Source organism: Stenotrophomonas sp. ZAC14D1_NAIMI4_1 (genome assembly GCF_003086775.1).
In the GTDB taxonomy this organism is placed as follows: domain Bacteria; phylum Pseudomonadota; class Gammaproteobacteria; order Xanthomonadales; family Xanthomonadaceae; genus Stenotrophomonas.
Genome location: NZ_CP026001.1, coordinates 3,892,220 through 4,353,592, shown reverse-complemented (window position 1 = coordinate 4,353,592; position 461,373 = coordinate 3,892,220). Strand labels below are relative to the sequence as shown.

Annotated in this window: 388 protein-coding genes, 3 tRNA genes, 1 pseudogene and 2 riboswitches (2 of these 394 only partly in view); of the genes and pseudogenes, 234 read left to right on the top strand and 158 right to left on the bottom strand. The window is 67.5% G+C overall.

Translation table 11 applies throughout. The features are described 5' to 3' along the window. From C1927_RS19780 to C1927_RS19770, 4 genes are all read left to right on the top strand, one after another. Nucleotides 1-2,823, top strand: the 3' portion of a protein-coding gene (locus C1927_RS19780) for a sensor histidine kinase (protein WP_159095391.1). It extends 198 nt beyond the left edge of the window; the window shows 2,823 of its 3,021 coding nt (coding positions 199-3,021); its start codon lies off the left edge, out of view; the stop codon is at nt 2,821-2,823. 10 nt (nt 2,824-2,833) lie between these two features. Next, nucleotides 2,834-3,487, top strand: coding sequence for a response regulator transcription factor (locus C1927_RS19775; protein WP_108747566.1), 654 nt, complete (start codon nt 2,834-2,836; stop codon nt 3,485-3,487). Nucleotides 3,488-3,903: 416 nt separating this feature from the next. Next, nucleotides 3,904-4,278 carry a hypothetical protein gene (locus C1927_RS21505; protein WP_159095390.1) on the top strand — a complete coding sequence of 125 codons (375 nt, stop codon included), beginning with the start codon at nt 3,904-3,906 and terminating at the stop codon, nt 4,276-4,278. Between the two features lie 7 nt (nt 4,279-4,285). Beyond that, nucleotides 4,286-4,888 carry a hypothetical protein gene (locus tag C1927_RS19770; RefSeq protein WP_159095389.1) on the top strand — a complete coding sequence of 201 codons (603 nt, stop codon included), beginning with the start codon at nt 4,286-4,288 and terminating at the stop codon, nt 4,886-4,888. Nucleotides 4,889-5,301: 413 nt separating this feature from the next. Here C1927_RS19770 and C1927_RS19765 read toward each other — a convergent pair whose 3' ends face one another. After that, nucleotides 5,302-6,807: a YifB family Mg chelatase-like AAA ATPase gene (locus tag C1927_RS19765; RefSeq protein ID WP_108747564.1), complete on the bottom strand. Its 1,506-nt coding sequence runs from the start codon at nt 6,805-6,807 to the stop codon at nt 5,302-5,304. Between the two features lie 195 nt (nt 6,808-7,002). On the opposite strand from C1927_RS19765, the gene C1927_RS19760 reads away from it, so the two are divergent. Further along, on the top strand, nt 7,003-7,845 hold the full coding sequence (locus C1927_RS19760; RefSeq protein ID WP_108747563.1) for a hypothetical protein: 843 nt from the start codon (nt 7,003-7,005) through the stop codon (nt 7,843-7,845). A gap of 113 nt (nt 7,846-7,958) precedes the next feature. After that, a complete protein-coding gene (locus tag C1927_RS21500; RefSeq protein WP_159095388.1) occupies nt 7,959-8,375 on the top strand; it encodes a hypothetical protein in 417 nt (138 codons plus the stop codon). Between the two features lie 26 nt (nt 8,376-8,401). On the opposite strand, the gene C1927_RS19750 is transcribed toward C1927_RS21500, so the two are convergent. Beyond that, on the bottom strand, nt 8,402-9,298 hold the full coding sequence (locus tag C1927_RS19750) for a hypothetical protein (protein WP_159095387.1): 897 nt from the start codon (nt 9,296-9,298) through the stop codon (nt 8,402-8,404). Between the two features lie 299 nt (nt 9,299-9,597). On the opposite strand from C1927_RS19750, the gene C1927_RS21495 reads away from it, so the two are divergent. The 3 genes from C1927_RS21495 to C1927_RS19740 all read left to right on the top strand — a co-directional run bounded on the left by C1927_RS21495 (nt 9,598) and on the right by C1927_RS19740 (nt 12,374). Continuing rightward, a complete protein-coding gene (locus C1927_RS21495; RefSeq protein ID WP_152027136.1) occupies nt 9,598-9,783 on the top strand; it encodes a hypothetical protein in 186 nt (61 codons plus the stop codon). 66 nt (nt 9,784-9,849) lie between these two features. After that, entirely contained in the window at nt 9,850-11,142 is a 1,293-nt protein-coding gene (locus tag C1927_RS19745; protein WP_159095386.1) for an ABC transporter permease, read from the top strand. Continuing rightward, nucleotides 11,139-12,374 carry an FtsX-like permease family protein gene (locus tag C1927_RS19740; protein WP_108747559.1) on the top strand — a complete coding sequence of 412 codons (1,236 nt, stop codon included), beginning with the start codon at nt 11,139-11,141 and terminating at the stop codon, nt 12,372-12,374. Before C1927_RS19745 ends, C1927_RS19740 begins: the two co-directional genes overlap by 4 nt. 123 nt (nt 12,375-12,497) lie before the next feature. On the opposite strand, the gene C1927_RS19735 is transcribed toward C1927_RS19740, so the two are convergent. Continuing rightward, nucleotides 12,498-12,752 (bottom strand): accessory factor UbiK family protein, encoded by a 255-nt coding sequence (locus tag C1927_RS19735; protein WP_108747558.1) that lies wholly within the window; start codon nt 12,750-12,752, stop codon nt 12,498-12,500. Between the two features lie 130 nt (nt 12,753-12,882). Here C1927_RS19735 and C1927_RS19730 point away from each other — a divergent pair, with 130 nt between their 5' ends. Next, nucleotides 12,883-13,221 (top strand): P-II family nitrogen regulator, encoded by a 339-nt coding sequence (locus C1927_RS19730; RefSeq protein ID WP_079223976.1) that lies wholly within the window; start codon nt 12,883-12,885, stop codon nt 13,219-13,221. A 113-nt stretch (nt 13,222-13,334) separates the two neighbouring features. Here the strand turns inward: C1927_RS19730 and C1927_RS19725 are convergent, their stop codons facing one another. Continuing rightward, the gene (locus C1927_RS19725; protein WP_108747557.1) at nt 13,335-13,991 is read right to left on the bottom strand and encodes an RIO1 family regulatory kinase/ATPase; all 657 of its coding nucleotides are present in this window, start codon (nt 13,989-13,991) and stop codon (nt 13,335-13,337) included. Between the two features lie 190 nt (nt 13,992-14,181). After that, complete coding sequence (locus C1927_RS19720; RefSeq protein ID WP_108747556.1) at nt 14,182-15,153, bottom strand: alpha/beta hydrolase; 972 nt, start codon at nt 15,151-15,153, stop codon at nt 14,182-14,184. Between the two features lie 224 nt (nt 15,154-15,377). On the opposite strand from C1927_RS19720, the gene C1927_RS19715 reads away from it, so the two are divergent. Next, entirely contained in the window at nt 15,378-16,283 is a 906-nt protein-coding gene (locus tag C1927_RS19715) for an aspartyl/asparaginyl beta-hydroxylase domain-containing protein (protein WP_174208738.1), read from the top strand. A 141-nt stretch (nt 16,284-16,424) separates the two neighbouring features. On the opposite strand, the gene speE is transcribed toward C1927_RS19715, so the two are convergent. Further along, complete coding sequence (speE, locus tag C1927_RS19710) at nt 16,425-17,279, bottom strand: polyamine aminopropyltransferase (RefSeq protein ID WP_079223969.1); 855 nt, start codon at nt 17,277-17,279, stop codon at nt 16,425-16,427. Between the two features lie 191 nt (nt 17,280-17,470). On the opposite strand from speE, the gene speA reads away from it, so the two are divergent. Together speA and C1927_RS19700 are read left to right on the top strand one after the other, a co-directional pair. After that, nucleotides 17,471-19,360 (top strand): arginine decarboxylase, encoded by a 1,890-nt coding sequence (gene speA / locus C1927_RS19705; RefSeq protein WP_079223967.1) that lies wholly within the window; start codon nt 17,471-17,473, stop codon nt 19,358-19,360. A gap of 43 nt (nt 19,361-19,403) precedes the next feature. After that, nucleotides 19,404-19,724 (top strand): DUF6122 family protein, encoded by a 321-nt coding sequence (locus C1927_RS19700; protein ID WP_079223965.1) that lies wholly within the window; start codon nt 19,404-19,406, stop codon nt 19,722-19,724. A gap of 71 nt (nt 19,725-19,795) precedes the next feature. Here the strand turns inward: C1927_RS19700 and C1927_RS19695 are convergent, their stop codons facing one another. The 3 genes from C1927_RS19695 to C1927_RS19685 are packed head-to-tail and all read right to left on the bottom strand — an operon-like array spanning nt 19,796 to nt 22,070. After that, the gene (locus tag C1927_RS19695) at nt 19,796-21,121 is read right to left on the bottom strand and encodes an ATP-binding protein (RefSeq protein WP_079223963.1); all 1,326 of its coding nucleotides are present in this window, start codon (nt 21,119-21,121) and stop codon (nt 19,796-19,798) included. Next, a complete protein-coding gene (locus tag C1927_RS19690) occupies nt 21,118-21,777 on the bottom strand; it encodes a response regulator transcription factor (RefSeq protein ID WP_079223961.1) in 660 nt (219 codons plus the stop codon). Before C1927_RS19690 ends, C1927_RS19695 begins: the two co-directional genes overlap by 4 nt. Beyond that, nucleotides 21,777-22,070, bottom strand: coding sequence for a PepSY domain-containing protein (locus C1927_RS19685; RefSeq protein ID WP_079225415.1), 294 nt, complete (start codon nt 22,068-22,070; stop codon nt 21,777-21,779). The genes C1927_RS19690 and C1927_RS19685 overlap by 1 nt, the downstream gene beginning before the upstream one ends. A gap of 148 nt (nt 22,071-22,218) precedes the next feature. On the opposite strand from C1927_RS19685, the gene C1927_RS19680 reads away from it, so the two are divergent. Beyond that, on the top strand, nt 22,219-22,653 hold the full coding sequence (locus C1927_RS19680) for a PepSY domain-containing protein (protein ID WP_108747555.1): 435 nt from the start codon (nt 22,219-22,221) through the stop codon (nt 22,651-22,653). Nucleotides 22,654-22,737: 84 nt separating this feature from the next. On the opposite strand, the gene C1927_RS19675 is transcribed toward C1927_RS19680, so the two are convergent. The 3 genes from C1927_RS19675 to C1927_RS19665 form a co-directional block, all read right to left on the bottom strand. Further along, nucleotides 22,738-23,226 carry a hypothetical protein gene (locus C1927_RS19675; protein WP_079223958.1) on the bottom strand — a complete coding sequence of 163 codons (489 nt, stop codon included), beginning with the start codon at nt 23,224-23,226 and terminating at the stop codon, nt 22,738-22,740. A 124-nt stretch (nt 23,227-23,350) separates the two neighbouring features. Further along, nucleotides 23,351-24,559: an FAD-dependent oxidoreductase gene (locus tag C1927_RS19670; protein ID WP_108747554.1), complete on the bottom strand. Its 1,209-nt coding sequence runs from the start codon at nt 24,557-24,559 to the stop codon at nt 23,351-23,353. Nucleotides 24,560-24,568: 9 nt separating this feature from the next. Further along, entirely contained in the window at nt 24,569-25,063 is a 495-nt protein-coding gene (locus C1927_RS19665; RefSeq protein WP_108747553.1) for a lipocalin family protein, read from the bottom strand. 193 nt (nt 25,064-25,256) lie between these two features. Between C1927_RS19665 and C1927_RS19660 the strand changes: the two genes are divergently transcribed. Next, on the top strand, nt 25,257-25,505 hold the full coding sequence (locus tag C1927_RS19660) for a hypothetical protein (protein WP_079223952.1): 249 nt from the start codon (nt 25,257-25,259) through the stop codon (nt 25,503-25,505). A 187-nt stretch (nt 25,506-25,692) separates the two neighbouring features. Continuing rightward, on the top strand, nt 25,693-28,125 hold the full coding sequence (locus C1927_RS19655; protein WP_174208705.1) for a DUF3772 domain-containing protein: 2,433 nt from the start codon (nt 25,693-25,695) through the stop codon (nt 28,123-28,125). Nucleotides 28,126-29,216: 1,091 nt separating this feature from the next. Here C1927_RS19655 and C1927_RS19645 read toward each other — a convergent pair. Further along, nucleotides 29,217-31,322: a phosphoglycerol transferase I gene (locus C1927_RS19645; RefSeq protein ID WP_108747552.1), complete on the bottom strand. Its 2,106-nt coding sequence runs from the start codon at nt 31,320-31,322 to the stop codon at nt 29,217-29,219. Nucleotides 31,323-31,554: 232 nt separating this feature from the next. Further along, complete coding sequence (locus C1927_RS19640; protein ID WP_254051598.1) at nt 31,555-33,198, bottom strand: AarF/UbiB family protein; 1,644 nt, start codon at nt 33,196-33,198, stop codon at nt 31,555-31,557. Between the two features lie 245 nt (nt 33,199-33,443). Between C1927_RS19640 and C1927_RS19635 the strand changes: the two genes are divergently transcribed. Continuing rightward, on the top strand, nt 33,444-34,370 hold the full coding sequence (locus C1927_RS19635; RefSeq protein WP_108747550.1) for a DUF808 domain-containing protein: 927 nt from the start codon (nt 33,444-33,446) through the stop codon (nt 34,368-34,370). Nucleotides 34,371-34,426: 56 nt separating this feature from the next. Here C1927_RS19635 and C1927_RS19630 read toward each other — a convergent pair whose 3' ends face one another. Continuing rightward, on the bottom strand, nt 34,427-35,965 hold the full coding sequence (locus tag C1927_RS19630; protein ID WP_079223943.1) for a GGDEF domain-containing protein: 1,539 nt from the start codon (nt 35,963-35,965) through the stop codon (nt 34,427-34,429). Between the two features lie 107 nt (nt 35,966-36,072). Here C1927_RS19630 and C1927_RS19625 point away from each other — a divergent pair, with 107 nt between their 5' ends. The 3 genes from C1927_RS19625 (at nt 36,073) to C1927_RS19615 (ending at nt 38,009) form a co-directional block, all read left to right on the top strand. After that, complete coding sequence (locus C1927_RS19625) at nt 36,073-36,708, top strand: NAD-dependent dehydratase (RefSeq protein WP_079223941.1); 636 nt, start codon at nt 36,073-36,075, stop codon at nt 36,706-36,708. Further along, a complete protein-coding gene (locus C1927_RS19620; RefSeq protein WP_108747549.1) occupies nt 36,708-37,415 on the top strand; it encodes a YafY family protein in 708 nt (235 codons plus the stop codon). Before C1927_RS19625 ends, C1927_RS19620 begins: the two co-directional genes overlap by 1 nt. 207 nt (nt 37,416-37,622) lie before the next feature. Then, the gene (locus tag C1927_RS19615; RefSeq protein ID WP_079223937.1) at nt 37,623-38,009 is read left to right on the top strand and encodes a VOC family protein; all 387 of its coding nucleotides are present in this window, start codon (nt 37,623-37,625) and stop codon (nt 38,007-38,009) included. A gap of 86 nt (nt 38,010-38,095) precedes the next feature. Here C1927_RS19615 and C1927_RS19610 read toward each other — a convergent pair whose 3' ends face one another. The 4 genes from C1927_RS19610 to pdhA are packed head-to-tail and all read right to left on the bottom strand — an operon-like array spanning nt 38,096 to nt 41,969. Continuing rightward, entirely contained in the window at nt 38,096-39,475 is a 1,380-nt protein-coding gene (locus tag C1927_RS19610; RefSeq protein ID WP_079223935.1) for a dihydrolipoamide acetyltransferase family protein, read from the bottom strand. After that, complete coding sequence (locus C1927_RS19605) at nt 39,472-39,825, bottom strand: SH3 domain-containing protein (protein ID WP_079223933.1); 354 nt, start codon at nt 39,823-39,825, stop codon at nt 39,472-39,474. The genes C1927_RS19610 and C1927_RS19605 overlap by 4 nt, the downstream gene beginning before the upstream one ends. Before the next feature lies 1 nt (nt 39,826). Further along, nucleotides 39,827-40,894 (bottom strand): alpha-ketoacid dehydrogenase subunit beta, encoded by a 1,068-nt coding sequence (locus C1927_RS19600; protein WP_079223931.1) that lies wholly within the window; start codon nt 40,892-40,894, stop codon nt 39,827-39,829. Further along, nucleotides 40,887-41,969, bottom strand: coding sequence for a pyruvate dehydrogenase (acetyl-transferring) E1 component subunit alpha (gene pdhA, locus C1927_RS19595; RefSeq protein ID WP_079223930.1), 1,083 nt, complete (start codon nt 41,967-41,969; stop codon nt 40,887-40,889). Before pdhA ends, C1927_RS19600 begins: the two co-directional genes overlap by 8 nt. A gap of 338 nt (nt 41,970-42,307) precedes the next feature. On the opposite strand from pdhA, the gene C1927_RS19590 reads away from it, so the two are divergent. From C1927_RS19590 to C1927_RS19575, 4 genes are all read left to right on the top strand, one after another. Then, complete coding sequence (locus tag C1927_RS19590; protein WP_079223929.1) at nt 42,308-43,183, top strand: tryptophan 2,3-dioxygenase family protein; 876 nt, start codon at nt 42,308-42,310, stop codon at nt 43,181-43,183. 180 nt (nt 43,184-43,363) lie between these two features. Continuing rightward, nucleotides 43,364-44,863 carry an oligopeptide:H+ symporter gene (locus C1927_RS19585; protein WP_079223928.1) on the top strand — a complete coding sequence of 500 codons (1,500 nt, stop codon included), beginning with the start codon at nt 43,364-43,366 and terminating at the stop codon, nt 44,861-44,863. A gap of 16 nt (nt 44,864-44,879) precedes the next feature. Continuing rightward, the gene (locus C1927_RS19580) at nt 44,880-45,491 is read left to right on the top strand and encodes a thioredoxin family protein (protein WP_079223927.1); all 612 of its coding nucleotides are present in this window, start codon (nt 44,880-44,882) and stop codon (nt 45,489-45,491) included. Between the two features lie 127 nt (nt 45,492-45,618). Next, the gene (locus C1927_RS19575) at nt 45,619-46,746 is read left to right on the top strand and encodes a hypothetical protein (RefSeq protein WP_079223926.1); all 1,128 of its coding nucleotides are present in this window, start codon (nt 45,619-45,621) and stop codon (nt 46,744-46,746) included. A gap of 72 nt (nt 46,747-46,818) precedes the next feature. On the opposite strand, the gene C1927_RS19570 is transcribed toward C1927_RS19575, so the two are convergent. Both C1927_RS19570 and C1927_RS19565 read right to left on the bottom strand, forming a co-directional pair. Then, complete coding sequence (locus tag C1927_RS19570) at nt 46,819-47,058, bottom strand: hypothetical protein (protein WP_079223925.1); 240 nt, start codon at nt 47,056-47,058, stop codon at nt 46,819-46,821. A gap of 752 nt (nt 47,059-47,810) precedes the next feature. Beyond that, entirely contained in the window at nt 47,811-48,305 is a 495-nt protein-coding gene (locus C1927_RS19565) for a MarR family winged helix-turn-helix transcriptional regulator (protein WP_079223924.1), read from the bottom strand. Nucleotides 48,306-48,434: 129 nt separating this feature from the next. Between C1927_RS19565 and hppD the strand changes: the two genes are divergently transcribed. Further along, entirely contained in the window at nt 48,435-49,547 is a 1,113-nt protein-coding gene (hppD, locus tag C1927_RS19560) for a 4-hydroxyphenylpyruvate dioxygenase (protein WP_174208704.1), read from the top strand. Nucleotides 49,548-49,632: 85 nt separating this feature from the next. Beyond that, on the top strand, nt 49,633-50,931 hold the full coding sequence (hmgA, locus tag C1927_RS19555; RefSeq protein ID WP_108747548.1) for a homogentisate 1,2-dioxygenase: 1,299 nt from the start codon (nt 49,633-49,635) through the stop codon (nt 50,929-50,931). 127 nt (nt 50,932-51,058) lie between these two features. On the opposite strand, the gene C1927_RS19550 is transcribed toward hmgA, so the two are convergent. Then, nucleotides 51,059-51,628, bottom strand: a complete 570-nt coding sequence (locus C1927_RS19550; RefSeq protein WP_108747547.1) for a hypothetical protein — start codon at nt 51,626-51,628, stop codon at nt 51,059-51,061. Nucleotides 51,629-51,752: 124 nt separating this feature from the next. Here C1927_RS19550 and C1927_RS19545 point away from each other — a divergent pair, with 124 nt between their 5' ends. Next, complete coding sequence (locus tag C1927_RS19545) at nt 51,753-52,391, top strand: hypothetical protein (RefSeq protein WP_108747546.1); 639 nt, start codon at nt 51,753-51,755, stop codon at nt 52,389-52,391. 74 nt (nt 52,392-52,465) lie between these two features. Beyond that, on the top strand, nt 52,466-53,419 hold the full coding sequence (locus C1927_RS19540) for a sodium:calcium antiporter (protein ID WP_108747545.1): 954 nt from the start codon (nt 52,466-52,468) through the stop codon (nt 53,417-53,419). A 108-nt stretch (nt 53,420-53,527) separates the two neighbouring features. On the opposite strand, the gene C1927_RS19535 is transcribed toward C1927_RS19540, so the two are convergent. The 8 genes from C1927_RS19535 to C1927_RS19500 all read right to left on the bottom strand — a co-directional run bounded on the left by C1927_RS19535 (nt 53,528) and on the right by C1927_RS19500 (nt 61,485). After that, nucleotides 53,528-53,917, bottom strand: a complete 390-nt coding sequence (locus tag C1927_RS19535; RefSeq protein WP_108747544.1) for a Na+/H+ antiporter subunit G — start codon at nt 53,915-53,917, stop codon at nt 53,528-53,530. After that, on the bottom strand, nt 53,914-54,198 hold the full coding sequence (locus tag C1927_RS19530; protein WP_079223917.1) for a K+/H+ antiporter subunit F: 285 nt from the start codon (nt 54,196-54,198) through the stop codon (nt 53,914-53,916). The genes C1927_RS19535 and C1927_RS19530 overlap by 4 nt, the downstream gene beginning before the upstream one ends. Further along, nucleotides 54,195-54,701, bottom strand: coding sequence for a Na+/H+ antiporter subunit E (locus C1927_RS19525; protein ID WP_108747543.1), 507 nt, complete (start codon nt 54,699-54,701; stop codon nt 54,195-54,197). The genes C1927_RS19530 and C1927_RS19525 overlap by 4 nt, the downstream gene beginning before the upstream one ends. Continuing rightward, entirely contained in the window at nt 54,698-56,233 is a 1,536-nt protein-coding gene (locus tag C1927_RS19520) for a monovalent cation/H+ antiporter subunit D (protein ID WP_108747542.1), read from the bottom strand. The genes C1927_RS19525 and C1927_RS19520 overlap by 4 nt, the downstream gene beginning before the upstream one ends. After that, nucleotides 56,230-56,607 carry a Na+/H+ antiporter subunit C gene (locus C1927_RS19515; RefSeq protein ID WP_079223912.1) on the bottom strand — a complete coding sequence of 126 codons (378 nt, stop codon included), beginning with the start codon at nt 56,605-56,607 and terminating at the stop codon, nt 56,230-56,232. The genes C1927_RS19520 and C1927_RS19515 overlap by 4 nt, the downstream gene beginning before the upstream one ends. Further along, complete coding sequence (locus C1927_RS19510) at nt 56,607-59,435, bottom strand: monovalent cation/H+ antiporter subunit A (RefSeq protein ID WP_108747541.1); 2,829 nt, start codon at nt 59,433-59,435, stop codon at nt 56,607-56,609. Before C1927_RS19510 ends, C1927_RS19515 begins: the two co-directional genes overlap by 1 nt. 354 nt (nt 59,436-59,789) lie before the next feature. Continuing rightward, entirely contained in the window at nt 59,790-60,275 is a 486-nt protein-coding gene (locus C1927_RS19505) for an Mpo1-like protein (protein ID WP_079225412.1), read from the bottom strand. Nucleotides 60,276-60,558: 283 nt separating this feature from the next. Further along, nucleotides 60,559-61,485: a phosphoribosylaminoimidazolesuccinocarboxamide synthase gene (locus tag C1927_RS19500; RefSeq protein ID WP_079223909.1), complete on the bottom strand. Its 927-nt coding sequence runs from the start codon at nt 61,483-61,485 to the stop codon at nt 60,559-60,561. A 141-nt stretch (nt 61,486-61,626) separates the two neighbouring features. Here C1927_RS19500 and C1927_RS19495 point away from each other — a divergent pair, with 141 nt between their 5' ends. From C1927_RS19495 to C1927_RS19450, 10 genes are all read left to right on the top strand, one after another. After that, nucleotides 61,627-61,956: a DnaJ domain-containing protein gene (locus C1927_RS19495; RefSeq protein ID WP_079223907.1), complete on the top strand. Its 330-nt coding sequence runs from the start codon at nt 61,627-61,629 to the stop codon at nt 61,954-61,956. Nucleotides 61,957-61,986: 30 nt separating this feature from the next. Then, nucleotides 61,987-62,664: a ribulose-phosphate 3-epimerase gene (gene rpe / locus C1927_RS19490; RefSeq protein ID WP_079223905.1), complete on the top strand. Its 678-nt coding sequence runs from the start codon at nt 61,987-61,989 to the stop codon at nt 62,662-62,664. A gap of 12 nt (nt 62,665-62,676) precedes the next feature. Further along, a complete protein-coding gene (locus tag C1927_RS19485; RefSeq protein ID WP_108747539.1) occupies nt 62,677-63,159 on the top strand; it encodes a GNAT family N-acetyltransferase in 483 nt (160 codons plus the stop codon). Nucleotides 63,160-63,352: 193 nt separating this feature from the next. Next, nucleotides 63,353-64,288 carry a lipid kinase YegS gene (yegS, locus tag C1927_RS19480; RefSeq protein WP_108747538.1) on the top strand — a complete coding sequence of 312 codons (936 nt, stop codon included), beginning with the start codon at nt 63,353-63,355 and terminating at the stop codon, nt 64,286-64,288. A 319-nt stretch (nt 64,289-64,607) separates the two neighbouring features. Further along, complete coding sequence (trpE, locus tag C1927_RS19475) at nt 64,608-66,083, top strand: anthranilate synthase component I (protein ID WP_079223899.1); 1,476 nt, start codon at nt 64,608-64,610, stop codon at nt 66,081-66,083. 67 nt (nt 66,084-66,150) lie between these two features. Next, nucleotides 66,151-66,921, top strand: coding sequence for an SIMPL domain-containing protein (locus C1927_RS19470; RefSeq protein ID WP_108747537.1), 771 nt, complete (start codon nt 66,151-66,153; stop codon nt 66,919-66,921). 2 nt (nt 66,922-66,923) lie between these two features. Further along, nucleotides 66,924-67,511: an aminodeoxychorismate/anthranilate synthase component II gene (locus C1927_RS19465; protein WP_046983686.1), complete on the top strand. Its 588-nt coding sequence runs from the start codon at nt 66,924-66,926 to the stop codon at nt 67,509-67,511. A 16-nt stretch (nt 67,512-67,527) separates the two neighbouring features. Beyond that, nucleotides 67,528-68,559 (top strand): anthranilate phosphoribosyltransferase, encoded by a 1,032-nt coding sequence (gene trpD, locus C1927_RS19460; RefSeq protein WP_108747536.1) that lies wholly within the window; start codon nt 67,528-67,530, stop codon nt 68,557-68,559. A gap of 74 nt (nt 68,560-68,633) precedes the next feature. Further along, a complete protein-coding gene (gene trpC, locus C1927_RS19455) occupies nt 68,634-69,428 on the top strand; it encodes an indole-3-glycerol phosphate synthase TrpC (RefSeq protein ID WP_108747535.1) in 795 nt (264 codons plus the stop codon). Then, nucleotides 69,425-70,141 (top strand): haloacid dehalogenase-like hydrolase, encoded by a 717-nt coding sequence (locus tag C1927_RS19450; protein WP_079223887.1) that lies wholly within the window; start codon nt 69,425-69,427, stop codon nt 70,139-70,141. The genes trpC and C1927_RS19450 overlap by 4 nt, the downstream gene beginning before the upstream one ends. Before the next feature lie 96 nt (nt 70,142-70,237). Here C1927_RS19450 and C1927_RS19445 read toward each other — a convergent pair whose 3' ends face one another. Both C1927_RS19445 and crp read right to left on the bottom strand, forming a co-directional pair. After that, complete coding sequence (locus C1927_RS19445) at nt 70,238-70,999, bottom strand: sulfite exporter TauE/SafE family protein (protein WP_108747534.1); 762 nt, start codon at nt 70,997-70,999, stop codon at nt 70,238-70,240. A gap of 139 nt (nt 71,000-71,138) precedes the next feature. Next, nucleotides 71,139-71,828 carry a cAMP-activated global transcriptional regulator CRP gene (gene crp, locus C1927_RS19440; RefSeq protein ID WP_079225401.1) on the bottom strand — a complete coding sequence of 230 codons (690 nt, stop codon included), beginning with the start codon at nt 71,826-71,828 and terminating at the stop codon, nt 71,139-71,141. Nucleotides 71,829-71,977: 149 nt separating this feature from the next. On the opposite strand from crp, the gene speD reads away from it, so the two are divergent. Together speD and sugE are read left to right on the top strand one after the other, a co-directional pair. Then, the gene (speD, locus tag C1927_RS19435) at nt 71,978-72,772 is read left to right on the top strand and encodes an adenosylmethionine decarboxylase (protein ID WP_006473908.1); all 795 of its coding nucleotides are present in this window, start codon (nt 71,978-71,980) and stop codon (nt 72,770-72,772) included. Between the two features lie 166 nt (nt 72,773-72,938). Then, a complete protein-coding gene (gene sugE / locus C1927_RS19430; protein WP_108747533.1) occupies nt 72,939-73,259 on the top strand; it encodes a quaternary ammonium compound efflux SMR transporter SugE in 321 nt (106 codons plus the stop codon). Between the two features lie 68 nt (nt 73,260-73,327). On the opposite strand, the gene coq7 is transcribed toward sugE, so the two are convergent. Further along, nucleotides 73,328-73,972, bottom strand: a complete 645-nt coding sequence (coq7, locus tag C1927_RS19425; RefSeq protein WP_108747532.1) for a 2-polyprenyl-3-methyl-6-methoxy-1,4-benzoquinone monooxygenase — start codon at nt 73,970-73,972, stop codon at nt 73,328-73,330. A gap of 196 nt (nt 73,973-74,168) precedes the next feature. Here coq7 and rplM point away from each other — a divergent pair, with 196 nt between their 5' ends. Both rplM and rpsI read left to right on the top strand, forming a co-directional pair. Next, a complete protein-coding gene (rplM, locus tag C1927_RS19420; protein ID WP_079223878.1) occupies nt 74,169-74,597 on the top strand; it encodes a 50S ribosomal protein L13 in 429 nt (142 codons plus the stop codon). Between the two features lie 2 nt (nt 74,598-74,599). Further along, on the top strand, nt 74,600-74,992 hold the full coding sequence (rpsI, locus tag C1927_RS19415; RefSeq protein ID WP_079223875.1) for a 30S ribosomal protein S9: 393 nt from the start codon (nt 74,600-74,602) through the stop codon (nt 74,990-74,992). 284 nt (nt 74,993-75,276) lie between these two features. Here the strand turns inward: rpsI and C1927_RS19410 are convergent. Then, nucleotides 75,277-75,350: transfer RNA gene (locus C1927_RS19410), tRNA-Gln, on the bottom strand. Between the two features lie 58 nt (nt 75,351-75,408). Next, nucleotides 75,409-75,485, bottom strand: a tRNA-Met gene (locus C1927_RS19405). Nucleotides 75,486-75,606: 121 nt separating this feature from the next. Here C1927_RS19405 and C1927_RS19400 point away from each other — a divergent pair. Together C1927_RS19400 and C1927_RS19395 are read left to right on the top strand one after the other, a co-directional pair. Continuing rightward, nucleotides 75,607-76,227, top strand: a complete 621-nt coding sequence (locus C1927_RS19400; RefSeq protein WP_108747531.1) for an RNA pyrophosphohydrolase — start codon at nt 75,607-75,609, stop codon at nt 76,225-76,227. A gap of 108 nt (nt 76,228-76,335) precedes the next feature. Then, a complete protein-coding gene (locus tag C1927_RS19395) occupies nt 76,336-76,542 on the top strand; it encodes a bacterioferritin-associated ferredoxin (protein WP_079223871.1) in 207 nt (68 codons plus the stop codon). 7 nt (nt 76,543-76,549) lie between these two features. Here C1927_RS19395 and C1927_RS19390 read toward each other — a convergent pair whose 3' ends face one another. Continuing rightward, entirely contained in the window at nt 76,550-77,164 is a 615-nt protein-coding gene (locus C1927_RS19390) for a hypothetical protein (RefSeq protein WP_159095385.1), read from the bottom strand. 140 nt (nt 77,165-77,304) lie between these two features. Here C1927_RS19390 and bfr point away from each other — a divergent pair, with 140 nt between their 5' ends. Beyond that, nucleotides 77,305-77,775, top strand: a complete 471-nt coding sequence (gene bfr / locus C1927_RS19385; RefSeq protein WP_079223868.1) for a bacterioferritin — start codon at nt 77,305-77,307, stop codon at nt 77,773-77,775. A 94-nt stretch (nt 77,776-77,869) separates the two neighbouring features. On the opposite strand, the gene C1927_RS19380 is transcribed toward bfr, so the two are convergent. Genes C1927_RS19380 through C1927_RS19370 form a run of 3 tightly spaced genes read right to left on the bottom strand, consistent with a single transcriptional unit; the run spans nt 77,870 to nt 82,572 of the window. Continuing rightward, nucleotides 77,870-80,038: an ATP-binding protein gene (locus C1927_RS19380; RefSeq protein ID WP_108747529.1), complete on the bottom strand. Its 2,169-nt coding sequence runs from the start codon at nt 80,036-80,038 to the stop codon at nt 77,870-77,872. Next, nucleotides 80,039-81,910 (bottom strand): EAL domain-containing protein, encoded by a 1,872-nt coding sequence (locus C1927_RS19375; RefSeq protein ID WP_108747528.1) that lies wholly within the window; start codon nt 81,908-81,910, stop codon nt 80,039-80,041. Nucleotides 81,911-81,954: 44 nt separating this feature from the next. After that, complete coding sequence (locus C1927_RS19370; RefSeq protein WP_079223863.1) at nt 81,955-82,572, bottom strand: DUF4126 domain-containing protein; 618 nt, start codon at nt 82,570-82,572, stop codon at nt 81,955-81,957. A gap of 179 nt (nt 82,573-82,751) precedes the next feature. Between C1927_RS19370 and C1927_RS19365 the strand changes: the two genes are divergently transcribed. The 5 genes from C1927_RS19365 (at nt 82,752) to ampE (ending at nt 86,435) form a co-directional block, all read left to right on the top strand. Next, complete coding sequence (locus tag C1927_RS19365) at nt 82,752-83,495, top strand: DUF6776 family protein (RefSeq protein WP_108747527.1); 744 nt, start codon at nt 82,752-82,754, stop codon at nt 83,493-83,495. A 4-nt stretch (nt 83,496-83,499) separates the two neighbouring features. Then, the gene (locus C1927_RS19360; RefSeq protein WP_108747526.1) at nt 83,500-83,967 is read left to right on the top strand and encodes a polymer-forming cytoskeletal protein; all 468 of its coding nucleotides are present in this window, start codon (nt 83,500-83,502) and stop codon (nt 83,965-83,967) included. Between the two features lie 31 nt (nt 83,968-83,998). Continuing rightward, nucleotides 83,999-84,391: an iron-sulfur cluster insertion protein ErpA gene (gene erpA, locus C1927_RS19355; protein WP_108747525.1), complete on the top strand. Its 393-nt coding sequence runs from the start codon at nt 83,999-84,001 to the stop codon at nt 84,389-84,391. A gap of 106 nt (nt 84,392-84,497) precedes the next feature. Continuing rightward, nucleotides 84,498-85,403: an NAD(+) diphosphatase gene (gene nudC / locus C1927_RS19350; RefSeq protein ID WP_079223857.1), complete on the top strand. Its 906-nt coding sequence runs from the start codon at nt 84,498-84,500 to the stop codon at nt 85,401-85,403. A gap of 144 nt (nt 85,404-85,547) precedes the next feature. After that, on the top strand, nt 85,548-86,435 hold the full coding sequence (ampE, locus tag C1927_RS19345; protein WP_079223855.1) for a regulatory signaling modulator protein AmpE: 888 nt from the start codon (nt 85,548-85,550) through the stop codon (nt 86,433-86,435). 38 nt (nt 86,436-86,473) lie between these two features. Here the strand turns inward: ampE and C1927_RS19340 are convergent, their stop codons facing one another. The 10 genes from C1927_RS19340 to C1927_RS19295 all read right to left on the bottom strand — a co-directional run bounded on the left by C1927_RS19340 (nt 86,474) and on the right by C1927_RS19295 (nt 102,701). Beyond that, nucleotides 86,474-86,914 carry a hypothetical protein gene (locus C1927_RS19340; RefSeq protein ID WP_159095384.1) on the bottom strand — a complete coding sequence of 147 codons (441 nt, stop codon included), beginning with the start codon at nt 86,912-86,914 and terminating at the stop codon, nt 86,474-86,476. A gap of 136 nt (nt 86,915-87,050) precedes the next feature. After that, nucleotides 87,051-87,476, bottom strand: coding sequence for a DUF2752 domain-containing protein (locus C1927_RS19335; RefSeq protein ID WP_079223852.1), 426 nt, complete (start codon nt 87,474-87,476; stop codon nt 87,051-87,053). Nucleotides 87,477-87,523: 47 nt separating this feature from the next. Beyond that, nucleotides 87,524-87,805, bottom strand: coding sequence for a CD225/dispanin family protein (locus tag C1927_RS19330; RefSeq protein WP_079223850.1), 282 nt, complete (start codon nt 87,803-87,805; stop codon nt 87,524-87,526). Nucleotides 87,806-87,838: 33 nt separating this feature from the next. Then, the gene (locus tag C1927_RS19325; RefSeq protein ID WP_108747523.1) at nt 87,839-88,126 is read right to left on the bottom strand and encodes a CD225/dispanin family protein; all 288 of its coding nucleotides are present in this window, start codon (nt 88,124-88,126) and stop codon (nt 87,839-87,841) included. Nucleotides 88,127-88,308: 182 nt separating this feature from the next. Beyond that, nucleotides 88,309-90,198, bottom strand: a complete 1,890-nt coding sequence (locus C1927_RS19320; RefSeq protein ID WP_108747522.1) for an MFS transporter — start codon at nt 90,196-90,198, stop codon at nt 88,309-88,311. Nucleotides 90,199-90,361: 163 nt separating this feature from the next. Then, a complete protein-coding gene (gene yccS / locus C1927_RS19315; RefSeq protein WP_079223835.1) occupies nt 90,362-92,542 on the bottom strand; it encodes a YccS family putative transporter in 2,181 nt (726 codons plus the stop codon). 144 nt (nt 92,543-92,686) lie between these two features. Then, nucleotides 92,687-94,744, bottom strand: a complete 2,058-nt coding sequence (locus C1927_RS19310) for a TonB-dependent receptor (protein ID WP_108747521.1) — start codon at nt 94,742-94,744, stop codon at nt 92,687-92,689. Between the two features lie 253 nt (nt 94,745-94,997). Beyond that, nucleotides 94,998-98,120, bottom strand: a complete 3,123-nt coding sequence (locus tag C1927_RS19305) for an efflux RND transporter permease subunit (RefSeq protein WP_079223831.1) — start codon at nt 98,118-98,120, stop codon at nt 94,998-95,000. Between the two features lie 31 nt (nt 98,121-98,151). Further along, nucleotides 98,152-101,385 carry an efflux RND transporter permease subunit gene (locus tag C1927_RS19300; RefSeq protein ID WP_079223830.1) on the bottom strand — a complete coding sequence of 1,078 codons (3,234 nt, stop codon included), beginning with the start codon at nt 101,383-101,385 and terminating at the stop codon, nt 98,152-98,154. Between the two features lie 74 nt (nt 101,386-101,459). Next, nucleotides 101,460-102,701: an efflux RND transporter periplasmic adaptor subunit gene (locus tag C1927_RS19295; RefSeq protein WP_079223828.1), complete on the bottom strand. Its 1,242-nt coding sequence runs from the start codon at nt 102,699-102,701 to the stop codon at nt 101,460-101,462. A gap of 185 nt (nt 102,702-102,886) precedes the next feature. On the opposite strand from C1927_RS19295, the gene C1927_RS19290 reads away from it, so the two are divergent. The 12 genes from C1927_RS19290 (at nt 102,887) to C1927_RS19235 (ending at nt 115,845) form a co-directional block, all read left to right on the top strand. Further along, entirely contained in the window at nt 102,887-104,206 is a 1,320-nt protein-coding gene (locus C1927_RS19290; RefSeq protein ID WP_079225399.1) for a M20 family metallopeptidase, read from the top strand. 803 nt (nt 104,207-105,009) lie between these two features. Beyond that, entirely contained in the window at nt 105,010-105,828 is an 819-nt protein-coding gene (queF, locus tag C1927_RS19285) for an NADPH-dependent 7-cyano-7-deazaguanine reductase QueF (RefSeq protein WP_108747520.1), read from the top strand. A 239-nt stretch (nt 105,829-106,067) separates the two neighbouring features. Then, nucleotides 106,068-106,361, top strand: a complete 294-nt coding sequence (locus C1927_RS19280; protein ID WP_079223824.1) for a LysM peptidoglycan-binding domain-containing protein — start codon at nt 106,068-106,070, stop codon at nt 106,359-106,361. Between the two features lie 59 nt (nt 106,362-106,420). Further along, nucleotides 106,421-106,930 (top strand): hypothetical protein, encoded by a 510-nt coding sequence (locus C1927_RS19275; protein WP_079223823.1) that lies wholly within the window; start codon nt 106,421-106,423, stop codon nt 106,928-106,930. A gap of 348 nt (nt 106,931-107,278) precedes the next feature. Beyond that, the gene (locus C1927_RS19270) at nt 107,279-109,501 is read left to right on the top strand and encodes an NADP-dependent isocitrate dehydrogenase (RefSeq protein ID WP_108747519.1); all 2,223 of its coding nucleotides are present in this window, start codon (nt 107,279-107,281) and stop codon (nt 109,499-109,501) included. A gap of 251 nt (nt 109,502-109,752) precedes the next feature. Then, on the top strand, nt 109,753-110,697 hold the full coding sequence (locus tag C1927_RS19265) for a hypothetical protein (protein WP_108747518.1): 945 nt from the start codon (nt 109,753-109,755) through the stop codon (nt 110,695-110,697). Continuing rightward, entirely contained in the window at nt 110,690-111,238 is a 549-nt protein-coding gene (locus C1927_RS19260) for an ATP/GTP-binding protein (protein ID WP_108747517.1), read from the top strand. The genes C1927_RS19265 and C1927_RS19260 overlap by 8 nt, the downstream gene beginning before the upstream one ends. After that, nucleotides 111,231-111,647 (top strand): roadblock/LC7 domain-containing protein, encoded by a 417-nt coding sequence (locus tag C1927_RS19255; protein ID WP_079223819.1) that lies wholly within the window; start codon nt 111,231-111,233, stop codon nt 111,645-111,647. Before C1927_RS19260 ends, C1927_RS19255 begins: the two co-directional genes overlap by 8 nt. Nucleotides 111,648-111,701: 54 nt before the next feature. Beyond that, complete coding sequence (locus C1927_RS19250; protein ID WP_079223818.1) at nt 111,702-112,061, top strand: hypothetical protein; 360 nt, start codon at nt 111,702-111,704, stop codon at nt 112,059-112,061. Nucleotides 112,062-112,193: 132 nt separating this feature from the next. Next, nucleotides 112,194-113,924 (top strand): bifunctional isocitrate dehydrogenase kinase/phosphatase, encoded by a 1,731-nt coding sequence (gene aceK / locus C1927_RS19245; RefSeq protein ID WP_108747516.1) that lies wholly within the window; start codon nt 112,194-112,196, stop codon nt 113,922-113,924. Between the two features lie 165 nt (nt 113,925-114,089). Next, complete coding sequence (locus tag C1927_RS19240) at nt 114,090-114,881, top strand: energy transducer TonB (RefSeq protein WP_343125695.1); 792 nt, start codon at nt 114,090-114,092, stop codon at nt 114,879-114,881. Nucleotides 114,882-114,972: 91 nt separating this feature from the next. Continuing rightward, complete coding sequence (locus tag C1927_RS19235; RefSeq protein ID WP_343125694.1) at nt 114,973-115,845, top strand: energy transducer TonB; 873 nt, start codon at nt 114,973-114,975, stop codon at nt 115,843-115,845. Between the two features lie 51 nt (nt 115,846-115,896). On the opposite strand, the gene C1927_RS19230 is transcribed toward C1927_RS19235, so the two are convergent. From C1927_RS19230 to C1927_RS19215, 4 genes are all read right to left on the bottom strand, one after another. Next, nucleotides 115,897-117,471 (bottom strand): sensor domain-containing diguanylate cyclase, encoded by a 1,575-nt coding sequence (locus C1927_RS19230; RefSeq protein WP_108747513.1) that lies wholly within the window; start codon nt 117,469-117,471, stop codon nt 115,897-115,899. A 109-nt stretch (nt 117,472-117,580) separates the two neighbouring features. Beyond that, nucleotides 117,581-118,597, bottom strand: coding sequence for a cupin-like domain-containing protein (locus C1927_RS19225; RefSeq protein ID WP_108747512.1), 1,017 nt, complete (start codon nt 118,595-118,597; stop codon nt 117,581-117,583). 62 nt (nt 118,598-118,659) lie between these two features. Next, entirely contained in the window at nt 118,660-121,647 is a 2,988-nt protein-coding gene (locus C1927_RS19220) for a TonB-dependent receptor (RefSeq protein ID WP_108747511.1), read from the bottom strand. Between the two features lie 489 nt (nt 121,648-122,136). Beyond that, complete coding sequence (locus tag C1927_RS19215; RefSeq protein WP_079223810.1) at nt 122,137-123,144, bottom strand: LacI family DNA-binding transcriptional regulator; 1,008 nt, start codon at nt 123,142-123,144, stop codon at nt 122,137-122,139. 341 nt (nt 123,145-123,485) lie between these two features. Between C1927_RS19215 and C1927_RS19210 the strand changes: the two genes are divergently transcribed. Together C1927_RS19210 and C1927_RS19205 are read left to right on the top strand one after the other, a co-directional pair. After that, complete coding sequence (locus C1927_RS19210) at nt 123,486-126,017, top strand: glycoside hydrolase family 3 protein (protein ID WP_108747510.1); 2,532 nt, start codon at nt 123,486-123,488, stop codon at nt 126,015-126,017. A gap of 139 nt (nt 126,018-126,156) precedes the next feature. Then, the gene (locus C1927_RS19205; protein ID WP_159095383.1) at nt 126,157-127,224 is read left to right on the top strand and encodes a hypothetical protein; all 1,068 of its coding nucleotides are present in this window, start codon (nt 126,157-126,159) and stop codon (nt 127,222-127,224) included. 107 nt (nt 127,225-127,331) lie between these two features. Here C1927_RS19205 and rho read toward each other — a convergent pair whose 3' ends face one another. Together rho and trxA are read right to left on the bottom strand one after the other, a co-directional pair. Next, on the bottom strand, nt 127,332-129,092 hold the full coding sequence (gene rho / locus C1927_RS19200) for a transcription termination factor Rho (RefSeq protein ID WP_108747508.1): 1,761 nt from the start codon (nt 129,090-129,092) through the stop codon (nt 127,332-127,334). Nucleotides 129,093-129,319: 227 nt separating this feature from the next. After that, nucleotides 129,320-129,649, bottom strand: coding sequence for a thioredoxin (gene trxA / locus C1927_RS19195; RefSeq protein WP_093818163.1), 330 nt, complete (start codon nt 129,647-129,649; stop codon nt 129,320-129,322). Between the two features lie 495 nt (nt 129,650-130,144). Here trxA and rhlB point away from each other — a divergent pair, with 495 nt between their 5' ends. The 5 genes from rhlB to ung all read left to right on the top strand — a co-directional run bounded on the left by rhlB (nt 130,145) and on the right by ung (nt 135,275). Further along, nucleotides 130,145-131,869, top strand: coding sequence for an ATP-dependent RNA helicase RhlB (gene rhlB / locus C1927_RS19185; RefSeq protein ID WP_108747507.1), 1,725 nt, complete (start codon nt 130,145-130,147; stop codon nt 131,867-131,869). 194 nt (nt 131,870-132,063) lie between these two features. Next, nucleotides 132,064-132,750 carry a cell division ATP-binding protein FtsE gene (gene ftsE / locus C1927_RS19180; protein ID WP_079223801.1) on the top strand — a complete coding sequence of 229 codons (687 nt, stop codon included), beginning with the start codon at nt 132,064-132,066 and terminating at the stop codon, nt 132,748-132,750. Between the two features lie 3 nt (nt 132,751-132,753). Next, entirely contained in the window at nt 132,754-133,701 is a 948-nt protein-coding gene (gene ftsX, locus C1927_RS19175) for a permease-like cell division protein FtsX (RefSeq protein WP_079223799.1), read from the top strand. Nucleotides 133,702-133,708: 7 nt separating this feature from the next. Next, nucleotides 133,709-134,551: a response regulator gene (locus C1927_RS19170; protein ID WP_108747506.1), complete on the top strand. Its 843-nt coding sequence runs from the start codon at nt 133,709-133,711 to the stop codon at nt 134,549-134,551. A 10-nt stretch (nt 134,552-134,561) separates the two neighbouring features. After that, a complete protein-coding gene (gene ung, locus C1927_RS19165) occupies nt 134,562-135,275 on the top strand; it encodes a uracil-DNA glycosylase (RefSeq protein WP_079223795.1) in 714 nt (237 codons plus the stop codon). 18 nt (nt 135,276-135,293) lie between these two features. On the opposite strand, the gene C1927_RS21855 is transcribed toward ung, so the two are convergent. After that, nucleotides 135,294-135,647 carry a helix-turn-helix transcriptional regulator gene (locus C1927_RS21855; protein ID WP_301553991.1) on the bottom strand — a complete coding sequence of 118 codons (354 nt, stop codon included), beginning with the start codon at nt 135,645-135,647 and terminating at the stop codon, nt 135,294-135,296. A gap of 323 nt (nt 135,648-135,970) precedes the next feature. On the opposite strand from C1927_RS21855, the gene C1927_RS19155 reads away from it, so the two are divergent. From C1927_RS19155 to rpoH, 4 genes are all read left to right on the top strand, one after another. Then, nucleotides 135,971-138,127 (top strand): DUF11 domain-containing protein, encoded by a 2,157-nt coding sequence (locus tag C1927_RS19155; RefSeq protein ID WP_159096653.1) that lies wholly within the window; start codon nt 135,971-135,973, stop codon nt 138,125-138,127. A gap of 109 nt (nt 138,128-138,236) precedes the next feature. Further along, on the top strand, nt 138,237-153,284 hold the full coding sequence (locus C1927_RS19150; protein ID WP_159095381.1) for an Ig-like domain-containing protein: 15,048 nt from the start codon (nt 138,237-138,239) through the stop codon (nt 153,282-153,284). A 34-nt stretch (nt 153,285-153,318) separates the two neighbouring features. Then, complete coding sequence (locus C1927_RS19145) at nt 153,319-156,984, top strand: TonB-dependent receptor (protein ID WP_254051506.1); 3,666 nt, start codon at nt 153,319-153,321, stop codon at nt 156,982-156,984. Between the two features lie 299 nt (nt 156,985-157,283). Continuing rightward, nucleotides 157,284-158,159 carry an RNA polymerase sigma factor RpoH gene (gene rpoH / locus C1927_RS19140; protein WP_079223786.1) on the top strand — a complete coding sequence of 292 codons (876 nt, stop codon included), beginning with the start codon at nt 157,284-157,286 and terminating at the stop codon, nt 158,157-158,159. A 103-nt stretch (nt 158,160-158,262) separates the two neighbouring features. Here rpoH and purD read toward each other — a convergent pair whose 3' ends face one another. From purD to purH, 3 genes are read right to left on the bottom strand one after another with little or no spacing between them, the layout of a single operon-like run. Next, on the bottom strand, nt 158,263-159,546 hold the full coding sequence (gene purD, locus C1927_RS19135) for a phosphoribosylamine--glycine ligase (protein WP_108747502.1): 1,284 nt from the start codon (nt 159,544-159,546) through the stop codon (nt 158,263-158,265). 58 nt (nt 159,547-159,604) lie between these two features. Further along, nucleotides 159,605-160,471: a hypothetical protein gene (locus C1927_RS19130; protein WP_079223783.1), complete on the bottom strand. Its 867-nt coding sequence runs from the start codon at nt 160,469-160,471 to the stop codon at nt 159,605-159,607. A 16-nt stretch (nt 160,472-160,487) separates the two neighbouring features. Beyond that, the gene (gene purH / locus C1927_RS19125; protein ID WP_108747501.1) at nt 160,488-162,071 is read right to left on the bottom strand and encodes a bifunctional phosphoribosylaminoimidazolecarboxamide formyltransferase/IMP cyclohydrolase; all 1,584 of its coding nucleotides are present in this window, start codon (nt 162,069-162,071) and stop codon (nt 160,488-160,490) included. A 181-nt stretch (nt 162,072-162,252) separates the two neighbouring features. Here purH and C1927_RS19120 point away from each other — a divergent pair, with 181 nt between their 5' ends. The 6 genes from C1927_RS19120 to C1927_RS19095 are packed head-to-tail and all read left to right on the top strand — an operon-like array spanning nt 162,253 to nt 168,058. Then, a complete protein-coding gene (locus C1927_RS19120) occupies nt 162,253-162,870 on the top strand; it encodes a CDP-alcohol phosphatidyltransferase family protein (RefSeq protein ID WP_108747500.1) in 618 nt (205 codons plus the stop codon). 34 nt (nt 162,871-162,904) lie between these two features. Then, complete coding sequence (locus C1927_RS19115) at nt 162,905-164,656, top strand: bifunctional alpha/beta hydrolase/class I SAM-dependent methyltransferase (protein WP_079223780.1); 1,752 nt, start codon at nt 162,905-162,907, stop codon at nt 164,654-164,656. Next, nucleotides 164,656-165,990 carry a phosphatase PAP2/dual specificity phosphatase family protein gene (locus tag C1927_RS19110; protein WP_108747499.1) on the top strand — a complete coding sequence of 445 codons (1,335 nt, stop codon included), beginning with the start codon at nt 164,656-164,658 and terminating at the stop codon, nt 165,988-165,990. Before C1927_RS19115 ends, C1927_RS19110 begins: the two co-directional genes overlap by 1 nt. Beyond that, nucleotides 165,987-166,424 carry a hypothetical protein gene (locus tag C1927_RS19105; RefSeq protein ID WP_108747498.1) on the top strand — a complete coding sequence of 146 codons (438 nt, stop codon included), beginning with the start codon at nt 165,987-165,989 and terminating at the stop codon, nt 166,422-166,424. Before C1927_RS19110 ends, C1927_RS19105 begins: the two co-directional genes overlap by 4 nt. 12 nt (nt 166,425-166,436) lie before the next feature. Then, nucleotides 166,437-167,066 carry a lysophospholipid acyltransferase family protein gene (locus C1927_RS19100; RefSeq protein WP_079223777.1) on the top strand — a complete coding sequence of 210 codons (630 nt, stop codon included), beginning with the start codon at nt 166,437-166,439 and terminating at the stop codon, nt 167,064-167,066. Further along, a complete protein-coding gene (locus C1927_RS19095) occupies nt 167,063-168,058 on the top strand; it encodes a phosphatidate cytidylyltransferase (RefSeq protein ID WP_108747497.1) in 996 nt (331 codons plus the stop codon). Before C1927_RS19100 ends, C1927_RS19095 begins: the two co-directional genes overlap by 4 nt. 80 nt (nt 168,059-168,138) lie before the next feature. Here the strand turns inward: C1927_RS19095 and fis are convergent, their stop codons facing one another. From fis to prmA, 3 genes are all read right to left on the bottom strand, one after another. Then, nucleotides 168,139-168,414 carry a DNA-binding transcriptional regulator Fis gene (gene fis, locus C1927_RS19090; protein WP_006397198.1) on the bottom strand — a complete coding sequence of 92 codons (276 nt, stop codon included), beginning with the start codon at nt 168,412-168,414 and terminating at the stop codon, nt 168,139-168,141. 114 nt (nt 168,415-168,528) lie between these two features. Beyond that, entirely contained in the window at nt 168,529-169,308 is a 780-nt protein-coding gene (locus C1927_RS19085) for a DUF3426 domain-containing protein (protein ID WP_108747496.1), read from the bottom strand. Between the two features lie 42 nt (nt 169,309-169,350). After that, entirely contained in the window at nt 169,351-170,271 is a 921-nt protein-coding gene (gene prmA, locus C1927_RS19080; protein WP_108747495.1) for a 50S ribosomal protein L11 methyltransferase, read from the bottom strand. Nucleotides 170,272-170,434: 163 nt separating this feature from the next. On the opposite strand from prmA, the gene C1927_RS19075 reads away from it, so the two are divergent. Beyond that, nucleotides 170,435-171,400 (top strand): hypothetical protein, encoded by a 966-nt coding sequence (locus C1927_RS19075; RefSeq protein ID WP_108747494.1) that lies wholly within the window; start codon nt 170,435-170,437, stop codon nt 171,398-171,400. Further along, nucleotides 171,397-171,771, top strand: coding sequence for a hypothetical protein (locus C1927_RS19070; RefSeq protein WP_079223772.1), 375 nt, complete (start codon nt 171,397-171,399; stop codon nt 171,769-171,771). The genes C1927_RS19075 and C1927_RS19070 overlap by 4 nt, the downstream gene beginning before the upstream one ends. Nucleotides 171,772-171,882: 111 nt before the next feature. On the opposite strand, the gene accC is transcribed toward C1927_RS19070, so the two are convergent. From accC to C1927_RS19050, 4 genes are all read right to left on the bottom strand, one after another. Further along, a complete protein-coding gene (gene accC / locus C1927_RS19065; RefSeq protein WP_079223761.1) occupies nt 171,883-173,250 on the bottom strand; it encodes an acetyl-CoA carboxylase biotin carboxylase subunit in 1,368 nt (455 codons plus the stop codon). 10 nt (nt 173,251-173,260) lie between these two features. Then, nucleotides 173,261-173,740, bottom strand: a complete 480-nt coding sequence (gene accB / locus C1927_RS19060) for an acetyl-CoA carboxylase biotin carboxyl carrier protein (protein ID WP_079223759.1) — start codon at nt 173,738-173,740, stop codon at nt 173,261-173,263. A 61-nt stretch (nt 173,741-173,801) separates the two neighbouring features. After that, complete coding sequence (aroQ, locus tag C1927_RS19055) at nt 173,802-174,245, bottom strand: type II 3-dehydroquinate dehydratase (RefSeq protein ID WP_079223757.1); 444 nt, start codon at nt 174,243-174,245, stop codon at nt 173,802-173,804. 229 nt (nt 174,246-174,474) lie between these two features. After that, the gene (locus C1927_RS19050) at nt 174,475-175,185 is read right to left on the bottom strand and encodes a DOPA 4,5-dioxygenase family protein (protein WP_079225398.1); all 711 of its coding nucleotides are present in this window, start codon (nt 175,183-175,185) and stop codon (nt 174,475-174,477) included. Between the two features lie 156 nt (nt 175,186-175,341). Between C1927_RS19050 and C1927_RS19045 the strand changes: the two genes are divergently transcribed. Together C1927_RS19045 and C1927_RS19040 are read left to right on the top strand one after the other, a co-directional pair. Beyond that, nucleotides 175,342-176,169, top strand: a complete 828-nt coding sequence (locus C1927_RS19045) for an isocitrate lyase/phosphoenolpyruvate mutase family protein (protein WP_108747493.1) — start codon at nt 175,342-175,344, stop codon at nt 176,167-176,169. Nucleotides 176,170-176,173: 4 nt separating this feature from the next. Next, nucleotides 176,174-176,446: a hypothetical protein gene (locus C1927_RS19040; RefSeq protein WP_079223754.1), complete on the top strand. Its 273-nt coding sequence runs from the start codon at nt 176,174-176,176 to the stop codon at nt 176,444-176,446. A gap of 67 nt (nt 176,447-176,513) precedes the next feature. On the opposite strand, the gene C1927_RS19035 is transcribed toward C1927_RS19040, so the two are convergent. Continuing rightward, entirely contained in the window at nt 176,514-178,565 is a 2,052-nt protein-coding gene (locus C1927_RS19035; RefSeq protein ID WP_174208703.1) for a TonB-dependent receptor, read from the bottom strand. Between the two features lie 242 nt (nt 178,566-178,807). Between C1927_RS19035 and C1927_RS19030 the strand changes: the two genes are divergently transcribed. Both C1927_RS19030 and C1927_RS19025 read left to right on the top strand, forming a co-directional pair. Beyond that, complete coding sequence (locus tag C1927_RS19030; RefSeq protein ID WP_108747492.1) at nt 178,808-179,404, top strand: NAD(P)H-dependent oxidoreductase; 597 nt, start codon at nt 178,808-178,810, stop codon at nt 179,402-179,404. A 47-nt stretch (nt 179,405-179,451) separates the two neighbouring features. After that, complete coding sequence (locus tag C1927_RS19025) at nt 179,452-180,015, top strand: TetR/AcrR family transcriptional regulator (protein WP_108747889.1); 564 nt, start codon at nt 179,452-179,454, stop codon at nt 180,013-180,015. On the opposite strand, the gene C1927_RS19020 is transcribed toward C1927_RS19025, so the two are convergent. Beyond that, nucleotides 179,999-180,796: a serine hydrolase gene (locus C1927_RS19020; protein ID WP_079223747.1), complete on the bottom strand. Its 798-nt coding sequence runs from the start codon at nt 180,794-180,796 to the stop codon at nt 179,999-180,001. The two genes, C1927_RS19025 and C1927_RS19020, sit on opposite strands and share 17 nt — an antisense overlap. Nucleotides 180,797-180,912: 116 nt before the next feature. Here C1927_RS19020 and C1927_RS19015 point away from each other — a divergent pair, with 116 nt between their 5' ends. Further along, on the top strand, nt 180,913-182,472 hold the full coding sequence (locus C1927_RS19015; protein ID WP_108747491.1) for an alkaline phosphatase: 1,560 nt from the start codon (nt 180,913-180,915) through the stop codon (nt 182,470-182,472). Between the two features lie 75 nt (nt 182,473-182,547). Here the strand turns inward: C1927_RS19015 and C1927_RS19010 are convergent, their stop codons facing one another. Beyond that, a complete protein-coding gene (locus C1927_RS19010) occupies nt 182,548-183,423 on the bottom strand; it encodes a LysR substrate-binding domain-containing protein (protein WP_079223734.1) in 876 nt (291 codons plus the stop codon). Nucleotides 183,424-183,516: 93 nt separating this feature from the next. Here C1927_RS19010 and C1927_RS19005 point away from each other — a divergent pair, with 93 nt between their 5' ends. Then, nucleotides 183,517-184,455, top strand: coding sequence for an AEC family transporter (locus tag C1927_RS19005; protein WP_108747490.1), 939 nt, complete (start codon nt 183,517-183,519; stop codon nt 184,453-184,455). A 107-nt stretch (nt 184,456-184,562) separates the two neighbouring features. Here C1927_RS19005 and C1927_RS19000 read toward each other — a convergent pair whose 3' ends face one another. From C1927_RS19000 to C1927_RS18990, 3 genes are all read right to left on the bottom strand, one after another. Further along, on the bottom strand, nt 184,563-185,279 hold the full coding sequence (locus C1927_RS19000; RefSeq protein ID WP_108747888.1) for a transporter substrate-binding domain-containing protein: 717 nt from the start codon (nt 185,277-185,279) through the stop codon (nt 184,563-184,565). Nucleotides 185,280-185,350: 71 nt separating this feature from the next. Next, on the bottom strand, nt 185,351-186,874 hold the full coding sequence (locus C1927_RS18995; protein ID WP_108747489.1) for a carotenoid oxygenase family protein: 1,524 nt from the start codon (nt 186,872-186,874) through the stop codon (nt 185,351-185,353). Between the two features lie 25 nt (nt 186,875-186,899). Then, the gene (locus C1927_RS18990) at nt 186,900-187,322 is read right to left on the bottom strand and encodes a DUF2141 domain-containing protein (protein ID WP_108747488.1); all 423 of its coding nucleotides are present in this window, start codon (nt 187,320-187,322) and stop codon (nt 186,900-186,902) included. 149 nt (nt 187,323-187,471) lie between these two features. Between C1927_RS18990 and C1927_RS18985 the strand changes: the two genes are divergently transcribed. Genes C1927_RS18985 through C1927_RS18975 form a run of 3 tightly spaced genes read left to right on the top strand, consistent with a single transcriptional unit; the run spans nt 187,472 to nt 189,596 of the window. Further along, nucleotides 187,472-188,572, top strand: coding sequence for a histidine kinase (locus C1927_RS18985; RefSeq protein ID WP_108747487.1), 1,101 nt, complete (start codon nt 187,472-187,474; stop codon nt 188,570-188,572). After that, the gene (locus tag C1927_RS18980; RefSeq protein WP_079223725.1) at nt 188,569-189,207 is read left to right on the top strand and encodes a response regulator transcription factor; all 639 of its coding nucleotides are present in this window, start codon (nt 188,569-188,571) and stop codon (nt 189,205-189,207) included. The genes C1927_RS18985 and C1927_RS18980 overlap by 4 nt, the downstream gene beginning before the upstream one ends. 17 nt (nt 189,208-189,224) lie before the next feature. Further along, nucleotides 189,225-189,596 (top strand): VOC family protein, encoded by a 372-nt coding sequence (locus C1927_RS18975; protein WP_108747486.1) that lies wholly within the window; start codon nt 189,225-189,227, stop codon nt 189,594-189,596. A 97-nt stretch (nt 189,597-189,693) separates the two neighbouring features. Here the strand turns inward: C1927_RS18975 and C1927_RS18970 are convergent, their stop codons facing one another. Beyond that, nucleotides 189,694-190,530: an arylamine N-acetyltransferase gene (locus C1927_RS18970; RefSeq protein ID WP_108747485.1), complete on the bottom strand. Its 837-nt coding sequence runs from the start codon at nt 190,528-190,530 to the stop codon at nt 189,694-189,696. A 203-nt stretch (nt 190,531-190,733) separates the two neighbouring features. On the opposite strand from C1927_RS18970, the gene C1927_RS18965 reads away from it, so the two are divergent. After that, nucleotides 190,734-193,271 (top strand): methyl-accepting chemotaxis protein, encoded by a 2,538-nt coding sequence (locus tag C1927_RS18965; RefSeq protein WP_108747484.1) that lies wholly within the window; start codon nt 190,734-190,736, stop codon nt 193,269-193,271. A 78-nt stretch (nt 193,272-193,349) separates the two neighbouring features. On the opposite strand, the gene C1927_RS18960 is transcribed toward C1927_RS18965, so the two are convergent. The 5 genes from C1927_RS18960 to C1927_RS18935 form a co-directional block, all read right to left on the bottom strand. After that, nucleotides 193,350-195,878 (bottom strand): sulfite reductase flavoprotein subunit alpha, encoded by a 2,529-nt coding sequence (locus tag C1927_RS18960; protein ID WP_108747483.1) that lies wholly within the window; start codon nt 195,876-195,878, stop codon nt 193,350-193,352. 612 nt (nt 195,879-196,490) lie between these two features. Beyond that, nucleotides 196,491-197,048, bottom strand: coding sequence for a TlpA disulfide reductase family protein (locus C1927_RS18950; protein WP_079223708.1), 558 nt, complete (start codon nt 197,046-197,048; stop codon nt 196,491-196,493). Continuing rightward, nucleotides 197,045-199,399 carry a protein-disulfide reductase DsbD domain-containing protein gene (locus tag C1927_RS18945; RefSeq protein ID WP_108747482.1) on the bottom strand — a complete coding sequence of 785 codons (2,355 nt, stop codon included), beginning with the start codon at nt 199,397-199,399 and terminating at the stop codon, nt 197,045-197,047. The genes C1927_RS18950 and C1927_RS18945 overlap by 4 nt, the downstream gene beginning before the upstream one ends. Next, complete coding sequence (cutA, locus tag C1927_RS18940; RefSeq protein ID WP_108747481.1) at nt 199,396-199,734, bottom strand: divalent-cation tolerance protein CutA; 339 nt, start codon at nt 199,732-199,734, stop codon at nt 199,396-199,398. Before cutA ends, C1927_RS18945 begins: the two co-directional genes overlap by 4 nt. A 67-nt stretch (nt 199,735-199,801) precedes the next feature. Continuing rightward, on the bottom strand, nt 199,802-201,622 hold the full coding sequence (locus C1927_RS18935) for an endonuclease (protein ID WP_108747480.1): 1,821 nt from the start codon (nt 201,620-201,622) through the stop codon (nt 199,802-199,804). Between the two features lie 322 nt (nt 201,623-201,944). Between C1927_RS18935 and C1927_RS18930 the strand changes: the two genes are divergently transcribed. The 5 genes from C1927_RS18930 (at nt 201,945) to C1927_RS18910 (ending at nt 205,790) form a co-directional block, all read left to right on the top strand. Then, nucleotides 201,945-202,232, top strand: coding sequence for a co-chaperone GroES (locus tag C1927_RS18930; protein ID WP_079223700.1), 288 nt, complete (start codon nt 201,945-201,947; stop codon nt 202,230-202,232). Nucleotides 202,233-202,313: 81 nt separating this feature from the next. Further along, entirely contained in the window at nt 202,314-203,963 is a 1,650-nt protein-coding gene (groL, locus tag C1927_RS18925; RefSeq protein ID WP_006473018.1) for a chaperonin GroEL, read from the top strand. Between the two features lie 196 nt (nt 203,964-204,159). After that, nucleotides 204,160-204,660 carry a MarR family transcriptional regulator gene (locus C1927_RS18920; protein ID WP_079223698.1) on the top strand — a complete coding sequence of 167 codons (501 nt, stop codon included), beginning with the start codon at nt 204,160-204,162 and terminating at the stop codon, nt 204,658-204,660. Next, complete coding sequence (locus C1927_RS18915) at nt 204,657-205,394, top strand: DNA alkylation repair protein (RefSeq protein ID WP_108747479.1); 738 nt, start codon at nt 204,657-204,659, stop codon at nt 205,392-205,394. Before C1927_RS18920 ends, C1927_RS18915 begins: the two co-directional genes overlap by 4 nt. Before the next feature lie 54 nt (nt 205,395-205,448). Beyond that, nucleotides 205,449-205,790: a DUF6616 family protein gene (locus tag C1927_RS18910; RefSeq protein ID WP_079223685.1), complete on the top strand. Its 342-nt coding sequence runs from the start codon at nt 205,449-205,451 to the stop codon at nt 205,788-205,790. Between the two features lie 89 nt (nt 205,791-205,879). Here the strand turns inward: C1927_RS18910 and C1927_RS18905 are convergent, their stop codons facing one another. After that, nucleotides 205,880-206,245 (bottom strand): hypothetical protein, encoded by a 366-nt coding sequence (locus C1927_RS18905; protein WP_079223684.1) that lies wholly within the window; start codon nt 206,243-206,245, stop codon nt 205,880-205,882. 539 nt (nt 206,246-206,784) lie between these two features. Here C1927_RS18905 and C1927_RS18900 point away from each other — a divergent pair. The 7 genes from C1927_RS18900 to C1927_RS18870 all read left to right on the top strand — a co-directional run bounded on the left by C1927_RS18900 (nt 206,785) and on the right by C1927_RS18870 (nt 215,848). After that, complete coding sequence (locus tag C1927_RS18900) at nt 206,785-207,042, top strand: hypothetical protein (RefSeq protein ID WP_108747478.1); 258 nt, start codon at nt 206,785-206,787, stop codon at nt 207,040-207,042. Between the two features lie 262 nt (nt 207,043-207,304). Beyond that, nucleotides 207,305-209,998, top strand: a complete 2,694-nt coding sequence (gene tssI / locus C1927_RS18895; RefSeq protein ID WP_108747477.1) for a type VI secretion system Vgr family protein — start codon at nt 207,305-207,307, stop codon at nt 209,996-209,998. Further along, nucleotides 209,991-211,976, top strand: a complete 1,986-nt coding sequence (locus tag C1927_RS18890; protein ID WP_108747476.1) for a DUF3274 domain-containing protein — start codon at nt 209,991-209,993, stop codon at nt 211,974-211,976. Before tssI ends, C1927_RS18890 begins: the two co-directional genes overlap by 8 nt. A gap of 2 nt (nt 211,977-211,978) precedes the next feature. Beyond that, on the top strand, nt 211,979-213,664 hold the full coding sequence (locus C1927_RS18885; protein WP_108747475.1) for a DUF2875 family protein: 1,686 nt from the start codon (nt 211,979-211,981) through the stop codon (nt 213,662-213,664). A 186-nt stretch (nt 213,665-213,850) separates the two neighbouring features. Continuing rightward, nucleotides 213,851-214,186: a hypothetical protein gene (locus C1927_RS18880; protein ID WP_108747474.1), complete on the top strand. Its 336-nt coding sequence runs from the start codon at nt 213,851-213,853 to the stop codon at nt 214,184-214,186. Nucleotides 214,187-214,253: 67 nt separating this feature from the next. Next, nucleotides 214,254-214,523 (top strand): PAAR domain-containing protein, encoded by a 270-nt coding sequence (locus tag C1927_RS21850; protein WP_108747473.1) that lies wholly within the window; start codon nt 214,254-214,256, stop codon nt 214,521-214,523. A gap of 251 nt (nt 214,524-214,774) precedes the next feature. Next, a complete protein-coding gene (locus tag C1927_RS18870; RefSeq protein ID WP_108747472.1) occupies nt 214,775-215,848 on the top strand; it encodes a 3-deoxy-7-phosphoheptulonate synthase in 1,074 nt (357 codons plus the stop codon). Nucleotides 215,849-216,042: 194 nt separating this feature from the next. Here C1927_RS18870 and C1927_RS18865 read toward each other — a convergent pair whose 3' ends face one another. The 4 genes from C1927_RS18865 to C1927_RS18850 form a co-directional block, all read right to left on the bottom strand. Further along, complete coding sequence (locus C1927_RS18865; RefSeq protein WP_108747471.1) at nt 216,043-219,102, bottom strand: efflux RND transporter permease subunit; 3,060 nt, start codon at nt 219,100-219,102, stop codon at nt 216,043-216,045. Beyond that, nucleotides 219,099-222,176 (bottom strand): multidrug efflux RND transporter permease subunit, encoded by a 3,078-nt coding sequence (locus C1927_RS18860; protein WP_108747470.1) that lies wholly within the window; start codon nt 222,174-222,176, stop codon nt 219,099-219,101. Before C1927_RS18860 ends, C1927_RS18865 begins: the two co-directional genes overlap by 4 nt. After that, complete coding sequence (locus C1927_RS18855) at nt 222,173-223,357, bottom strand: MdtA/MuxA family multidrug efflux RND transporter periplasmic adaptor subunit (protein ID WP_108747469.1); 1,185 nt, start codon at nt 223,355-223,357, stop codon at nt 222,173-222,175. The genes C1927_RS18860 and C1927_RS18855 overlap by 4 nt, the downstream gene beginning before the upstream one ends. Nucleotides 223,358-223,665: 308 nt before the next feature. After that, entirely contained in the window at nt 223,666-224,283 is a 618-nt protein-coding gene (locus tag C1927_RS18850; protein WP_079223669.1) for a trimeric intracellular cation channel family protein, read from the bottom strand. Between the two features lie 84 nt (nt 224,284-224,367). Further along, nucleotides 224,368-224,471, bottom strand: a riboswitch (glycine riboswitch). 13 nt (nt 224,472-224,484) lie between these two features. Continuing rightward, nucleotides 224,485-224,574: riboswitch (glycine riboswitch) on the bottom strand. Nucleotides 224,575-224,614: 40 nt separating this feature from the next. On the opposite strand from C1927_RS18850, the gene C1927_RS18845 reads away from it, so the two are divergent. The 3 genes from C1927_RS18845 to C1927_RS18835 all read left to right on the top strand — a co-directional run bounded on the left by C1927_RS18845 (nt 224,615) and on the right by C1927_RS18835 (nt 225,880). After that, nucleotides 224,615-224,890 (top strand): GIY-YIG nuclease family protein, encoded by a 276-nt coding sequence (locus C1927_RS18845; RefSeq protein ID WP_079223667.1) that lies wholly within the window; start codon nt 224,615-224,617, stop codon nt 224,888-224,890. A gap of 75 nt (nt 224,891-224,965) precedes the next feature. Then, the gene (locus tag C1927_RS18840; protein WP_108747468.1) at nt 224,966-225,376 is read left to right on the top strand and encodes a hypothetical protein; all 411 of its coding nucleotides are present in this window, start codon (nt 224,966-224,968) and stop codon (nt 225,374-225,376) included. Nucleotides 225,377-225,448: 72 nt separating this feature from the next. Then, nucleotides 225,449-225,880, top strand: coding sequence for a nuclear transport factor 2 family protein (locus C1927_RS18835; RefSeq protein WP_079225394.1), 432 nt, complete (start codon nt 225,449-225,451; stop codon nt 225,878-225,880). Between the two features lie 32 nt (nt 225,881-225,912). Here the strand turns inward: C1927_RS18835 and C1927_RS18830 are convergent, their stop codons facing one another. Further along, nucleotides 225,913-226,233, bottom strand: a complete 321-nt coding sequence (locus tag C1927_RS18830; protein WP_079223664.1) for a DUF2004 domain-containing protein — start codon at nt 226,231-226,233, stop codon at nt 225,913-225,915. 67 nt (nt 226,234-226,300) lie between these two features. Then, entirely contained in the window at nt 226,301-227,578 is a 1,278-nt protein-coding gene (locus C1927_RS18825; protein ID WP_079223663.1) for an NAD(P)/FAD-dependent oxidoreductase, read from the bottom strand. A gap of 108 nt (nt 227,579-227,686) precedes the next feature. Here C1927_RS18825 and C1927_RS18820 point away from each other — a divergent pair, with 108 nt between their 5' ends. Continuing rightward, nucleotides 227,687-228,463, top strand: coding sequence for an NYN domain-containing protein (locus C1927_RS18820; protein ID WP_108747887.1), 777 nt, complete (start codon nt 227,687-227,689; stop codon nt 228,461-228,463). Between the two features lie 82 nt (nt 228,464-228,545). Beyond that, nucleotides 228,546-229,166, top strand: coding sequence for a glutathione S-transferase (locus C1927_RS18815; protein WP_079223662.1), 621 nt, complete (start codon nt 228,546-228,548; stop codon nt 229,164-229,166). A gap of 40 nt (nt 229,167-229,206) precedes the next feature. On the opposite strand, the gene C1927_RS18810 is transcribed toward C1927_RS18815, so the two are convergent. After that, the gene (locus tag C1927_RS18810; RefSeq protein WP_108747467.1) at nt 229,207-231,384 is read right to left on the bottom strand and encodes a primosomal protein N'; all 2,178 of its coding nucleotides are present in this window, start codon (nt 231,382-231,384) and stop codon (nt 229,207-229,209) included. A 414-nt stretch (nt 231,385-231,798) separates the two neighbouring features. Here C1927_RS18810 and C1927_RS18805 point away from each other — a divergent pair, with 414 nt between their 5' ends. From C1927_RS18805 to sppA, 4 genes are all read left to right on the top strand, one after another. Then, complete coding sequence (locus tag C1927_RS18805; protein WP_108747466.1) at nt 231,799-232,797, top strand: hypothetical protein; 999 nt, start codon at nt 231,799-231,801, stop codon at nt 232,795-232,797. Further along, nucleotides 232,790-233,365, top strand: a complete 576-nt coding sequence (locus C1927_RS18800; RefSeq protein ID WP_108747465.1) for a DUF3106 domain-containing protein — start codon at nt 232,790-232,792, stop codon at nt 233,363-233,365. Before C1927_RS18805 ends, C1927_RS18800 begins: the two co-directional genes overlap by 8 nt. A 177-nt stretch (nt 233,366-233,542) precedes the next feature. Then, the gene (locus tag C1927_RS18795) at nt 233,543-234,907 is read left to right on the top strand and encodes an MATE family efflux transporter (protein WP_108747464.1); all 1,365 of its coding nucleotides are present in this window, start codon (nt 233,543-233,545) and stop codon (nt 234,905-234,907) included. Between the two features lie 115 nt (nt 234,908-235,022). Continuing rightward, the gene (gene sppA, locus C1927_RS18790) at nt 235,023-236,945 is read left to right on the top strand and encodes a signal peptide peptidase SppA (RefSeq protein ID WP_108747463.1); all 1,923 of its coding nucleotides are present in this window, start codon (nt 235,023-235,025) and stop codon (nt 236,943-236,945) included. A gap of 101 nt (nt 236,946-237,046) precedes the next feature. Here the strand turns inward: sppA and C1927_RS18785 are convergent, their stop codons facing one another. Beyond that, a complete protein-coding gene (locus C1927_RS18785; protein ID WP_108747462.1) occupies nt 237,047-237,253 on the bottom strand; it encodes a hypothetical protein in 207 nt (68 codons plus the stop codon). Nucleotides 237,254-237,364: 111 nt separating this feature from the next. On the opposite strand from C1927_RS18785, the gene C1927_RS18780 reads away from it, so the two are divergent. Beyond that, nucleotides 237,365-238,141: an SDR family oxidoreductase gene (locus tag C1927_RS18780; protein ID WP_079223656.1), complete on the top strand. Its 777-nt coding sequence runs from the start codon at nt 237,365-237,367 to the stop codon at nt 238,139-238,141. A gap of 103 nt (nt 238,142-238,244) precedes the next feature. On the opposite strand, the gene C1927_RS18775 is transcribed toward C1927_RS18780, so the two are convergent. The 9 genes from C1927_RS18775 to C1927_RS18735 all read right to left on the bottom strand — a co-directional run bounded on the left by C1927_RS18775 (nt 238,245) and on the right by C1927_RS18735 (nt 247,970). After that, nucleotides 238,245-238,973 (bottom strand): hypothetical protein, encoded by a 729-nt coding sequence (locus tag C1927_RS18775; protein WP_108747461.1) that lies wholly within the window; start codon nt 238,971-238,973, stop codon nt 238,245-238,247. A gap of 41 nt (nt 238,974-239,014) precedes the next feature. Further along, nucleotides 239,015-239,722 carry a DUF4124 domain-containing protein gene (locus C1927_RS18770; RefSeq protein ID WP_108747460.1) on the bottom strand — a complete coding sequence of 236 codons (708 nt, stop codon included), beginning with the start codon at nt 239,720-239,722 and terminating at the stop codon, nt 239,015-239,017. Between the two features lie 43 nt (nt 239,723-239,765). Then, a complete protein-coding gene (locus C1927_RS18765) occupies nt 239,766-240,326 on the bottom strand; it encodes a Sua5/YciO/YrdC/YwlC family protein (RefSeq protein ID WP_079223653.1) in 561 nt (186 codons plus the stop codon). Nucleotides 240,327-240,449: 123 nt separating this feature from the next. Further along, nucleotides 240,450-242,915: a DNA topoisomerase I gene (locus C1927_RS18760; RefSeq protein ID WP_108747459.1), complete on the bottom strand. Its 2,466-nt coding sequence runs from the start codon at nt 242,913-242,915 to the stop codon at nt 240,450-240,452. A 250-nt stretch (nt 242,916-243,165) separates the two neighbouring features. Next, nucleotides 243,166-244,122, bottom strand: a complete 957-nt coding sequence (locus C1927_RS18755; RefSeq protein WP_079223650.1) for an RDD family protein — start codon at nt 244,120-244,122, stop codon at nt 243,166-243,168. Nucleotides 244,123-244,177: 55 nt separating this feature from the next. Then, nucleotides 244,178-244,915, bottom strand: coding sequence for a GYF domain-containing protein (locus C1927_RS18750; protein WP_108747458.1), 738 nt, complete (start codon nt 244,913-244,915; stop codon nt 244,178-244,180). Between the two features lie 39 nt (nt 244,916-244,954). Continuing rightward, the gene (locus C1927_RS18745) at nt 244,955-245,428 is read right to left on the bottom strand and encodes a DUF494 family protein (protein WP_079223647.1); all 474 of its coding nucleotides are present in this window, start codon (nt 245,426-245,428) and stop codon (nt 244,955-244,957) included. A 43-nt stretch (nt 245,429-245,471) separates the two neighbouring features. Beyond that, nucleotides 245,472-246,605: a DNA-processing protein DprA gene (gene dprA / locus C1927_RS18740; RefSeq protein WP_254051503.1), complete on the bottom strand. Its 1,134-nt coding sequence runs from the start codon at nt 246,603-246,605 to the stop codon at nt 245,472-245,474. Nucleotides 246,606-246,842: 237 nt separating this feature from the next. After that, the gene (locus tag C1927_RS18735) at nt 246,843-247,970 is read right to left on the bottom strand and encodes a LysM peptidoglycan-binding domain-containing protein (RefSeq protein WP_108747456.1); all 1,128 of its coding nucleotides are present in this window, start codon (nt 247,968-247,970) and stop codon (nt 246,843-246,845) included. A gap of 129 nt (nt 247,971-248,099) precedes the next feature. Here C1927_RS18735 and def point away from each other — a divergent pair, with 129 nt between their 5' ends. From def to C1927_RS18710, 5 genes are all read left to right on the top strand, one after another. Further along, entirely contained in the window at nt 248,100-248,612 is a 513-nt protein-coding gene (gene def, locus C1927_RS18730; protein WP_079223642.1) for a peptide deformylase, read from the top strand. 121 nt (nt 248,613-248,733) lie between these two features. Then, on the top strand, nt 248,734-249,657 hold the full coding sequence (gene fmt / locus C1927_RS18725; RefSeq protein ID WP_108747455.1) for a methionyl-tRNA formyltransferase: 924 nt from the start codon (nt 248,734-248,736) through the stop codon (nt 249,655-249,657). Nucleotides 249,658-249,661: 4 nt separating this feature from the next. Next, nucleotides 249,662-250,993 (top strand): 16S rRNA (cytosine(967)-C(5))-methyltransferase RsmB, encoded by a 1,332-nt coding sequence (rsmB, locus tag C1927_RS18720; protein WP_108747886.1) that lies wholly within the window; start codon nt 249,662-249,664, stop codon nt 250,991-250,993. Between the two features lie 22 nt (nt 250,994-251,015). Further along, nucleotides 251,016-252,731, top strand: a complete 1,716-nt coding sequence (locus C1927_RS18715) for a glycosyltransferase family 39 protein (protein WP_108747454.1) — start codon at nt 251,016-251,018, stop codon at nt 252,729-252,731. 95 nt (nt 252,732-252,826) lie between these two features. Continuing rightward, complete coding sequence (locus tag C1927_RS18710) at nt 252,827-254,131, top strand: O-antigen ligase (RefSeq protein WP_108747453.1); 1,305 nt, start codon at nt 252,827-252,829, stop codon at nt 254,129-254,131. A 51-nt stretch (nt 254,132-254,182) separates the two neighbouring features. Here the strand turns inward: C1927_RS18710 and C1927_RS18705 are convergent, their stop codons facing one another. Then, entirely contained in the window at nt 254,183-254,989 is an 807-nt protein-coding gene (locus tag C1927_RS18705) for a glycosyltransferase family 2 protein (RefSeq protein WP_079223633.1), read from the bottom strand. Between C1927_RS18705 and C1927_RS18700 the strand changes: the two genes are divergently transcribed. After that, nucleotides 254,988-256,046, top strand: a complete 1,059-nt coding sequence (locus tag C1927_RS18700; RefSeq protein WP_079223631.1) for a CDP-glycerol glycerophosphotransferase family protein — start codon at nt 254,988-254,990, stop codon at nt 256,044-256,046. The genes C1927_RS18705 and C1927_RS18700 overlap by 2 nt on opposite strands. A gap of 86 nt (nt 256,047-256,132) precedes the next feature. Here C1927_RS18700 and C1927_RS18695 read toward each other — a convergent pair whose 3' ends face one another. The 4 genes from C1927_RS18695 to C1927_RS18680 all read right to left on the bottom strand — a co-directional run bounded on the left by C1927_RS18695 (nt 256,133) and on the right by C1927_RS18680 (nt 260,399). Continuing rightward, nucleotides 256,133-257,665, bottom strand: coding sequence for a PH domain-containing protein (locus tag C1927_RS18695; protein WP_079225388.1), 1,533 nt, complete (start codon nt 257,663-257,665; stop codon nt 256,133-256,135). A 14-nt stretch (nt 257,666-257,679) separates the two neighbouring features. Further along, on the bottom strand, nt 257,680-258,159 hold the full coding sequence (locus C1927_RS18690) for a PH domain-containing protein (protein ID WP_108747885.1): 480 nt from the start codon (nt 258,157-258,159) through the stop codon (nt 257,680-257,682). Nucleotides 258,160-258,269: 110 nt separating this feature from the next. Further along, nucleotides 258,270-259,403 carry a GTP cyclohydrolase II RibA gene (ribA, locus tag C1927_RS18685; RefSeq protein WP_079223629.1) on the bottom strand — a complete coding sequence of 378 codons (1,134 nt, stop codon included), beginning with the start codon at nt 259,401-259,403 and terminating at the stop codon, nt 258,270-258,272. Between the two features lie 75 nt (nt 259,404-259,478). Next, nucleotides 259,479-260,399 carry a lauroyl acyltransferase gene (locus C1927_RS18680; protein WP_079223627.1) on the bottom strand — a complete coding sequence of 307 codons (921 nt, stop codon included), beginning with the start codon at nt 260,397-260,399 and terminating at the stop codon, nt 259,479-259,481. Between the two features lie 61 nt (nt 260,400-260,460). Between C1927_RS18680 and dtd the strand changes: the two genes are divergently transcribed. The 8 genes from dtd (at nt 260,461) to C1927_RS18640 (ending at nt 268,608) form a co-directional block, all read left to right on the top strand. Next, entirely contained in the window at nt 260,461-260,901 is a 441-nt protein-coding gene (dtd, locus tag C1927_RS18675; protein WP_079223626.1) for a D-aminoacyl-tRNA deacylase, read from the top strand. A gap of 90 nt (nt 260,902-260,991) precedes the next feature. After that, nucleotides 260,992-262,845 carry an RNA polymerase sigma factor RpoD gene (gene rpoD, locus C1927_RS18670; protein WP_108747452.1) on the top strand — a complete coding sequence of 618 codons (1,854 nt, stop codon included), beginning with the start codon at nt 260,992-260,994 and terminating at the stop codon, nt 262,843-262,845. Nucleotides 262,846-263,091: 246 nt separating this feature from the next. Beyond that, nucleotides 263,092-264,492, top strand: a complete 1,401-nt coding sequence (yjjJ, locus tag C1927_RS18665) for a type II toxin-antitoxin system HipA family toxin YjjJ (RefSeq protein ID WP_108747451.1) — start codon at nt 263,092-263,094, stop codon at nt 264,490-264,492. A 182-nt stretch (nt 264,493-264,674) separates the two neighbouring features. Continuing rightward, on the top strand, nt 264,675-264,986 hold the full coding sequence (locus C1927_RS18660; RefSeq protein ID WP_108747450.1) for a hypothetical protein: 312 nt from the start codon (nt 264,675-264,677) through the stop codon (nt 264,984-264,986). Between the two features lie 44 nt (nt 264,987-265,030). Beyond that, nucleotides 265,031-265,106: transfer RNA gene (locus C1927_RS18655), tRNA-Ile, on the top strand. Nucleotides 265,107-265,470: 364 nt separating this feature from the next. Further along, the gene (locus C1927_RS18650; protein ID WP_254051502.1) at nt 265,471-267,027 is read left to right on the top strand and encodes an ATP-binding protein; all 1,557 of its coding nucleotides are present in this window, start codon (nt 265,471-265,473) and stop codon (nt 267,025-267,027) included. A gap of 73 nt (nt 267,028-267,100) precedes the next feature. Then, nucleotides 267,101-267,520, top strand: coding sequence for an H-NS histone family protein (locus C1927_RS18645; RefSeq protein ID WP_108747448.1), 420 nt, complete (start codon nt 267,101-267,103; stop codon nt 267,518-267,520). Between the two features lie 101 nt (nt 267,521-267,621). After that, a complete protein-coding gene (locus tag C1927_RS18640; protein WP_108747447.1) occupies nt 267,622-268,608 on the top strand; it encodes a glycoside hydrolase family 43 protein in 987 nt (328 codons plus the stop codon). A gap of 56 nt (nt 268,609-268,664) precedes the next feature. Here C1927_RS18640 and C1927_RS18635 read toward each other — a convergent pair whose 3' ends face one another. After that, nucleotides 268,665-269,420, bottom strand: a complete 756-nt coding sequence (locus C1927_RS18635) for an SDR family NAD(P)-dependent oxidoreductase (RefSeq protein ID WP_079223610.1) — start codon at nt 269,418-269,420, stop codon at nt 268,665-268,667. 234 nt (nt 269,421-269,654) lie between these two features. Further along, complete coding sequence (locus C1927_RS18630) at nt 269,655-270,296, bottom strand: glutathione S-transferase family protein (protein WP_079223598.1); 642 nt, start codon at nt 270,294-270,296, stop codon at nt 269,655-269,657. A gap of 150 nt (nt 270,297-270,446) precedes the next feature. On the opposite strand from C1927_RS18630, the gene C1927_RS21490 reads away from it, so the two are divergent. Continuing rightward, on the top strand, nt 270,447-270,773 hold the full coding sequence (locus tag C1927_RS21490; protein ID WP_152027125.1) for a hypothetical protein: 327 nt from the start codon (nt 270,447-270,449) through the stop codon (nt 270,771-270,773). Nucleotides 270,774-270,964: 191 nt separating this feature from the next. Beyond that, nucleotides 270,965-271,417 (top strand): PA2169 family four-helix-bundle protein, encoded by a 453-nt coding sequence (locus C1927_RS18625; protein WP_079223597.1) that lies wholly within the window; start codon nt 270,965-270,967, stop codon nt 271,415-271,417. Between the two features lie 82 nt (nt 271,418-271,499). On the opposite strand, the gene C1927_RS18620 is transcribed toward C1927_RS18625, so the two are convergent. Beyond that, complete coding sequence (locus C1927_RS18620) at nt 271,500-271,817, bottom strand: KGG domain-containing protein (RefSeq protein ID WP_108747446.1); 318 nt, start codon at nt 271,815-271,817, stop codon at nt 271,500-271,502. 233 nt (nt 271,818-272,050) lie between these two features. Between C1927_RS18620 and C1927_RS18615 the strand changes: the two genes are divergently transcribed. Both C1927_RS18615 and C1927_RS21845 read left to right on the top strand, forming a co-directional pair. Further along, on the top strand, nt 272,051-272,944 hold the full coding sequence (locus tag C1927_RS18615) for an NAD(P)-dependent oxidoreductase (protein WP_108747445.1): 894 nt from the start codon (nt 272,051-272,053) through the stop codon (nt 272,942-272,944). Between the two features lie 206 nt (nt 272,945-273,150). Then, complete coding sequence (locus C1927_RS21845; protein WP_108747444.1) at nt 273,151-275,685, top strand: methyl-accepting chemotaxis protein; 2,535 nt, start codon at nt 273,151-273,153, stop codon at nt 275,683-275,685. 68 nt (nt 275,686-275,753) lie between these two features. Here C1927_RS21845 and C1927_RS18605 read toward each other — a convergent pair whose 3' ends face one another. Next, the gene (locus C1927_RS18605) at nt 275,754-276,140 is read right to left on the bottom strand and encodes a DUF2628 domain-containing protein (RefSeq protein WP_108747443.1); all 387 of its coding nucleotides are present in this window, start codon (nt 276,138-276,140) and stop codon (nt 275,754-275,756) included. Between the two features lie 211 nt (nt 276,141-276,351). Here C1927_RS18605 and C1927_RS21550 point away from each other — a divergent pair, with 211 nt between their 5' ends. The 6 genes from C1927_RS21550 (at nt 276,352) to hemC (ending at nt 282,837) form a co-directional block, all read left to right on the top strand. Beyond that, nucleotides 276,352-276,516, top strand: a complete 165-nt coding sequence (locus C1927_RS21550) for a hypothetical protein (protein ID WP_174208702.1) — start codon at nt 276,352-276,354, stop codon at nt 276,514-276,516. 436 nt (nt 276,517-276,952) lie between these two features. Then, on the top strand, nt 276,953-278,881 hold the full coding sequence (mdoH, locus tag C1927_RS18600) for a glucans biosynthesis glucosyltransferase MdoH (protein ID WP_108747442.1): 1,929 nt from the start codon (nt 276,953-276,955) through the stop codon (nt 278,879-278,881). Nucleotides 278,882-278,931: 50 nt separating this feature from the next. Continuing rightward, a complete protein-coding gene (locus C1927_RS18595; protein ID WP_108747441.1) occupies nt 278,932-279,591 on the top strand; it encodes an alpha/beta hydrolase in 660 nt (219 codons plus the stop codon). Nucleotides 279,592-279,594: 3 nt separating this feature from the next. After that, entirely contained in the window at nt 279,595-280,638 is a 1,044-nt protein-coding gene (locus C1927_RS18590) for a sensor histidine kinase (RefSeq protein ID WP_174208701.1), read from the top strand. Between the two features lie 4 nt (nt 280,639-280,642). Further along, on the top strand, nt 280,643-281,377 hold the full coding sequence (locus tag C1927_RS18585) for a LytTR family DNA-binding domain-containing protein (RefSeq protein WP_174208700.1): 735 nt from the start codon (nt 280,643-280,645) through the stop codon (nt 281,375-281,377). Between the two features lie 548 nt (nt 281,378-281,925). Next, nucleotides 281,926-282,837 carry a hydroxymethylbilane synthase gene (hemC, locus tag C1927_RS18580; protein WP_108747439.1) on the top strand — a complete coding sequence of 304 codons (912 nt, stop codon included), beginning with the start codon at nt 281,926-281,928 and terminating at the stop codon, nt 282,835-282,837. A 97-nt stretch (nt 282,838-282,934) separates the two neighbouring features. Here hemC and C1927_RS18575 read toward each other — a convergent pair whose 3' ends face one another. After that, nucleotides 282,935-283,711 (bottom strand): DUF481 domain-containing protein, encoded by a 777-nt coding sequence (locus tag C1927_RS18575; protein WP_079223582.1) that lies wholly within the window; start codon nt 283,709-283,711, stop codon nt 282,935-282,937. A 107-nt stretch (nt 283,712-283,818) separates the two neighbouring features. Continuing rightward, nucleotides 283,819-284,418: a hypothetical protein gene (locus C1927_RS18570; protein WP_108747438.1), complete on the bottom strand. Its 600-nt coding sequence runs from the start codon at nt 284,416-284,418 to the stop codon at nt 283,819-283,821. 81 nt (nt 284,419-284,499) lie between these two features. Here C1927_RS18570 and C1927_RS18565 point away from each other — a divergent pair, with 81 nt between their 5' ends. Together C1927_RS18565 and C1927_RS18560 are read left to right on the top strand one after the other, a co-directional pair. Then, complete coding sequence (locus C1927_RS18565) at nt 284,500-285,471, top strand: YafY family protein (RefSeq protein WP_108747437.1); 972 nt, start codon at nt 284,500-284,502, stop codon at nt 285,469-285,471. 28 nt (nt 285,472-285,499) lie between these two features. Beyond that, nucleotides 285,500-286,294, top strand: coding sequence for a MetQ/NlpA family ABC transporter substrate-binding protein (locus tag C1927_RS18560; RefSeq protein ID WP_079223577.1), 795 nt, complete (start codon nt 285,500-285,502; stop codon nt 286,292-286,294). Nucleotides 286,295-286,355: 61 nt separating this feature from the next. Here C1927_RS18560 and glpK read toward each other — a convergent pair whose 3' ends face one another. The 3 genes from glpK to C1927_RS18545 form a co-directional block, all read right to left on the bottom strand. Further along, nucleotides 286,356-287,855: a glycerol kinase GlpK gene (gene glpK, locus C1927_RS18555; RefSeq protein ID WP_079223575.1), complete on the bottom strand. Its 1,500-nt coding sequence runs from the start codon at nt 287,853-287,855 to the stop codon at nt 286,356-286,358. Nucleotides 287,856-287,923: 68 nt separating this feature from the next. Continuing rightward, entirely contained in the window at nt 287,924-289,405 is a 1,482-nt protein-coding gene (glpD, locus tag C1927_RS18550) for a glycerol-3-phosphate dehydrogenase (RefSeq protein ID WP_108747883.1), read from the bottom strand. A gap of 168 nt (nt 289,406-289,573) precedes the next feature. Continuing rightward, nucleotides 289,574-290,203, bottom strand: coding sequence for an OmpW family outer membrane protein (locus C1927_RS18545; protein ID WP_079223573.1), 630 nt, complete (start codon nt 290,201-290,203; stop codon nt 289,574-289,576). A 186-nt stretch (nt 290,204-290,389) separates the two neighbouring features. Between C1927_RS18545 and C1927_RS18540 the strand changes: the two genes are divergently transcribed. The 3 genes from C1927_RS18540 to lpdA all read left to right on the top strand — a co-directional run bounded on the left by C1927_RS18540 (nt 290,390) and on the right by lpdA (nt 294,701). Beyond that, on the top strand, nt 290,390-290,905 hold the full coding sequence (locus C1927_RS18540) for a DNA-deoxyinosine glycosylase (protein ID WP_108747436.1): 516 nt from the start codon (nt 290,390-290,392) through the stop codon (nt 290,903-290,905). Nucleotides 290,906-291,072: 167 nt separating this feature from the next. Next, nucleotides 291,073-292,785: a dihydrolipoyllysine-residue acetyltransferase gene (aceF, locus tag C1927_RS18535; RefSeq protein WP_079223569.1), complete on the top strand. Its 1,713-nt coding sequence runs from the start codon at nt 291,073-291,075 to the stop codon at nt 292,783-292,785. Nucleotides 292,786-292,892: 107 nt separating this feature from the next. After that, nucleotides 292,893-294,701 carry a dihydrolipoyl dehydrogenase gene (gene lpdA, locus C1927_RS18530; RefSeq protein ID WP_108747435.1) on the top strand — a complete coding sequence of 603 codons (1,809 nt, stop codon included), beginning with the start codon at nt 292,893-292,895 and terminating at the stop codon, nt 294,699-294,701. 127 nt (nt 294,702-294,828) lie between these two features. Here the strand turns inward: lpdA and C1927_RS18525 are convergent, their stop codons facing one another. Further along, nucleotides 294,829-295,647 (bottom strand): hypothetical protein, encoded by an 819-nt coding sequence (locus C1927_RS18525; protein WP_108747882.1) that lies wholly within the window; start codon nt 295,645-295,647, stop codon nt 294,829-294,831. 477 nt (nt 295,648-296,124) lie between these two features. Between C1927_RS18525 and C1927_RS18520 the strand changes: the two genes are divergently transcribed. From C1927_RS18520 to C1927_RS18480, 9 genes are all read left to right on the top strand, one after another. Further along, the gene (locus tag C1927_RS18520; protein WP_174208699.1) at nt 296,125-296,493 is read left to right on the top strand and encodes a hypothetical protein; all 369 of its coding nucleotides are present in this window, start codon (nt 296,125-296,127) and stop codon (nt 296,491-296,493) included. A 30-nt stretch (nt 296,494-296,523) separates the two neighbouring features. Then, nucleotides 296,524-297,324, top strand: a complete 801-nt coding sequence (atpB, locus tag C1927_RS18515) for a F0F1 ATP synthase subunit A (protein WP_079223562.1) — start codon at nt 296,524-296,526, stop codon at nt 297,322-297,324. A gap of 71 nt (nt 297,325-297,395) precedes the next feature. Then, the gene (gene atpE / locus C1927_RS18510) at nt 297,396-297,701 is read left to right on the top strand and encodes a F0F1 ATP synthase subunit C (protein WP_005411133.1); all 306 of its coding nucleotides are present in this window, start codon (nt 297,396-297,398) and stop codon (nt 297,699-297,701) included. Nucleotides 297,702-297,807: 106 nt separating this feature from the next. Further along, nucleotides 297,808-298,278, top strand: coding sequence for a F0F1 ATP synthase subunit B (locus tag C1927_RS18505; protein WP_005419512.1), 471 nt, complete (start codon nt 297,808-297,810; stop codon nt 298,276-298,278). Nucleotides 298,279-298,280: 2 nt separating this feature from the next. After that, nucleotides 298,281-298,808 (top strand): F0F1 ATP synthase subunit delta, encoded by a 528-nt coding sequence (locus C1927_RS18500; protein ID WP_108747434.1) that lies wholly within the window; start codon nt 298,281-298,283, stop codon nt 298,806-298,808. A 44-nt stretch (nt 298,809-298,852) separates the two neighbouring features. Next, nucleotides 298,853-300,400: a F0F1 ATP synthase subunit alpha gene (atpA, locus tag C1927_RS18495; RefSeq protein WP_108747433.1), complete on the top strand. Its 1,548-nt coding sequence runs from the start codon at nt 298,853-298,855 to the stop codon at nt 300,398-300,400. A gap of 78 nt (nt 300,401-300,478) precedes the next feature. After that, nucleotides 300,479-301,342: a F0F1 ATP synthase subunit gamma gene (atpG, locus tag C1927_RS18490; RefSeq protein WP_006471334.1), complete on the top strand. Its 864-nt coding sequence runs from the start codon at nt 300,479-300,481 to the stop codon at nt 301,340-301,342. 38 nt (nt 301,343-301,380) lie between these two features. Next, the gene (gene atpD / locus C1927_RS18485; protein WP_079223556.1) at nt 301,381-302,787 is read left to right on the top strand and encodes a F0F1 ATP synthase subunit beta; all 1,407 of its coding nucleotides are present in this window, start codon (nt 301,381-301,383) and stop codon (nt 302,785-302,787) included. 2 nt (nt 302,788-302,789) lie between these two features. Further along, nucleotides 302,790-303,212 carry a F0F1 ATP synthase subunit epsilon gene (locus C1927_RS18480; RefSeq protein ID WP_005411127.1) on the top strand — a complete coding sequence of 141 codons (423 nt, stop codon included), beginning with the start codon at nt 302,790-302,792 and terminating at the stop codon, nt 303,210-303,212. A gap of 194 nt (nt 303,213-303,406) precedes the next feature. Here C1927_RS18480 and C1927_RS18475 read toward each other — a convergent pair whose 3' ends face one another. Then, nucleotides 303,407-303,793: a GtrA family protein gene (locus tag C1927_RS18475; RefSeq protein ID WP_108747432.1), complete on the bottom strand. Its 387-nt coding sequence runs from the start codon at nt 303,791-303,793 to the stop codon at nt 303,407-303,409. Nucleotides 303,794-303,874: 81 nt separating this feature from the next. On the opposite strand from C1927_RS18475, the gene glmU reads away from it, so the two are divergent. Together glmU and C1927_RS18465 are read left to right on the top strand one after the other, a co-directional pair. Further along, complete coding sequence (gene glmU / locus C1927_RS18470) at nt 303,875-305,242, top strand: bifunctional UDP-N-acetylglucosamine diphosphorylase/glucosamine-1-phosphate N-acetyltransferase GlmU (RefSeq protein WP_108747431.1); 1,368 nt, start codon at nt 303,875-303,877, stop codon at nt 305,240-305,242. Then, entirely contained in the window at nt 305,211-305,744 is a 534-nt protein-coding gene (locus C1927_RS18465; RefSeq protein WP_108747430.1) for a GNAT family N-acetyltransferase, read from the top strand. Before glmU ends, C1927_RS18465 begins: the two co-directional genes overlap by 32 nt. A 115-nt stretch (nt 305,745-305,859) precedes the next feature. Here C1927_RS18465 and C1927_RS18460 read toward each other — a convergent pair whose 3' ends face one another. The 7 genes from C1927_RS18460 to C1927_RS18430 form a co-directional block, all read right to left on the bottom strand. Then, entirely contained in the window at nt 305,860-307,221 is a 1,362-nt protein-coding gene (locus C1927_RS18460; protein WP_108747429.1) for a HAMP domain-containing sensor histidine kinase, read from the bottom strand. Next, nucleotides 307,218-308,564 carry a sigma-54 dependent transcriptional regulator gene (locus C1927_RS18455; protein ID WP_108747428.1) on the bottom strand — a complete coding sequence of 449 codons (1,347 nt, stop codon included), beginning with the start codon at nt 308,562-308,564 and terminating at the stop codon, nt 307,218-307,220. Before C1927_RS18455 ends, C1927_RS18460 begins: the two co-directional genes overlap by 4 nt. 105 nt (nt 308,565-308,669) lie before the next feature. Then, nucleotides 308,670-309,074 (bottom strand): PDZ domain-containing protein, encoded by a 405-nt coding sequence (locus tag C1927_RS18450; protein WP_108747427.1) that lies wholly within the window; start codon nt 309,072-309,074, stop codon nt 308,670-308,672. A gap of 1 nt (nt 309,075) precedes the next feature. Continuing rightward, the gene (locus C1927_RS18445) at nt 309,076-310,293 is read right to left on the bottom strand and encodes an FtsX-like permease family protein (protein WP_079223542.1); all 1,218 of its coding nucleotides are present in this window, start codon (nt 310,291-310,293) and stop codon (nt 309,076-309,078) included. Between the two features lie 20 nt (nt 310,294-310,313). Beyond that, the gene (locus C1927_RS18440) at nt 310,314-311,615 is read right to left on the bottom strand and encodes an ABC transporter permease (RefSeq protein WP_108747426.1); all 1,302 of its coding nucleotides are present in this window, start codon (nt 311,613-311,615) and stop codon (nt 310,314-310,316) included. A 10-nt stretch (nt 311,616-311,625) separates the two neighbouring features. Continuing rightward, entirely contained in the window at nt 311,626-312,348 is a 723-nt protein-coding gene (locus C1927_RS18435; protein ID WP_079223539.1) for an ABC transporter ATP-binding protein, read from the bottom strand. A 24-nt stretch (nt 312,349-312,372) separates the two neighbouring features. Further along, complete coding sequence (locus C1927_RS18430) at nt 312,373-313,650, bottom strand: efflux RND transporter periplasmic adaptor subunit (protein ID WP_079223537.1); 1,278 nt, start codon at nt 313,648-313,650, stop codon at nt 312,373-312,375. Nucleotides 313,651-313,853: 203 nt separating this feature from the next. On the opposite strand from C1927_RS18430, the gene glmS reads away from it, so the two are divergent. The 3 genes from glmS (at nt 313,854) to C1927_RS18415 (ending at nt 316,935) form a co-directional block, all read left to right on the top strand. Continuing rightward, nucleotides 313,854-315,692, top strand: a complete 1,839-nt coding sequence (gene glmS / locus C1927_RS18425; RefSeq protein ID WP_108747425.1) for a glutamine--fructose-6-phosphate transaminase (isomerizing) — start codon at nt 313,854-313,856, stop codon at nt 315,690-315,692. Between the two features lie 134 nt (nt 315,693-315,826). Next, on the top strand, nt 315,827-316,396 hold the full coding sequence (locus C1927_RS18420) for a TetR family transcriptional regulator (protein WP_237772110.1): 570 nt from the start codon (nt 315,827-315,829) through the stop codon (nt 316,394-316,396). Nucleotides 316,397-316,458: 62 nt separating this feature from the next. Continuing rightward, on the top strand, nt 316,459-316,935 hold the full coding sequence (locus C1927_RS18415) for a nuclear transport factor 2 family protein (protein ID WP_079223531.1): 477 nt from the start codon (nt 316,459-316,461) through the stop codon (nt 316,933-316,935). Between the two features lie 75 nt (nt 316,936-317,010). On the opposite strand, the gene C1927_RS18410 is transcribed toward C1927_RS18415, so the two are convergent. From C1927_RS18410 to C1927_RS18370, 9 genes are all read right to left on the bottom strand, one after another. Next, a complete protein-coding gene (locus tag C1927_RS18410) occupies nt 317,011-320,280 on the bottom strand; it encodes an ESPR-type extended signal peptide-containing protein (RefSeq protein ID WP_108747424.1) in 3,270 nt (1,089 codons plus the stop codon). Nucleotides 320,281-320,347: 67 nt separating this feature from the next. After that, nucleotides 320,348-321,055 (bottom strand): pilus assembly protein, encoded by a 708-nt coding sequence (locus tag C1927_RS18405; RefSeq protein WP_079223528.1) that lies wholly within the window; start codon nt 321,053-321,055, stop codon nt 320,348-320,350. Between the two features lie 17 nt (nt 321,056-321,072). Further along, nucleotides 321,073-322,218 (bottom strand): CfaE/CblD family pilus tip adhesin, encoded by a 1,146-nt coding sequence (locus tag C1927_RS18400; RefSeq protein ID WP_174208698.1) that lies wholly within the window; start codon nt 322,216-322,218, stop codon nt 321,073-321,075. Beyond that, entirely contained in the window at nt 322,215-324,947 is a 2,733-nt protein-coding gene (locus C1927_RS18395; RefSeq protein ID WP_108747423.1) for a TcfC E-set like domain-containing protein, read from the bottom strand. Before C1927_RS18395 ends, C1927_RS18400 begins: the two co-directional genes overlap by 4 nt. A gap of 54 nt (nt 324,948-325,001) precedes the next feature. Beyond that, nucleotides 325,002-325,526 (bottom strand): CS1 type fimbrial major subunit, encoded by a 525-nt coding sequence (locus tag C1927_RS18390; RefSeq protein WP_079223524.1) that lies wholly within the window; start codon nt 325,524-325,526, stop codon nt 325,002-325,004. A gap of 675 nt (nt 325,527-326,201) precedes the next feature. Then, on the bottom strand, nt 326,202-327,365 hold the full coding sequence (locus tag C1927_RS18385; RefSeq protein WP_108747422.1) for a lytic polysaccharide monooxygenase: 1,164 nt from the start codon (nt 327,363-327,365) through the stop codon (nt 326,202-326,204). 192 nt (nt 327,366-327,557) lie between these two features. Further along, nucleotides 327,558-327,929, bottom strand: coding sequence for a DUF805 domain-containing protein (locus C1927_RS18380; protein ID WP_079223521.1), 372 nt, complete (start codon nt 327,927-327,929; stop codon nt 327,558-327,560). Between the two features lie 155 nt (nt 327,930-328,084). Beyond that, a complete protein-coding gene (locus C1927_RS18375; RefSeq protein ID WP_108747421.1) occupies nt 328,085-328,798 on the bottom strand; it encodes a fimbria/pilus periplasmic chaperone in 714 nt (237 codons plus the stop codon). 53 nt (nt 328,799-328,851) lie between these two features. After that, nucleotides 328,852-329,364 carry a fimbrial protein gene (locus C1927_RS18370; RefSeq protein WP_159095380.1) on the bottom strand — a complete coding sequence of 171 codons (513 nt, stop codon included), beginning with the start codon at nt 329,362-329,364 and terminating at the stop codon, nt 328,852-328,854. A gap of 418 nt (nt 329,365-329,782) precedes the next feature. Between C1927_RS18370 and C1927_RS18365 the strand changes: the two genes are divergently transcribed. The 6 genes from C1927_RS18365 to C1927_RS18340 all read left to right on the top strand — a co-directional run bounded on the left by C1927_RS18365 (nt 329,783) and on the right by C1927_RS18340 (nt 339,377). Then, the gene (locus tag C1927_RS18365) at nt 329,783-332,239 is read left to right on the top strand and encodes a fimbria/pilus outer membrane usher protein (RefSeq protein ID WP_254051501.1); all 2,457 of its coding nucleotides are present in this window, start codon (nt 329,783-329,785) and stop codon (nt 332,237-332,239) included. Next, nucleotides 332,236-332,748, top strand: coding sequence for a fimbrial protein (locus tag C1927_RS18360; protein ID WP_108747418.1), 513 nt, complete (start codon nt 332,236-332,238; stop codon nt 332,746-332,748). Before C1927_RS18365 ends, C1927_RS18360 begins: the two co-directional genes overlap by 4 nt. 23 nt (nt 332,749-332,771) lie before the next feature. Further along, nucleotides 332,772-333,785 (top strand): fimbrial protein, encoded by a 1,014-nt coding sequence (locus tag C1927_RS21485; protein WP_152027124.1) that lies wholly within the window; start codon nt 332,772-332,774, stop codon nt 333,783-333,785. 97 nt (nt 333,786-333,882) lie between these two features. After that, the gene (locus C1927_RS18350) at nt 333,883-334,923 is read left to right on the top strand and encodes a fimbrial protein (protein ID WP_108747417.1); all 1,041 of its coding nucleotides are present in this window, start codon (nt 333,883-333,885) and stop codon (nt 334,921-334,923) included. 87 nt (nt 334,924-335,010) lie between these two features. Beyond that, on the top strand, nt 335,011-336,264 hold the full coding sequence (locus tag C1927_RS18345) for an efflux RND transporter periplasmic adaptor subunit (protein ID WP_108747416.1): 1,254 nt from the start codon (nt 335,011-335,013) through the stop codon (nt 336,262-336,264). Next, the gene (locus C1927_RS18340) at nt 336,264-339,377 is read left to right on the top strand and encodes an efflux RND transporter permease subunit (protein ID WP_108747415.1); all 3,114 of its coding nucleotides are present in this window, start codon (nt 336,264-336,266) and stop codon (nt 339,375-339,377) included. Before C1927_RS18345 ends, C1927_RS18340 begins: the two co-directional genes overlap by 1 nt. Nucleotides 339,378-339,460: 83 nt before the next feature. Here C1927_RS18340 and C1927_RS18335 read toward each other — a convergent pair whose 3' ends face one another. The 5 genes from C1927_RS18335 to C1927_RS18315 form a co-directional block, all read right to left on the bottom strand. Further along, complete coding sequence (locus C1927_RS18335) at nt 339,461-339,862, bottom strand: hypothetical protein (protein WP_108747414.1); 402 nt, start codon at nt 339,860-339,862, stop codon at nt 339,461-339,463. 648 nt (nt 339,863-340,510) lie between these two features. Next, nucleotides 340,511-342,865 (bottom strand): autotransporter outer membrane beta-barrel domain-containing protein, encoded by a 2,355-nt coding sequence (locus tag C1927_RS18330; RefSeq protein WP_254051500.1) that lies wholly within the window; start codon nt 342,863-342,865, stop codon nt 340,511-340,513. A gap of 248 nt (nt 342,866-343,113) precedes the next feature. Next, a complete protein-coding gene (locus C1927_RS18325; protein WP_108747412.1) occupies nt 343,114-344,535 on the bottom strand; it encodes an ATP-binding cassette domain-containing protein in 1,422 nt (473 codons plus the stop codon). 216 nt (nt 344,536-344,751) lie between these two features. Further along, on the bottom strand, nt 344,752-345,147 hold the full coding sequence (locus tag C1927_RS18320; protein WP_079223500.1) for a hypothetical protein: 396 nt from the start codon (nt 345,145-345,147) through the stop codon (nt 344,752-344,754). A gap of 446 nt (nt 345,148-345,593) precedes the next feature. Continuing rightward, entirely contained in the window at nt 345,594-346,130 is a 537-nt protein-coding gene (locus tag C1927_RS18315; RefSeq protein WP_079223498.1) for a GNAT family N-acetyltransferase, read from the bottom strand. A 240-nt stretch (nt 346,131-346,370) separates the two neighbouring features. Between C1927_RS18315 and C1927_RS18310 the strand changes: the two genes are divergently transcribed. Together C1927_RS18310 and C1927_RS18305 are read left to right on the top strand one after the other, a co-directional pair. After that, nucleotides 346,371-347,027, top strand: coding sequence for a response regulator transcription factor (locus tag C1927_RS18310; RefSeq protein ID WP_322114422.1), 657 nt, complete (start codon nt 346,371-346,373; stop codon nt 347,025-347,027). A 54-nt stretch (nt 347,028-347,081) separates the two neighbouring features. Next, nucleotides 347,082-350,351: a transporter substrate-binding domain-containing protein gene (locus C1927_RS18305; protein WP_108747411.1), complete on the top strand. Its 3,270-nt coding sequence runs from the start codon at nt 347,082-347,084 to the stop codon at nt 350,349-350,351. 28 nt (nt 350,352-350,379) lie between these two features. On the opposite strand, the gene C1927_RS18300 is transcribed toward C1927_RS18305, so the two are convergent. Then, nucleotides 350,380-350,853: a hypothetical protein gene (locus C1927_RS18300; RefSeq protein ID WP_108747410.1), complete on the bottom strand. Its 474-nt coding sequence runs from the start codon at nt 350,851-350,853 to the stop codon at nt 350,380-350,382. Between the two features lie 300 nt (nt 350,854-351,153). Between C1927_RS18300 and yddG the strand changes: the two genes are divergently transcribed. Both yddG and C1927_RS18290 read left to right on the top strand, forming a co-directional pair. Next, nucleotides 351,154-352,104 carry an aromatic amino acid DMT transporter YddG gene (yddG, locus tag C1927_RS18295; RefSeq protein WP_108747409.1) on the top strand — a complete coding sequence of 317 codons (951 nt, stop codon included), beginning with the start codon at nt 351,154-351,156 and terminating at the stop codon, nt 352,102-352,104. 387 nt (nt 352,105-352,491) lie between these two features. Further along, the gene (locus C1927_RS18290; protein WP_079223479.1) at nt 352,492-352,923 is read left to right on the top strand and encodes a CBS domain-containing protein; all 432 of its coding nucleotides are present in this window, start codon (nt 352,492-352,494) and stop codon (nt 352,921-352,923) included. 90 nt (nt 352,924-353,013) lie between these two features. Here the strand turns inward: C1927_RS18290 and C1927_RS18285 are convergent, their stop codons facing one another. Both C1927_RS18285 and gloA read right to left on the bottom strand, forming a co-directional pair. Next, the gene (locus tag C1927_RS18285) at nt 353,014-353,442 is read right to left on the bottom strand and encodes a VOC family protein (RefSeq protein ID WP_108747408.1); all 429 of its coding nucleotides are present in this window, start codon (nt 353,440-353,442) and stop codon (nt 353,014-353,016) included. Between the two features lie 71 nt (nt 353,443-353,513). Next, a complete protein-coding gene (gene gloA / locus C1927_RS18280) occupies nt 353,514-354,032 on the bottom strand; it encodes a lactoylglutathione lyase (RefSeq protein WP_079223476.1) in 519 nt (172 codons plus the stop codon). Between the two features lie 125 nt (nt 354,033-354,157). Between gloA and C1927_RS18275 the strand changes: the two genes are divergently transcribed. After that, the gene (locus C1927_RS18275; protein ID WP_108747407.1) at nt 354,158-355,270 is read left to right on the top strand and encodes a PLP-dependent cysteine synthase family protein; all 1,113 of its coding nucleotides are present in this window, start codon (nt 354,158-354,160) and stop codon (nt 355,268-355,270) included. A 170-nt stretch (nt 355,271-355,440) separates the two neighbouring features. Here C1927_RS18275 and C1927_RS18270 read toward each other — a convergent pair whose 3' ends face one another. After that, nucleotides 355,441-355,845 (bottom strand): hypothetical protein, encoded by a 405-nt coding sequence (locus tag C1927_RS18270; protein ID WP_079223472.1) that lies wholly within the window; start codon nt 355,843-355,845, stop codon nt 355,441-355,443. A gap of 163 nt (nt 355,846-356,008) precedes the next feature. Here C1927_RS18270 and C1927_RS18265 point away from each other — a divergent pair, with 163 nt between their 5' ends. Continuing rightward, nucleotides 356,009-358,039 carry a M3 family metallopeptidase gene (locus tag C1927_RS18265; protein ID WP_108747406.1) on the top strand — a complete coding sequence of 677 codons (2,031 nt, stop codon included), beginning with the start codon at nt 356,009-356,011 and terminating at the stop codon, nt 358,037-358,039. A gap of 28 nt (nt 358,040-358,067) precedes the next feature. Here the strand turns inward: C1927_RS18265 and C1927_RS18260 are convergent, their stop codons facing one another. Continuing rightward, nucleotides 358,068-358,871 (bottom strand): SDR family oxidoreductase, encoded by an 804-nt coding sequence (locus C1927_RS18260; protein ID WP_079223468.1) that lies wholly within the window; start codon nt 358,869-358,871, stop codon nt 358,068-358,070. Further along, the gene (locus C1927_RS18255) at nt 358,868-359,434 is read right to left on the bottom strand and encodes a DUF1415 domain-containing protein (protein ID WP_079223466.1); all 567 of its coding nucleotides are present in this window, start codon (nt 359,432-359,434) and stop codon (nt 358,868-358,870) included. Before C1927_RS18255 ends, C1927_RS18260 begins: the two co-directional genes overlap by 4 nt. A 195-nt stretch (nt 359,435-359,629) precedes the next feature. On the opposite strand from C1927_RS18255, the gene C1927_RS18250 reads away from it, so the two are divergent. From C1927_RS18250 to C1927_RS18240, 3 genes are all read left to right on the top strand, one after another. After that, nucleotides 359,630-361,096, top strand: coding sequence for a benzaldehyde dehydrogenase (locus C1927_RS18250; RefSeq protein WP_108747405.1), 1,467 nt, complete (start codon nt 359,630-359,632; stop codon nt 361,094-361,096). 17 nt (nt 361,097-361,113) lie between these two features. Beyond that, a complete protein-coding gene (locus C1927_RS18245) occupies nt 361,114-362,241 on the top strand; it encodes an NAD(P)-dependent alcohol dehydrogenase (RefSeq protein WP_079223462.1) in 1,128 nt (375 codons plus the stop codon). A gap of 112 nt (nt 362,242-362,353) precedes the next feature. Continuing rightward, nucleotides 362,354-363,439, top strand: coding sequence for a helix-turn-helix domain-containing protein (locus C1927_RS18240; protein WP_254051499.1), 1,086 nt, complete (start codon nt 362,354-362,356; stop codon nt 363,437-363,439). 36 nt (nt 363,440-363,475) lie between these two features. Here the strand turns inward: C1927_RS18240 and C1927_RS18235 are convergent, their stop codons facing one another. Further along, a complete protein-coding gene (locus C1927_RS18235) occupies nt 363,476-363,958 on the bottom strand; it encodes a YajQ family cyclic di-GMP-binding protein (protein WP_108747403.1) in 483 nt (160 codons plus the stop codon). Nucleotides 363,959-364,049: 91 nt separating this feature from the next. Between C1927_RS18235 and C1927_RS18230 the strand changes: the two genes are divergently transcribed. The 3 genes from C1927_RS18230 (at nt 364,050) to C1927_RS18220 (ending at nt 366,841) form a co-directional block, all read left to right on the top strand. Next, complete coding sequence (locus C1927_RS18230; RefSeq protein ID WP_108747402.1) at nt 364,050-364,946, top strand: DMT family transporter; 897 nt, start codon at nt 364,050-364,052, stop codon at nt 364,944-364,946. Between the two features lie 201 nt (nt 364,947-365,147). Then, nucleotides 365,148-366,155: a methionine ABC transporter ATP-binding protein gene (locus C1927_RS18225; protein WP_079223455.1), complete on the top strand. Its 1,008-nt coding sequence runs from the start codon at nt 365,148-365,150 to the stop codon at nt 366,153-366,155. Next, nucleotides 366,152-366,841 carry a methionine ABC transporter permease gene (locus tag C1927_RS18220; protein WP_079223454.1) on the top strand — a complete coding sequence of 230 codons (690 nt, stop codon included), beginning with the start codon at nt 366,152-366,154 and terminating at the stop codon, nt 366,839-366,841. The genes C1927_RS18225 and C1927_RS18220 overlap by 4 nt, the downstream gene beginning before the upstream one ends. A gap of 136 nt (nt 366,842-366,977) precedes the next feature. On the opposite strand, the gene C1927_RS18215 is transcribed toward C1927_RS18220, so the two are convergent. Further along, on the bottom strand, nt 366,978-367,580 hold the full coding sequence (locus C1927_RS18215) for a lipocalin family protein (RefSeq protein WP_079223449.1): 603 nt from the start codon (nt 367,578-367,580) through the stop codon (nt 366,978-366,980). Nucleotides 367,581-367,705: 125 nt separating this feature from the next. On the opposite strand from C1927_RS18215, the gene C1927_RS18210 reads away from it, so the two are divergent. Together C1927_RS18210 and C1927_RS18205 are read left to right on the top strand one after the other, a co-directional pair. Then, on the top strand, nt 367,706-368,020 hold the full coding sequence (locus tag C1927_RS18210) for a hypothetical protein (RefSeq protein ID WP_108747401.1): 315 nt from the start codon (nt 367,706-367,708) through the stop codon (nt 368,018-368,020). A gap of 69 nt (nt 368,021-368,089) precedes the next feature. Then, nucleotides 368,090-370,186 carry a prolyl oligopeptidase family serine peptidase gene (locus C1927_RS18205; protein WP_079223446.1) on the top strand — a complete coding sequence of 699 codons (2,097 nt, stop codon included), beginning with the start codon at nt 368,090-368,092 and terminating at the stop codon, nt 370,184-370,186. A 68-nt stretch (nt 370,187-370,254) separates the two neighbouring features. On the opposite strand, the gene C1927_RS18200 is transcribed toward C1927_RS18205, so the two are convergent. Continuing rightward, nucleotides 370,255-371,439: a pyridoxal phosphate-dependent aminotransferase gene (locus C1927_RS18200; protein ID WP_079223444.1), complete on the bottom strand. Its 1,185-nt coding sequence runs from the start codon at nt 371,437-371,439 to the stop codon at nt 370,255-370,257. Nucleotides 371,440-371,610: 171 nt separating this feature from the next. On the opposite strand from C1927_RS18200, the gene C1927_RS18195 reads away from it, so the two are divergent. The 9 genes from C1927_RS18195 to hslU all read left to right on the top strand — a co-directional run bounded on the left by C1927_RS18195 (nt 371,611) and on the right by hslU (nt 379,356). Next, a complete protein-coding gene (locus C1927_RS18195) occupies nt 371,611-373,722 on the top strand; it encodes a S9 family peptidase (protein WP_108747400.1) in 2,112 nt (703 codons plus the stop codon). Between the two features lie 54 nt (nt 373,723-373,776). Continuing rightward, complete coding sequence (locus C1927_RS18190; RefSeq protein WP_079223441.1) at nt 373,777-374,199, top strand: YbaN family protein; 423 nt, start codon at nt 373,777-373,779, stop codon at nt 374,197-374,199. 118 nt (nt 374,200-374,317) lie between these two features. Further along, nucleotides 374,318-374,569, top strand: coding sequence for a lipoprotein (locus C1927_RS18185; RefSeq protein ID WP_079223439.1), 252 nt, complete (start codon nt 374,318-374,320; stop codon nt 374,567-374,569). Then, entirely contained in the window at nt 374,562-375,413 is an 852-nt protein-coding gene (gene dapF / locus C1927_RS18180) for a diaminopimelate epimerase (RefSeq protein ID WP_079223437.1), read from the top strand. Before C1927_RS18185 ends, dapF begins: the two co-directional genes overlap by 8 nt. Next, the gene (locus C1927_RS18175; RefSeq protein WP_079223435.1) at nt 375,410-376,084 is read left to right on the top strand and encodes a DUF484 family protein; all 675 of its coding nucleotides are present in this window, start codon (nt 375,410-375,412) and stop codon (nt 376,082-376,084) included. The genes dapF and C1927_RS18175 overlap by 4 nt, the downstream gene beginning before the upstream one ends. A gap of 16 nt (nt 376,085-376,100) precedes the next feature. Beyond that, the gene (xerC, locus tag C1927_RS18170) at nt 376,101-376,982 is read left to right on the top strand and encodes a tyrosine recombinase XerC (protein WP_079223433.1); all 882 of its coding nucleotides are present in this window, start codon (nt 376,101-376,103) and stop codon (nt 376,980-376,982) included. Between the two features lie 113 nt (nt 376,983-377,095). Next, nucleotides 377,096-377,296 carry a DUF3079 domain-containing protein gene (locus tag C1927_RS18165; RefSeq protein ID WP_049456730.1) on the top strand — a complete coding sequence of 67 codons (201 nt, stop codon included), beginning with the start codon at nt 377,096-377,098 and terminating at the stop codon, nt 377,294-377,296. Nucleotides 377,297-377,370: 74 nt separating this feature from the next. Then, nucleotides 377,371-377,922 carry an ATP-dependent protease subunit HslV gene (gene hslV / locus C1927_RS18160; protein WP_079223431.1) on the top strand — a complete coding sequence of 184 codons (552 nt, stop codon included), beginning with the start codon at nt 377,371-377,373 and terminating at the stop codon, nt 377,920-377,922. A gap of 60 nt (nt 377,923-377,982) precedes the next feature. Next, complete coding sequence (hslU, locus tag C1927_RS18155; protein ID WP_108747398.1) at nt 377,983-379,356, top strand: ATP-dependent protease ATPase subunit HslU; 1,374 nt, start codon at nt 377,983-377,985, stop codon at nt 379,354-379,356. 97 nt (nt 379,357-379,453) lie between these two features. Here hslU and C1927_RS18150 read toward each other — a convergent pair whose 3' ends face one another. Then, nucleotides 379,454-380,107: a TetR family transcriptional regulator gene (locus C1927_RS18150; protein WP_108747397.1), complete on the bottom strand. Its 654-nt coding sequence runs from the start codon at nt 380,105-380,107 to the stop codon at nt 379,454-379,456. Nucleotides 380,108-380,343: 236 nt separating this feature from the next. Here C1927_RS18150 and smeD point away from each other — a divergent pair, with 236 nt between their 5' ends. The 3 genes from smeD to smeF are packed head-to-tail and all read left to right on the top strand — an operon-like array spanning nt 380,344 to nt 386,101. Continuing rightward, nucleotides 380,344-381,531: a multidrug efflux RND transporter periplasmic adaptor subunit SmeD gene (gene smeD, locus C1927_RS18145; protein ID WP_108747396.1), complete on the top strand. Its 1,188-nt coding sequence runs from the start codon at nt 380,344-380,346 to the stop codon at nt 381,529-381,531. Nucleotides 381,532-381,543: 12 nt separating this feature from the next. Next, complete coding sequence (smeE, locus tag C1927_RS18140; RefSeq protein ID WP_079223415.1) at nt 381,544-384,723, top strand: multidrug efflux RND transporter permease subunit SmeE; 3,180 nt, start codon at nt 381,544-381,546, stop codon at nt 384,721-384,723. Beyond that, nucleotides 384,704-386,101 (top strand): multidrug efflux RND transporter outer membrane subunit SmeF, encoded by a 1,398-nt coding sequence (gene smeF / locus C1927_RS18135; RefSeq protein ID WP_152027122.1) that lies wholly within the window; start codon nt 384,704-384,706, stop codon nt 386,099-386,101. Before smeE ends, smeF begins: the two co-directional genes overlap by 20 nt. Nucleotides 386,102-386,178: 77 nt before the next feature. Here smeF and C1927_RS18130 read toward each other — a convergent pair whose 3' ends face one another. From C1927_RS18130 to C1927_RS18115, 4 genes are all read right to left on the bottom strand, one after another. Continuing rightward, nucleotides 386,179-386,601, bottom strand: a complete 423-nt coding sequence (locus C1927_RS18130) for a low affinity iron permease family protein (RefSeq protein ID WP_079223411.1) — start codon at nt 386,599-386,601, stop codon at nt 386,179-386,181. A 73-nt stretch (nt 386,602-386,674) separates the two neighbouring features. Next, nucleotides 386,675-387,001, bottom strand: a complete 327-nt coding sequence (locus tag C1927_RS18125; protein ID WP_079223409.1) for a hypothetical protein — start codon at nt 386,999-387,001, stop codon at nt 386,675-386,677. A gap of 75 nt (nt 387,002-387,076) precedes the next feature. Then, complete coding sequence (locus C1927_RS18120; protein WP_079223408.1) at nt 387,077-387,334, bottom strand: hypothetical protein; 258 nt, start codon at nt 387,332-387,334, stop codon at nt 387,077-387,079. Nucleotides 387,335-387,533: 199 nt separating this feature from the next. Continuing rightward, on the bottom strand, nt 387,534-387,986 hold the full coding sequence (locus C1927_RS18115) for a nucleoside deaminase (protein WP_079223407.1): 453 nt from the start codon (nt 387,984-387,986) through the stop codon (nt 387,534-387,536). An 80-nt stretch (nt 387,987-388,066) separates the two neighbouring features. Here C1927_RS18115 and ubiE point away from each other — a divergent pair, with 80 nt between their 5' ends. From ubiE to C1927_RS18095, 4 genes are all read left to right on the top strand, one after another. Next, complete coding sequence (ubiE, locus tag C1927_RS18110) at nt 388,067-388,828, top strand: bifunctional demethylmenaquinone methyltransferase/2-methoxy-6-polyprenyl-1,4-benzoquinol methylase UbiE (RefSeq protein ID WP_079223406.1); 762 nt, start codon at nt 388,067-388,069, stop codon at nt 388,826-388,828. Between the two features lie 207 nt (nt 388,829-389,035). Further along, a complete protein-coding gene (locus tag C1927_RS18105) occupies nt 389,036-390,964 on the top strand; it encodes a M1 family metallopeptidase (RefSeq protein WP_108747395.1) in 1,929 nt (642 codons plus the stop codon). Between the two features lie 126 nt (nt 390,965-391,090). After that, nucleotides 391,091-391,822, top strand: coding sequence for a hypothetical protein (locus C1927_RS18100; RefSeq protein ID WP_108747394.1), 732 nt, complete (start codon nt 391,091-391,093; stop codon nt 391,820-391,822). Continuing rightward, on the top strand, nt 391,810-392,442 hold the full coding sequence (locus C1927_RS18095; RefSeq protein WP_301553984.1) for an HAD family hydrolase: 633 nt from the start codon (nt 391,810-391,812) through the stop codon (nt 392,440-392,442). Before C1927_RS18100 ends, C1927_RS18095 begins: the two co-directional genes overlap by 13 nt. Before the next feature lie 438 nt (nt 392,443-392,880). Here the strand turns inward: C1927_RS18095 and C1927_RS18090 are convergent, their stop codons facing one another. Then, nucleotides 392,881-393,819: a carbohydrate kinase family protein gene (locus C1927_RS18090; protein WP_079223403.1), complete on the bottom strand. Its 939-nt coding sequence runs from the start codon at nt 393,817-393,819 to the stop codon at nt 392,881-392,883. A gap of 282 nt (nt 393,820-394,101) precedes the next feature. Here C1927_RS18090 and C1927_RS18085 point away from each other — a divergent pair, with 282 nt between their 5' ends. From C1927_RS18085 to C1927_RS18045, 9 genes are all read left to right on the top strand, one after another. After that, complete coding sequence (locus tag C1927_RS18085) at nt 394,102-395,148, top strand: rod shape-determining protein (protein ID WP_079223402.1); 1,047 nt, start codon at nt 394,102-394,104, stop codon at nt 395,146-395,148. A gap of 118 nt (nt 395,149-395,266) precedes the next feature. Then, nucleotides 395,267-396,328 carry a rod shape-determining protein MreC gene (gene mreC / locus C1927_RS18080; RefSeq protein ID WP_108747393.1) on the top strand — a complete coding sequence of 354 codons (1,062 nt, stop codon included), beginning with the start codon at nt 395,267-395,269 and terminating at the stop codon, nt 396,326-396,328. Beyond that, complete coding sequence (gene mreD / locus C1927_RS18075; RefSeq protein ID WP_079223400.1) at nt 396,325-396,810, top strand: rod shape-determining protein MreD; 486 nt, start codon at nt 396,325-396,327, stop codon at nt 396,808-396,810. The genes mreC and mreD overlap by 4 nt, the downstream gene beginning before the upstream one ends. Nucleotides 396,811-396,813: 3 nt before the next feature. Then, nucleotides 396,814-398,889 carry a penicillin-binding protein 2 gene (gene mrdA, locus C1927_RS18070; protein WP_108747392.1) on the top strand — a complete coding sequence of 692 codons (2,076 nt, stop codon included), beginning with the start codon at nt 396,814-396,816 and terminating at the stop codon, nt 398,887-398,889. Continuing rightward, nucleotides 398,886-399,998 (top strand): rod shape-determining protein RodA, encoded by a 1,113-nt coding sequence (gene rodA, locus C1927_RS18065; RefSeq protein WP_079223398.1) that lies wholly within the window; start codon nt 398,886-398,888, stop codon nt 399,996-399,998. Before mrdA ends, rodA (C1927_RS18065) begins: the two co-directional genes overlap by 4 nt. A 148-nt stretch (nt 399,999-400,146) precedes the next feature. Then, nucleotides 400,147-401,247: a rod shape-determining protein RodA gene (gene rodA / locus C1927_RS18060; RefSeq protein ID WP_108747391.1), complete on the top strand. Its 1,101-nt coding sequence runs from the start codon at nt 400,147-400,149 to the stop codon at nt 401,245-401,247. A gap of 550 nt (nt 401,248-401,797) precedes the next feature. Continuing rightward, nucleotides 401,798-402,946 (top strand): lytic murein transglycosylase B, encoded by a 1,149-nt coding sequence (mltB, locus tag C1927_RS18055; protein WP_108747390.1) that lies wholly within the window; start codon nt 401,798-401,800, stop codon nt 402,944-402,946. After that, on the top strand, nt 402,943-404,223 hold the full coding sequence (locus tag C1927_RS18050) for a septal ring lytic transglycosylase RlpA family protein (RefSeq protein WP_108747389.1): 1,281 nt from the start codon (nt 402,943-402,945) through the stop codon (nt 404,221-404,223). Before mltB ends, C1927_RS18050 begins: the two co-directional genes overlap by 4 nt. Before the next feature lie 98 nt (nt 404,224-404,321). Further along, entirely contained in the window at nt 404,322-405,539 is a 1,218-nt protein-coding gene (locus C1927_RS18045; protein WP_079223392.1) for a D-alanyl-D-alanine carboxypeptidase family protein, read from the top strand. Between the two features lie 163 nt (nt 405,540-405,702). Here the strand turns inward: C1927_RS18045 and C1927_RS18040 are convergent, their stop codons facing one another. Then, nucleotides 405,703-406,764: a lipid A deacylase LpxR family protein gene (locus C1927_RS18040; RefSeq protein WP_108747388.1), complete on the bottom strand. Its 1,062-nt coding sequence runs from the start codon at nt 406,762-406,764 to the stop codon at nt 405,703-405,705. Between the two features lie 259 nt (nt 406,765-407,023). On the opposite strand from C1927_RS18040, the gene C1927_RS18035 reads away from it, so the two are divergent. The 7 genes from C1927_RS18035 to gnd all read left to right on the top strand — a co-directional run bounded on the left by C1927_RS18035 (nt 407,024) and on the right by gnd (nt 414,480). Further along, on the top strand, nt 407,024-407,302 hold the full coding sequence (locus tag C1927_RS18035) for a YbeD family protein (protein ID WP_079223389.1): 279 nt from the start codon (nt 407,024-407,026) through the stop codon (nt 407,300-407,302). Continuing rightward, entirely contained in the window at nt 407,290-408,000 is a 711-nt protein-coding gene (lipB, locus tag C1927_RS18030; protein ID WP_079223387.1) for a lipoyl(octanoyl) transferase LipB, read from the top strand. Before C1927_RS18035 ends, lipB begins: the two co-directional genes overlap by 13 nt. An 18-nt stretch (nt 408,001-408,018) precedes the next feature. After that, on the top strand, nt 408,019-409,029 hold the full coding sequence (gene lipA / locus C1927_RS18025) for a lipoyl synthase (RefSeq protein ID WP_108747387.1): 1,011 nt from the start codon (nt 408,019-408,021) through the stop codon (nt 409,027-409,029). 225 nt (nt 409,030-409,254) lie between these two features. After that, the gene (locus C1927_RS18020) at nt 409,255-411,432 is read left to right on the top strand and encodes a carboxy terminal-processing peptidase (protein ID WP_108747386.1); all 2,178 of its coding nucleotides are present in this window, start codon (nt 409,255-409,257) and stop codon (nt 411,430-411,432) included. A gap of 180 nt (nt 411,433-411,612) precedes the next feature. Next, nucleotides 411,613-412,308: a DUF2242 domain-containing protein gene (locus C1927_RS18015; RefSeq protein ID WP_108747385.1), complete on the top strand. Its 696-nt coding sequence runs from the start codon at nt 411,613-411,615 to the stop codon at nt 412,306-412,308. 47 nt (nt 412,309-412,355) lie between these two features. Further along, nucleotides 412,356-413,564, top strand: coding sequence for a hypothetical protein (locus C1927_RS18010; RefSeq protein ID WP_254051597.1), 1,209 nt, complete (start codon nt 412,356-412,358; stop codon nt 413,562-413,564). A 10-nt stretch (nt 413,565-413,574) separates the two neighbouring features. Then, entirely contained in the window at nt 413,575-414,480 is a 906-nt protein-coding gene (gnd, locus tag C1927_RS18005) for a phosphogluconate dehydrogenase (NAD(+)-dependent, decarboxylating) (protein ID WP_108747384.1), read from the top strand. Between the two features lie 459 nt (nt 414,481-414,939). On the opposite strand, the pseudogene C1927_RS17995 reads toward gnd, so the two are convergent. Next, nucleotides 414,940-415,999: pseudogene (locus C1927_RS17995) on the bottom strand (oxidoreductase). Nucleotides 416,000-416,171: 172 nt separating this feature from the next. Between C1927_RS17995 and C1927_RS17990 the strand changes: the two are divergent. From C1927_RS17990 to C1927_RS17975, 4 genes are all read left to right on the top strand, one after another. After that, nucleotides 416,172-416,543, top strand: coding sequence for a BON domain-containing protein (locus C1927_RS17990; RefSeq protein WP_079223377.1), 372 nt, complete (start codon nt 416,172-416,174; stop codon nt 416,541-416,543). Nucleotides 416,544-416,669: 126 nt separating this feature from the next. Further along, complete coding sequence (locus C1927_RS17985; RefSeq protein WP_108747382.1) at nt 416,670-418,484, top strand: ATP-binding protein; 1,815 nt, start codon at nt 416,670-416,672, stop codon at nt 418,482-418,484. Continuing rightward, nucleotides 418,481-418,921: a response regulator gene (locus C1927_RS17980; protein WP_079223373.1), complete on the top strand. Its 441-nt coding sequence runs from the start codon at nt 418,481-418,483 to the stop codon at nt 418,919-418,921. Before C1927_RS17985 ends, C1927_RS17980 begins: the two co-directional genes overlap by 4 nt. Nucleotides 418,922-418,925: 4 nt before the next feature. Next, nucleotides 418,926-420,437 (top strand): ATP-binding protein, encoded by a 1,512-nt coding sequence (locus tag C1927_RS17975; protein WP_108747381.1) that lies wholly within the window; start codon nt 418,926-418,928, stop codon nt 420,435-420,437. 70 nt (nt 420,438-420,507) lie between these two features. Here C1927_RS17975 and C1927_RS17970 read toward each other — a convergent pair whose 3' ends face one another. Beyond that, on the bottom strand, nt 420,508-421,257 hold the full coding sequence (locus C1927_RS17970) for a 20S proteasome subunit A/B (RefSeq protein ID WP_108747380.1): 750 nt from the start codon (nt 421,255-421,257) through the stop codon (nt 420,508-420,510). Between the two features lie 93 nt (nt 421,258-421,350). On the opposite strand from C1927_RS17970, the gene folK reads away from it, so the two are divergent. Further along, nucleotides 421,351-421,836 carry a 2-amino-4-hydroxy-6-hydroxymethyldihydropteridine diphosphokinase gene (gene folK / locus C1927_RS17965; RefSeq protein ID WP_108747379.1) on the top strand — a complete coding sequence of 162 codons (486 nt, stop codon included), beginning with the start codon at nt 421,351-421,353 and terminating at the stop codon, nt 421,834-421,836. A 58-nt stretch (nt 421,837-421,894) separates the two neighbouring features. Here folK and C1927_RS17960 read toward each other — a convergent pair whose 3' ends face one another. Beyond that, a complete protein-coding gene (locus C1927_RS17960; protein ID WP_108747378.1) occupies nt 421,895-422,632 on the bottom strand; it encodes a pteridine reductase in 738 nt (245 codons plus the stop codon). Between the two features lie 58 nt (nt 422,633-422,690). Between C1927_RS17960 and C1927_RS17955 the strand changes: the two genes are divergently transcribed. Then, complete coding sequence (locus C1927_RS17955; RefSeq protein ID WP_108747377.1) at nt 422,691-423,875, top strand: SAM-dependent methyltransferase; 1,185 nt, start codon at nt 422,691-422,693, stop codon at nt 423,873-423,875. Further along, nucleotides 423,872-424,264, top strand: coding sequence for a hypothetical protein (locus tag C1927_RS17950; RefSeq protein WP_108747376.1), 393 nt, complete (start codon nt 423,872-423,874; stop codon nt 424,262-424,264). The genes C1927_RS17955 and C1927_RS17950 overlap by 4 nt, the downstream gene beginning before the upstream one ends. An 85-nt stretch (nt 424,265-424,349) precedes the next feature. Here the strand turns inward: C1927_RS17950 and C1927_RS17945 are convergent, their stop codons facing one another. The 3 genes from C1927_RS17945 to C1927_RS17935 all read right to left on the bottom strand — a co-directional run bounded on the left by C1927_RS17945 (nt 424,350) and on the right by C1927_RS17935 (nt 430,617). Further along, nucleotides 424,350-426,698, bottom strand: coding sequence for a family 20 glycosylhydrolase (locus C1927_RS17945; RefSeq protein WP_108747375.1), 2,349 nt, complete (start codon nt 426,696-426,698; stop codon nt 424,350-424,352). 127 nt (nt 426,699-426,825) lie between these two features. Further along, nucleotides 426,826-429,450 carry a TonB-dependent receptor gene (locus C1927_RS17940; protein ID WP_108747374.1) on the bottom strand — a complete coding sequence of 875 codons (2,625 nt, stop codon included), beginning with the start codon at nt 429,448-429,450 and terminating at the stop codon, nt 426,826-426,828. 150 nt (nt 429,451-429,600) lie between these two features. Beyond that, complete coding sequence (locus C1927_RS17935) at nt 429,601-430,617, bottom strand: glucokinase family protein (protein ID WP_079223355.1); 1,017 nt, start codon at nt 430,615-430,617, stop codon at nt 429,601-429,603. A gap of 375 nt (nt 430,618-430,992) precedes the next feature. On the opposite strand from C1927_RS17935, the gene C1927_RS17930 reads away from it, so the two are divergent. The 17 genes from C1927_RS17930 to C1927_RS21755 all read left to right on the top strand — a co-directional run bounded on the left by C1927_RS17930 (nt 430,993) and on the right by C1927_RS21755 (nt 453,085). Then, nucleotides 430,993-432,282, top strand: a complete 1,290-nt coding sequence (locus C1927_RS17930; RefSeq protein ID WP_079223353.1) for a sugar MFS transporter — start codon at nt 430,993-430,995, stop codon at nt 432,280-432,282. A gap of 39 nt (nt 432,283-432,321) precedes the next feature. Further along, a complete protein-coding gene (locus C1927_RS17925; RefSeq protein WP_079223351.1) occupies nt 432,322-433,389 on the top strand; it encodes a LacI family DNA-binding transcriptional regulator in 1,068 nt (355 codons plus the stop codon). 7 nt (nt 433,390-433,396) lie between these two features. Beyond that, entirely contained in the window at nt 433,397-434,425 is a 1,029-nt protein-coding gene (locus tag C1927_RS17920; protein WP_108747373.1) for an SIS domain-containing protein, read from the top strand. Further along, on the top strand, nt 434,425-435,573 hold the full coding sequence (gene nagA, locus C1927_RS17915) for an N-acetylglucosamine-6-phosphate deacetylase (RefSeq protein WP_108747372.1): 1,149 nt from the start codon (nt 434,425-434,427) through the stop codon (nt 435,571-435,573). Before C1927_RS17920 ends, nagA begins: the two co-directional genes overlap by 1 nt. After that, nucleotides 435,573-436,640 carry a heparan-alpha-glucosaminide N-acetyltransferase domain-containing protein gene (locus tag C1927_RS17910; RefSeq protein WP_108747371.1) on the top strand — a complete coding sequence of 356 codons (1,068 nt, stop codon included), beginning with the start codon at nt 435,573-435,575 and terminating at the stop codon, nt 436,638-436,640. Before nagA ends, C1927_RS17910 begins: the two co-directional genes overlap by 1 nt. A gap of 186 nt (nt 436,641-436,826) precedes the next feature. Beyond that, nucleotides 436,827-439,847, top strand: a complete 3,021-nt coding sequence (locus C1927_RS17905; protein ID WP_108747370.1) for an autotransporter domain-containing protein — start codon at nt 436,827-436,829, stop codon at nt 439,845-439,847. Nucleotides 439,848-439,938: 91 nt separating this feature from the next. Beyond that, entirely contained in the window at nt 439,939-440,970 is a 1,032-nt protein-coding gene (locus C1927_RS17900) for a S41 family peptidase (protein WP_079223346.1), read from the top strand. Nucleotides 440,971-440,983: 13 nt separating this feature from the next. Continuing rightward, nucleotides 440,984-442,027: a S41 family peptidase gene (locus C1927_RS17895; protein ID WP_079223345.1), complete on the top strand. Its 1,044-nt coding sequence runs from the start codon at nt 440,984-440,986 to the stop codon at nt 442,025-442,027. A 3-nt stretch (nt 442,028-442,030) separates the two neighbouring features. Beyond that, on the top strand, nt 442,031-442,366 hold the full coding sequence (locus tag C1927_RS17890; RefSeq protein ID WP_079223344.1) for a hypothetical protein: 336 nt from the start codon (nt 442,031-442,033) through the stop codon (nt 442,364-442,366). Between the two features lie 50 nt (nt 442,367-442,416). Then, nucleotides 442,417-442,851, top strand: a complete 435-nt coding sequence (locus C1927_RS17885; protein WP_079223343.1) for an SseB family protein — start codon at nt 442,417-442,419, stop codon at nt 442,849-442,851. Between the two features lie 222 nt (nt 442,852-443,073). Further along, the gene (locus C1927_RS17880) at nt 443,074-445,830 is read left to right on the top strand and encodes a type VI secretion system Vgr family protein (RefSeq protein ID WP_079223342.1); all 2,757 of its coding nucleotides are present in this window, start codon (nt 443,074-443,076) and stop codon (nt 445,828-445,830) included. Continuing rightward, a complete protein-coding gene (locus tag C1927_RS17875; RefSeq protein WP_108747369.1) occupies nt 445,820-446,749 on the top strand; it encodes a hypothetical protein in 930 nt (309 codons plus the stop codon). The genes C1927_RS17880 and C1927_RS17875 overlap by 11 nt, the downstream gene beginning before the upstream one ends. Next, nucleotides 446,746-449,670 (top strand): T6SS effector BTH_I2691 family protein, encoded by a 2,925-nt coding sequence (locus tag C1927_RS17870; RefSeq protein WP_108747368.1) that lies wholly within the window; start codon nt 446,746-446,748, stop codon nt 449,668-449,670. The genes C1927_RS17875 and C1927_RS17870 overlap by 4 nt, the downstream gene beginning before the upstream one ends. A gap of 14 nt (nt 449,671-449,684) precedes the next feature. Then, nucleotides 449,685-450,413: a putative type VI secretion system effector gene (locus C1927_RS21480; protein ID WP_152027121.1), complete on the top strand. Its 729-nt coding sequence runs from the start codon at nt 449,685-449,687 to the stop codon at nt 450,411-450,413. Nucleotides 450,414-450,486: 73 nt separating this feature from the next. Further along, nucleotides 450,487-451,200, top strand: coding sequence for a putative type VI secretion system effector (locus C1927_RS21765; protein WP_152027120.1), 714 nt, complete (start codon nt 450,487-450,489; stop codon nt 451,198-451,200). Nucleotides 451,201-451,516: 316 nt separating this feature from the next. Beyond that, nucleotides 451,517-452,269, top strand: a complete 753-nt coding sequence (locus tag C1927_RS21760; RefSeq protein ID WP_152027119.1) for a putative type VI secretion system effector — start codon at nt 451,517-451,519, stop codon at nt 452,267-452,269. Between the two features lie 69 nt (nt 452,270-452,338). Then, nucleotides 452,339-453,085 (top strand): putative type VI secretion system effector, encoded by a 747-nt coding sequence (locus tag C1927_RS21755; protein WP_159095378.1) that lies wholly within the window; start codon nt 452,339-452,341, stop codon nt 453,083-453,085. 44 nt (nt 453,086-453,129) lie between these two features. On the opposite strand, the gene C1927_RS17855 is transcribed toward C1927_RS21755, so the two are convergent. Both C1927_RS17855 and C1927_RS17850 read right to left on the bottom strand, forming a co-directional pair. Beyond that, nucleotides 453,130-454,350, bottom strand: coding sequence for a multifunctional CCA addition/repair protein (locus C1927_RS17855; protein WP_108747366.1), 1,221 nt, complete (start codon nt 454,348-454,350; stop codon nt 453,130-453,132). Between the two features lie 93 nt (nt 454,351-454,443). Next, the gene (locus C1927_RS17850) at nt 454,444-456,417 is read right to left on the bottom strand and encodes a transglycosylase SLT domain-containing protein (RefSeq protein WP_108747365.1); all 1,974 of its coding nucleotides are present in this window, start codon (nt 456,415-456,417) and stop codon (nt 454,444-454,446) included. 162 nt (nt 456,418-456,579) lie between these two features. Between C1927_RS17850 and C1927_RS17845 the strand changes: the two genes are divergently transcribed. Both C1927_RS17845 and C1927_RS17840 read left to right on the top strand, forming a co-directional pair. Further along, entirely contained in the window at nt 456,580-456,987 is a 408-nt protein-coding gene (locus C1927_RS17845; RefSeq protein ID WP_079223334.1) for a biopolymer transporter ExbD, read from the top strand. 360 nt (nt 456,988-457,347) lie between these two features. Beyond that, complete coding sequence (locus C1927_RS17840) at nt 457,348-460,134, top strand: TonB-dependent receptor (RefSeq protein ID WP_254051596.1); 2,787 nt, start codon at nt 457,348-457,350, stop codon at nt 460,132-460,134. A 178-nt stretch (nt 460,135-460,312) separates the two neighbouring features. Here the strand turns inward: C1927_RS17840 and fhuE are convergent, their stop codons facing one another. Continuing rightward, nucleotides 460,313-461,373, bottom strand: partial view of a ferric-rhodotorulic acid/ferric-coprogen receptor FhuE gene (gene fhuE, locus C1927_RS17835; protein WP_108747363.1) — the 3' end only. It continues 1,102 nt past the right edge of the window; 1,061 of the gene's 2,163 nt are visible here — the last part of the coding sequence; the start codon falls outside the window, past its right edge; its stop codon occupies nt 460,313-460,315.

Sequence of the window (461,373 nt, the reverse complement as noted above, 5' to 3'; positions counted from 1 at the left end):
GGTGCGACGTTCGAGCAGATCGACTGGCCCGAGGATTCGGGACGACGGCACGCATCGCCCTCGGCGCTGATGACCGACAGGAAAGGCGAACTGTGGGTGGGCCTGCGCGATACCGGTGGCGTGGCGGTCTATCGGCACGGTGCCCTGCAGGACATGCACATGCCGGATCCTCCGCGAGGACTGGCGGCCTTTGCGCAGACGCCGGACGGGGCGATCTGGGCCTCCTCGCTCGGCCTGGACAAGCGGCTGCAACGCCTCGGCGACGCCGGTTGGGAGCGCATGGATGAGAGGCTGGCGCTGCCTCCCGGCTACATCATGGATCTGGTCGTGGCCCGGGATGGTGGCCTATGGGTCGCGCTGAGCGCGGAGGACGGTGGGAGTGGCACGCTGGCCCTGCTGGCGCCCGGCGCCGACCGGTTCCAGATCATGGACGTGCGGTTGTCCGGGCGGCCCAAGATCGCTCTCGACCGCAAGGGGACCTTGTGGACCTCCGATGCGGCCGGCACCCGGATGCTGTTCGGTCCTGACGGTGCCCCTGCGAAGGGGGGCATCGTCTTTCCTGCCTTGCCGGGCACCTCGCGGGCCGCCTTCGCGTTCGACCACGATGGCGGGCTGTGGGGCACGACAGGCGCGGTGGGCGTATTCCACATCGCGGATCCTTTCACTCCGCGTGCCACGCCTGCTGGGAGCGTGAATCCGTTCCGGGAAATCAACGGCCTCACCTCCGACATCAGCTACGTGCCGTTTGTCGACCGGGAGGGAAACGTCTGGATCGCGACCGAGAGCGGGATCGATCAGTTCCGGCGTGCGAGTGCGATCCAGGAGGCCGCGATACCGGCGGATCCCGCCTTTGGATTGACGATGGCCAAGGCGCGCGATGGCAGCGTGTATGTCGCCACGCGGAGAACCCTGTTCCTTGCGCCGCCGGGAGCGGCCCCCACGCCGATCCGTACCCTCGACAGTGATGAGGTGTCGATGTGCCCGGCACGCGACGGTGGCGTGTGGCTGGTGCAGCGCAGCCAGACGCTGCTGCTCCACGGCCAGCAGGCGGTGATCGGGCCGGGCTACCCGGGCGAGGAGGGGAGGATTGCCTGCGCCGAAGACGCGGGCGGGCGCCTCTGGCTTGGCCTCGCAAGCGGCCAGCTGATGTGGCGCGACGGGGACGGCTGGCACCGCGCGTCGGGCGAGCTGGCCAAGCTCAACCTCTGGGACCTGACCACCACGCCCGCCGGCAACCTCGCGCTGATCGTGCCGCCGGACGTTGCGGTGCTGGAGGGGGACCGCCTGAAGACGATCCGGCTTGCCCCCACCGGCATCGGTACGCCGTGGGCGATCCTGCCCGGCAATCTTCCCGGCTCGCGGGACCTGTTCGTCAGCGGCAGCAGCGGCCTGGCGAGGATGCGAGGCGACCGGGTGCGCCAGCTGGACGAGCGCCGCCTCCCCTGGATTACCTGGGTGCGGACGCTGCAGCAGACGCCGGACGGTGAAACGTGGCTTTTCAGCCGCACGGGCGCGTACAAGGTGGCCACGGTCGATTTTGATCGCGCCTTCGACGATCCACGGGCGCCGCTGCCCCATACCAAGCTTGATGCGCTGGATGGCCTGGCAAGTACCGTCCAGAAAGGCGGTTTCGCCGGCACCCAGAGCGTCCTGGCGGGCGATGGCCGGATCTGGTTCCTCAACCGGCAAGGCGCTGCCTACATCGACCCGGCGCACCTGCCGTCGAACAAGATCGCACCGCCCGTCACCATCCGTGCGCTTTCTAGCGGGGGGCGCACCTGGCGCGACCCGACGAAGCTCACGCTGGCGGCCGGCACCCGCACCCTCGACATCACCTACGCCGGCCTGAGCTTCACCGTGCCGCAGCGCGTCCACTTCAAGTACAAGCTGGAGGGCGTGGATGAGCAATGGGTCGACGCGGGCACGCGGCGTACCGTTTCATACTCGAACCTCGGGCCGGGGCAGTATCGCTTCCTGGTGATGGCCACCAACAACGACGGCGTCTGGAGCCAGCAGAGCGCGCGGCTCGACATCGGGATCCGCCCGACGTTCGTGCAGAGCTGGCCCTTCCGGCTGCTGTGCGCCGTCGCACTGGTGGTGCTGCTGTGGATGGCCTACTCGCTGCGGCTGCGGGCCGTCGCGCGCAGCGTCAGGTTGAGGATGGCCGAGCGCGTCGAGGAGCGCGAACGCATCGCGCGCGAACTGCACGACACGCTGCTGCAGGCCATCCAGGCGCTGACCCTTCGCTTCCAGCTGGCGGCGGATGATCTGCCGCCCGACTATCCGGGACGCGCATCGCTGGTGTCCGCGATCGATACCGCCGACCGGGTGATCGCGGAGGGGCGCGACCGGGTGCGGGAGCTGCGGACGCAGCAGGAGGGCAACATCGAGCAGGTGATGTGCGACCTGATCGCGCAGACCGGATTCGATCCCGCTGTCCAGGTTGCAATGGCGGTCCATGGCTCGCCGCGCCGGCTGGATCCCCTGGCACTGGAGGAGGTCACTGCCATCGCGGGCGAGGCGCTGCACAACATGCGCCAGCACGCCGCAGCGGGACGGGTGACGGTGGAGATCCGCTTCGATTCGAGTTTCGGCCTGCGGCTGGCCGATGACGGGGTGGGGATCGCGCCGGGCGTCGCCGCCAGCGGTGGCAGGGACGGCCACTTCGGCCTGGTGGGCATGGCCGAACGTGCACGGAAGCTGCGTGCCCGCCTGTGCGTGGAGCCGCTCGCCGACGGGGGCACGGAAGTCGTACTCTCAGTGCCCGGCGCCATCGCCTACAAGCGCGACGAGCGGCGCCCCTTCGGACGCTTCGGACGGTAAGGAGCCACAGATGCAAGCCGCACCCCAAAGTCCTGCCCGCATACGCGTCCTCGTCGTTGACGACCATGCGATGGTGCGCGATGGCATCAGCATGCTGCTCAACCGGCAAGCGGACATGGAGGTGGTTGGCGAAGCGTCGGATGGGGCGGAAGCCATCGCGATGTACCGGCAACTGCTGCCCGACGTAACGCTGATGGACGTGCAGATGCCTGGCGTCGGCGGCGTGGAAGCCATTGCCGAGATCCGCCGGCTCTCACCCAAGGCGCGGATCCTTGTCCTGACGACCTACCCAGGCGATGCGAATGCCGCCCGCGCCATTCGGGCGGGTGCCATGGGGTACCTGCTGAAGAACGGCATCCGCTCGGAACTGGTCGATGCGGTTCGTGCGGTGCATGCGGGCCGTCGTGCAGTGTCTGCCGAGATTGCATGCGAGCTGGCGGCGCACGCACTGGATGATCCGCTGACCGAGAAGGAAATCGCCATTCTCCAGCTGGTGGCGGATGGGCTGGCGAACAAGCAGATTGCTTTGCAACTGCACCTGTCGGTGGAAACCATCAAGGCGCACCTGAAGACGATCTTCGGCAAGCTGGGCGTCCATGACCGGACGCATGCGGTGACACTGGCGGCGCGGCGCGGTTACATCAATCCGTTTGCATCGGGCTGAGCTGGGTTGGTGGGGCTCATCCCAGTGGCATTGGGAGGACCGGATATGGCTTCAGGAGCGGCTGGCAGAGCCCTTCGCCGGCACGACTGTCGTCGTCACGCACATGGCGCCTTCTCCGCGATCCATTCCAGAACGGTGCCGGGGGCAGCTTCTGTCAGCAGCCTTTGCCTCGGACCTGGATGCGTTGGTCTCCAGAGCTGACATTTAGTTGCATGGTCATGTCCACGACTCGATGGACTACCTGGTGGGCAAGTCCAGAGTGGTTTGCAACCCACTGGGATACCCCCTACGCAGTGCTGACGGACATTGGTTCCCGGAGAACGCCCGGTTCGATACCTGGTCGTTGAGGTGAACGTCCCGGATATCCGTATGCAACTCGTGCCGGTGAAGTTGCCAACAACAATGGCGCCACTCCCTTGAACGCGGAGTTGTCGCGCCTAACCAATAACTTCCTTGTTGGCTCCATCGCAAAGGGCATGGGAGCCGACATCGGAAAATTGACGACAAGCCAGAGGGTCGCCATCGAGTTCAAAATGGAACAAATCCGCGTTGGCTTGGCCCGAGCGCATGTGAAGGCACTCGATGACGCAAGAGCCAGCCCTGATAATCCAGTTAAACTCGAGCGAAGCGTCATCGGCGTGTTCCACGAAAAAGTGTTCATAAACGCCGGTGCCGATCCGAAGGTATTTGGAGGTTACAAGGTCGATGCGCTGGAAAACGTGCTCAATGTCTTCGGTGGCACATCACGGGATGTCTATGACTATTGCCCGACTCCAAGTTGCCAGAACTAGGCTGTCCTTGCTGCTCACGGTCTTTTTCCTTGCCGGATGCGGCGACTCGACGACGACGTACCGCATCGACGGTGCGCGGGGTGGATTCTGTGTGCCGCACTCTCTCGACATCACCCCGCCCAGGCCGGGTCAGCGCGATGTGGTTCACGGCAGCTTTGCACTCCGTGGCAGGTGCCGTGACGGCGGCGAGGGATGCAACGGTGCCCACGGGCTGGTCTCGTTTGCGGTCATGGACCAAAGCAATTTTGTGGGACGGCGGTTCGTGGACTTCCCGGCAGATGCATACATTCCCGAAATTGCCGAATCCCGAATAGAGCAGGCCCAGCGACTGGATGCAACGGTGCTGGCCATTCCCGACCCAGGCGAGAAGCGCGCGTGGTTCATCTGGCGCCAAGTTGGCTTGCCGCATCCAACCGTGGAAGGGGAAGACGAATTGATGGCGGCGTGCAGCTTCGCCGCATTGCACCAGAGCTACTCCTGCGATCGGAGGCTGCGAGGGCCAGACTACACTGTGGTCTATTCCTTCATGGAGGGGAAGCGTCTGCCAACGTCATTTGAATCCCAAGACAAGCACGTAGTGGATGAAATTGAGCGGCTGAGATGTGAATAGCCGCTCGTTCCGCGCAGGCGATTCCCGATGGGGCGTTCGGTCGGTTGCAGCCAAGTACTGTTCACGGCCAGATAGATAGCGGCTTGCCCTGTCGTCGCGGTAAGCCCGCCGAAGAGCGGGTGCTGGGACCGCGCGATGGTGGCTCAATGAACGATCCCGTGACTGGCGCCGGATCCGAGGTACACCACTCGTCAAGCCATGTGATCCTTGCAGGCCCCTGCGCCCTTCGCGATCACCAGCTTGGCTGGCCTATATCGCCCATGCGCCAATGCCGCAGAGCATCAATGATCAGCTGGGGCTGGGTCAGTTGGCCGCGGCTTGCGGAAGGAAACCTTGGACACGGGCGGCACGCTGTCCGGCCCGGCCCGGCCCCTTTTGGATCGAGTCTGAGTGACCCTCGGCGCCGGCGGGGATCAGGTTTTCAACGTTCCCCGATCCAACTGCCGATATCCAATCGCCTCCGCCAGGTGTGCCGTCCCGATTCCTGCACACCCGTCCAGATCCGCAATCGTCCTCGCCACCCGCAGAATCCGGTGCATCGCCCTCGCGGAGAGCTGCAAGCGTTCAATCGCCTGCTCCAGCAGATCCTGATCACCCTCGCTCAACCGCGTACACGCCCTCAGCGCCGCCGGTGGCAGATGCGCATTCAACCCACCCCGCGCGCGCTGCCTTGCATGCGCTGCTTCCACGCGTACGCGCACCACTGCACTCGGCTCGCCCAGCGGTGTGCTTTCCCTTAACTCCACCGCATCCATACGTGCCACGCTGATATGCAGGTCGATGCGGTCCAGCAGTGGCCCTGACACCCGCGCGCGGTAGCGGGTGATGCGCTCATCCGTACACAGGCAGCGATTGCTGCGGTCGCCCGCCCACCCGCACGGGCAGGGGTTCATCGCCGCGACCAACTGGAACCGCGCCGGGTACTGCACGCTGCGCGCCGCGCGCGCGATGCGGATGTGCCCGGACTCCAACGGCTCACGCAGCGTCTCCAGTGCGCTGCGGTTCCACTCCGGCAGCTCGTCCAGGAACAGCACCCCGTGGTGCGCCAGCGAAATCTCGCCGGGGCAGGGTGGATTGCCACCACCCACCAATGCCGCCGCACTGGCACTGTGGTGCGGTGCCCTGAAGGGACGCTGCCGCCAGCGACGCGGGTCCAGCCCTTCGCCACTCACCGAGGCAATCGCGGCCAGCTGCAGTGCTTCGTCCTCTTCGGTATCCGGCAGCAGGCTGGGCAGGCGCGAGGCCAGCAGGGTCTTGCCGCAGCCGGGGCTGCCGATCAGCAGCAGGTGGTGGCCCCCGGCGGCGGCAACTTCCAACGCGCGCCGCGCATGTGCCTGCCCGCGCACGTCGGCCAGATCGGGCAGGGGCAGCGGTGTGGTGTCCACGCGCTCCACCGGCGGCAGCAGGCGCGGATTGCCCAGCCCGGCGCAGCATTCCAGCAGGGTGCGGGCCACGCGCACATCCGCGTGCTCGGCCAGCGCGGCCTCGGCGGCATTGCCCGGCGGCACCACCAGGATGCGCCCGGCCTCGGCGGCGGCAATGGCGGCCGGAAGGGCGCCGCTGACGGGCCGCAGCTCGCCCGTCAGGCCCAGCTCCCCGAGGAATTCGTAGGGCAGCAGCGACTGCGGTTCGACCTGGCCGCTGGCAGCGAGGATGCCCAGCGCGATGGCCAGGTCGTAGCGCCCGCCTTCCTTGGGCAGGTCGGCCGGGGCCAGGTTCAAGGTGATGCGCCGCTGCGGAAAGTCGAAGCGAGCGCAGAGCAGGGCGGCACGCACGCGCTCGCGTGACTCGCGCACGCTGGCCTCGGCCAGGCCGACGATCTGGGTGACCGGCAGGCCGCCGGACAGATGCACTTCTACCCGCACCAGCGGGGCATCGACCCCGGCGCGGGCACGGCTGTAGACCAGCGCCAGGCTCATGTGTGGTTTCCTGCGAAGGGGCGCTTGATGGTGCCGCCCGTGGACGGCGCGATGCCATCGGGCTTTGCAGGCGCGCGGTCTAGGGTTTTTCCGGGCGGCGGTGGTCGGCTTCAGGGTAAAGTTTCAGCAGCTCGGGCTGGAAGCCATGCCGCTGCTGTTGCGGACGCGCCCGACCACGATTGGCAAGGAGCCGGAATGCGCGTCAAGACGATTGCGATGGGCTGGGTACTCATGGGCCTGTCCGGTGCGGGCAACCTCGCTGCTGCCACCACGACCATCAACGAACCCGCGCGCTACTCCACTGCTGAGCTGCTGCAGGGCATTCCACCGGCCGAGCAGGCCTCGTCCGCTTCCGCCTACCGCTATGTGCGCCACTGCCTTGCCAGGCGCCAGTTCGAATCGTTCCTGGGAAGCGATGGGATCGATCCCGATGCAGCGTCATCCCTGCAGGCGCGGGCGGCGGGGATGACGGAGCCGCTGCGCGCGCACTTTCTTGAGAACGTGCGCATGCTCGATGCGCGCCGTGCAGAATGCGCGCCTTGGGAGCAGAGCGTGGCGCCTGACAAGGCGGCACTGCAGGTGTACCTGCTGGCGTTGGACAATGCAGCGGCCGGTGACGCGCGTGCCGCTGCCTGCTTCGTCGCACTGCCTTGGGCGGAACCCGCGCAGGGAACGCCGGACCACGCGCGGTTTGCAGGCGCCTACACCGCGCAGGCCCGCATCCTGATCGACGCGGGCATTGCCAGCGGCAGTTGGTTGATGGTTCGCGCTGCTGCCGGCCGACTCAACGCACACCCGCATGCGACGATGATGCTGCCGCTCGAGCCTGCACTGGCCTACCGGATTTCCAGGCTCATGCAGATGGGAATCGAAGATCCCGCTCTTTCCGGTACATTTGCTGCGGATGCGCGTCGCCACGCCTCCAGATTATCGCCCGCGGTGCTGGAGGTTCTGGAAGAGGACGTGCAGTCCCAGTTCCAGTCGGTATTTGCCGGCCGGGGCGGCGATCTGGATTCGTTTACCCGGCTGTGCGACTGAGCACAGGACGGACGTCGCGCGCCGCTGGGGAAGGGAGGGATTTTTGTATGGCATGGCCACGAGGACGCATTTGCCTGGGTGTCACCGCAACCGCAACCGTAGCCCAGCGCTGCATGTTGCTGGGACTGGCGGCGTTGCTGGCGTCCTGCGCAACTCCCTTCCAGCGTCCGCCGGCGGAAAAATTCCGCCTGGATATAGTCGATAACGCTGACGCGCGCCGATTCGAGATCACGTTGACCTCCCTGGACACGCGCGCGATGTGCGTCTCTGCCGAGAACTGGCCAAATGACATCGGCGGTTTTGTTGTGTCGCAGGAATCGACCTACCTGCAGGTCGAAGCACAGGCGCTGCCGCCGAGCAGCAGCTTCTCCAGCGTGTATTGCCCCGGTGGCTGCGGTGAGCATCGCATCGCCCCCAACGCGACGCTGCGGCGCACGATCAACTATGCAACGTTCGGCGATGCCGCAACGATTGCTGCATCGCCGTCGAAGGTGCTGCATTTCGTGGCAACGCCGTACTACTGCCGTTGAGCGTGGCCCAGCTCAGGGGGAGCAGGTCAGCGCTTTACCGGCTGGTCCCAGTAACAGACCGCCATCGCCGGGCCATAGCGCGCGACCAGCGCATCCACTGCCTCCTGGCTGCGCGGGCCCTCGTTGCTCGCCACGGGTGCGCCGATGCTTGCCAGCACGGCATCTGAAAGCTGGATCAATGTGATCGTGCGGTCTGCGGGGCAGTGGTGCATGAGGTTGGCGTCGGGCTCGTTGAGCCGGTCCATCCACTCGAACGACGGCGGATACACCGCCGCGCGGCGCAGGAACCCGTCCTGGCGTTCGATGCTGGCCTGCAGGCGTTGCCGGCCTTCGGCGGTGAGGTCGGGCAGTTTCGTCATGCGTGGCACCACGCCGCCATGGAACAGCACGACGCTGTCGGGCATGACGTGGCGCGTGGGTGCGGCCAGGAACAGATAGTTGGCGCAGGACGACACGCACAACTGGTACGCGTGGACACTGGCCTTTCGGTCGAGGATGGCATCGCCCATGTCCATGCCCAGTTCCACGTCGCCGCCCATCGAGCGCACGATCACTTGTGGCGTGACGCCTGCAGGGATGGCCGACATCTGCGTGAGGAACGCATCGCGGCTTTCCTTGGTCAAGCTGCTGGTGAAGTCGGCACAGAGCGTATCCGGCGCGACGGTGCGGACCTCGGCCGGTGCGCTGGAAGGGCGTTCCTTCATCCAAGCAACGCAACGTTCGGCGGCTGCCGGGTCCAGGCCGTCGGCGGCCAGCATAGTGCCGGGCAGGGCCAGCGCGAACAGCAGAGCAGAATATCGAAGCATGATCGTGACTCCTGTCGGGATCGAGGGGCGTCCGGTACCCGGCGTGGGCACTCCGAAACTATCACGGAGAAAGGCGATGTGGGTCGTGCTGCTTGCTGTGGGGCACAGGTCGATCACGGGTCAGTCCGCTTCCTGCGTGACGTTATCGACATTGTGTGCGTCTCATGGGCACGCAAAAAAGCAGAGGCGGCCAGCTCACCACGCAGACGAGGAAACGTCGGCGCATCAACTGATTCCAGTGATTGCGACAGACGCGGGCGCCCTCGATAGCCAGAATCTATTGGCAGTGCACAGAGCGGAGTGGAAGAAACGAACTCGACCCGCATGAGGCCGCGGGCATCGAGTTTGCCGTACATCGGCAGATCCCCGCGAACCACTGGGCTCGTCGGGGTACATCGCAGCGCCAAGGAGAGGTTATGAAAGAGATCAGACAGACCGCTGAAACCAATCACCCGTTCGTCTATGACGAGAACGGCCTTTGCGAAGTGCGTGATCCGCGCGCTCTGGAAATGCTGGGCGCCGGGGGCGTCCAGGCTTCCGGCGCGGTCTGCAAGGTAAACAGCGGGAACTGTGTTTCCGGCTGTGCATGTAAGTCCTCCTGAGACTTGCACTTGATGTGCCGCCCTTGCGGCGGCGCATCTCTTTCAGCATACCAAGGAGAGGAACGCATGCGATACGCGTTGGAACTCGCACTGTCCGGCATCTATAGGTCGAAACTTCTCAGCGTCCTGATCGTGCTCGCCGTAGCGACAGGCATAAGCGCGTTTGCCACGATGCTGCTGATCCGGATCGGCCTCGGGGGCGATCCTGCACCCAGCATCAGCCAGTCTCTCTATCACGTGGAGCTTGATCTGCGGGATGATGCCGCCCGATCCAGCTCTGCCCGGCCGCTGTCTGTGCTGTCGCTGCACGATGTGCAGGAAATTACCCGCCGCACCGGCGTCCCGAGCGTAGCAACGTCGTCATCCTGGCTTCCCTACAGGCCCATGGGAACGGATCGGCCGCTCGGCATGATTGCCGTTCGAGGTTTTACGTCAGGTGCGCATTCCCTGCTCGACCTGAAACTGCTCTCCGGGGCCTTCTGGCGATCCGATGATGACCAGAATGGAGCGCGCGTTGCAGTGATCTCGCGATCACTCTCGAGGGAGCTTTTCGGATCGGAATCTGCGGTGGGAAGACAGATCGAGCTGGCCACGCGGAGCTTCGCCATCGTCGGCGTGGTGGAGGACTGGAATCCCATTCCACGATTCCACGATCTTCGAGGCGGTGCCTACGCGGAGAGCGAACGTCTCTACATCCCGCTGGCGGCATGGCGTGCGCTGCCAAAGGACTACGGCATGGGCGCGATGTCCTGTCGCGACGGCGTCCCTGAGGATCCGGAGAGCGCATCGTGCGCTTGGCTGCAGCTATGGGTCCAGCTGAACGACACGCACGCGCTCGGCGCATTCAGCAGTGCGCTGCACCGCTATGGGCTCGCGCAGGTCGATTCAGGCAGAGCCACTGACGTGTTCTCCCGCGTGGCACCGCTCAAGGAGTGGCTGGCGATCAATGACGTACTTCCCGATGAAGTCAGTACACAGCTGTGGTTCGCAGCCGGTGTCCTGGTCATCTGCCTCGTGAATGCCGCCGGGCTCTTCCTGGCTGGCTTCGTGGGCCGGTCCAGGGAGATCGCCATTCGCCGGTCGCTTGGCGCAACCCGTGGAGACATCGTCAGGCAGCTCGCCGTTCATTCAGCCGTGCTGGGGGCCGCCGGAGGACTCGTCTCCATTCCAATGGTCCTCCTCGGATTTCGGGTCGTACAGGGTCTCTCCAGTGCGTATGCATCGCACCTTTCCATTGCGTGGTGGTACGTTGCCCTGTGCCCCTTGATCGCGGCGATGTCTGCCCTTCTGTCGGCGTCGATTCCGCTGTGGAGAGCCAGCCAGCGGTTCGTATCGTTGCGCATGGGGGAAGTGCCATGACGGTGGTTCACGCGATGGTGACGACGCTTAAAACGGTGTCGAAGCACCTCACGGTCGTTGGCCTCATGGTGCTTCAGATCTCAGTTTCCATGGCGGTGCTTGCAAACATATCCACGATTGTTCTGGAAGCTTCGGAGCGCATCGATGCCGAGTCCGGCCTGAGCGAGGCCCGTATCGCCGTGGTGCAGAACATAGGCGTCATCGGCTTCGAAGATGCCGCAACCAGTTCGGGCGCTGGGCTGCGTGCACTGCGGGACGTACCAGGTATCAGCGCCGCAGCAATCGGCCCGGTCCCTTTCGCGGTGGAGCGTGGGGCGGTGCGGCTGGAGAAGTCCAACCGCGATGCGTCAGGGCACCCGTATATCTACTTTGGAAGCGAGCAGCTCGCGAGCGTACTGGGTACGTCAGTTGTCCAGGGTATTGCGCTGGATAGCTTGCAGGCACCCTCCGTCGAGGACGTACTTGAGCCCAACAGCACGTTGGCCGTACCTGCGGTCGTCACCCGGAGTCTCGCCAAGCGCCTTTTCCCTGCGGGCGACGCTTTGGGAAAGATGATCCATACCGAGGTTTGGGGCAGCTATCCGCTGACCCTGCGAGTCGTGGGTATCACGGCAGACTTCAGGAGCGCATCCACCGGTGATGCCAGCGACTACGAGGCCGTGATCTCGGAAGTGAAGATCGATGCCCAGAGTATCGGGGGGCTGTATGCCGTCCGTCGAAACGTGCCATTTGATCTGGAGGCGAAGCGGGTCGTGACTCGCGCCCTGTCCTCGTCCATGCCGGGCTTTGTACAGGAGCCCGTTCGCTCCGTGGCCGAGCTCAGGACAGCGCACTTCGCCAAGGACGCATCCAGGTCAAGTGTGTTGCTGGCAGTGGTTTTCGTCGTGACCGCTTCGTCAGCGCTCGGAGTGTTCGGAATGAGTCATTACTGGGTCTCTGCCAGACACCGGTCGATTGCCATCCGGCGCGCGCTTGGCGCATCCCGACGTGACGTGGTGGCCCTCTTCGCCGTGGAGAGTGCCGTTGTTGCCGGGCTTGGCGTGATCCTGGGTGCAGGGTTGGCCGTAGCGGCGAACCGTCTTCTTGCGCTCCAACTGGAGATGGCTGCAGTAAGCGCCGCTTCGGTGGCGCTGGGTGCGGGACTGACGTTGCTGAGTTGCCAGATCGCCGCTCTGATTCCCGCTTTGGGCGCGGCCAAGGTTGATCCCGCCCTGGCGTTTCGCCAGCGATGACCGCCTGTCCAGGAGAAGAGCATGGTGCTTGGGCTGTGGCTTGGGGGCACGGGCTCACTTCATGACACGACGGTCGCTCGGCTATGGGAGATTGCCGAGGACCATGCATCGCACCTTGGATCCTCAGCCCTGGGTTGAATCCCGCCCTTCAATCTCACGAACAGTTGCCTCCAGCGCGTCCAGCTTCTCGCGGGTCTTCAGCAACACCGCACGCTGCACTTCAAATTCCTCGCGCGTCACCAGGTCGAGCTTGGCCAGGCCGGCGTGCAGCGCGGTCTTGAAGGTGGCCTGCAGTTCCTCGCGGGATTCGCGCAGGCCCGGCGGGACCAGGTCGCTCAGGCGGCGGGCGAGGTCATCGAGGTGGTTCAGGTCGATCATGGGGGACTCCGTGGCCTGGCAGGCCGTTCGCGCATAAGGATACTGCCGGCCCGTGCGGCCGCACAGGCGGCGGTTTCGCGCCGGGTGCGTTCAGGCGCTATCCTCCACGCCGGAATACAGGAGATCGACGATGAAGATGGTCATGGCGGTGATCAAGCCGTTCAAGCTCGACGACGTGCGCGAAGCGCTGGCCGAGCGTGGGGTTACCGGTATCACGGTGACCGAGGTGAAGGGCTTCGGCCGGCAGAAGGGCCATACCGAGCTGTACCGTGGCGCCGAGTACGTGGTCGACTTCCTGCCGAAGGTGAAGCTGGAAGTGGCGGTGACCGATGACCAGGTGGAGCTGGTGGTCGAGGCGATCGTGAAGGCGGCGGGCACCGGCAAGATCGGCGATGGCAAGGTGTTCGTGTACGACCTGGGCAGCGTGGTGCGTATTCGTACCGGCGAGCTGGACGCGGACGCGCTGTAAGCGCGCCGCGTGGCGTCTGGACGCGGCTGGGTAGAGTCGACCGTTGGTCGACTACCGCGCGCAGCGCGGGCATTTCGGGTGCGGATGGAAGGGCAGTCGACCAACGGTCGACTCTACCGCTTCGCCCACTTGTAGAACCGCTTCCAGCCCTGGCGCACGGCGGCGACCCAACCCGGGTCGGCCACCATTGCAGCCTGCGCGGCGCTCGGCGCCTGGCCGGTCACGCGCTGGCGGATCTTCAGCAGGTTCTTCATGTCACTGCGGCGCATCTGCCGGCTGAGCGGGTTGCGGCGCAGCCAGCGCGGGGCGCGCCAGGCCGAGGTGAAATCCAACAGCACCGGCACGCCGCCGCTCACCACCACGTTGGTGCCATGCAGGTCGTTGTGGGTGATGCCGGCCGCGTGCAGGCGGCTGAGCGCGTGCTGCAGCTGGTCGAACACTTCATTGCCCACCGCCTGCGCGGTACTGAGCGTCTGGCCCGGAATGAATTCCATGCCCAGGGCGAGGCCGCCGAGGGTGCCAAGCAGGGCCGGGGCATGCTTCCAGCCACCCAGGCGCTGCAGGATGCGCGCTTCGCGGCGCACCATCAGGCGGGCAATCAGCGAAACCGGGGTGCCGCGGTAGCGCGAGTAGTCCTTCACCACCGCCGGACGGCCGTCCAGGCAGGTGCGGTAGACATCGGGGGCGAGGAAGCGATCACCGCGCTTAAGCAGCAGCGGGGCGACGGCGTCATCGCCGCAGGACGGGGAGGGGGAAACAGTGGAAGTCATGGCGGGGTCTCGGACGACGACCCGGTGGGTGGCGCTGCAGCGTCAAGCGAACCGGTACGACTGGGGGGAGGTAGCTAAACTTTCGTTAAGTGAATTTTAGTACCGCCGAGTTCGCTAATCCACGTTTTGTCGGAGAAATGTCGGGGCCGTAGCTGGAACAGTTCGTCGCGCCTGATCGGACAATTTCGTCTCACTTAGCGCTTCGGGCCTTTTCAATCAATGGCTTGCCAGAAAACTGCCCCGCAATGCGCTGCACGAACGGCAGCAGTGCATCGCGCAGCTGGTCCAGGCCGGGCTGCTCGATGGGGAAGTGGCCGCATTCGTCCAGCAGTACCCGCTGCTTGGGCGCGGCCAGGCGCTGGAAGAAGCGATCGCTGATCGCCACCGGGGTCCAGTCGTCGCAGGCCGGGTGCAGCATCAGCACCGGGCAGCGCTGGAACTGCTCGGGCTCCAGCGCCGGGGCGGTGTCGAACAGGGAGGCCAGCAGGCCCAGCGGCACGCGGTTGCCGCCGCCCAGCGGGTCGGCGCAGACCAGCGCGGTCAGGGCCGGGTCGCGCGACATGCGCTGCATGTGGGTGAACCAGCGCACCGGCACGCGCAGGCCGCGGGTGAGGCGGCTGGTAGGGCGCAGCGTGGGCAGCAGGGCGCGCATCCACGGCTGGCGCACCAGGGCGGCCTGCACGTCGGGGTCGCGTGGGTCAGCCAGGGTGGTGGCCACCAGACCCTGCACCCACGGCGATTCGGCCGCCACCAGATAGGCCAGGTAGCCGCCGATGCTGGCACCCAGCAGCACGATCGGGCGCGGCCGGCGCCGGTACTCGGCCTCGATGAGGGCCAGCAGGGCCTGCTTCCACGTGCCGTAATCGACGGCTTGCCAGGCCGCGGGGCTCAAGCCATAGCCGGGCAGGTCCGGCGCCACCACTTCATGCCCGGCTGCGGCCAGGTCGGCGGCCAGTGGGGCGAACATGCGGCCATATCCGCCGGCCCCATGCACCAGCACCACGGTCGCGCCGGCATCGGCCGGGCCGTGGCGGTCCAGGCGCAGAGTGCCCCCAGCCCAATGGAAGGCCTCGCTGCGTGGCGTGGCCGCTGGCTGGCCCGGGAAGAAGGCCGCATAGCGGGCGCTGAGGGCGGGGTAGGGGGCGTGGTCGCAGGCGGGCATCCGTACCAGTGTAGGTTGGTTGTTCAGCTACGTGATGCTGAACAGGGTGCTTGGGTAACTTGACCCGGGGGCATTGGCTGCCGACCATAAGCTGTTAACCCGCGACATCGGCGGCCGCCCCCACCCGGCACGTCACCGTCCCCTGCCGCGTCCCCACCCGGTGCAGGCCGCGCGGCCGCATCGTTCGTTTCCCTGTCCGGCGCCCGCTGGAGGAAAGTGCTTTGATCATCAAGATTGTCCTGGCAGCGCTGTTCGTGGCCTGCGTGCTGTACATCCATTACCGCGGCAAGGTCCGCGCGCGCTGGTCGCGCCAGTTGCTGGACCACTCCAGCTTCATGGCCCCGATCAACGTGATCATGTACCTGTTCTCGAAGGTGCCCACCACGCCGTTCCTGGACCCGGGCAAGGAGCTCCCGCAGCTGGAGCCGCTGCGGCAGAACTGGCAGGTGATCCGCGACGAGGCGCTGGCCCTGCGTGACGCGCAGAAGATCGCCGCCTCCAGCAGCTACAACGATGCCGGCTTCAATTCGTTCTTCCGCCGTGGCTGGAAGCGCTTCTACCTGAAGTGGTACGGCCCGTCGCATCCGTCGGCCAAGGCCATGTGCCCGAAGACCGTGGCGCTGATCGAATCGATTCCCGATGTGCGCGCGGCGATGTTCGCGCAGTTGCCGCCGGGCAGTGAACTGCGCCCGCACCGCGATCCGTTCGCCGGTTCGCTGCGCCTGCACCTGGGCCTGAGCACGCCCAACGACGATGGCTGCTACATCGTGGTGGACGGGGTGAAGAAGAGCTGGCGCGACGGCGAGTGGATGATGTTCGACGAGACCTACATCCACCACGCACACAACGAGACCGACCAGGATCGCGTGATCCTGTTCTGCGATATCGCCCGCCCGCTGCGCTTCGGCCTGCCGGGCCTGTTCAACCGCGCGGTGGCGTCCACGCTGCTGGCCGGCGGTGCCTCGCCGAACCTGCCGGGTGATCCGACCGGTGGCGTCAACAAGGCCTTCGGTGGCGTGTACAAGGTGCGCCTGAAGGCCAAAGCCCTGCGCGAGCGCAGCGTGGTGGCCTACCAGGTCATCAAGTGGGGCCTGGTGGTGGCGGTGATTGCCGGTATCTGGGCGATCTGACCGAACGGTCGTTCATGGGGTTGCCGGCCAGCGGCCGGCACTACCGCAAAGCAAAAAACCCGCGCTGTAGGTAGGTGCCGACCGTTGGTCGGCACGCATTAGCCCTGGTAGGTGCCGACCGTTGGTCGGCACACCTTGCCATCAGCCCTTGAGGGCCGATGCCACGAACGGCGGGGTTACCAGCACGCCGGTGTGCAGCGCGGCGGTGTAGTACAGGGTGTTGAAGGTCTTGGCAGCCGAGTCGGCCTGGCGGAAGTCGAAACCGCTCTCGCCCTTGCGCGCCATGGTCACGCTCCACCAGCCGGTGGGGTAGCACGGCTGCGGGAACGGCAGGGTCTTGAACGAGCCGAAGCCGGCCTTGCCCATCTCGGTGCGCATCTCGTTGATCAGCTCCAGCTGCATCAGCGGCGATTCGGACTGCTGCACCAGGATGCCGTCGTCCTTCAGGGCCTTGAAGCAGCTCTCGTAGAACGCCTTGTTGAACAGGCCTTCGCCCGGGCCGACCGGGTCGGTCGAATCGACGATCACCACGTCCACGCTGCCGGCCGGGCAGTTGGCCATGTAGGCCACGCCGTCGTCGAACAGCAGCTCGGCGCGGGCGTCATCGTTGGAATCGCACAGCTCCGGGAAGTGCTTGCGCGCCATCACGGTGACCTGCTCGTCGATATCGCACTGGGTCACGCTCTCCACGCCCTTGTGCTTGAGCACTTCGCGCAGAGTGCCGCAGTCGCCACCGCCGATGATGACCACGCGCTTGGGCGCGGCGTGGGTGAACAGCACCGGGTGGCTGATCATCTCGTGGTAGAAGAAGTTGTCCTTGCTGGTCAGCATGATGGCCCCGTCGATGGTCATCAGGTTGCCCCAGTCGGTGGTCTGGAAGATCTCGATCTTCTGGAACGGCGACTGCACCTCGTCCAGCTTGCCGGTGATGCGGAAGCCGATGGCCGAGCCAGTGCGTTCGAAGTGTTCGATGTACCAGTTGCTGCTGTCAGTCATTGGATTACGGTCCTGTTCGGAGGGTTGAAGCCGGGCTGGCGGGCGGGGCCGCGTGGCACAGATGCCACATCCGGACGGATCGGCCCGTTCAGGTTCAGACCTGCCACGGGCGCGGGCGCGCATGATAACGAACCTGTGGGCATATAGGCGTTATCATGCCCCCCCTTTTATTGCCAACAAGGCCGACTGCAATGACCGATTGGTCCCTCGACCAAGCCCGCAAGACCTACTCGATCCCGCATTGGGCGGATGGTTATTTCGATGTGGATCAGGCCGGGCACATGGTAGTGAGACCGACCGGGGCAGATGGCCCGGTGGTGTCGCTGCCCAAGGTGGTGGACGCTGCACGTGCCGGCGGCGCCAAGCTGCCGCTGCTGGTGCGCTTCCCGGACATCCTCGGCCAGCGCCTGGGCAAGCTGCAGGCGGCGTTCGCCCAGGCCCAGCAGGACTGGGAGTACCCGGGCGGCTACACCGCCGTGTACCCGATCAAGGTGAACCAGCACCGCGGCGTGGCCGGCACCCTGGCCAGCCACCACGGTGAAGGCTTCGGCCTGGAAGCAGGCAGCAAGCCCGAGCTGATGGCCGTGCTGGCACTGTCGCGCCCGGGTGGCCTGATCGTCTGCAACGGCTACAAGGACCGCGAGTACATCCGCCTGGCCCTGATCGGCCGCAAGCTGGGCCTGCAGACCTTCATCGTCATCGAGAAGCCGTCCGAGCTGAAGCTGGTGCTGGAGGAATCCAAGGCACTGGACGTGAAGCCGGGCCTGGGCGTGCGCATGCGCCTGGCCTCGCTGGGCGCCGGCAAGTGGCAGAACAGCGGTGGCGACAAGGCCAAGTTCGGCCTGTCCCCGCGCCAGCTGCTGGATCTGTGGAAGTCGCTGCGCGATACCGAATACGCCGACTGCCTGAACCTGCTGCACTTCCACATGGGGTCGCAGATCTCCAACGTGCGCGACATCGCCAACGGCATGCGCGAAGCCACCCGCTATTTCGTCGAGCTGTCACAGCTGGGCGCGAAGATCACCCACGTGGACGTGGGCGGCGGCCTGGGCGTGGATTACGAAGGCACCCGTTCGCGCAGCTTCTGCTCGATCAACTACGGGCTCAATTCGTACGCCAGCAACATCGTGCAGCCGCTGGCCAACGCCTGCGAAGAGCACGGCCTGACCCCGCCGCGCATCGTCACCGAGTGTGGCCGCGCGATGACCGCGCACCACGCGGTGCTGATCGCCAACGTCTCTGAAGTGGAACAGGCGCAGGAAGGCCGCGTGCCGGACCAGCACGACGACGAGCCGGCCTCGATCCGCCACCTGCGCGAGATCCACGAGGAACTGGACACGCGCCCGGCGGTGGAACTGTTCCAGGAAGCGCAGCACTTCCACGCCGAAGGCCTGGCCAGCTACGCGCTGGGCCAGATCGACCTGCCGCAGCGTGCGCGCATCGACGATCTGTTCTACGCCATCGCCCACGGCGTGCGTGCGCGCCTGAGCTACGACGAAAAGAGCCACCGCCCGGCGCTGGATGAACTGAACGAGCGACTGGTCGACAAGTACTTCGTCAACTTCAGCGTGTTCGAATCGATTCCCGATGCGTGGGCGATCGACCAGGTGTTCCCGATCGTGCCGATCGAACGCCTGAACGAGACCCCGGACCGCCGCGGCATCATCGCCGACATGACCTGCGATTCGGACGGCATGGTGAAGACCTATGTCGAGAACGAGAGCCTGGACACCTCGCTGCCGCTGCACGCGATGAAGCACGGCGAGAGCTACCGCATCGGTTTCTTCATGGTGGGCGCGTACCAGGAGATCCTGGGCGACATCCACAACCTGTTCGGCGATACCGACGCAGTGGAAGTGGTGGCCGATGCCGATGGCTACGCCATTACCCAGCAGCGCCGCGGTGACACCACCGACGTGATGCTGGATTACGTGGGCTACAAGCTGGACGACCTGCGTGCGGCCTATGCCCAGCGCGTGGCGGCGGCCGAGCTGTCGCCGGAACGTGCGCAGGAGCTGTCGCAGGCGCTGGAAGCCGGCCTGACCGGTTACACCTACCTGTCCGACGAACCGCTGGCGTGATGTCCATGGGAACGCCGGGCATGGCCCGGCGCTACCTGTGCCGATGAGCGCGCGCGCGATCTTCCATCTTTTCCTGCATGCCGCCGTGCCAGCCCTGCTGGCATGGCTGTTCTGGCGCAAGCGTTTCGCGTCCGCCTGGCTGCTGTTGCTGCTGGGCTGGATCATCGACCTCGACCACCTGCTGGCCGACCCGATCTACGCGCCCAACCGCTGCAGCATCGGCTTCCACCCGCTGCACACCGCACCGGCCATCGCCGTGTATGCGGGCCTGTGCGTGCCGAAGAAAACGCGGCTGGTGGGCATCGGGTTGATGATCCACATCGCGCTGGATGCCATCGACTGCTGGTGGATGCACCACCGCTGAGCGCTGTAGAGCCGAGCCCATGCTCGGCTGGCTCCGCTGCAGCCGAGCATGGGCTCGGCTCTACAGCAGCGTTACGGCGCCGCCAGCGGCAGCTCCAGCCGCGCACGCAATCCTGGGTTCTCGTTGGACAGGCGCAGCGAGCCACCGTGGCTGGCCGCGATCTCTGCGGCGATCGCCAGGCCCAGGCCGCTGCCTTCCACCCGCTCGTCAAGGCGCACGCCGCGCTGCAGGACGCTCTCAAGCTTGGCCTTGTCCAGGCCCGGGCCGTCGTCGCGCACTTCGATGTGCAGCCGGTCATTCTGCGCCAGCGCACGCAGGCGCACTTCGCCCTGGGCCCACTTGCCGGCGTTGTCCAGCAGGTTGCCCAGCATTTCTTCCAGGTCGGTGGCGGCGCCGGCAAAGGCGATACCGCGCGGCACATCCATCTGGAAGCGGATGCGGCGGCCGCCATGCACGCGGGTCATCAAGCGGCACAGGGCTTCGGCGGCCGGGGCCACCTCGCTGCTTTGCCGATGGTCGACGGCCAGGCCTGCGGCCAGGTAACGGTCGATGCTGGCGCGCATGCGCGCGCCCTGTTCGTGCAGGGTGCGGCGCCAGTCGCGGCCTTCGCCCTGTGCTTCGGCGGCCAGCACGCTCAGCGGCGTCTTCAGGGCATGGGCCAGGTCTTCGGCGCTGCTGCGTGCACGCGCCACCATGCGCTGGTGGTGGTCGAGCAGGGCATCGAGCTCATCGGCCAGCGGTGCGATCTCGCGGTCCAGCTGGCGGCGATCAATGCGCTCAGCCTCGCCACGGCGGATGCGTTCGATCTGCTGGCCCAGCCCACGCAGCGGGCGCAGGCCGAAATGGACCTGGCTGGCCAGCACCGCCAGCCACGCCGCCACCAGGATGCCAAGCGCCAGCGCACTGCGGTTGCGGAAGGCGGCGACATCGGCATCCAGCGCCTGCCGATCGTGCGCCACCAGGGCCACATACGCCTGCGTGGCACGCGGCAGGCGCACCTGCTGCACGCGCGCGCGCAGCGACTGCTGCATCGGCCCGGACAGATCACGCTCGGCCGGACCCGCAGCGGTGGCGGGCAGGGTCTGGTCCCACAGCGATCGCGACTGCAGGAGCACCTTGCCGTGGCTGTCGGCGATCTGCCAGTACGCACCGGAAAACACCCGCTGGAAGCGCGCGTCGTTCGGCTCCTGGCGCAAGCGCAGTTGCCCGTCCGGATCGATCTCGGCCTGTGCCAGCAGGGTCAGCATGTCCTGCTGCAGCTCGCCATCCAGGCGGTCGCGCGCGCTGCGCTTGAACAGCTCGCCCAGCAGGACGCCAGCCAGCACAGAGACCAGCACCAGGCCGATGCCGGCCACCAGCAGCAGCCGCCGGCGCAGCGAGGGTTGCCGCGCGCTCATGCTTCGGCCAGCCGCCAACCCTGGCCACGCACGGTATGGATGAGGTCCACGCCCAGCTTGCGGCGCACGCGCCCCAGCAGCACGTCCAGCGCGTTGGAATCGGGGTCGTAGCCGCTTTCGAAGATCTGCTCGCCCAGACGGTCGCGGCTGATCACGCTGCCGGCGTGGTGGATGAAATAGCTCAACACTCGGAACTCCTGCGGGCTCAGCGCCAATGCCTGCCCGTCCATTTCAAAGCGGCCGGCATTGACGTCCAGCTGCAGCGGGCCGCACTGCAGGCGGGGGCTGGCGTGGCCATGGCTGCGGCGGATCAGGGCGCGCAGGCGCAGCACCAGTTCATCGGCCTGGAACGGCTTGGTGAGGTAGTCGTCGGCGCCGGCATCGAAACCGGCCAATTTGTCGTGCCAGCGCCCGCGTGCAGTCAGCACCAGCACCGGGAAACTGCGGCCGTTGCCGCGCCAGCGTTCAATCACGCTCAGGCCATCCAGCCCGGGCAGGCCGAGGTCGATGATGGCGGCCTGCAGGTCCTCGATCTGGCCGATCTCTTCGGCCTGGCGGCCATCGGCCACGGCCTGCACCACGTAACCGGCCTGTTCCAGCAGCGGCTGCAGGCGTTGGGCCAGCGCCGCATCGTCTTCGGCCAGCAGGATGCGCATCAGTCGTCCAGTTCCGTCTTCAGCAGCCTGCCGTTACGCGCATCATAGTCCAGCTCCACCACCACGCCGTCGGCGCGCAGGATTTCCACCTCGTACACGCCATCGTCCAGTTCCACTTCCAGCAGCTGGCCGGGGTGGCGCGTGAGCGCATCGCGCACCACGCCTTCCAGCGCGACATAGCGGCCCTGCTGCACGGCCCGGCGCGCGACATCCTGCGCCGGGTCCTTGGCAGGCTGGGCGGCGGTCGTGGGGCTGGCCAGGGCCAGCAGCAGCGGCAGGGCGAAAGGAAGCAGCACGGTCGGTTGCGACAATACAGGGAGGAGGGCGCGAGTGTGCCGGTGTGTCCTAACCATTGGCTAACAGCGTTGGCTAAGGCGCTGTTAGCCAGGCCGGGCATCGTGGCGGTGCCGGGATGGTCCGGCATCGAACAGGAGAACCCCCATGTTGAAGTCGCTCACCCTCGCCACCGTCGTCGCCCTGGCCTTCGCCCCGGCCGTGCAGGCGGCACCGCTGGGCATGGCCCAGGTCGAACAGACCCTGCGCAAGGCCGGCTACACGCAGATCCATGAGATCGAGCGCGATGATGGCCTGTGGGAGGCGGATGTCAGCCGTGCCGATGGCCGCTTCAGCGAGGTCTATGTCGACCCGAAGACCGGCGAGATTTTCGACGAGCACGATGGCCGCACGCTGCTGGGCACCGAGCAGGTGCTGGCCAAGGCACAGGCCCATGGCCTGCGTGAGATCCATTCGCTGGAACGCGATGGCGCGACCTGGTCACTGGAAGCGCGCAACGCCCGCAACCAGCGCGTGGAAGTGCGCCTGAGCGGGCACGATGGGCGGATCCTGCACAGCGAGCGTGATGGCTGGCTGGATTGACGTCGGTCCCGGCGGGCGCACCGTGCAGCCGAGCGTGGGCTCCGGCGGTAGCGCCGGGCCATGCCCGGCGAGCGCTGCGGGTGCTTACCAGCCGTACGGCGGCGGGTAATCCCAGTAACCCGGTCCACCGCGGCCATAGAAGCCACCGCCGTACGGGCCGAAGCCCGGGCCGTTGCCTTCGCTGACATGGATGTTGAGGTTGACCCCGCGGGTCTTGCCCTCATCGGTGGTGTAGTTCTTGCTGAGGTTCAGCGTGGCAGCGTTGTAGTGCGAGTTGCCGTAGCCCTTGGAGTAGCCGATGCCGGTGGTGAAGCTGCCGGACACCTTCAGCTTGTCGTCGGTGACGTCGGCGATCCTGGCATCGTCGTGCACGCGCGGGCCGCTCTTGTCACCGTAATAGGTGCCGGGCGGGTCCTGCTGCACGGTCGGGTCGTTGAGGTAGCGCATCGGTGCCTGCGGCACGGACAGGTCCAGGCCGTTCGACTGCGGGGCCGTGGCGCCCGCGGCGGACTGGGCAAGGACGGTCCCGGGCAGGCTGGCCAGGCACAGCAGCAGGGTCAGGGGACGGATCATCACGATGCTCCAACGGGCAGGGACCGCGCCACGCGCGGCGGTACAGGCCGACGCTAACAGGCGCAGCTTGAATGATGCCTGTCGCCGCCGGCTTGTGGTAGATCCGGGCCAGGCCCGGATTCCCTTAGACCCGGTCGAACCCGAAAAGATCCTGCAGCGGGTGCCGGCGCCGCTCGATCCGCGCCCGCAGCAGCCCCGCACCGATCATCGAATAGGTGATGCCGTTGCCGCCGTAGGCCATGGCCAGGTGAACGCGCGGCCCCCACTGCGGATGCGGACCGAAGAACGGCAGGCCGTCGGCGGTCTCGGCGAAGGTGCCGGCCCAGGAAAACGCCGGGGTCGGCTCCAGCTGCGGGAACCAGTGCTGCAGCTGCTTCATCAGCTGCTTCGCCTTGCCCTGCACCCGCCGGTCGCGGCGCGCCGGGATGTCGATGGCATCGTCCAGCCCGCCCACCAGCAGCCGGCCCTCGCCGGTGGCGCGCAGGTACAGGTAGGGGCGCGCGCTTTCCCACACCATCGTGCGCTGCAGCGGGCCCAGCACCCCGGCATCGATGGGATCGGTGATGAAGGCATAGCTGCTGCGGTTGCGTGCCACCCGCTGGTCGATCCAGCGCTGGTTGGCGTAGCCCATCGCGAGCACGACATACCGGGCGCGGATCGTCGCCCCGGCTTCGGTGCGGGCGGTGACGCCGCGCGCGGTGGCGTCCAGGCGGTGCAGCACCGTGCGGTCATGCACATGGCCGCCGCGGCGGCGCACGCGCTTGAGCAGGCCATAGGTGAGGCAATAGGGATCGACCCGCGCGGCCTGGCGGGTCAGCAGCGCCCCGCCGGCGTCCACGCCGAAGCGCTGCTGCAGGTCGTCCGGTTCCAGCCAGCGCGCATCCAGCCCGGCCTGCCGGCGTGCGGCGCCCTCGGCCATCAGCACCGGCACGTCGCGGTGGCGGCTGGCCAGGTACAGGCTGTCCATGCGCTGGAAATCGACGTTCTTCAGCCCGCGCGCCACCTCGCCCAGGGCCGGGATGGCATCGGCGCAGGCGCGGTAGGCCAGCTCGGCGGCGTCGGCACCGTACTGGCCGGCCAGGTCCAGCAGGTGGGTGTCGATCTCGTACTGCAGCAGCGCGGTGCTGGCGGCGGTGCTGCCCCAGCCGATGTCGCGCTGCTCGATCAGCGCCACCCCGTGGCCGTGGCCGGACAATTCATCCGCGATCAGGGCGCCGGTGACACCGCCGCCCACCACCAGCACATCGCAGCGCAGGTCCTGCTGTAGCGGCGGGAAGGTCTGGATCAGCCCGTTGCTTACGGCCCACCACGGGTAACCGCTCTTCAGGTCCATGGGGCGGGCTCAGGCAGTGGGGTGGCCGGTATGCGGGGTGTGGATCAGTTCGGACAGATCGAAGCCCTGCTGCTGCGCGGTGGCCAGATAATGGTCGCGCACGGTGGCATCCAGCTGCGGTTCGCGGGCCAGCAGCCACAGGAATTTCCGGTCGGGGCTGCCGACCAGGGCGACGCTGTAGTCCGGGGCCACCTGCACCACCCAGTAGTCGCCCTTGGTGAAGGGCAGCCAGCGCAGGCCCTTGGGCAGGAAGCTCACGGCCAGGCGGGCGCTGTCATTGTCCACCGGGCAGGCTTCGCCGATGGCTTCCTCCACCTCGCCGTCCATGCGGCAGCGGTTGTGCACCTGCACGTTGCCGTTGTCGAGCAGCTGGTAGTGGGCGGACACATCGGTGCAGCCGTCCGGCTCGTGGCGCATGGGCAGGCGTGCGATCTCGTACCAGGTGCCCAGGTAGCGGGGCAGCTTGAGGTCGGCGACGGTCTTCAGCGGCGGGTGGTCGGTCATGGACAGGCGGGGCGGTACGCGTTGGGAACGGACCCCCACCATGCCGCCGGGCTCGCCATGGGCAGGTGAAACCGGGGCGAGCGCCACGTCCAGAACATTGCGTCGCCCGCGCGGCGTGCCAGTGCCCGCCGGTGCGGCGCTATGCTTGCGCCAGCGCCGCGTTTTTCCCCATACCCGCGAAGTGGAGGTGCCGATGTACCAGGTGATCCTGTTGAAGAGTGAAACCGCGTTTGCCCGCGAGCAGTGGCCGCAGGTGGATGATGTGGTCGATTACGAAGGCGTCAGCTACAGCCTGCGCGCCGGCCCGCGGCAGCCGCTGCCGACCGACCACGACTGGCATCCCATCGCGGTGTACGCGCCGGATGAGATCAGCGAAGAGGAATTCCAGGACTGGTACGCGCTGCAGCAGCCCCAGGTGGAAGAGCTGCGGTTGAAGTACTGAGGGCCGGGTAGAGTCGACCGTTGGTCGACTGCTTCTGGCGGGACGCCCTGGAAATCCCGCGCTGCGCGCGGCAGTCGACCAACGGTCGACTCTACCTCCGTCGCCGAGGTTCGCAGCGCCCTCCATCCAGCCTTTACCAGCCGTGCCGTATAGTCGCGCGCAGGCGCGGTGGTCCGCGCGAACCGGTGTGGCTGGCTTGCTTTCCTTCTTCCGAACGATCCTGGGGCGTGGCCCTTCGCTGGCGCTGCTGTTGTGTGGCGCGCTGTTGCTGGCCGCGCCGGTGCAGGCCCAGGATGATGACCCGACGCCGAAGCAGCAGCTGGCCCAGTTCGATGCCAGCCTGAAAGAGGTCGATCGCAAGCGCGATGCCGCCGAAGCCACTGAAACGCTGGCGATGCTGTCCGAGACCGCATCGCAGGTACGCCGCGATGCCGAGGCCCTGGAAAAGAGCCTGCAGCCGCAGCTGGACCAGTTGACCGAGCAGCTGGCCCAGCTGGGCACGGCACCGGAGGGCACCACCGAGCCGCCCGAGCTGGCAACGCAGCGGCGCAACCTGACCCGCCAGCGTGATGCGCTGGCGTCTTCAATCGCGCAGGCAAAAGCCAGCGCCGTGCGTGCCGGCCAGCTGGCCACCGACATCGAGAAGCAGCGCACCGCGCAGCGCACCGAGGAACTGGGCCAGAAGGTCGATTCGCCGCTGTCGCCGTCGCTGTGGCGCAAGGTCGCCAAGCAGCTGCCGGTGGATATCGCGCGGGTCACGCCGCTGGCCGCGCAGGGCCGTGATGCCCTGGTGGATGCGCTGAACAAGGAAGGCTGGTGGACGCCGCTGCTGGGCCTGCTGGCCGCGCTGGTGATGATGTTCCCGCTGCGCCTGTGGCTGCGCGCGCTGGGCCGGCGCTTCGCCGCCTCCGACCGTGCACCCGATGGGCGCCTGCGCCGCTCCGGCCTGGCGATGTGGCTGCTGCTGGTCGGCACCCTGCTGCCGGGCTATGCGGTGGTGGTGTTCATCGCTTCGCTCAACGCCATCGGCGGTATCGCCCCGCGCCTGCAGAACGTGGCCGACGGCGTGGTGCAGGCCACCTTCGTGGCGGCCTTCATAGCCGCGCTCAGCGCCTGCCTGCTGGTGCCGACGCGGCCCTCGTGGCGGCTGTTGAACCTGGATGACACCGCCGCGTTGAAGCTGCGCAAGTACGCCTGGGGTGCGGCCGCGCTGGCCTGGTTCAGCACGGTGCTGGTGGCCATCGACCGGGCCACGCGCACCAGCGACGTCACCACGGTGGCGCTGGACGGCGTGATCGCGCTGACCTACCTCGGCCTGATCATGGCCATGCTGGTCACCTTGTCGCGCCTGCACCGCCGCCAGAATGCCGAAGCCGAGGCCAAGCTGGAGGCGCAGGCCGATGGCGTGGGTGCGGCAGTGCCGGTACGTCGCAGCAGCTGGCTGGTGCTGGCGCGCGTCGCCGGCAACCTGGCCGTCACGGCCGCCATCATCGCCAGCCTGCTGGGCTACGTGAACTTCGCCAAGTTCGTCAACGAGCAGTTGATTGGCGGTGCCATCGTGGTGCTGGCGGCGATGCTGCTGTTCAAGTTCGTCGATGACTTCAGCACCTGGCTGCTCAACGCCGACAGCAAGGTCGGGCAGACCATCCTGCTCAGTACCGGCCTGAGTGTTTCGCGGCTGGAGCAGGCCGGCGTGCTGCTGTCGGCGATGCTGCGCGCGCTGGTGGTGCTGATCGCGCTGCTGGCGCTGGCCGCGCCGTTCGGCAACGTCGGCACGATCGTCGAGCGTATCGCAGCGCTGGCCAACGGCATCACGATCAACAAGGACCTGACGCTGCAGCCAGGCCGCATCGTGACCGGCGTGCTGGTGCTGCTGGTGGGGGTGGGCCTGACCCAGCTGATGCAGCGCTGGCTGACCGACACCTACCTGCCCAAGACCGAGCTGGACCTGGGCGCGCGCAACTCGATCAGCACCATTGCCGGTTACGTCGGCATCATCCTGGTGGGCCTGTGGGCGCTGACCGCGATGGGCCTGGACATGAAGAACCTGGCGCTGCTGGCCAGCGCGTTGTCGGTGGGCATTGGTTTCGGCCTGCAGGCGATCATCCAGAACTTCGTGTCGGGCCTGATCCTGCTGGCCGAGCGCCCGGTGAAGATCGGCGACTGGGTGAAGCTGGGTGACCAGGAAGGCGACATCCGCCGCATCAACGTGCGTTCGACCGAGATCCAGGTGGGCGACAAGTCGACGCTGATCGTGCCGAACTCGGAGCTGATCACCAAGACCATCCGCAACATGACGATGGGCAACAACCAGGGCCGCATCCAGATCCAGTTCGCGGTGCCGACCAGCACTGACGTGGCGGGCCTGAAGCAGGCGCTGCTGGATGCCTATGGCGCGCACCAGGCGGTGCTGGCGCAGCCGGCGCCGTCGGTGTTCATCGACAGCATTGCCGGCGGCCAGATCACGTTCAACAGCTTCGCTTACGTGGCCAGCCCGAGGCAGGTGTATGGCACGCGCAGCGATCTGTATTTCAGCCTGCTGCAGATACTGGCCGAGCGTGGGATCCCGCTGTCGACGCCGACTGACATCCACCTGGTACGCGATACCCCGCCGGAGTAAGAGGGGGGCTTTTTGAAGGGCTTGCAGCCCTGCACCTGCTGAAATCAACGTCAACGTCAACGTCAAAAGCGGGTTTCCTGTGGGATGGCGGGGTGGGTCCGGTTGCGGGGGACGCCGTAAACCCATCCATGGGGGCTTGGTCGCGGCATCCATGCCGCTCACACCCCCGCAACCGGACCCACCCCGCCTTCGACAGTTTCCCGCGATCTGCCGGAACGGCATCCTGCTTTGGTGGGTGCCGACCGTTGGTCGGCACGGGGTCGAGTATCAATATCTGACAGATTTCATCCACGCATGGCGTGGATCTACTGGGACGGCGTTCTGCTCTGGTGGGTGCCGACCGTTGGTCGGCACGGGGTCGAGTATCAATATCTGACAGATTTCATCCACGCATGGCGTGGATCTACTGGGACGACGTTCTGCTCTGGTGGGTGCCGACCGTTGGTCGGCACGGGGTCGAACATCAATATCTGACAGATTTCATCCATGCATGGCGTGGATCTACTGGGACGGCGTTCTGCTCTGGTGGGTGCCGACCGTTGGTCGGCACGGGGTCGAGTATCAATATCTGACAGATTTCATCCACGCATGGCGTGGATCTACTGGGACGGCGTTCTGCTCTGGTGGGTGCCGACCGTTGGTCGGCACGGGGTCGAACATCAATATCTGACAGATTTCATCCATGCATGGCGTGGATCTACTGGGACGGCGTTCTGCTCTGGTGGGTGCCGACCGTTGGTCGGCACGGGGTCGAGTATCAATATCTGACAGATTTCATCCACGCATGGCGTGGATCTACTGGGACGGCGTTCTGCTCTGGTGGGTGCCGACCGTTGGTCGGCACGGATGAATTCATGCGATATCTGACAGATGTGCCGACCAACGGTCGGCACCTACCAACAGCCGCGTGAACCTGTCGAAGGCGGGGCACTATGGGTTTGCGGGGTGTGAGCCGCATGGATGCGGCGACCAAGCCCCCATGGACGGGTTTACGGCGTCCCCGCAAACCCACAGTGCCCCGCCATCCCACGGAATGCCGCTCTTGCTGTTGCCTCTGCAGGTGCAGGGCTGCAAGCCCTGCAAAAAACCTCTTACCCCCGCGGTCGCCCGCGCGATGGCACCAGCGCAAACGTATCCACCGCCAGCTTCTCGGCATGGTTCAACCACGCCCGGATCTCCAGATCATCCACCTCGTGGTCCAAGCCAAACGAGACGTTGATCTTGCCGTCCGCATCCGGCTGCACCCACTGCTGCGCCAGCACCACCTTGCGCTGCGACGATACCGCCTCGATCCAGAAACCACGGTCCGGGCGCGTGCTCGCCACCAGTTCCAGCATGTACTGGCCCGCACGGGTGCGGCGGCCCTTCTGGGTGATCATGTGCGCCTGGCGCACGCTCGGGCGCGGACCCTGGAACGATTCCAGCGGTGCATCCACCGCAATGCCGCCACGCAGGTCGTCATCGCGGAACAGCTTGATGCCGTTGTCGCGGTTCACCAGCAACGCGCACCAGTCACCATCGGCCGAGCCATCCTCGAACGCGGTGCAGCGGTCCACATAGGCCAGGGTGTTGTCCGGGTCGGCATCGTCGAACTGGCGCGAGGTGTTCTCCAGATACACCGACTTCAGGCCCCAGTCCTTGTCGTACTCCAGCAGCACCGGCGGCTGCACGTGCTGCAGTCCCACCACCACCTGGTCATCACCGTCGATCTTCAGCTCGCGGGTGGGTTCGCCCAGCCACAGCGAGCGGGCGAAGGCCAGGTACTGCGGGTAATCGCGGCCACCGTCACGCTGGGTCGCCACGCTGGCACTCGATGCGCGGTGGGTGTCGATCAGCGAACGGCCAAAGCCCATCGTCTTCAGCTGCGGGTCCAGCAGGCTGAGCAGGGTCGCACCCGAATCGAGGGTGGTGCCGGCGTCGGCCTTCAGCTGCTGCGGGGCAATGCCATCGCCCAGGAACAGCAGCAGGTTCTCGCGCTTCTGCTTGGTCAGGATGCTGGTGAGGTCGTTGGGCATCGCCAGGTGGTCCGAGGCGATCACAATCAGCGTGTCCTTGCCGTACGGGCTGGCCTGGATGCGCTGCACCAGCTGCGAGATCAGCCGGTCGCTGCACTTCAGTGCGTTGAGCATGTTGATGTTGCCGTAACTGCTCTCATAGCGCTGGCCCTTGCACGCCACGGGCAGGTGGCCGGCCGGGTGGTGGGTGTCCATGGTCAGCGTGGTCAGCATGAACGGCTCGCCCTTGCGCGAGAGCTGTTCAAAGCGCTGGTAGGCCGTGTCCAGCAGCACGTCGTCGTGCACGCCCCACGGCGAGTAATGCACGCGGCCGATCTTCTTCTGCTGCTTGAACCACTCCAGGTCGTGCACTTCATCGAAGCCGTGGCTGGCCAGGAACTGGCCCTTGCCGGCGAAGCGGCCGCTGGCGCCGCCCAGGTAATGGTTGGTGTAGCCCTGCTGCTTCAGGTAATCACCCAGGCACACGGCCTTGGGCAGGAAGCTGCCCATGCGGTCCATGCTGTTCTCATCGCCCTGCGAGGTGGTCAGCGGCACGCCACACATCGACGACACCAGGCCGGCGATGGTCCAGCCGCTGCCCTCGGCCGAGGCCAGGCCGCGCACGTCCAGCGACTGGCTGGCCAGGCGGTTGATGTTGGGCATCAGGCCCGGGAACACGTTCTCGTCCAGGTAGGTGCGTTCCAGGCTTTCGCCGTAGATCCAGACGATGTTGCGCGGGCGCTGCAGCGGCTGCGTCGGCACCTGGTATTCGGGGGCGATGCGGGCGAAATCGACCGGGCGCAGCTGCTGGTACAGGCGCTGCCCATCGCGTGCCAGCGGGCTGACCATGATCGTGGCGATCCACACCACCGCGAAGCCCGCGAACCATGCGCCGCCGTGGCCGGGTCGACGCCAGCGCTTCACCCGCGTGGCGAACAGCGGCAGCAGCGAAACCACGATGAGCCCGATGTAGCCGGCGATGTAGCCCTTGAAGTCCGCGATACCCGCGCCTTCCATGTCAGCGCCCAGGTGGTAGAGCGTTGCTGCGTTCAGGCCATCGCCGGACAGCTTGTCGATCAACCACCACGTGCTGAGTGCGAGCAGCAGCAGCGAGAACGTGCTCGCCTTCCACCACACCCACTTATCGGAGGCGAGGAACAACCAGGCCAACAGCAACAGCGACAGCAGCAGGATCCAGAGCATAAGCGGCTTCGGCAGTGACGGGAGGTGGTGATGGACGTCGTACCGACGCGTGTCCATCCGACCAGCGCTGCCTCAAGCACACATGCATGACAGGCTGATGACCCGATAGTGCATGCACGAACCTGACTGAAATGTTTGTTTGTTACATGAGGTGAAATCGCGCGTTTCAAGTAAAATCAGCGTGAAAGCCGCTACGCGATTTCATTAAGAAACGGCGCGATTTCCCGTTTCTTCAACGATGCCCGCGTTCCTCGCGCGCACGTGCACGCCGATCAAACAGCAACGCGCTGGTCACGATGCCCAACCCGAGCACGACGCCGATCAGCATCAGGAGCAGTGCGATGGCGGGGTAACCGAACAGGTGCCAGCCGGTTTCCAGCTTCATCATCAACGACGCCGCCATGATGAGGGCTGCACTGATGATGCCGGCCGCCACGCGGTTGGCGATCTTCTGCAGGTTCTCCATCAACCGCGATTCTTCCAGCCCGGTCACCTTCATCTGCAGGCGGTTCTCGGCCAGCAGCGCCATGATGTCGGTCAGCTTGCGTGGCCCATCGCGCAGCAGCTGCTGCAGCTCCATCGCCTCGCTGGCCAGGTTGGCGGCCGACAGCGACTTCTTCAGGCGCGCGCGCATCACATGCTGCAGCTGTCGCTCGACGATGCGGCGCGTATCCAGGTCCGGCGCCAGCAGGCGGCAGACGGTTTCCAGGTTGAGCAGGGCCTTGCCGACCAGGCTCAGTTCCGGCGGCGTGCGCAGGCCGGACGCGGTGGCGATGCGCACCATGTCCAGCACCACGCGGCCTTCGGAGAAGCTGCCGCTGGCGGCATAGCGTGCGATCAGCTGGCCGGTCTCGCGCAGGTAGCGTTCCTCGTCGAAGGCTTCCAGGCGCGTGCTGATGCTGATCAGGTCGTCAGCCACTTCCTCGCCGCGGCCATCAACGGCGGCGAACAGGATCTTCAGCAGGCGCTCGCGCAGGCGCGGCGGCATGTGCGCGACCATGCCCAGGTCGAAGATCGCCAGGCGCCCGTCGGGGGTCACCCGCAGGTTGCCCGGATGCGGGTCGGCATGGATCTCGCCATGCACGAAGATCTGGTCCAGGTAGCCACGGATCAATGCGGCGGCCAGGGGATCCATCGCCTGCTCGGTGCGGCGCACGTCGGGAATCGCATCCACGCGCACGCCGGTGGCCAGCTCCATCGTCAGCACGCGCTGGCTGCAGTAATCCCACAGTGGCTGCGGTACCCACAGGCGCCGGAACGGCTTGAGGTGGCGGCCGAAGCGCGCGAGGTTCTCGGCCTCGGCGTGGTAGTCCAGCTCCTGCATCAGCGTCTTGGCGAATTCGTTGAGCCAGTCGCGCAGGCGCACGCGGCGGCCGACCTGGGTGAGGTGGTCGGCGGCCAGGGCGAAGCTGCGCAGCGCCTCCAGATCCGAGCGCAGCTGTGCGGCGACTTCCGGCTTCTGCACTTTCACCGCCACCTGGCGGCCGTCGTGCAGCACGGCACGGTGCACCTGCGCGATCGAGGCGCAGCCCAGCGGCTCCGGGTCGAACGAAGCGAACAGCTTGTTCACCCCGGCCCCCAGCTCCTGTTCGATGATGGCGTGGATGCGCTCGACGGGAATCGGCGCCACGTTCTCCTGCATGCGTTCCAGCGCGGTGGCGAATTCGGGCGGCACCATGTCCGGCCGCGTGGACAGCATCTGCCCGAGCTTGACGAAGGTCGGTCCCAGCGCTTCGAGGTCGCTGACGAACTGCTCCGGGTTGCCGTCGGCCGGCACGTCGCCGTTGCTGCCGGCCGCGTCCAGATTCATGCCGGAAAAAACGCCCGAATGGCGGTAGCGCATCAGCAGGCGCAGGATCTGGCTGCGCCGGTTCATGCCCTTGACCAGCGGGGGATTGGCCGTGGCGGTGGACGGATTGCTCAAGCGGAACTCCCATGCAGGCAAGACAGGGGTAGTGCCGGCCGCTGGCCGGCAACGCCGGGGCGGGGCGGCTGCCGGCCAGCGGCCGGCACTACCGGGGCCCTGCAGTGTGGCCGGGCGGCAGTAGGCACGCGGTGAACCCGCTTCCGCAGCAGGCACCGGATCAGTCAGAATCCGCCCATTCCCTCTTTGGATCCACCATGGCCGGTGCCAGCCTGTTTGCCCTGCTCGACGATATCGCCACCCTGCTCGACGACGTCTCGATCCTCACCAAGGTCGCGGCGAAGAAAACCGCCGGCGTGCTGGGCGACGACCTGGCGCTGAACGCGCAGCAGGTGACCGGAGTTAACGCCAACCGCGAACTGCCGGTGGTGTGGGCGGTGGCCAAGGGCTCGCTGGTGAACAAGGTGATCCTGGTGCCGGCGGCGCTGGCGATCAGCGCGCTGGAGGCCTGGCTGCACAGCCGGGGCTGGAACGTGCCGCTGATCGTGCCGCTGATGATGATCGGCGGTGCCTTCCTGTGCTTCGAAGGCGTGGAGAAGCTGGCCCACCGCTTCCTGCATTCGTCCGACGAGGACGCCCAGCACCAAGCCGAGCGGCGCAAGGCGCTTGCCGATGCGCAGGTGGACATGGTCGCGTGGGAAAAGGACAAGGTGAAGGGCGCCATCCGCACCGACTTCATCCTCTCGGCCGAGATCATCGTGCTGACCCTGGGCGTGGTGGCCACCGCGGCCTTCACCCAGCAGCTGGTGACCCTGGCCGTGGTCGCGCTGGCGATGACGGTGTTCGTCTACGGGCTGGTGGCCGGCATCGTGAAGCTGGATGACGTGGGCCTGTACCTGTCGCGCAAGGGCGGGGCGGTGGCTGCGTTCGGCCGTGGCCTGGTGGTGTCCGCGCCGTGGCTGATGAAGTTCCTGTCGGTGGCCGGCACCATCGCCATGTTCCTGGTCGGCGGCGGCATCCTGGTGCACAACGTGCCGGTGCTGCACCACGCGGTGCAGGGCTTCGGTGGCGAAGGGCAGTGGGGTTGGCTGATCAGTGCGGCGGCGAACATGGTGGTCGGCATCGTTGCCGGTGCGATCGTGCTGGCCGCGGTGACCGGGTTCCAGAAACTGCGCGGGAAGTAACAACGGCCGCCGGGCGAAGGGCGTGCCGACCAACGGTCGGCACCCACCAGGGCGGATTACCCCGCCTGCACCCGGTTCTTGCCCTGGCGCTTGGCAACATACAGGGCCTCATCGGCGCGGCGCAGCAGGGCCTCGGCATCATCGCCGGGCTGCCACTGCGCCAGGCCGGCGCTGAAATGCACCGGTACGCGCTGGTCCTGCACGGTCAGCACGCGATGGGCCAGCGAGCGCTGCAGGCGCTGCACCGTGGCCATGCTGTCGGCGCCCGGGGTTTCCGGCAGCACCAGCACGAACTCGTCACCGCCGAGCCGGGCAACACCATCGGTGGCGCGCAGCAGCAGGCGGCAGATCGACACCAGGTGCTGTAGCAGGGCATCGCCGCCGGCATGGCCATGGGTATCGTTGGTCTGGTGGAAGTCATCCAGGTCGATCACCGCCAGGCCCAGCGGTGTGTTGTTGCGCGCCGCCCGTGCCATCTCCCGCTGCAGCATTTCGTCCAGCCCGCGCCGGTTCAGGGCCTGGGTCAACGGATCGATGCGGGCCAGATCGCCGGCCTCGCGCAGTTCCTGTTCCAGCTCGGTGATGCGCCGCTCGGCCCGTTCCACTTCCTGCCGCGCGCTGGCCAGGTGGTCACGCGCCTGCGCGGCCTGCTGCTGCACCTTGCCGGTGTCGTGCATCACTTCCTGCAGCAGGTGGTTGAGGTCGGCGATGCTGCGCGCCTCGCGCAGCTGCAGGGCATAGGTGCCGATGCGGTCGTGGTACTCACCGGTACTGGCGGCCATGCCGTCCATGCGCTCGATGAACTCGCCCATCAGGCCGCGCATCGCCGCCTTTGAATCATCGATGCCCTGGCGCAGCAGCCCCTGCTTGTAGATCACCTCGCGCAGTTCGGCGCGCGTGCGCTCGACCGATTCCGCTTCCAGCGGGCCGGCCAGCAGCTGACGTACGGCGGCGATCTGCCCCTGCAGCCAGCTGCGGTCATCCAGCAGCTCGCTCACGTTTTCCAGCAGCAGGGCGAACAGCTCCAGCAGCAGCGCCTGCTGTTCCTGCCAGCTTTCCGCACGCACGCCCACCTGGTGGCCCAGCTCGCGCACGCCCTGTTCGATGGGCTCCAGCGGCGCACCCGGCTGCCATTGCCGCAGCTGGGCGGCCAGCGCCTGGGCCTGCTCGCGCAGGTCCGGATCATGCAGCAGCAGCGACACCACCGCGCCGCCCAGCAGCAGGCGCAGCTGTTCGGACAGGCGCAGGCTGTCGGGCTGGCCATCGGGCGAATGCTGCTCGATGGTGCGGATGTACTTGTCGATCAGCTGCCGCATCGCCCGGCCGTAGCGCGGCCAGTCGGCACTGGCCTGCGCCGACTGCAGGCGGTCGCCCATGTCGCCCAGCTCGCCGGGCAGGGTGGCCATGCCATTGGCAAAGGCGGCCAGCAGCGGCTCGGGGGCATCGGCACCGGCAAACAGCTGCTGCAGGGCCACGGCCGTGCCGCCCTGCAGGACCACCCGGTCGCCACGGCCATCGTCGGGTACCGCGCGCGTGCGCGCCGGCGGTCCCAGGGCGGTGCCGGGGGCAGGGCGGTGGTCGGGCTGGTCCGTCATGGCAAGAAAATCCTGGGGCTGGCAGGGACTGGTGACAGCATATCGGCGCGGCCGCCGACGGCTTGAACGGCTACGATGGGCGACAGGATGCCGCAGTGGAGGTGGGTATGCGCGTGATGTTGCTGGGGGCGACCGGCCTGGTCGGCGGGCTGGCCCTGCCGATGCTGCTGGACGACCCGCTTTGCCGCGCGATAGTGGCCCCGACCCGGCGCCCGCTGGGCCTGAGCCATCCGAAGCTGCATGCCCCCGTGCTGTCGTTCGACGCGCTGCCCGATGCGCCGGACTGGGCACAGGTGGATGCGGTGATCTGCGCCCTGGGCAGCACGATGGCCCAGGCCGGCAGCCGCGAGGCCTTCTACCGCATCGACCACGATTACCCGCTGGCCTTCGCCCGGCTGGCGCGCAGCCAGGGCGCCCGCGTGTTCGTGCTGAACTCGGCCGCTGGCGCCAATGCAGGCTCGGCGTTCTTCTACAACCGGGTGAAGGGCGAGCTCGAGCGCGATCTGCGCGCGCTCACCTTTGCTTCGCTCACCCTGGTGCGGCCGGGCCTGATTGGTGGGCAGCGGCAGCAGGTTCGCCGTGGCGAACACTTCGCCCTGCAGGTGCTTGGCGCGCTCGGGCCGGTGCTGCCGCGGGCATGGCGGATCAATCCGGCCAGCCGTATCGCCAGGGCGCTGGTGGATGCCGCGCTGGCGCCGCCGCCGGGCGAGCACGTGGTGGCGTCCAGCGCGCTGGTCGGCTGATGGCGCGTGCGCTGCGCCTGAGCCAACTGCTGCAGCTGCTGCGCCGGCACCGCCGGCCGGTGGCCGGGCAGGCGCTGGCCGATGCGTTGGGCATCAGCCTGCGCACGCTGTACCGCGACATCGAGACGCTGCGCGCACAGGGCGCCGACCTGCGTGGTGAAGCCGGCGTGGGTTACCAGTTGGTGCCCGGCGACGTGTTGCCGCCGATGACCCTGCCCCCGGCCGAGATTGATGCACTGGTGCTGGGCCTGCGCTGGGTGGCCGCCCGCACCGAGCCGGCGCTGGCCGACGCCGCCCGTGATGCGCTGGCACGCATCGCCCACGTACTGCCAGCGGCACGCCGCGAAGCACTGCGCGACAGCGGCCTGCGCGTAGGCCCCTCGAAAGCCGCGGCGAAGGTGCCACCGGCGCGCCTGCAGGCAGTACGCGAGGCGGTAGGCGCGCAGATGCGGCTGCAGTTTGCCTATGAGGATGCACAAGGGCAGCGCACCGAGCGCGTGGTCTGGCCCTTCGCGCTGGGCTATTTCGATGAAGTGCAGATGCTGGCGGCGTGGTGCGAAAGCCGCGAGGACTTCCGCCATTTCCGCCTGGACCGCATCCGCCGGGTACGCACGCTGGAAGCGCGTTACCTGGTGCCGCGCGGCACGTTGCTGCGGCGCTGGCAGAAAGCACAGGGCATCGCCCCGGATTGGCTGGACCTTTCGTGAGTTGTCGGCCGGGGGAGATAGAGAAGCGGGGGTAGAGTCGACTGCTAGTCGACTATCGCGCGCAGCGCGGGACTTTCTGAGGCAAGAGCAGTCGACTGACAGTCGACTCTACCAAGGCAGAAACAGAAGCCAGCGCCGCCACGCTGCTGACAGGATCTGTCAGCAGGGCCGCACCACCATGGGCACTCCCAACAACGGAGGTTCCCCATGTTCAAGCCCAGCACCCTGCTGCAGTACGTGCGTGATGTCGCGGCCAGTGCCACGTTCTACAGCAGCATCCTCGGTACGCCGCCGGTGGAGCAGTCGCCCGGCTTCGCCCTGTTCCTGCTGGGCGATGGCGCGGCGCTGGGCCTGTGGCAGCGTGATGGCGTGCTGCCAGCGGTCACCGCAGAAGCCGGCGCGGCCGAGCTGGCGATGGTGGTGGCCAACGCTGCAGAAGTGCAGCAGCTGCACGACGCCTGGCGCGCACTCGGCGTGCAGATCACCCAGGCGCCGGTCACCCTGGAATTCGGCCACACCTTCGTTGGCGTCGATCCCGATGGCCATCGCCTGCGCGTGTACAGCCGTGCCGAGGGCATGGTCGCGCGCGATTGATCGCCACGCCGCGCCCACAAAAAAACGCCGGGCAATGCCCGGCGTTTTCTCAGGTCATGTGCCAACCAGCGGTTGGCACCCACCCATCAGCTGGCCAGCGCCAGATCATCCATCATCGCGCGCAGGAAGCGGGCCGCTTCACCGCCGGTGGCGGCGCGGTGGTCGAAGGTCACCGACAGCGGGATGACCTTGTGTGCTTCCACGCCGCCCATCACCGGGGTCATCTGGTGGCGGGCACGGCCGGCACCGATGATGGCCACGCACGGCGGCACCACGACCGGGGTCGCGTAGCGGCCGGCGAACATGCCGAAGTTGGACAGCGAGATGGTGTAGCCGCTCAGTTCGGAGGCCGCGATGGAACGGGCTTCCACCTGTTCGCGCAGGCGGTTGACGCCTTCGCGGATGCCACGGGCATCGAGCATGTCGGCATTGCGCAGCGCCGGCACGAACAGGCCGTCGTCGGTGTCCACGGCGATGCCGATGTCCACCTGCGCGTGCAGGGTGCGGGTCAGCGCTTCGCCGTCGAACCAGGCGTTCATGGCCGGCACCTTCTGCGCGGCAACCACGATCGCGCGCACCAGGCGGGCGGTGACGTCGTTGCCCGGCAGCCAGGCGTGGATGTCGGCGTCGTCATTCAGCGTGGTCGGCACGACCTTGCTGTGCGCATCGGCCATCACCCGCGCCATGTTGCGGCGCACGCCCTTCAGCGGTTCCGGCTGGCCCTTGGCGACCACGCCCGGCGGCTGGGTACGCATCGGCTTGCCGGCGGCGGACAGCGGGGTGCGGGCTTCGCTCTGCACCGGCGCAGCCACCTGGGCCGGGGCCGGGGCGGTATACGCAGCGGCAGCCACCGGTGCCGGGGCAGCCCCCAGCTTGGCGCTGCCGTCGGCCGCAGCCTGCTTGACGTCGGCCATGGTCACCGCGCCATCGGCGCCGGTGGCACGCACGCGGGCCAGGTCCACGCCCAGCTTGCGCGCGGTGGCACGCACGGCCGGCACGGCCTTGACGCCACCGACGGCCAGCGCCTGTTCGGTGTGCACGGCATTGGAGCTCTGCATCGCGCCGACCACGGTGCCGGCGTCATCACGCTCGGCCTTTTCTTCAGCGGCGGCAGCCACCGGGGCGGCCGGCAGCGGCGGCGGGTTCGGTGCGGCCGGGGCCGCCGGGGCGTGCCCGTGGCTGTGGCCGGTGTCCTGGCCATCGGCACGCTGCGGCAGGTTCGGGTCGATCTCGAAGCTGGCCAGCACCGCGCCGGTCGGGATGATGTCGCCGGCGGCACCGGACAGCTTCAGCACCTTGCCGGACACCGGCGAGGGCACTTCCACGACGGCCTTGGCGGTCTCCATCGACACCAGCGGCGCGTCCAGCTTGATCACGTCGCCTTCCTTGACGAACCACTCGACGATGGTCGCGTCCGGCAGGCCTTCACCCAGGTCGGGCAGGTTGAAATTCTTGGTCTGGCTCATGTGCAGTTCTCTTCCAGCAGTTCCAGTTCGCGGGCCGGCAGCCAGCCCGTCGCGCCATTCGCGCGCTCGGACCACCACCACCCACCATGTTCGTGATGCAGCTTCACCATCTCGCCGTTTTCCACATCCAGCTCGCGGGCGTCGTAATCGCGCAGGGCTTCGGCGCGACCATCATCCAGCAGCTGCAGCCAAGCGACGGGCGCCCATCCAGCGCGCCCATCGTTGGTGCGTACCCAGGCAAACGCCGGCCATTCCTCGTCACGTACACCGACTTCGACGATCTGGCCGGTGCGGAACCGGAGCGGGTTGGAATACTGGCTGCGGTAAGCCCCAAGGAGGCGGGCCCGCATGTCAGCCTGCCGCCACCGCGCGCTTGGCCGCGGTCACGATCCGGTCCACGCTGGGCAGGTACTTCATTTCCAAGCGGAACAGCGGAATGTGGGTGTCGTAGCCGGTAACGCGCTCGACCGGGGCCAGCAGGTCGTACAGGGATTCCTCGGCCAGGCGCGCGGCGATTTCGGCACCGAAACCCGCGGTCTTCGGGGCTTCCTGCACGACCACGCAGCGGCCGGTCTTGGCCACCGACTCGGCGATGGTGGCGAAGTCCAGCGGACGCAGCGTGGCCACGTCGATGACCTCGGCACTGATGCCTTCGCCGGCCAGCTTGTCGGCTGCTTCCAGCGCTTCCTTCACCTGTGCGCCCCAGGCCACCAGGGTCACGTCGGTGCCGTCGCGCAGCACGAAGCACACGTCCAGCGGCAGCGCTTCGCCGTCGTTGACGACCACTTCCTTGTACTGGCGGTAGATGCGCTTGGGCTCCATGTAGATCACCGGGTCGGGATCACGCATGGCGGCCAGCAGCAGGCCGTAGGCACGCTGCGGGCTGGACGGCAGCACCACGCGCAGGCCCGGCACGTTGGTGAAGATCGATTCGTTGGCTTCGCTGTGGTGTTCCGGCGCGCGGATGCCACCGCCCCACGGCACGCGCAGCACCATCGGGCAGTGCAGGCGGCCACGGGTACGGGTACGCAGGCGCGCGGCGTGGCAGATGATGTGGTCGACCATCGGGTAGACGAAGCCGTCGAACTGGGCTTCGGCCACCGGCTTCATGCCCTGCGCGGCCAGGCCGACGGTCAGGCCGGCAATGGTGGTTTCATCCAGCGGGGTGTCGAGGATGCGCTGCGAACCAAAGCGCTGCTGCAGGCCGGCGGTGGCACGGAACACGCCGCCGTTGACGCCCACGTCCTCGCCCAGCACCAGCACCGACGGGTCGTGTTCCAGCTCCCAGGCCAGGGCCTGGGTGATGGCTTCGATCAGGGTGATGGGGGTAGCGGTCATTGCGATATCTCCACCGGCGACAGCGGCGCTGTCGGCGGCATTGGCCTGGGAAGCGGATGCGCCCGTCTTGATGTCATCCATGGCGCTGCTCCAGGGCAATGGCGGCCGCGCGCTGGGCCAGCAGGTCCGCCGGCGGATCGGCATACAGGTAGTCGAACATCGCCTCGACCGGCTGCACCGGGGTATTGAGGTACTGGTTCACTTCCTCGTCCACCTTGGCCGCGCACTGCTCGACCCAGGTCTTTTCTTCGTCTTCGCTCCACACGCCCTGGGCGATGAGGTACTTGCGCAGGCGCAGCATAGGCTCACGGGTCCAGGCGTCCTTCACTTCGGCGTCGTCGCGGTAACGGCGTGCGTCGTCGGCGGTGGTGTGGTCGGACAGGCGGTAGGTCAGCAGCTCCAGCACGGTACCGCCGTCGCCAGCCAGGCCGCGTTCGCGCGCCTGTTCCATTGCGGCCAGCACGGCGATCAGGTCATTGCCGTCCACCTGCAGGCAGTGCAGGCCACCGGCCAGGCCCTTCTGGGCCAGGGTTTCGGCACCGGTCTGGGCCGAACGCGGCACCGAGATCGCCCAGCCGTTGTTGACGATGCACAGGATCAGCGGGAGCTTGTAGGCACCGGCCGAATTGAGCGCGGCATAGAAGTCGGTCTTCGAGCTGCCGCCATCGCCGCACACCGCCACCGCGATCTGCGCTTCGTTGTTGAGCTTGAACTTCAGCGCAGCGCCGGCAGCATGCAGGCACTGGGTGGAGATCGGCACGCAGAACGGGAAGTCCTTCACCGCGTTGCCGGTGTAGTCGTTGCCGCGCTCGTCGCCGCCCCAGTACATCAGCACGTCGTACGGGCGCACGCCGCGCATGAACATCGCACCGTATTCGCGGTAGCTGGGCGCGAACACGTCGCCGGCCTTCATCGCAGCGCCGATGCCGACGTGTGCGGCTTCGTGGCCCAGGCAGGCGGCATAGGTGCCGAGCTTGCCGGTGCGCTGCAGCGCGATGGATTTGCTGTCGAACGTGCGTACGTACAGCATCTGCTTGAACAGCGGCACCAGGACGGCCGGATCCTTCAGGGATGCGGGCAGGTCGTCACGGACGAGCTTGCCGTCCGCGTCCAGGTACTGCAGGTATTCGATCTTGAACTCAGCGGCAACCGTCATTGCGTACTGCACCTTCGACAGAGAAGTTACAAATGATATGAATCGCCATGTTAAGGAACGCGTACGAAATAGCCTTCCTGCGGCGCAACACGGGGATTCCCCTTTGTACCCCTGGCGACGGCTCGGGGGCCAATAACAACAACGTATTCAGTCGTTGCTGCAAAGCATCAGAATACGCCTTTGGCTGACTGCCGGCGCAACGGCGCGAAAGGTTCCACGCGCAACAGCGGTTCCACAGGCCGACTGCACGCCCCGGTATGGTCCGCACGCTGCCCCTTGCCCGCTGCCCGCACGGCGGGCAACGCGCTACCCTTGCCGCCCCTGATCTGGTCCCGCCCATGTCCGTCGACAACAACCAACGCGATCTCGAAGCCGGCATCCACACCGACCTGCACGGGCGCCTGACCTACGGCGGCTACCTGCGGCTGGACCAGCTGCTGACCGCGCAGCAGCCGCTGTCCAACCCGCCGCACCACGACGAGATGCTCTTCATCATCCAGCACCAGACCTCGGAGCTGTGGCTGAAGCTGCTGGGCCACGAGCTGCGGGCGGCGATCGGCTTCCTGCAGCGCGATGAAGTCTGGCAGTGCCGCAAGGTGCTGGCGCGCAGCAAGCAGGTGCTGCGCCAGCTGACCGAGCAGTGGTCGGTGCTGGAAACGCTGACCCCGTCCGAGTACATGGGCTTCCGCGACGTGCTGGGCCCGTCCTCGGGTTTCCAGTCGCTGCAGTACCGCTACATCGAGTTCCTGCTGGGCAACAAGAACGCGCAGATGCTGCAGGTGTTCGAGCATGACGTGGAAGGCCAGGCGCAGCTGCGCAGCGTGCTGGAAGCGCCGAGCCTGTACGAGGAATTCCTGAAGTACCTGGCGCGCTTCGGCCACGCCATCCCCGACCTCTACACCGACCGTGACTGGACCCAGCCGCACGTGTCCGACGACAGCCTGCAGCCGGTGTTCGCCCGCATCTACCAGGATACCGATCGCTACTGGCGCGAGTACTCGCTGTGCGAGGACCTGGTGGACCTGGAAACCGCCTTCCAGCTGTGGCGCTTCCGCCACATGCGTACCGTGATGCGGGTGATCGGCTTCAAGCGCGGCACTGGCGGCTCCTCCGGAGTGGGCTTTTTGCGACAGGCCTTGGAGCTGACCTTCTTCCCCGAGCTGTTCCAGGTGCGCACCAGCCTGCAGGTGGCACCGCCGGCCGACCCGGCCTGAGCCCCATTCAGCAAGGCCGCCGGCGATGGGCTGGATCGTTTCAGATGCAAGTTCAGCGAGCAGGCCGTGACCTGCCTCAAACGGCGTGTATTTGACGTGAACGCCAGAAGTCGGTGATCCTCGCGCGTTGCTCCAGCGCACATCGGATGTGCCGTCCATCCACCGAACCAGGAAACCCGCATGAGCCTAAACGCCACTGCGAACACCCCAGAGCCGGCCGTGCCGGAATTCAAGACCCTGATGGGCCACCCGCGCCCGTTGTGGATGCTGTTCATGACCGAGTTCTGGGAGCGCTTTGCGTTCTACGGCATCCGCTGGGCCTTGGTGCTGTACATCGTTGCCCAGTTCCGCAACGGCAGTGCCGCCGGCGAAGCCGACGCCAGCCGCATCTACGGCGCCTACCTGGCCCTGGTGTACGCCGCGGCGATCTTCGGTGGCTACGTGGCCGACCGGGTGCTGGGCTACCAGCGGTCGATCCTGACCGGCGCGGTCATCATGGCCGCAGGCCTGTTCATGATCGCCCTGCCGCAGGAGCACATCTTCAAGCTCGGCCTGGCCACGATCATCGTCGGCAACGGCATGTTCAAGCCCAACATCTCCACCATGGTCGGCAAGCTGTACGGCCTGAAGGATGAGCGCCGCGATTCGGGCTTCACCATCTTCTACATGGGCATCAACATCGGCGCGATGATCGCCCCGGTGCTGACCGAGTACCTGGCCCGCAAGATCTTCGGCACCGCCGAGATGCCGTCCTACAAGATCGTGTTCATCGCCTCCGGCGTGGGCATGCTGATTTCGCTGGTGTGGTTCTACATCGGTCGCGCCGGCCTGAAGGGCATTGGTGCACCGCCGGCCGGCGCCGAAGGCATCGGCCCGATCATCAAGGTGGTGGTGGGTGCGATCGTCGCCATTCCGGTGTCGTACTTCCTGCTGGCCACCGGCGCCGCTGCGCTGGCCTGGATCCTGGGCGCGATGTTCACCGTACTGGCCATCCTGCTGCTGGTGGAAGGCATCCGCGAGGGCAAGGTGCAGCGCGACCGCGTGATCGCCATGCTGATCATCTTCGCCTTCAACGTGATGTTCTGGATGTTCTTCGAACAGGCGGGCAGCTCCTTCACCTTCCTGGCCGACAACATCGTCAACCGCAAGTTCGGTGACTGGACCTTCCCGACCGCGTGGTTCCAGTCGGTCAACTCGGTGGCCATCATCACCCTGGCGCCGATCATCGCCTGGATCTGGGTGGCCATGGGCAGCGCCAATCCGTCCATCCCGCGCAAGTTCGGCCTGGGCCTGCTGTTCAACGGCGCCGCCTTCGCCCTGCTGATGTTCGCCCTGTCGCAGATGGTCGTGGACGGCAAGATTCCGTTCTGGACCCTGTTCATGGTCTACGTCATCCAGTCGGTGGGTGAGCTGTGCCTGTCGCCGATCGGCCTGTCGATGGTGACCAAGCTGGCCCCGGTGCGCCTGGTCGGCTTCGGCATGGGTGGCTGGTTCCTGTCCACCGGCATCGGCAACAACCTGTCGGGCATCTTCGCCGGCGCGGTGTCCGGTGAAGGTGGCATGACGATCGAATCGGCACTGAAGGGGTATACCTTCGGTTTCTGGGCCCTGATCGGCTCCGGCGTGGTGCTGTTCCTGGTGGCCCCGCTGATCAACAAGCTGATGCACGGCGTCAAGTAAACAGAGGGTAGTGGGCATGCGTACAACGTTCGGCAGTGCAGTGGTGGCAGTGGTGTGTGCGGCGCTGATCGGCGCCTGTTCCCAGCAACCGCCGCCGGCACCGGCCGAACCGACGCAGCCGCTCGACACCCGTCCCACCGAGCCACCGGCCGCTGATCCCAGCGCGCCGGTGGCCTCGGGCAACACCCCGGCGGCGGCCGACATCGCCGCCATTGCCGGCCTCAATGCCAGCTTCGACCCGGCCCGCGACCCGGCCGCCGATCTGGAAACGGCCAAGGTCGAAGCCCAGCGCGGCAACAAGCACATCATCCTGGACGTGGGCGGCGAGTGGTGCCCCTGGTGCCACCTGATGGACCAGTTCGTGGAAGGCGATGCCGAAATCCGCCGCTTCCGCGATGCGAACTACGTCTGGATGAAGGTCAACTACAGCGAAGAGAACGAGAACGCGGCGTTTCTCTCGCAGTACCCGCAGGTGAAGGGTTACCCGCACCTGTTCGTGCTCGATTCCGATGGCACCCTGCTGCAGTCGCAGTTCACCGGCGAGCTGGAAAAAGCCAAGAACGAAGGCAAGGGCTACAACCGCAGCAAGTTCATGGCCTTCCTGAAGAAGTGGGCGCCGCAGCGCTGACCCCGGTTCTGTAGAGTCGAGCCATGCTCGACTGCAGGGGCTCGACCGCTACAGAAACTCACCCCATGGCCGCTAACGGCAAGGACGTCAGTCGACAGGATCGTCGGCTGCCCCTACCGGAGCGCCCATGCACACCGACCACGCCCAACGCCTGCCCGAAGCGGCCAGTGACGCCGCCCCCGAGGGGGTGAGCCTGCCGCCGCAGGATGCCCTGCTGGATGACGCAGGCACCGGCGAGGACACCGTGGAGCTGGCGCCGCCGCGCCACCGCCTGCCGCAGATCGCCCTGCCGGACAACGTCGTGCTGAAGGGCGCGGTGCAGAAGCTGGTTGAACAGAAGTCCCGCCTGGACCGCCTGGCCGCCGAGGGCCAGTTGGCTGGCCTGTTGCCGCCGGAATGGCAGGGCAATGGCCTGCGCGCGATTGATCTGCCCAGCTTCGTGCAGGGCGTACTGCCGTTCCTGCACACCGGCGAACGCGGCGAGACCGCGCCGGCACGCCTGCCGGTGCGCCACGTGCTGGGCGACGACAGCCGCTGGGGCGTGGACGACGTGGCCGAACCGAAATCGCTGGCCTGGTACCTGGCCGCGGATGAGCGCGCCACTGCTGGCAGCAAGGACGTCGCCGAAGCCTGGCTGGTCGGCGCGCTCGGCCTGGCCTGGATGCAGGAAGGGCGCAGCCGCCCCGGGTTCCTGCGCGCGATGGACCAGGACAGCATGGCCGCACGGGTGACCATGCTGGGCTACCCGCCGCCGGGCGAGCTTGCCCTGTACAACGTGACCGCGCACGGCCAGGCGCAGATCTGGTGCGTGTACGGCCGGCGCAAGGTGCGCCCGCTGGTGGCGCCGTGGCTGAGCGTGCCGCTGCTGACCGCCTATGGCGTGGCCGCGCCGGGCGCGTGGCCGGCCAGCTTCCCGCCGGTGGAGGCCGTGGCCGAGGCCATCGCCGCCGCCCGCCCGGGCCGGCTGGTGCCGGAAGTCGACCTGGGCAAGGTGGTGGCGAAGATCGCCGAAGACACCGCCTCGGAGGCCTGGCAGCCGGTCAGCCTGCTGCAGCTCAACACCTGGTCGCCGCGCTGGACCTTCTTCCTCGGCACCTTCGTCGGCCTGCCATCGTTGCTGCTGGTCGCTGCCGCGCTGGCGCTGCCCGGTGCGATCGAGGCGGCTACGGTTGCCGCCTCGCTGGGCTTTGCCGGCGGTGCCATCGCCGCGTTGGCCGTGCCGTGGATCCATGCGCGGCGCAAGCACCTGAGCTGAGCGCCGGGGTCGGATCCCTTTCCGCAGGAAAGGGCTCCGACCCCATCGCAGCCATCCACGCATGGCGTGGATCTACTCCCGCACGAGCCGCAGCGCGGTCGCGTAGGCCTTGGCGAAGCTGGTGAAGTCGCGCAGCCGGTTCAGCGAGAGCAGGAACCCGGGCGGGCAGGGCTTCAGGCGATGGTGTTCAAACCAGGCATCGGCGATGGACTCCACCGTCGCCAGCGCCTCATCGATGCACTGCAGGTCGGCCTCATGATCGAGGGTGATGGGGGAGGGCGCCGGGTCTTTGCGGCGGGCGGATCGGGACATGGCGGGATTCCTGGGCCTGGATCAACGGGCGTTCAACCCCGGCAGCGGTGCTCCGCTGCGCGCCCAACCTCGCCCCGGCCGGAGCGTTCGTCCAATAGGCAAAACCACTCGATTGAGGCCGTTGGATAGGCCTGATCTGTCCAAGACGATGCTACCGGGCCAATCCCGAAACATCAGGTGGCAACGCCGACAGCCAGTGACGTGTGAGGCCCGGGTGCCGCTCGTCGGCGGACACCCAATTGCACGCGATCAACGTCATCAACGACGGCCCGATGCACCCTTGAAGGGTTGCCGACGACACGCCGGGCGAGGCAGGCAACGTCATCCACGCATGGAGTGGATCTACCGGAACTGAGTCCGACTCGGGTGGGTGCCGACCGTTGGTCGGCACCGGTTCTGACCCACAATTGATTTCGATATCTGACAGATGTGCCGACCAACGGTCGGCACCCACCGACAGCGCACGGAATCTGTCAGAGGTGGGGCGGTGTGGGCTTGCAGGACCGTTGGCGCCATGGATGGCGCCATCGAGCCCCCAGGGGTGAGGGCGCTTTGCTTGCGAAGCACTGCTTCGCAAGCGCCCGAACGCACAGCCGCCAGCGGCTGGGCCGGACCCCGGAGGGGGGGGCACGGCGTGTCCTGCAAGGCCACACCGCCCCGCCATCCAGCGGAAACCCAGTTGTTGCTGTTGATGTTGCTGGCCAGCGGCCGGCACTACCGGGGACCGGGGCAGAGCCCCGGAAACCTTCCCCTCAGACGCCTTCGCCCATCCGCTCCAGGCCATCGCCGGCCAGCCGCAGGATCAGCTTCTCCAGCACCTGCTCCTCTTCCTCGCTCAGTACCGACATCAGCTTGCGGGTGATCTCGATCACCAGCGGCGCGATCGTCTCGTACACCTCGAAACCCGCCGCCGACAGTGCCAGCACCGAGCGCCGGCGGTCATCGCCGTGCGTCTCACGCTTGATGAAACCGCGCTCCAGCAGGCGCGCCACCGCGCGGCTGACCGCCACCTTGTCCATCGCCGTGCGATCGGAAACCTCGCTGGCCGACGAACCCGGGTACAGCGCCAGGATGGTGATCACCCGCCACTCGGGAATGGCCAGGCCGTAGCGGTCGCCATAGAGCTTGGCAATGTTGCCGCTCACACGGTTGGACAGCACGCTCAGCCGATACGGCAGGAACTGTTCCAGGTCGAGCAGGACGTGCGAGGCACGCACGCGGGTGGAGGCGGGGTCGGCTGGGCTCATGCTGCGGTGCACCTTGCTGGTGGTTTCAAGTGTAACTATAAGTGGTATGTCCGGACCCTGCATTCTCGCCGGGTCCACCCTAGCCCGCACCTGGTTTGTACCGATGCGGTACCGATTCGGAGCCACGCCATGAATACCGCAGTCCCGACCGCCTCGCACCCGAACCCCGGCATGCAGGTCACCACCTTCGAAAACCCGATGGGCATCGACGGCTTCGAGTTCGTCGAATTTGCCGCCCCGGCCGGCCGTGGCCAGGAGCTGCACGAGTACTTCCGCAAGATGGGCTTCAGCGCGGTGCTCAAGCACAAGCAGCGTCCGATTACCGTCTATCGCCAGGGCGACGTCAACTTCCTCGTCAACGAAGACCCCGATTCCTTCGCCGCCGACTTCGCCGAAAAGCACGGCCCCTGCGCCTGCGGCTTTGCCATCCGCTTCAAGAAGCCGGGCCAGGAGGTCTACCAGACCGCTCTGGGCAACGGCGCCGAGGCCATCGCCTTCAAGCCGGACAGCAAGGCCGTCAACGCCCCGGTCATCAAGGGCATCGGTGATTGCATGCTGTACCTGGTCGACCGCTACGGCAGCGCCGGCAGCGTCTTCGATGGCGACTACGAAGTGATCGACGGCGCCGACCTGCGTCCGTTCGGCTTCGGCCTGACCTTCATCGACCACCTGACCCACAACCTGTACTTCGGCAACATGCAGCAGTGGTCGGATTACTACGAGCGCCTGTTCAACTTCCGCGAGATCCGCTACTTCGACATCAAGGGCCTGAAGACCGGCCTGGTGTCCAAGGCGATGACCGCCCCGGACGGCATCGTGCGCATCCCGCTGAACGAGTCGTCCGACCCGAAGAGCCAGATCAACGAGTATCTGGACGCGTACAAGGGCGAGGGCATCCAGCACATCGCCTGCTTCACCGACAACATCTACGAGACTGTCGAAGCCATGCGCGCGCAGGGCGTGGATTTCCTCGACACGCCGGAGACCTACTTCGATGTGATCGACCAGCGCGTGCCCAACCACGGTGAAGACGTGGCGCGCCTGGCGAAGAACAAGATCCTCATCGACGCCGACCCGGAAACCCACCAGCGCAAGCTGCTGCAGATCTTCACCCAGAACTGCATCGGCCCGATCTTCTTCGAGATCATCCAGCGCAAGGGCAACGAAGGCTTCGGCGAAGGCAACTTCACCGCGCTGTTCGAAAGCATCGAGCGCGACCAGATCCGCCGCGGCGTGCTGTAACGTCTGCAGGCAATGTCGGCTTCCCGCCGGCATTGCCTGTCCGAATGGTAGTGCCGGCCGCTGGCCGGCAATCTCTGGAGTTCCCATGTCCACCGCCATCACCGCCCGCGGCTACCAGTCCGGTTTCGGCAACGAATTCGCCACCGAGGCCGTCGCCGGCGCGCTGCCGGTCGGGCAGAACTCACCGCAGAAGGTGGCCCACGGGCTGTACGCCGAACAGCTCTCGGGTACCGCGTTCACCGCACCGCGCGGCAGCAACCGCCGCAGCTGGCTGTACCGCATCCGCCCGGCGGTGACCCACGGCGAGTTCACCCCGTTCGCGCAGTCGCAGCTGCAGTGTGATTTCGGCGCGCAGCCGGCCTCGCCCAACCAGATGCGCTGGAGCCCGCTGCCGCTGCCGGAACTGCCGACCGATTTCGTCGAAGGCCTGTACACGATGGGCGGCAACGGCTCGCCCGATGCGCACGCCGGCGTCGGCATCCATCTGTACGCGGCCAACCGGGACATGGTGGGCCGCTACTTCTACAACGCCGATGGCGAACTGCTGATCGTGCCGCAGCTGGGCGCGCTGCGCCTGCTGACCGAACTGGGCGTGGTCGAGGTCGAACCGCAGCAGATCGCGGTGATCCCGCGTGGCGTGCGTTTCCGCGTCGAGCTGCCCGACGGCCCCAGCCGCGGCTACATCTGCGAGAACTACGGCGCGCTGCTGAAGCTGCCGGACCTGGGCCCGATCGGCGCCAACGGCCTGGCCAACCCGCGTGACTTCGAAACGCCGCACGCCGCGTTCGAGGACCTGGACGGTGATTTCGAACTGATCGCCAAGTTCGAGGGCCGCCTGTGGCGCGCGCCCATCGATCATTCGCCGCTGGACGTGGTGGCCTGGCACGGCAACTACGCGCCGTACCGCTACGACCTGCGTCGCTTCAACACGATCGGCTCGATCAGCTACGACCACCCGGACCCGTCGATCTTCCTGGTGCTGCATTCGCCCAGCGACACGCCGGGCACCAGCAACATGGATTTCGCCATCTTCCCGCCGCGCTGGCTGGTGGCGCAGAACACGTTCCGCCCGCCGTGGTTCCATCGCAACATCGCCAGCGAATTCATGGGCCTGGTGCACGGTGCCTACGACGCCAAGGCCGAAGGCTTCGTGCCCGGTGGCGCCTCGCTGCACAACTGCATGAGCGGGCATGGCCCGGATGCGCCGACCTTCGATAAGGCGTCCAACGCCGACCTGTCCAAGGCCGATGTCATCAAGGACACGATGGCCTTCATGTTCGAGACCCGCGCGGTGATCCGCCCGAGCGCGCAGGCGTTGTCCGCCGGCCACCGCCAGGGCGATTACCAGCAGTGCTGGAACGGCCTGCGCAACCATTTCCGTTGATCCATTGCATCCACGCATGGCGTGGATCTACTGGCGGGATGCGGGATCCACGCATGGCGTGGATCCACGCGGTCAATCCGACCGGTGATGTTGTAGATCCACGCCATGCGTGGATGTTTTCGCGACCCTACGCCGTTGCCGCGAAGGCGTCGCAATGCTCCGTCGGCAGCGCTTCCAGCAGGCGCTGCCGCACGCGCTCGCAGTACCCGTCGGAGGTCATGCCCGGCAACGCCTGCAACGCTGCCTGCAGCACCTTCACCACATCCTCTTCGGCGCGGGCCTGCTGCAGGTCGCGGAACAGGGCGGCGGCCATCGGATTGCGCTGCATTTCCAGGATGCCCAGCAGGTAGATGCGCGCGGCCACCAGCGAGCGGCGGCGCTCCACCGGGGCGGCAGGTGCAGGCGCTGGCGCAGCTGCAGGGACCACTGCGGGTGCCACCGCCGCCGTCGGGCGGGGAGCCACGGGCGGTGACGGTGCCGGTGGTGGTGGCGCGGGCGCGGGCGCGCCGGTTTCCAGGTAGCCGCCCTGGACCAGCTGGATCACCATGGCGGGCGCCTCCTGGCCGATCAAGCCGGTCAGGTCGGCGATGCTGCGCTGGCCATCACACAGGATCAGCAGCCGGCGCTGGCGCATGTCCAGCGGCGCGCGGTGGGCCTGCAGCGCGGTTCGGGCGAGGTCGGTCTTGCGCGGTTGCATGGAAAGGACAGCCAAGTCGGTGCACGCCGAGCCTGAACGAGGGCCATGAAACGGCGATGACAATGCAGCGCCTGCACGCGCGCTGCGCTAGCGTGCCAGCACCCTGTGCCAAGGACCCGCACCCATGAAACACCTGCCCATCGCCGGCCTGCTGCTGTTGTCGCTGGCCGCCTGCAACCGCACCGCCGACGCCCCCGCCGAGGCCTCTGCCCCGGCCAAGGACACCGCCGCCGCCACCGCACCGGCCGATGCAGACCTGGCGCCGACGTCCCCCGCCGACCCGCGCACTGACAGCCCGGCGCGGCTGGATGGCTTCGGCGGTGCCCGCCTGGGCGCGCCCATCGCCGACGTGCGCAGTGGCTTCGGCACGCCGCTGCAGGGCATGGGCAGCGATGCGGCAGGCAAGCCGCTGCCGGCCGATGACAACAACGACGGCTGCTACTTCCTCCGCCCGCAGGATGCCGAGGACCCGCGCCTGATGATCGAGGGCCGCAAGCTGGTGCGCTATGACGTGCGCAGCACCGGCATCGTCGCCCCGGGCGGCGGCAAGGTCGGCATGACCCTGGGCGAACTGCAGCTGCTGTACCCCGAGCGCGCCGACGTCGGCCCGGACAAGTACGACGAGAAGGCCCAGCACCTGCGCGTGCGCCCGGCCCAGGAAGGCGCGGCCATCATCGATTTCGCGCTGGGCGCCGACGGCAAGGTCGGCAGCTGGCGGGTCGGCCAGACCCCGCAGGTGGATTACGTGGAAGGCTGCGGCTGACCACGGCCGCCGTGGCTCACCCGCGAAGGGTGGGCCACGCGTAGAATCGCGCCACGACCGCTGGGGAGTGCTCGATGATCGCCATTTCAATTGCCTGGTTCCTGCTTGGCCTGCTGCTGCTGGCGCTGGGCGGGGATTCCATCGTCAAGGCCGTCGCCGGCCTCGCCCAGCGCTTCGGCGCCAGTGCCTTCACTGCCGGCCTGCTGCTGCTGGGCGTCGCCACGTCGCTGCCGGAACTGGCGGTCAATGCGCGCGCGCTGTGGGTTGGCCAGCCCGAACTGGCCCTGGGCAACGCCATCGGCAGCAGCATCGCCAACCTCGGCCTGACCCTGGCCGTGGCTGCCATCGCCACGCCGCTGCTGCTGCGCGCGCGCCTGCAGGGCGTGCTGTGGTGGTCGCTGCTGGCCGCCGGCCTGCTGCTGATCGTCTTCGGCCTGGATGGGCGCCTGCAGCGCTGGGAAGCCGGCGTGCTGGTGGCGGGCTTCGTGCTGGTGCAGATCGTGCTGCTGCGTCGCGGGCGCCTGGAAGCACCGGACGTGCAGTCGGTCATCGCCGAATCCGCGCTGAGCCGTACCAGCCTGCCGCTGAACGTGCTGCGCGTGCTGATCGCCGCGCTGACGCTCTACTGGGGCGCGCGCCTGCTGGTGGGCGCTGCGGCGGATTTCGGCACGGCGCTGGGCTGGACCCCGCTGCTGGTGGGCCTGTTGCCGGTGGCCATCGGCACCGCGCTGCCGGAAGTGGCCGCGGCCCTCGCGGCGGCGCGGCGCGGCCACGGCGACATGGTGCTGGGCCACGTGCTGGGTTCCAGCGTGGTGAACCTGCTGCTGGTGATCGGTGCGATGGGCCTGCTGCAGCCGCTGGCGCTGCCGGCCTCGTTCGTGCGCCTGGAACTGCCGGCGCTGCTGGCCTTCGCCCTGGTGCTGTACCCGATGCTGCGCGGCGACCTGCGCATCAGCCGCGGCGAAGGCGGGATCCTGCTGGGGGCGTTCGTTGCGTGGGTGGGGCTGGAGATCGCCCTGGTCCTGTAGATCCACGCCATGCGTGGATGACGGGCCGTGCCGACCAACGGTCGGCACCCACCATCAATGAGCTGTGGCACCCACCCTCAATGAGCCATGCCGGCCAGCGGCCGGCACCTACCGGTTCTGCGGGGTGTCCTCTTCCCGCGCCGGTTCCGGCGGCGGCAGCTGTTCTTCCTTGGCGCGTTCGTTGCCCGGCAGGCTGGGCCGGGTTTCCATCAGCAGCGACAGCGCGGCCTTGGCCATCATGTGCGCGCTGATTGGCGCGGTGATGAACAGGAACACGGTGATCAGCAGCTCGCGCGGCTGCGGGTCCTGGCCCAGGAAGATGTGGTAGCAGACCGAACACGCCAGCACGCAGCCCACGCCCAGCGTGCTGGCCTTGGTCGGCGCGTGCAGGCGCTTGAAGAAGGTCGACAGCTTCACCAGCCCCAGCGCACCGACCAGGATGAAGAAGCAGCCAAACAGCAGCAGCACCGACAGGGCGATCTGGATGAAGGTGATCATTCGACGATGTCCCGGCGCAGCACGAACTTGCTCAGCACCACGGTGCTGCCGAAGCCGAGCATGGCAATGACCAGCGCCGCTTCGAAGTAGATCGCCGAGTTCAGGTACATGCCGAACAGCATCAGCTCGGCGATGGCGGTCACCGACAGCGTGTCCAGCGCGAGGATGCGGTCGGGCACGGTCGGGCCGCGCAGCAGGCGCCAGGTGCCCAGCAGCATGGCCAGGCCGACCACGTGCATGCACACCACCAGGGTGGTCTGGATGATCTGGAATCCAGTCATGGGAAGATCTCCATCAACGGGGCTTCGTAACGTCGCTTGATCGTGTCGATCAGCTCCTGCGGGTCTTCCAGGTGCAGCACGTGCACCAGCAGGTACTTGCGGTCATCGCTCAGCGCGGCCGACACGGTGCCCGGGGTCAGGGTGATCATGCTGGTCAGCGCGGCGATGCCATGGATGTTGGCGATATCCAGCGGCAACCAGATGAAACCGGGGTGGATGTTGCGCTCCGGGCCGAGCACCTGGATGGCCACGCGGATGTTGGACATCAGGATGTCCCACAGGGTGACGACCAGCAGCCTGGGCACCGGCCGCAGCGTGCCGATGCGGGCGAACTCGCGGTCCAGGCGCGCGGCGAACAGCGGCACCACCACGCCCAGCACCAGGCCCAGCACGATCTGGCCGAGGGTGAAGCTGTCGGACATCAGCAGCCAGAACGCCACCACCATCATGCTCAGGGCGGGCGAGGGGAACACGCGGCGGCGGAAGGAACGCTTGGCGGTCATGGCTGGCGGATCTCCGGCGTGGTCGCGCGCAACTGCTGCACGTAGTCACCTGGCTGCAGCAGCTGGGCGGCGATGGCATCGGTGTGGCGCATCAGCGGTGCGGCACCCAGGGTCATGCCGATGCCGTAGGCCAGCAGCAGGCAGGCGGCGTACAGCTCGATGCGGCGCAACGGTGCCTTGCGCGGCGGCGGTGCCTCCGGGTCGGGCGTCGGCACGCGCCAGAACAGGCGAATGCCACCGCGGGTCAGGCCCATGATGACCAGCAGGCTGCTGGCCAGCACCGCCGTCCACACCGCACCGGTGTACTGCGCGGGCATGCCGGCCAGCAGCGCGGCCTTGGCCAGGAAGCCGGACAGCGGCGGCAGGCCGGCCACCGAGACCGCGCCGATCAGGAACAGCACGGCCGGCGTTTCCTTGCCCGGCATCGGTGCCACCACTTCCTTGCGATCGCTGGCACCGCCACGACGGCGGCGGATCAGGTCGGCGATGAGGAACAGCGCCGCCGCAACGAAGCTGCTGTGCGGCAGGTAGTAGAGACCGGCCGACAGTACCTTCGGCGTGCCCACCGCGAAGGCGATGAACAGCGTCGCGGCCGAGACGATGACCAGGTAGGAGATCAGCACGCGCAGGCGGGCAGCCGCCAGTGCGCCCAGGCCGCCCAGCACCAGGGTGGCCACGCCGGCCCACAGCAGCCAGTCGCGGCCGTAGCCGGCCAGGGCACCGGCGTCCTCGCCGAACCACAGCATCTGCACGCGCAGCACGGCGTACAGGCCGACCTTGGTCATGATCGCGAACAGCGCGGCCACTGCGGCCGGCGCACGCGCATAGGACTCGGGCAGCCACAGGTACAGCGGCATCAGCGCGGCCTTCGCGCAGAACACCAGCAGCAACAGGCCGATGGTCGCCTTCACCAGGGTCAGCTGCGAGGCCGGCACTTCGGCGATGCGCTGCGACAGCTCGGCCATGTTCAGCGACCCTAGCGAGGCGTACAGCAGGCCCAGCGCGATCAGGAACAAGGTCGAGGCGGTGACGTTGAACACCACGTAGTGCAGGCCGATGCGCATGCGCAGGCCACGGCCACCACTCAGCAGCAGGCCGTAGGAGGCGATCAGCATCACCTCGAAGAACACGAACAGGTTGAAGATGTCGCCGGTGAGGAACGCACCGTTCAGGCCCACCAGCTGGAACTGGAACAGGGCATGGAAGTGCGGCGCGCGCCGGTCCCAGCCCGAGCAGGCGTGCATCAGGCAGGGGATGGCCAGCAGCAGGGTGGTCAGCAGCATCCACGCCGACAGGCGGTCGGCCACCAGCGCGATGCCCAGCCGCGACGGCCAGTCACCCAGCAGGTAGACGTTGATGTCACCGCCGGCGGTCTGCGCGAACAGCAGGCCCACGGCCAGTGCCAGCGCACCCAGTGCGGTCCAGGCCACGCTGCGCTGCACCTTCGGGCCGTAACGGCGGTGTTCGACGAACAGCGACAGCGCGGCGCCGAGCAGCGGAATCAGGATCGGCAGGATCACCAGATGGTTCATGCCTGGTCCTCGCCCCGACGCGGCGGTGCGTCCTCATCCGGTTCGTGGGCGTCCACGTGGTCGCTGTGGTTGTCGCTGCGGCTGCGCATGGCCAGCACGATGGTCACCGCGGTCATCGCAAAGGCGATGACGATGGCGGTCAGCACCAGCGCCTGCGGCAGTGGATCGGTGTAGTTGCCGAGGTGGCTTTCCAGGCCGTCCTGCAGCACCGGCGCCTTGCCCTGCACCACGCGGCCACCAGCGAAGATCAGCAGGTTGGTGGCATAGGACAGGAAGGTCATGCCGAGGATCACATCGAAGCTGCGCGCGCGCAGCAGCAGGTAGATGCCAATGGCGGTCAGCACGCCGATCGCGGTGGCCAGGGCCAGTTCCATCAGTGCATCTCCCCGGTGCGGGCCGAACGGCGTTGCAGGTCGATCTCGCCCTTGCGCGCGCTGCGGGTACGCGAGGGCTTCACGGTGGCCATCATCGACAGCATCAGCATGGCGCCGCCGAACACCACCAGGTAGACGCCGATGTCAAAGCCAATGGCGCTGGCCAGCGGCACCTCACCGATCAACGGCAGGTGCAGGTCGAGGTGGCCGCTGGTCAGGAACGGCACGCCGAACAGCATCGAGGCGCTGCCGCTGAGCAGGGCGATCAGCAGGCCCATGCCGATGCAGCGGATGTAGTCGAAGCCGAAGCGTGATTCGACCGATGCGGTGCCCTGGATCACGTACTGGATCAGCAGCGGCACCGCCAGTACCAGGCCGGCGATGAAGCCGCCGCCGGGCGCGTTGTGGCCGCGCAGGAACAGGAAGATCGACACCGTCAGGGTGAGCGGGAACATGATCTGGGCCAGATCGGCCGGCACCGGCAGCTTGATCGGCGGGCCGGGCATGATCTGTTCCGGCGCCATGCGCGTGCGCCGCAGCAGGGCATGCACCACCAGCGCGGCAATGCCGAACACGGTGATCTCGCCGAAGGTATCGAAGCCGCGGAAGTCGACCAGGATCACGTTGACCACGTTCTGCCCATAGGCCTCGGGCAGGGCGCGGGCGAGCATCTCGCCGGCCATGGTGTTCGGCGGCAGGGTCATCGCGCTGTAGGCCAGCGCGCCGAGGCCGCTGCCGGCGAGGATCGCGATGACCGCATCGCGGCGCTTGCGCCAGCGTGGCCGCTCCGGCCCCGACTGGGCGGGCAGGTAGTTCATGCCCAGCAGCATCAGCACCAGGGTCACCATCTCCACCAGCAGCTGGGTCAGCGCCAGGTCCGGGGCGGACAGGAACACGAAGGTCAGCGACACCATCAGGCCGACGCCACCCACCAGCAGCACCGCCAGCAGGCGCTGCTTGTACACGCGCAGGGTCGCCACCGCACAGGCCATCATCACCAGCCACAGCGCCCAGCCCAGCAGCGGGATCGGCTGCGGCCGGGTCCAGTTGGGCGAGGCCGGGTTGGCGATGTACGGTGCGGCGGCCACGGTGATCGCCACCAGTACCAGGCCCAGCAGCATGCGCTGCAGGCTGCCGTTGGCGATGCCGTTGGTCAGGCGCATGGCCAGCGCGGAAATCGTGTCCAGCTGCGCATGGAAGACGTTGCGGCCGGTGGTGGTGTTCTGCACGCCGTGCAGGTTGATCAGCTTGCGCAGGCCGAAGTACAGGGCCACGCCGCCGACCACGCCGATCGCGCTCATCGCCAGCGGCAGGTTGAAGCCGTGCCAGACCGACAGGCTGTACTCGGGCATGGCGCTGCCGAGGATGGAACCGGCCGCAGCGTGCAGCACCGGTGCCACGGTCAGCGCCGGGGCGATGCCCACCGCCACGCAGATCACCACCAGGATCTCCACCGGCACCTTCATCCAGCGCGGCGGCTCGTGCGGTACGCGGTCCAGGCCATGCGGGCCGGGGCCGAAGAATGTGTCGTGAACGAAGCGCAGGCTGTAGGCCACGCCGAACACGCCGGCCAGCAGCGCGGCGATCGACACGGCCGTGCGCATGGTGCCGGGTCCGCCGGCGGTCAGCGCCTCGGCAAACAACATTTCCTTGGACAGGAAGCCGTTGAGCAGCGGAATGCCGGCCATCGCCAGCGAAGCGATGATCGCCAGCGCGCTGGTGAAGGGCATCAACCTGCGCAGCCCGCCCAGCTTGCGCATGTCGCGGGTGCCGGTCTCGTGGTCGATGATGCCGGCGGCCATGAACAGCGAGGCCTTGAAGGTGGCGTGGTTGAGGATGTGGAACACGCCGGCCACCACCGCCATCGGCGTGGACAGGCCGAACAGCAGGGTGATCAGGCCCAGGTGCGAGATCGTCGAATAGGCCAGCAGGCCCTTCAGGTCGTGCTGGAAGATCGCGTTCCAGGCGCCGATCAGCAGGGTCAGCGCGCCGATGCCGCTGACCGTGTAGAAGAACAGGTCGCTGCCGGCCAGGGCCGGGTGCAGGCGTGCCAGCAGGAATACGCCGGCCTTCACCATGGTGGCCGAATGCAGGTAGGCCGACACCGGGGTGGGCGCGGCCATGGCGTGCGGCAGCCAGAAGTGGAACGGGAACTGCGCGCTCTTGGTGAAGATGCCGGCCAGCACCAGGAACAGGGCGTAGGGGTAGAGCGCGCTGGCGCGGATCTGCTCGCCGGCGGCCAGCACCACGTCCAGATCGAAGCTGCCGACGATGCGGCCGATCAGCAGCACGCCACCGAGCAGGGCCAGGCCGCCGCCGCCGGTGATCACCAGCGCCATCCGCGCGCCCTCGCGGGCATCCTTGCGGTGCGACCAGAAGCCGATCAGCAGGAACGAGCTGATGCTGGTCATTTCCCAGAACACCATCAGCAGCAGCAGGTTGCCCGACAGCACCATGCCCAGCATGGCGCCCATGAACAGCAGCAGGTAGCAGTAGAAGCGGTGCGCGTTGTCCTGGCTGCTGAGGTAGTAGCGCGCATACAGCACCACCAGCGCACCGATGCCCAGCACCATGCCGGCGAACATCCAGGCCAGGCCATCCAGGCGCAGGGCGAAATCCAGACCTATCTGCGGCAGCCAGGGCACCAGGGTGCGGACCACCTGCCCGTCCATCACCGCCGGGGTCAGCCAGCCGAGGATGGCCAGGCCGCCCAACGGCGCCAGCGCCGCCAGCCAGGCGGCTGTCGAGCGGGAACTACGGGGGAAGGCCGCAACAGCCACTGCCATCAGGAACGGCAGGGCCAGCAGCAGGGGCAGGCTGGGGAGCATGCAGGGAATCCATGATTCACGAGCAGGTCATTGAGTCTAACAGTCAGCCAAATGTCGCCGAAACCCATGTAACGGCTACAAACGGCATGTAACGTGCGCTATTCATCTTTTTTGCGGTGCGGCACGCCCTTTTCCGTGCCTTGCAGGGTGTGGTCGCCGGCTTTGCCGGATCGGCTCCCTACGCCCGCGCATGGGGGGCTGCGCCCCCGCGTGGCAACGGCTGGGGGCCACACGGCGAACCGGCAGGCAGGCCTGCGCCGCCTGTGCATCGCAGGCTGGCAGGTCGATCGTGCAGCAGGGGTGACGGGCCGCGCCCGTTCAGGAAACGATGGCCGGTGGGCGCGGCGGGAGGTGTCAGTAGCGCCAGTCGAGCTTGCGGTAGGCCTTGGCCATCACCCAGGCCGGTCCGATCAGCAGGTAGGTCAGGTCGGTCAGGAAGCTGGGTTTGCGGCCTTCGAACTTGTGGCCGATGAACTGCGCGACCCAGGCCACCACGAACACGCCCACCGCCAGCCAGAACAGGTTGTGCAGGCCGATTTCGGCTTCCAGCAGGCGGCACAGGCAGCCGAACACGAAGAACTGGATGAGCATGCCGATCCCCAGCGGGCGCGACAGCTTGTTGTAGAAGCACCAGGCGCTGAACATCGCGAAGGCGGCCCAGATGCCGTACTGGAACCAGGTGATCAGCGGCGGTACGCACCACAGCAGGGCCACCACCGACCACAGGATCGCCGGTACCGCCACCACGTGGATGCGCTGGTTGATCACATTGCGGTGGTCGTCGGAGTAGCTGGCGAAGTAGCGGTCGATCGGCCGCGCAAGCTGGGTGGTGGTCTGCATGCTGCCAGCATACTCCCGCAGCACCGCGCGATCATGGGGGGCGCAAAATGGTGGGCCGGCGGGGTGGGGCCGACTTGGTAGCGTCGACTTGGTAGAGTCGACTGTCAGTCGACTGCCCTACCATCAGATCGCGAAATTCCCGTGCTGCGCGCGATAGTCGACCAACGGTCGACTCTACCGGGTCCAATTCATCGGGCGCATCTCCCGCCACGCCCGCAGTAGAGCCAGGCCATGCCTGGCTGCGCGAACGCCCCCGGCCAGACCGGCCGGGGGCGCAGGGGCATCAGTCGACGCTGATGCCGGCCAGGCGCTGCAGCGCCTCGGCGTACTTGGCGCGGGTGCGCTCGATGATTTCGGCCGGGATGGCCGGGCCCGGGGCGGTCTTGCCCCAGTCCAGCGTCTCCAGGTAATCGCGCACGAACTGCTTGTCGTAGCTCGGCGGGCTGGTGCCCACCTCGTACTCGTCGGCCGGCCAGTAACGCGAGGAATCCGGCGTCAGCATCTCGTCCATGATGTACAGGCGGCCATCGGCATCGGTGCCGAACTCGAACTTGGTGTCGGCCAGGATGATGCCGCGCTCGCGGGCATAGTCCGCGGCGAACTTGTAGATGCGCAGGGTGGCATCGCGCACGCGCTCGGCCAGGTCCGCGCCCACCTGCTTGACCATCGCATCGAAATCGATGTTCTCGTCATGGTCGCCGACGGCGGCCTTGGTGGACGGGGTGAAGATCGGCTCGGGCAGCTGCTCGGCCTGGCGCAGGCCATCGGGCAGGTCGATGCCGCTGACCTTGCCGGTGCGCTGGTAGTCCTTCCAGCCGCTGCCGATCAGGTAGCCGCGGGCGATCGCTTCCACCGGCACCGGCTTCAGCTTGCGGGTGACCACCGCGCGCTTGGCGTACAGGGCCGGGTCCACGCCTTCGGGCAGCACGCTGGCCACGTCGATGCCGGTCAGGTGGTTGGGCATCAGGTGCGCGGTCTTGGCGAACCAGAAGTTGGAGACCTGGCAGAGCATCTCGCCCTTGCCCGGGATCGGGTCGGGCAGGACCACATCGAACGCCGACAGGCGATCGGTGGCCACCATCAGCAGGTAGTCGCCCGGCGGGGTCCCTGCAGGCAGCCGCTCGCGCGGGATATCGAACACATCACGCACCTTGCCGCGATGGCGCAAGGGCAGGCCGGGGAGATCGGATTGCAACAGCGTGGTTGGCACGGGCACTCCTGGGGCGTTGTCGATACGGCTGCCCAGCGGACCCGGCGGGCCCGCTGACCAGCGGGCGGCCTAGTGTAAAGCGGTCCGGGCCCGCTGTGACGTAAAATGAGCGTCCATTTCGTCGGCCGCCCCCGGAGCGCCATGCGCTGGTACGGAAAACTGCTCGGTTTCATCGCCGGTGCCCTGCTGTTCCGGCCCAATCCGCTGTTCGGGGCGGTCATCGGCCTGCTGCTCGGCCATGCCTTCGATTCGGACTGGTTCCGCCTGAACAAGGAAAACCCGTACCGCGAGCTGGGGCTGACGTCCGAGGCCACCGACGCCGAGGTCGAGCGGGCCTACCGCAAGCTCATTTCCCAGTACCACCCCGACAAGCTCGGCGGCGCGGCCCCCGAGCTGCAGCAGCAGGCCGAGCAGAAGTCGCGGCGGATCAACGCCGCCTACGACCGCATCAAGACGCTGCGCAAGCGCTGACCCCTTTCCCTCGTCCCCAAGGCCCCGGCCATGTCCAACTGCCTCATCGCCCCGTCCATCCTGTCCGCCGATTTCGCCCGCCTGGGCGAGGAAGTGGACAACGTCCTGGCCGCCGGTGCGGACTGGGTCCACTTCGACGTGATGGACAACCATTACGTGCCCAACCTGACCATCGGCCCGATGGTCTGCCAGGCCCTGCGCAAGCACGGCGTGACCGCGCCGATCGACGTGCACCTGATGGTCGAGCCGGTGGACCGCATCATCCCGGACTTCGCCGAGGCCGGCGCCACCTACATCAGCTTCCACCCGGAGGCCAGCCGCCACCCGCACCGCACCATCCAGCTGATCCGTTCGCTGGGCTGCAAGCCGGGCATCGTGCTGAACCCGGCCACCCCGGTGGACATCCTGGACTGGGTGCTGGATGACCTGGACCTGGTGCTGCTGATGTCGGTCAACCCGGGCTTCGGCGGCCAGGCCTTCATCCCCTCGGCGCTGGACAAGCTGCGCGTGGTCCGCCAGAAGATCGATGCCAGCGGCAAGGACATCCGCCTGGAGATCGACGGCGGCGTGAAGGCCGACAACATCGGTGCGATCGCCGCTGCCGGCGCCGACACCTTCGTCGCAGGTTCGGCCATCTTCAACGCCAAGACCAGCTACCAGGACGTGATCGCGCAGATGCGCGCGAATGTCACTGCGGCGCGGGGCTGAGCCATGAGTACGGTGGCCGTGTTGAACATCCGTCCGGCCACCGTGGCCGATGCCGGCCTGATCCTGCATTTCATCCGCGAGCTGGCCATCTACGAGAAGGCCGAGCATTCGGTGCAGACCGATGAAACCGGCATCGCCGAGAGCCTGTTCGGGGCCGATGCCACTGCCCGCGCGTTGATCTGCGAAGCCGGCGGCGAGGCCATCGGCTATGCGGTGTATTTCTACAATTACTCGACCTGGCTGGGCCGCAAGGGCATCTACCTGGAAGACCTGTACGTCAGCCAGGAAAAACGCGGTGCCGGCGCCGGCAAGGCGCTGCTGAAGTACATCGCGCGCCAGGCGGTGGCCGAAGGTTGCGGCCGCTTCGAATGGTCGGTGCTGGACTGGAATACCCCGGCCATCGAGTTCTACACCGCTGCCGGTGCGAAGCCGCAGGACGAGTGGACCGTGTACCGGCTGCAGGGCCAGGCGCTGCACGATTTCGCCAACGGTTGAGGCAAAAAAAAGGCCGCGCCAAACACTGGCGCGGCCCTGCTGCATTCGTGGGAGGCTGATCCTGCCTCCATCCGTCGTCCCTGCTATGGCCTTCCATGTTCCGGGTCGGCGATGACACCTGCATGACACGGAGGCTTCACCGGCCGCGAACGCGCGGTTGCTAGCCTGTGCCACCCCCACTGGAAGCACCTGCATGACCACCCCGCGCTGGCGCCTGATACTCAACGGAAAATCCGCTGGCAATGACGATCTGCGCAGTGCCGTCGGCCACTGGCGCGGGCAGGGCGTGCAGCTGGAAGTGCGGGTGACGTGGGAAGAAGGCGACGCCGAACGCTACGTGGCTGAAGCCATCGACCACGGCGTGGATGTGATCGTGGCGGCCGGCGGTGACGGCACGCTCAGTGCGGTCGCCGAAACCCTTGCCCATCGCGATGAACCGGCCGACGCACTGCCATCGCTGGCCCTGGTGCCGATGGGCACGGCCAACGACTTCGCCACGTCGGCCGGCATTCCCACCGAACCTTCGGAGGCCTTCGCCCTGATCGGGCAGGTGCCGGCCAGGCCCATCGACCTGCTGCGCGTGGAGGCGGATGGCACGCCCTGGTGGTGCGCCAACCTGGCCAGCGGCGGCTTCGGGACCCAGGTCACCGTGGAAACCGATGCTGGCCTGAAGAAAATGCTCGGCGGACTGGCCTACGTCATCACCGGCATTGCCAAGCTGGGCCGCATCGAACCGATCTCTGCGCGCCTGTCCGGCCCGGATTTCAGCTGGGAAGGCGGTTTCATCGCGCTGGGCATCGGCAACGGTCGCCAGGCCGGTGGCGGCCAGCAGCTTTGCCCGCAGGCGCTGATCGATGACGGCCTGCTGGACGTGACCGTGGTGCCCGAACTGGACGGTGAGGTGGCCGCGACCCTGGGCCAGATGCTGACCGGTGGCAAGGAGGCGGCACTGGAGCGGGTGGCGACCCGCGCGCAGCTGCCGTGGCTGCAGATCGACGCCCCGCAGGCGCTGACCTTGAACCTGGATGGCGAGCCGGTGCAGGCGCAACGTTTCCGCATTGACTGCGTGGCCGGGCGGGTGCGCATGCATCTGCCGGCCGACTGCGAGCTGCTGGCGGGGCAGGGCTAGAGTCGACCGGGTAGCACCGACTGGGTAGAGTCGACTGTTAGTCGACTGCTCTTCCATCAGCGGCGGAAATGCCCGCGCTGCGCGCGTCAGTCGACTAACAGTCGACTCTACCGGTTGCCGCCACCGGCCCCCGCAACCGACCGCAGCCCTGCCGTGGTTCAGTTTCACAGGGTTTCCCTCCCGGGCAAGCTGCGTTACAGTCAAGGGGTGTCCAGCCTGACGACCCCGCATACCCTTTCTTCCGCACGCCGTTGGTGGCGATGGTGGCCCGTTGCCGTCGTCCGCCCCCATAACGCTGTGTCCCGGAAGGAAAGTCGTCTTGAATTCGCTCGCTCAGTTTCAGCAGCAGGCCGCTGAAGGCCACACCCATATCCCCGTCGTCCGTGAAGTGCTGTCCGACCTGGACACGCCGCTTTCGGTCTACCTGAAGCTCGCCGACGGCCCCAATACCTACCTGTTTGAATCCGTCGAAGGCGGCGAGCGCTTTGGTCGTTACTCGATCATCGGCCTGCCGGCACGTCGCGTGTATGCCTTCCACGGCCACACCCTGACCGTGCGTGAAGACGGCCAGGTGGTGGAAACCCGCGAAGTGGCCGATCCTTTCGCCGAGGTCGAGGCGCTGCGCAGCGCCCACTCGGTGCCGAAGCTGGACGGCCTGCCGGGCTTCACCGGTGGCCTGGTCGGCTGGTTCGGCTTCGAGTGCATCGGCTACATCGAACCGCGCCTGGCTCCGCCGGCCGGCCGCGACGAGCTGGGCACGCCGGACATCCTGCTGCTGGATTCCAACGAACTGGCGGTGTTCGACAACCTCAAGGGCCGCCTGTACCTGATCGTGCATGCGGACCCGCGCGTCGAGGGTGCGTTCGACCAGGCCCAGGCCCGCCTGGATGCCCTGACCGCCAAGCTGCGTGCGCCGGGTGCGGGCTATCCCGCGCCGCTGACCAGCGACGTGCTGGACGAATCCGATTTCATTTCCGGCTTCACCCGCGAAGGCTTCGTCGATGCGGTCCAGCGCAGCAAGGAGTACATCCGCGCCGGCGACATCTTCCAGGTGGTGCTGAGCCAGCGCCTGAGCGTGCCGTTCAAGGCGCGCCCGGTGGACGTGTACCGCGCGCTGCGTGCACTGAACCCGTCGCCGTACATGTATTTCCTCGATGTCGGCGACCTGCAGGTGGTCGGTTCGTCGCCGGAAATCCTGGTGCGCCTGCAGGATGGTGAAGTGACCGTGCGCCCGATCGCCGGCACCCGCCCGCGTGGCGCCACGCCCGAGCTGGACCAGGCGCTGGAAGCCGAGCTGCTGGCCGATCCGAAGGAACGCGCCGAGCACCTGATGCTGATCGACCTCGGCCGCAACGATGCCGGCCGCGTGTCGAAGGCCGGCACCGTGGAAGTGGGCGAGCAGTTCGTGATCGAGCGCTACAGCCACGTCATGCACATCGTCAGCGAAGTGACCGGGCAGCTGCAGCCGGGCCTGAGCTACGCCGACGTGCTGCGCGCCACGTTCCCGGCCGGCACGGTCAGCGGTGCGCCGAAGATCCGCGCGCTGGAAGTGATCCGCGAGCTGGAACCGATCAAGCGCAATGTCTACGCCGGCAGCATCGGCTACATCGGCTGGCACGGCGATGCCGATACCGCCATCGCCATCCGTACCGCCGTCATCAAGGATGGCCGCCTGTACGTGCAGGCCGGCGCCGGCATCGTCTACGACTCGGACCCGGACAAGGAATGGGACGAGACGATGAACAAGGGCCGCGCGCTGTTCCGTGCCGTTGCCCAGGCCGCCAAGGGCCTGTAAGCCTTCCCGTGCCGTGGCCCGCGCCGCGGCACCTTCCGCTGTTCCCGTTCAAGACAAGGAGTACCGCATGAAGCTGCTGAGCGCATTGCTGTGGTCGTCGCTGCTGGCCACGATGGCCCCGTCTGCATGGGCGCAGGCCAACACCATTCCCTCGCAGCCGCATCTGCTGGTGAAGGGGCAGGGCACCCGCACGGTGATGCCGGACCGGTTCGGCCTGCAGTTGAACATTGAAGAGACCGACATGGATGCCGATGCGGCGCGCCGCCGCGTGCAGGACAACGTTGCCCGCGTGCTGGCGCTGTTCAAGCAGAACAAGGCGGTGGAGGGCAGCGTGCGTGCGGACAACCTGCGGATCGGCCCAGCGACGCGTTACGAGCAGAACCGGCAGGTCTTCATTGGCACCCGCGTGTCGCGCCAGCTGCGTGCCAGCTTCGCCAGCGTGAAGGCGATGCAGGACGTGCTGGGCGCGCTGAAGGCCAACGAGAACGTACAGGTCAGCAGCATGGCCCCGACCTACTCGGGTGAAGTGGCGCTGCGCCGCGAACTCAAGGGTGAGGCGGCGGCCAGTACCCGTGAGTCCGCGCAGGGCCTGGCCAAGGCCTATGGAACCAAGGTGCGCGGCCTGTACAGCATCTCCGATGTGGCGCCGAGCTTTGCCTACGGCGTGCAGGCTGGCAATTGGCCTCGCGCCGACGACATGATCACTCCGCCCGCGCCGCCCGCGCCGCAGAACAGCATCGAGGCCACGGGCTCCCGCCTGCGCGAGTCGGTCGAAGCCGGCCCCATCACCTACACCGAAAACGTGTACGCCATTTTCCTGATAAGCGACGGAACCTGACCATGTTGTGGATGATCGACAACTACGACAGCTTCACCTACAACCTCGTGCAGTACCTGCAGACGCTGGGCGCCGAGGTGAAGGTGGTGCGCAACGATGCGATGAGCGTGGACGAGATCGCCGCGCAGAAACCCGAGCGCATCGTCATCTCGCCCGGCCCGTGCACGCCCAACGAAGCGGGCGTGTCGCTGGCACTGATCGAGCGCCTGGGCCCGACCACGCCCATCCTCGGCGTGTGCCTGGGCCACCAGGGCATCGGCCAGGTCTACGGCGGCACGGTCATCCGCGCCGGCAACATCATGCACGGCAAGACCTCGCCCATCCGCCATGAAGGCAAGGGCGTGTTCGCCGGCCTGCCGGACCGTTACCAGGCCACCCGCTACCACTCGCTGGTGGTGGACAAGCACAGCCTGCCCGACGCGCTGGAAGTGACCGCCTGGACCGAGAACGAGGACGGCTCGATCGAAGAGATCATGGGCCTGCGCCATCGCCAGTTCCCGGTGGAAGGCGTGCAGTTCCACCCCGAATCCATCCTCACCGAACACGGCCACGCCCTGCTGCGTAATTTCCTGCAGCGCCCGGCGGCCTGATCCAAGGAGCATTCCCATGAGCTTCTCCCCCCAGGAAGCCCTGCAACGCACCATCGAGCACCGCGAAATCTTCTTCGACGAAATGGTCGACCTGATGCGGCAGATCATGCGCGGCGACGTCTCGCCGATGATGACCGCCGCCATCCTCACCGGCCTGCGGGTGAAGAAGGAAACCATCGACGAGATCGCCGCGGCGGCCACGGTCATGCGCGAATTCGCGCTGGCGGTGCCGGTGGCCGACAACACCCACCTGGTCGACATCGTCGGCACCGGTGGCGATGGCTCGCACACCTTCAACATCTCCACCTGCGCGATGTTCGTCGCCGCCGCCGCCGGTGCGCGCGTGGCCAAGCACGGTAACCGCAGCGTGTCGTCCAAGTCCGGCAGCGCCGATGCGGTGGAAGCGCTGGGCGCGGCCATCGAACTGCAGCCGGCCCAGGTGGCCGCCGCGATCGAACAGACCGGCATCGGCTTCATGTTCGCGCCGATCCACCACCCGTCGATGAAGGTCGTCGCGCCGGTCCGCCGCGAGATGGGCGTGCGCACCATCTTCAACATCCTCGGCCCGCTGACCAACCCGGCCAGCGCACCGTCGGTGCTGATGGGCGTGTTCCACCCCGATCTGGTGGGCATCCAGGCGCGCGTGCTGCGCGAGCTGGGCACCGAGCGCGCCATGGTGGTCTGGGGCCGCGACAACATGGACGAGATCTCGCTGGGCGCCGGCACCCTGGTGGGCGAGCTGCGCGACGGCAAGGTGCGCGAGTACGAGATCCACCCGGAAGACTTCGGCATCGCCATGTCGGCCAGCCGCAACCTGCGCGTGGACAGCCCGGAGCAGTCCATCCAGATGCTGCGCGCGGTGCTGGACAACACCCCGGGGCCGGCGCTGGACATCGTGGCCCTCAATGCCGGCGCTGCCCTGTACGTGGCCGGCGTGGCCAGCGACATCGGCGACGGCCTGGCCCGCGCCCGTGCCGCCATCGCCAACGGCAGCGCCCGCCAGCGCCTGCAGCAGTACGTTGACACCACCCGCGCGCTGGTTGCCTGAGCGCGCGGTTCAGCCTGACCCACCCGATGGCCGATAATGGCCGTCCTCACCGCCCCCGCATTGAACCGACGACGATGAGCGACATCCTGCAGACGATCCTGGCCCGCAAGGCCGAAGAAGTGGCCCAGCGCCGCGCCCAGCGCCCGCTCGAGGCGTTGCAGGCCGCCCTGGCCAGCGCCCCGCCGGTCCGTGGCTTCGTGCGCGCCCTGCAGGCGGCCGTGGCCAACGGCGACCCGGCGGTCATTGCCGAGGTGAAGAAGGCCAGCCCGTCCAAGGGCGTGATCCGCCCGGACTTCCGCCCGGCCGACATCGCCGTCAGCTACGAATTCGGCGGCGCCAGCTGCCTGTCGGTGCTGACCGACGTCGATTTCTTCCAGGGCGCCGATGCCTACCTGCAGCAGGCCCGAGAGGCCTGCACGCTGCCGGTGCTGCGCAAGGACTTCGTGATCGACGCCTACCAGGTGTACGAGGCACGCGTGCTGGGCGCCGACTGCATCCTGCTGATCGTCGCCGCGCTGGACGACACCCAGCTGGCCACCCTGTCCGAACTGGCCCTGTCGCTGGGCATGGACGTACTGGTGGAAGTGCACGACATCGACGAGCTGGAGCGCGCGCTGCAGGTGCCGGCGCCGATGATCGGCATCAACAACCGCAACCTGCGCACCTTCGAAGTTTCGCTGCAGACCACCCTGGACATGCAGAAAGCGGTGCCGCGTGACCGCCTGCTGGTGACCGAAAGCGGCATCCTCGGCCCGCAGGACGTGGCCCTGATGCGCGACGCCGGCATTCACGCTTTCCTGGTCGGCGAGGCCTTCATGCGCGTGGAAGAGCCGGGCGAGGGCCTGCGTCAGCTATTCTTCGCGGCATGACAACGCACTATCCAACGCCGCGCGAGGATGCGCCGCTGGTGGTCTTCGACTTCGACCACACCCTCTACGACGGCGATTCGGGCACCCACCTGTTCGCCTCGCTGATCAAGCGCAACCCGCTGCGAATGCTGGCTGCGCTGCTGGTCACGCCCATCGCCGGGCCGATGGTGGCGATGCTGCCGACCCGCCGTGCCGGCATTTCGGTCTATGTGTGGATCGGCAGCTTCGGCCTGCACCGCGCGCGTGACTTCAACAAGGTCATCGACGCCTACGTGCTGCGCAACGAGGCGCAGATGCGCGCCAAGCTGCTGCCGCAGGCGCTGGAGGTGTTCGCCGCGCACCGGGCCAAGGGCGACCGCGTGGTGGTTGCAACCGGTGCGCCGCCGGAGCTGGCCCGCGCCATCCTGGCCTTCGTGGCCCACCAGGACGTGCCGGTGATCGGCACCGAGGTCGGTCCGCGTCTGGGCGGGGTTGGCCCGACCCGGCACTGCCACAACGAAGAGAAGATGCGCATGCTGCGCGAGCGCGGCTATGGGCAGATCGACATTGCCTATTCCGACAGCACCGCCGACCTGCCGCTGCTGCTGGCGGCCAAGGCCCCGGTGGTGGTGAACCCGAAGCCGGGCAAGGTGGACTTCTTCCGCCGCGTGCTGCCGGCCGGTACCCGCATCCTCAACTGGGGCTGCGTGGACCGCGGTGGCGAGAAGGCCTGAGCCCATCGCACGGTGATGGATCTGCCGGCCAGCGGCCGGCACTACCCGTCTCCGTTCCGGTAGTGCCGGCCGCTGGCCGGCAAACACGGCGCACGCTCATCGCCCCAGGTACCCGAACAGCGCATGGCCGATCTGGAACAGGCTGATGGCCAGCACCAGCACGCCCACGGCGATCAGCACCCAGCGTTCTTTCAGCCGCTTCACCAGCAGCGCCGCCACCGGCGCGGCCATCATGCCGCCGATCAGCAGGCCGGCCACGATCTGCAGGTGATGCAGCCCCATCGACATCAGGAAAGTGGCTGAAACCGTCAGGGTCACCACGAACTCGGACGCATTCACCGTGCCGATGGTGGTGCGCGCCTGGCCGCCGCGGGCGAGCAGGGTGGAGGTGGCCACCGGGCCCCAGCCGCCGCCGCCGCTGGCATCGAGGAAGCCGGCCACGAAGCCCAGCACGGGCACGCGCTTGACCTCGTCCTTGGGCATCAGCCGGCCGGCGGCACGGGCCAGGATGATGATGGCCAGCACCAGCAGGTAGAGGTAGATCAGCGGGCGGATCACGTCGCCGGGCAGCTGGGTCAGGCCGTAGGCGCCCACCGCGCCGCCTATCGCGCCGGGAATGGCGAGGCGGAAGAACAGGCGTTTATCGACATTGCCGGCGACCAGGTGCGACACACCGGAGGCACCGGTGGTGAACACTTCAGCGGTGTGGATGGCCGCACTGGCCTGTGCCGGCGGGATGCCCATGGCCAGCATCACCGACGAGGACACCAGGCCGAAGGCCATGCCCAATGCGCCATCGACCAGCTGTGCGCCCAGGCCGATGAGGATGAACCACCAGAATTCGCTGCTCAGTTCCATGCACCGAGCCTAGCGGATGCGCGTGTGCGGGGCGTGCGATGGCATGTCGCACGTCCGCCGATCCGCCGGGCATGGCCCGGCGCTACGGTGATGCGTGCCTCGTGGTAGCGCCGGGCCATGGCCGGCGGACACGGTTTTCTCAACGGGTGCCGTACAGCACCACGGTCTTGCCGCGGGCATGCAGCAGGCCATCGGTCTGCAGCTTCTTCAGCACGCGGCCGGCCATTTCGCGCGAGCAGCCGACCAGGCGTGCCAGTTCCTGGCGCGAGACGCGCAGCTGGCTGCCCTGCGGGTGGCTCATCGATTCCGGCTCCTGGGCCAGATCGTGCAGGGTGCGCACGATGCGGTCGGTCACGTCCAGGAACGCCAGGCGGCTGGCCTTGCGGCTGGTATCGAGCAGGCGCTTGGAGATCTGCTGGCCCAGCGCGTACAGCAGGCGCGGGGCATCGGCCGAGAGCGGGCCCAGGAACAGCTGGTGCAGGCGCTCGTAGCTGATCTCGGCCAGTTCACAGGCGGTGCGCGTGCGCAGGATCACCTCGCGGCGGTCCGACTCCACGAACAGGCCCATCTCACCGACGAACTCGCCTGCGCCGAAATAGCCCAGCACCAGCTCGCGGTCGTCATCTTCCTCGGCCATGATCGAAACCGAGCCGCTGATGACGTAATACAGGGTCCCCGCCGGGTCTCCAGGGCGGAAGACGTCGGTCCGGGTGGGGTATCGCCGCCGATGGCTGTGAGCCAGGAAACGGTCGATTGTGGCGATGTCCAAGGCCAATGGGCTGCTAGCTAGGCGCACGGTTGACACGATAGGGGCGCTCCCTCTGCGCATGAACGGATTCACAGGTTCGATGGCGGAGCTTAACCAGCGCACCTGTTAAGGGCAAATAGTGTGCCAGAGTCGTGAGCTCTTCACGTTCCCCCCGGGGGCACTTTGCCCCATAATTCACCCTTTCCCTTCTTACACAGGAATCGACCGCCGTGGTCAAGCCGTTGCCTCGCCTGAGGTTGCAGGGTTTCAACAACCTCACCAAGGCGCTGAGCTTCAACATCTATGACGTGTGTTACGCGCGCACCGAAGAGGAGCGTCAGCGTTACATTGAATACATCGATGAAGAGTACAACGCCGACAGGCTGACTCAAATCTTGACCGATGTCGCCGAGATCATCGGCGCGAACATCCTGAACGTGGCCCGCCAGGACTACGATCCGCAGGGTGCCTCGGTGACGATCCTGATCTCCGAAGAGCCGGTGATCGACAAGAAGCAGGCCGGCAAGGAGCTGATCTCCGATGCCGTGGTCGCGCACATGGACAAGAGCCACATCACTGTCCACACCTACCCGGAGACCCATCCGCAGGAAGGTATCGCGACGTTCCGTGCCGACATCGACGTGGCCACCTGTGGCGTCATTTCGCCGCTGAAGGCCCTGAACTACCTGATCGAGAGCCTGGAATCGGACATCGTGATCATGGACTACCGTGTCCGTGGCTTCACCCGCGATGTGAAGGGCAAGAAGCACTACATCGATCACAAGATCAACTCGATCCAGAACTTCCTGGCCAAGAACATCAAGTCGCGTTACGAGATGTTCGACGTCAACGTCTACCAGGAAAACATCTTCCACACGAAGATGCACCTGAAGGACTTCGACCTGGACCAGTACCTGTTCGAGGAAAAGGCCAAGAACCTGTCGTTCAAGGAACGCATGAAGATCGAAGCGCTGCTCAAGCGCGAGATCGAAGAGCTGTTCCACGGCCGCAACCTGTCCGAGTAAGACCCGTGCGCGATGCCCTCCGGCATCGCCACCCAGGCGGGACGACCCGCCCCGTGGAACGCGCTTTTCGCGCAGTTTGCAGTTCCACGGTGATGTACCGACCCACGGCCCGGTGTGAAAACACCGGGCCGTTTTGTTTTTCTTCAACAAGGTGAGGAGCCCCCCCATGCCCTGGATCTATCTGCTGCTGGCCGGCCTGTTCGAAATCGGCTTCGCGCTCGGGATGAAGTACTCCGAAGGCTTCAGCAAGCCGCTGCCCACCGCTGCCACCGTGGTGTCGGCCCTGATCAGCCTGTACCTGATGAGCCAGGCAATGAAGTCGATTCCGGTCGGCACGGCCTACGCCATCTGGACCGGCATCGGCGCCATGGGCGTGGCGGTGCTGGGCATTTTCCTGTTCAACGACAGTGCGTCGCCGGCGCGCCTGGCCTGCGTGGGCCTGATCGTGGCCGGCGTGATCGGCCTGAAGCTGGTGTCGCCCAATTAACCGGTAGTGCCGGCCGCTGGCCGGCAACCCTGGGATCCTGCCGGCCAGCGGCCGGCACTACCTGGGACTTACAGCCGGTAGGCAATGTGCTTCATCACCTTCGACGCCAGGGCCATCGCGCCCGGGATCGGGAACGGCAGGCGGCGGGCGCCGGCCTGCTCGGCGTGCTCGGCATGGCGGGCCTCGTCTTCCTTCATCACCCGGATGACCGCGCGGCTGCGCAGGTCGCCGGCCGGCAGGTCGACCAGGTGCTCGTCCAGGTGGGCTTCCACCTGGCGCTCGGTCTCGACCACGAAGCCGAGGTTCCAGCCATCGCCGCGCAGCCCGGCCAGGGTGCCGATGGTGTAGCTGCCGGCGTACCACAGCGGGTTGAACAGGCTGGGGCGGCTGTCCAGCTCGGCCAGCCGGGTGGCGCACCAGGCCAGGTGGTCGGTTTCTTCCTGCGCCGCTTCCAGCAGGTGCGCGCGGGTGGAGGGGTCACGGGCGACCGCGGCCTGGCCGAAATACAGGCCCTGCGCGCAGACCTCGCCGACGTGGTTGATCCGCATCAGGCCAGCGGCATGGCGGCGCTGCGCTGTGTCCATGCCCGGCTCGCCGGTTTCGGCCGCCGGGTAGGGGCGCGATGCCGGCGGGTTGCCGAACACCGTGTCCAAGGCGCGCTGCGCCTCGGTCAGCAGATGGTCCAGCGGGGTGGTCTGGCGGAGCACGGTCATGGCGGCATGGGTGGGGCGGGTGACCCCCGATTCTCGCCCGGCCCCGGTCCCCTGCCAACCCGGTACAGGGGGCGGCTTGCGCCGGGGCGCCGGGGTGAGTACAATCCCGCCTCTTACGCTTCACCTTTTCACAACGCGTGGCAGAGTTCCGGCGAGCCTTTCGCCGCAATGAGCCCGACCTAACCTAGAGTTCTTCATGAGCACTTTCACTGCCAAGAACGAGACCGTCCAGCGCGACTGGTACCTCGTCGACGCCGAGGGCAAGACCCTGGGCCGTCTCTGCACCGAGCTGGCCCGCCGTCTGCGTGGCAAGCACAAGCCGGTCTACACCCCCCATGTTGATACCGGCGACTACCTGGTCGTCATCAATGCAGAAAAGATTGCCGTCACCGGCAAGAAGCTGCAGGACAAGATGTATCACCGTTTCACCGGTTACATCGGCAACCTGAAGACCGAATCCCTGGCCCAGGCGCTGGAGCGTCACCCGGAGCGCGTCATCGAGACTGCCGTCAAGGGCATGCTGCCGAAGGGCCCGCTGGGTCGCCAGATGTACCGCAAGCTCAAGGTCTACGCCGGCACTGAGCATCCGCACGCCGCACAGCAGCCGCAGGTTCTGGATATCTAATCATGGCTATCACTCAAAACTACGGCACTGGCCGCCGCAAGTCCTCCACCGCTCGCGTGTTCCTGCGCAAGGGTACGGGCAACATCACCGTCAATGGCCGTCCGCTGGACGAGTTCTTCGGTCGTGAGACCGCGCGCATGATCGTGCGCCAGCCGCTCGAGCTGACCAAGAACACCGAAAGCTTCGACATCCTGGTCACCGCCGCTGGCGGCGGCACCACCGGCCAGGCCGGTGCGATCCGTCTGGGCATCGCCCGTGCTCTGGTCGAGTACGACGAAACCCTGAAGTCCGAGCTGCGCAAGGCTGGCTTCGTGACCCGTGACGCCCGTGAAGTCGAGCGTAAGAAGGTCGGTCTGCACAAGGCCCGCCGCGCCACCCAGTTCTCCAAGCGCTGATTTACCGCGCCTGGTTGGGCTCCTTCGGGAGCCCGCTGGTTGGAAAAGCAAAAGCCCGGCTTCGGCCGGGCTTTTGTCGTTCTGCGATCATGGATCTCGAAGTTGCCGGCCAGCGGCCGGCACTACCCGTCTTTTTGCATGTCCGACCCTGGGGTTCTCTCTGGAGAGGAGCCCCCTTGATGTTCAAGGGGGCTCGCCGACAGGCGTGGGGATCAGGAGGAATGCGCGACCAAATAAAAAAGCAAAAAGCCTGATCTTTCGATCAGGCTTTTTGCTTTTTTATTTGGCTGCCCCTGATGGATTCGAACCACCGATGCCTGAGTCAGAGTCAGGTGCCTTACCGCTTGGCTAAGGGGCAATGTAACGAAAAACTATTTTGTCACTTTTCACGCTGAAAAACAACTTGATTTTCAGTGTGGTGGCTATGGGTGGACTCGAACCACCGACCCCAGCATTATGAGTGCTGTGCTCTAACCGGCTGAGCTACATAGCCTCGGTGAGCCAGCTATTCTGCTCATGTGTATCGGGCCTGTCAACACTTTTGTGCCGAGCTTGTGGGCCGACAGACGGCATGGGATAGTCCCGACCAGTAGATTTTCTTAGGAGTCCGCATCGTGATCGATCCGGACGGCTATCGACCGAACGTCGGCATCGTGCTGATGCGGCAGGACGGGCAGGTGTTCTGGGCACGACGCGTGCGCCGGGATGGCTGGCAGTTCCCGCAGGGTGGCATGAACACCGACGAGACCCCGGTCGAGGCCATGTATCGTGAACTGCAGGAAGAGACCGGCCTGCTGCCCGAGCACGTAGAAGTGCTGGGGGCGACACCGGGCTGGCTGCGCTACAAGCTGCCGGCCCGGGCCATCCGCCGTAACGAGCGGCAGGTCTGCATCGGCCAGAAGCAGGTCTGGTTCCTGCTGCGCCTCACCGGCGATGAATCGCATGTGCGGCTGGACCATACCGACTCGCCCGAGTTCGACAACTGGCGCTGGGTCGATTTCTGGTACCCGGTCGAGCACGTGGTGATGTTCAAGCGGGGGGTCTATGCGCGTGCCTTGCGCCACCTGGCGCCGTTGGCGCGCGGGGTGGCCGGGCAGGGGGTGACCGCCATGCCCAAGACCGCGGCCGAGGCCTGGATGCCGGGCAATACCGCGGGCCACGACCGCCCCCGCAAGCGCCCGCGCAGCAAGGGTTACTGGCCACGCAAGGCGCAGGGCGACGCGCCCTCCAGCTGAGTGGATGAACGGTAGCGAGAATGGTTCAGGTCTCTGATTGACAACCATTCTCGTTTCCATTGGAATGGGCACCAGGCCGCTTCTGGCCTGTCAGCCCGGTTCCCGCCTGTGTACGTCTGCATCTGCAACGGAGTCACCGACCACCAGATCCGCGAGGCCGCCAGCCATGGCGTCACCACGGTGGGCGAGCTGACCATGCGTACCGGTTGTGGCGCGACCTGCGGTTCCTGCCTGGACATGGCCGGCGATCTGCTGGCCAAGGCGCTGGCCACCCACGACCTGCCGCTGCCGGTGCTGGGCCTGCAGGCCGCCTGAGCCCGGTTCAGGCGTGCTGGACGATCGTCCAGCAGCTCCCATCCCCACGCTGGAACACATAGACAAACGCGTCATCGTGCGCGTGATCGCCCAACGGCAATTGGCCGATGAACCGCAAGGGATGCCCCTGCTCGATCGGCCACGCCGCTTCCTGCAGCCAGCGCGGTGGTCGCTTGACCGAAAGGAAATGCGCGCGGATGTGGGCCTGCAATGCGGCCCGCAGGACGTCTGGCGCGTCTTCGCCGTGTCCGGCCAGCCAGTGCGCGAGATAGCCTTCATCCAGTGACAGCCAGCGCGGCTGTGCAGACCGCAGGGCGCGGTCGCGTGCGTCGGCCGCCTTCCTTGCGGCCTGGTCGACCTCCACTTCCCCTTCACCGCCAGGCAGCACCTGCGCCAGCACGCTGCGCAGGTTGAGCAGGTCATCGGCGCGGGCCAGGTCCAGCGAGCAGGCCCAGCTGTAGAGGTCGGGCAGCGGCAGCCAGGCCGGCAGCGGTCGCGCCGCTTCCAGAGCCGCCGCCAGCGCCGCATCGCGGTACAGCACCGCCTCGAAGGCGTCGGCGTCCATGCGCAGGGCGACGAAGGCACGCACCGGCTGCCAGGGGTCGTTGGAATCGTCGCTCATGTCCATCGCGCAGGGGGAGGGGCCGCCCAGCATGCCAGCTTCGGTGGCGGGGCGAACCCGCCAATGAGCACGATTCGCGTTCCTTCACGGCGGCGGCGAACCGGGTACAGTGCCCGCGTTCTCAGCGCTAGGAGCCAGCCATGAAAGGCGACGCCAAGGTCATCGAATTCCTCAACAAGGTCCTCTTCAACGAGCTGACCGCGATCAACCAGTACTTCCTGCACGCCAAGATGTTCAAGAACTGGGGCATCAAGGAACTGGCGGAGTACGAGTACAAGGAATCGATCCACGCGATGAAGCGCGCCGACGCGCTGTCCGACCGCATCCTGTTCCTTGAAGGCCTGCCGAACTTCCAGGCGCTGGGCAAGCTGCGCATCGGCGAGAACCCGCCGGAAATGCTGCAGTGTGACCTGTCGCTGGAACAGGACGGCGTGGTGGTGCTGCGCAACGCCGTGGCTTACGCCGATTCGGTGGGCGACTACGTGAGCCGTTCGTTGTTCACCAGCATCCTCGATGCCGAGGAAGAGCACATCGACTGGCTGGAAACCCAGCTGGACCTGGTCGAGCGCATCGGCGAGCCGAAGTACCTGCTGAGCAAGCTGGAAGACTGATTCAACATGTAGAGTCGAGCTTGCTCGACTGCGTCTTCCAACAGCAGTCGAGCATGGCTCGACTCTACAGAACGGCAGTCGAGCAAGCTCGGCGCTACCGTTCCTGGGCCAGGTAACCGGTCAGCGCCACGCGTGCGCGGGCGAACTCGGCCACCAGCAGCGCCACTGCCACGGCGGGGCGCTGCAGGCTGCCGGCGCGGGCTTCGTGCTCGATGCGCCGGGCGACGGCCGACAGTGACAGTGCGCCGACATTGGCGCTGGATGACTTGAGGCTGTGCGACAGCGCCTGCAGGCGCTCGATGTCGTTGCCCTGCGCGGCCTGCTGCAGGGCCTGCACCATCGCAGGGGCATCTTCGAGGAACACGGCCACGATCTGCAGTGCGGCCGCTCCGATCACCGCCTGCAGTTCCTCGAGCACGCTGCGGTCGAGCACCGGCTGCGGCGGCGTGTCTGCTTCGGGCGGCGGAGGTAGAGTCGGGCTTGCTTCCAGTCGAGCATGGCTCGACTCTACAAACGCGGGCGCTTCGCCCCAGCGCTGCAGCAGCGCATGCAGGGTTTCGCGGTTGATCGGCTTGGACAGGTAATCATCCATGCCGGCCTGCAGGCAGCGCTCGCGGTCGCCGGCCATGGCGTTGGCGGTCATGGCGATGATCGGCAGCCGCGCGCGGCCTTGTGCCGCTTCCTCGCTGCGCCATTGGCCGGTGGCGGCATAGCCATCCAGTACCGGCATCTGGCAATCCATCAGCACCACGTCGACACCGCCCTGGCGCAGCGCCACGAGGGCCTGCTCGCCGTCGGCGGCGTTGCGCACCTCGCACTGGAACACCCGCAGCAGCTGTTCGGCCACCATGCGGTTGACCGCGTTGTCCTCCACCAGCAGCACGCGCAGGCCCAGGGGCGGCAGCATCGCCGGTGCCTGGCCATGCTCGGCCGTGGCCAGCAGGGCCGCCGGCCGTACGCTGGCGGTGGGCGTGGCCAGTAGGGCGTGCAGGGTGGCGTCGCTGAAGCCGCCCGGCAACTGCTGCTGGCGGGCCTGCGTGGGCGCGGGCTCGTCCTGCAGCCACAGCACCTGCAGCGTGTCCTCCGTGCCGCGCTCGGCCAGCGTGCGCAGCAGCGTCGCTTCGCCGCCGCGGCGCTGGCGGGCGTCCACCAGCAGCCAGGCCGGCGGCGGCTGGCCGGGGCGTGGCGCCGCACGCAGGCGCTCCAGCAGGAGATCGCGTTCGGCCAGCACCTGCACCGGCAGCCCGTGGTGGGCGGCAATGCGTTCCACGCGTGCCTGCAGGGCCACATCGGCACTGTGCAGCAGCAGCGGCGAGGGCGCGCGCGCCAGTGCCGGCAGGTCGCCGGGAATCTTCAGCAGCGGGATCTCGAACCAGAACGTGGCGCCCTGGCCGGGCGTGGACTGCACGCCGATCTGGCCGTGCATCAGGTCGATGATGCGCTTGCAGATGGCCAGGCCCAGGCCGGTGCCGCCGTACAGGCGGGTGGTCGACGCATCGGCCTGGCTGAAGGACTGGAACAGCCGTGACTGCAGCGTGGCGTCGATGCCGATGCCGGTGTCGGCCACTTCGAAACGCAGCTGGTGCTGGGCCGGGCCTTCGCCCAGGCGCTGCACGCGCAGCTGGACCTGGCCGCGTGCGGTGAACTTGATGGCGTTGGCCAGCAGGTTGGTCAGCACCTGGCGCAGGCGCACCGGATCGCCACGCACCGGCAGGCGCACGGCAGGGTCCAGCTGCAGGCCGAGCACCAGGCCTTTCGATTCGGCGGCGCGCTGCAGCAGCTGCACCACGCCATCAAGCAGTTCGCGCAGGTTGAAGCTGGTGATCTCCAGCTCCAGCGCCTGCGCTTCCAGGCGCGAGTAGTCGAGGATGTCATCGACGATGCGCAGCAGCTGCTGCGAGCTGACCGATGCGGTGGCCAGCATCTGCCGCTGGTCGTCGCCCAGCGGCCCGCGTGCGATCAGCTCCAGCATCGGCAGGATGCCGTTGAGCGGCGTGCGGATCTCGTGGCTCATGGTGGCCAGGAACTCGCCCTTGGCCAGCGCGGCCGCTTCGGCGGCCTGCTTGGCCTGCAGCAGCTGTTGTTCCAGCTGGCCCTGGCGCTCGGTGGTGCGGCGCAGCTGGTCACGCTCGCTGGCCAGCACCGTGCGTTCGCGCTGCAGTGCCGCCAGCGCCTGGCCGCGTTGGCGCAGGCGCAGGCCAAGGGCCAGTGCCACGCCGGTGGCCAGCACCAGTGCCGCCAGCAGCGTGACCGTCAGCGGCACTCAGAGCACCGCGTTGTGGAAGTCGAAGTTCAGGTCGCTGCCCGCCGACTGCACCATGTTGCCCTGGATGTAGTCCACGCCACCGACCCACATCGCCGCGGCTGCCTGCGGATCCTCGATCTGCTGGCCGATGATCTGCAGGCCTGCGGCATGCGCGCGATCGATCGCCCGGCGCAGTTCCTCGCGGGTGCCCGGGTTGGAATGGCTGCTGGAGAAGCGCGCGGCCATGCGCACGAACGACAGCGGCAGCTGGGTGAGCAGGGCATCGGCTTCGCTGCCGGGCTCGAACTGGCTCAGGCAGAAGCGCACGCCGGCACTGGCCATGCGCTGGCAGAACTGCTGCAGCGGCACGGTATGGATGAGCGCGTCGGGCAGGCGCACGTCGATCACCAGCGCGCTGCCGGGCAGGTCGCGCTGCTGCAGCGATTCCAGCAGCCAATCGGCGAAGGCATCGCGCTGCAGCGTGCGCAGCGACTGCGAGACGAACAGGTTCAGCGGCTGCGTCGCGTGGCGGTACAGGTCGAGCAGGCCCATCGCATGCTCCAGCACCTGCTGGTCCAGATCGGCGATGCGGCCGGCCGCTTCGGCCGCCGGAATGACCTGGCCGGCGGTGAGCACGGTGCCATCGGCCTGGCGCAGGCGCAGCAGCAGCTGGTACTGCGCGGTATCACCACCGGCCACGGCCACGATCGGCTGGTAGGCCAGTTCCAGCTGGCCTTCCAGCAGGGCCAGGTGTTCCTGCTCGGTCATCGCCTGGCGATGCACGTGGCCGGCCACGCCGGCGGTGAGCAGGCGCGCCTGCAGGGTGGTGCGTTCGATGGCTTCCAGCGCGCTGTTGGCATCGTCGAAGCCCGGCGACAGCGGCGCATAGCCGACCACGCCACGCAGGTGTACCGATTCATCGTCGCGGATGACGAAGGCGCGTGCGGACAGCTGTTCGCGCAGCGCGGCGGCGATGCCTTCCAGGCTTTCCTCGTCGGCACCGCGGGCCAGCAGCAGGAAGCTGTTGTCGTTCAGGCGTGCCAGCAGGTGCGGGTGGCCGGCCTCGGCCAGGCGCTGGCCGGCCTGCACCATCAGCCGCTCGAAGGCGGCGTAGCCATAGCGCTCGCGCAGGCCCAGCGCGCTGGAGATTTCCACGAAGAACACGCCGCCACGGTCGCGCTGTTCCAGCGCGGCGTTGAGCTGCTGCAGCACATGGTGGCGGGTGGGCAGGCCGGTTTCCGGGTTGCTGGTGGCCGGCGCACCGTTGGCGCCGGGCAGGGTGGCGGCCTGTGCGCGGGCGCGGCGGATGCGGTTGGCCACGGCCGCGATCAGGTGGCGCGGGCGGATCGGCTTGCTCAGGTAATCGTCGGCGCCGCTGTCGAGCACTTCGAACTGGCGCTCCGGGTCCGGGTCGCCACTGAGGAAGACGATCGGCAGCAGCTGCATGCCCGGCTGCTGGCGGATCATCGCGGTCAGCCGCATGCCATCCAGGCCCGGCAGGTGCAGGTCCATCAGGATCAGGTCGGGGCGCTGTTCGCGGATCGCCTGCTGTACGCCATCGGCGTGGGACAGCACCTCCGCCTGCATGCCGGCACCGTGCAGCACGCTCTGTGCGAACAGGGCCTGGGCGCGGTCGTCTTCGACGATCAGCACGCGGTACGGCGAGTCGGACGGCGCCGGGGCATCACTGCTGTTGTCTGCATCCATCGGCGCGGACGGCAGCGGCGGCGGCGTCGCCAGTCCGTCGGTCGCATCTGCCGGTGCGGAGGGGACCACGGCAAGACTGGGCGCGGCGGCGGCCGGGGCACTGGCCCAGCGCTGCCAATGATCGGCCGGAGGGGTTTCAGCGCGTCCGGGGCGTGCGCCCGCGGGGGATTCATTTGCGGACATCAAAGCTCCTGGTGTTCGCCGCCATTATGCGCCAAGCCCGACAGTCAGCCGGTGCGTGGTTGGCCTGCAGAGGCCGTGCCGCCAGCACGTGCAAGCCATCGCACGCCCTTCCACAGGGTGCGCCAGACCAGCCACACCAGCAGTGCGCCGGCCAGGCTGCAGGCCAGCACCACGACCAGGGCGATCCAGGGATGGGCCAGTGCCAGCGCCAGGCCGCCGACCACCACGGTGTCCTCGGCGACCGAGGCGACCCAGTTGCTGGCCGGTTCCGGCGACGTGTTGAGCAGGGCGCGGGTGCCGGCCTTCAGGCCGTGGCTGGCCAGGGCCACGCCGGCGCCGGCCAGCAGGGTGCCGGTGCCCAGCTGGCCATCGGGCGAGAGCGTGGCGGCGGCCAGGAAGGCGCCGGCCGGTACCCGCGCCAGGGTATGCACGAGATCCCAGATGGAATCGACGCCGGGGATCTTGTCGGCGAAGAATTCGGCGATGGCCAGGGCCGCCGAGGTGCCCAGCACCCACCACGATTCGGTGGCCTGCAGGGCCGGTGGCAGGTCGACCCAGCCGAGCAGTCCGGCCAGGCCGACGCCGAACACGGTGAGGTACACGCGGATGCCGGCCAGCCAGGCCAGCAGGATGCCGATCACGAACAGGTGGGCTTCGGTCATGGCGGGGCTCCGGCGACGGAACTGTGCGGGGTGCCACACTATCGGCGATGACGTGGCTGAACACCACCGGCCGCTGGCGGCCGGCACCGGGGAAAGCCCCCGTTCCTGTCATACACTAGCCCGTCGTTTGCTACAGGGGCCGTGCTGGTGTCGCCATTGCGAGTCCACGGAGACTACCCATGAACAACCGCCCACCCGTGCGCGTACAGGTCCGCCTGCCCGGTGCCAAGCCGCCGCCGGTCGACCGTCGCCGCCTGCTGGTCATCGCCGGCATCTGGCTGCTGAGCCTGGTGCTGGCGGTGCTGGGCGGCTGCTGGCTGGGCGCGCCGCGCGATGCCCAGGGGCAGCGCCTGCAGGCGGCCGAGAAGCGCGCCGACACCGTGCAGGCACAGCTGACCGAGCTGCGCCAGAAGCAGGCCACGCTGGAAGCCTCCGACCGCATCAGCCGCGCCGCCAACACCGAGGTGCAGTCCTCGCTGGCCGAGCGCGACGAAGAGATCGCCGGGCTGCGTGCCGACGTAGCCTTCTACGAGCGCCTGGTCGGCTCGACCAGCCAGCGCAAGGGCCTGAACACCCATTCGATCGAGTTCAGCCCCGAATCGGCCGGCACCTGGCAGTACGCCGTGGTGCTGACCCAGAACCTCAACCGCGGGGCCATCAGCCAGGGGCAGATGCGCTTCACCGTGGAAGGCGTGAAGAACGGCAAGCTGGCCACGATCAGCTGGGATGAGCTGCACCAGCGCAGCAAGGTGCCGGGACAGGATTACTCGTTCCGGTACTTCCAGCAGCTCACCGGCAGTGTGATGCTGCCGACGGACTTCACCCCGCAACGGGTGAGGGTGACACTGGGGAGTGGTGCAGGGGGCACCACGCAGGTATTCGACTGGAAACAGGCCGGCGCACCGGCCAGCAAAGGGGAGTAGGCAGATGTTCGGAAACAGCAAATCCAGCCGTGATGGCCAGTTGGTGGTGGATGCCCTGATCGGCAACCAGGTGGTGATCCGCGGTGATGTGGAATTCAGTGGTGGCCTGTACGTGGAAGGCCGCATCCATGGCAAGGTGATCGCCCAGGAAGGCGCCAGCGGCGCGACCCTGACGGTGGCCGAGCACGGCGTCATCGAAGGCGAGATCCGCGCCCAGGTGGTGGTCATCAGTGGCCGCCTCGACGGTGACGTGCACGCCAGCGAGAAGGTCGAACTGACCCCGAGCGCGCGGGTGAACGGCAACGTCCACTACCAGGTGGTGGAAATGAACGCCGGCGCCCAGCTGAATGGCCGCCTGATCCACGCCAGCAGCCCGGTTGCGGCCCTGCCGGCGCCGGAAGGCGAAGGCGAAGCGGCGGAAGGCAAGGGCGGCACCGCCGCGCGCCGCAAGCTGGCCGAGGCGATGGCTTGAAAGCCATCCCCGGCGCCCCCATGCTGAGGCCATGAGCACGCTAGTTTCCCTGCCCGGCGCCACGCCGGCCGCCGCTCCCGACTACCAGTCGCTGGAGCGGCCGCTGAACTTCACCGAATCGGCCGCGGCCAAGGTGAAGGAACTGATCCAGGACGAGGGCAACCCCGACCTGGCCCTGCGCGTGTACATCGAGGGCGGTGGCTGTTCCGGGTTCCAGTACGGCTTCGAGTTCGATGAGAACCGCGCCGAGGACGACCTGGCGGTGCAGACCAGCGGGGTCACCCTGCTGGTTGATCCGCTCAGCCTGCAGTACCTGATGGGCGCCGAGGTGGATTACACCGAGAGCCTGACCGGTGCGCAGTTCGTGATCCGCAACCCGAACGCGAAGACCACCTGCGGCTGCGGCAGCAGCTTCAGCATGTGATGCCGGGCGCGGGGCCGATGCCTCGCGCTGCCGTTGCGCGCAAGACCGACTGATTGCGCACAGCGCCGACCTTGCCACCTGCGGCAATTGGCGGCAGGCTTGTCGGATGCCCAATACTCCTTCGCCGCTTTCCGGTTTCGCCTTCGTGGCCGAGCCGCTGGAGCGCGCCGATGCCCTGCGCGATGATGCCGATGCCCTGGCACGCCTGTGGCCGGATGCGCGCATTCTTGTCCTGGACCATGACGGCACCGCCTTCACCGGTGAGGACGACCAGCCGGTCGCCCTGACCGGCGCCGATATCGGCGGTGGCCCCGGTGCGGCCATCTTCCTCGGCCTGCGCGCGGGCCAGGCCTGGTTCTCCGTCGAAGCCACCAACGTCACCCAGACCGCACCGCGCCGTCTCGACCTGCGCCAGGCGGCACTGCTGTGGAGCGTGGCCGATGCCACCGCCTTCAGCTATGCCCGCGGCATGTCCTACTGGCATTCGCGCACGCGCTTCTGCGGTGTGTGCGGTGGTGCGGTGGCCTTCGCCCGCGGTGGCTTCGTCGGCCGCTGCGCACAGTGTTCCACCGAGCATTACCCGCGGGTCGACCCGGCGGTGATCGTCGCGGTGGAAAACCAGGGCCGCCTGCTGCTGGGCCGCCAGTCCAACTGGGCGCCGCGCCGCTATTCGGTGCTGGCCGGCTTCGTCGAGCCCGGCGAGACCTTCGAGCAGACCGTGGTGCGCGAGGTGCACGAAGAGAGCAAGGTGCGGGTGACGTCCTGCCAGTACCTCGGCTCGCAGCCGTGGCCGTTCCCCGGCGCGCTGATGGTGGGGTTCCGCGCGCAGGCGCAGGACGACGTGCCGACCGTCAATGGCGAGCTGGAAGACGCCCGCTGGTTCACTGCCGAAGAGGTGGGGGCGGCGCTGGCCCGCGACGTCGAGGACGATGGCGAAGGCATCCGCCTGTCGCCGCCGATCTCGATCTCGCGCGGCCTGATCGAACACTGGTACCGGCAGCAGCAGGGCTGATCGCTGCGGCCGTGCCGGCCGGTGCCGGTGGCAGCATTGCCGCCACCTGAACACGCGCCGGGTTACAGTCGGGCTCATCGCTGAACGCGCCGCTGCGGCAGGTAAGGTAGCGGCGCAGAACGCTTGTTCGTAGGGAGACCTGCCATGTTCACCACCCTGGTCGCCGTGTTGGTGGCGCTGGCCCTGGGCCACGTTGCCCCGGCTGCTGCCGCCTCGCTGCGCCGTTTCGACGGCTTCCGGCGCTGGCTGGGCTGGTTGGACGGGCATGGCGGACGGGCATGGCAGGGGCCGGCCGGCGTGGCGCTGGCGATCGTGCCGCCGCTGCTGCTGATGGCACTGCTGGCCTGGTTGCTGCGCGGGGTGCTGTTCGGCCTGCCCGGCCTGCTGCTGGGCGTGGCGGTTCTGGCCTGGTGCTGGGGCCCGCGCGACCTCGACCGTGATATCGAAGCGATCATCGATGCCGACGACGCAGCGGGCCGCCAGGCGGCGGTACGCCACCTGCAGGCCGCCGGTGGCAGCCTGCGCGAGGACGTGCCCTCGCTGGTCGAGGCGACCGTGCTCAATGCACTGCGGCGCTGGTTCGCGGTGCTGTTCTGGTTCCTGCTGCTGGGCCCGGTCGGTGCATTGGCCTATCGCCTGCTGGCGCTGATGGCCGAGAGCCCGATGCGGGCACGCGTGCCGGTGGAGCCACTGGCGCTGGCACAGCGCCTGCTGGCCTGGATCGAATGGCCGGTGGCGCAGCTGATGGCGTTCTCGATGGCGCTGGTCGGCAACTTCGATACGGCGTGGAAGGCGTGGCGGCAGGCCCATGGCGAGCGCCTGGCCGGTGGCATCGGCTTCCTCGGCGCGGTGGCGCGGGCCAGCGTGAATGCCGAGCTGCGCGAAGAGGCGCATGACTACACCGAAGCGGGCCTGTTGCCGGTATGGCAGCGGCTGCCGGACCTGCGCGATGCGATGAGCCTGGTGTGGCGGATGCTGCTGCTGTGGCTGGCGGTGCTGGCGCTGCTGGTCATCGCCGGCTGGGTGACGTAGATCCACGCCATGCGTGGATGGCGCGGTGCTGCACAGCGCTACGGCGTGTAACGATCGTCGAAGTCGAGGTAATCCTCGTGCAGGCCCTGCACCAGGCGTCCGGTCGGTTCGTCGTTGGCGTCGGTTTCCATCAGCAGCCAGCCAGGCATGCCGTCTTCGCGCATCGCCGGACCTTCATCCACGGCCATCACGAAGCTGTTGCCCAGCGCCTTGCCGTACGCACGCAGCAGCGCGTGCAGGGCCTGCGGATCCACCGCACCGCGCAGCGTCGCCAGTGTCTGCTCCAGTTCCGGGCGATCAAACAGCGCCTCGGACAACGCACTGTCCACATCGTCGGCCAGCGTGTGCACATCGCGCAGCATCAGGAAGCGCGCGAACTGCGGCAGGTTCTCGCCCAGTTCGCTGTTCACCCAGCTGCGCGGATCAGTGCAGCCAGCAGCCTTCATGGCCGCGGTCAATTCATCACGTCGATCAGTCATCGCACCAGCATAGCCGAGCGAAGCGAGCCGCTTCTGCTTTTGCTTCTGATCTTCTTTTTCTTCCGTGGTGGACGCACACGGAAACTGTCAGGGGCCGGGCCAGGCGCGGTGCCAGTCGACTGACAGTCGACGCTACCTACACCGGTGCCAGCGCAGTGAACGGCGCCCACGGCAGGTTGCGCAGCAGCGCATACCCCGGCAGCACCCACAGCCAGAACTTCGGGTTGGCCAGCAGCCGCATCAACGGATCGAGCGCCTTCATGCGCACGCCCGCCATGTGCAGCAGCATCAGGAACAGGAAGGGCAGGCTGATGACCAGCAGGGGGTTCATCGCCATCGCGCCGGGCAGGTCGAAATGGACCAGCGAATACAGGCAGCGGGTGCTGCCGCAGCCGGGGCAGTAGAAGCCGGTCAGCGCATATAGCGGGCAGCTCGGCAGCGGATTGCCGGGCACATACGGGTTGACGTGGCGCAGCACCACGGCAGCACCGGCGGCCAGGCCGGAAGCGGCCAGCAGCGGGGACCAGCGGCCCAGGCGGGAGGGAACGGGAGGTGGAGGCATGCAGGGAGATACGGGACCCGGCGCGCGGCCGGATCCCGTAGCAGGCATCAGTAGCTGCTGCCGCCGCTCAGGGCGCCCATGCCGCCGATGGCCATGATCAGGATGAAGTACAGCACGCCGACGACCAGCGCCGCGATGGCCGACCAGATGGCCCACTTCTTGGCCTTCTCCGACGATTCCTGGGCACCGGCGATGTCACCGGCGGCCAGCTTGCCGTTGACCTGTGCGGCGTAGACGATCGACACGATGCCGGCCGGCAGGCAGCAGAACAGCGTGGACAGGATGGCCCAGACCAGGTGGTTCGGGATCTGCGGGGTAGCGGTATTCATGGTTCAAGCTCCTCGATGGGTGGTGGTGGTGAATCAATGGTCGGAAAGAGCGCCCAGAACGGCCAAGCCGCCGAACAGCCCGAACCACAACAGCAACAGGACCGGCAGCGCCACGGCCGAAGCCGCCGCCCACCAGCCCGCCTTGCGCGATGCAGCGTAAGCCCCGGCCAGATCACCGGCCGCGCGGCGACCATCGACCTGCGAGGCATACACGATCGATACCACGCCCAGTGGCAGGCAGCAGAACAGCGTCGTCAGGATCGCCCAGACCAGATGGTTGGGGATGTAGACCGGACGGCTGGGCTGTGGTGGTTGATTCAAAGCAAGACTCCATTCCTTGGCGGCCGATCTGTCGCAGACAGACCGAACCTCCCCCCTGTGGGTGCGTAATCTACCGCAACCGGCGGCCCATGTATGCGTTTACATCCCCGCCACGCTTGGCTCGGCAGCAGACGGGGGAGTACTGGAACGGTTTCCGGGTGCCTGTTTCCCTGCGGAAATGCTCAGGCGTGGTCGCCGCGCAGGGCGCGCACCTGCGCCTCCAGCGCGGGCGCATCGGCGCTGTGGCCGTCCACGGCCGCAGCGGCCACCACCTGCACGGTGGCGCGGAAACGCCGCGGCACGCGCATGCGGCCCAGGCGCGTGTCGCGCCGGCTCCACATGCTCGACCACATGCCACGCAGGGCCATCGGCACCACCGGCACCGGGCGCCGCTCGAGGATCTTCTCAACGCCGGACTTGAACGGTGCCATGCTGCCGTCCTTGGTCAGCGCGCCCTCCGGGAAGATGCAGACCAGCTCGCCCTCGGCCAGGGCCGCATCGATCTCGTCGAACGCGCGCTGCATCAGCGCCGGGTCTTCGCGCGCGCCGGCGATGGGAATCGCCTTGGCGGTGCGGAAGATCCAGCGCATCACCGGGATGTTGAAGATCTTGTAGTACATGACGAAACGCACGGGGCGCGGGATCGTCGCCGACAGGATCAGCGCGTCCATGTAGCTGACGTGGTTGCAGACCAGCAGCGCGGCGCCCTCGTCGGGGACGTTGGCCTCGATGCCGTGCGGGCGCAGCCGGTACAGCGAGCGCACCATCAGCCAGCTGAGGAAGCGCATCAGGAATTCGGGGACGATGGTGAAGATGTAGATCGCCACGATGGCATTGGCGATGGCCAGCGCCAGGAACTGCTGCGGGATGGACCAGTGCAGCAGCTGGTGCGCGGCCAGCGACAGCAACGCCGCGGCGACGATGAAGCCGGAATTCTGGATGTTGAGTGCAGCGAACACGCGCGACATCTGCGCCTTCGGCGTGCGGCTCTGGATGAGCGCGAACAGTGGCACCACGAACACACCGGTAAACAGGCCGATGCCTACAAGATCGATGACGATGCGCACGCTGCCCGGTTGCTGCAGGAACGCCAGCACGCCCAGGTTCTGCACGGTCGCTTCGCCGGTGCGGGCGAAGTACAGGTCCAGCAGGAAGGCGGTCATGCCGAACGCACCCAGCGGCACCAGGCCGATTTCCACCGTGCGCGCCGACAGCTTCTCGCACAGCAGCGAACCGACGCCGGTACCCACCGAGAACAGCGCCAGCGCGAACAGGTACAGCTTGGGCTCGCCGCCCAGGTTGACCAGCGCGTAGTTGGGCAGCTGCGAGGTCAGCACGGTGCCGACGAACCAGAACCAGGACACGCCGAGGATGGCGTTGCGCACCGCCTTCTGCTGCCGCGCCATGCGCAGCACCACCAGCGACTCGGGCAGCGGGTTCCAGTTGATCTTCAGGTCGGGGTCGCCGGCGTCGACCCGGGGAATCATGCGCGCGGCGAGATTGCCGCAGATCGCCAGCGCGATGACAGCCGTTGCCGCCACGATCGGACCATGGCTGCCGGCCAGCAGGAACACCGAGCCGCCGATGATCATGCCCGACAGGATCGAGATGGAGGTGCCCATCTCGACCAGGCCGTTGCCACCGGTCAGTTCCTCCGGTTTCAGCACCGAGGGCAGCACCGAGTACTTCACCGGGCCGAACAGGGTCGACTGCATGCCGGTGCAGAACAGCGCCACCAGCAGGAACGGCAGGTTCTCGGTAATGAACCCGATGGCCGCAAGCGACATGATCACGATCTCCATGGTGGTGGTGATCACGATCAGCCGCGATTTTTCCAGTTTGTCGGCGATCTGCCCGGCCAGGGCCGAGAACAGGAAATACGGCAGGATGAAGATGGCCGGCGCCAGCGTGGTGTACAGCGAGCGCTGCTCGTCCGATACGCCCAGGTAGAACAACAGGCCGATGATGGCCTGCCGGTACACATTGTCATTGAAGGCGCCCAGCGCCTGCACGATGAAGAACGGCAGGAAGCGGCGCTGGCGGAGCAGGGCGAACTGGCTGTGACCGGACATGGAATCTCCTTGACCGGCGCAGCCTAGCATTCCTGCCTATCAGGCAGGGCAGTCGAGCAAGCTCGACGCTACGGTGGGTGCGGACGCGGACTCTGTTGGGTGCGGACCGTTGCTCCGCATGAAACCGCCCCGGTAGGTGCGGACCGTTGGTCCGCACGTCCCATCAGGTGAGGGTGGTGACCGCCTGGTTCGCCGCCGCGCGCACCTTCGGCAGCAGCCGCAGCACCAGCGCCATCTGCGTGCGGATCAACTGCAGCTTCGGCGGCATCGCTTCTTCGATCTGTTCCAGCTCGGCGGCCACGGCACGGTCGGCATCGTTGTCCTCCTCGCTGACCGGCTGCCGTGCGGTCAGCGCGGTGGCCAGCTGCTGCAGGGCCTTGCGCACCCGGTCACCCGCGGCCAAGGCCAGTGGATCGCCGGCGTAGCTGTCCACCTGGTCGCGGTGCGCGCCCAGCGCGGACAGGTGGCCAAGCAGGGTGTTGGACAGGGCCAGGAAGTGGAAGCCGGCATCGAGGTTGCGGCGCACGTGGCCGGGCTCGCGCAGCATGTTCGACAGCGCCGTGGACAGGGCCGCGTCGGCGTTGTGCATGTCGCGGCGGGCGATGCGGTAGGCCAGGTCATCGCGCATGCCGCTGCGGTACTGGCCCAGCACCGAATCGAGGTAGCGCGAGGCAGTATCCAGCACCCGTGCCAGCACCAGGTGCAGCTGCCGCCCCTGCCAGTCGGGCAGGATCAGGAACGCAGCGGCAGCGGCAATGGCACAGCCCAGCACCGTGTCGACCATGCGCGGGACGATCAGCACGAAGCCGTCGCCGATCAGGTTGAAGCAGGTCAGCGCCATCACCGTGATCGCCGCCGAGGCCACCAGGTAGCGATCGGTGCGGTTGTAGAAGAACAGCAGCGCCGACAGCAGGGCGATCAGCAGCTGCACGTGCAGCTGCGGGAACAGCTGCAGCAGCGCCCAGGTCAGCACCAGGCCGGCCAGGGTGCCGACCACGCGCTGGGCCAGGCGCTGGCGGGTGGCGCCGAAGTTGGGCCGGCACACGAAGACGATGGTCAGCAGCACCCACGAACCGTGCTGCGCGTCGAACAGGCGGATGGCGAGGAAGCCGGCAACCAGTGCCACGGCCATGCGCAGGCCGTGGCGGAACAGCACCGAGCCCGGCGTGAGCTGCTGGCGGATGCGCACGCCCATCTCGCGCAGGGTATGTGGATTGCTGTCGCGCAGGCGCGTATCGACGTTGTCCAGGCTGGCTTCGGAACGTTCGGCATCAAGCAGGCGGCGTTCGATGCTGCGCAGGTTGTGCACCAGCAGGTCCAGCGAACCGAGCAGGCGCTGCCACTGCGGGCGCTGCTGGTCGCGCAGGTAGGCCAGCGCATCGGCCAGGTCGCGGCCGGCCTGCTGGTTGCTTTCGCCGTACACGAACGGGCGGCGCAGGCGGATGGCTTCGCCGAGGCGCGCACAGGCCTGGCCCTGCAGGTCAAGCAGTCGCTGGCAGCGGTACAGCACGTCGCTGTGGAAGAACGCATCGACCAGCGCGCCATAGGGGTAGTGCGAGGAACTGGCGCGTTCGTGGAAATCCTGCGCCATGTAGTACAGGCGCAGATACAGGCCGGAATTGACGCCGGGCCGGCCGGAGCGGCCGAAGCGGGCCAGGATCGCGGCCTTCGCTTCATTGAGCGCGCCGACCACGCGGCGGTTCTGTTCGGCCAGGTCCAGCTGGCGGCGCTGCAGGTCGGCTTCGCGCACTGGTTCGAACAACGTGGCCTTGAGCTGCAGGTAGCGGCCAAGTTCCACGTACAGGCGGGCGACCCGTTCGCGCACGGGCCGGTTGGCGAACAGCGCCGTCCACAGGATCGACAGCAGGCCGTACCAGACCGCGCCGATCAGCAGGTGGCTGGCCGCCTCCATGGCGCGCGGCAGGTCGCCGGCGCCGCCGTGCTGCTCCAGGCCGATCATGGTGTAGATGGCCAGGGTCACCGTGGCCTGGGCGATGGACGCGTAGCGTTCGCCCAGCGCGCCCAGCAGGGTCAGGCAGAACGTGGACAGCGCCAGCGCGCCGATGAACACCCACGGCAGCGGGAACAGCCAGATGACCGAGGCGGCGGCGATGCAGAAGCACAGCAGCGACAGCAGCACTGCCTTGGTGCGGCCCCACCAGTTGTCATCGGTCTCGGCGATGGCGCTGGCGATGATGCCGAGGAACACCCCGGGCAGGGCCGGCAGCGCGTCCAGGTGCCAGCACACGCCCAGCGCCGTGGTCAGGGCGATGAAGACGCGCAGGCCGTAGCTGGCCTTTTCGTGTGCCCACAGGCGGCTGAAGCGGGATTCGCGGGTGGACATGCAGGCTCGGGGGGCGGGATGCCCCCCATTATTGCGGTGCGCGCGTGAAATGGGGGGAGCGATGTGCGGACCAACGGTCCGCACCCACCAGATCAGCCGATGTGCGGACCAACGGTCCGCACCCACCTTGGGCGGGGAGCCGGGTTACATCTCCCAGCGCACGCTTACCGCGAAGGTGCGCGGCAGGCCGACGCCCGCGTTCGACCAGTATCTGCGGTTGCCCAGGTTCTCCACGCTGGCGCGCAGGGTGACCGGGTGGCCCGAGGCGAGCAGGCGGTAACCGACGCCGGCGTTGACCAGGGTGTAGTCGGGCAGCTTCAGGGTGTTGTCGGCGTCGTACCAGACATCGCCGTAGTAGCGCACGGCCGCATAGGCTTCCAGCCCGTCCACCCACGGCAACTGGTAGTTGGCGTGCACCACGCCGCTCCAGCGGGCCGCGCCGGCGGTGCGGTTGCCTTCCTGCGATGCACTGGCCGGGGACAGCTTGTCGTAGGTCGGGTCCAGCCAGGTCACGCCGCCGCCGACGGTCAGCGCGTCGCTCAGGTGCAGGTCGGCGCTGGCTTCCACGCCTTCATACAGGGTGATGCCGTCCTGCACCAGGAACTTGCCGGCGTTGGTCAGCAGGTCGATGTTGGCCCCGCGCTCCAGCCGGAACGCCGCCATGTTCGCGTTCCAGCGTGGTGCTTCCACCTTGGCGCCGATCTCGTACTGCTTGCTGATGGTCGGGTCCAGCACATCGCCGGCATTGATGTAGGTGTTGCCGACGCGGCTGCCGGCTTCCAGCGATTCGATGTAGCTGGCGTACAGGGTCACCGCATCGCTGGGCTTGTACATCACCGCGTAGGTCGGGGTGACCGGGTAGGTGTGGTAGCTGCCCTTGGTTTCGAAGTCGTTGTAGCGCCAGCCGGCCAGCACCGACCAGCCACCGCCGACATCGATGGTGTCGCTGGCGAAGACCGCCTGCTGCACGGTTTCATCGCCGCGGCTGAGTACGCGCGAGCGCACCGCGTCGTGGCGGATGGCCGAACGCTGGTAGAGGTTGGCGCGGCCGATGTTGCTCCACTCGTAGGGACGGTCCCAGCCCAGCCCGGTCTGGTGGCTGACGCCGGCCACCAGCTGGTGCTGCAGCGGGCCGGTGCGGAAGCTGCCCTGCACCAGCGCCTGGGCCAGCTTCCACTCGCTCTTGCCGCCCAGCTCGTACACGTTCACGTCGTAGTCGCCGTTCACATCGTCGATGTAGGCGAAGATCTTGTTGACGTCATTCCACGAGGTGGTGACGCCGTAGCTCAGGCTGGCCTTCCAGTCGCTGTTGATCTGCCAGTTGAGGGCGGTCGACAGCAGGCTGGAGCGGGTGTCGTAGTAGGTGCCGGGCACGCTGTTGTCGACGTCACCGGCGATCGGGCGCGGCAGCGAGGTCAGGCCGATGAAGTAGTACTGCGGCGATTCCTCGCTGAGGTCGCGCGACTGGAACACGCCGTCGAAGGTCCAGGTGAGCGCATCGCTCAGGCGCGCATCCAGCGACAGCGCGCCGACCTTGCGGTCGACATGGCCGCCGTTGAAGGTCTCGCCTTTTTCCTGGTACGCGTTTAAGCGGTAGCCGAACATCTGCTCGTTGCCGAAGCGGCCGCCGACATCCACGCCGCCGCTGGCGATGCCCTGTTCGCGCCAGCCGAGCTGGGCGCTGAAGGTGGTGGTGTCGGTCGGCTTCTTGGTGATGTAGTTGACGATGCCACCGGGCGCGCCGAAGCCGTACAGGAAGCCGCCGGGACCCTTCAGCAGGTCCACCTGCTCCATCACTTCCAGCGGCCATTCGGTGCCCCACGAGGACACCTGCAGGCCGTTGACGCGGTAGCTGTCGAAGTTGAGGTCGATGCCGCGGTTGCGGATCGGCGAGCTCCAGCCGCTGGCGTAGGCGCTGACCTGGGTGGTGACCGACGGGTCGAACAGGAAGACTTCGCCCAGCGAGACGACCTGGCGCTGCTCGATCTGCTCGCGACCGACCGCAGTGATCGCGAACGGGGTGTCGCGCAGTGCGCGGTCACCGAGGGCGCCGGCTTCGGTATGGGTGCGTTCGGCGGTGACCTTGATCGCATCCAGGTCGGTGGCACTGCGGGTCTCGGCCGGGGCTTCGGCGTGGGCGGCACAGGCGGCGGACAGCGCCATGGCCAGCACGGCCAGGCGGGGGGAACGGGTGGGCAGCATCGGTGGGGGATCCTCGGCGGACAGCACGCGACCGTCCGCGGTGGCGGAAGGGAAGGGGTCGATGGCTGGGATCACGCAGGCGTGCCGGCAAGCGGCAGCGGGGCGTCGCTGGGGGAGGCGGCGCAGGACCGTGGCTGGATGAGAATTGTTCTCTTTTCGTTACGGCGCGTCAAACCCGGAGGCATGAGGCGTGCGGACCAACGGTCCGCACCCACCAGAACCGGTAGTGCCGGCCGCTGGCCGGCACCTCCCATCATGCCCGCTGCGCGCGCTTCAGCAGCTTTGCTTCGCGCTTGCGCGCGCGGCGTGCCCGCCAGCGTTCGGCCAGGCACGAGAAGATCACGTACAGCGCCGGGGTGCTCAGCAGGGTCAGGCTCTGCGAGAACAGCAGGCCGCCGATCATCGCGATGCCCAGCGGACGGCGCAGCTCCGAGCCCTCGCCGAGGCCGATCGCCAGCGGCACCGCCGCCAGGATCGCCACCATGGTGGTCATCATGATCGGGCGGAAGCGCACGATGCTGGCCTCGCGCGCCGCCTCGCGTGGTGCCAGGCCATGCTCGCGCTGCGCCACCAGGGCGAAGTCGATCATCATGATCGCGTTCTTCTTGACGATGCCGATCAGCAGCACGAGCGCGATCATCGAAATGACCGACAGTTCGGTGTTGGTGCCGAACAGCGCAAGCAGCGCGCCCACGCCGGCCGCCGGCAGGGTGGACAGGATCGTCACCGGGTGGATCAGGCTCTCGTACAGCATGCCCAGCACCAGGTAGACGGTCAGGATCGCCGCCATCACCAGGATCAGCATGTCGCTGGGGTCGGAATTGAAGCCGAAGCCCGCATCGTCGGCCAGGCGGATGTCGCCCGGCATGCGCATGCCCGCCACCGTCGCGTCGATGATGGCCTTGGCCTCGCCGGCGCTGACGCCGGGTGCGAGGTTGTAACTCAGGTCCATCGTCGTGTACTGGTTTTCATGGGTGATCTGCGACGGCGCCAGCCCCGGGGCCTGGCGGGCCACCGCGGTGATCGGCACCATTTCGCCGCTGCGCGCCTTCACGTACACCTCGTCCAGCGCCGCCGGCGTGGCGGTCTGCGACGGCAGCGCGTTGACCACCACGCTGTACTGGTTGATGTCCGAGTAGATCGTGGAGATCTGGCGCTGGCCGAAGGCACCGTACAGCGCACCATCGATGGCACCCACGCTGATGCCCAGGCGCGCGGCCTTGGCGCGGTCGATCTCGATGTTCTGGCGCAGGCCGGCGTTGTCGACATCGGTGCCGACGTCGCGCAGCTTCGGGTTCTTCTTCAACGCTGCCTGCAGCTTGGGCAGCCATTCCTGCAGCGCGGCCAGGTCATTGCCCTGCAGCGAGATGCGGTACTGCGCGCCCTGGCTGTTGCCGCCGCCATCGTTGCTGGGCAGGTCCTGGATCGCGCGCAGGCGCAGCTGCAGGTCGGGGTAGCGGTCGGCCTTGGCGCTCAGGCGGGCCAGCGCATGGGCGGTGGTCTCGCGGCGGCCTTCCTTGCGTGACTTCAGCTCGACGTTGAACTGCGCGCTGGAACCCTGGCGGCCACTGCCCAGGCGCACGCCCACGGTCTTCACCGCCGGGTCGGCCATCAGCATGTCGGTGATGCGGCGCTGGCGGGCCACCATGTCCTCGAAGGAAACGGTGGCGCTGGAATTGGCGCGGCCCCAGATCAGGCCGGTGTCCTGCGGCGGGAACGCGCCCTTTTTCACCGCACCGAACAGGAAGATGGTGACGCCGATCAGGATCAGCGGGGTGAGTGAAAGCAGCAGCGCATGGCGCAGCGAGAAGTCCAGGAACACCGTGTAGATGCGCAGCATGCGATCGTGCCCGGCATCGAGCCAGCGGCCGAAGCGCGACGGTGCGGCGGTGTGGTCGTGTGCGCTGAGGAAGCGGCTGCACAGCGCCGGGGTCAGGGTCAGCGAGACGATCATCGAGACCACGATGGCCGCCACCAGGGTAACGGTGAACTCGCGGAAGAACGCGCCCATCATGCCGCTGGCAAACAGCAGCGGGATGAACACCGCCACCAGCGAGGCGGTGATGGAGACGATGGTGAAGCCGATCTCGCGCGCGCCGGTGAAGGCCGCCTGCAGGCGCGGCATGCCCTCGTCGAGGTGGCGCATGATGTTTTCGATCACCACGATGGCATCGTCCACCACGAAACCGATCGCGATGACCAGGGCCAGCAGGCTCAGGTTGTTGAGGGTGAAGCCGAGCGCGTACATCACCAGCGCGGCACCGGCCAGCGACAGCGGTACGGTCACCGCGGCGATCAGCGTGGGCGCCAGCCGGCGCAGGAACAGCGCCATGGTCAGCACCACCATGGCCAGGCTGATCAGCAGGGTGATCTGCACTTCATGCAGCGACGAACGGATGGTCGGCGTACGGTCGAAGTACGGCGTCATGGTGGTGCCAGGCTGCAGGTAGTCGCGCAGCGCGGGAATCTGCGCCTTCACCCGGTCCACGGTTTCGACGATGTTGGCGCCGGCACGGGTGAACACGTACATCACCACGGCCGGCTTGTGGTTGAACCACGCGGCCTGGTAGGCATCCTGCTGGCCGTCGTAGACGTTGGCGATGTCCTTCAGGCGGATCACCCGGCCATCGCCCTGGGTCTTGACCACCAGCTCGGCGAAATCGGCGGCGCGCGCCACCGAATCGTTGGCGATGATCGCCGTGGTGGTGTTGCCGTCGCTGAGGAAGCCGGTGGGCGAGGTCACGTTGGCCGCACGCACGGCATTGCGCAGGTCGTCGGCGGTCAGGCCGAGGGCGTTCATCAGGCGCAGGTTGACGTCCACGCGCACGGCCGGCGTCGAGGCACCGGCGATGTCCACCGAGGCCACGCCGCTGATCTGGCGGATGCGCTGGGCCAGCAGCGAATCGGCGACGTTGTACAGCTCGTCGGCTGACTGGGTCTGCGAGGTCAGGGCGATGGCGATGACCGGATCGTCGTTCGGGTTCGCCTTCTGGTACATCGGCGAACCCAGCCCCGAGGGCAGGTCGGCCTGTGCCGAGTTGATCGCGGTCTGCACGTCCAGCGCGGCCGAATCGATGTCACGGTCGGTCTGGAAGATCATGAAGACCAGCGAGCTGCCTTCCGAGCTCGACGAGCGCATGCGGTCGATGCCCGGCAGCTGGCCGAGGTGGCGTTCCAGCGGCGCGGTCACCGTGGAGGCCATCGTCGCCGCATCCGCACCGGCCTGGCTGGCGTGCACGAAGATCACCGGGATCTGGATGTTCGGCAGTGCCGACACGCCCAGCCGCAGGTAGCAGATCAGGCCGATCATGAACAAGCCGATGGCCAGCAGGGCAGTGCCGATCGGGCGGCGGATGAAGGGGCCGGACAGGTTCATCGTGCGGCCCCCCGCAGCAGCGGGGCGTGGATCATGCCTGCGGCTCCTGCAGCGTGCCGTCACGCAGGGCGCGCTGCTCGCGGCGGCGGGCCAGCCACTCGGAGAAGCGTTCCATGTAAAGGTAGATCACCGGCGTGGTGTACAGGGTGACCAGCTGCGAGAGCAGCAGGCCGCCGACGATGGCGATGCCCAGCGGGCGGCGCAGCTCCGAACCGATGCCGGTGCCCAGCGCCAGCGGCAGCGCACCGAGCATGGCCGCAGCGGTGGTCATCATGATCGGGCGGAAGCGCAGCAGGCAGGCGCGGCGGATCGCTTCGTGCGCATTGGCACCGGCACGGCGCGCTTCGATGGCGAAGTCCACCATCATGATGCCGTTCTTCTTGACGATGCCGATGAGCAGCACGATGCCGACGATGCCATCCACCGACAGGCTCAGCCCGCACACCATCAGCGCCAGCAGCGCGCCGACGCCGGCCGGCGGCAGGGTGGAGATGATCGTGATCGGGTGGATGTAGCTTTCGTACAGCACGCCCAGCACGATGTAGATGACCACCAGCGAGGCCAGCAGCAGCCACACCACGTCGGTCTGGCTGCCGGTGAATTCGGCCGCCTTGCCGATGAACTCGGCATGCAGGTGGGCCGGCATGTCCAGGCTGTCCTTGGTTTCCTGGATGGCCTTGACCGCATCGGACAGCGAATAGCCCGGGGCGATGTTGAAGGACACCGTCACTGCCGGCAGCTGCTGCTGGTGGCTGACCACCAGCGGCGCGCTGGTGACCTTGCCTTCGGCCAGCGCCGACAGCGGGATGATGTTGCCCGCACCGACGGTGATGCCGGTGTTCTGCGCGCCGATGCCGGTGGCAGTGGACGAGTTGGACGAGGTGACCTGGCCGAAGCTGGTGGCGTTGGTGCCGGTGAGGGCGCCTGCACCGTTGGAGGCCACGGCCAGCTGTTCCATCAGCGCGGTGCTGGTGCGGAACTCGGGCGCGACTTCCAGCACGACGCGGTACTGGTTGAGCTCGGTGAAGATGGTCGAGATCTGGCGCTGGCCGAACGCATCGTAGAGCGTGTCATCGATGGTCTGCATCGGCACGCCCAGCACGCTGGCCTTGTCGCGGTCGATGTTCAGTTCCAGGGCGCGGCCCTGGTTGGACAGGTTGTTGTCCACGTCGGCCAGTTCCGGGCGCTTGCGCAGCGCCTCGGTCAGGCGCGTGGCCTGGGTGGCCACGGTGGCCGAATCCACGTCCGACAGCGAGTACTGGTACTCAGTGGCGGCCACCCGGGTATCCAGGGTCACGTCCTGCACGGGCTTGAGGTACAGCGCCACGCCGGGGATGCCGGCCACGGCTTTCTGCAGGCGCGGCAGGATCTCATCCAGGCCGTCACGCTCGCCGCGTTCCTTCAGCACGATCGACAGCTGGCCCTGGTTGAGCGTGGGGTTCATGCTGCCAGCGCCGATGAAGGCCGACACGCCGGTCACGTCTGGATCCTGGCGCAGTGCTTCGGCCACCTGCCTGGTGCGCTGCTCCATCTGCGGGAAGGCGATGTTCTGGTCGGCCTGGACCACGCCGGTGATCAGGCCGGTGTCCTGTTCGGGCAGCAGGCCCTTGGGAATCAGCACGTACAGCAGCACGGTCAGCACCAGCGCGGCGCCGGCCACGGCCAGGGTCAGGCGCTGGTGGCCCAGCACCCAGTCCAGGCTGCGCTCATACAGGCCCACGGTGCGCGTCCACAGGTTCTGCTTGCCGGCCGCCGCCGCGCGCTCATGCGCGTCCTCGCCCTCGGGCAGGGCGTCGGGCTTGAGCAGGTAGGCGCACATCATCGGGGTCAGCGTCAGCGAGATCAGCATCGACAGCACGACGGCGATGCTCAGCACCCAGGCGAACTCGTGGAACAGGCGGCCGGTGACGCCGGGCATCAGCAGCAGCGGCAGGAACACCGCCACCAGCGAGACGGTCAGCGACAGCACGGTGAAGCCGATCTGGCGCGCGCCGATCTCGGCCGCTTCCTTGCCACTCTTGCCCTGCTCGATGTAGCGGACGATGTTCTCGATCATCACGATCGCATCGTCGACCACGAAGCCGGTGGCCACCACCAGCGCCATCAGCGAAAGGTTGTCCAGCGACATGCCGGTGAAGGCCATAACCGCGAAGGTGCCGGCCAGCGACAGCGGCACCGCCACCGAGGGAATGATGGTGGCCCAGAACCGGCGCAGGAACACGAAGATGACCGCCACCACCAGGCCGATGGTGAGGATCAGGGTGAACTGCACTTCGTGCACCGAGGCGCGGATGGTCTCGGTGCGGTCGTTGAAGATTTCCAGGTGCACGTCGGCCGGCAGTACGCCCTGCAGCTGCGGCAGGATGGCGCGGATGCGCTCGACGGTCTGCACGATGTTGGCGCCCGGCTGGCGGCGCACTTCCAGCAGCACGGCCGGCTTGCCATCGGCCCAGGCGGCCAGCTGGTCGTTCTCCACACCGTCGATCACGTCGGCCACGTCGGACAGCCGCACCGGGCGGCCGTTCTTGTAGCTGATGATGGTGTCGCGGTACTCGGCGGCGCTGGCCAGCTGGTCGTTGGTGCCGATGCTGTAGGACTGTGTCTTGCCGTTCAACGAACCCTTCGGCGCATTGACGTTGGCCTGGGTGAGCGCGCTGCGCAGCTCCTCCATGGTCAGGCCCATGTTCGACAGCTGCGCCGGGTTGACCTGGATGCGCACGGCCGGGCGCACGTTGCCGGCGATCGAGACCAGGCCCACGCCCTGCACCTGCGACAGGCGCTGGGCGAGGATCGAGTCGGCGTAGTTGTTGACGTCACGCAGCGGGCGCGTGTCCGAGGTCAGCTTGAGGGTGACGATGGCCGCATCGGCCGGGTTCACCCGGTTGTAGACTGGCTGGTAGGGCAGCGAGGAGGGCAGGGTGGCCTGGCGGATCGCCGCCTGCACGTCCTGCGCGGCGATGTCGATGTCGCGGTCCATCGAGAACTGCAGGATGATCGTCGACAACCCTGCCGAGGAATCGGAGGTCATCAGTTCCAGCCCGGAGATCTGCCCGAACTGGCGCTCCAGCGGCGTGGTCACCAGCGAGGCCATGGTGGTCGCGTTGGCACCCGGGTACTGGGTGGTGACCACCAGGCTGGGCGCATCGATTTCCGGCAGCGCCGACACCGGCAGCTTGCGGTAACCGAGGATGCCCAGCAGCAACAGGCCCGCCATCAACAGCGAGGTAGCGATGGGACGGCGGATGAAGATCGTCGAAAAGCCCACGGACTGATCCTTGCTGGCGCTTCAATGGCAGCGCCGGCTACGAGGCCGGCGCGAAAGGAAAGGGTGGCCTGCGCTCAGCGCGGGCCACCACCACGACGGCCACTGCCGCCACTCTTCTGTTCGGCGGCCTTCAGTTCGGCCTCGGTCGGTGCCGCCGGCGTCTCGCCCGGCTTCAGCGCGGTCACCTTGCTGCCTGGCTTCAGGCGGAACTGGCCTTCGCTGACCACGCGCTCGCCGCCCTTCAGGCCCTCGGCGATCTGCACCTGGCTGTCGCCCACTTCCACGCCGCTGCGCACGGTCTGCATCTTCACCGTGTTGTCGCCCTGCACGACATAGACGTACTCGCCGTCCGGGCCACGCAGCACCGCCTGGGTGGGAATGACCACGCCACCGCCGATCGTGCGCAGCTGCATGCGCACGTTGACGAACTGGCCCGGCCACAGGCCGTTGTCGGTGTTGTCGAAGATCGCGCGGGCCTTGAAGGTGCCGCTGTCGGCGCTGATCAGGTTGTCGACCACGTCCAGCTTGCCGTCACCGGACAGCACGTGCGAGTCGGCGCGGTCCAGCGCGGCCACCGGCACGGCACCGGCGTTCTGTGCCTGGCGCACGTCGCCGAGCTGGCGCTCGGGCAGGTTGAACAGCACGTGGATCGGATGGATCTGGGTGAGGGTGACCAGCGCGGTACCGGCGCTGACCACGTTGCCGGCGTCGACCGCGCGGATGCCGGCGATGCCCGAGATCGGCGCGGTGATGCGGGTGTACTGCAGCTGCACCTGCGCGGCACGCGCGCTGGCTTCGTTGGCGGCCACGGCGCTTTCGTACTGTGACACTTGGTTTCGCTGTGTATCCAGATCGGTCTTGGCGACGAACTGGCGATACTCCGGCGCGTTGGAGCGCTGGTAGTTGGAGCGCGCGGTAGCCAGCAGCGCCTCGTTCTGGCGCTTGGCGGCCACGGCCTGGTCGTAGCTGGCCTGGGCGCTGCGCGGGTCGATCTGTGCCAGCAGGTCACCCTGCTTCACTTCCTGGCCCTCGCGGAAATTGAGGCTCATCAGCTGGCCGCCGACCTGCGGGCTCACCGTCACCGTGTTCATCGCGGTCACCGTGCCCAGCGCGCTGGCATACACCGGCACGTCCTGGCGCGTGGCATCAACCACGGTCACCGGCACCGGGCCGGCATCGGGATCCTCACCGCCCTGGCGCGCACCTGCGGCCTGGCCACCGGCCTTGTCCTTGCCGCCACCGAGGACGCGCACGCCCACCACCGCCAGCACCAGCACTGCCACGACCAGCAGCACGATCTTCCAAACACGTGACATTCAAGGACTCCAAGAGGGCTGGTCGGGGCGGGCCCCGGGTGGCAATGCGCAAAGCATACCTGCGGCCCGCTACGTTTCCTGCATGACGTATGGGACGGGCGCTAAGACCGGGCGCAGCGAAGGAGGTTCCCGTAGCGGCGGTGTTGGCCTACATTCAGGTGCAGACCCCTTCCGTGGAGACCCCGATGCGCCGTTCGCTGCTGCTGTCCGCCCTGCTGCTGGCCCTGCCGGCCCTTGCCCACGCCCAGCAGGCCGAGCGCCCGGAGGTGACTGCCGCCGCGCAGCGCCTGCAGGCCCAGGTGGTGGAGTGGCGCCGTGATTTCCACCAGCACCCGGAACTGTCCAACCGCGAGGAGCGCACCTCGGCCGAGGTCGCCAAGCGCCTGCGTGCGATGGGCCTGAAGCCGAAGACCGGCATCGCCCACCACGGCGTGGTGGCGATCATCGAAGGCGGCAAGCCGGGCCCGAAGATCGCCCTGCGCGCGGACATGGACGCGCTGCCGGTGACCGAGCAGACCGGCCTGCCGTTCGCATCCAAGGCCACCGCGCAGTACCGCGGGCAGACCGTGGGCGTGATGCATGCCTGCGGCCACGATGCACACACCGCCACCCTGCTGGGCGTGGCGCAGGCGCTGGTGGCGATGAAGAAGGACCTGCCCGGCCAGGTGATGCTGATCTTCCAGCCCTCCGAGGAAGGCGCGCCGCCGCCGGAAGAGGGCGGTGCGGCGCTGATGCTGAAGGAAGGCCTGTTCGCCGACTTCAAGCCGGAAGCGGTGTTCGGCCTGCATGTGTTTTCCAGCGTGCAGGCGGGCCAGATCGCCGTGCGCGGTGGCCCGCTGATGGCCGCGTCCGATCGTTTCGGCATCAAGGTGGTCGGTCGCCAGACCCATGGTTCGGCACCGTGGAACGGCGTGGACCCGATCGTGGCCACCGCCGACCTGATCGGTACCGCGCAGACCATCGTCAGCCGCCGCGCCAACCTGTCCAAGCAGCCGGCGGTGCTGACGTTCGGCGCGATCAACGGTGGCATCCGCTACAACATCATTCCGGATGAAGTGGAAATGGTCGGCACCATCCGCACCTTCGACGAGGGCATGCGCCAGCAGATCTTCGCCGACCTGCGCAACGTGGCCGAGCACACCGCGGCCGCGCACGGTGCGAAGGCGGTGACCGACATCTACGAATCGGAGGGCAACCCGGCCACGGTGAACGACCCGGCGCTGACCGCGAAGATGCTGCCGAGCCTGCAGGCGGTGGTGGGCAAGGACAACGTGTACGAGCCGCCGCTGCAGATGGGCGCGGAGGATTTCTCGCTGTACGCGAAGGAAGTGCCGGGCATGTTCTTCTTCGTGGGTTCGACCAGCGTGGGCATCGACCCGGCGACGGCGCCGGCGAACCACTCGCCGAAGTTCCTGCTGGATGAGAAGGCGTTGGACGTCGGGTTCCGCGCGCTGATGCAGGTGAGCCTGGATTATTTGAACGGTGCTGCTACCCCGGCGGGGTAAGGGTTCCGGCAGGGCTTGCAGCCCTGCACCCGCTGCAGATCAACGTCAACGTCAAAGGCGTGCATTCCGTGGGTTGGCGGGGTGGGTCCGGTTGAGGGGGACGCCGTAAATACGTCCATGTAGGCTTGGTCGCGGCATCCATGCCGCTCACACCCCCTCAACCGGACCCACCCCGCCTTCGACAGTTTCCTGCGGTCTGTTGGTGCCCGCTGCTTTTGGTGGGTGCCGACCGTTGGTCGGCACGGCAGACGTCATGAACGTCTGAAGAATCGGCTTCTGATTTTGATTTTCCTGATCTTTCCCGGGATGGCGCGGGAAACTGTCCGTGGCCGGGTGGGTAGGTTGGCTGGGAACGGTGCTGCTACCCCGCCTTCGACAGTTTCACGCGGCTGTTGGTGCCCGATGCTGTTGGTGGGTGCCGACCGTTGGTCGGCACGGCAGACGTCATGAACGTCTGAAGAATCGGCTTCTGATTTTGATTTTCCTGATCTTTCCCGGGGTGGCGCGGGAAACTGTCCGTGGCCGGGTGGGTAGGTTGCGCAGGGGTGCGAGCGCCATGGATGGCGCTCACAAGCCCCCATGGGTGAGGGCGCTTTGCTTGCGAAGCACTGCTTCGCGAGTGCCCGAACGCACAGCCGCCAGCGGCTGGGCCGGACCCCGGAGGGGGGTTCACGGCGTCCCCTGCGCGGCCTACCCACCCGGCCAACCCTCAGTCCCCAGGCTTTCAGCACCCACCACGGGAGGGGCTCCGCCGTTGGCCGACCCGGCCGAAGGCCCGCCGCCACCGCGATACAATGGCGCCCATGAACACCCCCCAGGACTCCAGCCTCGGTCGCGAGGTCAGTTACCCGTCGCAGTACGATCCCGGCCTGCTGTTTCCCATCCCCCGCATCGGGGCCCGCACCGAGATCGGTCTCGATGACGCCGCGCTGCCGTTCGTCGGCCACGACCGCTGGCATGCCTTCGAACTGAGCTGGCTCGACCCGCGCGGCAAGCCGCAGGTGGCCGTGGCCACCGTGCAGGTGCCCTGCACGTCGCCGCGCCTGATCGAATCGAAGTCGTTCAAGCTCTACCTGAACTCCCTCAACAGCACCCGCATGGAAAGCGCTGAGGCGCTGCGCGAGCGCCTGGTGGCCGATCTGTCGGCCTGCGCGGGCGCGCAGGTGCAGGTGCAGTTCGGCCTGCCGCAGCTTGTCGAGTCGCCGCTGGGCGAGTCCATCGACGGGCTGGACGTGGAGATCGACTGCTACGGCCCGCCGCAGGCGGACTACCTCGCTGCCGATGCCGGGCAGGTGGTGGAAGAGACGCTGGTCTCGGCGCTGCTGAAATCCAACTGCCCGGTCACCGGCCAGCCGGACTGGGCGACGGTCAGCCTGCGTTACCGCGGCCCGAAGATCGACCGTGCCGGCCTGCTGCGCTACCTGATCAGCTACCGCGAGCATGCCGAGTTCCACGAGCAGTGCGTCGAGCGCATCTTCAGCGAGGTCTCCACGCGCTGCCAGCCGCAGTGGCTGGAAGTGGAGGCGCGCTACACCCGCCGTGGCGGCCTGGACATCAATCCCTGGCGCGCCAGCCACGGGATCGCCGGCCCGGCCGCGACCGTCCGCGAGCTGCGCCAGTAACCGCCGCAGGCGGTTACGGGTAGCGCCGGGCCACGCCCGGCGAGCGCAGCGGCCAGAGCAGAAGCCGCCGGGCACGGCCCGGCGCTACCGTGGTTCGCAGGCGGTTACGGGGTGCGCCGGCCACTCTGGGCCCGATTGTTCAGCCGCCCCCCGTGGCGGCTTCACATCTGCACCATCCCCATTTAACAACCACCATGTCACCGTGCCATCCACGTAGTCATGCAGACGGGAGTGTGTGGATGAGCACCGAGAAGAAGGCCGATTTCTCCGGCGTCACCGCCAGCGTCGACAGTACCGCCGAGCTGGTACCCAAGGCGGACTTCTCCGGCGTCACGTCATCGGTGGACAGCACCGCCGATGTGGTCAGTGTCGGCACGTATACCGTGCAGAAGGGCGATTCGCTGTCGAAGATCGCCAAGCAGCACCTGGGCGATGCCAATGCGTGGAAGAAGATCTTCGAGGCCAACCGTGATGTCCTCGACGACCCGGACAAGATTTTCCCGGGCCAGACCCTGAAGCTGCCGCCGAAATGACCGGCCCGCGCCCAGCGGCGCACGAAGGCCGTCCGACAATCCCTGCGAGGAACACCCGAATGATCAAGACCAACCCGCTCCATGCCGCCCTGATCGCCGCCCTGCTGGGCAGCGTTGCCCTGGTCGGTTGCAAGAAGAACGAAGAATCCACCGACAGCAACGCCGCCCCGGCGGCGACGACCCCGGCCGAGCCGGCACCGGCACCCATGACCGGCGCGCCGCCGCCGATGGCTGAAGCCGCTACGGTCGCCGTATCGGCCGTCACCGTGGGCAAGACCGCTGCCGCTGACAAGTCGGTGGCCCCGGCGGCACTGTTCGCGCCGAAGGACGATGTGATCGTCTCGGTGCGTACCGATGCCGCCGCGAACAACGTCACCGTCGGTGCCAAGTTGACCTTCCAGGATGGCCAGGTGGCCGGCGAGCAGAACGCCACGCTGAACGCTTCCGGTGCCGAGACGACCAACATCACGTTCAAGAACGCCAATGGCTGGCCGGCAGGCAAGTACCGCGCCGAAGTCATGGTCGATGGCAAGGCGGCCGGAACGCCGCAGGAGTTCGAGGTCAAGTAAGTCCCGCCGACTCTCTCCCGGTTGGACTCACGATGGGCGCAGCCGCGAGGCTGCGTCTTTTTTTTTGTGGCTCCTGGGAACGCTCCATCCACGCATGGCGTGGATCTACTGGCAGGCACAGCTGGCATGGTTGCATCCGATACCACGCAGCTGGATCACAGCGTTGCCGTGGTGCAGTACCGCAGCGTATGGGATGACTTTGCCCCGCGCGGCTGAAAACGCGACAATGCAGGGGTTTCCCCGCCGCGCGCCCACCCTGACGGCGACGGGGGAAAGTGACACGGTTGCACGTGGCACGGCGCCTGCGCCGGCCTTCCCCTGAGAACCGCTACAGAGTCCAAGTCCCCCATGTCCAAGATCCTCTACACGCTGACCGACGAAGCACCGTTCCTGGCTACCCAGTCGCTGCTGCCGATCGTCGACGCCTACACCGCCACCGCCGGCATCGTGGTGGAAACCCGTGACATCTCGCTGTCCGGCCGCATCCTGTCGCTGTTCCCGGAACTGCTCAGCGACGCGCAGAAGGTCAGCGACGACCTGGCCGAGCTGGGCCAGCTGGCGACCACTCCGGACGCCAACATCATCAAGCTGCCGAACATCTCCGCCTCGGTGCCGCAGCTGAAGGCGGCCATCAAGGAACTGCAGGACCAGGGCTACCCGCTGCCGGATTACCCGGAAACCCCGGCCGACGAGCAGCAGCGCGACTACAAGGCGCGCTACGACAAGGTCAAGGGCAGCGCGGTGAACCCGGTGCTGCGCGAAGGCAACTCCGACCGCCGCGCACCGCTGTCGGTGAAGAACTACGCGCGCAAGCACCCGCACCGCATGGGCGCCTGGGCGGCCGACTCGAAGTCGCACGTCGCGCACATGGCTGCCGGTGATTTCTACGGCAGCGAGAAGTCGGCCACCGTGGCCAACGCCGGTTCGCTGAAGATCACCTTCCACGGCAAGGACGGCAGCGCCGTCGTGCTGAAGGAAAAGACCGCGGTCAAGGCCGGCGAGATCGTCGATGCCGCCGTGATGAGCCGCAAGGCGCTGGCCGCCTTCATCGGCGAGCAGATCGCTGATGCCAAGGCCCAGGGCGTGCTGTTCTCGCTGCACCTGAAGGCGACCATGATGAAGGTCTCCGACCCGATCATGTTCGGCGTGGCCGTCAACGAGTTCTACAAGGACGTGCTGGCCAAGCATGCCGACGTGCTGAAGCAGGCCGGTTTCGATGCCAACAACGGTATCGGTGACCTGGCCGCGCGCCTGCCGTCGCTGCCCGAAGCCACCCGCGCTGCCATCGAAGCCGACCTGGCCGCCGAGTACGCGCAGCGTCCGGGCGTGGCCATGGTCAACTCGGACAAGGGCATCACCAACCTGCACGTGCCGAGCGACGTCATTGTCGACGCCTCGATGCCGGCGATGATCCGCGACTCCGGCAAGATGTGGAATGCCGAAGGCAAGCTGCAGGACACCAAGGCCGTCATCCCCGACCGCTGCTACGCCGGCGTCTACCAGGCCGTCATCGACGACTGCAAGGCCAACGGTGCCTTCAACCCGGCCACCATGGGCTCGGTGCCGAACGTCGGCCTGATGGCGCAGAAGGCCGAAGAGTACGGCTCGCACGACAAGACCTTCCAGATCGCTGCCGATGGCGTGGTCAAGGTCACCGACGAGGCCGGCACCGTGGTGTTCGAGCACGCCGTGGAAGCCGGTGACATCTGGCGCATGTGCCAGACCAAGGACGCGCCGATCCAGGACTGGGTGAAGCTGGCCGTCGAGCGCGCCCGCCTGAGCAGCACCCCGGCCGTATTCTGGCTGGATGCCGCCCGCGCCCACGACGCGCAGGTCATCGCCAAGGTCGAGCAGTACCTGAAGGACCACGACACCAACGGCCTGGACATCCGCATCCTGCCGCCGGTGGAAGCGACCGCCTTCTCGCTGGAGCGCATCCGCAAGGGTGAGGACACCATCTCGGTGACCGGCAACGTGCTGCGCGACTACCTGACCGACCTGTTCCCGATCATGGAACTGGGCACCAGCGCCAAGATGCTGTCGATCGTGCCGCTGATGGCCGGTGGTGGCCTGTTCGAGACCGGTGCCGGTGGTTCGGCCCCGAAGCACGTCCAGCAGTTCGTCGAAGAGGACTACCTGCGCTGGGATTCGCTGGGTGAATTCCTGGCCCTGGCCGCGTCGCTGGAACACCTGGGCAACCGCTACGACAACGCCGCTGCCCGCGTGCTGGCCAAGGCGCTGGACGAAGCCAACGGCCAGTTCCTGGACAACGACAAGTCGCCTTCGCGCAAGCTGGGTGGCATCGACAACCGCGGCAGCCACTTCTACATCGCGCTGTACTGGGCCCAGGCCCTGGCCGCGCAGGACGAAGACGCCGCACTGAAGGCCCGCTTCGCCCCGCTGGCCAAGGCACTGACCGACAAAGAGCAGAAGATCGTCGACGAGCTGGCCGCGGTGCAGGGCAAGGCCGTGGACATCGGCGGCTACTACCGCCCGGACGTGGCCAAGGCCAGCAAGGCGATGCGCCCGAGCGCGACCTTCAACGCCGCGTTGGAGCAGCTGCGCGGCTGATCCATCGCCCGCAGGAAGTGACATCGAAACCCGCGCTCCGGCGCGGGTTTCTTTTTTCCTGGGGATCCGACCCCATTTCCCGGAACCGTCAATACGGCATGAAACTTGCCCACGATGGCCGTCGCAGAACGGATCAGTGCGTGCCTGCGGTCGCCGTCGATCTGAGCAATCGATCACGACGGCCGCGCGTGGCGATGCCCTAGCCTTGGCGACGCGAGACCGCCGGGGAGGCGGTCGCCCGGGGAACACGGATGGCACGCGTGCTGGTGGTGGGAACCGATCTCCAGGGCGAACAGGCCCTGCTGCAGCGGCTGCGCCTGGCCTCGGCCCTGCCCGATGGGCAGGTGTGCCGCAGCCAGGACCTGGACGACTGCGACCTGCTGGTGGTGCGCGACACGCCGGCGCTGCGCAATGCCGCGCTGCGCATGCGCGAGCAGCGGCCGCGCCTGCAGTGCTGGATCGAAGGCATCGGCGGCCAGCTGCGCGAGGGCCATGGCCGCCAGGATGTCCTCGATGATGGAGCCATCGGCCGCGCGCTGCGTGGCATGCAGGGCAGCGCCGAACCCGCGCCGGTGCGCCTGGCCGACGGCGCCCATGCCATCACCCGCCTGCTGCGCGAGCGCCTGCCGGTGCGCCAGGGCCATGCACTGCTGGGCGAGAGCGGGCAGCCGCTGCTGCTGCTGGATCTGGAACAGGACCAGGCGGTACTCCTGCAGGAGCCGGCCGCCGTGCTGGTGGAACGCCTGGCCCAGGGCTTCGAGCATCTCCATCTGGACGCGCTGACGCCGGCGCAGTTCCGGGTGCTGGCAGGCAACCGCGCGCGCCAGCCGTTGCGGCCGCTGCTGTGGCAATGGGCGCAGCGCAGCCGCCACTGGCACGCACTGGACGAGCGCCTGCGCGGTGCGGCGGTGAAGCTGCTGCGCTGGCCCGACTTCCGCGTGCTCGGCCACGACCACGATGGATTCCGCCTGTGCTCGCTGCTGCTCAAGCGCGCGTGCACGGTGGACGAGTGCGCGGCGTTGCTGGAGCTGCCGCCAGCCGCCGTGCGCGACTTCATCCATGCCGCCTACCTGTGTGGCTACGCGCAGCTGCAGGCTGCCGCGCCGGTAGCTGCCGCGCCGAGGGGCAGCAGCGCCGACCATGGCCTGCTGGCACGCCTCTGGCGCAGCCTGCGCGGGAGCGAGCGCAATGCGTGAGCACAAGGTGGTGGTGCTTGGCGGCATGGGCAGTGGCAAGTCGACCCTGGTGCGCAGCATCGCGGCCGGTGCGGTCATCGACACTGACGTCGCCAACAGCGACCGTGCGGGCGCGGACAAGGCCTCGACCACGGTCGCCCTGGATTACGCCGACATCGACCTGCCCAACGGTGAGCGCCTGCGCCTGTACGGCACGCCCGGCCAGCAGCGCTTCGACTTCCTGTGGCCGATCCTGCTGCAGGGTGCGCGTGGCGCGGTGCTGCTGCTGGATGCGCGCCGCGCCGGCGTCGCTGACGAACTGGATGCCTACCTGCAGGCGCTGCGGCCGTTTGCCGGCACGCTGGCGCTGGTGGTGGCGGTGACCCACCTGGACCAGGTGCCCGATGCGCAGCTGGACGACTGGGCCAGCCGGGCGTGCCTGGATGACCAGCCGCTGCCCCTGCTGCCCGTGGATGCGCGGGACCGCGCTCAGGGGCTGCTGCTGATGGATGTACTGATGAGTGAAATGGAAGCACACGCACTGGTGGCCCTGCATGGCTGATGGACAGGTGGCGACGCTGCCCGATGCCGGCCAGCGCGAGCGCCTGCAGCCGCTGCTGCAGGACCTGCAGCGGCGCGTGGAAGGGGTGCGCACGGTGGTGCTGGCCAGTGTCGATGGCTTCGCCCTGGTCAGTGCCGGTGCCGAAGGGCGCGGCGAGCGGCTGGCCGCGATGACCAGCGCGATGCTGGCCCTGGCGGCGGCGGTGGGTCGCGAGCTGGCGCTGGGCGATCTGCAGACGCTGATGCTGGAAGCACTGGGCGGCAAGGTGCTGATGCTGGCGATCCAGGCCGAAGGCCGCGCGCCGCTGCTGCTGATGGCGGCCTGTGACCAGCGCAGCGTGATCGGCCAGGTGCTGTGGCAGAGCAGGGAATGTGGCCAGGCGATCCTGGCCGAACTCAGCGGATCGTGAGCCCGGCCGCAGGGGAACGAGGGGCTCGAACCAACACTGACAAGGGGATACGACGTGGCTGGACTGACCGAATCGCTGAATGCACTGATGGGTATCGACGGCGCGCAGGCCGTGGCGCTGGTCGACTACGAGAGCGGCATGCTGCTGGGCGAAGCCGGCGCGGGCATGGACATGGAAGTGGCCGCCGCAGGCAACACCGAAGTGATCCGCGCGAAGATGAAGACCGCCGCCTCGCTCAACCTCAATGACAGCATCGAGGACATCCTCATCTCGCTGGGCAAGGCGTACCACATCATGCGCCCGGTGGCGAAGAAGCGGGGCCTGTTCTTCTACATCGTGCTGGACCGCGCGAAGAGCAACCTTGCCCTGGCCCGGCGCAAGGTGCAGGACGTGGAATCCGAGCTGGCGATCTGAGTCCCCTGCCTGTGTAGAGCCGAGCCCATGCTCGGCTGCTTTCGAGCAAAGCCAGCCGAGCATGGGCTCGGCTCTACACAATCCACCCCACGCCGGCGTATGGTGAATGCCCGTCTCCCTGCCGAGCCGTGCATGTCCCAGCCTGACCTCGCCGCCGACCTGGCACCGCGCATCGCCGTGGCCATCCGCGATGGCTTCGAGGACTACCACGCCCGCTTTGCCGCGATCACGGCGCGGGCGCGGCTGCGCTTCGAGCAGCGCGACTGGACCGCCGCGCGGCAGGATGCGGTCGAGCGCATCGCCCTGTATGACCTGTGCATCGCCGAGCGCATGGACGCGCTGCGGCGCATGGCCGGCGATGCCATCGGCGTGCGTGCGCTGTGGCTGCAGGTGCACGCGCACTACAGCGCGCTGCTGCAGGGGCTGATCGACGCCGAGCTGTACAAGACCTTCTACAACACCCTGGCGCGGCGCCTGTTCGCGACCCGGGGCGTCGACCCGGCGCTGGAGTTCATCGCGTTCGACATCGAACCCTCCGATGCGATCACCCACCCGGTGGCGCGCCACACCTATGCGGTGTCGCCCACGCGCCCGGTGGAGGCGCTGCAGCGGGTGCTGGCCGATTACCGCTTCGACGTGCCGTATGCACACCAGCTGCGCTGCGCGGCGGCCATCGCCATCCGCCTGCAGGATGACCTCGCGCACTGGGGCGACACCCCGGTGCGCAGCATCGAGCTGCTCGACACCGTGTTCTACCGCGAACGCCGTGCCTACCTGGTCGGCCGCGTGTTCGGCGAACACCGCTTCTCGCCCTGCATCATCGCCCTGGTCAACGACGAACAGGGCCTGCGTGCCGACGCGGTGCTGACCCGCCGCCGTGACGTCGCCCATCTGTTCGGTGTCTCGCGCAGCTATTTCCAGGCCGGCCTGGCCACGGTCGGTGACGCGGTGGTGTTCCTGCGCAGCCTGCTGCCGGGCAAGCCCATCGACGAGATCTACACCGTGCTGGGCCGTGCCAAGCAGGGCAAGACCGAGCGCTACCGCACCTTCTTCCGCCACTTCAACGAATACCCGCACGAGCGCCTGGTGCACGCCGAGGGCACCCCGGGCATGGTCATGGCGGTGTTCACCCTGCCCAGCTACCCGCTGGTGTTCAAGCTGATCCGCGACCGCTTCGCCTGGCCCAAGGCAATGTCGCGGCAGCAGGTGGAAGAGAAATACGCGCTGGTGTTCAACCTGGATCGCGTTGGCCGCCTGCTCGATGCACAGCCGTATCGCCACCTGCGCTTCCCGCGCGAGCGCTTCGCCCCGGCGCTGCTGGACGAGCTGTTGCAGCAGTGCGCGCAGAGCGTGCGCGTGCAGGGCGATGAGATCGAGATCGCCCTGTGCTACGTGCAACGCCGTTTCCGCCCGCTGAACCTGTACCTGCGCGAGCAGGGTGCGCCGGCCGTGCGCGCGGCCGCGCTGGACTACGCGCAGGCGATCACCGACATGGCCCGCAACAACATTTTTCCCGGTGACATGCTGCCGAAGAACTTCGGTGTGTCGCGGCATGGTCGCGCGGTGTTCTATGACTACGACGAGCTGTGCCTGGTCAGTGACTGCGTGTTCCGCGCCTGGCCGCAGCCGCGCACGCCGGAAGAAGCGCTTGCCGACGAGCCGTGGTTCCATGTCGGCCCGCGCGATGTGTTCCCCGAGCGCTTCGGGCCGTTCATGGGGCTGCCGGCGCAGGAGCTGGCAGCGGTGCGCGAGCACTACCGCCACCTGTTCGATCCTGCCTGGTGGCAAGGCCTGCAGGCCCGCTTCGCCAGTGGCGATTACCCTGACACGCCACCGTATGCCGCCGATCATCGATTGGCCTGACCGACCCGGCCACTGGCCCTGCGGCGCGAAACTCGGTTAGGCTGGACCATCATTGCCAAGGATCCGGTACCGATGCGCTCATCCCTTTGTCTTGCCCTTGCCCTGGCGGTCGGCAGCGTTGCCGCCATCACCGCTTTTGATGCCCCTGCGCAGACCACGAAGGCGGTGCGCGCCACCGCCGAGGCCAGCATGGTGCTGACCGGCACCATCGAGGTGGCCACAGACGGCTCGGTCAGCAATCTTGTACTGGACCAGCGCGAGCGCTTGACGCCCACGATCGCTGGTTTCGTCGACGGCACCATCCGCAGCTGGCGCTTCGAACCGACCGTGCAGGACGGACGTGCGGTGTCCGTGACGGCACCGATCCGCGTGCGCCTGCTCGGCAAGCCTGCAGCTGACGGCACGATGGAAGTACGCATGACGGGCGTCAACTTCAACGTGTACAGCGACAAGGATACCGACACCGTGACGCGGCGCGAGATGGGGCCGCCGAGCTATCCGCAGCAGGCGTTCCGCAACGGCGTGCAGGGCGAGGTGGTGCTGCTGATCAGGGTGGACCGGAACGGCAATGCAGCCGACGTCGCCACCGAGCAGGTGAACCTGGGGGTCGTGGGGCCAGAGCGCTCCATGCGGCAGATGCGTGATCTGTTTGCCAATGCCAGCATCGCCGCCGCCCGCAAGTGGACCTTTGCACCGCCGACCACCGGAAAGGACAAGGACGCTGCCGAGTGGACGGTCCGTACGGTGGTCAGCTACACGATGAGTGACGGACCGGGCGTCCAGCCAACGCCCTATGGCGTCTGGAAGCCCTTCATCCCGGGCCCGCGCCAGTCGGCGCCGTGGCGCCAGCAGGATGTCGCGCAGGAGGGGAGTGACCTGCTGCCGGCCGGCGGCGTGTACATGGTGGATGGTGCCAATCGTGGCCTGCGTCTGCTGACGGCACTGGCAAAGGACTGAGTCCCATCCGGTCCCTCGTGTTCCAGGACGGCGTGGCATGCCGCGCGCTGGCAACGAGGGGCCTGTCTTTCAAGCACAAGGAGTGAGTGTGATGCGATCTTCCCTATTCCTGGCCTTGACGCTGGCCCTCGGCGGCGGCGCCGGCTGCATCGGCAACGCAGACGCGCAGAGCGTGCGCGAGGTGCGCAAGCAGATGGAGGCCAGCATGACGCTCAGCGGCGTCATCAACATCGGCCGCGAAGGCCAGGTCGAAGGCTTCCAGCTGGACCACCGTGACAAGGTGGCCGCCGACGTGGCGCGCCTGGTCGAGGGCACGGTCAACAGCTGGCGCTTCGAACCGGTGCTGGTCGACGGCAAGGCCGTGCGCGCGCGGACCGATGTCCGCCTGCGGCTGCTGGCGGACAGCCTGACCGGCACCACCATGCAGGTCCGCGTGGCCGATGCGAACTTCGGCCCGGTCGATGAAGAGAACACGCTGTCCAGCGACAACGTCAGGGCGCTGAAGATGCGCCCGCCGGTCTACCCGGAACGGGCGGTGGCCATCCGCGGCCAGGGTGAGGTGACGCTGCTGGTCAAGGTCGGGCGCGATGGCAAGGTGGCCGACGTGGTTGCCGAGCGCACCAACCTGACCGTAGTGGCACCGGAACGCCAGATGCAGATGCTGCGTGACGTGCTGGCCAAAGCCAGCGTGAGCACTGCCCGCAGCTGGACGTTCAGCATTCCGACCACCGGCGAGTACAAGGACGAAGAATTCTGGACCGTGCGCGTGCCGGTCAACTACGCCTTCGACTCCCGGTCGGAGCGTTACGGCCGCTGGTCGGCCTACATCCCGGGCCCGCGCCAGCAGGCACCGTGGAAGACCGGCGAAGACGAAAAGGCCACCGGTAGCGACCTGCTGCCCGAAGGCGGCGTCTACATGGTCGGCCGCAACGACGGCCCGCGCCTGCTGACCCCGCTGGGCTGAGCAGCGCGGTGACGACAGCGCCGGGTATCGCCCGGCGCTTCCATGTGCAGGTCACTCCGCGTGCGGGTACACCACCACGCGGTTGCGGCCTTGTTCCTTGGCCAGGTACAGCGCCTTGTCGGCCAGCCGCAGCGCTTGTTCCACATCGGCATGGAACGTGGGGAAGTGGGCCACGCCCAGCGACACGGTGAGGGTGCCGACCGGCGCGAACGGCTGCCCGGCAATCGCCTGGCGCAGGCGCTCGGCGGTCTGCTGCGCCGCCGTTACGCCAACGCCCGGCAGCAGCACCAGGAATTCCTCGCCACCGGCGCGGCACAGCACGTCGGTTTCGCGCGAATGGCGGCGCATCTGCTCGGCGATATGGACGATGGCGGCATCGCCGACGTCATGGCCGTGGCCGTCGTTGATCGACTTGAAGCGGTCGATGTCCAGCGCCACGATCGCGAAAGGCTGGCCCTGTGCCTGCAGCATCTCCAGCGCGTTCTGCAGACCGCGGCGGTTCAGCAGCCCGGTCATCGGATCGGTGCGGCTGGCGCGGTTGAGGGTGCCGATACGGTCCTGCAGTGCGTTGAAGCTGTACAGCACCGCCTGCTTCAGCTGCGCCACTTCGAAGTACCACGCGCGGATGCCGGTGACGTGGTTGATCGCATTGCCGGTGTCTTCGCCTTCCTGCACGTTGCGCGCCAGCTGCCACAGCGGCATCGAGATGCGCCGCGCGAACCACCAGGTGATCAGCAGCGACAGCACGCCCAGCGGGATCGCGTTCCAGATGACCGAGGTCATCAGGCGCGACAGCGGCTGCAGGGTCGCCTCGGTCGGGCGCTGGGCGATGATGCCCCAGCCGGTGACCGGCACCGGGGCATAGCCGGACAGCTGGGCCACGCCATGGTTGTTGACCAGCTGCTGGCTGCCGGAACGACCGCCCATCACCGCCTTCACCGCCGCGTTGTCCAGCGCGTAGGTGCCCACTTCCTTCGGGTTGTTGTGGTAGATGATGCGGCCGTTGTGGTCGACCACGTACAGGTAGGACCCGTCGCGGTAGTAGTGCTTGCCCAGCAGCGTGTGCAGCGCGCTGCGCTGGCGCAGGTACAGCGTGCCGCTGACGTAGCCGAGGTAGGTGCCCTGGCGGTCGAACACCGGGTGCGACAGCGAGATCAGCAGCTTGCCGGTGGCCGACTGGTAGGGATCGCTGATCAACGGCTGGCGGCGCGCCAGTGCCTGGTTGCTGCCGAAGCTCTTGAGCACTTCGCCCTGCAGCTGCAGGGTCTGCGGTGAGGTGGCGATGACCAGGCCGCTGGCATTGACCACCAGCGAGGAGTTGAAGCTGCTGGACTGCAGCTGCAGGCGGCTGGCTTCGTCCTGCGCGTGGCCGGCATCCAGCCCGCTCTCACCGAGCCGGGTGGCAGCGTAGGCCAGCTGCTGCTGCGCGGACAGCAGGAAGGTCTGCGTCGTTTCGGCCAGCTTGCTGGTGTAGACGCGGTTGGCTTCCAGGGTGTTGCTCACCAGTTGGTCGCGCTGCACGCGGTAGCTGGCCAGCAGTGTGTTGCCGAGGGCGATGAGCGTACTCAGCAGGGCCAGCGCAAGAATCAGCTTGCCCAGGTTGAGGCGGTTGGAGATGGGTGGCATGCAGCGACTGCGCCCACTGCTGCGGCAGCGCAGCCGGGCACGAACGGTGGGGGAGCCGCCATTATGGGCACATTCGCCCGCCGCGGGGGACAGGCCCGGTGTCCCGGTGTCAGCGTTGCAGGCGCCGCCGCAGCGTATCGCGCACGCGCTCGGCGCCCGCCGCATCCAGCGGCGCGAGCACGCCACGCGCATCCTGCGGCACATGCGCGGCCGTATGTTCGCCCGCATCGAACACATAGTGGTCGAGCATCGTGCGCCAGTGCGTGCGCTGTTCCGGCGGCAGGTCGCGCAGGGCGAGGATGGCCAGCATCAGCGCGTTCATCGGCGAATCCATCCACGCCGGCACCGGCCGCCACCAGCTGTTGACCAGCACGTTGAATGGTTCCAGGCCTTCCATGTGGTGCCACCACAGCGAGGGAATGAACACCGCATCGCCCGGTTCCAGCTCGGCCACCAGGGCCTGCTCCCAGGCCTGGGCGAAGCGCGGGAAGCGCTGCAGGTCCGGTGCATGGAAATCGACCATGCTGATGGCCTGTCCGGCGGGGGTGAAATCCAGCGGCCCGACATACAGGTTCTCGACCTGCGCCGGCGCGAACAGGGTGACGCGGCGGCGACCGGCCGCCACACACGCCAGGTTGTCCGGCACGTCCTGGTGGGCGGCGATGCGCGAGCGGTTGCCGATCCAGATGCTGGCCAGCGGATCGGCGACGCCCAGGTGCAGCGGGTTGGCCTGGCTGAAGCCGGGCAGGAAACTGTCCAGCGTGGTCGAGGCGACGTAGATCGACGGCGGCGCGGGATCGCTGGCGTACTTCAGCAGGGTGGCCAGCACCACCTTCAGCGGGATCTGTTCGCGGCGGAAATTGAAGCCGCTCATGTCCTCGTTGTAGAACAGCCGCCCGTGCGTGTCGGGTGCGGCGGTGGTCGCCGTCACCGGCATCTGCCCGTGGTCGAAGCCGGCCAGGTGGGCCACCGCCTCGGCGGCGGACCGGCGCGCGGCCCTCACCAGTGGCCAGTGCGCCACCAGCCCACGGATCACCTTCGGCGTCGTCCAGGTGGGCAGCTGCGCGTGCAGCTGCGCCGGGTCCAGGCCGTGGATCTCTTCGATGGGGCGGGGCTGGGGCAGCATGCGCGGGTATCCGGAGCGGAGTGGAGCCGAGCATGGGCTCGGCTCCACAGTACTGCAGCAGGTCAGAACTTGTAACGCACGCCGAACATGTAGCGCGGGCCGGTCTGGGTGGCGTAGCGCAGCATGTTGGTGTGGCGCGAGTAGGTGCGCATGGTCTCGTCGGTCAGGTTGATCGCTTCCAGGCTCAGGGTCAGCTGCTCGCTCACCGCGTAGCTGATGTTCAGATCGAGCTGGCCGTAAGCCGCGGTGTAGTTCGGGTTCGGGCCCTGGCCGCCGATGCCGTTGAGGAACTTGTCGCGCCAGTTGTAGGCCGCGCGCACCTGCCAGGCGTTCTTGTCGTAGAACGCGACCAGGTTGGCCGAGTCGCTCAGGCCGATCATCGGGTACTGGTCGCCCAGGCTGAGGTTGTTGAAGGTCAGCCCGGACTTCACCTTGGTGTAGTTGGCCGCCAGGCCGAAGCCGGATTGGCCGAACAGGTGCTGCACCGCCACTTCCCAGCCGTCCAGGTGGTCCGAGTGCTGGTTGGCCGGCACGGTGATGTCGAAGCCGGCGATCGGATCGGTCGGCAGGCCTTCAATGGTGCCGGTCAGCTGGCCGGCCGAGTTGACGCCGGTGAAGTTCACGCCCGGGTCGCCGGCATGGTTGGTGAAGATGTAGTCGCGGATGCAGGGCATGTCGGTGCCGCCGCACGACACCAGTGCCTCGTTCCAGTAGGCGCCGCCGACGGGCGTGTGCAGGTTGCCGCTGTTCTCGCGCACCACGGTGTCGCTGATGAAGTTCTTGATGTTCTTGCGGAAGAAGCCAGCCGAGGCGTAGCTGGCTTCGCCGTAGTACCACTCCAGCGAGAGGTCGAAGTTGTCCGAGATCAGCGGCTCCAGGCTGGGGTTGCCGCGGCTGCCGCTGCCACCCTGGGTGCGCACGATGTCGGCCAGCGACTGGCCGCTCTGGATCTGCGTCCAGCTCGGTCGGCCCAGCGTGCGGCTGTAGCTGCCGCGCAGTGCCAGCGATTCGCTCAGGTCCAGCGTCAGGTCGACGTTGGGCAGCACGTAGTCGTACTTGCCGCGGCCGCCGATGAAGCTGCTTTCCGGCGCGTAGACGATGTTCAGTTCGTTGGCCGAGCCCCAGCTGATGCCGGTCGGCACGCGCACCATCGCGTTGGATTCCACTTCGGTCTGCTCGTAACGCACGCCGGCGGCCACGTGCAGCGGCATCGACCAGTCGAAGGTGGTGCGGTACTGCAGGAAGGCGCTGCGCGTCTTCTCGGTGGTGCGGATGTCTTCGGAGTACTCGCTCGGTGCGTAGTAGCAGGTCGGGCAGGCCGGGTCGGCAGCGGTACCGACCTGGGCGGCGCGGTCGATCAGGCGGTCGAAATCGAACACCAGGAACTGGCCGGTCAGGCGCGGATCGCTGTGCCCGGAGAAGGCCTTGAAGTACTTGGCCATGTTGTCGGCGTACCAGATGTCATCGGCATAGTCGGCCGGCGAGCCGAGGCCGCCCCAGGTATTGCGCTGCATGATGGCCGAGGCCGAGCGGTTCTCCACCTGGGTGTGGCCGATGCCGAAATCCAGCGCCGAATAGTCGGCGAAGCGGAACGTGCCGCGGCCCTGGTACTGCTGCACCTCGGACTTGTTGTAGCTGTTCTGGAACACCGAGCCGGTGACCAGCGCATCGGAGGCCTGCACGCCGCCCGGGGGCAGCGCGATGTTGATGATCGGCAGGTCACCGCTGTAGTCGACGGTGGTCTTGCCGCGCACGAAGGCGGCCACGCCAAGCACGCCGGCCGAGCCATAAGGGCTGTCCGGCTGCGATTCGGCGGTGGAGTTGTGCGCATCGAACGACAGGTCCAGGGCGTCGTTCACTTCCCAGTCCACGTTGAAGCCCAGCGAGTGCATGCCGGTCTTGGTGGCCAGCCGCGCGCCGCCCATCGACACGTCCGAATTGGTCATGTCTTCGCTGTAGATGATCGGTGCAGCCACCGGGCCATTGGTCCAGGTGCTGTCGCCCGGGCCGTAGTTGAACCACACCGACAGCTCGCTGCGCTGCTGCTGCACCTTGTTCTCGACATAGGTGTAGTCCAGCGTGGTGGTGACATTGTCGGTCGGCTTCCACTGGAACGTGGCCTGCGCGTTGGTGCGCTGGCGCTGCACGCCGTTGACGTTGTAGGCGGTGTTCTGCGGCCGCCCATACACATCGTTCGGGCCCGGCCGGTTGGTGATGCGGTCCGAATAACCCTGGCCCGGCTGCGGCAGGGTGCGCCCATCGGTGGTGTTGTTGCCGTAGAACGTCGCCCAGCCCTCGGCCACGGTGGCCTGGTTGAAGCCGGAATCGCGCTCCTGGTGGCTGGCACTGAAGGCCACGCCGAAGCGGTCGTCGGCATAGCGCTGGCTGAAGATGCCCGACAGTTCGCCGGTGACGTTCGACCCCTGCAGCGTGCGCGGCAGGTTGTCGTTGGAGGAATCGTTGACCGCCTTCAGGCCGAGGCTGATCACCGGCTCCGATTCCAGCGGCCGCAGGGTCTTGATGTTGATGGTGGCGCCGATGCCACCGGCCGGGTTGTCGGCGCGGCTGGTCTTGTACACCTCCACCGCCGAGATCGATTCGGAAGCGAGGTTGGCGAAGTCGAACGAGCGCGAACCGTTCAGGCCGGCACCGCCGTTGCCGAGGTTGGACGCGGGCATCTGGCGGCCGTTCAACAGCACCAGGTTGTAGTCGGGGCCGATGCCGCGCACGGTCACCTTGGAACCTTCGCCGCTGGAGGTGCGGTCGATCGATACGCCGCTGATGCGCTGCAGCGATTCGGCCAGGTTGGTATCCGGGAACTTGCCGATGTCCTCGGCGACGATGCCATCGACCACGCCCTGGCTGTCGCGCTTGAGGTTCATCGACGACTGCAGGCTGCCGCGGATACCGGTGACCTGCACGGTATCGAGCGTGGCCGGGTCGGGCGTGTCGCCGGCAGGTGCGTCCTGCGCCCATGCCGGTGCGGCGAGCGCTGCGAGCAGCGCGGAAGTGAGCATCGTCTTGCGAGGTACTGCCTTGTACGTCTTCATGGAAGCTCCCTCCCCAGGGAATTCGGTTGTGTCGTTGCGGCGTTGTCTCGATCGCGGGTTACTGCACGTGGCCGGATTGGAGCGACGGTTGACAGCGTTGTCAACAAACTGCCATCAAGTGCGCCTGGCCAACGCCTGCGTGGGCCGCGATGTAACCGTTGCCATGCACCTGCTCACGCCGATGAATTGCCTTTGGCTGCGGCATCTGCAGCGCTTTTTCAGGCATGACAGCGCTGCCAATCGATCGGCGGAAAAACGTTGTGCGGTGCAGAACGAAACTGCGCGGATGCCTTGCGAGGGCGCTTCAGCGTGGAGGGAGGAGGGGACTGACAGCGCTGGACAACGGCAATGGCCGGTGGATGTCGTGCATGTCCACTGGATGGCTTGAATCACTGACCGGGAGGACAGGTTCTGGACATGATGGCGACTGTCAGCGGACAGCGCGTGCGGCGAAGCCACAACGGGCGCGTCGGCCCGCCGCGGGAGGGCTCAGCGCCGGCGCGGCGCGGCAGTGGATTCGCGTTCCAGCACCGCGTGCTCGACGGTGATCATGCGCCCGGCAGCCTCGGCGCGGATGTGCTCGATCAGCTGCTCGGTGGCCAGCCGGCCCATGTGCGCGGTCGGCTGGCGCACGGTGGTCAGTGCCGGGTAGATGTGCCCGGCAATCGGCGTGTCGTCGAAGCCGCACACCGACAGATCGCGCGGCACGCGCAGCCCGCGCTCGCCGGCCACGCGGTAGACCGCAGCGGCCATGTCATCGTTGGCCGCGAAGATCGCCGTCGGCGGATCGTCCAGGTCGAGCAGGACGTTGGCCGCGTCCACGCCGGACTCGAACGAGAACTGGCCATTGGCCACCAGCTGCGGATCGTAGGCAATGCCGGCCTCGCGCAGCGCCTGCCGGTAGCCGGCGTGGCGCCACTGGCAGGCACCATGCGCGCGTGGCCCCTTGATGTGGCCGATGCGGCGGTGACCCTGCGCGACCAGGTGTCCGATCAGTTCGACCACCGCGGTGGTTTCATCCATGCGCACGCCGATGCGGCCTTCCGGATGGCGTGGCGCGATGCAGGCGAAGGGAATGTCCTGTTCTTCCAGCCAGGACAGCACCACCTCGTCATCGGTCAGCGGCGGGATCAGCACCACGCCGTCGGGGCGCGAATTCTCGAACAGCGCGGCCAGGTCGGGCAGGGTGCGGCGGCCGGTGCCGACCGGGCCCAGGATCAGGTTGTAGTGCTGCGCATGACAGGCTTCCAGCATGCCGCTCTGGATTTCCATCAGGTAGTTGCGCGAGGGATTGTTGTAGACCAGCGCCAGTGCGTACGAGCGCTGGCCCGCCAGGCTGCGCGCGGACAGGTTCGGCTTGTAGCCCAGCCGTGCCACGGCCGCCAGGACGCGCTCGCGCGTCTGCTCGCGCACGTTCGGCTCGTGGTTGAGCACGCGGGACACGGTCTTGATCGAAACCCCGGCAACGGCGGCGACATCCTCGATTCGACTGCGCATGGTGCGATGGTTCCTCCTGGAAGGCGGCGGGCACGCGGCGATGGTAGTGCGTGCTGGCCCGGTCGATGTTGCCGAAGCAGGCGGATGTTGCCACGACAGGAGGGGCGCTGGCACGTCCCGATTTCGTGTCGCGATGCAACACCCGCGCACTGCGATGGCGTGTCGATGATGCGCCAGGCCCCGTGGTTGCGGGACGGTCGGCACGTTGCCCGCCAACAACGATTGACAGCAGCGGGGTCGCCTTATATGACAGCGCTGTCAGGAGCGGTGCGCAAGCGCCCATGCCGGCGTGCGGTCGCAGACATGCGCGCCAGGAATTTCATCCACGGAGGTAGAGCCCAGTGAATCGCCCCACCCAGACCCTTCTTGCCAGCTGCCTGTTGGCCGCCCTTGCCGCGCCGGTCGGTGCCGCACCGGCCAGCGGCGAACGTCTGCAGGACTGGCCGCGCGTGCACAGCGCGATCACCCCCGACGCGCAGATCGAAAGCCGCCTGCAGCAGATCCTTTCGCAGATGACGCTGGCGCAGAAGATCGGGCAGATGACCCAGGCCGAGATCAAGACGATCACGCCGGAGCAGGTGCGCCGCTACTACATCGGCTCGGTGCTCAATGGCGGCGGCTCGTGGCCGGGCATGGACAAGCACGCCAGCGTGCAGGCGTGGCTGGCGCTGGCCGATGCCTACCATGCCGCCTCGCTGGCCACCGATGCGAAGACGCCGGTGCCGGTGATCTGGGGCACCGATGCGGTACACGGCCACAACAACGTGCTGGGCGCGACCCTGTTCCCGCACAACATCGGCCTGGGCGCCGCCGGAGATCCCGAACTGATCGAGCGCATCGGCGAGGCGACCGCGCGGTCGGTGCGCGCCACCGGCATCGGCTGGGTCTTCGCGCCCACCCTGGCCGTGGCCCACGACCCGCGCTGGGGCCGCACCTACGAAAGCTATTCGTCCGACCCGGCAGTGATCCGCAGCTTCGCCCACGCCTACGTGAAGGGCGCGCAGGGCGCCTTCAAGGATGACGGCAACGTGGTCACCACCGCCAAGCACTACCTGGGTGACGGCGCCACCGACAGCGGCCGCGACCAGGGCGAGGCGCTGGTCGACAAGGCGACGATGATCAACGTGCATGCGCAGGGCTACTACGGCGCGCTGGCCGAAGGCGCGCAGACCGTGATGGCCTCCTTCAACAGCTGGAACGACCGTGCCGCCGGCATCGACTACGGCAAGATGCACGGCAGCAAGGCGCTGCTGACCGATGCGCTGAAGGACAAGATGGGCTTCGATGGCTTCGTCGTCTCCGACTGGAACGGCATCGCCCAGGTGCCGGGCTGCCGCAACGACAGCTGCGCGCAGGCCATCAACGCCGGCATCGACATGGTGATGGTGCCCGATGACTGGAAGGCCTTCATCGACAACACCACCGCGCAGGTGCAGAAGGGCGAGATCCCGATGGCACGCATTGATGACGCAGTGACGCGCATCCTGCGGGTGAAGCTGCGTGCCGGGCTGTTCGAACACAAGCCGTCCGACAGCCGCTATGCCGGTGATGCCACCGCCGTGCAGCACCGCGAGCTGGCGCGGCGTGCGGTCCGCGAATCGCTGGTGCTGCTGAAGAACGAAGGCAAGGTGCTGCCGCTGCGTCGCGACGCGCGCGTGCTGGTGGTCGGCAAGGGTGCTGACAACATCGGTGACCAGTCCGGTGGCTGGTCGCTGACCTGGCAGGGCACCGAGAACAGGAATGCCGACTTCCCCAACGCCGATTCGGTGCTGGGCGCGCTGCGCGCCGAACTGGGTATGGACAACGTCAGCTTCAGTGCCGATGGCCAGGGCATTGATCCGAAGGCGTTCGACGTGGTGCTGGCGGTGATCGGCGAGACGCCGTATGCGGAAACCAACGGCGACATTCTTGCCTCGGACACGGTCAGCCACAGCCGCGCCTATCCGCAGGATCTGGCCGTGCTGAAGGCTGCCGCAGCGGCTGGCAAACCGGTGGTGACGGTCTACCTTTCCGGCCGGCCGATGTACACCAACGACCTGCTCAACCTGTCCAGCGCCTTCGTCGCGGCGTGGCTGCCGGGCACCGAAGGCAAGGGCGTGACCGATGTGCTGGTGGCGGGCAAGGGCGGCAAGCCCGTGCACGACTTCCGTGGCCGCCTCAGCTTCCCGTGGCCGGGCGTGCCGTGCCCGGCACCGATCGACCAGCCCGATGCGAAGAAGCCGTCGCTGTTCGCGCTGGGCTATGGCCTGAGCTACGCCAAGGGCGGCAAGGTCGCGCGGCTGGACGAAGCCAACCCGGACAGCTGCGGTGAAGTGACCGTGCTGCCGATCTTCAATCGTGCCGACACGCCGCCGTTCGCCCTGCACGTGGCCGCCGCGGGTGCGACCCAGCCGCTGGGCAGCGATCTGAACGCCACGCTGCGCTGGCCCACCGCCAAGCCGGTGGTGCAGGTGCGTACCGTGCAGGTGAACACCCAGCAGGACGCCAAGGAAGTGACCTGGCTGGCCCCCGCGCAGCTGATCGCACGCAGCACCTCGCGCCGCAACCTGGGCGCACTGGCGCGCAGCAACGGCGCGCTGCAGTTCGATGTGCAGCTGGTGAAGCGCCCGGCCTCGCCGGTGAAGGTGGCCATGCAGTGCGGCAGTGGCTGCGAGGGTGGGGTGGATATCGCGCCGTTGCTGGGCAAGCTCTCGCCCGGCCAGAAGCAGACGGTGACCGTTCCGCTGGCGTGCTTCGCCAAGCAGGGCGTGGCACTGGGCGCGGTGGAAGCCCCGTTCGTGGTGACCGCCGACAAGCCGTTCGCTGCAGCGTTCACCCAGGTCAAGCTGACCGCCAATACGGCCAATGCCGAAGGTGCGGTGGCCTGCCCGTAAGCCACGCGGTTGCGCCGGGTGATGCCCGGCGAGCGGAGCAAAGCTTGATGTCGTTCCGTCCACGTGTCCTGGTGCGCCGCTAAACTGGCGCACCAGGAAGCGATCCGCGTGTCGTGCGGATCCACAGACAAGGACGACCATGCGCCGTTTACTCCAGAGCGTGAGGCTGCAGCCTCATGGTTCCACCATCGATGTCACGTGTGTCACCGACGCACGCGCGCTGCTTGAGCTGGTGCGGCAGGGCGCGTACGCGCAGGCCTCGGCGGTGATGGCCGAGCTCCACGAAGGCAGCCAGGTGGATTTCTACGCCTACCTCGGCAAGCAGGTGCAGGCGCCTGCGCTCGCCGCGCAATGGCACGCACACGCGCCCGATTCCATCGATGCTGCACTGCTGCTGGCCTTTGCCGAGCTGGGCGAAGGCTGGCGCCTGCGCGGCGAAACCTACTTTCATGAAATCCCCGAAGCGCGCAGGCGCGCCTTCCCGCTGAAGTTCCAGGCCGCGCAGCGGCGGTTCAAGGCACTGGCCGAGCGTGCGGACGCACCGCCGCTGGCGTTCTATGGCCTGCTGCACTGTGACGTGGTGTGCGACATCGAACGTGAGGCGCGCAGCGAGCGCTTCGCGCAGGTGATGGCGCTGGCGCCGTACCACGCACCCTCGGTCTACATGCTGGCCAAGGCCAGCATGGAAAAGTGGGACGGCAGTGACGAGGAGATGTGGGCGTACCTGCGCTGGATCAGTGACAACGCCCCGCGCGGCCGCGATGCCCATGCGGCGATCGCGGCGCACGTGGTGGAATGGACCTACCCGTGGATGGACGAGTGCGATGCGCCGCTGGAGATTGTCGGGGTGGTGCGCACCGCCAACGTGCCCGGCCTGGCCGACCTGGTGCGCAAGGCGCTGCTGGACTGGCTGGACGTGCAACCCGCCGGCCTGGAACGCGCGCTCGCGGCCTGCACCTCATCGCGTGAGCGCCGCCATCGCGCCGAGTTCGCCCTGGCCCTCTACCTCGTTGGTGCGTGGGACGAGGCGCGCGTGGTGATGAAGGCGCAGGGCGGCAAGGTGCCGGTCGAACCGTGGTGCTACCTGGCCTATCGCGGCAGCAGCATGCTCAGCGAAATGCTGGGCGGCACGCTGCGCTGTGCGGGCCTGGCCCACGACCGCATCTGCCGCGACCTCGGCCTGGACCCGCGCGAGGTCTGCGCGTAGAGGCATCTCGCCGGGCATGGCCCGGCGCTACCGGTAGATCCACGCCATGCGTGGATGCCTGCCGCCGCGAAAGCCCAAAAAAAGCCCCGCAGTGCGGGGCTTTTTTCTTATCGCTTCATGGAACCGAAGAACTCGTCGTTGGACTTGGTGTTCTTCATCTTGTCCAGCAGGAATTCCATCGCGGCCATTTCATCCATCGGATGCAGCAGCTTGCGCAGGATCCAGATCTTCTGCAGCAGTTCCGGTTCGATCAGCAGGTCTTCGCGGCGGGTGCCCGAACGGTTGATGTCGATGGCCGGGAACACGCGCTTTTCAGCGATGCGACGGCTCAGGTGCACTTCGCTGTTGCCGGTGCCCTTGAACTCTTCGTAGATCACCTCGTCCATCTTCGAGCCGGTGTCGACCAGCGCGGTGGCGATGATGGTCAGGCTGCCGCCTTCTTCCACGTTGCGCGCGGCACCGAAGAAGCGCTTCGGGCGGTGCAGGGCGTTGGCGTCCACGCCGCCGGTCAGCACCTTGCCCGAGCTCGGCACCACGTTGTTGTAGGCACGGGCCAGGCGGGTGATGGAGTCCAGCAGGATCACCACGTCCTTCTTGTGCTCGACCAGGCGCTTGGCGCGCTCGATGACCATTTCGGCCACCTGCACGTGGCGCGCGGCCGGCTCGTCGAAGGTCGAGCTGATGACCTCGCCGCGCACGGTGCGCTGCATTTCGGTCACTTCTTCCGGGCGCTCGTCGATCAGCAGCACGATCAGGTGCACGTCCGGGTGGTTGGTGGTGATGGCCGTGGCCACCTGCTGCATCATCATCGTCTTGCCGGCCTTCGGCTGGGAGACGATGAGCGAGCGCTGGCCCTTGCCCTGCGGCGCCATCAGGTCGAGGATGCGGCCGGTGATGTCTTCCGACGAACCGTTGCCGCGCTCCAGGGTGAAGCGGCGACGCGGGAACAGCGGGGTCAGGTTCTCGAACAGCACCTTGTTCTTCGACGCTTCGATCGGCTCACCGTTGATGGTGTCGACGATGTTCAGTGCGAAGTAGCGCTCGCCGTCCTTCGGGAAGCGGATGCGGCCGGAGATGTGGTCGCCGGTGCGCAGGTTGAAGCGGCGGATCTGGCTGGGCGAGATGTAGGTGTCGTCCGGGCCGGCCAGGTAGCTGGCCTCGGCCGCGCGCAGGAAGCCGAAGCCGTCGGGCAGGATTTCCAGCACGCCGTCGGCGGCGACGCCGTCACCGTGGCGGGTCAGCACCTTCAGCAGGGCGAAGATGACGTCCTGCTTGCGGGCGCGGGCGACGCCTTCGGAGATCTGCAGCTGCTCGGCGATTTCCAGCAGCTTCTGCGCCGGCATGCGCTTGAGGTCGCTCAGCGAGTAGACCGGGAAGCCTTCCGGCACGTTGGCGTGCGGGCGCGGCACGAAGGGCTGCTGCTCGCCACCGTCCTGCGGCATGCCGTCTTCGCGGCCACGGCCACCACGGTCGCGGTCGCGACGGTTGCGGAAGCGGTCACGGCGGTTGCCCTGGCCCTGCTGGCCGTTCTGGCCACCCTGGTTGTAGGGATTGTTGTTCTGGCCCTGGTTCTGGCCGCCACCCTGACCACCCTGGTGGTTCTGCTGGCGGGGCTGGCCGGATTCGCGGCCTTCGCCGCCATCACCGCCGCCGGAGGCGGGGGCTTCAGCAGCGGGCGCGCTCGGCGCGGGGGCGGCTGCGGCCGGTGCCGGCGCTTCGGGCGCGGGTGCCAGCGGCAGGGTCGGCTGCGCGGGCGCAGCGCTGGTTTCGGCGGCGGCCGGAGCGGCTGCCTTGCTCACGCGGGGCTTGCGCACGCGCTTTTCGGCGGGCGCATCGGCGCTGCCGGTTTCGGGAGTGTTATCGGACAAGAGCGTTATTCCTCGCTTGAAGGTGCGAGCGCCCGGCTGGGGCGGCGAACGTTGGGAATGGGTCTGGAAGAAACTGCGTCCAGAGGGTGCGGCACGCGAACGCGGCCGGATATGCCGACACTATCATCGGCCAGCGGCGCCGTGCAAGGGTCACCGGGTATTGCATTCATGCGGGCGCCGGGCGCCCAGCGGCAGCCGCGGTCAGCGGCTGCCGTGGAACAGCAGGATCAGGCCAGGGCCTTGTCCAGCAGGCCGGCCAGCTGGGCCTTGCCCACCGCACCGATCTGCTCGCCGACCTTTTCGCCGTCCTTGAAGACGACCAGGTACGGGATCGAACGCACGTGGTACTTGGCGGCCAGCGCGCGGTTGTTGTCGACGTTGACCTTGGCGATCTTGGCGCGGCCCTGGTAGGCGTCGGCCAGTTCGTCCAGCGCGGGGGCGATCATCTTGCAGGGGCCGCACCACTCTGCCCAGAAATCGACCAGCACCGGTTCCTTGGAATTCAGCACGGTGCTATCAAAGTCGGCATCGCCGACGTGTACAACCTTGTCGCTCATCTTGGTTTCTCGTCTTGGATTGCACCCGGCCAGGCCGGAGGTGGGTGAACTGGGCCATGCCCGGTGGCGCGACCCTCGTCGTTGCCTCGCGGCGGTCTGCCGCGGTGCGTTCGGCGGGATGCCTGGACGCTCACGGCCGGCAGTGTACCCCTATCGCGCGGCGGGGACAGTTGCTGGCTGGAACCCAGCGTAACGTGATCGTGTCCCAGCCCGGTATGTGTCGGATTTCACTGTCTTCGAGGAGATGGGGGTGGCACCGGGGCAGGGCCAGTGGCCGGCACAGGGCCGTTCAAGTGGCGTGCGGCTGGGTGAAGGCCCCGTGCGGGCGTGCCGTCTCCCGGTCCTGTGAGACGAGCGGTTCCGGTTTGCCGGCCCGAGTGCGTTAAACTGGGGCATTGTGCGGCGTGCGGACCGGGTGGTCCCCGCCTGCCAACCCGCCGCAGACGATGAAGTGCCAGCCGCCCCGTGGGCCGGCGGCCATACCAAGACGGACTCATGAGCGACAAACCGCTGACCGATTTGACCTTCTCCTCCTTCGAGCTGCATCCGGCCCTGCAGGCCGGCCTTGAAGGAGCCGGATTCACCCGCTGCACCCCGATCCAGGCGCTGACCCTGCCGGTCGCGCTGCCCGGCGGTGATGTTGCCGGCCAGGCGCAGACCGGCACCGGCAAGACGCTGGCCTTCCTGGTCGCTGTCGTGAACCGCCTGCTGACGCGTCCGGCACTGGCCGACCGCAAGCCGGAAGACCCGCGCGCCCTGATCCTGGCACCGACCCGCGAACTGGCCATCCAGATCCACAAGGATGCGGTCAAGTTCGGTTCCGACCTGGGCCTGCGTTTCGCCCTGGTCTACGGCGGCGTCGATTACGACAAGCAGCGCGAACTGCTGCAGCAGGGCGTGGACGTGATCATCGCCACCCCGGGCCGCCTGATCGACTACGTGAAGCAGCACAAGGTGGTTTCGCTGCACGCCTGCGAGATCTGCGTGCTGGACGAAGCCGACCGCATGTTCGACCTGGGCTTCATCAAGGACATCCGCTTCCTGCTGCGCCGCATGCCCGAGCGCACCACCCGCCAGACCCTGCTGTTCAGCGCCACCCTCAGCCACCGCGTGCTGGAGCTGGCCTACGAGCACATGAACGAGCCGCAGAAGCTGGTGGTCGAAGCCGAGACCATCACCGCCGCGCGCGTGCGCCAGCGCATCTACTTCCCGGCCGATGACGAGAAGATCCCGCTGCTGCTGGGCCTGCTGTCGCGCAGCGAAGGCGCGCGCACCATGGTCTTCGTCAACACCAAGGTGTTCGTCGAGCGCGTGGCGCGTTCGCTGGAAAAGGCCGGCTACCGCGTCGGCGTGCTGTCCGGCGACGTGCCGCAGAAGAAGCGCGAGAGCCTGCTCAACCGCTTCCAGAAGGGCCAGCTGGAAATCCTGGTGGCCACCGACGTGGCTGCGCGCGGCCTGCACATCGATGGCATCAAGTACGTCTACAACTACGACCTGCCGTTCGACGCCGAAGACTACGTGCACCGCATCGGCCGTACCGCGCGCCTGGGCGAAGAGGGTGATGCGATCAGCTTCGCCTGCGAGCGCTACGCGATGGGCCTGCCGGACATCGAGGCGTACATCGAGCAGAAGATTCCGTCCGAGCCGGTCACCAAGGAACTGATGACCCCGCTGCCGCGCCCGGAACGCCCGGCCCCGGCCGAAGGCGAGGAAGGCGACGACAACGAAAGCGTCGGCCAGATCTTCCGCGAAGCGCGCGAAGCCCGCGCCGCCGAGGAAGAGCGTCGTGGCGGTGGCCGCAGTGGCGGCCGTTCCGGCAGCGGCGGTGGTGGCCGTGGTGGTCGCGACGGTGAGCGCAGTGGCGAACGCCGCCCGCGTGGCCCGCGCAAGCCGCGCGTGGAAGGCGAGCAGGCTGCTGCGCCGGTCGCCGGTGCCGAAGGCGCCGCTGCCCAGGCCCCGCGTCCGCCGCGCCCGCCGCGTGCCGAAGGCGCACCGGAAGGTGCCGCCGATGGCGAGCACAAGACGCGCAAGCGTCGTCGTCGTCGCCACGGCCGTCCGGTCGAAGGTGCCGAGGGCGCGCAGAACACCGCCGGCAATGGCGCCAGCCCGGTCACCCCGGTGCAGGTGGTGGCCAAGCCGGTGCGTACCGCCGCCGACACCGGTGATTCGTTCCTGACCCGTATCGGCCGCAAGATCCGCCGGATGCTGTCGGGCAACTGATCGGTGTGCCGACCAACGGTCGGCACCCACCAAACCGACCGGTAGCGCCCGACCGTTGGTCGGGCGGCTTTAACGGCGTGCCGACCAACGGTCGGCACCCACCACCAACGGTCGGCACCCACCGGACCGGAAGGTTTTCGCCGGGCATGGCCCGGCGCTACCGATCCGTCGCGCCGGTCCTGCATAATCGGGGCATGAGTGTCCTGCGCTTCGACAATGTCAGCAAACAGTACGCCGGTGGCCACGAAGCCCTGACCGATGTCAGCTTCGAAGTAGCCCCCGGCGAAATGCTGTTCGTCACCGGCCATTCCGGGGCGGGCAAAAGCACCCTGCTCAAGTTGATCCACCTGGACGAGCGGCCCAGCCGCGGCGCGGTGGTGTTCGACGAGCGCAACCTGCTGAAGGTGCGCGGCGGTGACATCCCGCGCCATCGGCGCGCGGTGGGCGCGGTCTACCAGGACCACCGCCTGCTGATGGACCGCTCCATCGCCGAGAACGTGGCGTTGCCGCTGATCCTGCGCGGCACCCGCCGCGGCGATATCGCCAAGCGCGTGCGCTCGGTGCTGGAACGCATGGGCCTGGGCCACCGCGAAAAAGCACTGCCCTCGCAGTTGTCGGCCGGTGAGCAGCAGCGCGTGGGCATCGCCCGCGCGATCGTCGGCGAACCCAAGCTGCTGGTGGCCGACGAGCCGACCGGCAACCTCGACCCGACCCTGGCGGCGGAGATCATGGCCCTGTTCGCCGAGCTGCCCTCGCGCGGCACCAGCGTGCTGGTGGTCAGCCACGACCTGCCGCTGCTGCGCCGCATGCGCAAGCGCGTGCTGATCCTCGACCATGGCCGGCTGGCGGACGACATCTCGCCGCAGGACCTGGCGGAGTAACGCATGGGCAAGAACGAAAACAGCGAAGCCGCCGCACCGTCGCGCCTGGGCGTGTGGTTCCACCACCATGCCCACAGCGTGGTGTTCAGCCTGGGCCGCGCCTGCCGCAAGCCGTGGGCCACCCTGCTGACGGTGATGGTCATGGCGCTGGCGCTGGCATTGCCGCTGGGCCTGTCCATCGCCCTGGACAACCTCAAGCAGTTCGCCGGCAGCGTGCAGCAGTCGCGCGACATCAACGTGTTCCTCAAGGCCGATGTCGATGGCCCCGGCGCGCTGCGCCTGGCGGGCGAACTGCGCGACCGCCAGGACGTGGCCAACGTGACCGTGCGCACGCCCGAACAGGGCCTGCAGGAACTGCGCGACGCCGGCCTCGGCGAAGCCATCGACGCACTCAACGACAACCCGCTGCCGTCGCTGCTGGTGGTCACTCCGGGCCAGGGCCAGGATGACGCCCGCCTGGCGCGCGCGCTGGAAAGCCTGCCCGGTGCCGACCTGGTGCAGCACGATGCCCTGTGGCGGCAGCGCCTGGATGCCTGGCTGGCCTTCGGTGCGCGCCTGGTGCAGGTGCTGTCGGCGCTGCTCGGTGCAGGTGCCGCGCTGGTGGTGGGCAATACCGTGCGCCTGGACATCCAGGCCCGCCGCGAGGAAATCGGCGTGCTGCAGCTGCTCGGTGCCAGCGATGGTTTCATCCGCCGCCCGTTCCTGTACCTGGGTGCCTGGTATGGCCTGGGCGCCGGTGCGGTCGCGCTGGCCCTGATCGGCGTGGCCGGTGCTGCCCTGCGCACGCCGCTGGCCGAACTGTCGCGCAGCTACGGCAGCCCCTTCGTCCTGCACGGCCTGGACCTGCTGCACGGCAGCCTGGTGCTGCTCGGCACCTTGCTGCTGGGCTGGCTGGGTGCCTGGCTGGTGACCGGCCACTTCCTCCGCCAGACCCGCCCCACCGACACCTGAGACCGGCATGCAACCGCAAGCGTTGAAGCACCTTGAAGGGCCCGCGACGCGGGTGATGGTGGTCGATGGTTCCAAGCTGGTGCGCAGGCTGATCGCCGACGTCCTGCAGCGTGACCTGCCGGGCGTGGAGGTGATCGGCTGCGACAGCATCGAGGAAGCGCAGAAGGTGCTGGAGCAGGGGCCGGTGGATCTGGTGACCACCTCGCTGACCCTGCGCGATGGCGACGGCCTGGCGCTGGCCAAGCGCGTGCGCGAAGCCGCCGGCCAGGCCTACGTGCCGGTCATCGTGGTCTCCGGCGACGCGCAGCAGCACCTGGAACAGCGCCGCTTCACCGAGTACGTCACCGACTATTTCGACAAGGCGCTCGGCCACGAGGCGCTGGCGACCTTCATCCGCGGCTACGTGCAGCCGCAGACCATTCCCGGCGCCACCATCCTGTATGTCGAGGACAGCCGCGTGGTGGCCGAAGCGACCAAGCGCATGCTCGAGCGGCAGCAGTTGAACGTGATGCACGTGGTCAGCGCCGAGGAAGCCTTCACCCTGCTCACCGCCGAATCGCTGGGCCGCAGCCGCCACCGCATCGACCTGGTGCTGACCGACGTCACCCTGAAGGGTGAGCTGAGCGGCCGCGACGTGGTGCAGCGCGTGCGCGTGGATTTCGGCTACGGCAAGCGCCGCCTGCCGGTGCTGGTGATGACCGGCGACGGCAACCCGCACAACCAGACCGGGCTGCTGCAGGCCGGCGCCAACGATCTGGTGCTCAAGCCGATCGAGGAGCGCCTGCTGGTGACCAAGGTGCTGTTCCAGCTGCGGCTGGCACGTTTGAACGATGGCCCCCTGTTGCGATAGAAGTGGCGTGATGATGGATGACGTAGTGGATACCCCGGCGATCCAGCTGGAACCGAGCTGGAAGCAGCATGTCGGTGATTACCTGTTGCAGCCGCAGATGCGCGAGCTGTCCGCCTTCCTGCGCCAGCGCAAGGCTGCCGGTGCAGCGGTATTTCCGCCGGGCCCGCAGATCTTCGCCGCCTTCGACGCCACGCCCTTCGAACAGGTGAAGGTGGTGATCCTCGGCCAGGACCCGTACCACGGCCGCGGCCAGGCCCACGGCCTGAGCTTTTCGGTGGCGCCGGGCGTGCCGGTGCCGCCGTCGCTGCTGAACATCTACAAGGAAATCGAGGGCGACCTCGGTATCGCCCGCCCCGACCACGGTTGCCTGGTGCCCTGGGCGCAGCGCGGCGTGCTGCTGCTCAACGCCGTGCTGACGGTGGAGGAGGGACAGGCCGGCGCCCACCAGGGGCGTGGCTGGGAAGGCTTCACCGACCACGTGGTGGACGTGCTCAACCGCGAGCGCGACGGCCTGGTGTTCATGCTCTGGGGCGCGTACGCGCAGAAGAAGGGCAAGGTGATCGACACCCGTCGCCACCGCGTGCTGAAGTCGCCGCATCCCTCGCCGCTGTCGGCGCACCGCGGCTTCCTCGGTTGCCACCACTTCTCGATGGCCAACGAGTACCTGCAGCGCCAGGGCCAGGCACCGATCGATTGGTCACTGCCACCACGCGCCAGTCTCTGACGGCGCGCGGGCCCGACCCTACTCGGTCAGCATTTCAATGATGGCGTGGGCGACCTGGCGCTTGCGTGGCGGCAGTCGCCGCAGCAGGGACAGGATCGCGTTCTCCTGCGGGCTGCGGCCCGCCTCCACCGCAGCATTTTCCGGCGGCGCCAGTTCGCCGTCTTCCGGACGCCCGGGGCCACGACCGGTGGCCAGCCACTCAAAGTGGACCTGCGTCACAATCGCGAGTTTCGAGAGATGCTGCACACTGGGAACGGTACCGCCGTCACGTTCCCACTGAGCCACGGCGCTGCGGCGAACCCCGCAATGCAACGCCAACTGCGTTTGAGAAAGGCCAGCCGTTAGTCGGGCCCGGCGGATTCTGTCGCACATCGCCTGCATATTTCACCCCCTCTCCATGTTCGGTAAGCGCTGCTTCCCTGACAGCAATACTTTTTCTGCGTGTACAGAATTGCTGTCCCTTTCTGCACTTCAAGAGGCTTGCGCGTCGTTCCTGCGCGCCAGCAAGCGCCTCTTCCCCCCGATTTCACGCCGTCTTGTTTGACGGCCTTTTGTTGCCCCGGATTAATCGAACCGAACCGGAAATGAACGCAGTCCCACGCAGGGAGCGACACCGGCGGAGCGATTACTCCAGGACGACGCGCTGATCACGTCGCCACGGCGTGCCTCTGCCCAAAATCGGCGGAGAACGATGCATGGTTAATGTGAAGGGCGTGAAAGCATCGTCATTGCGCTGGCAGGCGCTGGTGATGCTTGTGGTGCTGGCAGTGCTCTCCTGCCTGGGCCGCGCACAGGCCCAGTCCGCCTGCACTGCCGGGGCCTGCGTCAGCGCTGGACCGCGCCTGGTGTCGGTTGATTCCACCCAGAGCCCGATCCTCAACCTGCTGTTCAGCGCGCTGCTGCCGGGCACCAGTCTCACGCTCAGCGTCGCCGACTGGAACAGTCTGGCGGGCGCCAACGTCAACCTCAATGCACTGCTGACCCAGCTCAATGGCGGCGTCACCGTCAGCGATCCCAGCCAGGTGCTCAACACCAACATCACCCTGGGCCAGCTGCGTGCGGCGATGGTGCAGGTGCTGCAGGCCGATGGCCAGACCGCTGCGGCCAACGTGCTGAACGTGCTGCCGCTGGGCGTGGCCGGTACCTCCGGCAGCATCCGCCTGGCCGACATCCTGCAGGTCGCGCTGCCGACCGGTTCGCTGGCCACGGTGCGCCTGAACGTGCTCGACCTGCTGACCGGCGGCGTGCAGCTCTACAACTTCCGCAACGTGCTGACCACGCCGACCCCGATCACGGTGAACACCGCGGCGCTGGGCCTCAACGGCGTGGCCAACGTGCGCCTGTGGGCGCAGGTGATCGAACCTCCGAGCTACAACTGCGGCACGGTGGGCGCGGCATTCCACAGCGCGGCCATCCGCATCAAGCTCGACCTGGACCTGGTGCAGGGCCTGAACACCGGCACCCTGACCGCTGCGTTGAATGGACTCAACCTGCTTGGTGTCTCGCTGTCCAACACCAGCATCAGCGCCGACGTGCTGCACCTGCAGGTCTACGCCGATGTCGCACGCGCCGAAGGGTCGATCTCGGCGGTGAACCTGGTCGGCAACGCGGTGACCCTGCAGGCGCGCCCGGGCCTGGTCAACCTGTATGTCGGCCAGATCAGCGATGCCACCTTCTTCAACCGCAGCACGGTGCTGACCGAAACGGCGCTCACCACGGCCACCCTGACCAACCTCAGTGTGAAGGTGCGGGTGGGCGTGACCCTGCTGGGCGCCACGGTGCCGGTGGCCGACATCACCATCCCGATCGCGGTGGGCATCCGTGGCTTTGCCACGGCGACACCGGGCCTGCAGAGCGCCAGCTTCACCGGGCCCTACCCACAGACACGCACGCTCACCGCCGGCACGGTCAGCGCGGCCACGCTGGTCTCCACCCTGGTCAACTCACTCAACATCCAGCTCATCAGTGGCAATCCACAGGTGACGCTGCTGGGCTCGTTGTCGCTGCCACTGCCGGTGGCCGACCTGGTCAACGGCATCGTCAACACGCTGCTGACGCCGGTGCGCACGCTGGTCAATGCGGTGGTGACCCCGGTGCTGACCGCGGTGCTCGGCGGCGTGGTCGACAACCTGCTGGCCCTGCTCGGCATCCGCGTGGGCCAGGCGGTGTTCACCGTGGAAGGCGTGACCCAGGCCTGCGCCGCCACCCTGCAGCTGGTGAAGGACCTGCAGCCGACCAGCGACACCGGCCGCTTCAACCTGTCCATCACCTACAACGGCAGCACGGTGGGCTCGGCCAGCAACGTCGGCAACAACGGCGCCACGGCGGCGATCATCACCGTGCCTGGTGGCAGCTATGCGCTGGCCGAGGCGGCGGCGGCCGGTACCACGCTGACCCGCTATGCCAGCACCTGGCAGTGCACCGACCAGAACAACGCCGTGGTCTCCTCGGGCAGCGGCGGCAGCTTCACCCTGCAGGCGCCGGCGATGACCGCCACCGCCACCACCCTGGTGTGCCGCATCACCAACCGCACGCGCCAGGCCGATCTGTCGATCACCAAGAGCGATGGCAGCGGCACCTATACGCCCGGCGGCACTGCGACCTACACGCTGCAGGTGGTCAACAACGGGCCCGATGCGGTGACCAATGCGACGGTCACCGACACCCTGCCCAACGGCACCACCCTGCGTGGCGCGTGGACGTGCAGTGCGACCAGCGGCAGTACCTGCGCGGCGGCCAGCGGCGGCGCGGCGGGCGGCAATGCGGTGAACGTGGGCGTGAACCTGGTCAACGGTGGCCAGGCAACGATCAGCGTGCCAGTGAGCTTCAGCAACAACCCGGGCGCCTACTAGCGCGCGGTGCGGTGCAGTGCGCGCGGGGAATGCCCTGCGCGGGGGAAGGACAGGACCACCGATGCCGGATGCCTGCAGCAGGCGACGGCGTGCATTCGAGGACGGACGCATGGCAGCAGTGGGCAGGCAGGGCAGGGCAGGCAGGGCTTCGGCCGGCATCGCGCATGCCATGGCCGTGCTGGCATTGCTGCTGCCGCCGCCGCTGCTGGCGCAGAGCTACCCGAACCCGTTGAACAACACCGCCACGGTGACCGCGCCGACCGACGTGGCCGACCCCACGCCCGGCAACAACAGCGCCACCGATACCAACGCCCTGGCCCTGCAAGCGCAGCTGAGCGTGAGCAAGACCCTGGTCAGCGCCAGCCCGGTGGCCGCAGGCGGGCCGGTGCAGTACCGCATCCAGGTGAACAACGCCGGGCCGTCGGCGGCCAGCGGCGTGGGCGTGGTCGATACGGTGTCCTCGCTGCTGACCAACGTGGCCTGGACCTGCCAGCCGACCACGGCGGCGTCGTCCTGTGCGCAGCCCAGCGGCAGCGGCAACGCGGTGAACGTGCTGGTCAGCGTGGGCGTGGGTGACAGCGTGGTGCTGCTGGTGAACGGCACGGCGCCGGCCGCAACCCCGGCCACGGTGCCGGCCAACAGCGTGTCGCTGGTGCTGCCGTCGGGTACCACCGACCCGACCCCGGGCGACAACACCGCCACCACGCCGGCCGTGCCGGTGCAGGCCAACGCGCTGGTCGCGGCCAACGACAGCTTCACCACGCCTATTTCCTCCACCACCGGTGGCAGCACGCCGACGGTGCTGGGCAACGACACCTTGAACGGCCAGCCGGTGGTCGGCGGCAACCTGATCATTTCGCTGCAGAACGCGCCGGCGGGCTTCACCATCAACAGCGCGGGCGTCATCGCGGTGCCGGCCGGTGCCGCGGCAGGCGCAACGTCGATCGGCTACCAGATCTGCGAGAACGCCTCGCCGACCAACTGCGCCACCGCCACCGCGAGCCTGGTCATCGCGCCGACGGCCGTGGCTGACAGCTACAACGTGAACGCGGGCACGCCATCGCTCACCGGCAACCTCGCCGCCAACGACAACGCGCCGGCCGGCGCCACCTACAGCCAGACCGGTACGCCGGTGGCCGGGGCAACCATCAGCAGCACCGGCACGCTGACCTACGCACCGGCCGGCAATATCGCCCAGCCCGTGCAGATCAACTACCAGGTGTGCCTGCCTGCGCCGAATGGCAGCGTCTGCTCGACGGCGATCGCATCGGTGGTGGTCGATGCCAACGTGCTGGTGGCCAACGACGATACCTTCGCCGCGCCGCTGCTGCCGGGTGCGGGTGGCACCACGCCCAGCGTGCTGGGCAACGACACCTTCGACACTGTCCCGGTCACGCCGGCGCAGGTGACGCTGAGCCTGGTCGGTGCGCCCAGCGGCTTCTCGATCAACCCCAACGGCACCATCGTCGTGCCGGCCAGCGCTGCTGCGGGTCCGCGGGCGTTGACGTACCAGATGTGCGATGCCAACGCTGCCACCAACTGCGCGACGGCCACTGCCAACCTGGTGGTCAGCCCGGATGCGGTGGACGATGCGGTCAGCACCCCGGGCGGGGGCCGCCCGGTGACCGGCACCCTGGCCGGCAATGACAACTTCGCCAGCGGCTCGGTCTTCACTCTGGGCACCCAGGCCACCCGTGGCACGGCCGTGGTCAACGCCGATGGCACCTTCACCTACACGCCGGCCAATGCCAGTACCGGGCCGGATACCTTCACCTACCAGCTCTGCCTGCCGGCACCGAACGCCACCGTCTGCGATACCGCCACGGTGACCGTGAGCGTGGCTGCCAACCAGCTGGCCGCCGCCGACGACCTGTTCGCCACGCCGCTGCAGCCGGGCACCACCACCGCCGTCAGCCTGCTCGGCAACGACACCCTCAACGGCACGGCGGTGGCCCCGGCGGGCGTCAGCCTGGCACTGAGCGGTGCACCGGCCAGCATCACCGCCAACGCTGCCGGCCAGCTGCAGGTAGCCGCCGGTGCCGCAGCGGGCGCCTATGCCTTCACCTACCAGATCTGCGAACTGCCGGGCGGCACCAACTGCGCCACCGCCAACGTGCAGCTGGTCGTCGCCCCCGATGCGGTGGACGACAGCTTCACCGCGACCGCGGGCGTGGCACTGGGCGGCTCCGTGGCCGGCAATGACAACGTGCCTGCGGGTTCGCAGTTCAGCCTGCTGGCTGGTGCCGCGCACGGCACGGTCAGCGTCGCTGCCGATGGCGGCTTCAGCTACACCGCGCAGGGCACGTATTCGGGCGCAGACAGCTTCCGCTACCAGGTCTGCCTGCCGGCGCCCAATGGCGGCATCTGCGATGCAGCCACGGTGACGTTGAACGTGGCGGTCGCCGCTGTGGTGGCGGGCAATGACGACTTCACCGCCGCGCCGGTGCCCGGCACCGGCGGCACCACCGCCAGTGTGCTGGCCAACGACACGCTCAACGGTGTGGCGATCGACGCAGCGCAGGCCACCCTGTCGCTGATCAACGCGCCGCCGGCCGGCTTCACGCTGGCGCCCACCGGCGAACTGCAGGTACCGGCGGGCGCTCCGGCCGGACCGCTGAACCTGACCTACCAGCTGTGCCAGGCCGGCACCAGCAACTGCGCCACCGCCACCATCGCCGTGGTCATCGCGCCGCAGGCCGTGGCCGACAGCTTCACCACCCAGGTGGGTCGCGCGGTCAGCGGCAATGTGTCGGTGAATGACCGCGTCGCGGCCGGCAGCACCTATGCCGTCACCGGCACCGCGCCGCAGGGGCTGGTGTTCAACGCCGATGGCAGCTTCACCTACACGCCGCCGGCGCAGTTCACCGGCACCACCACCTTCAGCTACCAGGCCTGCCTGGCCGCGCCGTTCAACACCGTCTGCAGCACCGCCACGGCCACCATCAACGTCAACGCCGGCACGCTGGTCGCCAATGACGATGACTTCCGCGGCAGCCTGCTGAATCCGGCCACCGGTGGCACCACCATCAGCGTGCTGGCCAACGACACCATCAACGGTGCGATTCCGCCGGCCCCGGCCGAAGTCATCCTGAGCCTGCTGGGTGCGCCCAGCGGCTACGTGCTCAACCCCAACGGCACCATCTCGGTGCCCGGTGCCGCCGCTGCGGGTGCGGTGAACTTCGGCTACCGCCTGTGCGAGGCCGAGCTGCCGACCAACTGCGATGACGGTGCGGTGCAGCTGCTGCTGGCACCGGTGGCGGTGAATGACAACGTCAGCACCGCGGTGGGCGTGCCGGTCAGCGGCAATGTCGGCAGCAACGACAATGTCCCCGCCGGTGCCACCTTCAGCGTTACCGGCACCGCGCCGGCGGGCCTGGTGCTGGCCGCTGGCGGTGCGTTCACCTACACGCCGCCGGCCGGCACCCAGGGCATCGTCACCTTCGCCTACCAGGCCTGCCTGCCGGCGCCGAACGGCACGGTGTGCGCGGGCGCGACGGTCACCCTCAACGTCAACGCCGGCACCCTGGTCGCCGGTGATGATGACTTCCGTGCCACGCCGATCGGTGCCGGTGGTGGCAGCACGTTGTCGGTGCTGCTCAACGACAGCCTCAACGGTACCCAGCCGCCGGCATCGGCCGATGTGCTGCTGAGCCTGGTCGGCGCGCCGTCGGGCTTCACCCTGGATGCCAACGGGGTGTTGAACGTCGATGCGGGCGTGCCGTCGGGCGCGCTGACGCTGACCTACCAGCTGTGCGAAACCGCGCTGCCGAGCAACTGCGATTCGGCGCAGATCCGCCTGGTGGTTTCGCCCACCGCCGTGGCCGATGTGTTCTCCACGCCGGCCGGGCAGCTGTTGTCGGGCAGCGTGGCCAGCAATGACAATGCGCCGGTGGGCGCGGTGTTCACGGTGTCGGGCACCACGCCGGACGGCCTGCAGCTGGGCCGCGACGGCACCTTCCAGTACACGCCGCCGGCCGGTTTCACCGGGCCGGTGAGCTTCAGTTACCAGGCCTGCCTGCCGGCACCGGACGGTGCGCTGTGCAGCACGGCCGGGGCGACCATCAACGTCAACGCCGGCACCCTGATGGCGATGGACGACGACTTCAGCGCGACGCCGCTGGCGCCGGGCGCGACCAGCAGCACCAGCGTGCTGGTCAATGACAGCCTCAATGGCGGCGTGCCGCCGCCGGCCGGCAGCGTCACCCTGGCCCTGGTGGGCGCGCCGTCGGGCTATGCGCTGACCACGGCGGGCCTGCTGCAGGTGCCCGCCAGCGCCGCCGCCGGCGCCACGGTGCTGAGCTACCAGATCTGCGAAACCGCTGCGCCCAGCAACTGCGCCAGTGCCAGCATCCGCCTGGTGGTGACGCCGTCGGCACAGAACGACAGCTATTCCACTGCCGCCGGCCAACCGTTGAACGGCAGTGTCGGTGACAACGACAACGTGCCGGCCGGTGCGGTGTTCACCATCGTCGGCGCCACACCGGCCGGCCTGAGCTTCGGCGGCGGTGGCAGCTTCACCTACCTGCCGCCGGTCAACGCGGCCAGCCCGATCACCTTCACCTACCAGGTCTGCCTGCCGGCACCGAACAACGCGCTGTGCGCCACCGCCACGGCCAGCATCAACATCACGGTCGGCAGCCTGGCAGCCAACAACGATGATTTCAGCAGCGCGCCGGTCAACCCGGTGACCGGTGGCAGCACGCCGTCGGTGCTGCTCAACGATGCACTGAATGGCAGCACGCCGCCGGCCGCCGCCGATGTGCTGCTGAGCCTGGCCGGTGCACCGGCCGGCATCAGCCTCAACCCGGATGGCACCGTGAGCGTTGCCGCAGGCGTGCCGGCCGGTGGCCGCACGCTGACCTACCAGCTGTGCGAAGCCGCAGCGCCGGGCAACTGCGCCACTGCCACGCTGCGCCTGGTGGTGGCACCGTCGGCCGTCGACGATGCCCTGTCCACGCCGGCCGGCGTGGACCTGGCCAGTTCGGTGGCGGGCAACGACAACGTCGGCAGCGGCGCGCAGTTCAGCGTGGTCGGCACGCCGCCGCCCGGGCTGCAGTTCAACGCCGATGGCAGCTTCATCTTCGCCCCGGCGACGGGCTTCAGCGGTGCGGTCACCTTCAGCTACCAGGTGTGCCTGGCCGCGCCCGACAGCGGCGCCTGCGCCACTGCCACCGCCACCCTCAATGTCAACAGCGGCACCCTGGTCGCGGTGGACGACACCATCACCGCACCGGTCGCTGCTGGCAGCGCCACGTCCAGCGTGCTGGGCAACGACACGCTCAACAGCGCGACGCCGGCGGCGGACGAGGTGGTGCTCAGCCTGGTCGGTGCGCCGTCCGGTTTCTCGATTGCCGCCGATGGCACGATCGCCGTGGCCACCGGCACTGCATCGGGCGCCATCTCGCTGACCTACCAGGTCTGCGAAGCGGCGGCCACGACCAACTGCGCCACTGCCAACGTGGCCCTGGTGGTCGCGCCGGCGCCGGCCAACGATGCCTTCGCCGTGCAGGCGGGCCTGTCGGTCACGGCCAACGTGGCCAGCAATGACGGCATGCCGGTGGGCTCGACCTTCGCCCTGCAGGGCACGCCGCCGGCCGGCGTGACGTTCAACGCCGATGGCAGCTTCACCTATGCGCCGCCGGCGGGTACCACCAGCCCGACCAGCTTCGTCTACCAGGCCTGCCTGCCTGCGCCGAACAGCGCGGTATGCGCGACCGCCACGGCGACACTGAACATCAACAACGGTGCCCTGCTGGCCAACAACGACAGCTTCGGTGCGATCGTGCCGGGTGCTGCCACCGCCAGCGTGCTGGCCAACGACACCCTCAATGGCGTCAGCCCGCCGGCACCGGCCAATGTGGCACTGACGCTGGTGGGCGCACCGGCTGGTTTCAGCATCAGCCCCACCGGCACGGTGTCGGTGCCGGCCGATGCGGCCAGTGGCGCCACCACGTTGACCTACCAGGTGTGCGAAACGGCGGCGGCCAACAACTGCGCCACCGCCAGCATCGCACTGGTGGTGCGGCCGACGCCGCAGAACGACACCATCAGCGTGCAGGCCGGCCAGGCCAATACCGGCAACGTCGCCGGCAATGACGCGATGCCCGCCGGTTCCACCTGGAACGTGCCGTCGCCGCCGCAGGGCCTGGTGTTCAACGCCAATGGCAGCTTCACCTATACGCCGCCGGCGGGCACCCTGGGCCCGGTCACCTTCAGCTACCAGGCCTGCCTGCCCGCGCCGGATGCCGCCGTGTGCGGCACCGCCACGGCAACCCTCACCATCGCCGTCAGTGCGATCGTCGCCACCGACGATGCGTTCGCCGCGCCGCTGACGGCCGGCTCGGTGACGCCCAGCGTGCTGGCCAACGACGTCCTCAACGGCGTTACCCCGCCGCCGTCGGCGACCGTGCAGCTGCTGCTGGTGGCGCCGCCGGCCGGCTTCATCATCAACAACGATGGCAGCGTGCAGATTCCGGCCAGCGCGCCGGCCGGCGCCACCACGCTGACCTACCAGCTGTGCGAGACCGCATCGCCGACCAACTGCGCCACCGCGGCCATCACCTTCGTGGTGACCCCGGCGCCGCAGGCCGATGCGTTCGCGGTGCAGGCCGGCGCGAGCCTGACCGGTGCCAGCGTGGCCACCAACGACAACCTGCCGCCGGGCTCCAGCTGGGCGGTGCAGGGCACCCCGCCGGCCGGGCTGGCGTTCACTGCCGATGGCAGCTTCAACTACACGCCGCCGGTGGGCACCCTCGGGGCGGTCACCTTCACCTACCAGGCCTGCCTGCCGGCGCCCAACACGGCGGTGTGCAGCACCGCTACGGCCACCATCAACGTCAACACCGGCACCCTGGCCGCCGCCAACGACAGCTTCAGCGGCATCGCGGCCGGCGGCACCACGGCCAGCGTGCTGGCCAACGACAGCCTCAACGGCACGCCGCCGGTGGCCGCCAGCGTGCAGCTCAGCCTGGTCGGCGCGCCGGCCGGCTTCGTCATCAATCCCGACGGCACCATCGCCGTGCCGGGTGGCGTGCTGTCCGGCGCCACCACGCTGACCTACCAGATCTGCGAAGCTGCCGCGCCGAGCAACTGCGACACCGCCACGGTGGCGCTGGTGATCAGCCCCTCGCCGCAGGCCGATGCCTATTCGGTGCTGGCGGCGGGCACCATCAGCAACGGCAACGTGGCCGCCAACGACAACCTGCCCACCGGCTCGCAGTTCTCGGTGCAGGGCACCGTGCCGGCCGGCCTGTCCTTCAACAACGATGGCAGCTTCACCTATACGGCGCCGGCCAATACGCCCAGCCCGGTGACCTTCTCCTACCAGGCCTGCCTGCCTGCGCCGGATGCGGCGCTGTGCGGCACGGCCACGGTGACGCTCAACATCAACGACGGCACGCTGGCGGCGGCCGATGACAGCTTCACCGTCGCGCCGGGCGGCAGCACCGGTACCAGCGTGCTGGCCAACGATGCGCTCAACAACGTCTCGCCGCCGGCCGCCGGTACGGTGCTGGTGAGCCTGGTCGGCGCACCGGCCGGCTTCGTGCTCGCGGCCGATGGCGTGCTGACCGTGCCTGCCGGCATCGTGTCCGGCCCGCTGACCCTGACCTACCAGGCCTGCGAGGCGGCGTCGGCCGGCAACTGCGACACTGCCAGCATCGCGCTGGTGATCCTGCCGGCACCGCAGGCCGATGTGTTCGGCGTGCAGGCCGGGCAGGTGCTGTCGGCCAGCGTGGCCGGCAACGACAACATGCCGGCCGGTTCCAGTTGGACGGTGCAGGGCGCCACGCCGGCCGGCCTGGTGTTCAACACCGATGGCAGCTTCAGCTACACGCCGCCGAGCGGCGTCACCGGCGCGGTCACCTTCCTCTACCAGGCCTGCCTGGCCGCACCGAATGCCGCGAACTGCGCCACCGCACAGGCCACGCTGAACGTCAGCAACGGCACCCTGCTGGCCGGTGACGACACGCTGGCCGGCATTGCCCCGGGCGGCACGTCCGCCGCCAGTGTGCTGGCCAACGATTCGCTCAACGGCGTCAGCCCGCCTGCGCCGGGCGACGTGGTGCTGAGCCTGGTCGGTGCGCCGGCCGCGTTCACCCTCAATCCGAACGGCACCATCACCGCGGGCAGCGGTGCGATGTCCGGCCCGACCACGCTGACCTACCAGATCTGCGAAGCCGTGGCGCCGGGCAACTGTGCCAATGCCAGCGTCACCGTGGTGGTCAACCCGGCACCGCAGGATGATGCCGCCGCCGTGCAGGTGGGGCAGAGCCTCAGCGCCAGCGTGGCCAGCAACGACAACATGCCGGCTGGTTCCAGCTGGAGCCTGCCGGGCACGCCGCCGGCCGGTTTCAGCTTCAACGCCGATGGCAGCTACACCTATGCGCCGCCGGCCGGGACCAGCGGTCCGGTGGTGGTGGCCTACCAGGTCTGCCTGCCGGCACCCAACGCCAACCTGTGTGGCACCGCCACGCTTACCCTCAACATCAACAACGGCGCGCTGGTCGCCGCGGACGACACCCTGTCCGGAGTGGTCGCCGGCAGCACCTCCAGCACCAGCGTGCTGGCCAATGATTCGCTCAATGGTGTGTCGCCGCCGGCCGATGCCACGGTGGTGCTGAGCCTGGTCGGCGCGCCGGCCGGCTATGCGATCACCCCGCAGGGCACGATCAGCGTGCCGTCCAGCGCGGTCTCCGGCCCGGTCACCCTGACCTACCAGATCTGCGAAGCCGCTGCGGCCAACAACTGCGACACCGCCAGCGTCACCGTGGTGGTCCGTCCGTCGCCGCAGCCGGATGCCTTCGCCGTGCAGGTCGGGCAGACGCTGTCGGACAGCGTGGCGGGCAACGACAACGTGCCGCCGGGTGCGCAGTACAGCGTGCAGGGCACCGCGCCGGATGGCCTGGTGATGACCGCCACCGGTGCCTTCACCTACACGCCGCCGGCGGGTCGCCTGGGCGTGGTCACCTTCGATTACCAGGTCTGCCTGCCTGCGCCGAACGCGGCAGTCTGTGGCGTCACCACCGCCACCCTCACGATCAACAACGGCACCCTCGTGGCCGGCGACGACAGCTTCAGCAACATCGCGCCGGGCAGCACCGTGGGCACCAGCGTGCTGGCCAACGATTCGCTCAACGGCGTGTCGCCGCCGGCTGCCGGTACGGTGACGCTGGCCCTGGTCGGGGCACCGGCCGGCTTCTCGATCAGTGCCGATGGCTTGATCACCGTGGGCACCGGCGTGCAGTCCGGCCCGACCACGCTGACCTACCGGATCTGCGAGGCCGCCTCGCCGGCCAACTGCGACACCGCCAGCGTGCTGGTGGTGGTCAGCCCGGCGCCGCAGCCGGATGCCTTCGCCGTGCAGGCCGGGCAGACGCTGGCCAACAGCGTGGCCGGCAACGACAACATGCCGGTGGGTTCCACCTGGAGCGTGCAGGGCACCGCACCGGCTGGGCTGACCTTCGACGCCAATGGCAGCTTCACCTATGCACCGCCGGCCGGCACTGCCGGGCCGATCACAGTGACCTACCAGGCCTGCCTGCCGGCACCGAACGCGGCACTGTGCGGCACCACCACGTTCACCCTCAACATCAACAACGGCGACCTGGTGGCTGGCGATGACGTCATCACCGGCGTGGTTGCCGGTGGCACGTCGGCGGCCAGCGTGCTGGCCAATGACCGCCTCAATGGCGCCAGCCCGGCCCCGGCGGCCGATGTGCGGCTGTCGCTGGTGGGCGCACCGGCCGGCTTCACCCTCAACCCGGATGGCACGATCACTGTCGGCAGCGGCGTGCTGGCCGGTTCCACCACGCTGCGCTACCAGCTGTGCGAAGCGGCGGCCGCCAACAACTGCGATACCGCCAGTGTCACCGTGGTGGTCAGCCCGACGCCGCAGGCTGATGCGTTCTCGGTGCAGGCCGGCCAGCAGCTGGTCAACAACGTGGCCGGCAACGACAACATGCCGGCCGGTTCTACCTGGAGCGTGCAGGGCACGGCGCCGGCCGGCCTGGTGTTCAACGCCGATGGCAGCTTCAGCTACACGCCGCCGGCCGGCACCCTCGGTGCCGTGACCTTCAGCTACCAGGCCTGCCTGCCGGCGCCGAACGGCAGCGTCTGCGGCACCGCGACGGTCACCCTCAACGTCAACACCGGCACGCTGCTGGCCGGCGATGACAGCTTCAGCAACATCGCCCCGGGCACGGCTACGCCCAGCGTGCTCGGCAACGACTCGCTCAATGGCGTGACGCCGCCGGCTGCGTCGGTGTCGCTGAGCCTGGTGGGTGCGCCCACCGGCTTCGGCATCAATCCCGATGGCACGATCAGCGTCGGCAGCGGCGTGGTGTCGGGCAGCACCACGCTGACCTACCAGATCTGCGAAGTGGCCGCGTCCAGCAACTGCGCCACCGCCAGCGTCAACGTGGTGGTGAGCCCGGCACCGCAGGCCGATGCCTTCAGCGTGCAGGCAGGGCAGTCGGTGAACAACAACGTGGCCGGCAATGACAACATGCCGGCCGGTTCGACCTGGAGCGTGCAGGGCACGACGCCGGCGGGCCTTGTGTTCAACAGCGACGGCAGCTTCAGCTACACGCCGCCGTCGGGCACGACCGGCCCGGTCAGCTTCACCTACCAGGCCTGCCTGCCAGCACCGGATGCGGCGCTGTGCGGCACCGCGACGGTCACCCTCAACGTCAACAGCGGCACCCTGGTGGCGGGCAACGACAGCTTCACCGGTATCGCCCCGGGCACCGCCACGCCCAGCGTGCTGGCCAACGATTCGCTCAATGGCGCGTCGCCGCCGGCCGCTGGCAGCGTCACCGTCAGCCTGGTCGGTGCACCGGCCGGCTTCACCATCGCCGCCGACGGCACGATCAGCGTCGGTACCGGCGTCACTGCAGGCACCACCACGTTGACCTACCAGGTCTGCGAAGCGGCGGCCTCGAGCAACTGCGCCACCGCCACGGTGACCGTGGTGGTCAGCCCGACGCCGCAGCCCGATGCCTTCAGCGTGCAGGCCGGGCAGGTGCTCTCCAACACGGTGACGGGCAACGACAGCATGCCCGCCGGCTCCAGCTTCAGCGTGCAGGGCGCGACGCCGGCCGGGCTGGTGTTCAACACCGACGGCAGCTTCACCTATGCGCCGCCGGCCGGCACCACCGGCGTGGTCGGCTTCACCTACCAGACCTGCCTGCCCGCACCGAACGCGGCCCTGTGCAACACCGCCACGGTCAGCTTCAACATCGGCACCGGCACGCTGCTGGCGGCCAATGACAGCTTCAGCGGCATCGCCCCGGGCGGTACCACGTCCAGCGTGCTGGCCAATGACTCGCTCAATGGCGTGTCGCCGCCGGCCGCCGGGACGGTGACGCTGGGCCTGGTGGGTGCGCCGGCCGGTTTCGCGATCAATGCCGACGGCACCATCAGCATCGGCGGTGGCGTTACCTCCGGGGCCACCACGCTGACCTACCGCGTGTGTGAAGCGGCAGCGCCCAGCAACTGCGCCACCGCCACGGTGAACGTGGTGGTCAGCCCCGTACCTCAGGCGGATGCGTTCAGCGTGCAGGCCGGGCAGACGGTGTCGAACTCGGTGGCCGGCAACGACAACCTGCCGGCCGGCTCGACGTGGAGCCTGCAGGGCACCGCGCCTGCCGGCCTGGTGTTCAACGCCGATGGCAGTTTCACCTACCAGCCGCCGGTGGGCACCACCGGTGCGGTCACCTTTACCTACCAGGCCTGCCTGCCGGCACCGGATGCGGCGCTGTGCGGCACCGCCACGGTCACCCTCAACGTCAACACCGGCACCCTGGTGGCCGGCGATGACAGCTTCCCCGGCATCGCCCCGGGCGGCACTACGCCCAGCGTGCTCGGCAACGACTCGCTCAACGGCGTCACCCCGCCGCCGGCGAACACGGTGACCCTGGGCCTGGTCGGCGCACCGGCCGGCATCAGCATCAACCCCGATGGCACGATCAGCATCGGCAGCGGCGTGCCGTCCGGCCCGACCAGCATCACCTACCAGGTGTGCGAAGTGGCCGCGCCCAGCAACTGCGCCAACGCAACGGTGAGCGTGGTGGTCAGCCCGGCGCCGCAGCCGGATGCCTACAGCGTGCGCGCGGGCCAGGTGCTGTCGAACACGGTGGCGGGCAACGACAACATGCCGGCCGGCTCGACCTGGAGCGTGCAGGGCGCAACGCCGCCGGGCCTGGTGTTCAACGCCGATGGCAGCTTCACCTACACGCCGCCGGCCGGCACCCTCGGCGCGGTCACCTTCACCTACCAGGTGTGCCTGCCCGCACCCAATGCCGCGCAGTGCGGCACCGCGTCGGTCACCCTCAACGTCAACACCGGCACCCTGGTAGCGGGCGATGACAGCTTCAGCGGCATCGCCCCGGGCGGCACCACGCCCAGCGTGCTGGCCAACGACTCGCTCAACGGCACCTCGCCGCCGGCGGCCGGCACCGTCACCCTGACCCTGGTGGGCGCACCGGCCGGCTTCGGCATCAACCCGGACGGCACGATCAGCATCGGCACCGGCGTCACGTCCGGGCCGACCACGGTCACCTACCAGGTCTGCGAAGTGGCCGCGCCCGGCAACTGCGCCACCGCCAGCGTGACCGTGGTGGTCAGCCCCGCGCCGCAGCCGGATGCCTTCAGCGTGCAGGCCGGGCAGACCCTGGCCAACAGCGTAGCCAGCAACGACAACATGCCGGCCGGTTCGGTGTGGAGCGTGCAGGGCACGGCCCCGGCGGGCCTGCTGTTCAACGCCGATGGCAGCTTCACCTACACGCCGCCGGTGGGCACCAGCGGGCCGGTCAGCTTCACCTACCAGGTCTGCCTGCCCGCGCCGAACGCGGCCCTGTGCAGCACGGCCACCGTCATCTTCAACGTGGGCGGCGCGGCCAACGTGGTGCTGGCGGTGAACGATGACTTCAGCAGCACGCCGGTCGATCCCTCGGTGGGCGGCACCATCGCCCGCTCGGTGCTGGACAACGACAGCTTCAACAACGTCTCGCCGCCGCCGGTGGGCAGCGTGGTGGCCAGCCTGACCGGCAGCACGCCGGGCTACACCATGAACAACCAGGGCCAGATCATGGTGGCCCCGGGCGTACAGGCCGGGCAGGTGCAGCTGGCCTACCAGCTGTGCGAGAACGGCGTGCCGACCAACTGCACCACCGCCATCGCCACCGTGCTGGTGCAGGGCCCGGTGGGCGCACTGCTGGCGGTGGACGATACGGGTGGCCCGGTCGGGCCGGAAGGGCGCACCCGCCTGCTCAACGTGTTCGCCAACGACACCTTCAACAGTGCCGCGCTCGACCCGGCCCAGGTCAACTTCGTGCCGGTGGCCACCAACGCCCTGACCTTCAGCGCCGATGGCTGGGTGGACGTCGCTGCGGGCCTGGCACCGGGCAGCTACAGCACCACCTACACGCTGTGCCTGGTCAACCAGCCCACCGTCTGCGACGTCGGTACCGTCACCGTGACCGTCATCGCCGCCGAGCCGGGCGTGGTGGCCGAGGATGACCAGGTGAACCTGCCGCAGGACGGCGTGGTCGAGATCGATGTGCTCGGCAACGACCGCATGGATGGCACGCCGGTGGATCCGTCCGGCGTCACCGTCACCATCACCTCGCCGCCGCCGTATGGCGATGCCACGGTACTGCCCGACAGGCGCATCCGCTTCGCCGTGCGTGCCTACTTCTCCGGCGTGCAGACGTTCGAGTACCAGGTGTGCGATGCCACCGATCCGTCGATGTGTGCCACGGCCAGCGTGACCATCACGGTCGATGCCAACGTGCTGACCCTGGTCGATGACGCGGTGACTGCCGAAACCAGCGGCCCGCTGCTGATCAACGTGCTGGCCAACGACACCACCCGCAGCGCGCCGCTGGACCCGGCCTCGCTGCAGGTGGCTGCCGCACCCGCACACGGCACCGTGCAGTGCGCCAACGGGGTGTGCACGTACACGCCGGCCGCGGACTTCAGCGGTACCGACAGCTTCCGCTACCGCGTCTGCGACCTGAGCGTGCCGACCCCGTTGTGTGCCGAAGCCAACGTGGCGGTGACCGTGGCCGGCCAGCAGGCCGTGCTGCGCCTGACCAAGGTGGCCGCCAAGCGCAGTGCGCAGATCGGCGACCTGGTGCGCTACACCGTCACCATCGACAACGTGGGCGAGGTCGATGCCAACGGCGCCACGCTGCTGGATACGCTGCCGCCGGGCTTCACCTTCGTCAGCGGTGGCTTCGCGGTGCGCGATGCCGACAACGATGCGCGCATCAGTGGTGTGCAGCCGCTGCGCATCGATGGCATCGACGTGCCGGTGGGCGAGCGCGCCACGGTGGTGTACTACCTGCGCGTCGGCGCAGGCACCGGCACCGGCGTGCACACCAACCGCATCACCGCCATCGACGGGCAGAACCGCAGCATCGCCAACGTGGCCACGGCCGACGTCGATGTCAGCGTGGATCCGCTGCTGGATGAAAGCCTGATCATCGGCAGTGTGTTCGACGACCGCAACGGCAACGGCATCCAGGACGACGGCGAACGCGGCATCCCGGGCGTGCGCGTAGCGGCGGTGGAAGGCCTGGTGATGGAAACCGATGCGTTCGGGCGCTACCACCTGGTCGGCATCCCGGGCGGCGAAGCACGCGGCCGCAACTTCATCCTCAAGGTCGATCCGTCGACGCTGCCGGCCGGTGCGCGCTTCACCACGCCCAACCCGCTGGTACGGCGCATCACCCCCGGCCTGCCGGCGCGCTTCGACTTCGGCGTGCACATGCCCGACGGCGCGCTGAGCCGCGAAGGTACGCCTGCCGCCGTGGTGCCCCGCCCGGCGCGGGTGGAACTGGGCCAGGCGCTGTTCGCGCCGGGCAGCGCCACGCTGGCCGCCGACCGCGCCAGCGTGCTGGACAAGGCCGCCCAGGCACTGCTGGCGCGCGGCGGTGGCCGCGTGCTGCTGGTCGCCACGGCGGGCGAGGAAGCCCTGGCCCGGCAGCGTGCGCAGGCGGTGCGTGGCGCACTGGCCAGCCGCCTGCCGGCCGACGTCGCCGCCGCCACCCGCATCGAGGTGCATGGCGGCGATGGCCGCGTCCTGCAGCAACTGACGATCGAACCGCCCAGCGGGCCACCGCCGGCCGGCCCCAACAGCGGGGAGGGGCGCTGAGATGAAGACCCACCACCGGAGCCCTGCCCTGATCGTGCGAGCCCTGCTTCCCCATGCGATGTCCTGCAGCGTGTTCGCCCTGCTGCTGGCCGCCCCCCCGGTACTGGCCCAGCAGGCCGCGCCGATGGCATCCAGTGACGTGCGCTGCGAGGGTGACACCTGCCGCAGCGACGACGGCGAGCTGCTGCGGATCGGTGATGACGCCGACACGCCGCTGCTGCCACTGCCGGGGCAAGCCGATCCGTCCGCCGCCGGCAGCGTGCCGCTGGCACCGGCGGTCACCCCGGACGTGTCCGCGCGCGGTGGCCAGTTCATGGCCGAACTGCCCAACGGCGGCGTGGTGTGGGCCACCGAAGACCCGAGCATGGTGCCGCCCAGCCTGAGCGTGCAGGCTGCCGCCACCGTACCGTTCGAAAACGGCCGGGTGATCCGCCCGCTGCGCTTCCACAGCTACAACAACTACGCCTCCTTCATCGAGAAGCTGGAAGTCACCCTGTACCGCGGCACCGATACCGACCTGGTGACGCCGCTGGCGCGCATCGAGCTGCCGTCCGACTACGTGGGCGATGCCGAATGGGATGGCACCGTGCCGGAACAGTTCAAGCTGCGTACCGGCGATGAACTGATCTACGTCGCGCGCGCGTACGGCGCCGGCGGTTCGTTTGATGAAACGCAGATCCAGCGCATCCAGCTGGTCACCCCGGCCGACTTCGACCGTGGCCTGCAGGTGACCCGCGACAACGTGCAGAAGACCCTGGGCCAGGCGCTGGACGGGGCCAGCGCACAGGATCTGCAGGTCAGCAACAGCATCTACGGGCAGAGCATGCTGCGCCTGCAGAACATTCCCATCCACGGCTCGCGCGTGCGCCTGTACGGCCGCAACCTGGAACCCAACAGCCGCGTGCGCATCAACGGCCAGGATTTCCCGGTCGACCTGGAGCAGAAGTTCGCTGCCGAGTTCCTGGAGCCGGTCGGCCAGCACCGCTATGACGTGCGGGTGGAATCGCGCGACGCACCGTCCGCGCAGCGCCAGCTGGACGTGGACGTGACCGGCCGCTACCTGTTCCTGGTCGCCATCGCCGACGTTACCTTGTCCAAGAACAGTGCCAGCGGCAACGTGCAGCCGCTGGCCGCCGATGACCGCGACACCGATGGCTTCCTCAGCGAAGGCCGGCTGGCGTTCTACCTGAAGGGCAAGATGCGCGGCAAATACCTGGTGACGGCGCAGGCCGACACCCAGGACCGCGAGTTGAAGTACCTGTTCCGCGATTTCAGCCGCGCCGATGCGCAGGATGTGTTCCGCCGCCTCGATCCGGACCTGTACTACCCGGTGTACGGTGATGACTCCACCACCTACCGCGATGTCGATACCCAGGGCCGCCTGTACCTGCGCGTGGACTGGGACCAGAGCCAGGCCCTGTGGGGCAACTTCGCCACCGGCATCACCGGCACCGAATACGGCCAGTACGTGCGTTCGCTGTACGGCGGCGCGTTGAACTGGCGTTCGCTGTCGGCCACGCCGCTGGGCGAAGCGCGTTCGCAGTTGAAGGTGTTCGGTTCGGAGGCGCAGTCGGCGCCGGGCCACAGCGAATTCCTCGGCACGGGCGGCAGCCTGTACTACCTGCGCCACACCGATCTGCTGCCGGGCTCGGAACAGGTGGTGCTGGAAGTGCGCGACCGCACCACCGGCCGCACCGAAACCCGTGCCACCCTGCAGGAGGGCGTGGACTACGAGATCGACGACCTGCAGGGCCGCCTGATCCTGACCCGCCCGCTGGCGCAGCTGACCCGCGAGAACGTGCGCAGCATCACCCGCGACATGCCGCTGGATGGCTACGACCAGCTGCTGCTGGTGGACTACGAATACGTGCCGCTGGGCTTCAGCAGCGACGATGTGACCTACGGCGCGCGCGGCCGCCAGTGGATCGGCGATCACGTCGCGGTGGGCGGCACCTGGGTGGAAGAGAACCGCAGCGGCGAGAACTACAGCCTGAAGGGTGCCGACCTGACCCTGCAGGCCGGCCGCGGCACCTACCTGAAGATGGAACAGACCCGCACCGATGCCACCGCGGCGCCGGTGTTCTATTCGGACAACGGCGGCCTCAGCTTCATCCGCCGCAACCCCTATGAAGGCCGCCGTTCGGGCAAGGCCTCGGCGGTGGAAGCCCGCGCCAACCTGCGTGAGCTGGGCTGGACCAGCCAGGACTGGAGCCTGGGCGCATGGTGGCGCGACGTCGACGCCGGTTTCTCGGTGGCACGCCAGGACACCGGCCTGCCGATCCAGGAATACGGCGCGGAATTCCTCGGCTACCTCACCGATGATTTCAGCCTGTACGGCCGCCATACCCGCACCGAGCAGGGCGAACTGGCGCTGGAGCAGAGCCAGCTGACCGCCGAATGGCGGCTGGGCAACGATGGCCAGCTGACCGGCGAACTGCGCCGGGTGCGCGAGGAACAGGAACTGCAGGACGTCTCGGCGCTGCTGGCGGCGATCGGCTACCGCCAGCGCTTCGGTTCCTCGTGGGAGCTGTACGGCACTGGCCAGGTGACCCTGGACGATGACGGCGGCGCCTACGAGAAGAACGACCTGCTGACCCTGGGCGCGCGCTACCTGTTTGGCGACCGCAGCAGCGTGGGTGCCGAACTCAGCGGCGGCAGCCGCGGCCATGGCGGCAAGGTCGATGCCGAGTACCGCATGGCGCCCGACCACAGCCTCTACGGCAGCTACAGCTACAGCACCGACCGCACCGGCACCGATCCGTTGTTCGACAGCGGCCTGCAGAGCGGCTGGACGGTCGGCCAGCGCTGGCGCCTGAGCAACCAGGTGAACGTCTACAACGAAAGCCAGTACCTGAAGGACCGCCGGCAGGACAGCGCGGGCCTGGTGCATACCTTCGGCATGGATTTCTATCCGGCGCAGGGCTGGAACCTGGGCTTCACCCTGATGGATGGCGAGCTGGAATCCACCGTGGGCCGCATCAACCGCCGCGCGTACAGCGTCAGCGGTGGCCGCACCGATGCGGTGGCGCAGTGGAACAGCAAGCTGGAATACCGCCGCGACAGCGGTGCCGAGCAGCGCGAGCAGTGGGTGACCACCAACCGCCTGCTGTACAAGCTCAACGAGGACTGGCGCTTCGCCCTGCGCGCCAACTACGCCGATACCCAGGACCGGATCAACCCGGTGGCCGATGCCAAGCTGGTGGAGACCAACGTCGGCTTCGCCTGGCGCCCGCACGACAACACGCGCTGGGCCGGCTTCGGCAAGTTCACCTACCTCTATGACGTGGCCTCGCTGGGCCAGGAAGGCGGCAACCTGTACGACCAGCGTTCGCAGGTGCTGTCGCTGGAAGGCATCCGCCAGATCGGCGAGCGCTGGGAGATGGCCGCCAAGCTGGCCTCGCGCTGGGGCGACTACCGGACCGGTCGTGGCGAGGGCGCCTGGCTGGACAGCCGCGCCGACTTCGCGGCCCTGCAGCTGCGCTACCGCCTGTTCGCGCAGTGGGAGGGGCTGGCCGAGCACCGCTGGCTGAAGGTGCGCGATGGCGGCGTGCGCAAGGGCTGGCTGCTGGGCGTGGACCGCCGTGTGGGCGAGAACTTCAAGGTCGGCGTAGGCTACAACTTCACCGAGTTCAGCGATGACATGACCGAGCTGAAGTACGACCAGAAGGGCTTCTTCCTGAACATGGCCGGGTACTACTAGCGCTGCCTTGGCACGCAGGGCGTGGCACTCGCGGCCTGGCTGGGCTGAACGACCGGCAACATTGCCGGGCTGAATGGGGTGGGCCGATGGGATTTTGCGGCCCAAAACGACCATTCATCCACTTTATTCGGGGCAAGTGATTGATTTTTATGGCATTCGACCATGGTCGAGCCTGCTCGCCATTGTCATCAATACGCGATAGGGTAGGGATGTTGAATCGCCCAGTGTTCCGTTGACGGAACGCTGGAACTTCCTCCCGCTTTAGCAGTCCAAAAGCCGGACTGCTAAGATGAGCCTCTATGAGCCAGAACACCTCTACTGCCCTTGTGGCAAACAATCTCCCGATTCCCAGTGCGCTCGGTTCGCTGGACGCCTACATCGGTGCCGTGCACCAGATTCCGGTGCTGTCGGTCGATGACGAACAGGACCTGGCCCGTCGTTTCCGCGACGGTGACGATCTGGACGCCGCACGTGAGCTGGTGCATTCGCACCTGCGCTTCGTGGTGCACGTGGCCCGCGGTTACAACGGCTACGGCCTTGCGCTGGGCGACCTGATCCAGGAAGGCAACATCGGCCTGATGAAGGCGGTCAAGCGCTTCGACCCGGACATGGGCGTGCGCCTGGTGTCCTTCGCCGTGCATTGGATCCGTGCAGAGATGCACGAGTTCATCCTCAAGAACTGGCGCATCGTCAAGGTCGCCACGACCAAGGCGCAGCGCAAGCTGTTCTTCAACCTGCGCAAGTCGAAGACGCGCCTGGGCTGGATGAACGCGGCCGAAGTCAGCGCCGTGGCCAAGGACCTGAACGTGTCCGAGCGCGAGGTCATGGAAATGGAATCGCGCCTGTCCGGCCGCGATATCGGTTTCGATGCGCCGACCGACGAGGACAACGACCACGCGCCGCCGTCGCCGGCTGCGTTCCTGGTGTCCAACGACGAAGATCCGTCGATGGCCTACGAGCGTGAAGACAGCGAAGACAACCAGATGCAGCTGCTGCGCGAAGGCCTGGCCGAGCTGGATGCGCGCTCGCGCGACATCATCCGCCGCCGCTGGCTGGATGCCGACAGCAAGGTGACGCTGCAGGAACTGGCCGATGAGTACGGCGTGTCCGCCGAGCGCATCCGCCAGGTCGAAGCGAACGCGCTGAAGAAGATGAAGGCGCTGTTCACCGCGTAAAGCGGGGTGGCGTTGGAATGAAGAAAGGCCCGGCAATGCCGGGCCTTTCCTGTTTGTGGGGCTCATCCACGCATGGCGTGGATCTACTGACGCCGCGCGGGCCTCAACCCTCGCGTGCGATGGCGCGCCAGCCGATGTCGGTGCGGTGGAACTCGTTGGCCCAGGTCACCTTGGCCACGCCCGCGTAGGCATTGGCCTGCGCGTCGCGCACGCTGTCGCCCAGCGCGGCCACGCACAGCACGCGGCCACCCGCGCTGAGCACCTGGCCCTGCGCATCCAGCGTGGTGCCGGCATGGAACACCTTGGCGTTGGCGGGCACTGCATCCAGGCCGGAAATCACGTCACCGGTGATCGGCGCTTCCGGGTAAGGCCTGGCGGCCAGCACCACGCCCAGCGACGGGCGCGGATCCCACTGCGCGTCCACCGCGTCCAGGCGGCCATCGATGGCCGCTTCCACCAGGTCCACCAGGTCCGACTGCAGGCGCAGCATCACCGGCTGGGTTTCCGGGTCGCCGAAGCGCACGTTGAACTCGATCACCTTCGGCGCACCGCTGGCATCGATCATCAGGCCGGCATAGAGGAAGCCGGTGAACGGGATGCCATCGGCGATCATGCCCTGCACGGTCGGGTTCACGACTTCGCGCATCACGCGGGCATGCACCTCCGGGGTCACCACCGGCGCAGGTGAGTAGGCGCCCATGCCGCCGGTGTTCGGGCCGGTATCGCCGTCGCCCACGCGCTTGTGGTCCTGCGAGGTGGCCATCGGCAGCGCGTGCACGCCATCGACCATCGAAATGAAGCTGGCTTCCTCGCCATCGAGGAATTCTTCGATGACCACGCGCGCACCGGCATCGCCGAAGGCGTTGCCCGAGAGCATGTCACGCACCGCGTCCTCGGCCTCGGCCTGGGTCATCGCCACGATCACGCCCTTGCCAGCGGCCAGGCCATCGGCCTTGACCACGATCGGTGCGCCCTTGTCGCGGATGTAGGCCAGCGCAGCGTCCACCTCGGTGTGCACGGCATAGAACGCGGTGGGGATGTTGTGGCGGGCCAGGAAATCCTTGGCGTACGCCTTGCTGCCTTCCAGCTGCGCGGCGGCGGCGGTCGGCCCGAAGATGCGCAGGCCGGCGGCGCGGAAACGATCGACCACGCCGGCCACCAGCGGCACTTCCGGGCCGACCACGGTCAGCGCCACGCCTTCGGCCTGGGCCAGCGCCAGCAGGCCGTCGATGTCGGTCACCTTCACCGCCACGTTGCGGCACTTGTCTTCGGTGGCGGTGCCGGCATTGCCGGGCGCCACGATCACTTCGGTGACACGGGAGGACTGGGCCAGCTTCCATGCCAGGGCGTGTTCGCGGCCGCCAGAGCCGATGACAAGTACGTTCATCACGAGATTCCAGATTGCGTGGGAAGGGAAGGGCGATGTCCCCGGCGGCGCGTGTGGTTCACTCGCAGCCCTCGCGTTGCAGCGCGTCGGGGAAGGAATAGGTCCAGGTCTTCGGATCCAGCGTGAAGCGGTGCGTGCGGCGCACGTTGCTGCCGCCACAGCTGCTGCCGGTTTCCTCGATCAGCAGCGGCCAGGTGCGCGCGCTGCGGTTGCTGTCGTCCATGCGCAGTTCGAACTCGATGTCGAACATGCGGGTGCGGCAGTCTTCGGCCTGCTCGGCGTCATCGCAGTCGTAGGCCGCGGTGTTGTCGATGTGGCTGCGCACGCTGCCAGCATCCACCAGCCCGTTCGGGCCAGGCAGGATGAAGCTCTGCGTCTGCAGCGAGTAGCCCTGGCCGTACCAGCCGCTGACGTTGCGGAAGCCGTAGAAATCGCTGCCGAAGCGCAGGATCTCGACGCTGCCCGGGCGGCCGCTGCTGCCATAGGTGCCGCCGGTCAGCTCGGCCGCCACCTCGAAGCCGTCGGCGGCCGGGCGCAGCACGTAGAAGTCGATGGTGCCCGCGTCGGCATGGCCGGCGTCGGCCACTTCGCCGCACACCGCCAGCAGCTGCTGCCAGCTGTCACCGTTCACCACCGGCTGCTCGGCGCACACCGCCCAGTCGACCGGGCGGGTGTCGCCTTCCTGCGTCCAGTTGCCGCGCCAGTCGTCGGACAGTTGCGCGTCCTTGCCGTAGCGCGCCGTCAGGAAGGCCTGCAGGCGCGCGGTGCGGCTGGCATGCCCGGCCGCTGCGGTGCTGCCCGCGGCGGGCGTCTCTGCGTGCGGGGCAGTGGCGGGTGCCGGCTGGGCGGCCGGCTTGCAGCCGGCCAGCAGGACCGCGCCCAGCAGGGCGGGCAGGAGCAGGGGTTTGATCGAAACTGCGGACATCCGTGTCGCTCCAGGATCAGTGGCGGAAGTGGCGAACGCCGGTGAACACCATGGCCAGGCCATGTTCGTCGGCGGCGGCGATCACTTCGGCGTCGCGCATCGAACCGCCCGGCTGGATGATCGCCTTGATGCCGGCGGCCGCCGCGGCATCGATACCGTCGCGGAACGGGAAGAACGCATCGGACGCCATCACCGAACCTTCCACCACCAGGTTTGCATCGGCCGCCTTGATGCCGGCGATGCGCGCGGAATAGACGCGGCTCATCTGCCCGGCGCCGACGCCGATCGTGCGGTTGTCCTTGGCATACACAATCGCGTTGGACTTCACGAACTTGGCCACCTTCCACGCGAACAGCAGGTCGGTGAACTGCTTGTCGGTCGGTGCCAGCTTGCTCACCACCTTCAGCTCATCGCGGGTCATGCCGCGGTTGTCGGAAGACTGCAGCAGCAGGCCCGAGCCCACGCGCTTGCTGTCGAAGTTGTTCAGGCCATCACCGTGCGGGATGCGCAGCACGCGCACGTTGGCCTTTTTCTGCGCGTATTCCAGTGCGGCCGGCTCGTAGTCCGGGGCGATCAGGACTTCGACGAACTGGCGGTCGAGGATGACCTTCGCAGTGGCCGCATCGAGCGGCTTGTTGAAGGCGATGATGCCGCCGAAGGCGCTGGTCGGGTCGGTGGCGTAGGCCAGCTCGTAGGCATCGCCATTGCCGGCACCGACGGCCACGCCGCACGGGTTGGCGTGCTTGACGATGACGCAGGCCGGCGCATCGAACTGGCGCACGCATTCCCACGCCGCATCGGCATCGGCCAGGTTGTTGTAGCTCAGTTCCTTGCCCTGCAGCTGCTGGAACGTGGCCAGGGTGCCCGGCACCGGGTACAGGTCGCGGTAGAACGCGCCGCTCTGGTGCGGGTTCTCGCCGTAGCGCAGGTCCATCACCTTCACGAACGTGGAGTTCATCTGCGCCGGGTACTCGGCACGGGCCGGCACGGCGGCATCGGTGGCGGTGACCGCCGACAGGTAGTTGCTGATGGCTGCGTCGTACTGGGCGACGCGGTTGAACGCCGCCACCGAGAACGCGAAGCGGGTGCTGGCCGACAGCTGGCCGTTGTTGGCCTCCAGCGAGGCCAGCAGTTCGGCGTACTGCGACGGGTCGGTGGCCACCGCCACGCGGGCGAAGTTCTTGGCCGCCGAGCGCAGCATGGCCGGGCCGCCGATGTCGATGTTCTCCACCGCGTCGGCCAGGGTGCAGTCGGCCTTGGCGGTGACCGATTCGAACGGATACAGGTTCAGCACCAGCAGGTCGATGGCGCCGATGCCGTGCTCGGCCATCACCGCATCATCCAGGCCCGAACGGCCGAGCAGGCCGCCGTGCACCATCGGATGCAGGGTCTTGACCCGGCCATCCATCATTTCCGGGAAACCGGTGACGTCGGCCACGTCCTTCACGGCCAGGCCCATGTCGCGAATGGCCTTGGCGGTGCCGCCGGTGGACAGCAGCTCCACGCCGCGTGCAGCCAGCGCGGTGGCCAGCTCGGCCAGGCCGGTCTTGTCGGAAACGGAGAGGAGGGCCCGACGGACGGGCAACAGATCAGCAGTCATGGGGACAGGGCAATCGGCAGCGGAGCGGGGCCGATATTGTAGTTCGTGGGGGCCGGTGGCGGGCGCTGTCGGCGCGCTTTGCTGGCCCCGGCAGGGGAAAACGGCCTGCATCGGCATGCCGGGCTGAACACGCCATGGGGTAGGCTATGCCGGAACTGCCAGGGATCAGCGGGTTCAGATCGTGTCGATCTATGCATTGAAAGGACGTTTCCAGGACCTTCTGCGTCCGGCCGTGCGCGGGCTCTACCGCCTCGGCATCACCGCCAACACGGTGACCGTGGCCGCCGCCGTGGTCTCGCTGCTGGTGGCCGCCGCCGTGTGGTGCTGCGCGCCCGCGCAGCCGCTGCTGTACCTGCTGCTGCCGCTGTGGATGCTGCTGCGCATGGCGCTCAACGCCGTGGACGGCATGCTCGCCCGCGAGTTCGGCCAGCAGTCGAAGCTGGGCGCCTACCTGAACGAATTGTGCGATGTGATCGCCGACGCCGCGCTGTACCTGAGCCTGCTCAGCGTGCCGGGCGTGCGCCCCGAGGCGCTGTGGCTGCTGGCCTGGACTGCGGCGCTGAGCGAATACGCCGGCGTACTGGGGCTGATGGTCGGTGCCAGCCGCCGCTATGACGGCCCGATGGGCAAGAGCGACCGCGCCTTCGTGATCGGGGCGCTGGGCCTGCTGCTGGCGTTCGGGTGGGTTGGCGCGATGACGGTCAGTGGCGTGGCTGCGGCCATGGCCGCACTGTGCGTGCTGACGATGATCAACCGCGTCCGCCGCGGGCTGCAGGAAGCGGCGCTTCCGCCGCAGTAATCAACTACAAACAACAAGACAATCTGGAGATTGCATGCGTCAGGCGCAGGAACGGGAATTCCACAGCTTCGACCAGGTACCGCTGTTCTACCGGTACTGGGCGAGCACCACGACCACCACGCCGGCCAGGGCCATCGTGCTGCTGCATCGCGGCCACGAACATTCCGGGCGGGTCACCCACCTGGTCGATGAGCTGGACCTGCCCGACACCGCCTTCTTCGCCTGGGATGCACGTGGCAACGGCCGTTCGCCGGGCGCGCGCGGCGATGCCCCGGGTTTCCCGGCGCTGGTGCGCGACCTGGACAGCTTCATCGCCCACATCGGTGCCGAGCATGGCATCGCGGTGGAAGACATCGTGGTGATCGCGCAGAGCGTGGGCGCCGTGGTTGCCGCCACCTGGGTGCACGACTACGCGCCGCGCCTGCGCGCGCTGGTGATGGCTTCACCGGCGTTCAAGGTGAAGCTGTACGTGCCGTTCGCCCGGGCGGGGCTGGGCCTGATGCAGAAGCTGCGCGGCAACTTCTTCGTCAACAGCTACGTCAAGCCGCAATGGCTGACCCACGACCCGGCGCGGGTGGAAAGCTACCGCACCGACCCGCTGATCACCCGGCCGATCTCGGTGCGCGTGCTGCTGGGCCTGTACGAGGCCGCTGACCGCATCGTCGCCGATGCGCAGGCGATCAGCGTGCCGGTGCAGCTGCTGGTGTCCGGCTCGGATTTCGTCGTGCACCGTGGCCCGCAGGACCGCTTCTACGAGCGCCTGTCCAGCCCGATCAAGGAGCGCGTGCACCTGCCGGGCTTCTTCCACGACACGCTGGGCGAACGTGATCGCGCGCCGGCACTGGCGCGCATCCGCAGCTTCATCCAGGCGCGTTTCGCCGAACCGCTGCGCGAGCTGTCGCGCCGCGATGCGCACCGCCATGGGCCGACCTTCGAAGAGTCGGAGATCCTGGCCTGGCCGCCGGAGCGCAACAGCCTGGCCGACCTGCGCTGGCGCGTGGTGCGTGGCGGCCTGCGGGTCGGCGGCACGCTCTCCGAGGGCATCGCCCTGGGCCTGCAGACCGGCTTCGATTCGGGCAGCACGCTGGATTACATCTACCGCGACGAAGCACGCGGCAAGGGCCCGCTGGGGCGCATGGTCGACCGCAACTATCTCGATGCGATCGGCTGGCGCGGCATCCGCATCCGCGGCCAGCACCTGCAGGAACTGCTGCGCGATGCCGCCCAGCGCCTGCGCGGGCAGGGCACGCCGGTGCGCGTGCTGGACGTGGCGGCCGGCCATGGCCGCTACGTGCTGGAAGCGCTGGGCCAGGGCGAGCAGCGCGCCGAACGCATCGTGCTGCGTGATTTCAGTGCGTTGAACGTGACCCAGGGCCAGGCCTTGATCGAGCGCCTCGGCGCGGCCGACATCGCCCGCTTCGAGCAGGGCGATGCGTTCGACCCGGCACAGCTGGCGCAGGTCGACCCGGCGCCGACGCTGGCGGTGGTCTCCGGCCTGTACGAACTGTTCCCCGACAACGATGCGGTGCTGCGTTCGCTGCAGGGCATCGCCGCGACCGTGCCGGTGGGCGGCTATCTGGCCTATACCGGCCAGCCCTGGCACCCGCAGCTGGAATTCATCGCCCGTGCGTTGACCAGCCACCGGGGCGGCGCAGCGTGGGTGATGCGCCGCCGTACCCAGCAGGAGATGGACGAGCTGGTGCGCCTGGCCGGGTTCGAGAAGGTGGCCCAGCGCATCGACGAATTCGGCATCTTCACCGTGTCGCTGGCGCGCCGGACCGCGTGATGGCGACGCTGGCCGCAACCCCGCTGGCTGCGGAGGGGCGCCCCTGGCGGCGCGCCCTGCTGTGGCTGGTGCTACTGGGTCCGTTCTTCTTCGCCAGCTATGGCTTCGCCAACTGGATGGCCGGGCGCCACGCCGCGCTGCCGGTGATGGCATTCGCCTGGGAATCGCATATTCCGTTCGTGCCGTGGACGATCGTGCCGTACTGGTCGATCGACCTGTTCTACGCGATCTCGTTCTTCCTGTGCAGGCAGCGCCTCGAGCTGGACCGGCACGCACTGCGGCTGTTCAGTGCGCAGGTCATCGCGGTGGCCTGCTTCCTGCTGTGGCCGCTGCGCTTCAGCTTTGAACGGCCGGAGATCGGCGGGGTGTTCGGCTGGCTGTTCGATGTGCTGCTGGGTTTCGACAAGCCATTCAACCAGGCACCGTCGCTGCACATCGTGCTGCTGATCGTGCTGTGGGTGAAGTACGCGCAGTACCTGCAGGGCGCATGGCGCTGGCTGCTGCACGCGTGGGCGCTGCTGATCGGTGTTTCGGTGCTGACCACCTTCCAGCATCACTTCATCGATGTGCCCACCGGCCTGCTGGCCGGCTGGCTGTGCGTGTGGCTGTGGCCGGAGCAGGGCACCCCGCCACTGCGCGCCTGGCGCATGGCACGCGCGCCGAAGCGGTGGCGCCTGGCGTCGTTCTATCTGCTGGGCGCGGCAGTGCTGCTGGTGCCGGTGCTGCTGCTGGGGGGCGCGGCGCTGTGGCTGCTGTGGCCGGTGGTGTCGCTGCTGCTGGTGGCGCTGGCCTATGCCGGGCTGGGCACGGCGGTGTTCCAGAAGCGCGCCGATGGGCGGCTGACCATGGCCGCGCGCTGGCTGCTGGCGCAGTACCTGGCCGCGGCCTGGATCAATTCGCGGCTGTGGACGCGCGGTGCGCCGCAGCCGGTGGAGGTGGCCGGCGGGGTGTGGCTGGGACGCATTCCCTGCGCGGCGCTGCCTGCCCCGTTGCGCGGTGTGGTCGATACCTGCGCCGAACTGTCCTGCCACGCGCCGGGCGCGGCCTATGCCAGCGTGCCGATGCTGGATCTGGTGGTGCCGTCTCCCGCGCAGCTGGCTGAAGCTGCCGACGCGATCGAGCGCCTGCGCGCGCACGGGCCGCTGCTGGTGTGCTGCGCGCTGGGCTACTCGCGCAGCGCGGCCAGCGTGGCCACGTGGCTGCTGCGGACCGGGCGGGTCTGCAGCGCCGCCGAGGCCGTGGCCCGGGTGCGTGCCGCGCGGCCGTCCATCGTCCTGCATGACGTTCATCTACAGGCCATCGCGGCCGCCGCCGCACCGGAGAGCACCGCATGAGCACCGCTGCCGATCTGCCGATGATGCACCTGCTGCTGCGCCAGGGCCGGCTGCCCGCTGCGCTGTCACTGGGCCTGCTGCTGGTGGCGCTGTTGCTGCTGGGCGTGGAACCCGGGCTGGCGATGTTCGCCGCCGGCCTGCTGCTGCTGAGCGTGGCAGTGGGCGTGGTGCAGGCGTATTACGCGGTTCGGGTGCAGCTGGACGCCAGCCTGCTGCGGCTGCTGCTGCGCGAGCACCTGCAGGGTGATGCCGCCGCCGAGCGGGTGGACGCGGCCCTGCACACCGCCGGCCTGCGCCGCCGCGATGCGCAGGCGCCCGTGCGCGGCTGGGAGGCACGCTGGATCGGCATGCGCCGCCTGCTGGTGCGCCAGTACGTGGCCACGCTGCTGCAGTTTTCGGTGCTGCTGCTGGCCGTGCTGTGGCCGCAGACCTGAGCGGAGGTGTCGATGTTTGCTGAACTGATCGCCCGCGCCTGCAGTGGCGCGATCCATGTAGTGACCGGGGCGCGCGCGCTGTGGATCGGCTGTGCGCCGTCCAGCGAGCACCGCGTGTACTACGGCAACCACGCCAGCCATGGCGATTTCGTGCTGATCTGGTCGTCGATGCCGCCGGCACTGCGGCGCCAGGTGCGGCCGGTGGCTGCTGCCGAGTATTGGCAGGGCGATGCACTGCGCCGCTACCTGATCGATGCGGTATTCAACGGCGTGCTGGTCGAGCGCGATGCTGCGCGCCGCCAGCAGGATCCGTTGCAGGGGCTGCGCGATGCGGTGGACGAAGGATGCTCGTTGATCCTGTTCCCCGAAGGCACGCGCAACATCGGTGATGAACCGCTGCTGCCGTTCAAGAGTGGCATCTATCACCTGGCGCGGCAGCGCCCGGAACTGGAGTTCGTACCGGTGTGGATCGACAACCTCAAGCGGGTGATGCCCAAGGGGCGTTTCCTGCCGCTGCCGCTGCTGTGTACGGCCACGTTCGGCACGCCGCTGCGGCTGCAGGCCGATGAGGACAAGGCGGCGTTCCTGGCGCGCAGCCGGCAGGCGCTGCTGGACCTGGCACCGAACGGAGGCCGCGCATGAGTTTCCTGCTGGATGTTTCCGGCGATCTGGCCACGCAGAGCGTGGGGCAGCAGACCGGCCTGCTGTTTGCCGGTGTCGGCGCGGTGCTGGTGCTGGCCACGCTGGTATCCGAAACCCTGCGCTGGCGCCAGCGCGGCAACCCCAGTGCGGTCATCGCCAACCTCGTTTCGCGCATCCGCGCATGGTGGGTGATGGCGATCGTGGTCGGCGGTGCGCTGCTGTTCGGCCGCGCCGGGGTGATCGTGCTGTTCGCCATCATCTCCCTGTTCGCATTGCGCGAGTTCATCACCCTGGCGCCGACCCGCTCGGGTGACTACTACGCGCTGCTGGCGGCGTTCTACATCGTGCTGCCGTGGCAGTACTACCTGGTGTGGATCGACTGGTACGGCATGTACACGCTGCTGATTCCGGTCTACGCGTTCCTGTTCCTGCCGATCCTGTCGACCATCGGCGGTGACACCACGCACTACCTGGAGCGTACGGCCAAGGTGCAGTGGGGGCTGATGATCTGCGTGTTCTGCATCTCGCACGTGCCGCTGCTGCTGAACCTGCACGTGCCCGGCCACGACCCGTCGCGCAACGTGCTGCTGTTCGCCTTCCTGGTGATCGTGGTGCAGTCCTCCGACGTGCTGCAGTACATCTGGGGCAAGCTGCTGGGCAAGCGCCTGATCGCGCCGAAGCTGTCGCCGTCGAAGACGGTGGAAGGGTTCGTGGGCGGTGTGCTGAGTGCCAGCGCGCTGGGTGCGGCGCTGTGGTGGATCACCCCGTTCACGCCGTTGCAGGCGTTCGGGCTGTCGCTGCTGATCAACCTGATGGGGTTCTGGGGTGGCCTGGTGATGTCGGCGATCAAGCGCGACCGCGGCATCAAGGACTGGGGCCACATGATCGAGGGCCATGGCGGCATGCTCGACCGGCTGGATTCGGTGTGCTTCGCCGCGCCGGTGTTCTTCCACGTGGTGCGGTATTACTGGAAGGCCGGTGGGGTGGGCTGATCGTGCCGGGCGTTCATCCACGCATGGCGTGGATCTACCGGGCGGGCATCGGTAGCGCCGGGCCATGCCCGGCGGCGCGCTTACGCGCTGATGCCGTATTCCTTCAGCTTCTTGCGCAGGGTCGCGCGGTGGATGCCCAGCATCGCGGCGGCGCGGCTCTGGTTGCCTTCGCAGTGGTTGAGTACTTCCACGAACAGCGGAATCTCCATCTCGCGCAGCACGATCTCGTAGACATCGTCCGCGTCGCAGCCATCGAGGTCACGCAGGTAGCGGCGCACGGACTGGGCGACGTGTTCACGCAGCGGTGGCCGGGCAGCGCCACGACTGTTGTCAGGACGAGAAAGGACAGCGTTCAAGGGGGTTCCCGATTCGGTGGCCCGTGCGCGCGGAGCGCGCGGCCGGACGAGGTGGAGGCGGCCAGTCTAGCGCGAGCGTGCCCGACCTGCCACGGCTGGACGCCTTCGTCCCGATCAAAGGAACTCGAAGGTGAATGCGACCGTGGAGGCTGCCGGCTCCTGCACACGGAAGGCGATGCGGGCGCTCTGCCCCGGTTCCAGCAGTGCCGCGCCCGGGTTTTCGCCCAGGTACTGCGCGGGCGGGAACACACCGGTGCCGATCACCCGGCCATCGGCATCGGCCAATGACAGGCGCAGGTCAGGCCATGCCTGCGCCCAGCGCGCATCATTGCGGATGCTGGCCTGCACCTGCAGCACGCCGGCCTGCCCGGGCAACGGGCGGATCTCGCGGCTGGTCATGGTCAATGCAGTCGGTTCGCGCCATGCGGGCAGGCTGCAGCGCAGGACGCCGCACAGTGCGCTGACCCACGGGCGATGCCCGGCATCGGCGGCCAGCCGCGCGCGGTCGGCCAGTACGCTCTGCAGCACCAGCAGCAGGGCAAGCCCGGCCACCAGTGCCCAGTGCCAGCGTGGCGTCGGCAGGGCACGCGGGCGCACGCCGAGGAAGCTGGGCGCATCGCTGGCCGGAGCGGCCGATGCAGCGTCGTCAATGCCGGTGGACGTTTCGATGACAGTGTCATCGGACTGTCGCGTGTGTGCCGGTGCCGGTTCCAGCAAGGGGGTGTCCACGACCGGCTCGGCGCGCGGCCCGGACACCGCCGCCTGTCCGGCAGCGGCATCGGCGGTGTCGTCAGCGGGGGCCTGCGCCTGCCCGGTCCCGGGCGGCGCACCGGTTCCCGGCGCGGAACGCAGGAAGGTGGCAAGCGGACGACGCGGTGGGTTCGGCTCGGACATGCTCAGGGCGCGGGCTCGGATCCAGCCGTCATTCAATCACGATCAGGCGCGGCGTACGCCGGTGATGCGCATCCAATCGCCATCCTGGGTGGCCTGCAGGTCGTCGAACCACGCGGCATAGCGCTGCAGCAGTTCGCCTTCCTGGCCATGCAGGATGCCCGACAGCGCGATGCGGCCACCGGCAGCAACGCGTGCGGCCAGCAGTTCGGCCAGCGCATCCAGCGCCGAGGCGAGGATGTTGGCGACCACGATCGGGTAGGTGGCCACCGGTTCGTCCTGCGGCAGGTAGACGTGCATGCGGGCCAGTTCGCCGTTGCGCTCGGCGTTGTCGGCGGTGGCGATCAGCGCCTGCGGGTCGTTGTCCACGCCGATGGCCTCGGCGGCGCCCAGCTTCAGCGCGGCCAGGGCGAGGATGCCCGAGCCACAGCCGAAGTCGAGCACGCGCTGGCCCTGCAGCACGCCATCCACGGCCAGCTGGTCCAGCCAGCGCAGGCACAGCGCGGTGGTCGGGTGGGTACCCGAACCGAAGGCCAGGCCCGGGTCCAGGCGCACCACGGCGGCGTCGGCGGCCTGCGCGGCCTCCGGCAGCTCATGGTTCCACGGCACGATCCAGGTGCGGCTGCCGAAATCCATCGGCTGGAACTGGTCCAGCCAGGCGCGTTCCCAGTCTTCGTCCTCGACCGCGCGGAAGCTGCCGCCGGTCCAGTCCAGTTCCGGGTCGAACGCCTCCAGCGCAGCCAGCAGCAGCAGCGCGTTGCTGTCGGCCGGGAACAGCGCGCTCAGCACCAGGGTGTCCCACAGCGGCGTCTCGCCCACGCCCGGCTCGAGGATGGCCTGCTCGTTGCTGGTGTCGGCCTCGGCATCAAGCAGGGTGACCGCCAGCGCGCCCACGTCCTCCAGCGCGTTTTCATAGCGGGGCTGGGTGGCTTCGGTGCAGCGCAGGGTCAGTTCCAGGAACGGCATGGCGGTGGGGGCAATCGCGGGAAAGGGGGCCATGCTAGACCATCCGGCCGTCTCCGTATGCTCTGAGATGCCGACCCAGGCTGAACGAGACCGGTTCAGACATGCCTCCCGGGCCTTGCTAGACTTGGCGCTTTCCTGCCCGACGTGCCGTAACCGACCGCCGATGGCCCTCGCCCCGACCCTGAAAACCTGGTTGCTCGTGCTGCCGGCCGTGGCCGTGCTGGGCGTGGCCGGTTATCGGGCCAGCGGCCATGGCCATTCCGCGCAGGTGGATGTCGGCGAACCGTTGGCCGTATCGACGGCCACGGTGCAGCAAGCACTGGAGCCGGTGATGCCCGAGGCGCTCGCGCGCCGCCTGGCCGGCTTCGAGCGCAGCGCCGCGTTGCCTTCGGGCCTGCCGCTGGATATCCGCGCCGACATCGAGGGCGAGACCGATCTGTTCGCCTACGCGCAGCGGCTGAAGGTGCAGGCCGAGCAGGGCAACCACGAAGCGCGCTGGATGCTCAGCCGGGTCTACGACTACTGCGCGCAGTATGCGGTCGACCCGGGTGGCTACCGCCTGGACAACAACGTGCTGGCTGGCCTGGGCCTGAGCGCGGCACCGGCGATGGTGCAGGCGCGCGAACGCGTGGCCCAGCGCTGCGGCGGTTTCGTGCCGGGTGACAAGCTGGGGCCGTCGCTGGTGTTCAACGAACGCCGCCGTGCAGCCCTGCAGGGCAACCTCGCCGCCGAAGCGGCGCTGTTCGCCGAGGGCGAGCCGCTGCACAGCAACCAGCAGTACCGCCGTGACCTGGTCGAACGCGTGCGTACTTCGCGTGATCCGGAGGCCTACATGGCCCTGGCGCCGGGCATGGGCACGCGCGCTGCCGGCGACAAGGCGCTGGTGGACATGGTGGCCGGTGAACAGCTCAGTGAGATGGCATGGCGGGTTGCGGCCTGCCAACTCGGTCTACCTTGTGGAGCCGACAGCGTGCTGATGAACAGTTACTGCGCGAACGGAGGGATCTGTTCGCAGGATGGGACACAGGATTTCCAGGATTTCGTGTATGACGCTGCGGTATCGCGGCAAGGTGCGGGGAAGATGAACGAATGGATCAAGCAATTGATTGGAAAGAGGAACGGGCAATGAATTACCGTCGATTCCTGCACGGGGCCAAGTTCTGGTTCTGGGTGGCGTTGTTTGTCGCGTATTCGGCCGGCGCCGTTGGCCTGCTGATGATCGACACCTACGAGGATCGCTACCGGCACCTTTCCAAGGTTGAACTGACCTCGGTGAAGGCGCAGGAAGACGTGCGCCGCGCCGGTGCCAGCCAGGTGGCCGCGGTGTACCGTGCGCAGAGCGGCGCGCCCTTCGCTGCGCTGCCGGCGGGCAGTACCTTCCAGGTGGTCTGGCCCGATGGTTCAACCGAAACGATGGTGATCATCGACCCGACCTCGCCCAATGGCGTGCGTCCGCTGGCCGATACGCAGATTCCTGCCGAAGTCGCCGACAAGCGCTGACACGCGCGGGGTAGCGCCGGGCCACGCCCGGCGGTGATGTCCGGCGGCGCCGGAAGACGCAAAAAGGGCGGGGAAATCCCCGCCCTTTTCGTGTCCAGCATCTGCCGCCGATCAGGTCAGCGCGATCGGCTTGTTCTTGCGCTCGGCCAGACGCTTTTCCAGGTAGTGGATGTTCTGCCCACCCGCCTGGAAGCCCTTGTCGCGCATGATGCGCTGCTGCAGGGCCACGTTGGTCTTGATGCCGTCCACCACCATTTCGCTCAGCGCCACCCGCATGCGGGCGATGGCGGTCTCGCGGTCCGGGCCGTGCACGATCAGCTTGCCGATCATCGAGTCGTAGTTCGACGGCACGCGGTAGCCACTGTAGATGTGGGTGTCCACGCGCACGCCGGGGCCGCCCGGCGGATGGAAGCCGGTGATGGTGCCCGGGCTCGGCACGAAGGTTTCAGCATCTTCGGCGTTGATGCGGCACTCGATGGCATGGCCGCTGAGCACCACGTCGCTCTGCTTGATCGACAGCTTCTGGCCGGCGGCGATCTTCAGCTGCTCGGCCACCAGGTCGATGCCGGTGACCATTTCGGTAACCGGATGCTCCACCTGGATGCGGGTGTTCATTTCGATGAAGTAGAAGCGGCCGTCTTCGTACAGGAACTCGAAGGTGCCGGCGCCGCGGTAGCCGATGCGCACGCAGGCTTCGGTGCAGACCTTGCCGATCTGTTCGCGCTGTTCGGCGCTGATGCCCGGTGCCGGTGCTTCTTCCACCACCTTCTGGTGGCGGCGCTGCATCGAGCAGTCGCGCTCACCCAGGTGGATGGCGTTGCCCTGGCCATCGGCCAGCACCTGGATCTCCACGTGGCGCGGGTTCTCCAGGAACTTCTCCATGTAGACCTCGCCATTGCCGAACGCGGCCTTGGCCTCGCTCTTGGTGGTTTCGATCGAGGTCTTCAGCGAGGCTTCGGCATGCACCACGCGCATGCCGCGGCCACCGCCGCCACCGGCCGCCTTGATGATGACCGGGTAGCCGATCTCACGGGCGATCTTGGTGTTGGCGACGATGTCCTCGCCCAGCGGGCCGCCCGAACCGGGCACGCACGGCACGCCGGCGGACTTCATCGCGCGGATGGCTTCGACCTTGTCACCCATCATGCGGATGGTGTCGGCCTTGGGGCCGATGAAGATGAAGCCGGACTCCTCCACGCGCTCGGCGAAGTCGGCGTTCTCCGACAGGAAGCCGTAGCCCGGGTGGATGGCCTGGGCGTCAGTGACTTCGGCCGCAGCGATCAGCGCCGGGATGTTGAGGTAGCTCTGCGGCGACGGTGCCGGGCCGATGCAGACCGACTCGTCGGCCATGGCCACGTGCTTGAGGTTGCGGTCGACCGTGGAGTGCACGGCCACCGTGCGGATGCCCAGGGTGTGGCACGCGCGCAGGATGCGCAGCGCGATCTCCCCTCGGTTGGCAATGACGACTTTGTCGAGCATGGCGTGCCCCTCAGCCGATCACGAACAGCGGCTGGTCGAATTCCACCGGCTGGCCGTTCTCGCCCAGGATGGCGACGATGGTGCCGGACTTGTCGGCTTCGATCGGGTTGAACATCTTCATCGCTTCGATGATGGCCAGGGTCTCGCCTTCCTTGACCTGCTGGCCAACGGTGACGAACGCCGGCTTGTCCGGAGCGGCCGATGCATAGAAGGTGCCGACCATCGGCGAGCGCAGCACGTGGCCTTCCGGCAGGGCCGGGCCCGGCTTGGCGGTGCCGCCGGTGGAGGCTTCGGTCGGCGACTGCATCGGCATGGCCTGCGCAGCCGGGGCGGCCGGCGCGGCGTACACCGGGGCGGGCATCGGCGCGGCGTAGCCGGCCACCGGGGCGCGCGACAGGCGCACGGACTCTTCGCCTTCCTTGATTTCGATTTCAGCCAGGTTCGACTCTTCCAGCAGGTCGATCAGCTTCTTGATTTTGCGCAGATCCATGAGGGCCTCTTTGGTTTCTATCTAGGTGAGGTAGAGCGCCGGCTGGCGCCCGGGTCGACAATCAGGTGGCGGACACCCGCAGCAGCGCCGCGTCCATCGCGTAGCGGTAGCTGTCGGCGCCGAAGCCACACACCACGCCCACTGCCTTGTCGCTGAAATAGCTGTGCTGGCGGAACGGTTCGCGGGTGTGCGGGTTGGACAGGTGGATCTCGATGAACGGCACGGCCACCGCCGCCAGCGCATCGCGCAGGGCGACCGAGGTATGGGTGAAGGCGGCCGGGTTGATCAGGATGAACGTGGTACCGTCGGTGCGTGCGGCCTGCACGCGGTCCACCAGCACGTGTTCGGCGTTGGACTGCAGGCTTTCCAGGGCATGCCCGGCCGCAGCGGCCTGGGCGGCCAGCGCCTGGTCGATGTCGGCCAGCGTGGTGTGCCCATAGACCTCCGGCTCGCGGGTACCGAGCAGGTTGAGGTTGGGGCCATGCAGGACCAGCAGCTTCGCCATGGAATCCGATCAACGGGAAAGGGCGGCAGTCTGGCGGAACCTGCGGATGCTGTCCAGTTCGGCGAAATTGCAGGTGTTTAAAGCAATCGTTTGAAAATCGTGGAAGCGCTTGCGGCCCTATGGGTGGCGGCGGATCAAGGCCCGCTGAACGCCATCGCGGCGGGGATGCCCGCACGTAGGCCGACGATGATGTAGATCCACGCCATGCGTGGATGACCGCGCCCCGCGCTCACGTCTCCAGCGGCACCGTCGGCACCACGTTCGGGAACACCTCCTCCAGCGCCTCGGTCTCGCCGGGTTCCGGCACCGGCCAGTTGTAGGCGTTCACCGGCTGCGCGCGGTTCACCCACAGCGCGTAATGCAGGTGGTCGGCACGCCCATCGCCGGTGTTGGGGTGGATGAGGATGGTCAGGCCCAGGCTGTTGAGCTGCAGCCACGGCACCAGCACCGGCAGCAGGTCGTTGGTGAAGCCGAAATAAAACGAGGGCGTGACATGCGGGCCGCGCGGCTCCAGGTTCCAGTTGCCCAGTTCCACCGGGAAGCGCTCGGCCGCCCAGCGCCGCAGCAGGGCGGCCTTCTGGTAGCTGTCTTCGTCGAAATAGATGTGTGCGTGGTAGCTCTTGATATCGGTATAGGCACGCGGCCGGTCGGGCAGTGGCGATTCGCCCGGACGCACGCTGGACGGGCGGGGCGTCGCTTCGGCGGCGGTGTCCTGGCCCCAGGGGCTGTGGCCCTGCGCGGGCGGCGGCACGATCGGGCGGAAGCCTGGCTGGCCCGGTTCGGTGGTGTTGGCGGCGGCGCTCGCAGCGCTGGCCGTGGCCAGCCCGCCCACGGCAACGCCGGCCGAGGCGATCAGGCGCCGGCGCACGGGCGAGAGCAGGTCGGCCCAATGGGCATCTTCGGCCACGTCGAAAGGTGGGGCAGGGGTGTGCGGTGGCATGGCCAGCGTCCTGATGGCAGAGGCGCCACGCTCGGCGATGTGGCTGGCAGCGTCCAATAAGCAGCAGGTATCAGGTGATGCCGGGCAGCGGCCGCCACGTTGAGTCGTGGTGGTCGCCGGGCTAGGGTGGCCGGACCGCCGCCCTGGATGTCCGCCATGACTGCTCCCGACGCCGATACCGCCCGCCGACGCGCCGCCTTCCGGCAGCTGCATGCGCAGGGCTGCTTCGTGCTGCCCAACCCGTGGGACGTGGGCAGTGCGCGCTATCTGCAGCGGCAGGGCTTCCAGGCGCTGGCCAGCACCAGTGCGGGTTGCGCGTGGAGCGAAGGCCGGCCGGATGGCGCTGTTTCGTTGCAGGCCACGCTGGAACACCTTCGCTTGATGGCCAGCGCGACGCCGCTGCCGCTGAACGCGGATTTCGGCGATGGCTTCGGTGCGACGCCGGACGCGGTCGGCGAAGCGGTCACCGCTGCACTGGGCACCGGCGTTGCCGCGCTGTCGATTGAAGATGCCAGCGGCGTGGCCGGAGCGCCGCTGCGGCCGCTGGAGGAGGCGGTGCAGCGCCTGGCCGCCGCCCGTGCCGCCATTGATCGGGCAGGTGCCGATGTCCTGCTGGTGGGGCGCGCGGAAAATTTCTTCGTCGGCGTGCCCGATCTTGAAGACACCCTGCAGCGGCTGCGTGCCTATGCCGCGGCCGGTGCCGACGTGCTGTACGCACCGGGCATCACCACCCGCGAGCAGATCACGGCGGTGGTTGCGGCAGCCGGGCCGAAGCCGGTCAACCTGCTGGTCGGCGGGCCGAGCCCGCTGACGCTGCAGGACATCGCCGCGCTGGGCGTGCGCCGGGTCAGCCTGGGCGGCGCACTGGCGCGCGCGGCATGGGGCGGGCTGATGCAGGCCACCGATCCGATCCTGCGCGAGGGCCGTTTCGACGGCCTGCAGCAGGCCGCTGCGGGCGCGGCCCTGAACGACCTGTTCCGCTGACGCCATGGACAACGTAACCGCCTATGCAGCGCTGGTGAGGGAGATGGACGCGCTGCGCCAGGCGCCGGCGCAGGCATTGCTGGCCCGGGTCGACGGACCGGCCCAGGTGTGCGTGCTCGAGCGCGACGACGGTCCACTGGAGCTGGAGATCCACGTGCGCTGGCACGATGCCGGGCGCACAGCGCTGCGCCTGGAAGGCCACGCGCGTGGCGGCAGCACCTGGAGCCACGAACACCTGCAGGAAACCCTGGTGCTGCCGCTGAAGGACCTGAAGTAGATCCACGCCATGCGTGGATGGGGTCAGATCCCTTTGCACCGCAAAGGGCTCTGACCCCGGTGCCTGCTCAGAACCGCGCGGTCAGGCCGACGAAGAACGTCCGCGCGCCACCGTCGTAGTCGTTGCCGTCTTCCAGCGTCGACACGTCGTCCAGGTTCAGCACACCCGCACGCAGGGTCAGGTTCTCGTTCACGTCATAACCGGTCACCAGGTCCACCGTGGTGTACGCCTTGGCGAAGGTCGAACTGGACGTGGCCACCAGCTGCTTGCCGATGTGCTGCGCGCTGAGGTTCAACGACCACGCATCGGTCACGTCCCAGTTCAACGAGGTGTTGGCAGTGATCTTCGGCACCACCAGCAGGCTGGCACCGGTGGTGCGGTTCTTCGATTCCAGCATGCGCGTGGCATTGGTGGTCCAGCTCAGGCGTTCGTGCAGCGGCACGGTCACGCTGGCTTCCACGCCGCGCGTGCGGGCCTTCTGGATGTTCTGCGCCACCGTCCACCAGAAGCCGTTGACGAAGCTGGTGGTCTGGCCGGGGATGTCGCGCAGCGGCACCTGTTCGATCTTGTCGTCGAAGTTGGTCAGGAAGTAGGTGGCCGACGCCGACCAGCCGTTCTGGTCGAAGCCCACGCCCAGCTCGTAGTTGGTGCTGGTTTCCGGTTCCAGGTTCGGGTTGCCGGCCATGTAGCAGCCGGTGGTGCCGTCGGCGCTGACCAGGCGGCTGTTCCAGCCTTCCGGGGTCAGGCTGCCGCAGCCACGGCCACCGGACTGGGTGGCGGCACCGGCGGTGCCCTGCTCCAGGTTGGGCGCGCGGAAGCCCTTGGACACGCCGCCGCGCACGGTCCACGCATCACCCGGGTGCCACACGCCGTAGATGCGCGGGCTGACGTTGTCGTCGTAGTTGTCGGTGTTGTCCCAGCGCACGCCCAGGGTCAGCACGAAGCGCTCGTGCAGGGTGATGTGGTCCTCGGCGAACAGTGCCCACGAATCGGCTTCGCTGGTCGGGCTGATGCGGCTGCTGCCGGTCCAGGTCACCGGCACGGTGCCGATGGTGTCGCTGTTTTCCAGCTGCTCGCGCTTCCACTGGCCGCCCACGTTGAGGCTGTGTTCGAAGCCCCAGTGGAAACCGGTGGTGAAGGCGGTATCGAACACCGTTTCCTTGGAGTGGTTGCCCACCGCGCTGCCCTTGTCCTTGTAGTCGTTCTGCACAAGGGTGGTCTTGGAAGTGGTGGTGTCGCCGTAACGGCCATCGTGGCCGAGCACGTAGCCGGTCTGTACCAGCTTGGACAGGCCCCAGGCGTACACATCGCCGGCACCGGTGTTGCGCTGCACGCCGCGCGAGCCTTCGATGGTCAGCGCGTGGTCGTCGTTGAGGCGCCAGTGGAACTGCAGGTTGGCATTTTCCGCCTTGCTGCCGGGGGTCTGGTCTTCCAGGCGGTCGGATTTGCGGTCGGTGACGTTGGCACCGATGCGCACGCCGAGGTTGTCGGTGAGCGGGCCGCTGAACAGCGCGCCCATCTGCGTGGTGTCACCGCGCGTGGACGCGTCGGGCATGCTGTGGTTGAAGGTGACCGAGCCGCCCCAGTGGTCGGCGATCTTGCGGGTGATGATGTTGATCACGCCGCCCATCGCATCCGAACCGTACAGCGAGGACATCGGGCCGCGCACCACTTCGATGCGCTCGATCATGTCCGGCGACAGCCAGTTCAGATCCTGCGGGCCCAGGTCGTCGCGGTAGTTCACGCCGGAGGAATTGCCTTGGCGGCGGCCGTCGATGAGGATCAGCGTGTACTGCTCGGGCAGGCCGCGCAGGCGGATCTTCGACTGCGCGCCGGACAGCGCATAACCGCCGGTCACGCCGGGCACGGTGCTCAGCAGCTGGCCGATGCTGGTGACCGGCTTGCGCTCGATCTCTTCGCGGCTGATGACGCTGATGCTGGCCGGCGCATCCTTGATCCACTGCTGGGCGCCGGTGGCGGTGACCACCACGGTATCCATCTGCTTGGCCGAAGCGGCATCAGCGGAGGCATCGGCGTGGGCGGTGCTGGCCAGTGCAAGGCCGATGGCGGCGGCCAGGGCAGCAACGGAACGGCGGGGTTTCAGAACGGCGTGCGACATCGCGCAGTACTCCTGTTGAGGGTCCACTGGCGATGGCTGGGACGTCCGTGTGTGGGGGTTTCAGAATTCTTTAACAATCGTATCACGAATCATTCGCATTTGACGTTTGGTGACACATGAACGCTTGCATGGGCGGCCCGAGGCCGCGCCAATCCAGCTGAAATCAGCGTCCTGCGCGGGGTACTGGTGGAAACATGGCTGTTAATTACCATTGGTAACTAACCACTCAACGAGCATCACCCATGCACAGCCTGATCGTCGTCGCCCATCCCGATCCCGCCTCCCTCACCCATGCCGTCGCCGCCCGCATCGGCCGGGCCATCACCGGCGCCGACGCGCGCAACACCGTAACCGTGGCCGATCTCGCCGCCGAAGGCTTCGATCCCCGTTTCAACACCGCTGACATCGGCCTGTTCAAGCAGGGCGCAGCGGTGCCGGCCGACGTGGCCGCCGAGCACGCGCGCGTGGATGCCGCCGACGCGCTGGTGCTGGTCTATCCGCTGTACTGGTGGTCGTTCCCGGCGTTGCTGAAGGGCTGGATCGACCGTGTGTTCACCCAGGGCTGGGCTTACGCCGACGGTGCCGACGGCAAGGTGGAAAAGAAGCTGCAGCGGCTGCAGGTGCACCTGGTCGGCATCGGTGGCGCAGGCGCGGAGATGATCGAACGGCGCGGCTATGGTGCGGCGATGAAGACGCAGATCGACATGGGCATCTTCGATTACTGCGGTGCCACCGTGCGTTCGTCCACGCTGCTGCTCGATGCTGACAGTGGCCAGGCGCAGGCGCATCTGCAGACCGCTGCGGACATCGGCCGTACCATAGGCACACCCGCCCGCTGACATGGAGCCGCTGCATGTCCACCACCGCCACGCCCACCCGTCGCCGGATGTCGCGCGAACAGCGCGGTCGCCAGTTGCTGGACGTGGCCTGGACCCTGGTGGGCGGCGAGGGCACCGATGCACTCAGCCTGGGCCGCCTGGCCGAGGCCGCAGGCGTGACCAAGCCCGTGGCCTACGATCACTTCACCACGCGCAACGGGCTGCTGGCCGCGCTGTACGCCGACTACGACCAGCGCCAGACCGCTGTGTTCGATGCGCGCATCGGCGCGGCGCCGGCGCGCCTGGATGCACGCGCGCAGGCCATCGCATCGGGCTACATCGATTGCGTGCTGTCGCAGGGCAGCGACATCCAGGCGATCCTTGCCGCATTGGCCGGGTCACCTGAGCTGCGCGACGTGCGCCACCGCTACCAGCAGGATTTCGTCGACCAGTGCGCGCAGTGGCTGGGCGCGTTCGCGAACGACGGCGATGTACCCGTGGCCGGGCGCTGGGCGATCCTGGGAGCCGCCGAGTCGCTGTCCGAAGCGGTGGCCGCGGGCGCACTGCGGCAGCCGGATGCGGAAGCGGAGCTGCAGCGGCTGATCGTCGACACCGTCAACCGCGCGCGCTGACCGCCGCGTCGCGCTGCAGCTGCGCGAAACCTTCCTGCAGGCACTGCTGGACCCACGCGTTCCGCGTTTCCCGCGTGGGCGCGCCGAGGGTGATGTTGATCAGCCGGTGCGTTGCCTCTTCGCTGTCGCGGCACGCGGTCGCCGCCAGGCAGAAGCCTGCCGCGCGGGTATAGCCGGTCTTCAGGCCATCGATGCCGTCGCTGCCCAGCAGCGTGTTCTGGTTGTCCTTGCAGAACGTGCCGTGGCTGAAGTGGCGCTGCGCGGTGATGGCCAGCACCTGCGGATGATCGGCCAGCAGCCGCGCGGCGAGCATCGCCATGTCATGCGCGGTCGACACATGGCCCGGCGTGGTGATGCCCGAGACGGACACGAAGTGCGTATCACGCAGGCCCATCCGCGCGGCGGTGTCGTTCATGCGCTGCACGTACTCAGCCTCCGAACCTGCCAGGTGGCGGGCCAGCGCCAGCGCGGCATCGTTGCCGGACACGATCATCAGGCCTTCCAGCAGGCGGGCCAGGGTGATGGTCTCGCCCGGCACCAGGCCCATCCGCGTTTCGTCGGCAGCGACCGCGTGCACGTCGCGCGCATCGACGGTCGTTGTATCCGACCACGTGTGACCATCGTGCGCGATGGCTTCATAGGCCACGTGCGCGGTCATCAGCTTGGTCAGCGAGGCCGGCGCGCGTGGCAGCCTGGCATCGTGCCGCTGCAGGATGCGCAGCGTGGCCGCATCCACGGTGATCGAAGAAAGTGCCGGTACCGGCGAATCGGTCAGTGACATCATCAACGCAATCGTACGCAGCGTGCAGGCAGCAATGCCGCACGAATCTGCAACATTGCAATGATATAACGAGCCGCTGTTGGCGGTGTCGCCGCCGTTCGTACTGCAGGAATCCCATGACCCGACCCCTCGCGCGACGCTGGCTGTGCCCGTCGATCCTGGCTGCGCTTGCCGCGCTCACTGCCTGTCAGCCCAATGCGCGTCCCGATGCGCAGGCGGCCACCGCGACAACCACCGAAGCGCGCCCGCACAACATTATCGTGATGATCAACGACGGCGCGGGCTGGGGCACCTGGGATGCGGCCGCGTACTGGCAGTACGGCAGCCGCGAAGGCGCGCCGTATGCGGACTTCCCGCAGCGCCTGGCGGTCACCACCTTCCCGCTCAACGCCAGTGGCCAGCCCACCCGCGACGATTCGCAGCGCATCGGCTATGACCCCGCCCAGGCGTGGGACACCACCGAAGTTCCGGCACCGGATCTGCCCTTTGTCGCCTACCAGTACCTGGCGGCTGTGGCCACCGACAGCGCCGCCGCCGGCACCGCGCTGTCGTCCGGGGTGAAGACCTACAACAACGCCATCAACTACAACAACGATGGCCAGCCGGTGGAGTTCAATACCCTCCGTGCGAAGGCGCTGGGCATGGCCACCGGCGTGGTCACCTCGGTGCCGTTCCCGCATGCCACCCCGGCGGCGTTCGCCGCGCAGGCCGAATCGCGCAACAGCTACCACCAGATCGCCCACCAGATGCTGGCCCAGGGCCACATGGATCTGGTGATGGGCACCGGTGGCCCCGGCTACAGCGTCGACGGAAGGCCCTGCGTGGACAGCATGGACAAGGTTGCCGCCGAAGGCTGTCAGAACCCGTGGGAATGGGTATCGCAGCAGGATTGGCAGCAGCTGGAAGCGGGCACGCCGATTGCCGGCAACCCGGCCGGTGCCTGGCGCCTGATCCGCAGCAAGGACGACTTCGCCGCGCTGGCCGACGGCCGCCTGCCGGCTGACCGCCCGCTGATCGGCGTGCCGCGCGTGGCCAACACCCTGCAGCAGGCGCGCCAGCTGCCGGTGGTCGGTCGCGATGCCGCCACGCCGTCAGGGGTGAAGAAGATCGACAGCGTGCCGGACCTGGCCACCATGACCCGGGGTGCGCTGCGCTTCCTGCAGCAGCGCTCGCCCAAGGGCCTGTTCCTGATGGTTGAAGGCGGTGCCACCGACTGGGCCGCGCACACCAGCGCCTGCGGTACCGAGTGGCATTACGGTGCCTGCACCGACCAGCCCCAGTACGGCCGCCTGATCGAGGAAACCGCCGAGTTCAACGACGCGGTGTCGGCGGTGGTGGCGTGGATCGAGCAGAACGGCGGCTGGGAACGCAACCTGCTGATCGTCACCACCGACCACGACAACAGCATGCCGATGGGCCCGGACGCGCAGAAGGTAGCCTTCGAGCCGGTGCGCAACAACGGCCGCGGGCAGATGCCGGGCATGAGCTTCCGCCCCACCGGCAACCACTCCAACGGCCTGGTGCCGCTGTGGGCCAAGGGCAACGGCGCCGAGCTGCTGGGCCAGCGCGTGCGCGGCGTCGATGCCGGCTACCGCCAGCACGTGCGCTGGAACGACGGCAGCTACATCGACAACACCGACGTGGCCAAGGCCGTGCAGGACGCCCTGCAGCGCTGACCCGCCCTTTGTAGAGTCGAGCCATGCTCGACTGCTCATCGCCCTTTGTAGAGCCGAGCCATGCTCGACTGCTCTTCACCCATCAACCACGCAGGCCAGGAACCGCGCCAGCACCGGGTTGCGGTTGTCGGCCTTCCAGAACACCACCTGCTGCACGCGCGGCGCGTCCTTCAGGCGAACGAAGGACACGCCGGGCATGCCCATGCGCTGCAGCGAGGCCGGCACCAGCGCGATGCCCAGCCCTTCGCCCACCAGGCTGACGATGCTCTGCTGAAGCTGCACCTCCAGCCGCACATCGGCTTGCAGGCCGGCGGCATGGAAGCTGGCTTCGATGGCTTCGCGCAGGGTCGGCACCACGTCGGCCGGCGCGGTGATCAGTGCTTCGCCAGCCAGGGCGGTGATATCGACGCTGCGGCGGCGGGCCAGGCGATGGTCGGCCGGCACCACCACGCACAGCGGCTCTTCCTGCAGTGGCAGCAGTTCCAGCCCGCGCAGCGACGCCGGCGCAAAGCCGATGCCCGCATCCAGCGCACCCGAGCGGACCCCGTCCAGCAGGGCCATCGGCAGCGCCTCACGCAACCGCAGCTGCACCTGTGGATGCGCGGCAATGAAGCGACGGGCCAGCGGCGGTACCGAGCTGTGCGCCGCATGCATCATGAAGCCCACCTGCAGCTCGCCCAGCTCGCCCGCACCGACCTGGCGGGCAGCGTGGCAGGCCTGCTGCAGGGCATTCATCACCCCGCGGGCGTCTTCCTGGAAACGCTGGCCGGCGGCGGTCAGGCGCACGTGGCGCGAGTCGCGCTCCAGCAGCGCCACGCCCAGCGATTCCTCCAGCGCGGCGATCTGCCGGCTCAGCGGCGGCTGGGTGACATTGAGCCGTTCGGCGGCGCGACCGAAGTGCAGGGTTTCAGCGACGGCCAGGAAGTAACGCAGCGGGCGGATGTCGATCATGCGCGAATGGTATCGCTGGCGCCCGTTAAAAGCATTGGAAGGTATTGATGATGGCGCGTAGCCTGCGCGGCATTCCCTCCCTCCGCGCTGCCCATGCTGTCCGTCCTGGCCATCGTCCTTCCCGTGTTCGCGCTGATCTTTGCCGGCTGGCTGGCCCGCCGCAGTGGCGCGCTGGGCCCGCACTCGACCAGCGAACTGAACCGGTTCGTGGTGCAGCTGGCGCTGCCGGCGCTGCTGTTCGACGTGGTCGCCAACGCGCACTGGCGACAATTGTGGCACCCGGGGTTCATCGCCAGCTTCGGCGGTGGCACGGCGCTGCTGTTTGCCGCCACGGTGTGGTGGCGCCGACGCCGCGGCCACGCGCTGGCCGATGCCAGCATCGACGGGCTCAACGCCGCTTATGCCAACACCGGTTTCGTCGGCTTTCCGCTGGCGGTGGCCGCGCTCGGGCAGTCGGCGCTGGCGCCGACCCTGGTGGCGACCCTGCTGACGGTGTGCGTGTTGTTTGCCGCCGCCATCGTGCTGATTGAGATCGGCCTGCAGCGCGAGCAGCGCCTGCACCATCTGCTGGGCAAGGTGGCGCGCTCGCTGCTGCGCAATCCGCTGCTGCTGGCGCCGCTGGCCGGCGTGCTGCCGATGGCGCTGGGCCTGTCGATGCCCGCACCGGCGGAAACGTTCCTGAAGCTGCTGGGCGGTGCGGCGGCGCCGTGCGCGCTGATCGCGCTGGGCCTGTTCCTCGGAGAGCGGCGCTCGCCCGTGCCGGGTGCTGCGCGCAGTGCCGTGGTGCTGGGCGGGTTGAAGCTGCTGGTGCACCCCCTGCTGGTGTGGCTGCTGGCCACGCAGGTATTCGCGCTGCCGGCCGCGCTGGCGCACGCCGCCGTGCTGATGGCCGTGCTGCCCACCGGTACGGGGCCCTTCATGCTGGCCGAGTTCCACCGCCGCGAAGCGTCGACCACGGCGGCCACGGTGCTGGGGACAACCCTGTTGTCCCTGCTGACGGTGACCGGATACCTGGCGCTGCTGCAACGGTAGAGCCGAGCCCATGCTCGGCTGCTTCTCGCTCTTTGTAGAGTCGAGCTTGCTCGACTGCTTCTTCCGCTTCAGTCGAGCAAGCTCGACTCTACAAAACGCAAACGCCCTCACCGCACCAGCGTCACCGCCTGCCCGGCACGCGCGAACGCTTCGCCCAGCAGCGGCCCCTGCTTGATCGCCTCCACTTCGGCGAACAACGCCTGCAGCGCATCTGCCGGCCGCGATGCCGGGGCCGCCACCGCCTGCTGGATCGCGGTGAAACGATCAGCCAGCACCCGATGCCCGGGATGCGCCTGCGCCCAGGCCTGCAGCGGTTGGCGGACCCCCGCCGCCGCATCCAGCTGCTGCTGGTCGAACAGCTCGATCGCCTCGGCCGAGGTGGCGGCGCGTTCGATCTGCGCGTGCTGCAGTTCGCGGCTCAGGTACAGGTCATAGGCCGCACCGCGGCCGACCGCGATACGCACGCCTTCGCGGTCGAGGTCGGCCACCGTGCGCGCAGGGCTGGCCTCGCGCAGCAGGTAGGTGCCTTCGATTTCCACGTACGGCGCACTGAAGGCAATACGGTCGGCACGCGCCGGATCCACCGCCAGGAAGGCCAGGTCCCAGGCGTCGTCAGCGGCTGCGGCCACGACCGAAGCTGCTGCCTCGTGGCAGGTGAAGCGGGCCTGCACGCCCAGCCGCTGCGCCAGCGCCGTGGCCAGTTCCAGAGATGGCCCGCGCGGCGATCGGGCATCGCCCTGGGCCAGCACCGGATTGCCCAGGTTGATCGCCACCCGCAGGTGGCCGTGCGGTGCCAGCGCGTGGCGGTGGTCGGATAAGGGCATGCGGTGCTCCAGCAGGACGCGGGGGAGCTTCAGCATGCCAGCGGCGGCGTGCGGACCGCGTGCGCGTGCGCTTACGCCTGTGCGGCAAACGTGCCGTGGAAGCCCAGCGGCACCGCATAGGGCAGCCACGCCTGCGCCAGCGGACCGTCCTGCACGTGGCGCGCATCGAGCACGGCAAGGCCGCTGCGCTTGTTCACCGGGTCCAGCAACGTGCCGACCAGCCAGCCATCATCCGGGTTGCGGCTGCCGGGGCGGGGCACGAACACATGCTCCTCGGCCATGATGTCGCTGCCGTAGCGCCACACCTGGCGGCGCCCGCGCTCCACGTCGAACGCCGCGACCGCATTGAAGTACGGCGTATTGCTGGCGCCATCGACCGTCGGTGCATACAGGCGGGCGGCGCGGCTGTCGGGCGTGCGCGGGTCGAACAGCGGGAACTCCACCGTGCTGATGCCCGTGTCCTGCCAACGCGCCTGGCCGCGGCGCAGGTCCAGGTGCAGTTCCACCAAGGTGCTGTGGCCGTTCGTGGCATGCGCGCCGTCGCCGGCCATCGCTTCCTTCATCGGCGAACGCGCTTCGTCCATGTTGTCGCGGCGCACGGCGCGCACCACGATGCCGTCCTTGCTCCGGTGCGCGTCGCCGAAGTGGTAGATCGCCGCGAACGGTGCTTCAAACCATTGCGCCTTGTCAGGGGCGTCCTTGGCGACCACCGCGATGTTGGCGGCGCGCTGCGGTGCGAACTGCATGCGTTCGAAGAAGCTGCCGCCGCTCTCCTTGAAGTCGAAGGGTGCCAGCACGAACACCAGGTGCGTGTCGGTCATGGTGAAGGCATGCAGGTAGCCGCGGCCCGGCGTCGCGATCACATCGGCGCTGCGCAGCTGGCCGTCCTTGCCGATGTGCCAGACCAGCAGGCCGGCGCCACCCATCAGGCTGATCGAACCAAAGTTCCAGACGCTGCCGTCGCGGTCCACCAGCGGGTGCGCCGAGAACGGCAGGGCCGCCAGGTCGGGGCGCCAGGTCACCGGGCCGATGGTTTCCAGCGAATCGGGGTGGACCTCGAACGCCGAGCCGGATTCGCACAGGGCGAACACACGGCCATTGAGCGCCATCACCGAGGTGTTGGCCACGTTGGCATCGTCGTTGTTGCGCACCGCCTGCGCGTTGGGGACGCTGGTGCCGGCGGCGGGGTAGAGGAAGCGCCCGGCCTTCTGTTCACGGGTGAACTTGGGCGTGGCCACCATGCGCGCGCGGTGGGTCAGGCTGCCGTCGCCGTTGAAATGCCAGCCGTGGACCATGCCGTCGCCGTCGAACCAGTGGTCGTAGCGCAGGGTGCCGCGCTCGCTCCAGGCCGGGCCGTTGCGGTACAGGGTGCCGGCCAGGCCGGCGGGCAGCCGCCCCTGCAGCTGCACCGTGGCCGGGCCCAGCGTCTCGCTGCTCACCCCGCGCCAGCCCAGCAGCCACGGATGCTCCTGCAGGCCCTGGGCGAACTGCGCCGGGTCGTTGGCGAAGGCCGGGGCGCTGCGCAGGGCGGTGGCGCCCAGGGCCAGGCCTGCGGTGCTGCTGATCAGGGTGCGGAGGAAGCGGCGGCGATCCATGGCGGGCCTCGGTGCAGGTGGGGAATCAGCGCAGGGTGATGTCGATGGCGGTGCCGGCGGCGGGCAGCGTGAAGCGGGCTTCCTCGAAAGTCGGCTTGCGCATCACCTGCGGATTGTTGCTGAAGCCGTAGCCTTCGATCGGCATGCCCACCAGGTTGGTGTCGAGCTTGCCGTTGTCATTCTCGTCGTGGGTCAGCAGCACGGCGTAGCTGCCGGCCGGCAGATCCTTGAAGGTGAAGTGCAGGCTGTCGCCCTGCGGGTGTGCCTGCTGTGCCTGCACCGGTGCGGCCTTGCCGTTCCAGGCCTCGTCGGAGGACACCAGGGCGGCACGCAGGGTACCGGTCTGGGCGCGGACATCGTGCACGTTCACGGTCAGCTCGGCGGCGTGAGCGGTGCCGGCCAGCAGCAGGCCAGCAAGCAGGGAGCAGGTCAGGGCGGTGCGGATCATGGCGGCAGTTCCGTCTGGAGGTGTGGGGCCAGTCTGCGCCGCGGCCTGGCCCGGGTTCAGGGCCAGTGGTCATCGATCCGACGTGCCAGAAGTCACTTTCTGCGCCGGACCCATTGCCGTCGGGTGCCCGCGCCGGTCAGCATGCGGCCATGCCCAGCCTGCTCCGCCATCTGCTGCGTCCCCTCAGCCTCGCCGGCGCGGTCACCGTGCTGGTGGTCGGCCTGTCGTTCGGCGTGCAACGCAGCGATGCCGGGGCGAGCCTGCTGCTGCTCGGTGTGTTCCTGCTGTTGTTCGTGGCGCACGGCTGGGCGCGGTTGCCCACCCGTGTGCGTGCGGTTGCCGCCGTGCTGCAGGCGCTGCTGGCCGTCGCCCTCATCGCCCTGCAGCCACGCACCGGTACTGCACCGGTGCTGCTGGTGGTGCTGGTCGCACAGCTGGCCGAGCATTGGCCGCCGCGCTTCGTGCTGGTGGTTGCGCTGCTGGCCAACCTGGCCGAGTACGCCGTGCTGCGCCACAGCGGTTTCACCCAGCCGCTGCTGGTGGTGCTGCTGTACGGTGGGTTCCAGGCCTTCGCCGCGCTGACCGCGCACTACGCACGCAGCACGGCGCTGGCCCGCGACGAGCTGGCGCGGGTCAACGCCGATCTGCTGGCCACCCGTGCCCTGCTGGCCGACAGCGCCCGCGATGCCGAGCGGCTGCGCCTGGCGCGCGAGCTGCACGACGTGGCGGGGCACAAGCTCACGGCCATGCGCCTCAACCTGCGGGCGCTGGCCGCCGATCCGGTACTGGCCGGGCGCGAGGGCCTGCAGACCGCCGAACAGCTGTCCGGCGAACTGCTGTCCGACATCCGCCAGGTCGTGCAGTCCATGCGCGATGACCGTGGCCTGGACCTGGATACCGCCCTGCATGCATTGGCCGCGCCGTTTCCGCGCCCGCGCCTGCAGCTGCAGATCGCCGATGGCGTGCGGGTGACCGACCCGCGCACGGCCGAGACCGTGCTGCGCCTGGTGCAGGAAGCCCTGACCAATGCCGCACGGCATGGCGAAGCCGATAACGTGTGGCTGACAATGACGGAAGAGGAATCCAGGTTGCGTATCGATATCCGCGATGACGGACAGCGCGCCGAGCGCATCCGCGAAGGCAATGGCATTTCCGGCATGCGCGAGCGCCTGGCCGACGTGCACGGCCAGCTGGAGCTGGCCCGTACCGAGCAGGGTGGCATGCACCTGATCGCGCGGTTGCCGGCATGAGCGGCGCACCGATCCGCGTCGCCCTGGCCGATGACCAGGCCTTGGTCCGTGCCGGGCTGCGCGCGCTGCTGCAGGGGCTGGGCGTACAGGTGGTGCTGGAAGCCGAGGATGGCCAGGCGCTGCTGGATGCACTGGCCACCCAGCCGGTGGACGTGGTGCTCAGCGATATCCGCATGCCCGGCCTGGATGGCATCGGGGCGCTGCGCCAGCTGCGCGCCCGCGGCGATGCCACACCCTGCCTGCTGCTGACCACCTTCGATGAAAGCGACCTGCTGCTGCGCGCCAGCGAAGCCGGTGCACAGGGGTTCCTGTTGAAGGATGCGGCGCCGGCCGACCTGCGCGAGGCGATCGAGCGGGTGGCCGCCGGCGAAACCCTGCTGCTGCCGGTCAGCACCGAACCGGTGCGCTCGCGCTACCGTTTCCACGACGAAGCACCGCCCAGCGATACCTTCGGCGAACGCGAAGTGGCCATCCTGCGCCTGCTGGCCGGCGGCTACAGCAACAAGGAAATCGCGCGCAGCCTGTTCCTGGCCGAAGGCACGGTGAAGAACTACGTGTCCACCATCCTCGACAAGCTCGGCACGCGCGACCGTACCCGCGCGGTGCTGAAGGCGATTACCCTGCGCATCATCTGAAGCGGAGTGGTGCAGCGATGAACCCTGTCATGCATGTCGAGATTGCGGTGGCCGACCTCGCCCGCGCCATCGCGTTCTACCAGCAGTGGCTGCAGGTGGTGATCGACGCTCCGGTGCATGTGCACGACTGCACGATGGCCTACCTGCCGTTCGAGGATGACGCCGGCGGCGCCAGCATGGCCCTGGTGCACGGCGCGGACTATCGCCCGTCCGAGCAGGGCGCGCGCATCTACATCGGTGTCGATGATCTGGACGCCAGCCTGGCCCGCGCGCTGCAGGCCGGTGCCGCGCTGCGTTTCGGCCCTGCCGAGGCCGGCGGCTGGCGCGTGGCGGAGATCGCCGACAGCGAAGGCAACCGCATCGCCGTACAGGCCCCGATAGCGACCTGACACCACTCTGTAGAGCCGAGCCCATGCTCGGCTGCCGTTGGCCCGTAGAGTCGAGCTTGCTCGACTGCTTCGCGCACCCAGTCGAGCAAGCTCGACTCTACACGGCCGTCGCCTGCCACCGCTGCAGCCACCCGGCAATGGCCGGGTCCAGCCGCGCATCCTCCGGCAGCCTTATGCCAAACCCTTCCTGCAGCACCTGCCGTACGTCGGCCACGTCGCGCAGTGCGCGCTTCTCCGGCGCCTTTCCCGGGCGGTACTCGGTGTACTGGCCGCTGCCAACCGTGCGGCGTCCTTCCGGCCAGGTCAGCGACGCACGCAGTTCCCCGGGGAAACTCGACTGCGGGTGTGTGCACACATACCAGTTGCCCACCTCGTTGTCGGCCGCCGCGGGCGACGTAAGGTCGAAGCGGTACAGCGGACGCCAGTCCTCGCCGCTGCTGGCTGCCAGCAGGAAATCGCCATCGTCCAGCCGCTGCAGCCGGTAGCGCTCGTGCGGCGTGTCCTGCGCCGAGGGCGCGTGCAGGCGCAGCGGTACGGTCGGGGTCAGGCTGCCGAAGCCGGTATCCACCAGCCAGTCCTCGCCATCCAGCCGCACCCGGATCAACAGGTGCGTGCGCGGCGTCAGTTCACCTTCGCCGGCCGACAGCAGCACGCGCGCACTCAACGCATGGGCGTCGAAGCCCAGCGACTGCAGCAGCGCGAGGAAGGCGCCATTGAGCTCGAAGCAGTAGCCCCCGCGCTGCGCCTCCAGCAGCTTGCGTTGCACGCGGTCCAGGTCGATCGGCACGGGGTCGCGCAGCAGGCAGGTCAGGGTCTCGAACGGCACATGGGCGTTGTGGCGCTGCTGCAGCAGGGTCAGCCCGGCCAGGGTGGCCGGCGGCGCGGCCTGCAACTGCAAGCGCTGCAGGTAACGGGGGATGTCGAGCGCGGTCATGACGGCACCAGGCGGGGCAGGGGCACCTACTGTGCAACCGCAACCGGGGTTGAGGTCAAGGGCGGGCGCCGATGTCATCGCCCCGTCGCCTGCGGCCGGTACAAAGACCGCGACCGCCGGCTCGGCGGCCCGATGCGGAAAACAATCCTAAAGTCTTTCTGATCCGGGCCGATACAGGTGCGTCCTTTCGCCTGGAGTCTGTCATGTCGACCGCGGTTGTTCGCCTTCGGTCCCTGCGCACCCGCCTGGTTGGGCTGCGCTCGGCGTTTCCTGCCCTGTTGCGCTGGCTGCAGCCGCACCGGCTCAGCGTGGCCGACAAACTGAAGGCCACCCTGTGGGTCTGCGGCCTGGGCCTGGTCGCCATTGCCGGCGCCTACGCCTGGACCGGCCACGCAAGCGGGCAGGCCGCCCGCACCCAGGCCAGCTACCAGCGTGGCAGCGATCTGGCGGCGGCGCTGGCCACCCGCGTGGCCGAAGCGCGGCGCCTGCAGACCCAGTATGCGCGCAGTTTCGACGATGCCGACCGCAGCCAGCTGCTGGCCACCCAGCAGGAACTGAAGGACGACCTGCAGGCGCTGCGCGCGATGCCGATGGATGCGGCCCGTCGCAAGGCGCTGCAGTCCCTGGCCGAGGCGGTCGACGGGTTCTCGCAGGGCATCGCCGCCCTGTTCGAGCGCGTGGATGAAATGGGCCGCGGCGACGCCGGCCTGGCCGCACAGCTGCAGCAGGCTGCCGATGCGCTGCAGGCGAACGTGGCTGCGCTGCAGCGTCCGGCACTGGAACTGCACGTGCAGAAGATGCGCCGGCAGGAGGCCCTGCTGCTGCTCGATGGCGACTCCACCCACGCCGACCGGGCCAGCGAGGAGAAGCTGCCTTTCGACCTGGCCCTGGCCGGGTTGCCGGCCGAGGCGCAGGAAAGCCTGCGTGCCGACATGGATGCCTACCAGACGGCGCTGCTGGGCTACACCGCCGCCCGCGTCGGCCTGGATGTGGAAGCACAGTCGCTGGTCGATGCTGCGGCCGGCGTGGCGCCGGCACTGGCCGCGTTCCAGAAGGCACAGGTGCAGGCGCTGGCCCAGGCGCAGGCACGCCAGCAGGCCGGTGCACGCACCCTGAGCGTGCTGTTCGCCGCGACGCTGGCCCTGGTGGCCGGCGTGCTGATCACCAGCCTGGTGCTGGTGCTGCGCGCCGTGCGGCGCCCGATCCAGGACACCCTGCGCTTTGCCAGTGACATCGCCGACGATCGCCTGGACACCACCCTGCGCGTGCACAACGCCAACGATGAGATCGGCCAGTTGGCGCAGCGCCTGATCGACATGCAGCAGCGCCTGCGCGCGCGCATCGAGGAGGAACGCGCGGTCGCCCGTGGCAATACCCGCGTGCGCCAGGCACTGGACAGCGCACAGACCGGGTTGATGGTGATCGACGCGGAAGGGCAGGTGGCCTACGCCAATCCCGCGCTGCTGCAACAGCTGGGCATGCAGGCCGACGCGCTGGTTGGCAGCGATGCCGTGCGCCTGCACCCGGCGATGACCAGCCTGGCGGGCGTACGCCGACGCGAGGAGCGCGAGATCAATCATCTCGGCGTGCGCTACCAGCTCATCGCCAACGCCATCATCGACGAGGATCACTTCCTCGGCGTGGCGGTGGAATGGCGCAGCCGCGCGCTGGAAACCCTGCTGGAAACCGAAGTGGCCGCACTGGTCGACGCCGCCGCACACGGCGAACTGCACGGCCGCATCGCCCTGGAGGGCAAGCAGGGCTTCGTGCGCACGCTGTCCACCAGCATCAACCACCTGCTGGCCACATTCGAAACCAACCTGGGCGACCTGCAGGCGCTGCTGGCAGCACTGGCCCGGGGTGACCTGAGCGTGCGCATGGAAGGCGACCTGCAGGGCGTGTTCGCGCGCATGCGCGACGATGCCAATGCCACCGTCGGCCAGCTCGGCCGCATCGTCACCCGCATCCAGCAGGCCACCTCGCGGCTGGACGTGGGCGTGGGCGAGATCGTCGCCGGCCACCATGATCTCTCGCAGCGCACCGAGCAGCAGGCGGCCAACCTGGAAGAAACGGCTGCGTCGATGCACGAGCTGACCGACACCGTCGGCCGCAACGCCGACGCCGCCGGCCGTGCCGATGCGCTGGTGCAGGGCGCGGCGGCGGTGGCCGCACGAGGCGGCCAGGCCGTGGGCCAGGTGGTGGCCACCATGCACGGCATCAGCGAAGCGTCGCGCCGCATCGGTGACATCACCCAACTGATCGATGGCATCGCGTTCCAGACCAACATCCTGGCGCTGAACGCCGCCGTGGAAGCCGCGCGTGCCGGCGAACAGGGCCGCAGTTTCGCCGTGGTGGCCTCCGAAGTGCGGTTGCTGGCACAGCGCAGCGCCGAGGCTGCCAAGCAGATCAAGGGCCTGATTGAGGACTCGGTGGCCCGCGTCGGCCAGGGCAATGTGCAGGCCGAACAGGCCGGCACCACCATGGGCGAGATCGTCGGCAGCGTGCAGCAGCTGGCGGAACTGCTCACCGCCATCCGCAGCGCATCGCAGGACCAGCACGCGGGCATCGCCCAGGTGAACCAGACCATCGTGCAGATGGAATCGAGCACCCAGCGCAATGCCAGCCTGGTGGAGGAAGCCGGTGCCTCCACCGCGCACATGCAGACGCAGGTCCAGGCTCTGGCCGAAGCGGTATCGGCGTTCCGCCTGCAACCGGAGCGACGCCCGCGCGTGGCGGCGTGATAGAACTCCGGTGGTGCCGGCCGCTGGCCGGCATTTCCATGGTCATGCCGGCCAGCGGCCGGCACTACCAGAGGGGGATCAATACACGTCGCGGCGGTAGTGCCCGCTCTCCAGCAGCGTCTCCACCGCATCATCGCCCAGCGCCGCACGCAGCACCTGGTCAACGCCTTCGGCCATGCCCTGCAGCGAGCCACACACGTGGATCACCGCCCCACGCGCCAGCCATGCCTGCAGTTCCGCCGTAGCGGCCTGCAGCTGGTGCTGCACGTAGCCGCCGCCATCGGCATCACGCGAGAACGCCAGGTCAACGCGCGCCACGTGGCCCTCGGCCTGCCACTGCGCGATCTCCTCGCCGAACAGCTGGTCGTGCGCGCGCTGGCGCTCGCCGAACAGCAGCCAATGGCCGTGTTCGCCATGCTGGGCGGCTTCGCGCAGCAGGCTGCGCAGGCCGGCAATGCCGGTACCGTTGCCGACCAGCACCATCGGCGCGCCGGCCTGGCGGTGGAAGCCAGGGTTGCGGTGCACGCGCGCGGCAATGCGGCTGACCAGCGGCGCGTGCAGCGACAGCCAGCCCGAGCCCAGGCCGGGGCGGCCCGCAGCGTCGTGCACCAGGCGCACCACCAGTTCCACTGCACCATCGGCGGCACACGACGCGATGGAGTACTCGCGCCCAGGCAGCATCGGCAGGCCCGCCAGCCACAGCGCAGCGTCCTGTACCGGCAGCGCGGCGCCTTCGTCGGGCAGCACGCGTTCGCCTGCCAGGTCCAGCAGCGTGCGGGTGCCACCGTCGAGCAGCAGTGGCTGCAGCGGGTCCAGCCCGCGTGCTTCCAGCACCGTCGTGGTGTGCTGCACGCTGTTGCGCGGTGCAATGTGCAGGATGTCGCCGGCCTGCCAGGTCGTGTCGGCAGGCGGTGCCAGACGGATCTTCCAGATCGCGCCGCCCAGGCTGCCCGGATTCAATGCTTCGCGTTCCAGCAGCTGCCAGTCGTGCATCTGCGTGGCCGGCGGCAGCACGCTGTCATCGGTGTCGATGCCGGTCAGTGCGCCCAGCTCGCGCTGCCACTGGCGCAGGGCCACCACCGAGGCGGCATCCACGTCGATGCGCGGGAACAGGGGCCGTGCCCCGTTGCCTGCCAGCCACGCGTCCACCTGTGCACCGAACGCGCAGTAATGCGGGTACTGCCGATCACCCAGCGCCAGGACGCCATGGCGCAGGCCCGAGAGATCCACGTTCTGGGCCAGCAGCAGGCGTGCCGCACGGCGCGCGCTGTCCGGCGGCTCGCCATCGCCGAAGGTGCTGAGCACGAACAGGACCTGCGGGCTGTCCTGCAGCAGCGCAGCGGTCACCCGCGCCAGCGGCAGCACCTGCACCGGGTGGCCGGCGGCCTGCAGCTGTGCCGCCGCGCGCCAGGCCAGCTGTTCGGCCAGGCCACTCTGGCTGGCGTGGATCACCCGCCACGGCGTGCCTTCGCCGCCGCTTTCCTGCGCTGCGGGCAGGGTCTGCCGCAGCGCTCGTGCCGCGCGCTGGCTGCGCCGGCGGTCCAGGTACAGCATCCAGCCGGTAATGAAGAACAGGCTCATGGCCAGGCTGCTGAGCATCACCACCACCCGGCCGGGCAGGCCGAAGTAGCTGCCCGAATGCAGTGCGAACATGCTGGTGGCCAGCTTGCCGCCGCTGCCCTGGCGCTCGTAGGGGCGCGCTTCCAGCAGTGCGCCGCTGGCCGGGTCCAGCTGCAGCAGGTCGTGCGCGCGGTCGTGGTGGCCGCCGCGCAGGGCAGGGTCACCGGACATCACCCGCACGTTCAGCACCTGGCCCGGCTTTTCCGGCAGGCGCAGGTCGATGTAGCCGCTGCGCACACCGGGCTGCGCATACAGCGTGTCCTCAACGTGCTGCAGGTCGAGGGTCGCATCCGGGGCAACCTTGTGCTTTGCCGGTGCAGGCACGCCCAGCACGCTGTTGGCCGCGCTGCGGTACCAGTCGAACGACCACCACAGGCCGGTCAGCGCACTCATCAGGTAGATCAGCAGCACCCAGGTGCCGACCACCGAGTGCAGGCTCCACAGGAAGCCGCGGCCGCTGCGTTTCCATTCCACCGCCAGCCAGCTGCGCCAGTGCCACCAGCGCCGTGGCCAGCGCAGGTAGAGGCCGGACAGCGCGAAGAACAGCAGCGCGATGGCGCAGCTGCCGACCACGACCTTGCCGCGCTCGCCAGCGGCCAGGTGCCGGTGCAGGTCTTCGACGAAGTCGAAGAACGCCTGGCCACGCAGGTGGCTGAAGCGTTCGCCGTTGTAAGGGTTGAAATAGACCCAGTGGTCCTTGCCGCCAGCGAAGCGCGCCACCGAGGGGCGCTGGCCGGTGGCATCCACGCGCAGTCGCTGCAGCGGCCGATCGCTACCGGCCTGCAGCAGCGGCACCAGCTCGCTCAGCGCGAGGGCCTGCTGGCCGTCGGCGTGGTGCTCGGCGATGGCGGCGAAGCCGGGATTGGCCGCGCGCAGCAGCTCATCCTCGAAGGACAGGGTGGCGCCACTGAGGCCCATGATGGCCAGGAGGGTGCCGGCCGTGATGCCCAGCAGCCAGTGCAGTTGGAACAGGACGTTCTTGAACATCGGGGAGAGAGGCCGTTGAGGCTGCCGCCCGCATCCTGCGCAACAGCAAATGAGAATTAATCCGTAATTCTCCGGGCGCGGACGGGCTGCGGTCAAGGAGGGTTTTATTGCAGGGCTTGCAGCCCTGCACCCGCTTCAAGTCACAGCAACGTCAACGTCAAAAGCTGGCTTTCCGTGGGTTGGCGGGGTGGGTCCGGTTGAGGGGGACGCCGTAAACCCGTCCATGGGGGCTTGGTCGCGGCATCCATGCCGCTCACACCCCCTCAACCGGACCCACCCCGCCTTCGACAGTTTCCCGCGATCTGTCGGAACGACGTTTTGCTTTGGTGGGTGCCGACCGTTGGTCGGCACGGGGTCGGACATCGATATCTGACAGAAGTGCCGACCAACGGTCGGCACCCACCAACAGGCGCAGGAATCTGTCAGAGGTGGGGCGGTGTGGGCTTGCAGGACCGCAGGCGCCATGGATGGCGCCTACGAGCCCCCATGGATGGGTTTACGGCGTGTCCTGCAAGCCCACACCGCCCCGCCATCCCACGGAAAGCCCGCTTCGGCTTTTGACGTTGCCGTTGCATTGAGCAGGTGCAGGGCTGCAAGCCCTGCAAAACACCCTCACTCCACCCAGCCTGCAATCTCACCGTGCTCGAACGGCCCCAGCTTGGCCTTCACCATCCGCCCCTGCGCATCAAACAGCACGCTGTACGGCAGCAGCCCCTGCGCATTGCCCAGCTGCACGCTGGCATCGCGTGGGCCCGGGGTGTCCAGCACGATCGGGTACCCCACCGGCACCCGCTGCAGGAAATCAGCCACGCCCTCCGGCGTATCCAGTGCCAGGCCCAGCACCTGCACGCCGTGCGTGCCCTGCGCGTCGGCGAAGCGGGCCAGCTCGGGCATTTCCTCGATGCAGGGCCCGCACCAGCTGGCCCAGACATTCACCAGCAGCGGTCGCCCGCGGAAACGCTGGCGGATATCCAGTGCTTGCCCGTCCACGCCGGGCAGTACCAGTGCCGGCAACGCATCGCCGGCGCGAAGGACAGGCATCGGAGACTTCACATCAGCGGGCGTCGAAGCCGCCGGCGCCGGCGCTGGCGTCAACCGATGCCCGGCCCACAGGCCAAGGCCGGCGGCCAGCACCGCTGTCCACAGCAGTGCGGGCCGTTGCCAGTTCATCGGGCGGTGCGCAGCAGCGCTTCTTCCACCAGGGCCTGGGTCAGCAGCGTCGGCAGCACGGTCGGCGGTGCGCCCGGGCCGTACACCACGTACAGCGGCACGCCCACGGCCTTGTGCTCATCCAGGAATGCGGTGATCTGCGGGTCCACGTTGGTGTAGTCGCCGCGCATGTACACCGCGTTGGTGCGCTTGAGCAGTTCCTTGAACTCCGGGCGTGACAGCACCGCGCGTTCGTTGGCCTTGCAGCTCACGCACCAGTCGGCGGTCATGTTCACGAACACCACGCGGTTGTCCGCACGCAGGCGGTCCAGCATCTGCGGCGAATACTCCACCACGTTGTCGCTGGCGGCCTGGGCGGCGCGCGCCGGCGGGGCCAGCTGGGTCACGCCCCACACCGGGGCGAGCGCGGCCAGGGCCAGCAGTACGCCCAGCAGGCTGGCGCCACGCTTGCTGCGCCAGCGGCTGGTCTCGAACAGCCACAGGCCGGCGGTCAGCAGCAGCAGGCCACCCAGGGCCAGCGCCATGCCGTCCACGCCGCGCTGCTTGCCCAGCACCCACAGCAGCCACAGCGCGGCGGCATACATCGGGAAGGCCAGCACGTGCTTCAGCGTTTCCATCCACGGGCCGGGCTTGGGCAGGCGGCGGGCCAGGGCCGGCACGAAGCCGATCAGCAGGAACGGCAGGGCCAGGCCCAGGCCGAGGAACAGGAACACCAGCATCGCCGCGATCGGCGGTGCCACGAAGGCGTAGGCCACGGCCGGGCCGAAGAACGGACCCACGCAGGCGCTGCCGACCACGCAGGCCAGCACGCCGGTGAAGAAATCGCCGGCCGGGCCACTGCGGCGGGCCAGTGACTGGCCCAGGTTGCCGATGCCGCCGCCCATGGTGAACACGCCGGACAGGCTGAGGCCGACGGCGAACATGATGTAGGCCAGCGCCGCCACCACGCCCGGGTGCTGCAGCTGGAAGCCGATGCCCACTGCGTTGCCGAGCATGCGCAGGCCCACCATCAACGCGCCGATCACCGCGAAGGCCACCAGCACGCCCAGCGTGTACCACATGGCATGGCTGCGGGCGCGCTCGGCGCTCTCACCGCTCTGCGCCAGGCTCAGCACCTTCAGCGACAGGATCGGCAGCACGCAGGGCATCAGGTTCAGGACCAGGCCACCGCCCAGGGCCAGCAGCAGCACCCACAGCAGGGAACTGTCGGTCTTCGGCACGCTGCCCGGCGGCTTGGTGCGCTTGGCATTGTCCTGCTGCGCATCGGCGGTGAACGCATCACCGCCCGCGGCGCTGTCAACGGCAGCGCCGGTGGCATCGTTGGGCACGGTCGGCAGCAGGCGCCGCGGCGTGCCATCGGCCTCCTCGCGCGGGCTGTCGCTGGCCGTGGCAGGCGCCGCAGTGGCCGTGCCGTTGCCGGCGGCGGTCAGCGTGCCGGCCGGAATCGACAGCTTCACCCGGCGGGTCATCGGCGGGTAGCAGATGCCATCGGTCTGGCAGCCCTGGAAGGTCACCACCAGGGTGCTGTCCACGGCTTCGGTGCGGGTGCGGCGCAACGGCAGCGGCACTTCCACCTGGTTGAAGTACACCGAGACATCACCGAAGTGCTCATCGCGGTGCGACTGCGCGGCCGGCCAGCGCGGCTTGTCGGCCAGCACGCCGGTGCTGCCTTCCAGCTTCAGCGAGGTGCGGTCGCGGTACAGGTAATAGCCCGGCGCGGGGGTGAAGCGCAGCAGCAGGGTGTTGCCGTCGCTGGCGATGGCATCGAAGCCGAATGCCTGTTCCGACGGCAGCGGCAGGGCCTGGGTGTTGCTGGCGCCCGGCAGGCGCAGGCCACCGCCGCTACCGGCCAGCGGGTTGTTGAACGGGCTCACGCCGGTGGCACGTGCGGTGGGCAGCGCAGCCTTGCCGCCGGCGCCGGGCAGGGCCACCTGCACGATGCGCTTCTGCGGCGGGTAGCACACGCCGGCATCGGCGCAGCCCTGGTAGCGCACTTCCAGGCTGATGGTGCCGGCCGCATCGGTCGGTGCGCCGGGCAGGGTGGCCTGCAGGCGCTCGCGGTAGGTCTCCACCTCGCCGAAGAAATCGTCGTGGTGCTTGTTGCCGGCCGGCATCTGCAGGGCACCGGCATTGAAGGCCGGATCGGCCTTGACGCTGGTGCGGTGGCGATACAGGTAATAGCCGGGGGCGATCTTGAACTGCAGTTGGATCTGGCCACGTTCGGGCGCACTGGCGGTCAGCGCGAACGCCTGGTCGACCGGCAGCAGGTCCTTCTCATCCAGCGCGAAGGCCGGCAGGGACAGCCAGAGCAGGGCGCACAGTGCGGCGCCACGAGCAAACAACTTCATCAATCGGTGTCCTCCCGGGTCTGTGCCCGGATCCAGTCCAGATACGCCGGCAGGCCGGCCCGGGTTTCGACCGCGATGCACTCCGGGAGTTCATACGGATGCAGTTCGACGATGCGGGCGATTGCATCATCGACGCGGCTCGCCGTGGTCTTCACCAGCAACTGCAGTTCGGCGTCGGTGATGACGTCGCCCTGCCAGCGGTAGGTCGACTGTGCGCCATCCAGGCGGGTGACACACGCCGCCAGGCGCTCGCTGACCAGCGCGTGCGCGATGCGCTCGGCACTGGCCCGGTCCGGGCAGGTGGTCAACAGCAGGAGGACGGGATCGACGGTCGACATGACCGCCGAGTATAGGGCCGCCGCCGGGTCAGGACCCGGCGGCGGCATGGACCGCTGCGTTGCGCGGTCAGTTGGCCAGCTGGCAGCTGGTCGGCTTTGCCGAGGTGAACAGGGCGGGGGTCGCCCACTCGGGGTGGTCGATGAACGGGTTGCGGTTGCCCTGGAACGAGTAGATCACGTCATTTCGCGCACGTTCGGCGGCATCCGGCGGGTCGGACAGGTGCCAGTCGATCAGGGTCGACAGCAGGCCCATGTAGGCCGGCGAGCTGCTGGTCTTGACGATCTTGCTGCGGTCGTCGGTCAGTTCCAGGTCCGGTTCGGACTGGCCGGTGGCCGCATCCTTGCCGCCCTCATAGCGGATGGCCATGTACATCACCGCACGCGCCATGTCGCCCTTGCGCTTGCCCCACACCTCGAAGGTGCCGGTGTTGCCGTCGGGGGTACGCACCCAGTTGGAATTGCCCGGGTAACCGCCGCTGCCGCCGCCCTGGCCGTTGTTGGCCTCGGTGGCGCGCTCGCCGCAGTTGGCATCGCACTTGCCGAACGGCTTGTTGCCACGGTCGGCATTCCACTGCGCATCGGTCAGGTACAGCATGTGGGTGTCGGTGTACGGGGCGTACGGCAGGCCCTTGTCGCCGGTGGTGCTGGCAAAGCCCAGCGAGTTCGGCCAGGTGTGCTCGCGGTTGTAGGTCAGGCCGCTGCCCGTGCCCGCACGGCTGCTCACCTTGGTGTAGCTGTGGTTGCGATAGGCATCGAGGATCTTGCCGCTGTTGTTCGGGTCTTCGTCGGCAATTTCCAGGATGGTCCAGGTGCTGGTGCCCGAGCCGCTGTACGGGTAGGCGGTGTGCCCCTTGATGGTCTCGTGCAGCGAGCAGCGCAGCTGGCTCGGGCTGGAGGTGTTCACCTTGGAGTAGTAGCCCTCCGGGGTGCCCGGGTTGCCGGGATTGCCGGGGTCCGGATTGCCCGGGTCCGGGTTGCCGGTGGTGCTGGCCACGGTGAAGGCGATGCGGCTGTCAGCGGCCGGGTGCGCGCCCTGGTTGTCGGTGATGCGCGCGGCGCGGATGTCGAAGCGGCAGGCCTCACCGGCCACCAGGGCGGTGTTGGTCGACAGCTTCACGGTCTTGCCGCTGCCCGGCCAGGTCAGCGGCACGCTGCCCGATTTGCCGCAGCTCAGGGCGAAGGCGCCGCTGGCCAGGGTTACCGTCTCGCTGAACACCACTTCCAGATCGGCCGCGGCCGGGAAGGTGCTGCTGCCCTGCGCCGGGGTGGTGGTGGTCACCGACGGCGGGGTGTTCGGGCCGCCCGGGGTGCCGCCACCGCCGCTGAAGGTCTGGTTGTTGTTGCAGCGGCCGAAGGTCTCACCGGCCGATTCGGCCCAGGTGAAGTGGGCGTACTGGCTGCCGCTGCCGGTCAGCTGCAGCGAGGTGCCCGGGGCGGTGCTGTTGGTTTCGGCAACCGGGATGTTCTGGCTGGTCATGCCGGCGGCGGGGCCACCGGAGGCGGTGATCGCGCCTTCGTAGCTGAGGAACTGGACCACCTTGCCGCTGGCGTCGACCAGGGCGATGCCGTCGTTGGGGCCGTTCTGGAGGCCGTTGGTCGGGTAGGTAACCACCGCGAGGGTGGCGCTGCCGCAACCGGCGGCGGTGCCGGCCGGCACCGGCTTGTTGTCGTACACCACGGCAGCCGAGGCGTTGGCGCCGTTGTACAGGTACAGGCGGTAGCCGGACAGGTCCTCGCCCGCGGTGGCGACCACTTCGATGGCTTCGCCGACGTCACCGGCCGGGGTGCTGTCGTCGTAGTGCAGTTCGTTGATGAAGACCTCGGCCTGGGCCGGCGCGGCGGCCAGCGCCAGCAGGCAGGCGGCGGCGAGCGGGGACAGCAATCGCATCGACTACTCCTTGTGATTGGGAATGCCGGGCGAGCCTAAGGCCGAACGCGTGACACTTTGTCGTAACTGAACGCCAGATATCTGACACTGCGACGCAGTTCACCAAAATTGCGGGAACCGGCCCTGGCTCCCGTCTGTCTGTCGCCGCAGCGCACGGTCGAAAAATTTTCCGCCACGGGGCTTGAAAGGCCCGGGGGCAGCTCCATCTCTGTCCTGCTCCCGACCTGTCGGGCTTTTTCACGAGCAATGCTGGCAGTCACCTGGGGTGAGTGCTAACATCGCCAGACTTTTTCAGACCAATCAATAACTTAAGAGGTCTCTCATGAGCATCAAGCCGCTGCACGACCGCGTTGTGGTCAAGCCGATCGAAGCCGACGAAATCTCCGCCGGTGGCATCGTCATTCCGGATTCGGCCAAGGAAAAGTCCACCAAGGGTGAAGTCGTCGCCGTCGGCCCGGGCAAGGCCCTGGACAACGGCACCGTGCGCGCCCCGTCGCTGAAGGTTGGCGACAAGGTCATCTACGGCCAGTACGCCGGCAGCTCGTACAAGAGCGAAGGCGTCGAGTACAAGGTCCTGCGCGAAGACGACGTGCTCGCCATCATCGGCTGAGCCTCGGCGCGACCTGCTTTCCTGTAAGACATCCCTTTTCGTCGCCGGGCCTGGCCCGGCGCAAACATCGAGGTAATCGCAATGGCTGCCAAGGATATTCGTTTCGGTGAAGACGCCCGTTCGCGCATGGTGCGCGGCGTCAACGTTCTCGCCAATGCCGTCAAGGCCACCCTGGGCCCGAAGGGCCGCAACGTCGTGCTGGAAAAGAGCTTCGGCGCTCCGACCATCACCAAGGACGGCGTCTCCGTCGCCAAGGAAATCGAACTGGCTGACAAGTTCGAGAACATGGGCGCGCAGATGGTGAAGGAAGTTGCTTCGCGCACCAACGACGACGCTGGCGACGGCACCACCACCGCCACCGTGCTGGCCCAGGCCCTGATCCGCGAAGGCGCCAAGGCTGTGGCCGCCGGCATGAACCCGATGGACCTGAAGCGTGGTATCGACAAGGCCGTCGTGGCCGCCGTTGCCGAGCTGAAGAACATCTCCAAGCCGACCGCCGACGACAAGGCCATTGCCCAGGTCGGTACCATCTCGGCCAACTCGGACGAGTCGATCGGCCAGATCATCGCTGACGCGATGAAGGAAGTCGGCAAGGAAGGCGTGATCACCGTTGAGGAAGGCTCGGGCCTGGACAACGAGCTGGACGTGGTCAAGGGCATGCAGTTCGACCGCGGCTACCTGTCCCCGTACTTCATCAACAACCAGCAGTCGCAGACCGCTGACCTGGATGACCCGTTCATCCTGCTGCACGACAAGAAGATCTCCAACGTCCGCGACCTGCTGCCGGTGCTGGAAGGCGTCGCCAAGGCCGGCAAGCCGCTGCTGATCGTTGCCGAAGAAGTCGAAGGCGAAGCGCTGGCTACCCTGGTGGTCAACACCATCCGTGGCATCGTCAAGGTCGTGGCCGTCAAGGCTCCGGGCTTCGGCGACCGTCGCAAGGCGATGCTGGAAGACATGGCCGTGCTGACCGGCGGCACCGTGATCTCCGAAGAAGTTGGCCTGTCGCTGGAAAAGGCCACCATCAAGGACCTGGGCCGCGCCAAGAAGGTGCAGGTTTCCAAGGAAAACACCACCATCATCGATGGCGTGGGTGACAAGGCTGCCGTGGACGCTCGCGTCGGCCAGATCAAGACCCAGATCCAGGACACCTCCTCGGATTACGACCGCGAGAAGCTGCAGGAACGCGTTGCCAAGCTGGCCGGCGGCGTTGCCGTGATCAAGGTCGGTGCGTCGACCGAAATCGAAATGAAGGAAAAGAAGGATCGCGTCGACGACGCCCTGCACGCTACCCGTGCAGCCGTTGAAGAAGGCGTGGTCCCGGGCGGCGGCGTTGCCCTGGTCCGTGCGGTCACCTCGCTGGCTGGCCTGAAGGGCGCCAACGAAGACCAGAACCACGGCATCCAGATCGCCCTGCGTGCGATGGAAGCCCCGCTGCGCGAAATCGTGGCCAACGCCGGTGAAGAACCGTCGGTCATCATCAATAAGGTCAAGGAAGGCACCGGCAGCTTCGGCTACAACGCCGCCACCGGCGAGTTCGGCGACATGCTGCAGTTCGGCATCCTGGACCCGACCAAGGTGACCCGTTCGGCGCTGCAGAACGCTGCCTCGATCGCTGGCCTGATGATCACCACCGAAGCCATGGTTGCCGAAGCTCCGAAGAAGGACGAGCCGGCCATGGGTGGCGCGGGTGGCATGGGCGGCATGGGTGGCATGGGCGGCATGGACTTCTAAGTCCACGCGTTCCCGACGTAATGAAAAACCCCGCCGGAAGGCGGGGTTTTTTTTATGGGTGCGTTCGGCACACCGCGTGGACGAACCGCACGACGCATCACGGTAGATCCACGCCATGCGTGGATGACGCACCACCCGCTTGGAATCAGCGTCTACCCAAATTATGATTAGCCGCCTAATCACATCGGTGGCTGCAATGCTGGAAGCAAAACACACCGCCCTCATCGACGAGGCAACCCGCCGCGGCCACGCCAACCTGGACCAGCTGCGCCTGTGCTTCCAGCTGCTTTCCCTGTCCACCGCCATCGACCGCGACTGCGCAACCCGTCTCGTACCGCATGGCCTCAGCGAAGGCCGCTTCATCGTGCTGTTCCTGCTGCAGGGCGCCGGTGGCACGCTCCCCCCGCACGAGCTGGCCGAGCGCGCAGGCGTCACCCGCGCCACCATCAGTGGCCTGCTGGACGGGCTGCAGCGCGAGGGCCTGCTGCAACGCAGGCACGATGCCGAAGACGGGCGCCGCCTGCAGATCGTGCTGACCGCACGCGGCAAGCGCCTGGCCGAGGAGCTGTTCAACCAGCACACGCAGTGGATCGGCGGGTTGTTCAATGGCCTGGATGCCACCGAACAGGCGCAGCTTTCGCAGCTGCTGGGCAAGGTCTGGCTGCACACCGACAGTGGGCGCGAGGCCACGCCATGAGCGCTGCCTTTAGCGCCGCGCGGAGGCACGAACTGGATATCGGCGGGGCGGCCAGCACGCATCTGGCCGAATGTCTTGCCGTGGATTTCGCAACGCTGCTGCACACGGTTGCGGCGCTGCCAGACGCCGCCGTGCAGCGCATGCGCGATGCCGCCAGCAAGGGCATCACCCAACGCATGGCCCTGGCCGCCACGCTGCTGCACGAAGCAGGGCAGGGTGACCCCGCGCGCTGGCAGTCGCATCCCTCGGACACCGTACGCGGTTGGGCCTGCTACCTCATCGGCAGTGATGCCACGCTGGCGCTGGCCGGGAAACTGCAGGCGATGCAGCCACTGGCCGATGACGCGCACTTCGGCGTACGCGAATGGGCGTGGCTGGCGGTGCGTACCGATCTCGTGGCGGCGCCACAGCAGGCGCTGCAACTGCTGCTGCCGTGGGCGGACGAAGCCTCGCCCTACCTGCGCCGCTTCGCCTGCGAAGCACTGCGCCCGCGCGGCGTATGGGCCAGCCACATCGCCCTCTTCAAGCAACAACCGCACCACGCACTGCCGCTGCTGGACGCCCTGGCCAACGACCCCGAGCGCTACGTGCAGGACGCGGTGGGCAACTGGCTCAACGATGCCAGCAAGACACAACCCGAGTGGGTGCGCAACCTCTGCGCGCGCTGGCAGCGCGAACACAACAGCGCAGCAAACGCGTACATCCGCAAGCGCGCCCAACGCTCCCTTCGGTAGCGCCGGGCCATGCCCGGCGGACGATCCAACACCACCAACCCAAGGAAGGCCCCAATGCCCCACATCCTCATCGAGCACTACACCGCAACTCACGCCTGGGCTGCACTCCCGCCCGAGCAACGCAACGCCTTCTTCGCCCGTATCGGCGCCGGCATGCAGCAGTTCGACGCAGCGTGCATCACGCCGTTGGCAATGGGCCGCGTCGCCCGCGATGTGCCGCATGGCAGCGCTGATCAGTTCTACGCCGTCTGGCAGTGCGCCAGCCGCGCCGACGCCGACGCACTGATCGCCGGCATCAGCGCCACAGGCTGGCATGAGTACTTCACCACCACCAACACGATAGGCGCCGTGGACGCCATGCAGCAGCACCTGCACGATCTGGCGACCCACGAGTAGATCCACGCCACGCGTGGATGAACCCCCCCACGCAGCCAGGTAGCGCCGGGCCATGCCCGGCGTCTCCCCAGTCATCCGCCACTGCCTGACTACCGCGGCCGCACCCGCTCGGCCACGTGCGTACCCAGTTCCAGGCAGGCCATCATCAGGCCTTCCATCACGCGCGGGCCGACATCATGTTCCGGTCCGCCGTTCTGGCGGCTGCGCTCGGCGGCCAGCAGCACCTCATGCACGATACGCAGCCCGGCAAGCGCGCAATCGCCATCGGACAACTGGATGCGCCGGCCGATCGCCAGATTGGGCTCGGGCCAGGGATGGCCATCGCTGCCGGCACCCGCGCCGATGCGTTGCAGGCTTGCGATGAAACTGTGGGGATCAAGCGCGGCGTCGTCGGCGTTGGTGCTGGTCGGATCGTCGTGGTTGCGGCCCGGGAAAGGGACGTGCTTTGCATTCATGGCATGTGCTCCGTACAGATGAAGACGGCAGCGCCACCGGAATAGGTGGCGGACGGTACGTGGCGGCAAAGACCGGGAGATGTTGATACCGGCGGGCGCAAGCACCCCCACGCACCGCCCGCCATGGAACGCGGACGGATTGCCAGCCGGCGCCGCACAAGGCGACGCCGGCTGGCAAGCGTTTACAACACCTCTACGGGCTTTGCCGACCCGGCCACCCTTTTTCGGTGGCAATCCATCTTGTGCACATGCCTGCGCGCAGCACCAAGGGCATCCGCGACAGCCATCAAAGCGCGCCGCAGTATTGCATACGCCGGAGGCCATGAAATCCGCTGTTTCACCCGTATTTTTCTGCGGTTGAACTTCGCAGGCGCGAAGTCGCTGGTGCATCACGCCGCGCATCGAGCGGCGGTTCAATAGCGACAAGCCGAGTACGGAGGCAATCGTCTGTCGTCGCAAAAGCGGAGCGGCACATGCGCCTGTCACCAATACGCGGTAAACAGGTAAGTGGCCCATGTCCACCCGCAGGGAAGTCGATCATGCAGAGCAAGCTCCAGGTCACGCTGTACGGAACCCTTGGCGAAAGCCCGGCGCTGCAGTTGCCGGGGCTGGAAGGGCCGTCGGTCGCCATCCTGGAATCGACCCTGCGACAGCTCGTCTCCGATCTCTACACGGCCCGCTCCCTGCTCAACCCCGAGCAGCTGGACGAGGCCCAGAAGGAACTGGACCGCGTGGTGGAGCGCTGGGTGGACATCCACGAGGGCCTGTTGCTGGATGTGGAAATCCATAGCCGATAGGCATCGCTTCCTGTCTGTTGCTGACAAGCGCTCGCGCTCCCGCCGCGTCGCAATTGGCCCTGTCTGTCCTGCACTTGCAGGAGCCTTGATGTGTGTCGCCAATGGACACGTAGACAGTCTCGGTCCAATTGCGACATTGAGAATCGCTTTTGACCTTGGTCGAGTCGCAACCGGCCACGTCCCTCAAGAATGCAACCATTCGTAGTGCGCTGCCGGGCAGAGTGTGGCGCTGCTGATTGACGCATTCCCAAGGACGTGATGCATGAAAGGACGCCTGCTGACCGGGCCCGTGCCCGTGGATTCCCGAAGCCGCCGGATCGATATCCGCTGGCCTGGGCGGGCCCCGGCACCTGCACTCTGGCCGCATGCGCTCCGCTACCGTGACGCATTGAATGAACCTTTCCGGCTGGATGTCCTTTGCCGGGGCAACGATGCCGCCGCTGACACCGATGCGCTGAAAGGACGCATCGTGGCGTTCGGCATCGACACCGGTGGCCAGCAGCGGCGCTGGCTGTGTGGCGTGGTGTCAGGCATCGTTGCGGGCGGCGGCAGCGGGCATTATTCGACGGTCGAGCTGACGGTGGAGTCGGCCCTGTCAATGCTGGATCGCCGCCGCACCTGCCGGGTGTTCCAGGACCGGACCGTGCCAGAGATCGTCGCTGCCATCCTTGACGAGCACATGGCCCGAAATCCCGTCATCGGGGCCTGTTTCTCCTACCGCACGTTACTCGACCGGCACTACAGCCCGCGGTCCTACTGCGTGCAGTTCAACGAAAGTGACCAGCATTTCATCGACCGCTTGCTCGCCGAAGAGGGCATCACGTACTTCTTCAGGTTCGATGGCGGCGACGAAAGCCTTGGCCATCACATGGTCCTGACCGATGCCGGTAGCCTGCCAGACGAGCCGCCCCGGTCGCTGCAGCTGCTTGCGGCGGGCGCTGCAGCAACGGGCCGCCAGCAGTGGATCAGCCAGTGGCAACGGGTCAGCCAGCTCACCACGCACAGCGTCGCACTGGCCAGCCACGACTATCGCCCCGCCTGCGCGCTGCGTGGCCGCGATGAAACCGTTGTGGAGCAGGGCAGTGGGAGCCATCAGGCCGGCCGCTCCCTGAGCGATTACCAGGCACTTGCACCGTACTACGCCGACCACGACCGCGAGCTGGGCGCGTACGCCCGCCTTCGCATGCAGGCCGAAGAGATGAAAGCCGCCACGTTCCATGGCGAGGGACCGCCCAGCGACCTTCCCATCGCCAGCAGCTTCGTGCTCGAAGATCCATCCGCCAGTGCGGATACGGCACGGCAGCCTTCCGCCTTCATCACTACGTCCACGCACATCGAACTGCGTAACAACCTGCTGGAGGCGGCGCTGTGTTCGCCTGCGGTTGATGAGGCCATCGCCGGAGAACACCTGGCCGCCGGTTACGGCGACCATCTGCGGTTCACCGCCGTGGCCGCAGGCGTACCGCTGGTACCCCGCTATGCCGATCTGTTCGACCGGCCCACCGTCCATGGCATGCAGACCGCCACCGTGGTCGGCCCTGTGGGCGAGGAGGTTCATACCGATGAACTCGGGCGCATCCGCATCCGTTTCCACTGGCAGGAATCTGACCAGCACCCGTCCGATACGCCGGAGGCCAGCGAACGCTCCTCGACCTGGGTGCGTGTGTCCTGGCCCGGGGCTGGGGATGGCTTCGGGTACCAGTTTCTGCCGCGCGTCGGCCAGGAAGTGCTGGTCGCCTTCCTGCACGGAGATATTGATCGCCCCGTGGTGGTGGGCGCGCTGCATAACGGACGCCAGGCACCGCCGAGGTTCAGTGGCCAGCACGGCCTGCCCGGCAACCGTGCGCTGGCAGGCATGCAGTCGCGCGAGCATGGCGGCGAAGGCTACGGCGAGCTGTTGATGGACAACACGTCAGGTGAAGTCCGCACGCGCCTGGCCGCCAGTCCATTTGCCAGCGAACTCAACCTGGGCCACTTGAGCACGCCTCGCAGGGACGGACACGCCCAGCCGCGCGGCGAGGGTGCCGAACTGCGGACCGATGCCGCACTGGCCCTGCGCGCTGCGCACGGGGTGCTGCTCAGCACCTATGCGCGCCAGATGGCGTCGGGCGAGCAGTTGGACCGGCAGGAACTGCTGGCACTCCTGGACGACTGCACCCAGCTCTTCCGGGGCCTGGGTGAGGCGGCCGCCGCGCGCGGTGCCTCAGCCTGCGAGGACGAAGGCATGGCGGAACTTGTGCGCGCGCTGCGCGAATGGCCCGATGCGAACGCGCCAAGGGAAGGTGCACCGCTGGTGGCCGTGGCGGCGGAAGGCGGGCTGGTCAGTGCCACCCCTGCTTCCCAACTGCAGTATGCCGGCCGCAACCATGATGTGGTGGCAACCGACGATGTACAGAGCAGCAGCGGCGGCCACACCCGGCTGATGGCGGGTGGTGGGCTTTCCCTCTATGCGCAGGATGAGCACCTGCAGGTGATCGCCAACCACGGCAACGTGATTTTGCAGGCGCAGCAGGCCGATCTGCAGGCGCATGCGGAAAACAACCTGCTGCTGGCGGCGGGCGAGGGCGAGGTGGTGATCTCAGCACCCCGTATCCGTCTGGTGGCCGAAGATGGCAGCTATCTCAAGCTTGGCGGCGGCATCGAGCTGGGCACCGAAGGTGCTGCCGTGGTGCATGCCGCGCGCCATGACTGGTTGGGCGCGAAGACCGAAAGCGCAGACACGGCGGCATTTGCACGCGACCCGGCCAGCCGGCAGCTGCGCTTCCACTACGAAGGCGATCTGCAGGCCGTTGCCGCAGGCGTGCAGCACACGCTGTCGCTTGACGATGGAGATACCGTGCAGGGCACTGCCGATGCCGAAGGGCTGGGCGAAGCCGTGCAGCGTGATGGCATGCAGCGCGTGCAGATACAGGCGCGACAGAAGATCGAAGATGCCCAAGGAGAAACCGATGGCTGAGCGCATCGTAACGGACAATCTCGCCACCCGGTTGCTGCCCAATGCAACCCAGCCCAAGAACGTGGCCATCCCGCGCGCACGGCCGGGCGTGGTGATCTTTCTGCACGGGGTGAACGACCCGGGTGCATCTTATGCCTCGGTGGAGACTGGACTGTGCCAAGGGCTGAATGAGCGGCTGGACCGGCAGGATCTGAAGCCGGGGCGGTACGGCGAACGGTTCTGGGTGGCGAAGAGCAAGGATCGCAGGACGCGGAGCAAGGAAGATGCCGAGACCCTTGATGACCCAGACACCAATCTCTACAAGCGAAATGACGCACACGCCAAGAGCGTGCTGATCCCGTTCTACTGGGGCTACCGTGCCGCAAAGAACGAGATCCTGCGGGATGAGAACGGTGATCCCGCCAAGGTACGCACCCAGTACCAGGACAAGAATGGCAATCGTCTTGATCGCCACTTCGGCAAGCCGGGTGGATTCTTTGCCAACGCTACCAACAACCTGCCGGAGATGTATGGCAAGGGCTACGACAGCATCAAGCGGCATGCTGCCAATGCGACATTCGACAATACCAAGTTCATGGGTATTGGCCCGCACCGGCGCTACTTCGTGCTGGCCGCCGAGCGGTTGGCAGTGCTGATTACCACGATACGCAGCATCTACCCGTCCGAAACTATCACCATCATGGGCCACAGCCAAGGCACGCTGATTACCTTGCTGTCGCAGGCCTTGCTGATCGACCGTGGCGAGCGTTGCGCCGACTGCGCGATCATGGTGGCTAGCCCTTACTCGCTCATTGCCGAGAGGACGCGGCTCGGGGGAGACACACTGCACACGCTGCAGCGCATTGTCGAGCGGATGACGAAGACACCCTATGTATTGCCTTCATTGGACGATCTCGCGGCCGGACAACCGAAATCGTATGGTCGCGCGGGTCCACGCTGGAGTTCCGGTCAAGGGCAGCGGCTCGGCAAGAGTGGATCCACCGTTGTATTCCCCGAGCGCGACAACCGCGGCAAGGTGTACCTGTACTTCAGCCCCGATGACACCACGGTAGGGCTGGCCGATGTATCGGGTATCGGCACGCTGGGCGTGCCTGATCTTGTCGATGGCGGCCGCCCCGGCATGACCCGACTGACGAAGATCGGCTTCAAGCAACGTATGTGGACCAAGCGCCATCGGCATGGCAAACCCGTGATGATTGGCGATGCGCCGACTTACCACGCGCTTCGCGCGAAAGGCGAACCACGCTACGCGGGCGGTGTAAGCCTGGGCACGGTGGCTGCTGCCATTGCCATGACCGAGGGCAGCCAGGTGCTCATCAATGGCGAGGCGTTGGTGCCGCCACATGCGCCGCAGATGTTCGGCGGGGAAGCCGTCAAGGGGACGCCCACCACTTCGGGCATGGACAGGCCAGATGCCGTCAGCACCCAGCTTGCATTGGGCAAGTCGGATGCGGATTTCCCTTTCCTGCCGCTGCCGAAAGCGTTGCACAAGCTCAGCGACAAGGCTGCAAAGGATCGGTTCAACGAGGGAAAAGAGGACGGCGATAAGACGCATGCCGTGCGCTCCGCCGGTTGGGGGAAGGGCAAAGAGCGCGAGATGACACCCAACGAGATAGGGGACTGGATGAGTCGCTCCGACGAGGTGCTGGACGAGAACAGCTACCACTCTGGCGTGCTGCGTGATCCGGAGAACCATCGCTGGGTGACCGCAATGGATGTGGCGATCGGGCAAGGGCACAGCCTGGACGATCCGCAGTGGCGGGAGCTGCTGACGTTGATGGCAGATTGGCGGATGACGGAAGAGATGGCGGAGAAGATGAAAGACAACCCGAAGTGGACTGCGCTGGACCCGCTAGTACAAAAGTTGGTGCAGGCATCGGGAAAGTACTACCTGACTGGTGAGTTCCCCCCTGCCTCCTTGGTGAATCTTAAGAAGCTGCCCTCCCTGGTCGATGGCCATATTCCGGAAGGCGGCTGAGCATGTTGAATTTTTACGATGCGCGACCAAGCGCGAAACCCTACGTCTGGTCCGCTTGCCTGCTGAGCATTTCATGGGGGGCATTGTTGTTGGCTTTGGCGCTCACAGATGACACAGGTGCTGCGATGACCACGAAAGAGATGGGGTATATGGCTAAAGCAGTTCTTCTGGGTGGGGCAGCTCTCAGCGCCTTGGTGGCATTGGCGTTTGGCGGGCATTGGGCGTTCAATGCAGCGGCCAACAGATCATCGCTGGAGGCGCTGCCGGGCGCAGTGCCGGTCGCTGGACTAGACGTGGTTGATCAAGATGATCCAACGTGGTCGCTGGAGATCCGCGGGCTCGGAATTACGCCTGGCGAACGCTTTCAGTGCGAAGCGTGGTCAAAGATTCAAGAAAAGTACGACGACTTTGCGTCCATCTATTCGCAGGACCCGCATGACTACACTGACTCGGAGCAATGGCGCCGAGACAGCGCTGCGATAAGAATGGGTGCAGCGTTCAAGTACGCAGTCAGCGATGCGGTTGCTTACTGGCCGATTCCCAGCTTTGCCGTGGAACCGCCGAATGTCGGAGAACGAGAGAACATCCGAGCGGCAGGGTTGATCAGTTCAGGACGAAACGGCGGATCGCTGGGAGTGACGTTGTTCCTGTGGCAGAAAGATGTCAACACAACCCATGCGCAGTCGATGATCGAGGATGTCTACGCCTTCATGGGAGACCATCCAGAACCACCAGTAACCGTGCTTGCCACTCGTGACGGAGAGGCCATGCGCAGCCGCTATCGGGTGCGCGGCACCCCGGGGCTCGCCGACGGCTACTACGTCCCCTCAGTCATCGACACCACCGCAGTACTCACCCTCGCGCGCAGCGATCGGGTGGACCGCTATCTGCGCCCCTATGCGCCCACCTATCGCGAGAACAACCAGGACACGCGATTTGATCTGAGTAAGTTGTGGTTCCACTACTTCGAGGCCGAGCGGCGCGTCGGGGAGGAGTACGAGGCCCGGCAACGTGCACGTGGCGTTCAGGATCCCTGGTTCCCCGGCACCCTCCCCACCGAAGAGTGGCAGGCAACCCTTCCCGAACTCTGGAAGCACACCAACAACGTCGGCCCCGGCAACTTCACGCAGACGCCCTGGCTGCCAGTGCGCTGGCCGCAGCATCAGATCGACGAGTTCGACCGCATGCCGCGACTGGGGCATCTGCATCGGCCGATCAAGGTGGTGCTGCACGATGCCGAGGGCAAGCCGCTGAAGCCTGCCCTGCAGGCCCTGGCGCTGGCCGAGGGCTGGAAACAGGCGCTGGCAACGTTGCCCGAAGGTCATGCCCCCGTGCGTGTTTTCCACGACAGCCACGACGGTACCGCACTGGGTATTGCCTTGAATGCGGCCCTGCATTCCTTGAACACAGACGGGCATGGCCTGGAATTGAACAACGTGGACGAGGGTTACGACATCGGCCGCCGCATCGGCAACGTGGGCATTACCAGCCCTGTGGTGCAGATCGGCCTGGGCGCCATTGCCAGCTACCACGAAGCCGGCGTAAGTGCCGTGGTCTACGCCGGTGCGGATGGCAGCGCGACGATCCAGATGGTGCGGCCGCCCAGTGACGGGGAAAAGGCGCGTAACGATGCCCAGCATCGAACGGCTGATCCCTTCATGTGGCGGGTGCCAGGTGGGGGCAGCTGACCAATGTTGAGATTTCGAAGCTGCCATAGGCAGTGCTCGTCGACCCCGTAGCGCGTGTGCACGGTCACCCTGCAGCTCCAAGCGCCTTGCGCATAGCCGTTTACCTGAAATTAGCTCGTTTGCTACTCGGTACCGGTGTGATCTGTATCAGTCCATCGCCATATCAGAAATCAATAATCGAATGCCATGAAAGAAGCAGAATCCCGCAGTGACGTATCCGCTTGGTACCGGTTTGGATTGTTCATGTCCGGAGTTTTCCTTTGTACCGTGTACGCGGCGCTGTTCTGGTTCCGCTCGCTCAGGCTTAGTGGAATGGAGGCGCTCGCCGTTGCTGGCGTTGTCATGTGGGTGGTCGGCGTGGGAACAATAGCGTCCACCATCCTGATGTGGTTGTACGCCATCAAACAGAAGCCGTGGCAACGTGGCAGGAGGTCATTCTGGTTCACGCTTCAGCTGGTTCTGATTCTTGGCCCGTGGTCTCTGATCGGCATATTCACGCTGATCTTCCTGGCGGAGGCTTGAGCCCGATGATGCACCCAGATTCCAGCGGGTCTGGACCAGCACAGCACCCTATACGAGTTGACCTGAAATGAAATCGCCTGTCTGTCTGGGTGACGCCACCAGCAGCGGTGGCGAAGTGGTGGACTGCCAGTGCGACGGCACGCACAGGGGCAATGGCCATCCCATCGCTGTGGTGGGGGATCACGCCACCTGCCCGTTGCATGGGGGCACCTTCCCATTTGTTGAAGGCGACCCGGCGCGCCTCATGGGAGGCAAGCCCATCGTGCTGGAAGGGCATCGCCTTGCCTGCGGCTGCCACGCCATCGCTGCGGCAGCGCTGCGCATCGGCGTGGACTGAGCTGCCTGAACAGCTCCCGCAGTTGCCGATGAAACATTTTGCACTGCGCAAAAGCTGTGCTATCAATACACCCCATGAACGCCGTCCACGCCAACTTTTATTGGTATTACTTTCCGAAGCCCCAGGCGGAGGAAGGACTGCGTTCACCCTGAAGAAACCTTCAGACGCATTCCCGAAAGCCGCCAGCGAACCTGGCGGCTTTTTTCATGTCGCCACGCTGGGGACCCCCAACGTTCCGGAGAACCCCCGCAATGCCCCCGCACACCGACGACCTGCGTATCCGCACCATCGAACCGCTGACACCGCCCGCCCAGCTGCTGGCGATGCTTCCCTGCGACGATGAAGCCTCCGACACCGTCAGCGCCTCGCGCGCGGCCCTGCACGAGATCCTGCATGGCCGTGACGACCGCTTGGCGGTGGTGGTGGGCCCGTGCTCGATCCACGACCCGCACGCGGCCATCGAATACGCCCAGCGCCTGAAGCCCCTGCGCGATGCGCTGGCCGGCGAACTGGAAATCGTCATGCGCGTGTACTTCGAAAAGCCGCGCACCACGGTGGGCTGGAAGGGCCTGATCAACGATCCGGACCTGGATGGCAGCTTCAAGATCGACAAGGGCCTGCGCATTGCCCGCGGCCTGCTGCGTGATATCAACAAGCTGGGCCTGCCGGCCGGCGTCGAGTTCCTCGATGTGATCTCGCCGCAGTACATCGCTGATCTGGTTGCCTGGGGCGCCATCGGTGCGCGCACCACTGAAAGCCAGGTGCATCGCGAACTCGCTTCGGGCTTGTCCTGCCCGGTCGGCTTCAAGAACGGCACCGACGGCAACGTGAAGATTGCCGCCGATGCCGTGGGCGCAGCATCGAACCCGCATCACTTCCTGTCGGTCACCAAGCAGGGCGGCACCGCCATCGTGTCGACCACCGGCAACCCGGATTGCCATGTGATCCTGCGTGGCGGCAAGCAGCCGAACTACGACGCAGCCAGCGTCGGCGAGGCCTGCCAGGCACTGGCCAAGGCCAAGCTGCCGACGCGCCTGATGATCGATGCCAGCCACGCCAACAGCCTCAAGAACCCCGAAAACCAGCCGAAAGTGATCGAGGACATCGCCACCCAGCTGGAAGACGGCGAACAGCGCATCGTGGGCGTGATGGTGGAAAGCCATCTGGTCGGTGGCCGCCAGGAGCTGGTGGAAGGCCAGCCGCTGGTCTACGGCCAGAGCATCACCGATGGCTGCATTGATTGGGACACCACCGTGCAGGTGCTGGAGCGCTTGGCTGCTGCCGTGCGCGCCCGTCGTGAAGTGAAGGTGTCCGAAGCCGCTTGAGTGCGGCACGTGTGTGGATGGCGGCCAGCGCCTGCGGGGGTGCGGCCGCGATCAGGGTCGGTCGGAGTTGGAGACCGACCCGTCCGCACCGGCGATGCGCCTGGCGCTGCGTAAGTACGACAGCGCCAGGTACATCGCCGGGGTGGAGTGAACCGTATATCCACGCCATGCGTGGATGATTGCCCCGCCCGCACTCACCGCTTCGCCCGCACCCTCGCCAACGCCAGGTACATCGCCGGCGTCGTGTACAGCGTCAACCATTGGCTGACCAGCAACCCGCCCACAATCGCGATGCCCAGCGGCTGCCGCAGCTCCCAGCCCTCGCCATTGGCGAGCATCAGCGGCAGGGTGCCCAGCAGCGCCGCCAGCGAAGTCATCAGGATCGGCCGCAGGCGAAGCCGCGCCGCGTCCATCACCGCGTCGTGCGCGCTCAGGCCACGCCGTTCGCCGGCCAGAGCGAAATCCACCAGCAGGATGGTGTTCTTCATCACCACGCCCACCAGCAGGAACAACCCCAGCAGGGCGATCAGGTTCAGTTCGTTGCCGAACACCCACAGTGCCAGCAGCGCGCCGATGCCGGCCGAGGGCAGGGTGGACAGGATCACCAGCGGCTGCAGGAAGCTCTCGTACAGGATGCCCAGCACAAGGTAGACCGCCAGCGTGGCGCCCAGCACCAGCCACAGCTGGCGCGCGCGCAGGCTGTCCAGGCCACCGGCTTCACCAGACAGCTTGGCCTGCACGGTGCGCGGCAGCATCAGCTTCGCCATGGCGGTGTTGATGGCCTGCGTGGCCTGTTCCAGGCCCACGCCCGGTGCCAGTGCGAATTCAATCCAGATCGAGGCGAACTGTTCGCTGTGGTAGATGCGGTCCGGCGCCATGCCGTAGCGCCAGCTGGCGATGGTGGACAGCGGTATGCGCTGGCCGCTGCCATCCACCACCTGCAGGCGCGCCAGCGTGCCCGGGTCCTGGGTGTGCCTCGGGTCCAGTTCCATCACCACGCGGTACTGGTTGAGGCTGTCGTAGAGGGTGGCGACCTGGCGCTGGCTGAAGGAGTTGTTGAGCATGCTGGCCACCGTGCGCAGATCCACGCCGTGGCGTGCGGCGGCTTCGCGGTCGATGTCCAGCACCACCTGGCGCATGCCGGCCTCGCCCTGCGCTTCCACGTCCACCAGCTCGGGCAGGGCGCGCAGCGCGGCGCCCACCTTCGGTGCCCACTCGCGCAGCGGCGCCATGTCCGCCGACAGCAGCTGGAACTCGTACTGGCCGCTGCTGCCGCCGCCTTCCAGACGGATGTCCTGGTCCACCCACAGGTACAGGTTGCCGCCGGGCAGCTTGGGCAGGCGCGCGCGCAGGCGGTCGATCACCTCCTGGCTGGACACCTTGCGCTCGGCCAGCGGCTTCATCTTGATCATGATGAAGGCGTTGTTGACGCCGTTGCTGCCACCGATATAGCCGATGATGTCCTCGATGGCCGGGTCGGACAGCAGCAGCTTGCGGTACGCATCGATCTTCGGCTGCATGGCCTGGAAGGAGAGCCCGTCATCGCCGCGCGCGAAGCCGCGCAGCTGTGCCGTGTCCTGCTTGGGCACCACACCCTTGGGCACCTGCTGGAACAGCCAGGCGTTGAGCGCGATGACCGCAACGAACACCAGCAGCGGCCAGCGCAGGTGGCGCAGGCTGGCCTGCAGCGTGCGCAGGTATGCCGCACGCACGCGCTCGAACAGCGCGTTGCTGCCACGTTGCCAGCGCGAGGCATGCTGCGTGTCATCGACGAACAGGCGCGCACACAGCATCGGCACCAGGCTGAGCGCAACCACCACCGACACGCTCATCGCCGCCACCAGGGTGAGCGAGAATTCGCGGAACAGGCGCTCGACGAAGTCATCCAGAAACAGGATGGAGACGAACACCACGGCCAGTGCGACGTTCATCGACAGCAGCGTGGCACCCACTTCGGCCGCGCCGCGTACCGCAGCCTGCCAGCGGTCGGCGCCGAGCTCCCGATGGCGCGCGATGTTCTCCAGCACCACGATGGCATCGTCCACCACCAGCACGGCGGCCACGATCAAGGCCATCAGCGAAAGCGTGTTGAGCGAAAAGCCCATCAACGCGACCAGCGCCAGCGTGCCGAACAGCACCACCGGAATGGCCACGCTGGGCACCAGCGCGGCGCGCCAGTGGCCAAGGAAGGCCAGCACCACCAGCACCACCAGGGCGATGGCCAGCACCAGGGTCAGCTCGGCTTCGTGCAGGGTCGCGCGGATGACCGGCGAGCGGTCCATGACCAGGCGCATGTCGACGTTGGACGGCAGCAGCGCGTGCAGCTGCGGCAGCTGCGCCTGGATGGCATCGACGGTGGCGATGATGTTCGCGCCGGGCTGGCGGCTGACGATCAGCAGCACCGCCGGGCGTTCGTTGTGGAAGCCGCTGGCATAGCGGTCTTCCACCCCATCGGCCACCACCGCTACATCGCCGAGGCGCAGCGTGCGGTCGTCGCTCACCTTCACTGCCAGCTCGCGATACTGCGCGGCCTGGCGCAGCTGCAGCGGTGCCTCCAGCTGCCAATGCTGGCGATCATCGCCCACCGCACCCAGCGGCCGCACTGCGTTGGCGCGTTCGATCACCTCGGCCACGTCTTCCAGTGCCAGGCCAGCATGGTTGAGCGCGTTCGGGTCCAGCGATACGCGCACCGCCGGCAGGGCACTGCCGCCCACCTGCACTTCGCCCACGCCCGGCACCTGCGAAAGCTTCTGCGCCAGTACGGTGGAGGCCAGGTCGTACAACTGGCCCGGCGGCAGCGTGTCCGAGGTCAGTGCCAGCGCCAGGATCGGCGCCTGCGAGGGATTCACCTTGCGGTACTGCGGCATGCCCGGCATGCCACTGGGCAGCTGCCCGCGTGCGAGGTTGATCGCCGCCTGCACTTCGCGCGCGGCTTCGTCGATGTCGCGGCCGAGCACGAACTTCAGCTCCACCGAGGTCTGCCCCTGGGTGCTGGCCGAATCGATGCGCGAGATGCCGGGCAGGCTGCCGAGGGCGCGTTCCAGCGGCGTGGCCACGGTGGCGGCCATGGATTCGGGCGAGGCGCCGGGCAGGCTGGCGCTGACTTCGATGGCCGGGTAATCCACCTGCGGCAGCGGGGCCACCGGCAGCAGCCGCAGCGCCAGCAGGCCGGCCAGTACCAGCGCCACCGCCAGCAGGATCGTCGCCACCGGTCGCTGCACGCAGGCCTGGGCCAGGCGTGCGATGGGGCTCATGCGCGCGCCTCTTCAGGCGTTGCAAGGGTGGCCGAGCGCCGGCGCTGCAGGCGGTCAAAGGCCAGGTAGATGACCGGCGTGGTGAACAGGGTCAGCACCTGGCTGACCAGCAGGCCGCCGACCATCACCCAGCCGAGCGGCTGCCGCAGTTCCGCGCCCGAGCCACTGGCCAGCATCAGCGGTACCGCGCCGAACAGCGCGGCCAGCGTGGTCATCAGGATGGGACGGAAGCGCAGCAGGGCCGCCTGGTGGATCGCCTCGCGCGGCGTCATGCCACGCGTGCGCTGCGCGTCCAGCGCGAAGTCGATCATCATGATCGCGTTCTTCTTCACCAGGCCGATCAGCAGCACGATGCCGATCACGGCGATCAGGTCCAGGCTGCGCCCGCTCACCCACAGTGCCGCCAGCGCGCCCACCGTGGCCGAGGGCAGCGTGGACAGGATGGTGATCGGGTGCACGAAGCTTTCATAGAGCACGCCCAGCACGATGTACATCACCACCACCGCGGCCAGGATCAGCCACAGCGTGGACGACAGCGAACTGCTGAATGCCGCCGCCGCGCCCTGCAGGCGCAGTTCGACGCTGTCGGGCAACGCAACCTGCGCGCGCGCCGCTTCCACGGCCGCGGTGGCTTCGCCCAGTGATGCGCCCGGTGCCAGGTTGAACGAGATCGTGGCCGCCGGGAACTGGCCGACGTGGTTGCGCAGCAGTGCGGCCGGCCCCAGTTCCACCCGCGCCACGGCGCCCAGCGGCACGGCCTGCCCGGTGCTGTTGCGCACGCGCAGGCCACTGATGGCATCGGGCCCGGGCTGGCGTGACGGATCGGCTTCCAGCACCACGCGGTACTGGCTGGCCTGGGTGAAGATGGTGGAAATCTGCCGCTGCCCGTAGGCGTCGTACAGTGCGTCGGCCACCGCTTCCACGCTGACGCCCAGGCGCGCGGCCGCATCGCGGTCGATGTTCACCCGTGCCTGCCGTCCCTGCATCTGCAGGTCGCTGGCCACATCGCGCAGGGCCGGCTGCTGGCGCAGGGCCTGCAGCAGCTTCGGCGTCCAGGTTTCCAGCGTCTGCTGTTCCGGCGTGGTCAGGGTGAACTGGTACTGGTTGCGGCTGATGCGGTCTTCGATGCCCAGCTCCTGCACCGGCTGCAGGTACAGGGTGATGCCGGGGATCTTCGACACGCGCTGCTGCAGGCGCTCCATCACCACGGCGGCGCCGTCGCGGCCGCCATGCGGCTTCAGCTCGATCAGCAGGCGGCCGGTGTTGAGCGTGGCGTTGTTGCCGTCCACGCCGATGTAGGACGACACGCTGGCCACCGCCTCGTCTGCTTCGATGGCTGCAGCCAGCGCCTGCTGGCGCTCGCGCATGGCCTGGAACGAGATGGCCTGCGGTGCTTCGCTGATGCCCTGCACCAGGCCGGCATCCTGCACCGGGAAGAAGCCCTTGGGCACGGCGAAGTACAGCGCCACGGTCAGCGCCAGCGTGGCGACGGTGGCCAGCAGCATCAGCGGCTGGCGCTGCAGCACCCACTGCAGCTGGCGGTCGTAGACGGCGATGATGCGGTCGAACACATCCGGCGCGTGCGCGGTCTTCGCATGCGGCTTGAGGAACCGCGCGCACAGCATCGGCGTCAGGGTGAGCGACACCAGCAGCGAGATACCGATGGCTACCGCCAGCGTCACCGCGAACTCATGGAACAGCGCGCCCACCAGGTCGGCCATGAACAGCAGCGGGATCAGCACCGCGATCAGCGAGACGGTCAGCGAGACCAGGGTGAAGCCGATCTCGGCCGCACCCTTCAGCGCGGCTTCGCGTGGGCTTTCGCCTTCTTCCAGGTGGCGGGCGATGTTTTCCAGCATCACGATGGCATCGTCCACGACGAAGCCGGTGGCGATGGTCAGCGCCATCAGCGTGAGGTTGTTGAGCGAATAGCCGGCCAGCAGCATCACCGCAAACGTGCCGATGAGCGACAGCGGCACCGCGACGCTGGGAATGAGCGTGGCCGGCAGGTTGCGCAGGAACACCCAGGTGACCAGCACCACCAGGCCGATGGCCAGCACCAGTTCCTTCTGCACGCCGCGCACGGAGGCGCGGATCGATTCGGTGCGGTCGCTCAGCACGTTCATCTGCACGCCGGCCGGCAGCGTGGCCTGCAGCTGCGGCAGCAGTGTACGCACCTGTTCGACCACGGCGATCACGTTCGCGCCGGGCTGGCGCTGGATGTTCACCAGCACCGCCGGCGTGGTGCCGCTCCAGGCGGCCAGCTGGCGGTTCTCGGCGCCATCGGTGATGGTGGCCACGTCGCCCAGCCGCAGCGGCGCGCCTTCGCGCCAGGCCAGCACCAGGGCGCGGTACTCCTCCACGCTGCGCATCTGGTCATTGGCATCGAGCATCACCGCGCGGATCGGGCCGTCGAAACTGCCCTTGGGCAGGTTGACGTTGGCTGCGGCGATCGCGGTACGGATGTGGTCCATGCCCAGGTTGTTGGCAGCCAGTGCAGCGGGATTCACCTGGATGCGAACGGCAGGGCGCTGGCCACCAGCCAGGCTGACCAGGCCGACGCCGGGCAACTGCGCCAGGCGCTGCGCGATGCGGGTATCCACCAGGTCGTGCACCTGCGGCAGCGCAAGCGCCTGCGAGGTCACCGCCAGGGTGAGGATGGGCGTGTCGGCCGGATTGACCTTGCGGTACACCGGCGGCACCGGCAGATCGCCGGGCAGGAAGCTGCCGGCCGCGTTGATCGCCGCCTGCACGTCCTGCTCGGCCACGCCCAGCGACACGTCCAGGCCGAACTGCAGGGTGATGACCGAGGCACCCCCGGAGCTGGTGGAGGACAGCTGCTTGAGGCCGGGAATCTGGCCGAGCTGGCGTTCCAGCGGCGCGGTGATCGTGCGCGTGGTCAGTTCCGGGCTGGCGCCGGGGTACAGCGTGGTGATCTGGATGATCGGGTAATCGACCTGCGGCAGCGCGGCCACCGGCAGCAGGCGGTAGGCCAGCACGCCCGACAGCAGCAGCGCCACCATCAGCAGGGTGGTGGCGACCGGGCGCAGGATGAACGGGCGCGACAGGTTCATGCGCCGGCCTTGGCCGCCTTCGCCGTGGCAGCGGGTTCGGCCACGATTTCCACTGCGGTGCCATCTTCCAGGCCGTCGATGCCTTCGATCACCACCTGGTCGCCGGCCTGCAGGCCGGAGCGCACGGCGACGCGGCCATCATCGGCCGGCCCCAGCACCACGGTGCGGCGCTGCGCTTTGTTGTCCTTATCGACGATGTGCACGTAGTTGCCCTGGCTGCCGAACTGCACGGCCGCGTCGGGAATCAGCAGCGCCGGGTGTTCGCCCAGCTGCAGGCGCACGTTGACGAACTGGTTGGGGAACAGGGCCAGGCCCGCGTTGTCGAACTGCGCGCGCAGCTTGAGCGTGCCGGTCGCCGTGTCGATGCGGTTGTCGACGCTGGACAGGGTGCCCTGTGCAAGCGCCTTGCTTTCGCCGCGGTCCCAGGCTTCCACCGGCAGGCCGGCCTGCGCCTGCACGGCATCGAGCAGGGCCGGCAGTTCGGGTTCGGGCACGGTGAACAGCACGCTGATCGGCGCGGTCTGCGCCAGGGTCACCAGGCCTTCGGTATCGCTGGCGTGCACCAGGTTGCCGACATCCAGCCGGCGCAGGCCGACGCGGCCACTGACCGGCGCAGTGATGCGGGTGTACTGCAGCTGCAGCCTTGCCTCATCCACCGAGGCCTGGTCGCTGATGCGGCGGCCCTGCAGCTGCCGCACCTTGCTCTGTTGGTCGCTCAGTTCCTGCCCGGACACGTAGTTCTGTTTCTGCAGTTCGCGGTAGCGCTGCAACTGGCGTTCGGCGTTCTCAAGTTCGGCCAGGTTCTGCTGCTGGGTGCCCTGCGCCTGCGCCAGCTTCACTTCATACGGGCGCGGGTCGATCTGTGCGAGCAGGTCGCCGGCCTTCACCTGCTGGCCTTCCTGGAAATGCAGGCGCAGCAGTTCGCCATCCACGCGGCTGCGCACCACCACGCTGTGCAGCGGGGTGACCGTGCCGACGGCCTTCAGGCGCAGCTGCAGCGGTTCGGCGCTGGCCCGGGCCACGCGCACCGGCACGGTCTTGCCCGGGCCTGCGGCGACGGTCGACTCGGTGCGCGGCCACGCCCACCAGGCCACCAGGCCGGCGACGATGACGGCGGCGGCGATCACCCACGCGCGGCGGGAACGGGGCGGGGTGCTACGGGACGGCTCAACAGCGGACATGGGGCATCCTGCGCCCTGCGCACGCGCAGGGACATGTACGCCCGGTCGCGCATCATGCGCAGCGGGCAACGGGGGAGGGGAGTGTCTGGCGGGACCGCGACGCGGTGTGGCTGGATGCCGCCGCGCGAGCGACGGGGCGTCAATGGTAGCCAATCAGACCGACGAATGCCGCATGACCAAGGTCATGCCCGACCGCTCTTGTAGAGTCGAGCTTGCTCGACTGCCGTAGTCAGGAGCCGTCGAGCAAGCTCGACGCTACGAACAGCGCATGGTCATCGGTAGCGCCGGGCCACGCCCGGCGGACGCACTCAATGCACTTCGTCGTGGTACACGAACTTGGGCATTTCCCAGCGGTAATGGATCGCCAGCAGGCGCAGCGCGAAGCCACCGCCCAGGCAGCACAGGATGGCCGTCGCATCGGCCACGCCCCAGCGCAGCAGCAACAGGTACACCGCGCCGGTCAGCAGCGAAATGATCGCGTACAGCTCCTTCTGGAAGATCAGCGGCACCTCGTTGCAGAGGATGTCGCGCAGCACGCCGCCGAAGGCACCGGTGAGCATGCCGGCGATCAGCACGATGGGCATGGCATGGCCGGCCTCGCGCGCGATCGAGCAGCCGATCAGGGTGAAGGCGATCAGCCCCAGACCATCGAGCACCAGGAAGGTGCGGCGGAAATGGTGCATCCAGCGCGCGACCCAGGTGGCGATCAGCGCTGCGCATACGGTGAAGCCCAGGTACTCGGGGTGCTTCACCCAGCCCAGCGGATAGTGGCCGAGCAGGATGTCGCGCAGCGAACCGCCGCCAAGGGCGGTGACGCAGGCGATCATGACCACGCCGAACAGGTCCATGCGGCGCCGGCCGGCGGACAGCGCGCCGGTCATGGCTTCGGCGGAAATGGCAACGAGATAGATGATGGACAGCAGCATGGGACAGGCTCCGGGCGCGGTGGGGCCGGCCATGCGCGTATACCGCCACTGCCTGCGCAATGACGGGATGACGATGACCGGTGCCGCTCCCGCTGTCCTTTTGCCTGAGAGTTCAGCGGCGTACGCCGCGTGCCCCTTCGGCGGATCGTCCCGGGCGTGCCCGGTGACCTCTCTCCAGCTCGGCGAGTCGAATGCATGGTTGGTGGGATTCCAGCCCACCGGCCTGAGCGATCATGGGAGCCTGCGCCTTCGGCGGGCGCCAGCGTGGCGCCTCTCTCCTGCATTCGGGCGCCAGTATATCCGCTGCAGTGCAGCACGGCATAATCCGGGCATGGCCCCGTCCCTTCGCCCTTGGTTCCTGTATCTGCTTGAATGCCGGGACGGCAGCTATTACGCCGGCATCAGCACCGATGTGGAGGCGCGTTTCGCCGCCCACCAGGCCGGCAAGGGCGCGCGCTACACCCGGGCCCGGCCGCCGCTGCGCGTGCTGGCCGTGCGTGAGTACCCGGACCGCGCGGCCGCCTCCCGCGCCGAGTGGCAGCTCAAGCAGCAGCCACGCGAACGCAAGCTGGCCTGGCTGCAGGCCCCGGCCGAGGCCGTCCCGTAGATCCACGCCATGCGCGGATGGGGCACATCCGGCCATGCCATGATCGCCACAGCCATCGACACAGGAAGCGGTTCGATGAAACCCCGCTGGATGTTGCTGTTGACCCTCGGTACCGCCCTGCCGGCCTGCGCCCAGACCCCGCCACCGCTGCAGCACGGGCAGATCGGCAGCGCCGCAGAGCTGGCCGCGCAGCGTGGCCCGGCCACGCCCGAGCCCATCCACCTGCGCCGCGACCGGGTGCCGCCTGATCTGGTCGACCTGATTCCGCTGGCCGAAAAATGGGGCATCGGCGATGACCTGCTGCGCGAGGAGATGCAGGCGCGTGCGACCGCAGCGGAGAAACAGGCAATGGGCGATGCGTTGAAGGATCGCCATGCGCGCATCACCGCCTGGCTCGGCAGCTTCCCGCAGGGCCAGCCGATGTCCGACGAAGCCGCCGCGTTCATGTACATGCAGATGGGCGCCGATGAAATGGGCTTGATGTAGATCCACGCCATGCGTGGATGACGCCCTCCAGCCCGTGCCATGATCACCCCGCGCCCAGCGCTGGAGACCCCGATGCCCACGCTTGCCCTGCTGCTCGCTGTTGCCGGTGCGACAAGCCCGGCCGCCGACCCGGCCACCCTTGCGGCCATCGAGGCCACCTGCCATGACTATGTCGATGGCCAGCTGGAGGCCGACCCGCAGCGCGTTGCGCGGTCCCTGCACCCGGACCTGGCCAAGCGCGCGGTGCTGGGCGATACGCCCGACGAGCGCCTGGGCCTGCGCCGCATGTCGAAGGACGAACTGGTGGCACTGACGAAGCAGGGTGCGTTGAAGACCCCAAAGGAGCAATGGGACCGCCGCTGCACGGTGCTGGATGTCACCGGCAACGCGGCCTCGGTGCGGCTGGAAACCCCGTGGTTCGTCGACTACTTCCACATGGGCCGTTTCGACCAGCGCTGGGTCATCGTCAATGCGCTGTGGTATCCCAAGCCGAAGGCGAAGTAGATCCACGCCATGCGTGGATCTCGTCGCCGCGCTCAGCTCTCCATCGAAACGCCAAGCACTTCGCCGTCCTCATCGAGTTCGACACTCAGCACATACTGCGAGACGTCGCCCGGCAGCTCGAAATCGACGTGCACCGAACCCTCGTCTTCCCACGGCTCGCGCGGCTGCAGCAGGCCCAGCACCGCGTCGGCCGCCGGCGTGGCGGTGCCCAGTTGCGCGTTCCAGTAATCGGCTTCGATCTCGTCCAGATGATGCTGGACGAACAGGTCGACGCTGTCCTCGCCTTCTTCGGTACCCAGCAACTGTTCAAGGGCGGAGCGTGCGCGTTTCTGCTGGGCGGTGGGGGTGGTCATGGCATTCCTTTGGGTAGTGATTGGGCGGGGGCTCGGCTCTACAACTTCATCCACGCATGGCGTGGATCTACCTCGGCCGTCGGTCTTCCTGGTCATCGCCGAAGATGATGCGCGCGCTGCGCTGGTAGCTCCAGTACGCCACCGCCCAGTTCAGCAGCACCACGACGCGGTTGCGGAAGCCGATGAGGAAGAACACGTGCGCGGCCAGCCAGAACCACCAGGCGAGGATGCCCGACAGCTGCAGCTTGCCCAGGTGCACGATGGCGGCCATGCGGCCGATGGTGGCCAGGTTGCCGTAGTCGGCGTACTTGAACGGCCCCGGTGCCGGCTTGCCATGCAGGCGCGCGCGGATGGCATCGGCCACGTACTTGCCCATCTGCTTGGCGGCGGGCGCCACGCCGGGCACGGGCTTGCCGTTGGCCTGGTTCACCGCGGCCAGGTCGCCGGCCACGAACAGTTCGGGGTGGCCGGGCAGGGTCAGGTCAGGCTGCACCAGCACGCGGCCGGCGCGGTCCAGCGGCACGTCCAGCGTGCGCGCCAGCGGCGAAGCGGCCACGCCTGCGGCCCAGACCACGGTGCGTGCGGGCACGAACTGCTCGCCCAGCGTGAAGCCCTGGCTGTCGATGTCGCTCACCGGGGTGCCGGTCAGCACTTCCACGCCCAGCTTTTCCAGCTGCCGGCGGGCCTTCAGCGAAAGCACCTCGGGGAAGGAGGACAGCACCCGCGGGCCGGCCTCGACCAGGCGCACCTTGGCGCTGGCCGGGTCGATGTGGCGGAATTCATTGCGCAGGGTGTGGCGGGCGATCTCGGCCAGCGTGCCGGCCAGTTCGACGCCGGTGGGGCCGCCGCCGACCACCGCGAAACTCAGCCAGGCGGCCTTCTTCGCCGGGTCCGGTTCGGCCTCGGCACGTTCGAAGGCCAGCAGCAGCTTGCGGCGCAGGGCGATGGCATCGTCCAGGGTCTTCAGGCCCGGCGCGTCGGCGGCCCACTGGTCGTTGCCGAAGTAGGCGTGGGTGGCGCCGGTGGCCAGCAGCAGGCTGTCGTAGCCCAGAGTGCTGCCGTCGGCCAGCTGCACCTCGCGGGCGGCCTTGTCGATGGCGACGACCTCGCCCAGGCGCACTTCCACGTTGCGCTGGTGGCCGAGGATATGGCGCAGCGGCGCGGCGATATCGGGGGCGGACAGGCCGGCGGTGGCGACCTGGTACAGCAGGGGTTGGAACAGGTGGTGGTTGCGGCGGTCGAGCAGGGTGATCCTGATCTTCTCGCGGGCCAGGGCCCGGGTGGCCCAGAGGCCCGCAAAACCGCCGCCGATGATGACCAGGTGGGGGACTGGTTCGCGGCGCATCGACGTACTCCAGAGGGGGATGGATGTCGCCCTGCATCATCGCACGTCACATGGCCGGTAGCGGCCATGGGCGATACTCCGCTCAGCCTGCAGCCCACCGAGGAAATCATGTCCGAACCGGAAAAGCGCATCGCCCTGTTGATCGACGCCGACAATGCGCCGGCATCGAAGATCGACGAAGTCCTGGCCGAGGTGGCCCGCTACGGCGTGGCCAACGTGCGCCGCGCCTATGGCAACTGGAAGAGCCCGCGCCTGAAGGGCTGGGAATCGGTGCTGCACGAGTACGCCATCCGCCCGATCCAGCAGTTTGCCTACAGCAAGGGCAAGAACGCCTCTGACATGGCCATGGTCATCGATGCGATGGATCTGCTGTACGCGCGCAATCTTGATGGCTTCGCCATCGTGTCCAGCGATGCCGACTTCACCCCGATGGTGATGCGCCTGCTGACCGACGGCGTGAAAGTGTATGGCTTCGGCGAGAAGAAGACGCCCGAGCCGTTCGTCAACGCCTGCTCCAAGTTCACTTACCTGGAAGCGCTGGGCCAGACCCATGCCAGTGTTCCCGATGCCGAGGCCGGGGCAGAACAGGCGCCCAGCGGGCAGTTGGCCAGCGACGAGGTGCGCCCGCGCAAGAACAGTGCGGAACTGCGCAACGACACGCGCCTGGTGAAGATGCTGCGGCGTGCGGTGTCGGCCGCCGAGGGCGAGGATGGCTGGTCGCACCTGGGTCCGGTCGGCAGCCAGATCGGCAACCAGGCCTCGTTCGACCCGCGCAACTATGGCTACGGCAAGCTGAGCGACCTGCTGGCGGCCATCGGCCTGTTCGAGCTGAAGAAGGACGGCAAATCGTCCTACGTGCGCGCGCTGCCGAAGAAGAACCGGTGATGCCACGCGCATCGCGATTGATGGGCGTATCGTAGCGGCTCCGCGCCACCGTGGCGCACCGCTGCAGGCAAGGAAAACCGCAATGTTGAAGATCTGGGGCCGCCGTAATTCCAGCAACGTCCGCAAGGTGCTGTGGTGCGCCGAGGAAATCGGCCTGCCGTATGAATCCATCGAAGTGGGCGGCAGCCATGGCGGCACGCAGTCGGCCGAATACGTGGCGATGAACCCCAACAGCCTGGTGCCGGTGATCGAAGACCACGGCCTGCCGCTGTGGGAATCGAACACGATCGTGCGCTACCTGAGCGCGCGCTATTCGCTGGGCACGCTGTACGCCGAAGACGCGATGGAACGCGCGCAGGCCGAGAAGTGGATGGACTGGAGCACCTCGCGGATGGCCGCGCTGTACTCCGAACTGATCTGGGGCATCATGCGCACCGCGCCGGCCGACCGTGACGAAGCACGCATCAGCGCCGCCATCGTGCGCGCCGGTGATTACCTGGCGATGGCCGATGCGACCCTGGCCAACCAGCCGTGGCTGTCGGGCGAGAAGTTCGCGATGGGCGACATTCCGCTGGGCTCGTTGATCTACGCCTGGTACGAACTGCCGATCCAGCGCCCGGAGCTGCCGCACCTGGCCGACTGGTATGCCCGCCTGCGCGAGCGCCCCGCGTACCAGCGTGGCGTGATGTCGCCGCTGACCTGAGAGGTAGCGCCGGGCCATGCCCGGCGGATGTGACGGACCCTCAATACAGGTCCGTCGGATCCACATCCAGCGACCAGCGCACCTTGCGCGCTTCCGGCAGCGCGTACAGCTGCGGCACCAGCTGGGCCAGCACGCCATGCAGCGGCGGCCGCTGCAGCGCAGAGAGCAGCAGCTGCGTGCGCTGGTAACCGGCGCGGCGCGGCATCGGCGCCGGCATCGGCCCATAGGCTTCCACCACGTTCTGTTTGCCCAGCAGCTGCCGCGCCGCCAGCAGGAACGCATTGGCATGCTCCACCTGCTGGGCTTCGGCACGCATCAGTGCCAGGTGCGCGAAGGGCGGGAAGCCTGCGGCCTGGCGCTGGTTCAATTCGGCCTGCGCGAACGGGTGGTAGCCACCACTCACCAGGGTTTCCAGCAGCGGGTGCCCCGGGTGATGGGTCTGCAGCCAGACTTCGCCGGGGTCGCGTGCGCGACCGGCACGGCCGGCCACCTGGATCAGCTGCTGGGCCAGCTTCTCGCTGGCGCGGAAGTCGGCAGAGAACAGGCCTTCGTCGATGCCCACCACCACCACCAGGGTCAGCTTGGGCAGGTCGTGGCCCTTGGCCAGGATCTGCGTGCCGACCAGGATGCCGGGCTGGTCGCCCAGCTTCGCCAACTGCTGTTCCAGAGCATCGCGGCGCGAGGTGGTGCCGCGGTCGATGCGCACCACCGGGTAATCGGCGAAGGCGCTGACCAAGTGTTCTTCCAGGCGTTCGGTACCGATCCCCTGCGGCTGCAGCGCCAGGCTGGCACAGGCCGGGCAGGCCAGCGGCGCCGGCTGCCGCGCACCGCAGTGGTGGCACTGCAGGCGACGGCCGCCGCCGTGCACGGTCATCGGCGCATCGCACCGCTGGCAGGGCGCGGTCCAGCCGCAGTCATGGCACAGCAGCACCGGGGCATAGCCGCGGCGGTTCTTGAACACCAGCACCTGCTGGCCACGCTGCAGGTGCTCGCCGATACCGGCCAGCACGTCCGCGGAGAGGCCATCGTGCAGCGGCCGCTTGCGTACATCGAGGATGCGCACGCGCGGTGGCCGTGCATCGCCGGCGCGCTGCTTCAGGCGCAGGTGCGTGTAGCGGCCGGCATAGGCGTTGTGCAGGGTTTCCAGCGAAGGCGTGGCGCTGCCCAGCAGCACCGGAATGCCCAGCGCCTTGGCCCGCACCAGGGCGAAATCGCGGGCGTGATAACGGATGCCGTCCTGCTGCTTGTAGCTGCCGTCGTGTTCCTCGTCGACGATCAGCAGGCCGGCCTGCGGCAGCGGGGTGAACACGGCCGAACGGGTGCCGACGATCACCCGTGCCTCGCCGCGCGAGGCGGCGGCCCAGACGCGGGCGCGCTCGTTGTCGTTCAAGCCCGAATGCAGCGCATGCACCGCGATGCCGAGGCGGCCGCGGAAGCGCGCCAGGGTCTGCGGAGTCAGGCCGATTTCCGGCACCAGCACCAGCGCCTGCTTCCCCTGCGCCAGGCAGTGGATGATGGCCTGCAGGTAGACCTCGGTCTTGCCGCTGCCGGTCACCCCGTCCAGCAGGAAAGCGTGGAAGCCCTCGGCGGCGGTGATCGCGGCCACGGCCTCGGCCTGCTCCGGGTTCAGGGTGGGGCCGGGCAGTGGCTGCGCATGCTGCGGCGCCACGCTCAGGGCCACGCGCTCGGCCAGTTCGCGCTTGGCCAGGCTGCGCGCGGCGGTGCGCCAGTCGTCCATGCGCGCACCCAGCACGTCTTCGTCGACCACGGCCTCGCCCAGCAGTTCGGCCAGTTGCCGCGGGCGGGTGCCGGCGCGCAGCTTTTCGCGCTGGGCCTGGCCGGCGGCGGTCAGCTGCCAGCCCCAGTGATGGGTGTCGGGCAGGGCCTCGCCGTGCCGCAGCGGGCCGGGCAGGGCGGTGTTCACCACTTCGCCCAAGGGTGAATGGGTGTAGCGGGCCAGCCACTGCAGGCTCTGCCACAGCTCGCCCTGCAGCAGCGGCTGCGGGTCGCACCAGGCCAGTGCCTGGCGCAGGCCCTGGCCGTCGTCCACCTGGCCGTGCCCGGCCACCGTCCCCACCAGCTCGCGGTTGCCGAACGGCACTTTCAGGCGGCAGCCGACCGGCACGGCCGGGCCCGGGCCTTCCGGTGGCAGGTAGTCGAACAGGCGCGGCAGCGGGACGGGCAGGGCGACCTGCAGGGTCGGGATGGGGGCGAGCATCGGGGCAGTGTAACGGGCAGGGCGGGGGCCGATGGCAGAGGCGATGGCGTCGCCCGCGCCTGCCCGCGAATCATAAATGTCACCTAAATATCGGTGGCTATTAGAGATTCAGTCTTATCCACATCTTCTGTGGATAACGTTGTGTGTTACCGGTCGGCGGGCGCGCGTGAGGCCGATGGCGACGGCTTTACACTCGGGTTGGTCAAAAAATAGCCATACTAAAAACAGTATCAAAATCAATGAGTTGATTGTGAAACATTGCTGAAACAAGGTGAATTCGCGGGTTCACAACGAATCGGCCGGGGACCGCATTGATGCTGTGCACAACCTGCAGCACGAAGTGCCCGTGGGCGCAAGTCCTGCCGGCCGCCGATGGGCTGCCGCTATCATGCCGTCAGACCTTTGGAGTAACCGATGACGGCTGTGCCCGCCCCTGTTTCCTCGACCGCGGCCGGCGCGCTGTCGGCGTTCCTGCGTGGCGTCGAGCGCCGCGCGCTGGTGGTTGCCGAGCTGCAGTGCGGTGACCCCGCCCGCGCCGAGCAGACCCTGGTCGCGGTGATGCGCGCCTTCTCCGCCGTGGCCAGTGACCTGCCGATGGCGCAGTGGCCGACCCGTTTCTGGACCCTGCTGGGCCAGCGCCAGGCCCTGCGCGAGCCGGCCGCCGGGCAATGGCCGCCGTCGCTGGCTGCGCTGGGCGACATGCCGCCGCTGCCGCGCCTGGCCCTGCTGCTGCGGATCGGTGGCAGCCTGGATGAAGGCATCGCCACCCGCGTGCTGGACATCGATGAGGATGGCTACCAGCAGCTGCTGGCCGCCGCCTGCCCGCGTGATGCCCACGGCCAGCCTGACGCCGCCGCCTGGCGCGGCCTGGCCGAGCAGGTGCAGCTGCGCATCCGCGATCTGCCGGCCAAGCGCCTGCAGCAGCTGCAGCAGCCTGCGGCACCGGCTGCGAACAACCAGGCCCCCACCGCCAGCTGGCGCACGCCGGAGCGCGACGAGCGCGCCACGCCCAAGCGCCGCCGCCCCAACAGCGGTGCGCCGCACTGGCGCGGCCCGGTCATCCTGCTGGCGACGGTGGCGGTGCTGCTGGCGGCCGCTCTGGGCTGGCGTTACTGGCAGCATCACGCGACGGCCAGCGATGCACCGCTGCCGGAAGGCGTGGTCGCCGAGTCCGGTCCGGTCACCGTTGAAGCCCTGCCGGCCAGCGAGGTGCAGCCGACCGCTGCCGCCGATGGCCACGCGGCCGAGGACGCCGCCATGCTGGCCGACCGCGACTACCCGCTGGCCGCCGATGCCGACCTGTATGCGTGGAGCGCTGCCGGCGGCCCGCTGCCGGTGGATGAATCCGAACCCAAGCCGACCCGCCCCGAGCCGGTCGGTGCCGCGCTGGAAACCGCTGCTGCCGATGAGTAAATTCCTGTTTGCCAGCGTGCTGCTGGCCCTGCCGCTGTCACTGGCCGCCGCGCCGCCCTCGCTGGAGGTTCCGCTGCCGCCCGCACCGGCGGGCGCAACGCCGGCATCGATGGCCGATACGCGCTCGCCTGCCGCCTTCGCCCAGCTCAGCCCGGAGCAGCAGCGCCAGCGTCGTGCCGATTACGCCTCGTGGAAGGCGCTGCCGGAGGGCGAGCGCGAACGCATCCGCCAGGCGGCCGCCCGCTTTGCCGCGCTGCCGGCCGAACAGCAGCAGCGCCTGCGCGAGCAGTTCCAGGCCCAGGACCAGACCTTCCGCGATGGCTGGCGGTTGGGGCCGCAGCTGGGCATGCAGTTCCCCAAGCTGCACGGTCTGTTCGGCCTGGTGCCGCCGGAGCAGCGCGAGGCGGCGTTGGCCGCGCTGCGCCAGCTCAGTCCCGCGCAGTTGACGCAACTGACGCTGGTGGCCCAGCGCACCCCGCCGCAGGAACGCGACGCCGTGCGCAGCGCCTTCCTCGCCGTGCCGGCGGCCGAGCGCGACGCCTGGCTGAAGCGCCAGGCCGGCCAGTAGCGTCGACCGTTGGTCGACTATCGCGCAACACGCGCGTGTTGCCGGTATCCACGTGAAGAGCAGTCGACCAACGGTCGACTCCATCCAGCGGGCGGCACCGTTTGCCCGTAAAATGATCGGCCGCAACCCGGTGCCTGTGCCCTTCGCGCGCAACCGTAGTTGGCGTCCTGTACTCCCATGTCTACTGCAACCTCCACGCCGCGCTTCCGCAAGGAAGTCGGCGCGACCGGTCTGCTCGCCCTGCCTTTGGTGCTGGGCCATGTATCCACCGGTCTGATCTCCTTCGTCGACAACGTCATTGCCGGCCACCACGCCACCGCCACCCTGGCTGCGGTGACCATCGGTACGGCCCTGCTGTGGCTGCCGATGCTGATCCCGATCGGCACGCTCATCTCGCTCACCGCCTCGGTGTCGCAGCTGCACGGCGCCGGCCGCGAGCGCGAGATCGGCCCGCTGTTCCGCCAGGCGCTGTGGCTGGCGCTGGGCCTGGGCCTGATCATGTTCACCTTCCTCACCGTGGTGCCGCCGCTGCTGCCGGCCTTCGGCATCGCCCCGGACATCGTGCCGGGGGCCACGGCCTTCCTGCATGCGGTGCGCTGGGGTGGCCCGGCGCTGACCCTGTACTTCTGCATGCGCTATCTCAGCGAGGGCATGCACTGGACGCTGCCGACCATGCTGCTCGGCTTCGGCGGCCTGCTGGTGCTGGCGCCGATGGGCTACGTGCTGGCCAACGGCAAGTTCGGCTTCCCGGAGATGGGCGCCGAAGGCCTGGGCATCGCCTCGGCGGTGATGATGTGGCTGCAGGCCATCGCCTTCGGCACCTACCTGTGGTTCACCAAGCGCTTCGCCCACCTGCAGCTGTTCTCGCACTTCGAGGGCCCGCGCCCGGCGGCGATCTGGGACCTGCTGCGCACCGGCCTGCCGATCGGCATCACCGTGCTGATGGAGGGTGGCCTGTTCATCGTCACCGCGCTGCTGATCGGCCGCCTCGGTGCCAACGAGGCCGCCGCGCACCAGATCGCGATCAACGTCGCGCAGCTGTGCTTCATGATCCCGATGGGCGTGGCCGAGGCCACCACCGTGCGCGTGGGCCATGCGGTCGGCCGTGGCGATGGCTTCGGCGTGCGCCGCGCGGCGTGGGCCGGCTACGCGATCATCATGGGCACGCAGACGCTGTCGGCGGCGGTGCTGCTGTTCGGCCACGATGCCATTGTGGGCGTCTACACCAACGACCTGGCCGTGGCCGGCCTGGCGTCGACCCTGCTGCTGTACGCGGCCACCTTCCAGTTCCCCGATGGCATCCAGGTGTTGTCGGCCGGCGCGCTGCGCGGGCTGAAGGACACGCGCGTGCCGATGTTCATCGCCATGTTCGCGTACTGGGGCCTGGGCATGCCGCTCGGTGCCGGGCTCGGCCTGGGCCTGGGCATGGGGCCGCAGGGCATGTGGATCGGCCTGATCGTCGGCCTGACCGCCGCTGCCATCCTGATGGGCTGGCGCCTGCGCCGCAGCAGCCTGCGCATCGGCCAATCGGCCCTGGAATGATCGTCGCGCCCGTCACCACACCCCGTGACGGGCGAACCCCTGACTTGTGTCCGATGCCGCCTCACACGGCACCGGCTATGCTGTTACCACGGCAAGAAGCCATCCGGAGCGCTCCATGAACCAACCCGTGCCCCCGCTGCCCCCGGCGCATCGCAACCCCGTCGCCAGTTTCTTCATCGGGCTGTGGGACGTGATGAATTTCACCCGCAGGCTGATCCTCAACCTGGTGTTCTTCGGCCTGCTGCTGTTGGTGGTGGTGATGTTCATCGTCGCTGCAGGCATGGGTGCCGGTGCCAGCAAATCGCTGCAGGACCGCACCACGCTGGTGATTGCGCCTGAAGGCAAGCTGGTCGAGCAGTTCAGCGCCGACCCGGTCAGCCGCGCGCTGGCCAAGGCCGTCGGCGACAACGGCGCCGAGGAAGTGCAGCTGCGCGACCTGCTGCGGGTGATCGAATCGGCCAAGGCCGACAAGAAGATCGAGCGCGTGGTGCTGGAACTGGACAAGCTGCAGCCGTCCGGCTTCGCCTCGCTGCGTGAAGTGGCCGGTGCGCTGCAGGACCTGCGTGCCTCGGGCAAGCAGATCGTCGCCTTCAGCCAGAGCATGGGCCAGTCGCAGTACCTGCTGGCCGCGCAGGCCGATGAGGTCTACCTGGACCCGATGGGCTCGGTCGTGCTCGAGGGCCTGGGCCGCTACCGCCAGTACTTCCGCACCGGCCTGCAGGACAAGCTGGGCGTGGACGTGCACCTGTTCAAGGTGGGGGAGTACAAGTCCGCCGCCGAACCGTACGTGCTGGATGCGGCCTCGCCGGCATCCAAGGAAGCCGACCTGTTCTGGATGAACGACGTGTGGCAGCGCTACCTGGGCGACATCGCCAAGGCGCGCCGCCTGGATCCGGCGCAGCTGGCCGCAGGCATCGATACCCTGCCCGAGGGCGTGGCCGCGGCCGGTGGCGACCTGGCCAAGTTCGCCCTGCAGCAGAAGCTGGTGACCGCGCTGAAGACCCGCGAGGAATTCGAGGATCTGATGATCGAGCGCGGCGTGGCCGATGAAGACGCCGATGGCGGCTTCCGCAACATCGACTTCGCGTCCTACATGGGCCAGCTCGACGCGCGCCGCAACCCGGTGGACAACCGTCCGCAGGTGGCCGTGGTGGTGGCATCCGGTGAGATCAGCGGTGGCGACCTGCCGGCCGGCCGCATCGGTGGCGACTCGACCTCGGCCCTGCTGCGCGCCGCGCGCGACGACGACCAGGTCAAGGCCGTGGTGCTGCGCGTGGATTCGCCGGGCGGTGAAGTGTTCGCGTCCGAGCAGATCCGCCGCGAAGTGGTGGCCCTGCAGGCTGCCGGCAAGCCGGTGGTGGTGTCGATGGGCGACCTGGCCGCATCCGGTGGTTACTGGATCAGCATGAACGCCGATCGCATCTATGCCGATCCGTCGACCATCACCGGTTCGATCGGCATCTTCGGCATGATCCCCAACTTCAGCCGTGCGCTGGACAAGTTCGGCGTGCACACCGATGGCGTGGGCACGACCCGCTTCGCTGGTGCCTTCGATGTCACCCGCCCGATGGACCCGGCCGTGGGCCAGGTCATCCAGTCGGTGATCAACAAGGGCTATGCCGACTTCACCGGCCGCGTGGCCGAGGCCCGCAAGAAGCCGGTCGAGGCCATCGACGAAGTGGCCCGTGGCCGCGTCTGGAGCGGCGCACAGGCCAAGGAACGCGGCCTGGTCGATGCCTTCGGCGGCATGAAGGACGCGGTGGCCGACGCCGCCAGCCGTGCCAAGCTGGGCAATGAAGACAAGTACCGCGTGCGTTACGTCGAGAAGCCCGCCACCCCGTTCGCGCAGTTCATCAGTGGTTTCGCCGGCAGCCATGCCGGTGCCTGGATGCTGGCCGATTCGGGCATGGCGCGGATGATGCTGGCGCGCACGATGCCGGAAGTGGATACCCAGCTGCGCTTCGTCGAGAACGCCGCGCGCGAGAAGGGCAACGGTGCACCGGTGAAGGCACTGGCGTACTGCTTCTGCGGGTTCTGACCGGCGATTGCCGCCAATGAAAACGCCCGGCTTCGGCCGGGCGTTTTTTTTGTCTGCGGGGTCGGATCCCTTTGCACCGCAAAGGGCTCCGACCCCGTGCGTCATTGCGTTGCCTCAGCCTCGGCCTTGCGCTCGCGTGCAGCAGCGTCGTCCACGGTCTTCTGCACGCCGTTGGCGCGGTCCAGCGGCTGGTTGATGGCCTTGGCCAGCGCCTGCGGCTCCGGCGGCTTCTCGGGGTTGGGCGGGGCCGGCCGTTGGCAACCGGCCAGCAGTGCGACCGACAGGCAGACGGGTATCAGCAGACGCATGGTGGTGCTCCGGGGCGGGTGATGCAGGCAGTGTCGCACTGTCGTCACCTGCCGTCCGTGACGCGTATCCTTGCGGCATCGAAATACAGCGGGCGCGGCCCCGGAGGACTCATGACCCAGCAACGGTGGCGCCTGGATGGGCAGACGGCCCTGATCACCGGCGCCAGCGCCGGCATCGGCCTGGCGATCGCGCATGAACTGGCCAGCTTCGGCGCTGATCTGATGATCGTCGGCCGTGACATCGACATGCTGGAGACCGCGCGCGACGAACTGCTCGACGTGTATCCGCAGATGCAGGTGCACGCGCTGGCCGCCGATGTTTCCGATGACGAAGACCGCCGGCAGATCCTGGACTGGGTGGAAGACCACAGCGATGGCCTGCACATCCTGGTCAACAACGCCGGCGGCAACGTCACCAAGGCGGCGACCGAGTACTCCGAGGACGAATGGCGCCAGATCTTCGAGACCAACCTGTTCTCGGCGTTCGAGCTGTCGCGCTATGCGCACCCGCTGCTGGCGCGGCATGCGTCCTCGGCCATCGTCAATGTCGGCAGCGTTTCAGGCCTGACCCATGTGCGCAGTGGCGTGGTGTACGGCATGACCAAGGCCGCCATGCACCAGATGACCCGCAACCTGGCCGTGGAATGGGCCGAGGATGGCATCCGCGTGAACGCGGTGGCGCCGTGGTACATCCGCACCCGGCGCACGTCCGGCCCGTTGTCCGATGCCGATTACTACGAAGAAGTGATCAACCGCACGCCGATGCGCCGCATTGGTGAGCCGGAGGAAGTGGCTGCAGCAGTGGGCTTCCTGTGCCTGCCAGCATCGAGCTACGTCACCGGCGAGTGCATCGCGGTGGACGGTGGCTTCCTGCGTTACGGGTTCTGACGCTTTCGCAATCACGGTGCGCGGGGTAGTGCCGGCCGCTGGCCGGCAGCAACAGATCGCAGCACAGCCGGCCAGCGGCCGGCACTACCTTGGATCGCAGCACTCAATCCGGTACCCGGCAATCACTCGCGGCCAGCACGGCCTGCAGCCGTTCGCGCTCGGCGCGTGCGTCATCGCGGTTGTCCGCCGAGGCAAAGCGCTCGCGGCCGCGTGCAGTGCGGAAGCGCTGCTGCCAGCTGCCACAGCGCTGCGCCTCGGCCACTTCGGTGCAGCGGTCGCGGACCACCTCGCAGCTGGCGGCATTGACCGGGGTGGCACCGCCCAGGCCGCTGACGTTCATCAGCTCGCAGCGACCCGGTGAGGCTTCGTACTCGTGCAGGTACTGCCCGCCCTGCGAATCCAGGCACTGGAAGATGGGCGGCAGCGGCAGCTTGGGCAGCGCCGTGTCATCGACCGTCGCATCGCCGGGGCGTGGCAGCAGGGCGCTGTCGAGGATGGCATCGCCGCCTTCGCGTTCGACCATGTAGGCCTCGCTGATGATGCGTTCCTGGCCCGCGCGCGCGGGGGCGGGGGTGGGGGCCGGCGCCGGCACCGGGGCGGCTGCTGGCGGTGCGGCCGCGGCTGCGGCCGGCGCTGCCGGTTCGGGGGCTGGCGGCGGTGCGGGTTGTGCGGACCCGGGCAGCTTCACGATCGACTGTTTCATGCCGGCCGCGCACGGCACGCGCTGCACGACAGGCACGTCGCTGCTGCCGGTGCAGCGGTAGATCACCATTTCGTCAGCTGCCGCAGTGCCGGGCAGCAGGCACAGCGCCAGCCAGATCAGTTTGTTCATGGCAGCAGCCTACAACAGCGGCATCTACCAAAGCGCAGCGCTCAGCCGCCGCTGCAGTCCTGTGACAGGCGCGCGTCGATGCCGCGCTGCTCGGTGCTGATGGCGGTGCGCTCGCTCTGCAGCGCGCTGTTGTAGCGGCGGTCCAGCTCCCAGCGGCGGTCGCGCAGGCGCGAGCAGACTTCGCGTGCCGGCAACTGGGTGCAGGCGTCGCGCACCAGCACGTTGCCGCCGGGCACGTTCACCCCATAGCCGAGCGGAGGCCGATGCACCGGAATACCTGCACCGCCGGGCGGCGGCCCGATGCCGATGGCGCCACCCCCCGGGCCTGGGCCCGGCGGTCGCGGGCGTTGCCCGCCATAGGGGCCCGACGGGTACCAGACCGTGGTCCATACCGGCACCCAGCGCGGATTGCCCTCGTTGTTGTCGCTGGTATAGCGGCTGCCATCGTCGCGCACGCATTCGTACATCGGCTGCGGCGGCTGTATGTAGACGTGGCGCACTTCGCGCACGCCCATGTCCGGCGTCGCCGCTGGCGCCGGCGGCGGAACATCGGTGCTGGCGGTACGCGGCGGCGGGTCGCGCGGCCGCTGCAGGTCGCGCACTTCCTGGCGGCCACTGCTGCAGGGCTTGTCCTGCAGGGCGACGGCGCCATTGCTGCCGACGCAGCGGTAGACCCGCACGTCATCGGCGGCGAGGGCCGCCAATGGCATCGACAGTGCCAGGCACAGGGCAGGGCGCAGCAGCTTCATGGCTGCAGCCTGCACGCATTGCCGTGGCGGCGCAATCGGCGCATCAGGAGCGCAGGATGCTGCCGCTGAGCGCGTCGCGGATGGGCGTCGGCTGGGCCAGGCCACCGGTCTGGCCATCGAGGAGACCGTCCAGCAGCCGCAGCAGGCGCGGGTCCAGTTCTTCGCGGCTGCGCGCGGGCGGCTCACCGGCCAGGTTGGCGCTGGTGGACACCAGCGGCCCGCCCCAGGCACGGCACAGCGCCGACACCAGCGGGTGGGCACTGATGCGCACGGCAATGCCGCTGTGTTCACCGGTCACCCAGTGGCGCGCGCGGGGGCCGGCGGGCAGGATCCAGGTGTTGGCGCCGGGCCAGCTGGCCAGCACCGCGCGCTGCCGCGCATCGGGCAGGGCCTCCAGGCGGACCCAGCCTTCCAGCTGCGGCAGGTCGGCGGCGACCAGGATCATGCCCTTCTCGACCGGGCGCTGCTTCAGGCGCAGCACCATGTGCACCGCCGCCTCATGCGCGGGGTCGCACCCCAGGCCCCAGACGGCTTCGGTCGGGTAGGCGATCACGCCTCCCGTGCGCAGCGTGGCCACAGCAGTATCGAGGGTGAGTTCTTTCATGGGGGATGGCCGGCCCGACGTGGGGCTCCATTATCCCCCTGCGGCGTGCAGAACGGGTGGTGGGTGGTGGGTGCGGACCGTTGGTCCGCACATTCCGGCAGATCATCCACGCATGGCGTGGATCTACTTCTTCACCGCTTTCTTGACGGCTTTCTTGGCCGCCTTCTTGGCCGGAGCCTTCTTCGCCGCGGCCTTCTTGGCCGCCGCCTTCTTCGGCGCGGCTTCCTTCTTCACTGCCGCCTTCTTCGCCGGTGCCTTCTTCGCAGCGGCCTTCTTGGCGCCGAAGCCCTTGCGCACCGGCTTGCCGGTTTCTTCCATCAGCTGCTGCACTTCAGCCAGGGTCAGCGAGGCCGGCTCACGATCCTTGGGGATCTTGCCGTTCATCTTGCCGTCGCTGATGTACGGGCCGAAACGGCCGTTCAGCACCTGGATGTCGCTGCCTTCGAATTCCTTGATGATCCGGTTGCGCGCGATCTCTTCCTTCTCCTCGACCAGGAACACCGCACGGGCCAGGTCGATGGTGTAGGGGTCGTCTTCCTTCTTCAGCGAGGCGTAGGTGCTGCCGCGCTTGGCGAACGGGCCGAAACGGCCGATGCCGACGCTGACCGGCTCACCGTTGTCCTCGCCCAGCGCGCGCGGCATCAGGAACAGTTCCAGCGCGTCTTCCAGGGAAATGGTGTGCATCGACTGGCCGGGGCGCAGCGAGGCGAACTTCGGCTTTTCCTCGGCGTCCTCGGCGGTGCTGCCGATGGCGGCATACGGCCCGAAGCGGCCCAGGCGCACGCTGACCGGCTTGCCGGTCTTGGGGTCGGTACCCAGTTCGCGGGCACCGCTGGCCTCGGCGCGGTCGACCGATTCCTTCTTGTCTTCCACCAGCTCCTTGAACGGTTCCCAGAAGCGGGCCATCAACGGGATCCACTCTTCCTCGCCGCGCGAGACGGCATCGAGCTCGTCCTCGAGCTTGGCGGTGAAGTCGTAATCCACGTACCGGGTGAAGTGGCTGGACAGGAACTTGGACACCGCACGGCCGACGTCGGACGGGCGGAAGCTGCGGCCTTCCATTTCCACGTACTTGCGGAACAGCAGGGTCTGGATGATCGAGGCGTAGGTCGAGGGACGGCCGATGCCGTACTCTTCCAGCGCCTTCACCAGCGCCGCTTCGGTGAAGCGCGGCGGCGGCTGGGTGAAATGCTGGTCGGCCACGATGCGTTCCAGGGGAATGCGGTCGCCCGGCTTCATCGCCGGCAGCTTGCGGCCTTCGTCTTCGTCCTCGGCGCTCTTGTTGTCCTTGCCTTCCTCGTACACGGCCAGGAAGCCAGGCACGACCACGGTGGTGCCGCTGGCGCGGAACACGTGTTCGCTGCCGGCGGACAGGTCGACGCTGACGGTGTTGAGCGTGGCCGGGATCATCTGGCAGGCCACCGCACGCTTCCAGATCAGCTCGTACAGGCGGCGCTCGTCGTCGGTGAGGAAACGTGCGACCTGGGCCGGGGTCCGCAGGGCCGAGGTCGGGCGCACGGCTTCGTGCGCTTCCTGGGCGTTCTTGGACTTGGTCTGGTAGGTGTTGGGCTGGTCCGGCAGCGAGGCGATGCCGTAGTCACGGGCGATCACGTCGCGGATCTCGGCCAATGCGTCCTGCGACAGGTTCACCGAGTCGGTACGCATGTACGAGATCAGGCCGACCGTGCCTTCGTCGCCGATGTTGACGCCTTCATACAGCTTCTGCGCCACCTGCATGGTCTTGCGGGTGGTGAAGCCGAGCTTGCGCGAGGCTTCCTGCTGCAGGGTGGACGTGGTGAACGGCGGCGCCGGACGGCGCTTGCGCTCCTTGCTGGCCACGTCGGTGACGTGCAGCGAACCCTGCGCCGCCTGCTGGATGCGCAGGCGGGCAGCCTCGGCGGTATCGCCGTCGGTGACAGTGAACTGCTCGAACTTCTGCCCGTCCAGCTTGATCAGCTTGGCGTTGAAGTGCTGGCTGGGGTGCGCGCACTCGGCGCCGATGGACCAGTATTCGCGGGCGATGAAGGCTTCGATCTCTTCCTCGCGCTCGACGATCATGCGCAGTGCCGGGCTCTGCACGCGGCCGGCGGACAGGCCGCGCTGCACCTTGCGCCACAGCACCGGCGACAGGTTGAAGCCGACCAGGTAGTCCAGCGCGCGGCGCGCCTGCTGGGCGTCCACCAGGTCGCTGGCGATGGCCCGCGGCTGGTTGATGGCTTCCTTGATGGCGCGCGGGGTGATCTCGGTGAAGACCACGCGCTGCATCGGCTTGTCCTTGACCAGCCCGCGTTCCTTCAGGATCTCGGCGATATGCCAGCTGATCGCTTCACCCTCGCGATCCGGGTCGGTCGCCAGCAGGATGTCGTCGGCGCCCTTGGCGGCCTTGGCGATGGCATCGACGTGCTTCTCGTTCTTGTCGATGACGTCGTAATGCATGGCGAACCCGTTGTCCGGGTCGACCGCACCTTCCTTCGGGATCAGGTCGCGCACATGCCCATACGAGGCCAGGACGGTGTAATCCTTGCCGAGGTATTTGTTGATCGTCTTGGCCTTGGCCGGCGATTCGACGATGAGCAGGTGCTTGGGCATGTCGGGAAAGGTCTGTGGGCGGACCGGGGGAAGGGGCCGCTAGGGTGGAGCAAACGGCCGCATTAGTGAAGCGGCCACGGGCAAATCCATAAACTGAACGCCCGGTAATGTGCCGGGCGTTCAGGTTTCCTTATTAGAGGAATCACGCCCGAGCCACCCGTGTCAAGCGGCCCGGTGTGAGGAAAAGCGTGGCGGGATGGCGATTCCCCCGTCCCTCGTGCCCTGTCGCGGGCCGGGGCAGGGGGAGGGCTTACGACTGCCTGGCAGCCATCACCACGCTCATCACCAACAGGCCGGCATAGGCCAGCGCGGCCAGTATCGCCAGCACGATGACCACAACGGTGACCGTGCCCAGTTCGTGGCGCTGGCGGTCCGGGTGGTCGGTGTAGGCCCATTTGTCCACCACCAGGGTGTCCGCGATCATGTCGTGCAGGCCCTGCTTGCGGGCGGTCATGCCGGCCATGAAGCCAGAGACGATGTAGGCCAGGCCACAGCTGAACACATAGGACAGGAACAGCGCGGCCCAGCGGCCCAGGCTGCGGCCGGTGCCCAGGCGCTGGCCATCGGTGCGGACGACCTTGATGCCGACGGCCATCTTGCCCAGCGTGGCCTGGCGGGCGGAGGCGTGCATCATGGTGAAGTACACGGCCTGGATGACGGTCGGCAGCCCGTACACGCCCAGCACGATGAACAGCATCATGCCCGGGGAGCTTTCCGGCGAGTTGAGGTCGCCCATGAAAGCGGTCATGCCGCCGAACATCATCGCGCCGACCACGAACACCACGACCAGCACGCCGATCATCACCATGGAATCGATGGAGGCTGCGGCAAAGCGCTTCCAGAACCCGGCATAGACCACCTCGCCACCGGTCACCACCGTGGTGTCGGCATAGCCGCCTGCGGCGCTGGGGGCGCTGTAGGGCGAGCTGAGGGCGCCGGTACCCGGCAGCGGCGCGGTGCCGTTGTCGATGGCGGCATAGTCACCGCGCAGGTCGAAGCCGCCCGAGGCGGTGTTTTCGCTGGCGTCGGCCAGGGTCTGCAGGCCCAGCTCGTCCACCACCTGGCGCAGGGCGGCCCACTGGCCCATGCCCTCGCGCCACACCAGCGTGTCCAGGGTCAGCTGCCCGCGCTGGAATCGCTGGCGGATCTCGGTGACCGGGAACGGTCCCTGGCGTTGCTGTCCTTCGGCAAAATACCACTCAGTCATTGCTGTCCCCTGTTGGGTCGTCCTTGGAAGTCATGCCGCCTGCGTGGCCGGCGGCTCAGCCGCGGCACTGCACGGGCAGGTATTTGTCGTCGCTTTCGCCGGTGCATTCCCAGCGGCCGCTTTCGCGGTCGTACTCCTGCCACAACAGGTCGCCGTCGATCGCCTTGCCGGGAACGGCCAGGGTGGCTTCGATGCCGCAATGGCCGTTGTTGAAGCGGCCGATGTGCACCGCCGACAGGCCCTGGCTGGCGAAGCTGCCCGCTTCGGGGAAGCCGGCGTCGTTGGCACCCGGGCAGCGGCCCTGGTCGTCGGCGAAGCGCTGCACCTGTTCCTTCAGCGGCTGCAGGGCGGTGACCGCACCGGCCACCTTGGCCTTGAGGATGTAGTCGTTGTAAGCGGGCAGGGCGATCGCGGCGAGGATGGCCAGGATCGGCACCAGCACCAGCAGGGCGACGCCGCCGATGATGGCGGTCAGCGCGCAGCCGGACAGGCCCTTTTTGGGCGGCGGCAGGGTCGTGCTGGCGGCGGCGCTGGCGCGGTAAGGCGCTTCCGGCGGCAGGATGGGCGGTTGCGGAGCGGCCGGCGGCGGCGGGACACCGACCGGGGCGTCCACGGCCGGCACGATCAGGCCAAGTTCGTCGACCACGCTGCGCAGGGGCTGCCATTGCGGCAGCCCGTCGCGCCAGACCAGGGTGTCCAGGGTGATTTCGTTGCTGCGGAAAAGCTCGATCAACTGTTCCGCCGGCAACGGGCCTTGCTGGCGGTTGCCTTGGGCGTGAAACCACTCACTCACGGGGACGCTCCTGAATGCGCTCGGTCCCCAAGTGTAAGGTCAGTGCAGGGGTTCTGGCTCGTCCATGAACATCTGCGTTTCCATCCAGGCATAGGCCGCTTCGGCGCCCGGCTGGTTGAACAGCACCATCAGCACGACCCACTTCAGGTCGTCCAGGTCCAGTTCGTCCTGGTCCAGGGCCATGGCACGGTCCAGCACCAGCTCGCGCTGGTCGGCGTCGAGGATGCCGTGCTGCTCCAGGTACAGCAGGAAGCCGCGGCATTCCACGTCCAGCTTGTCCAGCTCGGGGCCGTGGAAAACGCGCACGGGACCGTCGACCCGGGCCTGCGCCACGCTCGGCCGCTGGGCAGCCAGCGCGTCGAGCCAGTCAAAGGCCTTGTTGATCTCGGTGGGGCTGAAACCGGCCTGGATCAGGCCATTCTGCAGCGAGTCGCGGTCGCGGATCAGGTCCGCATCTTCGCTGAAATAGTGTTCAAACAGGTACAACAGTACGTCAAGGATGCTCTCTTTCATTGCCCCTCGGCCTGCGTCGGGCGACGCTGTGGAGGTGAAGAAACTAGGGAGTTCGACAGTAGCGGCCGTGTACGCACACCACGATTCCCGCCAGTTCCATGGCCAGCAGCATGGAGGACACCTCAGGCGCCGTCAATCCACAACGCGTGATCAATGAATCCATACCGCTTGGGTTGTGGTCCAGTGCCTGCCACAAGCTCTGGTAGTCAGGGTCGTTCGCCCACCGGTCCGGCAGGTCTGCCGGCGAAGCCTGTTCAGTGGGGGTGGCAAGGCGGCTTTGCAAGCCGGGCAGTTGCTGGCGCAGGGCAGGGGCCAGCAGCTCCAGCATGTCTTCGGGCCGCTCGATCAGGGCCACGCCTTCACGGATCAGCCGGTGGCAGCCGGCCGCGCGCGGATTCAGCACCGAACCGGGCACTGCGCCGACCTCGCGCCCGGCCTCCGCCGCCAGGCGCGCGGTGATCAGGGCGCCGGAGCGCTGCGCGGCCTCGATGACCACCGTGGCCAGGGCCAGCCCGGCCACCAGCCGGTTGCGCGCCGGAAACTGCCCCGCCCGCGCCGGGGTGCCCGGCGGGTACTCGCTCAGCACGGCACCTTCGTCGGCGATGCGGGCCTGCAGGCGGACATTGCCGGGCGGATAGGCCTGGTCCGGGCCGGTGCCGATGACCGCCACCGTACGCCCGCCCGCATCCAGCGCGGCGGCATGGGCGGCCGCATCAATGCCGGCCGCCAGGCCGCTGGTCACCGCCAGGCCGGCCTCGACGAAGCAACCGGCAAAGCGGGCGGCGAGGGCGCGCCCGGTGGGCGTCGGCGAGCGGCTGCCGACCACCGCCACCGCGGGATGCCAGGCCAGGCTGGCGTCACCGGCCACGAACAGGGCCAGCGGTGGCTGCGGGATGTCCTGCAGCAATGGCGGAAAGGCGGGATCGGCGCAGCCCAGCAACTGCCGGCCCGGTTGCTGCAGCCAGCGCAGAGTGGTGGCCAGCGCTGCGGGGTCGGGCTGCTGCAGTGCTGCGCACTGTTCCGCCGAACAGCCATGGGCGCGCCAGCCGGCCACCCCCAGGGCGAGGGCGGCGTCGGCATTGCCGCTGGCCAGCAGCAGGGCGCGGCGTGGCGCCAGCGGGCCGCCGGCCAGGGCCAGGCGGGCGAGGGCATCGGGGGCGGAGGTGGAATCAGGCATCGCCCGACTATCGGCCACGAGCGACGAAGGCGCCCTAGGGCGCTTTCGCATGTTGCTGTCAGGGGAGTCCGCCGAAGGCGGGTAGAGTCGACCGTTGGTCGACTACCGCGGACGGTCGGGAGAGCAGTCGACCAACGGTCGACTCTACCGGGGTCGCCCGCTGGGTAGAGTCGACCGCTGGTCGACTACCGCGGACTGTCGCGGGCGGTTGGGAGAGCAGTCGACCAACGGTCGACTCTACTTCGCGTCCGGGTGCTGGGCGCTGTAGCCCACCTTCACCGGCTTCACGCCCTGCATCACCAGCGCGTAGCTGACGTTGTCGAAGGTGCGGAACACCATCGCGTGGGCGGCGTACTCGTCCGGCAGGCTGACCCGGCCCGCGCCGGTGGACGGCGAATCGTCCATGCGCGAGGAATTCGGGTACTTCATGCGGTGGGCGACATGGCTGCCCTGGCGCCACAGCGAGAACACCGTGCCGTTGTCCACGCCCTGGCTGCGGCCGGCCGAGATGGCGATGACATCGCGCGGGCCGCCGGCATTGAACATGTCGGTCACGGCCAGCACGCGCACGTCCAGGCCTTCCAGGCTGGCCGCCGGCACATGCGGGAAGAACTGCAGGTCGTACGGCTGGGCTTCCACCGGGACCAGGCGGTCACCGGCGCGCACTTCGCGGCCGTTGGTGTTGGCGTCCAGCACCAGGGTGGAGGCTTCGGTCTTGCCGCCAGCCACCTTGGTCAGGGTGCCCAGGCCGACCTGGGCCAGTTCATAGCCCAGCACGCCGCGGCGGTGGTTGGGCGCGTTGTAGGCCTGCCACAGGTTGCCGCTGCCCGGGGTGACATCGCCGTTGGCGGTCAGGTCCTCGGTCGGCTTGGGCTGGCCGTAACGCACGGTCGGGCGGACCACGGCCCAGCGCTGGCCCACCTGGGCATCGGCCAGGCGGACATACACGGTCTGGCCGCTGGTGGCGCGCAGGCGGTTGTCTTCCAGGCCGGCCACGTAGGGCAGCTGGTCGATGCTGTCGACCACGCGCAGCTGCTTCAGGAAGGGTTCGACCTCCGAAAGCGGCACGCCGGTCACCGGGGCTTCCGTGCGCGGGCCGGGCTGGGCCGTCACGCGGTCCAGGTAGGCCAGGCTGAGCACGTCACCCGGGTAGATGAGATGCGGGTTGGCGATCTGCGGATTGGCCTGCCAGATCTCGGGCCACAGCCAGGGTTTCTGCAGGAAACGTCCTGCGATGTCCCACAGCGTGTCCCCTTTGCGGACCACATAGGTGTCCGGGTGCCCGCCGTTCACTTCAACGGCGGTAGCATAGGCAGCCACGGTCAGCATCGCCGCAGCGACGACCGTACGAAAACGAAGCAACATAGGTGCGAAGCCCTGATTCCCCAACAGGTTCGCGCACTATAGTCCAGAAACCGGGGCGCAAGGCAAGCGTTGCAGATAGAATCTGCGACGTATGCCGGCGTATCCCCGGCCCCCAACCCGGAAACAGCCATGGCCCTGCTCCCCATTCTTGAGTTCCCCGATCCGCGCCTGCGTACCAAGGCTGCGTTGATCGATGCCGCCGAGGTCACCACCCCGGCCTTCCAGACCCTCATCGACGACATGTTCCAGACCATGTACGACGCCCCGGGCATCGGCCTGGCCGCCAGCCAGGTGGACGTCCACAAGCGCTTCATGGTCATCGACGTGAGCGAAGAGAAGAACGAACCGCGGGTGTTCATCAACCCGGAAATCGTCGCCAAGGACGGGGGCCAGGTGTACCAGGAAGGCTGCCTGTCGGTGCCGGGCATCTTCGCCGACGTGACCCGCGCCGATTCCATCACGGTGAAGTTCCTGGACCGCCAGGGGCAGCCGCAGGAGCTGAGCACCGACGGCCTGCTGGCCGTGTGCGTGCAGCATGAGATGGACCACCTGGACGGCAAGCTGTTCATCGATTACCTGTCGCCGCTGAAGCGCGAAATGGTCCGCAAGAAGCTGGCCAAGCAGCGCAAGCACGTCGCCTGACCGCCATCGCGGGCCGCCCTTCACGGCGGCCCCTGCCTGCGCTTACGGCGCGGGCTGTACGGCGCCGGCCGACGGCGCCGTTGTTCTTTCTGCACGAATCCATCCTGCAAGTGGGGTAGCCATGAGGATTGTCTTTGCCGGTACGCCGGAATTCGCGGTGTCGTCGCTGCGTGCGGCCGCGCGCCATCACGAGGTCGTGGCCGTCTACACCCAGCCCGACCGCCCGGCCGGCCGTGGCCGTGGCCTGGCGCCGTCGCCGGTCAAGCTCGAAGCGGTCGCCCGTGGCATTCCCGTCTACCAGCCGGAAACCCTGAAGGACGAGGTCGCCCAGCAGCAGCTGCGTGACCTGCAGCCGGACCTGATGGTGGTGGTGGCCTACGGCCTGATCCTGCCCCGCGCCGTGCTGAACATCCCGACCCACGGCTGCTGGAACGTGCACGCCTCGCTGCTGCCGCGCTGGCGTGGCGCCGCGCCGATCCAGCGCGCGATCCAGGCCGGCGATGCCACCACCGGCGTGTGCCTGATGCAGATGGAAGCGGGCCTGGATACCGGCCCCGTGCTGCTGCACCAGGAGCTGGCCATTGCCGACACCGCCACCGGTGGCGACCTGCATGACTCGCTGGCCGCGCTGGGCGCGCAGGTGCTGTCCGACGGCCTGGGCCTGCTGCGCGCGGGCATCAAGCCGATCGCGCGGCCGCAGCCGGCAGAGGGCGTCACCTACGCACACAAGCTGGACAAGGCCGAAGCGAAGCTGGACTGGGTGCAGGACGCGCAGGCACTGGCGCGCACCGTGCGTGCGTTCAACCCATGGCCGATCGCCGAAGCGCAGCTGGCCGGCGAGCGCGTGCGCATCCATGGCGCCGTGGCACTGGATCTGGCCCACGGCCAGGCCCCGGGCACCGTGCTGGCCGCCGGCCGCGAAGGCATCGACATTGCCTGCGGGCAGGGCGCCCTGCGCCTGCGCGTACTGCAGCGCGAGGGCGGCAAGGCGATCACCGCCGCCGATTACCTCAATGCGCGCCGCGACCTGCGCGTGGGAGCGTAAGCCGGTGTCGAAGCAGAACGATTTCTCCATTGCCAAGGCCGCGCCGGGCGCTGCGACCCGCATGCTGGCCGCCCGCGTGCTGGCCCAGGTGTTCACCCGTGGCCGTTCGCTGAAGGCCGAACTGGCCTGGGCCCTGCCCAAGCTGGCCGATACCCGTGACCGCGCGCTGCTGGAAGCCCTGTGCTTCGCCGTACTGCGCCGTCGCAGCACCTATGACGCCGCGCTGCAGGCGTGGATGCAGAAGCCGCTGTCGGCGCGCGATGCCGACCTGCGCACCCTGCTGATGGTCGGTTTCGCCCAGCTGGACGTGCTGGAACTGCCGGCCCATGCGGCGCTGTCGGCCACCGTCGACGCCGCGCGCGCGCTGGGCCGCGAGCGCCAGGCCGGCCTGGTCAACGCCATCCTGCGCCGTGCGCAGCGCGAGGGCTTCCCCGAACAACCCGCGCGCGACGCGTTCCCGGCCTGGCTGGCCGAGGTGGTCGAGCGCGACTGGCCGCAGCAGGCCGAGGCGATCTTCAGCGCCAGCCTGCAGCCGGCCCCGCTGTGGCTGCGCGCCAACCGCCAGCTCGGTGGACGCGACAAGGCGCTGGCCGCACTGGCCGAGGCCGGCATCGCCGCCGAGGCCAGCCCGCTGAGCGCCGATGCGCTGCGCCTGGCCGTGGCCAGCCCGGTCAACCAGCTGCCGGGGTTTGCCGAAGGCGCGTTGTCGGTGCAGGACCTGTCGGCGCAGTGCGCGGCCGATGCGCTGGCGCCGCCGGCCGGTTCGCGGGTGCTGGACGCCTGTGCCGCCCCGGGTGGCAAGTCCGCGCACCTGCTGGAACGCGACCCGAGCCTGCGCCTGCTGGCGCTGGACATCGATGCGCGGCGCCTGGCCCGGGCCAAGGACACCTATGCGCGCACCGGCGTGGGCGAGCACGTGCAGACCCAGGTGGCCGACGCCAGCGATACCGCGGCCTGGTGGGATGGCACCCCGTTCGACGCCATCCTGCTGGATGCCCCGTGTTCGGCCACCGGCGTCATCCGCCGCCAGCCCGACGTGATGTTCCACCGCCGTGCCGAGGACGTCGAGGCGCTGGTGGGGGTGCAGGCGCGCCTGCTGGAAGCCTGCTGGGCGATGCTCCGCCCCGGCGGCGTGCTGCTGTATGCCACCTGTTCCATCCTGCGCGCGGAGAACGTGGACCAGGTGCGCGCCTTCCTGAAGTGGCATCCGGACGCCCAGGCGGCGCCGCTGGATGACGCTTTCGGCCTGGACTGCGAGGGCATCGCCCGCCAACGCCTGCCCGGTGAAGACGATGCTGACGGATTCTTCTACGCGCGTCTGCTAAAAACAGCCTGACCTCTCCGCTGTCCAAGTCCTCATGCTGAAAACCCGCGCGTCACGCGAGACGTGGTTGTTCGTAGTGATGGCCCTGCTGGTGCTTGGCGCGGGGCTCGGATTGCGCGACCCCTGGCCGTCGGACGAGCCGCGTTTCGCGCTGGTCGCCAAGCAGATGGTGGACAGCGGCCAGTGGCTGTTCCCGCACCGGGGGCTGGAGCTGTATTCGGACAAGCCGCCCATGCTGATGTGGTGGCAGGCCACCCTCTACAGCGTGATCGGCAACTGGCGGGTGGCCTTCCTGCTGCCCTCGCTGATCGCCGCGCTGGGCACCCTGTGGTGCGTGGTCGACCTGGGCCGGCGGCTGTGGACGCGCCGGGTCGGCCTGTACGCCGGCTGGGCGCTGCTGTTCGCGCTGCAGTTCACCTTCCAGGCCAAGAAGGCGCAGATCGATCCGCTGCTGGTGCTGTTCATCACCCTGGCCAACTACGGGCTGCTGCGCCACCTGCTGCTGGGGCCGGCCTGGCGCTGGTGGTGGGCGGGCTGGTTCTTCGCCGGCATCGGGGTCATCACCAAGGGCGTGGGCATGCTCGCGCTGCTGATGATCCTGCCGGCGGCGATCGCCTCGGCACGGCACTGGCCGCGGGTGCGCCTGCATGCGCGCGACCTGCGCTTCTGGCTGGCGCCGCTGGCCTTCGTGCTGGCCGCCGCGTTGTGGCTGGTGCCGATGGTGATGACCGCGTTGGCGACCAAGTCGGGCGAGTACCAGGCCTACCTGGACGACATCCTGTTCCGGCAGACGGCCAAGCGCTACACGCAGTCGTGGGATCACCACCAGCCATGGTGGTACTTCCTGGGCACGATGCCGTCGATGTGGATACCGGCGTTCCTGGCCCTGCCGTGGGCGATCCCGGCGTGGCGACGGCGCCTGCAGCGGCGCGATGCACGCTACCTGCTGCCGCTGGGCTGGTGGCTGCTGATCGTGCTGTTCTTTTCCATCCCGCACGGCAAGCGCGACGTCTACATCCTGCCCACGCTGCCGATGTTCTGCCTGGCCCTGGCGCCCCTGATCCCAGGGCTGCTGCGCCGGCGTGACGTCCAGCGGCTGCTGGGCGGCTTCACCCTGCTGCTGGCGCTGGGCACCTTGGCTGCCGGCGCGTCGGCCCTGCTCGGCACGCCCGGTTTCGAGGCAAGGCTGGTGCTGGAGCGTGGCCTGGCCCCGGGGGCGATGGAGGCAATGGCGTGGGCGGCGCTGGCCATGGGCGGTGCCGGCATTGCCAGCCTGCTGCTGTTCGGCCCGGCCCGGCGGCACCTGGCGCTGGTCTCGATGCTGGCCGTGGTGTGGGTGCTGTACAGCCTGGTCGGCTACCCGGTGCTGAATGATTCCAGCTCCGCCCGCGGCCTGATGCGCTCGGTCGGGGCGCGCATCGGTGCCGATGCGGAGCTGGGCCTGGTGGCCTGGAAGGAACAGAATCTGCTGATGGTGGACCGCCCGGCAGCAACCTTTGGTTTCACCGTGCCCTGGCATGAGCAGCTGCAGGCGGGGGTGCAGTGGCAACAACTGTCGCCGCAGCGGCGCTGGCTGCTGGTCCAGGAGGATACGCTGCTGGGCTGCGTGGACCGCGACGGGGCAGTGCTGGCCGGTGTCGCCAACCGTCGCCGTTGGTGGTTGGTACCGGCCGGAGCGGTGCATGGCCCCTGCGTGCCGACCGAAGCCGAACTGAAACGTGAACGGCGGTTGCAGAGAAACGAGCAATAACGTGGCGGCTGGATTGTCCAGACTGCCCAAGCGTGCACAAAGGCAGTAAAACATCAGGCGGGCGGTCTGCGACATGGGCCGCCGTTTTCTTCCGCATGACCGCAGCGATCAATCCCGACGTGCCAGCTTCACCGGACAACCTGAGCCCCACCCGCGCCGATCCGTTGCCCGCGCCTGCCGGCGGTCGCCTTGGCGCTGCGCACTGGATCGCGCAGATCGGCCTGTTCTGCATGCCGGCGCTGGTACTGACCGTACCGGTGAACCTGTTGCCGTATGCGTTGACCCTGCTGGTCAGCACGCTGCTGGCGCCGGAGCTGCTGTGGCGTGCGCGGGGTATGGGCGGCACGCCCGTGCGCGCGCTGACCGCGCTGATGCTGGCGGCGGTGGCGCTGGGCCTGCTGTCGGTGCTGCTGTTCGAGCAGGGCCTGCGCGACGTCGACAACCGTTCGCGGTTCCTGGTCATCCCGTGGATCGCGCTGTGGGTGTGTGCGCTGCGCCCGGACCTGCGCTGGCTCTGGCGCGGCGCGCTGGCCGGCCTGCTGGGCAGCTTCGTGCTGTCGCTGGTGCAGGTGCTGCAGGGCGCGCCGCGTGCCGAGCTCACCACCAATGCCATCGTGCTGGCCGACATCGTGGTCATGCTGATGGTGCTGCTGGTGTTCTGCCGCCCGTCGCGACGCTGGTCGCTGGTGATTGTCGGCATGGCGGCCGGCTGCGGCACGATCGTGCTGACCGGCAGCCGCGGCGTCTTCGCTGCGTTGCTGGCGCTGCTGGTGGTGCTGGCCCTGAGCCTGCGCTGGCGGACCGGCGTGGCCCGCCTGTCGGTGCTGGCGGGCATGCTGGCCATCGGCGCCACCCTGCTGCTGTCGGTGCCCGAACTGCGCCACCAGGTGCGCCTGACCGAACTGCACAGCGATGTGCAGAAGCTGGAGCAGGGCGACGTCGATTCCTCTGCCGGTGCGCGCGTCGAGCGCCTGCAGGTGGCCTGGCAGACCTTCCTCGACCATCCGCTGACCGGTGTTGGCAGCGGCCACTTCGACAGCGCCATGCAGCGCGTGCCGGCCTGCCGCGAAGACCCCGACGAAGTGCGCTGCCACCTGGGCCATGCACACAACGACGTGGCCGAATGGGCGGCGACCCAGGGCCTGCCTGGCCTGCTGATGCTGATCGCGGTGTATGGCGTGCCGCTGTGGGTGTTCGTCCATCTGCACCGGCGCAGCGGGCGGGTCACTTTCCGCGGGCCGGCGGCGGCGGGCGTGATGATCGTCATTGCCTACGCGTTGTGCGGGCTGACCCAGTCGATGTTCGCCCACCAGATGACGGCCAGTTTCTACGTGACCATCGTCGGCCTGCTGACCGGCCTGTCGCTGCTGGAAGGCGCACGGCATCGGGCGAAGGCCTGACGGGGGTTCTGCGGTGGTGGGTGCCGACCGTTGGTCGGCACGGATGCCGGATCATTCGTTGCGCGGGTCGGCCACGGCCTGGCCGTTGCCCAGCATCCACAGCATGATGGTCTTCTGCCGCACGTAGTTGGCGCGCACGTAGGCGTAGACCAGGCCGTGCCAGCCATCGCGGAAGCCACCGCGGAACACGAAGCCGCGCCAGAACCGCCAGGCCGGCGCCAGCACCAGCTTGCCCAGCGTGGCCCGCTTGCCGCGCGCAAACTCGTGCTCGGCCATCATCCGCGCGTACTTCTCGGTCTTGGCCAGCTGCTGCTGCAGCGAGCGGTAGGGGTAGTGGATGAGATCACCGCGCAGGGTGCCGACGCTGCCATCGACGCTGGCTGCTTCGTGGATCTCGCGCTTGCCGCGCCAGCCGCCCTGGCGGCGGTCGAACAGGCGCATCACCCGGTCCGGGTAGGCGTTGCCGTGGCGCAGGAACTTCCCGAAATACTCCGAGAGGCGGGCGAAGCGGTAGCCGGCGTGGCCGCTGAAGCCGCCGTCGCGGGCCTGCTCGATGGCCGTGCGCAGTTCCGGGCTGACGCGCTCATCGGCGTCCAGGCACAGCACCCAGTCGTGGCGGGCCTGCTCGACGCAGAACGCCTTCTGGCTGCGGAAACCGTCGAACGGGCGTTGCAGCACGCGGGCGCCGGCGGCCTCGGCAATCGCTACGGTGGCATCGGTGGACTGCGAGTCCACCACCACGATCTCATCGCAGAAGGCCAGCGAGGCCAGGCAGTCGCCGATGCGCCCGGCCTCGTTGAACGCGATAATGCACGCCGAGATGCGAGGCCGTTCGATGGGAGCGGTCGTGGAGGACATGATGGCCGGGTACCTGTTGTTTGCGACGGAGCGCTATGCGCTGCCTATTCTCGCCCCGTTGGCGCAGGCCTTGCACGCGTCCGGGCAGGAGGTGGCCGCCTGGTTCGAGGGCGGCGCGGCTGGCAGCAGCCTGCCCGGGGTGCCCAGCATCGGCCTGAAGCAGGCCCTGGCGATGCGCCCGCGCGCGGTGTTCAGCGCCGCCAACTGGGTGCCGACCTTCCTCGCCGGGGCCAAGGTGCAGCTGTTCCATGGCTTCAACGTGGAGAAACGGGACAGTGCGCGTGGTCACTTCCGGGTGCGCGGCATGTTCGACCTGTACTGCACGCAGGGGCCGGCCACCACCGCGCCGTTCCGGCAGATCGCCGATCAGCAGGGGCACTTCGCGGTGGCCGAAACCGGCTGGCCGAAGCTGGATCCGCTGTTCCGCGACGATGGTGGCGAGAGTGCCGCGCTGCGTGCGCCGGCCGGTGGGCGGCCGGTCATCCTGTTCGGCTCGACGTTCACCGAGCGGCTGAGTGCGGCCCCGCATCTGCTGGCGCCGATCGCCGCCGATATCGCCGCCGGCGAGCGCTACTGGCTGCTGACCCTGCACCCCAAGTGCCCGCCGGAACTGTTCGAGCGCTACCGCGCGCTGGCCGGTGCCAATGCGCGCTTCATCGAGCCGGAACAGGTGATGGCCGCGCAGCGTGCGGCCGACGTGCTGGTGTCGGACACCTCCTCGATCGTCTCGGAGTTCATCGTCCAGCACAAGCCGGTGGTGACCTTCCGCAACCGCGTGCCCAAGCCGCACATGATCGACTTCGATGATGCGGCGCAGCTGCCGGCGATGCTGCAGCGCGCGCTGCACCCGGAGGCGGCGCTGCAGGCCGAGATCGTGCGTTATGCCGATGCCATCCACCCGTTCCGCGATGGCCGCTCCAGCGAGCGGGTGATCGCCGCGACCGAGGATTTCCTGTCCGGCGAAATGGGCGCGCTGCGGCGCAAGCCGTTTGGCAGCTGGGTACGCGACCTGCAGATCCGCAAGGACCTGGGGTACTGGGGTCCGTCGCAGCGGTGATGGGGTAGTGCCGGCCGCTGGCCGGCAATCCGATTGCGGTAGATCCACGCCATGCGTGGATGCGCGGCCGGGATCCGGTCCCGCCGTCACCAGCGCAGCTTGCGCCGCGCGAGTGCTGCGGCCAGCTGCTCCATCACCTGTTGTGCCTGCGCCTGTGGCAGGTAGTTCAGCGCCAGCGCCACATCGCCATGGGCACCGGCCGTGTCCAGCTGCAGGCTGGCGGTGCCCAGCAGCTTGTCCAGCGGCGAGCGCTGCAGGCGCAGGCCCTGCACCTTGTCCAGCTCGGCCCAGCGCCACCAGCGCTGCCACCAGCCGCCGCGCACGGCCACGAACTGGCCATCCAGATGCCAGCCCATGCGCGCCATCTGCCGATGCGCCACCAGCAGCGCCACCGGCAGCCAGGCCAGCACCAGCAGCCCCCAGGGGCCCCAGCGCCAGTACGCAGCGGCCGCCAGCAACGGCACCAGCACCAGGCTGCCCAGGCTCAGCCGCCACCAGCCGCGCTGCGGCAGGGCATGCCACTGTGCCGGTGGCCACTGCAGTTGCGGCAGCAGGTGCTGCACCAGCCCTTCGCAGGTGGTGGCCGCGGCCAGCGGCGCCAGCTCGCGCAGGGCGCGGTCGTCATCGCGTGCGGGGCCGCCGGCGGCGCTGTCGATGCGCAGTTGGCGCAGGCCGAACCAGCGCTGCAGCGTGCCTTCGCGCAGGGTCCATGCCTGGATGCGGCGCCGCGCCACGCTGCTGCGGGTGCGGCTGAGCAGGCCGGTAGACACCGTCAGCCGGCGCTCGCGCTCGCTCAGGGTGAAGCCGTGGTAGCGCAGCACGGTCAGCACCACCGACAGCACGCGCAGCCCCAGCCAGCCCAGCAGCAGGGCGGCGGCCACCAGCAGCAGCGTGCCGGTCAGGCCCGCGTGCAGATGGCTGACGTAACCGAAGGCCTGGCGGCCACCGCGCTGGAGGGCGTCGTCCATCATCGGCCGCGGCACGGTCTGGAACAGCACGCCGACGGCGGCCGCGGCCAAGGCCCAGCCACGGTTGGAAAGCAGTCCCATGCGCAGCACGTCCCACGCCGACAGGCGCAGCAGCACGCGCTCCTCCTCGTCGCGGGCGCTGTCCTGTGCTGCATCGCCGGGCACGGCCTGCGGCGCCTGCCCGCGCTGGCGCACCAGCCGTTCCAGCGCCAGCGCCTGGTCCAGCTTCAGTACGCGCATCTCCGCTTCCGGGCGCACGCCACCGGCCGATTCCAGACGCAGCTCCGCCACCCCGAACAGGCGGTGCAGCGGGTTCTGCCGCACCTCCACGTTGTGGATGCGGGCAAAGGGAATCTCGCGGCGGTTGCGCGACAGCAGGCCGCTGCGCACGGTGATCGCATCACTGCCGATGCGGTAGCGGTAGCTGAGGTACTGCAGCACCGAGACCAGTACCAGCACGGCAATGGCTGACAGCGGAACCAGCTGTGCCCACATCGGGTCGCGGTCGCCGCGCTGGCCGAACACCAGCAGCGCCACCAGCGGCAGCAGGTAGTGGCGCAGCTGCATCAGCAGCACGAACAGCCACGACCAGGGGTGCAGGCGATGCTCCTGGCCATCGCCGGGCAGCGCAGGCGGCAGGGACGGCGGCATGGACGGCGGCAGGCTCACAGCGCGTCGGCGTCCTGGTCGAGCTGGTGCGCGAGGGTGTCGCGCAGGCGCTCGGCATCGGCCTCGTCCAGGCCGCTGACGGTCACCGCGCTCAGGCGCGTACCGGCCGTGTGCACGATCAGCGTGGCCAGCCCGGCGCGGCGTTCCAGTGGCCCACGGCGCAGGTCCAGGTGCTGCACGCGGGAAATGGGAATGCGGGTTTCCAGCTGCCACATCAGGTCGCGGCGCAGGCCCAGGCCCTGGGCATCCAGCCGCCAGCGTGTGCGGGTCATTCGCCGGTGGCCGAGCCAGGCGCCGAACGCAAGGCCGGCCAGCAGGCCGACCGATGCACCCCACAGGCCACCGGGCAGATCGAAGAACCACCAGGCGGCGGCCAGTGGCGCGCCGGGCACGAACAGGCCGCCAAAGGCGCCCCCCAGCGCAGCCAGGCGGGCGGCGCGCAGCGGCAGCGGTTGCCAGTGGTCCAGGTGGTCCATGTGCGGCGATGCAGGCGAAGGCAGTTCGGTCACGCGGGCGTCCGTCGGGCAGCGGGGCAGGGCGGTGGTGGTCGTGGCCACCCCGCGCAGACGGTAGCAGGTCGGCCGCGTTACTGGGCGGCCTGGATCAGCGCGTCGACATCGAGCATGTGGCCGGCACGGTCTGCCTTGGTGCGCAGGTAGTACTCGTTCTCGGCGGTGATCTCGCCGGTGACCGGAATGCAGTCCAGCACTTCGATGCCGGCATTGCGCAGGCGCTGTGCCTTGGTCGGGTTGTTGCTGAGCAGGGCCACGCGCGAAATGCCCAGGCCGCGCAGCATCGCCACCGCACTGCCGTAGCGGCGCTCGTCGGCACCGAAGCCGAGCTGTGCATCGGCGTCGATGGTGTCCAGGCCGTCGTGCTGGTAGCCATAGGCGCGCATCTTCGCGGCAATACCGGTGCCGCGGCCTTCCTGGTCCAGGTACAGCAGCACGCCGCCGCCCAGTTCCTTCAGCTTGCGCAGGCCGCGCCGCAGCTGGTCGCCGCAGTCGCACTTGAGCGAACCGAACAGGTCACCGGTCAGGCACGAGGAATGCACGCGTACCGGCACCACCGCCGACAGGTCGGGCTCACCGACGATGATCGCGACCTGGTCGCGCTGGGCCACGCCGCCGCGGAACACCGCGAAGGTGGTCATGCCGACGTCGCGCAGCGGCACCGGCGAGCGCGCCACCAGTTCGTAATCATGGGCGGCATGGGCCGCGCCTTCGGCCAGGTCGCACAGGGCCACCTCGGCCGCACCGTCGAAGGTGTGGTCGCCGGTGTCCAGGCGCACAGCCACCATCGCCGGCAGCAGCAGACCAAGGCGGGCCAGTTCCACCGCGCCGGCATCGAAGTCGTCGCCCGCGCTCCAGCCTTCCGGCATCGGCCCCGGTTCGCGCAGGTAGCCCAGCGAGGGCAGGGCATCGAAGGCTACGCCGGCCAGCGGCAGGCGCGCACCCTCGGCGGCCTCCACGCCAAGCACGCGGGCCCGGGTGGCGGTCAGGAACAGGTAATGGCGCTCGCGCGCAGCGCTGGCGAAGGCGGCGAAGCTGCTGGCCGTGGCGCTGTCCAGCGCGATCACCGCCAGGCGTTGGCCCTGGCCATCGTGCAGCAGCACCGGGCGACCGGCACGCAGCTCGGCCACCGCGCGTTCGCAGCGGATCGCGGCGGGATCGCCGAACAGGGAAGAAGCAGGCATGGCAGGACCGGGGGAGGCGGACATCGCAGTCTCTATGGGGGCGCCAGCGCGGTATTCAACGTACTGCGGCAGCCGGTCGCAGGCCAGCCGCCGCCGTCCTCAATGGGGATGTTCTTCGGTGGCGTACGGGTCATCTTCGCCGCTGCCCGGCGGGCGCAGCGTGTAGCGCTTGTAGGTCCACTGGTACTGGGTGGGATCGCGGCGGGCGATGCGCTCGATGCCGGCGTTGAGCGCGGTGGCCGCCACCTGCGGGTCCGGGTCGGCCACGGCCGGGTCGGTCGGTTCGATGTGCAGGGCGAATTCCATGTCCGGCCCGATGCGCTCGCACCAGCCGTACAGCACGGTGGCGCCGGTGCGCTCGGCCAGGCGGTTGACCAGGGTCATGGTCAGCGCCTGCACGCCGAAGAACGGCACGAACACGCCGTCGCCGGCCTTGGGCTGCTGGTCGGGCAGGATGCCGGTGGCACCGCCGTCCTTGAGCACCTTGAACAGCTGGCGCACCGCCGGGCCTTCGGCGCGCACCTGCTGCACGTTCTGGCCGCCACGCACCAGCTGCAGGAAGGCGTCGCTGGCCTCGTCCTCCGGTGGCTTGTAGACGATGGCGATCTGCCCGCGCGAGGCCAGCCACTGGTTCAACAGCTCCCAGTTGCCGTAGTGCGGGGCGGCCACGATCACGCCCTTGCCGCTGGCCAGGGCCGCGTCGTACAGGGCCGCGCCGTGCTGCTCCTTCAGGTGCAGGCGAAGGTTGTCGGCCGGCGTCCGGCTCCACAGGCGCAGGGTTTCGATGGCCTGCAGGGCGGTCGAGCGCAGCAGCTCGCGGTGCAGGCGGTCGCGCGCGTCGCCGGTGATCTCCGGGTAGGCCAGCTCCAGGTTGCGCCGGGTCACCCGGCTCTCGCGGGCGTTCAGGCGGATCCACGCCCAGGCCACGGCGTGCGCGAACCCCCGCAGCAGCGGCCAGGGCAGGCGGGCGAACAGGGTGGTGGCGCGATGGACCAGCCGGGCTTTGCGTTGCGGATTCATTGGCCCCAGTTTAGCCAAGGGCGCTGCTATCGTGGCCGCCCCCGTTATCTGGAGCCCTTCGATGCTCGTCCTGATCCAGCGTGTCACCCAGGCTGCCGTGCATGTGGAGGGCGAGGCGGTCGGGCAGATCGGCCCCGGCCTGCTGGCCCTGGTGGGCATGGAACCGGGCGATACCGAGGCGCAGCTGCAGCGGATGGCCGATCGCCTGCTTGGCTACCGTGTATTTGCAGATGAGGCGGGAAAAATGAACCGTTCGCTGCGCGATACCGGGGGCGGGCTGCTGCTGGTCAGCCAGTTCACCCTGGCTGCCGATACCCGGTCGGGCATGCGGCCCAGCTTCACCAGCGCCGCCCCGCCGGACGAGGCTGAACGCGGGTTCAATCGATTTGTCGGGATCTGCCGTGAAAAACACGCCCCGGGGGTGGAAACAGGCCGGTTTGGTGCCCATATGGTCGTCAGCCTGGTCAACGACGGTCCCGTGACCTTCCTTCTCAGGCCCTAGGCCGCCGGGACCACCGCCCGGCAGGCGGGGCCCCGGGCTGGTATAATGCTACGTTCCCTATTTCTCCCTAGCCGGTGGCGCGAGCACTACATGGCCAACGAACGTCCTGCCCAATCCGAAATCAAGCAACTGATCAGCAAGGGCCTGGAACAGGGCTACCTGACCTACGCCGAAGTCAATGACCATCTGCCGGACGACATGGTCGACCCGGAACAGATCGAAGACATCATCGGCATGATCAACGGCATGGGCATTGATGTCCATGAAGTTGCGCCGGATGTGGAAACCCTGCTTCTCAACGACGGCAACACGGGCAACCGTGAGGTCGACGACACCGCGGCCGAAGAAGCCGCCGCAGCGCTGAGCGCGCTGGACACCGAAGGTGGCCGCACCACCGATCCGGTGCGCATGTACATGCGCGAAATGGGCACCGTCGAGCTGCTGACCCGCGAAGGCGAAATCGCCATCGCCAAGCGCATCGAGGAAGGCCTTTCGCAGGTGCAGGCTGCCCTGGGCCAGTTCCCGGTCTCGGTCGAATCGCTGCTGTCCGACTACGACGCCCACAAGGAAGGCAAGAAGCGCCTGGCCGAAGTGATCGTCGGCTTCAACGACCTCTCCGACGAAGTGCCGGCTCCGGCCGCTGCTGCGTCCGATGACAGCGACGACAGCGATGACGACGCCGACGAGGACGAGGACGATGATGTCGACGGCGGTGATGAAGAAGCCGCACCGACCGGTCCGGACCCGGAGGAAGTCGCCGCGCGCATGCAGGCGCTGACCGACGCGTTCAATGCCTTCAAGAAGGCCGCCGCCAAGGGCGACAAGAAGAACCTGCTGAAGCTCCGCGAGGAGATGTCGGCGGTGTTCGTCACCCTGAAGCTGCCGCTGCCGCTGACCGACGTGCTGACCAAGCAGCTGCGCGACACCATGGCCGACATCAAGTCGCATGAGCGCCGCGTGCTGAACCTGGCCACCGTCACCGCCCGCATGCCGCGCAAGGACTTCATCCGTTCCTGGGAAGGCAACCAGACCAACCTGGAATGGGTGGAAGACGCACTGAAGCGCAAGCAGAAGTGGTCCTCGGCGCTGCGTGAGGTGAAGGACCAGATCGTGTCCGAGCAGCAGGCCACCATCGACATCGAAAAGCTGACCCTGCTGGACCTGGACGAGCTGAAGGAAATCAGCCGCGCCATGGCCTACGGCGAAGCCAAGGCCCGCAAGGCCAAGAAGGAAATGGTCGAGGCCAACCTGCGCCTGGTCATCTCCATCGCCAAGAAGTACACCAACCGCGGCCTGCAGTTCCTCGACCTGATCCAGGAAGGCAACATCGGCCTGATGAAGGCCGTGGACAAGTTCGAATACCGCCGCGGTTACAAGTTCTCGACCTACGCCACCTGGTGGATCCGCCAGGCGATTACCCGCTCGATTGCCGACCAGGCACGCACCATCCGTATTCCGGTGCACATGATCGAGACGATCAACAAGTTGAACCGCATTTCCCGCCAGATGCTCCAGCAGTACGGCCGCGAGGCCACGCCGGAGGAGCTGGCCAAGGAAATGGACATGCCGGAAGACAAGATCCGCAAGGTGATGAAGATCGCCAAGGAGCCGATCTCGATGGAAACCCCGATCGGCGACGACGAGGATTCCCATCTGGGCGACTTCATCGAGGACACCAACGTGGAGTCCCCGATCGAGAACACCACCAACATCAACTTGTCTGAAACCGTGCGCGACGTGCTGGCCGGCCTCACCCCGAGGGAAGCCAAGGTGCTGCGCATGCGCTTCGGCATCGACATGAACACCGACCACACGCTGGAAGAGGTCGGCAAGCAGTTCGACGTGACCCGCGAGCGCATCCGCCAGATCGAAGCGAAGGCCCTGCGCAAGCTGCGTCACCCGAGCCGCTCGGAGCAGCTGCGCAGCTTCCTGGATATCGACTGATACCCAGCGACGGCTGATGTGTTGAGAAAAACCCCGCTTCGGCGGGGTTTTTCTTTGGTAGCGCCGGGCCGCGCCCGGCGGATTGTTTGGAACATTCGTAATTTTTACGTAACAGTATTTCTGATGCGTGCTGCGGCTGGTGTCTAAAAAATACATGTAAAACAGTAGTTTTACAGTTTCCTTTCGCTTGCAGGCCGCGTTCTTTTGCGCTAAATACGTAACATTATTCGTCCCCAAGGCCCGCCCATGGCCCGCCGCGCGCTCCTGCAACCCCAGGATCTGATCGCCCAGCTTCCCCCCGGCCAGCCACAGCCGGCGGCCGCGCTGGCCGAGCGCCTGGGCGTAAACCGCATGACCCTCAGCCGCCTGGTCGCGGCCAGTGGCGATCAGGTCGTGCGCCTGGGCCAGACGCGCGCCACCGCCTATGCCCTGCGCCAGCCCTCGCGCGTGGGCAGCGAATGGCCGCTGTACCGCCTGTGCGAAGACGCCACGCTGGAAGAACTGGGTCGGGTGATCGCACTCAGTGGCGACACCTTCCACGTGGATGCCAGCCGTGCGCGGCCCAACCTGCTGCGCGCGCCGGACGGCGACATCGCCGCTTTCTTCCCGGGCCTGCCGTGGTACCTCGACGACCTGCGCCCGCAGGGCTTCCTCGGCCGCAGCTTCGCGCATGGCCGTGCACGCGGCCTCGGCTTGCCCCCGGACCTGGCCCGCTGGCAGCGCGACGACGTGCTGGTGGCGCTGGTGCATGGCGGCGGAACCGAGACCGGCGATCTGCTGCTGGGCGGCGAGGCCGTTCAGGCGGCCCTGGCTGCGCTGGATGCACCGCCTGACCGCGTGGCTGCACGCGACCGCCCGCAGCAGTACCCGCAACGCGCGCGTGCCGCGCTCGCCGGCGAAGACGTGGGTTCCTCGCCAGGCGGCGAGCAGCCCAAGTTCACCGCCACAGTGGAAGGCGACGGCGGTCGCCGCGCAGTGATGGTGAAGTTCGCCCAGCCCGATGGCGGCGAGGCAGCGCAGCGCTGGTCCGATCTGTTGGTGTGCGAACACCTGGCACTGGAGACCCTTCGCGCTGCTGGCGTGGATGCCGCCAGCAGTGAGTTGCTGCAGACGCCCACGCATACCCTCCTGGAAGTGACGCGCTTCGACCGCAGCGCCGATGTGCTGGGGCGCCGGGGTTTTGTTTCGCTGTTGTCGCTGTCGTCCGCGTTTACCGGCGAAGCGACTGCGGATTGGCCGCGCGCGGGTGCGCAGCTGCAGGCGCTGGGCTGGTTGTCTGCCGAAACCGTGCAGGCGATGGCGCGGCTGCATGCGTTTGGCCGCTTGATCGGTAACAGCGACATGCACCAGGGCAACATCGGTTTCCGCCTCGTTGATCGCGGCCCGTTGCCGCTGGCGCCGGCCTACGACATGTTGCCGATGTCGTTGGCACCGTCGCGGCTGGGTGTACTGCGGCAGGATGTGCTGTTGGATGCCGTTGCGCCGCGTGAGAGCGGGGAACTTGAGCATCTGCGCTGGGCCGCGCCGCTGGCCGGTGAGTTCTGGGAGCGCGTTGCGGGGGATTCGCGGGTCCGCTCGGACGGATTGCGTGCGCTGGCACGGGGGAATGCCGAGCGGGTTAGGGCGATGGGGGTGCGGTTCGGGTGATTTCGCGCTGTGTCGCATCTGCCGTTTGAATTCTTCCTGGCGCGGCCGCAGTCTGGCCGGGCAGATGCTCAACACATCCCGTAGGCGGGCCGGACATCACCGGCATCGATGCAGACGCGCGGCAGGTCACGCATACCGCGTGCGGCCTGCTGCACAGACCCTTATGCATCTGGAGCTACGCCATGAACGATGTGGAGCACGACACACTTGATTCCCTGCAGATCGACTTCCCGCCGCTGCTGGACTGGGAGGACGTACAGCAGGACGAGCGCGAGGACCGGCTGGGGTTCGCCCGGCGCACGACGTTTGCATTGCTGACGCTTTCTGGCTCGGGACTGGTTGAAGGCTTTGATGGTGGCAATCAGCCAGGGCTTGAGTCGGCCCGGAGGACGGTGGCCCTGTTCCAGGCCCACCTGCGGCAGATGCAGCACTTCGCGGAGATTGCCGAGGTGCGGCTGGAGCAGGTGGCCAAGGCGCTGGCCGTTGATGCCTGAGTAGCCGGGCGGGGGCGCGCTCCACTACACTGTGGCGCTGCGCAGGGCCTATAGCTCAACGGTTAGAGCAGAGGACTCATAATCCTTTGGTTCCAGGTTCGAATCCTGGTGGGCCCACCATCGAATCAGGCAATTGGGACAATCACTAGCCCGCTTCGTCAGCCCAGCGCCGTGCAGTGAACGCTGGTTGTCCGTCTGTGGGCTTGCGCCAGCCGCCAGCCGGCAGCCTCTGCTGGTACCAACAGCAACGATCTCCCCAGCGCACCCGGTCGGTCCCTCCCCGTCGATACGGCATCGTGCAGTGTGTCGAAGGCCTACACAGCGGTTCACCCATACTCCCGCGTCGCCTTCGGTTTCAGGAACACCCATGCTTCCCACCGTCTCAAACCCCGAGTCATTGGCTTTCAGGTTGTTCAAGGACTGCGATTGGGTTCAGGGCAGAGGCATGCGTGGGGCAAGTTGCGAGTTCTGTTCTGCACTCAGCATGATCTTCGATTCGCCCGAACCGCTCTGGATTGCCTGGGGGCCTGGTGAAAAGCGCTTTTTTTTCAACGATGCGTACCTTCCGCTGCTGCGGGGCAAGCTCCAGGGCGCCATGGGCAACCGTCTGGATGTCGTGTGGAGCGATGTATGGGGTGACGTCAAGGATCTGATCGAGGAAACCTTCAGTGGCAAGGCGCAGAGTCTGACCAACATGACGCTTCGCATGGACCGTGACGGCTTCCTCGAAGACACGGTGTGGACATTTTCCTATTCGCCGCTTCGAATCCGATCAGGCGAGGTGAAAGGAATGCTCTGTGTGGTAAGTGAACAGACTGAGCTTGTCGCCGAGCGGAACAGCCACAGCCGCCACATCGAGAGCATCACTGAAGAAGCGCGCGCAGCGCATCTGGAGCTGGTATCGGCACGGGAACAGCTGCGGCAGAGCCAGAAACTTGAGGCCATGGGCCAGCTGACCGGGGGAGTCGCACACGATTTCAACAACCTGCTGCAGGTCATCAGTGGCTCGGCCGATATGTTGCGGCACGTCGGCTCGCTGACGCCCCAGCAGTCCCGCTATGTCAATGGCATCGCCACTGCTTCAGACCGGGCGACCAAGCTGACAGCGCAACTGCTCGCGTTCGCCCGCCGGCAGAGTCTGACGCCGGAAGTATTCGACCTGGTCGAAAGTATCCGCTCGATATCGGATATCGTTTCGACGCTGGTCGGACCGAGGGTACAGATCGAGCTTGAAATGCCCCACCCATCCATACCCGTCATTATTGACCGCAACCAGCTGGATACTGCGGTGATCAACATCGCGGTCAATGCCCGCGACGCGATTGCTGGTAGCGGGAAGCTGACCATCCGGGCCGAAGTCTGCGATGCCATTCCGGTCATCCGGTCCGGTGCGGTGGTAGCCGGGAACTATGTGGCGCTGAGTTTCAAGGACACCGGCTCAGGTATCGCCGCCAGTGCTATCGAGCGGATATTCGAACCCTTCTACACCACCAAAGAGGTGGGCGCAGGTACCGGCCTGGGGCTGAGCCAGGTGTTCGGATTCGTGAAACAGTCGGAGGGCGATATCGACGTGAAGAGCGTGCCCGGCGAGGGAACGACGTTCACGCTGTATCTGCCGCGAAGCCAGTTTCAAGGCAAGCCAGAAAAAGACCGGGACACGTTCCAGGACCTGTCTGGCAAGGGTATCTGTGTACTGCTGGTCGAGGACAATCCGGATGTGGCTGACTTCGCCTACAGTGCACTGAAGGGCTTGGATTATGGCGTCGTCCACGCATACAACGTGGACGAAGCGCTGCAGGAACTGGACAAGGACCATCAACGGTTCAGCGTGGTTTTCTCCGACGTTGTAATGCCGGGTCGCAGTGGTGTGGAACTGGCCCACATCGTCAAGGAGCGTTATCCGCAGCTCCCGGTAATCCTTACCAGTGGTTACAGCGAGCTTCTCGCCCAGGACCCCAACCACGGCTTCGTGCTGCTCAGAAAGCCTTACTCCTTGTCGCAGCTGGCGCAGGCGCTGTCCGAGGTCTGCAGGAATGAGTAAGGTGAGTAGTACCACTGCATTTAGTGGTACCTAAAACTTGACACCCAGCCCGCCGCAGTAGACCTTTCTCCGCATGACTATCAATATCGAATCGCTCAGCCTTCGGGAGCTGGGCGCACTGGTGGCTGCGGCCGAACAGCGCAAAGCCCTCATCACCACCCGCCGCCCGGCCGCCGCCGTGCGCCGCCTGCTGAAAGCCGCTGCGGCCGAAGCCGGTTACACCATCGAAGAACTCTTCGGTGATGAAGCCGCAGAAAGCGCCGCGCCCGCGCGCAAACCCGCCCGCCGTAAAACCGGCAAGGTCGCCGCCAAATACCGCGATCCGGAATACAAGCGCCTGACCTGGACCGGTCGTGGCCGCATGCCGCGTTGGCTGGCACACAAGGTGTCCATGGGCCACAAGGTCACCGATTTCCTGATTCCGGGCCTGGCCAAGCCGACCGCGGGCAAGACCAGCAGCATCGGCAAGCGCACCGTCATCAAGAAAGCCTGAGGCCTGCGTCCCACTCCCACGCATGGGGTGGGGCTGCCCGCGCATTCCGCATCTGAATCGATCTAATATGCTCCCATCTATCCAGCACGGGAGCGCACGGCATGGCGTTGGGCAAGTGGATGATGGCCGCCTGCATGGCAGCGGCACTGGCAACGGGCGCGCAGGCTGCGCCGCCAGCCACCTCGGGTAATCCGATCCTGAAGGGGTGGTATGCCGACCCGGAAGCGGCGGTATTCGCCAACCGCTACTGGATATTCCCGACCACCTCGGCGGACTACGATGCGCAGATCACCTTCGATGCATTCTCGTCGCCGGATCTGGTGCATTGGACCAAGCATGCCGACGTTCTGAACGCCAGGAACGTGCCCTGGGCCAAGCGCGCGATGTGGGCGCCGTCCGTGGTGGAAAACAACGGCAAGTACTACTTCTTCTTCGCCGCCAACGACATCAAGACCGACAGCGAACTGGGTGGCATCGGCGTGGCCGTGGCCGACCGCCCGGAAGGTCCGTACAAGGACCTGCTGGGCAAGCCGCTGGTGGGTGCCTTCCACAATGGCGCGCAGCCCATCGACCAGTTCGTGTTCAAGGATGACGACGGCGCCTGGTACATGATTTACGGCGGTTGGAAGCACGCCAACATCGTGCGCCTGAAGGATGATTTCACCGGTGTGCTGCCGCTGGCCGATGGTACGTTGTTCAAGGAAATCACCCCGGCGCCGGAATACGTGGAAGGTCCGCTGATGTTCCAGCGCGGTGGGCACTATTACTTCATGTGGTCCGAAGGCGGCTGGGGCGGCCCGGATTACAAGGTGGCCTATGCCATTGCCGATGCACCCACTGGCCCGTTCAAGCGCGTCGGCACGGTGCTGCAGCAGGATGAAGCCATCGCCACCAGTGCCGGCCACAACTCGGTCATCCAGGTGCCGGGCACCGACCGCTGGTACATCGTCTACCACCGCCGCCCGCACGGTGACACGGCCCGCGACCATCGCGAGACCGCCATCGAGCGCATGCACTTCGATGCGCAGGGCCACATCCTGCCGGTGAAGATCACCCATGAGGGCGTGTCGGCCGATCCGCTGCGCTGAGGGCCGCCACCGGATCCTTCCGGCGGCGGCTGTCAGGCGTGGTTGTGCGACCGCGCCTACGCGGGGTTCATCAGCGCGAAGATCGCATCGTAGGTGCCATCGCGTTCGGCCCAGCGTCGTGCCTGGTCAGCGTCCAGCAGTACTTCACCGCGTGGATGATCGCCGCGTTGCAGTTTCAGCAGCACCTGCTGCACGTAGTCCTGCACGGGCATGGCGCGAGGGTCGCTGGCCTGCGCGGCGCCGGTCAGTCCGGTCTGCAGGTAGGGCGGCGAGAGTTCCAGCACGTCCACCGGCAGGTGCCGCAGTTGATGGCGCAGCGATACCAGCCACGAATGCAGGAAGGCTTTGCTTGCGCAGTACGTGGGGAAGCTGGCCAGGGGCAGGAAGGCCAGCGACGAGCTGGTGGCCATCAAGGTCGCGCTGCGCTGCCGGGTCAGCAGCGGCAGGAAGGTCGCGACCGTGCGCAGCACGCCCAGGATGTTGGTGTCGACGATGGCCTCGGCATCGAGGTCGTCCCAGTGGCCGCTGGCCAGGTCTTCCGCGCGCGAGATGCCTGCATTGGCCATGAGCACGTTCAGCGAGGGAAAGCGCGCGTGTACGACCTCGGCCACCTGCGCCAGCGACGCGGGGTCGCCGAGTTCCAGTGGCAGGCCGGTCATGCCGGGGCGCTGCGCGCAGATGGCGTCCAGCAGTGCGGGGTCGCGGCCGGTGATGATGACCTGGTTGCCGCGGTCATGCAGGGCTTCGGCGAATGCGCGGCCAATGCCACGGCTGCCGCCGGTGATGAGGATGGTGTTGCCGGAGAGCTTCATGGGAGTGCCTTTCCAGAGGGGCTGGGGAAAGGCCACGGCAGGATGCATCCCTTCCAGCAGGAAGGGGAGGGCAGGACGGTACCGTGGCGCCTTTGATCCGGGTTCCCTCTGCTGAGGCCCTCCCGGGTGTGGGCGCGTTGGATGACGATAACGCCTGCGGCAGCGCCTGATGCAGGGCTGCGGCGCAGACTTTAGGCCTGTGCGGGTTGGGCGTCAATGTGGCGGCTGCTGGCGCTACTGGTGCTGGAACACCGCCAGCTGCGCGGCGAACGCACGCTGGTACGCCGGTCGCGCCGTCGCGCGTGCCACGTACGCAGCCAACGACGGGAATTCCTCAACGATGCCGCTGCTCTTCAAGCGCAGCAGCACCGACACCATCAGCAGGTCGCCGGCACTGAACGCGCCGTCCAGCCAGGGGCCATCACCGAGCCGTGCTGACAGCTCATCCAGCCGCCGCCGCACGCGCTCATCCAGCATCACCAGCCGTTGCGCGTACCAGGGCTGCTCGCGCTCCAGCACCCAGGCCATCGAGCGCTCGACGATCGGCGGTTCCACCGTGTTCAAGGCGGCGAACATCCACACGATCGCGCGCATGCGGCCCGCTGCATCCGCGGGAAGCAGGCCCGGATGCTGCTCGGCCAGGTGCAGGATGATCGCGCCCGATTCAAACAGCCGCAGATCGCCGTCCTCATAGGTGGGAATCTGCCCGAACGGATGGCGCGCACGGTGCGCGGGTTCCTTCATCTCGGCGAAGGTCAGCAGCTGCACGTCGTAGGCGATGCCCAGTTCCTCCAGCGCCCAGCGCACGCGCATGTCGCGGGCCAAGCCCTGGCCTCGGTCGGGGGAGGTGGCGAAGGCGGTGAGGATCGGGTGCATGGCGGTGCTCCTGCAGGCGACGGGCCTGCCTTTCCTGTTCCGACGAACGACGGGGGCGGGAATCGACACCTGGCCGCACCTACCTGCGCATTTACCGAAAGGGGGCCGCTGTCGGATACTCGAGAGACGCTCCACCGGGGTCATGGAACCATGAGACACCGTCGTCCCGCCCTCGTGCCACTTCCTCGTCCTCGCGGGGATGATGCTCCGTATCTTGCGTTTGCATGGTTCCGGGAGGAAGAGTACGCCAGCTTCAAGGCGCTCCTGCCTGAGCGGGACTGGCACGATACGTTTGCCGAGTGGGAGAAAGATATTGAGCGCCACGTGTGGCTCGCCAGAGTGAGTGGCGTCGGCACTGTCCGGGTGACAGTGGCGGTGGCCGACTTTGTGGAATGGTGCCTGGCAAACGATTTGCCCGTCGAGTCGTCTTCGCTGTCGAAATTCGCGTCATCGCATGGCGAATCGCCGAATCCATGAGGATGGACGAGAACGTTCTCTGAGCGTGAATCCCATGCAAGAGAACGTGAACAGTCAGTTGCCGTTCGAGACAGTGATTCCTGCATAAAACAGTGCTCACCCGCGCCGCACATGCACTTCTCCACTCTGGTCCTGCAGGCAACGGACACACCGCTGCCCTCATCCCGCAGACCCGATCAAGGAGAAACACCATGAGCACCCAGTCCACCATCGAACACCGCCTCAACGACCTGATCGAGATCGCCCGCGACGGCAAGTCGTTCTATGAAGAAGCCGCCACCAAGGTGAAGGATACCGAGCTGTCCGCACTGTTCGTGCGCATCGCCGGTGTCAAGGCGCGCATCGTGTCCTCGCTCAGCAGCGCCGTCGTCGCCACCGGTGGCAAGCCGGCCGAGCACGGCACCATGGTGGGTTCCATGCAGCAGTTCTACGGCAAGGTGCGTGCCGCCTTCGGCGATACCAACTACGGCTACGTGGCCGAGCTGGAAGAATCCGAAGACCGCCTGCTGGGCGCGTTCAAGGACGTGCTGAACGACAACGACCTGCCGCCGGCCGTGCGCCAGGAAGTGACCGCGTGGCTGCCGGAAGTGCAGGACTGCCACCGCGTGATGCGCGACCGCAAGCATGCGATGAAGGCGGCCTGATCTCCAGCTTCGGCTGAATGATCGCTGCAGTGCAGGGCCCCGCCATTGGCGGGGCCCTGTCGTTATTGGCCCAGACGCAGGGTCAGCCCTGTTGCGGGTAGGGCGACGCTGGTGCGGCAGGTGCCTGCGGTTCGTCCTGCATCTGTTGTTGCTGCTGGCGCTGCGCATTGGCATGCCGTGCATGCCCGCCCTCGCGGCCGATCGCCGCCATGTGCTGGCGGTTGCGGCTGATCGCCTCGCCGCCCTTGCGGCCGGCGACGCGTGCCTCGGCGGAACTGAATTCATGCGCGTTGCCCGATGCGTGGGCCGCGCGGCCGCCCTTGGCGGCGATGGCGCGTTGCTTGTCTTCATCCATCGACGCGAAGCCGCGATTCTGTGAGCCGTGGGGTGCATTGGCCATGCTGTGTCTCCTGTTCCGAAGGGACGCCGCCAGCTTCGACGACCGCTTCCATCCTGCACAGGCGGGGCTAATGGCAGGTGCATATCCCCACCGCTGCTTTCACGCCGGCCATGCATGCGCTTGACGCCCCGCTACCAGGCCGCGCACGTGAACAGGCTGTTGCCGAGCCTTCGCCCGCGCCTAGAATCGGGTCATCCCGGTAGCTCCCGGGCGTTGTCGAGTGAATGGATTCAATGAAGATCCTGTTGACCGGAAGTTCCGGGCGGATCGGGCGCGCGATCTTCGGCGCGCTGGCTGCCGAGCACGACGTGGTGGGGTTGGACCGCAGCCCGTTCAACACCACCCGCATCATTGCCGACATCACCCACCGCCAGGCGCTGGAGCGCGCCGTGCGGGGCGTGGATGCGGTGATCCATACCGCGGCCCTGCACGCACCGCATGTCGGCCTGGTGCCTGATGAGGTGTTCCAGCAGATCAACGTGGACGCCACCGCGCAGCTGCTGCAGCTGGCCCGGCAGGCGGGGGTGCGCCGCTTCGTGCTGACCAGCACAACGGCGCTGTACGGCCACGCCGTGGTGGCCGGTGGCTGCCGCTGGATCGATGAAACCACCGACCCGCTGCCGCGCACCATCTACCATCGCACCAAGCTGCAGGCCGAAGCGCTGGCCGAGCGCGCGGCAGGGCCGGGGTTTGACGTGCGCGTGCTGCGCATGGCGCGCTGCTTCCCCGAGTCGCCTGAACGCATGGCGATGTTCCGCCTGCATCGCGGCATCGATGCGCGCGACGTGGCCAGCGCGCATGCGGCACTGCTGGTGGACGAGGGCGGGGCCTTCCAGCGCTACATCGCCTGTGCGGCCACGCCGTTCCAGCGCAGCGACTGCCTGCAGCTGGCCGCCAACCCGCGCCAGGTGCTGGCCCGGCGGGTGCCGCAGCTGCTGGCCGAATTCGAGCGCCGCGGCTGGCCGCTGCCGCTGAGCATTGATCGCGTCTACGACAGCAGCCGCCTGCGCCAGGCGCTGGGCTGGCAGCCGCGCTTCGGCCCGGAGGGCGTGCTGCAGCAGTACGCGGCGGGCAGCATCGAAGTGCTGCCGCGCACGCAATGGGTGGGCGACCGCGTGGTGGAATAGCGCCGAGCGCGCTCGACGCTACGTGAGTCCATTCAGATTCCCGCAGGCGGTTTTCCTCAACCCGCCCCGTCTGCGGCCGCTAACCCGGTGCGTGCCTTGCCACCGTGGGTTCCGATCCGCAGCCGGCAGGCGGCCGCGCGAGGGATCGCGCATCTGCGCGGTACCGTCGTGGTGCCGGTTGTCCTGAACTGCCTGCGGATCCATCCATGCCTTCTTCCCGCTCTGCCGCTGCCCGTCGCCCGGGCAGCATCGCCCACAAGCTGATGCTGGGCACTGCTTCGATCGCGCTGCTCTGCTTCGGCGTGACCGCCTTCCTCATCTACCGCCAGGCCAGTGCCAGCCTGGTCAATGCCTCGCGCCAGACCATGGGCAGCGAAGCGATTGCCGAGGCGCGCAAGGTCTCGGCCGATCTGGGCACGGCCTTCGCCAGCAACGATGCGATGGTGGAAACCGTGCTGGCCCAGCGGGCCCGCGGCGATGCCCCCGACCGTGCCGCGCTGGCCGCGGTCATCGGCGAACAGCTGCACGCGCACCCGGAATGGGTAGGCAAGAGCACCATGTGGGAGGCCAATGCCTTCGATGGCAAGGATGCGGACTTCGTCGACAGCGAAGCGCACGATGCCACCGGGCGTTTCATGAGCTACTGGGCCTGGGAGAACGGCAAGACCCAGCAGTCGCCGATGACCGCCTACACCGATCTGCCCGACGGCTCGGGTGACTGGTACATGGGGCCGAGCCGGGACAAGCTGCCCAAGGTCAGCGAACCGTATGCCTACGCCATCGGTGGCCAGCAGGTGCTGATGAGCACGCTGAGCACGCCGATCGTGGAGAACGGCACCTTCCTGGGTGTGTTCACCGTCGATTTCTCGCTGGCGGCGCTGCAGAAGCACCTGGCCACGCTGACCCCGATGGGGGCCGGCCGGGTCGAACTGCTTTCGCCCAAGGGCGTGGTGCTGGCAGCGGCCAATGCTGCCGAGATCGGCAAGCCGCGCACCGATGCGGCCACCCAGCAGATGCTGGCGCAGATTGCCGAGGGCAAGACGTTCGAGGCGTTCGAGCCGGATGCCGAAGGCAACGTGCGCCTGTACGTGCCGATGCAGGTGGGCGATGCCCCGCAGCACTTCGCACTGGGCGTGGTGGTGCCGCACGCGGTGATCGTGGCCGAAGCCCGGCAGCTGCTGTGGCTGACCCTGCTGGTCGGCGTGATCGCCGCGCTCACCCTCAGTGCCGGCGTCTACGTGCTGCTGCGCCGCTTGGCCATCCGCCCGCTGGCGCAGGCCGTGCGCATCGCCGGTGACGTGGCGGCCGGCAAGCTGGACACCGCACTGCCGCCGCGCAGCAACGATGAAGTGGGCCGCCTGCTGGAAGCGATGCAGGGCATGCGCGGCACGCTGCAGGCGGTGATGGCGGCGCAGGCGGACATGGCGCAGCGCCATGACGAGGGCCAGATCAGCTATCGCATGGATGCCAGCGCCTTCCCGGGCGAATACGGCCGCATGGTGGCCGACAGCAACCAGCTGGTGGCATCCAGCAACGCGGTCACCCAGCGCCTGGTGGACGTGATGCAGCGCTACGCGGTGGGTGACCTCAGCGTGGACATGGACGCCCTGCCGGGCGAGAAGGCGGTGTTCACCGCCGCCATGGCCACCACCAAGGCCAACCTGGGGGCGATCAACGAACAGATCCAGCAGCTGGCGGCCGCCGCGGCTGCCGGTGATTTCGCCGTGCGTGGCGATACCCAGCGCTTCGAGCACGACTTCCGCCGCATGGTGGAAACGCTCAACACCATGATGCAGGTGAGCGACCACAACCTGGCCGCGCTCTCCACGCTGCTGCGCGCGATTGCCGCCGGCGACCTGAGCACGCGCATGCAGGGTGATTTCCACGGTGTGTTCGCGGTGATGCGCGACGATGCCAACAGCACGGTGCAGCAGCTGACCCAGATCGTCGGCCAGATCCAGCAGTCGGCGGCGAGCATCCGCCTGGCGGCCGGCGAGATCGCCTCGGGCAACAGCGATCTGTCGCGCCGCACCGAACAGCAGGCGGCCAACCTGGAAGAGACCGCCGCATCGATGGAGGAACTGACCTCCACCGTGCGCCAGAATGCCGAGCACGCGCAGCAGGCCAACAGCCTGGCGGCATCGGCGGCCGGCGTGGCCAGCGAAGGCGGGCAGGTGGTCGGCCAGGTGGTGCAGACCATGGAGCAGATCGAGAACTCTTCGCAGCGCATTGCCGAGATCATTTCGGTGATCGACGGCATCGCATTCCAGACCAACATCCTGGCACTGAACGCGGCGGTGGAAGCGGCGCGAGCCGGCGAGCAGGGCCGCGGTTTCGCCGTGGTGGCCAGTGAAGTGCGCGCGCTGGCGCAGCGCTCTGCCGGCGCGGCCAAGGAGATCAAGGGGCTGATCGACGCCTCGGTGGCGCAGGTCGGCGCAGGCGCGCAGCTGGTGCACGGTGCCGGCCGCACGATGCAGGAGATCGTCGGCCAGGTGGGCCGGGTGAACGACATCATGGCCGAGATTTCGGCCGCCTCGCGCGAGCAGTCGGCGGGCATCGAGCAGGTCAACCAGACCGTGGTGCAGATGGACGAAACCACCCAGCAGAACGCGGCGCTGGTGGAAGAGGCGACGGCCGCCGCACGGGCGATGGAAGACCAGGCCGAGCAGCTGGCGGTGGCGGTTTCGCGCTTCCGCCTGCAGGCCGATGCGCCGGCGGCGGCGAAGCTGCGCGCGGCCTGACGGCGCAGACGACGACGCCCGGCCGGAGCCGGGCGTCGTTGATGCAGATCCGCACCGCTGGCCGTGCGTCAGATGAAGCCGTCGAACGGGTTCCAGCTGGCACGGCCCTTTACCTGCTCCAGGTAGTAGCCGTAGTTGGTGCAGTGGGCCAGCAGCGCGCAGAACCCACCGATCAGCCCTTGGACCAGGATGGTCGGCAGCACGAAGGCCAGTGCGAACAGGCCGATGAAGATGGCGATCACCACCAGCGCCTTGCGCCACATGCCCAGGGTCAGCAGGTAGATCCAGCTGAAGAACAGGGCAAGGAAATTGATGTTGATCGTCAGGCGCTCGCCGACGGGCAGCGCTTTCCAGGCCGGCGCGAAGCGCGGATCCTTCGGCGAGCCGTGTTGCTGGTAGAAGTTGAAGCGGAACTGCCACTTCGCGCTGAAGCGGGAAAGATCGATGGCATTCATGGGAACGTCCGTGTAAGAAAACGTTTTCATGATAAATGCGTCGCATTCAGCCAGCCAGTCCGGGCCGCAAGAAATGTGACGCTGAACCAGTCAGGGCCTTGCGTCCGGGCGTCGCACCGTCACCCACCCTTCTTGTTTTTAGGATAGGGTGCGCAGTTCCGCTGTCGCTTGGGCCTTGGCCTGCGGTCGGCGGGATGTCCACGGAGGTTGCATGACCACACCTGTTACACCGGAAAACGCACCCGGCCCGGTGCTTCTGCCGACACCCGAAGTGGTGCAGGCACAACAACTGCTCGCCCGCCAGCAACTGGCGGTGGCGATGGACCGCGCGCGCACGGCGGCCAGCCGCGATCCGGCTGCGCCCGAGACGATCTAGCCCTGGCGGGTGCCAACGCTGGTTGGCACCCTTCTGCGCAGAACGAGCATCGGCCAACCCAGGTTGGCGTCTCGCGGCGCATCTGCGACCGAATTCCCTGATTGGGAATCGTTATCATTTTGCTCGATCCAGTTTCCGTCGCGGCTGGGTGTGCGTGGCATGCTCGAGCCCGCCATCGCCCGCTGTTTGCTGAATGGGGGAAATCCCCGGCGTAAACCTTCGCGCTCACCTTACATTTGCCCTCTTATGCTGGGCCGCATTTTCGATTCCGCCCCGTTGGAGATCGTGTGGGTTCCGGTAGTGACAGACATCGACTGCGCGGCGTGACGCCGTCGCAGGCAGGACAAGTGCGGGCGCCGGGAATGCGCGCGGGGAACCCTGGTGCATGCCGCCTGGCCAGGACGGCCAGTTGCGCTGCCTGGGCGGAGTAGACGCGATGGAAGCTCAAACCACCTCCCACGCCGGCCCGGGCAACCCCGAGCTGGACGCCGGCTGGGCGCTGTTGCCGCCCGAAGCTCCCCTGCAGATGCCCGAGCAGACCCTGCGCGAGGGCAAGCTCAAGGTTCGACGCCACCGCACCTCGCCGCGCATGATCAAGCTGCGCCGCCTGTACCTCTTCGGTGGTACTGCGGCAATGACCGCCGTGGCCACGCGGATGATGTGGCGGGTCCTGTCCACCGACGGCATCAGTGTGCTCGAGGCCTGCCTGCTGGTGCTGTTCGTCGGCCTGTTCGCCTGGATCGCGCTGTCCTTCGCCAGTGCCGTGGCCGGTTTCCTCACCGCCGTGTTCGACCGCGGCTACCGCCTGGGCATCGACCCGGACAAGCCGTTGCCGATCGTGCACAGCCGCACCGCGCTGCTGATGCCCACCTACAACGAAGACCCGCGACGGCTGCTGGCCGGCCTGCGCGCGATCTACGAATCGGTGGCCGCCACCGGGCAGCTGGAACGCTTCGATTTCTTCGTGCTCAGCGACACCCGCCGCGAGGACATCGCCCGCGCCGAAGAGCTGGTCTTCAACGAGCTGCGCGAGCTGGTGCCTGATGGCCGGGTGCGCCTGTTCTACCGCCGCCGCAGCGATAACGGCGCGCGCAAGGCCGGCAACATCGCCGACTGGGTGCGCCGTTTTGGTGGCGCCTACCCGCAGATGCTGATCCTCGACGCCGACAGCCTGATGACCGGCGACAGCATCGTGCGCCTGGTGGCCGGCATGGAACACAACGCTGACGTCGGCCTGATCCAGACCCTGCCGTCTGTGATCGGCGGCCGCACCCTGTTTGCCCGCATGCAGCAGTTCGGTGGCCGCGTGTACGGGCCGGTCATCGCCCGCGGCGTGGCCTGGTGGCATGGCGCCGAGAGCAACTACTGGGGCCACAACGCGATCATCCGCACCCGCGCCTTCGCCGACCAGGCCGGCCTGCCGGCCCTGCCCGGGCGCAAGCCGTTCGGCGGCCACGTGCTCAGCCACGATTTCGTCGAAGCCGCGCTGATGCGCCGGGGCGGCTGGGCCGCGCACATGGTGCCCTACCTGGGCGGCAGCTACGAAGAAGGCCCGCCGACCCTGACCGACATGCTGGTGCGCGACCGCCGCTGGTGCCAGGGCAACCTGCAGCACGGCAAGGTGGTCGGCAGCCGCGGCCTGCACTGGATCAGCCGCGTACACATGCTGATCGGCATCGGCCACTACTTCACTGCGCCGATGTGGGGCATGTTGATGCTGATCGGCATCGCCATCCCGCTGTTCCAGGAAGGCATCGATTTCAATGCGCTGCTGCACCTGTCGCCCAGCGTGTACTGGCGTGCACAGGACGAGGAGCAGGTGGTGCGCCTGTTCGGCGCGACCATGGCCGTACTGCTGCTGCCCAAGGTGCTGGGCTACCTGGCCATGCTGCTGGATCCGGTGGATCGGCGCGGCTGCGGTGGCGCCTTCCGCGCCTTCGTGTCGATGCTGGTGGAAACCGTGCTGGCCGCGCTGATGGCGCCGGTGGTGATGTACGTGCAGTCGCGCGGCGTGGCCGAAGTGCTGTCTGGCCGCGATTCGGGCTGGGACGCGCAGCAGCGCGACGACGGCGGCATTTCCTGGATGGCGCTGGTCCGTGGCTATGGCGGGCTGGGCGTGTTCGGTGCCTTCATGGGTGTGCTGGCCTGGGCGGTATCGCCGTCGTTGGCCGCGTGGATGGCACCGGTGGTGATCGGCATGGTGCTGGCCATTCCCGTGGTGGCGCTGACCTCTTCGCGCGGGCCCGGTGGCTTCCTGCACCGCCTGGGGCTGCTGGACATCCCCGAGGAAAACACCCCGCCGCCCGTTCTGGTGCGTGCCGCCGAACTGCGCCGCGAAGCGGCCCAGCAGCCGCCGCTGTACTGATCGCCCCATGGCGGCGGCATAATGCGGCTCGAACTTGAAGGAGCCGCATCATGCTGCAAACGGTGGAACAGGAAACCGGCGCCTCGCCGCAATGGTCGGTGATCTGGCTGCATGGCCTGGGGGCCGATGGCCATGATTTCGCGCCGATCGTGCCCGAGCTGGTGCGCCCGCACTGGCCGGCGCTGCGCTTCGTGTTTCCACATGCACCGGTGCGGCCGATCACGATCAACAACGGCGTGCCGATGCGAGGCTGGTACGACATCGTCGGCATGGATTTCCGCTCGCGTGCCGACATGGCCGGCGTGCGCGAATCGGTGGCCCAGCTGGATGCGCTGATCGCGCGCGAGATCGAACGCGGCATCGCCGCCGACCATATCTTCCTGGCCGGCTTCTCGCAGGGCGGGGCGGTCATCCTCAGTACTGCGCTGGAACGTACCGCGCCGCTGGCGGGCCTGATCGCCCTGTCCACCTACCTGCCCGATGCAGAAGCCGCCCGCCGCGTCGACGGCGCGGTCGACGTGCCGGTGTTCATGGCCCATGGCAGTGGCGACCCGGTGATCCCGCTGGCGGTGGCCGAGCACAGCGCGCAGGTGCTGCGCACGCTGGGCCTGTCGCTGCAGTGGCAGCGCTACCCGATGGCGCACCAGGTCTGCGCCGAGGAAATCCAGGCGCTGGGCGACTGGCTGCAGGAACGGCTGGGCGTGGCCTGAGCCATGGCTGCCAGCGCCAGCGCCCCGTGGATGCCGGAACTGTGCCGCCTGCCGCGCATGCTGGCGATGCTGGGCCTGGCCGAACTGGTGGTGGTGGTGCTGGCCCTGGCGCCCGATGGCAGCCGCCACTGGACGCTGGGCGAGCTGGCCTCGGCCAGCGGTTTCGCGTTGTGGCTTGCGCTGGCGGTCAGCGCCTGCCTGTGCCTGCTGCGGCGGGCACTGTCGACCCTGCCCGAGGTGCTTGGCGCGGTGCTGGCCATCGGCTTGTCGGCGTTCATCGCGGTGGCCTGCGCCGGCGTCGTCCACGCCCTGTACGCGGTGCTGGGTGACAACTTCACCCGTGGCATCAGCTTCTGGCGTTTCACCCTGGGCAGTGCTGCAACCACCGCCCTGATCACGGCACTGGCGCTGCGCTACTTCTATGTCAGTGACCGCTGGGCCGCGCAGGTGCAGGCCAACGCACGCGCGCAGGCCGACGCCCTGCAGGCGCGCATCCGCCCGCATTTCCTGTTCAACAGCATGAACCTGATCGCCAGCCTGCTGCACCGCGACCCGGCCGTGGCCGAGCGTGCGGTGCTGGATCTGTCCGATCTGTTCCGTGCAGCGCTGGGCGCCGGCGAGGGTGATTCGACCCTGCGCGACGAATGCGAGCTGGCCGAGCGTTACCTGTCGATTGAATCGCTGCGCCTGGGCGAACGCCTGCAGGTGCGCTGGCAGCGCGAGGAACCCCTGCCGTGGGACCTGCCACTGCCGCGCCTGGTGCTGCAACCGCTGGTGGAAAACGCGGTGCTGCATGGTATTTCGCGGTTGCCCGAAGGCGGCACCATCGAACTGCTGCTGGCCTGCACGAACAATGAGCTGCAGATCACAGTTCGCAATCCGGCACCAGATCCGCAGGCCCCGGGGCTGGCCCTGGCACGCGGTGCCGGCCACGCCCAGCACAGCATCGGCCATCGGCTGGCGTGGCGCTTCGGCCGTGCCGCGCGGATGACGGCCGGCTGGAGCGAAGGCTACTATGCCTGTCAGGTGACAGTGCCGATCCAGTGAGGGAATGAGCGTGAGGGTAGTCATCGCCGATGACGAACCGCTGGCCCGCGAGCGCCTGCGCATCCTGTTGGCAGCGCAGGAGGGCATCGACGTGGTGGCCGAGGCCGGCAACGGCGAACAGGCCCTGCATGCGTGCGCGGAACTGCAGCCGGACCTGGTCCTGCTGGATATCGCCATGCCTGGCCTGGACGGCCTGGAAGCCGCGCGTCACCTGGCCAGCTTCGAACCACGGCCGGCGGTGGTGTTCTGCACCGCCTACGACGCGCACGCGCTGTCGGCGTTCGAGGCGGCAGCGATCGATTACCTGATGAAGCCGGTGCGCGCCGAACGCCTGGCGGCGGCCATTGCCCGTGCGCGCACGTTCCTGGCCGGCCGCGATGGCCAGCCCGAGCACAGCGGCGGCCAGGCCCGCAGCATGCTGTGCGCCCGCCTGCGTGGCAGCCTGCGCCTGATTCCGCTGGACGACATCCACTACCTGCAGGCCGAAGAAAAGTACGTGGTGGTGCACCACGCACGCGGCGAAGACCTGATTGAAGAATCGCTGAAGTCGCTGGAAGAGGAGTTCGCCAGCCGCTTCGTGCGGATCCACCGCAACTGCCTGGTGGCGCGCCATGAACTGGTGGAGCTGCGGCGTGGCGTGGGCGGGCAGGTGCAGGCGGTGCTGCGGCATGGCAAGCAGCCGCTGGAAGTGAGCCGCCGGTGCGTGGCGACGCTGAAGCAGGAACTGCGGCATCTGTGAGTTTCCGCGCGGCCTGCGGCCGCGACTGCTTACGAGCAACGTCTGGAGCAACAGCAACGGCGGGTTGGTTGGCTCGTTGTTTTTACGTGCTGGGTCGGGCCGGGGTGGGGTGGCGGGACACGCCGTAAACCCATCCATGGGGGCTCGATGGCGCCATCCATGGCGCCAACGGTCCCGCCACCCCACCCCGGCCCAACCCTCTCGTTTTCCCTGCGTCGGACGGCAAAGGCATTGTTGTTATCGGAGGGGGAAGAGGGGTCAGATCCCTTTTCCTGCGGAAAAGGGATCTGACCCCGGAAGCAATCGGCTTTTGATTTTTCTTTTGATCTTCCGTGGCTGGCGCGCACGGAAACTGTCAGGGGCCGGGGCGGTGGGGTCAGGCGGGGTGTCCGCGGCATGGATGCCGCGGCCAAGCCCCCATGGATGGGTTCACGGCGTCCCCGCCTGACCCCACCGCCCCGGCCAAGCACGGCTTCTGCTTTGATAGCACCAGCCACGAGGGGCTCCGCCGTTGGCCGTATCCCGCCGATAGGCGCGATAATGCCCGGATGGAAACCGTCCGCATCGCCACCCGCAAGAGCCCGCTCGCCCTCTGGCAGAGCGAACACGTCGCCGACCGCCTGCGCCAGGCCTACCCCGGCCTGCACGTGGAACTGGTGCCGATGAGCACCCGCGGCGATGAAGTGCTCGACCGCTCGCTGGCCGCCATCGGCGGCAAGGGCCTGTTCCTGAAGGAGCTGGAGCTGGCCATGCTGCGCGGCGATGCCGACTGCGCGGTGCATTCGCTGAAGGATGTGCCGATGGAACTGGATGCGCCGTTCGCGCTGCCGGCCATGCTGACCCGCCACGACCCGGCCGATGGCTTCATCTCCAACCTGTATGCCTCGCTGGATGCGCTGCCGATCGGCGCGCGCGTGGGTACGTCCTCGCTGCGTCGGCAGGCGCAGCTGCGCGCGCTGCGCCCGGACCTGCAGCTGCTGGACCTGCGCGGCAACGTCAACACGCGCCTGGCCAAGCTCGACAACGGTGGCTACGACGCCATCGTGCTGGCCGTGGCCGGGCTGGAACGGCTGGGCCTGGGCGACCGCATCGTGGCCCGCCTGCAGCCGCCGCAGTGGCTGCCGGCGCCGGCGCAGGGCGCGGTAGCGGTGGAGTGTGATGGTGGCAACGCGCGGCTGATGGAATTGTTCGCCCGCCTGGACGACGCTGATACCCGTGCCTGCGTGGAAGCGGAGCGGGCGATGAACCGCGCGCTGCATGGCAGCTGCCATGTGCCGGTGGCGGCCATCGCACAGTGGCAGGGCCAGGATCTGCACCTGCAGGGCATGGTCGGCAGTGCCAGCGATGGCCGCGCGGTGCGCGCCGAAGCCGTGGGTCCGGCCAGCGATCCGGAAACGCTGGGCCAGCAGGTGGCCAGGATGCTGCTGCACGGCGGTGCGGGCGAGCTGCTGAACGTCTGAACCGCTGTGGTAGTGCCGGCCGCTGGCCGGCAACTGGATGATGCCGGCCAGCGGCCGGCACTACCAAAAGAAGACGGGCGCCCTGGGCGCCCGTTTCTCATTTGAACTTGTAGACCACGTTCATCGTGGTCAGCGTATCGGTCCGGCGCTTGTCGTCGGCCACGTCGCTGTTGTAACGGGCCTGCCAGCCGGCCTTCAGGGCCAGGTGTTCGTTCATGCTCACCGACACGCCGAAATCGTTCTGGCCGAAGGTGTTGTACGAGCCCGATTCGACCAGCAGGTTGTTGACCAGGTCGGTGTTGCCGGTGATGGCGAACTTCAGCTCGAACTGGCCCTGGCCGATCAGGCCGGTGCGGGTGCGGTCGTCCTCGGTGCTGTGGGTGCGGCTGACACCCGGGCCCAGCAGGGCGTCGAAGGAGAGGCGCTCGGTATTGACCAGGCGGGTACCGTAGCCCAGGCCGAACGAGCTGCGGCGATCATAGGTGGCGAAGTCATCGCGCTCGGTACGCACCTTGGCGAACAGCTGGCGGTGTTCGCCCAGCTGCAGCGCGCTGCCGGCGGCGCCGGTATAGCGGTTGGCCGTGGTGTTGTCGCGACGGGAGGTGCTGCCGTCGTCGTTGGTCTCGGTCACCTTGGAGCTGGAGCGCAGGCCGAACAGGTCCATGGTGTGCACCCAGTCGCCATCGGTGTAGCGCAGGCGCAGGGCGCCGTTGAAGCTCTCGGTGCTGCTGTTGCCGCTGGCTGCGGCAAAGCCCAGTTCGCCACCGCTGCCGCTCCACGGCGAAGTCATCGCCGCCAGTTCGGAGGCATCCTGGGCATACGCCAGCGGCGCGCACAGCAGGAGGGGCACAAGCAGGGTCACGCGCAGGGACATCAAGGCTTCTCCGAAGCGGTTAACAACCCGTGATGATACTGGATGCGCCATGGCCGCCAGAACCGGTCGGAAGCAGCGCTTCAGCAGGCGTTATCGCCATCGCCCATTCAGGGGCGCTCGATGCGCAGGGCCGGGTCGTTGAAGCGCGAGTAGCGCAGGCGCAGCTGGTAGGGGCGGCCCTGGTTGCTGCCGCTGCGCACGATCTGCCGCGGCAGCCCCTGGTCGTCCACCCAGTATTCCAGCCGCTCGCCGGCCTCGCCCAGCAGGCGGTAGTGGCGGGTATCCACCCCGTCCAGCGACTGCCGGCCCAGATCCTCGGCCCGCAGCTCGGCCGCGGGCGCATCCTTGGGCAGCGGGCTGCGCCACTGCTCCATCAGGCCTGGCGGGGTCGGTACCTGCTGGATGGCGCTGCCGGCCTGCAGGAACATGGTGTCACCGATGATCGTCTGCTGGCCGGCCGGGGTCTGCACCCGGAAGCGGTCGGGCGCGACGAAGTCCATGGCGCTGCGCACCGGCTGCGCCGCGCCCTGCAGGTCCAGTTCGGCGTGGAAGCTGCGCAGGCCGGCCAGGCGCTCGCTGGCGGCCAGCACCGCGTGCGCCGGCTCGGCGGCCGGTACCGGGGCGTCGGCGGCCGCCGGAGCGGGGGCGCGATCACAGGCGGCCAGCAGCAGGCAGGCCAGCAGGGGCAGGGCAGGCAGGCGGCGCATCGGGCGCTCCATGGGGCGGGGGGCGCCCACGATAGCCCAAAGCCCCCACACAACGCCCGCGACTCGGACATAATCAGGGGCATGGACCGATACGAACGCATCACCGCCCTGCATCGTCTGCTCAAGTCCGCGCGCTATCCGGTGACGGTGGCGACCCTGCAGGACAAGCTCGGTTGTTCCCGTGCCACCGTCTACCGTGATCTGGCCTTCCTGCGCGACGCGCTGATGGCCCCGATCGAGGGCGACGGCGAGGCCGGCTTCCGCTACATGGCTGACGAGAGCGATCGCTTCGAGCTGCCCGGGCTGTGGCTCAGCTCGGAGGAGCTGCACGCCCTGCTGGCCTCGCAGCACCTGCTGGCGCGCACCGGCGGCGGCGTGCTGTCGTCGGTGCTGGCCCCGCTGCAGCAGCGCATCGAAAGCCTGCTGGCGGCCCAGGCCGGTGTCTCCAACTGGCCGGTGGACCGGGTGCGGGTGATCCCGCACCGCGGCCGCAAGTTCGATGAAGGCAGCTTCCGCACCGTTGCCTCGGCCGTGCTGGAGCGCAAGCAGTTGGCGTTCGAGTACCGCGCCCGCTCCACCGACGAGTCGACCCGGCGCACCGTCTCGCCGCAGCGTCTGACCCACTACCGCGACAACTGGTACCTGGATGCCTGGGACCACGACCGCGAAGCCCTGCGCAGCTTTGCCGTGGATCGCGTGCACAAGGCGCGGGTGGTCGACAGCGGTGCCCGCGACGTGGCCGAATCCGAGCTGGACGAACAGCTGGGCGCCAGCTACGGCATCTTCTCCGGCCAGCCCAAGGGCTGGGCAACCATCCTGTTCAGCGCCAAGGCCGCGCGCTGGGTGGCCGACGAACACTGGCATTCCAAGCAGCAGGGCCGTTTCCTGCCCGATGGCCGCTACGAGCTGAAGGTGCCCTACAGCGTCTCGCGCGAGCTGCTGATGGACGTGCTGCATTACGGTTCCGATGCCGAGATCGTCGAGCCGGTGATGCTGCGCGAGCAGGCCAAGGCGCTGCTGGACCTGGCCCTGTCCAACTACGAAAACTCCTGATCCTCCCCCCGAGAGACCCGTTGCCCCCATGAAGAAGACCCTGTTGCTGCCCCTGTTCGCCGCTGCGCTGGCCCTGACCGCCTGCGGCAAGTCCGGCGAGCCTTCGCAGAAGCTGGTGGTGGCCGCCACCGCCGTGCCGCACGCGGAGATCCTGGAGGTGGTCAAGCCGATCCTCAAGGAGGAAGGCGTGGACCTGGACGTGCGCGTGTTCAACGACTACGTGCAGCCCAACGACCAGCTCGTGCAGAAGCAGGTGGACGCCAACTACTTCCAGACCGAGCCGTACCTGGATGCCTACAACCGCGACCGCAAGACCGACCTGACCAAGGTGATCGGCGTGCACATCGAACCCTTCGGTGCGTACTCGCGCAAGGTGAAGTCGCTGGCCGACCTGCGCGAAGGCGCCGACGTGGTCATTCCCAACGACCCGAGCAACAACAGCCGCGCGCTGATCCTGCTGCACAAGGCCGGCGTGATCGAGCTGAAGGACCCGAGCAACGCCCTGTCGACCCAGCGCGACATCATCGCCAACCCGAAGAAGCTGAAGTTCCGCGAGCTGGATTCGGCGATGCTGCCGCGCGTGCTGGACCAGGTCGACCTGGCCCTGATCAACACCAACTACGCGCTGGATGCGGGCCTGAACCCGACCCAGGACGCGCTGGCGATCGAGAGCAAGGACTCGCCGTACGTGAACTTCCTGGTCGCGCGCCCGGACAACAAGGACGACGCCCGCGTGCAGAAGCTGGCCAAGGCACTGACCAGCCCGCAGGTGAAGGCCTTCATCGAAACCAAGTACAAGGGCGCGGTGCTGCCGGCGTTCTGACCCTGCGGTAGTGCCGGCCGCTGGCCGGCATGGGGTTGCCGGCCAGCGGCCGGCACTACCTTCAATCGACGTGGAAGGCGAGGGTGGCGGCCACGGCCTGCTGCCACCCGGCATACAGCCTCTCGCGTCGCGCCGGGTCCATCTTCGGCTCGAAGCGCTGGTCCAGGCCCCACTGCGCGGCAATCTGCTCGCGGCTTTCCCAGAACCCCACCGCCAGGCCGGCCAGATAGGCTGCCCCCAGCGCGGTGGTTTCGGTCAGCCGTGGCCGCAGCAGCGGTACGCCGAGGATGTCGGCCTGGAACCCGGCCAGGAAATCGTTGCCGATCGCACCGCCATCGGCGCGAAGTTCGCTCAGGGCAATGCCCGCATCGGACTGCATCGCATCGAGCACGTCACGCGTCTGGTAGGCCATCGCCTCCAGCGCAGCGCGCACGAAGTGCGCCTTGCTGGTGCCCCGGGTCAGGCCGAACATCGCGCCGCGCACATCGCTGCGCCAGTACGGCGCGCCCAGGCCGACGAAGGCCGGCACGAGATAGACCCCGCCGCTGTCGTCCACCTTCGCTGCCAATGCCTGGCTGTCGCTGGCGTGGTCGATCATGTGCAGCCCGTCGCGCAGCCACTGCACCACCGATCCAGCAATGAAGATCGACCCTTCCAGCGCATATTCCACGCGCCCGCCGATGCCCCAGGCGATGGTGGTCAGCAGGCCATTGCGCGAGCGCACCGCCTGCGTGCCGGTGTGCATCAGCATGAAACAGCCGGTGCCGTAGGTGTTCTTGACCATGCCCGGCTGGAAACAGGCCTGGCCGAACAGCGCCGCCTGCTGGTCACCGGCGATGCCGGCGATCGGGATCGGGTGGTCGAAGAAGAACTGGGGCCGCGTATGCGCGTACACCGCGCTGGAATCGCGCACGCTGGGCAGCATCGCGCGCGGGATGTCCAGCAACGCCAGCAGGTCGTCGTCCCATTGCAGGGTGTGGATGTTGAACAGCAGGGTACGCGCGGCGTTGCTGTAGTCGGTCACGTGGGCCTGGCCGCCGCTCAGGTTCCAGACCAGCCAGCTGTCGATGGTGCCGAACAGCAGTTCGCCACGTTCGGCGCGCTGCTGCGCACCGTCCACGTGGTCGAGGATCCAGCGCACCTTGGTGGCCGAGAAGTAGGCATCGATCAGCAGGCCGGTGCGCTCGCGGATCAGGGCTTCATGGCCATCGGCGCGCAGCCGTTCGCAGATGGCCTGGCTCTGCCGTGACTGCCAGACGATGGCATTGTGGATCGGCTGGCCAGTGGCGCGGTCCCACACCACGGTGGTTTCGCGCTGGTTGGTGATGCCCAGCGCGGCGATCTGCCGCGGGTCGATCTGCTCGCGGCTGAGCAGTTCGGTCATGGTTGCGTAGACGCTGGTGAGGATCTCGCGCGGATCGTGTTCCACCCAGCCCGGCTGCGGGAAAACCTGGCTGAATTCACGCTGCGCGCTGCCGACGATGTTGCCGCCACGGTCGAACAGGATCGCGCGCGAACTGGTGGTGCCCTGGTCGATGGCCAGCACGTAGCGGGGCGTCATGGGGCGTCTCCGGTGGTGGTGGGGAAATCGTAATGCATCGGCCACGATCCGCCGGGCACGGTCCGGCGCTACCGATCCTGCATCCACGCCTGCAGGCGTGCCACCTGCGCTGCATCCAGGCGCAGGCCCAGCTTGCTGCGTCGCCACAGCACGTCCTCGGCGGTCCGTGCCCATTCGTGCTGCTGCAGCCACGCCACCTCGCGCGCGTGCAGGCCACTGCCGAAGTCTTCCCCCAGGTCGGCCAGCGTGCTCGCGCCATCGATCAACGCCGCGCTGCGGCTGCCATAGGCTTCGGCCCAGCGCCGGGCAAGAGGTGCGGGCAGCCAGGGGGCGAGCCGCTGCAGCTGCGCCCACGCCGCATCAGCATCGCCCCAGTCACTGCCGGGCAGGGCATCGCCGCGTGCCGTCCATGCCGGGCCCATACCGGGTAGATGCGCACGCAGCAGATCCAGGGCTTCTTCGGCCAGCACGCGGTAGGTGGTCAGCTTGCCGCCCAGCACGTGCACGGCCGGTGCGCCGCCGCCCTGCAACTGCAGCCGATAGTCGCGGCTCAGCTTCGCCGCCTGCGGATCGGTGGCGGCCAGCAGCGGGCGCACGCCGGCAAACTGCCAGACCACGTCGGCGGCGCGGATCGGCTCGCGCAGGTAGCGGTTGGCGGCCGCGCACAGGTACTCCACTTCCGAAGGCAGGACGCTGCAGCGTGCCGGGTCGCCGCGGTAGTCGGTATCAGTAGTGCCTACCAGCAGGTGGTCGTGCGCGAATGGCAGCAGGAACACCACGCGCCCATCCGGCTGCTGCAGCAGGCAGGCACTGTGCGTGGGCCAGGGCCGGCGCAGGACGATATGGCTGCCCTGCACCAGGCGCAGCGCGGGCGAGCCGTCGCCCGGCAGCATGCGCTGCAGCAGGCCACCGGCCCACGGCCCGGCCGCGTTGGCCACGGCGCGGGCCTGCACGGTGTGGGCCTGGCCGTCGCGGTCTTCCAGCGTCGCCCGCCAGTGCGTGGGTGTCTGCTGCAGATCCGTGCAGCGCGTACCGGTGAGGATGCGTGCGCCCCGGCCGGCGGCATCCAGCGCGTTGAGCACCACCAGCCGCGCATCGTCCACCTGTGCGTCGGCATAGCTGAAGGCCTGCTGCAGGTGTGGGGCCAGCCAGCTGCCGAGTGCATCGCCGGGCAGCTGCAGCGAGCGCGAGGCGGGGAAAGCCGGGCTGCGCCGGCCCAGATGGTCGTACAGCCACAGGCCCGCGCGCAGCATCCAGCGCGGTCGCAGGTGCGGTTCCCACGGCAGCACGAAGCGCAGCGGATGGACCAGGTAAGGCGCCTGCCGGCGCACCGTCTCGCGCTCGCCCAGCGCCTTGCGCACCAGGCCGAACTCGCGTTGTTCCAGGTAGCGCAGGCCGCCATGGACCAGCTTGCTGCTGGCACTGGAGGTGTGCGCGGCCAGGTCATGCTGTTCGCACAGCAGCACGCGCAGGCCGCGGCCGCTGGCATCGCGGGCGATACCGGTGCCGTTGATGCCACCGCCGATCACCAGCAGGTCGATTTCGTGCATGGTGCCCCCCATCCCTCGGTGAAATCGACCGGTAGAGTCGACTGCTAGTCGACTGCTCCTCAACGGCAGTCGACTAGCAGTCGACTCTACCAGCCGAATCCGCGGTGGCGGAAACAACAACGGGCCCCGCAGGGCCCGTCGTTTCAACACAGTGGGGCAGGCAACCGCTTAGAAGCGTGCGCCGATGCCGAAGCCCACGGTCCACGGGTCAAGCTTGGCTTCGCCAACCTTCTGGCCGGCAACCTTCAGGTCCGGGCGCGAGTGCATGTAGCGGGCATCGGCGCGGGCGAACCAGGTGGAGTTGATGTTCATGTCCACGCCCACCGTGCCGATGGCACCCTTGGCATCCTTCAGGCGGATGTCATCGCCACCGGCGAAGTTTTCATTGCTGAAGGCCGACTGGAAGTAACCCACGCCCACGAACGGACGGAAAACGTTGTCAGCCTGGCCGAAGTGGTACTGGCCGCTCAGCGCGACCGGCTGCTGTTCGACGCTGCCCAGGCGGGCATTGCCCGGACCCTTGACGCGGTGGTCGAACTTGTCGGCAGCGCCCCACAGCTCAACGGCCCAGTTGTCGTTGACGTAGTAGCTGAAGCTGACGGTCGGCGCCGGGCCGCCGTCGACCTTCTTGATGCCGTCGATCGGGTCATTCTTCGGCTGCAGCAGCGACACGCCGCCAACCACGGCAAAATGCTTGCCCGAGGCGGTGTCGGTGGCGCTGCTGTCCTGCGCGAATGCAGCAGGTGCGAAGGCAGCGGAGGTCAGAAGGGCGAGGCTCAGGATACGGATGGAACGCATGGGGGAATCTCCTGTCGTTTCTTTTTTTGGGCCCCCGGTTGCGGGGCGATGTCACCGTAGTCGCCCCAACATGAATCGAATCCGACGCGCGTTAAAATTTGGTTCCAACTGTTCAGCGGGCAGCGCGAAACCGCTGTTTTATAGGGGTTTTAGGCAGATGCGATCATTCATGCAGTTGGAGGAAACGTGAGCAGCGAAGCGTTGTGCATCGGCCTGCCTGCGCGTGTGGAGGCCGATTGCCGCGTGCTCGTGCTCGGCTCGATGCCCGGTGTCGCGTCGCTGCAGGAACAGCAGTACTACGCGCATCCGCGCAACCGCTTCTGGCCGTTGCTGGGTGATCTGTGCGGGTTCGATCCGGCGCTTGCCTACGAGGCGCGGCTGCGCGCGCTGGCCGACGCCGGTGTCGGCCTGTGGGATGTGATCGGCCAGTGCCAGCGGCGCGGCAGCCTGGATGCGGACATCGTGCGCGGATCGGAAGTGCCCAATGCGCTGCCCGCGTTGATAGCCGGCCTGCCGCGTCTGCGCCTGGTCGCCTGCAATGGCGGCGCGGCCTGGCAGGCGCTGCAGCGCTGGGTTGTGCCGGATCTGGCGGCAGCGCCGGCCCTGCTCGCGCTGCCGTCCACCAGCCCGGCCAATGCCGCGTGGTCCCTGCCGCGCCTGCGCCAGGCCTGGCAGCCGCTGGCTGACGCGCTGGCGACATGAAGCGGACATCGTCGGGACAATACGCTACCGACTGGAAGTGCCCGCAGGCCTTTGGCAACAGCGTGTCCCGGCGGCGTGCGTACTGAAAACACCTGTAACGGTTGGCGCTGGCCCCCTCTGGCCGCACAATAGACGTTTCCCTACACCAGATTGCCGGAGTTATCCCCATGGCCGAAATCAAGGAAGCACTTGTCCCCGATATCGGTGACTACAGCGATATCCCGGTAATCGAGGTGCTTGTCGCCGTCGGCGACACGGTCAAGAAGGACCAGGGCCTGGTGACGCTGGAAAGCGACAAGGCCACGATGGAAGTGCCGTCCTCGGTCGCCGGTGTGGTCAAGGAAATCAAGGTCAAGGTCGGCGACAACCTCTCCGAGGGCAAGGTCGTGGCCCTGATCGAAGTGGCTGAAGGCGAGGCTGCCAAGCCCGCCGCTGCCGCCCCGGCCCCGGCCAAGGCCGCTGCCCCGGCTGCCGCCACCCAGAGCGCCCCGGCCCCGGCCGCTGCAGCGCCGGCCGCCCCGGCTGCCAGCGGCGGTGCCGTTGAAGCGCTGGTGCCGGACATCGGCGATTACACCGATATCCCGGTCATCGAAGTGCTGGTCGCCGTCGGCGATACGGTCAAGAAGGACCAGGGCCTGGTCACGCTGGAAAGCGACAAGGCCACCATGGAAGTGCCGTCCTCGGTCGCTGGCGTGGTCAAGGAACTGAAGGTCAAGGTCGGCGACAACCTGTCGCAGGGTGCCGTGGTTGCCATCATCGAGGCCGAAGGCGCTGCCGCGCCGGCCCCGAGCAAGGCCGCCGCTGCCGCTGCCCCGGCCGCCGCCGAAACCGCCACCAAGGTCGAGCCGGTCGCCGTTCCGGCCCAGCCGGACAAGCTGGCCGCCCGCGAGATCGCCTCGGCCGGCACCCCGGCCAGCCCGCCGGTGCAGTTCAACGCCGATGGCGTGCTGCCGGCCAAGGTGCCGTATGCCACCCCGGCCGTGCGCGTGTTCGCCCGCGAACTGGGCGTGGACCTGCTGCAGATCAGCGGCACCGAGAAGGGCGGCCGCATCACCAAGGGTGACGTGCAGAAGTTCGTCAAGGCCGCGCTGAGCGGTGGCGTGCCGGCTGCTGCCGGTGCTGCCGTCGCCGCCGGTGGTGGCCTGAACCTGCTGCCGTGGCCGAAGGTCGACTTCAGCAAGTTCGGCGAGACCGAAGTGCAGCCGCTGTCGCGCATCAAGAAGATTTCCGGTGCCAACCTCGCCCGCAACTGGGCCATGATCCCGCACGTCACCCAGTTCGAACAGGCCGACATCACCGACCTGGAAGGCCTGCGCGTGGCGCTGAACAAGGAAAACGAGAAGGCCGGCATCAAGCTGACCATGCTCGCCTTCCTGATCAAGGCCAGCGCCGCGGCGCTGAAGAAGTTCCCGGAATTCAACGCCTCGCTCGATGCCAGCGGTGAAAACCTGACCCTGAAGAAGTACTTCCACATCGGCTTCGCCGCCGATACGCCGAACGGCCTGGTCGTGCCGGTCATCCGCGACGTGGACAAGAAGGGCGTGGTGCAGATCGCGCAGGAAACCACCGAACTGGCCAAGAAGGCACGTGACGGCAAGCTGGGCCCGGCCGACATGAGCGGCGGCTGCTTCTCGATCAGCTCGCTGGGCGGCATCGGCGGCACCGCGTTCACCCCGATCGTCAATGCACCGGAAGTGGCCATCCTCGGCGTCTCCAAGTCGGCCATCCAGCCGGTCTGGAACGGCAAGGAGTTCGCGCCGAAGCTGATGCTGCCGCTGTCGCTGAGCTACGACCACCGCGTCATCGATGGCGCCCTGGCCGCACGCTTCACCACGTACCTGTCGCAGGTACTGGCCGACATGCGCCGCGTGCTGCTGTAAGGCACCGCTTCGCCCCCACCGTGCGGCCGCTGCCCCCTGGCGCGGCCGCGTGAACAGATGCAGTGACAGCCCGCCGGCACCGCTGGCCGGGCACGAGGAAAACCACCATGGCCACGATTGAAGTCAAGGTTCCCGACATCGGCGATTACAGCGATGTGCCGGTGATCGAAGTGTTGGTCGCCGTCGGCGATACGGTGAAGAAGGATCAGGGTCTGGTGACCCTGGAATCGGACAAGGCCACCCTGGAAGTGCCGTCCTCGGCCGCCGGCGTGGTCAAGGAAATCAAGGTCAAGCTGGGCGACACCCTGTCCGAAGGTGCCGTGGTCGTGGTGCTGGACGCTGAAGGCGCCGCCGAAGCCCCGGCCAAGGCCGCTGCACCGGCCCCGGCCGCCGCCGCCCCGGCCAGCAAGCCGCCGGTGACCCCGTCGCACCGCGCCCCGGCCGAACCGGCTGCGCCGAAGCCGGCGCTGTCCAGCGGCAAGCCGGCCGACATCGAATGCGAAATGGTCGTGCTGGGCTCGGGCCCGGGCGGCTACACCGCCGCCTTCCGCGCCGCCGACGTCGGCCTGGACACCGTGCTGGTCGAGCGCTACGCCAGCCTTGGCGGCGTCTGCCTCAACGTGGGCTGCATCCCGTCCAAGGCCCTGCTGCACGCCGCAGCGGTCATCGACGAAGTGGCCCATGCCGGTGATTTCGGCGTCGAGTTCGGCAAGCCGACCATCACCCTGGACAAGCTGCGCCAGTACAAGGAAAAGGTCGTCAACCAGCTGACCAAGGGCCTGGCCGGCATGGCCAAGCAGCGCAAGGTCCGCAGCGTGCAGGGCGTCGGCAAGTTCATCTCGGCCAACGAACTGGAAATCACCGCGGCTGACGGCAGCACCCAGCTGCTGCGCTTCCAGAAGTGCATCATCGCCGCCGGTTCGCAGGCGGTGAAGCTGCCCAACTTCCCGTGGGACGACAAGCGCGTGATGGATTCCACCGACGCGCTGGAGCTGGCCGAAGTGCCGGGCTCGCTGCTGGTCGTCGGCGGCGGCATCATCGGCCTGGAAATGGCCACCGTGTATGGCGCGCTGGGCAGCAAGGTCACCGTGGTCGAGTTCATGGACCAGCTGATGCCGGGCGCCGACAAGGACCTGGTCAAGCCGCTGGCCGACCGCCTGAAGAAGCAGGGCATCGAAGTGCACCTGAAGACCAAGGCCTCGGGTGTCACCGCCGATGCCAAGGGCATCACCGTCACCTTCGAAGCCGCCGAGGAAGGCCAGGCGCCGGCCCTGGCGCAGGGCACCTTCGACCGCGTGCTGGTGGCCGTGGGCCGCTCGCCGAACGGCAAGAAGATCGATGCCGAGAAGGCCGGCGTGCAGGTCACCGACCGCGGCTTCATCCCGGTGGATCGCCAGATGCGCACCAACGTGCCGCACATCTTTGCCATCGGCGACATCGTCGGCAACCCGATGCTGGCCCACAAGGCCACGCATGAGGGCAAGCTGGCTGCCGAAGTGGCTGCCGGCCACAAGAAGGAATGGGTCGCCCGCGTGATTCCGTCGGTGGCCTACACCAACCCGGAAATCGCCTGGGTCGGCGTCACCGAGACCGAAGCCAAGGCCAAGGGCCTGAAGGTCGGCGTGGCCAAGTTCCCGTGGGCCGCCAGCGGCCGCGCGATCGGCATCGGCCGTACCGAAGGCTTCACCAAGCTGATCTTCGACGAAGAGACCCACCGCATCATCGGTGGTGCCATCGTCGGCGTGCACGCCGGTGACCTGCTGGCCGAGATCGGCCTGGCCATCGAGATGGGTGCCGAAGCCGAAGACATCGGCCACACCATCCATGCCCACCCGACGCTGAGCGAATCGGTGGCGATGGCGTCGGAAATCTACGACGGCACGATCACCGATCTGTACATGCCGAAGAAGAAGTAACGCCTGCGCGTTGCACACGAAAAACCCGGCGAAAGCCGGGTTTTTTGTTGCCCGCACGGGGCGGGTGCATGAAAAAACGCGGCGCCGGTTGCCCGGGCGCCGCGATGGAGAGAGCTGTGCGTGAGGCTTAGAAGCTGACGCTGATGCCGGCCACCGGGCCCTTGAATTCCTGCTTCAGGCCGATGGTGCCGTCGCTGCCCTTCTTGTCGGCGTCGAGCTTGAACCAGTCGTAGCCGGCGAACACGCCGAAGTTGTCGGTGAAGCGGTAATCGACGATGGCGTTGGCGCGGCTGAGGTCGCCCTTGTAGTCATCGAAGCTGCCCCAGCGGGTGTTCAGGTACTGGCCCTGCAGGGTGATCATCCACTTCTCCGACGGGGTGAAGCTCAGGCGCGCACCCACCACCGGCGCCACGCCGTCGGTCTTCTCGTCCAGGAACTGGCCTTCATACACGGTGCCCAGGTCGGCATAGCCCTTGGTGCTGACCTTGGCGTACTCCGCACCCAGCTGCAGGCCGAAGTCGAACGTCTCGGTATCCACCACCGAGTAGTCGTACACCAGGCTGGCGACCTGGTACTTCAGCTCGGCCTTGACGAAGCTGTCGGCCGGCACGTTGACGTCGCCGAAGCTGATGTCCTGGCCCAGCGTTTCGCGGCGGTCCTTGTCGTACTTGAAGTAGTTGAACAGCAGGCGCTGGCGGTTGCTGATGCGGAACATGCCGTCGATGCGCGGCTCCCATTCCTTGCCGCCCAGCTTGAAGTCCTCGTCGAAGCCGACGTCCTGGCCGGCGATATCGCCGCGGCCGCGCAGCGTGTTGTCCGAGTCGATGTTCATGGCACCCAGGCGCAGGGCGAAGCGGTCATCGCCCTCGGCGGCGTGGGCGGCATTGGCGAACGATGCGCCAGCGGCGATCAGCGAGAGGGCGAGCAGGGTGGGTACGGGGCGCATCGACGTGTCCTTGCAGTGGTTCATTCGGGATGAAGGCCACTGTGCCGGACGTGCTCGTCCACCATTCGTGAACGTATGGTCCACGCGGTGTGGACGGTTCAGCGCTGTCACGCGCTTGCAAAGAACCGCGCCGCAGAAAGAAGATGGCCCCGGAGCGGACTACGGGGCCATCCTGGGACCTGCGGGGCGAAGCGTCGACGAGGTTGCTGCAGGCAGGTCGAAAGGTAGGACAGGGCGCGCGCGGGAAAGTTCCGCAGCCTGCGACCAAAGTTGAATGCGCTGCGCTGCAGCATGGTGCGGACGCTATTGTCCCCCCTGTGGGCCGTAAAAATCCTGCCGATTCGGCAACTTGCGGCTCCGGGGATGAACAGGCAGCGGTTGTCTCACAAATTGTCCCATTGCTATAATTTGGCGGCTCGATGAGGCACGCACGCTGTAACGGCCTCCGCCCTTCACAAGAACCATGTGGGACATCCTGTGCTGAACTCCGTTGAAGCGGGTCGGCGACTGATGCTGCGCGCCGCGGTCTATCCGCTGGTCGCAGTGGCTGTCCTGGCCCTGGCATTCCTGCTGCTGGCGGGGCAGAAGGCCGCACTGGGTGCGCTGCTGTCCGGCGTGGCGGTCTCGGCCGGGGGTTGGGTGGCGGCGCGGATGGCACTGAGCGGGGGTGCGGTCGCGGCAGGTTCGGCGATGGCTCGCCTGATCATTGCCGTGGTAGCGAAGTGGGCAGTCGTTTTCGGCGTCCTGCTGGCGGGTTTCCTGGTCTTCAAGCTGCCTGCATTGGCGCTGTTGGCCGGTATCGCCGTCGGTCTGATGTTCCAGGTCCTGGCTCTGGCCAGGCGTTGACAGAATTCAATTAACTAAGGTTCCGGACACATGGCGGGCGAGGCTCTAACCCCTACCAGCTACATCCAGCATCACCTGCAGAACCTGACCGCACCGGTCGGCAACGGCGAAGGGATGTTCTGGCACATCCACGTCGACACCTTCCTCACCGCCGTCCTGATGGGCCTGGTGATCGTGGTCGCGTTCTGGATGGGTACCCGCAAGGCCACCGCCGGCGTGCCGGGCAAGTGGCAGGCGTTCGTGGAAATCTGCCTGGAGTTCGTTGACCGCCAGGCCAAGGACACCTACCACGGCAAGAGCAAGCTGGTCACGCCGATCGCCATCACCATCTTCTTCTGGATTCTGCTGATGAATCTGCTGAAGATGATCCCGGCCGATTTCATCGCCAAGCCGCTGGAAATGGCCGGCGTGCACTACTGGAAGCCGGTTCCGACCGCTGACGTCAACGCCACCCTGGGCATGGCCTTCAGCGTGTTCTTCCTGATGCTGTTCTTCGCGCTGAAGTCGAAGGGCCTGCTGGGCTTCATCAAGGAATTCCTGACGGCGCCGTTCGGCAAGTGGATGATGCCGTTCAACCTGATCCTCAACATCGTCGAGTGGCTGAGCAAGCCGATCTCGCTGGCGATGCGACTGTTCGGCAACATGTTCGGCGGCGAAATCGTGTTCCTGCTGATCTGGGTGCTGGGTGGTGCCGGTTTCTTCGGTGCCATTGCCGGTGGTGCATTCGGTCTGGGCTGGATGCTGTTCCACCTGCTGGTGATCCCGCTGCAGGCCTTCATCTTCATGATGCTGTCGATCGTGTACCTGAGCCTGTCGGAAGACGCTCACTGAGTTTCAAGCTTCAACCAGTTTCACCTTCATCCGTTTCATCACCCTTAGCAACTTAGTTCCTGGAGATAACCATGTACTTCGCCGTCCTGACCAACTTCGCGCAGATTCAGAGCTCCACCGCCCTTGCCGTCGGCATCATGATCGGCCTGGCCGCGCTGGGCGCTGGCCTGGGTCTGGCCATCATGGCTGGTAAGTTCCTGGAGTCGGCCGCCCGCCAGCCGGAACTGATCCCGGTCCTGCAGGTCCGCATGTTCATCACCGCCGGCCTGATCGACGCCGCGTTCATCATCTCGGTCGCCGTCGGCCTGCTGCTGGCCTTCGCCAACCCGCTGTCGGCTGCCTTTGCTGGCGCCGTCACCAAGGCTCTGGCCGGCTGATACAGCGGTTTGAGACGACCGGGTGCTGATGCACCCGGTTTCGGATGAAGGCCGGATGCGCCGCTTCGGCGGCGCGTCCACCCCGAAACCAGCGATCGAGCTAACCATGAATATCAATTTCACCCTTCTTGCGCAGGCGCTCGCCTTCGCTGGTCTGATCTGGATCATCGCGACCAAGATCTGGCCGCCGCTGATGAACGCGATCGAAGAGCGCCAGCAGAAGATCGCTGAAGGCCTCGCTGCTGCCGACCGCAGCCAGAAAGATCTGGCCCAGGCGCAGGAGAAGGTCAACGAAGCGCTGAAAGAAGCACGCACCAAGGCCAACGAGATCATCGACCAGGCCCACGCGCGCGCCAACCAGATCGTTGATGCTGCCCGTAACGAAGCAATCACCGAAGCCACCCGTCAGAAGGAACTGGCCCAGGCTGAAATCGACGCCGCCGCCAACCGTGCCCGTGAAGATCTGCGCAAGCAGGTGTCCGCGCTGGCCGTGACCGGTGCCGAAAAGCTGCTCAAGCGCGAAATCGACGCCAACGCCCACAAGGCGCTGCTCGACGAGCTGGCCTCGGAGATCTAAGGATGAGCCAGGCCCTCACGCTTGCCCGCCCGTACGCCCGCGCCGCCTTCGCGACCGCGCGCGACGAAGGCACGTTCGCGCCGTGGTCGGACGCCCTGGCGTTCTCCGCCCACGTCGCCGCCGACCCGCGCGTGGCGGCCCTGCTCGCCAACCCGGAGCTGGGTCGCGACGAAGCCGTCGCACTGCTGGCACCGGAAACCCACGGTGAGACCTACTCGCGTTTCCTCGCCGTGCTGGCCGAATCGCATCGTCTGCCGCTGCTGCCGGAAATCGCTGGCATGTTCGACGCCCTGCGCGCCGAAGCCGAGCACGTGGTCAAGGCCACGGTGACCTCGGCGGCCGAACTGTCGGCCGGCGAGCTGGACGCGATCAAGGTCGCGCTGCGCAAGCGCTTCAACCGCGAGGTCGAAGTGACCACCGCGGTCGATGCCTCGCTGATCGGCGGTGCCGTCATCGACGCCGGCGACGTGGTCATCGATGGTTCGCTGAAGGGCAAGCTGGCCCGTCTGCAGACCGCGCTCGCTAACTGAATTCATTTAACGTCCGGCCCCGCTGCCGGCACTAGGACTTGACGATGGCAACCACGCTCAACCCCTCCGAAATCAGCGAACTGATCAAGAACCGCATCGAGAAGGTCAAGCTGGCCGCGGAATCGCGCAACGAAGGCACCGTGACCAGCGTGTCCGACGGCATCGTGCGCATCTTCGGTCTGGCCGACGTGATGCAGGGCGAAATGATCGAACTGCCGAACAACACCTTCGCCCTGGCCCTGAACCTGGAGCGCGACTCGGTCGGCGCCGTGGTCCTGGGTGACTACGAGCACCTGCGCGAAGGCGACGTCGCCAAGACCACCGGCCGCATCCTGGAAGTGCCGGTCGGTCCGGAACTGCTGGGCCGCGTCGTGAACGCGCTGGGCGAGCCGATCGACGGCAAGGGCCCGCTGGGCACTGACCTGACCGCTCCGGTGGAGCGCGTTGCTCCGGGCGTGATCTGGCGCAAGTCGGTCGACCAGCCGGTGCAGACCGGTTACAAGTCGGTCGACTCGATGATCCCGATCGGCCGTGGCCAGCGCGAGCTGATCATCGGCGACCGCCAGACCGGCAAGACCGCGATGGCCATCGATGCGGTGATCAACCAGAAGGGCACCGGCATCAAGTGCGTGTACGTTGCGATCGGCCAGAAGGCTTCGACCATCGCCAACATCGTGCGCAAGCTGGAAGAAAACGGCGCACTGGCCCACACGGTCGTTGTTGCCGCCACCGCTTCCGAATCGGCTGCGATGCAGTACATCAGCGCCTACTCGGGCTGCACCATGGGTGAGTACTTCATGGACCGCGGCGAAGACGCGCTGATCGTGTACGACGATCTGTCCAAGCAGGCCGTGGCCTACCGCCAGATCTCGCTGCTGCTGAAGCGCCCGCCGGGCCGTGAAGCCTACCCGGGTGACGTGTTCTACCTGCACTCCCGTCTGCTCGAGCGCGCAGCCCGCGTGTCCGAGGAATACGTCGAGAAGTTCACCGAAGGCAAGGTCACCGGCAAGACCGGTTCGCTGACCGCGCTGCCGATCATCGAAACCCAGGCCGGCGACGTGTCCGCCTTCGTTCCGACCAACGTGATCTCGATCACCGACGGCCAGATCTTCCTGGAAACCGACCTGTTCAACGCCGGCATCCGCCCGGCCGTGAACGCCGGTATCTCGGTGTCGCGCGTCGGTGGCTCGGCCCAGACCAAGATCATCAAGAAGCTGTCGGGCGGCATCCGTATCTCGCTGGCCCAGTACCGTGAGCTGGCTGCGTTCGCGCAGTTCGCCTCGGACCTGGACGAAGCGACCCGCAAGCAGCTGGAGCGTGGCCAGCGCGTCACCGAGCTGATGAAGCAGAAGCAGTACGCGCCGATGTCGATCGCCAACCAGGCACTGTCGATCTACGCCGTCAACGAGGGTTACCTCGACGACGTGCCGGTCAACAAGCTGCTGGCCTTCGAAGAAGGCCTGCACGCCCACTTCGCCAACACCCAGGGCGAGCTGGTCGGCAAGGTCAACGCCACCGGCGGTTGGGACAACGACATCGAAGGTGCCTTCAAGAAGGGCATCGCCGAGTTCAAGACCACCGGCAGCTGGTAAGACAGACGTGTGGCGGGGCCTGGCCCCGCTACACCGTTGATTGCAGCGGGGCATCGCCCCGCTCTACGGGAATCAAAGATGGCAAGCGGACGCGAAATCAAAACCAAGATCAAGAGCGTGCAGAACACCCGCAAGGTGACGCGCGCCCTGGAAATGGTCTCGGCCTCCAAGATCCGCAAGGCGCAGGATCGGATGAAGACCTCGCGTCCGTACGCGCAGGCGATGAAGCAGGTGATCGGCCACCTGGCCCAGGCCAGCACCGATTACCAGCATCCGTTCCTGGTCGAGCGCGAGCAGGTCAAGCGGGTCGGGTTCATCGTGATCTCCTCCGATCGCGGCCTGGCTGGCGGCCTCAACAACAACCTGTTCCGCAAGATGCTGGGCGAAGCCAAGGCATGGCAGGACAAGGGTGCTGAAGTGGACCTGGTGACCATCGGCCAGAAGGCATCGACCTTCTTCCGCCGCGTGAAGGTCAACATGGTCGGCAGCGTGACCCACATCGGCGACGTGCCGAAGCTGGAATCGCTGATCGGTGTGATCAAGGTCATGCTCGACGCCTTCACCGAAGGCAAGGTCGACCGCGTGTACCTGGTCTACAACCGCTTCGTGAACACCATGACGCAGAAGGCCAGCTTCGATCAGCTGCTGCCGCTGCCGCCGGCTGAAAAGCAGGTCGCTCACCACGACTGGGATTACCTGTACGAACCCGATGCCGCGACCGTGCTGGAGCACGTGATGACGCGTTACATCGAGTCGCTGGTGTACCAGGCACTGCTGGAAAACGTCGCCTCCGAGCATGCAGCACGCATGGTTGCGATGAAGGCGGCGAGCGACAACGCCAACAAGCTGATCGGTACCCTGCAGCTCGTCTACAACAAGGCGCGCCAGGCAGCGATCACCCAGGAAATTTCCGAAATCGTCGGCGGCGCGGCAGCAGTCTGACCGCGTTCGTTCAAAGCACACATTTAGAGGATGCAGCAATGAGTCAGGGCAAGATCGTTCAGATCATCGGCGCGGTCGTCGACGTCGAATTCCCGCGTGAGTCGGTGCCGAAGGTGTATGACGCACTGAAGGTCGAAAACACCGAAATCACCCTCGAAGTCCAGCAGCAGCTGGGCGACGGCGTGGTGCGTACCATCGCCCTCGGTTCCACCGACGGCCTGAAGCGCAACCTGGTGGCCGTCAACACCGACCGCGGCATCTCCGTGCCGGTCGGCGCTGGCACCCTGGGCCGCATCATGGACGTGCTGGGCCGTCCGATCGACGAAGCCGGCCCGGTGGCCGCCAGCGACAGCTGGGAAATCCACCGTGCGGCCCCGTCGTACGAAGACCAGTCCCCGGCCACCGAACTGCTGGAAACCGGCATCAAGGTCATCGACCTGATGTGCCCGTTCGCCAAGGGCGGCAAGGTCGGCCTGTTCGGCGGCGCCGGCGTCGGCAAGACCGTCAACATGATGGAACTGATCAACAACATCGCCAAGGCGCACAGCGGTCTGTCCGTGTTCGCCGGCGTGGGTGAGCGTACCCGTGAGGGCAACGACTTCTACCACGAAATGAAGGACTCCAACGTCCTGGACAAGGTGGCGATGGTGTACGGCCAGATGAACGAGCCGCCGGGCAACCGTCTGCGCGTCGCCCTGACCGGCCTGACCATGGCCGAGTACTTCCGCGACGAGAAGGACGAAAACGGCAAGGGTAAGGACGTCCTGCTGTTCGTCGACAACATCTACCGCTACACCCTGGCCGGTACCGAAGTCTCGGCACTGCTGGGCCGTATGCCGTCCGCCGTGGGTTACCAGCCGACCCTGGCCGAGGAAATGGGCGTCCTGCAGGAACGCATCACCTCGACCAAGAACGGTTCGATCACCTCGATCCAGGCCGTCTACGTTCCCGCGGATGACCTGACCGATCCGTCGCCGGCGACCACCTTCGCCCACCTGGATTCGACCGTGACCCTGTCGCGTTCGATCGCCTCGCTGGGTATCTACCCGGCCGTCGATCCGCTGGACTCCACCAGCCGCCAGATGGACCCGCTGGTCATCGGCCACGAGCACTACGACACCGCCCAGCGCGTCCAGCAGACCCTGCAGAAGTACAAGGAACTGAAGGACATCATCGCCATCCTGGGCATGGACGAACTGTCCGAAGAAGACAAGCAGGCCGTGTCGCGCGCCCGCAAGATCGAGCGCTTCTTCAGCCAGCCGTTCCACGTGGCCGAAGTGTTCACCGGTTCGCCGGGCAAGTACGTGTCGCTGAAGGACACCATCCGTGGCTTCAAGGCCATTGTCGATGGCGAGTACGATCACCTGCCGGAGCAGGCGTTCTACATGGTCGGCAGCATCGAAGAAGCGGTCGAGAAGGCCAAGAAGATGGCTGAGAAGGCCTGATCATGAGCACCATCCGTTGCGACATCGTCAGCGCCGAGCAGGAAATCTTCCGTGGTGAAGCGACTCTGGTCGTGGCTACGGGTGAGCTCGGCGAACTGGGCATCGCGCCCAAGCACGCACCGCTGATCACCCGCCTGAAGCCGGGCAAGGTGGTGGTGACCACGCCGAACGGCGAGCAGCTGGATTTCGCCATTTCCGGCGGCATCCTGGAAGTGCAGCCGCAGGTGGTCACCGTGCTGGCCGACACCGCGATCCGCGCGCAGGACATCGACGAAGCCTCGGTCCGCAAGGCCAAGGAAGAAGCCGAGCGCATCCTGGCCAACCGCGGTGAAGCCATGGAAGTGGCCGAGGCCCAGCAGAAGCTGGCCGAAGCCGTGGTGCAGCTGCAGGCGCTGGAGCGCCTGCGCAAGACCCTCAAGCACTGAGGTTCGCGCCACACCGCAGAAACGCCGGCCATGTGCCGGCGTTTTTGTTTGTGCCGCCAGCGTTGGTAGAGTCGACCGTTGGTCGACTGCTCTTCCGGATGACCCGCGAAAACCCCGCGCTGCGCGCGATAGTCGACCAACGGTCGACTCTACCGGGTAGGTTTTCCCGCGGCCCCGACGGGTAGAGCCGTCCGTCAGCGATACACCACATAGCGCATCAACAGGAACGACACGCCGGCCAGGCCGCCTTCCACCAGCGGCTTGGCCAGCCAAGCGTATTCCAGCCCCAGCGCACGGTCAGCGGTAGACACCAGCAGCGTGCTCGCTGCGGTCAACAGCAGCCACAGTGGCAGGAAGCGGGCAAAGCGATGCCAGCCCAGGCGTTGCCGGCCCTGTGCATCGGCGAAGGTGATCCGCCCGTTCAACCAGAAACCCAGCAGCATGCCGGCCACGCGCCCGGCGATGTTGCCCGGCACCACCGGCATGCCCGCCGCCGTAAGGGCGACGAACACCAGCCAGTCCAGCAGCAGCTGCAACAGGCCGATGATGATGTAGGCGCTTCCCTGGCGGAGCAGGCTCATGGCGGCAATACAGACGGGTAGGCCGCCATGTTAACGGCCGACGCTCTAGAATCACCGGCAACGAACCACGGACCGCTGCCCATGACCCAAGCCCTGCACGTCATCATCCTCGCCGCCGGCGCTGGCAAGCGCATGAAATCCGTGTTGCCCAAGGTGCTGCAGCCGATCGCCGGCCAGCCGATGCTGGCCCACGTGATCGCCGCGGCGCGGGAACTGCAGCCGTCCGCCATCCATGTGGTGTACGGGCACGGCGGAGAGGCCGTCCGCCAGCGCTTCGCCGACCAGACCGACCTGCTGTGGGCCGAACAGGCGCAGCAGCTGGGCACCGGCCATGCCGTGGCCCAGGCCATGCCGGAGGTGCCCGATGCCGCGCAGGTGCTGGTGCTGTACGGCGACGTGCCGCTGATCCGTGCGGACACGCTGCGCCACCTGCTGGCCCAGCCAGGCCGCCTGGCGGTGCTGGTGGCCGAGGTTGACGACCCTACCGGGTACGGCCGCGTGCTGCGCGACGCCGAAGGCCGGGTCGGTTCGATCGTCGAACAGAAGGATGCCAACGACGACCAGCTGCGCGTGCGCACCATCAATACCGGCATCATCGCCGCCGAGTCGACCGCGCTGCGCCGCTGGCTTTCGCAGCTGTCCAACAGCAATGCGCAGGGCGAGTACTACCTGACCGATGTGTTCGCCTTCGCCGCACACGAGTACACCCCTGCAGAGATGGCGCTGGTGTCCGATGCGCAGGAAGCCGAAGGCGCGAATGATCCGTGGCAGCTGTCGCAGCTGGAACGTGCCTGGCAGCGCCGCGCGGTGCGTGCCCTGTGCACCCAGGGCGCACGCGTGCTCGATCCGGGGCGCCTGGATATCCGCGGCGAGGTCACGATCGGCAGCGACGTGCTGATCGATGTCGATGTGATCCTCGAAGGCAAGGTGGAGCTGGCCGATGGCGTGACCGTCGGCCCGTTCACCCGCCTGAAGGACGTGCGCCTGGGGCCGGGCACCGAAGTGCGCGCGCACTGCGACCTGGAAGGCGTGGTGACCGAAGGCGCGGCACAGATCGGCCCGTTCGCGCGCCTGCGCCCGGGCACCGTGCTGGCCGATGGCGTGCACGTGGGCAACTTCGTGGAAACCAAGAAGGTCACCCTGGGCGTGGGCAGCAAGGCCAACCACCTGACCTACCTGGGCGATGCGGTGATCGGCAGCAAGGTGAACATCGGCGCCGGCACCATCACCTGCAACTACGACGGGGTGAACAAGTCGACCACGACCATCGGCGACCAGGCCTTCATCGGTTCCAACAGCGCGTTGGTGGCACCGGTGACGATCGGCCAGGGCGCGACCATCGCGGCCGGTTCGGTCATTACCCGCGATGCGCCGGACGGCAAGTTGACCCTGGCCCGCGCACGACAGGAAACCATCGATGGCTGGAAGCGGCCGGTCAAGAAGTCCTGAGCCGCGGCTGGCACGCGCCGATGAACTCGGCGCGCTGCCGGCCATCGAGCAGCGTGCCGGCGAACTGCTGCGTGGGCATCCGGCATATCCGGTTTTCGCCGGCCATGGCCTGGATCAGGCCAGCCTGAGCGCAGGCCTGCAACGCGGGCAGGTGTGGGTGGTGGAGGCGCCAGACGGTGCCATTGCCGGCTATCTGCTGGGCGGCCGTCTTGATGATGCATTCCACATCCTGCAGATGGACGTGGACCCGGAGCACGCGCGACGTGGGCACGGCCGGGCACTGCTGCGGCATGCATTGGCCCAGGCCCGGGCGAGTGGGCTGTCCGCGGCGGTACTGACCACGCTGTCCGATGTGCCGTGGAATGCGGACTTCTATGCCAGCGAGGGCTTCGTGGTGGTGCCGCCCCCGCACTGGAGCACCGGCCTGCGGGCGGTGATGGCCGAAGAAGCGGCGCTGGGTTTCCCGATGCACCTGCGGGTGGCGATGCGGCGTGTCTGGTAGCGGCCGACCTTGGTCGGCCTATCCACGCATGGCGTGGATCTACTGCGAAGGGCATCCACGCATGGCGTGGGCGCGGATCAGTAGATCCACGCCATGCGTGGATGCGGCCAACCGATCAACCCACCGGCAGCAGGATCGACACGCACAACCCGCCGTCACCGCGGTTCTGCAGCGATACGCGGCCGCCGTGCGCTTCAACGATCTCGCGAGTCAGCGCCAGGCCCAGGCCGGTGCCGTTGCGCTTGGTTGAATAGAACGGCATCAGCGCGTTCTGCAGTACCTGCTCGTTCATGCCCTTGCCGCGGTCCAGCACGTCCAGGCGCAGCCACTGCGGCAGCCGCGTCAGCTGCACCTGCACATCGTCGTTGGGCGGGTCGGCTTCGGCGCAGGCTTCGTGTGCGTTCTTCAGCAGGTTCAACAGCGCCTGGCCGAACTGGGCGATGTCGATGCGGCTGCTCAGCGTCTCGTCCGGCTCGCGGTCCATGCCGAAGGGAATCTGCTGGCGCAGGCTGGACAGGAACGGCGCCCAGTGCACGGTCTGCAGCTGCGGCTGCGGCAGCTTGGCAAAACGCGCATAGCCGCGGATGAAGCCTTCCAGGTGGCGCGCGCGATCCTCGATGGTGCTGAAGATCTCCGGCAGGCGGTCGAAGCGTTCGCGCTTGACCAGCTCGCCACCGGAATGGGCCAGCGAGGCAATCGGTGCCAGCGAGTTGTTCAGTTCATGGCTGATCACCCGGATCACCTTCTTCCAGGTCTGCACTTCCTGGCGGCGCAGTTCGGCGGTCAACTGGCGCACCAGCAGCAGATCGTGCGGGCGACCATTCAGATGGAACGCGCGCCGCGACAGGTGGTAGACCTGTTCGTCATCCTCGTCGGGCTCGACGCCGTCCTCCACTTCCGCACGCACCGCGAACAGGCTGTCGCCACCCCGCGCGATGGCATCGCGCAGTTCCACCGGCAGCTGCTCCAGCACCTCTTCCATGCGTTGGCCTTCCAGCTTCCAGCCACCGTGCAGCAGCTTGCGCGCCGCCAGGTTGGAAAACACCACGCGGGAAATGCCGTCGCCACCGGCGGCGATCAGCAGCATCGCCACCGGCGTGTTCTGCACCATGGTGTCCAGCAGCAGTTCGCGCTGCACCAGGCCCTGGCGCTGCTCGCGCAGCACGTCGCCCAGCTCGCGGTGTGCCTGCACCAGGTCGCCCAGCTCGTCGTTGCCCGGCCAGTACACACCGAAGTTGAACTCGCCATCGCGGTAGCTGCTGGTGGTGCCGGCCAGGGCACGCATCAGCGATCGCACCGGTGCCGTGGCACGGCGCAGCGACCACCACATCAGCGACAGCAGCACGACCGAGGAGATCGCTGTCACCCACCAGCCGTGGTTCATCCAGTAGGCCAGCAGCCACGGCAGCGCGGCCGCCAGCGCCAGCACCGGCAGCAGGCGCAGGAACAGGCGGAAGGTGAAGGAGCGCCGTTTCATTCGCGCGGGATGCCGTGGCGGTCCATGCGGCGGTACAGCGCCTGGCGGCTCAGGCCCAGCTCGGCCGCCGCCTGGGCGATGACGCCGTGGTTGCGGGCCAGTACGTCCTCGATGCGCGCACGGTTGGGATCGTTGCCGGTGCTGGGCGCCGGTCGCGGTGCGGCCGGGGCGCGCGGCAGGTTGAGGTCGGCCACCTCGATGCGGTTGCCGCTGGCCAGCAGCTCGGCGCGCTGGATCACGTTGCGCAGCTCGCGCACGTTGCCCGGCCACGGGTGCCGCTGCAGTGCGGCGGCGGCAGCGGTGGACAGCGGCTTGCCCGCCGTGAGGAAGCGCTCGGCCAGCGGCACGATGTCGCCCGCGCGCTCGGCCAGCGGCGGCAGCGCCAGTTCCACCGTGTTGAGGCGGTAATAGAGGTCTTCGCGGAAGCTGCCATCGCGGATCATCGCCGGCAGATCGGCATTGGTGGCGCTGACCACGCGTACCTTGACCTGGCGCTCGCGGTTGGAGCCCAGGCGCTCGAAGCGGCCGGTTTCCAGTACGCGCAGCAGCTTCATCTGCCCGCCCAGCGACAGGTTGCCGATCTCATCCAGGAACAGCGTGCCGCCATCGGCGGCTTCGAACTTGCCCTCGCGCGCCTTGTTGGCACCGGTGTAGGCACCGGCTTCGGCGCCGAACAGTTCGGCCTCGATCAGTTCGGAGGGCAGGGCACCGCAGTTGACCGCGACGAACGGGCCCTTGGCCACCAGCGAGTTGGCCTGGATGATCTGCGCGATCTTTTCCTTGCCAGCGCCGTTGGGGCCGGTGATCAGCACCGGCAGCTCCGAGCGGGCGACCTGGCAGGCCAGGGCGATGACGCGTTCGCTGGCGGGATCGGCGAACACCGCGCCGCACAGTTCGTACTTTTCTTCCAGCGCGTTGCGCTGGCGTTCCTCGCGTGCGCGCCGCTGGTCCAGCTCGCGGCGGGCTTCGGACAGTTCCAGCAGGTTGTTGACCGTGGTCAGCAGCTTGCGGTCATCCCAGGGCTTGGCCAGGTAATCGGCGGCGCCGGCCTTGACCAGGTCCACCGCGCTGCTCAGGTGGGTCCATGCGGTCAGCAGGATGACCGGCAGGTCGGGATGGCGCGCGCGGATCTGCGCGAACAGGGCCTCGCCTTCCTCGCCGGAGGTGGTGTCCTCGGTGAAATTCATGTCCTGGATGACCAGGTCGACCGCGTGGCTTTCCAGCATCGCCAGGCCGTCGGCCGGGCTCTGCGCCTGCAGCGTGTCGATGTCATGCAGGGAAAACAGCACGTCCAGCGCGGTGCCGACGCTGGCGTTGTCATCGATGATCAGGATCGCAGGCATGGACGCATTCTGGAAAAGGGATGGGCAGCGCCGAGAGAGCCGTGAACGGCCAGCGCCACCCATCAAGCATAGCCAAACCGGTGGCCCCGCAGGGGCCGGAGAAGGTCAGCGCGGCGGCGGTGGCGGCGCCGGTGGGGGCGGTGCCGGCGGCGGTACCAGCACGGCCTTCCAGGTGGCCACCGCAACCGGCACGCTGAACGTGCGGCTGTCGCGGCGCAGCAGCAGGTAGGCCTGCGTCTTGCCTGCCGCGTCGGCCTTGCGCAGGGCGGTGGCCAGCTGGTCGATCTGCCGCACCGGGGCGTCGTCCATGCGCAGGATGCGGTCGCCCCGGCGCACGCCGAAGCGCGCCTCGGGGCTGGCCGCGTCGACCTGCACCTGGCCTTCGGTGGAGCGCAGCGCCAGCCGCGCGCCATCCTGCTGCCAGTTCATCGTCTGCACCGTGCTGCTGCCGGCAAGCACCGGCAGCGGCAGCGCCACGGTCATCGCAACCGCCAGGGCCAGGGCGCGCATCTCACGCGCCCCGGGTGGCAACGGCCGGCGGCACGGCAGCGGCGCGGCGGGCCGGGCCGAACACGGCCACCTGGCCCAGCACCCACAGCAGCACCGCACCCAGCGGCAGGTACAGCAGCGGCATCCGCGGCAGCTCGTACATGTTCATCAGCGCCAGGTTGATCGCGTATGCAGCCAGCATGCCCAGCACGATGCCCAGCGTGGCCAGCAGGAAGTTCTCGGTCTGGAAGTAGCGCAGGATCTGCCCGCGGGTGGCACCCAGCGCACGGCGGATGCCGATCTGCTTGCTGCGCTGCTGCACCCAGAAGCTGGCCAGGCCGATGATGCCCAGCGCGGTGACCACCAGCAGCGCGATGCACACCGTCACCAGCAGGCCCACCATGGCGCGGTCGTTCTTGAAGTAGTCCTTGCGCTGGTCCTCGTAGGTCTTCTTGTCGCGCATCAGGCGGTTGGCATCGTTGCGCTCCAGCGCGGCGACGGCGGCCTTGAGCACTTCATCGCGGCGCTCCGGTGCAGTGCGCAGCATGTAGGTGCCGCCCTCGTCGAAGCCGCGGCGCAGCGGCATCAGCATCGACTCGTTCCAGTTGTCGGCCCAGCCGGTGGGCGTGGTGAGGGTGTCGACAATGCCGATGACGTGCAGCGGCTGCTTGCCCATGTAGTAGGTCTTGCCCAGTGCGCTGCCGTCCGGTTCCATCTTCGCCGCGGTGGCCTGGCTGAAGATCACCGGGATGGCCGTGTCCTTGGAACCGGCCTTGGAGACGGTGGCGTAGTCCATGTACTCGTCGGGCAGGAAATCACGCCCGGCGATCACGTTGATGCCCATCGTGCGGATGCCATCCTCGGACATCGTGTACATCGATGCCTCGGTGGTCGGCCGTTCCTGGTCCTGCTGGCGCTGGATGCTGCTGCTGGACGAGCCGCCGCGGAACGGCAGCTGGTTGATGATGGTGGCACTGGTGACGCCGGGGATGGCGCGCAGCGACGCCAGGTCCTCGCGGGTGCGGGCCATGCCGTTGGTCTGCTTGCCGATGCCGCTGACGCGGACCATCACCAGTTCGTTCTCGGCGATGCCGCTGGGCATGCTGATCTTTTCCACGCGCTGGCTGACCAGGAACAGCGCGTTGCAGACGATGGCGCAGGTCAGGGCGACTTCCAGCACGATCAGGGCGGCGGCGGTCTTGTGCCGGCGCAGGGTGCTGAGGATGGGGCGGATGTCCATGGGAGTCCTCGTTCCGGTACTTACTGCGACTTGAGCTGGATGGCCGGGGTGACCTGCATCGCGCGCCAGGCGGGCAGGAAACCAGCGGCAACGCTGGCAAACAGGGTCAGGCCGATGGCCAGCAGCAGCATGCTGCCGTCCAGGTGGGCCAGCTTGGCGTAGTCCACCGGCTGCTGGCGCACGGCGAACAGGCCGAGCAGGGCCACGCCGATGCCCAGCACGCCACCGACCACGCCCACCGCACCGGCTTCCACCAGGCACTGCAGGAAGATCTGGCCGCGACTGGCACCCAGTGCGCGGCGCACGCCGATCTCGCCGCTGCGGCGCAGGAACTTGGCCAGCAGCAGGCCCACGGTGTTGACCAGGCACACGCCCAGGAAGCCCAGCGCCAGCCACAGCTGCAGGCGTACATCGCTGGGCACCGCGCCGTTGAAGTCCAGCCACTGCATCACGTTGCGCAGGCGCACGTTCGGCGGGCGCTCGAAGCGGCCGGCCTCACGCTGCTGGCTGGAATAGTTTTCCAGGTAGCGGCGGTAGTCATCGGCCTTGCCCGGATCCATCTCGGCCCAGTACTGCAGCCAGGTGCAGGGTGCGTTCAAGGTGTAGCTGTCGCCGTCGGGGTTTTCGCCGAAGCAGTTCATGTTGCCGCTGCTGCCCAGCTTCAGGTCCATCGAAGTCGACATCGGCAGCAGCAGATCCTCGTCCTTGCCGTAGCTGCCGGTGGTGAGGTCGAAGAACTGCGGCTCGGGGTTCCATTCCTTCATCACGCCGACGATGCGGAAGCTCTGGCCATCCATGCGGATGTCCTTGCCCACGCTGTTGCCGCCCTGGTAGAGCTTGTCGTTCAGCGCCTTGGAGATGACCACCACGCGCGCACGGCCGTCGTCATCCTGGCGGGTCCAGGCACGGCCGTACTGCATCGGCACGTTGAACATCGGGAAGAAGTCCGCCGAGGTCCAGCGGGTGTCGATCGAGAACGGCTGCAGCGTGCTGCCCTCCGGCTCGATGGTGCCGCCGCCGCCGCTCATCAGCGCCTGGCGCTCGGCCTTGGCTTCGCGCAGCAGGGCCTCGCCATCGAAGCGGGTCATCTGCGTATTGGGTTCCTCGCCGGGCACGTAGCCGCCACGGGGGCCCGGGTCCAGCTGCACGTAGAACAGGCGGTCGCTCTTGTCCGGGATCGGATCGCCGGAGAGCACGTGGAAGACGGTCAGGGTGGTCATCGAGGCGCCGATGCCCAGCGCGATGGCGACCACCATCAGCGCGGTCAGGACCTTGTTGCGGCGGAAGCTGCGCGCCGCCAGACGGGCGTAGTAGGCGAACATGGTCGGGCCCTCACTCGTTGACGGCGACGATGCGGCGCGGCGTGGCCAGCACCGGCTCACGCACCAGGTCGGTCACCTGGCCATCGACGATGTGCACGTTGCGCTGCGCGCGCGCGGCCAGTTCCGGGTCATGGGTGACCATGACGATGGTGGTGCCGGCCGCGTTGATCTCTTCCAGCAGCTCCATCACGCCACGCGCCATCTGCGTGTCCAGGTTGCCGGTCGGTTCGTCGGCCAGCAGCAGGCGCGGGCTGCCGGCCAGGGCGCGGGCAATGGCGGCGCGCTGCTGCTGGCCGCCCGACAGTTCGTTGGGGTAGTGCTTCATGCGCGAGCCCAGACCCACCTGGTTCAGCGCCTTCTCGATGCGCTCGCGGCGCTCGCCGGCGCCCATCCTGCGGTAGCGCAGCGGCACGTCCACGTTGTCGAACAGGTTCAGGTCGGGGATCAGGTTGAAGCCCTGGAAGATGAAACCGATCTTCTGGTTGCGCATGCGGCTGCGCGCATCATCGCCCAGCGTGCTCACGTCCTCGCCGTCCAGCAGGTAGGTGCCGCTGGTGAAGGTTTCCAGCAGGCCGGCAATGTTGAGGAAAGTGGTCTTGCCGGAGCCGGACGGACCGGTGACGGCGACGAACTCGCCCTCCTTGACCTGCAGTTCCAGCGAGCGCAGTGCGTGGGTTTCCACCTGTTCGGTACGGAAGACCTTGGCGACCGAACGCATTTCGAGCATGTACATGGGGTGTCCTCTCTCCAGGATGTGTCAGTTGACGGAGACGCGTTCGGCGTCCTTGAACAGGTCGCTGCCCGAGACCACGATGCGGTCACCCGGCTGCACACCCGACTTGATTTCCACTTCGCCCAGGCTGCTGACGCCCAGTTCCACCGGCCGGCGCACGGCAGTGCGGCCGTCCATCACGTAGGCCACGCCGTTGCCCTGTTCGACGAACGGGCCACGCTCGACCTTCATCACGTTGCGGCGGGTATCGAGCAGCACGCGCACCGACATGCGCTGGCTCTGGCGCAGGCCTTCCGGCTGCGCGGCGGCAAAGCGCACGCGGGCGTTGACCTCGCCGTTGACCACTTCCGGCGAGACCGCGCTGATCTCGCCCGGGAACGGCTTGCCGTTGCCGCCGGTCAGCTGTGCGGGCATGCCGATCGCCAGGTCACGGGCGAAGCTCTCCGGCACCTTGATCTCCACTTCGAACTTGGACAGGTCGACCACGCCCAGCACCGGCGCGTTGGCTGCCAGGTTGGTGGCCTGGGTGGCCTGCACCTGGCCGACCTGGCCGTCGAACGGCGCGCGCAGGGTCAGCGCATCCACCTGGCGCTGCACTTCGGCCACCACCGCCTTCTGGCGGTCGGCCAGCAGGCGCTTGTTGCGTGCGTCCAGGTCGGCGCCCTGGCTCTGCAGGCGCGCATCGGTGGTGGCGTTGGCCAGGGTGATGTCGGCCTTCTTCAGCGAATCCTGGGCCTTGGCCAGGTCGATCTGCGGCACCGCGCCGCCGTCGTAGCCGCGCTGGTAGCGCTGCAGGTCACGGTCGGCGGCCTGCCGCTCGATGCTGGCCTGGTCGGTTTCCTTGCGCGACTTGGCGCGGGCCAGGGTGGCGTCCAGCGCCGCGCGGCTGGCTTCGGCTTCCAGGCCGGCCAGGGTGGCCTGTTCCTGGGCCAGCTTGCTGCGCAGTTCCGGGCTGTCGATGATCGCCAGCTCCTGGCCCTTCTTGACCACGTCACCGGCCACCACCTTCAGGTCCACCGTACCTGCGGAGATGGCGTACAGAGTGGGGCTGTTGGCGGCGATGACGCGGCCATCGGCGGCGATGTCGCGCACCAGGTCACCACGCTGCACTTCGGCGATGCGCACCCGGCTGCTGTCGAAGGAGCGGCTGGCGTTGGACCAGGCATGCACGGCCCAGCCGATGGCGGCCAGCAGGGCAACGGCGCCCAGGGCCGGCCAGCGGTAGCGCTGCCAGGCCGCACGGGGGGCGCTGGCGGAGGGGGCGGAAACGATCTGGTCCTGGGCAGAGGTGTCGCGGATCATCGGGAGCATGCCTTTCGGTGGTGCCAAAGACCAAGCACGCTCCGTGCCAACTTTTTTTCACTATTTTTCAATGGTTTGCGATTGGGTTCCGCGTGTCCGGGTGTCCGCGGACACTGCTGCGGACACTTTCATTAAGCGGACAGGAGGGACGGCACGGGCACCCACGCTAGAATGCGGCGACCGTCTTCAAGGAAAAGCGCGACATGTGTGGAATCGTGGGTGCGATCGCTGATCGCGATGTGGTGCCGGTGCTGATCGAAGGACTGAAGCGGCTGGAGTATCGCGGCTACGATTCCTCCGGCATCGCGGTGATCGACCGTGCAGAGCGCCCGGACGTGCGCCGCGTGCGCCGTACCGGCCGTGTCTCGGAAATGGCCACCGCCGCCGAAGCCGAAGGCTTCCATTCCCAGCTGGGCATCGGCCATACCCGCTGGGCCACCCATGGCGGGGTGACCGAGGCCAACGCGCACCCGCACATCAGTGCCGGCGTGGCGCTGGTGCACAACGGCATCATCGAGAACCATGAAGAACAGCGCGAGAAGCTGCGCGCGCTGGGCTACACCTTCGAGTCGCAGACCGACACCGAAGTGATCGCCCACCTCATGCACCACCACCTGAAGGGCGGCGACAGCCTGCTGGGCGCGCTGCAGCGCACGGTGAAGGAACTGACCGGTGCCTACGCGCTGGCCGTGGTCAGCCGTGCCGAGCCGGACCATTTCGTCTGCGCACGCATGGGCTGCCCGCTGCTGGTGGGCCTGGGTGAAGGCGAGAACTTCGTTGCTTCCGATGTCTCGGCGGTGATCTCGGCCACCCGCAAGGTCATCTTCCTGGAAGAGGGCGACACCGCCGACGTCCGCCGCGACGGCGTGCAGGTGTTCGACGAGCACGACCAGCCGGTCGAGCGTGACGTGCACCTCTCCGACGTCTCGCTGGCCTCGCTGGAACTGGGCCCGTACCGCCACTTCATGCAGAAGGAAATCCACGAGCAGCCGCGCGCGCTGGGCGACACCATCGAAGCGGCCATCGACGCCGGTGGTTTCCCGGCCGAGCTGTTCGGCAAGAATGCCGAGGCCGTGCTGGCCGGCATCGAAGGCGTGCAGATCCTGGCCTGCGGCACCAGCTACTACTCGGGCCTGACCGCGCGCTACTGGATCGAATCCATCGCCGGCCTGCCGTGCAGCGTGGAAATCGCCAGCGAGTACCGCTACCGCGCGGCGTACGCCAACCCCAAGCACCTGATCGTGACCATTTCCCAGTCCGGCGAAACGCTGGATACGATGGAAGCGCTGAAGTACGCCAAGTCACTGGGCCACAAGCACACGCTGTCGATCTGCAACGTGCCGGAAAGCGCGATCCCGCGTGCCAGCGAACTGGCCTGCTACACCCGTGCCGGCGCCGAGATCGGCGTGGCCTCGACCAAGGCTTTCACCACCCAGCTGGCCGCGCTGTTCCAGCTGACCGTGGTGCTGGGCAAGCTGCACGGCCGCGTCGATGCCGCCCAAGAAGCCGATTACCTGGAGCAGCTGCGCTTCCTGCCGGGCAGCGTGCAGCACGCGCTGAACATGGAACCGCAGATTGCTGCCTGGGCCGAGCGCTTCGCCCGCAAGAGCAGCGCGCTGTTCCTGGGCCGTGGCCTGCATTACCCGATCGCGCTGGAAGGCGCGCTCAAGCTCAAGGAAATCTCCTACATCCACGCCGAGGCCTACCCGGCCGGTGAATTGAAGCACGGCCCGCTGGCGCTGGTGGACGAGGACATGCCGGTGGTGGTGATCGCGCCCAACGACAGCCTGCTGGAAAAGGTGAAGTCGAACATGCAGGAAGTGCGCGCACGCGGCGGCGAGCTGTTCGTGTTTGCGGACCAGGACAGCAATTTCAGCGAGTCCGAAGGCGTGCATGTCATCCGCACCCCGCGCCACGCCGGCGTGCTCAGCCCGATCGTGCACACCATTCCGGTGCAGCTGCTGGCCTACCACACCGCGCTGGCGCGCGGCACCGATGTGGACAAGCCGCGGAATCTGGCCAAGAGCGTTACGGTGGAATAAGGGCAGGGCCCGGGTTCTCCGGGCCGGCAGCTGGGCCATGGTGGATGAAGAAGGCGGGGCGCGAAGGCGTTCCCGCCTTTTTTTCTTCCCACACGCCAGTTGACAAGGTAGAACGATCGTTCTACCTTGGTGTCGTGGACACCATCACCAACGACACCAAGCAGAAGATCCTGGCGACCGCCGAGGCCCTGATCTACCAGAACGGCATCCATGCCACCGGCATGGATCTCCTGGTGAAGACCTCCGGCGTGGCACGCAAGAGCATCTACCGCCATTTCGAGAACAAGGACCAGGTCGCCGCCGAGGCGCTGAGCGCGCGCGACGTGCGCTGGCTGGACTGGTTCAGGCACGAATGCGAAAAGGCCGACAGCGCCGAAGCGCGCATCCTGCGCATGTTCACGGTGCTCAAGGGTTGGTTTGAATCCGAGGATTACCGCGGCTGCGCGTTCATCAACACAGCGGGCGAGGTCGGCAACCCCGACGATCCGATCCGCAGGATTGCCAGGCATCACAAACAGAAGCTGCTCGATTACACGCTGGAACTGACCGGGCAACTGGGTATCGAGCAGCCAGCCGCCCTGGCGCGGCAGCTGCTGGTTCTCATGGAAGGTGCCATCACCGTATCGCGCGTCATGGGCGACTACGGCGCTGCAGACACTGCCAGGGACGTGGCGCAGGTGTTGTTGAAACAGGCCCGGCGCTAGCGCCCGGGCAACGCCCATCCGCTGAAGTAACCCGTGTATCCATCCCCGTTGGAGGCCCCACCGTGTCCGCTGAACAGTCCCGTCCGCCGCTTCCTCCGTTCACTCTTGAATCGGCGACCCAGAAAGTCCGCCTGGCCGAAGACGGCTGGAATTCCCGCGATGCCGACAACGTCTCGCTCGCCTATTCGCTCGATACCCAGTGGCGCAACCGTGCCGAATTCACCAGCGGCCGCGAAGAAGCCCGCCAGTTCCTTGCGCGCAAGTGGAAGAAAGAGCTTGAGTACCGCCTGATCAAGGAGCTGTGGGCGTTTACCGAAAACCGCATTGCCGTGCGCTACGCCTACGAATGGCATGACGACTCGGGCAACTGGTTTCGTTCCTATGGCAACGAGAACTGGGAGTTTGGTGCCGATGGCCTGATGGAACGCCGGTTCTCGTGCATCAACGACATGCCGATCAAGGAGAGCGAGCGCAGGTTCCATTGGCCGCTGGGGCGTCGCCCGGATGATCACCCGGGGCTGTCCGATCTGGGCATGTAAGGGTGGCTGACCGTTGAAAGTCCAAGCCCCGGCGCGACGCACGGTCACCCGCACGCCACGCCGGGGCATCACGGCTTACCAGCCGATACCCACACCCACGCCCATGCTGCGTTCACCACTGTTGGTGAAGGCACCATTGAGGCTGAAGGTGGCCGAACCCTTGTCGTTCAGCACGCGCTGGTAGCCCACCGCCATCGCCGATTCGCCTTCGGCATAGCCCACGCCCGCACCCAGGCGGTTGTACGTGGCCAGGCCGGCGGTGTTCATCGCCATCGCGGTCTGCGCGCTGCTCATCGCCGCCATGCGGTTGAAGCGCTTGTCCATCTTGTTCAGGCGCGCATCCACTTCGCGGGCGATGCCATCGCTGTAGTCGTTGGCACGGACCAGCATCTTCTCCAGCTCGGCGGTGTCGACCTGCGGCTTCGGCGATTCCGGCGCTTCCGCCTTGGGCTGCGGCGAGGACTTCGGCGCGTTGCCGGTGCTGGCGACGACCTTGTCGTCCTTGCTGGCGGGCGAGGAGGGTTCCTCAGCCACCGGCGTGGTGGCAGGCGTGCCCGCATCGTCGGACGCCAGCGCCATCATGCGCGACTGCGGCTGGCCGTCGATACGCTGTTCCAGACCATCCATGCGGCCGTTGAGCTGCTGCTGCATGGAGTGCAGCTGGCCACCGTTGACCGCATCGCGGCTGCCGGCCGCGATAAGGCCGTTGCCTACGTTGGAGAGGATCATGCCGTTGGCACCGGCCAGGGTGATCTGGTTGAGGCCGTCGGCGCGGGCGGTGGGGGTGTCCTGGAAGACGGAGCGGAGCTCGCCTTCGACGCGGTCCATGCGGGATGTGGTGCGCAGCACGGCACCATCGAGAATGGTAAGCGCATCACCCACGGTGTGCTGACGGGTGTTCTGCACGGTATAGGTAGGGGCGGTCACGTTGCCTGCGGCGTCCAGTTTCGCACCGCCGCCGAGGGTGGCGAGAGAGTCGTTCAACTGGCCGACGGTGGTGGCGTTGTGGTCGGCGGTGCCGCGGTCAACATTGGTGAGCCTTCTCTTCAATCCAGCATTTCCGAAAGACACTGTGCGCTCTTCTGTCGCGATAGAGCCAGCGCCCAGGGCTGCAGCATTCTCTGCACCCTTCTGTACCGAACTGTCAACGCCGAGTGCGACGCCTCCAGTTTCCTCCACCGACGAGAACACGCCAAGGGCGAAGCCCCCTTCAGCCTCTTCGTCCACACGGGCTGCGCGCCCCAATGCCACGGAGTTTCTTCCGCGCGCCTTCGCAAAGCTGCCAAGTGCCACTCCACCCTCGGACAGAAGAGATGCCTCGGCGGAATCACCCAGCGCAACGCCAACAGGACCGGCCTGAGCTGCGACGCCGGGCCCCTTGTCGCCGACGTTGACGAACATCGATTGTGCACGGAGCTCCGAGATACCTTGGAGAGCGTCGCTCGCAACCTGCTGCGCAACGGAGACTCGATCATTCGTTGCAAGGAGCTGACTTCCGTTGATCGCCTCAGAGCTGCTGCTGCTCACTGCGCCATCCGCAACGCCACTGATCTTCCGCTTGCCGTCACTCTTGTTGCGGACATCCAACACCGTGCCGGTGTTGCTGCCACCCAAACGCACGTTCCCGCCGGCCGCATCCTCGCGGACCAGCCCTTCCAACATCGTAAACTTCCCCAGCGCGCTGTCAGCCTTGGTCACGGCGCTATTGGCCAAGGTGTCCGCGCTGCGCGCTCTCTTATCGGTGGCAAGCAGCTGTGCGCCGGTTACCGCCTCGTCGCTGGTGTCGGACAGTACGCCGCTTGCGACCCCGGAAATCTTCCGCGCTGCACCGCCGCTGTTGCGTACGTCCAGATCTGTCCCACTATTGGTGGCACCAATGCGAACGCTGGTGGATGTTTCGCTCAGCAGCCCCCGCAGCGTGCCCGCCTGGGAAAGCGCATCAGCAGCATTGGCCCTTGCTGTGTCCGCGGTGGTCTGTGCGTTACCGGCGGCGGTCTTTGCCGCGGTAGCAGTTACATTCACGCTGTTCAACTGCGCGCCGTTCACCGCGTCCGTGCTGCTCGTGCCGATGGATCCCGCTGCCACACCGGAGATCCTGCGCGCATAGCCGCCGCTGTTGCGAATGTCCAGCAGATTGCCGCTGTTGCTGTTGCCAATGCGCACCGTGGTTGATGTATGGCTGAGCAGGCCTGAGAGCGTATTGGCCTTCCCAAGTGCGCTGTCAGCAGTGCTCTTGGCGGTGTTGGCCGTCGTCTGCGCATTGCTGGCAGAAGCCTGCGCCGAGTTGGCTACCGTCCGCGCATCAGCCACGCTGCTTTGAACTCTGCTCAACTGCGATCCGTTGACGGCTTCCGTACTGGCTGTACCGACCGCGCCATCGGCAACACCGGTTATGCTGCGCAAATAGCCATTGCTGTTGCGGATGTTCAACGACGATCCGCTGTTGGTGCCACCGATGCGTACAACGCCGTTGCTTGCCGATTGATAGAGCAGACCCTCACGCACGTTGGCCTTGGCGAGAGCATCATTGGCAGTGCTCCTGGCCGTGTTGGCCGTGGTCTGGGCGGTACTTGCAGCACTTCTGGCGCTTCTCTCCACTGCGTTCAGCTGGTCGAGATTCACTGCGTCCGTACCATCCTCGCCACTCTTGACGTTTGTAATCCGGCGCTCCCAACCGCTCTTTCCCACCGAGACGGTATAGGTACCAGAAGCCACTGAATTCGCGCCGATGGCAACGGACTCTGAGCTGTAAGCTTTCGCGCCACTGCCTATGGCAACTGCATTCGGCGAAGGCGCATCCGCCTTATGGCCCAAGGCCGTTGCGCCCTTTCCGTTGGCAAATGCACTGGTACCCAGTGCAGTGCTGTGGCCGCCCAGCGCTCTGGCGTTGTGGCCGACGGCGGTCGCATATCCACCCCTTGCAATGCCGTAGTTGCCCAGGACGGTGGATTCGGTTCCGCTGACAACGGACTGTGAGCCCAGCGCCACCACATCCTGGCCGCTGACTTCGGGGTCCCGATAGTTGCCACTCATCACGATGGGCGTCTGGTACCACATCCCACGCGGAATGTTCAGGCCCGATGTGTTCACGCCCATCACATTCATCACGGGCGCCGACAGCAGGAACACGGGAGCCTGCGCCGGTGCCTCTTCAGCAGGGATGATGGATGGCGCTGCCAGATCTTCGCGCTCATCTTCCGCCCAGGCAGCTCCCGCTGCAGCCAGCAGCAGGGCAGACGCCAGCAGCCGTGTCTGCGCAGGCTTTCCACGCGGCGAACTCAGCTCGCTGGCCACGACCCAGCATTGCCGGGTGGCATTCCAGATTCGTCGATAGATGCGGTTCATTGAAGCTCCTTGACAGCACAGGGGAAAGTTGGGTCGCGCAGCTGCGCGGGCCGGGAATGGGAGCGCATCAGCCTGCCGATGCGGAGACGGTCTGCACGTGCTCGCGGTAGCCGTCGCGGGTCAGGCGGTAGCGCAGTTGCAGGGTGCTGCCTGCCTGCGGCTGGAAGGGCAGTTCGACGGTGGCGTCCGGGTACAGGCTGTGGGTGATGTCATGGGCGGTGCAGGCGCCGGCGCGGGTGCATTCCGCCACGCTGGTGATACCCACCCGCAGGCTGCCGGTGTTGTGCAGCGTGTTGCCCTGCAGGCGCAGCGCCACCTCGCCATCGGCAGGCAGTACATTCACCAGTGCGCCCCAGACCAGGCTGACGCCGACGTTGGCGCGGGAGCCGTCTTCGCCTTCCTGCGTGGTTTCCTCTGGCCCGCGCACGCCCTCGAAGTACACGCGGTAGGCGGTTTCCTTCTCGACCGGCTGCAGCGGGATGACGCGGATCAGGCGGTTGCCACCGCCGGCCAATGCAAACTTGCCAGGCGTCACCGCGATGGCTGCCTCGTGCGGCTCAACTTCGCTTTCCTGTTCGTTTGCACTGGCGGGGTTGTCGATACGGCGCAACGTGGCCTGCACGTACTGCGCCTGGGTGGACTGCGAGTACACGCGGATCTGCGTGCTGCGCTTGCCTTCCACCGACGAACGCATCGGATGGACGGTCAGATTGGCGTGGGCCGGGGCTGCAAGCAGCAGTGCCATCGGCAACAGCAGGTAGACGAACTTGTTCATGCAATTCTCCGTGGGAATCAGGGCCGGACGGTGGGCACGCGCAGTTCCACCTTCAGTTCACCGGTGTAGACGCCTTCGCGCTTGCTGCTGGCGGTAAAGGAAGGCGTTTCGAGGGTGATGGGCGTGGGGACGCAATAGACGGGCTGCTCCAGCTTGGGCAGCTTCACCAGCCGCAGCTCAGTCTTGTCGACACCCAGCAGCTGCTCTTCCACACCGTTGCGCATGCGGCGCTTGCTGCCGGCGTAGTTCAGCCAGACGTTGAAGCTGATGCGCTCGCGGTCATCGCCGGCCGCATCGCGGTGCCAGAGGGAAAAGTCGTCGCCGACGCTGGGCCGTGAGCCCGTATCGCGAACGGTGATACCCAGGTACTCGCTCTGCGAGCCCAGTCCGTCGTACAGGCACATGTCGACGCCCTTGCTGCCGGCGATACTCCCACCGATGATGCGCGGGTCATAACGCAGGTCCATGTTGACGTTGGCATTGCCTTGCTCGAAGCCCGGCAGATAGATCGAGATCGCGTCGTAGTCGGTGATCGTGAAATCGAAGTTGAAGATGTAGGTGGCGAGGTGCTCGGAAGGCGGGCGGCGCAGGCGAAGTTCGAGAGTGCCTTTCCAGTGGCCCGCCGTTAGCGACCGCAAACTGGGCGATCGAATCGTCAACCCCTTTCCGGTACCCGCAGCAATCTTTTTGTCACAGCTGGGCGCGATAGATGAGGGGATTCCGTAAGGTTGGTTGTTCCAGTAGTCCAGCGAGCAATCTGCCGTGCTGAATGCCCTGAAGAGGCTTGCTGACACGTCCAGGTTACTTGTCAGTCCGGAGCGGATTTCCTGAAGCCGCACGGAGACCTGCGTGGCTTGGGACGACAATAGAACCAGCATATCCTCGGTCGGACATCTTCCCGTGGAAGCATCCGACGACGATGCGCAGACCATGTAGAGTTCGCCATAGCGCTGAGTCAGATCCGTGTCGTACGCAAGCAGCGTTCGCGGCGCCCACAGTTCAATTTCTGCAGGAATCGCCGAGCGATCCCAGGCCTGCACAACGTCCTGAGTGAATACACCTCGCGGCGGATCAGTCTGCGGCGGCCTCTGCGCCCACGCCTTCGGCACCACCACCGCCAGCGCGCACACCAGCATCCACACAAACAACACACGGCGGCTCATTTCGCCTCTCCTGCAGCAGCGGTCTGGGGTACAACAGCAATCAACGCCTGTTCCTGCAGCAGGCGGGTCACGCGGGCCTGCTGGCGGATTTCCGGCGGCAGCAGCGCAACGGCCATCGGCTCGCACTGCACCGCGCCCACCAGCAACACCACGCTGCGGCGTTCGCGTATCTCCAGTGGGCACTGCAGCAGGTGGTCGTCCTGCAGCAGGTACAGCGTCTTCTCAAAGCGCGGGAACTCGGCCACGAAGCCGCCATTGGCGCTGGTGCCCGGCACCGGCGCGTTGAGGATGCGGGCGCCGCCCAGCGGCAGGCCGGCCACATCGCGTGCACTGCCGATGAAGGTGTAGGTCACCTCGATGGGTACCGGCATGCGTACCAGCCGGCCCGGTGAGAGGAACAGCGGGCGCATGCCCGAAGCACCGGTCACCCGCACCGAGGCAATGCCTTCCAGCGCGCTGGCATCCTGCAGCTCCGCACGGTGGCTCTGGTAGGCCTGCAGCGGCATCAGCCGACGCTCGCCCAGCTTCAGGCGCTGGCGGCGTGCGCCACCCACCTGCAGCTCGGCGGCCAGGCCGCTCAGGTCCAGGTCGTCGGTGTCATCCACCTGCACGGCCAGGCCGGCATCGGCGGTGGCACCGCCGCCCCAATAGAAGCCGCGCCGGCTCAGGGCAAAGCTGGAGGCGTGGTTGGCGCCATAGGAATACGTGTTGCTGCCCGGCTGCCGGTAGCCAGCAACCGTGGCGCCGGTCTGGCCCCACGGGTTCTGCAGCTGAGCGCCCAGCGTGGCGCTGTAGCGGTCGTTGTTGGTGGCACGCAGTTCGCCGGTCACTTCGCGGTAATTGGCGTCCACGTCCTGGCGCAGGCTCTGCGCCACGCTGTAGGTCACGTCGGGGCGCTGGTGTTCGGGCTGGCGCGCATCCATGGCATAGCGGCGCTGCGAGCTGCCGCGCTCGCCCTGCTGCAGCCGGCTCAGGCTGAGGCTGAGGAATACGCCGCGGTCGCGCGTTGCCGCTGCACCCACAGCGGCGTCGTTGCGCTGCTGCCACACGCCCGTGCGGGTGGAGACGGTGAACTCTCCCCAGCGATGCGTGCGGCTGAAACTGGCCTGCCAGGTACGGCTTCGCTGGGCCTCGCGCTGCGGGCGCAGCGGGTCGGGCGGCAGCCACGGCAGCAGCCCCTCCAGCGGGTCATCGCCAAAGCCGGGCAGGTCGCGCGCGGGCCGCCAGGTCTGGCGGCGGGTATAGCCCACGTAGGCACTGCCGCCGGCCACCGGCAGCGAGATCGAGGCGCTGAGCGAATCGCTGCAGCCCAGCCGGTCGCGTGCATCGTCCTGGAAGCGGCAGGCATTGCCACGCATGCGTTGCTGGTAGACGTTCCACGCCGCCGTACGGCGGTAGGACAGCTGGTGCTGCTGGCCGCTGCTGCCGTCACTACCGCGCAGAACGCTGAAGGCGCCGCGCACATCCTGGGTAGTGAACTGGCGGCGCACATCCAGCCGCACTTCGCCATAGGTGAAGCCGGCAATGTCGGCCATGCCTGCGGTAACGGCCACATCGCGCACCAGCGGCACGCGCACGCCCGCATGCAGGGCCTGGTCGCTGTCGAAGGTGTTGCTGCGGCGCTCATCGCGCTGCCCCAGCTGCACGAACCACTGCATGCGGCTGTCGGTCCAGTCGCCGCCCTTGTCGAACGGCGCGTCCTCGCTGCGCACCAGGATGCCGTCCTCGTACACACGCAGGGTGACGTTGTAGCTGCCCATCGGGAAGTTGCGGGTGTCGAGCTGGTTCACGCCTGCCTGCAGGTAGAACGTCTGCAGCAGGCGTTCGCCGTCGAAGGCATCCACACGTGCGTCGCGCGCCAGCAGCACGGTCAGCGGTGATGCCTGCACGGCACCGTCGGCGTCCACGTAGGCGTAGGTGGTACCGAAGCGCACGCCGCGGAAGCGGTCCAGCGGCAGCATGCCGAAGGCGAAGGTGCCGCCCTGCGTGCTGGACAGGTTGCGGCGGTCCATCAGGCCGGCCTGCACGTAGTGCTCCTGGCCGAGGTCGTGGCGGTAATACGCGCTGTCCAGCTGGAAGTCATCACGGCTGCCGCCGTTGCGATACTGCTGGCGGTTGTAGTTCCACTCGCCTGCCAGGTGGCCACGCTCGAACACGCCCAGCGTGCCTGCGCCCTGTGCGCTCATCGATTGATAGTCGCGGCCACCGCTCATGTTGAAGGTCTGCCGGTGCAGCCACGCGTTCTCGGCGTTGCTGCTGACACTGTGGAAGCGGTGCGGCTCGCGCACTTCACCGGGGATCCACTGGCGGGCCACGAACAGGCGCACCGAGCCTTCGCCCTCGTCGTAGAGCGCGCTGACGGCAGCGGGTTCCTCGGGCGGTGCCATGTAGCCGCACCCCGCCGCAGCGCCGCCGTAGCGGCAGGCCAGATGGCTGTTGCGCGGCATCGGCTGTGAGAGCGCGGGAAGGAGGGCGGCCTGGGCTTCGGCCGAGAGCCCCAGCGCCTGGGCAACGCGCTGCGGGTCCAGCAACTGCACGTCATCCAGCGTGACCCGCACCGGCGACAGCCCGGCCGACTGGCCAAACAGGCTGACGTCCAGCTGCTCGGTCTGGCCTTCAACCAGGTCTTCGAAACCGGCGGGGACGATGCGCGCTTCGCATAGCGTGGGGGCCAGCGCGAAGGCGAGCGCCATCGCCAGCCGGGTAACGGCGGGGGCGGGAGTGTTCATGCAGGCGGGAATCGAATTGGGGCCGGCCCGCGATGGCGGGCCGGCGTGTGGTGCTTACGGCTTGTGGCGCATCACGATGGTGGCCATGCCTTCGTAGCTGCCGGTCGTCAGCGGGCCGGCGGTGGTCTGCGTGATCGCCAGTTCCAGCGGCTTCGACACGCCTTCGATGGCGCCATCGAACAGATCCTTTGCGCTCAGATTCTGGCTGGCCGTGGTCAGCTCAATGCCATGCAGGCTGACGGTCATCGGCACCGGCTTGGCGCCGATGTGGCCGATGGTCGGCACCAGTTCCAGCGTGTTCTGCAGGCTGACCTGGATGTCCTTATCGGCGTCGTTAGTGAAAATGCGGGTGTTCAGCTTCCACGGCTCCAGGCCGCCTGGGCGACCCGCAGTGCCCTTGAACTCCGGCAGGTAGTTCATGGTGATGCTGTCCGGCAGTGCACTGCCGTCTTCCTGCTGGAAGGCGAGGGTAGTGTCCACGTTGGCGTAGACGGAGATGCGGGTGTCGATGGCAAACGCGGACGACGATACGGTGGCCAGCGCTGCAGCGAGCGCGGCCTTCTTGATGATGGTATGCATGGTGGTTGTCTCTCTCGGACAATGATTGGAATGGTTCCCGTCCTGCTGTGGAAGCGCGAAGAGGGGGCGTCGCCCGCGTGAGGGAGCGTGGCGACGGAGAGAATGTTAGGAGCCGTTCAAATCGAAAACCATGCAAACATTCAGATAATTGAATGCATTGTTGGTTTTTTCCTGCAGCGTGGATTATCGCGCATGCGGAATTTGAAACGTCTTGTACGCGCACTGTGCGGCGTGTTCGATTATCTCCAAGCCCTGCACATGCCGGAACTGCAAGTTATTGCAAGGCAATGGACGCCGGCGCCGGTTCAGTAGATCCACGCCATGCGTGGATGAATCCCCGAACAGCATCCACGCACGGCGTGGATCTACCAGGGCGGTTGGATACAGGCGTCGGTTCAGTAGATCCACGCCATGCGTGGATGAGCCGCCCGAACAGCATCCACGCACGGCGTGGATCCACCAAAGCGGTTGGATGCTGTCGTTGCTTCAGTAGATCCACGCCATGCGTGGATGAGCCGCCCGAACAGCATCCACGCACGGCGTGGATCTACCAAGGCAGTTGGACTCAGTAGATCCACGCCACGCGTGGATGATCCACCCCGAACAGCATCCACGCACGGCGTGGATCTACCTTGATACAGCGAAGGCGGCCGGTGGCCGCCTTCGCAGGGTGCATCAGTATTCGATCCAGGCATTCCGCCAGGCAAAACCCGTGCCCGGGCGGTAGGCGTCGGCGTTGATGTTGCACCACGCACCTTCCGGGAACGGACGGCAGGCGTACAGCTTGCCATCGGTTCCCTTCACCACCGTCTGGCCCGGGATGTAGCTGCCGAGTCCGGCCGGGTAGACGAAGTCATAGTCGCCCGGCGGCGGATCAACCGGATCGGGATCCGGCACGCGGGTATCGAGCTGGAAGCGATGGCCGGGCGTCAGGTACACGCGGTTCTCGGTAGCCGATGCCACCGGCGTGATCACGCCGTTCTGCAGCACGCCGACGCGCGCGTGGCGGGCACTGGCATTGACCTTGCGGGCCAGCGCCAGCGGCCACTGCGTGGCACCGGTCTGTCCGGCCACCAGAGTGATTTCCGGGCGTTCCACATCGTTACCGTTGGCATTGAACACGCGCAGGCTCAGGGTGGTACCCACTTCCAGCGCTCCACGCGCGGTGACCGGGCCGGCATCCTGCCACTGCGGCGGCGGGTTCACGCCGCCACCGCCTTCAAAGCGGACATCGGCGCAGGTATAGAACGCCTCCTTGGAATCCGAGCGCTGCCAGGTGTTGTAGATCACGTGCTGGCCGGTGCGCTTGGGCAGCGGGCAATCCAGCTTGTAGACATCGCCAGAGAGCGGCACGTTACCGAGTGTGCAGAACTCCTCCAGATCCGCCCAGCGCAACGGGCCGCCCGGCTGCCAGCCCTCGCGGGTGACATAGAACTTCCAGTCGCGGGTGGCATGCGGCGCGGGCGCCTTGTACTCGAAGGTGTAGCGACCGCGCGCATCGCCACGGATGGGCGTGGTCTGCCAGTCGCTGCGGTTCAGATCCAGGCCGCGGTACTTGCTGTTGCCGCCGCTGCACAGCTCGCCATCAGGCACGACAGCCTGATGGTTGCCGTTGGCTTCTGCCTGGTTGATGCCTGCCCAGTCATAGAACGGCTGCGCGCCGCCGATGGCCTTTGCCGCGGCACAGGCCGGGTTGGTCGGGTTTTCCGGGTTGCCCTGGTAGCAGGAATAGACGCGGCTGGAGGGCTTGGACAGGGTGCCGTGGGCGAACGCGGTGCCGGAGGCGGCTACGCTGCCGAGGATGGCCAGCGCGAGAGCTGCCCGATGGGAGTGACGCATGGAGAATCTCCTGTGGGTGGTGGAACCCCACGGAGTTTCGATGCGAGTGCCTGCAGTTGCCATGCAACTACTTGGATAGTTGCAGGCTGTTTTCTGGTATGGAATGCGGTGCGCAGAAGTGAGTGTCGACCAATGGTCGACACCCACCAGAAAAGGGCGTGTCGACCGAAGTCGACACCTGCCAGCACGCTGTTAGACGTGCGGAACCGGCGCGCCGAAGCGGTTGCCGCCCGGGGTGCCCGGCAGCAGCATGAACACCAGCACCGCCAGATTCGCAAATGGTACGAGCAGCAGCAGGTACCACCAGCCGGAACGGTCAGTGTCATGCAGGCGGCGCACGGTCACCGAGACCAGCGGCACCAGGAGCGCCAGCCACACCACCACGCCCAGGCCCGTCGATACCCATGCCAGCGCCTCCGAGCCGGTATAGCCGGCAATGAAGCTCAGCACATGCAGCGGCATGAACACGATCAGAATGAATAGCTGGAACCACCAGAATTCACTGCGGCTGGCGCGTCCGCTGAACTGTGCGTAGCGGGTAAGCGGGATCATCATCTTGTGCATGGGTGTGCTCTCCAAAAAAAAGCGCGCACTATCGCCGCGTGGGCGAATGTTCTCCATGCAATTTGTTGCAATCGAAGAAGCGCGTGTCGACCAACGGTCGACACCTACCGGGGTGCTGGGCGTGTCGACCAACGGTCGACACCTGCCGCGTGGGCTCAATGCGTGACTTTCGCCTCGGCATCGCGTGCGGTGCCGTAGTCGTCCAGCCACTGGAATTTCAGGCTTCCGGGGAGGGATGCGCCACCCGGCAGCGGCAGGTTCAAGCGCTCGCCCGGTGCCACCATGTCCACCTCGATCACCTTGCCATCGGGCAGCGTCAGTCGGCTCAGCGTCACGTGGTAGGCGCTGGGGTTGTAAACCTGCAAGGCCTGGCCCTGTGCGTGCCACTGCAATCCTGCCGCCGCGTCACGCGCATGACCCGGCAGGCCGGCAGGCCGATAGAAAAGCTTCACCCGCGTGCGGATGGCGAACTGCAGCAGGTTCTGGCCTTCCACGTTTTCCGGCTTGGGCGGAATATCCAGCAGGTTGAAGTACAGCAGCGACTCGCGGTCGCTGGGTAGCGCGGCCCCGGCCATTGGCGCATACGTCAGCCGGAACGCCTGCGCGTGGCCCGCCTCGATGCGGCGCGTGGTCGGGGTCAGCACGAACGGCAGCTTCTGGCTGCCGGCCTTGGCGCTGGCATCGCCATCGTCCAGCCACACCTGGGCCAGGGCGACCTTGTCGCCGCGGTTGTTGGCGTTCACCGTTACCGCACCCTTGCTGCCGTCGTAGACCACGCGGGTGCCCTGCAGGGTCACGGCCGCTGCGGCGGGCAGCGCGGTGCCTGCGCAACCCAGCGCCAGCATCAATGCGCATGCGCGAATGTTCATGGGAATGTCCTCGGGAATAACCGCCCGGCAGCACGCCGCCGGGCGGGGTGCGCTTACTTGTAGACGATGTCCATCTGAGCGGTGGCGTTGGCCGAGCCGGCCTCCAGCTCTGCAGCGGTGCCGGTCTTGGTGTACCAGACGCTGTGCTTGACGGTCTGCGGGGCGGCATCGGAGACGTTGACGAACTGCGTCGGCGCAGTATTGACCTTCAGGTGGGTGTCGGCGGTGTCATAGATCTTGTACGCCACGCCCTTGGCGCCGCTGGCGGCGGTTAGGGCCAGTGCGCCATCCGCGGTGGACGGACCACTGAACTTCACGGCCACATCGTGCGAACCGGCGGCACCCGGGCAGGCGACGGCCACATCCAGATCGCGGCGGCCGATGCGGTCGGCGCCCTTCAGGTCTTCCAGATCCATCTTGCCCATGGCCACGGCCACGCCGCCGTTGATGGTGGCAGTGCAGGTGGTTTCAACAATCTCGCCGGAAATGGTCAGGTCGGCAGCATTCACGGCCGGGGCAGTGGCCAGCAGGATGGCCAGGGCCATCGGGGTCTTCAGGTTCTTCATGGGTGTGCTCTTATCTAGCGGATGGGGAATCGGAATATTGCCGAAGCCAGCGTGGCGACAGCAGCGGTGTGCGGGTTCAAGGGCGACGCCGGCTTGCGATCCAGGAATCGGCGCGTGGTTCTGCGGCCCTGTGGGTTTTCGCACCAGCGCATCATCCGGCAGCGTTGCCATGCCATCCATGCAACAACTTGCAAAAGCCCGCCTGAGGCCCGAGAAACGCGCAACTTTGCAATAACTTGCATGTTCGGCAAGGTTCTGGCCGCCTACTCTGCACGCCTCCCATCGCTACCGGGGCTGCACTGCGGCCACGCCCGACGCCATGCGCCTGTCTTCCTCAACCTGTTCCAGCGCTGCGCCTAGCTGCCTGCGACGCACGACGCTTGCCGCTGCCATCGCAACCACGCTGGTGCTCGCGGGCGTGTCTGTTGCGCACGCGCGCACCGGTGGCGAAGTGGAGTTCAGCGAAGGCTTCGCCACCGGCTTTGGCAGTGACGACCTGGCGCGCTTCAGCGTGGGTAACCCGGTGGAACCCGGTCACTACAACGTTGATGTCCATCTCAACGGCGAGTTCGTGCGCCGCGATGACATCGAACTGGTTGAATCGAATACGCCGCATATTGCGAAGCCCTGCATTCCCGCAGCGTGGTTGCTTTCGCTGGGGCTGAGCGACGCCGCACGCGAAGCCGTGCAAGCGGCCGGGAACCCGCAGTGCATTGATCTGCAGGCGGTGATCGACGGTGCACGCGTCACCTACGACGACAGCCAGCTGCGCCTGGATATCTCGCTGCCGCAGGTTGCGCTGCAGCGCCAGGCGCGCGGCTTCGTTGCACCGGAACTGCGCGACCACGGCATCACCGCTGCGTTCTTCGGCTACACCGTCAACCACTACCGCAGCCAGGGCCAGCAGAACAGCTACGCCGGCATCACCAGTGGCGTGAACCTGGGGGCATGGCGCCTGCGCCACCGCAGCTCCATCAGCCACAACGCGCAGGGCACGCACTTCAGCACGCTCAACAGCTACCTGCAGCGCGACCTGCCGCGCTGGAACAGCCAGTTCACGCTGGGCCAGAGCAACACCGGTGGCGAGCTGTTTGACAGCGTGGGTTTCACCGGCGTGCGCGTGGCTACCGATGAACGCATGCTGCCTGATTCACTGCGTGGCTATGCCCCGGTGGTGCGCGGTGTGGCGCAGGGCAATGCACGCGTCACCATCCGCCAGAACGGCGCGGTGCTGTATGAAACCACCGTAGCGCCCGGCCCGTTCGCCATCGACGATCTCTACCCCAACGCCGGCAGCGGCGATCTGGAAGTGGCCATCACCGAGGCCGATGGTCGCGAGGAACGCTTCACCGTCGCATTCTCGGCCGTGCCGCAGGCGCTGCGCGAGGGCAGCCAGCGCTTCAGTGTCACCGCTGGCGAGCTGCGCAACACGGGTCTGTACCAGCAGGCGCTGCGCTTTACCGAAGGCACCTATGCGCGCGGCGTCAGCAACCGTGTGACCCTGCTGGGTGGCGTGCAGGTGGCCGAGCACTACCAGGCCGGCCTGGCGGGCGCGGCGTTCAACACCCCATTTGGTGCCATCGGTGCCGACGTCACCCATGCCCGTGCCAACGTGCCTGGCCTGCCTGCACAATCGGGCCGCAGCTACCGGCTGAATTACCAGCGCAGCGTGCCACGCACCGGCACCAACCTGGGCCTGGCAGCCTACCGCTACAGCACCGAGGGCTTCCTTACCCTATCCGACGTTTCGCAGCTCTCGTTCGACCGGCCGCAGGCGGCCGATGCTTTCGTGATGCGAACCCGCCAGCGCTTCCAGATGAACTTCTCGCAGCGCGTGGGCACGCGCGGCCAGCTGTACCTGGCCGGTGGCCATGTGACCTACTGGAACCGCGCCGGCAAGCACAACGATCTGCAGCTGGGCTTCCACAGCAGCTACCGCAGCGCCAACTACACCGTATCGGCCACGCGGTACCGCATGGCCAGCGGCGCACCCGATACGCGCCTGTCGTTCATGCTCAGCCTGCCGCTGGGCCGCACCAGCAACGCACCGCGCGCCACGGCCACGTACAACGACAGCCGCCTGGGCAGCCAGCAGCAGCTGGGCGTCAACGGCAACCTCGGCGAGGACCGCGCGCTGTCCTACAGCCTGTCGGGCAACCGCGGCCAGGGCGGCAGCGGCTACAACGCCTACGCCAGCTATCAGGGCAGCCGTGCCGATCTCAGCGCCGGTTACAGCCATGCCAACAGCAGCAGCAGCTTCAATGCCGGCGCCACCGGCAGCGTGGTGCTGCATCGGGGCGGCATCAACTTCGGCCCGGCGCTGGGTGACAGCTTCGCGCTGGTGGATGCGCAGGGCGCACAGGGCGCCACGGTGGGCAGTGGCCGCAACGTCACCGTGGCCGGCAATGGCTATGCGGTGTTGCCCTATACCAGCCCGTACCGCTGGAACCAGATCAACCTGGACACCGCGCACCTGCCGCTGGACGTGGACGTGCAGGCGAGCTCGCAGCGCGTGGCGCCCAGCGCCGGCAGCATCGTCAAGGTCAGCTTCCAGTCGCGCAACGAGCGCCTGTGGCTGATCGACGCCAGTGATGCCGACGGCACCCCGCTGGCCTATGGCGCGCAGATCACGCACGCCGATGGCCGGACCCTGGGCCAGGTAGGGCAGGGCGGCGTGGTGGCCTTGCGCGGGCTGGAACCGACCGGCTTCGTGCACGTGCAGACCGAAGACGGCATCGCTTGCCGCCTGCATTACGCCATGCCCGAGGCGCCCGATGCGCACGGCCAGTACTGGGCGCAGGCGCGCTGCCTGGCCATTGAGCCAGGACGCCTGGCAGAAGATCTCCCCTCCCAAACTACCGGAGCATCACAATGAATACGGCGCAATCACTGCTGGCCATGCTGCTGCTGGGTACCGCAGCCCAGGTACAGGCGCAGTCGAACTCGGCCTCCATTACCGTCACCGGCAAGGTACTGCCAGGCACCTGCACTCTGACGGATGTGCCGGTGACGCTGGACGAGATCGATGCCACTGATTTCAAGAACGGCCACGAAAACAAGCTGAAGTCGGCCGTGCTCAACCTTTCCGGTTGCGTGGGTGTGACCAGCGTGGAGCTGACATTCGATGGCACGGCTGATCCAGCGCAGGATGGCTACTGGCAGAACCTGGCCGCGTCCAACCGCGCCGAGGGCGTGGCCGTGACGCTGATGGATGGCCCTACGGGCATCGAGGCACTGCTTAAGGGCTCCAAGAAGACGGTCCCCATCAATGGCGGGGCCACCGGCAAGCTGGAGATGCGGGCCGGCTATTACCGCAAGAGCGGCACGCTGCTGAAGGCGGGCGAGGTCAGCACAAGCATCACCGTTACCGCTGTTTACAAATGACCCGCCTTCGATGAGGTTCGGCCATGAAGATGTCTTCCACCACTGCAACGTCCCGGGCCTTCTCGCGCCGGCGCGCGGGTAGCACGGTTCTCGCCGCACTGGCGATCGCCGTGTGCAGCACAACGGCGGTAGCGTGTACGGGCGCCTACCCGGGGGGCAACGCAGATCTCATCATCGATACCTGGGATGATACCGCCCCCGATGTGCTTATCAGCAGCTGGGCTCCCGCCGGAAACGCGAACTTTCTATATGGATGCTCGCCGGGTACGCCCACGTCCGTGATTGTTACGCCGGCAATGCCAGACCTGATCTTCGAGCGGCATGTGACCTTGGGGGGCGGGATATTTCCGGCGTACTCGGTCGCAGGTCGGCCGCGCAGTCCGCTTCTGGTCTTCCAGTATCTGATTGGCAACGGCAGCGAGGCCCGCACAGAACCGTTCAACGCGAAGCAGCCGCTGAGCTCCCCAGGTACCGGCATTACAGGAGGCTTCCGCTGGTCTACGCTGCAGGTCGCTGCGGTTTCCCGTGGCGGCGAGATGCAGGGCCTGCCGACTACGGTGGTGGGCAGTGCCACGCATGCGTACCGCGCGGATCCTTCATTGTCAAAGACCGAGAGCTTCAGTGTGACGGCCAACCTGCGCACCAAGACCTGCACGCTGTCCGATACCACCGTGACGCTGAAGAGCGTGAGCGCGGGTGATCTTCCCTCCGCAGGCAGCGATGCCCAGACGCAGACCTTCACCGTGGCAATGAGCTGCAATGGTGCATTTCCGCTGACGTTGACCCTGGTCGATGCCAATGCTCCGGGAAACACAACCAGCCTGCTGACGCCTACCAGCGCCGCCGATGCACAGGGCGTACGTGTGCAGCTGCTGCGCGAGGGTGTGCCGGTGGTGTTGGGCCAGTCGTGGGCGCTTGCGCAAGGCCAGGCCGGTCCGCAGGACATCACACTTGGCGCGCGCTACTACCGCCAGGCGGGCAGCTTCGGTCCCGGTGTGGTGCAGGGCCAGGCAACGCTCACCGCAACCTACCGCTGAATGATTACAGAGCCGCAGTACATCGGGCTACGCACACAAGACAACAAGGGCATGAGCCGCTGACAAAGCGCTGTCGCGGTCAGCACTGGAGATTCCGATGAAGGTTTCATATTTTTCCCAAGAGAGTTTCGCGCCAGCCAGGAAGAGCCACACCTGCTTGTCCGGCCGCGTACGCATGCTGTGGGGGGCGATGGCCTTGGCACTGTTTGCGCCTGCCATTGCACAGGCGTGTACCGCCGTGGAGCCGGGCCAGCAGATCAACCTCGTGGTGAATGCGTGGGACGATGCCGAGCCCGACCTGCTGGTCGCTGACTTCAGGTCAGGTGGTAGCGTCCGCTTCCTCATGAACTGCCCCGGCGGTGACATCCCCATCGATGTGAGCCCAAGCATCACCGGCCTGGAATTCGTGCGGAACGTGACTGTGAGCGGCGAGTCTTACCCGGCATTTGGGCTGCTGGGGCAGCCGCAGTCGCCGTTGTTGATATTTAAAAGCTCGGTCGAGGGAAGCAGTGGGGGAGGGCCCTCCCGCGCGCAACCTTTCGACATCAGAACGCCATTGCATGTCAGCGGCTTGAACATTTCAGGGGTATCACGGTGGTCCATCGTCTACGTGGCGGCGGTATCGCGGGGTGGGGAGATGCGGGCCGTGCCTGAAACCAGCCTGGGCACTATTACGCATGCTGCACCCAGGTACCCGCACCTGGTCAAGACCGATGCCTATCGCATTTCGGCAAACATCAGAAGTCGCACATGCACCCTGGACGACACCTCAGTGGAGCTGAAGGACGTTCAAGCCGCCGATCTTCCCGGTGCCGGCAGCACTGCAGGTCAGCTCGGCTTCAACGTAGTGATGCGCTGCAATGGTGCCTTCCCCGCGGAGCTGACGTTGACCGATGCCAATGCGGCGGGCAATACCAGCAGCCGCTTGACGCCGACGCGAAATGCCACGGCCGGTGCGGTGCAGGTGGAGCTGCTGCGCGATGGCAACCCGGTGGTGCTGGGCCAGACCTGGTCGCTGCCAGCAACGCAGAATGGCCCGCAGAACATTGGGCTGGCGGCCCGCTATTACAGGGCGGCGGGAACGTTCAGCTCGGGTGTCGTGGAAGGGCAGGCCACGCTGACGGTCAGCTATCGCTGAGCGCAGCGTTGCAATCCGCACGGCACGCATTGCCCCTTTGCTGATGGCTGGCCAACCCGGCACTGAACCGCGCCTTCTGCGCAGGGCATTTTCGGATTCGTTGCATGGCATTTGCCGGGCGCGGCGCGTGGAATAGCGCACTGCTGTCCGCCTGCGCGCATGTCCGGCGGAACCCACCGCCACCCTCGAGTGCCGCCCATGCAGTTCCTGCCCAAACGATTCACGGCGCTCGCGCTTGTCACGCTGCTCGCGGCCTGCGCGCCATCGGCGCCCGACGAAGCCACCACGCTGCCCTCGGTACACGTTCATACCCTGCAGCCCGAAGACGCCGCACTCCATGTGGTCCTTCCGGGGCGAGCCGTTGCCGCGCAACAGGCGGAGGTGCGCCCGCAGGTGGATGGCATCGTCGCCCGGCGCCTGTTTGAAGAGGGCAGCCAGGTCCGGGCCGGGCAACCGCTCTACCAGCTGGACGACATCACGCTGCGTGCGGGCCGGGATGAAGCCAAAGCGCGCTTGAACCATGCCTATGCCACCTGTAGCGCCGCCCGCGAGGAAGCCCGGCGCCTGGCGCAGCTGGCGGATTCGCGGCTGGTCAGCCTGCAGGACAAGGACCGCTCAGCGGCGGCCTACCAGCGCGCCGAGGCGGACATACAGATGGCGATGGCCTCGCTGCAGACCGCCAAGGTGGCGCTGGACCACGCGCGTATTGCCGCGCCCATCAGTGGCCGTATCGGGCGCTCCAACGTGACCGAAGGGGCACTGGTCACCTCGCACCAGCCCGAAGCGCTCACCACCGTGCGCGGCCTGGACCCGATGTATGTGGATCTTTCGCAGTCTGCTGCCGAGTGGCTGCAGCTCAGGCGGGATATCGCCGATGGGCGGTTGACGGACAACCGGCAGCTGCCGGTGGCTATCCAACTGGAGGATGGCAGCCGCCTGCAGCAGAGCGGCACCCTGCAGTTCTCCGATGTAAGCGTGGACCCCGGCACCGGCACGTACGCATTGCGGGTCCGCGTTGCCAACCCTGATGGCGTGCTGCTGCCGGGCATGTACGTATCGGCTTCCATTGGCGCGGGTGTGCGCCGCGAGGCGCTGCTGGTGCCGATGCAGGCCGTCTCGCGCGATGCCACCGGCAGGACGCACGTCATGGTGGTGGACGGTGAGGGCACGGTCGCCAACCGCGCCGTCCAGCTGGGCCGGGCGCTGGGCGAGCGCTGGCTGGTGGAGGACGGCCTGCGTGCCGGCGAGCGCGTGGTGGTGCAGGGCCAGCACAAGCTGCAGCCGGGCAGCCGCATTTCCCCGGTGGAGGCAAGCGCGCCCGTGCAGGGCGCTGAAGGCTGATGGCACGTTTCTTCATCGATCGCCCTATCTTCGCCTGGGTCATCGCGCTGCTCATCATGCTGGTGGGCGGCCTGGCCCTGGTGCGCATGCCGGTCGCGATGTACCCGGACGTGGCGCCGCCCACCATCACCATCACCGGCATCTACCCCGGTGCGTCGGCCAGCGTCATCGAGGAAACCGTGGTGCAGGTGGTGGAACAACAGCTGGCGGGCCTGGACGGCATGCTGCACTTCTCCTCGCAGAGCTACTCCTATGGTGGCTACGCGATGATCAACGTGGTCTTCAGGAACGGCATCGATCTGGACCAGGCGCAGACCCAGGTGCAGGGCCGGGTGCAGCTGGCCATGCCGTCGCTGCCCGAGGCGCTGCAACGCCGCGGGCTGGCAGTGACCAAGTCCAACGGTGGCTACCTGCAGATGCTGGCCTTCGTCTCTGAAGACGGGCGGATGAATGAAGCCGACGTTTCGGATTACGTGGGCTCCACCGTAGCCGACGCCATCCGGCGGGTACCCGGGGTAGGGCAGGTACGAGAGTTTGGCGGCAAGTACGCGATGCGTATCTGGCTGGACCCGGTCAAGATGGACCGCTACCAGTTGTCCGTCGATGAGCTGGTCAGCGCCATCGGCGCGGAGAACCTGCAGGTGCCGCTGGGCGAGATCGGCGGCGCGCCCGCCGTGCAGGAACAGCAGTTGAGCGCGTTCATCGAAGGGGCGTCGCCCAAGCGCACGGCGGCCGAGTTTGCCCAGGTGGTCATCCGCAGCCAGGAACACGGTGGCGTACTGCGGCTGGGCGATGTGGCGCGCATTGAACTGGGGGCGGAGAGCTACGACTTCGGCAACCGCCTGAACGGCAAGCCCGCCGCGGGCATCGGCATTTCGCTTGCGCCGGGCGCGAATGCGCTGGAAACCCGCGCGGCCATCGACAAGGCGGTGGAAGCGCTGGGCCCGGGCATGCCGGCGGGGGTGAAGGCGGTCGTTCCGTACGACACGACGCCCTTTGTGCGGCTGTCCATCAACGGCGTGGTCAAGACCCTGCTGGAAGCCATCGTGCTGGTGTTCGTGGTGATGTATCTGTTCCTGCAGAACCTGCGGGCCACGCTCATCCCGACCATTGCCGTGCCCGTGGTGCTGCTGGGCACGTTCGGCATTCTGGCGTTCCTGGGCTTCTCGGTGAACATGCTGACGATGTTCGCCATGGTCCTGGCCATCGGCCTGCTGGTGGATGATGCGATCGTGGTGGTGGAGAACGTCGAGCGCATCATGGCCGAGGAGGGACTCTCCGCCCGCGATGCCACGCGCAAGTCGATGGATCAGATCACCGGCGCGCTGGTGGGCATTGGTGTGGTGCTGTCGGCCGTGTTCGTGCCGATGGCCTTCATGCAGGGTGCCACGGGTGTCATCTACCGGCAGTTCACTGCCACGCTGGTCTCTGCCATGGCGCTGTCGGTCATCGTGGCGATCATCCTCACCCCGGCCCTCTGCGCCACGTTGCTGAAGCCCGCTGCCCACGGCGTTGGGCACGCCCCGCAGGCGGGCGTACTTGGGCGGCTGTTCTCCGCGTTCAACCGGCGGTTCGACCGCGCCAGCTCGGTGTACCAGCGTGGCGTCGGGGGAGTCCTTGCCCGGCCGCGGCGCTTCCTGCTGGCCTTCCTGGCACTGGGGGCGGTGATGACCGTGCTGTTCGTGCGCCTGCCCAGTTCGTTCCTGCCCAATGAAGACCAAGGCACGCTGGTGGTTCTGGTGCAGACGCCGGTGGGTTCTACGCTCTCGCGAACCCAGGACGCGCTCGCATTCGTGGAGAACTACTTCCTGCAGGAAGACCCCGTGGTCGAATCGATGTTCACTGTCGCCGGCTACAACTACTCCGGCATGGGGCAGAACTCGGGCTTGGCCTTTCTGCGGTTGAAGGATTGGTCCGAGCGACCGGCGGCAGATTCGGCCGATGCCATTGTGGCCCGCGCGTCGAAAGCCCTGGCCAGGCACGGAGATGCGAGCATGTACGTGCTTTCGCCGCCACCGGTGCCCGGTCTGGGAACGGTGTCCGGCTTCAGCTTCTTCCTGAAGGACGATGCGGGGCATGGGCATGCGGCGCTGGCGGCAGCGCGTGACCAGCTGCTTGCCGCCGCCGCAGAGAATCCAGCGCTGGCCCGGATGCGCGCCAACGGCATGGCAGACGCCCCCACCCTGAAGATCGACGTGGATACCGCCCGTGCGCGTTCCCACGGCCTGGACCCGGCCAACGCACTGGGCACCCTCAGTGCGGCGTGGGGCGGGCGCTACGTGGCCGATTTCGTGGACCGTGGTCGCACCAAGCGTGTGTATGTGCAGGCGGATGCGCCCTTCCGCATGAAGAAGGACGATCTGAATCTGTGGTCGGTGAAGAACGCGCAAGGCAGCATGGTGCCCTTCGCATCGTTTGCGCGCGCGGATTGGTCGCATGCATCGCCACGCCTGGAGCGGCAGAGTGGTGTGTCCGCCATGGAGATACAGGGTGAGCCGGCCCCGGGTGTTGCGTCGGGCGAGGCGATGGCGGAAATCGAGCGGCTGGCGGCAGAGCTGCCGGCAGGGTTCAGCCTGGAGTGGACTGGCGCGGCGGTGCAGGAACAGGGGTCGCGTTCTCAGGCGTTGCTGCTGTTCGTCCTGTCCATCGTAGTAGTGTTCCTGTGCCTGGCCGCCCTGTACGAGAGCTGGGCGGTGCCGACGGCGGTGTTGCTGGTTGCCCCGCTGGGCATCCTCGGTGCTGTCCTCGCCAATACGGTTGCCGGGCTGGAACGCGACATCTACTTCCAGGTGGCCATGCTGACCACGGTCGGCCTGACCAGCAAGAACGCCATCCTCATCGTCGCCTTTGCGCGGGAGCATCTGCAGAACGGTGCTGAGCTGATCGACGCCACGCTGCATGCCGTGCGCGACCGCCTGCGGCCGATCATCATGACCTCGCTGGCCTTCGGGCTGGGCGTGCTACCGCTGGTACTGGCCAGCGGTGCCGGGTCGGGCGCGCAACGGGCCATCGGCACCGGCGTGCTGGGCGGCATGGTGGTGGGCACCCTGCTTGGGCTGGTGTTCGTGCCGCTGTTCTTCGTGATCGTCATGCGTACGTTCGGGCGTCGATAGTGCCGACCCGTTGTAGAGCCGAGCCCACGCTCGGCTCTACAGGAATCTACGGGTAGCGCCGGGCCACGCCCGGCGGAATGGCCTCAGGCCACGTGCACCTGCTCATCCACATACTCAGACAACCCGCGGCAGGCCAGCAGCAGGCCCTCACGCACGTCGTTGCCGATCTGCTGCGCTTCATCGCCATCCTCGCGCACGCGCTCGCTGGCGTGCAGCAGCTCCAGCAGCACGGTCAGCCCGGCGTTTGCCCGGTTGATGCGGGCCAAGGCCATGCACTGGGCCGTGTTGCGCCCTTTGCGCCGCAGCGGCTGGCCATCGGCGCCTTCCACCTGGCGGATGCGCTGCAGGCTGTCCAGCAGGGTGATGCCTTCCCCAGACTGCTGGGCGGCAAGGGTGGTTTCCAACGGCTGGGCGAGTTCGTCGGGCAGCGTGTTGGCGGCCTCGCCCAGGGTGGCGAAGAGGTAGGGGTAACGTGTGGTTTTCATGACGGCTTCCTTATGCATGCGGCAAAGAGAAGCCACCCTGCTTGACAGCAAGGGCGGCGGACGGTGCGTGGTTGCAATACCGGTGATAGCCATGCAAAGCGCCGGCGGGCACGAGGCCCCCACGCACCGCCCGCCATAGGTGCGCGGGCAGAATGCCTGCCGACGCCACCCATAGGGGATGGGCGACGCCGGCAGGCAAGCGTAACCAACATGGCTATCAAACGGGATTGCAAGCCCGTGCCACCCGTTTTCGGTGGCGGTACATGATTCGCACTGGGCGCCCGTGCTGCCAATGAGGAAAGTTTCAAAGTAGAAAAAGTACGAACATTTGCAGCAACGTTGCGAAAGCTGTCAGAGCGTGCAGATCGCGACAAACCTGTAGAGCCGAGCCCATGCTTGGCTTGTCACGCGCGAAGCAGTCGAGCATGGCTCGACTCTACAGAAGGCAGATGCAGTCGAGCATGGCTCGACTCTACATAAGGCAGATGCAGTCGAGCATGGCTCGACTCTACAGAAGGCAGATGCAGTCGAGCATGGCTCGACTCTACAGAAGGCAGATGCAGTCGAGCATGGCTCGACTCTACAAAGGCATTGCGTCGTGCAAACAAAAACGGCGCCGGATTGCTCCGGCGCCGTTTCAGTTCTGCTTTACCACTTGTACGCGACGCTCAGGTTGGCCGTGGTTTCGCGGTATCCATGGTCGCCGCGCATCACGCCCAGTCCACCCCAGGCACTCAACCCGGAACGGAAATCCAGGCGCGCACCGGCATTCAGCTCGTAGCGGTTGCGCGGCACGCTGGCCTTCAGCGCTTCATCGTCAAACGCCATACCGTTGCTGGCGCCATCGCGGTACCAGTTGGCCACCACGTACGGGCTGACCGAGGCACCGGCGGTGCTGTGGCCTTCGCCCTGCAGGCGCAGGCCCGCACGGCCGGACAGGCCACTGTCGCCCAGGCTGCGCACCACGGTGCCGTTGGCTTCTTCATGGCGATCAATGCTGGCATCGGTGTAGACCAGCTGCAGTTCCGGCTGCAGGTGCAGCGCGGTGTTGCCGATCTGGCCGATGCCGATGCGGTAACCGGCTTCCAGAGAGCTCTGCCAGATATCCGAGTCGTAGCGCTCTTCGGCCAGACCCTCGCCCTGCACGCGGTTGCGGAACTGGCCGCGCTGCACGCTGGCATCCACATACAGCGCATCGGTGGTCCAGCTGCTGTACACGCCCAGCGCGCCGCCGTTGACCTTGCCCTTGGCGCTGTAGCCGGTCAGCAGCGAACGCGAGGTGGCGCTGGACTGGGCCAGCGTGCCCATCACGCCCACACGGCCGCGGCCGCCATCGAACACGCCCAGGTCGGCACCCAGCTGCACGCGCGAGCGGTCCACGCGCAGGTCCAGCTGGTCTTCGACCGCCGACAGCTTGCTCTGGTTGGCATCCACGCGGGCCCAGCCACGCACGCCGTCCTCAGCGGTGGTGCTGCCGCCTTGGCGGTCGCGCCAGGAGTGGCGCAGCAGCTGGTCCATCGCGAACTGGTTGGCCAGGTACGCGCCGGCTTCCGGGCGCAGCACCGGGGTCGGGTCCACCGGATCAACCGGGTCCACCGGGTCGATCGGCTGGCATTCCGGAAGGGTCGGGTCCACCACGCACGGGTCCGGCACGGTGGCCAGTTCCGAGCGCAGGTACCAGCCGCCATTGGTGGCATCCTTGAACAGGAAGTACTCGTACTGCCCACCCACGGCGCGGCCCTGCAGGTCGAACTGGCCGTTGGACGCACCGCCCACACGGATCAGCTCGATGCCCTTGTCGGTCTTGGCGCCGGCGCCGCCGGCGTTGAGCACGCGCACGTTGGCCTGGCCGGTGGTGTCGCCGGTGACGATCAGCTTGTCGGTGGCCGAGGTGTCATCGCCCAGCTGGGTATTGAACAGCAGCGTACCGCCGTTGCCGGTGAAGGTATCCACCGTGAGGGTGTTGAAGGTGCTGCCATTGCCGAGGGCGATGGTGCCGGTGTTGCCCAGGGTCAACTGGCCGACATTGCTGTCGCCGGTCAGCAGCCAGGTGCTGTCGCCACTGATGTCGGCGCTGGTGACGTTGAAGAAGCGGCCATCGATCTGCGCCTTGTTGCGCAGCACGACATCCAGGTTGCCGCTGACCCGGCTGGTATCGAAGGTGATGTCACCGGCCAGGCGGGCGTCGTCCACCGTGAAGTGGACATCGGCCTCGCCCGAGGCCGTGCCATCGGGGCGTACCAGCAGCAGATGCCCATCACCGCCGGACAGCTGCGAACCGTTGGCGACGGTGATGTCGTAGCGCACCGACCTGCGCGGTGCTACCCAGATGGCGGGACCGCTGTCCGAGGCAACCTGGGCGTTGTCCACGCGCAGCGTGATGGGCTGATTGAGCACAGACGCGATGGTGCCGCCCAGCAGCAGCACACCCGAATTCGCGCCTTCCACCCGGGTGCCGTTCTGCAGGATGGCCGTGCCTTGTTGCAGGCGCACTGCGTGGCCGTTGCTGACCGCTACCGCGCCCGGTGATGCTTCAGCGCGTACGAACGAGGAGTCGACGATGACGGTGCTGTTGGCATCGGGCCGGCTGGGTGACTTGTCGAGGTAGATGCCGACGCTGAACCGGCTATTGGCGCCAACCGAATGCAGGGTGCTTCCGGTGATGCGTGCGGTGGAAAGGTCGCTGACCACCACATTGCCGTCATGCAGCGTGCTGTTGGTCATATCCAGTGTTGAACTGCCCTGCAGCACGATGCTGGCAGTCCCGCCGTTCGCGAGTGCTTGTACATGGCCGTTGTTCAGCGTTACCTGTGAGTCCGAACTGGTGATTTTCTCCGAACGGCCGCCATCTACACTCAAGTGCGAGCCGTTGATCAGATTCCAGGCCTCCACGTTGCTGTTTTCACGCACGGTGGCCGATTGGCCATCAAGGTCACGGGCCAGTACGGATGTCGCGGGAAGGGCTGCCAGGGCCAACAGCAGGCACTGGGTGAGGGGGCGCATGGGGATGCACTGGGGACGTGCAGAATGACGGCGCATGGATCACTCCTGATCAGACGAATGTGTCTGGTATGGACAGCCGCGTCATCGGCCGTCACCCATCTTTTCCGGGTGGTTTGGCCTGTCGGCGATGCTATGCCAAAGACGACTGGGCATGTCCAATTCGACTCAAATTGTTCCGGCTCAGGGGGCGGGGGCCCATGCAACTTGTTGCAAAGTGTCGTAATCGGCGTGTTCTGGTGGGGGTGTGTTCAGCGCGCGATGGCGTTGCCGCTGGAGGACAGATCCAGCTGATGGGTCGGGTCCAGCGACTGGATGAAGCCCTCATCGTGGGAAATCACCACCAGGGTGCCCGGGTAAGCGTGCAGGACCTGCAGCAGATGGGCACGAAGACTCATGTCCAGGTTGTTGGTGGGTTCGTCCAGTATCAGCAGCGTGGGCGGGTGGGCCGCCATCAGCGCCATCGCCAGGCGTGCGCGTTCGCCACCTGACAGCTGGCCGATGGTCGTCTGCGCCGGTGCATCGCCACGGAACAGGAAATCGGCCAGATGCAGGCGGCATTCGGAGGGGGACCATCGGGGCTGGCACGCGGCCATCGCCTGCACCGGCGTCAGTGCGGCCGGCAGCGCGTCGTAGTGCTGGTCGATCAGTGCAACCTGCTCCGCCGCCGGCAGCAGCCAGTCGCCCTCGCGCTGGACATCGGTGGCACCCTGCAAGGCACGGGCGAAGGTGGATTTGCCGCTGCCGTTGTCGCCGGTCACCAGCAGGCAGTCGCCCACCTCCAGGCACACCTGCAGATGCTGCACGATCAGCGGTGCGTGGTAGCCGCATGCGCCATCGGTGACCTGCACCACCACGCCTTCCCGGCGCCAGCCCGCGGGAAGCTGGAAGCGCGGCTCGATGACCTCGTCGCGCTGCAGCTGCCGGCGGCGCTCGGCGATGTCCTCCTGTACCTCACGGATCTGCTGGCGCTTCTGCCCGGCGGTGGTGTTGCCGCGTTCCAGTTTGGTGGCCGAACGCACCGTGCCCCATTTGCGCTGCTCCACCTTCACCGCGCCACGCTTGCGTGAGGAGGCGGCACGCTGCTGTTCGCGCATCAGTGCGTCATGTGCCTGCGACTGCGCACGGTCGAGGTCGCGCACGGTTCGATCCAGCGCGTCGCGCCGGCGTTGCAGTTCCACCTGATGGTCGTGGTAACGGCCCTGGAAGACCTCGATGTGCTGGTTGTGGATATGCCAGAGCGTGTCGCACAGCGCATCAATCAACGCGGTGTCATGTGAGGCGATCAGCAGGGTGCCGTGGTACTGGCGCAGGCGGGCCAGCAGCGAGCGCCGTGCACTACGGTCCAGATGGTTGCTGGGCTCGTCCAGCAGCAGCACGTCCGGTGCTGAATCCAGCGCACGTGCCAGCGCATGGCGCATCTGTTCGCCGCCGCTGCGCGCCGAACCGTCCAGCACGTGCTGCGGGACATAGGCAACCGAAGTGCCGTCGCGCCAGCGGATCTCGCCTGCGCTGGGTGCTGCCTGCCCAGCCAGCATGCGCAGCAGGCTGCTCTTGCCGGTGCCGTTGTTGCCGATCAGGGCGACGCGCGCGCCAGCAGGAAGGCGCAGGTCCACGCCGCTGAAAAGCGGGCGGCCGTTGAAGTGAAGCTCGATGTCTTGTAGTCGCAACATGGTGCGTAATCTCCAGCAGGCAGGCCGCTGCCGGCCTGATTATCCACCGCAGAGTGCCATCGTAGGGGTCTTCATCCAACAGCCGGCGCAGGCCGCCGCCCAAGACCCGCCGATTCGGGCTTCTGCACGGATGTGTTCCGGCTGTCACCGAAGTGCAGCCGAGCATCGCTCGGCGCTACCCCATCGGTAGCGCCGGGCCATGCCCGGCGCAATGCGTCAGGCTGCCTGCACCTGCTCGTCCACATATTCGGACAACCCGCGGCAGGCCAGCAGCAGGCCCTCACGCACGTCGTTGCCGATCTGCTGCGCTTCATCGCCATCCTCGCGCACGCGCTCGCTGGCATGCAGCAGCTCCAGCAGTACGGTCAGACCGGCATTCGCCCGGTTGATGCGCGCCAGCGCCATGCACTGGGCCGTGCTGCGCCCTTTGCGCCGCAGCGGCTGGCCGTCGGCGGCTTCCACCTGGCGGATGCGCTGCAGGCTGCCCAGCAGGGTGACGCCCTCCTGCTGGGCGGAGAGGGTGGTCTCCAGCGGGCGGGCGAGTTCATCGGGCAGCGTGTTGGCGGCCTCGCCCAGGGTGGCGAAGAGGTAGGGGTAACGTGTGGTGCTCATGACGGCTTCCTTATGCATGTAGCGAAGAGGCCGCCCTGCTTGAGAGCGAGGGCGGCGGACGGTGCGTGGTTCCAATACCGGTGGTAACTCCAGTGAAACGCCGGCGGGCACGAGGCCCCCACGCACCGCCCGCCATAGATACGGGGGCAGAATGCCTGCCGGCGCCACCCACAGGGGATGGGCGACGCCGGCAGACAAGCGTAACTGGTGTTACCAGACGGGATTGGAAGCCCGTGCCACCCGTTTTCGGTGGCGGTACATGATTCGCATTGGGCACCCGTGCTGCCAATGAGGAAAGTTTCAAAATAGAAAAATTACGAATATTTGCAGCGCCGTGGCGAAAGCTGTCAGAACGCGCAGATTGCGACATTTTTGTAGAGCCGAGCCCATGCTCGGCTTGTCACGTGCAGACGAGCGTAGGCTCGGCGCTACAGACGCACCACCGGTCAGGCAGGAACCCGCGAGTAGACGTCGAAGTCACGCGATACCCCGCCCACCCTGCGCAGGTTGCGAAGGCGGCCTTCAAGTGCGAAGCCACACTTCACCAGTACACGCGCGGACGCGGTGTTGGTATCCAGGACAGTGGCTTGAAGCCGCTGCCAGCCAAACTGCTGCAGGCCCCAGGCGGCAACCTGCCCGACAACCGCAGTGGCAATGCCCTGGCCCCACACGGCGGGCGAGAGTTCGTAGGCCAGTTCGGCGGAGGCGTGCCGGGCGTTGATGGTGTGAAACCCGATGGTGCCGAGCAGTTCATTGTCCTCCCCGGCAATGCCAATGCGCAGTTCGGGCGAGGGCGCACCCGGTACAAGCGCATCGAAGATGGCATCGAGACCCGCCGGGGAGGATATGTTCCAGCTGGTCTGTGCCCGTATTTCGGGTCGACTGATGATGCGGAACCATGCCGGGGCATCGTCACGAGTGAGCCAGCGCAGGCGCACGTGGCAGTGCCCGGACGGTGGAAGTTTGATGGGTGTGTCTCGCATGCGGAGTGCTCCTTCAGGTCAGGTCGCGTACGAGGGTCAGTCTGCATTGCGCACACGGATTTCCAAGCACGGTCCAATCAGCCCATGTCGTTCGTGGCCTGCCTTCTTGAGTCAGTTGCATCAATCGGCGCCGTATATACCGCGACGACAATTCCGGAACTGCGTCGCAGAAGGGGAATATCCAAGTAGTTGCATTGAATTATCGTGGAACTGGGAACAAGGTTGCAGCACTGCTGAGACGTGCCTAGGGAGAGCGCCGTGTACAGAGTTGTCGTTGCTGATGATCACCCTGCCGCGCGTCTTGGAATGAAACTGGTTGCAGAAATCTGGGGGCGGTGCGATGTGGTCGCAGAGGTCGCAAATGGCCGGGATCTGGTCGAGGCCATCGAGGCGGAATCTGCGGATCTGGTCATCACGGATCTGAGCATGGCGCAGGCCGGATCCACGGACGGCCTGGCCCTGATCAAGCTGCTCAGGCGCCGCTACCCCAAGGTGAGAGTGGTGGTGCTGACGATCTCGGGCAGCGCGGTGATCATCGATGCCCTGGTCGCGCTGGGCGTCAGTGGCGTGGTGTCCAAGCGCGACGAGGTTGACGAGCTGCTCGAGGCGCTGCGCAATGTGGAACGCGCCGGCACGCATGTCGGAAAAAGTTTCCAGGGTGAAGACCTGGTCCCTGAGGTCTCTCTTCCCGAAGCGGAGCTGACCAAGGCCGAGATCGACGTGCTCAGGCAGCTCGCAAACAACCTTTCGGTCACGGCCATTGCCGCGCGCAGCTCGCGCAGCGTGGCGACCATCAGCAAGCAGAAGACCAGTGCGATGAAGAAGCTGGGCCTGGTCGACACCATGCAGCTCTATACCTATCTGAGATCGCTGCGAGGGGGCGTCCGCACCGGCTGACTGCCGTACCAGCAGCGGTGACCGTCCAACCACCCCAGCAAGGAGAAAACTGGCTTGACCCGGAGACTTGTGGCGGCGCTTGCTGCCCTGTTCCTGTTGTGCGTGCTTGCACCACCTGCGGGTGCGCGCGGTGAAGAACCCTCTGCCGCTCGCGGCCACGCCTCTTCGGCCATACACCTCAGCCCTGCCCAACAGCGGTTCATCGCCGCACGGCCGGTGGCGGTGGTGGGGTTCGTGGGGAACTGGCCTCCGTTCGAGAGTGTGGAAGACGGTCAGCCCGCAGGACTTTCGCCAGAGCTGCTTGCCAATCTGGCGAAGCGGTTGGGGCTGACGCTTCGCTTCGAGCGGTTCAGTGGTTTCCAGGAACTTCTGGCTGCCGCCTGCTCAGGCCGCGTCGACGTGCTGATGAACGTCTCGCTGAGCGCCGGCCGCACCCGCTGCCTGGTCTACACGGACCCTTATGCAGAGGCCCCGGTCGGGCTGATTGCGTACCCCCATGACCCCCAGCTGCGCGCCGACCCGGCCTTGGTGGGCGTGCGTCTGGTGACCACGGCGGGCGCTGCAACCGAGGAGTATGCGAGGAAGCGGTTTCCGCAGGCTGTGCACATCGGCGTTTCAGCGCCCCTTGAGGCGATGGAACTGGTCGCTGAGGGAAGCGCTGATGTTTTCCTGGGCGACGCGCAGGTGGCAACGCGCCTGCTGCAGAACCCGCGCTTCCAGGCGCTGGCGCTGGTGCGGCCGAGTGGGCTGCCGAACGATCTGCTGCACTTTGCGGTGCCCAATGCGAAGCAGCCGCTGGTGGAGGCCTTGAATGAGGCGCTCGGTTCGCTCAGCGCTGCCGAGCGGCAGGCGTACCGCGACCGCTGGCTGGCCCCGCTTGCCTGGAACGAACGGGGCGAATTCGCCTTGAGTGCCGAGGAAGTGCAGGCGATGCGCCACACGTTGCGCGTGGGGTGGCCCAGCGATTTCGCGCCGATTGCGTTTGCCGACAGGACCGGGCGCCCCTCGGGGCTGGCCAGCGAATACCTTCGCAAGCTGCGGGTGATCGGCGCTCAGTTCAGCCCGGTGCAGCCGGCGCCGTGGAAAAGCATCCGTGAAGCGATACGCGAAGATGCCGTGGACGTGGTGGTGGCCGTGCCGCGCGATGGCACGTGGCTTGGCGAGGATTGGATCTACAGCCAGCCCTTTGCAACGGTCGCCAACGTGGTGGTCGCTGCACGGGATGGGGTCGATGTCCGTTCGCTGGGCGATCTGAACGGGTTGCGCGTTGCGTCGTCCGACCCGGAGCGGCTTGCCGGGTACGTGCAGTCGGTCGCACCACGGGCGCGGGTGGTGCCGGTGCCGAGTACGGAGCGCGGCCTCCAGGACGTCGTTGCAGGGGATGCGGATGTCTACGTTGGCAACCTGGCCGCCATCGACGCGGTGATCCGCGCCCGGCATTCGGGGCAACTGGAGGTGGTGGCCACGACCGGGCTCTCCGACGAGCTGAGTTTCGCGGTGCAGCGCCGGCATGCGCCACTGGTGACGGTGATGGATCGCATGCTGTCGCAGATGGATCCCGGCGAGAAGCAGGATCTGCGCAGCAAGTGGATTGCAGTGAGCTACGGCAACGGGGTGGACTGGGCCACGCTCTGGCGCTGGCTGGCACCGGTGCTTGGCATCCTGCTGACCGCCATCCTGGTGCAGGGCTGGAACCAGGTGCGGCTTGCACGCGAGGTGCGGCGGCGCAAGGACACCGAGGTCGAACTGGAACGGGCCAGGGCGCTGGCGGAAAGGGCGGCCGAGGCGAAGGCCGGGTTCCTGGCGACGATGAGCCACGAGATCCGCACCCCGATGAGCGCCATCATGGGCATGGTCGAAATTCTGGATGGAACGGAACTGACGCCGGACCAGTCGGACATCCTGGCCATCGTCGGCGAGGCCACCCGCACCCTGCGGCTGCTGCTGGACGATGTGCTGGATGTTTCGCGGCTGGAGGGCGGTGGCATGCAGCTCAATCCGGCCGCGACCGATGTGACCGCGCTGATGTCGGGCATCGGTGAACTGATGGAGCCTGATATCTGGCGCAAGGGCGTTGAGCTCAACATCCGGATTGATCGTGACCTTGCGCCGGCGTACCTGCTGGATGAGCTGAGGCTGCGCCAGATTCTGTTGAACCTGGTGGGCAATGCCACGAAGTTCACGGCGCAGGGTTCGATTGACCTGTCCGTTGACGTGCTTGCGCCGCGGCCCGGGGAAGCGACGCAGCGGCTGCGCTTTGCCGTTGCCGATACCGGCATCGGCATGAGCGTCGAACAGTTGCAGGGTGTGCTGGAGCCCTTCGTGCAGGCAACCGCTGCCACGGCACAGGAGCACGGTGGCACCGGCCTGGGCCTGGCGATCGTAAAGGGCCTGGTCGAGTTGATGGGCGGAACCGTGGTCATCAGCAGTGCGCTCGGCCGCGGCACCGAGGTGAGCTTCATCCTGGAGGCGCCGCCGGCACTGCGGCAGGCCGGGGAGCACCCGGAGGAAGCGACGCCGCCCATGCCCCGCCGCTGGCGCGTGCTGGTGGCCGAAGACGATGCCGCGAACCGGCTGATGATGCAGTACCGGCTGGATATCCTGGGCCAGGACGTTGTTGTGGCCACCGACGGTGCGCAGGCGTTGGAGAGGTTGAAGCGCGCGGGCGACATCGATCTGCTGCTGACCGACTGCCAGATGGCCGGCATGGATGGCTATGCGCTGATGCGGGCCGTGCGCGGGTCGGACGATGCAGCCATGGCGCGACTGCCGATGGTGGCGATGACGGCCAGCACGTCCGACGCGGTCATGCAGGCATGCACCTCGGCCGGGGCGGACCGTGTGCTGCTGAAGCCGTTCGATATCGCGGCGCTTCGTTCCACGATGATGCTGCTTCTGGGGGGCGAGGAGGCTGGGCCGCCATCGGGCTCGGTGCCATCCTTCGAAGGGCGAGCCTGCGACGCGGGTGCCCCGGACCCGCTGCAGGCTGCGGCGGACCATGCCTGGCAGGCGCTCTGCCGCCAGTTGGGGGGCGCGGCGGTGGCTGTGCAGATGGTCGATGTTCTCGCCGTCGCGTTCGGCGAGGATGCGCCCGCCCTTCGGCAGGCACTGCGGGCGGGGGATGCACAGGAAGCGTGCCGGCGCATCCACCGCATCACCGGTGGGCTGGCGGTGACCGGTCTGATTGCGTTGGCCGACGAAGGAAAGCGGCTTGAGGAGACGTACAGCGGCGGCTACGCGCTGCACACGCGGGTAGAGCACTTCCTGCATGCGGCGGGTGCCGCGATAGCGCAGCTGTCGCTGTGCGCGCCAGCCCCGCTGTGACGGAGCCGGCACGCACTTAGCAGGTACCTCAGGGTTCCTGGTAGCCGCGCTCGTCGTAGCCGCCATAGACCAGGCAGGTCAGCTGTGCCGAGCCGTCCTGGGCGATCGACAGCACACCCATGCTGGTATCGCGCTCGGGCTTCCGGCCGAGCTTGGAGGCAGTGCGTACTGCGGCGGCGTTGGCCGAGAGCTGGGCGGTGTAGCTGGCGCCCAGCTCTCCATCGGGATCGATGTAGACCGACACCGAGCGGACGTGCAGGCCGAACACGGTGAACGGCACCGGCGGCTTGATCGGTTCGTCGGTGCCATCCAGTCTGCTGGACAGGCCTGCCAGGGCGGCTGCGGCGACGTCCGGATCGGCGCGGCATTCCAGCGCGGCCTGCAGGGTCGGTGCCAGCTTCTGCCAGTGTGCCGCGTCGATGGTCGTGGCGGCCTGTGCCGCCGGCATGGCCAGCAGGGTGGCGATGATCGGGGCGAACATGCGGGTGGGGGACAGCTTCATTGCAGTCATTCCTTTGCGTGCGGGCCGGGAATTCTACGCAAAGCCACCTGGATGAACAGCGCCATATTGCGGCGCAGCATCGAAGGCGTACAATCCGCCTCGGCCAGTCGGCTGCTGTAACCCGCCTCCCGCCGTACCCCCCTGCAACGCACAGTGCCGGGGCGTTCCGGGGACGTCGCTACGGACCAGCGCACTCCCCAGGACCCACGCGTCCGCATGACCTGCCTGTCCCGCTGTCGGGGCCGGGCGCATCGCTGCGCGTGCCTTTCAACCGAAACGCCCTTAGTTGTCGTCGCCCCCATGTACGGCTTCCGCGCCCTGCGCGCCTCCGCGTCACCCCATCTTCCCACCCTCATCGGCGCCAGCGCCGTGCTGCTGTGGAGCCCGGTCCTGGGCATGCTGCGCACGATCACCGAGATCTTCGGTGCGGTCGGTGGCGCCGCGTTGGTCTTCACCGCTGCCGCGGTGTTTTCGGCGCTCATCCTGGGCGTGCCGCGCCCCTCGCAGCTGCCGCGTCGCTACCTGCTGATCGGCGGTGCATTGTTCATCGGCACCGAGATCTCGCTGTCGCTGTCCATCGGCATGGCCCACCACCGTGGGCAGGCGCTGGAACTGGTGATGATCAACTACCTGTGGCCGTGCCTGACGGTGCTGCTGACCGTGCTCACCCGCATGCAGCGCGGCAACTGGCTGCTGCTGCCGGCCACCGTGCTGTGCCTGCTGGGCGTGGTGCTGGTCATCACCGGCGAAGGCGCGTGGTCGCCGGCGATGCTGCTGGCCAACCTGCGCAGCAACCCGCTGGCGTACGCGCTGGCGCTGGCGGCCTCGTGCATGTGGGCCACCTATTCGGTGGTGACCAAGCGCATCGGTGGCTCGCGCAATGCGGTGCCGTTGTTCATGATCGCCACCGCCGTGGTGCTGTGGCTGAAGTACGCGCTGGGCGATGCGCCGCCGCTGCACCTGCACTGGGGCGGCCTGGCCCAGGTGGCGGTGTTCGGCCTGCTGACCGCCACCGCCTATTCGTGCTGGAACCATGGCCTGCAGCACGGCAACGTCACCTCGATGGCGATCTTCTCCTACTTCGCGCCGGTGCTGTCGGTGCTGTGGAGCAGCGTGTGGCTGTCGCTGCAGCCGGGCATGGGCTTCGTGCAGGGCGTGGCCTGCGTCACCGCCGGTTCGCTGCTGTGCTGGTGGGCCACCCGCGCGCGGCCGCTGCCGCCGCCGGCACCGCCGGCCGCACATACCGCCTGACGGCCTGCCCGAACCGGCCTGACTTTGCACGGTCAGGCGGTTGCGCGTGCGTCGGCCGCGCGGTGGCGAACTTGAGCCGCTTCAAAGCGCTGTATTCAGCGCCGGTTTTGCCGCGGGTGCGATTCTCGGAATCGTCGACAGGTTCCACGACGAAGCGTCCCATCGGTGCCGGTAGTGGCCGGGCAGGGCAGTCGTAGAATCGAATCGTCCGAGGCCCCTGCGGGTTGCCCTTCACCGGCCTCGTTCGCGTTGCAGCACCGTGCTGGCCGATGCAGTCCTGCGGCCGCCCCGTGCGCCAGACGTGCGCTGAAAGGTCTGTTCCCGGGGAGGGGGCGATTCGGAAGAGCACACTTTTTTGACTTCAGTGACCTGCACCAGGAAACAAGAATGAACGTCCGCGAACTCCTGCAATCCAAGAAAGAAGCTGTCATCACCATCGATTCGGAAGACACCATCGGTGCCGCCGCCCACAAGATGAGCGCGAATAAAATCGCTGCCCTGGTGGTGATGAAGGACGAGGTGCCGGTCGGCATCATCTCCGAGAAGGACATCGTGCGCAGCCTGGCCGACGACGGCCCGCAGGCCGGCCGCCGGGTGATTTCCACCGTGCCGACCACCGGGCTGGAAGGCATCGCGCCGGAGGCCACGCTGAAGCAGGCCATGTCCCTGATGACCTACTCGCGCCGCCGCCACCTGATGGTCACCGATGGCAACCGCCTGATCGGCATCCTCAGCCTGGGCGATATCGTGAAGAACGTGCTGGGCGAGCTGGAGCTGGAAAAAGCCGTGCTGCAGGACATCTACATGGCGGCCCACTGAGGCGGCCACGCAGGACGAACGAAGCCGGGCACTGCCCGGCTTCTTCGTTGGTAGCGCCGGGCCACGCCCGGCGAGCGCGCAGCGCTGGACTCAGAAGCTGACCTTCACCGAATCCGCGCTGTACGTGGCCGGGCCGTGGTAGACCACTTCGATGTTGTTGCCGTCCGGGTCGAGCACGAAGGCGCCGTAGTAGCCCGGGTGGTAGGGGCGTTCGCCCGGTGCGCCGTTGTCGGTGCCGCCAGCGGCCAGGGCGGCGGCGTGGAAGGCATCGACCGTGGCCGCGTCGCGGGCCTGGAACGCCAGGTGGTGGCGGCCGGTCAGCTGGCCGGCGGCGGCGTCGCTGCTGGCGGTGGAAATGAACAGCTCGTCGGCCCAGAAATAGTCCGGGCCTTCACCGGCAATGGGAATGCCGATGCTGTCGAACACCGCCTGGTAGAAGCGGCGGCTGGCGGCCAGGTCGCGCACCACCAACTGCAGATGATCGATCAGGCGCCCGCGATGCAGTTCCATCGTTTCCATGCGTACCTCTACAAGAAGGGGACCGCTGTGGTAGCGCCGGGCCGTGCCCGGCGAGCGCCTGGCGCGGCCGGTCAGGCGTTGGCGATGATCTCGACCCAGTAACCGTCCGGGTCCTTGATGAAGGCGATGTTCTTCATGCGGCCGTCGGTCAGGCGCTTCTGGAACGGCACGCCCAGGTCTTCGAAGCGCTGGCAGGCCGCTTCCAGTTCCGGCACCGACACGCAGATGTGGCCGAAGCCGCGCGGGTCGCTGTTGCCGTCGTGGTAGACCGGGCCGTCCTGGGTCTCAGTGCCATGGTTGTGGGTCAGCTCGAGCACGCCCGGCAGGCCGGCCATCCACACGCGGCGGGTGGCATCGTCCTCGGGCACGGCCACGCCGGCCGGCACGTAGGCCAGGAAGTACAGGCTGAACTGGGCTTCGGCGAAATCACGCTTGTCGATCAGCTGGTAGCCGAGCACGCGGGTGTAGAAGTCCAGCGAGGCGGTGATGTCCTTGACCCGCAACATGGTGTGGTTGAAGACGAAGCCGTGGGTCTCGGCCGGGGCCTGGGCAGCCACGCCGGGGATATCGCGCAGGGCGGGAAGGGTCATGGGGGAAAGTCCTTCAGACAGGGCCGTGTTGGCCGGATGGGGCCATTCTACCGGCCGCCACCTGACGGCACTGCGACGTACAATGGACGGATCGCACCGTTCCGTCCTGACAACGATTGCCCGCCATGTCGCAGCGTGAATGGGTGGCCGCCGCCATCCGCAAGATCGAAGCCGATTTCAACCGTTCCGCCGATACCCACCTGATCCCGCTGGCGCTGCCCGGGTTCGAGGGCATCGACGTGTACCTCAAGGATGAATCGAGCCACCCCACCGGCAGCCTGAAGCACCGGCTGGCACGCTCGCTGTTCCTGTACGCGCTGGCCAATGGCTGGCTGCGCGAGGGGCGGCCGGTGATCGAGGCCTCCAGCGGCTCGACCGCGGTGTCCGAAGCCTACTTCGCGCGCCTGCTGGGCCTGCCGTTCATTGCGGTGATGCCGGCCACGACCTCGCCGGAGAAGATCGCCGCGATTGAATTCCATGGCGGCCGTTGCCACCTGGTCGAGCGCGCCTGCGACCTCAACTGCGATTCGGAACGGCTGGCCCGCGAGACCGGCGGCCACTTCATGGACCAGTTCACCTACGCCGAGCGGGCCACTGACTGGCGCGCCAACAACAACATCGCCGAGTCCATCTTCAAGCAGATGGCCGAGGAGCCGAGCCCGATCCCGGAGTGGATCGTGTGCAGCCCCGGCACCGGTGGCACCGCGGCCACGCTCGGCCGTTACGTCAGCTACCGCCGGCACGACACGCGCATCCTCTGCGCGGACCCGGAAGTATCGGTGTTCTTCGACGGCTACCAGGCCGCCGTGGCGGGCGAGCCGGACTGGCGCGGGCTGACCTGCAGCGGCGGTTCGCGGGTGGAAGGCATCGGCCGGCCGCGGGTGGAATCGAGCTTCATCCCGACCAGCGTCGATGCGATGGTGAAGGTGCCCGATGCACTCAGCCTGGCGGCGATGCGTCATGTCAGCCGCCAGATCGGCCGCCGTGTCGGTGGTTCCACCGGCACCAATTTCATCGGCGTGCTGCAGGCGGCGCAGTGGATGCGCGAGGCAGGCCACCAGGGCAGCATCGTCAGCATCCTGTGTGATGCCGGCGAGCGCTACGCGCACAGCTATTACGACCCGGCGTGGTATGGCCGGCAGGGCATCGACGTGGAGGGTGCCGACGCGCAGCTGGCCGCAGCCGTGGCCGGGCAGGGCCTGCCCGCGCTGCCTTGGTGCAGCCTGGAAGCGTTGTAACGCGGCCGGCTGCACGAGCCTCGACCGGTAGAGTCGACTGTTAGTCGACTGCTCTCTGCTCAGACCGCGAAAATCCCGCGTTGCACGCGATAGTCGACTAACAGTCGACTCTACCGGTCACCGGTCACCGGTCACCGGTCACCGGTCACCGGTCACAGGCCCCTCGGCGCTCAATACCCCGCATCCATGTAGGCATCCAGCAGGATGTCGCGCAATGCATCGGGTAACGCCTCGATGTCCATCGCGCGGTCGTCCTGGTGCAGGTGCGGGTCCAGCACGCTGGCGCGGCCCTGGGCCAGCGCCTTCAGCCACAGCAGCACGCAGATCACGAACTCGCGCTCGTGCCCGGGCTGCAGGCGGCTGGCACCGCGTTCGATCACTTCGAACGGATACCATTCCTGCGTTTCACTGAGCCGGCCGCCCTGGCGTTGCAGGGCTTTCAGCTGGGCCAGGTGGCGCGGCGCATCGTCACCGGCATCGCACAGCGCGGCGATCCATGACAGCTCGTCCGTGGTGGCCGTCAAGGCCAGCGAACGGGCGGATGAGGCGGTGGTGCTTGGAGCCAGACCTTCCATGTGGGGCCTCCTCGTGACGTACCGCTGCGGTCTCCCCCGCACCGCCAGCTTCGGCGCGGGCCCGTAAGGCCGACGTGAATGCCCACCCCCTTGTCTGGCGGCCCCGCCAGCGCCATATCGACAGGGCTGCCCGCCAGCCGGGCCCGTAACCTGGAGACCTGCCGTGACCGCTGCCAACCCCTTGCTCGATGCTTCCGGCCTGCCGCGCTTCGAGGCGATCCGCCCCGAGCACGTGGGGCCGGCGCTGGATGTGCTGCTGGCCGAGGCCGAAGCCGCCATCAGCGCCGCCGAGCAGGTGCAGCCGGTCCGCTGGGACACCTTCGTGACCCCGCTGGACGATGCCACCGAACGCCTGTGGCGCGCCTGGGGCCTGGTCGGCCACCTGCAGGGCGTGGTCAACACCCCCGAACTGCGCGAGGCCTACAACAGCAACCTGCCGCGGGTCACCCGCTTCGCCAGCGCGCTGGGCCAGAACCTGGCGCTGTACCGCCAGTACCAGGCACTGGCCGCCAGCCCGGACGCGGCCGGCTTCGACGAGGCCCGGCGCAAAGTGCTGGACAACACCCTGCGTGATTTCCGCCTGGGCGGTGCCGAACTGGACGCCGACGCGCAGCAGCGCTTCGCTGCGATCAAGGAAGAGCTGTCGGCGCTGTCGGCGAAGTTCTCGCAGAACGTGCTCGACGCCACCGATGCCTGGTCGCTGATCGTGGAAGACGAAGCGCGCCTGGCCGGCGTGCCGGACGACGTCAAGGCGGCCGCCCGCAGCGCCGCAGAGAAGGATGGCAAGAGCGGCTGGAAGCTTACCCTGCAGATGCCGTGCTACCTGCCCGTGCAGACCTGGGGCGAGGACCGCGACCTGCGCGAGATCCTGTACCGCGCCAGCGCGCAGCGTGCATCCGAATTCGGCGACGAGGCGCTGGACAACGGTGGCAACATCGACCGCATCCTCGCCCTGCGCGCGGAACTGGCCGCGCTGCTGGGGTTTGCCTCGTACGCGGATTACTCGGTGGCCACCAAGATGGCGCAGGACCCGGCCGAAGTGCTGGCCTTCCTGCGTGACCTGGCCACCCGTGCCAAGCCGTTCGCCGGCAAGGACCGCGCCGAGCTGGAACAGTTCGCCCGCGAACAGCTGGGCATCGACAGCCTGCAGGCCTGGGACCTGGCATTCGCCGCCGACCGCCTGAAGCAGGCGCGCTACAGCTATTCCGAGCAGGAGGTGAAGCAGTATTTCACCGAGCCGAACGTGCTGGGCGGCCTGTTCTCGGTGATCGAGCAGCTGTATGGCCTGCGCGTGCAGGACGACAGCGCGCCGGTGTGGCACGAGGAGGTGCGCTTCTTCCGCCTGGTCGATGCGCAGGGCGCGCTGGTCGGCCAGTTCTATCTGGATCTGTACGCGCGCGAAGGCAAGCGCGGTGGCGCGTGGATGGACGATTGCCGCAACCGCCGCGAGCGCGCCGATGGCAGCGTGCAGACGCCGCTGGTCTACCTGGTGTGCAACTTCGGCCGCGGTGCCAACGGCAAGCCGGCCACCTTCAGCCACAACGAAGTGACCACCCTGTTCCATGAAATGGGCCATGGCCTGCACCAGTTGCTGACCCGCATCGGCGAGCTGGGCGTGGCCGGCATCAACGGCGTGGAATGGGATGCGGTGGAGCTGCCCAGCCAGTTCATGGAGAACTTCTGCTGGGAATGGGACCACCTGCAGGGCATGACCGCGCACGTGGACACGGGCGAACCGCTGCCGCGCGCGCTGTACGAGCGCATGCTGGCCGCGCGCAACTTCCACAGTGGCATGGCGACCGTGCGCCAGCTGGAATTCGGCCTGTTCGACATGCTGGTGCACAGCCAGTTCGAACCGGCGCAGGACAGCGTGCTGGCGCTGCTGGACCGCGTGCGCAGCGAAGTGGCGGTGAACCATCCGCCGGCCTGGAATCGCTTCCCGCACCAGTTCAGCCACATCTTTGCGGGCGGTTACGCGGCCGGTTACTACAGCTACAAGTGGGCCGAGGTGCTCAGCGCCGATGCCTATGCGGCGTTTGAAGAAGCACCGCAGGCGCTGGCCGAAACCGGTGCGCGGTTCCGCGACGAGATCCTCTCGCGTGGTGGCAGCCGCCCGGCGGCCGAGAATTTCAAGGCGTTCCGCGGGCGCGCGCCGCAGATCGATGCGTTGCTGCGCCATTCGGGCATGGCGTAACCGCAAAGAAGGTGCTACCGCGCGGCGGTCATTCGGCGTAGATCATCTTCCGGCTCATGCCGCCGTCGACGATGAAATCCTGGCCGGTGCTGAAACCGGACAGCGACGATAGCAGGTACACCGCCAGTGCGCCGATGTCCTCGGGATCGCCCAGGCGGCCGACCGGGTGCTGGCCGTGGTCGGTGGCCGAATAGTCCGGCGCATGCCGGCGCGAGGGCGCCTGCCAGGCCGTGGTGCCGATCCAGCCGGGGCTGATGCTGTTCACCCGCACCGCGGGGCCAGCGCTGATCGCCAGAGCATGGGTGAAGGCCACCAGCCCGCCCTTGGCCGCGGCATAGGCTTCGCTGTTGGCTTCCGACTGCCAGGCGCGGGTGGAGGCGACGTTGATGATCGAACCGGCGGCGCTGGCCTTCAGCGCCGGCAGTGCATGCTTGCTGCACAGGAAGGCGCCATGCAGCGAGGACAGCCGCCGCTGCCACTCGTCCCAGTCCATGTCCTGCAACACGGTGCCGTGCGGGCCGGCGATGCCGGCATTGTTGACCAGGCCATCGATGCGGCCGAAGCGCTGCTGCGCCGCGCCGATGAAGGCGCGCACGCTGGCTTCGTCGGCGATGTCCAGGCGCTGGAACGCGGCATCGTCGCCACGCTGCCATTCGTCCAGGCAGGCCTGGCCGGCTTCCACGTCCAGATCACCGATGAGCACGCGGCCACCGGCGCCCAGCACGGCCTGGGCGATGCCACGGCCAATGCCGTTGGCGCCGCCGGTGATCAGCACCACCTTGCCCTGCAGCGGTGCCGCCGGCCACGAGGCGATGGGCGGGGCCGCGCTCATGACAGGTCTTCGCCGCGCAGGCGACGGTGCCAGCCGGCCACGCCGATGCGGTCCAGGGTCTGGATGTTGCGCTCGACGATCACGTCCGGGTCCGGGAAGGCGTCCACCGCGCGCTCCACGCTTTCCTCGCGCAGCAGGTGCAGCGTGGGGAAGGGCGCGCGGTTGGTGTAGTTGCTGGCATCGTCGGCGGCCACGCCATCGAACTGGTAATCCGGATGGAAGCTGGCCACCTGCAGGATGCCCTGCAGGTCCAGCGCCTCGATGGCGGCGTCGGCGTTGTCCAGGAAATCGTTGTAGTCGAGGAAATCGGTCAGCACCTGCGGGTGCACGATCAGCGTGGTGTCGATCTGCTCGGCCGGGGTATCGCGCAGCAGCACCAGTTCCTCGGCCAGCTGTTCCACCAGCGCTTCGGGCGTGGTGGCGTCGCTGAGCACGAAGCGCACCTGGTCCTTCACGTACACGGCCTTGGCAAACGGGCACAGGTTCAGACCGATCACGATCCGCTCCAGCCACAGGCGGGTGGCGGCGATCGGGTCGTCGGTGGGCAGGGCGGTGTCGGTCATGGCGGGCGCTTCGGCTGGCGGGGGCCGCCATTGTAGGCAGTCGCCCGGCGTCGCGGCGTTCACTGTCCACGCACTGGACAGTGGCGATGCTGGAAAGTCCCATCCATTCAAGCGCTTGCCGATATCGCACCGATGGCCGATTGCCTGCGCGGCGGGCCAGGCGTGCAATGGACGCACGACACAGGAGGACACCCCATGACTGCATCTTCCCCGTGGCTGCCGGACGAACTCTGGTCCGGCGCCTTCTTCGACGGCCAGTGGCAGGCCTCCACCCGGCGCCAGCCGGTGATCGAACCGGCCACCGGCCAGACGCTCGGCGAGGTCGGCCTGGCCGACGCCGCCCAGGTCGCCACCTCGGCCGCCGCTGCGGCGCAGGCCCAGCAGGCCTGGGCGGCCGCCCCGTACGAACAGCGCGCCCAGGTGCTGCGCCAGGCTGCGCGACTGGCCGAAGACAACATCGATACCCTGGTGGACTGGCTGGTGCGCGAAAGTGGCTCGACCCGCCTCAAGGCCGGCTTCGAGGCCAAGGTGACCATCAAGGCGCTGCACGAAGCGGCCGCGCTGCCTTCGCGCAGCACTGGTGAAATCCTGCCGTCCGAACCGGGCCGGTTGAACCTGGCCCGCCGCCGCCCGCTGGGCGTGGTCGGGGTCATTTCGCCGTTCAATTTCCCGCTGTACCTGGCCATGCGCGCGGTGGCACCGGCGATTGCACTGGGCAATGCCGTGGTGCTCAAGCCGGATCCGCGCACGGCGGTCTGCGGTGGTGCGGTCATCGCGCGCCTGTTTGAACAGGCCGGGCTGCCGGCCGGCGTGCTGCACATGCTGCCCGGTGATGGCGCCGCCGGTGCCGCGCTGACCAGCGACCCGCACGTGGCGATGATCCAGTTCACCGGTTCCACCGCCGCAGGCCGCAAGGTGGGCGAAGCGGCTGGCAAGCACCTGAAGAAAGTCTCGCTGGAACTGGGTGGCAAGAATTCGCTGATCATCCTCGACGATGCCGACCTCGATCTGGCCGTGGCCAATACCGCCTGGGGCGTGTACCTGCACCAGGGGCAGATCTGCATGGCCACCGGCCGCGTGCTGGTGCACAGGAAGATCCATGCCGCGTTCCTGGAAAAGCTGGTGGCCAAGGCGAAGTCGCTGAAGGTGGGCGACCCGGCACGCGAGGACGTGGCGATCGGCCCGCTGATCAATGCCACCCAGCGCGACCATGCCGCCCGCGTGGTGGCCGACGCGGTGAAGGCCGGCGCCACGCTCGAAGCCGGTGGCACCCACCAGGACCTGTTCTTCGCGCCCACCGTGCTCGGCAACGTGGCCGCTGACAACCCGGCGTTCAACGAAGAGATCTTCGCGCCGGTGGCGGTGGTGGTGCCGTTCGATGATGACGACCAGGCCGTGCAGCTGGCCAACGACAGCGAGTACGGCCTGTCGATGGCGATCGTGTCCAGCAACGTCGGCCGCGCGCTGAAGCTGGGCGAGCGCCTGCGCACCGGCCTGCTGCACATCAACGACCAGACGGTGAACGACGAAGTGATCAATCCCTTCGGCGGCGTCGGTGCGTCCGGCAACGGCACCAGCATCGGCGGCCCGGCCAACTGGGAAGAGTTCACCCAGTGGCAGTGGCTGACCGTCAAGGGCGAAGCGCCCGCCTATCCGATCTGATCGAAGGAACCATCACGATGAACGACAACACCGCAACGCGTGAGATCACCGCCGCCGTGGTCCGCGGCAAGGAACAGCCCTTCGTCATCGAGCAGGCGCGGCTGCGCGGCCCGCAGGACGACGAGGTGCTGGTGAAGGTGGTGGCCACCGGCCTGTGCCATACCGATCTGATCGTGCGCGACCAGTACTACCCCGTGCCGCTGCCGGCGGTGCTCGGCCATGAAGGCGCGGGCATCGTTGAAGCGGTGGGCCCGAACGTGCGCGACCTGAAGGTGGGCGACCACGTGGTGCTGACCTACGGCGCCTGCGGCCACTGCAATCCCTGCCGCGGTGGCCACGGCGCCTACTGCAAGGATTTCTTCGGGCTCAACTTCGGTGGCGATGATGGCCACGGCCACACCGCCATCACCGATGCACAGGGCCAGCCGCTGCACGATCATTTCTTCGCGCAGTCCTCGTTCGCCACCTTCGCCATCGCGCGTGAGATCAACGCGATCAAGGTGCCCGACGATGCGCCGCTGGAACTGCTGGGCCCGCTGGGCTGCGGCATCCAGACCGGTGCCGGGGCGGTGCTCAATTCGCTGAAGGTGCGTTCGGGCAGCAGCTTCGCCAGCTACGGTGCCGGCGCGGTGGGCCTGAGTGCGGTGATGGCGGCCAAGGTGGCCGGCGCCACCACCATCATCGCCATCGACGTGGTGCCTTCGCGCCTGGAGCTGGCGCTGGAACTGGGCGCGACGCACGTGGTCAACAGCCGCGAAACCGATGTGGTGGAAGCGGTGCGTGCGATCACCGGTGGCGGTGCGGACTTCGCGCTGGAATCCACCGGTCGCCCGGAGGTGTTGTCGGCCGGCATCGAGGCGCTGGGCGGGCTGGGCATGATGGGCGTGGTGGGTGCGCCGAAGCTGGGCACCACGGCCAGTTTCGATGTGAACAACCTGCTGCTGGGCGGGCGCAGCATCCGCGGCATCGTCGAAGGTGACAGCGTGCCGCAGGTGTTCATCCCGCAGCTGGTGACGCTGTTCCTGCAGGGGCGGTTCCCGTTCGACAAGCTGGTGAAGTTCTATCCGCTGGAGCAGATCAACCAGGCGGCCGAGGACAGCACGCGCGGCATCACCCTGAAGCCGATCCTGCGGATCGCGGCGTAACGCCTATCGGTAGTGCCGGCCGCTGGCCGGCACCTCTGCTGTTGGTAGGTGCCGACCGTTGGTCGGCACGGCTACGCGGGCATGCCATGCGCGGGTGTACTCTGCTTCCATGATGGCCACGACAGTCGGGCAACAACAGCTGGTCGCCGCGCGCGCTGCATTCGCCGAGGGCGATGCACGGTCCTTGGCGGTGTTGCCGCTGCCGCTGCAGCATTCCTGGCAGCGTTCACGCGCGGCCGGCGTGCAGCCGGGGCAGGAGCCTTACTATCCGCCGCTGGAGGGCGATGGCCTGCGCCTGAGCGATCCCGGAGACCGGCGGCTTGCGCGCTGCGTGCAGCCCGAGCTGGAACAGCTGTGGGCCGCTTTCGGTGGCCGTGGCTGGACGATGTTCTGCGCCAACCGCGAGGGCCTGGTCATCGCGCAGCAGGCGCATGGCCTGGAAGATGCGCCGCTGCTGCGGCCGATCCAGGTCGGGCGGCGGTTGGGTGAGGCCGAGATCGGCACCACCGCGCCGGCGGTCAGCCTGGCCGACGATGTGCCGGCGCTGGTGCGCGGCAATGAACATTACCTGCAGCGCTTCGCGCCGGTGTTCTGCCTGAGCGAGCCGCTGCATGACCTCGATGGCCAGGTCTGCGGGGCGATCGACATCACCGGGCTGGGCGAGCGTGATCCGGCGCTGCTGCAGGGCTACTTCCGGCAGGCCGCGCTGGCCAGCGAGAACCGGCTGTTCCAGGGCCTGGCCGATGTGCACCTGCTGGCCGTGCAGCACGATCCGCGCTGGCTGGCCACGCCGCTGCAGGGGCTGCTGGCGGTGCAGGATGATGGGCAGCTGCGCGCCGCCAACCGCGTGGCACGCCGCCTGCTGGGCCTGCCGCGCCGCGGGCCGTTGCCGCTGCTGTCGATGCAGGCGGTATTTGCCGGCGCCAGTGCGGCGCAGCGCCGTCGGCTGCTGCAGCCGGGGCCTGCACACCGGGTGCGGCTGGGCGAGGGCAGTGCGGTCTACCTGCAGCACCTGCGGGCACCGCGTGCATTGCGCACCCGGGCAGCGGCCCCGGTGGCCGTGGCCGACGTGCCACTGCGCCAGCAGCAGCGCGAAGCCGCACGGCGTGCGGCGCAGGCGGCCGAAGGCAATCTCAGCCTGGCCGCCCGCCAGTTGGGTATTTCGCGCACCACGCTGTACAAGCTGCTGCGCGATTGACCCGGCAGTCCGCCGGGCCATGCCCGGCGGCATCCATCAATCGCGGAAGTTGTTGAACTGCAGCGGCAGCTCGAACTTGCCGGCCTTCAGCACGGCGATGGCGTCCTGCAGGTCGTCGCGCTTCTTGCCCTGCACGCGCAGCTTGTCGCCGTTGATCTGGCTTTCGACCTTCAGCTTGGCTTCCTTCAGCGCGGCCGCGATCTTCTTGGCGATCTTCTGTTCGATGCCCTGCTTGACGGTGATCTTCTGCCGGGCCTGGGCCAGGTTGGTCTCGATGTCGCCGAACTCCAGGCTCAGCACGTCGATGCCGCGCGCGGCCAGGCGGGCGCGCAGGATGTCGTTCATCTGCTTGAGCTGGAACTCGGTCGGCGCGGTCTGGTTGATGACATCGCCCTCGCGCTCGAACTTGGCTTCCACGCCCTTGAAGTCGAAGCGGGTGGCCAGTTCACGGTTGGCCTGGTCGATGGCGTTGGTCAGTTCGTGGGTGTCGACTTCGGACACGACGTCGAAGGAAGGCATGGGCGTGGCTCCGCGGAATTCAGTGGCCGCCATTCTATCGCGGTGCCCATGCCCGGCGCCCGGCCGGGCACGCGGTCGGCGATAATGGGCCATGAACGCGCAACGCTCCCCCTCTCGCGCGGTGACCTGGATGGTCGCCGCCGTGGCCTGCTTCTCGCTGATGGACGCCGGCATGAAACAGCTGTCGGCCAGCTATCCGTCGCTGGAAGTCACTTTCCTGCGTGGCGCTGCCTCGCTGCCCTTCGTGCTGGTCTGGGTGCTGGCCAGCGCCGGCCCGCGTTCGCTCATTCCCCGCCGGTGGGGCCTGCACCTGCTGCGCGGCGGCCTGGGCATGGCGATGATCGGCTGCTTCGTGTTCGCCCTGCGCGATCTGCCGCTATCCAGCGCCTACAGCATCTACTTCGTGGCCCCGCTGCTGATCGCCGCCCTGTCGGTGCCGCTGCTGGGCGAGCGGGTCGGGCCGCGGCGCTGGGTGGCCATCGGCGTCGGCCTGCTGGGGGTGATCGTGGTGCTGCGGCCGGGCGTGGATGGTTTCATCTCCATCCCTGGCCTGATGGTGCTGGCGGCCGCCACGGCCTATGCCATCGCCGCGATCACGGTCAGCCTGCTGACCCGCACCGATACCTCGCAGTCGATGGTGGTCTGGTTCCTGGTCATCATGGCCATCGGCGCCGGTCTGCTGGCATTGCCGGGCTGGGTGCCGCTGCAGCTGGCCCATGCGCCGCTGATCGCCGGCATGGGCCTGGCCGGTGCGCTCGGGCAGATCGCCCTGACCCGCGCCTTCCAGCTGGGCGAGGCGTCGATGATCGCGCCGCTGGAATACAGCGGCCTGGTCTGGGTGATCGGCTGGGATCTGGCCTTCTGGGGCCAGCTGCCCGACGGTTACACCTGGGCCGGCGCAGCCATCATCGTGGCCTCGGGGCTGTACCTGCTGCACCGCGAGCGCCTGAACCGGGTGCAGCCGCCGAAGCCGCTGGACCATCCCTGAACCCGGAGGTAGTGCCGGCCGCTGGCCGGCAACGCCTTCCGCGGGAGAGCTGCCGGCCAGCGGCCGGCACTACCGGTTGCGAAGGTTCACGGCAATCTTAGAACCAAAAGGAATAACATTCTGGCCCAAGGCGCAGGCGCGCAACCGCCGGCGCTGGTAGGCTGCACGCCCCTTCCATCGCCCCGCCGGTGAGCCACGCCCGTGATCGAGTTCCAGCGCCTGCACAAATCCTATGCCGTTGCCGGCCGCCAAGTCAGCGCGCTGCAACCGCTGGACCTGACCATCGAGGCCGGCGAAGTGTTCGGCATCATCGGCCATTCCGGCGCGGGCAAGTCGACCCTGATCCGCATGATCAACCGCCTGGAGGAGCCCAGCGGTGGGCGCCTGCTGATCGGCGGCGAAGACATCACCGCGCTGGATGCCGACGGGCTGCGCGCGCTGCGCCGGCGCATCGGCATGATCTTCCAGCACTTCAACCTGCTGTCCTCGCGCACCGTGGCCGGCAATGTGGCCTTCCCGCTGGAACTGGGCGGCATGGCCAGGGCCGAGATCGACGCGCGCGTGGCCGAGCTGCTGCAGACCGTGGGCCTGCAGGACCACGCGGCGAAGTATCCAGCGCAGCTGTCCGGCGGCCAGAAGCAGCGCGTGGGCATCGCCCGTGCGCTGGCGACCCGCCCGCAGATCCTGCTGTGCGACGAGGCCACCAGTGCGCTCGACCCGCAGACCACGGCGTCGGTGCTGTCGCTGCTGTCGAAGATCAACCGCGAGCTGGGCCTGACCATCGTGCTGATCACTCACGAGATGGATGTGATCCGTCGCGTCTGCGATCGCGTGGCCGTGCTCGATGCCGGGCAGCTGGTGGAAACCGGTCCGGTCACGCAGGTCTTCCTGCACCCGCAGCACCCGACCACGCGCCGCTTCGTCAGCGAATCGGAGCATGTGGACGAGGGCACGCTGCACCGTGATTTCGACGTGGTCGGCGGCCGCATCGTGCGCCTGACCTTCCTCGGCGGCGACACCTACGAGCCGTTGCTGGGCAGCGTGGCGCGGCAGACCGGCGTCGACTACAACATCCTGTCCGGCCGCATCGACCGGATCAAGGACACCCCGTATGGCCAGCTGGTGGTCGCCCTGGTGGGCGGTGACCAGTCCGCCGCGCAGGCCGCGTTCGTGGCTGCCGGCGTGCACGTTGAGGAACTGCGCCGATGATCGTCGCCACTGCTGAAGGTTTTTTCCGCCACCTGGATGCGGACAAGTGGGTGGATATCGGCAAGGCCACCATCGAGACGCTGCTGATGATGGCCGGCTCGCTGCCGCTGACCCTGGCCATCGGCCTGCCGATGGGCGTGCTGCTGTATGTGTTCGGTGCGCCGCAGATGAAGCGCCGGCCGCTGGCCTATGGCGTGCTGGCGATCGTGGTGAACCTGCTGCGCTCGGTGCCCTTCATCATCCTGATGGTGGTGCTGATTCCGGTGTCGCTGTGGTTGATGGGCCAGTCGATCGGCGTGCTCGGCACGTTGCCGGCGCTGGTGATCGGTGCGGCGCCGTTCTATGCGCGCCTGGTGGAAACCGCGCTGCGGGAAGTGGACCGTGGCGTGGTCGAGGCGGCGCAGTCGATGGGTGCCACCACCTGGCAGCTGGTGACCCGGGTGCTGCTGCCCGAAGCCCGTCCGGGCCTGATCGCGGCCGCTACGGTCACCACCGTCGCCCTGGTCGGCTTCACCGCCATGGGCGGCGCGATCGGTTCGGGCGGCCTGGGCGACCTGGCGCTGCGCGAAGGCTACCAGCGCAACCGCACCGACGTGGCCCTGGTCACCGTGGTGGTGCTGCTGATCCTGGTGCAGCTGCTGCAGATGCTCGGCGACCGACTGGTCGCGCACTACACCCGCAAGTAACCCGTCTCAGGTAGTGCCGGCCGCTGGCCGGCAACGACGCGGTGCTTCCTGGTGTCCCGGGGCTGCCGGCCAGCGGCCGGCACTACCGCAATCTGCGCGCGGCACATCGGCCGGGCCAAGCCCGGCGGCGCTTTGCTCAACGCACGTTCGGGACTTCGTAACCCAGCTTGCCCACCTGGTCGGGGTGCTGCGGCACGCGCTTGAGCTTGTCAGTGTTGACGCCGTACTCGTCGCGCAGGCGCTCGGCCAGCTCCTTGTACAGCGCTTTGTCCATGTCCGGCTGGCGCGAGAAGATCCAGGCCATTTCCCGGCCCGGGTAGCCGATCATCGCCCACGAATAGTCCGGGGCCACTTCCAGCACGCGCGAATGGGTCGGCACGATCCGGTAGAACCAGGTGCGCCAGGCGTGGTTGCCACTGTCGGCGTCGACGCTGGCGCGTGCGCGCACTTCCTGCTGGGGCGCACTGAAGCCATCGCGGTAGCGGTAGACGATGCCCACCTTGTTGTCTTCGCGCAGCGTGTACTCGTTGACGCTGGCCACGTGCCCGCGTTCGATGAAGTTCGGCACGCGGCCGATCACATACCACGTGCCCATGAAGCGCTGCAGGTCGATCGGCGCACCATATTCGGATGCCCCCGATGCGCTGGCGCGGGGTGACGGCGGGTCGCTGGCGGCCAGCGCGGGGCCTCCAAGGGACAGAGCCAGCAACACGGCGCAGAACGGGCGGATCGAGGACATGCGGGAGCGAGCTCCATTGGGTGCCCAAGCATGGTCGACTGTGTGTGCTCGATCCGTCAATGGTGTCGCAGCTCTTGAGAAGGCGGCGCGCCAAGCTGGCCACCATCGAATCGCCGAGAACGCCCATGAACGCTCGCTCTTCCCGTCGCAACCCTGCTGAACGCGACAGCTTTGCATCCGACCGCCGCCTGCTGCGCAGCGTGCAGCAGCTGGCCCTGGCCGGCCTGGCCCTGGTGCTGGTGTGGCCGGCCGCGCGCGGCAGCAGTGTCTGGCTGGGCTGGCTGCCGCTGTGGCTGGTGGGCATGCCGCTGGCGGCCTGGTGGGCGCTGCTGGGCTGTCCGTTGCCGTTGCGGGCGTGGCTGCGCCGCCTGCGCCAGCCGGGGGTACAGGCCCGTCGCCTGCCGGCGCGCGCGCGTCGCACGCGTACCGCCGCAGCCTGACCTTCGACACGGGGGCGGGCCCGGGGATCCGTGCTAGCGTTCCAGCGCTTATGACTGCCTGGAACCGCAATGTCACGACTCGCTTCCGCCTGCCTGTTGGCCGGCATGATGACCGCTGCTTCGGTGGGGACCGCCGTGGCCGCTGAAGAAACCGACCGTTACGCCTGGCTGGAGGACGTCACCGGCGACAAGCCGCTGTCCTGGGTCAAGGAACAGAATGCCAAGTCCGAGGGCCGCCTGGCGCAGACCCCGGCCTTCAAGCAGATGGAAGCCAGCATCCGCGAGGTGCTCGATTCGGACGCCAAGATCCCCGGCGTGCAGAAGATCGGCGACTACTACTACAACTTCTGGAAGGACCAGCAGCACGAGCGCGGCCTGTGGCGCCGCACCACCCTGGCCGAGTACCGCAAGGCCTCGCCGCAGTGGGAAACCGTGCTCGACCTGGATGCACTGAACAAGGCCGAGGGCGAGAACTGGGTCTGGCACGGCGCCGACTGCCTGCGTCCGGATTACAGCCGTTGCCTGATCGCGCTGTCGCGCGGCGGCGCCGATGCCGATGTCACCCGCGAATTCGACCTGGCCAACAAGACCTGGATCAAGGACGGTTTCTTCCGCCCCGAATCCAAGGGCGGGCTGGGCTGGATCGACCGCGACTCGGTGTTCGTCTACACCGATTTCGGCGCCGGTTCGATGACCACCTCCGGCTACCCGCGCGTTGCCAAGCTGTGGAAGCGCGGCACGCCGCTGGCGTCGGCCAGCGTGGTCTATGAAGGCAAGCCGGAAGACATGTACATCGCGGCGATGCACGATGACACCCCGGGCTTCGAGCGCAACCTGGTCAGCCGCACGCTGGCGTTCTACAACAACGAGGTCTACCTGCGCGCCGACAACGGCACGCTGACCAAGATCGACGCGCCGAACTCGGCCGAAAAGGGCCTGCACAAGCAGTGGCTGACCCTGGAACTGCGCGATCCGTGGACCGTGGGCGGCAAGACCTACGCCTCCGGTTCGCTGCTGGCGACCCAGCTGGACGACTTCCTGGCGGGCAAGCGTGATTTCGAAGTCCTGTTCACCCCGACCGCGACCACCTCGCTGGCCGGTGCGACCTGGACCAAGAGCCACCTCGTGCTGAACGTGCTGGATGACGTCAAGAACCGCCTGTCGGTGCTGACCCCGGGCGCCAGCGGCTGGCAGAAGAGCGAGTTCGTCGGTGCACCGGCCTTCGGCACCCTGGCCGTGGGCGCGGTGGACAGCAACGACAGCGATGCGGTGTGGCTGACCGCCACCGATTACCTGACCCCGACCACCCTGGCCCTGGCCGAGATCGGCAAGGCCCCGGAAACGCTGAAGACCATGCCGGCCTTCTTCGATGCCGAGGGCAAGGTGATCGAGCAGCACTTCGCCACCAGCAAGGACGGCACCCGCGTGCCGTACTTCGTGGTGCACGACAAGGCGATGAAGCTGGACGGTTCCAACCCGACCCTGCTGTACGGCTACGGTGGCTTCGAGATCTCGCTGACCCCGAGCTACTCCGGTGGCATGGGCCGCGCCTGGCTGGAGAAGGGCGGCGTGTACGTGGTCGCCAACATCCGTGGCGGTGGCGAGTACGGCCCGCGCTGGCACCAGGCGGCACTGAAGCAGAACCGTCACAAGGCCTATGAAGACATGGCCGCGGTGGCGCAGGATCTGGTCAAGCGCAAGATCACCACGGCCAAGCACCTGGGCGTGCAGGGCGGCAGCAACGGTGGCCTGCTCACCGGCAACATGCTCACCCAGTACCCGGAACTGTTCGGTGCGGTGGTGGTGCAGGTGCCGCTGCTGGACATGAAGCGCTACAGCCACCTGCTGGCCGGTGCTTCGTGGATGGCCGAGTACGGCAACCCGGACACCAGCGACTGGGAGTTCATCAAGACCTTCTCGCCGTACCACCTGTTCGACGCGAAGAAGACCTACCCGCCGGTGCTGTTCACCACCTCCACGCGCGATGACCGCGTGCACCCGGGCCACGCCCGCAAGATGGCGGCGAAGATGATCGATGCCGGCAAGGACGTGACCTACTACGAGAACATCGAAGGTGGCCACGGCGGCGCAGCCAACAACGCGCAGGCCGCACACATGTCGGCCCTGGCCTACAGCTTCCTGTGGGAGCGGTTGGGCGGCAAGTAAGCAGAACGGAAAACGCCGCCCTCGGGCGGCGTTTTTCATTGTCGGGTAATGCCGGCCGGCGGCCGGCGCTACCGGAATCGCTTCAACCCACGCGCAATGCGCTCCACCGCCTCCTGCAACCGCGGCACTTCCTGCGTATAGGCCAGCCGCACATGCTGGTTCGCGCGATGGAAGCCGAAATCCAGGCCCGGGGTGAACGCCACGTGCTCGGTTTCCAGGAAGTGCGCGCAGAACGCCTGCGCATCATCAGTGAAGGCGCTGACATCGGCATACAGGTAGAACGCGCCCTGCGGCTCCACCTCGATGCGGAAGCCCAGCTCGCGCAGTGCGGGCAGCAGGAAATCGCGGCGCTGGCGGAACGCCTCGCGGCGCTGCTCGAAGATCGCCATCGATTCCTCGCTGAAACAGGCGAGGGCGGCGTGCTGGGCGATGCTCGACGCGCTGATGTACAGGTTCTGCGCCAGCTTCTCCAGATCAGGCACGGCCGCCGGCGGTGCCACCAGCCAGCCGAGCCGCCAGCCGGTCATGCCGAAGTACTTGGAGAAGCTGTTCAGCACGAACGCGCTGTCATCCACCTGCAGCACGCTGGGCGCATCCAGGCCATAGGTCAGGCCGTGGTAGATCTCATCCACCACCAGGTGGCCGCCGCGCGCATGCAGCGATGTCGACAGGGCGGACAGCTCATCGGCCGACAGCACCGTGCCGGTCGGATTGGCCGGAGAAGCAACCAGCGCACCGACGCTGTCGGCGTTCCAGTGCTGTTCCACCACCGAGGGCGTCAGCTGGTAGGCCGTATCCGGGCCAACCGGCACCAGCTGCGCGCCGCCTTCCACCAGGCGCAGGAAGTGGCGGTTGCAGGGGTAGCCGGGGTCGGCCAGCAGCCAGTGGCGGCCCGGGTCGACCAGCAGGCTGCTGGCCAGCAGAAGCGCACCGGAACCACCGGGGGTGACCAGGATGCGTTCGGGGTCGATATCCAGCGCGTAGTGGCTGCGGTAGAAACCGCTGATGGCCTGGCGCAGCGCGGGCAGGCCGCGTGCGGCGGTGTAGCGGGTGTGGCCGGCGGCCAGTGCGGCCTGGCCGGCGCGCACGACCGGCTCGGCGGTGGTGAAGTCCGGTTCGCCGATCTCCAGGTGGATCACATCGTGGCCCGCCTGTTCCAGCGCCTGCGCGCGGGCCAGCAGGGACATCACGTGGAACGGGGCGATTTCATGGCTGCGCCGGCTGTAGCCCGGCGTGTGGGGCAGGGTACTCATGCGCCCATGGTACGCCGGGCGCCGGGGGTAGTGCCGGCCGCTGGCCGGCTGAGGTTGCCGGCCAGCGGCCGGCACTACCCGTGACGATCCGCAGGGTTGCCCACGGTCCTCCCGCAACCCAGACTCAGGCACAAGGACGCCATTGCATTGCCCCTCAAGGAGCCTTATCTCATGAAATCCACCCTCTGCCTGTTGCTTGCCAGCCTGATGACCAGCACCGTTACCGCCGCCACCCCGCCCGTTCCGCCGGATGCCGCCAAGCACCCGCACGTGGTCAAGGCGCCGTTCGGCGCCACCCGCAACGACGACTACTACTGGCTGCGCGACGACAAGCGCGAGAACAAGGACATGCTGGCCTATCTGCAGGCCGAGAATGCCTACACCGACCAGCTGCTGGCGCCGCTGAAGCCGCTGGAAGACACCCTGTACAAGGAGATCGTCGGCCGCATCAAGCAGGACGATGCCAGCGTGCCGGCGCGCGAGCGCGGCTACTGGTACTACAGCCGCTACGAGACCGGCCAGGATTACCCCATCCACGCGCGCCGCAAGGGCAGCATGGATGCCGCCGAGGAAATCCTGCTGGACGTCAATACGATGGCCGCCGGCAAGGGCTACTTCAGCGTCGGTTCGATGGAGGTGAGCCAGGACAACCAGCTGCTGGCCTGGGCCGACGATGATGTCGGCCGCCGCCAGTACACGATCCGCTTCAAGGACCTGGCCACTGGCAAGGTGCTGCCCGACGTCATCACCGGCAGCTCCGGCGACCTGGTCTGGGCCGACGACAACCGCACCGTGCTGTATGTCGAGAACGATCCGGAAACGCTGCTGACCGTGCGGGTGAAGAAGCACGTGCTGGGCACCCCGGCCAGCGCCGACACCGTCGTCTATGAAGAGAAGGACGACAGCTTCTACATGGGCATCGGCCGCACCCGCGACGATCGCTTCATCACCATCGGCGTGCACAGCACCGTGTCCTCGGAAGAGCGCTACGCGCCGGCCAGCGACCCGACGACCTTCACCGTACTGGCGCCGCGCCAGCGTGACGTCGAGTACGACGCCGACCACTACGATGGCCGCTGGGTGATCCGCACCAACGATGGCGCGAAGAACTTCAAGCTGGTCACCGCCCCGACCGATACCACCTCCCGCGCGCAGTGGAAGGACTGGATCGCGCACGACGATGCGGTGTTCATCGAAGGCTTCGAGCTGTTCGATGCGTACACCGCCATTGCCGAGCGTTCCGAAGGCCTGGAGCGCATCCGCCTGCTGTTCAAGGATGGCCGCAGCGATTACGTGAAGGCCGACGAGCCGGCGTATTCGACGGGCCTGGGCGACAACACCGAGGCCGATACGCCGTGGCTGCGTTACGTCTACACCTCGATGACCACCCCGACCACGGTGTTCGAGCTGAACACCGCCACCGGCGAGCGCCGCCAGCTGAAGGTGCAGCCGGTGATCGGCTATGACGCCTCGAAGTACGAAACCGACCGCGTCTGGATCACCGCGCGCGACGGGGTGAAGGTGCCGGTGTCGCTGGTCTACCGCAAGGGCTACCAGAAGGACGGCACGGGCGCGCTGTTCCAGTACGCCTACGGCAGCTACGGCATGTCGATGGACCCGTACTTCAACCAGACGGCGGTGAGCCTGCTTGACCGTGGCGTGGTGTATGCCATCGCCCATATCCGCGGTGGCCAGGAGATGGGCCGCGACTGGTACGAGAACGGCAAGCTGCTGCACAAGCAGAACACCTTCAACGACTTCATCGACGTCACCCGCGGCCTGGTGGCCCAGGGCTGGGCGGCGAAGGATCGAGTGGCCGCCTCCGGTGGCAGCGCCGGCGGCCTGCTGATGGGCGCGGTGGCCAACCAGGCGCCGCAGGATTACCGGGTGATGATGGCGCAGGTGCCGTTCGTCGACGTGGTCACCACCATGCTCGACCCGACCATCCCGCTGACCACCAACGAGTACGACGAGTGGGGCAACCCGGAGCAGAAGTCGTACTACGACTACATGCTGTCCTACTCGCCCTACGACAACGTCAAGCAGCAGGCCTATCCGGCGCTGTTCGTCGGTACCGGCCTGTGGGATTCGCAGGTGCAGTACTGGGAACCGGCCAAGTGGGTGGCCAAGCTGCGTGATGACAACACCGGGCATTACCCGATCGTGTTCCGCACCAACATGGAAGCTGGCCACGGCGGCAAGTCCGGGCGCTTCCAGCGCTACCGCGAGCTGTCCGAGTCGTACGCGTTCGTGCTGCAGCAGCTGGGCATCGTCCAGCCGTGATCGCGACAGGGTGCCGGGCACTGCCTGGCACCCTGAACCGGTATCCTTGCGGCCATGACCGCACCTGCGCCACCGCCTCCGGATGACACCCCGCCACCGCGCGTGGTGCGTTTCCGCTGGGCGTGGTGGCTGCTGGCCTACGCCAGCCTCGGCACCGGCATCGTCGGCATCTTCGTGCCGGGCCTGCCGACCACCGTATTCATCCTGATTTCGGCCTGGGCCGCCTCGCGCGGCTCCGAGCGCCTGCACAACTGGCTGCTGCAGCACCCGCGCTTCGGCCCGGCCATCGCCAACTGGCAGGCGCACGGCGCCGTCAGCCGCTACGGCAAGTGGATGGCCACGATCACCATGGCCGTGTGCGCCGGCATCATGCTGTGGTGCGTGCCGATCGCCTGGGTGAAGTGGTTCTCCATCGGCAGCATGGCCGTGGTGGCAATCTGGCTGTGGACGCGCCCGCTGCCCCCGCCGGCGGGGTAGAGTCGACCGTTGGTCGACTGCTCTCCCGGCCGCCGGCGAAAACCCCGCGCTGCGCGCGATAGTCGACCAACGGTCGACTCTACCTACCGCTCAGCCGCCAATGGCTATACTCGGGCGCATGAAGATCCCCCATCGCAACGCCATCCTGATTCCGCTGGCAGCGGCCTCGCTGCTGTTCCTGTCCGCCTGTGGCAACAAGGGCCCGCTGGTACTGCCGCAGAAGCCTGTGCCGGTGGAAGAGACGGTCGAACCGGCCGCCGCGCCCGAAGCCACCCCGGAAGCCACGCCCGAAGCGACCCAGCCGACCAGCGACGGCAGCCCCTCGGTCACCCCGGACCCGATCAAGCCGGTGGACGATGGAAATGAGTAAGGCCGGCTGCACGGCCCTGCGCTTCAGCAAGATGCACGGCGCGGGCAACGATTTCGTAGTGATCGATCTGCGTGACGGCACGCCGCCGCCCACCCCGCAGCTGGCCGCGCGCCTGGCCGACCGCCATACCGGCGTGGGCTGCGACCAGATCCTGACCATCGAGGCCCCGCGCGCGGAAGGCTCGGTGGCGTCCTACCGGATCTGGAATGCCGATGGCTCCAATTCCGAACAGTGCGGCAACGGCGCGCGCTGCATCGCCGCCTGGCTGGTGCGCGAGGGCAGTGCGCAGGGCGAGCGCTTCGTGATCGACAGCCCGCTGGCCAGCCACGACGTGCAGGTGCTGGGCGATGGCCGCTTCTCGGTGGCCATGGGCGTGCCGGCGTTCGAACCGGCGCAGGTGCCGCTGGTGGGCTTCGCCCATCCGCGCGACGAGTACCTGATGCCGCTGCAGGGCGAAACCGTGCGTTTCTCGGCGGTGTCGATGGGCAATCCGCATGCGGTCATCGAAGTGGGCCTGATCGATGCCGCACCGGTCGAGCGCGTCGGCTCGCTGCTGCAGCAGCATGCGTCGTTCCCGCAGTCGGTCAACGTGGGCTTCGCCCAGGTGATCGGCCCGGACCACGCGCGCCTGCGCGTGTACGAGCGGGGCGTGGGCGAAACCCTGGCCTGCGGCAGCGGTGCCTGTGCCGCCGCCGTCACCCTGATGCAGCGCGGCCGCCTGCAGAGCGATGCACGCATCAGCCTGCCCGGTGGCGAACTTCGCATCCAGTGGCCGGGCGACGGCCAGCCGGTGGTGATGGCCGGCCCGACCGCATTCGTCTTCGAAGGGGAGTGGACCGCATGAGTGAGACCGTCGACAAGCTCGGGGGCCATGACGTCGCTGCGTGGTTGCGGCGGCATCCGGGCTTCCTCAAGCAGTTCCCCGACCTGGCCCTGACCCTGGTGGTGCCGCGCGATGACGGCCCCACCGCGTCGCTGGCCAGCTACCAGCTGGAAGTGCTGCGCGAGAAGAACCGCGAGCTGGCGCGACGGTTGGCCGACCTGGGCGCGACCGCACAGGTCAACGAGCGGTTGGCGGTGCGCACGCACCAGCTGACCCTGGCCCTGATGAAGCAGGACACCGCCGCTGACACCCTGCGTGCAATGGCGGCGTCGCTGCAGGAAGATTTTGCCGGCGACCTGGTGCGCCTGGTGGTGCACGCGCCGGTGGCCGGGCTGGAGCAGGCCGAGTGGCTGCAGGTGATCGCCGCCGACGATGCCCAGCTGGGCCCGTTCCGCGATTGCCTGAAGGACGGCGAGCCGATCTGCGGGCGCCTGCAGCCGGAAAAGAACGCGGTGCTGTACGGCGCGCGCAGCGACGAGGTGCAGACCACCGCATTGCTGCCGTTGCCCGGCATCGGCCTGATCGCCGTCGGCAGCCACGATGCCAACCGCTTCTACCCGGGCATGGGCACGCTGTTCCTGCGCATGATGGGCGATGCCCTGGTGGCTGGCCTGAAGCGCTTCGAGCGCTGAGCCGGGCCGCACGACGATGAGCGCGGTTCAGCACTTCCTGCAGCACCTGCAGGTGGAACGGCGGATGTCGGCGCACACGCTCGATGCCTACCGCCGCGACCTGGACGCGCTGTCGGTCTGGGTGGAACCGCGCGGCGTAGCGGTGGAAGCACTGGACGCCGAAACGCTGCGCCAGTTCGTCGCCGACGAGCACCGCCGCGGGCTGTCGGCCAAGAGCCTGCAGCGCCGGCTGTCCGCCTGCCGCAGTTTCTACGCCTGGCTGCTCAAGCACGGGCGCATCGAGGTGAGCCCCGCAGCCACCCTGAAGGCGCCACGCGCACCGCGGCGCCTGCCGCAGGTGCTCGATGCCGATGAAGCCGTGCAACTGGTCGAGCTGGAGCCGGAAGGCGAACTCGGCCGTCGCGACCGCGCGCTGCTGGAACTGTTCTATTCCTCCGGCCTGCGCCTGAGCGAAGTGTGTGCGCTGACCTGGCGCGACCTGGATTTCGACAGTGGCCTGGTCAACGTGCTGGGCAAGGGCAACCGCCAGCGCCGGGTGCCGTTCGGCCGCCCCGCACGCGAAGCGCTGCTGGCCTGGCGCGCGGAAAGCGGCGGTGGCCCGGCCACGCCGGTGTTCCCCGGCCGCAACGGGCCGATCAGCCAGCGTGCGGTGCAGATCCGCATCCGCCAGCTGGCCCAGCGCCAGGGCCTGTTCAAGCACGTGCACCCGCACATGCTGCGGCACAGTTTCGCCAGCCACATCCTCGAATCGTCCGGTGACCTGCGGGGCGTGCAGGAGCTGCTCGGCCACGCCGACATCGCCACCACCCAGATCTACACCCACCTGGATTTCCAGCACCTGGCCAAGGTCTACGACGCCGCGCACCCGCGCGCCAAGCGCCGCAGCAAGGACGGGTAGCGCCGGGCCATGCCCGCCGGGCGCGATGGCCTCATGGCCTCCGCTTGATCTGCATCAGGGCAGGGCGGGGCACAGTGGCGCATCGTGGCCGCAGGCCACGAGGAACCGCCGCCATGGCAAAGCCCATTCCGCTGCATCCCAAGCATCCCGAGCGTATCTGCTGGGGCTGCGACCGCTACTGCGCGGCCGACGCGCTGGCGTGTGGCAATGGCTCCGGCCGCACCCAGCACCCCATCGAAACCCAGGGCGAGGACTGGTACCTCGCCTGGGGCATCGAACCCAATCCGGACCGGCCTTCGCATGCCAAGCGCTGAACGGCAGCCATCCGCGCAGGCTTGATCGCTCCCGGCGCTGTCCCCATGTCCCGTGAACAGCTATCGGAGGCCGCATGGACCCCAGTCAGAATCCCAATGTTTTCCACGCCACCACCATCGTCTGCGTGCGCCGCGGCGACCACGTGGCCATTGCCGGTGATGGCCAGGTCACCCTCGGCCACACGGTGATGAAGGGCAATGCGCGCAAGGTGCGCCGCCTCGGCCGCGATGGCCAGGTGCTGGCCGGCTTCGCCGGTGCCGCCGCCGATGCCTTCACCCTGTTCGAGCTGTTCGAGGCCAAGCTGGAAAAGCATGGCCAGCTGCAGCGCGCCGCCGTCGAGCTGGCCAAGGATTGGCGTACCGAACGCCGCCTGGGCAAGCTGGAAGCCCTGCTGGCGGTGGCCGACAAGGAAACCTCGCTGATCATCAGCGGCACCGGTGATGTGATCGAGCCGGAGGACGGCATCATCGCCATCGGTTCCGGTGGTTCCTATGCCCTGTCGGCGGCGCGCGCACTGATGGCGCACACCGAACTGGATGCGCGCACGATTGCCAGCGAAGCGATCGGCATCGCCGGCGACATCTGCATCTACACCAACCGCAACGTGGTGGTCGAGGAGCTGTAACGCTCCCCGATCCGCCGGGCATGGCCCGGCGCTACCGACAACGAATTCGTGAGCACATCCATGTCGAAGATCGAAGTTTCCTCCGCCACCATGACCCCGCGCGAGATCGTGCAGGAACTGGACCGGCACATCGTCGGCCAGCACGACGCCAAGCGCGCGGTGGCCATCGCCCTGCGCAACCGCTGGCGCCGCATGCAGCTGGTGCCTGAGCTGCGCAATGAAGTGATGCCGAAGAACATCCTGATGATCGGCCCGACCGGTGTCGGCAAGACCGAGATCGCGCGCCGCCTGGCCACCCTGGCCAACGCGCCGTTCGTGAAGGTCGAAGCGACCCGCTTCACTGAAGTGGGCTACGTCGGCAAGGACGTCGAGCAGATCATCCGCGACCTGGCCGATACCGCGGTCAAGCTTTACCGCGAGCAGGCCAAGGTGCGCGTGCGTACCCAGGCAGAAGAGCGCGCCGAAGACCGCATCCTCGACGCACTGCTGCCGCGCCGCAGCGGCGGCATTGGTTTCGACCCGGAAGTGGCCCGCAACGAGCCGTCGGCGCAGGACAACGAGACCCGCATCAAGTTCCGCAAGATGCTGCGCAACGGCGAGCTGGACGATCGCGAGATCGAGCTCGACCTGGCGGCCAACGTCAGCATGGACATCATGACCCCGCCGGGCATGGAGGAAATGGGCCAGCAGCTGAAGTCGATGTTCGCCAACCTCGGCGGCGGCGCCAAGGCGCACAAGCGCACGCTGACCATCAAGGCCGCGCGCCCGCTGCTGGTGGAAGAAGAGGCCGGCAAGCTGGTCAACGAGGACGATATCCGCACCGCGGCGATCGAAGCCTGCGAACAGCACGGCATCGTCTTCATCGACGAGATCGACAAGGTCGCCAAGCGTGGCGATAACGTGGGCGGTGGTGATGTGTCCCGCGAAGGCGTGCAGCGCGACTTGCTGCCGCTGGTGGAAGGCTCCAATGTGTCCACCAAGTACGGCACGATCAAGACCGACCACATCCTATTCATTGCCTCGGGCGCGTTCCACCTGGCCAAGCCCAGCGACCTGATTCCGGAACTGCAGGGTCGTTTCCCGATCCGCGTGGAGCTGGGCGCGCTGAGCAAGAACGACTTCGTGCGCATCCTGACCGAGCCGAAGGCCGCGCTGACCAAGCAGTACGAAGCGCTGCTGGCCACCGAAGGCGTCAAGGTCAGCTTCACCGCCGATGCCATCGACCGCCTGGCCGAGATCGCCTTCCAGGTGAACGAGCGCCAGGAAAACATCGGCGCCCGCCGCCTGCACACCGTGCTGGAACGCCTGCTGGATTCGCTCAGCTACGAGGCGCCGGACCGCGACGGCGAAACCCTGGCCATCGACAGCGCCTACGTCGATGCACACCTGGGTGAGCTGGTGCAGGACCCGGACCTGAGCCGCTACATCCTGTAATGCAGAAGGCCGCCGAAAGGCGGCCTTTTCGTTTGCGCGTAGGGCATCCACGCATGGCGTGGATCTACTGCCGGGCCATGCCCGGCGGCAGCCACGGCTACGGCAGCGGCTCGGGAATCGAGCCCGGCACGAACACGCCTTCCTTCACGTAGGCGGTCAGCGTCATATCCAGCGCGAGCATGCCGTCGCGCTTGAGGTCCATCAGTTCCGGTTCGACCATCGCCCCGTGCAGCACGCCCAGTACGGTGGCGTGCAGCATGCGTGCGGCGATCTTCGGGTCGGCGCCATCGCGCAGCTGGCCCAGGTCCTGCGCCCGGCGCAGGGCGCGCTCCATCCGGTCCAGCGCATCGCGGAACCCGGACTGCTGCAGCTCGGCCAGCGCCCGGCTTTCCGAGGAGGCATCGCTGCGCAGCATGATTTCCATGGTCTTGCGCAGGCGCTCGTCTTCGGACAGTTCGATGAACGAGTAGATCATCACCGCGCGCAGGTCGTGGATCGGCGTCCGCCGTTCGTCGCTGGAGGTGCGCTCCAGTTCCTGCATGAAGGGCAGGTGCACCCGCTGGATGATCGCGGCCAGCACCTCGGTCTTGTTCTTGAAGTGCCAGTAGACCGCGCCACGGGTATAGCCGGCGCGGGCGCCGATCATCTCCAGCGTGGTCCGGGCCACGCCGTGTTCATGGAAGCAGGCCTCGGCCGCATCAAGGATGCCTACGCGGGTTGCCTCGGTGTCTTCTTTGGTCTTGCGCGCCATGGGTCGGAGAGTGGGTACCAGTGCCGGTGAAACCTGGCTGAATTGTACCGCTTTACAAACAAACAAGCATGTATGTATATTTCGCCCCCATGCTCCCCGTCGTGTATGCGCGCCTGCTGATGCCTGCGCCATGCGCGGGGATGCCTGCCCGCTGCGACAACCGCGCCCCCGGACCGGGATGCGGCTGCGTATCACGGCAAGCTGAGAATCTTTTCCCTTCCCCGAGCCCCAGCCCCATGCCCCTGACCCGAATCCGCCCCTTCCTGCTGTCGCTGGCCATCGCCGCGACCGTGGCCGCCTGCGGTGGCCAACCCGAACAGCCCGAGCAGGGCCCCGGCCAGGTGACCGTGGTCACCCTGAAGTCGGAAAGCGTGGGCCTGACCCGCGAACTGCCGGGCCGCACCAATGCCTTCCTGGTGGCCGAAGTCCGCCCGCAGGTCAGTGGCATCGTCGCCAAGCGCCTGTTCACTGAAGGCGGCCTGGTGAAGGAAGGGCAGCCGCTGTACCAGATCGAAGACGCCAGCTACCGCGCCCAGGCCAACAGCGCCCGCGCCCAGCTGGCCCGTGCCGAGGCCACCGCCAATGCCGCGCGCCTGAGCGCCAAGCGCATCACCGAGCTGGCCAAGGTCGATGCGGTCAGCCAGCAGGACCTGGAAAACGCCGTCGCCACGCAGAAGCAGGCCGAGGCCGACGTCGGTGCCGCCAAGGCCGCGCTGGACGCGGCCAACGTCACCCTTGGCTATGCCCGCATCACCGCGCCGATCAGCGGCCGCATCGGCAAGTCCAGCGTCACCCAGGGCGCGCTGGTCAGTGTCGGCCAGGCCGACGCGCTGGCCACCGTGCAGCAGCTCACCCCGATCTACGTCGACCTGACCCAGTCCTCGGCCGAGCTGCTGCAGCTGCGCCGCGAACTGGCCGCCGGCCGCCTGCAGGACAACCAGACCCTGCCGGTCACCATCCTGCTGGAAGACGGCAGCGAGTTCCCGCACAAGGGCGCGCTGGAGTTCTCCGAAGTGAGCGTCGACCCGACCACCGGCAGCTACGCGCTGCGGGTGAAGGTGGACAACCCCGAGGGCCTGCTGATGCCGGGCATGTACGTGCGCGCGGTGATCGGCGGCGGCGTGCGCGCCGATGCCGTGCTGGTGCCGATGCAGGGCATCGCCCGCGATGCCAAGGGCGATACCAGCGCCATGGTGGTCGGCAAGGACAACAAGGTCGAAGTGCGCCCGGTGAAGGTCAGCCGCGCGCTGGCCGACAAGTGGCTGGTCGAGGACGGCCTGCAGCCGGGTGACAAGGTCATCGTCGAAGGCCTGCAGAAGATCGGCCCCGGCATGCCGGTGCAGGCCACCGAGAAGGGCGCCGCCCCGGCACAGCCGGACGCCGCCCCGCAGCCTGCCGCCCAGCCGGCCGGCGAAGCGAAGTAAGCGGAGAATTCCATGGCACGTTTTTTCATTGATCGACCCATCTTCGCGTGGGTGATCGCCATCATCATCATGCTGGCCGGTGCGCTGGCGGTGATGAAGCTGCCGGTGTCGATGTATCCCGAGGTCGCCCCGCCGGCCGTCGAGATCAGCGCCACCTACCCGGGTGCATCGGCCAAGGTGGTCGAGGACTCGGTGACGCAGATCATCGAGCAGAACATGAAGGGCCTGGACGGCCTGATCTACTTCTCCTCCAACAGCTCGGCCAACGGCCAGGCCACCATCACCCTCACCTTCGAAGCCGGCACCAACCCGGACATCGCCCAGGTGCAGGTGCAGAACAAGCTGCAGCTGGCCATGCCACTGCTGCCGCAGGAAGTGCAGCGGCAGGGCATCAACGTGGCCAAGTCCAGCAGCGGCTTCCTGCAGGTGCTCGGCTTCGTGTCCAACGATGGCAGCATGGATGCCAACGACATCGCCGACTACGTGGGCTCCAATGTCGTCGACACGCTCAGCCGCGTGCCGGGCGTGGGCAACATCCAGGTGTTCGGTGGCAAGTACGCCATGCGCATCTGGCTGGACCCGAACAAGCTGCACACCTACAAGCTGTCGGTCGATGAAGTGACCGCAGCGATCACTGCACAGAACGCACAGGTGGCCATCGGCCAGCTGGGCGGCGCGCCGTCGGTGAAGGGCCAGCAGCTCAACGCCACCATCAACGCGCAGGACCGCCTGCAGACCCCGGAACAGTTCCGCAACATCCTGGTGCGTGGCGGCACCGATGGCAGCGAACTGCGCCTGGGCGACGTCGCCCGTGTCGAACTGGGTGCGGAAAGCTACGACTTCGTCACCCGCTACAACGGCAAGCCGTCCACCGGTATCGCCATCACCCTGGCCACCGGCGCCAACGCGCTGGCCACCGCTGAGGGCGTGCGCACCGCGCTGGACGAAATGAAGGCCAGCTTCCCCGCCGGCCTTGAAACCGTCGTGCCGTACGACACCACCCCGTTCGTGCAGGTCTCGATCAAGGGCGTCATCAAGACCCTGATCGAAGCGATCGTGCTGGTGTTCGTGGTGATGTACCTGTTCCTGCAGAACTTCCGCGCCACCCTCATCCCGACCATCGCCGTGCCGGTGGTGCTGCTGGGCACCTTCGGCGTGCTGGCCATGCTCGGCTTCTCGGTCAACATGCTGACCATGTTCGCCATGGTGCTGGCGATCGGCCTGCTGGTGGACGATGCCATCGTGGTGGTGGAGAACGTCGAGCGCATCATGTCCGAAGAGGGCCTGTCGCCGCTGGAAGCCACCCGCAAGTCGATGGGCCAGATCACCGGCGCGCTGGTGGGCATCGGCCTGGTGCTGTCGGCGGTGTTCGTGCCGATGGCCTTCATGAGCGGCTCCACCGGCATCATCTACCGCCAGTTCTCGGCCACGATCGTCTCGGCCATGGCGCTGTCGGTGCTGGTGGCCATCGTGCTGACCCCGGCGCTGTGCGCGACCATGCTCAAGCCGCTGAAGAAGGGCGAGCACCATGTCGCCCACAGCGGCCTGCTGGGCCGTTTCTTCAACGGCTTCAACCGCGGCTTCGACCGTTCCAGCGAAACCTACCAGCGCGGCGTGAAGGGCATCATCCATCGCCCGTGGCGCTTCATGGGCATCTTCGTGGCCCTGGCCGTGGTGATGGGCGTGCTGTTCGCGCGCCTGCCCAGCTCGTTCCTGCCCAATGAAGACCAGGGCATCATGATGGCGCTGGTGCAGACCCCGGTCGGCGCCACCCAGGAACGCACCCTGGAAGCGATGGCCAAGCTGGAAGACCACTTCCTGAAGAACGAAGCCGATGCGGTCGAGTCCATCTTCGCCGTGCAGGGCTTCAGCTTCGCCGGCATGGGCCAGAACGCGGGCATGGCCTTCGTCAAGCTGAAGGACTGGAAGGAGCGCGACGCCGACCACAGCGTGGGTGCGATCACCGGGCGTGCAATGGGCGCGCTGGGCCAGATCAAGGACGCCTTCATCTTCGCCTTCCCGCCGCCGGCCATGCCGGAGCTGGGCATCGGTTCGGGTTACACGTTCTTCCTGAAGGACACCAGCGGCAAGGGCCACGACGCCCTGCTGGCCGCGCGCAACCAGCTGCTGGGTGCGGCGGGCCAGAGCAAGCTGCTGGCCAACGTGCGCCCCAACGGCCAGGAAGACACGCCGCAGCTGCGCATCGACGTGGACGTGGAAAAGGCCAACGCCCTGGGCTTGTCGGTCAGCTCGATCAACAACACCCTGGCCGCGGCGTGGGGCAGCAGCTACATCGATGACTTCATCGACCGTGGCCGCGTCAAGCGCGTGTACGTGATGGCCGATGCACCGTTCCGCATGAACCCGGACGACTTCAACGTCTGGTCGGTGAAGAACGGGCAGGGCGAGATGGTGCCGTTCAGTGCCTTCGCGTCCAAGCGCTGGGACTACGGTTCGCCGCGCCTGGAACGCTACAACGGCGTGTCGGCGATGGAGATCCAGGGCGAGCCTGCCGCGGGCGTGGCCTCGGGTGATGCCATGGCCGAGATCGAGCGCATCGCCAAGGACCTGCCGACCGGCTTCGAGATCGAGTGGACCGCGCTGTCCTACCAGGAACGCCAGGCCGGTTCGCAGACGCCGCTGCTGTACACGCTGTCGCTGCTGATCGTGTTCCTGTGCCTTGCCGCACTGTATGAAAGCTGGAGCGTGCCGACCTCGGTGCTGCTGGTGGCGCCGCTGGGCATCCTTGGCGCGGTGCTGGCCAACACCTTCCGCGGCATGGAGCGCGACATCTACTTCCAGGTGGCGATGCTGACCACGGTGGGCCTGACCAGCAAGAACGCGATCCTGATCGTGGAATTTGCCAAGGAAAACCTGGAGAAGGGCGCGGGCCTGATCGAAGCGACGATGCATGCGGTGCGCGACCGCCTGCGCCCGATCATCATGACCTCGCTGGCGTTCGGCCTGGGCGTGCTGCCGCTGGCCATCGCCTCCGGTGCAGGTTCCGGTGCGCAGCGTGCCATCGGTACCGGCGTGCTGGGCGGCATGCTGGTGGGCACCGTGATGGGTGTGTTCTTCATCCCGCTGTTCTTCGTGGTGGTGCAGCGCGTGTTCAACCGCAACAAGGGCAACGGGGGTGGCACGCCGCCGGCCCCGCGCGATGACGCTGCCCATGGAGGTTCCCATGAATAAGACCCCCTTGCTGCTGGCGCTCGTCGCCAGCCTGGGCCTGGCCGGCTGTTCGACCCTGGAGCCGAAGGACACCGCCGTTGCTCCGGGCATTCCGGCGCAGTGGCCGGCCGAGGCGAGCCAGGGCGAGGTCACCGATGTTGCTGCACTGGGCTGGCGTGACTTCTTCGCCGATGAGCGCCTGCAGCAGGTGATCGGCCAGGCGCTGGACAACAACCGCGACCTGCGCGTGGCCGTGCTGAACGTGGAAAAGGCACGCGGCCAGTACCGCGTGCAGCGCGCCGACCGCGTGCCCGGCCTGGCCGCCACCGGCCAGATGGAACGGCAGGGCACCAATGCGGGCGTCACCGAGCAGTTCACCGCCGGCGTGGGCGTGGCCGACTTCGAACTGGATCTGTTCGGCCGCGTGCGCAACCTCAGCGAATCTGCGTTGCAGCAGTACTTCGCCGTGGCCGCCAACCGCCGCAACGCGCAGCTGAGCCTGGTGGCCGAGACCGCCACCGCCTGGCTGACCTACGGTGCCGATGCGCAGCAGCTGAGGATTTCCGAGGCTACGCTGAAGACCTACGAGGATTCGCTGCGCCTGGCCGAGGCCCGCCATGAACGCGGCGGCAGTTCCGGTCTGGAACTGAGCCAGACCCGCACGCTGGTGGAAACCGCGCGTACCGATGCCGCCCGCCTGCGCGGGCAGCTGGCCCAGGACCGCAACGCGCTGGCGCTGCTGGCCGGTGGCCAGGTCGATGCGGACCTGCTGCCGGACAGCATCGAACCGCAGCTGCTGGCCCTGGCCCCGCCGCCGGCGGGCCTGCCCAGCGACGTGCTGCTGCAGCGCCCGGACATCATGGCCGCCGAACACCAGCTGCTGGCGGCCAACGCCAACATCGGTGCCGCGCGCGCTGCGTTCTTCCCCAGCATCACCCTGACCGGCAGCATCGGCAGTGGCTCGGGCGAACTGTCCAACCTGTTCGACAGCGGCACCCGCGTGTGGAGTTTCCTGCCGAAGATCACCCTGCCGATCTTCCAGGGCGGCAAGCTGCGCGCGAACCTGTCGGTGGCCAATGCGGACCGCGATATCGCCCTGGCGCAGTACGAGAAGGCGATCCAGAGCGGTTTCCGCGAAACCTCCGACGCGCTGGCACTGAATGTCAGCCTGGACGAGCAGGTGAGCGCGCAGCAGCGCCTGGTGGATGCGGCCGAAACGGCCAACCGCCTGTCGCAGGCACGCTATGACGCCGGCCTGGACAGCTTCGTGACCCTGCTGGACGCACGTCGTACCGCCTACAGCGCGCAGCAGACCCGCCTGCAGACGGAGCTGGCCCAGCAGACCAACCGCATCACCCTGTACAAGGTACTGGGCGGCGGCTGGCACGAGCGCGGTTGAGGTAAAGGGAATGCCGGCCAGCGGCCGGCACTACCGGTAGTGCCGGCCGCTGGCCGGCATTTCCGTATCAGGTCGCGTCAAACCGCCTCGTCATCGCGCGGGGGCGCGCGGCAGGAGCGCACCCGGGCCAGCGCGTCGCCGGCCTCGCGGGCCATGCGCTCGTACTCGGCGCGGATCTCCTCCAGCCGTTCTTCGTCCATTTCCTCAAGGTCCAGCAGCTCGTTGTTGGCGTCGGCCGTGGCGCGGATCAGCTCGTCCAGCTTGATCTGCATCGCCGCGGTGTCCGAATTCTGCGTGTGCTGGATCAGGAACACCATCAGGAAGGTGATGATGGTGGTGCCGGTGTTGATCACCAGCTGCCAGGTATCGTTGAAGCCGAACACGGGGCCGCTGATGCCCCAGATCACCACGATCGCCACCGCTGCCAGGAAGGTCCACGGCGAGCCGGTGGCGGCCGCGGCCTTCTTGGCGATCGTATTGAACAGGTTTCTTGCTTTCATCGTCGTCGTTCCACCCAGGTGACGAGGATGATCGGCAGCGGCCCGTGCACGGGCCGTGCAGCCGCGATGGGGCTCAGGCGCGCAGGCGCGGGGCGTCCTGCAGGCGCACGCGGCTGGTCTGGTAGACGTGCTGCCAGCAGCGGTCGACGAATTCGCGGGCCTGCGCCTCGCTCAGGCGCGGCATGATCTGCAGGGCGTACTGGGTCTGGAACGTTTCGTCGCGCTCGGCGTTGCTGGCGCGCGGCTGGGTGATCAGCGAATCGCAGGCGAACTTGATCCACGGCACGTAGGAGCCGAACGAGTTGTGCGGCAGGGCACCGTCGGCATGCTGCCGGCGCCAGTGATCGAGCTCAGCATCAACGTCGATGACCGGTGGGATGGCGGGGACTTCAGCGTGCATGGCATTCCAATTCGGTTGGGGTGGCAGGGAGTGGGGGTTCATCGCAGTGTGGCGCAGGTGCCGGTGCATGCAGTGTCAGCGCGGCGTGCAGCCGGTGTTGCCATCGATCAGCTGCGCGTGTTCAACGGCACCCAGGTCTTCGGCCATGTCGGCCATCGCGTTGCACAGGCGCACGTGGTCGCGCGGATGATCGCGGGTGATTTCCTGCTGCATGTCCTGGAATGCGGCCCAGAACGGCGCACCACGCCGATGCAGCGCGAACTGCTGCGTCAATCGGTCGCGGATGCCGGCGAGGGCGGGGTCGGGCAAGGGGCGTACGGCGTGCGCGCTCATGGGCTTGCTCCCCCGGGACAGGAAGGCCCCGGTGATTCCACCGTAGGCGCGCCGTGCGAAGGCGGTGTTAGCAGCGCGTGTGTGGTTTATCCAGCTGACTGTGCGCCAGCGCACATCGGCCTGTGCAGAGGCAGCCGGCACAAGGCTGTGCCGGCTCTGAAGCGTTCATGTAGCTGTGCGTGGAACGGAAATGCGGCGCTTATTCGCCGATGTCTTCGTTCCAGATTTCCGGATACTGCGCAATGAAGCCGCCCAGCAGGTCGACGCATTCCTGGCTGTCCAGGTCGATCACGTTGACGCCGTTCCCGCGCAGCCAGTCGATGCCGCCCTGGAAGGTGCGCGATTCACCCACCACCACGGTGCCGATGTTGAACTGGCGCACCAGGCCCGAGCAGTACCAGCACGGGGCCAGGGTGGTGACCATGATGGTGTCCTGGTAGCGGCGCTGGCGGCCGGCCTTGCGGAAGGCATCGGTTTCGCCGTGCACGGACGGATCGCCTTCCTGCACGCGGCGGTTGTGGCCGCAGCCGAGCAGGCGGCCATCGTTGTGGTACAGCGCCGCGCCGATCGGCACGCCGCCCTCGGCCAGGCCCTGTCGGGCTTCGGCGATGGCGGTCTGCAGCAGGGCCTGGTAGTCGGGCGTGGTGATCATGCGGGGCTCCGGTGGGTCATGGGCCGCCATGATAAGGCCCGGTTACCCCGCAGCGGCCCCGGCGGTGCGATAATCAGCGCATGAGCGAATCCCCCTACAAATCCGGTACCACCCATTTTGGGTTCCGCGACGTGGCCGCCAAGGACAAGCAGAAGCTTGTCGGCGAGGTGTTCACCTCGGTCGCGCGCAGCTACGACCTGATGAACGACCTGATGAGCCTCGGCGTGCACCGGGCCTGGAAGCGCTATTACGTGGCCACCGCGCAGGTGAAGCCGGGTGACCGCGTGCTCGACCTGGCCGGCGGCACTGGCGATATCGCCGCCCTGCTGAAGGAGCGCGTGGGCGCCGAGGGGTCGGTGGTGCTGGGCGACATCAATGCCGGCATGCTGTCGGTCGGCCGTGACCGCCTGACCAACCGCGGCCTGGTGCTCGGCCTGGACTACGTGCAGTGCAATGCCGAAGCCCTGCCGTTCCCGGACAACAGTTTCGACCTGGTGACCATCGCCTTCGGCCTGCGCAACGTGACCGACAAGGACGCCGGCCTGCGCGAGATGTACCGCGTGCTGAAGGTGGGCGGCCAGGCCCGCGTGCTGGAGTTCTCCGAAGTCACCGCCGACTGGTTCAAGCCGATCTACGACTTCCACTCGTTCAGGATCCTGCCGAAGCTGGGCAAGCTGTTCGCCAACGATTCGGACAGCTACCAGTACCTGGCCGAGAGCATCCGCAAGCACCCGCCGCAGGAAGAATTGAAGGCGATGATGGGGCAGGCCGGCTTCGAGCGCTGCCACTACAAGAACCTGACCGGCGGCATCGTCTCGATCCACTCCGGCTACAAGCTGTAATTCCTGCTCTGGTAGGTGCCAACCTTGGTTGGCACGCGCCCGCACCGGGCGCTGACACATCCGTGCCAACCAAGGTTGGCACCTACCAGAAACCCGGCGCCGCAGGCGCAGGGCCGGCCCCCGGCCGGCCTTACCCCGCATCGCGCAACGCGTCCGGGGCGGGGGCGAGGTACCATTGGGGTTTGATCCCCGTAACGGTCCCGATTCATGCGTAATCCGCTGATGCTCCTTCCGCTGGCCGTGGCCCTGGCCGCCGGCTGCTCCCAGGAGGCGGCCGCGCCCGCCGCCGCCCCGACTGCCGAAAAGGCTCCCGCCGCCCCCGTGAACGCCGAGAACCGCAGCCACGACGAAAGCTCGTACGCCGAGCCGGACAAGGTCGTCATCAAGGACATCGCGCTGGATCTGAAGCTGGACTTCGACCAGAAGCAGATCGGCGGCACCGCCACCTACACCCTGGAATGGAAGCAGAAGGACGCCCAGCAGCTGGTGCTCGACACCCGCGAGCTGAACGTGTCCAAGGTCGAGGCCATCGCCGCCGACGGCGCGCGCAGCCCGCTGAAGTTCGAACTGGCGCCGGTTGACAAGGTCTTCGGCAGCAAGCTGACCATCGAAGCGCCGGAACAGCCGGCCAAGGTGGAAGTGAGCTACCACACCGCACCGACCGCCTCGGGCCTGCAGTGGCTGGAGCCGTCGATGACCGAGGGCAAGAAGCTGCCCTTCATGTTCAGCCAGTCGCAGGCCATCCACGCCCGTTCGTGGGTGCCGCTGCAGGACACCCCGAGCGTGCGTTTCACCTACAGCGCGCACGTGACCTCGCGCCCGGACGTGATGGTGCTGATGAGCGCCGACAACGACCCGAAGGCCGCGCGTGATGGTGATTACACCTTCAAGATGCCGCAGCCGATCCCGTCCTACCTGCTGGCCATCGCCGCCGGTGACCTGGTGTTCGAGCCGATTTCCGGCCGCTCCGGCGTCTGGGCCGAGCCGACCATGGTCAACAAGGCCGCCAAGGAATTCGAAGACACCGAGAAGATGATCGGTGCCGCCGAGAAGCTGTACGGCGAATACCGCTGGGGCCGCTACGACATGCTGGTGCTGCCGCCGTCGTTCCCGTTCGGTGGCATGGAAAACCCGCGCCTGACCTTCGCCACCCCGACCGTGATCGTCGGCGACAAGTCGCTGGTCTCGCTGGTCGCCCACGAACTGGCGCACAGCTGGTCGGGCAACCTGGTGACCAACGCCAGCTGGAAGGACATCTGGCTCAATGAAGGCTTCACCACCTACGTCCAGGGCCGCATCACCGAAGCCCTGTACGGCAAGGAGATGGCCGAGATGGAGAAGCAGATCGACCAGACCGACCTGCTGGCCGAAGTGAAGGATATGAGCCCGGCCGACCAAGCCCTGGCCCTGCCGCCGCTGAACGAGCGTGACCCCGACGAAGCCCTGAGCCAGGTCGCCTACGTCAAGGGTTCGTGGTTCCTGGAGTTCCTGGAACAGCGCTTCGGTCGCGAAACCTTCGACCCGTTCCTGCGTGGCTGGTTCGATGACCATGCCTTCCAGAGCGCCAACACCGACCAGTTCGTCGAGTACCTGAAGAAGAACCTGCTGCCGAAGAACCCCTCGGCGGTGAGCGAGGCCGAGCTGAAGGCATGGCTGGACGAGCCGGGCATCCCCTCGTTCGCCACCAAGGCACAGTCGCGCAACTTCAGCAGCGTCGACGCCGCGCGCATCGCGTTCTCCGGCGCCGGCAGCCTGCCGGGCAGCCAGGTCACCGCCGAGTGGGGCACCCAGGAATGGGTCCGCTTCATCGACGGCCTGGGCGCCACCCTGCCGCTGGACAAGCTGGCCACGCTGGATAAGGCCTACCACTTCACTGGCACCGCCAATGGTGAAATCGCCATGCGCTGGTACCCGCTGGCGATCCGCAGCGGCTACGAGCAGGCCAATGACGCCGCCGCGGCGTTCATCGAGCGCGTCGGCCGCCGCAAGCTGATCATGCCGATCTACGCCGAACTGGTGAAGACCCCGAAGGGTCTGGAGCTGGCCAAGGCGGCCTTCGAGAAGGCCAAGCCGGGCTACCACCCGATCACCACCGCCTCGGTCCAGGATCTGCTGGCCAAGGCTGAAGCCAAGTAACGGGTAGTGCCGGCCGCTGGCCGGCAACCAGGCACTGCGTCACCGGCAACGGCGGGGAAACCCGCCGTTGCTGTATCCGCCATCCGCCGCCGATAGAATCGGGGGGCACCCGCAAAGGACTTCCGCATGAAACGACTGATCCTGATCACCGCCTGTGCCCTGGCCCTGGCCGCCTGCAGCAACCCCGAGGAGGAGCGCAAGGCGCAGGAAGCCGCCGCTGCCGCCGCCCAGGCGCAGAAGGAAGCCAAGGCTGAAGACGTGGCCAAGCAGTACGACACGGCCGTGGCCGCGCAGGACTGGGAGCGTGCGCGCATCCACGGCGGCTCGCTGCTGGACCAGTACAAGGACACCGAGGCGGCCGAGCGCATCGCCGCCGGCTTCGACGAAGTGAAGGCCAAGGCCGATGCCGCGCGCGACCTGCGCCGGCTGCAGGCGCTGTGGCAGTACAACGAGATTCCGGTCGGCACGAAGGGCAAGCAGGTCTCGGCCACCATCTACAGCAAGGAACGGGTGGACGTGGATGGCAGCGGCGCCAAGCCGGTGCAGCTGGTCTTCCGCGACCATCCCGAGTGGAAGCGCCACGCCTACCTGGTGCTGCAGGCCGGTGATTTCCGCTGCCCGCAGTGCACGGTGAAAGTGACCGTGGACGATGGCAAGCCGATCTCGATGGCGGCCTGGCGGCCGAAGACCGACGAGGCCATCGCCATGTTCATCACCGACCAGAAGGCGCTGTGGAAGCTGGCGCAGAAGGGCAAGTCGATCAGCATCGAGTTCCCGGTGAAGGCCGGTGGCACCCGCACGGCCGTGTTCGAGACCGGCGGCGTGGATACCAGCCGCATGCCGCAGTGGTGGAAGTGACGGCCACGGCGGTGGTGGCGCCGGCACTGTCGGCCGTGCGCCACTGGGTGTTCGACATGGATGGCACGCTGACCGTGGCCATGCATGATTTCGAGCGCATCAAGCGCGAACTGGGCATCCCGCCCAGCGCGGACATCCTCGTGCATCTGGCGGGCCTGCCGGGTGCGGAGGCGGCGCAGAAGCACGCCTGGCTGCTGGCCCACGAGCGTGGGCTGGCCGAGGACGCGCTGCCGGCCCCGGGCGCGGTCGAGCTGCTGCGCGCGCTGGCTGCGGCCGGTTGCCAGCTCGGCATCCTGACCCGCAATGACCATGCGTTGGCGAAGCTGACGCTGGAGGCGATCGGGGTAGGGGATCTGTTTGACGATGGCGGCATCATCGGCCGCGATGAGGCTGTGCCCAAGCCGTCGCCCGACGGCGTGCAGCAGCACCTGCGGCGCTGGGGCATCGGCGCCGACGCAGCGGTGATGGTGGGCGACCACGCCTACGACCTGGACTGCGGCCGCGCCGCCGGTGCGCGGACCGTGCTGGTCAACCTGCCTGAAAACCCCTGGCCGGGCCGCGCGGACTGGCATTTCGCCGATTGCCGCGCATTGCTGGCCGCCTGGCAACAGAAGGGGTAGTGCCGGCCGCTGGCCGGCAACGTCGACCGGAGGTTCCGGTAGCGCCGGGCCATGCCCGGCGGTGTGGGTAGTGCCGGCCGCTGGCCGGCAGTGTCGACCAAGGTCGACACCTACCAGAGCAGTTCCCGATCGCGCATCGAGATGCGCGGGCCGTTCGGCTTACGCGCCGAGGTAGTGCCGGCCGCTGGCCGGCAGTGTCGACCAAGGTCGACACCTACCAGAGCAGTTCCCGATCGCGCATCGAGATGCGCGGGCCGTTGGGCTTACGCGCCGAGGTAGTGCCGGCCGCTGGCCGGCAGTGTCGACAGGAGGTTCCGGTAGCGCCGGGCCATGCCCGGCGGTGTGGGTAGTGCCGGCCGCTGGCCGGCAGTGTCGACCAAGGTCGACAGCTACCAGAGCAGTTCCCGATCGCGCATCGAGATGCGCGGGCCGTTCGGCTTACGCGCCCAGCGCGTAACCGAACTGCTGCTTGAACTGGTCGTGGAACTCTTCGAAGGTGAAGCGCTGGTTCTGCGTGCCCGGGTGTTCGACCTTCAGCGCGCCCATCAGGTTGGCCATGCGGCCGATGGTCAGCCAGTCATAGCCCTTCTCGATGCCGTAGATCAGGCCGGCGCGGAAAGCGTCGCCACAGCCGGTCGGGTCGACCACGCGGCGCTCGTGCGCCGGCGGGATGTCGTAGCTCTTTTCCGGGGTGTGGATGACCGCGCCCTTCGGGCCACGGGTGGTGATGTAGGCCTTCACCCGGCTCACGATCTGCTTCTCGTCCCAGCCGGTGCGTTCCTGCAGCAGGTTGGACTCGTAGTCGTTGACCACCACGTAGTCGGCCTGCTCGATGAAATCGCGCAGCTCCGGGCCGTTGAACAGCGGCAGCGCCTGGCCCGGGTCGAAGATGAAGGGAATGCCGCATTCCAGGAACTCGGCCGCATTCTGGATCATGCCGTCACGGCCGTCCGGCGCAACGATGCCGAAAGTGACGCCCGGCACGTCCTTCACGTGGTTCTCGTGCGAACGCATCATCGCGCCCGGATGGAACGCGGTGATCTGGTTGTTGTCGTGGTCGGTGGTGATGAAGCACTGCGGGGTGAACATGTCTTCCAGCACGCGGACCTGGCTCAGGTCGATGTCCATGCGCTCGAAGTGCTCGCGGTACGGTGCGAAATCCTGGCCGACGGTGCCCATCGGGATCGGGCTGCCGCCCAGCAGCTTCAGGTTGTAGGCGATGTTGCCGGCGCAGCCGCCCAGTTCGCGGCGCATGCGCGGGACCAGGAAGGACACGTTCAGGATGTGCACCTTGTCCGGCAGGATGTGATTCTTGAACTGGTCCGGGAACACCATGATGGTGTCGAAGGCAAGAGAACCACAGATCAGAGCGGACATCGATGTAAGCCTATGCGGTGAATTTGGGGGTGGCCAGCCGGCATCGGCCAGCAAGCAAATGGCGCCCTTGGGCGCCCGACGGCGCAAAGGTTACCTGCTGGTGCCGCTCAGGGCCAGAACCGGGTGATGCCCAATTGGGCGCAAAGCCAGCCAAGTCGCGGGTTCAGCTAGTTTTTTCCTTGCTCGCCGGGAAGCGGGTTGCTAGGCTTGTCGGCCTCGAATTCTGCCCATTTTTTCGCCATCCCGCGGCGGGCACGACACCCCTCAGGACTCCTTCCTCAGATGTTCAAGAAACTCCGTGGCATGTTCTCCAACGACCTGTCCATCGACCTGGGCACGGCCAACACCCTTATTTACGTGCGTGGGCAGGGGATCGTGCTGAACGAGCCGTCGGTCGTGGCCGTGCGCCAGGACCGTGCCATCGGTGGCACCCGCTCGGTGGCAGCCGTAGGCGCCGAAGCCAAGCAGATGCTGGGCCGTACCCCGGGCCACATCACCACCATCCGCCCGATGAAGGACGGCGTCATCGCCGACTTCACCTACACCGAGGCGATGCTCAAGCACTTCATCAAGAAGGTGCACAAGTCCCGCGTGCTGCGCCCGAGCCCGCGCGTGCTGGTCTGCGTGCCGGCCGGTTCGACCCAGGTCGAGCGCCGCGCCATCCGTGAATCGGCCGAGGAAGCCGGTGCCCGCGACGTGTTCCTGATCGAAGAGCCCATGGCCGCCGCGATCGGCGCCGGCATGCCGGTCACCGAGGCGCGCGGTTCGATGGTCATCGACATCGGCGGCGGCACCACCGAAGTGGCGGTGATCTCGCTGAACGGCATCGTCTATTCGGCATCGGTGCGCATCGGTGGCGACCGCTTCGACGAGTCGATCACCAACTACGTGCGCCGCAACCACGGCATGCTGATCGGTGAAGCCACCGCCGAGCGCATCAAGGTCGAGCTGGGCTGCGCCTACCCGCAGGCGGAAGTGATCGAGATGGAAATCTCCGGCCGCAACCTCGCCGAGGGCGTGCCGAAGATGATCAAGATCAGCTCCAACGAAGTGCTCGAGGCCCTGCACGAGCCGCTGTCGGGCATCGTCAGCGCGGTCAAGCTGGCCCTGGAACAGACCCCGCCGGAACTGTGCGCCGACGTCGCCGAGCGCGGCATCGTGCTGACCGGTGGTGGCGCCCTGCTGCGCGACCTGGACCGCCTGATCTCCGAGGAAACCGGCCTGCACGTGCAGGTGGCCGACGACCCGCTCACCTGCGTGGCCCGCGGTGGCGGTCGTGCGCTGGAACTGGTCGACATGCACGGCAACGAGTTCTTTGCGCCGGACTGAGGCCTGCCGCCTGGTCTTCCCTGCAGCGCCCTTCCGGGGTGTGGCCCGCTGCTGCGGGCCGGCACCGGCGGGGCGCCGCCGTGTTTCCCCTTCGCCCTCAGCTGATTGAACTGTTGCCGTGCCGCCTTACGCCGGTCCTCCCGTAGCCTCCCGATCCGGTGACGCCGCCAGTCCGTTGCGACTGCTCGCCTACCTGGCCATGGCCATCATCCTGATCGTGCTGGACGACCAGGCCGGTTGGCTGGCGCGCGTGCGCGCCCAGACCGATACGCTGGTGCAGCCGGTGTGGGCGCTGGCCGGCCTGCCCGGCAAACTCAGCAACCAGGTGCGCGACAACGCGGCCAGCCATGGCCAGCTGGTGGCCGAGACCCGTGAACTGCGCAACCAGCTGCTGCTGGCCAACGCGCGCCTGACCCGCCTGCAGACCGCCGCGCTGGACAACGCCCAGCTGCGCGAACTGCTGAACGTGGCCGAGCGCAGTGGCCTGGACGTGCAGCTGGCGCCGATCCTGGACATCGACCTGGACCCGGTGAAGCAGCGCCTGGTGCTCGATGCGGGCAGCCGCGACGGCGTACACGTGGGGCAGGCAGTGATCGATGCCGGTGGCCTGATGGGGCAGGTGATCAGCACCACCGGTGGCACGTCCACCGTGCTGCTGCTGACCGACCCGGACCATGCCGTGCCGGTGACCGTGGCCCGCAACGGCGTGCGCCTGATCGTCTACGGGCGCGGCGACACCCTGCAGCTGCGCGACATTCCGTTGAGCGCGGGCGTGGAAGTGGGCGATGAGATCGTCACCTCCGGCCTGGGCGGGCGCTTCCCGCCGGGCTTCCCGGTCGGCACGATCACCGCGCTGCGCCCCGATGACACCCATGCCTTCCTGGTGGGCGAACTGAAGCCTGCGGCCCAGCTGGACCGCGGCCGCGACGTGCTGCTGCTGCGCCCAGGTACGGCAATTCGCTTGCCTGCGGCAGGCGAATTACCTCAGCCAAGTTTGCCTTCGGCAAACCAGGCTGCCGGGGGGGTATCCCACCTTAACCCCGCGCCGTCGGCGCGCCCCCTTCAACAAGAAGGGGGCTCTCCACCCGACACCGGATCGGGCCCGGTAGTGCCGGCCGCTGGCCGGCAACCGCAACCCACCCAACCCACCCAACCCCCGCCGCAGGAGCCCGCACGATGAGCCGCCTGCGCGACAATCCCTGGGTGCTGCCGGCCAGCCTGGTCGTGGCCCTGCTGCTGGGCCTGCTGCCGCTGCCCGCGCTGCTGCAGCCGCTGCGCCCGTACTGGCTGGCCCTGGTGCTGGCCTACTGGGTCATCGAGGCGCCTGAGCGCGTCGGCCTGGGCATCGCCTTCACCAGCGGCGTCATCGCCGACCTGCTGTATGGCGGCGTGCTCGGCGAGCAGGCCATGCGGCTGGTGATGCTGGCCTTCATCCTGCAGCGCTTCCGCGCCCGCATCCGCTTCTTCCCGATGTCGCAGCAGATGCTGGCCATCGGTGGCCTGCTGTTCAATGACCGCATCGTCAGCGCGCTGGTGCACATCCTGGTGGGCGAACCGACCCTGCCGTGGTCGTACTGGTGGGCGCCGTTGCTGGGCATGGGCCTGTGGCCGCTGGTGTTCGTGCTGCTCGACGCAGTGCGCTTCGGCAAGCGCGGGCGCTGAGCCATGATCCCGCGTCGCCAGGTCAAGAACCCGCACGCCGAAGCCGAACAGTTCCGCCGCCGCGCGGCGCTGGGCTTCCTCGGCGTGCTGGTCTGCCTGCTGGGCCTGGGCGGCTGGTACTTCAAGCTGCAGGTGCTGGACCACGACATCTACGCCACGCGCTCGGAAGCCAACCGCATCAAGCCGCGGCCGGTGGTGCCGGGGCGCGGCATGATCTACGACCGCAACGGCCGCCTGCTGGCCGAGAACGTGCCGGCCTTCCGCCTGGACGTGACCCCGGACAAGGTCACGGACATGGACGCCACCCTGGAAGGGCTGGCCAAGATCATCAGCATCAGCCCCGAAGAGCTGGAAGCGTTCAACAAGTCGCGCAAGGCGCGCCGCAGGTTCCTGCCGGTCACCCTCAAGCTGCGCATGACCGATGAGGAAATGGCGCGCTTCGCGGTGGACCGCTGGCGCTTCCCGGGCGTGGAGCTGGAACCCTACCTGACCCGCCGCTACCCCTATGGCGACCTGTTCGCGCACATCATCGGCTACGTCGGGCGCGTGGATGACAAGGATCTGGAGATCCTTGGCGAAGGCAACGCGGCACTGACCCACATCGGCAAGTCCGGCCTGGAGCGCTATTACGAGCAGCAGCTGCGCGGCAAGGTCGGCTACGAGCAGGTCGAGACCAACGTGCAGGGCCGCGCCATCCGCACCGTCGGCCGGGTGGCCGCGCAGTCCGGCGCCGACCTGCGCCTGTCCATCGATGCCGACCTGCAGCGCGCGCTGGTGGCCGCCTTCGGTGACCAGGAAGGTTCGGCCGTGGCGATGGACCCGCGCACCGGCGAAGTGCTGGCGATGGTCAGCCTGCCGTCGTACGACCCCAACCTGTTCGTCAACGGCATCTCGCATGCCGATTTCAAGGCGCTGAACGACAACCCGTCGCGGCCGCAGTTCAACCGCCTGGTGCTGGGTGGCGTCGCCCCCGGTTCCACGCTGAAGCCGCTGATCGGCCTGGCCGGCCTGGATTCGGGCGTGCGCCGCCCGGAAGACAAGGTGCTGTCCACGGGCATGTTCTACCTGCCGGGCACCTCGCGCGGCTGGGGCGATTCGCACCGTGGCGGCCATGGCTGGACCGACCTGCGCAAATCCATCGCCCAGTCGGTCAACACCTATTACTACCGGCTGGCGCTGGACCTGGGCATCGAGCGTTTCGACCATTACATGGAGTACTACGGCTTCGGCCAGCCGACCGGCATCGACCTGACCGGCGAGATCGGCGGCATCCTGCCGTCGCCGGCGTACAAGCGCAAAAGCCGCAAGGAAGCCTGGTACCCCGGCGACACCGTCAACATCAGCATCGGCCAGGGCGACTGGAAGGTCACTCCGCTGCAGCTGGCACGCGGCGTCAGCGCGCTGGCCGACGGCCAGCTGCGCACGCCGCACCTGGTCATCCAGCAGCGCGAGGGGTTCGACGGCGACTGGGTGGCCTCTGCACCGGGCCCCAGCAAGCCGGTCAGCCCCAACCCGAACAACCTGCAGGCCGTGCGCGAAGGCATGATGGCCACCATGCAGCCCGGCGGCAGCGCCGCGCGCATGGCCGTGGGCGCGCCGTACACCATGGCCGGCAAGACCGGTACCGCGCAGGTGGTCAGCCGCAAGGGCACCGCCGCGGTAAACCCGAAGAGCCTGCCGATGCACCTGCGCCACCGCGCGCTGTTCGTGGGCTTCGCACCGGTTGAACAGCCGGTCATCGCCCTGGCCATCGCCGTGGAAGGCGGTGGCTACGGTGGTTCGGCCGCCGCGCCCATCGCGCGCAAGGTGTTCGATGCCTACCTGCTGGGCAAGATGCCCGAAGGCATGCAGCCGCTGGATGCCGAGCGCGGCACCACCGTCATCGGCGTGACTGCGTTCGACAACGAAGACGCCAGCGCGCGCCCGGCTGGCGATGCTGCCGCCGCGCAGCTGGGCGAGCATCCGGTCGCGGTGGGAGTTCCCACACCGGCGCCTGCTCCGGCACCCGGTGCGCCGCCGGCAGCGGCCGCCGCCTTGCCCGCCAGCCCCCGTTCGCCCCCCGCGGAGCCCGCACGATGAGTGATTTCCTGCGCTGGGCCGGCGATATGCTGCGGCGCTTTTTCAGCTCCCTGGACTGGGTGCTGTGCCTGGCCCTGGGCATGCTGATGGTGATTGGCCTGGCCACGCTGAAGAGCGCGGGCGGCGACAGCCTGGTGATGGCCCAGGGCGCGCGTTTCATTGTCGGCCTGGCGGCGCTGTGGGCCATCTCACGCGTGCCGATCCTGCGCATCCGCTCGGCGACCCCGCTCATCTACGCGATCTCGATGATCCCGCTGCTGGCCGTGTTCGTGCTGGGCACCGGCAAGTACGGCCGGCAGTGGCTGGACCTGAAGTTCTTCTACCTGCAGCCGGCCGAACTGCTGAAAGTCAGCCTGCCGATGATGGTGGCCTGGTACCTGCACCGCATGCCGCTGCCGCCGCGCTTCAACACGGTGCTGGTGGCGATGGTCATCATCGGCGTGCCGACCGGCCTGGTGATGCTGCAGCCGGACTTCGGCACCGGCGTGCTGATCGCCGCCAGTGGCGTGTTCGTGCTGCTGCTGGCCGGCCTGCCGTGGTGGTGGGTGGGGCTGGGCGTGGGCGGCGTGGCCGCGGTCGCGCCGGTGGCCTGGTTCTGGCTGCTGCGGCCGTACCAGAAGGACCGCATCATGATGTTCCTCGACCCGGAGATGGACGCGCTGGGTGCCGGCTGGAACATCATCCAGTCGAAGATCGCGATCGGGTCCGGGGGCTTCGATGGCAAGGGCTGGGGCGAAGGCTCGCAGTCGCACCTGAACTTCATTCCCGAGCAGACCACCGACTTCGCGTTCTCGGTGCTGAGCGAGGAGTTCGGCTGGATGGGCGTGGCCCTGGTGCTGACCCTGTACCTGGTGGTGATCGGGCGCTGCCTGTGGATCGCCAGCCAGTCGCGCGATTCGTATTCCCGGTTGCTGGCCGGCGCCACGGGCCTGGCGTTCTTCGTCTACGTGCTGGTGAATGGCGGGATGATTTCCGGCCTGCTGCCGGTGGTGGGCGTGCCGATGCCGCTGATCAGTTACGGCGGCACCTCGGCGGTGTCCCTGCTGGCCGGCTTCGGCCTGGTGATGGCCGTGCGCAGCCACAACCCGGTGCACGGCGGCTACGGCTGACCACGGCTCCGCCGCCTTCGTAGAGTCGAGCTTGCTCGACTGCTCTGCGCGAACAGCAGTCGAGCAAGCTCGACTCTACGGAAAGCCAAAGCGTGCATCCGGCGACAGCGGAAAGCTTCACGCAAGCGCCGCCCGCTACCGTGCCTGCGTGGAATGGAAACGTGTTTTTGGCATCTGCCGCGAGGCGGTGCGTACGATCGATCTGCCGTTGCTGCTTGCGTTGCTGCTGCTGATGGCCGCCGGCCTGGCCGTGCTGCACAGCGTCTCGGGCCCGGTGGCCGGGCAGGCCGCGCGGTTTGCCGGTGGCCTGGGAGCCATGTGGCTGCTGTCGCGGGTATCGCTGCTGCGCCTGCGCGCGTGGACCCCGGTGTTGTACGCGTTGTCGATGCTGCCCTTGATGGCGGTCTATGTGGTCGGCACCGGCAAGTACGGCCAGCGCTGGCTCAACCTGGGCGTGTTCTACCTGCAGCCCTCCGAGCTGCTCAAGCTCAGCCTGCCGCTGATGATGGCCTGGTACCTGCATCGCCAGCCGCTGCCACCATCGCCGCGCACGGTGCTGACCGCCGCGGCGCTGATCGGCGTGCCGGCGGTGCTCATCCTGCTGCAGCCCAACCTCGGCACGGCCACTCTGGTAACCGCCAGCGGCGTGTTCGCGCTGCTGCTGGCCGGCCTGCACTGGGGCTGGGTGGTGGCCGGCCTGGCCAGCGTTTCAATGGCCGCGCCGCTGGCCTGGTTCGGCCTGCTGCGGCAGTACCAGAAGGACCGCGTGCTGACCTTCCTCGACCCGGCGGCCGATCCGCTGGGCACCGGCTGGAACATCCTGCAGTCGCGCATCGCCATCGGTTCGGGCGGTTGGGAAGGCCGTGGCTGGGGGCAGGGCACGCAGGCCACGCTGGACTTCCTGCCCGAGTACACCACCGACTTCGCGTTCTCGGTGCTGGGCGAAGAATTCGGCTGGATCGGCGTGGCGACGATGTTCGCGCTGTACCTGTTCGTTGTGGGGCGCTGCCTGTGGATCGCCGTACAGGCACGCGACACGCATGCGCGGTTGCTGGCGGGCAGCCTGGGGCTGGCGTTCTTCGTGTACGTGCTGGTGAACGGCGGGATGATTTCCGGCCTGCTGCCGGTGGTGGGCATCCCGATGCCGCTGGTCAGCTATGGCGGCACCTCGGCGGTATCGCTGCTGGCAGGCATCGGGCTGGTGATGGCGGTGCGCAACCACAACCCGGTGCATGGGGGCTGCGGCTGATTCTGTAGAGCCGAGCCCACGCTCGGCTGCTCTTCGCGGAACGTAGCCGAGCGTGGGCTCGGCTCTACAGAAGGTGCGCAGCCGAGCATGGGCTCGGCCCTACATCACAGCGCAGCCGCGCATGCTCGCCATCACCGACACAGCTTCCCCGCCGACGAAGTTCCATAAAAAGTGCGGACCAATTCACACTTTGACGTAGCGTTGATCCGGATCAATGGACTTGTCGTAATCGGCCTGCACAATGGCGGCCCGTTCGGCACGGCGCGCCGTCTGTAGATGCAGCGCGAGGGGGCGCCTGGCGGGAAAGCAGTACTGGTCCAACGGATACAGGGAGCGCGGGGCACTGTCACTGGGGAGCGACAGCCGCGCAGGTATCGACAGGATCCGGTCGCCGGTTGCGCCTGCGGGGATGGGGGCGCAACCGGCAACCTCTGCCTGAATGGGGCAGGGTGATCACGACGCCTTCACATTTCCCGCTGAACGCGCGCAAATCGTTGTGATTCATGGTGTTAGGGGTTTTAATTCATCCATGACCTGCTAACCTGCGACGATGATTCGACGCTCCCTGGCCTGCTTGCTCACCCTCGGTCTGGTCGCCTGCGCGACCCAGCCGACGTCCCCGCCGACTTCACCCCAGGCCAGCAGCACGCCGCGCCATCCGGCCGGCAAGCCCGCGCAGGGCCCGGCCGAAGCCGCCCCGGAAGCGACCGCCGCCACTGCGCCGCCGGTCGACCTCACCCCGGTGCCGTTCGAAACCGCCCGCGCCAATTTCATTGCCGATACCGCCAAGCGCTATGGCCTGGCACCGGCCGAGATCGCCCGCGTGCTCGACCAGGCGCAGGTGCGCCAGCCGATCATCGCCGCCATGTCGCGGCCCGCCGAGCGGGTCAAGCCGTGGAATGAATATCGTCCGATGTTCATCAGCAAGGCACGCATCGATGGCGGCCGCGCGTTCCTGGCCGAGCACCGCGCCGAGCTGGACCGCGTGCAGCAGCGCACCGGCGTGCCGGCCGAAGTGATCGTGGCCATCATCGGCGTGGAAACCAGCTACGGAAAGAATGCCGGCAGCCACCGCGTGCTCGATGCGCTGTACACGCTGGCCTTCTATTACCCGCGCAGCGGCGACCCGGCCAAGCTGGAACGCGAAGTGCGCCGCGAACTGTTCTTCCGCGACGAGCTGGCCAAGCTGTTTGAACTGGGCCGCGAAGAGAAGCTGGACATCACCACGCTCAAGGGCAGTTATGCCGGTGCGATGGGCATGGGCCAGTTCATGCCGTCCAGCTACCTGGATTACGCCGTGGATGGCAACGGCGATGGCCGCCGCGACCTGTTCACCAGCTACGACGACGTGTTCTCCTCCATCGCCAACTACTTCGTGAAGAAGGGCGGCTGGGTGCGTGGCGGCCAGGTGGCGGTGCGGGCCACGCTGGCCCCGGGCCGCGAGGAATTCAACCCGACCGAGTGGATGCCCACCTGGACCCTGGCCGACCTGGCCCAGCGCGGCTACCAGCCCAGCGCGCCAGTACAGCCGGGTGCCACCGCCACCCCGATCACCCTGGAAGCCAGCAACGGCAAGCAGTACTGGCTGGGCTTCCAGAACTACTACGCGATCACCCGCTACAACCTCTCGAAGATGTACGCGATGGCCGTGTTCCAGTTGTCGCAGGCCATTGCCGGACAGGAGCTGCCCCCGGCATGAACATCAGATGGCTGGTCCCCGGAATGGTCGTGCTGGCGCTGGCGGCCTGCAGCAGCGCACCGGACAAACCCAGTGCCGGCCATGGCGGCAAGGTGCCCAGCACGGTGGTGCAGGGCAAGGGCAAAGGCGGGCGCCCGCCGCACTGCCCGGACGGTTCGCCGTACGCGGCCGCCACCGAGGATCTCAGCACCCGCGGCAACTACACCGCCGGCGGCCTGTACAAGCCGGGGGTGAAGGACACCACGCCCAGCTACGTGCCCAACGTGGCCTGCATTCCCGAGCCGGAAGTGACCGCGATCGAGCGCTCGGTGATCGGCAACAAATCGCCGTACGTGGTGCTGGGCAAGTCCTACAAGGTGCTCGATGACACCCATGACTACGTCGAGCGCGGCACCGCGTCGTATTACGGCGCCAAGTTCCACGGCCGCCTGACCTCCAACCGCGAGGTCTATGACATGTACCAGTTCACCGCCGCCCACAAGACGCTGCCGCTGCCCAGCTTTGCCCGCGTGACCAATCTGGACAACGGTGAATCGGTGATCGTGCGCGTCAACGATCGCGGCCCGTTCCATGATGGCCGCGTGGTCGACCTCAGCTACGCCGCCGCCGTGCGCCTGGGCATCACCCAGCGCGGCACCGGCAACGTGGAAGTGCGCGCGCTGCAGCCGGGCGAAAGCAACCTGCTGGCGCAGAAACCTTCGCGCCGCGAGCGTCGTGCGGCCGAAGCCGCGGCGGCTGCCACGACCGTCGCCGCCGCACGCCCTGCACCCGCCCCGCGTGCCGCCGCGCCCAGCGACATCGACCGCCTGGTGCAGCGCCTGCCCGCCGATGGCGCGCCGGCCCGTGGCCAGCCGGCCACCACCCAGGCCGCCAGCAGCGCCCTGCCTGAGGTCGCGGTGAGCAGCCTGCCGCCGGCCGCGCCGCCGGTGCGCAGCGTCGCCGCCGCACCCGTGGCCGTCGCCGCCGCCACCCCGCGTGCCAGCACGACGCCGGTGCGCAGCGCGCCGCCCGCCGCCCCGGCCCCGACGCTGTCGCAGCAGGTGGTGGGCGCGGTGATGGTGCAGGTCGCCAGCTTCTCCAGCCGCGACAACGCGACCCGCGCAATGGGCCAGCTCAACGCCGCCGGCATCGTCGGCGCGACCATCAGCGACATCGCCGCTGGCGGCCGTACCCTGTTCCGCCTGCGCGTACCCGCCAGCGACCATGCCAGCGCCGCGGAACTTGTCGGCCGCATCGCAGGTCTTGGCCTGGGTTCGCCGCAGATCGTCAAGGATTGATCCGCCCGGGCCGGTGCTGCCGGCCCCTTCCACACGGGCCTTACAATGGCCCCTCGTACCATCCTCCATTCTGGCCGTCCCCTGGAGCCTGCAGTCCAATGAATTTCCGTTCCGCCGCCACCGCCCTGGCCGCCACCCTGGTGGTTGGCCTGGCTTCCGCCCAGACGCCGCTGCCGACCCCGGCCACCCCGGCGCCCGCTGCTGCTGCCGCCCCGGCGGTCGTCGCCACCCCGCCGGCCCCGGTGCCCAGCACGTCCAAGGCCTGGATCCTGATGGACTACGCCACCGGCCAGATGCTGGCGGGCGAGAACGTGCATGAACAGCTGGCCCCGGCCAGCATCACCAAGGTGATGACCTCGTATGTCGTGGCCGCCGAAGTCAAGAACGGCAAGGTCCGCGCCGACGACCAGGTGATGATGAGCGAACGCGCCTGGCGCGAAGGCGGCGCCGGCACCGACGGCAGCTACAGCGGCTTCCCGGTCAACCAGACCGCGCGCCTGGAAGACATGGAAAAGGGCATGGCGATCCAGTCCGGCAACGACGCCGCGATCGCCCTGGCCGAGCACGTGGCCGGCAGCGAGGAAGCCTTTGCTTCGCTGATGAACAGCTACGCCGCCAAGATCGGCATGAAGGATTCGCACTTCGTCAACGCCCACGGCCTGAGCGCCGAAGGCCACCACAGCACCGCCTACGACCTGGCGCTGCTGGGCCGCGCGATGGTGCGTGACTACCCGGAAACCTACGCCTACAACAAGGTGAAGGAATTCCAGGTGGGCAACATCAAGCAGCCCAACCGCAACCTGCTGCTGTGGCGCGATGGCAGCGTGGACGGCATCAAGACCGGCCACACCTCCGAAGCCGGCTACTGCCTGATGAGCTCGGCCCAGCGCGGCGACCAGCGCCTGATCGCCGTGGTGCTGGGTGGTTCGTCGGAAAAGCAGCGCGCCGATGACAGCCTGGCCCTGCTCAACTGGGGCTTCCGCTTCTTCGAAACCCACCGCCTGTATGAGCCGGGCAAGGCCGTGGCCGAGCACAAGGTGTGGAAGGGTGCCACCGACAAGGTGCAGCTGGGCGTGGCCCAGCCGATGCTGGTGAGCGTGCCGCGCGGTCGCTACAACGACCTGAAGCCCAGCATCGACGTGCCCAAGACCCTGGAAGCCCCGTTCACCGCCGGCCAGCAGATCGGCACCGTCAAGGTGACCCTGGATGGCAAGGTCGTGGCCGAAGCCCCGCTGGTGGCCGTGGCCGCCGTCGAGCAGGCCGGCTTCTTCAAGCGCCTGTGGGACAGCTTCTGGATGTGGTGGGAATCGGAATGATCCACGCCTTGGCGTGGTGAATGAAAAGGCCGGCGAAAGCCGGCCTTTTCTTATTGGTAGTGCCGGCCGCTGGCCGGCTCCTCATGAACCCATCCGGAGATGCCTGCAGCCGGCCAGCGGCCGGCACTACCAGTGAGAGTGCCGACCAACGGTCGGCACCTGCCTACATCGAGCGGCTGATGGTGAAGCTGCCGAACACCGGGGCTTCACGCTGGCCGTTGAACTCGCGGGTGCTGTGGTAACGGGCCATCGCGAACTTCCAGCGGCCGCGCATCACGGCGATGCCGTAGCCGCCGTAGGCCACCACGTGGCGCTTGTCCACGCTGTGGCTGTCGCGGAAGGTGTTGCCGTCCAGGGTGATATCGCGGATCACCCAGGCCGCATCGGTGGTGGCGAACAGGTGCCACGACCAGCCGCTGGGCTTGCCGCCGCGGGTCGGGGCGGTGTTCTCGCCTGCCGGGCGCAGCGGGGTGCTGCCGAAGTCGTCGGGCAGCTTCCAGCCGAAACGCACTTCACCGCCGAAATTCGCCTTGGTTTCCAGGTTGCCGATCGAGCCGCCGTAGTGGCTGATCGCATCCCAGCCCCAGCCGCCGGCATTCACGCTGGCATCGCCCGGCCAGCGCCGCATGCGCTCGTGGGTGTACATCACCACCGGTTCGTTGTGCAGCTGGTTGTCCCAGCCCTGGAATTTCTCGTCGCCCAGCAGGTCATGCACCGCGTTCTGCACCTGCTTGCCCTGCGCCCACGGGCCAACCACGCCCAGGGTCAGCAGGGTGGTCTGCAGGCGATCGCCGCGGCGGGCGTTGTAGCCGAAGCTGGCCACCAGCACGCCGGCGTACGGGCGGTCGTCCTCGATCACGTCCTTGCGGGTGAAATCGGTGGGCGTGTAGATGCCCTGGCCGAGGCTGAAGATCATGTTCTGCTGCTCGAACTCACCCGGGTGCAGGCGTTCGAGGTGGCGGTTCACCCAGCGCGCCAGGCGCGGCAGGCAGGGATCATCGGTGTAGTCCACCAGGTTGGGCGAGACCAGGGTCAGCTGGGCGCCGTTGGTGTAGCCCTGGTCCTGGTCCTTGGCGCCGAACAGGTCGTTGTCGACGCGGAAATTGACCTGTGGCGGGTGCTCCCGCATCGCATCGGGGCCGCACTGCTGCGCGGCGTGGGCAGTGAGGGGCAGGGCGGCCGCCGCCAGGAGGCCGGTCAGGCCGAGGGTGACGGCAGTACGCATGGATGGAATGATCATCAGGTCGTTGGCGTGTGAAGGTCGATTTATGCAACAACACGTTACTCCCGTCGCCGTGAGGGAACGAGCCTCCCGCCTTCACTTGTCTGTTCCGTAAAACGCACTTGTCCCTTCAGCGAAACTGGAGGCGGGCCGGGCGCAGCCTGAACCGGGCCGCAGCCTGCAACGCAGCGGACTGCCGATGCGACGTTTGACCTTGATGAATACTCTTGGGTTTGTTGCCCTGCGGCCCGATAATGGGGGCATGGAAATCAAGTCCGACAACCCCGATCACGGCTTCCAGTTCCCCGGTCAGTTCGAGCTCAGCGCAATGGGCCCAGCCAACCGTGGCCTGGAGCAGGAACTCCCCAGCCTGCTGATTGCTGCAGGCGTCGATGTGGTGAACGAGCGCATCAGCTGGAAGCATTCGTCCAACGGCAAGTACGTTTCGGTGCGCCTGGTGTTCCGGGCCGAGAACCGTGAACAGTACGACGTGGCCCACCAGGCCCTGCGCGACCACCCGGAAGTGAAGTGGACGGTGTAGCCACCAGCTGCGCGGCCGAACCTGCCCCCGGGCAGCGTCCGGCCCGCCCTGCAGTGGTGCGCGACCTCGGTCGCCAGGCCTATGAACCGGTCTGGCGCGCCATGCAGCGCTTCACCGACCAGCGGACCGACGACGATGCCGACGAGCTGTGGGTGGTCGAACACGATCCGGTGTTCACCCTCGGCCAGGCCGGCAAGGACGAGCACGTACTGGCGCCGGGCGATATCCCGGTGCTGCACGTCGACCGCGGCGGCCAGGTGACCTACCACGGCCCCGGCCAGATCGTGGTCTACCCGCTGCTGCGCTTGCCGCGGCTGGGCATCGGCGTGCGCGACTACGTCTGCCGCATCGAACAGGCCCTGATCGACACCCTCGGCGAATGGAACATCGGCGCCGAGCGCCGTGACGGCGCGCCGGGCGTCTACGTGGGCGATGCCAAGATCGCCGCGCTCGGCATCCGCGTCCGCCGCGGCTGCACCTTCCACGGCCTGGCCTTCAATGTGTCGATGGACCTGGAACCCTTCCACCGCATCAACCCCTGTGGCTATCAGGGGTTGCAGGTGACCTCGGTGGTAGACTTGGGTGGCCCGTCCGGGATGGACGCCGTCAAGCCGGTGCTGCTGGACCATCTGGCCCGCCAGTTTGGCCTTCTGCTGCAGCCCACGCCCGAACTGCCCGATCTTTCTGCGGCCGCCTGACCGCCCCCCGGAACTGCCATGACTGAGACCACCGCCCGCACCATCCCCCTGCAGATCGTGCAGGCCGAGCTTCCGTCCGCCGCGCCGCTGCAGGTGGGCGTCAAGCAGATGGGCGGGGACAAGATCAACCGTTCGCCGGTGCAGTTCGCCGACGCACCGGTGCTGCGCAAGCCGTCTTGGATCCGCGTGCGCATTCCTTCGGGCAATGCCGTGCAGAACCTGAAGGCCAAGCTGCGCGAGAACCGCCTGGTGACCGTGTGCGAGGAAGCCAGCTGCCCGAACATCCACGAATGTTTCAGCCACGGCACCGCCACCTTCATGATCCTGGGCGAGGTCTGCACCCGTCGCTGCTCGTTCTGCGACGTGGCCCACGGCCGCCCCAAGCCGCCGGATGCCAACGAGCCGGCCACCCTCGGCCAGACCGTGGCCGACATGGGCCTGAAGTACGTGGTGGTGACCAGCGTCGACCGCGATGACCTGCGCGACGGCGGTGCCCAGCACTTCGTCGACTGCATCACCGCCATCCGCGAGAAGTCGCCGGGCACCCGCATCGAGGTGCTGACCCCGGACTTCCGTGGCAAGGGCCGCATGGAGCGCGCGCTGGAGATCCTGGCGCAGAACCCGCCGGATGTGTTCAACCACAACATCGAAACCGTACCGGACCTGTACCGCAACGTGCGCCCGGGTGCCGATTACCAGTGGTCGCTGAACCTGCTGAAGAACTTCAAGGCGCAGCATCCGTCGGTGCCGACCAAGAGCGGCATCATGCTGGGCCTGGGCGAGGAGTTCGAGCAGATCAAGGCCACCATGCGCGACCTGCGCGCGCATGACGTGGACATGATCACCATCGGCCAGTACCTGCAGCCGACCGCGCACCACCACCCGGTGCTGAAGTACTGGACCCCCGAGGACTACAAGGCGCTGGAAGACTACGGCTACGAGCTGGGCTTCAGCCACGTGGCCTCCGGCCCGATGGTGCGCTCGTCGTACCACGCCGACGTCCAGGCCAAGGGCGCCGGCGTCGCCTGAGCTGGGTGCGGACCTCCGCACTGGTGGGTGCGGACCCCCCTCACCGGTGGGTGCGGACCGTTGGTCCGCACGCCTTCGCCTGCATTCACAATTTGCTACACCGGCCCCGCTAGGCTGGTTTTCCACCGAACGCGGCCGGGTGACAAACACGGCAACTTTCGGCACTGTCGTGGTGTCTGAACACCACGCAGTCTCCCCCTTGGCAAGGCGCCTTCGAGCACGTTCATGAAATTCAAAGCCCCCGCATTCCTGATGGCCCTGGCGCTGGTCGCGCCGCTGGCGCTGGCGGCCAAGGCCGACTCGCCGGCGCTGCCGGCGGCCGCGACCGCCGACCAGGTCACCACCTCCAAGCTGGTCTACGGCCTGCTGTCCGACAGCCGCTACGCCTACCGGCCGCGCGCGCTGGACGAGGCCACCTCCAAGGACGTGTTCAAGCGTTACCTGGAAACCCTCGACGGCGGCAAGCAGTACTTCACCCAGGCCGACGTGGCCCGTTTCGCGCCGTTCCAGGCCGGCATCGCCAACGCCATCCGCGGCGGCGAACTGGAGCCTGCCTTTGAAGTGTTCGCGGTCTACAAGCAGCGCGTGGGCGAGCGCGTCGGTTATGCACGCAAGCTGCTGAAGCAGGAGCCGGACTTCACCGCCGACGAGCGCTTCGAATACGACCGCAAGGACGTGCCGTGGGCGGCCAGCAACGCCGAGCTCGATGAGCTGTGGCGCAAGTCGGTGAAGAACGACTGGCTGCGCCTGAAGCTGGCCGGCAAGAAGTCCGACGACATCCGCAAGACCCTGGACAAGCGCTACGCCACGCTGGAAAAGAGCGTCAACGAGCTGAAGGGCGAGGATGTCTTCCAGTTCTTCATGAACGCCTACACCAGCGCCGTCGACCCGCATACCGACTACTTCACCCCGCGCACTGCCGAGAACTTCAACCAGGCGATGTCGCTGTCGCTGGAAGGCATCGGCGCGCAGCTGCAGCGCCAGGACGACATGGTGGTGATCCGCGAGATCATCGCCGGTGGCCCGGCCGCGGTGGACGGCACCCTGAAGCCGGGCGACCGCATCGTCGGCGTCGGCCAGGGCAAGTCCGGGCCGGTGGACGATGTGATCGGCTGGCGCATCGATGACGTGGTGGCCAAGATCCGTGGCGCCAAGGACACGCAGGTCCGGCTGGAGTTCATCTCCGCCGAGGACGGCGTGGACGGCAAGCACCACACCCTGCTGCTGACCCGTCAGAAGGTGCGCCTGGCCGAGCAGGCCGCCAAGGGCGAAACCATGACCATCCCGGGCAAGGATGGCCAGCCCGAGCGCAAGGTGGGCGTGATCAAGCTGCCGACCTTCTACCAGGATTTCGAAGGCCGTCGCCGCAACGCGGCCGACTACGCCTCGGCGACGCGCGACGTCGCCAAGCTGCTGGCCGGCTTCAAGGCCGACAAGCTGGACGGCGTGGTACTGGACCTGCGCAGCAATGGCGGTGGTTCGCTTGATGAAGCCATCGAACTGACCGGCCTGTTCATCGAACAGGGCCCGGTGGTGCAGGTGCGCGAATCCGGTGGCCGCGTCACCGTCAACAGCGACCGCAACCAGGGGGTTGCCTGGGATGGCCCGCTGGCCGTGCTGATCAACCGTGGTTCGGCCTCGGCATCGGAAATCTTCGCCGGTGCCATCCAGGATTACGGCCGTGGCCTGGTCATCGGTGAAACCACCTTCGGCAAGGGCACCGTGCAGAACATCGTCGACCTGGACCGCTGGCCCAGCGGCGAGACCCAGCGCTTTGGCCAGGTGAAGCTGACCATCGCCCAGTTCTTCCGCATCAGCGGCAGCAGCACCCAGCACAAGGGCGTGGTGCCGGACCTGGCGTTCCCGGCCAGCGTCGATGCCACCGAGTTCGGCGAAAGCACCTACGACAACGCGCTGCCGTGGACCCGCATCGCGGCCGTGCCGCACACCCAGTACGGCAACTTCGCACCGCTGCTGCCCAAGCTGGAGTCGCGCCACGAAGCCCGCATCGCCACCGACAAGGAATTCCAGTGGTGGAACGAGGACGTGCAGCAGTTCCGTACCGAAGCGGCCAAGAAGTACGTCTCGCTCAACGAGGCGACCCGCCTGGCCGAGCGTGAGCGCCAGGACAAGCAGCGCAAGGACCGCCAGGTCGTCCGCAAGGAACTGGGCCTGGCCCTGGACCCGCTGGCCGATGACAGCAGCGATGACGGCCTGACCGGCAACGAGCGCGACATCGTCAAGGATGCCGCCCGCGAGAAGGCCGCCGAGAAGCGTCCGGACCCGCTGCTGCGTGAATCCGCCTCGATCCTGTCCGATGCGGTGAACCTGCTGGAAACCGACCGCCCGCTGTCGGCCCAGGTGCTGCCGCAGTCCACCGGCGCAGGCCGCTGGGCGGACTGATCCGCTGCTGATGTGAAGTTCCCCACGGGGCCGGCATTGCCGGCCCCGTTTGTTTTTCCGGTAGCGCCGGGCCATGCCCGGCGGACGTCCATGAACCGGGAGCAACGGGGGCGGGCGCATCGACCTGCCGCACACGGCCCCGGGTCTACCCTTGGGGCTTCCGTTCTCGCAGGAGTACCCATGCGGGCCTCCCGTCTTTCGCTGTCCCTGCTGGCCGTGGCCAGCACCCTGGTTCTGGCCGGTTGCGGTGGCCGGGCCGCCGACAACAGCCTGCTGCGCGAGTCCTTCGATTCGGGCGACACCTTCTCGCGCACCGTCGATGGGCGCCCTGCCGAGGCCTGTGAAGCGGCCCGCCGTACCCTGCTCAGCCAGGGATATGCCATCGCGCGCGCCGACGATGGGCAGGTGGAAGGCAACAAGAATTTCCAGGTGCGCGAGGACGATCACGAGCAGCTGGTGCTGCGCATCTCCTGCGCGCCACGTGGCAGCGAGCAGGCGCTGGTGTTCGTCAGCGCCGTGCAGGACCGTTATGCACTGAAGAAGAGCCCGACCTCGGCCAGCGTCGGCGTGGGCGCACTGGGCTCGGTGTCGCTGCCGTTCGGCAGCAACGATGATTCGCTGGTGAAGGTTGCCAGCAGCACGATCACCGATTCTGATTTCTACCGTCGCTTCTTCGACCGCCTGCACCAGTACCTGCCGGCGGCCGCTGCGGCCAAGCCGACGCCAGCACCGACGCCTGCACCGGCCCCGCCACCGGCGGCGGTGCAGGAGCCGGCACCGGTACCGGCTCCGCCGGTTCCCGCCGCGCCCGCGACACCCGTACCCGAGCCCGCCCCGCAACTGCCCGCCCCGCAACCGGCGGCCGAACAGGGCTGACGGTGAAGGGCAGGGCGCTGGGGCTGGCCCTGCTGCTGGGCTGGCCCATGCTTGGCAACGCCGCGGGCAGTGGCTGCGAACAGGGCCTGCTGCAGCGGCTGGGCTGGCGCTTCGAAACCACGGCCGTCGAGGCGCCCCGCATCCATGGCGGCCCGGTCTGCACGCGTGCCTCGCTGCAGGCTGCGCAGCAGGCCGGCGACCTGCAGGTGCGCTGGCCCGCCACGATGACCGAGCAGGCGCGGCAGGCCGTGCTGCAGCGCCTGCTGGACGACCCGGCCACGCTCTGCGCCTACACCTTCGAACTGGGTGCGGCTGCGCAGCGCGCCGCGCGCGCATTGCAGGACAACCCCGGTTTCCGTTTCAGCGGCCTGCAGCTGGGCTGGATCGGCTTCGGCGCGGGCGGCGCACCCGCGCAGGGCTGGCGGAACACCCGCAGCTTCGGCCGCGGTTATACGCCGCTGGCCGGCAACAGCCGCGCGCTGGAGACGTTCTACACCGGCAACGTGCGTGCCGAATGTGGCGTCGGTCGGCAGGTCGCGCAGCTGGCCACCCAGCGCGAGCTGTACGGCGATGCCGCCTTCGATGGTGAATTCTCTGCCGATGAGCTTTCCATCGGTACCTTGCTGGGCCTGCACGATACCGGCAGCATCCTGCTGGGCGCGGGGGCCGGTGAGTTCTTCGCCGATGGCAAGGCCGTGCGCACTGCCGTACGGGGGCGCAGCGCGTTCCTCGGCGTGCCCGGTTTCATCGAACACGTCGGCGACCGTTCGACGCTGGACGACCTGAGCAACCAGGCCGAGAACTTCATCGTCGTCGATGTCGGCGCAGATGCCGCGCAGGCGCTGGCCGCACACGGCGGGCTGGCCTGGTACGACCAGCGCAACGCCGAGCTGTGGACGCTTGCGCAGGGCATTCCGCGGCTCGGCCGGCGCTACTTCGAGCGCCTGTTGTACGAGCGTGATCCCGGCCTGCGCGCGCAGCTGGAACCCCGCTACCAGGCCACGCTGGCACGCATGGACCAGTTGCTGGACGATCCGTTCTACCAGCAGTTCGTGATCTATGTGCACCCACGCGGTATACGTCCCATCGGTTACCACATCATCCGCCTGCTCGACCGCAACCCACGCACGTCGTTTTCCATCGACCTGGCGTTGCACAATCTGCATACCACGCTCTATCGGCGCTGGCGCGAGGCGCAACTGCGCCACTGCGCGGCGACCGGCCGGCCAGGCAGCCTGACCCTAGACCCCAACTGAAGGTGAAACAATGGACATTGCAATGATCGGCCTCGGCCGCATGGGCGCCAACATGGCCCAACGCCTGCATCGCGGCGGCCACCGCGTGGTCGGCTACGATCCGGGTGAAGGCGCCCGCCAGCGCGCCGCCGAGGCCGGCCTGGAGGTCGTCGATTCGCTGGCCGCGGCGGTTGCCGCACTGCCGGTGCCGCGCGTGGTGTGGCTGATGGTGCCGGCCGGCGAGACCGTCGACCAGACCCTGGGCCAGCTGACCCCGCACCTGGCCGAAGGCGATATCGTCATCGACGGCGGCAACTCCAACTACCAGGACTCGATCCGCCGCGCCAAGGCGCTGGCCGAGGATGACCTGGGCTACGTGGACTGCGGCACCAGCGGTGGCGTGTGGGGCCTGCAGGAAGGCTACAGCCTGATGGTCGGTGGCGAAGCGTCGGTGGTTGAACAGGTCGCGCCGTTGCTGCGCACCCTGGCACCGGCCGAAGACCGCGGCTGGGGCCGTGTCGGCCCGTCCGGCGCCGGCCACTTCACCAAGATGGTCCACAACGGCATCGAGTACGGAATGATGCAGGCCTATGCCGAAGGCTTCGCGCTGATGGAGCGCAAGCAGGAGATGGAACTGGACCTGGCCCAGGTGGCCGAAGTCTGGCGCCACGGCAGCGTCGTGCGTTCGTGGCTGCTGGACCTGAGCACCGAAGCGCTCAAGCGCAATCCCTCGCTGGATGGCATCGCCCCGTACGTCGAGGATTCCGGCGAAGGCCGCTGGACCGTCGCCGAAGCCATTGCCCTGGACGTGCCGGCCCCGGTGATCACCCTGTCGCTGCTGGAACGCCTGCGCTCGCGCGAATCCAATTCGTTCACCGACCGCCTGCTGTCGGCGATGCGAAACGAATTCGGCGGCCACGCCATCAAGAAGTCGTAAGCCCCGCAATGGGGTCGGATCCCTTTCCGCAGGAAAGGGCTCTGACCCCAAGAGGATCGTTTCCACGTCATCCACGCATGGCGTGGATCTACCGTGTCGACCAACGTCGACACCTACCAGATCCAACCCCGTGCCGACCAACGGTCGGCACCCACCAACAGCATCCACCAACAGCATCCACCAACAGCATCCACCAACAGCATCCACCAACAGCATCCACCAACAGCATCCACCAACAGCAGCAGGTTCCAACAGCCCGCGGGAAACTGTCGAAGGCGGGGTGGGTCCGGTTGAGGGGGTGTGAGCGGCATGGATGCCGCGACCAAGCCCCCATGGACGGGTTCACGGCGTCCCCCTCAACCGGACCCACCCCGCCAACCCACGGAATGCAGGCTTTTGTTTTTGAAGTTGCCGGCCAGCGGCCGGCACTACCGCAGGTGCAGGGCGCAGCCCTGCCGATCACCCCAACACCACCCGCCGTCCCTCGCGCGCACTCACCATCCCCGCCTCCAGCAACCGCATCAACTGCAGCGCCTGCACCGCACTCACCGTCGCCTCGCCCTCGCCACGCATCGCCCTCGCCACGCATCGCCGCCGCGAACTGCGCATACAGCCGCCGGTAATCCCCTGGCAGGTTGTCCACGGTCGTGCGCTGCACGTTGTCCTCGGCATCGCAGCGCAACAGCTCGCCATGCCGCGGGTCGACGCCCCAGCCGGGGGCACCCGGTGCCACGCCGCGACGCAGCTGCGCCTCCTGCACGTCCAGGCCATGCTTGATCCAGCTGCCCTCGCGGCCATGCACCGCGAAGTGCGGCGTCGGCGCCGCCACCAGCGAACCGGCATGCACGATCGCGCGGTGCCGCGGGTAATGCAGCACGGCATGGAAATAGTCGACGCCGCTGCCACCTTCGCGCTGCACCGCCAGATCGGCATCGATGGCCTGCGGCCAACCGAACAGCACCAGCATCTGGTCCAGCAGGTGTGGGCCGAGGTCGTACCACAGGCCGCTGCCGGGCCCTTCCTGTTCGCGCCAGCGATCGCGCACCTGCGGCCGGTAGCGATCGAAGTGCGCGTGGCATTCGGCCACTTCGCCCGGCGTGCCCTCGGCCAGCAGCGCCTGCAGGGTGAGGAAATCCGCATCGAAGCGACGGTTCTGGAACACCGTGGCGATGCGTCCGGCACCGCGCGCGGCGGCCAGCACGGTTTCCGCTTCGGCCACATCCAGCGCGAACGGCTTGTCCACCAGCACATGCTTGCCGGCAGCCAGTGCGGCAATGGCCAGCGGCGCGTGCTGCTCGTTCGGCGTGGCGATCACCACCGCATCCACCGCCGGGTCATCGAATACTTCCTGCGCGCTGGCGCGCACGTGCACATCGCTGAAGCTGCGCAGCAGGGTGTCGCGCTGCGAGCTGACGATGCTGTGCAGGGCCAGCCCGGGCGTGTGCTGGATGAGCGGTGCGTGGAAGACGCGGCCGGCGAGGCCGTAGCCGATCAGGGCCAGTTGCAGGTCGGGGCGCATGGGGGGGCTCCGCAGGGTGGGGGAGACAAAGCGTAGAACGTGGCTCCGGGGGAGGCAAAACTGAACCGTTACCGTTGCAGCCGGCGGGTTCACGGCGGCGTGACCAAAGCCCGACGCCTGCAACACAGGCGACTGTCCAGACTGGCAGCACATCCAGAAGGAGCACCGCACGATGAGCAACCTGACCCGTACCCTGATTGCTTCGTCCCTCACCCTGGGCCTGGCCCTGTCTTCCTCGGCCGTCATGGCCAAGGATCCGCCGAAGACCGACCACGCCGCGATGACCCACGCCGACCGCCACGACTCGAACGAGCCGGTGACCGACAGCTGGATCACCACCAAGGTGAAGGCCGACCTGCTGGCCAGCAGCAACGTACCGGGCACCGAAGTGAAGGTGGAAACGGTCAATGGTGTGGTCAGCCTCAGCGGCACCGTCGCCACCCAGGCCGAGAAGGACAAGGCGGTGACCACCGCCAAGGGCATCAAGGGCGTGACCCGCGTCGATGCCGCTGCGCTGAAGGTCAATGCTGCCGCCAAGCGCTGATCGGCGCTGGCCTGAAGTGGACAGGGGCGTCCCGCCAGGGGCGCCCTTCGTCGTGCCGCCGCGCCGGATTCTCCCGGGCCGAGCGGCTGCGCTATATTGGCCGCATCGCTTCGTTGACGATGGACCATGGCGCTGGTGTTCAGTGATGACATCTGGGACCGTTGGCGGCTGCCTGCCCTGGCACTCGCTGCTGCCGCGATCATCGTCGTTCCCTGGCTGACCCTGCGCCAGCTGCAACAGGACAACGAACAGGCGATGGCCTGGGTCAACCACACCCAGGCGGTGGGCGTGGCCCTGCAGCAGCTGCAGACCGACGTGCGTGACGTGGAATCGGCGGCACTGACCCTGTCCAAGGGCGTGGATGCCCCCGGCCTGCACGAACGCATGGCCAAGGCCGAGCAGATTCCCGGGCGGCTGGCCGCGCTGGCGCGGATGACCCGCGACAATCCCGACCAGCTCGTCCGCATCGGCCGCATCGAATCGCTGCTGGAAGGACGCATGGCGCTGGCCCGCCAGCTCGCACGCTCGACCCCCAACACCGACCAGCGCGAGCTGGTGCAGGACCTGAGCACGCGCTACCCGATCCGCGGCCTGGTGGAAGAACTGCAGGCCAGCGAAAAGACGCTGCTGGCGGCGCGTGCCGAACAGGCCGCGCGCCAGCGCAGGCAGACCGAACTGGTGTCCTGGAGCTCGCTGGTGGTGCAGCTGTGCCTGCTGGGCCTGGTGCTGTGGCTGCTGCAGCGGCAGATCGGCCGCCGCCTGCAGGCCGAGCGGCACTCGCTGCGCGCCGCCGCGCGTGCCGCCTCGGTGCTGCAGACGGTGCGCGAGCCCATCGTGCTGCTCGACCGCGACCTGCGCGTGCAGCTGCACAACACGGCGTTCGCCGAGCTGTACGGGCTGCAGGACGAACGTGCCGATGGCACCCTGCTGGCCGATGTCGGCGAAGGCGCCTGGCAGGACCCGGTGGTGCGCCAGCGCCTGTCCGACGTGCTGCTGCGCGGGCGCGAGCTGTGGGATTTCGAGCTTGAACAGCGCACCGACGGCACGGTGCGCTACATGCTCATCAACGCGCGGCGCATGCCGCTGCCGGACACCGATGACGAAGTGGTGCTGATGACCATCAGCGACGTGACCGTGCAGCGTGCGGTGCAGTGGCGCGTGGAAGAACTGAACCGCCAGCTGGAAGGCAAGGTGGCCCAGGTCTCGGAGGTCAACCGCGAGCTGGAGGCCTTCAGCTATTCGGTGTCGCACGACCTGCGCGCGCCGCTGCGCCATGTCGCCGGTTTCTCCGACAAGCTGTCACGCCACCTGGGCGAGGGCGCTGATGAAAAGAGCCGCCACTACCTGGACGTGATCTCCGGCTCGGCACGGCGCATGGCCGCGCTGATCGACGATCTGCTGGTCTATTCGCGGCTGGGGCGCGCTGCGATGCGCCAGCAGGCGGTGGACATGCAGACGCTGGTGGCCGACACCCGCGCCATGCTCGATGCCAACCTGAAGACCGATGCCGAAGTCAGCGGCGTGGCTCACCACGTTGAATGGACCATCGCGCCGCTGCCGATGGTGGTGGCCGACGAGAACATGATGCGCCAGGTGTGGCTGAACCTGTTGGGCAACGCAGTGAAGTATTCGGCCAACCGCGAGCCGGCGCGCATCCGCGTGGACTACCAGCAGCAGGCCGATGGCGGCCATCAGTTCACGGTCAGCGACAATGGCGCAGGCTTCGACATGGCCTACGCCGGCAAGCTGTTCGGCGTGTTCCAGCGCCTGCACAAGGCCAGTGACTACCCCGGCACCGGTATCGGCCTGGCCAGCGTGCGTCGGGTGCTGACCCGCCATGGTGGCCGCATCTGGGCCGAAGCCGTGCCCGATGCCGGCGCCACTTTCCACTTCCACCTGCCTCCTGCGCTGGACGCAGTCAACCAAGGGCCCTCCGCATGACCACGCTGCGCACCATCCTCCTGGCCGAAGACAGCCCGGCCGACGCCGAAATGGCCATCGACGCGCTGCAGGAAGCCCGACTGGCCAATCCCATCGTGCACGTCGAGGACGGCGTGGAAGTGATGGATTACCTGCTGCGCCGTGGTGCGCATGCCACCCGCGAAGAAGGCCTGCCCGCAGTGCTGCTGCTGGACATCAAGATGCCGCGCATGGACGGGCTGGAAGTGCTGCGGCAGATCCGCGAGCACGAGGAGCTCAAGCGCCTGCCGGTGGTCATCCTGTCGTCCTCGCGCGAGGAAAGCGACCTGGCGCGCAGCTGGGACATGGGCGTGAACGCCTATGTCGTCAAGCCGGTGGACGTGGACCAGTTCTTCGGCGCGGTGCAGACCCTGGGCAGGTTCTGGGCGCTGATCAACCAGGCACCGGAGGTCGAGTAAGGCCATGCCGCTGATCGGTCCGGCCCTCGGGGCGCTGCGCATCCTGCTGGTGGAAGATTCACCGGAGGATGCCGAGCTGATGTGCGAACAGATGCTCGAGGCGGGCCTGGATGCCCGTTTCGAGCGCGTGGAAAGCGAGCCCGAACTGCGCCAGGCGCTGGCCGGGTTCGTGCCGGACATCGTGCTCTCGGACCTGAGCATGCCGGGCTTTTCCGGTGATGAAGCGCTGCGCATCGTGCGCGAGACCGCGCCGGATGTTCCCTTCATCTTCGTCTCCGGCACGATGGGCGAGGAGAACGCGGTGGAGGCCCTGCAGAAGGGCGCCAACGATTACATCATCAAGCACCACCCGGCGCGCCTGCCGTCGGCGGTGGCGCGCGCGGTGCGCGATGCGCGCAGCGCGGTGGAGCGCCTGCGCGTGGAAACCGAGCTGATGCGTGCGCAGCGGCTGGAAAGCCTCTCGCTGCTTGCCGCCGGCCTCAGCCACGACCTGCGCAACATCCTGCAGCCGCTGCTGATCATGCCGGAGCTGCTGAAGGCGCGCACCGAAGATCCGCAGCTGCACCACCTGGCCGATGTCATCGCCGAGTGCGGCCGCCGTGGCCACGAGATGGCCGAGTCGATGCTGTCCTTCGTGCGCGGTTCGCGCACGCCCAGCGAGCGCATCTTCATCGACGACCTGTTCCAGGCCGTGGCGCTGCTGTTGCGCAGCAACGTGCCCGAAACGGTGAGCCTGGAACTGGAGGTGCAGGACGAGGGGCTGGTGGTCGATGCCAACTACACCGAACTGCAGCAGGTGCTGCTGAACCTGGCGCTCAATGCGATCCAGGCGATGCCGCAGGGTGGCCGCCTGGGCCTGACCGCCGACCATGCCGGCGAGCACGACGGCGTGGACTGGCTGCGCATCGTGGTGGCCGACGAAGGCATCGGCATGGATGCCGATACGTTGTCGCACCTGTTCAACCCGTTCTTCACCACCAAGGCCGATGGCACCGGACTGGGCCTGATTTCCTGCAAGCGCATCGTCGAAGGCGCCGGTGGCAGCATCCACGTCAACAGCGAGCTAGGGCAGGGCACGCGCTTCGAGCTGCGGCTGCCGATGCACGAGCGGGCCGAGGGCGGTGAACCGGTCGAACAGCTGGTGGCGCTGGGCAGTGGCCAGTCGATCCTGGTGGTCGATGGCGAGGCCACGCGCCTGTCGCTGCTGGGCAACGCGCTGTCCAGCCAGGGCTACCAGCTGCAGCTTGCTTCCGACGGCCCGGCCGCGCTGCGCTGGATGCAGCAGGAAGCCATGCCGGCGCTGGTCATTGCCGATGCCGGCTCCAAGCTGCTGCCGGCCAGCCAGCTGCTGGGCGAAATGGCCACGCTGGGGTACGCCGGCCCGGCCCTGGTGCTGGAGGAGGCGGCGGTGGAGCTGGATACCCGCGCCTTCCCGCCGGGCATCGATGTGCATGTGCTGCGCAAGCCGCTGCAGATGCAGCAGGTGTTCCGCGCCGTGGCTGAAGCGCTGGGTTGAAGGGGCTGCCGGCCAGCGGCCGGCACTACCGTCAACTTGACCCGGTAGCGCCGGGCCATGCCCGGCGGTGTCACGCGTCGGAGCCGGGCGCCTCCCATGGAAACCGTGGCAGGCTCGCCACCGCCTGTTCCAGCCGCCGCGACCAGTTGTTGTGGATATCGGCATACAGCGGCGAATCGGCGGTGAAGCGCAGTTGCTGGCTCACCTGCAGTTCGCCCTTGCGCAGCAGCACCATGTCGATCGGCAGGCCCACCGACAGGTTCGAACGGATGGTCGAATCCAGCGACAGCAGCGCGGTGCGCGCGGCATCTTCCAGCCGCGTGGCCGGGCTGACGATGCGGTCGAGGATCGGCTTGCCGTACTTGGATTCACCGATCTGCAGGTACGGCGTCTCCGGCGAAGCGGCGATGGCGTTGCCCAGCGGGTAGACCATGTACAGCCCCGGCTGCTCGCCGGCGATCTGCCCGCCGAAGATCAGCGTGGCCTGGGTGTTGACGCCGTCGTGGCCGTGTTCGGTGTGCTGGCACTTCACCTGGCTGTCCACCAGCAGCGCGCCGACGTAGGCGGCGGCTTCGAACAGATGGCGCATCTGCCGCAGGTTGGGCGTTCGTTCTTCGGCGGCATCACGCTGCAGGCGTGAGACCAGCAGCTGGGTGGTGGCCAGGTTGCCCGCGGCCATCAGTACGAAGGTCGCCTCGCCGGGGTACTCGAACACGTGCAGCTTGCGGTGCACGCGGACATCGTCCAGCGCGGCATTGGTCCGGGTGTCGGCGGCGAAGACCAGGCCTTCGTCCACCTCGATTCCAACGCAATAGGTCATGTGGGTGTCCTATCATGTGCATCCCGGATTGTAGGCAGGCCGCCGTGACGACGGCATGCCCACCCCCCACCTGATCGCCGTCACCGGAACCGCATGACCACCGTGCTCCTGAGCCTGGGCAGCAACGTCCAGCCTCGCCGCTACCTCCACGCCGCGGTGACGGCCCTGCGCGAGCGCTTCGGCGCGCTGCAGGTCTCACCGGCCTATCGCACTGCCGCGGTCGGCTTCGATGGCCCGGCCTTCCTCAACAATGGCGTGGCGATCCAGACCGATCTGCCGCTGCAGGAACTGGACGACTGGCTGCATGCGCTGGAAGACGCGCATGGCCGCGACCGCAGCGGGCCGCGCTTCTCCGACCGTACGCTGGACATCGACGTGGTGTTCTACGGCGACCTGGTGGTGGAAGGCCCCGGCCATCTGCGCATCCCGCGCCCGGAACTGAAGCACGCCTTCGTACTGAAGCCGCTGGCGGACATCGCGCCGGACTTCATCGATCCGGTGAGCGGCCAGGACCTGGCCACGCTGTGGCGGGCGCACAAGCAGCATGGTGAAGCCTTCGAGGTCGTGGACCTGGGATGAAGGGTCGCCGGCCAGCGGCCGGCGCTACCGGTAGTGCCGGCCGCTGGCCGGCAACATGTCAACTGACCGTACGCCCACCATCCACGCGCAGGGTGTGGCCGGTGACGAAGCTGGCCTCGGCCACCAGCCAATACACCGCCTCGGCAATCTCCTCGACGGTGCCGATGCGGGCCAGCGGCGTGCGCGCCAGCAGTGCCTCGCGGGCGAAATCGTCCTTGCCCTGTTCCGGCCACAGGATCGCGCCCGGCGCCACGGCATTCACCCGCACCTTCGGGGCCAGTTCCAGTGCCAGCGAGCGGGTGGCCATTTCCAGCGCGGCCTTGGCCATGGTGTAGGCGATGTGGTCGCGCATCGGGTCGGTGCCGTGCAGATCGGTCAGGTTGACGATGCAGCCCTGCTGCCGGCGCAGGTAGGGTGCGGCGGCCTGTGACAGCAGCAGCGGCGCGCGGGCGTTGACCGCGTACAGCTCGTCCATGGCCGCGGCGGTGACCTGGCCCAGCGGAGTGGGGAAGAAGTTGGAGGCGTTGTTGACCAGCGCGTCCAGGCGGCCGAAGTGGGCCACGGCCTGTTCCACCAGATCGGACAGGGCATCGGCGTCGCGCAGGTCGGCCTGCAGGGCCAGCACGCTGCCCGGGCGGATGTTCTCCAGGTCGAACGCGGCCTGCTGCAGCTCGGCGCTGGACGTGTGGGCGTGCAGCACCACCGACCAGCCACAGGCGTGGAACTGGCGGGCGATGGCCGCACCGATCCGGCGGGCGCTGCCGGTGATCAGGGCCACGGGGGCGGTGTCGCTCATGAGGGTCCTCCAAGGCTCGGCTATCCTGTGCACCATTGTCACCGCATTCGAAGACACCATGCAGCCCACCTTCCCCCTGCCCGAAGCCGACGCCCTGGCCCACAGCGACCAGCTGGCGGCCGCCCTGCGTGCCGAAATCCTTGCGCAGGGCGGGGCGATCCCGTTCTCGCGCTTCATGGAGCTGTGCCTTTACGCCCCCGGCTGGGGCTATTACAGCGCCGGCGCCAGCAAGTTCGGCGGCAGTGGCGATTTCACCACCGCGCCCGAGCTCGGCAGCCTGTTCGCTGGCAGCGTGGCCAACGCGCTGGCCCCGGTGTTCGCCCAGCTGGATGCGCACGCGCGCATGCTGGAACTGGGCGGCGGCACCGGCGCTTTCGCCGAGGCCGTGCTGCTGCGCCTGGCCGAACTGGACGCGCTGCCGGCGCGTTACGCCATCCTCGAACCCAGTGCCGATCTGCGCCAGCGCCAGCAGCAGCGCCTGCAGCAGAACCTGCCGGCCGAGCTGGCCGGCCGGGTGGAGTGGGTCGACCGCCCGTTCGACGATGACTGGGACGGTGTGGTATTCGCCAACGAGGTGATCGACGCGCTGCCGACCCCGCGTTTCCTCATCAAGGACGGCGAGGTCTACGAGGAAACCGTCGAGCTGGATGGCGACGGCAACTTCATGCGCGGCGCGCAGCCGGCCGACGTGCTGCTCAACGGCGCGGTGCGGCACCTGGAACGCTATCTGGAAAAGCCCTTCGCCGATGGCTACCGCTCCGAAGTGCTGCCGCAGCTGCCGTACTGGCTGCAGGCGGTGGCCGGCGGCCTGCAGCGCGGCGCAATGCTGTTCGTCGACTATGGCTACAACCGCGGCGAGTTCTACCAGCACGACCGCGATGATGGCACCGTGCGTGCGTTCTACCGCCACCACGTGCACAACGAGGTGTACCGCTGGCCGGGGCTGCAGGACATCACTGCGTCGGTGGATTTCACCGCCATGGCCGAAGCGGGCCTGCACGGTGGCTTCGAGCTTGCCGGTTACTGCAGCCAGGCCAGCTTCCTGCTTGGCAACGGGCTGGACCAGGTGCTGGTGCTGGCCGAGGAGCGTACCGATGAAGTGGGCCGCATCCAGCTGCGCGACCAGGTGAAGAAGCTGACCCTGCCGACCGAGATGGGCGAGCGCTTCCAGGTGATCGGCCTGCAGCGCGAGGTGGATTTCGAACCGGCCTTCGAGCTGGGTGACCTGAGCTGGCGCCTGTGAGTGCGGCGTTGCCGGTGATCAAGCCGCTGCGTCGCCCACGGCTGTGGACGGCGTTGTGGCTGCTGGCAGTGCTGGTGGTGATCGTGGTCTGCCTGATCCCGCCGCCGCCGATCGACCTGCCGCAGAACGGCGACAAGGTCGAGCATTTCCTGGCCTATTTCATCCTGTCCGGCAGCGCGGTGCAGTTGTTCCGCCGTGGTACGCCGCTGCTGTGGGCGGGCGTGGGCCTGGTGCTGATGGGCGTGGGCATCGAGTTCGCGCAGGGCGCGCTGACCAGCAACCGCAGCGCCGACCCGATGGATGCACTGGCCAACACGATCGGCGTGTTGTCGGGCCTGACGACCGCCCTGACCCCGCTGCGCGACATCCTGCTGCGCTGGCGGGGCTGAGGTAACCGCGCTTGGGGTCAGAGCCCTTTCCTACGGAAAGGGATCCGACCCCGGGCCAGTAGATCCACGCCATGCGTGGATGCCGTTACTTCTGCAGCGTCATCTCATCCAGCACCCACATCGCCGGGCGCGTATCGCCGGTGAAGTTGATGCACAGATCGTCGCGACCCGAGATCCCCTTCGGCAGCGCCGCGCGCAGGGTGACAAAGCCATTCTCATCGGTGTTGGCCGGCAGCGGCACCTGGGCAACGACCTTGCCGGTGCAGTCACCGCGACGGACCAGCATCTCGCCGTTGCGGCTCCTGGCCTTCTCGAACCTGCGCGCCGGCTCGTCGTGGGCCAGCTGGAAGTAGTACGGAATGCGCCCGGCCCGCACTTCAACACTGCCGATGCCGTCCAGCTGTGCCGACGGCCAGCGCCAGCACGGCTGGAAGATGTCCACGGTGAACACCGTGCGTGCGCCTTCGCGCGGGCCGTCGTCTTCCAGGCGCAGCACCAGGCCCTTTTCGCCCACGCAGCTGCGCAGTTCCTGGCTGTGGCGGCTGAGCAGCGACTGCGCGGTGAACGAGGCCACCGTCGGTGCGGCGGCCAGCGGCTGGCCCTGGAAGAACGCGGCCGCCTGCACGGTGGCCGGCACCGGCTGGGTCAGCGGCTGCTGGTACAGCGGCGAGGATGCCGTCACCGGGCTGCCGTTGGTGCTGTAGCGCACTTCATAGCCCAGCGGGTTGGCCAGCGACACGGTCACCGTGTTCGCGGCGCGGTCGTCGGTATGGGCCACGCCCACTTCGAACGGTGTCTGCGCATAGGCCAGGCCCCAGGCGCGGTAGCGTTGCAGCTGCGCGGGCAGGCGGGCGAGGAAATCGCGGAAGTCGCGCTGCTCCGGCGTGCTCCAGCCGGTTTCGGCCACGGCGGCCAGGCGCGGGAACAGGTTGTGCTGCAGGCGTGCGTAGCTGCGCGTGTGCTCGGTGAACATGTTCGCCTGCAGGCCCAGGATGTGCCCGCGCTTGTCGGCGGCCAGCTCGGCCGGCACCGGCTCGAAGGCGTACAGCTTGGCCAGGTTGACCTGCGCCGGGCGGCCCGGCGGCTCGTTCGGCGAGCCGGTCTGCAGGTAATCCAGGTACAGGTGGCTGACCGGCGACATCACCACGTCGTGGCCGCTGCTGGCTGCAGCCAGGCCGCCTTCGGTGCCGCGCCAGGACATCACCGTGGCCTGCGGCGGCAGGCCGCCTTCGAGGATCTCGTCCCAGCCGATCAGCCGGCGGTCGTGTTCCTCCAGGAAGGTCTCCAGGCGCTTGATGATGTGGCTCTGCATGGCCATCTCATCCTTGATGCCCAGTTCGCGCATGCGCTGCTGCACCTGCTTCGATGCGATCCACTGGTCCTTCACCGCCTCGTCGCCACCCACGTGCACGTACTTGGCGGGGAACAGCTGGATCACTTCTTCCAGCACGTTCTCCAGGAAGGTGACGGTGCCGTCCTCGACATTGAACAGGTTCGGGAACACGCCCCATTCGCTGATCGGCTTCAGCGGCGTGCTGATCGAGCCCAGTTCCGGGTAGGCCGCGATCGCCGCGGTGGCGTGGCCGGGCACGTCGATTTCCGGAATCACCTGGATATGCAGCGCGGCGGCATAGGCGATCACTTCACGGATCTGCTCCTGCGTGTAGAAACCGCAGTACGGGTATTCCTGCTTCGTCACCGGATCGATGCCGCCATCGCCGGCCGGCAGGCGGCAGCTGCCCACTTCGGTCAGCTTCGGGTAGCGCTTGATCTCCATGCGCCAGCCCTGGTCATCGGTCAGGTGCCAATGGAAGGTGTTGAGCTTGTGCGCGGCCATGGCATCGAGCACGCGCTTGATTTCATCCAGGCTCTGGAAGTGGCGTGCCGAGTCGAGCATGAAGCCGCGCCAGCTGAAACGCGGCGCATCCTGGATCTGCACGGCCGGCAGCACGCCCTGGCTGCCGCCGGTGGCCAACTGGGCCAGGGTGGTGGCGCCGTAGAACAGGCCGGTCTCGTTGCCGGCCTGCACCAGCACGCCCTGGGCGGTGCTCTCCAGCGTGTAGCCCTCGCCGCTGTCGCGGAAGGTGGGAATGATCTGGAAGCGGATGCTGCCGCCCTTGCCAGCGGCCCGGGCAGCGGTCTTGCCGCTGGCCAGCGCCAGGCGCGGGCCGCCACTGCGCGCCAGCAGGTCGGCGAACTGGGCTGCCACGCGCTGCTCGGCTTCGCTGTCGGCGTGCAGGGCCGTGCCTGCGGCCACGGTGATGCCGGCGCCATTGCCACGCTGCACGTTGGCCGGCGCGGGGATCAGCATCAGGCTGCCGGCGCGCAGCTGCGGGCCGGGGCCGGTATCCAGTGCCGGCAGATCGGCCGCCTGGGCGGCGGCGGGAAGCAGCGCCAGGCCCAGCAGCATGCTGGCAAGGGGGAAGGGTCGCATCGTCTCACTCCTGTGGTGGGCGGCTCGCTGTGCCGCGCGTGGCCGCCGCGCAGGCGGCGATTCCGGTCTCCCATCGTACGACGGGCCCGGAAATCCGGGCCCGTCGCGATGTGCAGCTGGTGCAGTCTTAGAACTTGAAGTGCAGGGTGGCCATGTAGCGGCGGCCACTCTTGTACTTGCCAGCCAGGTGTTCCTTGTCACCCAGGTACTGGAAGTAGGTCTCGTCCAGCAGGTTCTGCGCGTCCACCGTCAGCGACCAGTTGTCGTTGAAGGTGTAGCCGAAGCTGGCACCCAGTTCCGCGTAGTCGTCCACGCTGGACGGGGCGGCACCGGCCACGTAACCGCCGGCCAGGTAGCTGTCACGCCAGTTATAGGTCAGGCGCGCATTGATCGGGCCCTTCTCGTAGTACGGGCTGAAGGCAATGGCATTGCGCGACTGGTACGGCAGCGGATCGCCGGTGTTGTTCTCACCATTGGCGTAGGTGTAGTTGGCGGTCAGGCCGAAGCCGCTTTCGCCGAAGGGCTGCTGGAAGCTGATGTTGAAGCCCTTGACGTGGCCACTGCCGGCGTTGCGCGGGCGCTGGATGCTGTAATCGCAGTAGCCGTCGGCGGTGCAGCCGTTGGTACCGACGATGTTCGCCCAGGTGGCCGGCGAGGTATCGCGGATCGAGTTGTACTGGCGCTCGATGGTGGCCGAGGTATCGATGTAGTTGTCGATCTTCTTGTAGAACACCGACCAGGCCACCACCGCCTGCGGCGCGTAGTAGTACTCGGCCGAAGCGTTGAAGTTCCACGACTCATACGGCGACAGATCGGCGTTGCCGCCCGAACCGGTCAGGGTGGTGTCGTTGAGGAAGGTGTTGTTGACCATCTGGTTGTACGGCGCCCAGGCGATCACCTTGGCCGCGGCGAAGCGGAACACCCAGTCGTTGTCGGTGTCCCAGGCCACGTTCAACGACGGCAGCACGAAGTCTTCCTTCTTCGTGCGGGTCTGCCACTTGCTGTCCAGGTCGGTCAGGGTAGGCGTGCCGCCGTAGACGAAGCCGCTGCCTTCGGTCTTGGAATCGACGTAGCGCACGCCCAGGTTGCCGCGCAGCGGGCCGTTGGAGAAGTTCAGCTGCGCGTAGGCCGCGTTGTTGGTCTGGGTCAGCGCCCAGCTGTTGTTGAGGTAGCTGGCCGGATCGGGGTTGCTGTAGTCGATCGGGCTGTTGCGCACCCAGTTCAGCACGTTGTTGCGGCCGGCCTGCACGTGGTGGCCCTGGTCGTTGGTGAAGCCCTGGATGTCGGTCAGGCCGATGGTGCCCACGTCGGCCAGCGTGCCCGGGGTGACGCCGCCGTACACGTTGAGGGTGAAGGCCTCATCGTGCTTGCCGTGGCGCACGCCGAACTGCAGCTGGTTGAAGATGCTGTCGAACTGGACGTTGAAGTCGAGCTGGGCGTAGGTGTCCTTGCTCTCGGTGGAGAACACGCCGTTGTTGCCGAACCAGCCACCGGCCGAGCCCCAGTTGGCCGGGTCGCGGGCGCCTGCCGGGTCATCGAAGGTGATGCCCTTGTCCATGTTCCAGCTGTAGCCGCCGTTGTAGAACGGCTCGATGAAGTACTGGGCCAGGTTCTTGTTGTCGGACTTGCTCTGGCCGGCCTGGCCGGTCACGCCCCAGCTTTCGCCCTTCCAGGCGCCGCGCAGGTCCACGCCCTTGGTGACCACTTCGGACAGGCGCACGTTGTTGTCATAGATCAGCGTGCCGCTGTTGGCGATGGCGCTGGGGTTGGAGTGGCCGCTGGTGGCCACGCCATTGCGCACGTCGCCGAGCTGGTTGACGGCGTTGACGGTGCCCGGGTTCCAGGTCAGGAAGGAATAGAGCGACTGGTTGTAGTTGTCGAACTTTTCCTTGATGTACATGCCGCTCAGGTTGAACTCGAGCTCGTCGGTCGGCTTGAACTGCAGGTTGACCACGGCGCTGTCACGCTTGCGTTCCTGCTGGAACCAGGCGGCATTGAACGAGTTCGGCACGTCCACGTCGGCGGCCACGCCGGTGGCGTTGGGGAAGGTACTGGCCTTGGTGTAGCCGAACACTTCCTTGCCTTGGCGGTCGACGGCTTCTTCGTAATGCTGGGCCGACACGGCCACACCGAAGGTTTCGTCGTTGTTCTTCCAGCTGTACAGCACGGCAGCGTTCGGCTTGCCTTCGCTGGCCTGCTGGCTGTAGCTGTAGCCAACCGAGGCGGCCACTTCGTTCTGCTTCAGGTCCAGCGGCTGGCGGGTGTGCATCAGCACGGTGCCGCCGAGGCTGCCTTCGGTCAGTCGCGCTTCGGACGACTTGATGATCTCGGCGCGGCCCAGGATCTGCGGGGCCAGCAGCGTGTAGTCGAAGCCGCGGTTGGGCTGCTCGCCATACAGCCAGATGGCCTGCGCCACCGGGTGGTTGTCGAGGAAGGACAGGTTGAGGCTGGGGTCGGTGCCGTCGATGCTGACGCGCTCGCCCTGGCCGAAGCGGCGGTCCAGGGTGACGCCCGGGATCTGCGACAGCGCTTCAGCAACGTTGGTGCTCGGGAACTTGCCGATGTCCTCGGCGGTGATCGCTTCGGACACACCGACGTTGTTGCGCTTGGTGTCCAGCGACTTTTCCAGGCTGGCGCGGATGCCCACCACCTGCACGGTGTCCAGGTCCTGCGGGGTGGCCTGCTGGGCGTGCGCCGAGAAGGCGAGGCAGCCGACGATGGCTGCCGAAAGCAGAGTCTTGCGGGTGTTCATGATGTCTCTCCTCATCACTGATGTGCGTTGTCGGCGGCGAACGAATGGCAGGTCATGCCTGGCGCCAGCAGGGGCTGCCGGGCGCGATGGTGCGATTCCAGTGCGTCGTGCGTACTGCGGTGCTGCGTACTGCTTGCTGCGTACTGCGGTTCAGGCGTTGGCGTGGAGCAGGAACCAGCTGGCGGCGCCGATGACGCCCAGCTGCCCGTGCTCGACCACCTTCACCGGGATGCGTGCCAGCGCTTCGCCCATCGGCCCCTTCTGCAGGTAGCGTTCGACGAAGGTGCTGGCATGCAGGTATTCGCGGATCTGCGGCAGGATGCCGCCGGCCAGGTAGACACCGCCCTGTGCGCCATAGAACAGCGCCATGTCACCGATGGTGCTGCCGAGCAGGCCGCAGAACACATCCAGCGCCTGGCGCGCCAGGGCATCGGTGCCGGCCATCGCTGCGGCGGTCACCGCATCCGGGCTGGCCAGCACCGGTGCCTGCCCCTGCAGCGCGCAGATGGCGCGGTACAGGTTCATCAGGCCGGGGCCGGACAGCGCGTGTTCGATCGACACGTGCGCGCGGTCGCGCTGCATGTGGCGGACGATCGCCATTTCCAGTTCGGTGCTGGCCGCCAGCGTCGGCTGGCCGGCTTCGGTGGGCAGGACCACCGGGCCGTTCGGGGTGGGGATCCACAGTGCGGCGCCCAGGCCGGTGCCGGGGCCGACCACCAGGGTCGGGCCGCGCGGTGCGGTCTCGGGGCCGCACAGGTGCAGCACGCCGCTGGCATCCACCTGCGCCGCGGCATAGGCCACCGCTTCGAAGTCGTTGACGATGTGCACGTGCTGCAGCCCGACGTCCGCTTCCACCTGGCGGGCCGACAGCGGCCACGGCAGGTTGGCGGTGATCACCGTGCCGTCCTCGCGGGCGAAGCCGGCGGTGGCTACCACGCACTGGCTGGGCCGCGCGCTGTCACCGAGGAAGTCGGTGAGGATCGCGCTGAGGCCGGCGTAGTCGGCGTTGCGGTACTTGCGGTATTCCAGCAGCTGCACCGGATGTGCCTCGTCGCCGCTGGCCTGGGCCCGGGCCACGCGCACATGGGTGCCACCGACGTCGGCGGCCAGGAACGAGGGCGCGACTCGGGACAGGACATGGGCCGGGGCGGGGTGGCTGGCGGTCACGCGGGCTCCTGCTGCAGGTGAGGGCCGGACCCACGAAAGGCCTGGCGATTGGGCGGAGTCTGTAACTGCGCTGACAACGATGTCAACGAGTTCGTGACACTTTCGTTGCTGCGCCGCAACGAATGAGAGACACGGTAAACGTTTACATGGTCTTGACCTGGCGTTAACCCGAAAGCCGTTGCGCCATGGGCCTCTAGGGCCAGAGCGCATTCAGCGCGGATCGCGGGTGTTGCCTTGCGCAGTGCAGCACGCCCGCATCGGGCCCGTGCAATCAAGTTGACAAACCGCTGTGGTCCATCGAAAGAATGTGACAACGTTGTTCCCAGCCACTCTCCGACACCGCCTCCTGCGGTGGTCGCCGCAGGAGCCCACCCGATGTCCGCCGTCACTGCTGCAAGCGCGCGCCCGAACGTTGCCGCCTCCATCGCCATCGTCGGCGTGCTGTTCTTCCTGATCGGCTTCTTCACCTGGCTCAACGGCCCGTTGATCACCTTCGTCAAGCTGGCCTTCGAGCTCAGCGAAGTTGGTGCCTTCCTGGTGCTGATGGTGTTCTACCTGTCCTACTTCTTCCTGGCCCTGCCGTCGTCGTGGATCCTGCGCCGCACCGGCATGAAGAAGGGGCTCAGCCTGAGCCTGCTGGTGATGGCCGGCGGCGCGGCACTGTTCGGTGAATTCGCCACGCAGCGCTGGTACCCGGGCGCACTCGGTGGCCTGTTCGTGATCGGCAGCGGCCTGGCCCTGCTGCAGACCGCGATCAATCCCTACATCTCCATCCTCGGCCCGATTGAAACGGCGGCGCGCCGCATCGCGCTGATGGGCATCTGCAACAAGATCGCCGGCATGCTGGCACCGGTGCTGATCGGCACGCTGGTGCTGCATGGCATCGGCGATCTGTCGGCCACCGTCGCCACTGCCGACGAGGCCACCAAGGCGCAGCTGCTCAACGAATTCGCCGCCAAGATCCACGCGCCCTACCTGGCCATGGCCGGTGTGCTGGTGGTGCTGGCGGTGGCGGTGCTGTTCTCGCCGCTGCCGGAAATCAAGCCGTCCGAAGCCAATGCCACGCCGAAGGCAGCGGGCGCTGCCGAACGCCGCAGCATCTTCCAGTTCCCGCACCTGTGGCTGGGCGTGCTGTGCCTGTTCGTCTACGTCGGCGTGGAAGTGATGGCCGGCGATGCCATCGGTACCTATGGCCACGGCTTCAACCTGCCGCTGGACCAGACCAAGATGTTCACCTCGCTGACCCTGTTCGCCATGCTCATCGGCTACGTGGTCGGCCTGCTGCTGATTCCGAAAGTGGTGTCGCAGTCGCGCTACCTGACCATTTCGGCGGTGCTGGGCGTGCTGTTCTGCCTGGGCGCCTGGGCCACCCACGGCTATGTCTCGGTGGCCTTCGTGGCGCTGCTGGGCTTTGCCAACGCGATGATGTGGCCGGCCATCTTCCCGCTGGCCATCCGCGGCCTGGGTCGCTTCACCGAAACCGGCTCGGCCCTGCTGGTGATGGGCATCGCCGGCGGCGCGATCATTCCGCAGCTGTTCGCGGTGCTCAAGCAGCACATCGATTTCCAGCTGGTGTTCGTCCTGCTGATGGTGCCGTGCTACCTGTACATCCTGTTCTACTCGGTGATCGGCCATCGCGCCGGCCTGCCGCAGGACAAGGTCTGATCGGCGATGATGGACGGCAGCCAACCCCAGGAAAAGCCGATGCGCAGAGCGACCATCAAGGACGTTGCCGAAAAGGCCAAGGTCTCGCTGAAGACGGTGTCGCGGGTCATCAACAACGAACCGTCGGTGATGCAGGCCACCCGTGCGCGGGTGCTGCGGGCCATCGCCGAACTCGACTACGAACCCGATCCGTCGGCGCGCAACCTGCGCAGCGGCACCACGTTCGTGATCGGGCTGGTGTACGACAACCCCAACCCGTACCACATCATCGGCGTGCAGAACGGCGTGCTCGCCGCCTGCCGCGAAACCGGCTTCGGCCTGCAGATCCATCCGTGTGATTCGAGCTCGCCGATGCTGGCCGATGAACTGGCCGACTGGGTGCAGCGTTCGCGCCTGGCCGGGCTGGTGCTGACCGCGCCGATGTCCGAGCGCCGCGACCTGATCCAGACGCTGACCGCGCGCGGCATCAAGCTGGTGCGCATCATCGCCGCCACCGAGGATCCGGCCGATGGCGCCTGCGTGTTCGTCGACGACCGCGAGGCCGCCTACGAAGTCACCGAGCACCTGATCCAGCTCGGCCACCAGCGCATCGGCTTCCTCTGGGGTGGCTCCTCGCACCGGTCTTCGGGCGAGCGCTATGCCGGTTACGAAGCCGCGCTGAAGGACTACGGCATGACCGTGGACAAGCACCTGGTGGTGCAGGGCGACTACACCTTCGACGATGGCTTCCGGGGGGCGCGCCGCCTGCTGGCGCTGCGCGAACCGCCCACCGCCATCTTCGGGTCCAACGATGAAATCGCTGCCGGCGTGCTGGCGGCGGCCAAGTCGGCCGGCATGAACGTGCCCTACGACCTGTCCATCGCCGGCTTCGAGGACAGCCCGTTCTCGCGCCAGTCGTGGCCGCCGCTGACCACCGCCAAGCAGGCCACCGAGGACATCGCCCGCCATGCCGCGCGCCTGCTGATCGCGCAGCTGCGCAGCGATGCCTACGACGATGCCCCCGCCGCCCTGCAGAACCAGGGCTTCGTGCCGCAGCTGGTGGTGCGCGGTTCCACCGCACCGATGCGCCCGGCCAGCGTGCGCCCCCTTCCTTCCGATCCCGCCTGAGTCCGCCATGTCGCTGTCCGACCCCACCGCCACCCTGATGTTCGCCGAGGCTGCTGAAGCGGCCGACGTGGTTGCCCGCCAGTTCGCCCGCAACCACGCCACCCTGGAAACGCTGGCCGCCAGCCTGCGCGCGGCACCGCCGCCGTTCGTGGTGACCTGCGCGCGCGGCAGCTCCGACCATGCCGCCACCTACGGCAAGTACCTGCTGGAAACCCAGCTGGGCCTGGTGGTTGCCTCGGCATCGCCGTCGGTGGGTTCGGTCTACGCCGCACCGCTGCAGCTGCGCGGTGCGTTGTTCATCGTCATCTCGCAGTCGGGCAAGAGCCCGGACCTGCTGCGCAATGCCGAGGCCGCCAAGGCCGCCGGCGCGCGCGTGGTTGCCCTGGTCAACGTCGAGGATTCGCCGCTGGCGCAGCTGGCCGACACGGTCATCCCGCTGCATGCCGGTGCTGAGAAGAGCGTGGCGGCGACCAAGAGCTACCTGGCCTCGCTGGCCGCGCTGCTGCAGCTGGCCGCCTACTGGAAGCAGGACAGCAGCCTGCGCGCCGCGCTGGACCTGCTGCCCGATGCGCTGCGTGCCGCGTGGCAGTGCGACTGGAGCGCGGTCTCCGATGGCCTGGTCGATGCCACCAACCTGTTCGTGCTCGGCCGTGGCCTCGGCCTCGGTGCGGCGCAGGAAGCGGCGCTGAAGTTCAAGGAAACCTGCAGCCTGCATGCAGAGGCCTACAGCTCGGCCGAGGTCAAGCACGGCCCGATGGCGCTGGTCGGCCGCGGCTTCCCGGTGCTGGCCTTCGCCCAGCCTGATGAAACCGGTGCCGGTACGCGCGCGGTGGTCGAGGAATTCAGTGCGCGCGGTGCCCAGGTGTGGCTGGCCGGCGCCGGTGGCGACCTGCCGGTGGCCGTGGCGCCGCACCCGCTGTGCGCACCGCTGCTGACCGTGCAGAGCTTCTACCGCGCCATCAACGCACTGGCGATCCGCCGTGGCTTCAATCCCGATCTGCCGCCGCACCTGAACAAGGTCACGGAGACGGTCTGATGGCCACGGTCCTGCGCAACGCCCGCATCCTCACCGGCGATGATTTCCGCGACGACCTGGCGGTGGTGATCGAAGACGGCCGCATCATCGCGCTGCTGCCCGATGCCGCCCCGCAGCTGGGCCAGGCCGACGAGCAGGTGGACCTCGGCGGCGGCTGGCTGCTGCCGGGCTTCATCGACGTGCAGGTCAACGGCGGTGGCGGTGCACTGTTCAACAACACCCCGGATGTCGCCTCGCTGCGCACCATCGCGCAGGCCCACCGGCGCTTCGGCACCACGGCACTGCTGCCGACGCTGATCAGCGACGACGTGGCGGTGATGCGCGAAGCGATCGCGGCGATGCGCGAGGCGATCGCACAGGCGGTGCCGGGCGTGATCGGCATCCATCTGGAAGGCCCGTACATCGCCCCGGCGCGCAAGGGCACCCATGACGCCAGCAAGTTCCGCGTGCCCGATGCCGAGGAAATCGCCCTGGCCGCGTCGCTGGACAACGGCGTGACCCTGCTGACCCTGGCGCCGGAACGCGTGCCGCTTGAGACCATCCGCGCGCTGGTCGAGCGCGGGGTGATCGTCGCGGCCGGGCATACCGCAGGCACGTATGAAGAAATCCGCGATGGCCTGGATGCTGGCGTGCGCGGCTTCACCCATCTGTACAACGCGATGTCGCCGCTGCAGGGGCGTGAGCCCGGTGCCGTCGGTGCAGCGCTGGAAGACCGCGACAGCTGGATCGGCATCATCGTCGATGGCGTGCACGTGCACCCGGCCAGCCTGCGCGTGGCGCTGGCCGCCAAGCCGCGCGGCCGCCTGCTGCTGGTGACCGACGCGATGCCGCCGGTCGGTGCCGATGACCCCAGCTACGTGCTGTACGGCGAAACCATCACCGCCGTCGACGGCGTCGTGCGCAATGCCGCCGGCGCACTGGCGGGCTCGGCGCTGGACATGGCCACCGCGGTGCGCAACACCGTGCAGCTGCTCGGCCAGCCGCTGGCCGAGGCCGCGCGCATGGCATCGACCTACCCGGCGCAGTTCCTCAACGTGGATGACCGCCTGGGCCATATTGCCGAAGGCTACCAGGCCGACCTGGTGCTGCTGGACGATGCCCTGCAGGTGCGTGGCACCTGGATCGCCGGACAGTACGAGGCGGCCTGATGAACACTGCGCCGCCACGCCGGCTGGGCTCGATCGACGCCCTGCGCGGGCTCACCGTGGCGGCGATGCTGCTGGTCAACAATCCCGGTGACTGGAGTGCGGTGTTCGCGCCGCTGCGCCACGCGGAATGGCATGGCTGCACGCCCACCGACCTGGTGTTCCCGTTCTTCCTGTTCCTGGTGGGCGTGTCGATGGCCTTCAGCGTGGCACCGCGTGCACAGGATCCCCTGGCGCGCCCAGCGCTGGCCAAGGGCGTGCTCGAACGCGCGCTGCGCATCGCCATCGCCGGCGTGCTGCTGCACCTGCTGGTGTGGTGGGCGCTGCACACGCATCACTTCCGCATCTGGGGCGTCCTGCAGCGCATTGCGCTGTGTGCGGCGGTGGTCGGCGTGGTGGCGGTGTATGCGCGGCCACGCGTGCAGGCCGCGCTGCTGGTGGCGCTGCTGGTGGGCTATACGGTGCTGCTGCTGGGCATCGGCGATCTGGCACCGTGGACCAACCCCGCCAGCCGCCTGGACACCACGCTGTTCGCGCCCTTCATCTACCAGTGGCACGCCGATACCGGCCTCGGCCACGACCCGGAAGGCCTGCTGAGCAGCCTCGGCGCGCTGGCCAGCACCGTGCTGGGCCTGCTGGCCGGGGCCCTGCTGCGCCATGGGCGTGCGGGCGCACTGGCCGGCCTGGGCGTGGCGACGGCCGTGCTGGGCCTGCTGCTGGCCAGCGTACTGCCGCTCAACAAGCAGCTGTGGACGCCGAGCTATGTGCTGTGGACCGGCGGCCTGGCCGCGCTGGCGCTGTGGCTGGCGCACCTGCTGATCGACCGCCGCGGCTGGCCCGCGTTGGGCCGCCGCTTCGGCGTCAATGCCATCACCGCCTACCTCGGCGCCTCGGTGATGTCGGTGCTGCTGTTGGCGACCGGCGCCTGGGGCTGGGTGTGGCAGCAGCTGTCCACCGCGCTGCCCGAGGCACTGGCGCTGGCGTCGATGCTGCAGGCGCTGGCGTTCGTCACCCTGTGGTGGGGCGTGGCGTGGTGGCTGGACCGGCGTCGCATCTACTTGAAGATCTGAGGGCACCTGTCCTTGGATTGGCCTGAACGCCTTCATGCACATGCACGCCACGTGATGCCCGCGCGATTTCACACTCGCACTGTGATGCTTCCGGCATAACGTCACACCTGAACCCTTCATGGCGCCCCAGCGGCGCCCGCAGTGTCCATATCCGCAATTCCTGACTTCCCGATCCAGGAGTGCCGTATGTCCGTTGCCGCACCGCGTCCGCGCCGCTTGACCCGCTGCCTGCTGCAGGCCCTGGCCGTTCCCGCCGCACTGGCCGCCACCGTGCCCATCGCCTGGGCAGGCTGCGACAGCGTCGCTCCGCTCACCGGGCAGACCGTCACCTGCAGTGCCGCTGCACCCAACCCGCAGACCGTGCCGGTCAGCGCCAGCGGCGAATCCGGTATCACCGTCACCGTCGCCAGTGGCGCCCAACTGCAGCAGAGCGGCGGCGGCAGTGCCATCACCCTGGTCGGTGCCGGCGGCCACCAGCTCGGCAACCAGGGGGCGATCAGTTCGGCAGGCGGCATTGCCGTTCAACTGGGCGGCGGCAGCCGCGTCGACAACCTCGGCAGCATCAGCGCCGGCAACAACACCGCGCTGCAGTTCGTCGGCGCCGGTGACAGCGTGCTGGTCAACCGCGGCACCCTCACCGGCCTTACCGGCGTGCAGTTCGGTACCGGCAACGATCGCCTGGAGATGCTCGATGGCAGCATCAGCGGCGGCGTGCTGCAGGGCGATGGCAACGACGTGCTGCTGCTCAGCGGCGGCACCGTCGACCGCGTCGACCAGGGCAGTGGCGATGACCAGATGACCGTCAGTGGCGGCACGGTCACCGGGCTGGTGACGCAGGGCAGTGGCCGCGATGATTTCGTCATGACCGGCGGCACGCTGGGCGCCCTGCAGCAGGGCGACAACATCGATACCTTCCGCATGAGCGGCGGCCGCATCATCGGCGCCTTCGAGGATGGCGACCAGGCCTGGATGACCGGTGGCCGCATCGGCCGGGTCAACATGAAGCTGGACAAGAATCTGTGGGACCAGTCCGGTGGCACCGTCGACGGCAACGTCGTCACCGGCTTCGACACCGACACCATCATCATTTCCGGCACCGCCTACATCGGCGGCAACATCAGCGTCAGTGGTGGCAACGACAGCGTGACCATCACCGACGGCACCGTGCGCGGCCAGGTACTGCTCAGCACCGGCAACGACACCTTCAACTGGAATGGCGGCGGCATCGTCTACGGCGCCATCGATGGCGGGCCCGACGACGACGTGGCCACGCTCAGCAACCTCAACCAGGCCAACCTGGGCGCAGTGCCGCTGTTCGATGGCGGCAGCGGCAGTGACCGGCTCAGTTTCAACAACGTCAAGACCACCGGCGTGGCCCGCTTCCAGAACTGGGAGGCGATCAGCCTGGCCAGCAGCACCGAGCTGACCTTCGATGGTGACCTGGTGCTGGGTGACAGCGGCACTGGCACCGGTACGCTTACCTTGGACGACACCAGCACGCTCTACGCCGGCAACGGCGCGCATGCGCTGCGGCCGTTCGCTGCCGGCGCGCTGGTGGATGTGGTCAACGCCGGCCGCATCGACCTGACCGGCAGCGGTGCCGGTGATGTCTTCAGCATCTGCGGCAACTACCGCGGCGAGGGCGGCGGCCTGTACCTGCGCACGGTGCTGGCGGGCGATGGATCGACCAGCGACCGCCTGGTGATCGACGGCGGCAGTGCCAGCGGCACCACCGGCATCGGCATCCTCAATGCCGGCGGGGGCGGCGCAGCCACGCTGGCCGACGGCATCCTGGTGGTGCAGGCGCTCAATGGGGGGACCACTGCGGCCAATGCGTTCTCGCTGTTCGCGCCGGTCGCGGCGGGCGCCTATGAGTATTTCCTGTTCAAGGGTGGTGTCAGTGCGGGTACCGGCGAGAACTGGTACCTGCGTTCAACCCTGGTGGCGGGCCCGACCCCGGCCCCGAACGGCAGCGGCACCGCCACGCCGCCACCGCCCACGCCCGATGTCGCTCCGCCGCCGCCGATCACGCCCGCACCTCCGCCGCCGCCAGAGGGCGCGGTTGATCCGGACCTGACCGCGGGCGAAGCCGCACCGCCGCCACCGCCGCCCGAGCCCGCGCCCGTGGCGCCGCCCAGCGACCCGGCCGTGCCCGACGTACCGGTGGCCGGCAGCAGTCTGCCGGGCGCCGGCGCCATTCCGCCCAGCCCCGGTGCGCGCCCGGCACAGGGCGACGTGGTACCGCTGTACCGGCTGGAAACCGCCGCCTACGCGGTCGTCCCCCCGCTGCTGCGCGAGACCTCGCTGGCCAGCCTCGGTACCTTCCACGAGCGCCAGGGCGAACAGCGCCTGCTCTACGGCAACGGCGCCTTCCGCACCGCCTGGGGGCGGCTGGTGGGGCAGAGCAGCGACATCCAGTGGAAGGGCGATGCCCAGCCGGGCTTCGACGGTGACGTGATGGGCGTGCAGGCCGGCCTGGACCTGTGGGCCGGCGCGGGCGACCACCATCGCAACCAGATCGGCGTGTTCGTCGGCCGCACGCGCGCGCAGGGCAAGACCCTCGGCACGGCGCTGGGCTGGGAAAACGTGGAGGTCGGGCAGAGCCGGTTGGATGACAAGCACGTGGGCCTGTACTGGACCCTGACCGGCAGCGAAGGCGGCTACCTCGACGCCGTGGCCATGCAGAGCCGCTACGACGGCCGCACGCGGTCCTCGCGCGGGCTCGGCATCGACGTCAAGGGCGACGGCACCACGCTGTCGCTGGAAGCGGGCAAGCCCCTGCTGCAGTTCGGGCAGTCGTCCTGGTGGCTGGAGCCGCAGGTACAGGTGATCTGGCAGCGCAGTTCGCTGGATGACCAGCGCGACCTGGTGTCGGCCGTGCGCTTCGACAATGACAACGCCTGGACCGGCCGCATCGGCCTGCGCCTGGCCGGCGATTACCAGCTGGCCGACAACGGCTGGCAGCCGTACTTCAAGGTGAACTACTGGCACGGCCGCGCGGGCGAGGATCGCATCCAGTTCGACAGCGACACGATCATCAATTCGCAGCGCTCACGCGCGCTGGAAGCCGGCGCCGGTGTGGTCGCGCGCTTCAACCGCACGATCAGCGCCTACGCCGTGGCCGACTACACGCGCGAACTGGGCGGCGACAGGAACGAGAAGCGCCGCATCATCGAAGGCAACATCGGCCTGCGCGCGGACTGGTAGCGCCGGGCCTTGCCCGGCGGTGGTGGTATGCACGCAATACCCGCCGCAGGCGCGTATGCTGTTTCTGTAACCCACGACGAAGGAACGTCGAATGTACGTCGATCTGCGCGTCATGGCTGTGGCACTGTTCTGCGCCATGGCCTTGGCCGCCCCCGCTGCAGCCATCGAACTGCCCACCGCACAGGCGCGCATCGAACTGCTGGACATGCTGGAACGCGAGGCGCTGTACCGCGACCGCGTGGACTGGCCGGAGATGCGAGCGCGCTTGAGTGCCGCCCAGGGCAACCCGGAAAAGATCCGTGACGTGCTCAAGGAAGCCGTCGGCCGCAGCACGGGCGGGCACGGCGCCTGGATCAGCGCGGAGCGGATGCGGGCGGAAGGGAAGCGGCTCGGTCGCGTCAACGCCGCCCGCACTGCCGCGCCTGGCGCAGTGGGCGCCCCTGTCCCTGCACCGCGCCTGGATCCGCGCATTGGCTGGGTGGACGTCGGCGGATTCTCCGTTGTTCCTGGCCCGGTCGCGCAGCAGCAGATGCAGGATCGCGCAGCGCGCTGGCAGGCGACCATCCGTGAGCAGGACAACGGCAGCCGCTGCGGGTGGATCGTGGATCTGCGTGGAAACACCGGTGGCAGCATGTGGCCCATGTTGCTGGGCGTCGCGCCGCTGCTGAGGAGCACCGCCGTCGCTGACGAGATCGTGGGCGCGTTCGCTGAAGCAGATGGACCGATGCTCTGGCATTCCACGCCTTCAGATGTACGTCTTGGTGCGGATGTGATCGTTGACCTCGGCCAGTCTGCTTATCAAGCGAAGCAGCTGGGTGCGCCCCTGGCTGTCCTTGTCGGGCCGCTCACAGCCAGTGCCGGCGAAGCGACGGTGCTGGCCTTCCGCGGCCGGCCGCAGACGCGCAGTTTCGGCGAGCCGACCGCAGGCGTGTCCACCGCCAACGTGGTGCGTCCTCTGGTCGACGGCAGTTCGCTGGTGCTGACCACCAGCGTGATGCAGGACCGCAACGGCCGCGGCGATGGACTGAAGATCACGCCGGATCAGCGCACCCGCAGCGACACCGCCACCATTTCCGCTGCACAGGCCTGGCTGCTGGCACAGCCGGCGTGCGCCATACGCTGACAAGGATTCAACAATGAACTCACGTTTCCCCGCGCGCGCCGTCGTCGGCGCCGCCCTCCTGATCGCCTGCATGGGCCCGGCCTTCGCGGCTCCGGCTGACAGCGTGGAACTGCCTTCCGCCGAAGCGCGGGAACAGATGCTGCACCTGCTGGAAACACAGGCCCTGTACCGCGATCGCGTGGACTGGAACGATGTGCGCGCGCGATTGGCCGCCGCAGGCGATGACCGTGTACAGCAGCGCCGCGTGCTGGATGAAGCGGCCACGCGCAGCAGCCGTGGACATGGCCGATGGATATCGCCCAGCCAGCAGCGCGAACGCTCCGGCCGCGCCCAGCGCCTGAATGCCGGGCAGGGCGCTGCGTTGGCAGAATCCCCGGCCGTCGATGCCCGCATTGGCGTGCTGAAGGTCGGCCCGTTCGTGGAGGATCTGCAGCGCAGCGAGCAGGAGCGTCATGACGCGCGCAAGGCCTACGCGCTGGCGCTGCAGCAGCGCATTGTCGATCTGGATGACGGCACGCGCTGCGCCTGGGTGGTGGATGCAGGCAGCAACGGTGGCGGCAACATGTGGCCCATGCTGCTGGGGTTGTTGCCGTTGCTGCAGGGAACACCGGATGCCCAGGGGGCATTGATCGGCGCTTTCCGCAGTGCCGATGGCCTGCAGTGGTGGCGGCAAGGGGAAGGTGAAGTCCGGCAGGACGGCACGCAGGGGCTGCGCTCGCGGCAGGCCGCCTATCGCCTGCGCGCAGGTAGCGCTCCGGTCGCGGTGCTGATCGGTGCACGCACCGCGAGTTCAGGTGAAGCCGTGGCGTTGGCATTCCGCGGGCAGGCGGGCAGCCGCAGTTTCGGCCAACCCAGCGCAGGCTTTTCCACCGGCAATCGGCCCGTGACACTGGTGGATGGCACCACGTTGCTGTTGACCCACAATGTGATGGCTGATCGCAACGGACAGGGTGACGGTGCGAAGCTGCAGCCCGACGAGACCACGGCCACCGGACCGGCAACCCTGGCCGCCGCGCAGGCCTGGCTGCTGGCCCAGCCCGCCTGCAAAGACGGCTGACCGATGATGATGATCGGCCAGCAGGAACGGGTGGTGGTGGTCGGCCCGACCGAGGCCCATCACTGCCTGCGCTGCCAGACCGAAACCGGCTTCACCCCGCGGCTGCGCTACCGCATGGCGCGCATCGATCTGCTGTTCGGCTTCGTCTACCAGCGCCGCTACGAGCTGGCCTGCACTGGCTGCGGGCATGGTTGGCTGCTGGATACCGACACCATGGACCAGCAGCTGGGCGGGGTGCCGATCCCGTTCCGCCACCGCTTCGGCCTGCCGGTGATGCTGGTGGTGGTGGCTGGCCTGGCGGTGGCCGGGTGGATGTGGCGGCAGGGCTATCTGGCCTGAGGCCCCGTCCTGCTAAAGTGACAGCCTGCAATCACGTACCGGAAGCGACCATGGACCACGACACGCCGTTCGAACCCCTCAACGACCTGGAGGTCCGCCTGCTGCAGGCACAGGACGGTACGCTGACCGCGTCGCAGTTCCTCGATGGCCTGCTGACCGCGCCGGTGTTCGTGCTGCTGGACAAGGCCATCGGTGAGGATGGCGCCTGGGACGAGACCATTTCGCCGCTGGTGCTGACCAGCGAGGGTGGCGAGCCGATGTTCGCGGTGTTCACCGCGCCCGAGCGTGCTGGTCTCTGGCACGAGCAGTTGCCGCAGTTCGCCCATGCGATGCCGATTGCCGTACACGCGCTGCTGGCCGGTATTGGCGAGGGCGTCGGCCTGGTGCTGAACCCGGGCCTGGATGTGGGCATGGAGATGATTCCCGATGCGGTGGCCCAGCTGAAGGATCGCGCTGCGGCGATTACCCGCGGGATGGCGCACTGACCGAGGGCCTGATCCGCCCACTGTCGTTTTCAGACCGGCGTGGGCGGTTGCGGTCTTGCTGCTCGACGGATTGTGAGCATTTCGTACTTTTTCTAAAGCGTTCAGAGGCCTGATAGCGTTGGCGTTTCGCGGGCGGTACGCCTCCCGTGTCGCATTTGCCTCTTCAACGAGCCCCTTTCCCGCAACACGCTCATGGCTCATTGGCTCTGCGCGCGTTGCTCCATGGATGGCTCCGCTTCTCGTCTGCACTGGCTTGCCCTGCACTCGGCGCTGGCAAAGCCGCACGATGTGCATCGTTTCCTCAGGCTGCATACGACGTGCGGCCCCGATGTGCTGGTGGCCGAAACCCTCGATGGCGTCGAGCAGATCGACGGCATCGGCTTCCAGTGGATGATCACGGCGCTGTCGCTGGATGCGAGCCTGGCACTGGCACCGCTGATCGGGCAGGGCGCGCTGCTGCAGCTGCAACAGGCCGACGGCAGCGTGCGGCCGCTGCATGGACGCATCACCGCCGCCGAGCGGCTGGGCAGCAATGGCGGCCTGGCGCGCTACCGGCTGCGCCTGCAGCCCTGGCTGGCCTTCCTGTCGCAGCGCGTGGACAGCTACGTCTTCCATGACAAGACCGTGGTCGAGATCGTCGAAGACCTCTTCGCCGATTACGGCACGTTGGCGCCGGCCTGGCGCTGGTCGCTGGGCGATGCCAGCCAGTATGCCCGGCGAAGCCTGACCACCCAGTACCAGGAAAGCGACCTGGCCTTCATCCAGCGCCTGCTGGCCGAAGAAGGCATCTATTACTGGTTCGAGCATGCCGGCGAGCCCGGCGGCGCGGACTTCGGCACGCACACACTGGTGCTGGCCGACCACAGCCACGATATCGCCGAGCTGGGCGTGGTGCGTTTCCATCGCCGCGACGAGAGCGAGCGCAGTGACAGCGTGCAGCAGTGGTCCACCGCCAACCGCTGGCGGCCGGGCAAGGTCGAGCGTGCCACCTGGGATTACCGCACCCTGGAACGCCGCCAGGCCAGTGCCGAGGCCGGGCAGGGCAACGACCTGGGCATCGTCGACCGTGACACCTGCGGCCCGTATGGCTGGCAGGACAATGCCCGTGGCCAGCGCCGCGCACAGCAGCACCTGGATGCACTGCGCGTGCGCGCGCAGACCATCGACGGTGCCGGCCAGTGGCGTGCTCTGGCGCCCGGCGCACGATTCGGCCTGTCGCAGCACCCGCAGGTGGGCGAGGACGCCCGTTTCCTGTGCCTGTCGGTGCGGCACCAGGCGCGCAACAACCTCGATGCCGAGGTGTTTGATGCGCTGGAGAAGACCCTGGGCCCGGCCAGCGTCGCGGCCCCGGCACTGCCCGGCGCACTGTCCGGGCTGGCCTATGGCGATGCCCCCGGCGAGGTGTCCACCGCGTTCTACGACAACCGCTTCGTGGCCATTCCCGCTGAGGTGGTCTATCGCCCGCAGACCGAGGATGGCCACGGCGCGCACCTGCATCCGCGGCCGACGATCACCGGCACGCTCAGCGCGATCGTGGTCAGCGATGGCGACCCGCTGCTGTCCGACCGCGATCACCGCATCAAGGTGCAGTTCCCCTGGCAGCGCGGCGGCAACGCCAGCAACGGCCTGGCCCACCCGGGCGGCGACGACAACGCCCCGGCCAACGGCGGTGCCTGGACCTGGGTGCGGGTGATGACCCCGTGGGCCGGTGACAACTGGGGCGGCGTGGTGCTGCCACGGCGCGGGCAGGAAGTGCTGGTGGCGTTCCTGGAAGGTGACATTGATCGCCCGGTGGTGGTCGGTGCGGTCTACAACGGCCGTGGCCAGCAGGATGCGCAGCACAACCAGATCAACGGCGGTGGCGGCAACGCCACCGGCAACGCGGCGGCGTGGTTCGAGGGCAATGACCACGCGGCGGTGTATACCGGCTTCAAGAGCCAGGCGCTGGCTGACAGCCAGGGCGGCACCGGCGGCTACCAGCAGCTGCGCTTCGACGACACGCCCGGACAGGGCCGCGCCCAGTTGTCCACCACCCAGCACGAGACCACGCTGACGCTGGGTCACCTGAAGGGCGGCCAGGACAACGTGCGCGACGGCGAGCGTGGCTTTGGCGTGGAGCTGGCCACGCAGGCACAGGGCGCACTGCGCGCTGGCCGCGGCCTGCTGCTGACCACCGAGCAGGGCACGCCACAGATGGCCGCGCCGCAGGCGCTGGCCCAGCTGCAGGAAGGGCAGCAGCTGCTGCAGCAGCTGGCCGAATCGGCCGCCAACCAGCAGGCGCAGCTGCCGAGCGACCCGGCCGAACTGCCTGCGGACACCACGCTGGGCGAGCTGCAGGAACACCTGCGTGCGACCCACAGCGGCAGCACGGCCGGCAGCATCACCGGGGGTGATGGCGAAGCACCGGGCTGGAGCGCCCCGATTCTGCTGGGCAGTGGCGTGGCCGGCGTACTGAGCCTGACCCCGGCCGACCAGGTCTGGGTGAGCGGGACGCACACCACCCTGGCCAGCGGCGTGGCGCTGAACTGGATGACGCAGGGCTCGCTGACGCTGGCGGTTGCCGGCGGCCTGGTGCTGTACACCGCCGGTGTGCAGCCCAGCGGCGAGAGCCCGAACCAGGAGCGCGGCATCGCACTGCACGCCGCGCAGGGCAAGGTCAGCGCACGCGCGCACAAGAACCAGGCGATCGTGGCAGCCAAGACCCAGGTGCGCATTGCCAGCACCGAAGCAGACGTGATGCTGTCGGCGCCGAGCAAGCACCTGCTGGCGACGGCGGCAGGGGCGTACATCCGGATCGAGGGCGACAACATCGAGCTGGGCGCGCCGGGGAAGGTGGAGTTCAAGGCGAGCCAGCGGGAGTGGGTGGGACCGGCAACCAGTTCGGACGCGGCAGACGTACCTGCTGGGCGGTTCAAGGGCTGCGAACCGCACTTGACGGCAGCAGTGTGCCGGCACGAAGGATGCGCCGATGTCGGTTGAGTCGTTGTGCGAACAGCTGATCGGTATCGACCGTAGCAGCCCCGGACAATGCCACCTGCTGATGCAGTCAGCGGTAGAGCGATGTGAGAGGGACGAGGCCTTCGACGCGCTGCTGGACTCGGCTGGAGTGCAACCGGTCCCGATCGCCATTCGGCAGATACCGGCTGCCATGTGGCCGTCGCTGATCCCGCTCGACCTGAGCAGAGGCATGCACTCCCTGCTGTCCGGCCAGGCGATGGCAATGGCGTTGGCGCAGCGCTCTTTGGCATCGCTGCTGACCGCACGCCCACAACGTGCGTGTGCGTGGCTATGGACGCCGCTGCTGACCCGGCAACTGGCCAACCAGCTTGCCGCGCAAGCGGTCGCTCACTGCCCGCACGCCCTGGGTCGAAAGCGATGGCTGCGCTTCTACGATCCGATGGTGACGGACCTGTTCCTGCACACCTCATCGCGTTCGCAACGGGCGTACCGGTTCGCGGGTGCCACAACGTGGATGTTCCTGGATCGCTGGGGACACTTGGCGATCAACAACATGGTCGCGCCTGCGCTGCCCGGTGACCCGGCCGTGTCCTGGCCAGAGGTGGAGTGCATTGGCGCATTGAACCAGGCATGGATCGGAGCGCTGCAGACCGGCGACGTGCCCGACCGTTCCACCTTCGCCCACGTACAACGCTGTGTCGAAGAAGCGCACCGTCGTGGTGTGGCTAATGGACATGAGCTGGATCTGTTTGCAAGGCATGCGATCTCGCTTGGCCCTCACTTCCACAGGCATCCCACCGTTCAGAGGCTGCTGGTGCAGGTGGAGAAGGGCGAACGGTACGACGAACTGGCATGGCGCATTGAAGACGCAGAGTGGCAGGACATACGCGCGGCAGCGTCGGGACACGCAGCTGCGATAAGGGGAGGGTTGCACACATGACGCAGCATGATGAGGAAGGAAACGACGTGAGCGGTTCCTATACCGGCACCAGCAACAGGGGAGTTCGCGGCAAGGACAGCCAAACTGTATCTGACCTTCCTGCCGTTACTGTTGCACTGCCGGAATCGCAGAGCCGCGGGGTCTGCGATATCTGCCGCTCCACCGGCCTAGCCATTCTGCCGGTGCGCTATACCTTGGTGCCCGACAGTTGTGACGTCGACCTGGGCGGACTATCAACTTCACATATGCCCGACGCTGACATGAGTGCAGCGGGACTTGCGCATGCCCTCAGGACCATGCGCCAAGGCATGTTGTACCTGTACTACGAGAAGGGGCCTTACGGCCCTCAGTACTGGGAATGCTACGCCATCGCCGAGAACGGTACGTTGTGGCGGCAGCCTTCCGCAATGAGCGCCCGCCCTATCGTCGGAGCAGGGCTGCCGAGCTGTGGGCGCAGCGGTCACGATTACATGCGCACCGAGTTCATCACCATACCGCGGCCCGATGTGTGCGGGACGGTCTGGCTTGCCTACTCCCAACACCCATGGACACCCGCGACGCTGGATCGTTATGGGTCCGACCCGGTCCTGCGCGCCGAGCGGATGCAGTCGATCGAGCCTGCCAGATGGATCAGGTCGGCGAGAGCGGAGGGCGACCAAGCACCGTTGAAGGACGCCGCTGGGCTGGCCTCCATCATGGAATATCGGTTGCTGGACAATCCCTCGGGCGATCCGCCGGATCTCCCTTACATCAGCGCGCTCCCGGCTGCTTCCACGCTGGATGGCGCACTCAACGTCGCACGGCTGCGAAAGCACGGCACGCGTTACCCATGGTCACGGCGGGACTACCCCCGTAACGGCGGTGTCGACCCTCGCGAACAACGCTTCAAGCTGCTGCAGCAACACAGCAGCAACGGGCGAATCGGCAGTGATCGCCACGAGTACCCGCCCCTGCTGCTGGGACTGTGGGATGCGGTGGGCGCCGTGCATGAGCTCAGTGGCTACTGCAATGACCTCGCTGCCTGCATCGGCCAGTTCAAGCGGGAGCGCGAGCTGGAGGTTTCAGCGGTTGACCAGATCGAACAGATCTCGAAGTTGCTGGAGCTCAACGGCGCGGTGCTGGCTGGGAACTATGCAGCGCAGACCGTGCGGGAGGAGGAACGGCAGCTTCGCCTAAGGAATCCCTCGCTTCCGTCATGGGATCCGAGAGTGAAGATTTCCGAGGAAGAAAAACGGAAGCGGGAGCAGGCATACAAGGACATGTTTCTGCCGCTCTATCTGCAGGATGCGCAGGAAGCGTGGAAGAACAAGTATTGGCCGCTGATTGATGAGCCGCGCTTTAGCGCGTTCAAGAAGAACATGGATGCAATGGCGCAGATGGTGCTCGACCGGCTGGGCCCAGAGATGGCTGTTCTGGTTGCCTGGCTCCGCCATGATCTGTTTCTGGCGACGCTGGAGGATTTTGACGGCCAGTCTCCGGCGCAAGGCGTGTGGTTTGAAGAAGTAATCACCGATGCCATCGCGGCGCTCGGCATGCACGAGATCGGCCGTGCATTTTTGACTGAGTCGGCCAACGACACAGAAGTTACCGGAAGAGGATCCCTGCTCTGGCGAGCTATCGCGAAGAACCAGAAAGAGGCTCGCGAGGAGCTGGAGCAGACACTCTCGGCGGCGCAGGTCTGTTCCGACACAATTCTTGAGGTGGGCGGCGCAAGCTGGGCAGCATTTGTCGCAGGCACCGCACATCTGAAGTCCTTCTTGACCCTTTACCGCAAGTTGGAGGTGGCGCAGAAGGAGGCTGCGCCCTCCACCGCCAGTGCCCGCATCCTTCGCGACAGTGGCGTTGATCGCTTCGTCACTACCGCAGGTGCGTACCTCCTGAATCGATTCCCGATGAAGGGCATCCAGGACACTGTCGGCAATGCCATGGTCCGCGTTGTGCTCCTGACGCGGGCATTGATGGAGCGCGACGAGGCGATCAGCCTGGTGGCCGAAGAGCTGAGCAGCGGCCAGCAGGGCAAGCGCTATTTCCTGGAGCGCATCCAGTTCTATCGCAAGAAGGGTAGTGCACTGCCGATGCAGTTCGCGCTCCGCGATCTGGAGCTGCACCATGGTGCGCTGGCGATGCGCAAGCGCTGGCAGGCTGCGGCGGAAAGCAGCCGTAATGTCGTCGGTCTGAATTCCCTTACGGGCGTGCTGGAGATGGTGAACTTCATCCATCTGGCAACAAAGGTCGATAAGGACACGCGCGACTATGCGACGTTATTGGCGTCCGGCATGTCGCTTGTGGCTGTGTACACCAGTGTGCATGAAACGGTAGCCAAGGAGTTCTTTGGGGAGGGCAGTGTCAGTGCCATTCGGATGAAGGTTGCCGGCAGTGTGCTGGCGGGAGCGGGTAGTTTTATTGGGGCAGCCTACAGCTTGTCGGACTTCAAGAGTCGGCTTGAAGATGGGCGGCGCTGGTCTGCCGCGGCTTTGCTGATGAAGGCAGGGCTAACGTCAGCGGTTGGTAGTGCGAACTTTCTCACCGCGCTGGCCTATTCCTCTCCAGTTCTAGAGCGTCATCTGGGGCGAAATAAGTTGAGTTTAGGTCTTCGTGGGTTGAGGGCCGGGATAGAGGCTGCGGCCGCGAGGGAAGGGGAACTCGTTTTGTCCAGTCAGGCTATGAAGCGCCTTGGCACTTGGATACTGCGCTTGGGCGGTTGGGAGATTACATTGGCACTGCTTGTGATTGAAGCGACCGTGTGGGCAATCAGCCCGAACGATCTCGAGAAGTGGTGCGAGTCCAATGTATTCGGGAGGGCAGCTAGTAAAGTTCCTCCCTCGGCCAGCGATAGTAGGAACCGGCAGGTGGCCGTTCTGAAGCAGAAGGACGCGTTTGACAAGGCAATCGGGAAAGTAACTACGAGGCCGCAGTCGTGAAAGGCGCACATTGCATGGATGTTCCGAGCAAAATTCCGCTGGATACAGAGGCTGGTGTGATCTCAGAACTTTTCGTTGAACATGCGTTCGAGGATGTTCTGTCCCGTTCTGACAATCGAGAGCAAATGGCCGCAGTGGGTGTAGTTGCAGCGGCGCTTGGCTTGAGCGGGCCATCAGCAGGCATGGCCGTGATGTCAAGCGAAGGGGGGGCGGAGCCAGTGGTACGAGTCAGGTTCATGCTGGGAGATCTATCGGTGTCTGCGCTGCTGTGGAACTGGCCGTTTAGGGAGGGGCAGAGCGTTAGAGTGGTGGGCAAGCGATGGACCGACGGAACGTTCTTTGCGATCTCTGTATTGGACGAGGATGAGAGGCTGATCGTTTCCTATCCTCATGTTACGGCAGGCAGTACCTCGCACTGGCTGCGTGTCTTCTGGATTTCCTTGGCGATCTCAGTTGTTTGGTGGGGGGGGGCGGCTGTTCTCGCAACTGCCTTTGTTTGGGACGTCAAATCCGATAGTAAGTTCGAAGTTATTTCTGGCGCCTGTATTGCCGGAGCCTCAATTTTTGGAGTGATTGGATGGAGGATCGGGCGTCGTCTATCTGGATTTGCGAGGATGGCAGACCGCGTATTCACTGCGCTGGATTGGCGCGATCCCACGAAGATTAATCTCAGGTCTGGAAGGTTCGCTCAGGCGCGAAAGGGCGATTCTTCCGGCGTTGGGGATACCTACTTCAGATACTAGTTGCTATCAAATAGGCAGTGTGGGGGCGCTACTGGCCTGGTTTCGATCCGGCCCGTCAAGGAGTGGTATGCAAATGAGTGACGGCAAAGAGGCTCTGCTTGAAATGGAGAGCGGAGTTATCTCCGGTCTCAAAGTTCAATACGTGATGGAAAACATTTTCTGGCGAGAAGGCGATCGCGTAGGAATGGCTGCGACCGGTGCGCTGTCCGCCGCATTAGGTCTCAGTGGTTCGGCTGCCGGCATGGCCATGATGTCTGCGGAGGAAATGGCGGAGCCGGTCACGAAAGTCGAATTCCGTCTTGGCGACCTCGCCGTGGAAGGTATTCTCTGGAACTGGCCCTTTAGCGAAGGTGACCTCGTTCGAGTTGTTGGGACACGGGGGCACGAAGGTAAATTCTTTGCTATCTCAGTTCTTGATGAGGAGAAAAGATTGATCGTCTGCTATCCGCACGTCAGTTCTGGCACGTTGGCGCATTGGATTGTAGTGCTGAAACTATCGCTTGTGATTTCGATTCCTTGGTGGGGATTCATAATAGCCCTGTTTGCCTGGTTGACATCCGCGCCATTTTATTTCTTGGCTCGGGCGTATTTGATTGGTGTTCTTGTTTTCTGTTTAATTGGATATCGAATTGGTCGGCGGTTCGTTTGTTACGCAAAAATGGCGGATTCAATTTTTTCTACGCTTGGATGGAAAGGTGTGAGGCGAATAAATCTTCGTGGAGTCACCAGGAGGAAGCGGCAGGCAGGTGATCATGTCGCTCTGGGTGATACCTATTTCAGATATTGAATTCTCTACATCAGTGTTGGGGTGATGGCCGGCAGATGCTCGGTCAGTTGGCCTGGGAGTAGAATTCCGCTTGATACGGAGGCTGGTGTGATCTCAGATCTTTTCGTTGAGCATGCGTTCGAGGATATTCTGTCCTGCTCTGTTTGCCGAGCTGGATTGGGGCTCCTAAGAAGATAAATCTCAGGTCCGAGAAGTTGGATCGAGCGCGAGAGGGTGATGGCCCCGGCATTGGGGGTGCCTATTTCAGATGCCAGGAATTATCAATGGCGCGGTATGGTGGCGGGTATGATTTGAAAATTATTACGAGATCATCGTCGTGAATGTTTCGCGGTCCCGGGCTTTGCAAGGCATTGGTTCGTTCGATACTGAAGCTGGAATTATTTCCGACCTGCTCATAATGCATGTTGTAGAAAATGTGTTCTGGCGTAGTGGCGATCGCGAGGGTATGGCCGCCACTGGAGCCTTTGCTGCTGCACTCGGTCTCAGTGGTCCTGCGGCCAGCATGGCGATGATGTCCGCCGAGGAGATGGAGGAGCCAGTTGTCCGGGTTGAGTTCCGACTAGACGATTTGATCGTGAAAGGCCTGCTCTGGAACTGGCCCTACAAGGAAGGAGATCTCGTGAGAGTTGTCGGAAGCCGAAACCCGGACGGAGTATTTATCGCGTTCTCGGTATTGGATGAGCGCAAGAGATTGATTGTCTCCTACCCACACGTCAGTGCTGGCAGTCGCGCTCACTGGATCTCGGTCTGGAAGTACACGTCATTGATTTCGTTGCCGATATGCACATTTTTCACCGTAGGTATTGGCCTGAATTCTCTCGGCATCCTGGAGGACGGATGGTTGTTGTTGAAGTTGCTGCTTTGCATATTTGCTGGGCTCCTGCTCATTGCTGCCACTGTTGGGGTCAGTATTGGCTATCGATTTCACCGGTTTGCCCGGCTTGCTGACGGCATATTTGGGTCGCTTGGCTGGGGCGACAGTAGGAGTGTGAATCTAAGGCGTATTACAAAACTCAGAAGAAGCCCGAGTGATCCTGCTGCGCTTGGTGATACCTATTTCAGATACTGAGAATCTCTTGATGATTTCGATGGCGGATACGCGCCGGTCAGCGTGTGGCATTTCCAAGGTGGATTTGCAGTGAATCGTAAACCTAAGCCGGGCTCGACCGGCAAGGTGCTGTTCGAGACCGAAACCGGCATCATTTCCAATCTGCGGGTCAGACATGTGGTGCAGAACGTCTTCTGGCGCGACGGGGATCGCGACAAAATGGCCGCCACGGGCGCCGCTGCCGCCGCGCTGGGCCTTAGCGGGCCCGCCGCCGGCATGGCGATGATGTCCAATGAGGAAACGGAAGAACCAGCGACGAGGGTGGAGTTTCGATTCGGCGAAATGCTGGTGAAGGGGCTGTTCTGGAATTGGCCCTTCAAAGAGGGTGACTCCGTGCGGGTGGTCGGGCGTCGGGACAAGGCGGGGAACTTCATTGCCTTGTCCGTGCTCGATGAGCAGAAGAGGCTCATCGTTTCCTATCCGTATGTCAGTTCAGGTAGCTGGGCTCACTGGATCGCGGTGGCCAAGTACTCGCTGGCGCTATCTGTTCCCTTGTACATGATCCACGTCGCGTTCTTCCTGATCGACGCTCTCACGGGAGACGGACTGCCATCCTTGGAGATGATCGCGGATACGTACTTGATATGCGTTCTGGTTTGCTTCTACCTTGGGTACAGAATTGGCCGCCATTTCACGCGGTTCGTAAAGATGGCCGATGCGATATTCGGAACGCTGGGTTGGCCAAATGCAAAGCGCATCAATCTGCGACGCATCACCAAGCAGAAGCGTCAGCCGGGCGATCACCCCGCCTTGGGTGATACCTATTTCAGGTACTGACCATCAGCGGCTGACACCACGCTCCCCCAGCAAGCCGCACATGCCTACCGCGCTGCCGCAATCGCCTTCACCCGAGCTCTGGCCAGCGCCTCGCCAACCGCAGGGCCCTTCAGGTGGCTCAGGTCCAGATCACGCGCCTGTACCGACAGCGCTGCCTGGTGCAGGCGTTTGAGCGTTTCGCCCTGCGGGTAATCGCCTTCTTCAAAGCCCAGCCGGCCGCGCTTGTCGGCCTCGCAGCACAGGGCGATGCGGGCCACGCGCTCGGGCCGGCGCAGTGCATCGCAGCGGCCCAGCAGCTCCAGCACAGTGGCATCGCGTAGTTCGTCGATGCGGTGCACGTTCAAGTGTTCACGGCAGACGGCTTCGGCCAGCTGCTGGTGCTCGGTGGGAATCTTCAGGCGCGCGCACAGCGCCTTGAGCGGCTTCAGGCCTCGCTGCTCGTGCATGATGTGGCGCGGCCATTCGTCCGGCGGGGTCAGGCCCTTGCCGAGGTCGTGGGTGAGCGCGGCGAAGCCGACCAGGTCATCGCCGGGTGCCAGGCGGGCGGCCATGTCGCTGACCATTTCCTGGTGGATGCCGGTATCCACTTCGGGGTGGAACTCAGCACGCTGCGGTACGCCGTACAGCGCTTCCAGTTCGGGCAGGATCGGGCCCAGCGCATGTGCGTCGTGCAGGGTGCGCAGGAAGGCCGACGGGCGTTCGCAGACCAGCGCCTTGCGCAGTTCCTGCCACACGCGCTCAGGCACCAGGGCGTCCAGCTCGCCACTGGCGGCCACCTCGCGCATCAGGGCCAGGGTCTCTTCGGCAACGGTGAAACCCAGGGGGGCGAAGCGCGCCATGAAACGCGCCGCGCGCAGCACGCGCAGCGGATCTTCGACGAAGGCGGGGCCGACGTGGCGCAGTACGCGCTGCTGGATGTCCTGCGCGCCGCCGTAGGGATCGACCAGGGTGCCATCGGCTTCATCGCAGGCGATGGCATTGATGGTGAAATCGCGGCGCTGCAGGTCTTCTTCCAGGGTGACGGCCGGATCGGCATCCACCACGAAACCGCGGTAGCCACGGCCGGATTTGCGCTCGGTGCGCGCCAGCGCGTACTCCTCACCGGTCTTGGGGTGCAGGAATACCGGGAAATCGCGGCCCACGGCGGTGTAGCCCTGCGCTTCCATCTGCGCGGGCGTGGCGCCGACCACCACCCAGTCACGGTCGCCGGCGGGGCGCTGCAGCAGGCGGTCGCGCACGGCGCCGCCGACAAGATAGATCTTCATGGGGCGATGATCGCACGGGCATGTGTCGCTGCGCTGCGCGCTCGCCGGGCATGGCCCGGCGCTACCGGGTCGGAAGGCACGACCCCGCGTCGATCAATCCCCGCCCTGGTCGGCGTCCGCCGCGCAGGTGAAGGCCTTGCGCTTGTCCACCAGGCGACCCATCAGGCGGTCGCTCAACGGCAGCGCGTTGCCATTGAGGCGCCAGTCGTAGATCACGCTGAAGGCCAGCACGCGGGCCACGTACTCGCGCGTTTCCTTGTAGCTGATCGTCTCGATCCACAGGTCCGGGTCGAAGCCCGGGCGCTGGGACTGCCAGCGTGCGGTCGGGGTCGGCCCGGCGTTGTAGGCGGCGATGGTGACGTAGGGCAGGCCGTCGTACTTGTTCATCAGCTGGCGCAGGTAGGCCGTGCCGATGGCGATGTTGGTGTCCGGGTCGTACAGGCTGTCGGCGCCGCCGTATGCGGTCAGGCCGATGTTCTTCGCCACGCCCGCGCCCGTGGCCGGCAGCACCTGCATCAGGCCCATGGCGTTGGCAGGCGAGCGCGCGCGCGGGGTGAAGGTGCTCTCGGCGCGGATCTCGGCGGCCACCCAGGCCGGGTCGATGGCATTGCGCGAGGATTCGCGGCGGATGGTGCTGTCGTGGTGCAGCGGGAAGCGCAGGTCGTACAGGCGCTGTTCCTGCGGCTGCTTGCCGAGCGCGAACACGGCGCGGTCGAACCAGCCGTTGTCCTGTGCCACGCGCACTGCCAGGCGGCGCTGGGTGTCATCGAAGCGGGCCAGCGCGCTGTTCCACTCGGCCACAGCCCAGCCGTTGCGATCGATCTGGTACAGCGCCATCGCGCGCTGGATGGCCGGGTCGCGGGCGACGGCGGCCTGCGCCTGGGCGCTGTCATTGGGCTTCCACGGGCACAGCGTGTAGTTCTGCTGCAGCTTGTCGGCGGCGAGGAAACCGTGGAAGGTCGGCGCGCGCGCGGCGCTGCGGAACAGCGATTGGGCCTGCTGCGCCTGCCCGGTCTTTTCCAACATGCGTCCTTCGAAATACGCCCAGCGCGAATCCGTGCGCTGCTTGCTGCCCATCTTGCGGATGGCGGTGAGTGCGGCCGGCCAGTCGCCACGGGACATCGCCTCGCGCACGCGCCATTCGTGCAGGCGCTCGTCGTAGGCCGATTCGGGCACCGCGTTGAGGCGGCGCGCGGAGTCGGGCAGGTAGGAGGCTACTGTCCACAACGCGATCTGGTACCGCACCTGGGCCTGTTGTTCGGCACTCAGGCCCAGCGCCTGCGCGTACTGCGGCAGCTGCTGTTCGGTCGCGCCGGGGTCGGCCTTGGCCAGCTTTTCCAGCCCATCGGTGGCGATGCGCCGGCTGCGTTCATTGCGCGGCCAGTTCAGCGCGCTTGCATTGGGCTTGTCGACGAAGGCGGCATAGGTGTTGGCCAGGGTCAGATCGGCCGCGGGCAGGCCGCGCGCGGCGCTGCGCATCACCGCGGGCTGCTGCGCGTCGGCTGCGGCGTCGACGCGCTCCCAACGCAGTGCATCGCTCATGCCGCCCTGCGCCTGCAGCACGGCGAACACCGCATCGCAGGCGTCGGGCAGTGATTTGCCGTTCTTGCGCCACAGGTCCTGCGCCTCGCTGATCCACTGCGGGTCGACCTTGCCGGTGGCCTGGCGCGCGGTCAGCTGCGCGCAGCGCAGGCCGAGGTTGTCGGTCGGTGCCCAGTTGGCCAGCAGGGTAGGCCAGTCCTGGCGGCGGGCCACCGAGGGCAGCCAGACGCTGCGGAAGCTGTTGGCCACGGCTTGCCCGTCATAGCGCTTGAGGAAGGCCTGCGCCTGGCCGGTATCGACCGTATCGATGTTGCGGCGCAGCTGGGCGAACTCGACCCAGCCATAGGCCGGGTGGCGGCTGAGTGCGGCGGCCTGGCCCGGACCGAGCTGGCCGCGTTCGGCAGCGTCGATGGCGGCCTTGAGCTGGCCGCTCTGGGCGTCGAGTGACTGGGCGCTGGCGCAGCCGATCAGCAGCGATGCGGACAGCGGGAGCAGGGACAGGGCGGTCGAAGAGCGTCGGGTCATGGCGCCAGCATAGCGGGCGCTGGCTGAATTCAGTTTCTCGCCGCGTGCACGTTGCAGCGCGGGCAACGGCAGCTGAATGCTTCGTGGATGCCCACTGCCGCGGGCGCACGGTGGCGGCGTACTGTCGGCTTGGGCGAACGGCCCGGGTGCAAGGAGTGGCACATGGCGTTCAACAGCGCAGGAAGAAGCGGCCCCTTGGCGGAGATCAATGTCACGCCGCTGGTGGATGTGATGCTGGTTCTGCTGATCATTTTCATCGTTACCGCGCCGATGCTGTCGCGGCCCATCGCGGTGCAGTTGCCGCAGGCCACCGACCGGGTGGTCGATCGTCCCGACCCACCGCCACCCATCGAGCTGCGTCTGGATGCCTCCAGCCAGCTGAGCTGGAATGGCCAGCCGATGGCCATCGGTGATCTGCAGGCCCGCCTGCGCGGCCAGGCCAGCGAACACGCCGGCAACCTGCCGGAGCTGCGCATCGCCACCGATCCGTCTGCCGAGTACGAAGGCATGGCGAAGATCCTGGCGGCGGCCGAGGCGACGGGGATGGAGCGGATCGCGTTCGTGCGATGACCGCTGGCGAGGACGGCCCGGCATCCGCCCGGGCCGTCCTTCGTCTGGGCGTGGCTGTCGTTTTGGCCCGCATCCGTTGAGCGCTCTTGATGGTGCGTTGCCGCACCTTTTGCGCATTTCAAGACATTAATTGACGCGATCTCCGGTCTGTTCCGTCAATTCCACGTGAAATGGTGTCCGTCGTCACGTCGTGATTTTTACCGCTTGTTTACAAAGGAGACGCTGCCGCCATGCAGGGGGGAGCGCGGCAGCCCATGTCCCGACATTCCTTTGGAGAGAGAGCGAATGAATCACCTGCATTACCGCCCCTTGGCGGTCGCTGTTGCGCTGTGCGTGACGGCCCTGGCACCGCTGGGGGCAATGGCCCAGACGGCCACCACCCTGGATGCCGTCGAAGTCACCGGCACGCGCATCAAGCGCGCTGAAGTGGAAGGCCAGGTGCCGATCCAGACGTTGAGCCGTGGCGACATCGAGCGCACGGGCCTGAGCTCGATCGGCGAAGTGCTGCAGCAGCTCACCGGTTCGGGCTCGGCGCTGAACGCCAAGTTCAATTCGTCCGGCAACTTCGGCTTCCCGCCGGATGGCAGCGGTGTCGGCGCGGGCTCGGCACAGGTCGACCTGCGCCACCTGGGCGCCAAGCGCGTACTGGTGCTGGTCGATGGCATCCGCTGGGTCAATGAATCATCGGCCTCCGGCGTGGGCGCGGCCACCGACCTGAACACCATTCCGCTGGCGATTGTTGAACGCATCGAAGTGCTGGAAGACGGTGCGTCGTCGCTGTACGGCTCCGATGCGATCGCCGGCGTGGTCAACATCATCACCCGGCGCGATTTCGATGGCGGGCAGGTGACCCTGAACTACGGTGAGTACAGCAAGGGCGATGGCACGCAGAAGGGCGTGGACCTGGCCTGGGGCACCAGCGGCGAGCGCTACAGCCTGTTCCTCGGCGCCAGCTGGACCCGGCAGGACGCGGTGTACGCACGCGATCGCGAGCAGTCGCGCTTTCCCATTCCCGGTACGGGCCTGGCCTTCGGCAGCGGTGGCATCCCGCAGGGGCGTTTCGCCTTCGTCGATCCCAACACCGGCGCCGAGCAGGACATCGTGCCCAACACCGGCGTGAGCAACCCGCGCTATGACGGCAGCGCCGGCTGCAACCGCAGCGATGACTACCACTGCTTCACCAGTGCCGATCGCTTCAACTTCGCCGAATACAACATGGTGCTGACGCCGTCCGAGCGCAAAGGCGTGTTCGGCCAGTTCCGCTTCGACATCACCGACGACGTGCAGTGGTACGTCAAAGCGCTGGGCAACCGCCGCGAATCGACCAACCAGGCGGGCCCGGAACCGCTGTTCTTCGGCCCTGACGGCGCCACCGGCAATCCGTTGGCCGACAACATCGTGGTGTCGGCGCTGAACCCGTACAACCCGTTCGGCTTCGACCTGGCGTCCGGCGACAACATGACCCTGATCGGCCGTCGCCCGGTGGAGGGCGGCGCGCGCGTGTTCGAGCAGGAGGTCAACACGACCTACTTCGCCACCGGCCTGGTGGGCAGTTTCCAGGCGGCGAACCGCAGCTGGTACTGGGACGTCAACGGCATGTACAGCAAGAACAAGGCCGAGCAGACCAACTACGGCAGCTACAACATCTACAACGTGAACCTGGCGCTGGGTGATCCGGCACTGTGCGCGGCAACCCCCGGCTGCGTGCCGCTGAACATCTTCGGCGGCGTCGGCTCGATCACCCCGGACATGCTGCGCTGGATCCAGCCGGTGGTGCGCGACCGCAGCCAGAACGAGCTGAGCCTGGTCACCGCCAACCTGTCCAGTGATCTGTTCACGCTGCCGGCCGGCCCGGTCTCTTTCGCCACCGGCCTGGAGCACCGCCGCTATGAAGGCTGGTACCAGCCGGATCCGCTGACGGTGATCGGCCATTACAACGGCGTGCCCTCGCAGCCGACGTCCGGTTCGTACGACGTCAACGAGGCCTACGTCGAGCTGAGCATCCCGATCTTCGCCGATTCGTCGCTGGGCAAGAAGCTGGACCTGAGCCTGGCCGGGCGCTATTCGGATTACTCCACCTTCGGTGGCGAGTTCACCCCCAAGTACGGCCTGCGCTGGCAGGTGACCGATGACTTCGTGCTGCGCACGACCTACGCCGAGGGCTTCCGTGCGCCGTCCATCGGCGAGCTGTACGGTTCGGCCGCGCGTGCGGACCTGCAGCTGTTCGATCCCTGCTCGGTGGGCCTGGGCGGCACCGCACCGCGCGGCAATCCCGCCAACTGCGCCGCGCTGGGCGTGCCGACCGGCTTCCAGCAGGCCAACTCGCAGATCTCGGTGACCACCGGCGGCAACCGCGAACTGGAGCCGGAGCGTTCGCGCAGCTTCAGCGCCGGTTTCGTGTGGAGCCCGTGGTTCGGCAACGACACCTCGTGGTCCGAGCGCTTCGACGTGGAGGTGACCTTCTATCGCCACAACATCGACGGCGCGATCCAGGCGATCAACGCACAGACCCAGCTGGACCTGTGCGTGGATACGCTGGACCCGGTCTACTGTGATGGCATCACCCGCGCCAGCACCGGTGCGGTCAGCAGCTTCAACAACCGCCTGACCAACCTGGGTTCGATCAAGACCGATGGCTGGGACGTGGACATGTTCTGGACGCTGCCGCAGAGCGACATCGGCCAGTTCAAGCTGGGCTGGAAGAACACGTTCGTCGGCCGCTACGAGGCCACGGGTGCGGCCGGCCAGCGGCAGCCGCAGAAGCCGGGCGTGGAAGTGGCCGACAGCTCGATTCCGGAATGGACCAGCAACGCCAGCATCGGCTGGACGCTGGACAACTGGAGTGCCAACTGGACGGTGCGCCACATCTCCGAGCTGACCGAAGACTGCGGTGATGCGGTGGCCTTCCCGGTGTGCAGCAACCAGGCCGCCGGTACCAACACGCTGTCCGCCACCACCTACCACGATGTGCAGGTGGGCTACAAAATCAACTGGATGAAGGGGCTGCAGCTGACCGCGGGCCTGAACAACGTGTTCGACAAGGATCCGCCGATCTGCCTGTCGTGCTCGTTGAACGGCTACGACGCCTCGACCTATGACATTCCGCGTGGCCGCTACTGGTACATGCGCGCGGACCTGCGGTTCTAGGCTGACAGGCAGGTGCCAGGGAACGGCACCTGCGTTTCACTGGTAGCGCCGGGCCATGCCCGGCGGCTTTTCGCTGTTCTGTAGAGCCGAGCCATGCTCGGCTGCTTTGGTCGAAAGCCAGTCGAGCAAGCGCGACTCTACAAGGCACGGCGCCGGGGGTTGCCCGGCGCCCTCTGCATCAGAACGACCAGGTGAAGGTCAGCGAGCCATTGCGGCCGTCGCCGAACGCACCGTAGCCGTTGATCTGCGAGTAGTACTTCTTGTCCAGCAGGTTGTTCAGGTTGGCCTGCACGCTGAACTCCGGCGAGATGCGGTAGCGCACGAAGGCGCTGACCAGCGCGTAGCCGTCCTGTTCGATGCGGCCGTATGCCGGTACCGCGTAATAGATGCGGTTCTGCCAGTTGGCACCGCCACCCACGGTCAATGCGGTCAGCGACTGCGGGGTGTAGCTGGTGAACAGCTTCAGCGTGGTCTGCGGCAGGTTGGTGTTGATGTCCGCGTCATTGATGTCCTTGGCCACGTAGCGCGATGCACCGAAGGTGGCGTTCCAGCCCGGTGCCAGTTCGCCGTTCAGCTCGAACTCGAAGCCGCGGCTGACCGTGCCGCGTGCGGCGATGTAAGCCGTTTCGCCGCCGGTTCCGCCGATCACCGGTTCGCCGGTCGACTGGCCGACGTTGTCCTGCTCGATGCGGAAAACGGCCACCGAGGCATTGAGGCGGTTGTCGAACCAGGCACCCTTCACGCCCACTTCGTAGCTCTTGCCGTCAACCGGATCCAGGTAGCTGCCGTTGCGGTCCTTCAGCATCTGCGGCTGGAAGATTTCGGTGTACGAGGCGTAGGTCGAGTAGGTGTCATTGATGTCGAACACCAGGCCGGCATACGGCGTGGTCACCTTGTGCGAACGATCGGCGCCTTCGCCTTCGCTCTTCCAGTCGGTGTAGCGCGCACCGATGATCAGCTTCAGAGGATCGGCCAGCGACAGGCGCGTGGCGGCATAGCCGGCCTTCTGGGTGATGGTGCCTTCGCTGGCCAGGCTGAGCGGGTTCCAGTTCGGTTCGCTGATGTTGCCGGTCCAGTTCAGGTAGCTGGAGAAGGGATCCCAGGCAAGGCCAGCACCGCCGACCTGGTAGTCGCCGTAGTTGGCGTAGTCGCGCTTGTTGTAGCTCAGGCCCGCCATGAACTGGTGTTCGCGGCCGAACAGCTGGAACGGACCGTCAACGAAGCCATCGATCGCGTCGA

Bases quoted from the DNA above. Each gene is read 5' to 3' on its own strand.
- C1927_RS19775 (WP_108747566.1), top strand. From the start codon at position 2,834: ATGCAAGCCGCACCCCAAAGTCCTGCCCGCATACGCGTCCTCGTCGTT.
- C1927_RS19765 (WP_108747564.1), bottom strand. From the start codon at position 6,807: ATGAGCCTGGCGCTGGTCTACAGCCGTGCCCGCGCCGGGGTCGATGCC.
- C1927_RS19760 (WP_108747563.1), top strand. From the start codon at position 7,003: ATGCGCGTCAAGACGATTGCGATGGGCTGGGTACTCATGGGCCTGTCC.
- C1927_RS21500 (WP_159095388.1), top strand. From the start codon at position 7,959: ATGTTGCTGGGACTGGCGGCGTTGCTGGCGTCCTGCGCAACTCCCTTC.
- C1927_RS21495 (WP_152027136.1), top strand. From the start codon at position 9,598: ATGAAAGAGATCAGACAGACCGCTGAAACCAATCACCCGTTCGTCTAT.
- C1927_RS19745 (WP_159095386.1), top strand. From the start codon at position 9,850: ATGCGATACGCGTTGGAACTCGCACTGTCCGGCATCTATAGGTCGAAA.
- C1927_RS19740 (WP_108747559.1), top strand. From the start codon at position 11,139: ATGACGGTGGTTCACGCGATGGTGACGACGCTTAAAACGGTGTCGAAG.
- C1927_RS19735 (WP_108747558.1), bottom strand. From the start codon at position 12,752: ATGATCGACCTGAACCACCTCGATGACCTCGCCCGCCGCCTGAGCGAC.
- C1927_RS19730 (WP_079223976.1), top strand. From the start codon at position 12,883: ATGAAGATGGTCATGGCGGTGATCAAGCCGTTCAAGCTCGACGACGTG.
- C1927_RS19725 (WP_108747557.1), bottom strand. From the start codon at position 13,991: ATGACTTCCACTGTTTCCCCCTCCCCGTCCTGCGGCGATGACGCCGTC.
- C1927_RS19720 (WP_108747556.1), bottom strand. From the start codon at position 15,153: ATGCCCGCCTGCGACCACGCCCCCTACCCCGCCCTCAGCGCCCGCTAT.
- speE (WP_079223969.1), bottom strand. From the start codon at position 17,279: ATGACTGACAGCAGCAACTGGTACATCGAACACTTCGAACGCACTGGC.
- speA (WP_079223967.1), top strand. From the start codon at position 17,471: ATGACCGATTGGTCCCTCGACCAAGCCCGCAAGACCTACTCGATCCCG.
- C1927_RS19700 (WP_079223965.1), top strand. From the start codon at position 19,404: ATGAGCGCGCGCGCGATCTTCCATCTTTTCCTGCATGCCGCCGTGCCA.
- C1927_RS19695 (WP_079223963.1), bottom strand. From the start codon at position 21,121: ATGAGCGCGCGGCAACCCTCGCTGCGCCGGCGGCTGCTGCTGGTGGCC.
- C1927_RS19690 (WP_079223961.1), bottom strand. From the start codon at position 21,777: ATGCGCATCCTGCTGGCCGAAGACGATGCGGCGCTGGCCCAACGCCTG.
- C1927_RS19680 (WP_108747555.1), top strand. From the start codon at position 22,219: ATGTTGAAGTCGCTCACCCTCGCCACCGTCGTCGCCCTGGCCTTCGCC.
- C1927_RS19675 (WP_079223958.1), bottom strand. From the start codon at position 23,226: ATGATCCGTCCCCTGACCCTGCTGCTGTGCCTGGCCAGCCTGCCCGGG.
- C1927_RS19670 (WP_108747554.1), bottom strand. From the start codon at position 24,559: ATGGACCTGAAGAGCGGTTACCCGTGGTGGGCCGTAAGCAACGGGCTG.
- C1927_RS19665 (WP_108747553.1), bottom strand. From the start codon at position 25,063: ATGACCGACCACCCGCCGCTGAAGACCGTCGCCGACCTCAAGCTGCCC.
- C1927_RS19660 (WP_079223952.1), top strand. From the start codon at position 25,257: ATGTACCAGGTGATCCTGTTGAAGAGTGAAACCGCGTTTGCCCGCGAG.
- C1927_RS19645 (WP_108747552.1), bottom strand. From the start codon at position 31,322: ATGCTCTGGATCCTGCTGCTGTCGCTGTTGCTGTTGGCCTGGTTGTTC.
- C1927_RS19640 (WP_254051598.1), bottom strand. From the start codon at position 33,198: ATGAACCGGCGCAGCCAGATCCTGCGCCTGCTGATGCGCTACCGCCAT.
- C1927_RS19635 (WP_108747550.1), top strand. From the start codon at position 33,444: ATGGCCGGTGCCAGCCTGTTTGCCCTGCTCGACGATATCGCCACCCTG.
- C1927_RS19630 (WP_079223943.1), bottom strand. From the start codon at position 35,965: ATGACGGACCAGCCCGACCACCGCCCTGCCCCCGGCACCGCCCTGGGA.
- C1927_RS19625 (WP_079223941.1), top strand. From the start codon at position 36,073: ATGCGCGTGATGTTGCTGGGGGCGACCGGCCTGGTCGGCGGGCTGGCC.
- C1927_RS19620 (WP_108747549.1), top strand. From the start codon at position 36,708: ATGGCGCGTGCGCTGCGCCTGAGCCAACTGCTGCAGCTGCTGCGCCGG.
- C1927_RS19615 (WP_079223937.1), top strand. From the start codon at position 37,623: ATGTTCAAGCCCAGCACCCTGCTGCAGTACGTGCGTGATGTCGCGGCC.
- C1927_RS19610 (WP_079223935.1), bottom strand. From the start codon at position 39,475: ATGAGCCAGACCAAGAATTTCAACCTGCCCGACCTGGGTGAAGGCCTG.
- C1927_RS19605 (WP_079223933.1), bottom strand. From the start codon at position 39,825: ATGCGGGCCCGCCTCCTTGGGGCTTACCGCAGCCAGTATTCCAACCCG.
- C1927_RS19600 (WP_079223931.1), bottom strand. From the start codon at position 40,894: ATGGATGACATCAAGACGGGCGCATCCGCTTCCCAGGCCAATGCCGCC.
- pdhA (WP_079223930.1), bottom strand. From the start codon at position 41,969: ATGACGGTTGCCGCTGAGTTCAAGATCGAATACCTGCAGTACCTGGAC.
- C1927_RS19590 (WP_079223929.1), top strand. From the start codon at position 42,308: ATGTCCGTCGACAACAACCAACGCGATCTCGAAGCCGGCATCCACACC.
- C1927_RS19585 (WP_079223928.1), top strand. From the start codon at position 43,364: ATGAGCCTAAACGCCACTGCGAACACCCCAGAGCCGGCCGTGCCGGAA.
- C1927_RS19580 (WP_079223927.1), top strand. From the start codon at position 44,880: ATGCGTACAACGTTCGGCAGTGCAGTGGTGGCAGTGGTGTGTGCGGCG.
- C1927_RS19575 (WP_079223926.1), top strand. From the start codon at position 45,619: ATGCACACCGACCACGCCCAACGCCTGCCCGAAGCGGCCAGTGACGCC.
- C1927_RS19570 (WP_079223925.1), bottom strand. From the start codon at position 47,058: ATGTCCCGATCCGCCCGCCGCAAAGACCCGGCGCCCTCCCCCATCACC.
- C1927_RS19565 (WP_079223924.1), bottom strand. From the start codon at position 48,305: ATGAGCCCAGCCGACCCCGCCTCCACCCGCGTGCGTGCCTCGCACGTC.
- hppD (WP_174208704.1), top strand. From the start codon at position 48,435: ATGAATACCGCAGTCCCGACCGCCTCGCACCCGAACCCCGGCATGCAG.
- hmgA (WP_108747548.1), top strand. From the start codon at position 49,633: ATGTCCACCGCCATCACCGCCCGCGGCTACCAGTCCGGTTTCGGCAAC.
- C1927_RS19550 (WP_108747547.1), bottom strand. From the start codon at position 51,628: ATGCAACCGCGCAAGACCGACCTCGCCCGAACCGCGCTGCAGGCCCAC.
- C1927_RS19545 (WP_108747546.1), top strand. From the start codon at position 51,753: ATGAAACACCTGCCCATCGCCGGCCTGCTGCTGTTGTCGCTGGCCGCC.
- C1927_RS19540 (WP_108747545.1), top strand. From the start codon at position 52,466: ATGATCGCCATTTCAATTGCCTGGTTCCTGCTTGGCCTGCTGCTGCTG.
- C1927_RS19535 (WP_108747544.1), bottom strand. From the start codon at position 53,917: ATGATCACCTTCATCCAGATCGCCCTGTCGGTGCTGCTGCTGTTTGGC.
- C1927_RS19530 (WP_079223917.1), bottom strand. From the start codon at position 54,198: ATGACTGGATTCCAGATCATCCAGACCACCCTGGTGGTGTGCATGCAC.
- C1927_RS19525 (WP_108747543.1), bottom strand. From the start codon at position 54,701: ATGACCGCCAAGCGTTCCTTCCGCCGCCGCGTGTTCCCCTCGCCCGCC.
- C1927_RS19520 (WP_108747542.1), bottom strand. From the start codon at position 56,233: ATGAACCATCTGGTGATCCTGCCGATCCTGATTCCGCTGCTCGGCGCC.
- C1927_RS19515 (WP_079223912.1), bottom strand. From the start codon at position 56,607: ATGGAACTGGCCCTGGCCACCGCGATCGGCGTGCTGACCGCCATTGGC.
- C1927_RS19510 (WP_108747541.1), bottom strand. From the start codon at position 59,435: ATGCTCCCCAGCCTGCCCCTGCTGCTGGCCCTGCCGTTCCTGATGGCA.
- C1927_RS19505 (WP_079225412.1), bottom strand. From the start codon at position 60,275: ATGCAGACCACCACCCAGCTTGCGCGGCCGATCGACCGCTACTTCGCC.
- C1927_RS19495 (WP_079223907.1), top strand. From the start codon at position 61,627: ATGCGCTGGTACGGAAAACTGCTCGGTTTCATCGCCGGTGCCCTGCTG.
- rpe (WP_079223905.1), top strand. From the start codon at position 61,987: ATGTCCAACTGCCTCATCGCCCCGTCCATCCTGTCCGCCGATTTCGCC.
- yegS (WP_108747538.1), top strand. From the start codon at position 63,353: ATGACCACCCCGCGCTGGCGCCTGATACTCAACGGAAAATCCGCTGGC.
- C1927_RS19470 (WP_108747537.1), top strand. From the start codon at position 66,151: ATGAAGCTGCTGAGCGCATTGCTGTGGTCGTCGCTGCTGGCCACGATG.
- C1927_RS19465 (WP_046983686.1), top strand. From the start codon at position 66,924: ATGTTGTGGATGATCGACAACTACGACAGCTTCACCTACAACCTCGTG.
- trpD (WP_108747536.1), top strand. From the start codon at position 67,528: ATGAGCTTCTCCCCCCAGGAAGCCCTGCAACGCACCATCGAGCACCGC.
- trpC (WP_108747535.1), top strand. From the start codon at position 68,634: ATGAGCGACATCCTGCAGACGATCCTGGCCCGCAAGGCCGAAGAAGTG.
- C1927_RS19450 (WP_079223887.1), top strand. From the start codon at position 69,425: ATGACAACGCACTATCCAACGCCGCGCGAGGATGCGCCGCTGGTGGTC.
- C1927_RS19445 (WP_108747534.1), bottom strand. From the start codon at position 70,999: ATGGAACTGAGCAGCGAATTCTGGTGGTTCATCCTCATCGGCCTGGGC.
- crp (WP_079225401.1), bottom strand. From the start codon at position 71,828: ATGCGCAGAGGGAGCGCCCCTATCGTGTCAACCGTGCGCCTAGCTAGC.
- sugE (WP_108747533.1), top strand. From the start codon at position 72,939: ATGCCCTGGATCTATCTGCTGCTGGCCGGCCTGTTCGAAATCGGCTTC.
- coq7 (WP_108747532.1), bottom strand. From the start codon at position 73,972: ATGACCGTGCTCCGCCAGACCACCCCGCTGGACCATCTGCTGACCGAG.
- rplM (WP_079223878.1), top strand. From the start codon at position 74,169: ATGAGCACTTTCACTGCCAAGAACGAGACCGTCCAGCGCGACTGGTAC.
- rpsI (WP_079223875.1), top strand. From the start codon at position 74,600: ATGGCTATCACTCAAAACTACGGCACTGGCCGCCGCAAGTCCTCCACC.
- C1927_RS19390 (WP_159095385.1), bottom strand. From the start codon at position 77,164: ATGAGCGACGATTCCAACGACCCCTGGCAGCCGGTGCGTGCCTTCGTC.
- bfr (WP_079223868.1), top strand. From the start codon at position 77,305: ATGAAAGGCGACGCCAAGGTCATCGAATTCCTCAACAAGGTCCTCTTC.
- C1927_RS19375 (WP_108747528.1), bottom strand. From the start codon at position 81,910: ATGTCCGCAAATGAATCCCCCGCGGGCGCACGCCCCGGACGCGCTGAA.
- C1927_RS19370 (WP_079223863.1), bottom strand. From the start codon at position 82,572: ATGACCGAAGCCCACCTGTTCGTGATCGGCATCCTGCTGGCCTGGCTG.
- C1927_RS19365 (WP_108747527.1), top strand. From the start codon at position 82,752: ATGAACAACCGCCCACCCGTGCGCGTACAGGTCCGCCTGCCCGGTGCC.
- C1927_RS19360 (WP_108747526.1), top strand. From the start codon at position 83,500: ATGTTCGGAAACAGCAAATCCAGCCGTGATGGCCAGTTGGTGGTGGAT.
- erpA (WP_108747525.1), top strand. From the start codon at position 83,999: ATGAGCACGCTAGTTTCCCTGCCCGGCGCCACGCCGGCCGCCGCTCCC.
- nudC (WP_079223857.1), top strand. From the start codon at position 84,498: ATGCCCAATACTCCTTCGCCGCTTTCCGGTTTCGCCTTCGTGGCCGAG.
- ampE (WP_079223855.1), top strand. From the start codon at position 85,548: ATGTTCACCACCCTGGTCGCCGTGTTGGTGGCGCTGGCCCTGGGCCAC.
- C1927_RS19340 (WP_159095384.1), bottom strand. From the start codon at position 86,914: ATGACTGATCGACGTGATGAATTGACCGCGGCCATGAAGGCTGCTGGC.
- C1927_RS19335 (WP_079223852.1), bottom strand. From the start codon at position 87,476: ATGCCTCCACCTCCCGTTCCCTCCCGCCTGGGCCGCTGGTCCCCGCTG.
- C1927_RS19330 (WP_079223850.1), bottom strand. From the start codon at position 87,805: ATGAATACCGCTACCCCGCAGATCCCGAACCACCTGGTCTGGGCCATC.
- C1927_RS19320 (WP_108747522.1), bottom strand. From the start codon at position 90,198: ATGTCCGGTCACAGCCAGTTCGCCCTGCTCCGCCAGCGCCGCTTCCTG.
- yccS (WP_079223835.1), bottom strand. From the start codon at position 92,542: ATGTCCACCCGCGAATCCCGCTTCAGCCGCCTGTGGGCACACGAAAAG.
- C1927_RS19310 (WP_108747521.1), bottom strand. From the start codon at position 94,744: ATGCTGCCCACCCGTTCCCCCCGCCTGGCCGTGCTGGCCATGGCGCTG.
- C1927_RS19305 (WP_079223831.1), bottom strand. From the start codon at position 98,120: ATGAACCTGTCCGGCCCCTTCATCCGCCGCCCGATCGGCACTGCCCTG.
- C1927_RS19295 (WP_079223828.1), bottom strand. From the start codon at position 102,701: ATGTCACGTGTTTGGAAGATCGTGCTGCTGGTCGTGGCAGTGCTGGTG.
- C1927_RS19290 (WP_079225399.1), top strand. From the start codon at position 102,887: ATGCGCCGTTCGCTGCTGCTGTCCGCCCTGCTGCTGGCCCTGCCGGCC.
- queF (WP_108747520.1), top strand. From the start codon at position 105,010: ATGAACACCCCCCAGGACTCCAGCCTCGGTCGCGAGGTCAGTTACCCG.
- C1927_RS19280 (WP_079223824.1), top strand. From the start codon at position 106,068: ATGAGCACCGAGAAGAAGGCCGATTTCTCCGGCGTCACCGCCAGCGTC.
- C1927_RS19275 (WP_079223823.1), top strand. From the start codon at position 106,421: ATGATCAAGACCAACCCGCTCCATGCCGCCCTGATCGCCGCCCTGCTG.
- C1927_RS19270 (WP_108747519.1), top strand. From the start codon at position 107,279: ATGTCCAAGATCCTCTACACGCTGACCGACGAAGCACCGTTCCTGGCT.
- C1927_RS19265 (WP_108747518.1), top strand. From the start codon at position 109,753: ATGGCACGCGTGCTGGTGGTGGGAACCGATCTCCAGGGCGAACAGGCC.
- C1927_RS19260 (WP_108747517.1), top strand. From the start codon at position 110,690: ATGCGTGAGCACAAGGTGGTGGTGCTTGGCGGCATGGGCAGTGGCAAG.
- C1927_RS19255 (WP_079223819.1), top strand. From the start codon at position 111,231: ATGGCTGATGGACAGGTGGCGACGCTGCCCGATGCCGGCCAGCGCGAG.
- aceK (WP_108747516.1), top strand. From the start codon at position 112,194: ATGTCCCAGCCTGACCTCGCCGCCGACCTGGCACCGCGCATCGCCGTG.
- C1927_RS19235 (WP_343125694.1), top strand. From the start codon at position 114,973: ATGCGATCTTCCCTATTCCTGGCCTTGACGCTGGCCCTCGGCGGCGGC.
- C1927_RS19230 (WP_108747513.1), bottom strand. From the start codon at position 117,471: ATGCCACCCATCTCCAACCGCCTCAACCTGGGCAAGCTGATTCTTGCG.
- C1927_RS19225 (WP_108747512.1), bottom strand. From the start codon at position 118,597: ATGCTGCCCCAGCCCCGCCCCATCGAAGAGATCCACGGCCTGGACCCG.
- C1927_RS19220 (WP_108747511.1), bottom strand. From the start codon at position 121,647: ATGAAGACGTACAAGGCAGTACCTCGCAAGACGATGCTCACTTCCGCG.
- C1927_RS19215 (WP_079223810.1), bottom strand. From the start codon at position 123,144: ATGCGCAGTCGAATCGAGGATGTCGCCGCCGTTGCCGGGGTTTCGATC.
- C1927_RS19205 (WP_159095383.1), top strand. From the start codon at position 126,157: ATGCGCCGTTTACTCCAGAGCGTGAGGCTGCAGCCTCATGGTTCCACC.
- trxA (WP_093818163.1), bottom strand. From the start codon at position 129,649: ATGAGCGACAAGGTTGTACACGTCGGCGATGCCGACTTTGATAGCACC.
- rhlB (WP_108747507.1), top strand. From the start codon at position 130,145: ATGAGCGACAAACCGCTGACCGATTTGACCTTCTCCTCCTTCGAGCTG.
- ftsE (WP_079223801.1), top strand. From the start codon at position 132,064: ATGAGTGTCCTGCGCTTCGACAATGTCAGCAAACAGTACGCCGGTGGC.
- ftsX (WP_079223799.1), top strand. From the start codon at position 132,754: ATGGGCAAGAACGAAAACAGCGAAGCCGCCGCACCGTCGCGCCTGGGC.
- C1927_RS19170 (WP_108747506.1), top strand. From the start codon at position 133,709: ATGCAACCGCAAGCGTTGAAGCACCTTGAAGGGCCCGCGACGCGGGTG.
- ung (WP_079223795.1), top strand. From the start codon at position 134,562: ATGATGGATGACGTAGTGGATACCCCGGCGATCCAGCTGGAACCGAGC.
- C1927_RS21855 (WP_301553991.1), bottom strand. From the start codon at position 135,647: ATGTGCGACAGAATCCGCCGGGCCCGACTAACGGCTGGCCTTTCTCAA.
- C1927_RS19155 (WP_159096653.1), top strand. From the start codon at position 135,971: ATGGTTAATGTGAAGGGCGTGAAAGCATCGTCATTGCGCTGGCAGGCG.
- C1927_RS19150 (WP_159095381.1), top strand. From the start codon at position 138,237: ATGGCAGCAGTGGGCAGGCAGGGCAGGGCAGGCAGGGCTTCGGCCGGC.
- rpoH (WP_079223786.1), top strand. From the start codon at position 157,284: ATGAGCCAGAACACCTCTACTGCCCTTGTGGCAAACAATCTCCCGATT.
- purD (WP_108747502.1), bottom strand. From the start codon at position 159,546: ATGAACGTACTTGTCATCGGCTCTGGCGGCCGCGAACACGCCCTGGCA.
- C1927_RS19130 (WP_079223783.1), bottom strand. From the start codon at position 160,471: ATGTCCGCAGTTTCGATCAAACCCCTGCTCCTGCCCGCCCTGCTGGGC.
- purH (WP_108747501.1), bottom strand. From the start codon at position 162,071: ATGACTGCTGATCTGTTGCCCGTCCGTCGGGCCCTCCTCTCCGTTTCC.
- C1927_RS19115 (WP_079223780.1), top strand. From the start codon at position 162,905: ATGCGTCAGGCGCAGGAACGGGAATTCCACAGCTTCGACCAGGTACCG.
- C1927_RS19110 (WP_108747499.1), top strand. From the start codon at position 164,656: ATGGCGACGCTGGCCGCAACCCCGCTGGCTGCGGAGGGGCGCCCCTGG.
- C1927_RS19105 (WP_108747498.1), top strand. From the start codon at position 165,987: ATGAGCACCGCTGCCGATCTGCCGATGATGCACCTGCTGCTGCGCCAG.
- C1927_RS19100 (WP_079223777.1), top strand. From the start codon at position 166,437: ATGTTTGCTGAACTGATCGCCCGCGCCTGCAGTGGCGCGATCCATGTA.
- C1927_RS19095 (WP_108747497.1), top strand. From the start codon at position 167,063: ATGAGTTTCCTGCTGGATGTTTCCGGCGATCTGGCCACGCAGAGCGTG.
- C1927_RS19085 (WP_108747496.1), bottom strand. From the start codon at position 169,308: ATGTCCGAGCCGAACCCACCGCGTCGTCCGCTTGCCACCTTCCTGCGT.
- prmA (WP_108747495.1), bottom strand. From the start codon at position 170,271: ATGCCGTTCCTGGAACTGACCCTGCGCTGCACCGAAGCCACCCAGCCC.
- C1927_RS19075 (WP_108747494.1), top strand. From the start codon at position 170,435: ATGGCCCTCGCCCCGACCCTGAAAACCTGGTTGCTCGTGCTGCCGGCC.
- C1927_RS19070 (WP_079223772.1), top strand. From the start codon at position 171,397: ATGAATTACCGTCGATTCCTGCACGGGGCCAAGTTCTGGTTCTGGGTG.
- accC (WP_079223761.1), bottom strand. From the start codon at position 173,250: ATGCTCGACAAAGTCGTCATTGCCAACCGAGGGGAGATCGCGCTGCGC.
- accB (WP_079223759.1), bottom strand. From the start codon at position 173,740: ATGGATCTGCGCAAAATCAAGAAGCTGATCGACCTGCTGGAAGAGTCG.
- aroQ (WP_079223757.1), bottom strand. From the start codon at position 174,245: ATGGCGAAGCTGCTGGTCCTGCATGGCCCCAACCTCAACCTGCTCGGT.
- C1927_RS19050 (WP_079225398.1), bottom strand. From the start codon at position 175,185: ATGCCACCGCACACCCCTGCCCCACCTTTCGACGTGGCCGAAGATGCC.
- C1927_RS19045 (WP_108747493.1), top strand. From the start codon at position 175,342: ATGACTGCTCCCGACGCCGATACCGCCCGCCGACGCGCCGCCTTCCGG.
- C1927_RS19040 (WP_079223754.1), top strand. From the start codon at position 176,174: ATGGACAACGTAACCGCCTATGCAGCGCTGGTGAGGGAGATGGACGCG.
- C1927_RS19035 (WP_174208703.1), bottom strand. From the start codon at position 178,565: ATGTCGCACGCCGTTCTGAAACCCCGCCGTTCCGTTGCTGCCCTGGCC.
- C1927_RS19030 (WP_108747492.1), top strand. From the start codon at position 178,808: ATGCACAGCCTGATCGTCGTCGCCCATCCCGATCCCGCCTCCCTCACC.
- C1927_RS19025 (WP_108747889.1), top strand. From the start codon at position 179,452: ATGTCGCGCGAACAGCGCGGTCGCCAGTTGCTGGACGTGGCCTGGACC.
- C1927_RS19020 (WP_079223747.1), bottom strand. From the start codon at position 180,796: ATGTCACTGACCGATTCGCCGGTACCGGCACTTTCTTCGATCACCGTG.
- C1927_RS19015 (WP_108747491.1), top strand. From the start codon at position 180,913: ATGACCCGACCCCTCGCGCGACGCTGGCTGTGCCCGTCGATCCTGGCT.
- C1927_RS19010 (WP_079223734.1), bottom strand. From the start codon at position 183,423: ATGATCGACATCCGCCCGCTGCGTTACTTCCTGGCCGTCGCTGAAACC.
- C1927_RS19005 (WP_108747490.1), top strand. From the start codon at position 183,517: ATGCTGTCCGTCCTGGCCATCGTCCTTCCCGTGTTCGCGCTGATCTTT.
- C1927_RS19000 (WP_108747888.1), bottom strand. From the start codon at position 185,279: ATGCCCTTATCCGACCACCGCCACGCGCTGGCACCGCACGGCCACCTG.
- C1927_RS18995 (WP_108747489.1), bottom strand. From the start codon at position 186,874: ATGGATCGCCGCCGCTTCCTCCGCACCCTGATCAGCAGCACCGCAGGC.
- C1927_RS18990 (WP_108747488.1), bottom strand. From the start codon at position 187,322: ATGATCCGCACCGCCCTGACCTGCTCCCTGCTTGCTGGCCTGCTGCTG.
- C1927_RS18985 (WP_108747487.1), top strand. From the start codon at position 187,472: ATGCCCAGCCTGCTCCGCCATCTGCTGCGTCCCCTCAGCCTCGCCGGC.
- C1927_RS18980 (WP_079223725.1), top strand. From the start codon at position 188,569: ATGAGCGGCGCACCGATCCGCGTCGCCCTGGCCGATGACCAGGCCTTG.
- C1927_RS18975 (WP_108747486.1), top strand. From the start codon at position 189,225: ATGAACCCTGTCATGCATGTCGAGATTGCGGTGGCCGACCTCGCCCGC.
- C1927_RS18970 (WP_108747485.1), bottom strand. From the start codon at position 190,530: ATGACCGCGCTCGACATCCCCCGTTACCTGCAGCGCTTGCAGTTGCAG.
- C1927_RS18965 (WP_108747484.1), top strand. From the start codon at position 190,734: ATGTCGACCGCGGTTGTTCGCCTTCGGTCCCTGCGCACCCGCCTGGTT.
- C1927_RS18960 (WP_108747483.1), bottom strand. From the start codon at position 195,878: ATGTTCAAGAACGTCCTGTTCCAACTGCACTGGCTGCTGGGCATCACG.
- C1927_RS18950 (WP_079223708.1), bottom strand. From the start codon at position 197,048: ATGAACTGGCAACGGCCCGCACTGCTGTGGACAGCGGTGCTGGCCGCC.
- cutA (WP_108747481.1), bottom strand. From the start codon at position 199,734: ATGTCGACCGTCGATCCCGTCCTCCTGCTGTTGACCACCTGCCCGGAC.
- C1927_RS18935 (WP_108747480.1), bottom strand. From the start codon at position 201,622: ATGCGATTGCTGTCCCCGCTCGCCGCCGCCTGCCTGCTGGCGCTGGCC.
- C1927_RS18930 (WP_079223700.1), top strand. From the start codon at position 201,945: ATGAGCATCAAGCCGCTGCACGACCGCGTTGTGGTCAAGCCGATCGAA.
- groL (WP_006473018.1), top strand. From the start codon at position 202,314: ATGGCTGCCAAGGATATTCGTTTCGGTGAAGACGCCCGTTCGCGCATG.
- C1927_RS18920 (WP_079223698.1), top strand. From the start codon at position 204,160: ATGCTGGAAGCAAAACACACCGCCCTCATCGACGAGGCAACCCGCCGC.
- C1927_RS18915 (WP_108747479.1), top strand. From the start codon at position 204,657: ATGAGCGCTGCCTTTAGCGCCGCGCGGAGGCACGAACTGGATATCGGC.
- C1927_RS18910 (WP_079223685.1), top strand. From the start codon at position 205,449: ATGCCCCACATCCTCATCGAGCACTACACCGCAACTCACGCCTGGGCT.
- C1927_RS18905 (WP_079223684.1), bottom strand. From the start codon at position 206,245: ATGAATGCAAAGCACGTCCCTTTCCCGGGCCGCAACCACGACGATCCG.
- C1927_RS18900 (WP_108747478.1), top strand. From the start codon at position 206,785: ATGCAGAGCAAGCTCCAGGTCACGCTGTACGGAACCCTTGGCGAAAGC.
- tssI (WP_108747477.1), top strand. From the start codon at position 207,305: ATGAAAGGACGCCTGCTGACCGGGCCCGTGCCCGTGGATTCCCGAAGC.
- C1927_RS18890 (WP_108747476.1), top strand. From the start codon at position 209,991: ATGGCTGAGCGCATCGTAACGGACAATCTCGCCACCCGGTTGCTGCCC.
- C1927_RS18885 (WP_108747475.1), top strand. From the start codon at position 211,979: ATGTTGAATTTTTACGATGCGCGACCAAGCGCGAAACCCTACGTCTGG.
- C1927_RS18880 (WP_108747474.1), top strand. From the start codon at position 213,851: ATGAAAGAAGCAGAATCCCGCAGTGACGTATCCGCTTGGTACCGGTTT.
- C1927_RS21850 (WP_108747473.1), top strand. From the start codon at position 214,254: ATGAAATCGCCTGTCTGTCTGGGTGACGCCACCAGCAGCGGTGGCGAA.
- C1927_RS18870 (WP_108747472.1), top strand. From the start codon at position 214,775: ATGCCCCCGCACACCGACGACCTGCGTATCCGCACCATCGAACCGCTG.
- C1927_RS18865 (WP_108747471.1), bottom strand. From the start codon at position 219,102: ATGAGCCCCATCGCACGCCTGGCCCAGGCCTGCGTGCAGCGACCGGTG.
- C1927_RS18860 (WP_108747470.1), bottom strand. From the start codon at position 222,176: ATGAACCTGTCGCGCCCGTTCATCCTGCGCCCGGTCGCCACCACCCTG.
- C1927_RS18855 (WP_108747469.1), bottom strand. From the start codon at position 223,357: ATGTCCGCTGTTGAGCCGTCCCGTAGCACCCCGCCCCGTTCCCGCCGC.
- C1927_RS18850 (WP_079223669.1), bottom strand. From the start codon at position 224,283: ATGCTGCTGTCCATCATCTATCTCGTTGCCATTTCCGCCGAAGCCATG.
- C1927_RS18845 (WP_079223667.1), top strand. From the start codon at position 224,615: ATGGCCCCGTCCCTTCGCCCTTGGTTCCTGTATCTGCTTGAATGCCGG.
- C1927_RS18840 (WP_108747468.1), top strand. From the start codon at position 224,966: ATGAAACCCCGCTGGATGTTGCTGTTGACCCTCGGTACCGCCCTGCCG.
- C1927_RS18835 (WP_079225394.1), top strand. From the start codon at position 225,449: ATGCCCACGCTTGCCCTGCTGCTCGCTGTTGCCGGTGCGACAAGCCCG.
- C1927_RS18830 (WP_079223664.1), bottom strand. From the start codon at position 226,233: ATGACCACCCCCACCGCCCAGCAGAAACGCGCACGCTCCGCCCTTGAA.
- C1927_RS18825 (WP_079223663.1), bottom strand. From the start codon at position 227,578: ATGCGCCGCGAACCAGTCCCCCACCTGGTCATCATCGGCGGCGGTTTT.
- C1927_RS18820 (WP_108747887.1), top strand. From the start codon at position 227,687: ATGTCCGAACCGGAAAAGCGCATCGCCCTGTTGATCGACGCCGACAAT.
- C1927_RS18815 (WP_079223662.1), top strand. From the start codon at position 228,546: ATGTTGAAGATCTGGGGCCGCCGTAATTCCAGCAACGTCCGCAAGGTG.
- C1927_RS18810 (WP_108747467.1), bottom strand. From the start codon at position 231,384: ATGCTCGCCCCCATCCCGACCCTGCAGGTCGCCCTGCCCGTCCCGCTG.
- C1927_RS18805 (WP_108747466.1), top strand. From the start codon at position 231,799: ATGACGGCTGTGCCCGCCCCTGTTTCCTCGACCGCGGCCGGCGCGCTG.
- C1927_RS18800 (WP_108747465.1), top strand. From the start codon at position 232,790: ATGAGTAAATTCCTGTTTGCCAGCGTGCTGCTGGCCCTGCCGCTGTCA.
- C1927_RS18795 (WP_108747464.1), top strand. From the start codon at position 233,543: ATGTCTACTGCAACCTCCACGCCGCGCTTCCGCAAGGAAGTCGGCGCG.
- sppA (WP_108747463.1), top strand. From the start codon at position 235,023: ATGAACCAACCCGTGCCCCCGCTGCCCCCGGCGCATCGCAACCCCGTC.
- C1927_RS18785 (WP_108747462.1), bottom strand. From the start codon at position 237,253: ATGCGTCTGCTGATACCCGTCTGCCTGTCGGTCGCACTGCTGGCCGGT.
- C1927_RS18780 (WP_079223656.1), top strand. From the start codon at position 237,365: ATGACCCAGCAACGGTGGCGCCTGGATGGGCAGACGGCCCTGATCACC.
- C1927_RS18775 (WP_108747461.1), bottom strand. From the start codon at position 238,973: ATGAACAAACTGATCTGGCTGGCGCTGTGCCTGCTGCCCGGCACTGCG.
- C1927_RS18770 (WP_108747460.1), bottom strand. From the start codon at position 239,722: ATGAAGCTGCTGCGCCCTGCCCTGTGCCTGGCACTGTCGATGCCATTG.
- C1927_RS18765 (WP_079223653.1), bottom strand. From the start codon at position 240,326: ATGAAAGAACTCACCCTCGATACTGCTGTGGCCACGCTGCGCACGGGA.
- C1927_RS18760 (WP_108747459.1), bottom strand. From the start codon at position 242,915: ATGCCCAAGCACCTGCTCATCGTCGAATCGCCGGCCAAGGCCAAGACG.
- C1927_RS18755 (WP_079223650.1), bottom strand. From the start codon at position 244,122: ATGACTGAGTGGTATTTTGCCGAAGGACAGCAACGCCAGGGACCGTTC.
- C1927_RS18745 (WP_079223647.1), bottom strand. From the start codon at position 245,428: ATGAAAGAGAGCATCCTTGACGTACTGTTGTACCTGTTTGAACACTAT.
- dprA (WP_254051503.1), bottom strand. From the start codon at position 246,605: ATGCCTGATTCCACCTCCGCCCCCGATGCCCTCGCCCGCCTGGCCCTG.
- C1927_RS18735 (WP_108747456.1), bottom strand. From the start codon at position 247,970: ATGTTGCTTCGTTTTCGTACGGTCGTCGCTGCGGCGATGCTGACCGTG.
- def (WP_079223642.1), top strand. From the start codon at position 248,100: ATGGCCCTGCTCCCCATTCTTGAGTTCCCCGATCCGCGCCTGCGTACC.
- fmt (WP_108747455.1), top strand. From the start codon at position 248,734: ATGAGGATTGTCTTTGCCGGTACGCCGGAATTCGCGGTGTCGTCGCTG.
- C1927_RS18715 (WP_108747454.1), top strand. From the start codon at position 251,016: ATGCTGAAAACCCGCGCGTCACGCGAGACGTGGTTGTTCGTAGTGATG.
- C1927_RS18710 (WP_108747453.1), top strand. From the start codon at position 252,827: ATGACCGCAGCGATCAATCCCGACGTGCCAGCTTCACCGGACAACCTG.
- C1927_RS18700 (WP_079223631.1), top strand. From the start codon at position 254,988: ATGATGGCCGGGTACCTGTTGTTTGCGACGGAGCGCTATGCGCTGCCT.
- C1927_RS18705 (WP_079223633.1), bottom strand. From the start codon at position 254,989: ATGTCCTCCACGACCGCTCCCATCGAACGGCCTCGCATCTCGGCGTGC.
- C1927_RS18695 (WP_079225388.1), bottom strand. From the start codon at position 257,665: ATGCCGCCGTCCCTGCCGCCTGCGCTGCCCGGCGATGGCCAGGAGCAT.
- C1927_RS18690 (WP_108747885.1), bottom strand. From the start codon at position 258,159: ATGGACCACCTGGACCACTGGCAACCGCTGCCGCTGCGCGCCGCCCGC.
- ribA (WP_079223629.1), bottom strand. From the start codon at position 259,403: ATGTCCGCCTCCCCCGGTCCTGCCATGCCTGCTTCTTCCCTGTTCGGC.
- C1927_RS18680 (WP_079223627.1), bottom strand. From the start codon at position 260,399: ATGAATCCGCAACGCAAAGCCCGGCTGGTCCATCGCGCCACCACCCTG.
- dtd (WP_079223626.1), top strand. From the start codon at position 260,461: ATGCTCGTCCTGATCCAGCGTGTCACCCAGGCTGCCGTGCATGTGGAG.
- rpoD (WP_108747452.1), top strand. From the start codon at position 260,992: ATGGCCAACGAACGTCCTGCCCAATCCGAAATCAAGCAACTGATCAGC.
- yjjJ (WP_108747451.1), top strand. From the start codon at position 263,092: ATGGCCCGCCGCGCGCTCCTGCAACCCCAGGATCTGATCGCCCAGCTT.
- C1927_RS18660 (WP_108747450.1), top strand. From the start codon at position 264,675: ATGAACGATGTGGAGCACGACACACTTGATTCCCTGCAGATCGACTTC.
- C1927_RS18650 (WP_254051502.1), top strand. From the start codon at position 265,471: ATGATCTTCGATTCGCCCGAACCGCTCTGGATTGCCTGGGGGCCTGGT.
- C1927_RS18645 (WP_108747448.1), top strand. From the start codon at position 267,101: ATGACTATCAATATCGAATCGCTCAGCCTTCGGGAGCTGGGCGCACTG.
- C1927_RS18640 (WP_108747447.1), top strand. From the start codon at position 267,622: ATGGCGTTGGGCAAGTGGATGATGGCCGCCTGCATGGCAGCGGCACTG.
- C1927_RS18635 (WP_079223610.1), bottom strand. From the start codon at position 269,420: ATGAAGCTCTCCGGCAACACCATCCTCATCACCGGCGGCAGCCGTGGC.
- C1927_RS18630 (WP_079223598.1), bottom strand. From the start codon at position 270,296: ATGCACCCGATCCTCACCGCCTTCGCCACCTCCCCCGACCGAGGCCAG.
- C1927_RS21490 (WP_152027125.1), top strand. From the start codon at position 270,447: ATGAGACACCGTCGTCCCGCCCTCGTGCCACTTCCTCGTCCTCGCGGG.
- C1927_RS18625 (WP_079223597.1), top strand. From the start codon at position 270,965: ATGAGCACCCAGTCCACCATCGAACACCGCCTCAACGACCTGATCGAG.
- C1927_RS18620 (WP_108747446.1), bottom strand. From the start codon at position 271,817: ATGGCCAATGCACCCCACGGCTCACAGAATCGCGGCTTCGCGTCGATG.
- C1927_RS18615 (WP_108747445.1), top strand. From the start codon at position 272,051: ATGAAGATCCTGTTGACCGGAAGTTCCGGGCGGATCGGGCGCGCGATC.
- C1927_RS21845 (WP_108747444.1), top strand. From the start codon at position 273,151: ATGCCTTCTTCCCGCTCTGCCGCTGCCCGTCGCCCGGGCAGCATCGCC.
- C1927_RS18605 (WP_108747443.1), bottom strand. From the start codon at position 276,140: ATGAATGCCATCGATCTTTCCCGCTTCAGCGCGAAGTGGCAGTTCCGC.
- C1927_RS21550 (WP_174208702.1), top strand. From the start codon at position 276,352: ATGACCACACCTGTTACACCGGAAAACGCACCCGGCCCGGTGCTTCTG.
- mdoH (WP_108747442.1), top strand. From the start codon at position 276,953: ATGGAAGCTCAAACCACCTCCCACGCCGGCCCGGGCAACCCCGAGCTG.
- C1927_RS18595 (WP_108747441.1), top strand. From the start codon at position 278,932: ATGCTGCAAACGGTGGAACAGGAAACCGGCGCCTCGCCGCAATGGTCG.
- C1927_RS18590 (WP_174208701.1), top strand. From the start codon at position 279,595: ATGGCTGCCAGCGCCAGCGCCCCGTGGATGCCGGAACTGTGCCGCCTG.
- C1927_RS18585 (WP_174208700.1), top strand. From the start codon at position 280,643: ATGAGCGTGAGGGTAGTCATCGCCGATGACGAACCGCTGGCCCGCGAG.
- hemC (WP_108747439.1), top strand. From the start codon at position 281,926: ATGGAAACCGTCCGCATCGCCACCCGCAAGAGCCCGCTCGCCCTCTGG.
- C1927_RS18575 (WP_079223582.1), bottom strand. From the start codon at position 283,711: ATGTCCCTGCGCGTGACCCTGCTTGTGCCCCTCCTGCTGTGCGCGCCG.
- C1927_RS18570 (WP_108747438.1), bottom strand. From the start codon at position 284,418: ATGCGCCGCCTGCCTGCCCTGCCCCTGCTGGCCTGCCTGCTGCTGGCC.
- C1927_RS18565 (WP_108747437.1), top strand. From the start codon at position 284,500: ATGGACCGATACGAACGCATCACCGCCCTGCATCGTCTGCTCAAGTCC.
- C1927_RS18560 (WP_079223577.1), top strand. From the start codon at position 285,500: ATGAAGAAGACCCTGTTGCTGCCCCTGTTCGCCGCTGCGCTGGCCCTG.
- glpK (WP_079223575.1), bottom strand. From the start codon at position 287,855: ATGACGCCCCGCTACGTGCTGGCCATCGACCAGGGCACCACCAGTTCG.
- glpD (WP_108747883.1), bottom strand. From the start codon at position 289,405: ATGCACGAAATCGACCTGCTGGTGATCGGCGGTGGCATCAACGGCACC.
- C1927_RS18545 (WP_079223573.1), bottom strand. From the start codon at position 290,203: ATGCGTTCCATCCGTATCCTGAGCCTCGCCCTTCTGACCTCCGCTGCC.
- aceF (WP_079223569.1), top strand. From the start codon at position 291,073: ATGGCCGAAATCAAGGAAGCACTTGTCCCCGATATCGGTGACTACAGC.
- lpdA (WP_108747435.1), top strand. From the start codon at position 292,893: ATGGCCACGATTGAAGTCAAGGTTCCCGACATCGGCGATTACAGCGAT.
- C1927_RS18525 (WP_108747882.1), bottom strand. From the start codon at position 295,647: ATGCGCCCCGTACCCACCCTGCTCGCCCTCTCGCTGATCGCCGCTGGC.
- atpB (WP_079223562.1), top strand. From the start codon at position 296,524: ATGGCGGGCGAGGCTCTAACCCCTACCAGCTACATCCAGCATCACCTG.
- atpE (WP_005411133.1), top strand. From the start codon at position 297,396: ATGTACTTCGCCGTCCTGACCAACTTCGCGCAGATTCAGAGCTCCACC.
- C1927_RS18505 (WP_005419512.1), top strand. From the start codon at position 297,808: ATGAATATCAATTTCACCCTTCTTGCGCAGGCGCTCGCCTTCGCTGGT.
- C1927_RS18500 (WP_108747434.1), top strand. From the start codon at position 298,281: ATGAGCCAGGCCCTCACGCTTGCCCGCCCGTACGCCCGCGCCGCCTTC.
- atpA (WP_108747433.1), top strand. From the start codon at position 298,853: ATGGCAACCACGCTCAACCCCTCCGAAATCAGCGAACTGATCAAGAAC.
- atpG (WP_006471334.1), top strand. From the start codon at position 300,479: ATGGCAAGCGGACGCGAAATCAAAACCAAGATCAAGAGCGTGCAGAAC.
- atpD (WP_079223556.1), top strand. From the start codon at position 301,381: ATGAGTCAGGGCAAGATCGTTCAGATCATCGGCGCGGTCGTCGACGTC.
- C1927_RS18480 (WP_005411127.1), top strand. From the start codon at position 302,790: ATGAGCACCATCCGTTGCGACATCGTCAGCGCCGAGCAGGAAATCTTC.
- C1927_RS18475 (WP_108747432.1), bottom strand. From the start codon at position 303,793: ATGAGCCTGCTCCGCCAGGGAAGCGCCTACATCATCATCGGCCTGTTG.
- glmU (WP_108747431.1), top strand. From the start codon at position 303,875: ATGACCCAAGCCCTGCACGTCATCATCCTCGCCGCCGGCGCTGGCAAG.
- C1927_RS18465 (WP_108747430.1), top strand. From the start codon at position 305,211: ATGGCTGGAAGCGGCCGGTCAAGAAGTCCTGAGCCGCGGCTGGCACGC.
- C1927_RS18460 (WP_108747429.1), bottom strand. From the start codon at position 307,221: ATGAAACGGCGCTCCTTCACCTTCCGCCTGTTCCTGCGCCTGCTGCCG.
- C1927_RS18455 (WP_108747428.1), bottom strand. From the start codon at position 308,564: ATGCCTGCGATCCTGATCATCGATGACAACGCCAGCGTCGGCACCGCG.
- C1927_RS18450 (WP_108747427.1), bottom strand. From the start codon at position 309,074: ATGCGCGCCCTGGCCCTGGCGGTTGCGATGACCGTGGCGCTGCCGCTG.
- C1927_RS18445 (WP_079223542.1), bottom strand. From the start codon at position 310,293: ATGGACATCCGCCCCATCCTCAGCACCCTGCGCCGGCACAAGACCGCC.
- C1927_RS18440 (WP_108747426.1), bottom strand. From the start codon at position 311,615: ATGTTCGCCTACTACGCCCGTCTGGCGGCGCGCAGCTTCCGCCGCAAC.
- C1927_RS18435 (WP_079223539.1), bottom strand. From the start codon at position 312,348: ATGTACATGCTCGAAATGCGTTCGGTCGCCAAGGTCTTCCGTACCGAA.
- C1927_RS18430 (WP_079223537.1), bottom strand. From the start codon at position 313,650: ATGATCCGCGACACCTCTGCCCAGGACCAGATCGTTTCCGCCCCCTCC.
- glmS (WP_108747425.1), top strand. From the start codon at position 313,854: ATGTGTGGAATCGTGGGTGCGATCGCTGATCGCGATGTGGTGCCGGTG.
- C1927_RS18410 (WP_108747424.1), bottom strand. From the start codon at position 320,280: ATGAACCGCATCTATCGACGAATCTGGAATGCCACCCGGCAATGCTGG.
- C1927_RS18405 (WP_079223528.1), bottom strand. From the start codon at position 321,055: ATGAACAAGTTCGTCTACCTGCTGTTGCCGATGGCACTGCTGCTTGCA.
- C1927_RS18400 (WP_174208698.1), bottom strand. From the start codon at position 322,218: ATGAGCCGCCGTGTGTTGTTTGTGTGGATGCTGGTGTGCGCGCTGGCG.
- C1927_RS18395 (WP_108747423.1), bottom strand. From the start codon at position 324,947: ATGAACACTCCCGCCCCCGCCGTTACCCGGCTGGCGATGGCGCTCGCC.
- C1927_RS18390 (WP_079223524.1), bottom strand. From the start codon at position 325,526: ATGCATACCATCATCAAGAAGGCCGCGCTCGCTGCAGCGCTGGCCACC.
- C1927_RS18385 (WP_108747422.1), bottom strand. From the start codon at position 327,365: ATGCGTCACTCCCATCGGGCAGCTCTCGCGCTGGCCATCCTCGGCAGC.
- C1927_RS18380 (WP_079223521.1), bottom strand. From the start codon at position 327,929: ATGCACAAGATGATGATCCCGCTTACCCGCTACGCACAGTTCAGCGGA.
- C1927_RS18375 (WP_108747421.1), bottom strand. From the start codon at position 328,798: ATGAACATTCGCGCATGCGCATTGATGCTGGCGCTGGGTTGCGCAGGC.
- C1927_RS18370 (WP_159095380.1), bottom strand. From the start codon at position 329,364: ATGAAGAACCTGAAGACCCCGATGGCCCTGGCCATCCTGCTGGCCACT.
- C1927_RS18360 (WP_108747418.1), top strand. From the start codon at position 332,236: ATGAATACGGCGCAATCACTGCTGGCCATGCTGCTGCTGGGTACCGCA.
- C1927_RS21485 (WP_152027124.1), top strand. From the start codon at position 332,772: ATGAAGATGTCTTCCACCACTGCAACGTCCCGGGCCTTCTCGCGCCGG.
- C1927_RS18350 (WP_108747417.1), top strand. From the start codon at position 333,883: ATGAAGGTTTCATATTTTTCCCAAGAGAGTTTCGCGCCAGCCAGGAAG.
- C1927_RS18340 (WP_108747415.1), top strand. From the start codon at position 336,264: ATGGCACGTTTCTTCATCGATCGCCCTATCTTCGCCTGGGTCATCGCG.
- C1927_RS18335 (WP_108747414.1), bottom strand. From the start codon at position 339,862: ATGAAAACCACACGTTACCCCTACCTCTTCGCCACCCTGGGCGAGGCC.
- C1927_RS18330 (WP_254051500.1), bottom strand. From the start codon at position 342,865: ATGCGCCCCCTCACCCAGTGCCTGCTGTTGGCCCTGGCAGCCCTTCCC.
- C1927_RS18325 (WP_108747412.1), bottom strand. From the start codon at position 344,535: ATGTTGCGACTACAAGACATCGAGCTTCACTTCAACGGCCGCCCGCTT.
- C1927_RS18320 (WP_079223500.1), bottom strand. From the start codon at position 345,147: ATGAGCACCACACGTTACCCCTACCTCTTCGCCACCCTGGGCGAGGCC.
- C1927_RS18315 (WP_079223498.1), bottom strand. From the start codon at position 346,130: ATGCGAGACACACCCATCAAACTTCCACCGTCCGGGCACTGCCACGTG.
- C1927_RS18300 (WP_108747410.1), bottom strand. From the start codon at position 350,853: ATGAAGCTGTCCCCCACCCGCATGTTCGCCCCGATCATCGCCACCCTG.
- yddG (WP_108747409.1), top strand. From the start codon at position 351,154: ATGTACGGCTTCCGCGCCCTGCGCGCCTCCGCGTCACCCCATCTTCCC.
- C1927_RS18290 (WP_079223479.1), top strand. From the start codon at position 352,492: ATGAACGTCCGCGAACTCCTGCAATCCAAGAAAGAAGCTGTCATCACC.
- C1927_RS18285 (WP_108747408.1), bottom strand. From the start codon at position 353,442: ATGGAAACGATGGAACTGCATCGCGGGCGCCTGATCGATCATCTGCAG.
- gloA (WP_079223476.1), bottom strand. From the start codon at position 354,032: ATGACCCTTCCCGCCCTGCGCGATATCCCCGGCGTGGCTGCCCAGGCC.
- C1927_RS18275 (WP_108747407.1), top strand. From the start codon at position 354,158: ATGTCGCAGCGTGAATGGGTGGCCGCCGCCATCCGCAAGATCGAAGCC.
- C1927_RS18270 (WP_079223472.1), bottom strand. From the start codon at position 355,845: ATGGAAGGTCTGGCTCCAAGCACCACCGCCTCATCCGCCCGTTCGCTG.
- C1927_RS18260 (WP_079223468.1), bottom strand. From the start codon at position 358,871: ATGAGCGCGGCCCCGCCCATCGCCTCGTGGCCGGCGGCACCGCTGCAG.
- C1927_RS18255 (WP_079223466.1), bottom strand. From the start codon at position 359,434: ATGACCGACACCGCCCTGCCCACCGACGACCCGATCGCCGCCACCCGC.
- C1927_RS18250 (WP_108747405.1), top strand. From the start codon at position 359,630: ATGACTGCATCTTCCCCGTGGCTGCCGGACGAACTCTGGTCCGGCGCC.
- C1927_RS18245 (WP_079223462.1), top strand. From the start codon at position 361,114: ATGAACGACAACACCGCAACGCGTGAGATCACCGCCGCCGTGGTCCGC.
- C1927_RS18240 (WP_254051499.1), top strand. From the start codon at position 362,354: ATGGCCACGACAGTCGGGCAACAACAGCTGGTCGCCGCGCGCGCTGCA.
- C1927_RS18235 (WP_108747403.1), bottom strand. From the start codon at position 363,958: ATGCCTTCCTTCGACGTCGTGTCCGAAGTCGACACCCACGAACTGACC.
- C1927_RS18230 (WP_108747402.1), top strand. From the start codon at position 364,050: ATGAACGCGCAACGCTCCCCCTCTCGCGCGGTGACCTGGATGGTCGCC.
- C1927_RS18220 (WP_079223454.1), top strand. From the start codon at position 366,152: ATGATCGTCGCCACTGCTGAAGGTTTTTTCCGCCACCTGGATGCGGAC.
- C1927_RS18215 (WP_079223449.1), bottom strand. From the start codon at position 367,580: ATGTCCTCGATCCGCCCGTTCTGCGCCGTGTTGCTGGCTCTGTCCCTT.
- C1927_RS18210 (WP_108747401.1), top strand. From the start codon at position 367,706: ATGAACGCTCGCTCTTCCCGTCGCAACCCTGCTGAACGCGACAGCTTT.
- C1927_RS18205 (WP_079223446.1), top strand. From the start codon at position 368,090: ATGTCACGACTCGCTTCCGCCTGCCTGTTGGCCGGCATGATGACCGCT.
- C1927_RS18200 (WP_079223444.1), bottom strand. From the start codon at position 371,439: ATGAGTACCCTGCCCCACACGCCGGGCTACAGCCGGCGCAGCCATGAA.
- C1927_RS18195 (WP_108747400.1), top strand. From the start codon at position 371,611: ATGAAATCCACCCTCTGCCTGTTGCTTGCCAGCCTGATGACCAGCACC.
- C1927_RS18190 (WP_079223441.1), top strand. From the start codon at position 373,777: ATGACCGCACCTGCGCCACCGCCTCCGGATGACACCCCGCCACCGCGC.
- C1927_RS18185 (WP_079223439.1), top strand. From the start codon at position 374,318: ATGAAGATCCCCCATCGCAACGCCATCCTGATTCCGCTGGCAGCGGCC.
- dapF (WP_079223437.1), top strand. From the start codon at position 374,562: ATGAGTAAGGCCGGCTGCACGGCCCTGCGCTTCAGCAAGATGCACGGC.
- C1927_RS18175 (WP_079223435.1), top strand. From the start codon at position 375,410: ATGAGTGAGACCGTCGACAAGCTCGGGGGCCATGACGTCGCTGCGTGG.
- xerC (WP_079223433.1), top strand. From the start codon at position 376,101: ATGAGCGCGGTTCAGCACTTCCTGCAGCACCTGCAGGTGGAACGGCGG.
- C1927_RS18165 (WP_049456730.1), top strand. From the start codon at position 377,096: ATGGCAAAGCCCATTCCGCTGCATCCCAAGCATCCCGAGCGTATCTGC.
- hslV (WP_079223431.1), top strand. From the start codon at position 377,371: ATGGACCCCAGTCAGAATCCCAATGTTTTCCACGCCACCACCATCGTC.
- hslU (WP_108747398.1), top strand. From the start codon at position 377,983: ATGTCGAAGATCGAAGTTTCCTCCGCCACCATGACCCCGCGCGAGATC.
- C1927_RS18150 (WP_108747397.1), bottom strand. From the start codon at position 380,107: ATGGCGCGCAAGACCAAAGAAGACACCGAGGCAACCCGCGTAGGCATC.
- smeD (WP_108747396.1), top strand. From the start codon at position 380,344: ATGCCCCTGACCCGAATCCGCCCCTTCCTGCTGTCGCTGGCCATCGCC.
- smeE (WP_079223415.1), top strand. From the start codon at position 381,544: ATGGCACGTTTTTTCATTGATCGACCCATCTTCGCGTGGGTGATCGCC.
- smeF (WP_152027122.1), top strand. From the start codon at position 384,704: ATGGAGGTTCCCATGAATAAGACCCCCTTGCTGCTGGCGCTCGTCGCC.
- C1927_RS18130 (WP_079223411.1), bottom strand. From the start codon at position 386,601: ATGAAAGCAAGAAACCTGTTCAATACGATCGCCAAGAAGGCCGCGGCC.
- C1927_RS18125 (WP_079223409.1), bottom strand. From the start codon at position 387,001: ATGCACGCTGAAGTCCCCGCCATCCCACCGGTCATCGACGTTGATGCT.
- C1927_RS18120 (WP_079223408.1), bottom strand. From the start codon at position 387,334: ATGAGCGCGCACGCCGTACGCCCCTTGCCCGACCCCGCCCTCGCCGGC.
- C1927_RS18115 (WP_079223407.1), bottom strand. From the start codon at position 387,986: ATGATCACCACGCCCGACTACCAGGCCCTGCTGCAGACCGCCATCGCC.
- ubiE (WP_079223406.1), top strand. From the start codon at position 388,067: ATGAGCGAATCCCCCTACAAATCCGGTACCACCCATTTTGGGTTCCGC.
- C1927_RS18105 (WP_108747395.1), top strand. From the start codon at position 389,036: ATGCGTAATCCGCTGATGCTCCTTCCGCTGGCCGTGGCCCTGGCCGCC.
- C1927_RS18100 (WP_108747394.1), top strand. From the start codon at position 391,091: ATGAAACGACTGATCCTGATCACCGCCTGTGCCCTGGCCCTGGCCGCC.
- C1927_RS18090 (WP_079223403.1), bottom strand. From the start codon at position 393,819: ATGTCCGCTCTGATCTGTGGTTCTCTTGCCTTCGACACCATCATGGTG.
- C1927_RS18085 (WP_079223402.1), top strand. From the start codon at position 394,102: ATGTTCAAGAAACTCCGTGGCATGTTCTCCAACGACCTGTCCATCGAC.
- mreD (WP_079223400.1), top strand. From the start codon at position 396,325: ATGAGCCGCCTGCGCGACAATCCCTGGGTGCTGCCGGCCAGCCTGGTC.
- mrdA (WP_108747392.1), top strand. From the start codon at position 396,814: ATGATCCCGCGTCGCCAGGTCAAGAACCCGCACGCCGAAGCCGAACAG.
- rodA (WP_079223398.1), top strand. From the start codon at position 398,886: ATGAGTGATTTCCTGCGCTGGGCCGGCGATATGCTGCGGCGCTTTTTC.
- mltB (WP_108747390.1), top strand. From the start codon at position 401,798: ATGATTCGACGCTCCCTGGCCTGCTTGCTCACCCTCGGTCTGGTCGCC.
- C1927_RS18050 (WP_108747389.1), top strand. From the start codon at position 402,943: ATGAACATCAGATGGCTGGTCCCCGGAATGGTCGTGCTGGCGCTGGCG.
- C1927_RS18045 (WP_079223392.1), top strand. From the start codon at position 404,322: ATGAATTTCCGTTCCGCCGCCACCGCCCTGGCCGCCACCCTGGTGGTT.
- C1927_RS18040 (WP_108747388.1), bottom strand. From the start codon at position 406,764: ATGCGTACTGCCGTCACCCTCGGCCTGACCGGCCTCCTGGCGGCGGCC.
- C1927_RS18035 (WP_079223389.1), top strand. From the start codon at position 407,024: ATGGAAATCAAGTCCGACAACCCCGATCACGGCTTCCAGTTCCCCGGT.
- lipA (WP_108747387.1), top strand. From the start codon at position 408,019: ATGACTGAGACCACCGCCCGCACCATCCCCCTGCAGATCGTGCAGGCC.
- C1927_RS18020 (WP_108747386.1), top strand. From the start codon at position 409,255: ATGAAATTCAAAGCCCCCGCATTCCTGATGGCCCTGGCGCTGGTCGCG.
- C1927_RS18015 (WP_108747385.1), top strand. From the start codon at position 411,613: ATGCGGGCCTCCCGTCTTTCGCTGTCCCTGCTGGCCGTGGCCAGCACC.
- C1927_RS18010 (WP_254051597.1), top strand. From the start codon at position 412,356: ATGCTTGGCAACGCCGCGGGCAGTGGCTGCGAACAGGGCCTGCTGCAG.
- gnd (WP_108747384.1), top strand. From the start codon at position 413,575: ATGGACATTGCAATGATCGGCCTCGGCCGCATGGGCGCCAACATGGCC.
- C1927_RS17990 (WP_079223377.1), top strand. From the start codon at position 416,172: ATGAGCAACCTGACCCGTACCCTGATTGCTTCGTCCCTCACCCTGGGC.
- C1927_RS17985 (WP_108747382.1), top strand. From the start codon at position 416,670: ATGGCGCTGGTGTTCAGTGATGACATCTGGGACCGTTGGCGGCTGCCT.
- C1927_RS17980 (WP_079223373.1), top strand. From the start codon at position 418,481: ATGACCACGCTGCGCACCATCCTCCTGGCCGAAGACAGCCCGGCCGAC.
- C1927_RS17975 (WP_108747381.1), top strand. From the start codon at position 418,926: ATGCCGCTGATCGGTCCGGCCCTCGGGGCGCTGCGCATCCTGCTGGTG.
- C1927_RS17970 (WP_108747380.1), bottom strand. From the start codon at position 421,257: ATGACCTATTGCGTTGGAATCGAGGTGGACGAAGGCCTGGTCTTCGCC.
- folK (WP_108747379.1), top strand. From the start codon at position 421,351: ATGACCACCGTGCTCCTGAGCCTGGGCAGCAACGTCCAGCCTCGCCGC.
- C1927_RS17960 (WP_108747378.1), bottom strand. From the start codon at position 422,632: ATGAGCGACACCGCCCCCGTGGCCCTGATCACCGGCAGCGCCCGCCGG.
- C1927_RS17955 (WP_108747377.1), top strand. From the start codon at position 422,691: ATGCAGCCCACCTTCCCCCTGCCCGAAGCCGACGCCCTGGCCCACAGC.
- C1927_RS17945 (WP_108747375.1), bottom strand. From the start codon at position 426,698: ATGCGACCCTTCCCCCTTGCCAGCATGCTGCTGGGCCTGGCGCTGCTT.
- C1927_RS17940 (WP_108747374.1), bottom strand. From the start codon at position 429,450: ATGAACACCCGCAAGACTCTGCTTTCGGCAGCCATCGTCGGCTGCCTC.
- C1927_RS17930 (WP_079223353.1), top strand. From the start codon at position 430,993: ATGTCCGCCGTCACTGCTGCAAGCGCGCGCCCGAACGTTGCCGCCTCC.
- C1927_RS17925 (WP_079223351.1), top strand. From the start codon at position 432,322: ATGCGCAGAGCGACCATCAAGGACGTTGCCGAAAAGGCCAAGGTCTCG.
- C1927_RS17920 (WP_108747373.1), top strand. From the start codon at position 433,397: ATGTCGCTGTCCGACCCCACCGCCACCCTGATGTTCGCCGAGGCTGCT.
- nagA (WP_108747372.1), top strand. From the start codon at position 434,425: ATGGCCACGGTCCTGCGCAACGCCCGCATCCTCACCGGCGATGATTTC.
- C1927_RS17910 (WP_108747371.1), top strand. From the start codon at position 435,573: ATGAACACTGCGCCGCCACGCCGGCTGGGCTCGATCGACGCCCTGCGC.
- C1927_RS17905 (WP_108747370.1), top strand. From the start codon at position 436,827: ATGTCCGTTGCCGCACCGCGTCCGCGCCGCTTGACCCGCTGCCTGCTG.
- C1927_RS17900 (WP_079223346.1), top strand. From the start codon at position 439,939: ATGTACGTCGATCTGCGCGTCATGGCTGTGGCACTGTTCTGCGCCATG.
- C1927_RS17895 (WP_079223345.1), top strand. From the start codon at position 440,984: ATGAACTCACGTTTCCCCGCGCGCGCCGTCGTCGGCGCCGCCCTCCTG.
- C1927_RS17890 (WP_079223344.1), top strand. From the start codon at position 442,031: ATGATGATGATCGGCCAGCAGGAACGGGTGGTGGTGGTCGGCCCGACC.
- C1927_RS17885 (WP_079223343.1), top strand. From the start codon at position 442,417: ATGGACCACGACACGCCGTTCGAACCCCTCAACGACCTGGAGGTCCGC.
- C1927_RS17880 (WP_079223342.1), top strand. From the start codon at position 443,074: ATGGATGGCTCCGCTTCTCGTCTGCACTGGCTTGCCCTGCACTCGGCG.
- C1927_RS17875 (WP_108747369.1), top strand. From the start codon at position 445,820: ATGTCGGTTGAGTCGTTGTGCGAACAGCTGATCGGTATCGACCGTAGC.
- C1927_RS17870 (WP_108747368.1), top strand. From the start codon at position 446,746: ATGACGCAGCATGATGAGGAAGGAAACGACGTGAGCGGTTCCTATACC.
- C1927_RS21480 (WP_152027121.1), top strand. From the start codon at position 449,685: ATGGATGTTCCGAGCAAAATTCCGCTGGATACAGAGGCTGGTGTGATC.
- C1927_RS21765 (WP_152027120.1), top strand. From the start codon at position 450,487: ATGAGTGACGGCAAAGAGGCTCTGCTTGAAATGGAGAGCGGAGTTATC.
- C1927_RS17855 (WP_108747366.1), bottom strand. From the start codon at position 454,350: ATGAAGATCTATCTTGTCGGCGGCGCCGTGCGCGACCGCCTGCTGCAG.
- C1927_RS17850 (WP_108747365.1), bottom strand. From the start codon at position 456,417: ATGACCCGACGCTCTTCGACCGCCCTGTCCCTGCTCCCGCTGTCCGCA.
- C1927_RS17845 (WP_079223334.1), top strand. From the start codon at position 456,580: ATGGCGTTCAACAGCGCAGGAAGAAGCGGCCCCTTGGCGGAGATCAAT.
- C1927_RS17840 (WP_254051596.1), top strand. From the start codon at position 457,348: ATGGCCCAGACGGCCACCACCCTGGATGCCGTCGAAGTCACCGGCACG.